At 71.6% G+C, this 390,327-nt stretch carries 357 protein-coding genes, 4 tRNA genes, 1 other RNA gene and 1 pseudogene (1 of these 363 running past the window's edge); 209 read left to right on the plus strand and 154 right to left on the minus strand.

Annotated features, from left to right (window positions below; genetic code table 11):
* The 3 genes in view from ACRYCC_RS23650 to ACRYCC_RS23660 are tightly spaced (at most 12 nt apart) and all read right to left on the minus strand, a layout consistent with a single transcriptional unit that may run on beyond the window.
* A protein-coding gene (locus ACRYCC_RS23650; RefSeq protein ID WP_433815403.1) for an MlaD family protein crosses the window boundary here: on the minus strand, window positions 1-646 show its 5' portion. It extends 413 nt beyond the left edge of the window; the window shows 646 of its 1,059 coding nt (coding positions 1-646); its start codon is at window positions 644-646; its stop codon lies off the left edge, out of view.
* Complete coding sequence (locus tag ACRYCC_RS23655; RefSeq protein WP_433815405.1) at window positions 643-1,494, minus strand: ABC transporter permease; 852 nt, start codon at window positions 1,492-1,494, stop codon at window positions 643-645. The genes ACRYCC_RS23650 and ACRYCC_RS23655 overlap by 4 nt, the downstream gene beginning before the upstream one ends.
* 12 nt (window positions 1,495-1,506) lie before the next feature.
* Entirely contained in the window at window positions 1,507-2,322 is an 816-nt protein-coding gene (locus ACRYCC_RS23660; RefSeq protein ID WP_433815407.1) for an MlaE family ABC transporter permease, read from the minus strand.
* A 602-nt stretch (window positions 2,323-2,924) separates the two neighbouring features.
* Between ACRYCC_RS23660 and ACRYCC_RS23665 the strand changes: the two genes are divergently transcribed.
* From ACRYCC_RS23665 to ACRYCC_RS23695, 7 genes are all read left to right on the plus strand, one after another.
* On the plus strand, window positions 2,925-3,947 hold the full coding sequence (locus ACRYCC_RS23665; protein WP_433815408.1) for an alpha/beta hydrolase: 1,023 nt from the start codon (window positions 2,925-2,927) through the stop codon (window positions 3,945-3,947).
* A 75-nt stretch (window positions 3,948-4,022) separates the two neighbouring features.
* Window positions 4,023-5,069 (plus strand): LacI family DNA-binding transcriptional regulator, encoded by a 1,047-nt coding sequence (locus ACRYCC_RS23670; protein ID WP_433815410.1) that lies wholly within the window; start codon window positions 4,023-4,025, stop codon window positions 5,067-5,069.
* 381 nt (window positions 5,070-5,450) lie between these two features.
* Window positions 5,451-6,836, plus strand: a complete 1,386-nt coding sequence (locus tag ACRYCC_RS23675) for an ABC transporter substrate-binding protein (protein WP_433815412.1) — start codon at window positions 5,451-5,453, stop codon at window positions 6,834-6,836.
* Between the two features lie 81 nt (window positions 6,837-6,917).
* On the plus strand, window positions 6,918-7,859 hold the full coding sequence (locus ACRYCC_RS23680; protein WP_433815413.1) for a carbohydrate ABC transporter permease: 942 nt from the start codon (window positions 6,918-6,920) through the stop codon (window positions 7,857-7,859).
* 9 nt (window positions 7,860-7,868) lie between these two features.
* A complete protein-coding gene (locus tag ACRYCC_RS23685; RefSeq protein WP_433815415.1) occupies window positions 7,869-8,846 on the plus strand; it encodes a carbohydrate ABC transporter permease in 978 nt (325 codons plus the stop codon).
* 91 nt (window positions 8,847-8,937) lie between these two features.
* A complete protein-coding gene (locus tag ACRYCC_RS23690) occupies window positions 8,938-10,491 on the plus strand; it encodes a glycoside hydrolase family 13 protein (protein ID WP_433815417.1) in 1,554 nt (517 codons plus the stop codon).
* A gap of 211 nt (window positions 10,492-10,702) precedes the next feature.
* Window positions 10,703-11,674 carry a sulfotransferase gene (locus ACRYCC_RS23695; RefSeq protein WP_433815419.1) on the plus strand — a complete coding sequence of 324 codons (972 nt, stop codon included), beginning with the start codon at window positions 10,703-10,705 and terminating at the stop codon, window positions 11,672-11,674.
* Between the two features lie 6 nt (window positions 11,675-11,680).
* On the opposite strand, the gene ACRYCC_RS23700 is transcribed toward ACRYCC_RS23695, so the two are convergent.
* On the minus strand, window positions 11,681-12,658 hold the full coding sequence (locus ACRYCC_RS23700; protein WP_433815421.1) for a hypothetical protein: 978 nt from the start codon (window positions 12,656-12,658) through the stop codon (window positions 11,681-11,683).
* 120 nt (window positions 12,659-12,778) lie between these two features.
* Window positions 12,779-13,600 (minus strand): SAM-dependent methyltransferase, encoded by an 822-nt coding sequence (locus tag ACRYCC_RS23705; protein ID WP_433815423.1) that lies wholly within the window; start codon window positions 13,598-13,600, stop codon window positions 12,779-12,781.
* A 167-nt stretch (window positions 13,601-13,767) separates the two neighbouring features.
* Between ACRYCC_RS23705 and ACRYCC_RS23710 the strand changes: the two genes are divergently transcribed.
* The 3 genes from ACRYCC_RS23710 (at window position 13,768) to ACRYCC_RS23720 (ending at window position 17,217) form a co-directional block, all read left to right on the plus strand.
* Window positions 13,768-14,184 (plus strand): acyl-CoA thioesterase, encoded by a 417-nt coding sequence (locus tag ACRYCC_RS23710; protein WP_433815425.1) that lies wholly within the window; start codon window positions 13,768-13,770, stop codon window positions 14,182-14,184.
* Window positions 14,185-14,408: 224 nt separating this feature from the next.
* The gene (locus ACRYCC_RS23715) at window positions 14,409-15,431 is read left to right on the plus strand and encodes a hypothetical protein (RefSeq protein ID WP_433815426.1); all 1,023 of its coding nucleotides are present in this window, start codon (window positions 14,409-14,411) and stop codon (window positions 15,429-15,431) included.
* 487 nt (window positions 15,432-15,918) lie between these two features.
* Window positions 15,919-17,217, plus strand: a complete 1,299-nt coding sequence (locus tag ACRYCC_RS23720; protein ID WP_433815428.1) for a PucR family transcriptional regulator — start codon at window positions 15,919-15,921, stop codon at window positions 17,215-17,217.
* Here the strand turns inward: ACRYCC_RS23720 and ACRYCC_RS23725 are convergent.
* The 3 genes from ACRYCC_RS23725 to ACRYCC_RS23735 all read right to left on the minus strand — a co-directional run bounded on the left by ACRYCC_RS23725 (window position 17,136) and on the right by ACRYCC_RS23735 (window position 20,401).
* The gene (locus ACRYCC_RS23725; RefSeq protein ID WP_433815430.1) at window positions 17,136-17,942 is read right to left on the minus strand and encodes a TetR/AcrR family transcriptional regulator; all 807 of its coding nucleotides are present in this window, start codon (window positions 17,940-17,942) and stop codon (window positions 17,136-17,138) included. The genes ACRYCC_RS23720 and ACRYCC_RS23725 overlap by 82 nt on opposite strands.
* A gap of 85 nt (window positions 17,943-18,027) precedes the next feature.
* Complete coding sequence (locus ACRYCC_RS23730; protein WP_433815432.1) at window positions 18,028-18,927, minus strand: TetR/AcrR family transcriptional regulator; 900 nt, start codon at window positions 18,925-18,927, stop codon at window positions 18,028-18,030.
* Window positions 18,928-19,003: 76 nt separating this feature from the next.
* Window positions 19,004-20,401, minus strand: a complete 1,398-nt coding sequence (locus tag ACRYCC_RS23735) for a PucR family transcriptional regulator (protein WP_433815434.1) — start codon at window positions 20,399-20,401, stop codon at window positions 19,004-19,006.
* Window positions 20,402-20,879: 478 nt separating this feature from the next.
* Here ACRYCC_RS23735 and ACRYCC_RS23740 point away from each other — a divergent pair, with 478 nt between their 5' ends.
* The 8 genes from ACRYCC_RS23740 to ACRYCC_RS23775 all read left to right on the plus strand — a co-directional run bounded on the left by ACRYCC_RS23740 (window position 20,880) and on the right by ACRYCC_RS23775 (window position 33,420).
* Entirely contained in the window at window positions 20,880-22,523 is a 1,644-nt protein-coding gene (locus tag ACRYCC_RS23740) for an AMP-binding protein (protein ID WP_433815436.1), read from the plus strand.
* A gap of 21 nt (window positions 22,524-22,544) precedes the next feature.
* Window positions 22,545-23,849 carry a PucR family transcriptional regulator gene (locus ACRYCC_RS23745; protein WP_433815438.1) on the plus strand — a complete coding sequence of 435 codons (1,305 nt, stop codon included), beginning with the start codon at window positions 22,545-22,547 and terminating at the stop codon, window positions 23,847-23,849.
* 234 nt (window positions 23,850-24,083) lie between these two features.
* Window positions 24,084-24,992, plus strand: a complete 909-nt coding sequence (locus ACRYCC_RS23750) for a hypothetical protein (RefSeq protein ID WP_433815439.1) — start codon at window positions 24,084-24,086, stop codon at window positions 24,990-24,992.
* Between the two features lie 940 nt (window positions 24,993-25,932).
* A complete protein-coding gene (locus tag ACRYCC_RS23755; protein ID WP_433815441.1) occupies window positions 25,933-27,672 on the plus strand; it encodes a DUF6801 domain-containing protein in 1,740 nt (579 codons plus the stop codon).
* A gap of 368 nt (window positions 27,673-28,040) precedes the next feature.
* Window positions 28,041-29,273 carry a helix-turn-helix domain-containing protein gene (locus ACRYCC_RS23760; protein ID WP_433815443.1) on the plus strand — a complete coding sequence of 411 codons (1,233 nt, stop codon included), beginning with the start codon at window positions 28,041-28,043 and terminating at the stop codon, window positions 29,271-29,273.
* Window positions 29,274-29,370: 97 nt separating this feature from the next.
* Window positions 29,371-30,591, plus strand: a complete 1,221-nt coding sequence (locus ACRYCC_RS23765; protein WP_433815444.1) for a PucR-like N-terminal domain-containing protein — start codon at window positions 29,371-29,373, stop codon at window positions 30,589-30,591.
* A 284-nt stretch (window positions 30,592-30,875) separates the two neighbouring features.
* Window positions 30,876-32,237, plus strand: coding sequence for a DUF6801 domain-containing protein (locus ACRYCC_RS23770; protein ID WP_433815446.1), 1,362 nt, complete (start codon window positions 30,876-30,878; stop codon window positions 32,235-32,237).
* Window positions 32,238-32,286: 49 nt separating this feature from the next.
* The gene (locus tag ACRYCC_RS23775; protein WP_433815448.1) at window positions 32,287-33,420 is read left to right on the plus strand and encodes a DUF6801 domain-containing protein; all 1,134 of its coding nucleotides are present in this window, start codon (window positions 32,287-32,289) and stop codon (window positions 33,418-33,420) included.
* Window positions 33,421-33,483: 63 nt separating this feature from the next.
* Here the strand turns inward: ACRYCC_RS23775 and ACRYCC_RS23780 are convergent, their stop codons facing one another.
* Window positions 33,484-34,125, minus strand: coding sequence for a hypothetical protein (locus ACRYCC_RS23780; protein ID WP_433815450.1), 642 nt, complete (start codon window positions 34,123-34,125; stop codon window positions 33,484-33,486).
* Window positions 34,126-34,674: 549 nt separating this feature from the next.
* Between ACRYCC_RS23780 and ACRYCC_RS23785 the strand changes: the two genes are divergently transcribed.
* Together ACRYCC_RS23785 and ACRYCC_RS23790 are read left to right on the plus strand one after the other, a co-directional pair.
* Entirely contained in the window at window positions 34,675-35,550 is an 876-nt protein-coding gene (locus ACRYCC_RS23785) for a helix-turn-helix domain-containing protein (RefSeq protein WP_433815452.1), read from the plus strand.
* A 77-nt stretch (window positions 35,551-35,627) separates the two neighbouring features.
* Window positions 35,628-35,840, plus strand: coding sequence for a DUF397 domain-containing protein (locus ACRYCC_RS23790; RefSeq protein ID WP_433816044.1), 213 nt, complete (start codon window positions 35,628-35,630; stop codon window positions 35,838-35,840).
* Window positions 35,841-35,994: 154 nt separating this feature from the next.
* On the opposite strand, the gene ACRYCC_RS23795 is transcribed toward ACRYCC_RS23790, so the two are convergent.
* The gene (locus ACRYCC_RS23795; RefSeq protein ID WP_433815454.1) at window positions 35,995-36,537 is read right to left on the minus strand and encodes a hypothetical protein; all 543 of its coding nucleotides are present in this window, start codon (window positions 36,535-36,537) and stop codon (window positions 35,995-35,997) included.
* A gap of 80 nt (window positions 36,538-36,617) precedes the next feature.
* Complete coding sequence (locus tag ACRYCC_RS23800) at window positions 36,618-37,886, minus strand: lipase family protein (protein WP_433815455.1); 1,269 nt, start codon at window positions 37,884-37,886, stop codon at window positions 36,618-36,620.
* Window positions 37,887-38,307: 421 nt separating this feature from the next.
* On the opposite strand from ACRYCC_RS23800, the gene ACRYCC_RS23805 reads away from it, so the two are divergent.
* The 18 genes from ACRYCC_RS23805 (at window position 38,308) to ACRYCC_RS23890 (ending at window position 55,739) form a co-directional block, all read left to right on the plus strand.
* Window positions 38,308-39,096: an MlaE family ABC transporter permease gene (locus ACRYCC_RS23805; RefSeq protein ID WP_433815457.1), complete on the plus strand. Its 789-nt coding sequence runs from the start codon at window positions 38,308-38,310 to the stop codon at window positions 39,094-39,096.
* Window positions 39,097-39,099: 3 nt separating this feature from the next.
* Window positions 39,100-39,942 (plus strand): MlaE family ABC transporter permease, encoded by an 843-nt coding sequence (locus tag ACRYCC_RS23810; RefSeq protein ID WP_433815459.1) that lies wholly within the window; start codon window positions 39,100-39,102, stop codon window positions 39,940-39,942.
* Window positions 39,939-41,207 (plus strand): MCE family protein, encoded by a 1,269-nt coding sequence (locus ACRYCC_RS23815; protein WP_433815461.1) that lies wholly within the window; start codon window positions 39,939-39,941, stop codon window positions 41,205-41,207. The genes ACRYCC_RS23810 and ACRYCC_RS23815 overlap by 4 nt, the downstream gene beginning before the upstream one ends.
* Window positions 41,204-42,244 (plus strand): MCE family protein, encoded by a 1,041-nt coding sequence (locus ACRYCC_RS23820; RefSeq protein ID WP_433815462.1) that lies wholly within the window; start codon window positions 41,204-41,206, stop codon window positions 42,242-42,244. Before ACRYCC_RS23815 ends, ACRYCC_RS23820 begins: the two co-directional genes overlap by 4 nt.
* Window positions 42,241-43,296 (plus strand): MCE family protein, encoded by a 1,056-nt coding sequence (locus ACRYCC_RS23825; protein ID WP_433815463.1) that lies wholly within the window; start codon window positions 42,241-42,243, stop codon window positions 43,294-43,296. The genes ACRYCC_RS23820 and ACRYCC_RS23825 overlap by 4 nt, the downstream gene beginning before the upstream one ends.
* Window positions 43,296-44,360 (plus strand): MCE family protein, encoded by a 1,065-nt coding sequence (locus ACRYCC_RS23830; RefSeq protein WP_433815465.1) that lies wholly within the window; start codon window positions 43,296-43,298, stop codon window positions 44,358-44,360. Before ACRYCC_RS23825 ends, ACRYCC_RS23830 begins: the two co-directional genes overlap by 1 nt.
* On the plus strand, window positions 44,357-45,640 hold the full coding sequence (locus ACRYCC_RS23835) for an MCE family protein (protein WP_433815466.1): 1,284 nt from the start codon (window positions 44,357-44,359) through the stop codon (window positions 45,638-45,640). Before ACRYCC_RS23830 ends, ACRYCC_RS23835 begins: the two co-directional genes overlap by 4 nt.
* Window positions 45,640-46,911, plus strand: a complete 1,272-nt coding sequence (locus ACRYCC_RS23840) for an MCE family protein (RefSeq protein WP_433815468.1) — start codon at window positions 45,640-45,642, stop codon at window positions 46,909-46,911. Before ACRYCC_RS23835 ends, ACRYCC_RS23840 begins: the two co-directional genes overlap by 1 nt.
* A gap of 12 nt (window positions 46,912-46,923) precedes the next feature.
* On the plus strand, window positions 46,924-47,535 hold the full coding sequence (locus tag ACRYCC_RS23845) for an Rv1363c family protein (RefSeq protein ID WP_433815470.1): 612 nt from the start codon (window positions 46,924-46,926) through the stop codon (window positions 47,533-47,535).
* A gap of 27 nt (window positions 47,536-47,562) precedes the next feature.
* Window positions 47,563-48,264 (plus strand): hypothetical protein, encoded by a 702-nt coding sequence (locus ACRYCC_RS23850; RefSeq protein WP_433815471.1) that lies wholly within the window; start codon window positions 47,563-47,565, stop codon window positions 48,262-48,264.
* A 38-nt stretch (window positions 48,265-48,302) separates the two neighbouring features.
* Window positions 48,303-48,932 (plus strand): Rv1363c family protein, encoded by a 630-nt coding sequence (locus tag ACRYCC_RS23855; RefSeq protein WP_433815472.1) that lies wholly within the window; start codon window positions 48,303-48,305, stop codon window positions 48,930-48,932.
* An 88-nt stretch (window positions 48,933-49,020) separates the two neighbouring features.
* Window positions 49,021-49,623 carry a hypothetical protein gene (locus ACRYCC_RS23860; protein WP_433815473.1) on the plus strand — a complete coding sequence of 201 codons (603 nt, stop codon included), beginning with the start codon at window positions 49,021-49,023 and terminating at the stop codon, window positions 49,621-49,623.
* 113 nt (window positions 49,624-49,736) lie between these two features.
* Window positions 49,737-52,127 (plus strand): MFS transporter, encoded by a 2,391-nt coding sequence (locus ACRYCC_RS23865; RefSeq protein WP_433815475.1) that lies wholly within the window; start codon window positions 49,737-49,739, stop codon window positions 52,125-52,127.
* Entirely contained in the window at window positions 52,124-52,585 is a 462-nt protein-coding gene (locus tag ACRYCC_RS23870) for a MarR family winged helix-turn-helix transcriptional regulator (protein ID WP_433815477.1), read from the plus strand. Before ACRYCC_RS23865 ends, ACRYCC_RS23870 begins: the two co-directional genes overlap by 4 nt.
* An 86-nt stretch (window positions 52,586-52,671) precedes the next feature.
* Complete coding sequence (locus ACRYCC_RS23875; RefSeq protein WP_433815479.1) at window positions 52,672-53,472, plus strand: MSCRAMM family protein; 801 nt, start codon at window positions 52,672-52,674, stop codon at window positions 53,470-53,472.
* Complete coding sequence (locus ACRYCC_RS23880; protein WP_433815481.1) at window positions 53,469-54,269, plus strand: YceI family protein; 801 nt, start codon at window positions 53,469-53,471, stop codon at window positions 54,267-54,269. The genes ACRYCC_RS23875 and ACRYCC_RS23880 overlap by 4 nt, the downstream gene beginning before the upstream one ends.
* A gap of 109 nt (window positions 54,270-54,378) precedes the next feature.
* Window positions 54,379-55,464: a WD40/YVTN/BNR-like repeat-containing protein gene (locus tag ACRYCC_RS23885; RefSeq protein ID WP_433815483.1), complete on the plus strand. Its 1,086-nt coding sequence runs from the start codon at window positions 54,379-54,381 to the stop codon at window positions 55,462-55,464.
* On the plus strand, window positions 55,461-55,739 hold the full coding sequence (locus tag ACRYCC_RS23890) for a ubiquitin-like small modifier protein 1 (RefSeq protein WP_433815485.1): 279 nt from the start codon (window positions 55,461-55,463) through the stop codon (window positions 55,737-55,739). The genes ACRYCC_RS23885 and ACRYCC_RS23890 overlap by 4 nt, the downstream gene beginning before the upstream one ends.
* Window positions 55,740-55,774: 35 nt before the next feature.
* On the opposite strand, the gene ACRYCC_RS23895 is transcribed toward ACRYCC_RS23890, so the two are convergent.
* The 3 genes from ACRYCC_RS23895 to ACRYCC_RS23905 all read right to left on the minus strand — a co-directional run bounded on the left by ACRYCC_RS23895 (window position 55,775) and on the right by ACRYCC_RS23905 (window position 58,313).
* Window positions 55,775-56,584 carry a polysaccharide deacetylase family protein gene (locus ACRYCC_RS23895; RefSeq protein ID WP_433815486.1) on the minus strand — a complete coding sequence of 270 codons (810 nt, stop codon included), beginning with the start codon at window positions 56,582-56,584 and terminating at the stop codon, window positions 55,775-55,777.
* Between the two features lie 123 nt (window positions 56,585-56,707).
* The gene (locus ACRYCC_RS23900) at window positions 56,708-56,926 is read right to left on the minus strand and encodes a hypothetical protein (RefSeq protein ID WP_433815488.1); all 219 of its coding nucleotides are present in this window, start codon (window positions 56,924-56,926) and stop codon (window positions 56,708-56,710) included.
* Window positions 56,927-57,008: 82 nt separating this feature from the next.
* Complete coding sequence (locus ACRYCC_RS23905) at window positions 57,009-58,313, minus strand: helix-turn-helix domain-containing protein (protein ID WP_433815490.1); 1,305 nt, start codon at window positions 58,311-58,313, stop codon at window positions 57,009-57,011.
* A gap of 135 nt (window positions 58,314-58,448) precedes the next feature.
* Here ACRYCC_RS23905 and ACRYCC_RS23910 point away from each other — a divergent pair, with 135 nt between their 5' ends.
* The 6 genes from ACRYCC_RS23910 (at window position 58,449) to ACRYCC_RS23935 (ending at window position 66,180) form a co-directional block, all read left to right on the plus strand.
* Window positions 58,449-59,084 carry a TetR/AcrR family transcriptional regulator gene (locus ACRYCC_RS23910; RefSeq protein ID WP_433815492.1) on the plus strand — a complete coding sequence of 212 codons (636 nt, stop codon included), beginning with the start codon at window positions 58,449-58,451 and terminating at the stop codon, window positions 59,082-59,084.
* 146 nt (window positions 59,085-59,230) lie between these two features.
* Window positions 59,231-60,631: a cytochrome ubiquinol oxidase subunit I gene (locus tag ACRYCC_RS23915; protein ID WP_433815494.1), complete on the plus strand. Its 1,401-nt coding sequence runs from the start codon at window positions 59,231-59,233 to the stop codon at window positions 60,629-60,631.
* A gap of 36 nt (window positions 60,632-60,667) precedes the next feature.
* A complete protein-coding gene (gene cydB, locus ACRYCC_RS23920) occupies window positions 60,668-61,663 on the plus strand; it encodes a cytochrome d ubiquinol oxidase subunit II (RefSeq protein WP_433815496.1) in 996 nt (331 codons plus the stop codon).
* Entirely contained in the window at window positions 61,660-63,306 is a 1,647-nt protein-coding gene (cydD, locus tag ACRYCC_RS23925; protein ID WP_433815498.1) for a thiol reductant ABC exporter subunit CydD, read from the plus strand. The genes cydB and cydD overlap by 4 nt, the downstream gene beginning before the upstream one ends.
* Complete coding sequence (gene cydC, locus ACRYCC_RS23930; RefSeq protein WP_433815500.1) at window positions 63,303-65,054, plus strand: thiol reductant ABC exporter subunit CydC; 1,752 nt, start codon at window positions 63,303-63,305, stop codon at window positions 65,052-65,054. The genes cydD and cydC overlap by 4 nt, the downstream gene beginning before the upstream one ends.
* A gap of 151 nt (window positions 65,055-65,205) precedes the next feature.
* Window positions 65,206-66,180 (plus strand): YihY/virulence factor BrkB family protein, encoded by a 975-nt coding sequence (locus ACRYCC_RS23935; RefSeq protein WP_433815502.1) that lies wholly within the window; start codon window positions 65,206-65,208, stop codon window positions 66,178-66,180.
* Window positions 66,181-66,276: 96 nt separating this feature from the next.
* Here ACRYCC_RS23935 and ACRYCC_RS23940 read toward each other — a convergent pair whose 3' ends face one another.
* Window positions 66,277-68,631, minus strand: coding sequence for a phosphoketolase family protein (locus ACRYCC_RS23940; protein ID WP_433815504.1), 2,355 nt, complete (start codon window positions 68,629-68,631; stop codon window positions 66,277-66,279).
* A gap of 127 nt (window positions 68,632-68,758) precedes the next feature.
* Window positions 68,759-69,094 (minus strand): hypothetical protein, encoded by a 336-nt coding sequence (locus ACRYCC_RS23945; protein ID WP_433815506.1) that lies wholly within the window; start codon window positions 69,092-69,094, stop codon window positions 68,759-68,761.
* Window positions 69,095-69,345: 251 nt separating this feature from the next.
* On the opposite strand from ACRYCC_RS23945, the gene ACRYCC_RS23950 reads away from it, so the two are divergent.
* Window positions 69,346-71,694: a tetratricopeptide repeat protein gene (locus ACRYCC_RS23950; protein ID WP_433815508.1), complete on the plus strand. Its 2,349-nt coding sequence runs from the start codon at window positions 69,346-69,348 to the stop codon at window positions 71,692-71,694.
* A gap of 53 nt (window positions 71,695-71,747) precedes the next feature.
* Window positions 71,748-71,888 carry a hypothetical protein gene (locus tag ACRYCC_RS23955; protein WP_433815510.1) on the plus strand — a complete coding sequence of 47 codons (141 nt, stop codon included), beginning with the start codon at window positions 71,748-71,750 and terminating at the stop codon, window positions 71,886-71,888.
* A 117-nt stretch (window positions 71,889-72,005) separates the two neighbouring features.
* On the opposite strand, the gene ACRYCC_RS23960 is transcribed toward ACRYCC_RS23955, so the two are convergent.
* Both ACRYCC_RS23960 and ACRYCC_RS23965 read right to left on the minus strand, forming a co-directional pair.
* Complete coding sequence (locus tag ACRYCC_RS23960; RefSeq protein ID WP_433815512.1) at window positions 72,006-73,070, minus strand: serine hydrolase domain-containing protein; 1,065 nt, start codon at window positions 73,068-73,070, stop codon at window positions 72,006-72,008.
* Window positions 73,071-73,490: 420 nt separating this feature from the next.
* Window positions 73,491-73,703, minus strand: coding sequence for a hypothetical protein (locus ACRYCC_RS23965; protein ID WP_433815513.1), 213 nt, complete (start codon window positions 73,701-73,703; stop codon window positions 73,491-73,493).
* A gap of 155 nt (window positions 73,704-73,858) precedes the next feature.
* Between ACRYCC_RS23965 and ACRYCC_RS23970 the strand changes: the two genes are divergently transcribed.
* Both ACRYCC_RS23970 and ACRYCC_RS23975 read left to right on the plus strand, forming a co-directional pair.
* On the plus strand, window positions 73,859-74,683 hold the full coding sequence (locus ACRYCC_RS23970; RefSeq protein ID WP_433815515.1) for a helix-turn-helix domain-containing protein: 825 nt from the start codon (window positions 73,859-73,861) through the stop codon (window positions 74,681-74,683).
* A complete protein-coding gene (locus tag ACRYCC_RS23975; RefSeq protein WP_433815517.1) occupies window positions 74,680-74,874 on the plus strand; it encodes a DUF397 domain-containing protein in 195 nt (64 codons plus the stop codon). Before ACRYCC_RS23970 ends, ACRYCC_RS23975 begins: the two co-directional genes overlap by 4 nt.
* On the opposite strand, the gene ACRYCC_RS23980 is transcribed toward ACRYCC_RS23975, so the two are convergent.
* From ACRYCC_RS23980 to ACRYCC_RS23990, 3 genes are all read right to left on the minus strand, one after another.
* The gene (locus tag ACRYCC_RS23980; protein WP_433815519.1) at window positions 74,875-76,158 is read right to left on the minus strand and encodes a PucR family transcriptional regulator; all 1,284 of its coding nucleotides are present in this window, start codon (window positions 76,156-76,158) and stop codon (window positions 74,875-74,877) included. It lies immediately after the preceding gene.
* A gap of 185 nt (window positions 76,159-76,343) precedes the next feature.
* Complete coding sequence (locus ACRYCC_RS23985; RefSeq protein ID WP_433815521.1) at window positions 76,344-76,964, minus strand: DNA-3-methyladenine glycosylase I; 621 nt, start codon at window positions 76,962-76,964, stop codon at window positions 76,344-76,346.
* Window positions 76,961-77,446 (minus strand): winged helix-turn-helix transcriptional regulator, encoded by a 486-nt coding sequence (locus tag ACRYCC_RS23990; RefSeq protein ID WP_433815523.1) that lies wholly within the window; start codon window positions 77,444-77,446, stop codon window positions 76,961-76,963. Before ACRYCC_RS23990 ends, ACRYCC_RS23985 begins: the two co-directional genes overlap by 4 nt.
* Window positions 77,447-77,590: 144 nt before the next feature.
* Between ACRYCC_RS23990 and ACRYCC_RS23995 the strand changes: the two genes are divergently transcribed.
* The gene (locus tag ACRYCC_RS23995; protein ID WP_433815525.1) at window positions 77,591-78,379 is read left to right on the plus strand and encodes an SDR family oxidoreductase; all 789 of its coding nucleotides are present in this window, start codon (window positions 77,591-77,593) and stop codon (window positions 78,377-78,379) included.
* 85 nt (window positions 78,380-78,464) lie between these two features.
* Window positions 78,465-78,839, plus strand: coding sequence for a nuclear transport factor 2 family protein (locus tag ACRYCC_RS24000; RefSeq protein ID WP_433815527.1), 375 nt, complete (start codon window positions 78,465-78,467; stop codon window positions 78,837-78,839).
* 90 nt (window positions 78,840-78,929) lie between these two features.
* On the opposite strand, the gene ACRYCC_RS24005 is transcribed toward ACRYCC_RS24000, so the two are convergent.
* From ACRYCC_RS24005 to ACRYCC_RS24015, 3 genes are all read right to left on the minus strand, one after another.
* Window positions 78,930-79,844 (minus strand): ADP-ribosylglycohydrolase family protein, encoded by a 915-nt coding sequence (locus tag ACRYCC_RS24005; protein ID WP_433815529.1) that lies wholly within the window; start codon window positions 79,842-79,844, stop codon window positions 78,930-78,932.
* 131 nt (window positions 79,845-79,975) lie between these two features.
* The gene (locus tag ACRYCC_RS24010; protein WP_433815531.1) at window positions 79,976-80,869 is read right to left on the minus strand and encodes an RICIN domain-containing protein; all 894 of its coding nucleotides are present in this window, start codon (window positions 80,867-80,869) and stop codon (window positions 79,976-79,978) included.
* Window positions 80,870-81,114: 245 nt separating this feature from the next.
* The gene (locus ACRYCC_RS24015) at window positions 81,115-82,647 is read right to left on the minus strand and encodes a PucR family transcriptional regulator (protein ID WP_433815533.1); all 1,533 of its coding nucleotides are present in this window, start codon (window positions 82,645-82,647) and stop codon (window positions 81,115-81,117) included.
* A gap of 134 nt (window positions 82,648-82,781) precedes the next feature.
* Here ACRYCC_RS24015 and speB point away from each other — a divergent pair, with 134 nt between their 5' ends.
* The 6 genes from speB to ACRYCC_RS24045 all read left to right on the plus strand — a co-directional run bounded on the left by speB (window position 82,782) and on the right by ACRYCC_RS24045 (window position 87,885).
* On the plus strand, window positions 82,782-83,729 hold the full coding sequence (speB, locus tag ACRYCC_RS24020; RefSeq protein ID WP_433815535.1) for an agmatinase: 948 nt from the start codon (window positions 82,782-82,784) through the stop codon (window positions 83,727-83,729).
* Window positions 83,726-85,264, plus strand: a complete 1,539-nt coding sequence (locus tag ACRYCC_RS24025) for a purine-cytosine permease family protein (protein WP_433815537.1) — start codon at window positions 83,726-83,728, stop codon at window positions 85,262-85,264. Before speB ends, ACRYCC_RS24025 begins: the two co-directional genes overlap by 4 nt.
* Window positions 85,261-85,905, plus strand: coding sequence for a cyclase family protein (locus tag ACRYCC_RS24030; protein ID WP_433815539.1), 645 nt, complete (start codon window positions 85,261-85,263; stop codon window positions 85,903-85,905). The genes ACRYCC_RS24025 and ACRYCC_RS24030 overlap by 4 nt, the downstream gene beginning before the upstream one ends.
* Window positions 85,906-85,943: 38 nt before the next feature.
* Window positions 85,944-86,375: a YybH family protein gene (locus ACRYCC_RS24035; protein ID WP_433815541.1), complete on the plus strand. Its 432-nt coding sequence runs from the start codon at window positions 85,944-85,946 to the stop codon at window positions 86,373-86,375.
* A 93-nt stretch (window positions 86,376-86,468) separates the two neighbouring features.
* Window positions 86,469-86,849, plus strand: a complete 381-nt coding sequence (locus ACRYCC_RS24040) for a S24/S26 family peptidase (protein ID WP_433815543.1) — start codon at window positions 86,469-86,471, stop codon at window positions 86,847-86,849.
* A 256-nt stretch (window positions 86,850-87,105) separates the two neighbouring features.
* A complete protein-coding gene (locus ACRYCC_RS24045; protein ID WP_433815545.1) occupies window positions 87,106-87,885 on the plus strand; it encodes an acyl-CoA thioesterase in 780 nt (259 codons plus the stop codon).
* Window positions 87,886-87,994: 109 nt separating this feature from the next.
* Here the strand turns inward: ACRYCC_RS24045 and ACRYCC_RS24050 are convergent, their stop codons facing one another.
* Window positions 87,995-89,401, minus strand: coding sequence for an amidohydrolase family protein (locus ACRYCC_RS24050; protein WP_433815547.1), 1,407 nt, complete (start codon window positions 89,399-89,401; stop codon window positions 87,995-87,997).
* Window positions 89,398-90,651: a CoA transferase gene (locus ACRYCC_RS24055; protein ID WP_433815549.1), complete on the minus strand. Its 1,254-nt coding sequence runs from the start codon at window positions 90,649-90,651 to the stop codon at window positions 89,398-89,400. The genes ACRYCC_RS24050 and ACRYCC_RS24055 overlap by 4 nt, the downstream gene beginning before the upstream one ends.
* 201 nt (window positions 90,652-90,852) lie before the next feature.
* On the opposite strand from ACRYCC_RS24055, the gene ACRYCC_RS24060 reads away from it, so the two are divergent.
* Entirely contained in the window at window positions 90,853-91,968 is a 1,116-nt protein-coding gene (locus ACRYCC_RS24060) for an enoyl-CoA hydratase/isomerase family protein (protein WP_433815551.1), read from the plus strand.
* Between the two features lie 59 nt (window positions 91,969-92,027).
* Window positions 92,028-92,912: an HTD2 family dehydratase gene (locus ACRYCC_RS24065; RefSeq protein WP_433815553.1), complete on the plus strand. Its 885-nt coding sequence runs from the start codon at window positions 92,028-92,030 to the stop codon at window positions 92,910-92,912.
* A 121-nt stretch (window positions 92,913-93,033) separates the two neighbouring features.
* On the opposite strand, the gene ACRYCC_RS24070 is transcribed toward ACRYCC_RS24065, so the two are convergent.
* Complete coding sequence (locus tag ACRYCC_RS24070) at window positions 93,034-94,578, minus strand: gamma-glutamyltransferase family protein (RefSeq protein WP_433815555.1); 1,545 nt, start codon at window positions 94,576-94,578, stop codon at window positions 93,034-93,036.
* 133 nt (window positions 94,579-94,711) lie between these two features.
* Window positions 94,712-96,475: an HNH endonuclease signature motif containing protein gene (locus tag ACRYCC_RS24075; RefSeq protein WP_433815557.1), complete on the minus strand. Its 1,764-nt coding sequence runs from the start codon at window positions 96,473-96,475 to the stop codon at window positions 94,712-94,714.
* A 451-nt stretch (window positions 96,476-96,926) separates the two neighbouring features.
* On the opposite strand from ACRYCC_RS24075, the gene fdhA reads away from it, so the two are divergent.
* The 3 genes from fdhA (at window position 96,927) to ACRYCC_RS24090 (ending at window position 101,692) form a co-directional block, all read left to right on the plus strand.
* Window positions 96,927-98,150, plus strand: coding sequence for a formaldehyde dehydrogenase, glutathione-independent (gene fdhA / locus ACRYCC_RS24080; RefSeq protein ID WP_433815559.1), 1,224 nt, complete (start codon window positions 96,927-96,929; stop codon window positions 98,148-98,150).
* 387 nt (window positions 98,151-98,537) lie between these two features.
* Window positions 98,538-100,049, plus strand: coding sequence for a dihydrolipoyl dehydrogenase family protein (locus ACRYCC_RS24085; protein ID WP_433815561.1), 1,512 nt, complete (start codon window positions 98,538-98,540; stop codon window positions 100,047-100,049).
* Between the two features lie 155 nt (window positions 100,050-100,204).
* Window positions 100,205-101,692, plus strand: coding sequence for an FAD-dependent monooxygenase (locus ACRYCC_RS24090; RefSeq protein WP_433815562.1), 1,488 nt, complete (start codon window positions 100,205-100,207; stop codon window positions 101,690-101,692).
* Between the two features lie 58 nt (window positions 101,693-101,750).
* Here the strand turns inward: ACRYCC_RS24090 and ACRYCC_RS24095 are convergent, their stop codons facing one another.
* From ACRYCC_RS24095 to ACRYCC_RS24115, 5 genes are all read right to left on the minus strand, one after another.
* Window positions 101,751-102,395 (minus strand): hypothetical protein, encoded by a 645-nt coding sequence (locus ACRYCC_RS24095; protein WP_433815564.1) that lies wholly within the window; start codon window positions 102,393-102,395, stop codon window positions 101,751-101,753.
* A gap of 105 nt (window positions 102,396-102,500) precedes the next feature.
* Complete coding sequence (locus ACRYCC_RS24100; protein ID WP_433815566.1) at window positions 102,501-103,532, minus strand: ion channel; 1,032 nt, start codon at window positions 103,530-103,532, stop codon at window positions 102,501-102,503.
* A 121-nt stretch (window positions 103,533-103,653) separates the two neighbouring features.
* Entirely contained in the window at window positions 103,654-104,319 is a 666-nt protein-coding gene (locus ACRYCC_RS24105) for an SIMPL domain-containing protein (RefSeq protein ID WP_433815568.1), read from the minus strand.
* Window positions 104,320-104,495: 176 nt separating this feature from the next.
* On the minus strand, window positions 104,496-104,705 hold the full coding sequence (locus ACRYCC_RS24110; protein ID WP_433815570.1) for a S1 RNA-binding domain-containing protein: 210 nt from the start codon (window positions 104,703-104,705) through the stop codon (window positions 104,496-104,498).
* Window positions 104,706-104,884: 179 nt separating this feature from the next.
* Window positions 104,885-105,697: an SAM-dependent methyltransferase gene (locus ACRYCC_RS24115; RefSeq protein WP_433815572.1), complete on the minus strand. Its 813-nt coding sequence runs from the start codon at window positions 105,695-105,697 to the stop codon at window positions 104,885-104,887.
* 493 nt (window positions 105,698-106,190) lie between these two features.
* On the opposite strand from ACRYCC_RS24115, the gene ACRYCC_RS24120 reads away from it, so the two are divergent.
* Window positions 106,191-106,430 (plus strand): hypothetical protein, encoded by a 240-nt coding sequence (locus tag ACRYCC_RS24120; protein ID WP_433815574.1) that lies wholly within the window; start codon window positions 106,191-106,193, stop codon window positions 106,428-106,430.
* 82 nt (window positions 106,431-106,512) lie between these two features.
* On the opposite strand, the gene ACRYCC_RS24125 is transcribed toward ACRYCC_RS24120, so the two are convergent.
* Together ACRYCC_RS24125 and ACRYCC_RS24130 are read right to left on the minus strand one after the other, a co-directional pair.
* On the minus strand, window positions 106,513-106,974 hold the full coding sequence (locus tag ACRYCC_RS24125) for a VOC family protein (RefSeq protein WP_433815576.1): 462 nt from the start codon (window positions 106,972-106,974) through the stop codon (window positions 106,513-106,515).
* Window positions 106,971-107,558, minus strand: a complete 588-nt coding sequence (locus tag ACRYCC_RS24130; RefSeq protein WP_433815578.1) for a DinB family protein — start codon at window positions 107,556-107,558, stop codon at window positions 106,971-106,973. Before ACRYCC_RS24130 ends, ACRYCC_RS24125 begins: the two co-directional genes overlap by 4 nt.
* A 62-nt stretch (window positions 107,559-107,620) precedes the next feature.
* On the opposite strand from ACRYCC_RS24130, the gene ACRYCC_RS24135 reads away from it, so the two are divergent.
* Window positions 107,621-108,631 (plus strand): helix-turn-helix transcriptional regulator, encoded by a 1,011-nt coding sequence (locus ACRYCC_RS24135; protein ID WP_433815579.1) that lies wholly within the window; start codon window positions 107,621-107,623, stop codon window positions 108,629-108,631.
* Between the two features lie 418 nt (window positions 108,632-109,049).
* Entirely contained in the window at window positions 109,050-112,328 is a 3,279-nt protein-coding gene (locus ACRYCC_RS24140) for a HEAT repeat domain-containing protein (protein ID WP_433815580.1), read from the plus strand.
* 395 nt (window positions 112,329-112,723) lie between these two features.
* Here ACRYCC_RS24140 and ACRYCC_RS24145 read toward each other — a convergent pair whose 3' ends face one another.
* The 5 genes from ACRYCC_RS24145 to ACRYCC_RS24165 all read right to left on the minus strand — a co-directional run bounded on the left by ACRYCC_RS24145 (window position 112,724) and on the right by ACRYCC_RS24165 (window position 117,442).
* Entirely contained in the window at window positions 112,724-113,941 is a 1,218-nt protein-coding gene (locus ACRYCC_RS24145) for a cytochrome P450 (RefSeq protein WP_433815582.1), read from the minus strand.
* Between the two features lie 36 nt (window positions 113,942-113,977).
* The gene (locus ACRYCC_RS24150; protein ID WP_433815584.1) at window positions 113,978-114,772 is read right to left on the minus strand and encodes a spirocyclase AveC family protein; all 795 of its coding nucleotides are present in this window, start codon (window positions 114,770-114,772) and stop codon (window positions 113,978-113,980) included.
* 180 nt (window positions 114,773-114,952) lie between these two features.
* Window positions 114,953-115,930 (minus strand): LLM class flavin-dependent oxidoreductase, encoded by a 978-nt coding sequence (locus tag ACRYCC_RS24155; protein WP_433815585.1) that lies wholly within the window; start codon window positions 115,928-115,930, stop codon window positions 114,953-114,955.
* 173 nt (window positions 115,931-116,103) lie between these two features.
* The gene (locus ACRYCC_RS24160) at window positions 116,104-116,772 is read right to left on the minus strand and encodes a TetR/AcrR family transcriptional regulator (RefSeq protein ID WP_433815587.1); all 669 of its coding nucleotides are present in this window, start codon (window positions 116,770-116,772) and stop codon (window positions 116,104-116,106) included.
* Between the two features lie 265 nt (window positions 116,773-117,037).
* Window positions 117,038-117,442: a cytochrome P450 gene (locus tag ACRYCC_RS24165; RefSeq protein WP_433815589.1), complete on the minus strand. Its 405-nt coding sequence runs from the start codon at window positions 117,440-117,442 to the stop codon at window positions 117,038-117,040.
* Window positions 117,443-117,696: 254 nt separating this feature from the next.
* On the opposite strand from ACRYCC_RS24165, the gene ACRYCC_RS24170 reads away from it, so the two are divergent.
* Complete coding sequence (locus ACRYCC_RS24170; RefSeq protein WP_433815591.1) at window positions 117,697-117,930, plus strand: hypothetical protein; 234 nt, start codon at window positions 117,697-117,699, stop codon at window positions 117,928-117,930.
* A 42-nt stretch (window positions 117,931-117,972) separates the two neighbouring features.
* On the opposite strand, the gene ACRYCC_RS24175 is transcribed toward ACRYCC_RS24170, so the two are convergent.
* On the minus strand, window positions 117,973-118,170 hold the full coding sequence (locus ACRYCC_RS24175) for a ferredoxin (RefSeq protein ID WP_433815593.1): 198 nt from the start codon (window positions 118,168-118,170) through the stop codon (window positions 117,973-117,975).
* An 18-nt stretch (window positions 118,171-118,188) separates the two neighbouring features.
* Between ACRYCC_RS24175 and ACRYCC_RS24180 the strand changes: the two genes are divergently transcribed.
* Entirely contained in the window at window positions 118,189-118,902 is a 714-nt protein-coding gene (locus ACRYCC_RS24180; RefSeq protein ID WP_433815595.1) for a TetR/AcrR family transcriptional regulator, read from the plus strand.
* Window positions 118,903-119,008: 106 nt separating this feature from the next.
* Window positions 119,009-120,223 (plus strand): cytochrome P450, encoded by a 1,215-nt coding sequence (locus ACRYCC_RS24185; protein WP_433815597.1) that lies wholly within the window; start codon window positions 119,009-119,011, stop codon window positions 120,221-120,223.
* A 128-nt stretch (window positions 120,224-120,351) separates the two neighbouring features.
* Here ACRYCC_RS24185 and ACRYCC_RS24190 read toward each other — a convergent pair whose 3' ends face one another.
* Window positions 120,352-121,281: a LysR family transcriptional regulator gene (locus ACRYCC_RS24190; RefSeq protein ID WP_433815599.1), complete on the minus strand. Its 930-nt coding sequence runs from the start codon at window positions 121,279-121,281 to the stop codon at window positions 120,352-120,354.
* Window positions 121,282-121,617: 336 nt separating this feature from the next.
* On the opposite strand from ACRYCC_RS24190, the gene ACRYCC_RS24195 reads away from it, so the two are divergent.
* The 3 genes from ACRYCC_RS24195 to ACRYCC_RS24205 all read left to right on the plus strand — a co-directional run bounded on the left by ACRYCC_RS24195 (window position 121,618) and on the right by ACRYCC_RS24205 (window position 124,145).
* A complete protein-coding gene (locus ACRYCC_RS24195) occupies window positions 121,618-121,932 on the plus strand; it encodes a UBP-type zinc finger domain-containing protein (RefSeq protein WP_433815601.1) in 315 nt (104 codons plus the stop codon).
* Between the two features lie 144 nt (window positions 121,933-122,076).
* Window positions 122,077-122,697 (plus strand): hypothetical protein, encoded by a 621-nt coding sequence (locus tag ACRYCC_RS24200; protein WP_433815603.1) that lies wholly within the window; start codon window positions 122,077-122,079, stop codon window positions 122,695-122,697.
* Window positions 122,698-123,146: 449 nt separating this feature from the next.
* Window positions 123,147-124,145 (plus strand): acyl-CoA desaturase, encoded by a 999-nt coding sequence (locus ACRYCC_RS24205; protein WP_433815605.1) that lies wholly within the window; start codon window positions 123,147-123,149, stop codon window positions 124,143-124,145.
* Window positions 124,146-124,256: 111 nt separating this feature from the next.
* On the opposite strand, the gene ACRYCC_RS24210 is transcribed toward ACRYCC_RS24205, so the two are convergent.
* The 3 genes from ACRYCC_RS24210 to ACRYCC_RS24220 are packed head-to-tail and all read right to left on the minus strand — an operon-like array spanning window position 124,257 to window position 129,313.
* Entirely contained in the window at window positions 124,257-127,001 is a 2,745-nt protein-coding gene (locus tag ACRYCC_RS24210; protein WP_433815606.1) for a bifunctional YncE family protein/alkaline phosphatase family protein, read from the minus strand.
* 3 nt (window positions 127,002-127,004) lie between these two features.
* Complete coding sequence (locus tag ACRYCC_RS24215) at window positions 127,005-128,360, minus strand: hypothetical protein (protein ID WP_433815608.1); 1,356 nt, start codon at window positions 128,358-128,360, stop codon at window positions 127,005-127,007.
* Entirely contained in the window at window positions 128,360-129,313 is a 954-nt protein-coding gene (locus tag ACRYCC_RS24220; RefSeq protein WP_433815610.1) for an ABC transporter ATP-binding protein, read from the minus strand. Before ACRYCC_RS24220 ends, ACRYCC_RS24215 begins: the two co-directional genes overlap by 1 nt.
* Before the next feature lie 86 nt (window positions 129,314-129,399).
* On the opposite strand from ACRYCC_RS24220, the gene ACRYCC_RS24225 reads away from it, so the two are divergent.
* From ACRYCC_RS24225 to ACRYCC_RS24235, 3 genes are all read left to right on the plus strand, one after another.
* Entirely contained in the window at window positions 129,400-129,627 is a 228-nt protein-coding gene (locus tag ACRYCC_RS24225) for a DUF397 domain-containing protein (RefSeq protein WP_433815612.1), read from the plus strand.
* Between the two features lie 86 nt (window positions 129,628-129,713).
* Window positions 129,714-130,028, plus strand: coding sequence for a VOC family protein (locus tag ACRYCC_RS24230; protein ID WP_433815614.1), 315 nt, complete (start codon window positions 129,714-129,716; stop codon window positions 130,026-130,028).
* A gap of 164 nt (window positions 130,029-130,192) precedes the next feature.
* Window positions 130,193-130,729 (plus strand): hypothetical protein, encoded by a 537-nt coding sequence (locus ACRYCC_RS24235; RefSeq protein ID WP_433815616.1) that lies wholly within the window; start codon window positions 130,193-130,195, stop codon window positions 130,727-130,729.
* Window positions 130,730-130,843: 114 nt separating this feature from the next.
* Here the strand turns inward: ACRYCC_RS24235 and ACRYCC_RS24240 are convergent, their stop codons facing one another.
* The 4 genes from ACRYCC_RS24240 to ACRYCC_RS24255 all read right to left on the minus strand — a co-directional run bounded on the left by ACRYCC_RS24240 (window position 130,844) and on the right by ACRYCC_RS24255 (window position 132,187).
* On the minus strand, window positions 130,844-130,984 hold the full coding sequence (locus ACRYCC_RS24240; RefSeq protein ID WP_433815618.1) for a hypothetical protein: 141 nt from the start codon (window positions 130,982-130,984) through the stop codon (window positions 130,844-130,846).
* A 257-nt stretch (window positions 130,985-131,241) separates the two neighbouring features.
* Window positions 131,242-131,631, minus strand: a complete 390-nt coding sequence (locus tag ACRYCC_RS24245) for a type II toxin-antitoxin system VapC family toxin (protein WP_433815620.1) — start codon at window positions 131,629-131,631, stop codon at window positions 131,242-131,244.
* A 44-nt stretch (window positions 131,632-131,675) separates the two neighbouring features.
* Window positions 131,676-131,909 (minus strand): CopG family transcriptional regulator, encoded by a 234-nt coding sequence (locus ACRYCC_RS24250; RefSeq protein ID WP_433815622.1) that lies wholly within the window; start codon window positions 131,907-131,909, stop codon window positions 131,676-131,678.
* A 206-nt stretch (window positions 131,910-132,115) separates the two neighbouring features.
* Window positions 132,116-132,187: transfer RNA gene (locus ACRYCC_RS24255), tRNA-Val, on the minus strand.
* Between the two features lie 135 nt (window positions 132,188-132,322).
* On the opposite strand from ACRYCC_RS24255, the gene ACRYCC_RS24260 reads away from it, so the two are divergent.
* Window positions 132,323-133,738, plus strand: a complete 1,416-nt coding sequence (locus ACRYCC_RS24260) for a sugar porter family MFS transporter (protein WP_433815624.1) — start codon at window positions 132,323-132,325, stop codon at window positions 133,736-133,738.
* 10 nt (window positions 133,739-133,748) lie between these two features.
* Here ACRYCC_RS24260 and ACRYCC_RS24265 read toward each other — a convergent pair whose 3' ends face one another.
* Together ACRYCC_RS24265 and ACRYCC_RS24270 are read right to left on the minus strand one after the other, a co-directional pair.
* Window positions 133,749-134,651, minus strand: coding sequence for a proteasome assembly chaperone family protein (locus tag ACRYCC_RS24265; protein WP_433815625.1), 903 nt, complete (start codon window positions 134,649-134,651; stop codon window positions 133,749-133,751).
* An 84-nt stretch (window positions 134,652-134,735) separates the two neighbouring features.
* Window positions 134,736-135,206, minus strand: coding sequence for a MarR family winged helix-turn-helix transcriptional regulator (locus ACRYCC_RS24270; protein WP_433815627.1), 471 nt, complete (start codon window positions 135,204-135,206; stop codon window positions 134,736-134,738).
* 105 nt (window positions 135,207-135,311) lie between these two features.
* On the opposite strand from ACRYCC_RS24270, the gene ACRYCC_RS24275 reads away from it, so the two are divergent.
* Window positions 135,312-137,423 carry an MMPL family transporter gene (locus ACRYCC_RS24275; RefSeq protein ID WP_433815629.1) on the plus strand — a complete coding sequence of 704 codons (2,112 nt, stop codon included), beginning with the start codon at window positions 135,312-135,314 and terminating at the stop codon, window positions 137,421-137,423.
* Window positions 137,424-137,480: 57 nt separating this feature from the next.
* Here the strand turns inward: ACRYCC_RS24275 and ACRYCC_RS24280 are convergent, their stop codons facing one another.
* Window positions 137,481-139,217: a RelA/SpoT family protein gene (locus ACRYCC_RS24280; protein WP_433815631.1), complete on the minus strand. Its 1,737-nt coding sequence runs from the start codon at window positions 139,215-139,217 to the stop codon at window positions 137,481-137,483.
* 339 nt (window positions 139,218-139,556) lie between these two features.
* Here ACRYCC_RS24280 and ACRYCC_RS24285 point away from each other — a divergent pair, with 339 nt between their 5' ends.
* Window positions 139,557-140,660, plus strand: a complete 1,104-nt coding sequence (locus ACRYCC_RS24285; protein WP_433815633.1) for an alpha/beta fold hydrolase — start codon at window positions 139,557-139,559, stop codon at window positions 140,658-140,660.
* Between the two features lie 77 nt (window positions 140,661-140,737).
* On the opposite strand, the gene ACRYCC_RS24290 is transcribed toward ACRYCC_RS24285, so the two are convergent.
* Entirely contained in the window at window positions 140,738-142,912 is a 2,175-nt protein-coding gene (locus ACRYCC_RS24290; protein ID WP_433815634.1) for a hypothetical protein, read from the minus strand.
* 364 nt (window positions 142,913-143,276) lie between these two features.
* Between ACRYCC_RS24290 and ACRYCC_RS24295 the strand changes: the two genes are divergently transcribed.
* The 5 genes from ACRYCC_RS24295 to ACRYCC_RS24315 all read left to right on the plus strand — a co-directional run bounded on the left by ACRYCC_RS24295 (window position 143,277) and on the right by ACRYCC_RS24315 (window position 155,321).
* Window positions 143,277-150,062, plus strand: a complete 6,786-nt coding sequence (locus tag ACRYCC_RS24295) for an SDR family NAD(P)-dependent oxidoreductase (RefSeq protein ID WP_433815636.1) — start codon at window positions 143,277-143,279, stop codon at window positions 150,060-150,062.
* The gene (locus tag ACRYCC_RS24300; RefSeq protein WP_433815638.1) at window positions 150,059-153,016 is read left to right on the plus strand and encodes a beta-ketoacyl synthase N-terminal-like domain-containing protein; all 2,958 of its coding nucleotides are present in this window, start codon (window positions 150,059-150,061) and stop codon (window positions 153,014-153,016) included. Before ACRYCC_RS24295 ends, ACRYCC_RS24300 begins: the two co-directional genes overlap by 4 nt.
* Window positions 153,013-153,300, plus strand: coding sequence for an acyl carrier protein (locus ACRYCC_RS24305; RefSeq protein ID WP_433815640.1), 288 nt, complete (start codon window positions 153,013-153,015; stop codon window positions 153,298-153,300). The genes ACRYCC_RS24300 and ACRYCC_RS24305 overlap by 4 nt, the downstream gene beginning before the upstream one ends.
* Window positions 153,297-154,022 (plus strand): alpha/beta fold hydrolase, encoded by a 726-nt coding sequence (locus ACRYCC_RS24310; protein WP_433815642.1) that lies wholly within the window; start codon window positions 153,297-153,299, stop codon window positions 154,020-154,022. The genes ACRYCC_RS24305 and ACRYCC_RS24310 overlap by 4 nt, the downstream gene beginning before the upstream one ends.
* A 72-nt stretch (window positions 154,023-154,094) precedes the next feature.
* Entirely contained in the window at window positions 154,095-155,321 is a 1,227-nt protein-coding gene (locus ACRYCC_RS24315; protein ID WP_433815644.1) for a glycosyltransferase, read from the plus strand.
* A gap of 149 nt (window positions 155,322-155,470) precedes the next feature.
* Here ACRYCC_RS24315 and hypF read toward each other — a convergent pair whose 3' ends face one another.
* The 5 genes from hypF to ACRYCC_RS24340 all read right to left on the minus strand — a co-directional run bounded on the left by hypF (window position 155,471) and on the right by ACRYCC_RS24340 (window position 161,006).
* Entirely contained in the window at window positions 155,471-157,747 is a 2,277-nt protein-coding gene (gene hypF / locus ACRYCC_RS24320; protein ID WP_433815645.1) for a carbamoyltransferase HypF, read from the minus strand.
* A gap of 102 nt (window positions 157,748-157,849) precedes the next feature.
* The gene (locus tag ACRYCC_RS24325; protein ID WP_433815646.1) at window positions 157,850-158,248 is read right to left on the minus strand and encodes a hypothetical protein; all 399 of its coding nucleotides are present in this window, start codon (window positions 158,246-158,248) and stop codon (window positions 157,850-157,852) included.
* Between the two features lie 68 nt (window positions 158,249-158,316).
* A complete protein-coding gene (locus ACRYCC_RS24330) occupies window positions 158,317-160,014 on the minus strand; it encodes a hypothetical protein (protein WP_433815647.1) in 1,698 nt (565 codons plus the stop codon).
* 113 nt (window positions 160,015-160,127) lie between these two features.
* A complete protein-coding gene (locus ACRYCC_RS24335) occupies window positions 160,128-160,457 on the minus strand; it encodes a DUF6191 domain-containing protein (RefSeq protein ID WP_433815649.1) in 330 nt (109 codons plus the stop codon).
* 51 nt (window positions 160,458-160,508) lie between these two features.
* Window positions 160,509-161,006 carry a pyridoxamine 5'-phosphate oxidase family protein gene (locus ACRYCC_RS24340; protein ID WP_433815651.1) on the minus strand — a complete coding sequence of 166 codons (498 nt, stop codon included), beginning with the start codon at window positions 161,004-161,006 and terminating at the stop codon, window positions 160,509-160,511.
* 131 nt (window positions 161,007-161,137) lie between these two features.
* Between ACRYCC_RS24340 and ACRYCC_RS24345 the strand changes: the two genes are divergently transcribed.
* The 3 genes from ACRYCC_RS24345 (at window position 161,138) to ACRYCC_RS24355 (ending at window position 163,972) form a co-directional block, all read left to right on the plus strand.
* A complete protein-coding gene (locus tag ACRYCC_RS24345; protein WP_433815653.1) occupies window positions 161,138-161,998 on the plus strand; it encodes a Nif3-like dinuclear metal center hexameric protein in 861 nt (286 codons plus the stop codon).
* The gene (locus ACRYCC_RS24350) at window positions 161,995-162,735 is read left to right on the plus strand and encodes a zinc ribbon domain-containing protein (protein WP_433815655.1); all 741 of its coding nucleotides are present in this window, start codon (window positions 161,995-161,997) and stop codon (window positions 162,733-162,735) included. The genes ACRYCC_RS24345 and ACRYCC_RS24350 overlap by 4 nt, the downstream gene beginning before the upstream one ends.
* 85 nt (window positions 162,736-162,820) lie before the next feature.
* Window positions 162,821-163,972: a bifunctional RNase H/acid phosphatase gene (locus tag ACRYCC_RS24355; RefSeq protein WP_433815657.1), complete on the plus strand. Its 1,152-nt coding sequence runs from the start codon at window positions 162,821-162,823 to the stop codon at window positions 163,970-163,972.
* A gap of 110 nt (window positions 163,973-164,082) precedes the next feature.
* Here the strand turns inward: ACRYCC_RS24355 and ACRYCC_RS24360 are convergent, their stop codons facing one another.
* Complete coding sequence (locus tag ACRYCC_RS24360) at window positions 164,083-165,366, minus strand: NAD(P)/FAD-dependent oxidoreductase (protein ID WP_433816046.1); 1,284 nt, start codon at window positions 165,364-165,366, stop codon at window positions 164,083-164,085.
* 524 nt (window positions 165,367-165,890) lie between these two features.
* Between ACRYCC_RS24360 and ACRYCC_RS24365 the strand changes: the two genes are divergently transcribed.
* From ACRYCC_RS24365 to ACRYCC_RS24375, 3 genes are all read left to right on the plus strand, one after another.
* Window positions 165,891-166,442, plus strand: a complete 552-nt coding sequence (locus tag ACRYCC_RS24365; RefSeq protein ID WP_433815659.1) for a YbhB/YbcL family Raf kinase inhibitor-like protein — start codon at window positions 165,891-165,893, stop codon at window positions 166,440-166,442.
* Window positions 166,443-166,665: 223 nt separating this feature from the next.
* Complete coding sequence (locus tag ACRYCC_RS24370; RefSeq protein WP_433815661.1) at window positions 166,666-168,585, plus strand: hypothetical protein; 1,920 nt, start codon at window positions 166,666-166,668, stop codon at window positions 168,583-168,585.
* A 63-nt stretch (window positions 168,586-168,648) separates the two neighbouring features.
* Entirely contained in the window at window positions 168,649-170,919 is a 2,271-nt protein-coding gene (locus tag ACRYCC_RS24375) for a SulP family inorganic anion transporter (RefSeq protein ID WP_433815663.1), read from the plus strand.
* Window positions 170,920-171,003: 84 nt separating this feature from the next.
* Here the strand turns inward: ACRYCC_RS24375 and rnpB are convergent.
* Window positions 171,004-171,395: RNase P RNA component class A (rnpB, locus tag ACRYCC_RS24380), an RNA gene on the minus strand.
* A gap of 54 nt (window positions 171,396-171,449) precedes the next feature.
* Between rnpB and ACRYCC_RS24385 the strand changes: the two genes are divergently transcribed.
* The 3 genes from ACRYCC_RS24385 to ACRYCC_RS24395 all read left to right on the plus strand — a co-directional run bounded on the left by ACRYCC_RS24385 (window position 171,450) and on the right by ACRYCC_RS24395 (window position 176,131).
* A complete protein-coding gene (locus tag ACRYCC_RS24385; RefSeq protein WP_433815665.1) occupies window positions 171,450-171,881 on the plus strand; it encodes a MarR family winged helix-turn-helix transcriptional regulator in 432 nt (143 codons plus the stop codon).
* A 108-nt stretch (window positions 171,882-171,989) separates the two neighbouring features.
* Window positions 171,990-172,748 (plus strand): SDR family NAD(P)-dependent oxidoreductase, encoded by a 759-nt coding sequence (locus tag ACRYCC_RS24390; RefSeq protein WP_433815667.1) that lies wholly within the window; start codon window positions 171,990-171,992, stop codon window positions 172,746-172,748.
* Between the two features lie 131 nt (window positions 172,749-172,879).
* Window positions 172,880-176,131 carry an AfsR/SARP family transcriptional regulator gene (locus tag ACRYCC_RS24395; protein WP_433815669.1) on the plus strand — a complete coding sequence of 1,084 codons (3,252 nt, stop codon included), beginning with the start codon at window positions 172,880-172,882 and terminating at the stop codon, window positions 176,129-176,131.
* 33 nt (window positions 176,132-176,164) lie between these two features.
* On the opposite strand, the gene ACRYCC_RS24400 is transcribed toward ACRYCC_RS24395, so the two are convergent.
* Window positions 176,165-177,004, minus strand: a complete 840-nt coding sequence (locus ACRYCC_RS24400; protein ID WP_433815671.1) for an ABC transporter permease — start codon at window positions 177,002-177,004, stop codon at window positions 176,165-176,167.
* Window positions 177,001-177,990, minus strand: coding sequence for an ATP-binding cassette domain-containing protein (locus ACRYCC_RS24405; protein WP_433815673.1), 990 nt, complete (start codon window positions 177,988-177,990; stop codon window positions 177,001-177,003). The genes ACRYCC_RS24400 and ACRYCC_RS24405 overlap by 4 nt, the downstream gene beginning before the upstream one ends.
* Window positions 177,991-178,202: 212 nt before the next feature.
* Between ACRYCC_RS24405 and ACRYCC_RS24410 the strand changes: the two genes are divergently transcribed.
* A complete protein-coding gene (locus tag ACRYCC_RS24410; RefSeq protein ID WP_433815675.1) occupies window positions 178,203-178,754 on the plus strand; it encodes a PH domain-containing protein in 552 nt (183 codons plus the stop codon).
* Complete coding sequence (locus ACRYCC_RS24415) at window positions 178,751-180,235, plus strand: PH domain-containing protein (protein ID WP_433815677.1); 1,485 nt, start codon at window positions 178,751-178,753, stop codon at window positions 180,233-180,235. Before ACRYCC_RS24410 ends, ACRYCC_RS24415 begins: the two co-directional genes overlap by 4 nt.
* A 99-nt stretch (window positions 180,236-180,334) precedes the next feature.
* Here the strand turns inward: ACRYCC_RS24415 and sepH are convergent, their stop codons facing one another.
* Window positions 180,335-182,191 carry a septation protein SepH gene (gene sepH / locus ACRYCC_RS24420; protein WP_433815679.1) on the minus strand — a complete coding sequence of 619 codons (1,857 nt, stop codon included), beginning with the start codon at window positions 182,189-182,191 and terminating at the stop codon, window positions 180,335-180,337.
* A gap of 404 nt (window positions 182,192-182,595) precedes the next feature.
* Here sepH and ACRYCC_RS24425 point away from each other — a divergent pair, with 404 nt between their 5' ends.
* Genes ACRYCC_RS24425 through ACRYCC_RS24435 form a run of 3 tightly spaced genes read left to right on the plus strand, consistent with a single transcriptional unit; the run spans window position 182,596 to window position 186,111 of the window.
* On the plus strand, window positions 182,596-184,194 hold the full coding sequence (locus ACRYCC_RS24425; protein ID WP_433815681.1) for an AMP-binding protein: 1,599 nt from the start codon (window positions 182,596-182,598) through the stop codon (window positions 184,192-184,194).
* Complete coding sequence (locus ACRYCC_RS24430) at window positions 184,191-185,285, plus strand: NAD(P)-dependent alcohol dehydrogenase (protein ID WP_433815683.1); 1,095 nt, start codon at window positions 184,191-184,193, stop codon at window positions 185,283-185,285. Before ACRYCC_RS24425 ends, ACRYCC_RS24430 begins: the two co-directional genes overlap by 4 nt.
* Before the next feature lie 43 nt (window positions 185,286-185,328).
* Window positions 185,329-186,111 (plus strand): TIGR03084 family metal-binding protein, encoded by a 783-nt coding sequence (locus ACRYCC_RS24435; protein WP_433815684.1) that lies wholly within the window; start codon window positions 185,329-185,331, stop codon window positions 186,109-186,111.
* A 20-nt stretch (window positions 186,112-186,131) separates the two neighbouring features.
* Here ACRYCC_RS24435 and ACRYCC_RS24440 read toward each other — a convergent pair whose 3' ends face one another.
* From ACRYCC_RS24440 to ACRYCC_RS24450, 3 genes are read right to left on the minus strand one after another with little or no spacing between them, the layout of a single operon-like run.
* A complete protein-coding gene (locus tag ACRYCC_RS24440; protein WP_433815686.1) occupies window positions 186,132-186,617 on the minus strand; it encodes a TIGR00725 family protein in 486 nt (161 codons plus the stop codon).
* Window positions 186,618-186,657: 40 nt separating this feature from the next.
* Complete coding sequence (locus ACRYCC_RS24445) at window positions 186,658-187,980, minus strand: D-arabinono-1,4-lactone oxidase (RefSeq protein WP_433815688.1); 1,323 nt, start codon at window positions 187,978-187,980, stop codon at window positions 186,658-186,660.
* A 23-nt stretch (window positions 187,981-188,003) separates the two neighbouring features.
* The gene (locus ACRYCC_RS24450) at window positions 188,004-189,200 is read right to left on the minus strand and encodes an MFS transporter (protein ID WP_433815690.1); all 1,197 of its coding nucleotides are present in this window, start codon (window positions 189,198-189,200) and stop codon (window positions 188,004-188,006) included.
* Between the two features lie 138 nt (window positions 189,201-189,338).
* Here ACRYCC_RS24450 and ACRYCC_RS24455 point away from each other — a divergent pair, with 138 nt between their 5' ends.
* From ACRYCC_RS24455 to ACRYCC_RS24465, 3 genes are all read left to right on the plus strand, one after another.
* Window positions 189,339-190,532: a lytic transglycosylase domain-containing protein gene (locus ACRYCC_RS24455; RefSeq protein WP_433815692.1), complete on the plus strand. Its 1,194-nt coding sequence runs from the start codon at window positions 189,339-189,341 to the stop codon at window positions 190,530-190,532.
* A 70-nt stretch (window positions 190,533-190,602) separates the two neighbouring features.
* Window positions 190,603-191,592: a ferrochelatase gene (locus ACRYCC_RS24460; RefSeq protein WP_433815693.1), complete on the plus strand. Its 990-nt coding sequence runs from the start codon at window positions 190,603-190,605 to the stop codon at window positions 191,590-191,592.
* Window positions 191,593-191,638: 46 nt separating this feature from the next.
* Entirely contained in the window at window positions 191,639-192,451 is an 813-nt protein-coding gene (locus ACRYCC_RS24465) for an inositol monophosphatase family protein (protein WP_433815695.1), read from the plus strand.
* Between the two features lie 132 nt (window positions 192,452-192,583).
* Here the strand turns inward: ACRYCC_RS24465 and ACRYCC_RS24470 are convergent, their stop codons facing one another.
* Window positions 192,584-192,757 (minus strand): hypothetical protein, encoded by a 174-nt coding sequence (locus tag ACRYCC_RS24470; RefSeq protein WP_433815697.1) that lies wholly within the window; start codon window positions 192,755-192,757, stop codon window positions 192,584-192,586.
* 210 nt (window positions 192,758-192,967) lie between these two features.
* Entirely contained in the window at window positions 192,968-193,768 is an 801-nt protein-coding gene (locus ACRYCC_RS24475) for an SGNH/GDSL hydrolase family protein (RefSeq protein WP_433815699.1), read from the minus strand.
* Between the two features lie 397 nt (window positions 193,769-194,165).
* On the opposite strand from ACRYCC_RS24475, the gene ACRYCC_RS24480 reads away from it, so the two are divergent.
* From ACRYCC_RS24480 to ACRYCC_RS24490, 3 genes are all read left to right on the plus strand, one after another.
* On the plus strand, window positions 194,166-194,339 hold the full coding sequence (locus ACRYCC_RS24480; RefSeq protein ID WP_433815701.1) for a hypothetical protein: 174 nt from the start codon (window positions 194,166-194,168) through the stop codon (window positions 194,337-194,339).
* A 132-nt stretch (window positions 194,340-194,471) separates the two neighbouring features.
* A complete protein-coding gene (locus ACRYCC_RS24485; protein ID WP_433815702.1) occupies window positions 194,472-195,125 on the plus strand; it encodes a response regulator transcription factor in 654 nt (217 codons plus the stop codon).
* Between the two features lie 56 nt (window positions 195,126-195,181).
* The gene (locus ACRYCC_RS24490) at window positions 195,182-196,384 is read left to right on the plus strand and encodes a sensor histidine kinase (RefSeq protein ID WP_433816047.1); all 1,203 of its coding nucleotides are present in this window, start codon (window positions 195,182-195,184) and stop codon (window positions 196,382-196,384) included.
* Between the two features lie 105 nt (window positions 196,385-196,489).
* On the opposite strand, the gene ACRYCC_RS24495 is transcribed toward ACRYCC_RS24490, so the two are convergent.
* Window positions 196,490-198,136 carry a serine/threonine-protein kinase gene (locus tag ACRYCC_RS24495; protein ID WP_433815703.1) on the minus strand — a complete coding sequence of 549 codons (1,647 nt, stop codon included), beginning with the start codon at window positions 198,134-198,136 and terminating at the stop codon, window positions 196,490-196,492.
* Between the two features lie 451 nt (window positions 198,137-198,587).
* Between ACRYCC_RS24495 and ACRYCC_RS24500 the strand changes: the two genes are divergently transcribed.
* Window positions 198,588-198,884, plus strand: coding sequence for a DUF4193 domain-containing protein (locus ACRYCC_RS24500; protein ID WP_433815705.1), 297 nt, complete (start codon window positions 198,588-198,590; stop codon window positions 198,882-198,884).
* Between the two features lie 9 nt (window positions 198,885-198,893).
* Window positions 198,894-199,679, plus strand: a complete 786-nt coding sequence (locus ACRYCC_RS24505) for a hypothetical protein (protein WP_433815707.1) — start codon at window positions 198,894-198,896, stop codon at window positions 199,677-199,679.
* A gap of 44 nt (window positions 199,680-199,723) precedes the next feature.
* Here the strand turns inward: ACRYCC_RS24505 and ACRYCC_RS24510 are convergent, their stop codons facing one another.
* Window positions 199,724-200,311: a maleylpyruvate isomerase family mycothiol-dependent enzyme gene (locus ACRYCC_RS24510; protein ID WP_433815708.1), complete on the minus strand. Its 588-nt coding sequence runs from the start codon at window positions 200,309-200,311 to the stop codon at window positions 199,724-199,726.
* Between the two features lie 127 nt (window positions 200,312-200,438).
* Window positions 200,439-200,726 (minus strand): DUF4235 domain-containing protein, encoded by a 288-nt coding sequence (locus ACRYCC_RS24515; protein WP_433815710.1) that lies wholly within the window; start codon window positions 200,724-200,726, stop codon window positions 200,439-200,441.
* 87 nt (window positions 200,727-200,813) lie between these two features.
* Here ACRYCC_RS24515 and valS point away from each other — a divergent pair, with 87 nt between their 5' ends.
* The 3 genes from valS (at window position 200,814) to ACRYCC_RS24530 (ending at window position 205,352) form a co-directional block, all read left to right on the plus strand.
* Window positions 200,814-203,393, plus strand: coding sequence for a valine--tRNA ligase (valS, locus tag ACRYCC_RS24520; RefSeq protein ID WP_433815712.1), 2,580 nt, complete (start codon window positions 200,814-200,816; stop codon window positions 203,391-203,393).
* A 62-nt stretch (window positions 203,394-203,455) separates the two neighbouring features.
* Window positions 203,456-204,253 (plus strand): hypothetical protein, encoded by a 798-nt coding sequence (locus tag ACRYCC_RS24525; RefSeq protein WP_433815714.1) that lies wholly within the window; start codon window positions 203,456-203,458, stop codon window positions 204,251-204,253.
* A 133-nt stretch (window positions 204,254-204,386) separates the two neighbouring features.
* Window positions 204,387-205,352 (plus strand): alpha/beta hydrolase, encoded by a 966-nt coding sequence (locus tag ACRYCC_RS24530; RefSeq protein WP_433815716.1) that lies wholly within the window; start codon window positions 204,387-204,389, stop codon window positions 205,350-205,352.
* Window positions 205,353-205,411: 59 nt separating this feature from the next.
* Here ACRYCC_RS24530 and ACRYCC_RS24535 read toward each other — a convergent pair whose 3' ends face one another.
* The 4 genes from ACRYCC_RS24535 to ACRYCC_RS24550 form a co-directional block, all read right to left on the minus strand.
* Window positions 205,412-206,518, minus strand: coding sequence for an acyl-CoA dehydrogenase family protein (locus ACRYCC_RS24535; protein WP_433815718.1), 1,107 nt, complete (start codon window positions 206,516-206,518; stop codon window positions 205,412-205,414).
* Complete coding sequence (locus tag ACRYCC_RS24540; protein WP_433815720.1) at window positions 206,515-207,723, minus strand: acyl-CoA dehydrogenase family protein; 1,209 nt, start codon at window positions 207,721-207,723, stop codon at window positions 206,515-206,517. Before ACRYCC_RS24540 ends, ACRYCC_RS24535 begins: the two co-directional genes overlap by 4 nt.
* A complete protein-coding gene (locus ACRYCC_RS24545) occupies window positions 207,720-209,015 on the minus strand; it encodes a cytochrome P450 (protein ID WP_433815722.1) in 1,296 nt (431 codons plus the stop codon). Before ACRYCC_RS24545 ends, ACRYCC_RS24540 begins: the two co-directional genes overlap by 4 nt.
* Before the next feature lie 158 nt (window positions 209,016-209,173).
* Window positions 209,174-209,413, minus strand: a complete 240-nt coding sequence (locus tag ACRYCC_RS24550; protein ID WP_433816049.1) for a DUF5999 family protein — start codon at window positions 209,411-209,413, stop codon at window positions 209,174-209,176.
* A gap of 307 nt (window positions 209,414-209,720) precedes the next feature.
* On the opposite strand from ACRYCC_RS24550, the gene ACRYCC_RS24555 reads away from it, so the two are divergent.
* From ACRYCC_RS24555 to ACRYCC_RS24565, 3 genes are read left to right on the plus strand one after another with little or no spacing between them, the layout of a single operon-like run.
* Window positions 209,721-210,590 carry an aldo/keto reductase gene (locus ACRYCC_RS24555; RefSeq protein WP_433815724.1) on the plus strand — a complete coding sequence of 290 codons (870 nt, stop codon included), beginning with the start codon at window positions 209,721-209,723 and terminating at the stop codon, window positions 210,588-210,590.
* 45 nt (window positions 210,591-210,635) lie between these two features.
* Entirely contained in the window at window positions 210,636-211,136 is a 501-nt protein-coding gene (locus tag ACRYCC_RS24560) for a helix-turn-helix transcriptional regulator (protein ID WP_433815726.1), read from the plus strand.
* A 42-nt stretch (window positions 211,137-211,178) separates the two neighbouring features.
* A complete protein-coding gene (locus ACRYCC_RS24565; RefSeq protein WP_433815728.1) occupies window positions 211,179-211,646 on the plus strand; it encodes a VOC family protein in 468 nt (155 codons plus the stop codon).
* Between the two features lie 34 nt (window positions 211,647-211,680).
* On the opposite strand, the gene ACRYCC_RS24570 is transcribed toward ACRYCC_RS24565, so the two are convergent.
* From ACRYCC_RS24570 to ACRYCC_RS24605, 8 genes are all read right to left on the minus strand, one after another.
* Window positions 211,681-212,406, minus strand: coding sequence for a YidC/Oxa1 family membrane protein insertase (locus tag ACRYCC_RS24570; protein ID WP_433815730.1), 726 nt, complete (start codon window positions 212,404-212,406; stop codon window positions 211,681-211,683).
* A gap of 115 nt (window positions 212,407-212,521) precedes the next feature.
* Window positions 212,522-212,824, minus strand: a complete 303-nt coding sequence (locus ACRYCC_RS24575) for a DUF6412 domain-containing protein (RefSeq protein ID WP_433815732.1) — start codon at window positions 212,822-212,824, stop codon at window positions 212,522-212,524.
* A 127-nt stretch (window positions 212,825-212,951) separates the two neighbouring features.
* Window positions 212,952-213,524, minus strand: a complete 573-nt coding sequence (locus tag ACRYCC_RS24580; RefSeq protein ID WP_433815734.1) for a hypothetical protein — start codon at window positions 213,522-213,524, stop codon at window positions 212,952-212,954.
* Between the two features lie 18 nt (window positions 213,525-213,542).
* Window positions 213,543-213,725, minus strand: coding sequence for a hypothetical protein (locus ACRYCC_RS24585; protein ID WP_433815736.1), 183 nt, complete (start codon window positions 213,723-213,725; stop codon window positions 213,543-213,545).
* Window positions 213,701-214,258 (minus strand): hypothetical protein, encoded by a 558-nt coding sequence (locus ACRYCC_RS24590; protein WP_433815737.1) that lies wholly within the window; start codon window positions 214,256-214,258, stop codon window positions 213,701-213,703. The genes ACRYCC_RS24585 and ACRYCC_RS24590 overlap by 25 nt, the downstream gene beginning before the upstream one ends.
* A 34-nt stretch (window positions 214,259-214,292) precedes the next feature.
* Window positions 214,293-214,757 (minus strand): hypothetical protein, encoded by a 465-nt coding sequence (locus ACRYCC_RS24595; protein WP_433815739.1) that lies wholly within the window; start codon window positions 214,755-214,757, stop codon window positions 214,293-214,295.
* A complete protein-coding gene (locus tag ACRYCC_RS24600; RefSeq protein WP_433815740.1) occupies window positions 214,754-215,272 on the minus strand; it encodes a MauE/DoxX family redox-associated membrane protein in 519 nt (172 codons plus the stop codon). The genes ACRYCC_RS24595 and ACRYCC_RS24600 overlap by 4 nt, the downstream gene beginning before the upstream one ends.
* Window position 215,273: 1 nt before the next feature.
* Entirely contained in the window at window positions 215,274-215,966 is a 693-nt protein-coding gene (locus ACRYCC_RS24605) for a hypothetical protein (RefSeq protein ID WP_433815742.1), read from the minus strand.
* A gap of 320 nt (window positions 215,967-216,286) precedes the next feature.
* Between ACRYCC_RS24605 and dut the strand changes: the two genes are divergently transcribed.
* From dut to ACRYCC_RS24620, 3 genes are all read left to right on the plus strand, one after another.
* The gene (dut, locus tag ACRYCC_RS24610; protein WP_433815744.1) at window positions 216,287-216,733 is read left to right on the plus strand and encodes a dUTP diphosphatase; all 447 of its coding nucleotides are present in this window, start codon (window positions 216,287-216,289) and stop codon (window positions 216,731-216,733) included.
* 87 nt (window positions 216,734-216,820) lie between these two features.
* Complete coding sequence (locus ACRYCC_RS24615; RefSeq protein WP_433815746.1) at window positions 216,821-217,612, plus strand: DUF3710 domain-containing protein; 792 nt, start codon at window positions 216,821-216,823, stop codon at window positions 217,610-217,612.
* A 131-nt stretch (window positions 217,613-217,743) separates the two neighbouring features.
* Window positions 217,744-217,818 carry a 50S ribosomal protein bL37 gene (locus tag ACRYCC_RS24620; protein WP_433816051.1) on the plus strand — a complete coding sequence of 25 codons (75 nt, stop codon included), beginning with the start codon at window positions 217,744-217,746 and terminating at the stop codon, window positions 217,816-217,818.
* 10 nt (window positions 217,819-217,828) lie between these two features.
* Here ACRYCC_RS24620 and ACRYCC_RS24625 read toward each other — a convergent pair whose 3' ends face one another.
* Window positions 217,829-218,257: a TIGR03668 family PPOX class F420-dependent oxidoreductase gene (locus ACRYCC_RS24625; RefSeq protein ID WP_433815748.1), complete on the minus strand. Its 429-nt coding sequence runs from the start codon at window positions 218,255-218,257 to the stop codon at window positions 217,829-217,831.
* Window positions 218,258-218,639: 382 nt separating this feature from the next.
* On the opposite strand from ACRYCC_RS24625, the gene ACRYCC_RS24630 reads away from it, so the two are divergent.
* The 6 genes from ACRYCC_RS24630 to ACRYCC_RS24655 all read left to right on the plus strand — a co-directional run bounded on the left by ACRYCC_RS24630 (window position 218,640) and on the right by ACRYCC_RS24655 (window position 225,702).
* Entirely contained in the window at window positions 218,640-220,079 is a 1,440-nt protein-coding gene (locus ACRYCC_RS24630) for a sugar ABC transporter permease (protein ID WP_433815750.1), read from the plus strand.
* Window positions 220,080-220,324: 245 nt separating this feature from the next.
* Window positions 220,325-221,176, plus strand: a complete 852-nt coding sequence (locus ACRYCC_RS24635; protein ID WP_433815752.1) for a hypothetical protein — start codon at window positions 220,325-220,327, stop codon at window positions 221,174-221,176.
* A gap of 119 nt (window positions 221,177-221,295) precedes the next feature.
* Window positions 221,296-223,809, plus strand: coding sequence for a DUF4118 domain-containing protein (locus ACRYCC_RS24640; protein ID WP_433815754.1), 2,514 nt, complete (start codon window positions 221,296-221,298; stop codon window positions 223,807-223,809).
* Window positions 223,806-224,498 carry a response regulator gene (locus ACRYCC_RS24645; RefSeq protein ID WP_433815756.1) on the plus strand — a complete coding sequence of 231 codons (693 nt, stop codon included), beginning with the start codon at window positions 223,806-223,808 and terminating at the stop codon, window positions 224,496-224,498. The genes ACRYCC_RS24640 and ACRYCC_RS24645 overlap by 4 nt, the downstream gene beginning before the upstream one ends.
* Window positions 224,499-224,587: 89 nt before the next feature.
* A complete protein-coding gene (locus ACRYCC_RS24650) occupies window positions 224,588-225,013 on the plus strand; it encodes an OB-fold nucleic acid binding domain-containing protein (protein WP_433815758.1) in 426 nt (141 codons plus the stop codon).
* On the plus strand, window positions 225,010-225,702 hold the full coding sequence (locus ACRYCC_RS24655) for a DUF3159 domain-containing protein (RefSeq protein ID WP_433815759.1): 693 nt from the start codon (window positions 225,010-225,012) through the stop codon (window positions 225,700-225,702). The genes ACRYCC_RS24650 and ACRYCC_RS24655 overlap by 4 nt, the downstream gene beginning before the upstream one ends.
* Before the next feature lie 131 nt (window positions 225,703-225,833).
* Here the strand turns inward: ACRYCC_RS24655 and ACRYCC_RS24660 are convergent, their stop codons facing one another.
* Entirely contained in the window at window positions 225,834-226,493 is a 660-nt protein-coding gene (locus ACRYCC_RS24660) for a potassium channel family protein (RefSeq protein WP_433816053.1), read from the minus strand.
* Window positions 226,493-227,158: a potassium channel family protein gene (locus ACRYCC_RS24665; RefSeq protein ID WP_433815761.1), complete on the minus strand. Its 666-nt coding sequence runs from the start codon at window positions 227,156-227,158 to the stop codon at window positions 226,493-226,495. Before ACRYCC_RS24665 ends, ACRYCC_RS24660 begins: the two co-directional genes overlap by 1 nt.
* A gap of 170 nt (window positions 227,159-227,328) precedes the next feature.
* Between ACRYCC_RS24665 and ACRYCC_RS24670 the strand changes: the two genes are divergently transcribed.
* The 15 genes from ACRYCC_RS24670 to ACRYCC_RS24740 all read left to right on the plus strand — a co-directional run bounded on the left by ACRYCC_RS24670 (window position 227,329) and on the right by ACRYCC_RS24740 (window position 250,639).
* The gene (locus ACRYCC_RS24670; protein WP_433815763.1) at window positions 227,329-229,380 is read left to right on the plus strand and encodes an APC family permease; all 2,052 of its coding nucleotides are present in this window, start codon (window positions 227,329-227,331) and stop codon (window positions 229,378-229,380) included.
* On the plus strand, window positions 229,373-230,779 hold the full coding sequence (locus tag ACRYCC_RS24675) for a class I SAM-dependent RNA methyltransferase (RefSeq protein ID WP_433815764.1): 1,407 nt from the start codon (window positions 229,373-229,375) through the stop codon (window positions 230,777-230,779). Before ACRYCC_RS24670 ends, ACRYCC_RS24675 begins: the two co-directional genes overlap by 8 nt.
* 147 nt (window positions 230,780-230,926) lie before the next feature.
* Window positions 230,927-232,243 (plus strand): COG1361 family protein, encoded by a 1,317-nt coding sequence (locus ACRYCC_RS24680; RefSeq protein ID WP_433815766.1) that lies wholly within the window; start codon window positions 230,927-230,929, stop codon window positions 232,241-232,243.
* A gap of 91 nt (window positions 232,244-232,334) precedes the next feature.
* Window positions 232,335-233,264 carry an LLM class F420-dependent oxidoreductase gene (locus tag ACRYCC_RS24685; RefSeq protein WP_433815768.1) on the plus strand — a complete coding sequence of 310 codons (930 nt, stop codon included), beginning with the start codon at window positions 232,335-232,337 and terminating at the stop codon, window positions 233,262-233,264.
* Window positions 233,265-233,563: 299 nt separating this feature from the next.
* The gene (locus ACRYCC_RS24690; RefSeq protein ID WP_433815770.1) at window positions 233,564-234,868 is read left to right on the plus strand and encodes an ABC transporter substrate-binding protein; all 1,305 of its coding nucleotides are present in this window, start codon (window positions 233,564-233,566) and stop codon (window positions 234,866-234,868) included.
* A gap of 82 nt (window positions 234,869-234,950) precedes the next feature.
* The gene (locus ACRYCC_RS24695; protein WP_433815772.1) at window positions 234,951-235,973 is read left to right on the plus strand and encodes a carbohydrate ABC transporter permease; all 1,023 of its coding nucleotides are present in this window, start codon (window positions 234,951-234,953) and stop codon (window positions 235,971-235,973) included.
* Between the two features lie 2 nt (window positions 235,974-235,975).
* Window positions 235,976-236,863, plus strand: a complete 888-nt coding sequence (locus ACRYCC_RS24700) for a carbohydrate ABC transporter permease (RefSeq protein ID WP_433815774.1) — start codon at window positions 235,976-235,978, stop codon at window positions 236,861-236,863.
* A 13-nt stretch (window positions 236,864-236,876) separates the two neighbouring features.
* Window positions 236,877-239,198 (plus strand): alpha-xylosidase, encoded by a 2,322-nt coding sequence (gene yicI / locus ACRYCC_RS24705; protein ID WP_433815776.1) that lies wholly within the window; start codon window positions 236,877-236,879, stop codon window positions 239,196-239,198.
* Window positions 239,195-240,598, plus strand: a complete 1,404-nt coding sequence (locus ACRYCC_RS24710) for a GH1 family beta-glucosidase (protein ID WP_433815778.1) — start codon at window positions 239,195-239,197, stop codon at window positions 240,596-240,598. The genes yicI and ACRYCC_RS24710 overlap by 4 nt, the downstream gene beginning before the upstream one ends.
* Window positions 240,582-241,595 (plus strand): LacI family DNA-binding transcriptional regulator, encoded by a 1,014-nt coding sequence (locus ACRYCC_RS24715; protein ID WP_433815780.1) that lies wholly within the window; start codon window positions 240,582-240,584, stop codon window positions 241,593-241,595. The genes ACRYCC_RS24710 and ACRYCC_RS24715 overlap by 17 nt, the downstream gene beginning before the upstream one ends.
* Before the next feature lie 113 nt (window positions 241,596-241,708).
* A complete protein-coding gene (locus tag ACRYCC_RS24720) occupies window positions 241,709-244,711 on the plus strand; it encodes a glycoside hydrolase family 3 C-terminal domain-containing protein (protein WP_433815781.1) in 3,003 nt (1,000 codons plus the stop codon).
* A 217-nt stretch (window positions 244,712-244,928) separates the two neighbouring features.
* Window positions 244,929-246,710 (plus strand): arginine--tRNA ligase, encoded by a 1,782-nt coding sequence (argS, locus tag ACRYCC_RS24725; RefSeq protein WP_433815783.1) that lies wholly within the window; start codon window positions 244,929-244,931, stop codon window positions 246,708-246,710.
* Window positions 246,711-247,000: 290 nt separating this feature from the next.
* A complete protein-coding gene (locus ACRYCC_RS24730; RefSeq protein ID WP_433816054.1) occupies window positions 247,001-247,534 on the plus strand; it encodes a 2Fe-2S iron-sulfur cluster-binding protein in 534 nt (177 codons plus the stop codon).
* Window positions 247,531-248,517: an FAD binding domain-containing protein gene (locus ACRYCC_RS24735; protein ID WP_433815785.1), complete on the plus strand. Its 987-nt coding sequence runs from the start codon at window positions 247,531-247,533 to the stop codon at window positions 248,515-248,517. The genes ACRYCC_RS24730 and ACRYCC_RS24735 overlap by 4 nt, the downstream gene beginning before the upstream one ends.
* A 31-nt stretch (window positions 248,518-248,548) precedes the next feature.
* Window positions 248,549-250,639, plus strand: coding sequence for a xanthine dehydrogenase family protein molybdopterin-binding subunit (locus tag ACRYCC_RS24740; RefSeq protein WP_433815787.1), 2,091 nt, complete (start codon window positions 248,549-248,551; stop codon window positions 250,637-250,639).
* Between the two features lie 117 nt (window positions 250,640-250,756).
* Here the strand turns inward: ACRYCC_RS24740 and ACRYCC_RS24745 are convergent, their stop codons facing one another.
* Together ACRYCC_RS24745 and ACRYCC_RS24750 are read right to left on the minus strand one after the other, a co-directional pair.
* A complete protein-coding gene (locus tag ACRYCC_RS24745; protein WP_433815789.1) occupies window positions 250,757-251,395 on the minus strand; it encodes a hypothetical protein in 639 nt (212 codons plus the stop codon).
* Complete coding sequence (locus ACRYCC_RS24750) at window positions 251,392-251,922, minus strand: SigE family RNA polymerase sigma factor (RefSeq protein WP_433815790.1); 531 nt, start codon at window positions 251,920-251,922, stop codon at window positions 251,392-251,394. Before ACRYCC_RS24750 ends, ACRYCC_RS24745 begins: the two co-directional genes overlap by 4 nt.
* 401 nt (window positions 251,923-252,323) lie before the next feature.
* Between ACRYCC_RS24750 and ACRYCC_RS24755 the strand changes: the two genes are divergently transcribed.
* Window positions 252,324-254,414 (plus strand): xanthine dehydrogenase family protein molybdopterin-binding subunit, encoded by a 2,091-nt coding sequence (locus ACRYCC_RS24755; RefSeq protein ID WP_433815792.1) that lies wholly within the window; start codon window positions 252,324-252,326, stop codon window positions 254,412-254,414.
* A gap of 61 nt (window positions 254,415-254,475) precedes the next feature.
* On the opposite strand, the gene ACRYCC_RS24760 is transcribed toward ACRYCC_RS24755, so the two are convergent.
* On the minus strand, window positions 254,476-255,132 hold the full coding sequence (locus ACRYCC_RS24760; protein WP_433815794.1) for a TetR/AcrR family transcriptional regulator: 657 nt from the start codon (window positions 255,130-255,132) through the stop codon (window positions 254,476-254,478).
* A 166-nt stretch (window positions 255,133-255,298) separates the two neighbouring features.
* On the opposite strand from ACRYCC_RS24760, the gene ACRYCC_RS24765 reads away from it, so the two are divergent.
* Window positions 255,299-255,850, plus strand: a complete 552-nt coding sequence (locus ACRYCC_RS24765; protein ID WP_433815796.1) for a cysteine hydrolase family protein — start codon at window positions 255,299-255,301, stop codon at window positions 255,848-255,850.
* A 97-nt stretch (window positions 255,851-255,947) separates the two neighbouring features.
* On the opposite strand, the gene ACRYCC_RS24770 is transcribed toward ACRYCC_RS24765, so the two are convergent.
* Window positions 255,948-256,355 (minus strand): ATP-binding protein, encoded by a 408-nt coding sequence (locus ACRYCC_RS24770; RefSeq protein ID WP_433815798.1) that lies wholly within the window; start codon window positions 256,353-256,355, stop codon window positions 255,948-255,950.
* Between the two features lie 194 nt (window positions 256,356-256,549).
* Between ACRYCC_RS24770 and ACRYCC_RS24775 the strand changes: the two genes are divergently transcribed.
* The 3 genes from ACRYCC_RS24775 to ACRYCC_RS24785 are packed head-to-tail and all read left to right on the plus strand — an operon-like array spanning window position 256,550 to window position 257,712.
* Entirely contained in the window at window positions 256,550-257,311 is a 762-nt protein-coding gene (locus ACRYCC_RS24775; RefSeq protein ID WP_433815800.1) for a helix-turn-helix domain-containing protein, read from the plus strand.
* A complete protein-coding gene (locus ACRYCC_RS24780; protein ID WP_433815802.1) occupies window positions 257,308-257,502 on the plus strand; it encodes a DUF397 domain-containing protein in 195 nt (64 codons plus the stop codon). Before ACRYCC_RS24775 ends, ACRYCC_RS24780 begins: the two co-directional genes overlap by 4 nt.
* 15 nt (window positions 257,503-257,517) lie before the next feature.
* Window positions 257,518-257,712, plus strand: a complete 195-nt coding sequence (locus tag ACRYCC_RS24785; protein ID WP_433815803.1) for a DUF397 domain-containing protein — start codon at window positions 257,518-257,520, stop codon at window positions 257,710-257,712.
* Window positions 257,713-257,733: 21 nt separating this feature from the next.
* Here ACRYCC_RS24785 and ACRYCC_RS24790 read toward each other — a convergent pair whose 3' ends face one another.
* Window positions 257,734-258,960, minus strand: a complete 1,227-nt coding sequence (locus ACRYCC_RS24790) for an ROK family protein (protein ID WP_433815805.1) — start codon at window positions 258,958-258,960, stop codon at window positions 257,734-257,736.
* Window positions 258,961-259,077: 117 nt separating this feature from the next.
* Here ACRYCC_RS24790 and ACRYCC_RS24795 point away from each other — a divergent pair, with 117 nt between their 5' ends.
* From ACRYCC_RS24795 to ACRYCC_RS24805, 3 genes are all read left to right on the plus strand, one after another.
* Entirely contained in the window at window positions 259,078-259,848 is a 771-nt protein-coding gene (locus ACRYCC_RS24795; RefSeq protein ID WP_433815807.1) for an ATP-binding cassette domain-containing protein, read from the plus strand.
* A complete protein-coding gene (locus tag ACRYCC_RS24800; protein WP_433815809.1) occupies window positions 259,845-260,885 on the plus strand; it encodes an ABC transporter permease in 1,041 nt (346 codons plus the stop codon). Before ACRYCC_RS24795 ends, ACRYCC_RS24800 begins: the two co-directional genes overlap by 4 nt.
* 77 nt (window positions 260,886-260,962) lie before the next feature.
* Complete coding sequence (locus ACRYCC_RS24805; RefSeq protein ID WP_433815810.1) at window positions 260,963-261,952, plus strand: ABC transporter substrate-binding protein; 990 nt, start codon at window positions 260,963-260,965, stop codon at window positions 261,950-261,952.
* A gap of 212 nt (window positions 261,953-262,164) precedes the next feature.
* Here ACRYCC_RS24805 and ACRYCC_RS24810 read toward each other — a convergent pair whose 3' ends face one another.
* On the minus strand, window positions 262,165-262,617 hold the full coding sequence (locus ACRYCC_RS24810) for a MarR family winged helix-turn-helix transcriptional regulator (RefSeq protein ID WP_433815812.1): 453 nt from the start codon (window positions 262,615-262,617) through the stop codon (window positions 262,165-262,167).
* Window positions 262,618-262,701: 84 nt separating this feature from the next.
* Here ACRYCC_RS24810 and ACRYCC_RS24815 point away from each other — a divergent pair, with 84 nt between their 5' ends.
* The 3 genes from ACRYCC_RS24815 to ACRYCC_RS24825 all read left to right on the plus strand — a co-directional run bounded on the left by ACRYCC_RS24815 (window position 262,702) and on the right by ACRYCC_RS24825 (window position 265,792).
* Window positions 262,702-263,139, plus strand: a complete 438-nt coding sequence (locus ACRYCC_RS24815) for a hypothetical protein (RefSeq protein WP_433815814.1) — start codon at window positions 262,702-262,704, stop codon at window positions 263,137-263,139.
* A complete protein-coding gene (locus tag ACRYCC_RS24820; RefSeq protein ID WP_433815816.1) occupies window positions 263,037-264,716 on the plus strand; it encodes a multicopper oxidase family protein in 1,680 nt (559 codons plus the stop codon). The genes ACRYCC_RS24815 and ACRYCC_RS24820 overlap by 103 nt, the downstream gene beginning before the upstream one ends.
* Before the next feature lie 254 nt (window positions 264,717-264,970).
* Window positions 264,971-265,792 carry a MerR family transcriptional regulator gene (locus ACRYCC_RS24825; RefSeq protein ID WP_433815818.1) on the plus strand — a complete coding sequence of 274 codons (822 nt, stop codon included), beginning with the start codon at window positions 264,971-264,973 and terminating at the stop codon, window positions 265,790-265,792.
* A 303-nt stretch (window positions 265,793-266,095) separates the two neighbouring features.
* Here the strand turns inward: ACRYCC_RS24825 and ACRYCC_RS24830 are convergent, their stop codons facing one another.
* Complete coding sequence (locus ACRYCC_RS24830) at window positions 266,096-266,788, minus strand: response regulator (protein WP_433815820.1); 693 nt, start codon at window positions 266,786-266,788, stop codon at window positions 266,096-266,098.
* Window positions 266,785-268,383, minus strand: a complete 1,599-nt coding sequence (locus ACRYCC_RS24835) for a sensor histidine kinase (RefSeq protein ID WP_433815822.1) — start codon at window positions 268,381-268,383, stop codon at window positions 266,785-266,787. The genes ACRYCC_RS24830 and ACRYCC_RS24835 overlap by 4 nt, the downstream gene beginning before the upstream one ends.
* Before the next feature lie 168 nt (window positions 268,384-268,551).
* Here ACRYCC_RS24835 and dctA point away from each other — a divergent pair, with 168 nt between their 5' ends.
* Window positions 268,552-269,964 (plus strand): C4-dicarboxylate transporter DctA, encoded by a 1,413-nt coding sequence (gene dctA / locus ACRYCC_RS24840; RefSeq protein ID WP_433815824.1) that lies wholly within the window; start codon window positions 268,552-268,554, stop codon window positions 269,962-269,964.
* 101 nt (window positions 269,965-270,065) lie between these two features.
* Here the strand turns inward: dctA and ACRYCC_RS24845 are convergent, their stop codons facing one another.
* The 7 genes from ACRYCC_RS24845 to xylA form a co-directional block, all read right to left on the minus strand.
* Window positions 270,066-270,284 carry a hypothetical protein gene (locus tag ACRYCC_RS24845; protein ID WP_433815826.1) on the minus strand — a complete coding sequence of 73 codons (219 nt, stop codon included), beginning with the start codon at window positions 270,282-270,284 and terminating at the stop codon, window positions 270,066-270,068.
* Between the two features lie 90 nt (window positions 270,285-270,374).
* Window positions 270,375-271,358: a GlxA family transcriptional regulator gene (locus ACRYCC_RS24850; RefSeq protein WP_433815828.1), complete on the minus strand. Its 984-nt coding sequence runs from the start codon at window positions 271,356-271,358 to the stop codon at window positions 270,375-270,377.
* A 112-nt stretch (window positions 271,359-271,470) separates the two neighbouring features.
* Complete coding sequence (locus ACRYCC_RS24855) at window positions 271,471-272,172, minus strand: sensor histidine kinase (protein ID WP_433815830.1); 702 nt, start codon at window positions 272,170-272,172, stop codon at window positions 271,471-271,473.
* 4 nt (window positions 272,173-272,176) lie between these two features.
* Window positions 272,177-272,299, minus strand: a complete 123-nt coding sequence (locus ACRYCC_RS24860; RefSeq protein ID WP_433815832.1) for a hypothetical protein — start codon at window positions 272,297-272,299, stop codon at window positions 272,177-272,179.
* A 257-nt stretch (window positions 272,300-272,556) separates the two neighbouring features.
* Window positions 272,557-273,375, minus strand: a complete 819-nt coding sequence (locus ACRYCC_RS24865) for an SDR family oxidoreductase (protein WP_433815834.1) — start codon at window positions 273,373-273,375, stop codon at window positions 272,557-272,559.
* A gap of 105 nt (window positions 273,376-273,480) precedes the next feature.
* Window positions 273,481-274,896 carry a xylulokinase gene (xylB, locus tag ACRYCC_RS24870; RefSeq protein ID WP_433815836.1) on the minus strand — a complete coding sequence of 472 codons (1,416 nt, stop codon included), beginning with the start codon at window positions 274,894-274,896 and terminating at the stop codon, window positions 273,481-273,483.
* A gap of 13 nt (window positions 274,897-274,909) precedes the next feature.
* A complete protein-coding gene (xylA, locus tag ACRYCC_RS24875; RefSeq protein ID WP_433815838.1) occupies window positions 274,910-276,058 on the minus strand; it encodes a xylose isomerase in 1,149 nt (382 codons plus the stop codon).
* Window positions 276,059-276,179: 121 nt separating this feature from the next.
* On the opposite strand from xylA, the gene ACRYCC_RS24880 reads away from it, so the two are divergent.
* Window positions 276,180-277,433 (plus strand): ROK family transcriptional regulator, encoded by a 1,254-nt coding sequence (locus ACRYCC_RS24880; RefSeq protein WP_433815840.1) that lies wholly within the window; start codon window positions 276,180-276,182, stop codon window positions 277,431-277,433.
* A gap of 43 nt (window positions 277,434-277,476) precedes the next feature.
* Here ACRYCC_RS24880 and ACRYCC_RS24885 read toward each other — a convergent pair whose 3' ends face one another.
* Window positions 277,477-278,493, minus strand: a complete 1,017-nt coding sequence (locus ACRYCC_RS24885) for an alcohol dehydrogenase catalytic domain-containing protein (RefSeq protein WP_433815842.1) — start codon at window positions 278,491-278,493, stop codon at window positions 277,477-277,479.
* A 193-nt stretch (window positions 278,494-278,686) separates the two neighbouring features.
* On the opposite strand from ACRYCC_RS24885, the gene ACRYCC_RS24890 reads away from it, so the two are divergent.
* Window positions 278,687-279,259, plus strand: a complete 573-nt coding sequence (locus tag ACRYCC_RS24890) for a TetR/AcrR family transcriptional regulator (protein WP_433815843.1) — start codon at window positions 278,687-278,689, stop codon at window positions 279,257-279,259.
* A gap of 90 nt (window positions 279,260-279,349) precedes the next feature.
* On the opposite strand, the gene ACRYCC_RS24895 is transcribed toward ACRYCC_RS24890, so the two are convergent.
* On the minus strand, window positions 279,350-281,107 hold the full coding sequence (locus tag ACRYCC_RS24895; protein ID WP_433815845.1) for an MFS transporter: 1,758 nt from the start codon (window positions 281,105-281,107) through the stop codon (window positions 279,350-279,352).
* A gap of 221 nt (window positions 281,108-281,328) precedes the next feature.
* Between ACRYCC_RS24895 and ACRYCC_RS24900 the strand changes: the two genes are divergently transcribed.
* From ACRYCC_RS24900 to ACRYCC_RS24920, 5 genes are all read left to right on the plus strand, one after another.
* Window positions 281,329-282,051, plus strand: a complete 723-nt coding sequence (locus tag ACRYCC_RS24900; RefSeq protein WP_433815847.1) for a TetR/AcrR family transcriptional regulator C-terminal domain-containing protein — start codon at window positions 281,329-281,331, stop codon at window positions 282,049-282,051.
* A 66-nt stretch (window positions 282,052-282,117) separates the two neighbouring features.
* Window positions 282,118-282,606 carry a MarR family winged helix-turn-helix transcriptional regulator gene (locus ACRYCC_RS24905; protein ID WP_433815849.1) on the plus strand — a complete coding sequence of 163 codons (489 nt, stop codon included), beginning with the start codon at window positions 282,118-282,120 and terminating at the stop codon, window positions 282,604-282,606.
* Window positions 282,603-283,571 carry an ABC transporter ATP-binding protein gene (locus ACRYCC_RS24910; protein ID WP_433815851.1) on the plus strand — a complete coding sequence of 323 codons (969 nt, stop codon included), beginning with the start codon at window positions 282,603-282,605 and terminating at the stop codon, window positions 283,569-283,571. Before ACRYCC_RS24905 ends, ACRYCC_RS24910 begins: the two co-directional genes overlap by 4 nt.
* Window positions 283,568-284,416: an ABC transporter permease gene (locus ACRYCC_RS24915; RefSeq protein WP_433815853.1), complete on the plus strand. Its 849-nt coding sequence runs from the start codon at window positions 283,568-283,570 to the stop codon at window positions 284,414-284,416. The genes ACRYCC_RS24910 and ACRYCC_RS24915 overlap by 4 nt, the downstream gene beginning before the upstream one ends.
* Entirely contained in the window at window positions 284,329-284,904 is a 576-nt protein-coding gene (locus ACRYCC_RS24920; protein WP_433815855.1) for an NUDIX hydrolase, read from the plus strand. The genes ACRYCC_RS24915 and ACRYCC_RS24920 overlap by 88 nt, the downstream gene beginning before the upstream one ends.
* A gap of 31 nt (window positions 284,905-284,935) precedes the next feature.
* Here ACRYCC_RS24920 and ACRYCC_RS24925 read toward each other — a convergent pair whose 3' ends face one another.
* Together ACRYCC_RS24925 and ACRYCC_RS24930 are read right to left on the minus strand one after the other, a co-directional pair.
* Entirely contained in the window at window positions 284,936-285,832 is an 897-nt protein-coding gene (locus ACRYCC_RS24925; RefSeq protein ID WP_433815857.1) for a hypothetical protein, read from the minus strand.
* Window positions 285,833-285,871: 39 nt separating this feature from the next.
* A complete protein-coding gene (locus tag ACRYCC_RS24930) occupies window positions 285,872-286,705 on the minus strand; it encodes a TIGR02452 family protein (protein ID WP_433815859.1) in 834 nt (277 codons plus the stop codon).
* Window positions 286,706-286,815: 110 nt separating this feature from the next.
* Between ACRYCC_RS24930 and ACRYCC_RS24935 the strand changes: the two genes are divergently transcribed.
* The 4 genes from ACRYCC_RS24935 to ACRYCC_RS24950 all read left to right on the plus strand — a co-directional run bounded on the left by ACRYCC_RS24935 (window position 286,816) and on the right by ACRYCC_RS24950 (window position 292,443).
* Window positions 286,816-288,330 carry a 3' terminal RNA ribose 2'-O-methyltransferase Hen1 gene (locus tag ACRYCC_RS24935; RefSeq protein WP_433815861.1) on the plus strand — a complete coding sequence of 505 codons (1,515 nt, stop codon included), beginning with the start codon at window positions 286,816-286,818 and terminating at the stop codon, window positions 288,328-288,330.
* Entirely contained in the window at window positions 288,327-291,035 is a 2,709-nt protein-coding gene (locus ACRYCC_RS24940) for a polynucleotide kinase-phosphatase (RefSeq protein ID WP_433815863.1), read from the plus strand. Before ACRYCC_RS24935 ends, ACRYCC_RS24940 begins: the two co-directional genes overlap by 4 nt.
* Before the next feature lie 100 nt (window positions 291,036-291,135).
* On the plus strand, window positions 291,136-292,110 hold the full coding sequence (locus ACRYCC_RS24945) for a phosphotransferase family protein (RefSeq protein WP_433815865.1): 975 nt from the start codon (window positions 291,136-291,138) through the stop codon (window positions 292,108-292,110).
* Window positions 292,111-292,173: 63 nt separating this feature from the next.
* Window positions 292,174-292,443, plus strand: a complete 270-nt coding sequence (locus ACRYCC_RS24950; protein WP_433815867.1) for a TFIIB-type zinc ribbon-containing protein — start codon at window positions 292,174-292,176, stop codon at window positions 292,441-292,443.
* 78 nt (window positions 292,444-292,521) lie between these two features.
* Here the strand turns inward: ACRYCC_RS24950 and ACRYCC_RS24955 are convergent, their stop codons facing one another.
* From ACRYCC_RS24955 to ACRYCC_RS24965, 3 genes are all read right to left on the minus strand, one after another.
* Complete coding sequence (locus ACRYCC_RS24955) at window positions 292,522-295,290, minus strand: discoidin domain-containing protein (protein WP_433815869.1); 2,769 nt, start codon at window positions 295,288-295,290, stop codon at window positions 292,522-292,524.
* Window positions 295,291-295,488: 198 nt separating this feature from the next.
* Complete coding sequence (locus tag ACRYCC_RS24960) at window positions 295,489-296,262, minus strand: CDP-alcohol phosphatidyltransferase family protein (protein ID WP_433815870.1); 774 nt, start codon at window positions 296,260-296,262, stop codon at window positions 295,489-295,491.
* Between the two features lie 16 nt (window positions 296,263-296,278).
* Window positions 296,279-296,923, minus strand: a complete 645-nt coding sequence (locus ACRYCC_RS24965; RefSeq protein ID WP_433815872.1) for a phosphatidylserine decarboxylase — start codon at window positions 296,921-296,923, stop codon at window positions 296,279-296,281.
* Between the two features lie 265 nt (window positions 296,924-297,188).
* Here ACRYCC_RS24965 and ACRYCC_RS24970 point away from each other — a divergent pair, with 265 nt between their 5' ends.
* The 4 genes from ACRYCC_RS24970 to ACRYCC_RS24985 all read left to right on the plus strand — a co-directional run bounded on the left by ACRYCC_RS24970 (window position 297,189) and on the right by ACRYCC_RS24985 (window position 299,588).
* Window positions 297,189-299,078 (plus strand): glycoside hydrolase family 9 protein, encoded by a 1,890-nt coding sequence (locus tag ACRYCC_RS24970; RefSeq protein ID WP_433815874.1) that lies wholly within the window; start codon window positions 297,189-297,191, stop codon window positions 299,076-299,078.
* Window positions 299,079-299,327: 249 nt separating this feature from the next.
* A tRNA-Ile gene (locus tag ACRYCC_RS24975) sits at window positions 299,328-299,400 on the plus strand.
* Between the two features lie 11 nt (window positions 299,401-299,411).
* A tRNA-Arg gene (locus ACRYCC_RS24980) sits at window positions 299,412-299,484 on the plus strand.
* Between the two features lie 31 nt (window positions 299,485-299,515).
* A tRNA-His gene (locus ACRYCC_RS24985) sits at window positions 299,516-299,588 on the plus strand.
* A 12-nt stretch (window positions 299,589-299,600) separates the two neighbouring features.
* Here ACRYCC_RS24985 and ACRYCC_RS24990 read toward each other — a convergent pair.
* Together ACRYCC_RS24990 and ACRYCC_RS24995 are read right to left on the minus strand one after the other, a co-directional pair.
* The gene (locus ACRYCC_RS24990; protein WP_433815875.1) at window positions 299,601-300,923 is read right to left on the minus strand and encodes an MFS transporter; all 1,323 of its coding nucleotides are present in this window, start codon (window positions 300,921-300,923) and stop codon (window positions 299,601-299,603) included.
* Window positions 300,920-301,492: an ArsR/SmtB family transcription factor gene (locus tag ACRYCC_RS24995; RefSeq protein WP_433815877.1), complete on the minus strand. Its 573-nt coding sequence runs from the start codon at window positions 301,490-301,492 to the stop codon at window positions 300,920-300,922. The genes ACRYCC_RS24990 and ACRYCC_RS24995 overlap by 4 nt, the downstream gene beginning before the upstream one ends.
* Window positions 301,493-301,676: 184 nt before the next feature.
* Here ACRYCC_RS24995 and ACRYCC_RS25000 point away from each other — a divergent pair, with 184 nt between their 5' ends.
* The 3 genes from ACRYCC_RS25000 to ACRYCC_RS25010 all read left to right on the plus strand — a co-directional run bounded on the left by ACRYCC_RS25000 (window position 301,677) and on the right by ACRYCC_RS25010 (window position 303,438).
* Complete coding sequence (locus ACRYCC_RS25000) at window positions 301,677-301,994, plus strand: peptidyl-tRNA hydrolase (protein ID WP_433816055.1); 318 nt, start codon at window positions 301,677-301,679, stop codon at window positions 301,992-301,994.
* Window positions 301,991-302,296 carry a hypothetical protein gene (locus tag ACRYCC_RS25005; protein ID WP_433815879.1) on the plus strand — a complete coding sequence of 102 codons (306 nt, stop codon included), beginning with the start codon at window positions 301,991-301,993 and terminating at the stop codon, window positions 302,294-302,296. The genes ACRYCC_RS25000 and ACRYCC_RS25005 overlap by 4 nt, the downstream gene beginning before the upstream one ends.
* A gap of 236 nt (window positions 302,297-302,532) precedes the next feature.
* Window positions 302,533-303,438, plus strand: coding sequence for a suppressor of fused domain protein (locus ACRYCC_RS25010; RefSeq protein WP_433815881.1), 906 nt, complete (start codon window positions 302,533-302,535; stop codon window positions 303,436-303,438).
* Window positions 303,439-303,450: 12 nt separating this feature from the next.
* On the opposite strand, the gene ACRYCC_RS25015 is transcribed toward ACRYCC_RS25010, so the two are convergent.
* Window positions 303,451-304,320 (minus strand): metallophosphoesterase, encoded by an 870-nt coding sequence (locus ACRYCC_RS25015; RefSeq protein WP_433815883.1) that lies wholly within the window; start codon window positions 304,318-304,320, stop codon window positions 303,451-303,453.
* Between the two features lie 48 nt (window positions 304,321-304,368).
* Window positions 304,369-304,833, minus strand: a complete 465-nt coding sequence (locus ACRYCC_RS25020) for a winged helix-turn-helix transcriptional regulator (protein ID WP_433815885.1) — start codon at window positions 304,831-304,833, stop codon at window positions 304,369-304,371.
* Window positions 304,834-304,929: 96 nt separating this feature from the next.
* On the opposite strand from ACRYCC_RS25020, the gene ACRYCC_RS25025 reads away from it, so the two are divergent.
* Both ACRYCC_RS25025 and ACRYCC_RS25030 read left to right on the plus strand, forming a co-directional pair.
* Window positions 304,930-305,589, plus strand: coding sequence for a DUF899 domain-containing protein (locus tag ACRYCC_RS25025; protein ID WP_433815887.1), 660 nt, complete (start codon window positions 304,930-304,932; stop codon window positions 305,587-305,589).
* Between the two features lie 26 nt (window positions 305,590-305,615).
* A complete protein-coding gene (locus ACRYCC_RS25030; RefSeq protein ID WP_433815889.1) occupies window positions 305,616-306,038 on the plus strand; it encodes a lamin tail domain-containing protein in 423 nt (140 codons plus the stop codon).
* 133 nt (window positions 306,039-306,171) lie between these two features.
* Here ACRYCC_RS25030 and ACRYCC_RS25035 read toward each other — a convergent pair whose 3' ends face one another.
* Window positions 306,172-306,828 carry a hemerythrin domain-containing protein gene (locus ACRYCC_RS25035; protein WP_433815890.1) on the minus strand — a complete coding sequence of 219 codons (657 nt, stop codon included), beginning with the start codon at window positions 306,826-306,828 and terminating at the stop codon, window positions 306,172-306,174.
* Between the two features lie 68 nt (window positions 306,829-306,896).
* The gene (locus tag ACRYCC_RS25040; RefSeq protein WP_433815891.1) at window positions 306,897-308,366 is read right to left on the minus strand and encodes an MFS transporter; all 1,470 of its coding nucleotides are present in this window, start codon (window positions 308,364-308,366) and stop codon (window positions 306,897-306,899) included.
* A 194-nt stretch (window positions 308,367-308,560) separates the two neighbouring features.
* Between ACRYCC_RS25040 and sigJ the strand changes: the two genes are divergently transcribed.
* Together sigJ and ACRYCC_RS25050 are read left to right on the plus strand one after the other, a co-directional pair.
* A complete protein-coding gene (gene sigJ / locus ACRYCC_RS25045; protein ID WP_433815893.1) occupies window positions 308,561-309,571 on the plus strand; it encodes an RNA polymerase sigma factor SigJ in 1,011 nt (336 codons plus the stop codon).
* 35 nt (window positions 309,572-309,606) lie between these two features.
* Entirely contained in the window at window positions 309,607-310,260 is a 654-nt protein-coding gene (locus tag ACRYCC_RS25050; RefSeq protein ID WP_433815894.1) for a hypothetical protein, read from the plus strand.
* Between the two features lie 38 nt (window positions 310,261-310,298).
* Here the strand turns inward: ACRYCC_RS25050 and ACRYCC_RS25055 are convergent, their stop codons facing one another.
* The 6 genes from ACRYCC_RS25055 to ACRYCC_RS25080 form a co-directional block, all read right to left on the minus strand.
* On the minus strand, window positions 310,299-311,204 hold the full coding sequence (locus tag ACRYCC_RS25055; RefSeq protein WP_433815896.1) for an ATP-grasp domain-containing protein: 906 nt from the start codon (window positions 311,202-311,204) through the stop codon (window positions 310,299-310,301).
* A 293-nt stretch (window positions 311,205-311,497) separates the two neighbouring features.
* The gene (locus tag ACRYCC_RS25060; protein WP_433815898.1) at window positions 311,498-311,791 is read right to left on the minus strand and encodes a hypothetical protein; all 294 of its coding nucleotides are present in this window, start codon (window positions 311,789-311,791) and stop codon (window positions 311,498-311,500) included.
* Window positions 311,792-311,912: 121 nt separating this feature from the next.
* A complete protein-coding gene (locus ACRYCC_RS25065) occupies window positions 311,913-312,395 on the minus strand; it encodes a nucleoside deaminase (protein WP_433815900.1) in 483 nt (160 codons plus the stop codon).
* Window positions 312,392-313,261: an LLM class flavin-dependent oxidoreductase gene (locus ACRYCC_RS25070; protein WP_433815901.1), complete on the minus strand. Its 870-nt coding sequence runs from the start codon at window positions 313,259-313,261 to the stop codon at window positions 312,392-312,394. Before ACRYCC_RS25070 ends, ACRYCC_RS25065 begins: the two co-directional genes overlap by 4 nt.
* A gap of 81 nt (window positions 313,262-313,342) precedes the next feature.
* Complete coding sequence (locus tag ACRYCC_RS25075) at window positions 313,343-313,570, minus strand: DUF397 domain-containing protein (protein WP_433815903.1); 228 nt, start codon at window positions 313,568-313,570, stop codon at window positions 313,343-313,345.
* A 31-nt stretch (window positions 313,571-313,601) separates the two neighbouring features.
* Window positions 313,602-314,465 carry a helix-turn-helix domain-containing protein gene (locus tag ACRYCC_RS25080; RefSeq protein WP_433815905.1) on the minus strand — a complete coding sequence of 288 codons (864 nt, stop codon included), beginning with the start codon at window positions 314,463-314,465 and terminating at the stop codon, window positions 313,602-313,604.
* Window positions 314,466-314,982: 517 nt separating this feature from the next.
* On the opposite strand from ACRYCC_RS25080, the gene ACRYCC_RS25085 reads away from it, so the two are divergent.
* The 3 genes from ACRYCC_RS25085 (at window position 314,983) to ACRYCC_RS25095 (ending at window position 316,906) form a co-directional block, all read left to right on the plus strand.
* A complete protein-coding gene (locus tag ACRYCC_RS25085; RefSeq protein WP_433815907.1) occupies window positions 314,983-315,423 on the plus strand; it encodes an ATP-binding protein in 441 nt (146 codons plus the stop codon).
* A 216-nt stretch (window positions 315,424-315,639) separates the two neighbouring features.
* Complete coding sequence (locus ACRYCC_RS25090; protein WP_433815909.1) at window positions 315,640-315,798, plus strand: hypothetical protein; 159 nt, start codon at window positions 315,640-315,642, stop codon at window positions 315,796-315,798.
* A 7-nt stretch (window positions 315,799-315,805) separates the two neighbouring features.
* Window positions 315,806-316,906, plus strand: a complete 1,101-nt coding sequence (locus tag ACRYCC_RS25095; RefSeq protein WP_433815911.1) for an HNH endonuclease — start codon at window positions 315,806-315,808, stop codon at window positions 316,904-316,906.
* Between the two features lie 114 nt (window positions 316,907-317,020).
* Here ACRYCC_RS25095 and ACRYCC_RS25100 read toward each other — a convergent pair whose 3' ends face one another.
* The gene (locus ACRYCC_RS25100; RefSeq protein WP_433815913.1) at window positions 317,021-318,979 is read right to left on the minus strand and encodes a WD40 repeat domain-containing serine/threonine protein kinase; all 1,959 of its coding nucleotides are present in this window, start codon (window positions 318,977-318,979) and stop codon (window positions 317,021-317,023) included.
* 246 nt (window positions 318,980-319,225) lie between these two features.
* On the opposite strand from ACRYCC_RS25100, the gene ACRYCC_RS25105 reads away from it, so the two are divergent.
* From ACRYCC_RS25105 to ACRYCC_RS25115, 3 genes are all read left to right on the plus strand, one after another.
* Window positions 319,226-319,477: a hypothetical protein gene (locus ACRYCC_RS25105; protein WP_433815915.1), complete on the plus strand. Its 252-nt coding sequence runs from the start codon at window positions 319,226-319,228 to the stop codon at window positions 319,475-319,477.
* A gap of 81 nt (window positions 319,478-319,558) precedes the next feature.
* The gene (locus ACRYCC_RS25110) at window positions 319,559-319,723 is read left to right on the plus strand and encodes a hypothetical protein (RefSeq protein ID WP_433815917.1); all 165 of its coding nucleotides are present in this window, start codon (window positions 319,559-319,561) and stop codon (window positions 319,721-319,723) included.
* 239 nt (window positions 319,724-319,962) lie between these two features.
* Complete coding sequence (locus ACRYCC_RS25115; protein WP_433815919.1) at window positions 319,963-320,712, plus strand: hypothetical protein; 750 nt, start codon at window positions 319,963-319,965, stop codon at window positions 320,710-320,712.
* A gap of 57 nt (window positions 320,713-320,769) precedes the next feature.
* On the opposite strand, the gene ACRYCC_RS25120 is transcribed toward ACRYCC_RS25115, so the two are convergent.
* Window positions 320,770-321,795 (minus strand): glutathione S-transferase family protein, encoded by a 1,026-nt coding sequence (locus ACRYCC_RS25120; protein WP_433815920.1) that lies wholly within the window; start codon window positions 321,793-321,795, stop codon window positions 320,770-320,772.
* A gap of 133 nt (window positions 321,796-321,928) precedes the next feature.
* On the minus strand, window positions 321,929-322,288 hold the full coding sequence (locus tag ACRYCC_RS25125; RefSeq protein WP_433815922.1) for a hypothetical protein: 360 nt from the start codon (window positions 322,286-322,288) through the stop codon (window positions 321,929-321,931).
* A gap of 325 nt (window positions 322,289-322,613) precedes the next feature.
* Between ACRYCC_RS25125 and ACRYCC_RS25130 the strand changes: the two genes are divergently transcribed.
* Entirely contained in the window at window positions 322,614-323,810 is a 1,197-nt protein-coding gene (locus ACRYCC_RS25130) for an MFS transporter (RefSeq protein WP_433815924.1), read from the plus strand.
* A 12-nt stretch (window positions 323,811-323,822) separates the two neighbouring features.
* Here the strand turns inward: ACRYCC_RS25130 and ACRYCC_RS25135 are convergent, their stop codons facing one another.
* Together ACRYCC_RS25135 and ACRYCC_RS25140 are read right to left on the minus strand one after the other, a co-directional pair.
* The gene (locus ACRYCC_RS25135) at window positions 323,823-324,941 is read right to left on the minus strand and encodes a hypothetical protein (protein ID WP_433815926.1); all 1,119 of its coding nucleotides are present in this window, start codon (window positions 324,939-324,941) and stop codon (window positions 323,823-323,825) included.
* Entirely contained in the window at window positions 324,908-325,915 is a 1,008-nt protein-coding gene (locus ACRYCC_RS25140; protein WP_433815927.1) for a transporter substrate-binding domain-containing protein, read from the minus strand. Before ACRYCC_RS25140 ends, ACRYCC_RS25135 begins: the two co-directional genes overlap by 34 nt.
* Before the next feature lie 177 nt (window positions 325,916-326,092).
* Here ACRYCC_RS25140 and ACRYCC_RS25145 point away from each other — a divergent pair, with 177 nt between their 5' ends.
* The gene (locus ACRYCC_RS25145) at window positions 326,093-327,025 is read left to right on the plus strand and encodes a TauD/TfdA dioxygenase family protein (protein ID WP_433816057.1); all 933 of its coding nucleotides are present in this window, start codon (window positions 326,093-326,095) and stop codon (window positions 327,023-327,025) included.
* Between the two features lie 45 nt (window positions 327,026-327,070).
* Here ACRYCC_RS25145 and ACRYCC_RS25150 read toward each other — a convergent pair whose 3' ends face one another.
* Together ACRYCC_RS25150 and ACRYCC_RS25155 are read right to left on the minus strand one after the other, a co-directional pair.
* Complete coding sequence (locus tag ACRYCC_RS25150; protein ID WP_433815929.1) at window positions 327,071-327,586, minus strand: hypothetical protein; 516 nt, start codon at window positions 327,584-327,586, stop codon at window positions 327,071-327,073.
* Between the two features lie 153 nt (window positions 327,587-327,739).
* Window positions 327,740-328,594 (minus strand): siderophore-interacting protein, encoded by an 855-nt coding sequence (locus ACRYCC_RS25155; protein WP_433815931.1) that lies wholly within the window; start codon window positions 328,592-328,594, stop codon window positions 327,740-327,742.
* Between the two features lie 193 nt (window positions 328,595-328,787).
* Here ACRYCC_RS25155 and ACRYCC_RS25160 point away from each other — a divergent pair, with 193 nt between their 5' ends.
* The gene (locus ACRYCC_RS25160) at window positions 328,788-329,720 is read left to right on the plus strand and encodes a DUF6777 domain-containing protein (RefSeq protein ID WP_433815933.1); all 933 of its coding nucleotides are present in this window, start codon (window positions 328,788-328,790) and stop codon (window positions 329,718-329,720) included.
* A gap of 8 nt (window positions 329,721-329,728) precedes the next feature.
* On the opposite strand, the gene ACRYCC_RS25165 is transcribed toward ACRYCC_RS25160, so the two are convergent.
* The 3 genes from ACRYCC_RS25165 to ACRYCC_RS25175 all read right to left on the minus strand — a co-directional run bounded on the left by ACRYCC_RS25165 (window position 329,729) and on the right by ACRYCC_RS25175 (window position 333,453).
* Window positions 329,729-331,093 carry a hypothetical protein gene (locus ACRYCC_RS25165; RefSeq protein ID WP_433815935.1) on the minus strand — a complete coding sequence of 455 codons (1,365 nt, stop codon included), beginning with the start codon at window positions 331,091-331,093 and terminating at the stop codon, window positions 329,729-329,731.
* 105 nt (window positions 331,094-331,198) lie between these two features.
* The gene (locus ACRYCC_RS25170; protein WP_433815936.1) at window positions 331,199-332,905 is read right to left on the minus strand and encodes a serine/threonine-protein kinase; all 1,707 of its coding nucleotides are present in this window, start codon (window positions 332,903-332,905) and stop codon (window positions 331,199-331,201) included.
* 77 nt (window positions 332,906-332,982) lie between these two features.
* Window positions 332,983-333,453: a winged helix-turn-helix transcriptional regulator gene (locus tag ACRYCC_RS25175; RefSeq protein ID WP_433815938.1), complete on the minus strand. Its 471-nt coding sequence runs from the start codon at window positions 333,451-333,453 to the stop codon at window positions 332,983-332,985.
* 101 nt (window positions 333,454-333,554) lie between these two features.
* Here ACRYCC_RS25175 and ACRYCC_RS25180 point away from each other — a divergent pair, with 101 nt between their 5' ends.
* Window positions 333,555-334,256, plus strand: a complete 702-nt coding sequence (locus tag ACRYCC_RS25180) for an SDR family oxidoreductase (RefSeq protein WP_433815940.1) — start codon at window positions 333,555-333,557, stop codon at window positions 334,254-334,256.
* A gap of 30 nt (window positions 334,257-334,286) precedes the next feature.
* Here ACRYCC_RS25180 and ACRYCC_RS25185 read toward each other — a convergent pair whose 3' ends face one another.
* The 6 genes from ACRYCC_RS25185 to ACRYCC_RS25210 form a co-directional block, all read right to left on the minus strand.
* Window positions 334,287-335,324: a LacI family DNA-binding transcriptional regulator gene (locus tag ACRYCC_RS25185; protein ID WP_433815942.1), complete on the minus strand. Its 1,038-nt coding sequence runs from the start codon at window positions 335,322-335,324 to the stop codon at window positions 334,287-334,289.
* Window positions 335,325-335,334: 10 nt separating this feature from the next.
* The gene (locus ACRYCC_RS25190) at window positions 335,335-336,936 is read right to left on the minus strand and encodes a glycoside hydrolase family 13 protein (RefSeq protein WP_433816059.1); all 1,602 of its coding nucleotides are present in this window, start codon (window positions 336,934-336,936) and stop codon (window positions 335,335-335,337) included.
* 129 nt (window positions 336,937-337,065) lie between these two features.
* Entirely contained in the window at window positions 337,066-337,929 is an 864-nt protein-coding gene (locus ACRYCC_RS25195) for a carbohydrate ABC transporter permease (RefSeq protein ID WP_433815943.1), read from the minus strand.
* On the minus strand, window positions 337,926-338,933 hold the full coding sequence (locus ACRYCC_RS25200) for a carbohydrate ABC transporter permease (protein ID WP_433815945.1): 1,008 nt from the start codon (window positions 338,931-338,933) through the stop codon (window positions 337,926-337,928). The genes ACRYCC_RS25195 and ACRYCC_RS25200 overlap by 4 nt, the downstream gene beginning before the upstream one ends.
* Before the next feature lie 72 nt (window positions 338,934-339,005).
* Window positions 339,006-340,301 carry an ABC transporter substrate-binding protein gene (locus ACRYCC_RS25205; RefSeq protein WP_433815947.1) on the minus strand — a complete coding sequence of 432 codons (1,296 nt, stop codon included), beginning with the start codon at window positions 340,299-340,301 and terminating at the stop codon, window positions 339,006-339,008.
* A gap of 292 nt (window positions 340,302-340,593) precedes the next feature.
* Window positions 340,594-341,769: an ROK family transcriptional regulator gene (locus ACRYCC_RS25210; protein WP_433815949.1), complete on the minus strand. Its 1,176-nt coding sequence runs from the start codon at window positions 341,767-341,769 to the stop codon at window positions 340,594-340,596.
* A gap of 147 nt (window positions 341,770-341,916) precedes the next feature.
* Between ACRYCC_RS25210 and edd the strand changes: the two genes are divergently transcribed.
* The 6 genes from edd (at window position 341,917) to ACRYCC_RS25240 (ending at window position 348,688) form a co-directional block, all read left to right on the plus strand.
* Entirely contained in the window at window positions 341,917-343,761 is a 1,845-nt protein-coding gene (edd, locus tag ACRYCC_RS25215; protein ID WP_433815951.1) for a phosphogluconate dehydratase, read from the plus strand.
* Window position 343,762: 1 nt separating this feature from the next.
* Window positions 343,763-344,746, plus strand: coding sequence for a glucokinase (glk, locus tag ACRYCC_RS25220; protein WP_433815953.1), 984 nt, complete (start codon window positions 343,763-343,765; stop codon window positions 344,744-344,746).
* Between the two features lie 40 nt (window positions 344,747-344,786).
* On the plus strand, window positions 344,787-345,410 hold the full coding sequence (eda, locus tag ACRYCC_RS25225) for a bifunctional 4-hydroxy-2-oxoglutarate aldolase/2-dehydro-3-deoxy-phosphogluconate aldolase (RefSeq protein ID WP_433815955.1): 624 nt from the start codon (window positions 344,787-344,789) through the stop codon (window positions 345,408-345,410).
* Window positions 345,411-345,446: 36 nt separating this feature from the next.
* Window positions 345,447-346,313, plus strand: coding sequence for a helix-turn-helix domain-containing protein (locus tag ACRYCC_RS25230; protein ID WP_433815957.1), 867 nt, complete (start codon window positions 345,447-345,449; stop codon window positions 346,311-346,313).
* Between the two features lie 130 nt (window positions 346,314-346,443).
* On the plus strand, window positions 346,444-347,583 hold the full coding sequence (locus ACRYCC_RS25235; protein ID WP_433815958.1) for a S8 family peptidase: 1,140 nt from the start codon (window positions 346,444-346,446) through the stop codon (window positions 347,581-347,583).
* 181 nt (window positions 347,584-347,764) lie between these two features.
* Window positions 347,765-348,688: a helix-turn-helix domain-containing protein gene (locus ACRYCC_RS25240; protein ID WP_433815960.1), complete on the plus strand. Its 924-nt coding sequence runs from the start codon at window positions 347,765-347,767 to the stop codon at window positions 348,686-348,688.
* Window positions 348,689-348,718: 30 nt separating this feature from the next.
* Here ACRYCC_RS25240 and ACRYCC_RS25245 read toward each other — a convergent pair whose 3' ends face one another.
* The 3 genes from ACRYCC_RS25245 to ACRYCC_RS25255 all read right to left on the minus strand — a co-directional run bounded on the left by ACRYCC_RS25245 (window position 348,719) and on the right by ACRYCC_RS25255 (window position 350,725).
* Window positions 348,719-349,210 carry a DUF1707 SHOCT-like domain-containing protein gene (locus ACRYCC_RS25245; RefSeq protein ID WP_433815962.1) on the minus strand — a complete coding sequence of 164 codons (492 nt, stop codon included), beginning with the start codon at window positions 349,208-349,210 and terminating at the stop codon, window positions 348,719-348,721.
* A 4-nt stretch (window positions 349,211-349,214) separates the two neighbouring features.
* Entirely contained in the window at window positions 349,215-349,976 is a 762-nt protein-coding gene (locus ACRYCC_RS25250) for a PadR family transcriptional regulator (RefSeq protein WP_433815963.1), read from the minus strand.
* Between the two features lie 404 nt (window positions 349,977-350,380).
* Window positions 350,381-350,725 carry a UBP-type zinc finger domain-containing protein gene (locus ACRYCC_RS25255; RefSeq protein ID WP_433815965.1) on the minus strand — a complete coding sequence of 115 codons (345 nt, stop codon included), beginning with the start codon at window positions 350,723-350,725 and terminating at the stop codon, window positions 350,381-350,383.
* A 196-nt stretch (window positions 350,726-350,921) separates the two neighbouring features.
* Here ACRYCC_RS25255 and ACRYCC_RS25260 point away from each other — a divergent pair, with 196 nt between their 5' ends.
* The gene (locus ACRYCC_RS25260) at window positions 350,922-352,103 is read left to right on the plus strand and encodes a S1 family peptidase (RefSeq protein WP_433815967.1); all 1,182 of its coding nucleotides are present in this window, start codon (window positions 350,922-350,924) and stop codon (window positions 352,101-352,103) included.
* A 155-nt stretch (window positions 352,104-352,258) separates the two neighbouring features.
* Here ACRYCC_RS25260 and ACRYCC_RS25265 read toward each other — a convergent pair whose 3' ends face one another.
* Window positions 352,259-352,519: a hypothetical protein gene (locus tag ACRYCC_RS25265; RefSeq protein ID WP_433815969.1), complete on the minus strand. Its 261-nt coding sequence runs from the start codon at window positions 352,517-352,519 to the stop codon at window positions 352,259-352,261.
* A 510-nt stretch (window positions 352,520-353,029) separates the two neighbouring features.
* Between ACRYCC_RS25265 and ACRYCC_RS25270 the strand changes: the two genes are divergently transcribed.
* Window positions 353,030-355,795 carry an aconitate hydratase gene (locus tag ACRYCC_RS25270; RefSeq protein WP_433815971.1) on the plus strand — a complete coding sequence of 922 codons (2,766 nt, stop codon included), beginning with the start codon at window positions 353,030-353,032 and terminating at the stop codon, window positions 355,793-355,795.
* Between the two features lie 76 nt (window positions 355,796-355,871).
* Here ACRYCC_RS25270 and ACRYCC_RS25275 read toward each other — a convergent pair whose 3' ends face one another.
* Window positions 355,872-356,621: a nucleotidyltransferase domain-containing protein gene (locus ACRYCC_RS25275; protein ID WP_433815973.1), complete on the minus strand. Its 750-nt coding sequence runs from the start codon at window positions 356,619-356,621 to the stop codon at window positions 355,872-355,874.
* Window positions 356,622-356,753: 132 nt separating this feature from the next.
* Between ACRYCC_RS25275 and ACRYCC_RS25280 the strand changes: the two genes are divergently transcribed.
* Window positions 356,754-358,451 (plus strand): AMP-binding protein, encoded by a 1,698-nt coding sequence (locus ACRYCC_RS25280; RefSeq protein WP_433815975.1) that lies wholly within the window; start codon window positions 356,754-356,756, stop codon window positions 358,449-358,451.
* Window positions 358,452-358,458: 7 nt separating this feature from the next.
* Here the strand turns inward: ACRYCC_RS25280 and ACRYCC_RS25285 are convergent, their stop codons facing one another.
* Window positions 358,459-359,160, minus strand: a complete 702-nt coding sequence (locus ACRYCC_RS25285; protein ID WP_433815977.1) for a nucleotidyltransferase domain-containing protein — start codon at window positions 359,158-359,160, stop codon at window positions 358,459-358,461.
* A 78-nt stretch (window positions 359,161-359,238) separates the two neighbouring features.
* On the opposite strand from ACRYCC_RS25285, the gene ACRYCC_RS25290 reads away from it, so the two are divergent.
* Together ACRYCC_RS25290 and mug are read left to right on the plus strand one after the other, a co-directional pair.
* The gene (locus ACRYCC_RS25290) at window positions 359,239-359,970 is read left to right on the plus strand and encodes a sulfite exporter TauE/SafE family protein (RefSeq protein ID WP_433815979.1); all 732 of its coding nucleotides are present in this window, start codon (window positions 359,239-359,241) and stop codon (window positions 359,968-359,970) included.
* A gap of 99 nt (window positions 359,971-360,069) precedes the next feature.
* Window positions 360,070-360,639, plus strand: coding sequence for a G/U mismatch-specific DNA glycosylase (gene mug, locus ACRYCC_RS25295; protein ID WP_433815981.1), 570 nt, complete (start codon window positions 360,070-360,072; stop codon window positions 360,637-360,639).
* A gap of 142 nt (window positions 360,640-360,781) precedes the next feature.
* Here mug and ACRYCC_RS25300 read toward each other — a convergent pair whose 3' ends face one another.
* A complete protein-coding gene (locus tag ACRYCC_RS25300) occupies window positions 360,782-361,231 on the minus strand; it encodes an ASCH domain-containing protein (protein ID WP_433815983.1) in 450 nt (149 codons plus the stop codon).
* Window positions 361,232-361,447: 216 nt separating this feature from the next.
* The gene (gene idi, locus ACRYCC_RS25305; protein WP_433815984.1) at window positions 361,448-362,044 is read right to left on the minus strand and encodes an isopentenyl-diphosphate Delta-isomerase; all 597 of its coding nucleotides are present in this window, start codon (window positions 362,042-362,044) and stop codon (window positions 361,448-361,450) included.
* A 223-nt stretch (window positions 362,045-362,267) separates the two neighbouring features.
* Here idi and dxs point away from each other — a divergent pair, with 223 nt between their 5' ends.
* From dxs to ACRYCC_RS25325, 4 genes are all read left to right on the plus strand, one after another.
* Complete coding sequence (dxs, locus tag ACRYCC_RS25310; RefSeq protein WP_433815986.1) at window positions 362,268-364,178, plus strand: 1-deoxy-D-xylulose-5-phosphate synthase; 1,911 nt, start codon at window positions 362,268-362,270, stop codon at window positions 364,176-364,178.
* Between the two features lie 180 nt (window positions 364,179-364,358).
* Window positions 364,359-365,846: an amino acid permease gene (locus ACRYCC_RS25315; RefSeq protein ID WP_433815988.1), complete on the plus strand. Its 1,488-nt coding sequence runs from the start codon at window positions 364,359-364,361 to the stop codon at window positions 365,844-365,846.
* 71 nt (window positions 365,847-365,917) lie between these two features.
* Window positions 365,918-367,282: an FAD-dependent oxidoreductase gene (locus tag ACRYCC_RS25320; RefSeq protein WP_433815990.1), complete on the plus strand. Its 1,365-nt coding sequence runs from the start codon at window positions 365,918-365,920 to the stop codon at window positions 367,280-367,282.
* Window positions 367,283-367,476: 194 nt separating this feature from the next.
* The gene (locus ACRYCC_RS25325; protein ID WP_433815992.1) at window positions 367,477-367,842 is read left to right on the plus strand and encodes a hypothetical protein; all 366 of its coding nucleotides are present in this window, start codon (window positions 367,477-367,479) and stop codon (window positions 367,840-367,842) included.
* A 60-nt stretch (window positions 367,843-367,902) separates the two neighbouring features.
* Here ACRYCC_RS25325 and ACRYCC_RS25330 read toward each other — a convergent pair whose 3' ends face one another.
* Window positions 367,903-369,174, minus strand: a complete 1,272-nt coding sequence (locus ACRYCC_RS25330; protein ID WP_433815994.1) for a sensor histidine kinase — start codon at window positions 369,172-369,174, stop codon at window positions 367,903-367,905.
* Complete coding sequence (locus tag ACRYCC_RS25335; RefSeq protein ID WP_433815996.1) at window positions 369,171-369,824, minus strand: response regulator transcription factor; 654 nt, start codon at window positions 369,822-369,824, stop codon at window positions 369,171-369,173. Before ACRYCC_RS25335 ends, ACRYCC_RS25330 begins: the two co-directional genes overlap by 4 nt.
* Window positions 369,825-369,972: 148 nt before the next feature.
* Here ACRYCC_RS25335 and ACRYCC_RS25340 point away from each other — a divergent pair, with 148 nt between their 5' ends.
* The 5 genes from ACRYCC_RS25340 to ACRYCC_RS25360 all read left to right on the plus strand — a co-directional run bounded on the left by ACRYCC_RS25340 (window position 369,973) and on the right by ACRYCC_RS25360 (window position 375,269).
* On the plus strand, window positions 369,973-370,506 hold the full coding sequence (locus ACRYCC_RS25340) for a hypothetical protein (protein ID WP_433815998.1): 534 nt from the start codon (window positions 369,973-369,975) through the stop codon (window positions 370,504-370,506).
* Window positions 370,503-371,555: a peptidoglycan-binding protein gene (locus tag ACRYCC_RS25345; protein WP_433816000.1), complete on the plus strand. Its 1,053-nt coding sequence runs from the start codon at window positions 370,503-370,505 to the stop codon at window positions 371,553-371,555. Before ACRYCC_RS25340 ends, ACRYCC_RS25345 begins: the two co-directional genes overlap by 4 nt.
* Window positions 371,552-372,265: an ABC transporter ATP-binding protein gene (locus tag ACRYCC_RS25350; protein WP_433816002.1), complete on the plus strand. Its 714-nt coding sequence runs from the start codon at window positions 371,552-371,554 to the stop codon at window positions 372,263-372,265. Before ACRYCC_RS25345 ends, ACRYCC_RS25350 begins: the two co-directional genes overlap by 4 nt.
* A gap of 89 nt (window positions 372,266-372,354) precedes the next feature.
* Window positions 372,355-373,521: an ABC transporter permease gene (locus ACRYCC_RS25355; RefSeq protein WP_433816061.1), complete on the plus strand. Its 1,167-nt coding sequence runs from the start codon at window positions 372,355-372,357 to the stop codon at window positions 373,519-373,521.
* A gap of 185 nt (window positions 373,522-373,706) precedes the next feature.
* Window positions 373,707-375,269, plus strand: a complete 1,563-nt coding sequence (locus tag ACRYCC_RS25360) for an AMP-binding protein (RefSeq protein ID WP_433816063.1) — start codon at window positions 373,707-373,709, stop codon at window positions 375,267-375,269.
* A gap of 109 nt (window positions 375,270-375,378) precedes the next feature.
* On the opposite strand, the gene ACRYCC_RS25365 is transcribed toward ACRYCC_RS25360, so the two are convergent.
* The 5 genes from ACRYCC_RS25365 to ACRYCC_RS25385 form a co-directional block, all read right to left on the minus strand.
* Window positions 375,379-375,546: a hypothetical protein gene (locus ACRYCC_RS25365; protein WP_433816004.1), complete on the minus strand. Its 168-nt coding sequence runs from the start codon at window positions 375,544-375,546 to the stop codon at window positions 375,379-375,381.
* 595 nt (window positions 375,547-376,141) lie between these two features.
* Complete coding sequence (efeU, locus tag ACRYCC_RS25370; protein WP_433816005.1) at window positions 376,142-377,005, minus strand: iron uptake transporter permease EfeU; 864 nt, start codon at window positions 377,003-377,005, stop codon at window positions 376,142-376,144.
* A 127-nt stretch (window positions 377,006-377,132) separates the two neighbouring features.
* Complete coding sequence (locus ACRYCC_RS25375; RefSeq protein ID WP_433816065.1) at window positions 377,133-378,386, minus strand: HRDC domain-containing protein; 1,254 nt, start codon at window positions 378,384-378,386, stop codon at window positions 377,133-377,135.
* A gap of 111 nt (window positions 378,387-378,497) precedes the next feature.
* Window positions 378,498-379,103 (minus strand): DUF3000 domain-containing protein, encoded by a 606-nt coding sequence (locus ACRYCC_RS25380; protein ID WP_433816007.1) that lies wholly within the window; start codon window positions 379,101-379,103, stop codon window positions 378,498-378,500.
* 84 nt (window positions 379,104-379,187) lie between these two features.
* A complete protein-coding gene (locus tag ACRYCC_RS25385; protein WP_433816009.1) occupies window positions 379,188-379,388 on the minus strand; it encodes a hypothetical protein in 201 nt (66 codons plus the stop codon).
* 227 nt (window positions 379,389-379,615) lie between these two features.
* On the opposite strand from ACRYCC_RS25385, the gene hemE reads away from it, so the two are divergent.
* The gene (hemE, locus tag ACRYCC_RS25390) at window positions 379,616-380,623 is read left to right on the plus strand and encodes a uroporphyrinogen decarboxylase (RefSeq protein ID WP_433816067.1); all 1,008 of its coding nucleotides are present in this window, start codon (window positions 379,616-379,618) and stop codon (window positions 380,621-380,623) included.
* Window positions 380,624-380,832: 209 nt separating this feature from the next.
* Here the strand turns inward: hemE and ACRYCC_RS25395 are convergent, their stop codons facing one another.
* Complete coding sequence (locus ACRYCC_RS25395; protein WP_433816011.1) at window positions 380,833-381,789, minus strand: DUF4349 domain-containing protein; 957 nt, start codon at window positions 381,787-381,789, stop codon at window positions 380,833-380,835.
* Between the two features lie 210 nt (window positions 381,790-381,999).
* Between ACRYCC_RS25395 and hemG the strand changes: the two genes are divergently transcribed.
* From hemG to ACRYCC_RS25410, 3 genes are all read left to right on the plus strand, one after another.
* Entirely contained in the window at window positions 382,000-383,589 is a 1,590-nt protein-coding gene (hemG, locus tag ACRYCC_RS25400) for a protoporphyrinogen oxidase (protein ID WP_433816012.1), read from the plus strand.
* The gene (hemQ, locus tag ACRYCC_RS25405) at window positions 383,471-384,169 is read left to right on the plus strand and encodes a hydrogen peroxide-dependent heme synthase (protein WP_433816014.1); all 699 of its coding nucleotides are present in this window, start codon (window positions 383,471-383,473) and stop codon (window positions 384,167-384,169) included. Before hemG ends, hemQ begins: the two co-directional genes overlap by 119 nt.
* Window positions 384,170-384,244: 75 nt before the next feature.
* Entirely contained in the window at window positions 384,245-384,832 is a 588-nt protein-coding gene (locus tag ACRYCC_RS25410) for a hypothetical protein (protein ID WP_433816016.1), read from the plus strand.
* Between the two features lie 6 nt (window positions 384,833-384,838).
* On the opposite strand, the gene msrB is transcribed toward ACRYCC_RS25410, so the two are convergent.
* The gene (gene msrB / locus ACRYCC_RS25415) at window positions 384,839-385,246 is read right to left on the minus strand and encodes a peptide-methionine (R)-S-oxide reductase MsrB (RefSeq protein WP_433816017.1); all 408 of its coding nucleotides are present in this window, start codon (window positions 385,244-385,246) and stop codon (window positions 384,839-384,841) included.
* Window positions 385,247-385,378: 132 nt separating this feature from the next.
* Here msrB and ACRYCC_RS25420 point away from each other — a divergent pair, with 132 nt between their 5' ends.
* The 7 genes from ACRYCC_RS25420 to ACRYCC_RS25450 all read left to right on the plus strand — a co-directional run bounded on the left by ACRYCC_RS25420 (window position 385,379) and on the right by ACRYCC_RS25450 (window position 388,859).
* Entirely contained in the window at window positions 385,379-385,612 is a 234-nt protein-coding gene (locus tag ACRYCC_RS25420; RefSeq protein WP_433816019.1) for a hypothetical protein, read from the plus strand.
* A 62-nt stretch (window positions 385,613-385,674) separates the two neighbouring features.
* Complete coding sequence (locus ACRYCC_RS25425; protein ID WP_433816021.1) at window positions 385,675-386,730, plus strand: DNA polymerase domain-containing protein; 1,056 nt, start codon at window positions 385,675-385,677, stop codon at window positions 386,728-386,730.
* A gap of 114 nt (window positions 386,731-386,844) precedes the next feature.
* The gene (locus ACRYCC_RS25430) at window positions 386,845-387,045 is read left to right on the plus strand and encodes a DUF4236 domain-containing protein (protein ID WP_433816023.1); all 201 of its coding nucleotides are present in this window, start codon (window positions 386,845-386,847) and stop codon (window positions 387,043-387,045) included.
* Between the two features lie 88 nt (window positions 387,046-387,133).
* The gene (locus ACRYCC_RS25435) at window positions 387,134-387,685 is read left to right on the plus strand and encodes a GNAT family N-acetyltransferase (protein WP_433816024.1); all 552 of its coding nucleotides are present in this window, start codon (window positions 387,134-387,136) and stop codon (window positions 387,683-387,685) included.
* A gap of 22 nt (window positions 387,686-387,707) precedes the next feature.
* On the plus strand, window positions 387,708-387,914 hold the full coding sequence (locus ACRYCC_RS25440) for a helix-hairpin-helix domain-containing protein (RefSeq protein ID WP_433816026.1): 207 nt from the start codon (window positions 387,708-387,710) through the stop codon (window positions 387,912-387,914).
* A gap of 105 nt (window positions 387,915-388,019) precedes the next feature.
* On the plus strand, window positions 388,020-388,409 hold the full coding sequence (locus tag ACRYCC_RS25445; protein ID WP_433816028.1) for a DUF732 domain-containing protein: 390 nt from the start codon (window positions 388,020-388,022) through the stop codon (window positions 388,407-388,409).
* 123 nt (window positions 388,410-388,532) lie between these two features.
* Window positions 388,533-388,859, plus strand: a complete 327-nt coding sequence (locus tag ACRYCC_RS25450) for a putative quinol monooxygenase (RefSeq protein WP_433816030.1) — start codon at window positions 388,533-388,535, stop codon at window positions 388,857-388,859.
* 245 nt (window positions 388,860-389,104) lie between these two features.
* Here the strand turns inward: ACRYCC_RS25450 and ACRYCC_RS25455 are convergent, their stop codons facing one another.
* Window positions 389,105-389,404: a hypothetical protein gene (locus ACRYCC_RS25455; RefSeq protein ID WP_433816032.1), complete on the minus strand. Its 300-nt coding sequence runs from the start codon at window positions 389,402-389,404 to the stop codon at window positions 389,105-389,107.
* Window positions 389,405-390,194: 790 nt separating this feature from the next.
* Here ACRYCC_RS25455 and ACRYCC_RS25460 point away from each other — a divergent pair.
* Window positions 390,195-390,327: pseudogene (locus tag ACRYCC_RS25460) on the plus strand (IS481 family transposase); the annotation flags it as partial.

Raw genomic sequence — 390,327 nt, forward strand, 5'->3', positions numbered from 1 at the left:
GGTCGCCGAGGGTCGCGCTGAGGATCCTGCCGTTGCCGATCAGGGTCTTGAGGTTGCCACTGTTGCGTTCGGACAGGTCCAGCAGCTTGGCGGCGTTGTCGATCGTGGCGGCCAGTTGCGGGCCCCGCCCGTTGAGACCGCTGGAGAAGGTCTGCAGGAGGGTGGTGAGATCGGCCGGGTCGACCGCGCCCAGCAGGTTGTAGGTCGGCTCGGCGATGTCGCTGAGCTCCTGGGGGTCCCGGGTCTGGCCGATCACCCCGCCGTCGGCGAGGTACGGGCCGACGTTCTCACCGCTGCCGGGCTCGAGGTTCACGAACTTGGGCCCGAACACCGACAGCGGCTCGATGACGGCCACGGTGCTCTGCGGTGCCTTGATCCCGCGGTTGAGCCGGATCCTGACCCGGACCTTGCCCTCCTTGGTCAGCTTCACCGAGGACACGTTGCCGACGTTGATCCCGCGGATCTTCACGTCCGACTGGTCGTCCAGGCCCTGGCCGGCCCGCCCGAAGGTCGCGACCAGGTAGGTGGAGCCCGGATGCCCGGCCTGCACGCCCAGGTAGGAGGCCACCACGCCCGCGGCCACCGCGCCGGCCCCGATGAGCCGGAACAGCCGGCGCGAGCGCGGCGACAGATCTGAGTTCATCATCCGGTCAGACTCACCGTCCCGCCGTGTCCCCAGAAGATGTACGACAGCAGCAGGTTGACCATGATGATCGTCACCATCGACTCACGGATGGCCCTGCCGGTGGCGACCCCGACGCCCACCGGGCCACCCACCGCGTAGAAGCCCCGGTAACAGTGGATGATCACGATGATGAAGGAGAAAACGATCACCTTGACGACACTGTAGAAGACGTCTATGGGCGGCAGATAGAGATTGAAGTAATAGTCGTAGATGCCGGGGGAGACCCCGAAGAACTGCACCGAGATCAGCCGGGTGGCGAAGAAGCTGGCGAAGAGCGCGATGAGGTACAGCGGGATCAGCGCCATCAGCGTGGCCACCACCCGGGTGCAGACCAGGTAGGCCAGCGAGTTGATGCCCATGACCTCCAGGGCGTCGATCTCCTCCGAGATCCGCATCGCGCCGATCTCGGCGGTGAAGGCGGCCCCGAGCTGGAAGATCAGTGCCACTCCGGCGATGATCGGGGTGATCTCGCGGACGTTGGCGTAGCTGGCGATGAGACCGGCCAGCGACTGGACGCCCAGGCGCTGCAGCCCGGGCACCGCCTGGAGGCCGACCGTGGTGCCGGTGAAGAAGGACATGAAGAAGATCACGAACACCATGCCGAGGCCGACCACCACCGCGCCCACGCCGGCGACGATGTCGCTGACCTGGCGCAGCACCGTCTTGAGGTACTTGCCGCGCAGGATGTCGGTGAACAGGTGATAGATCACCCGTCCCGTGAAGATCAAGAATTCGGAGGTGCCCGTCGCGTAGGAGGCACGGCTGCGGACCGCGCGGCCGATCCTGCGGACGGGGGAGATGGCGACCATCGGATCCTCCTCTCAAATCCGGGGAGGAAAGAGGGCGTAGTCCAGCGTCGAGATCACGTAGTTCGCCGCGAACACCAGCATCGCGGCTATCACCGCGGCCTGGTTCACCGCTCGCCCGACACCGCTCGGCCCGTAGTCACAGTTCATGCCCTTCCAGCAGGCGACCGCCGCCGCGATGAAACCGAACACCCACGCCTTGAACAGGGTGGCCAGCAGGTCGTGCATGCGCAGCAGCGAGGTCGCCCCGTCGAAGTACGAGCCGGGGGTGACGCCCTGCTGCACGACGTTGAAGAAGTAGCCGCCGATCACGCCGGACAGGATGATCAGTGAGCAGAGCAGCACCCCGATGGTGCTGGCCGCCCAGAGCCGCGGGGTGACCAGCCGGTGCACCGAGTTGATGCCCAGCACCTCCATGGCGTCGAGCTCGTCGCGGATGCGCCGCGAGCCCATATCCGAGGCCATCGCGGACCCGCCGGCCCCGGAGATCAGCAGCGCCGCGGCGACCGGTGCCACCTGGGTCACCATCGCCTGCACGACCGTGGCGCCGGTGCCGGACTGCGCGCCGATCTGCCGGACGATCTGGCCCACCTGCAGTGAGATGGTCCCGCCCAGCGGCAGCGCGATGAGCATCACCGGCAGGGCGGTGACGCCGGCCAGGAAGGCGCACTGCTCGACGAACTCGCCCCACCACTGGCGGACGTTCCAGGACTTACGGAAGCCCTCGATGCCGGTGATGAACAGGGTGCCGGTCTGGTAGGTCATCGACCCGGCGCGCTGCCGTACGAAGTCCGCGCCGGCGGCGGCCCCCCGGGTCGCGCTCAAGGCCATCGGGCGCAGCTCGCTCTGGGGGCAGACGGTCTGGCCATCCGGACCTCCTACTCACGGAATCCGCGCGCCCGTCGGGGTGGTCCGGGCGCTGCGGTCATGCCAAAGCCGCCGGTATCCGTACGACTACGCATGAAGGGGCACTGTATTGGAACGAAGCCTGTCAGGGGAATGTTCTGGCCAAAAAAACAATCAAGCGCTAGGTAGTTTTCCGCAGCCTCCAGCCCCGCGCCGGGCGGCCGGATCGCCCGCGGGGCGGGCCGGACCCGGGTCCGGGCGCACCCGCCCGGCTCGGTGCGGAGGGCCGCCCCGGCACTCCGGGAGGGCCGGCTCTCCAGAGGGGATACTTTATATCATATCCTCAGATGCTCACAGAGAGTGATGATCAGTCTTATATGTACAACGGTATTCGTTACTCAAAGCCTCTCTTTCAATTACATTTGTCACCTATATATAGTTCGCCGGGGCGCGAATGTTGCCTGCCCTCAACAGATAAAAGGATTACGCTCCGATAGCGTCATCCAGCGGTTCTGGTCAATGCGAGAGCAGTTGCCGCGGCCGGTCCGGGGGAGCCGTCGTGAGCAGGGAAGATATCGGGAGAGGCAATGCGGCGGAGTTCACTGGTACGGGCCGTGAGCGGTCTCGCGGGCGCGGCGATGATGTCGGCGCTGCTGTTCCCGGCGTCGCAGGCCGCCGGCGCCGAGCTGGTCGCGGCGGACGACGGCGCGAAGATCGTCGCGCGGACGCAGCTGGACGACCGGACCTTCGACCTGACCGTGTCCTCGCCCGCCCTGGCCGAGAGTGTGCAGGTCCGCGTGCTGGTGCCGAAGGGCTGGTCGCAGACGGCCGCCCGGACCTGGCCGGTGGTCTACGCCTACCAGGGCGGCCGCGACACCTACGTGTCCTGGACCCGCAGCACCGACATCGAGGAGGTCTCCGCCAAGTACGACGTCATGGTCGTGATGCCCGAGGGCGACAACGGCTCGTACACCGACTGGTGGAACTACGGTAAGGGCGGCACCCCGAAATGGGAGACCTTCCATACCCGGGAGGTTCTCCAGCTCATGGAACGCAACTTCCGGGCCGGCGCGACCGGTAAAAAGCGCGCCGTCATGGGCATCTCCTCCGGTGCCTCGGGTGCCATCACCTACGCGGCCCGGCACCCCGGCATGTTCGGCTATGCCGTCTCCTCCAGCGGCGTGCTCCATCTGACCCAGCCCGGAATTCCGGCCATGACCATGTTCGTGAACGCCTTCTTCGGTGACGGAGGGGATCCGTACCGCATCTGGGGGATTCCCGGCATCGACACCGCGAACTGGAAGGCGCACGACCCGTACGAGCTCGCGAACAACCTGCGCGGCACCGGCCTGTACATCTCCAGCGGCACCACCGGCCTGCCGGGGCCGTACGACAGCCCCGAGCCCGGCCACGAGAAGTCGGTGCAGTTCCAGGAGGTGCTCTGCGGCTCCACGACGATCTCCTTCATCGCGCGGCTCAAGGAGCTGGGCATCCCCGCCACCACGCACGTCTACGAGAACGGCTGGCACAACTGGGAGGCCTGGCAGCCGGAGATGCACCGGTACTGGCCGGCGATGATGACGACGATCGGCGCCAGGCCCCTCGCCTGAGCCCACCCGCCCGCACGCCCGGCAACAGGCAACAGGCAGCACGTCGCTTGCGTGAATCTGCCGTAGCATTGCGCCGTGACCCGTCAACCCGCGGAAGTGGCCAAGACCCGTCGGCTCGCTGAAGTGGCCAAGAAGGTCGGTGTCAGCGAGGCCACGGTCAGCCGGGTCCTCAACGGCAAGCCGGGGGTCTCCGACGCCACCCGTGCCGCGGTGCTGACCGCCCTGGACGTGCTCGGTTACGAGCGGCCCACGCAGCTGCGCGGTGAGCGGGCCCGGCTGGTGGGGCTGGTGCTGCCCGAGCTCGGCAACCCGATCTTCCCCGCGCTGGCCGAGGTCATCGGCGGAGCGCTCGCCCAGCGCGGTTTCACCCCCGTCCTGTGCGTGGGCACCGCGGGGGGTCTCTCCGAGGCCGACTACGTCGAGATGCTGGTGGACCAGCAGGTCTCCGGGGTGGTGTTCGCCGGCGGCCACTACGCCGAGGCCTACTCACCGCACGAGCACTACTTCCGGCTGCTGGAGCTGAGGCTGCCCGTGGTCCTGGTCAACGCGGCCTGCGACGACCTGGACTTCCCGCGGGTCTCCACCGACGACGAGGTCGCGGTGGAGCAGGCCTTCGGGCATCTGGTGTCCCTGGGGCACGAGCGGATCGGCCTGGTGCTGGGCCCCGAGGACCACATGCCCTCCCGCCGCAAGCTGGTCGCCTTCACCGCGGCGGCGGAGCGGGCGGGGCTCGAGATCCCGCCGAAGGCGGTGGAGCACGCGCTCTTCTCCCCGGAGGGGGGCCAGTCGGTCACCACCCGGCTGATCGCCAACGGCATCACCGGGATCATCTGCGCCAGCGACCCGCTCGCGCTCGGCGCCATCCGCGCGGTCCGCCGGGCCGGGATGTCGGTCCCCGAGGACGTGTCCGTGGTCGGCTTCGACGACTCCGCGTTCATCAACTGCACCCACCCTCCGCTGACCACGGTCCGCCAGCCGATCGAGGCGATGGGCCGGGCGGCGGTGACCCTGCTGGTCAACCAGCTCGACCGCGCCCCCGTCATGGCCGAGGAACTGCTGTACGAGCCGGAGCTGGTGGTGCGCGGCTCCACCGCGCCGGTCCGGGCCCGCACACCCTCGTAGCCGACCGCCGGGCCCGCAAGACGTAGTGCGCTTATCGCACATTCTTGACGTACTTGTCACGATTTCATCACGGCAGCCGCTTCCGCATGCCCGCCGGCGATCGCCCCTCCGGCCGGACCGGCCACGTACCGGCGTGAATCCGCGCAGGTGGAGAGGGGTGGAATTCGGCGTGTGGATCAAGATTTGAAGCCCGCTTAAGACGTTCTGTCGATATTTTGCGTTGCTATGACGTTCTATTGCTATGCGATGAACGTCTCTGTATGTTTCACGCAACCACGAAGCACGCTCGTTACCGGGACGCAACAGTCATGACGTCAGGGCCCGAACGGAACGTCCCGGCCAGTGGTCTTCGCGATGCCACTCCAGGAAGGAACTCGTTTGATGAGACGCCGTAGCCTCGCGATCCTTTGTGCCACAGCCGTCGCCCTGACGACCACCGCCGCCTGCGGCAGTGACAGCGGCGACACCGGCGGCGGCGCCGGCAAGGGTGACGCCGCCGGCGCCCCCCTCGACCCGAACACCAAGGTGTCGATCACGGTCGGCTGCCAGCCGCCCAAGAGCTCGGTGGCGCTGCGCAGGGAGTGGAACAACGACGTCGCCGCGTTCCAGAAGCTGCACCCGAACATCACGATCGTCAGCAAGGACGCGTTCCCCTGTGAGGACCCCAAGACGTTCACCGCCAAGCTGGCCGGCGGCCAGATGGAGAACGCCTTCTACGTGTTCGTCACCGACGCGAAGAACATCATCGCCAACGGGCAGGCGGCCGACATCACCAAGTACGTCGGCGGGGTGAAGAACTACTCCAGCCTCCAGCCGCAGCTGCTCAGCGTCTTCAAGGACGGCGACAAGGTCTACGGGCTGCCCAAGACCAACTACTCGATGGGCCTGCTCTACAACCGCAAGCTGTTCACCCAGGCGGGACTGGACCCGGAGAAGCCGCCCGCGACCTGGCCGGAGATCCAGGCCGCCGCCAAGAAGATCAGCGCCCTCGGCAACGGCATCGTCGGTTACGCCGACTACAGCACCAGCAACCAGGGCGGCTGGCACTTCACCGCCTCCATCTACTCCCAGGGCGGCGACGTCGTCACGCCGGACGGCAAGAAGGCGGCCTTCAACAGCCCGCAGGGCAAGGCGGTGCTGGAGAACCTGCGGCAGATGCGCTGGACCGACAACAGCATGGGCACCAAGCAACTGCTGCAGATCTCCGACGTCCAGCCGATGATGGCCTCCGGCAAGCTCGGCATGTACCTGTCCGCCCCGGACAACATCCCCACCCTGGTCGACCAGTTCCAGGGCAAGTACGAGGACTACGGGCTGGCTCCGATGCCGGGTGCGCAGGGCACCCTGATCGGCGGCGACGGCTACATGTTCAACCCCAAGTCCACCCCCGACCAGATCAAGGCCGGCATCCTCTGGCTGGAGTTCGAGAACCTGACCCCGGGCAAGGGCCAGTTCGACTGGGCGCAGAAGAAGATCGACAAGCAGCCGGTCGGGCTGCCGCAGCCCAACATCTTCACCGGCGCGCCCGCCGCGGAGGAGCTGAAGATCCGGACCGCCAACTCCAACATGCCGGTGCAGAACTACAAGCCCTTCGCCGACGGTGACCCGTCGCTGAAGTACCGGCTCGAGCCGCCCCAGGCCCAGCCGATCTACGCGGTGCTCGACGGCGTGGTGTCCTCGGTGCTCACCAACCAGAACGCCGACATCGACAAGCTGCTGAGCCAGGCCGAGACCAAGGTCAACGGCATTCTCGCCAACGCCGACTGACGCTGATCCGGGGTGCCGACCATAGGGGGCCGGCACCCCGGATCACCGTGCGGGCGCGCCGTTGAGATGGGGATGGGAAGCATGGGCACTCTGATTTCGAGCGGGAGGCGGGGGCGGTCCGCCTCGCGCCGCCGCCGCGACGTACAGCGCAACCTGTCCGCATACGGATTCCTGTGTGCGGCACTGGTGTGCTTCGCGTTCTTCTCCTGGTATCCGATCGTGCGCCAGGCCATCCTCAGTTTCCAGAAGACCAACTTCGTCGGCGACACGAAGTGGGTGGGGTGGCGCAACTTCGATCGGGTGATGGCGGACCCGTCCTTCGGCGCCGCCTGGCGCAACACCGCGGTCTTCACCCTGCTGGCGCTGCTGTGCGGATACGTGATCCCGTTCGTCACGGCGATCGTGCTGAACGAGCTCCGGCACGCCCGCGGCTACCTCCGGTTCGTGGTGTACCTGCCGGTGATGCTGCCGCCGGCGGTCTCGGTACTGCTCTTCAAGTGGTTCTACGACCCGGGCCCCGGGCTGTTCAACGAGATCCTGCGCTTCACGCACCTGCCCACGCTCAGCTGGCTGGACTCCAGCAGTACGGCGCTGATCTCGCTGGTCATCGTCTCCACCTGGATGAACATGGGCAGCGGCACCCTGATCTACCTGGCCGCCCTGCAGACCGTGCCCGGCGAGCTGTACGAGGCCGCGGAGCTGGACGGAGCGGGGCTGTTCAAGCGGATCTGGCATGTCACGATCCCGCAGACCCGGCTGATCCTGCTGGTCATGCTGCTGCTGCAGATCATCGCGACCATGCAGGTGTTCATCGAGCCGTACCTGCTGACCGGCGGCGGCCCGGAGAACTCGACGGTCAGCGTCGTCTACCTGATGTACCAGTACGCGTTCAACTTCAACAACTACGGCGGAGGCGGCGCCCTCGGGCTGATGCTGATGCTGGTCCTGATCGTGTTCTCCGCGATCTACCTGCGTCTCTCCCGTGACGACCAGGTCGGCCGGCCCGTCCGGCTCCGAGGCTAGGAGCACTCGATGTCGAACGTCCTCGATCAGCCGGTCCGCCCGGCGGGCGTCCCCTCGGGTCCCGGCCCGCGGCCGGGCCGGAGACCCCGCCGGGAACGCCGGGCACGGCCGGCGGGGCAGCGCACCCTGGTCTCGCCGCACCAGATGCGGACCCGCGGGGGCCGGATCGCCTACTGGTCCGTGCTGACCTTCGTGCTCGTCCTGTTCACCCTGGTGTTCGTCTTCCCGCTGTACTGGATGGTCACCGGTGCGCTGAAGTCCTCCGGTGAGCTGGCACAGTTGCCGCCGACGCTGTTCCCCAAGGATCCGCATCCGGAGGTGTACAAGACGGCATGGAACCAGATGGACCTGGGGCGCTACATCTTCAACAGCTTCGTCTACGCGCTGGGCGCCTGGCTCCTCCAACTCGCCGTCGACGTCAGCGCCGCCTACGCGCTCTCCAAGCTGAGGCCGATGTTCGGCAAGCTGATCCTCGGCGGGATGCTGCTCACCCTGATGATCCCGCCCACGGTGCTGCTGCTGCCCGCGTACCTGACCGTACGGGATCTTCCGATCTTCCATCTGAACCTGCTGAACACGCCGTGGGCGATCTGGCTGCCGGCCGCCGCCAACGGGTTCAACATCTTCCTGCTGAAACGCTTCTTCGACTCGATCCCCACGGAGCTGCTCGAGGCGGCGGCCATCGACGGCGCGTCCTCGGTGCGCATCCTCTGGTCGATCGTCCTGCCGGTCTCCCGGCCGATCATCGGTGTCGTGTCCATCTTCGCGGTGGTCAACGTCTGGAAGGACTTCGTGTGGCCACTGCTGGTGATGCCCGACACCGGCAAGATGCCGGTGAGCGTGGCCATCACCCAGCTCTCCCAGCAGCTGCCGCAGAACGTCCTCATCGCCGCCCTGGTGATCGCGAGCCTTCCCGCGGTCGTCGTCTTCTTCGTCTTCCAGCGCAACATCATGGCCGGCCTCACCGCGGGCGGCCTCAAGGGCTGACCCCCCGGACGGCACGAGCGCGCACACCACCCCGGGCTTCACCGTGAAGCCATGGACCGCGAACATTTCGCACTGAAGGAGATATCCGAGCATGCACGAAACGTGGTGGCGGGGAGCCGCGATCTACCAGGTCTACCTGCGGAGTTTCGCCGACGGCAACGGAGACGGATGCGGCGACCTGGCGGGGCTCCGGAGCCGGCTGCCGTACCTGGCCGAGCTCGGCGTCAACGCCCTCTGGCTCAACCCCTGGTATCCGTCGCCGATGTCGGACGGCGGCTACGACGTCGCCGACTACCGCGACATCGAGCCGGCCTTCGGCACGCTCGGGGAGGCTGAGAAGCTCATCCAGGAGGCGCACGACCTCGGCATCAAGATCATCGTTGATGTGGTGCCGAACCACTGCTCGGACCGGCACGTGTGGTTCCAGGAGGCGCTGGCGGCGGGGCCGGGGTCGCCGGCCCGGGACCGGTTCTGGTTCCGGCCCGGCGACGGCGACGGCCCGCCCAACGACTGGCAGTCCATCTTCGGCGGCCCCGCCTGGACCAAGGTGCCCGACGGCGAGTGGTATCTCCACCTGTTCGCTCCCGAGCAGCCGGACTTCAACTGGGGCGACCGGGCCGTCCACGAGGAGTTCCTCGACGTCCTGCGGTTCTGGTTCGACCGGGGCGTCGACGGGATACGGATCGACTCCGCCGCCGTGCTGATCAAGGATCCGGACGCCGAGCCCGACGGTCTCGACCCCTACACCGACCGGGACGGGGTGCACGAGGTCTACCGCGAGTGGCGGCGGGTCTGCGACGAGTACCCGGACCGCATCCTGATCGGCGAGATCTGGCTGCCCGACCACGAGCGCTTCGTCCGTTACCTGCGGCCGGACGAGCTGCACACGGCGTTCAACTTCGACTTCCTGGCCTGCCCTTGGAACGCTCCCGCGCTCCGGAACGTGATCGACACGACGCTGGCCACGCATGCTCCGCACGGGGCCCCGCCCACCTGGGTGCTCTCCAACCACGACGTGACCCGCCCGGTGACGCGGTACGGCCGGGCGGACACCTCGTTCGACCACGGCGACCGCAAGCACGGGATGCCCTCGGACCTGGCACTGGGCACCCGCCGGGCGCGGGCCGCGGCGCTGCTCTCGCTGGCGTTGCCCGGCGGCGCCTACATCTACCAGGGGGAGGAACTCGGCCTGCCCGAGGTGGAGGACCTGCCCGACGAGCTGCTGGAGGATCCGATCTGGTCGCGCTCCGGGCACACCGACCGGGGCCGCGACGGCTGCCGGGTGCCGCTGCCCTGGTCGGGGGACCGGCCGCCCTACGGCTACAGCAGCGGTACGCCCTGGTTGCCGCAGCCGGCGGACTGGGGGCACCTGACGGTCGAGTCGCAGCGGGCGGTGGAGGGCTCGATGCTCGGTCTCTACCGGGAGGCGCTGCGCATCCGCGGCGACCGGCTCGGTGACGGCACGCTCACCTGGCTGCCGCAGGGTGACGACGTGCTCGCCTTTCTCCGCGACACCGGGCTGACCTGCGTGGTCAACCTCGGATCCGGAGCGGTGCCGCTGCCGCCGCACGAGAGCGTACTGCTGTCCAGCGGTCCGCTGGAGGGGGACGCCCTGCCGCCGGACACCGCCGTCTGGCTGGTCTGACCCGGCGATCGGCGGCGATCCGGGGTGACCAGCGGCCGCGTCGGGGCCGGCGGCCGCCCGGCCACCGCCCGGCTTCCCTGCTCCGGGAGCCGGGCGGTGGCACCGGCCGGGTCACGAGTGACCTTTGTGCCAGAATGATCGAACACGGACACGTGTTTATCAAACGTCGTCTAGTTCCGAGTTGATCACCGTTGTAATCTCGGGCGACCGCATGGGTGGAACCGTACTCGGCCTCCACACCGGCAGCTCCGAGAGGGACATCGTGATCCTCTTCATCACCGGATTCAATCGCAGCGGGACCACGGTCCTGGTGGACGCCGTGGCGGCGGCGACGGCGGGAGCGCCGCTGACGGCGGGCGACCTCGCCCGCCATGGTGCGCCGGACCTCGCCGCCCGGCTTCGCCGGATCTTCGACTCCACCGAGCCGATCGACCGCGGAGTGGACGGCCGGCTGGTCACCGAGTCGATGCCGGAGGAGTACGGCTGGTTCCTCTACCATCTCGGCACCGGCCGGCGCCGGTCGCTCCGGTTCCGGCCGGCGGCCACCGCCGACCTGCGGCGCGTCGCGGACGCGCTGTCGGCTCGATCGGGCGTCGCGGTGCTCAAGAACCCCTCCGACACCGGCCACGAGGACGAGTTGCTGGCGGCCTTTCCGGACGCGCAGATCATCATCTCGCGCCGCCGGGTGGCCGGCATCACCGCCAGCAGCTACCGGGCGATGGATCGCTACATCACCACGAGCGCGTACGGGGAGGCACTGCGCGGCGACGACCTCTGGGTCCGCTTCCTGGCCCGGGCGCTGCGCAACAGGGCGCTCGCGCGGCTGGTCCGCTTCGGCACCCGGTGGGGCCTGCGCGTACGGCTGATGGGCTACCTCCGCACGTTCTCCCGGCTCCCGGCGGACCGGGTGGCGTTCCTGAGCTACGACGAGCTCGTCGAGGATCCCGACCGCGGCGCCCGGTGGGCGGCGCACCTGCTGGACGCGGGGCGGCTGAGCAAGGAGTTCCGCGCGGCGTTCTCGGCCGACACCGGCGCGCGGCCGCCGGAGTCCTCGTGGATCGACCGCGAGCTGGACCGCCGCTGGGCCAGGGTCTGGAAGATCAAACGCGGGGAGCAACTGCGCCTCGGAGTGCTCTCCCACCCCGCGGGCGACCGGCGCGCCGGCAGCGCCTCCGTCCCGTAGCGGTGGTCAGGGGTCCGTGCTCTTCGGCGCGGACTCCAAGGCAGGCCCCGAGGCGGCCGGCCTCCGGCGGAGGGTCGGCTCGAAGAACAGGTCGGCGGGCCGCGAGGGGCCCGCCGCGGACACCTTGATCGGCACGTCGCCGTGCGCGGTGCGGAGCACCCCCTGGCGGCGCATGGGCTTGACCGTGGGAAGTCCGGTCCCCGAGCCGCTGCGCGCGAGGAAGGCCAGGCCCTGCCGCAGGAAGGCACGCGGGCCCGGATCGAGGTGGGACGTCCAGGCGGGTGCGGTCTCCCCGCGCATCCGGCAGTAGCAGGCCAGGGCGTAGCCGAACTCGCGCTCGGTGAGATAACCGAGCTCGAAGTAGCCGTCATTGTCGGCGCCGTTGAGCGTCCGCTCGTCCAGGTAGCCGAGCGGCCGGACCGACCAGGAGCGGGCGGTCTTCGCATAGCTCATCGCGGCGTTGGTGGTGAAGACGCCGAGCCCGAGGTAGACCGTGACGAGATCGGTGAGCCGCTCGTGGTCGTCGTGCCGGTCGATGCGGTTCTCGCCCAGCAGCCGGACGTGACCGAGTTCATGCGCGATGATCGCCGTGAGGTAGGCGGGATCGGACGCCTGGTCCCGGTCGAGACCGATCACCGCGCGGCCGTCGCGCCGGGAGTAGTGACCCACCGCCCGCCTGCCCGAGGTGGTGGACGGAGAGTCCTTCGCCGCGCCGTCGAACAGCTCCACGACCAGGCCCGCCGGGTCGACCGACATCAGGCCGCACACCCGGGCGGTGAGTTCCTCGATCTGCGCCGGCGTCCCGGTGTAGGAGGCGGGGAAGAAGTCCGGCGTGGGCAGCGCGATCTCGCCGAGCTCCGCCGGGCCTCCGAACTGGCCGGCGCACCAGTGCATCCAGGTCTCGATCCAGGTCTGCTGCTCGCGCCCGACCGGGCAGGCGGTGCTCGGCGACCAGGGCCGCGCGTCCGTCCCGTGCTCCTCCATGGAGCCCCCTGTGATCGCCGCTGCCTGAGATCAGCGGTTATCAGATGGACGGCGCCCGGTCCGATCCGGTTCCCGCCGCCGGCCGATCCAGGCCGCCGCGACGAGGTCCGTTCGCGGGTCTCAGCGTTTGACGCCGATGCCGCCTATCGCCCAGACCGATGCGGGATCGACGGTGGGCTCGCCCTTGTCCGGGCGCCAGGCGGGCAGTTCGACCATCCCGGGGGGCAGGACCTCCAGGCCGTCGAGGAAGCGCTCGACCTCGGCCCTGGTGCGCACGTTGTTGCGCGGCTTGCCCTTGACCACGTCGTTGTCCTGGTAGAGGCGGGCGAGTTTCTCGGTGACGTCGGGGCGGGAATCGGAGATCGCGTGGGAGACGAGGAGATGGCTGCCCGGTGCCATCGTCTGCCGGAACCGGTCGACGATGTGGGTCGCGAGGTCGTCTTCGGGGATGAGGACCAGGAACGAGTGCAGCAGGAACGCCACCGGGCGGTCGAAATCGATCAGCCCGGTGAGCTCCGGGTCGGCCAGCAGCCGGTCCGGGTCGCGGGCGTCCGCCTGCAGGACCACGGCGGGGTCGCCGGTGTCCAGGAGCGCGCGGGCGTGCACGACGACCACCGGATCGCTGTCGACGTAGGCCACGCGCGCGTCCGGCGCCAGCGGCCGGAGCACTTCGTGGACGCCGCCCTGCGTGGGCAGCCCGCAGCCGACGTCGACGAACTGCCGGATCCCGGTACCGGCCAGGAACCGGACGGCCCGGCCCAGGAACTTGCGCGCCTCGAGGACGATCATCGGTAGGTCGGGCGCCAGTTGCAGGGCGAGCTCCGCGGCCTCCCGGTCGGCGGCGAAGTTGTCCTTGCCGCCCATGTAGTAGTCCGCCATCCGGGCTTCGTTGGGCACCGTGGGATCGAATCCCGGTAGATCGCGGGGCCTGGATCTGGTCACCCGGTGATGTTAACGGGATGCCCGGCGGTGCTCAGCCGAACGCCCTGCCCGGTATGGGAGGTAGCGGACTCTGATAGGCAGTGATGGGTCATTGACGGGAGATCTGCGGTGCGAGATCTGCGGTGCGGGATCTGGGTTCCGGCGGATCGTGAGATGGGAATGCGGACATGAGCGGCGATTACGTGCACTGGGAGAACGTCCCGACACGCTGGAAGGACAACGACGTCTACGGGCATGTCAACAACGCCGTCCACTACTCGCTGATGGACACGGTGATCAACTCCTGGCTGATCGGGACCGCCGGCCTGGACATCCACGAGGGCACCGCGATCGGCCTGTGCGTGGAGTCGCACTGCGTCTTCAAGGACTCGGTCTCGTTCCCCGAGGTGATCAGGGTCGGCCTGCGCATCGGCCGGCTGGGCACCTCCAGTGTCCGCTATGAGCTGGGTCTCTTCCGTTCCGGCGGGGAGACCCTCATCGCCGAAGGCCATTTCGTGCACGTCTTCGTGGACCGGCGGACCCGTCGCCCGGTCGAGATCGGCGGGCCGCTCCGCTCGGCGATGCAGAAATTGCTGGTCGCATGAGGGAGATCCGGCTTATCGGACATTGACTACCTGATTGCTGGATCTAAGCCTTTACTCAAGAAAGTTCACATACTGCCCTGATTCTTCATACGGAAGGCGATTTTTCCGGCGAGTTCGTTATGAGACCGTGAAATTGCAAGCCCCACACCCTGGCTGAGCAGGCAATATCCGCTGCTCTACCGGCTTGCTTCCGGCTCTCCGCGAGCCCCAGCCTGAGGAGCGCCATGCTCGTGCTCGTCCTCGCCGGTACCTCGATGGCCGTCTACTTCACGAGCTTCGCCCTGTTCAAGGGCGCCGCGGTCCGGATGCGGCGGTTGTCCGGCAGCCGGCCGTTGCAGGTGGTGGGACAGGTCCTCACCAGCCGATGGTGGCTGCTCGGCCTCGCGATGATCCTGTTCGGCTTCGTGATCGAGGGCGCCGTGCTGACCGTGCTGCCGCTCGGCACGGTCGTACCCGTCTTCGGATCGGTGCTGGTCTTCCTGCTGGTGATCGGGACCGGCTGGTTCGGGGAACGGCTGAGCGCACGCGAGTGGTGGGCGATGATCGTCACGGTGGCGGCGCTGGTGCTCCTCGCACTGTCGGCGGGGCTGCTGCCGCTTCCCGGGTCGTCCGGCGGGCCGGGGGACTCCCTGCGGCTCACCGGGCCGGCCTGGGCGGCCTCGGTGCCCCTGTGGAAGCTCGCCCTGGTCGCCGTGCCCTCGGTGCTGCTGCCGGCCTGGATGTTCTCGATCAGGGACCGCGGGATCGACGGCCGGCACGCCCGGCCGCTGACCGGCGTCGCCTACGGCATCGGGGCGGGCGTGCTGCTGGGCACGGCGGAGCTCTCCGGCCTGGGCACCGCCTGGATGGTGCACGGTCACCGTTCCGACCTGTTCGCCACCCCGCACCCGTACGTCGTCCTCCTCGCGGGCGCCCTCGGCCTGGGGTTGCTGCAGGTGGCCCTGCAGCGCTGCCGGCTGGTCATCGTCGTCACGGTCGTCACCATCACGGCGAAGACGCATCTGCTGCTGGCGGGAACGCTGCTGTCCGGGCAGCCATGGCCGCGCGACGGGATCCTGCTGGCGCTGCGGATCGGCGGCCTGGTACTGGCCGCGCTGGCGGTGCTGGCCTTCCCCCGGCACGAACAGCGCGTACGGGCGCCGCGATCCGTCCCCGGCGGGGACCGCGACACCGGCGCGGAGTGCCAGGAGGCGGTGGCGTACACCGGGAGCCACCGCAGGGCCGGGAGACGCGTGTCCGCCACGTGACGCCCTGGAGTGGGGCGGGTGGCCTGCCCGGACTCGGCAGGCCACCGCGCCGCGTCACCATGGCACCGGGGGGACCCCGCCCCAGCACGCCCAGTGCCATGGGGTACTGGGTGATCACCGTAGTGACGCCAGGCGCCGGCGTGTTGAGGCGGATGCACGGGATGCGCGCGGTGCTTGTCAGCCGGCTGCCAAGCGGGGCGAGGCCGGTCATCGTGGGACGCGGAGTCCCACAATGCCGGGACACGGAGTCCCACGCCACAGCGTGATCGTCGGCCCGGCGCGCCCCGTCAGGGGCACCCCGAACACTCCCGTTCGCCGGACGCCTCCAGATTTCACGGGCTTGACCTGGAACAACACCAGAACTTGTCATCCGGATGCGCACCGTTGCCGGGGACTGCTCATCCGGCCACAGTGACAACTTCCGTCGCGTGCTCGATCCTTGTAATACACGGCGTACCACAGTGGCTCGATCGCAGCAGGGAGCGAGATGACACTGCCTCAGTTGGACGGACGGCCGTTCCGGGCGATCCCCTCCGAGTTGGCGCGGCGCCTGCGACCCTACGTGGGCGGGGCGGCGGACGGGCTCGTCCGTGAGCTGCTCCGCCACGCCCCGGACGGCGCCCCGCGCATGGACGAGTCCCAGGCCGCCAGGGTCCGTGCCGACTTCGTCGGCTGGCTCGAGCACTTCTACGACCTCATCGAGGACCCGGAGCCGGCCTGGGAACGCATGGTCGGCGTGCATGTGGCGACCGGCAGAAGGATGGCCCGCGACGGCCAGAGCCCGGACGAGATGCACCGGGCCATGCGCCGGTCGGCCCGGGCCGCCTGGCGCAGCCTCACCGCCCTCGCGGACGCGCTGGACATCGACCGGGCGACCATGGGCCTCATCGCCGACGCGCAGTTCGGCTACATGGACGCGGTCTCGGCGCTGGTCAGGCACGGGTACGAGACCGAGACCGAGAGCAGCGCCGAGGCGGCCCGCCGCCGGAGATCGCACCTGCTGTCCCTGCTGCTGACCGACCCCCCGCCGACGGCAGGGGAGATCGCGGCCGCGGCGCGGGAGGCGGAGTGGGCGCTGCCCCGCACGGTGGCGGCCGCCGTCCTCCATCCGCGCGACACCGGCAACTTCCAGGCACCGGCGGCGCTGCCGGGCGTGCTCGTCGACACCGGCCGGTCCGACCCCCGCCTGGTCGTGCCGGATCCGGACGGCCCCGGGCGCGCCGGCCTGCTGAACACCATGCTGCGGGACTGGATCGTGGTCATCGGCCCGACGGTGTCCACCACGCGGGTGGCGGAGTCCATGCGCTGGGCTCAGGACGCGCTGGTGCTGGTCCGGCGGGGCGTGATCCGCGACGACGAGCTCGTCCGGTGCGCGGACCACGTGCCGACCCTGGTCATCTTCCGGGCCGAGGAGCTCATCGAGGGCGCGGCCGCGACCCGGCTGGCCCCGCTCAGCGCGCTCTCCCCGATGCAGGTCCAGCGGCTCAGCGAGACCCTGCTGGCGTTGCTGGAGAACAACTTCAACGCGACCGAGGTCGGCAGCCGGCTGCACGTCCATCCGCAGACGGTGCGGTACCGGCTCCGTCATCTGGAGGAACTGTTCGGCGAGGACCTCCAGGACCCGCACCGCTGCCTGGAGATGGAGATGATCCTGCACGCCAGGCTGGCGGGAGCGGGCAGCCGCCGCGGCGGCCGGATGCGGGGTCAGTCGCCGCGGACGTCCGCCCGGTCCACCGGGAGCGGTCCGGGCTCGGCGGCCCCCGTGCCGGCACCGGCGTCGTCGTAGGCCAGCAGCCGGGTCACGCCGGACAGCAGCTTCAGGGAGAACACGTCGGCGATCCGGCGCAGATGCCCGGCGAACGGGCCGTCGACCGGCTCGACCGTCAGCAGCCATTCGATCCGCTCCGCGATGATGCCGTCATGGGAGGCGGCCGCGATCAGCATGACGCCGAGCTGGTTCGCCAGCATCCGCTCGACCTCGGCCCGGTCGGGCCGGCGGGAGCCCAGCCATTCGAGCCCGGTGAGCTGCACCCCGGCGACCCAGGAGTGCACGGTGGTCTCCAGGGCCGGGGTGGGATCGGTGACCTCCAGCACCTGGTAGGCCAGGTGGTAGATGTGCTCGAGCACCTCCTGGATGAGTGCCCGCGTCTCCTCGGAGGCCATGGGCGCACCGAGCTGGAGCAGCCCGGCGTAGGCGACCTCGTACTCCTCGATGAAGTCGAAGTAGCGGCGGACGCAGGTCGTCAGCTGAACCGAGGGGGCCGCGGGCACCTCCTGGACCATGCGCCGCATCAGCTCCGAGCAGAGCCGGCGCATCGCGGTGTGGTACAGGTCCTGCTTGCTGTCGAAGTAGCGGTAGACCGAGGTCCGGGAGGTCGACGCGGCGGTCGCGATGTCGTCGATCGACACCTCGTGCTCGGCGTTGTGGCCGAACAGGTTGATCGCCGCGTCGATGATCTCTTCCCGGCGCATGTCGGAGGACAGCCGCCGGAACGAGGGACGCTTGCGCATCGGCGGGGAGGAAGCCGCGGGCGCCGGTCTGGAAACGGTGCCGAGGAGGGGCTCGTCGTTGCCCGGCATGGCCTTTGCCACCTGCCTAGAGGTCCTGGGTGCGTGATGCGGGAGGCCCTGCCCGCGGGGAGACCTCGGCCGGGACCGGCGGGCTCTGCGGCGGGACCGCCCGGGTCTCCGCCGGACCGCTGCCGGTGCCGTCCGCCGCGCCGGTGAGCAGCATGCCGGTCAGCCGGGAGAACAACTTCATCGACATCAGGTCGCCGGCCCGCGCGAGGTGCACGGCGAAGGGACTGCCGGGTGACTCGGCCTCGACGTACCGCAGCAACCGGTCCGCCGCGTTGCGGTCGTGCGAGGCCGCGCCGACCAGCATCAGGCCGAGGAACATCGTCAGCAGCGATTCCAGCTCGTCGCGCGGGATGAGCCGGTTCTGCAGCCACTCCAGGCCCATCCACTCCATCGTGGCGACCCACGCGTGCACGCTGGCCTCCAGGACGGGGGTGGGCTCGGTGACGCCGATGCCCTCGTAGATCCCCTGGTAGGCACGTCGGCGGAGTTCCCCGATGGCGGCGCGCGTCTCCTCGGGCTGCCCGGGCGCGCCCATGCTCACCAGGGCCGCGTAGCCCGGCTGGTACTTCTGGATGATGTCGAAGTACCTGGTCAGCCGGGTCGCCAGCTGCTGGGACGGCGTGCCGGCCGCCGGTTCGGCCTGTCCCTCGGAGAGCTTGGCCCCGAGGGCGGCCATGGCCGCGAGGTAGAGCCGCCGTTTGGTCCCGAAGCAGCGGTAGATCGAGTTCCGCGACGTCCCCGCGGCCGTGGCGATGGCGTCGACCGAGACCGCGTGCTCGCCCTGGCGGCCGAAGAGCTCGACCGCGACGTCGAGGATCTCTTCGCGGCGCCGGTCCGGCGGCAGCCGGCGGTAGGGGGAACGCCTTCTCCCATGGCGCCCCGGATCCGAGTCGGACTCCGGGTGCTGATCGGCCATGAACGTCACCTTATCCCCGTGCCGCCGTGGCGCCCGGCCCCGCGGGCCCGCCGGGCGGCCATCCGGAGGCGGCCCATCATCCAGCCGTCGCGGTGGCGGTGCCGTGGCCGATCGCCCGGTCCGGAGCGGCCGTCCGGGTCACCTCGAGCGCCGGCCGGAACGCCAGCACGCGCGGCCCCGCTCTGCCGGGTGCGCCCGGCCGGGCGAGCGGTTCCGCCGCCGGACGACCGGAGGGCGGGGTGCCGGTCGCGGGTTCCGGGGCCCGCGCCCCGGCATCGCCGGCCGCCCGGGCCCCGGCGAGCTTGGCGTGCAGCAGCATCTGCAGCTCCAGGTCGTGGCTGTGGTTCTGCAGGTCGCTACCGAAGATCTCTTCGAGCTTGTGCAGGCGGTAACGGACGGTCTGCGGGTGGACGTTCAGCTGGGCAGCCGCCTTGGTCGCGTTGAAGTTGCAGTGCAGCAGGACCAGCAGCGTCTCGCTGAGCCGGTCCCTGGAGTTCGGGGCGAGGCCGAGCAGCGCGGAGAGCCGCCGGGTCACGGTGGTCTCCAGGAACTCCTCGGCCTGGAAGATGACGAGCGTGGGGACGTGGTCCGCGCACCGGACGATCCGGTCGGCCGGGATGACGCCGCGCCGGATCAGGCCGAGGGCCTCGAGCGCCCAGCGCTGCGATCGCGCGGCGTCCTGTGGCCGTACGGCCGGGCCGACCACCGCGGTCCAGTCGCCGAGATGCTCCCGCAGCTCCCGCAGGTCCGCCGGCTCGCCGGCACCGGGCAGCACGACGCAGGGCGTCCGCCGGTCCAGGTCGGCGAGAAGGCCGGGCGGGAGCCGGGGCCGGCGCGCCGGCGTGGTCGCGGGGGGCTGGAGCACCGCGACGGCCACCGAGCCGGGGACCGGCCAGTTCGCGACGCGGGCCAGCCGGGTGAGCTGGTCGGGTGCGACAGGGCGCTCACCGAGGAGCTTGCCGACCAGGCGCCGCCGGCGTCGGGCCAGGCCGTCGTCGGCGCGCCCGGCCATCTGCCGGTGGCCCTCTCTGGCGGCGTCGTTGACCAGGCTGGTGAAGGCCAGGAGGGAGTCCAGGAGCTGCCACTGGACGTCATCACCGAGGCCGTGGAGCTGGGACTCGGCGACGATGCGCTGCCAGGCCAGGTGCGCACCGGTGCGCACCGCCGACTCCAGCAGGGCGAGGGTACGGCCCGCGGCGGCCTCGGCGGCACCGATCTCCCGGTAGACAGCCAGGTGCTCCTCCCCGCGGGCGCGGGGGTCGGCGAGGAGGCCCGTGAAATGCCGCACGGCGTGGTCGACGAGGTGCCCGAGGCCGACGCCGGGCATCCGGACGCGGTCCGGCAGCTGCGCCACGACCTGTTCGGTGATCGCGGCGGAGACGTCCTGCAGAGCGGGCCGTATCAGGGTGACCACGTCCGCCGGGATCGCCGCCCAGGGCCGGGCGGCGAGCACTGTCCGCTCTGTGGAACCCATTTCCGGTACCTCCCGAGTCCCCTGACGAATCACGTCACCGTGCCGGTCGTATAGGTGACGGAGTGCGAAAAGAATGATCCGCTAAATGTCTTTCATCGTGCGCCGGGCACTTGTGGTACGCAAGGTACCACAGAGCCAATTGGCTGGACAGGGAGCCCGTGAATGGGGGAACTATTGTGAGTGCGTGATGAAAAGCTCGCCGCGCCTGCTCAGTCACGGCCAAGAAACCGGCCGTACATGATCGCTGGAGGCCCGGCGGGCCGCCGGCGCCGCCCGGGTTGTGAGCGGGATGACAACCTGAGGGGCGAAAGGTCAAAGACGCTGAGTGGACCGCCGGCGCGCCCGCTCAATAGCATCGCCGTATGTCTTACCCGGCGCAATTCCCGCATGTGAGTGACGTGGTCTGTTTGAAGGCGCATTTTGCCGCCTTTACGGAAAGGGCGACCGAGTCGCCGAGAATTCAGCCGGTGGTACTCACGTGAGCGAGCCGTCGGGTATCGGGCGGCGTGCGCTCTCCGTGGTGCGGATCGGCGCCATGATGGGCCGCAGCGGGCTGCTGCAGCCCGGCTCGCCGGTCCGGATGGCCGGCCAGCTGACCGCGCTGAGACGCTGGGGCACCGTGCTCGGAGGCTCGTTCGTCTCGGCCGCCGCCCGTGACCCGCACCGGCTCGCGATCATCGATGATCTGGGTGAGCTCACCTATGCCCAGGTCGACGCCCGTACCAACAGTCTCGCCGCCGCCCTGCACGACCCCGGCGACGTGCTCCGGGTCGCGGTGCTGTGCCGCAACCACCGGTGGATGGTCGAGTCGCTGGTCGCGTGCAGCAAGGCGGGCGCCGACGTGGTGCTGCTCAACACCGGGATGAGCGTCGGCCAGTTGCTGACCGTCCTGGATCAGCAGCACGTCGGCGTGCTGATCGCCGACGCCGAGTTCGCGGAGCTGCTGACCGCGGTGCCGCCGTCGGTGCGCACCGTGACGGCCGGCGGGGCGGACTCCCGCATCGAGGAGCTCATGGCGTCCCGGCCGGGCACGGCGCTGGTCCCGCCGCGGCAGCCCGGCCGGACCATCGTCCTGAGCTCGGGGACGACCGGTCAGCCGAAGGGAGCCGACCGGCACTCACGGCCCGGCCTGAGCCCGATGGCGTCGATGCTCTCGCGTATCCCGCTGCGGGTGCACGACATGACGCTGATCGAGGCGCCGCTGTTCCACACCTGGGGGTACGCGGCGCTGCAGCTGGCGATCGGGCTCCGGCACACCGTGGTGCTGAACCGGCGCTTCGATCCCGAGCTCTCCCTGCAGATCCTCGCCAAGACCAAGGGCACCGTGCTGATCGCCGTGCCCGTCATGCTGGCCCGCATGGTCGAGCTGCCCGCCCAGGTCAGGGCCACCTTCGACGTCTCCTCCATGCGGATCGCCGCGGTCAGTGGCTCGGCTCTGCCCGGTGGGCTCGCCACCCGCTTCATGGACGAGTTCGGCGAGGTGCTCTACAACCTCTACGGATCCACCGAGAGCTCCTGGGTCACCATCGCCACCCCGCATGACCTGCGGCAGAGCCCCGACACGGCCGGCACCCCGCCCCCCGGCACCCGCCTGGCCGTCCTCGACCGGGCCGGGCGGCCGGTCCCCGCGGGTACCCGGGGGCGGATCTTCGCCGCCAACGAGCTGCTGTTCGCCGGCTACACCACCGGCGCCGCCAAGACCATGCACGACGGCCTCATGTCCCTGGGCGACATCGGTCATCTGGACGAGCGGGGCCGGCTGTTCGTGCACGGCCGTGACGACGACATGGTCATCTCCGGAGGGGAGAACATCTTCCCCGGCGAGGTCGAGGAGGTCCTCGGCCGGCTGCCCCAGGTCCGTGACGTGGCGGTCGTCGGCGTGCCCGACGAGGAGTTCGGCCAGCGGCTGGCCGCCCATGTCGTCCTGGTCCCGGGAGCCGACCTCACCGCCGACGCGGTCCGGGCGTACGCACGCGAGCACGTGGCGCGCTTCGCCGTCCCGCGGGACGTGCTGTTCGTCGACGAACTGCCGCGCAACGCGACCGGCAAGATCGTCCGCAGGAACCTGGCGGGACAGCGCGCCGACGACGGTCCCGCGCCGCCCGCGGGGGGCGCCAGATGATCCCGAGGGAGGTGGTCCGCCATGGGCTCGGATCGGTTCTTCGACTTCCTCTCCTCGCGGAAGGGACTGGGCGCCGAGGTCGCCGCCGCGCTCCGGCCCTCGGTCCCCGAGGTCGCCCGGCAGGCGGTGCTGGAGATCCAGCGGGAGATCCCCGAGTACGTGCGTCCGCACGACCCCAGGTACGACCGGGTTCTGCGGCTGGCGGTCGAGTACGCGGTCGGCCACTTCATCGACCTGATGGCCGCTCCCGACACTCCGTGGGACGAGATCCTGGACTTCTTCCACCAGGTGGGCGCGGGGGAGGCCGGAGAGGGCCGGAGCCTGGACGTCTGGCAGACCTCGGCCCGGCTGGCGGCGAGGGTCGCGATCCAGCACCTGAGTGAGGGACTGGCGCCGGCGCTCGGCGCCGCCCCCCCGCCGAGCGTCTTCGGCCGGCTGACCGCGTCGCTTTTCGCCTACCTCGACCGGATCGCCGAAGCCGTCATGGCGGGGTTCGCGGAGGCCACCGAGCGGGCCGCCGACGTGTCCCAGAGCCGGCGTGCGCTGCTGGACCTGCTGATCTCGGAACCGGCCGTCCCGGTGGAGAAGATGACCGACCTCGCCGGCGCGGCGGGATGGGCGATACCTTCCGCCGTCGCCGCGGTGGCGGTGCACGAGGGTGACGGCCGGCCCACGCACCAGCCGGGCCTGCCCCCCGACGTGCTCGCCGGCCTGCATCTGCCGGAGCCGTGTCTCATCGTGCCCGACCCCGAGGGGCCCGGCCGCAGGCGGATGCTGGAGCTCGGGCTGCGGGGGCGGGCCGCCGCCGTCGGCCCGGCCGTCGGCGTCACCGAGGTCCGCAAATCGCTGCGGTGGGCGCGCCGGGCACTGGCCCTCGTCCAGCGGGGCGCCATTTCCGGGGACAACCCGATCATGGTGACCGAGCACCTGCCGGCCCTGGTCATCCTGCGGCAGCCGGAGCTGGTCGAGGGGGTCGCCGCCCGGCGGCTGGCGCCGCTGATGACGGTACGGCTCCGGCAGCGCCGTTCGCTCGCCGAGACCCTGCAGGCCTGCCTCGAATGCGGCTTCAACGCGACCGAGGTCGCCGGCCGGCTGCGCATGCACCCGCAGACCATCCGCTACCGGCTCCGTCAGCTTCAGGCGCTCTTCGGCGAGGACATGTACGACCCCCGGCTGCGCCTGGAGCTCCAGATCGTCCTGCGTGCCTGGCTCGCCGCGGCCGAGGGCGACCGCGGCGGCGAGGGCGGCGGCGGCGAGGGCGGCGGCGAGGGTCCCGGCGCGGTCGCCGAGCCCGGCGGGCGGGCCGGCGCGGCGGAGCTTCTGTAGCCGGCGGCACGTCGCCCCGGCATACGAATATGTGTGAATGCTGATAAGGCATCTGAATGCCTCAAAAGGGAAATGTGTGATCTGCAATAGCGTTGAATCGCGGGGGTTGATCGAGCTCGCCGGTTCGTGTTCGGATCATTCCCGATGCCATTTCGGCGGTGAATCGGGCTCCGGAGGGCAGTGACATCCGGAGGTGCTGGGTCAGTGGGGTTCCGATCGCCGGGAAACCCGGTCATGGTGGGATTCGGCGTAGCGGCGGTCATCGCGCTCGGCGCGGCCGCCCCGGCGGCCGCGCTCGCCGACGATCCCGGTCCGTCGCCCGGCCCCGAGCCCACCGCCACCGGCCCGGCGCCCTCGCCCGATCCGGTGACGCCCTCCCCGGATCCGGTGACGCCCTCGCCCGGCCCCGCCACGCCGGCCCCCCGTCCGACGACCGCGAAGCCCGCCGCGCCACCGGTGCTGTACCTCGGCCTCAGGGTCTCCGGCGCCCGGGTGGCCCCCGGCGGATCGCTGACGGCCACGGTCTCGGTGCGCTCGGGCGGGACGGTGGCCCGCGGTGCCCGGCTGGATCTGTCCGGCTCGAGGGCGACGGTGAGCCCGGCCCGCAGCTCGCTGGGCGACGTCACCGGTGGCGGCAGGTCCGTCTCCGCCCGCGTGACGATCCCCCGGGACGCCGAGCCGGGCACCGTCACGTTGACCGCCAGGGTCACGGCAGCCAAGGCCGGCGCGCGGACCGCGTCGAGCGCCATCACGGTGACGGGCGACCGGACCGCCCTGGTGCCGCCCGGGAAGGTCCCGGCCGTGACCCCCTCGTCGCCACCGGGCGTCTCCCTCCCGCTCAGCCCGCCGGGCGGTGGTGCCATCTCCCAGGCCGTGCTGCCACCGGTCGCCGCGCCTCAGGTCGCCCCGGACCAGCTGCCGATCTCTCCCGAGACGGCGTTGCGCAGCGGCCGGTCCGCGGCGGACCCGCTCGGATCCGGTGGCCTGGCGGCCCTGCAGGCGGGGTGGCTCGCGGCGCTGCTGGCCGGCAACGCGCTGCTGCTGACCCGGCTGCGGTGGGGCCGCCGCCGGTCGGCGGACCCGGGCGGCACGAGAGATTGTCATCCGATGACAGGAATTCCGGTATCCGCCATTCGCGGCTAGCGGTCTCCGGTGTTCTCATTCCGTGCGGGAACAGGCGGTGACCGGCCGGCGAAGTCCCGGCCGGGTGTTCGCTCCGACGCGGCGATCACCGAAGTCGCGATTCCGGTCATGAGCGGCGCTTCTGGGCCGGGGCGGCAAGAGGGAATCGGCGGGCGCTGAGCCCTTTACCGCGCCGGGCGGCCGCGGCCGGGCGTGCCGGGTCACGACCTGCGGCCACGAATTCCGGTGAATTCGACCGGGCCCGTCCGCACGGGTGACACGGCGTCTCAGATGCCATTCCTCCCCGGCCCGTCTTCCGGCGGCCCGCGCCCGGCCGTGCGCGCGTCGAGACCGACTCACGGGCCGCCTGCCTGCGGGGAGGGCTCACGCGTCCGGTCCCGGCCGGCCTGTCTCCGGCGCCGTTCCGGCCATTGTCAGACGATGACAAGGCCGCCTGCGCGGAAGCGGACGAGGTGACAACTCCGCGAGGAAGGAACGTAGGCCGGGATGCGGGCCGGCTCTCTTCGGCGACTCGCGAATTACGCCCTTTATTGGCATCCGGTGATAAAGCCGTCCCGTTGGATGCTCGCTCATTACGAAAATAGGGCCTTATGGATCACAGAATGGCACGCCGGTCATCTACAGAGTGCCGGGAATTGTGGAATCAGGGCCTTGACGCCGGATGTACTGGTGAGTAGTTTACAAATCCGAAACCCAAGAGATCGCAGCGAGACGGACCGAGGAACCGGTCAGCGCGCTGCTGGCCTGTGGTGACGTTCATCGGGTCCCGGCCGCACAAAAGGGGAACTCGGAGTTTCGGATCGGAATATGTGATCCGAGTATTCCGCAGACGTTATCCGAACTACCTGTTCTGGAGGTGGGCCTGGTTTTCGGGGGCGCGCGTGAAGCTGGTGCTCATCGAGATGCACCAGTCCTGGTTTCGTACAGCGAGAGGTAACAAGTGGAAGCCCAGAAGAAGTCAGGAAAGACCAGGGCCGGGCTGGCCGTGGCGGCCGTCGGCGGACTCGCGTTCGGTCTCGCCGGCGTCGCGGCGAGTCCCGCCTCGGCCGATCCGGTGTCGTTGACGCTGAACTACAGCTGCACCTTCCCGATCGTCGGGGTGCAGACCATGGCCGTGAAGATCGAATCGGACATTCCGAAGACGATCAAGGTCGGCGAGGCCACGCCGAAGATCGCGGTGAAGGCGACCGCGAACATCAACGCGGACACCGTCCAGGGCCTCAACCTGGTCGGTGCCGCCACGCTCGAGGGCACCGCCACGGCGAGCGCGACCATCGACTCGCCCGACGCCGCCCTGCCCCTCAAGGTGCCCACCACCATCCCGCCGACCCCCGTACCCGCGGACGGCGAGATGGCGGTCCCCGCCACCGGCAGCGCTCCGTCGCTGACCTTCAGCAACACCGGCGAGGGCAGCGTCACCATCGGGGACCTTCTCATGGACCCCCTGACGGCACGGGACTCCACCGGCAAGCCGATCCAGCTCAAGAAGGGCTCGGACACCTTCTCGGCGGCGTGCACGCAGGTCGCCGGTCAGAACAACACGCTGGCCACCTTCACGGTCGTGCCCGCGGAGCCGGGCCCGGACACGACGGCTCCGACCGCGCCGGGCAAGCCGAGCGGGACGTCGGCGGCCGATGGTAAGAGCGTGGCTCTGACCTGGGCGGCCTCGACCGACAACGTCGGTGTCACCGGTTACGAGGTCTTCGACGGCTCCGGTGCCAAGGTGGCGGACGCGACCGGCACCAGCGCCACCGTCTCGGGTCTGACGCCCGACACCGACTACACCTACTCGGTCAAGGCCAAGGACGCGGCCGGCAACACCTCGGCCGCCAGCGAGTCGGTCACCGTCCACACCACCGCCACCGGCCCCGGTCCGGACACGACGGCTCCGACCGCGCCGGGCAAGCCGAGCGGGACGTCGGCGGCCGATGGTAAGAGCGTGGCTCTGACCTGGGCGGCCTCGACCGACAACGTCGGTGTCACCGGTTACGAGGTCTACGACGGCTCCGGTGCCAAGGTGGCGGACGCGACCGGCACCAGCGCCACCGTCTCGGGTCTGACGCCCGACACCGACTACACCTACTCGGTCAAGGCCAAGGACGCGGCCGGCAACACCTCGGCCGCCAGCGAGTCCGTCACCGTGCACACCAACACCGGCGGCGGTGGCGGAACGGTGAACTACGGGTTCACGCTGAAGGGCTCGACGTTCGTCAAGACGCCGAACGGCACGGCTCCGCTGAACGGGACGATCGACGCGGTGCTGAACCTGTCCACGAAGGCCTACGAGGCCGACCTGGCACTGGCCCCGACCAAGGGCAACTTCAAGATCCTCGGGTTCCTGCCGGTGACCGCGGACATCGCGTTCAGCCAGGTGGGCAAGACCACCGGCACCCTGTCCGGCGGCGTGCTCGTCTCGAACTCGAAGATGTTCGTCAAGCTGCCGTCGTTCAACCTGTTCGGCATCCCGATCGGCGGCGGGGCGACCTGCCAGACCAGCACCCCCTCCGACATCACGCTGAAGTCCACCGACCCGGTGTTCAACCCGCTCAACGGCGGGCCGATCGCGGGCACCTACACCCTGTCGGCCATCCAGAACTGCGGACCGCTCACCAGCATCCTCAACGCGTTCACCGCGGGCAGCGGCAACACCATCAACGCCACCCTGACCCCCAAGGACTAGTCACCGACGACGTCCGCCGAACACAGGCCGGCCCCCGCCGCGGCATGCGGCGGGGGCCGGCCCGTCCGTGACGTCCGCCCGGCGGGCCGCCACGACCAAGGCCTCGGCGGAGGCGATCGGCGCGGTGCCGGGCCGGCCGCCTGCTTGTCGGCTCGTTGCTAAAAGACGCTCCCGGTACGTGCGGACGACTCATTTCGCGTGGCCGGTGCCCCGGAGGACAGTCGGAGGTGTTCGCCCTGCCGGCCCACGGAGCGCCGCGCCCCGGCACCCGGCCGCGGTGAACGCGGCACCGAGACGTCGCAGGCCGTACGGCCTGATCGATCCCGGGGGCACCACCCCTCCGCCCCCCGCCCGAGGAGGAACGGACAATGAGCCTCGCACTCGCCCCCGCCGGCCGGGAACGGCACGGCAAACTGCCCGCTCAGCTCGTCGGGCTCCTGCGACCGGAACTGCCCGGGCTGGCCGAAGAGATCGTCACCGAGATCCGCCGTACCCTCCCGGAGCTCGCGCAGCCGGGCACGGGCCCGTACCGGGTGGTCATGCGCGCCAGCGTGGAACAGGTGCTCGCGTCGTTCGTCGACCAGATCGCCGCGCCGTCCTCCTCGCCCGCGGAACGCGAGGAGATGTGCCGCGTGCTCGGACGGAGCGCGGCCCACGAGGGCCGCAGCCTGGACGGCCTGCAGGCCGCCTACCGGGTGGGGGCGCAGCTGGCCTGGCGCCGGGCGATGCGCGTCGGGGAACGCCACAACCTCTCGTCGTTCGTCATGTCGTCGCTGGCCGAGGCGTTGTTCGGGTACATCAACGAGCTCGCGACCCTGTCCCGGGAGGGCTACGCGCAGGCGAAGGCACGACCGGCCCAGGAACGGGAGGAGAGGCGCCGGCGGCTCCTGCACCTCATCGTGGAACATCCCGCGGCGTCCGGGTCCGCGATCGGTGAACTGGCGGAGTCCGCGGGCTGGGCGGTGCCCGGGGAGGTGACCCCCGTCGCCGTACAGCCGGACGCGCGGTGCGCGCCGGGCGACCTGGACCCCGACGTTCTGGCCGACCTGGACGGGGCGCAGCCGATCGTGCTGATCCCCGGCCGCCTGGACGACGGCCGCCGCGCGATGCTCGAGGCCGCGCTGGCCGGGAACCGCGCCGCCGCCGGGGTCTGCGTGCCGCCGTCGGACGCGGCGGACTCGCTGCGCTGGGCCCGGCGGGCACTGGCCCTGGCCGGCGCCGGCGTCATCGGCGGCGGTCCGCTGACGCTGTGCGACGAGCATCTGCTGACCCTGTGGCTGGCGTCGGATCCCGCGCTGCTCGATCAGCTCTCCCGGCGCCGGCTGGCCGCGCTGGAGGGGCTGACCCGCGGGCAGCGGCGCCGGGTCATCCAGACGCTCGGCGCCTGGCTGGAGGCCTCCGGCAACGCGGTGGAGGTGGCCGGCCGCCTCCACCTGCACCCGCAGACGGTGCGCTACCGGATGCGGCAGATCAGGGAGACCCTCGGCGACCAGCTCGACGATGTCCACGCGCGGTTCGGGCTGGAGCTCGCGGTCCGCGCCACGCGGCTTCGCGACACCGGGCCCGCCGGGGCCGATCGCACGCCGTCGTCGCAGACCTGACACCCGGCCACCGGACCGGACGAGGAGCCGTTCGGTCCCCGTCAGGCCGCCCAGCCCACGAAACGCCGTCGAACACCGTATCGAGGAGGTGTGTCCCGTGGCGCCCACCCCCAGGCCGGGACGCCCGGAAGAGCCGGCGGTCCCCCTGCCCCGGCAGCTCGCTCCGCTCATGCGGCCGGAGCTGCCCAGCCTGGCCGAGGAGATCATCACTGAGATCCGCCGTGCCATCCCCGAGTACGCCCGCCCCATCGACGGCCCCTACGGCCAGACGCTGCGGCTCGGCGTGGAGCAGGGGCTCACCGCGTTCGTCGACCGGGTCGCCGATCCAGCCGCGGTCCACGAGGGCAACGGTGAGATCTGCCGCCGGCTCGGCCAGTACGAGGCGCAGGAGGGCAGGAGCATGGACTGCCTGCAGGCCGCCTACCGGATCGGCGGCCAGGCGGCCTGGCGCCGGATCATGAAGGTGGCACCGCGGCACGGGCTCTCCTCCCTGGTGATGTCACGGCTGGCCGAGGCGCTGTTCGTCTACCTCGACGAGCTCGCCGCGCTGTCCCTCAACGGCTATCTGGAGGCGAAGGCGGATCCGGCGGTGGCCCTGGACGAGCGGCGCCGCCGGCTGCTCCGCCTCATCCTGGCCGGCCCGTCCGTGCCCGGTCGTACGCTCACCGAGCTGGCGGGCACCGCCGGCTGGGACCTGCCGGGCGAGGTCACCATGGTCGCCGCCCAGAGCGGCGCGCGGTACGTGCGGGCGGCGCTGGACCACGATCTGCTGACCGATCTCGACGGCGCGGAGCCGCACCTGCTGCTGCCCGGTCCGCTCACCGCGGCCCGCCGCGCCATGCTGGAGGCGGCGATCCCCGGTGACCGGGTCGCCGTCGGGCTCACCGTGCCGCTCGGGCAGGCGGCGGACTCGTGCCGCTGGGCCCGGCGGGCCCTCGCCCTGGCCGGCGCCGGCGTCCTCGGCGAGAGCCACCTGACGCTGTGCGAGGACCACCTGGTGACGCTCTGGCTGCTGTCGGACACCGCGCTGACCGGCAGGCTCTCCCGGCGATCGCTCGCCGCCCTGGAGGAGCTGACCCCGGGCAGGCGCGACCGGCTCGGCGAGACGCTGCGCACCTGGCTGGTCACCCGGGGGACCGCCGCGGAGATGGCCGAACTCCTCGACGTCCATCCGCAGACGGTGCGCTACCGGATACGCAAGCTGGAGCAGGCACTCGGGGAGCAGCTCGAGGACCCGGACGCCCGGTTCGGGATCGAGGCCGTGCTCCGTGCCCAGTGGCTGCGCGAACAGCTGGGGACCGGCGGGCCGGACGCGTGAACTCCGGCGAAGCGGCGACCGGCCGGAATCACGGAATGCGCGATGGGCGCAAAAGCCGCCGTCTTTTCGTGCGGGCGCCGACAATGGCCGGTAAGGCAATTGTCATCGGGTGACAGGCCTTTCTGTGCGAGGCGATTATATGGACGCCTTCACTTGTGTGCGGTTTCCGGCAGGGATAGGCTTATTTCCGCGCTCATTCAGCATATCCGTGGCGCGACATTCTGGTGCCGTCGGTGCCGCCGGCTCATGAGATGGACGGCAGTTCTCGGAATAGGTGACCGTATATGAGAATCGGCGTGCGCCGGAGGCCGCTCCGGATGGCGGCGATCGGGCTGAGCGTGGTGGTGCTCGGTTCGCTGCCGGGTGGCGGTGCGGTGGCGAGCGCGCAGGCCGCCGATGTGAGCATGACCTACGGGTGCCGCTTTCCGGAGGGCCCCCAGCGGGCCGGGGTCCGGGTGGAAGGGACGTTTCCGGCCACCGGCACCCCCGGCCGGCCCCTCCGGCCCGGCCGGGTGACGGCGACGGTGACCCTGCCCAGGGCCGCCCTCGCCGACCTGACCGGCCTCGGCGCCACGACGGTCACGGGCACCGCCCGCCTCACCGTCGCCGTGGCCCAGCACGGCACCGCCGCCGAGGCCGGCTGGCCAGGTCTGACCACCCCCGCGACGCCGGTCCCCGCCGACGGTGACCTGGTGCTCGCCGCCTCCGGGTCCGTACCGGCGGTGACGGCCGGCGGGGCCGGTGACGTCACCGTCAGCGCGGGGGAGCTCACGCTGGCCCTCACCGCGTACAAGGCCGACGGCACGGCCGCCGGGCCGCCGCGACCGGCGATCACGTGCACCCCGGAGCCGGGGCCGGCCACGCTGGCCACCATCCCGGTGGCCGCCCCGGGCGCTCCGGCACCGGCGGCGGCTTCGGCGGCGGCGGCTTCGGCGGCGCCGAAGCCCGGGGCGGGGAGCGGCGACCCCCGGACGGCCGCCGCCGCGGAGACTCCGGCCGAGTGCGGCAAGCTCCCGGTTTCTCTCGACAACCCCGGCAAAGCGGGCTGTGCCTACATGTCGGGGTACGCCAACGTCAGCAAGCTCAACGGCGCGACCGCGCTCAACGATCCGGCGTTCGGCCGACCGGCGCTCACGAACGTCATCGTCCATCCCCCCAACGAGGACGGCCACATTCTCGTCGACTTCGCCTTCGTGCAGCCGATGCGGGCGAGATCGACCTTCCTGACGTTCGGTTTCATGCCGACGACGGCGACGCTGGAGATGACCCAGGTCGGCATGGGCGGCTTCGACCTGGACATCGCGGACGGCGTCCTCAAGGTCGGCACGGACATGTCCATCCGCCTGCACGACGTGACGGTCAACGGGACACCGCTGGACGTCGGAAAGCGCTGCCGGACTTCCCGGCCCGCGCATATCGCGCTGAGGGGCGGCAGCGACTACAAGAACCCGGTGCTCGGGGGGTCGCTGCTGGGGACGATCCACATTCCGCCATTCCAGGGCTGCGGAGTGGGTGAGAATCTCGACCCGCTCTTCACGGCGGCGGTCTCCGGATCGGGCAACGACATCAAGATGATCCAAGGACGAATATGCTCCCCGCCCGCGACGAACAATTGTCCCCCGCAAGTGCCGGCGCTGACGCGCTGAGCGGCGCGCCCGCGGAAGCCCGCCGTTTTCGTGACCCGAGAGGTGGCAAGTGAACGCCAAGACAGAGCACGGCAGGGCCCGCACGGCCCTGGCCCTCGCGGCCGTCACCGGTGCCGTGTACGGCCTGGCCGGCGTCGCCGGGACGGGCACCGCCTCCGCGGACCCGGTGTCGCTGACGCTGACGTACACCTGCCCGTTCCCGCTGATCGGGTTGCAGCCCCTGACCGTACGGGTCCGTTCGGACGTCCCGAAGACCGTCGCGGTCGGGCAGCAGATCCCGAAGATCGCCATCGACACGGTGGACACGGTGAGCGCGTACTCCACCAAGGGACTCACCGCGATGTACGGCGCGACGCTCGAGGGCACCGCCACCGCCGCCGCGACCATCGTCACGCCCGAGGCCGATCTGCCCCTCAAGGTGCCGAACGTCATCGACAAGGTCGCCATCCCAAGCGCGGGGGAGTTCGACGTGACCTCCCACGGCAGCAGCCCGGCGCTGACCTTCACCCAGCCGGGGGAGGGCAGGATCACCGTCGGCGACCTGCTGCTGAAGCTGACCCCGCGCGACCGGAACGGCGAGCCGACGGGACTGGGCACCTTCGAGTCGGAGTGCGCCCAAAACCCCGGTCAGGACAGCACGCTGGCGTCCTTCACGATCACCGGTGGTGGCGGGACGGTGAACCACGGGTTCGCGCTGAAGGGCTCCACGTTCGTCAAGGCGGCCAACGGCACTGCTCCGCTGAGCGGCACGATCGACGCGGTGCTGAACCCGTCCACGCAGGCCTTCGAGGCGGATCTGGCGCTGGCGCCGACGAAGGGCACGTTCAAGCTCCTGGGGTTCGTGCCGGCGACCGCGGACATCGCCTTCGGCCCGGTGGGCAGGACGACGGGCACGTTGACCGGCGGCGTGCTGACCTCGCACTCGAAGATGTCGGTGCGGCTGCCGTCGGTCACGGTGTTCGGGCTGCCGGTCGGCGGCGGGGCGGGCTGCCAGACCGCCACGCCGTCCGACGTCACCCTCACCTCGACCGGCAAGGTGTTCGACCCCCTCGACGGCGGCCCGATCGCGGGCACCTACACGCTGCCGGCCCTCCAGAACTGCGGGGTCCTCACCTCGGTCCTCAGCGGGTTCACCGCCGGTGCGGGCAACACCGTCAACGCCACCCTCACCCCCAAGGCCTAGCGGCACGTCCTCGTATTGGTGGCATATGCCAGGAACGCGGCGATCTGACTGGGCACTGGAGTACTAGGCCACTTCTCCGGTATCCACCGCGAGCAGCATCAGAACGTCGTCTGGAACGTGGATCCAGCCCTGTCTGCGACGACCGGCGACTCGGACGCGTACTTCGAGTTGGAACGCGTCCGCTCTGATGCCGTCGTATTCGTGTCTGACTATCCCCCAGAAAATATCTTCTGATACGACGAGGACCAGGGGACCTGCTGCTTCTAGCAGGCGTCGCTTCACGCGTGGAGCGTCCAACAGGCGGCAGGCCACATCGAGTTCCTCCCCGAAGTAGCCGTTGTCATCGCGGTGAACCTCGCCCGCGTGCACCACCACGCGCAGCCGCAGCCTGCGGCACGGCCACTCCGCCGGCGTAAGGGACACGTTGTAATTGATCAGGAGTCGGCTGAGTTCTGGAAAGAAACGGCTGAGAAGATACGTTTTGGGGATGTCATCGGCAGGATGAACCAATATCAGTACGCCATCGCCGCGGTCTTCAAACGGGTCACAGTGTCTTGACTCGATACCCGCGTAGGCAAGCGCGTCGATCAGGTATTGGTATACCCGATTTCGTAGCTGTTCCTTGATTGGGTTGGTGCGGAGCGCGCTGGTTGATCCCTCAAGATCGACTGCCAGGATGCTCCTGTGTACGGGGAGGCTGTTCACCAAACCCCTCCATTCCCCCGGTCTATGGCCGGTACGCCCAGTCCTGGGCACTAGTCGGCAAGCCTGCCGCGAAATCGTGACTGGAGGCCCGGCCGAGTTCTGTCGCCGTGGGGCTGTGCTGGGTGACATGTCTCACCGCTGGTACGGGGCGCGGCATGCTGAACAAGCGAAGACCACCATTTCGGCGTGGCGCGAAGAACGTGAGGCCCTGCGTCGACCGGCGCTACTCCGAACGCTTTCATGGCTGCATTGTCGACCGGATCCGGATGCTGTGCAAGATGCACAGCATCCGGCAACACCCCTCAAAGTGAGCAATTATGCATACAACACCCAATCAGGGAACAACCACTCAGAGAGCTAGATGGGTCTAGAAGCCTCGGGCCAGTGCTTCCCCTGGCAGGCTGAACGGAATAAGATCACGAATGTGCTCATGCAAGTTGCACGGCTAGATGCGGAGACACTGGCGTACCTTGTTATATCCGTGACTCCAGGGCCCTGTTAGTGTGCAATATTATCCAGTGGCCTCGTAGTGGAAGGGAACTGGCAGTCATGGCGCCACGGCGAACCCCGACCGTTCGTCAGCGGCGTTTGGGGGCCGAACTCCGTCGGTTGCGCGACGGCAAGCGAATGACTGCGGACGAGGTCGCGGATCGACTCCGTTGGTCACCTTCCAAGATCAGTCGACTCGAGAACGCCAAGATCGGCGCACGTATCTCTGACGTGCGCCTGCTCCTGGAGGTCTACCGGGTCGACGAGTCTCACCTGGGGGAGGTGCTCGCCCTCGCCCAAGTGGCCAACGAGAGAGGCTGGTGGGCGGACTACCAGTCCGATCTACGCGAGGATTACACGCGTCTCATCGCCTACGAGGACGAGGCGGACTCCGCCTTCCACTTCCAGGCACTGGTTGTACCGGGCCTTCTGCAGACCGAAGAGTACGCACGCCATGTGATCACAGGGGGCAAGATACTCGGCGCTCTTCCTCCGCAGCGGATCGACCGTCTGGTCGACGTGCGCATGCGGCGACAGCTGCTTCTGGTCAGGCCACAGCCGCTCAAGCTGTCGATCGTGCTGGACGAGGCCGTCCTGCTCCGACGTGTGGGCGATCAGGCCACCATGCGCAGACAGTTGGCCCGCCTCTGTGAAGTGAGTCGGCTCCCCAATCTCGACATCCGGGTGCTCCCGTTGGGCGTCCCTCACGGACTTTTCATGGGAGGCTCCTTCGACCTGCTGGTTTATTCCCCGGCTTATGACGTGACGTTCCCGGATATCGTCAACATCGAAAATTATATGAGCATCATCTCTCAGGATGAGTCCGTGGCCTACGCCTATCGGCTCACCTTTGAACACCAAAAAGCACAGGCTCTTGGGCCTGAAGAGTCGCGTGCGCGAATTCTTCAAATCGTCCAGGATAGGTGGCAGGATTAGTCGGCGGTCCGCGACGGGCCCAGCTCACGCCCCGGCCACCATTGGAAGAATCCGTGTCAGAACAAGAGAGCGAGACAGTGTTGCCTAATATAGATTCTGCGGCCTTCTGGAGGAAGAGTTCCGCTTGCGATAATAATGGGAGCTGTGTGGAAGTTGCACGCCTCACCGCGTCAGAAATGGGGGCCCGTGACAGCAAGTGTGGCGACGGCGGCCATGTCCTCGAGTTCTCATCCAGAGAATGGCGCGGTTTTGTAGCGCAGGTCAAGGCCGGCGAGTTCGACCTCCTCTGACGGTGTCAGGGGCTTATTTGACCCTGTCCTGACCACGGCGACCCCTCGCTCCAGTGCGGCAAGGGGTCGCCGTGCAGACAGATGACCACTTGTAGTAGCCGGTGGGCCGGTCATCGACCGGTCAACCAAAGAGGTGCTGTCGGCGTGGTCCCGGTCACTGGTGGATCCGCTGGCAGGCCGGGGCCTTGGTGAACGCCTTGTTCAGCTCGGGGTTGGTCCGCAGGTCCTTGGAGGGGCCCTCGTAGGCACTGAACTTGACCAGGCTCTTCCCGACGCCGTCCAGGGCGTGCTTCAGCGAGGCGGGATCGCTCACCTTGGACGCCCGCAGGGACGTCGCCGCGGAGTCGACGCCCGCCTGGGTCTCGCTGAGATTGCTCAGGGCCCTGTCGTACGAGGCCTTGCCGCCGGTCACCTGCGGGGCACCCTGCCCCTCCAGGCTCGTTTTCAGCGTCTTGAGCTGGGTGGACACCGTGCCGAGGAACACGATGAGGCTCTCCTTCTGCTTCTGCGGGTTCTTGGGGTCGAGATGGGGGAGTGTCAGCTTGGCCCCGCCCGCGCCCACGGCGCTGCACACGCGCCCCGCCCAGGCGACCTCCGGGCCGTCCGCCGCGGTCTTCGGGTCCTTCCCTCCGCATCCGGCCAGCGAGATCCCGGCCACCGAGACCAGCACGACCCCGGTGATCAGACGTCCAACCATGTTCTGTCTCCTTCGTGACTTCGCCGGCCGGGCCGGCGGAAAATCGTGGTCCTCGCCCTGTGCTTCCGGCTCCAGGGCGGTCAGCAGGTGGACGTGGCGGGTGTGCCGTTCATCCGGGCGTCGAGGAACGCCAGCGCGTCGGCGTTGCCCCAGAAGACGCCGGACAGGTGACCCGCGGCGTAGGTCTTCCAGGTGAGCGCCACGCCCAGCGCGCAGTACTCGTCGCGCAGGGTCTGCGCCTGGGAGAAGGCGACGAGCTCGTCGTCGGTGTCGTGGTACTGGAGGACGGGGACCTTGATGGGCTCGCCGCCGAGCCTGTTGGCGGCGTAGGCGGCCTGCCAGGCCGGGTCGGCGAGGGGACTGCTGGTGGTGTAGTCCGAGAGCTTCCTGCCCTGGTAGCTCGTGAGCAGTTCCACGGCGCAGTCGTGGTCCCGCAGGGCGGCGAAGGCGGCGCGCCCGGCGTCGTTGAGAGCGGCGTCGAGCTTGAGATCGGGGTAGGCGTTGTCCAGGCCGAGCAGGGCGTAGGCCAGGAAGCCGAACCCGGGCTTGCCGTTGAGGCGCAGCGCGACGACGCTGAGGTCGGCGGGCACCCCGCCGCCGACGACGCCGACCAGGTCGAGCTCCGGCGCGTACGACGGCTGGAGCTGGCCGGCCCACATCGCCGCTCCGCCGCCCTGGGAGTAGCCGCGGAAGGCGACCTTGGCGTTCGCGGACAGGCCCGTGCCGGCCAGCCGCTGGGCGGCCCGCACCCCGTCGATCAGGGCGGGCCCCATGGACCGGCCGACGACGTAGGTCGTCCTGGGGGAGGGGTGGTAGCCCTCGTAGTCGGTGACGGCGACCGCGTACCCCTTGGCCAGCATGTCGTTGACCGCGGGCTGCTCGTAGAACGCACCGATATTGATCATGGTGGAGGGGGTGCACGCGAAGGCGGGGCCGTGGGTGCCGGGCCCGAACCCGACGATCGGTGCCTTCGACCGGTCCACGCCCTTGGGCACCAGGATCGTGCCTGTCACCGCGTCGGGCCTGCCCAGCGCGTCCGTGGACAGGTACATCACCTGCCACGCGTCGGCCAGTGACCGGGCGGCCGGCGGCCCGGCCTTGGCGGGGCGCGAGCGGATGACGTCCCCCGGGGACCCCGACGGCAACGGGCTGGGCGGCACGTAGAAGGCGTCGTCGGCCGCGCTCGGCACGGCCGGCTTCCGCGCGGGCAGCGTGCCTGCCGACGCCGTGCCCGCGACGATCATCAGCGAGACGACGACGGCCAGCGGCGTGAGGATCCGCCGGCCGGCCGGCGCCCTGCCCCTCCCCGGCCGGATGAGCCGCCCGCTGGACTGCGAAAGAGAAGGCACAGCTCGAACTCCGATCAATACCCGGCCATTAGTGTCGGCGATCGTCGCATGGACTCCGGGGTGAATCAATAGCGGCTCCGCGCGCATTCCATATTTGTCAGATAAGGCGTGCTTTCCCTGGCCCGGCGCGCACCGGAGCACAAATCATCCGGGATGGTGAGCCCGGCGGATGCGCACTTGACGACAATCCGGAACGCCAGGCCTCATCACCCGGTGACAAGAATTCAGCAGGCGGCGTTCTGGCTGGTCAGAAGGGCTTGCGCCGGAATGCTACTTGCAAGTAGCGTACGCCGCCAGAAGTGCACCGGAGGTCTTCGGAGAACCGGAGCGCAAATGACCGGAGGCGTTAATCGGCCTCTACCGGCAGGGAAAGCCGGAGCCATCTGATCATCGGGCGTCGCGTCAGGAAATCGAGGTTGCCATGACCACTCCGGTAGCCTCCATTCCCGGTGCCGGCGCGCTGCGGCAGACCGGACGGCTGTTCGCACTCGGCGCCACCGTCCTCGGCATGATGTTCCGGCGTCCCTTCCAGGCCCGCGAGTTCGTCGAGCAGTTCTGGTTCATCGCCAGCGTGGCGATCCTGCCGACCGCCCTGGTGTCCATCCCGTTCGGCGCGGTCATCTCGCTGCAGGTCGGCTCGCTCACCCAGCAGCTCGGCGCGCAGTCGTTCACCGGGGGCGCGAGCGTGCTCGCGGTCATTCAGCAGGCCAGCCCGCTGATCGTCGCGCTGCTGATCTCCGGCGTGGCGGGCTCGGCCATCTGCGCGGACATCGGCTCCCGGACCATCCGGGAGGAGATCGACGCGATGGAGGTGCTGGGCGTCTCGCCGGTCCAGCGACTGGTCGTGCCGCGGGTCCTGGCGTGCACGGCGGTGGCGGTCCTGCTGAACGGCCTGGTGTCGGTCATCGGGGTGGCCGGGGGCTACTTCTTCAACGTGCTCATGCAGGGCGGCACCCCGGGCGCGTACCTGGCCAGCTTCTCGGCCCTGGCGCAACTGCCCGACCTGTACATCAGCGAGTTCAAGGCGCTGCTCTTCGGCTTCATCGCGGGCGTGGTGGCCTCGTACCGGGGGCTGAACCCGGGCGGCGGCCCGAAGGGCGTCGGCGACGCCGTCAACCAGTCGGTCGTCATCACCTTCCTGCTGCTGTTCTTCGTCAACCTCGTGCTCACCGGGATCTACCTCCAGGTCGTCCCGCCGAAGGGAGGATGAGCGATGGGTCTCGTCGCGGGAGTGCGGGCGGCCGGCAGCCCCGGCCGGTGGTTCTCCTGGCTGGACCGGCCGGGCGACCAGCTCCTGTTCTACGTCCGCGCGCTGATGTGGACGCCCCGGGCGGTCCGCCGTTACCTGAAGGAGGTCCAGCGGCTGCTGGCGGAGGTGGCCTTCGGCAGCGGCGCGCTCGGCGTGATCGGCGGCACCATCGGCGTGATGATCGCGATGACGCTGTTCACCGGCACGGTCGTCGGGCTCCAGGGGTACTCGGCGCTGCGGCAGATCGGCACGGCGGCCTTCACCGGATTCGCCTCCGCGTACTTCAACACCCGGGAGATCGCCCCGCTCGTCGCGGGACTGGCGCTGTCGGCCACCGTCGGCTCCGGGTTCACCGCGCAGCTCGGCGCCATGCGGATCAACGACGAGGTGGACGCGCTCGAGGTCATGGGCATCCCGAGCCTGCCCTACCTGGTCACCACCCGGATCGTGGCGGGCACGGTGGCGATCGTTCCGCTGTACGGCGTCGGCCTGCTGAGCTCGTACGTGTCCTCCCGGGAGGTCACCGTGCTGGTCAACGGGCAGTCGCCGGGCACCTACGACCACTACTTCGGGTTGTTCCTGTCGCCGGCGGACGTCATCCTCTCCTTCCTCAAAGTGCTGATCTTCAGCGTGATGGTGATCCTCGCGCACTGCTACTACGGGTACCGCGCCGTCGGCGGCCCCGCCGGGGTGGGGGAGGCGGTCGGCCGCGCCGTGCGCACCTCCATCGTGCTGATCAGCGCCACCGACTTCTTCCTGAGCCTGGCCATCTGGGGGACCACCACGACGGTGAAGGTGGCCGGATGAGCGCGGGCGCGGCGGTCCGCCGGCGGCTGGCCGGCGTGGTGTTCCTGCTGGTGCCGGCGCTGCTGGTGTGGCTGTCGATCGCCGTCTACGACAAGCGGTTCACCCCGGTGTCGATGGTGACCCTGCACACCACGAACGTCGGCAACGAGATGCACCCGCATGCCGACGTGAAGCTGCGCGGCGTGGTGGTCGGCGAGGTCCGGACCATCTCCGCGGACGGCGCCGGGGCGACGCTGAAGCTGGCGATCCAGCCCGGCAAGGTGCGGATGCTGCCGGCCAACGTGTCCGCGCAGATGCTGCCCACCACGCTGTTCGGGCAGCGGTACGTGGCGCTGGTGCCGCCCGCGCGGCCCAGCGCGCGCCGCCTCACCGCTGGCAGCGTCATCGGCCAGGACCGCTCGTCCAACGCCATCGAGCTGCAGCGGGTACTGGACAACCTGCTGCCGCTGCTGACCGCGGTGCGGCCGGCCAGGCTGTCGGTCACCCTCACGGCGGTGGCGCAGGCACTGCAGGGCCGGGGCGCCCGGCTCGGCCGGACGCTGGTGGAGCTGGACGCCTACCTGAAGAAGCTCAACCCGAACCTGCCCGCGCTCAACCGCGGGATCAGGGAGCTGGTCACGCTCACCCGCCACTACGACGCCGCCACGCCCGACATCCTGCAGGCCCTGAACGACTTCACCTACACCAGCAGGACGCTGGTCGACCGGCAGAGCGACCTGAGCATGCTGTACGCGACCGTCACCGGAGCCTCGCAGGACCTCACCGGCTTCCTGCGGGCCAACTCCGGCACCATCATCCGGCTGTCCGCCGACAGCGGGCCCAGCCTGCGGCTCCTGGCGAGGTACTCGCCCGAGTTCCCCTGCACGCTGCGCATGCTGACCGATTTCGTGCCGCTGATGGACAAGGTCCTCGGCAAGGGCACCGGCCGGCCCGGGCTGCACGTCGACGTCCGGTCGGTGCGCTCGCAGGGCCGGTACGTCCCCGGCAGGGACCGGCCCGTCTACCGCGCCAAGGGCGGCCCGCACTGCTACCCCGTCCCGTACCCGGGCGGCGCCGGCACGGCCGCGCGGTCCACGCCTGCCGGCGCGGCGACCCCGGTCGCCGTCGCCCCCGGCGGTCTCGGGCTGCCCAACTCTCCCCAGGAGAACGAGCTGGTCAACGAACTGCTGGCGCCCGCGCTGGGGGAGGTGCCGGACGCGCTGCCGGACTGGAGCAGCGTGCTGGCCGGCCCGCTCTACCGGGGCACGGAGGTGAAGGTCAAGTGAAGCGGAAGGGCATCGCCGCCCCGCTGGCGAAGTCGCTCGTCTTCGTAGTGGTCACGGTGCTGGCCACCGCGCTGCTGGCGATCAGCATCGCGCAGAACAGCGTCGGCGACACGGTCGGCTACAGCGCCCGGTTCACCGACGCGTCCGGGCTGCGCGCGGGCGACAGCGTACGGATCGCCGGGGTCCAGGTCGGCCGGATCGACGGGATCAGCGTGGTGGACCGGCGGGTCGCCCAGGTGCGGTTCTCGGTCGAGCGTGACCGGCGGCTGCCCGCCTCGGCGACCGCGACGATCAAGTACCTCAATCTGGTCGGGCAGCGCTACATCGAGCTGGACCAGGGCACCGGCGAGGCCGGGGCCCTGCGCCGGGGCGCGACCATCCCCCTCGACCGCACGACCCCCGCGCTGAACCTGACCCAGCTGTTCAACGGCTTCCAGCCGCTGTTCCAGGCGCTCTCGCCCGAGGACGTCAACCGGCTGGCCGGCGAGCTCATCCAGGTGCTCCAGGGAGAGGGCACCACCATGGAGAGCCTGCTCACCACCGTCGGCTCGCTGACCAGCACCGTCGCCGCCAAGGACCAGGTGATCGGCCAGGTCGTCACCAATCTGAACGCGGTGCTGGACACCGTCAACTCGCGCGGCGACGAGCTGGGCGGTCTGATCACCACCCTGCGGGAGCTGGTCTCCGGGCTGGCCGCCGACCGCAGGCCGATCGGGGACGCGATCAGCGCGCTCGACGGGCTCGCCGGCAGCACCGCGGATCTGCTGCAGGCCGGCCGGAAGCCGCTCAAGCAGGACATCGCCCAGCTGGGCCGGCTGTCGGGCAACCTGGCCGGCGACTCCGCAGCGGTCGACGGCTTCCTGCGCCTGCTGCCGGTGAAGATGGCGGCCATCGGCCGGCTCGGCTCGTACGGGTCGTGGCTGAACTTCTACGTCTGCGAGGCCACCGTGACCGGGGCCACCTACCAGCAGTTCCCGGGCGAGAGCCATCCGCCGCCCACCGGTGTCCCCGGCACGGCGGCGAGGTGCAGATCATGAAGCGGACGCGTACCCGGCGGGCGGGCAGGCGGCGGCCGGTGATGCGGCCGGTCCGCGAGCGCGACCCGATCGCGGTCTGCCTGGCCGGCTTCGCGATCATCATCGTGCTGGCGCTGCTCGCGTACTCCGCCGACGACCTGCCGGTGATCGGCGGCGGCACCACCTACACCGCGGACTTCACCGAGTCGGCCGGGCTCACCTCCGGCAACGAGGTACGGGTCGCGGGGGTCAAGGTCGGCAAGGTCACCGGGGTGACGCTGGACCGCGGGAAGGTGAAGGTCGCCTTCCGGGTCAAGGACACCTGGATCGGCGACGCCAGCACCGCCGCCATCGAGATCAAGACCCTGCTCGGCGACAAGTACCTGACCGTCGACCCGCTGGGCACCACCCGGCAGAACCCCCGCCGGCGGATCCCGTCCAGCCGCACGACCTCGCCGTACGACGTGACCAAGGCGTTCGGCGACCTGGCCGGCACCGTCGAGCGGCTCGACTCGCGGAAACTCGCGCAGAGCCTGGAGGCGATCTCGACCACGTTCGCCAGGACCCCGCCGGGCGTGCGCAAGGCGCTGACCGGCCTGTCGGCGCTGTCCAAGACGATCTCGTCCCGGGACGCCCAGCTGGCCCGGCTGCTGGCCAACACCAAGCAGATCACCGGCACCCTCGCCGGGCAGAACGCCCAGTTCGCGGCCCTGCTCCAGGACGGCAACCTGCTGCTGGCCGAGGTGCGGGCACGCCGGGACGCGATCCACGGGCTGCTCGTCGGCACGCAGACGCTCGCCCAGCAGCTGTCCGGGCTGGTCGAGGAGAACCAGCGGCAGCTCGCGCCGACGCTGCGGGCGCTCGGCGACGTCACCGACCTGCTGACCAAGAACCAGCGCAACCTCGACCGGGCGCTGTCCCTGGCCGGTCCCTACACCCGGCTGCTCGGCAACGCCCTGGGCAACGGGCGCTGGATGGACGGCTACCTCTGCGGCGTCATCCCGAAGAGCTACCTGCCCCCCGGCACCCCGCCGGCGCGCGGATGCATGCCCCCCAGGCAAGGCGGTCGCTGATGCTCACGAGACTGCACGGCAGGCGCCCCGTCCTGATCGCGGGAGCCGCCGCCCTCACCCTGGTGATCGCGGCCCTCGTCGCGATCCGGGGACCGGCCGGACATCACATCACCGCCTACTTCACCGCGGCGGTCGGCGTCCATCCGGGCTCGGACGTACGGGTGCTCGGCGTGAAGGTCGGCCGGATCGACGCGGTGCACCCCGAGGGCACCCAGGTGCGGACGACCCTCACCGTCGACCACGGCGTGGACGTACCGGCCGGCGTGCAGGCCGTGGTCGTCTCGCCCAGCGTCGTCTCGGACCGCTACGTCCAGCTCACCCCGGCCTACACCGGCGGGCCGCGGCTCGCCGGCGGCGCGGTCATCCCGGCCGAGCGCACCGCCACCCCGGTGGAGCTGGACCAGCTCTACGCCGGCGTGAAGAAGCTGTCCACCGAGCTCGGCCCGGGCGGGGTCAACCGGAACGGCGCGCTGTCGAACGTGCTGCGCACCGGCGCGGCCAATCTCCAGGGCAACGGCCAGGCCCTCGGCGCCACGATCGAGCGGTTCGGGCAGGCCGCCAAGACGCTGTCCGGTTCGCGTGCGGACCTGTTCGCCACCATCGACAACCTGCAGAAGTTCACCACCATGATCAAGGACAACGACGGGCAGGTCCGGCAGGCCGAACAGCAGCTCGCCGACGTCACCGGATTCCTGGCCGACGACCGGGAGAACCTGGCCGCCGCGCTCGACCGGCTCGCCGCCGCGCTCGGCCAGGTCCAGGGCTTCGTCCACGACAACCGGGCCCTGCTGAAGTCCAACGTGGACAAGCTCTCCGCCATCACCCAGGTGCTGGTCGACCAGCGCCGGTCGCTGGCCGAGGCACTGGACGTCCAGCCGCTCAACGTGGGCAACGTGCTCAACAGCTACGACCCGGCCACCCGGACCCTGATGGGCCGCGGGAACCTCAACGAGCTGAGCATGGGCGGCGCGCTCACGGCCGGGCGGAACGCCCCGCCGCTGCCGCTGCCCGCCGTGGGCACGGTGTACGGCTCGCCGCCGGCGGGGCAGGGGACGGGCCGATGATCCGTACGGGGTTGGCACGGGTGTTCCGGCGGCGGCAGTCCGCGCCGCGAGCCCGCACCGCCGCGCTGCTGTCCGGCCTGGTCGCGGTCACGGCCGCCGGCTGCGGTCCGGGCGGGTTCGGCGGCGTGCAGGACCTGCCGCTGCCCGGCGGCGCCGACGTCGGCGATCACCCCTACACGGTGACCGCGGAGTTCGCCAACGTGCTCAACCTGGTGCCGCAGTCCGCGGTGAAGGTCAACGACGTGGCCGTCGGCCGGGTCACCCGGGTCGCGCTGCCGCGCGACGGCTGGAGCGCCCGGGTCACCCTGCTCGTCAACGGCAAGGTGCGGCTGCCGGCCAACGCCCTCGCCACGCTGGAGCAGTCCAGCCTGCTGGGCGAGAAGTACATCCAGCTCGCCGCCCCGGCCGACGGGAGCGCCACCGGCGCGCTGACCGACGGCGCCACCATCCCGATGTCGCGCACCAACCGCAACCCCGAGGTCGAGGAGGTCCTCGGCGCGCTGTCGATGCTGCTGAACGGCGGCGGCCTGGCGCAGCTGCGCACCATCACCGTCGAGCTCGACCACGCGCTGAACGGCAACGAGCCGCAGATCCGGTCGCTGCTGCACCGGCTCGACACCCTGGCCACCCGGCTGGACGCGGGCAAGAAGGACCTCACCGACGCGCTGGACGGGATGAACCGCCTCTCCGCCACGCTGAGCGGCCGCAAGGAGCAGCTCGGCACGGTGCTCGACGACCTCGGCCCCGGTCTGCGGGTGCTCGAGCGCCAGCGCGGGGCGCTGGTCAGGATGCTCAGCTCGCTGGACACCCTGTCCGGAGTCGCCATCGACACCATCGACAGGAGCAAGGACGACCTGGTCGCCGATCTCCGGGCGCTCGAACCGACCTTGCGCAAGCTGTCCGACGCCGGCCGGGACCTTCCGCGGGCATTGCAGGTGCTGCTCACCTACCCGTTCACCGACGCGGTGCTGCCCGCCATCAAGGGCGACTACCTCAACGTCTACCTCTCGGTGACCGCCGCCCCGGGCACCGAGATCATCCCGCCCATCACCCCGGAGGCGGGGGCGGGGGCCGGCCGGGGGCAGGCGCCCCCGCTGCCGCTGCCCTCGGTGGGCGGTACGAGCACGGTTCCGGCGACCCCCGGCTCCTCCCCGGCGGTGCCCGGTTCCTCCCCGGCGGTGCCCGGTTCCGCCACGGCCGCGCCGGGGTCTTCTCCGGCCGTGCCCGGTGGATCTCCGCCGGCTCCGTCCGGGACCGCGGCCCCGGGGAAGGGGAACTGATGCTCACCCTCGCCACCAGGCTGAAGACCATCGCGTTCGCGGTCATCGCCGTCGCCGTGATCTCCTACATCGGGATCCACTATGCCGCCCTGGGCCGGTACGTCGGGCTGCGCGGCTACTACGTCGTCAAGGTCGACCTTCCCGAGACCGGCGGCCTGCTGACCAACGCCGACGTCACCTACCGGGGGGTCTCGGTCGGGCGGGTCGGCCCGCTCCACCTGACCGGCGACGGTGTCCGGGCGGACCTGCACATCAAGAACTCCGCCCCGAAGATCCCCGCCCGTACCCGGGCCGTGGTGGCCGACCTGTCCGCGGTCGGTGAGGTGTACCTCGATTTGCGTCCGGAGACCGGTGGCGGCCCCTACCTGGCGGGCGGCGCGGTGATCCCGCGTTCCGCCACGCAGACCCCGGCGCCGGTGACGGACCTGCTCACCAGCGTCAACGACCTCGCCGCGTCGATTCCGCTGGAGTCGCTGCGCATCGTGGTCGACGAGCTCGGCAGGGCGTTCAACGGGCAGGGACAGAACCTGCAGGCCCTGCTCGACGGCGGCGGCGCCCTGGTCCGTACGGCCGACGAGCACAGCGCGCCGACCAACCGGCTCATCGTCGACGGCGAGTCCGTGCTGCGCACCCAGAACGAGGAGGCCGGCGCCCTCGTCTCCTTCGCCCGCAGCGCGAAGCTGCTGGACCGCCGGCTGCGCGAGTCCGACCCGGACCTGCGCGAGCTGATCGCCGTCGCGCCCCGCGCCTCCGCGCAGGTCGCCGGGCTGCTGCGGGACCTCGACCCCGGCCTGAGCGTGCTGCTGGCGAACCTGCTGACCACCTCCGACCTGCTGCTCACCCGGGTGAACGGGGTGGAGGAGCTGCTGGTCAAGGTGCCCGGGGCGGTCTCGGCCGGCTCGTCGATGGCCGGCTCCGGGCGGCTCGCCCTGGGCATGGTGACGACCTTCTTCAACCCGCTGCCGTGCACCCGCGGGTACGGCGCCACGACCTACCGCAACGGCCTGGACACCTCGCCCGGGCCCGCACTGAACACCGCCGCCCGGTGCGCCATGCCGGCCGCCAGCGGCGTCAACGTCCGCGGCTCGGCCAACGCGCCCCGTGGCGGCCCGGTGCCGGCGCCGGTCCGGGCCGGCTCGGTCGGCCTGAGCGACGTGGCCACATCGTGGCTGCCGGGCGCGCTCGGCCTGCCCGCACTGCCCTCCTCACCGGTGCCGCCCGCCGGTTCGCCGGACCTCGGCGGCCTGCTCGGGCTGCCGGGACCGGGCTGAGGAGGGAGCGAGATGAGCCTGCACGAGACGGCGTCCGACCAGACCACGGACAGGGTGACCCGGTCGCCGGGTGCGCGGTCGCCCGGTGCCCGGCCGCCCGTTACCCGGCCGCTCGTGACCCGGCGGCCACGGGGCCGGTGGGCCGGGCGAGCCCTGATCGCGGCCGCCGTGGTCTTCCTCGGCTGGAGCGGCTGGACCGCCTGGGAGGCGGGTCACGACGGGCAGGACGGCGGCCGGGATCGCGATCTCGTACTGCGGGCCGGGCAGCAGCAGATCGCGGCGCTCAACAGCATGGACGACACCCGCGTCGACGCCGGGTTGCAGCGGTGGCTGGACGCCTCGACCGGCCCGCTGCACGACCAGTTGCGGCGCGACCTGGCACCGAGCCGGCTGAAGATCCGGCAGGCGCGGACCAGCGCGGTGGGGACCGTCGTCGACGCCGCCGTCACCGCGCTGGACGTACGGGCCGGCAGCGCCCAGGTCATCGCCTCGGTGCGGATCCAGCTCACCCCGCACGGTGGCACACCCAGCCTCCAGCGCAAACGCTACGAGGCCGGGCTGTCGCGCACCCCCGGCGGCTGGAAGCTCAAGTCGCTCACCGCGATCCCGGTCAGCGCGAGCTGACCTCGGCCAGGGGAGAGGACCACGACCGTGCGCATCACACGAGCAGATCGGGACCGCCCGGCCGCCGCACCGGCCGGGCGGTTCCGGTCGATGGCCGGACGCCGGACGCGTGCGCCGGAGCCGTCGGATCCGGTGGACCTGGTGGATCCGACGACTCAGGCGGACCCGGTGGACCCGATCGATCCGGTGGATCCGCCGGTGCGGGGTGCCCCGCGGGGGCCGTCCGCGCGGCCGTCCGGAATGCGCCGGGCGATCGCGCTGGCGCTGATCCTCGCGGTCACCGGGGCGGGACTGCTGGTCCTGGCCGGGCGGCTGCGCGACGGCTCGCCCGCCGCCAACCGGGCACTGCTCGACACCGACGCCACCACGCGGGTCATCGGCGATGTCACCGACGCGCTGACCAGGATCTTCTCGTACGCGCCGGACGACACCGCCGCCACGGAGAAGGCGGCCGGCGACGTCCTCGCCGGTGCGGCCGCCGAGCAGTACCGCAGGTTGTTCGCCCAGGTGAAGAGGCAGGCTCCGGCCCAACGGCTGACGCTGACGACCCGGGTGGTGCGCGCCGGGGTGACCACCCTGTCCGGCGACAGCGCCCATCTGCTGGTGTTCCTGGACCAGGCGACCGCCCGCGACGGCAGGCCGAGCGGCACGGTCGCCGCCGCACAGCTGTCGGTGACCGCCCGGCTCACAGCCGGCCACTGGCGCATCACCGACCTCCGTTCCAGCTGATGCCCGATCCTTCGCACGCGCACGATGAGGTGACCCAGGTGGCAGGCACGAAGACCGGCGGCGAGGCCGTGCACAACGCGGACCCGGCCGACCCGGCGGACGCGGTGAACCCGGCCGGCGAGCCCGGACGGCGGACGTGGCTCCGGGTCCCGCGGACCGGCGATCCGCTGCTCACCACGGCGACCGCGCTGGTCCTCGCGGCGGCGGTCTGCGCCGCCTGGTCCGGCTGGAGCTGGTACGGCGCGGCGCACGACGGCTCGCTGCGCTACTCCCAGGTGCGCGAGGAGGTGCTGCAGAGCGGTGAGCAGGCGATCCAGAACCTCAACACGCTGGACTACCGGGACCTGAGCCAGGGCCTGAAGACATGGCAGGACTCGTCCACCAGCGACCTGTACCAGCAGATCGTGCAGGGCCGCGCGGAGTTCGAGCAGCAGGTGCGGACGGCCAGGACGACCACCAGCGCCAGGATCCTCGAAGGCGCGGTCACCGAGCTCGACGACCGCGCCGGCAAGGCGGCCGTCATCGTGGCCGTACAGATCGTCGTCACCCCGCCGGAGGGGCGCCCGACGACCAAGCGGAGCCGCCTCGCCGGTCGGCTGACCAGGACCGCCACCGGGTGGAAGCTCAGTGCCCTGGGCCAGGTGCCGGCCGGGATCTCCGGCTCCTGACCCGCCTGCGACGCCCCGCGTGCGGAAGACCGGAACCCCGTGCACAGAGCGCCGCCCCGTACGCGGAACACCGAGAGGACACCAGATCATGGCCGCTGACAGTGCGACGGCAGCGAAAGCGACGGCAGCGAAAGCGACGGCGGGGAAGGCCACGGCGGGGAATTCCGGCGGCCGGGCACACCGGCGGCTGCCCGCCGTCCTGGGGGTGGCCACGGTGCTGCTGGGCGGCCTGGCCGTCTGGTCCCACCAGCAGGCGCAGCGGCTGGAGGGCACCCCGGCGGCGCGGAACGCGGCGCTGACCGACAACGCCCGGACCAGCGAGGTCAAGGGCGAGATCACCAGCGCGGTCAACGCGGTCTTCTCCTACAACTACCTCGACATCGCCAAGACCCGGCGGGCCGCGCGGACCTCTCTCACCGGGAAGGCGATCCAGCAGTACGACACGATGTTCGGCCTGGTCCGCGAGCAGGCTCCCGGGCAGAAGACGGTGCTGACCACGACCGTCACCGACAGCGCGGTGAAGACGCTGCACGGCGACCACGCCCGATTGCTGATCTTCGCCGACCAGCGGAACACCCGGACCGCCGGCGGCCAGACCTCCTACGCCGCCGCCATGCTGGCGGTGGACGCGGTGCGCCAGGGAGGACGCTGGAAGATCTCCGCCTTCGACACCTTCACCGGCACCCGCTGAACGGACCGCGGATCGCGCACCACAGGCACCACCAGGCCCTCCCCGATGTTCGCGCAGGCAGAGAGTCGCCCTATAGTTAGTTAGCAACAAGCAACTTTTAGGAGCGCTCGTCCATGACAACCGCCGTGCAGGGGCCAGGAAGATCGACGGAGGCGGCCTCCCGCTCACGCGGGGGCGCGTCCGAGCCCGGTCCGGGCTACCGGTGGATCGCGTTGTCGAACACCACGCTCGGCGTGCTGATGGTCATGATCAATCAGTCGATCGTGCTCATCGCGCTGCCCAACATCTTCGACGGCATCAGGCTGAACCCGCTGGAGTCCGCCAACACCAGCTACCTGCTGTGGATGATGATGGGCTTCATGGTCGTCACCGCCGTGCTGGTGGTGTCCTTCGGCCGGCTCGGGGACATGTTCGGCCGGGTACGGATGTACAACCTCGGGTTCGCGGTCTTCACCGTCTGCTCCATCCTGCTCTCGGTGTGCTGGATGCAGGGTGACGCGGCGGCCCTCTGGCTGATCGGGTGGCGCATCGTCCAGGGCATCGGCGGCGCGCTGCTCTTCGCGAACTCCACCGCGATCCTCACCGACGCCTTCCCGGCGCACAAGCGCGGCACCGCGCTCGGCATCAACGCCATCGCCGCCATCGCGGGATCCTTCATCGGGCTGATCCTCGGCGGCCTGCTCGGCCCGCAGAACTGGCACTACATCTTCCTGGTCTCCGTGCCGTTCGGCGTCTTCGGGACCGTCTGGGCCTACCTCAAGCTGCACGACACCGGGGTGCGCCAGAAGGCCAGGATGGACTGGTGGGGCAACCTGACCTTCGCCGTCGGCCTGATCTCCGTGCTGGTCGGGATCACCTACGGCATTCAGCCCTACCGCGCCCACACCATGGGATGGACCAACCCCTGGGTGCTGACCGCGCTGCTGGGCGGGCTGGCGGTGCTGGTCATCTTCGTCATCATCGAGCTCAGGGTCGAGGAGCCGCTCTTCCACCTGTCGCTGTTCCGCATCCGCGCCTTCAGCGCCGGGAACATCGCCAGCCTGCTCACCGCGCTCGGGAGGGGCGGCCTGCAGTTCATGCTGATCATCTGGCTGCAGGGCATCTGGCTGCCGCAGCACGGATACAGCTTCGAGGACACCCCGCTCTGGGCGGGCATCTACATGATCCCGCTGACCGTCGGGTTCCTGATCACCGCGCCGCTGTCGGGGGCGCTCTCCGACCGGATCGGCCCGCGCTTCTTCACCATCTCCGGCGCGCTGGTCACCGCGGTGAGCTTCGCGCTGCTGCTGCTTCTGCCGGTGAACTTCTCCTACGGCTGGTTCGCCGTGCTGCTGGCCGTCAACGGCATCGGCTCCGGCATGTTCGCCTCGCCGAACCGTGCCGAGATCATGAACTCCGTGCCGGCGAACCAGCGCGGCGTCGGCGCGGGCATGGTCGCCACCTTCCAGAACTCCTCCATGGTGCTGTCCATCGGCATCTTCTTCAGCCTGATGGTCCTGGGCCTGTCGCACGGGCTGCCCGCGGCGATGCACGAGGGCCTGGTGGCGCAGGGCGTACCCGACCAGACCGCGCAGGGCATCGCCCACTTGCCGCCGATCGCGGTGCTGTTCGCCGCCTTCCTCGGCTACAACCCCATGCAGCAGCTGCTCGGCCCGGTCCTGCAGCAGCTCCCGGCCGACCACGCCCAGTACCTCACCGGCCGGAGCTTCTTCCCCCACCTCATCGCCGGCCCGTTCCACGACGGCCTGACGATCGCGTTCTGGTTCGCCATCGTCGCCTGTGTCGTGGCCGCGATCGCGTCGGCGATGACCGGCGGGCTCCGCAGGACCGCCGCCCGGGAGTCGCTCGGCTCGGAGCTGGCCGGGGTCACCGGCGAGGGCGGCATCGCGCTCAGTGAGCTCGCCGTCCCGGACATGGAACAGGCCCGGCACGACGCGGTGAACGGCGGCCGGCACAACGGCCGGCACGCCGCGATCCACGGGCACCGGAAGGTCGCCGGGGTCGTCCGCGACCGGGCCGGCGGGCCGGTGCCCGGCGCCGCGATCACGGTCACCGGCACGGACGGACGTCAGCTCGCGCGCACCTCGGCGGGCGCCGACGGCCGGTACGCGATCGACGCGGTCGCCCCGGGCGGCCACATCCTGATCGTCTCCGCCCGGGACCACCGGCCCCTCGCCACCGGGCTGCCGGTCGGGAGCCGGGACCTCACCCGCGACATCGTCCTCGAGGGCGGTGCCGCCGCTCCGTCCGGCGAGGTGCACGGCGTGATCCTGTCACCACAGGGCACCCCGCTGGCCGGGATGGCGGCCACCGCCACCGACGGGAGCGGTGAGGTGGTGGGGAGCACCGTCAGCGACGATGCGGGCGGCTACCGGTTCACCGGCCTGCCCGACGGCCGGTACACCGTGGTCGCCGCCGGTCACCGGCCCGCCATGGTCACCGTCCAGGTCGGCACCGGCGCGCCTGCCGCGGTCGAGGTGGCACTCGGAGACGAGGCACCGTGACCGGGCCGTCCCGCCCCGCGGCACCGCGCGGCACGCGGGGAACACCCGCCCGGCTGGCGGCACGGTTGCGGCTGGCCCTGAACGAGGTGAACCGCCGGACACGCCCGCAGGAGGCGGCGTCCGGCCTCAGCCCCGGCCGGCTCTCCGCCCTCGCCATCGTCGCGGCCGACGGCCCGCTGCGCATCGGGGAGCTGGCGGCACGGATGGCCGTCAGCACGCCGACCGTCTCGCACATCGTCGACGCCCTCGACGAGCAGGGCCTCATCGCCCGGCGGCACGATCCGCACGACCGCCGGGTCTGCCTGGTCGGGATCGGCCCCGCCGGCCGGAAGCTGCTGGCGGACCTGTGCACGCAGGCCACCGATTTCCTCACCGACCGGATCGGGCGGCTGCCACCGGAGCAGCAGGAGACCCTGGCGGACGCGCTACCCGTCCTGGAGGCACTGGGACGCCCGTGAGACCCCCGGAAGGCACGTGACCCCCCGGCAGGCACGTACTGACGGACCGGCGACCGCCTGACGGACCAGCGACTGTGAAGGATCAGATGAACGAGCAAGCCCTGAAGGACGCGGCCCCGCTGGAGCGGCACCTGACGGTGTCCGGCATCGTCGCCGACGACACCGCCCCGGTGGCGCAGGCGGTCGTCACCCTGGCGGACATGGCCGGCCGCAAGATCGGTTCCGCGTACTCCGACGACGCCGGGCGCTACCGGCTCGGCACCTCGACCGGCGGCACCTATCTCCTCATCGCGTCCGCACCCGGGCACGAGCCGATCGCCGCGCTGGTGGCGGTCGGCGACGAGCCGGTGCGGCACGACGTGCTGCTGACCGGGGCCGGCGGCCTGCTGGGCACGGTACGGCTCGCCGCCCCCTCGGGCGAACCGGTGCCCGGAGCGACGGTGACCGTGACCGACGTCCGGGGTGAGGTGCTCGGGGCGGTCGCCACCGCGGCCGACGGGGGCTTCTCCTTCCCGCGGCTGGCGCGGGGCACCTACACGCTGGTGGTCGCCGCCGCCGGGTACCGGCCGGTGGCCACCCCGGTCACGGTCCTCCAGGGAGAGCCGGCCCGGCACGAGGTGGAGCTCGCGGCGACCGGCTCACTGCGGGCCGGTGTGCGGCTACAGGGGGCGCCGTTCGAGGGCGCCGGCCTGACGTTGCTGGACGAGACCGGTCAGGTGGTCGCGGAGGGGTCGACCGACGCGAGCGGAGCCTTCAGCTTCACCGATCTCCGGCCGGGCGAGTACACCCTGGTCGCCACCGGGTACGCGCCGGCCGCGGTCTCGGTGCGGGTCGCCGACGGCAGGGCCGCCCGAGCCGACCTGACCGTGGGAGGCGAGGCCCGGTGACCACGACGCTCCGCGCGCGGGTGCTCGGCGCCGGCGGGTGGCCGATCGAGCACGCCGTGCTCACCCTGACGCACCCGGCCGGGCCGCAGGCGGGACGGGCCGCCGCCGACGCCACCGGCACGGCCGCCATCTCGGGGATCGCTCCGGGCTCGTACCTGGTGATCGTGTCCGCGCCCGGGCACCGGCCGCTGGCCCGCAACGTGCTGGTGACCGACGCCGGCCTGACGCTCGACGACATCGTGCTCACCGGCGAGGGCGGCCGGCGGCTGCCCGAGCCGGGCACCTGGGACATCGACCCGGTGCACTCCTCGGTCCGGCTGCGAGCCCTGCATCTGGGGCTGGCGAGCGTGCACGGCCGCATCGCGGACTTCAGCGGCCGGGTCGAGGTGGCGGAGCAGGTGGAACGCTCCACGGTCGCGGTGACCATGAAGGCCGCGAGTATCGACACCGGCAGCGACCAGCGCGACGCGCACCTGCGCAGCTCGGACTTCCTGCACACCGACGTCCACCCCGACCTGACCTTCCACAGCACCGCGGTGTCGCGCGCCGAGGGGGACCGGTGGGCGGTCGACGGGCTGCTGACCGTCCGGGGAGTGGGCAGGCAGGTCCGCCTCGAGACCACCTATCTGGGCACCGGTCCCGATCAGTGGGGCGGCACCCGATGCGGGTTCCACGCCGTCACCGAACTGCGCCGGGACGACTTCGCCGTGGACTGGAACCAGGCCGTACGGATCGGCCTCGCGACCATCGGGGCGATCGTCCAGATCGAGATCGACGTGGAGATCGTCCGCCGCTGACCCCGCCCACCCCTGCTCCCGCCCACCCCTGCTCCCGTCCGAGCCCGGGGGCGAGGCGGGCACACGGTGTGGGGGTGCGGGGCGGCTGCGGGCGGACATACTGAGGTCTATGACAGCGCTCCTGATGATCGGTACCGCCAAGGGGCTGTTCCTGGCCCGCAGCGAGGACGACCGCAGGTCCTGGCAGCTGACCGGACCGCACTTCCCGATGACCGGCGTGTACGCCGTGGCCATCGACAAGCGGCGCGGCCGTCCCCGGCTGCTGGCGGGCATGAGCAGCTCGCACTACGGCCCCGGCCTGTCCACCAGCGACGATCTGGGGGCGAGCTGGCAGGAGCCCGACCGGGCCCCGCTGGCGTTCCCCGAGCGGACCGGCACCAGCCTCGGGCGGGTCTGGCAGATCGCGCCCGGTCCGGCCGATGCGCCCGACCTGGTGTACGCGGGCGTCGAGCCCTCGGCGCTGTTCGTCTCCGCGGACGGCGGGCGGACGTACGAGTTCGCCGACGGGCTGTGGGACCACCCGCACCGGCCGCACTGGGAGGCCGGCTTCGGCGGCCAGGCGGTGCACACCGTGCTGCCGCATCCGGCCCACCCGGGTTCGCTGGTGATCGCGATGTCCACCGGCGGGGTCTACCGCAGCGCCGACGGAGCCAGGAGCTGGACGCCCGCCAACAACGGCATCAAGGTCGGATTCCTGCCCGACCCGTTCCCCGAGTACGGCCAGTGCGTGCACAAGGTGGCCCGGGACGCCGCCGACCCGGACCGGCTGTACGCGCAGAACCACCACGGCGTCTACCGCTCCGACAACGGCGGGTCCGACTGGCGGTCGATCGCCGACGGGCTGCCCAGCGACTTCGGCTTCGCGATGGTCGCGCACCCGCACCGGGCCGACGTGATCTACAACTTCCCGATCGCCGCCGACGAACGGCGCTTCCCGCCGGACGAGCGGTGCCGGGTCTACCGTTCCGCGGACGCGGGGGCGACCTGGCAGCCGCTGACCGCCGGCCTGCCGGAGGGCCCGTTCTACCCGTCGGTGCTGCGCGACGCGATGTGCGCCGACGACACCGACCCCACCGGCGTGTACTTCGGCACCCGGTCCGGTGAGGTGTACGCCAGCCGGGACGAGGGCGACTCGTGGTCACCGGTCGCCGCCCACCTGCCGGACGTGCTGTGCGTACGGGCGGCCGGGCTGTGACGGTCACGCTGCTCGTTCCCGGGGCGCTGCGCGCGGAGGCGGGCGGGGAGGCCCGGCTGACCCTGGAGGCGGCCGGCACGCTGGCCGCGGTGCTGGACGAGCTGGCCGAGCGCCGGCCCCGGCTGGAGCGGCGGATCCGCGACGAGCGCGGCGAGCTGCGCCGTCACGTCAACGTCTTCATCGACGGGGAGAACTGCCGGTCACTGGGCGGTCAGTCCGCGCCGGTCGCCGACGGCGCGGAGATCCAGGTGCTGCCGTCGGTGGCCGGCGGCTGACCGCACCGGGCTGCGGGCGTCGCCGTCCCGGCCGCTCAGAGCGCCACGAAGGTGAGCCCGCGCTTCTTGAGCGTGGGGATCACGGTGCGCAGGGCCTCGATGGTGCGTTCGCGCGGTCCGCCGCCGTCGTGGCAGAGCAGGATGTCGCCCGGCTGCGCGCGCAGCAGGGTGGTGCCGATGTGGCCGGCACTGGACCGGGGCTGGTCCCAGTCGCGCGGGTCGAGCTGCCAGTCGATGCAGATCATGCCGTGCGCGGCGGCCGTGTCGAGCACCGCGGGAGACCAGTTGCCGCCGGGGGAGCGGAAGAACCTCGGGGCCACGCCGGTGGTCTGCGCGATCCGGTCGTGACCGCCGCCGATCTCCTGGACCATCCTGGCGGTGGACAGCCGCGGCAGGTTGAGCGGGTGCGTCACGGTGTGGTCGGCGACCTGGTGGCCGTCCGCCACGATCCGCTGGACCAGGCGGGGGTATTCGCTCACCTGCACGCCGATCATGTTGAACGTGGCGGGCACCTGGAACTCGGCCAGCAGGTCCAGCATCATCGGGGTGTACCGGGGATGCGGGCCGTCGTCGATGGTCAGCGCGACGGCGCTGGGCGGTGCCGCGGGGCTCAGCTCGCTCAGCCGGTGCACCGGGCGCTGGAGTGCCCGCAGCGGACGGCCGTGCGCGTAGCCGGGGTCGGGCGGCGGCGGGCTGGTCTTCGGGTGCCCGCGGGCGCCGTCCTTCGCCTCGGCCGGGCCCCACGTGCGCAGGACCCCGGGGGCGGCGGCCGCGCACACCCCGGCCCCGGCCGCGGCGAGGCTCACCAGCACCTGACGCCTGTCCAGATCGCCCACTTTGTCCATCCCACGGGTCCGAGCAGTCGCCGACACCCAAGTCTCCCGGCTTCCCGCCCCCTGGTCCACGGGATCCCACCGGATCGAGAGCCGGTGTTTCCAGGGCGCGGCCACGAAGTACGGCCTGCCGCCTCAGCGGGCCAGGGACTCGCGGAGCTTCTCCAGTTCGACGGCGTACCACCAGACCCGTCCGCAGCCGAGGCAGACCGAGCCCTCCAGCTTGCTCAGCGGCCGGCCACGCCGGTACAGGTGCATCTCGAGGGAGCCGTCGACCACCACCCGGTCGCCGTCACAGTCGGGGCAGGGGGTGACGGGCGGGCTGATCTGCGCGCGCTTCTTCCGGGAGAACATGACGAAAGATGTACCAGGTCCGCTTTGCCCGGACCGGTGGATTCGCAGGTCCGGCCCCGCGCGCCGGACCCAGGCGCACGGGTCAGGTCGCCCCGTCCTCCGGCCCGTCGTCCGGTGCCGATCCCGTGGAGAGCAGGGCGGCGGCGCGCAGGGCCGTCTCCATCTCGTACCGCCAGTGCGGGTCGCGCAGGCGTTCCCCGAAGAGCTCCTCGATGCCGCGCATCCGGTAGCGGATCGTCTGCGGATGCACCCGCAGCGCGGAGGCCATGCCGACCGTGTTGCCCTGGTTGGTCAGCCAGGTCAGCAGGGTCGTGGTCAGCCGCTCACGGACGAACGGCCGGAGGCCGTCGAGCGGGGCCAGCCGCCGCTCGATCAGCAGCCGGAGGATGCTCGGCTCGGAGAAGATCAGCAGCGTGGCCAGATGGTCCTCGCACTGGACGGGGTTCGCGCTGGTGATGACGCCGCGTTCGGCCAGCGACAGCGCCAGCCGGGCCAGCCGCAGCGACAGGGCGGCGTTGGCGACCGGCACGGTCGGCCCGATCGCGTACGCCGTGTGGCGCAGGGCACGGTGCAGCATCTCGTGCCGCCCGGGGCCGTCCGGGTCGGGGACCAGCAGGCAGGGCTCGGCACCCTCCAGGTCCATGAGCACGTCGTGGTCGACGGCCGGGGACAGCCCGTGGGAGGACCGGTCCCCGTTCATGACCACGGCGGCGATCTTGGTGGGCATCCGCCACTTGGCCTGGAGGGCGAGGTCGCCCACCGTCTCCAGGGAGGCGACCGGCGGGTCCGCCAGCAGCATCTCCAGCAGCCGGCGGCGGCGGCGCTCCATGGTGCTCGACACCCTGGCCTGCACGTCGGCGTAGGCCTCGACGGACTGGGCCGCGGCCTCCTCGATGTAGGTGAACACCGCCTCGGCCAGGACGTAGGTCGTCTCGGCGGGCAGCCCCACCCGGCGGCCGACGTCCGCGTACCGCCGCCAGGCGACCCGGCCCGCGACCCGGTAGGCGGCCTGGAGCCCGTCGAGGCTCCGGCCGCCCAGGTACTCGCCGCGCCCCAGGGCACGGTAGATCTTGACCGGCTGTTCGTCCGCGGCGTCCGGATCGGTGATCTTTCCCATGAACTCGACCAGCCCGCGTTCGACGCCGTGGCGGACCTCGCCGCGGAGGCCGTTCTGCAGGGCGTGGCCCAGCTCGGGGACGCACCGCTCGATCTCGTCGACGATCTCCTCGGCCAGCGACGGCAGCTCGGGGCGGAGCAGGTCGGCCACCTTGGCCAGCGCGGCCGGTCCGCCGGCGGGGGTGGGCAGCCCGGGGCTCGCCGTGCTGGCGGTTCCCCGGGCCGGTCCGCCGGGCTGGTGAGTCTCGGGGTCTGCGTCCATCTCAGCCATCAGCGTCGCTCCACGATCAAGGATCGCACCGTAACACGGCCGCAACGTCGCGGGTGTGGGCGGCCGACACTGGCCGGTCGGTGGTGGGCGGCGCCGCCCGAGATGCGGGTGGAGGAGCCGGGCTAACCTGGCGTTATGGGAGAAGCCGGCGGCCACCATCCGATCTCCAGGCCGGAGTCGACCCGCGAACGCGTCATCCAGATCGCCACCCGGCTGTTCGCCTCCCTGGGCTACGACGCGACCTCCACCCGGCTGATCGCCGACGCCGCCGGGATCGACGTCGCCACCCTGGCCGGCCTGATCGGCGGCAAGCCCGACGTCTACCTCGCCGTGATGAAGCGGCTCCACCTGCTGGAGCAGGAGTGCCTGGAGGCCATCAAGGCGGAGTTCACGCCCGGCCGGGAGGGGATCCACCGGCTGGCCGACCGCTACCTGGACTTCTGCGTCGCCCACCCCGAGGTGCCGGCCCTGTGGGTGCACCGCTGGCAGTCGGACGCCTCCGACATCACCGAGCTGGAGAACCTCTACACCAGGCCGTTGGTCGAGCGGTTCACCGCCATGCTGCGGAGCGCGGCCCGGACCGACGACCAGGCCGGCCTCGACCACGAGTACACGGTGTGGCACCTCCTGTGGTGCATCGACTCGTTCGTCCTCGCCGGAGTGATCGACGAGCACGGTGAACGCCAGGGCCCCCGCAACACCGTGGAACTGCAGCGGTTCCGCACGCACATGCGCCGGTTCCTCGACCGGATGCTCGAGCTGGACGGGTAGCGGTTCCCGCGCCCGCCGGCGCGGACCCCCGGAGCCGGCGTGGCGGACACCCGGTACGTGACTGTGATCACCTTTCACGGCCTGTAGTACTACGACTCGTAGTACTACGATGCGTGGTGGAGCCTTCGAAGGGGGACGCGTCCGGTATGAACGCACTCGACCTGAGCCGCTGGCAGTTCGGGATCACGACCGTGTACCACTTCGTCTTCGTCCCGCTGACCATCGGCCTGTCGCTGATCGTCGCCGGGCTGCAGACCGTCTGGTACCGCACCGGACGGCCGGAGTTCCTGCGGCAGACCCACTTCTTCGGCAGGCTCTTCCTGATCAACTTCGCGATGGGCGTGGTCACCGGCATCGTGCAGGAGTTCCAGTTCGGCATGAACTGGAGTCAGTACTCCCGCTTCGTCGGTGATGTGTTCGGGGTGCCGCTGGCCATGGAGGGGCTGCTGGCGTTCTTCCTCGAATCGACCTTCCTCGGCTTGTGGATCTTCGGCTGGGACCGGCTGCCGAAGAAGGTCCATCTGGCCACGATCTGGCTGGCCGCGCTGGGCAGCAACCTGTCGATGTACTTCATCCTGTCCGCCAACGCGTGGATGAAGCACCCGGTGGGCTACACCGTCGACCAGGTGACCGGGCAGGCCAGGATGACCGACATCTGGGCGATGCTCACCCAGTGGCCCGCCGTCGTGGAGTACCTGCACACGTTCGCCGGCTCCCTCATCGTCGCCGGGGTCTTCGTCGCCGCGGTCAGCGCCTACCGGATGCTCCGTGCCGGTGAGGTCGGCCTGTTCCGCCCGGTGCTGCGGGCCGGTCTGGCGGTGACCGTGATCGGCGGAGCGCTGGCGGTGTTCTCCGGGGACCGGTCCGCCGAGCTCGCCCACCGCTACCAGCCGATGAAACTGGCCAGCGCCGAGGCGCTGTGGAACACCGAGCACGGCGCCGGGTTCTCGCTGTTCGCCGTCGGCGACGTCGAGCACGGCCGCAACCACCTCGACCTGCAGATCCCCGAGGTGCTCGGCCTCCTGGCCACGGGCCGGTTCGGCGGCACCGTGCAGGGCGTCAACCAGCTCCAGGACCAGTACGCCAAGACCTACGGCCCGGGCGACTACACCCCGCCCGTCGGGGTCACCTACTGGTCCTTCCGGCTGATGATGGGCCTGGGCCTGTCCGCCGTCACGCTGGCCGCCGCCGGGCTCTGGCTCACCCGCAGGCGCGGCCGGCTCCGGCGGCTGGACACCGTGTGGGGACGGCGGTTCCTGTACGCGTCGGTGATCGCCGTGCCGTTGCCGTTCGCCGCCAACATCATGGGCTGGCTGCTGTCGGAGATCGGCCGCCAGCCGTGGACCGTCCAGGGCGAGCTGCTGACCGCCGCGAGCGTCTCACCGGGTGTGAGCCTCACCGAGGTGGCGATCTCGCTCACGGTCTTCACCCTGCTCTACGGGGTGCTCGCCCTCGCCGAGGGGTGGCTGATCGTCCGCCATGTCCGGCAGGGGCCGCAGGCGGAGACACCCGCCCCGGCCGAGTCCGAGCCCGCCTTCTCCTACTGACCCGGTGCCAGGCGTTCTTCTCGGAGGGAGAGACGGATGGAACTCACCACGCTCTGGTTCGGGCTCATCGCGTTCCTGTGGGCGGGCTACTTCCTGCTGGAGGGGTTCGACTTCGGCGTCGGGATGCTGCTGCGGTGGATCGGCCGCGACCCGGTGGACCGCAAGGTCGTGCTCGCCGCGATCGGGCCGGTCTGGGACGGCAACGAGGTCTGGATGATCGTGGCCGCGGGCGCCACGTTCGCCGCCTTCCCCGCCTGGTACGCCGCCATGTTCAGCGGCTTCTACCTGCCGTTCCTGCTGCTCCTGGTGGCGCTCATCCTGCGCGCCGTCGCGCTGGAGTGGCGGAGCAAGGTCGACGGTGACCGGTGGCGTGCCTGGTGCGACCGGGCGATCTTCTGGGGCAGCGCCTGCCCCGCCGTCATCTGGGGCGTCGCGTTCGCGAACCTCGTGCGCGGGCTGCCGCTGGACGCCCGCGGCACCGTGCACGCCGCACCGCTCGACCTGCTCGGCCCGTACGCCCTGCTCGGCGGGGTCACCACGCTGGCGGTGTTCGTCCTGCACGGCGCGGTGTTCCTCACCCTGAAGACCGACGGCCCGGTACGGGAGCGGGCGCGCCGGGCGGCGTTCGCCTCGGCCGCCCTGGCGGTGCCGGCGCTGACCGCCTTCCTGGCCTGGACCCAGCACCAGCACGGCAAGCCGGGGACCGCGGTGACCGCGGCGGTCGCGGTGCTGGCGCTCGCCGCCGGTGCCGGGGCGGCCGTACGGGGCCGGGAGGGTGTGGCGTTCGGCGCCACCGGGGTGGCGATCGTGCTGACCGTCGCCACGCTGTTCGGGGCGCTGTGGCCCGACGTGCTCCCCTCCACCACCGATCCGGCGGCGAGCCTCACGGTGACCGGCGCGGCCTCGGGCCCGTACACCCTCACGGTCGTGACCTGGATGGCCGCGATCGCCACCCCGATCGTCATGCTTTACCAGGGCTGGACCTACTGGGTCTTCCGCCGGCGGCTCACCCGTGCCGACGTGACGCCGTGAAGCCCGTCGACCCGCGGCTGCTGTCGGCCGCGCGGGCGGCCCGCGACCATCTGATCGTGACCGCCGGGCTGGGAGTGCTCACCACCGCCTGCATCCTCGCCCAGGCCGCCCTGCTCGCCGACGCGATCAGCGGTGCGGCCCGCGGTGCGGCCGTGGGCACCCCGCTGCTGCTCCTGCTCGCGGTGGTGCTGATCCGCGCCGCGACGACGTACGGGGGAGAGGTCGCGGCCCTGCGCGCGGCGGCGAAGACCAAGTCGCAGCTGCGGCTGCGGCTGGTCGCGCACGCCGCGCGGCTCGGGCCCGGCCGGCTCTCCGGCGAGCGGCCCGGGGAGATCGCCACCCTGGCCACCCGCGGCCTGGACGCCCTCGACGACTACTTCGCCCGCTACCTGCCGCAGCTCTGCCTGGCCGTGCTGGTGCCCGTCTCCGTCCTGGCCGTGCTGGCCTCCGCCGACTGGATGTCCGCGCTGGTCGTCGCCCTGACCGTCCCGCTCATCCCGGTGTTCATGATCCTCATCGGCCTGCACACCCGGGCGCGCACGGAGCGGCAGTGGCGGCTGCTCGCCGGGCTCGGCGGCCACTTCCTCGACGTGGTCGAGGGCCTGCCCACCCTCGCGGTGTTCCGCCGGGCCAAGGCCCAGGCGGCGATGATCCAGAAGGTCTGCGACGAGCACCGCAGGGCGACCATGGCCACCCTGCGCGTCGCGTTCCTGTCCGCGCTCGTCCTGGAGCTCCTGGCCACCCTCGCCACGGCCCTGGTCGCCGTCGAGGTGGGCCTGCGGCTGCTCGGCGGCTCGCTGTCGTACCGGACGGCGCTGCTGGTGCTCATCCTCGCGCCCGAGGCCTACCTGCCGCTGCGCGAGGTCGGAGCCCGTTTCCACGCGAGCATGGAGGGGGTCGCCGCCGCGGGGCAGGTCTTCGACCTGCTGGAGACTCCCGCCCCCGCGGCCGGGACGGCCGTGCCGCCGCCGGTGCCGCGGCGGATCGAGTTCGAGCACGTGAGCCTGGTCTACCCGGGCCGGGACGAACCGGCGCTCCAGGAGGTGTCGCTGACGCTGGAGGCCGGCCGCCACTACGCCCTGACCGGGCCGAGCGGTGCGGGCAAGACCTCGCTGCTGGCCCTGCTGCTGCGGTTCGCCGAGCCCACCACCGGCCGCATCCTGGTGGACGGTGCCGAGCTGTCCGGGTTCGACCCGGACGAATGGCGCAGGCTGCTGGCCTGGGTGCCCCAGCAGCCCTACCTGGTCGCGGGAAGCATCGCCGACAACATCCGGCTCGGTGCCCCCGGCGGCGCGAGCGACGAGCGGGTACGCCGCGCGGCGCGGGACGCGGAGGCGCACGAGTTCGTCATGGCGCTGCCCGACGGCTACGCCACCACGATCGGGGCCCGCGGGCTCCGCCTCTCGGCCGGCCAGCGGCAGCGCCTCGCGCTGGCCCGGGCCTTCTGCCGGGACGCCCCGATCGTGCTCCTCGACGAGCCGACCGCGCACCTCGACCCCGGCAACGCCGAAGCCGTCCGCGTCGCCACCCGGCGCCTCACGGCCGGCCGTACGGTGGTGACCGCCGCCCACGGCCACGGCTGGGCGGCGGACGCGGACGAGATCATCCATCTCGGCCCGGCCCGGGCGGAGGTGCCCGCGTGACCCGGCCGCTGGTGCGCCTGGTCGCACTCGCCCGGCCTGGCCCGCGGCTGCTGCTCGGCGCCGCCGCCGGCGCGGCCGCGACCGGTGCCGGGATCGCCCTGCTCGCCACCTCCGCCTGGCTGCTGGCCCGGGCCGCCCAGCACCCCTCCGTCGTCGCCCTGTCCGTGGCCGTCGTCACGGTCCGGACGCTCGGGGTCGGCCGCGGCCTGCTGCGGTACGCGGAGCGGCTCGTCTCGCACGACGCGGTGCTGCGCGCCCTGACCGGCATCCGCGCCCGGGTCTACGACCGGCTCGCCCAGGCCGAGCCGCTGCGCCTGTTCCGCGGCGGGGACCTGGTGACCCGGCTGGTCAGCGATGTCGAGGCCGTACAGGACCTGCTCCTGCGCGGGCTCGTCCCGGCCGCCGTCGCGGCGGTAGCGGGCGGCGGCACGGTGGTGCTGGTCACCGCCCTCTACTGGCCCGCCGGCGGTCTGCTCGCCGTCGGGCTGCTGCTCGCCGGGCTCTGCGTCCCGATGCTGTCCGGCGCGCTCGGCCGCCGTCCCGGTGCCCGCCTCGCCACCGCGCGCGGCGGCCTCGCCACCGAGGTCACCGACCTGCTGTCCGGCGCTCCCGACCTCATCGCCTACGGCGCCATGGACACCGTCCTGGACCGGGTGGCCGCGGCCGACGCGGAACTCACCGCGGTGGCGCGCCGGGACGCCCTGCTGATGGGCCTGGGCGCCGGAGCCTCCGCCCTCATCACCGGGCTGACCGTCTGGGCCGTGCTGCTGGCCGGTGTCGCCGCGGTCGCGCACGGCTCCCTCACCTCCGTGCCCCTCGCGGTCACCGTGCTCACCGCGCTGGCGGCCTTCGAGGTGGTCGCGCCGCTGCCGCCGGTCGCCGCCCGGCTCGGGGCGCTGCGAGCGGCGGCCGTACGGCTGTTCGGCGTGCTCGACGCGCCGCCCGCGATCGCCCGGGTGGCCGCGCCGGCGGAGCCGCCGTCGGGACCCACGGCGCTGCGCGTCCGGGGCCTGCGCGTGCGGTACGGCCCGGCGGAGCCCTGGGCGCTCGACGGGGTGGACCTCGATTTGCCGCCCGGCCGCAGGATCGCCCTCGTCGGGCCGAGCGGCGCGGGCAAGAGCACGCTCGCGGCCGTGCTGCTGCGCTTCCGCGATCCCGACGGGGGAGAGGTGCTGCTCGGCGGTCTCCCGCTCACCGCCTACGACCCCGACGACGCCCGCCGGGTCATCGGCGGGGTGCCGCAGGACCCGCATGTCTTCGCCGGCGACCTGCGGGCCAATCTCCTGCTCGCCCGGCCCGGCGCCCGCGACGCCGAGCTCGTCACGGCCCTGGAGGCGGCGCGGCTCGGGCCCTGGCTGCGCGAGCTCCCGGACGGGCTCGGCACCGAGGCGGGCGCGTACGGGACCCGGATGTCGGGCGGGCAGCGGCAGCGCCTGGCACTGGCCCGGGCGCTGCTGGCGGACCCGCCGATCATGGTGCTCGACGAGCCGACCGGCCGGCTCGACCCCGAGGCGCGCAGGGCACTGACCGCCGACCTGCTGGACGCCACGCGAGGCCGCACCACCCTGCTGATCACTCATGACCTCGACGGGCTGGAGGAGGTCGACGAGATCGTCGTGCTCCGCGAGGGCCGGGTGATCTCACGCGGCTCGCACGCGGACCTGCTGGCCGCCGGCGGCTGGTACCCGCGCTCCCTGGAACGCACCCGCCCCGGCCTCCGCCCGCCCTCGGTCCTGCCTCCCGTTTAGACCCCCCGGAGCGGGGCACTTGCGGGCTCAGCGCCGGACGGCGGCGACACCGGGCGACGCGGCCGGGCGACACCGGGCGACGCGGCCGGGCGACGCGGCCGGGTGCGGCCGGACGCTGTGGCCGGGCACGACGGAGGATCGAGGACGCGAGATGAGCGACGACGGCGACCGGCGTGAGTCGATGGAGGAACGGGCCGAACGGGAACCGGACAGCCCGACCGACCTGCCGGCGGTGTCGTGGTGGGGCGCGGCCAAGCGCGTGCTGTCGGAGTTCAAGGACGACGATCTCACCGACCGGGCGGCCGCCCTCACCTACTACTCCGTACTCTCCATCTTCCCGGCGCTGCTGGTCGTCGTGTCCCTCGTCGGGCTTGCGGGCAGGTCGGTCTCGCAATCCCTGATCACCAATGTCGGTGATCTCGCCCCCGGCTCGGTCAAGCAGGTCATCACCAACGCGATCACCGAGCTGCAGCGGGGCCAGGGCGGGGCCGGCCTCGTGGCGCTCATCAGCCTGGCCGCCGGGGTCTGGTCGGCGTCCAAGTACGTGGCGGCCTTCATGCGCGCCTCCAACGCCGTCTACGACGTCGCGGAGGGCCGCCCGATCTGGAAGACCCTGCCGATCCGCATCGCCGTCACCCTGGTCACCCTGACCCTGCTGTCGGCGAGCGCCATCGCGGTCGTGATCTCCGGTGCCCTGGCCGACCGCACCGGCCGGCTCCTGGGCATCGGCACTGCCGCGGTCACCACCTGGAACATCGCCAAATGGCCGATCCTGCTGGTCATCGTCAGCTTCCTGTTCGCACTGCTCTACTGGGCCTCTCCCAACGCCAAGCAGGGCTTCCGGTGGGTCACGCCCGGCGGGGTCATGGCGCTGGTCATCTGGCTGGTCGCCTCGGCCGGATTCGCGGTGTTCGTCGCCGAGTTCGGCTCGTACAACAAGACCTACGGCAGCCTCGCCGGAGTGGTCGTCTTCCTGGTGTGGCTGTGGATCAGCAATCTCGCCCTGCTGCTCGGCGCCGAGCTCAACGCCGAGCTCGAGCGGGGGCGCGCCATCGCCGCCGGGCTGCCGCCCGACCAGGAGCCCTACGTCCGGATGCGCGACACCCGCGCCCTGCCCGACGACTAGGCCCCGGCGGCGACCAGGCGACCAGGCGACCGGGCCCGGCGACGGCCAGGTCCGGCGACGGCCGGGCCGTACTGACCGGCGTGCCCGGCGGCCCGGTCAGTAGGGCCAGATCCACTCGCGCACGTCGGCGGCGTCCTCGCCGTGCTCGCGGGCGTACGCGCGGTGCCGCAGCCGCTGATCGGCCATCTGCTGGCGGATGTGCGCGACCCGGCCGCCCAGCGAGGGCACCCGGTCGATGACGTCCATCACCAGGTGGAACCGGTCCAGCTCGTTGAGCATCACCATGTCGAACGGCGTGGTGGTGGTGCCCTCCTCGCGGTAGCCGCGGACATGGAAGTTGTCGTGCCCGTTGCGCCGGTAGGTGAGCCGGTGGATGAGGTACGGGTAGCCGTGGAAGGCGAAGACGACCGGCCTGTCCACGGTGAACAGCGCGTCGAACTCCGGATCCGGCAGGCCGTGCGGATGCTCGGACGGAGGTTGCAGCCGCATCAGATCGACCACGTTGATGACCCGTACCCGCAGGTCCGGGCAGTGTTGCCGGAGCAGGTCCACCGCGGCCAGCGTCTCCAGGGTGGGGATGTCGCCCGCACAGGCGAGGACGACGTCGGGGTCGCTACCGCCGTCGGTGCTGGCCCACTCCCAGATGCCGATGCCGCGGGTGCAGTGCAGGACCGCCTCGTCCATCCCCAGCCAGTTGAGCGCGGGCTGCTTGCCGGCGACGACGACGTTGACGTAGTCGCGGGAGCGCAGGCAGTGGTCGGCGACCGACAGCAGGGTGTTGGCGTCCGGGGGCAGGTAGACCCGGATGATCTCGGCCTTCTTGTTCATCACCACGTCGAGGAAGCCCGGGTCCTGGTGGGTGAAGCCGTTGTGGTCCTGGCGCCACACGTGCGAGGACAGCAGGTAGTTGAGCGAGGCGATGGGCCGTCGCCAGGGCAGCTGCCGGGTGACCTTGAGCCACTTGGCGTGCTGGTTGAACATCGAGTCGACGATGTGGATGAACGCCTCGTAGCTGTTGAACAGGCCGTGTCGGCCGGTGAGCAGGTAGCCCTCCAGCCAGCCCTGGCACAGGTGCTCGCTCAGCACCTCCATCACCCGGCCGTGCGGGCCGAGGTGCTCGTCGGTCTCCAGCCGCTCGGCCCCCCACACCCGGTCGGTCACCTCGAAGACGTCGCCCAGCCGGTTGGACTGGGTCTCGTCCGGACCCATGATCCGGAAGTTCTCGGGGTTGGCGGTGATGACGTCGCGCAGGAAGGCGCCCAGCCGCCGGGTGGGCTCGGTCGGGGTGGTGCCGGGCTTGTCCACCGGCACCGCGTAGTCCCGGAAGTCCGGCAGCACGAGCGGCCGGAGCAGGACCCCGCCGTTGGCGTGCGGGCTGGCGCTCATCCGCCGCTCCGCGACCGGCGCGAGCCCGGCGAGCTCCGCGACCGGCCGTCCCTCCTCGTCGAAGAGCTCCGCAGGCCGGTACGACCGCAGCCACTCCTCCAGCTGGGCGAGATGCTCCGGGTTCTCCCGCACCCCGGGCAGGGGCACCTGATGGGATCGCCAGGTCCCCTCGACCGGCAGCCCGTCGACCTCCTCGGGCCCGGTCCAGCCCTTGGGAGAGCGGAGCACGATCATCGGCCAGCGCGGCCGGCCGGTGTCCTCGCCGCTCCGGGCCGCCGACTGGATTCGGGCGATCTCCGTGAGCGCCTCGTCGAGGATCGTGGCCATCCGCTCGTGCATGGCGGCGGGCTCCGAGCCGCTGACGAGGTACGGGCGGTAGCCGTACCCCTCCAGCAGCGCCGTCAGCTCGCTCTCGGGGATCCGCGCCAGCACGGTGGGATTGGCGATCTTGTAGCCGTTGAGGTGCAGGATCGGCAGCACCGCGCCGTCCCGCGCCGGGTCGACGAACTTGTTGGAGTGCCAGCTCGCGGCGAGCGGCCCCGTCTCGGCCTCGCCGTCTCCCACGATGCAGGCCACGACCAGGTCGGGGTTGTCGAAGGCGGCGCCGTGGGCGTGCGCGAGGGAGTAGCCGAGCTCGCCGCCCTCGTGGATCGACCCCGGCGTCTCCGGAGCCACGTGGCTGGGGATCCCGCCGGGGAAGGAGAACTGGCGGAACAACCGGGCCATGCCGCCGGCGTCCTGGGAGATGTGCGGGTACACCTCGCTGTAGGTGCCCTCCAGCCAGGCGTTGGCCACCGCGGCGGGCCCGCCGTGCCCGGGCCCCATGATGTACATCATGTCCAGGTCCCTGGCTTTGATCACCCGGTTGAGGTGGGCGTAACAGAAGTTCAGCCCGGGGGAGGTGCCCCAGTGCCCCAGCAGCCGGGGCTTGATGTGCTCCCGGCTCAGCGGCTCCCGCAGCAGCGGGTTGGCCAGCAGGTAGATCTGCCCGACCGAGAGGTAGTTCGCGGCGCGCCAGTAGGCGTCGATCGACCGCAGTTGGGTCTCGTCCAGAGTCTGGGGCATGGGTCACCTTCGCCTCGAGGTCGGCCGGTGCTCGCCGGGCGGCACCGTACGTGCATGCTGGGGGCCGCCCGTCGGGCGGCCCCGATCACGGCCTTGATGGGGCCGCGGGTCGTGCCTCGCCGCCGGCTCAGCCCTTCAGGGCGTCCAGCAACTGCTGCCGGGTCATCGAGGAACGGCCCTTGATGCCCTTCTTCCGCGCCTCGGCGTAGAGCTGTTCCTTGGTGCGCCCCCGGGGCCCCGGGCGGCCCGAACGCTGCCCCCCTCGGCGCTGCGGGGACATGTCATCGGTCGAGGTCTTGGAAGCGGTCTTGGACTCGCCCGCCTGCGCCCGGTTCTTGTTGACCGTGCGGGCGGCGATCTCCTCGGCCCGGTCCTCGCCCACGCCGCGACTCTCCTGCGACTCCTTGATGTGCTCGTACTGACGTTCGCGCTTCTTGCTCCAGGCCTTCTGCGGCATCGTCATCTCCCTGAAGGTCGTCTCCCTGAAGAAGGATTTCCCGTAGTCCGATCTCCTTAGTAGGCGCTTCCCAGCGAGCGGGGTTGAAACCCTCTCCGGCGTGACCACTGCTGTCCCTCGTCCGGGGATCGATGCACATGGCCCGCCGTTTTATGAGGTTTGTCTATTTCGATGCCTGATACCTCAATACCCGGTGGCCCTGGACCCTGAAGATCGGATCCGCTGTGCCGTACCGGGTGGCGTTCTATTGTCAGACCATGGATCTGCTGGGTGCCGTGGCCTCGGTCGCAGGGGTCGCCGCGCTAGGGGTCGGCACGTGGCAGCTCCGGGTCGCGGTGCTGGACCGTCGCGATGCCAGGCGGCACGGGCCCGGCCCACGGTCCGCGCCGCCCGTCGGCCCCGCGGACAGCGGTGCGCTCCCGGTCGCCGCGCCGTACGGCCGGCTTCCGGAGGAGGTACTGGGTCGTGACGCGCTGAAGGCGCAGCTGAGGAGAGTGATGAGCCGCCGGGGCAGGCGGGCTCGCGAGACGCTGGTGATCGCCGGGATGGGGGGCGTGGGCAAGTCGACGGTCGCGTTGTGGCTGGCGGCGGAGTTCCGCCGGCGCGGACGGCCGGTGTGGTGGGTGAACGCCGCCGATCCGGTGTCGCTGCGCGGGGGGATCTTGGAGATCCTGCGCAGGCTGGACGCGCCCGAGCCGCTCCTGCGCGAGGTGCGCGATGCCCTGCCGACCGCCGCCGACCGGTTCTGGGCGTTCCTGGCCGGTCGCCCGGCCGGGAGTCGCCGGGCGTTGCTGGTGTTCGACAACGCCGACCAGCCGGCCGTTCTCGCGGCCGACGGCACGTCGTCTCCCGCGGACGGCGCCGGATGGGTACGCGCGGGCGGCGACGTCCTCACCGTCGTGACCACCCGGGTGGGCGACTCGCGGGTCTGGGGGAGCGCGGCGCGGGTGGTGCCGCTGAAGGTTCTCGACGAGGTCGCGGCGGCCGCCGTGCTCCGGGGACTCGCCCCGCAGGTCCCCGATCCGGACGGGCAGGAGGCGCCGGCGCTGGCGCGGCGCCTGGGCACACTGCCGCTCGCGCTGCACCTGGCGGGGGCCTACCTGACCTCCCCGCTGGCGCGATGGCGCAGCTTCCAGGAGTACCGGCTGGCACTGGACGGTGGCACCGCGGCCGAGGCGGTCGCCGAGCTGGACGGCGCGCGGTCCGACTCGCGCACCACGGTCTCGCGGACCTGGGAGCTGTCGCTGGACGCGCTCGCCGGGCAGGGCACCGACCGGGCGCGCGAGGTGCTGTACCGGCTGGCCTGCCTCGCTCCCGCCACGCCGATCCCGGGGACGCTGCTCGGCCCGGAGGACGACGGCGCCGTCCTGCCCGCCCTGCGCGGCCTGGCCGAGCTGGCCCTGGTCGACACCATCCCGGCTCCGGGCCGGGTCCCGGGCGCGTTGCCCGACCTTGTGCTCCATCCCGTCGTGGCCGATACCTGCCGGGCGCGGATGACTGACGGCGGCGGCGGTGCGATCCCCGCGGCGGCCGCAGAGCGGATCAGTGCCGCCGTCGGGGCACTCGACCCCGAACGCCCCTCCGACTGGCCGGAATGGGAACGGCTGATCCCGCATCTGCAGGCGCTCCTGACCTGGGCGGCTCCTCACCTGGACCCGGCCGTGCTGTCGGCCCTGCTGCGCGCCGGGGAGAGTGCGGGGTACTCGCTGTGGCTGATCGGCCGCCGCGAGAACGGCGGTGGCAGGCCGGGCGAAGAACTCGGCCACGTCCTCCTGACCGCCGCGTCCAGACTCGGGGACCGGCATCCCGATCTGCTCTCGGCCCGGCACGGTCACGGTGTCACGCTGGTCGGCAAGGGCCGCCCCCGCGAGGCCGAGGAGCTGTTCCGCGCCGTCCTGGCCGACCGGCGGAGCGTGCTCGGCGACGATCACCTCGACACCCTGCTCACCAGGGACCAGCTCGTCGGGGCGATTCTGGCCCAGGGACGCTACGACGAAGCCGAGCAGATGTACCGCGACCTGATCGCCGATCAGGAGGTCGCCCTCGGGGCCGAACACCCCCAGACACTGACGACGTACGTCGATCTCGCCTGGTCGATCGGGATGCAGGGACGTGCGGAGGAGGCCGCGGAGCTCTGCCGTCGGGCATTGGAGATCGACCGTCGGGTCGTCGGCGAGGAGAACCCCAAGACGCTGGACGCCTGGGCGGACCTGGCCCGCTGGACCGGCGAGGGCGGATCGCACCAGGATGCCCACGACCTGTGCACGCGGCTGCTGGAGGTCGAGGACCGCGTGCTGGGCGCCGAACACCCCCTGACCCTCGTGACCCGGGCGACCCTGGCCCGGACGGTCGCGGCACTGGGACGCCCCGGGGAGGCCGAGCGGATACTCCGTGAGGTCGTGGCGAAGATGGAGCCGGTGCTCAGTGACGGCGATCCCCGGATGCTCACCACTCGCCGCGATCTCGCCGGCGTCCTCGCCGCCCAGGGCCGCACCCGTCCGGCCCAGCGGATCTACCACCAGGTCCTGCGGCTCCAGCGGCAACACCTCGGCGAGGCCCATCCCGACACGGTCGACACGACCCGGCTGATGGCCCGCCATACCTGATCAGCGTCCGCGGGACCCGGCCGGCCGGCGGTCCGGGGGAGGCCCAAGCGGTCTTGCGGATTCTGGCGGCTCGGCGGATCGAGGTGCCCGAAGATGCCCGTGCCCACATCCGCGGGTGCTCCGATCAGCGGCAGCTCGACGTCTGGCTCGACCGGGTGCTGGTCGCGACGTCCGTCGCCGACCTGTTCGACTGACGATCAGGCCTGATGGGCCCGGTCAGCGGGAGGCGTGCCCACGGGGCCGCTTCCTCGGTGTCCTGGGCCGGGGCGGTGGCCGATGCGCACGTACGGCAGGCGGGGTCGGCGCATCCCTCAGGTGGTGATCGCGTCGTAGGCCGCCATCACGATGTCGAGGGCCCGTTCGTAGCCTTCGTCCCAGAGCACCTGGTTCATCACGTACGACACCGTCATACGGTGGTCGAAGTCGGTCAGCACCAGTGAACCGCCCCACCCGCCCCATGAGCAGGTGTGGTTCTCGATCCGGTAGCCCAGGCCGTAGCGCGACTGCATGCCGATGATGCGGTCCACGCCGCGGAACTGCTCCTCGAAGACGCGTTCGCAGCCCGCCTCCGACAACAGCCGTACACCGCGAACGGCTCCTCCGCACGAGAGCACCGACTGCACGGCGGCGACGGAGCGGGCGTTGCCGAAGCCGTTGATGGCGGGAATCTCGGCGCGCCGCCAGGCCAGGGTGTTGGCGTCGGAAGCCCCCACCAGGAAACCGTCCGGTTTGTCGCCTTGCGGCGCCGCGATGATCGGGGCGACCCGGTGATCGTGTTCAGCGGACAGCCCGATGTGGAAGTCCGCGCCCAGCGGCCCGGCGATGTCCTCGGCGAAGAAGGTGCCGATGCTACGGCCGGTGACCCGGCGGACGACCTCGCCGACCAGGAACCCCTGGGTGACCGAGTGGTAGCCGGCCTCGGTGCCCGGCTCCCACAGCGGGGCCTGGGCGGCCAGCCGCGACGTGGCGGCCGTCCAGTCGTAGAGGTCTTCGACCGTCATCGGCCCGTCCCAGGACGGCAGGCCCGCAGTGTGACCGAGCAGGTGGCGTACCAGGACCGCCTCCTTGCCCGCGGCGGCGAACTCGGGCCAGTACGTGGCGACCGGCGCCGCGAGGTCGAGCTCGCCGCGGTCGGCGAGGACCAGCGCGCACAGCGCCGTCATCGTCTTGGTGGTGGACCAGACGTTGGTGATGGTGTCGCGCTCCCAGGGGACGGTGCGCGCCGCGTCGGCGTACCCGCCCCAGATGTCCACGACCGGCTCGCCGTCCACGAAGACCGCCGCCGAGGCGCCGACGTCATCCTTGTCCAGCGAGGCCGCCAGCACCTCGCCCACCTGGCCGAAGCGGTCGTCACACTCACCCTGGATCTGTGCCATGGGCGGAACCTAACCCCGCCCATACCGGCCGAGCCACTCATTTTCCAGGCGGCCGGAGGCCCCTGCTCGAAAGCCTCCGTCGCCGCCGAGCTGGATCCGATGACCTGCGCGAAACGCCTCAGTGGGGATGAGGCGGCATGGGCTGCGTGTACAACCTCATGATCGCGGATGACAGCTCGTCCGGTGATTCTGCCTCGATAAGCCGGTGGGTTCCGCTCGCCGGCACCATCGCCCACCAGCGGCGGGTGTGACGCCCGTACCAGGTGACCACACCGGGAAACCGGCGCGCCTGCGGGACCGCCCGCATGTGCGGGGGGAGGGCGGGGACGTGGACGGCCTCGCCCGACCGGCCGTATGGCCGGGGAGTCCATGAGCCGGTACGGTCGGCCAGCCCGGACGGGGGACCTGCGGGCCCGTGGGTCACGGCGTCTCCTCGACCCGCGCCTGGCCGGCCAGTGCCTCGCGCAGTTCTTCGGCGGTGTCCTCCATCAGCGTGGTGGCGAGCCCGGCGTCGATCTGGGCCTCGGTCAGTTGCCGCCCGCGCCGGGTCGCCAGCCATGACCCGCCATCGGACCGCCACACCCGCCAGCCCGAGTGCTGCCGCTGCAGTCGTTCGCGTTCCTGGTCGCTCATGCCTTCGAATTCCTTATCCCCGGTTGCCTGTTCACGGTGACTAGACTCACACCGATGATTACTCTCAGCTACAAACCATCAGGAGTCGCGCTGCAACCCGCCGGACAGAGGCGCAAACCGTGATCAAGGCAAACTGAAACCGGGAGAGACGACCGATGCCCCCTCAACGAGAGCGAGATCCAGAACCGCTACTCGACACTTTCGGTTCTGAACTGCGCTTCCGACGTGTTGCGGCCGGGCTGTCCCGCAACAAGCTTGCGGAGGCGCTTGGCTGCACCGGCCAGTGGATTGGAGCCGTTGAGTTCGGCGACAAACCCCCGTCAGAAGAATTCGCGATCGACCTGGACACGTTCTTCGATACCGGAGGGCTCTTTCATCGGCTCTGGGAAAAGGTCAAAAAAGACCGGCGGAAGCGCGCGCTGCCTCAGGGTTTCCCGGGATTCCTGCAGATGGAAGCTGCTGCCGCTTCGATGCAGATCTTCGAGGTTCAACTCATCACGGGCCTGCTTCAGACTGAGGACTATGCGAGGGAGGTCCTTCTTCCGGTCGCCGACCCCGACAAGATCGAAGAACTCCTGGCGATCCGCATGGAGCGCCAGAAGATCCTCGATCAGGCCAGCGCGCCCAGGCTCTGGGTCGTTATGGACGAGGCGGTTCTGCATCGGCCCATCGGCGGGACCAAGCTCATGTACGCCCAGCTCCAGCATCTCGCGGAGGCCGCGCTGCATCCGAAGATCGCAATCCAGGTGGTCGCGAGCCATCGAGGATCCTACGCAGGGCTGGAGGGATCATTTACGATCTTGTCGTTCCATGACGGACCGGATGTGGCGTACGTCGAGAACTCGGGTACCGGCTGGACCATCAGAGAGCCGAGTGCGGTCGGCGCCTACGATGTACGGTTCGATCTGATCCGGTCGGCGGCGAAATCGGATGACGAGTCTCTCGATTTGATCACGGCAGTGATGGAGAAATACGCATGAGCGCTCCCCCCTCATGGCGCAAGAGCGACCGCAGCGGCGGCAGCGGCGGCCAGTGTGTCGAAGTGGCCGGTCTTTCCCAGGTGATCGCCGTACGGGATTCCAAGGATCCCGAGGGGACGGTGCTGGCGTTCGGCCGTACGGCGTTCCGGACCCTCGCTCAGGAGATCCGCACGGGACGTTACGACCGGTAATCAGGAACTCGCCGATGTCTCGGTGTTCTGCTGGATCCAGATGTGCAGCAGGAGCATGAACTCCAGGCGGATTTCGGGGTCTTCGAGGTCGATGTCGAACATCTCGTGGAGCTGGCGGAGCCGGTAGCGGACGGTCTGCGGATGTACGGCCAGGGTGGCGGCGGCGCCGGTGGCGTTGAAGCCGTTCTTCATGCATTCCAGCAGGGTGACAGCGAGCCGGAGACCGTGGCTGGGCTCGGCCTGGACTAAGGGCGCCAGCCGCCGGGCGGCGACGGTCTCGGCCAGCGTGCCGCCCTGCCGGAGCAGCAGCGCCGGCACGTGTTCCTCCGCCCGGACGAGGCAGCCGGTCCGGTGGGTGCCGCGCGGGACGACGGCACCGCAGTTGATCAGATCGAGGGCGCGGCGGGCCCAGACCAGGGAGACCGCGCCCTGGTCGGCGGGGACCGACGGCCCCACCGCACCGGTCCAGCCGGCTAGGGTCATGGCCAGGCGCTCGGCCTGGCCGGGGCCGTCGGGGTCGGGCGTGACCAGGCACGGCTTGCTCCCGTCGATGCCGGACAACAGCTCGGGAGGCAGTCCCGCGGGACCGTCGCCACCGCTGGCGGGCAGCGCGTTCAGCACGACGACCGCCAGCCGCTGCGGCATCGGCCAGCCGGCCAGCGCGGCCTGTTCGCGGACGATCTCCGGAGGGGCCGGCGGGTCCGACAGCAGCAGGCTCAGCAGCCGCCCCCGCCGGTGCTCGCGCTCACCGGCGGCCTTCTCCTTGGCGCGGGAGTAGCCCTGGGCGGCGGCGGAGGCGAGCTCGTCCAGGTACGCGAAGATCGCTTCGGCCAGCAGGCTGATCAGCGCCCGTGGCTGCCCGAGCCGCTCGGCCTCGGCTCCCAGCCGCCGCCAGGCGATCCGCGAGCCGAACCGCATGGCGTTCTGCAGGTGGTCCAGGCTGCGCCCCTCGATGGCCTCGCCGTACCCGACGTCGAAGAACACCTGCTGCACGTCCGACCAGGAGGCGTCCGGGTCGGCGATGATCCGCACGAAGTGCTCGATCGAGTACTCCACCGCCACCTCGACGACCCGGGCGTAGGTGGCGTCGCCGGGCCGGGCGTACTCGGGCACCTGCCGGCGGATCCCCTCGACCATGACTCCCAGGAGATCCGGCAGATGCGGGCGCATCCACTGCGCCTCCCGGGACGGGACCTGCCGCCAGGGCTGGGCGGTCAGCTCCAGCGGTGCCGGGCGTTTGGCGATCACACCGTTGCGGGATTCACTCGTCGCTTCGGGAAGCACCCGTCACCTCCGCCGCCGGTCTCCGCCCTGGTGCCGCAGTACCGTGGGCCTCACCCTGCACACGCTCCGGGTAACGAACATAGATCCGCCGTCATCCGGGCGACACTCAGCGGCCAGACGCTCTTCGACCCCCGGTTGTCACCGCGCTGACAAGTGCGGAGCGTGACGGAGCCCCTGCGAATTCCCTACGGAACGTCCCCGGTCGCCGGCCCGGAGGCCTCCCGCGGTCCGTGCCGGCCGGGGCCGGAGTTCTTGGCGGGGCAGGTGACGGCGTGGTCGTCGACCACACCCACGGCCTGCAGGTAGGCGTAGACGATGGTGGTGCCGACGAAGGTGAACCCGCGTCGCTTGAGATCCTTGCTGATCCGGTCCGACAGCTCCGTGCTGGCGGGGAGCGGATCGGAGGCCGCGGGACGGTTGACGACCGGAGTGCCCCCCACCCAGCGCCACAGGTAGGCGTCGAACGAGCCGTACTCCTCGCGTACCGCCAGGAAGGCGCGGGCGTTCTTGACCGTCGAGCCGACCTTGAGGCGGTTGCGTACGATGCCGGGGTTCTGCAGTAGTTCGTCGAGCTTCTCCTGGTCATAGCCCGCGATCCGCTCGGCGTCGAAACCGTCGAGGGCGCGCCGGTAGTTCTCCCGCTTGGCCAGGACGGTGGACCAGGACAGACCGGCCTGCGCGCCTTCGAGCAGGAGCATCTCGAACAGGTGGGCGTCCTCGTGTGAGGGGACGCCCCACTCCTGGTCGTGGTAGGCGGCCATGAGCTCCGATCCGTCGGCCCAGGCGCACCGCCGCGCGCCGGTCACGAGCGGGCCTGCCTGGTGGCGGCGTAGCGGGCACGCATGGCCTCGCCGGCGGCGGGGCCCGAGGTGAAGACGAAGCCCGCGCCGTCGACGCGGCGCCCGGTGGCGCGGTCCACCAGGACCGGCTCCACCTCCTGGCCGGACTCGGCGTCGACCAGGATCATGCTGCGCTCGGCAGGGTCGAGCCGGTGGTTGCCCCACGCCGCCAGCGACACGATCACCGGGCGCAGCGACCGCCCGAGGTCGGTGAGCACGTACTCGTAGCGGGTGGGGTTGGACTGGTACGGGCGGCGCTCCAGCAGGCCGTCGGCGACCAGGGTCTTGAGCCGGCTCGTCAGCATGCTCGAGGAGATCTTCAGGTTGCCCTGGAACTCGTCGAACCGGGTGAACCCATCGAAGGCGTCATGCAAGATCAACAGCGTCCACCACTCCCCGACGTGCTGCAACGTCGTGGAGAGCGGGCACGTCCGGTCCTCCGGTCTCATCCGGCTCGCCAAGGCGACCATCCCCTACTTACTGCTAATATCGAAGTAACTTACTTCAATTTTAGCACTAACTGTTCGGCGCCGGCATTTCCGGTGCCGACTGCGCGGCGGGGTGCTCCCGCCCGCATCCAGGGGGGACCGGCCATGAACGCACCACTCAGCGACTCACTCGACGGCAGGCGCGCCCTGGTCACCGGCGGTACGAGGGGTATGGGGGAGGCGATCGCCCGGCGGCTCGCCCAGGCGGGGGCCACGGTCCTGGTGACGGCCCGTTCCATGCCGCCGGACCACCCGGCGCCCGACCTGTTCGTCGCGGCCGACGTCAGCACTCCCGAGGGGACGGCCGCCGTCCTCGACCGGGTGCTCGACCGGCTGGGGGCCGTGGACATCCTGGTCAACAACGTCGGCGGCTCCTCCGCTCCGGCAGGCGGATTCGCGGCCCTGACCGACGCGGACTGGCAGCGGACGCTACAGGCGAACCTGCTGGCCGCCGTCCGGCTGGATCGCGGCCTGCTGCCCTCGATGATCGAAGCGGGCTCGGGTGCGATCGTGCACGTCACCTCCATCCAGCGGCGCATGCCGCTGCACGAGGCCACCCTCGCCTACGCGGCCGCCAAGGCCGCCCTGTCGACCTACAGCAAGGGCCTGGCGGGCGAGGTCGCGCCGTACGGCGTCCGGGTCAACACCGTCTCACCGGGATTCATCCAGACCCAGGCGGCCGACGCGCTCATCGACCGGCTCGGGGCGGCCTCCGGCGCCGGCCGCGACGGCGCGGTCAAGGAGCTGATGGACTCCCTGGGCGGAATCCCGCTCGGGCGGCCCGGTCTGCCGCAGGAGGTCGCCGAACTCGTCGCGTTCCTGGTCTCCGACCGCGCCGCCTACATCACCGGCGCCGAACACGTCGTCGACGGCGGAACCGTACCGACCGTGTGAACCCATCCGCCTCCGTGCCCCTTCCGCATCCGCAGCCCCGGCTTCGCCGCCCCCGGCTCCGCCTCCACCGACCGAGGAGTTCACCATGCCGATCGATCTGCCCCCTGCTCTGACGATGTTCTTCCAGGCCACCGAGGCCGACGACGCCGCGACCGTTCTCACCGCGTTCGCCGACGACGCCGTCGTCATCGATGACGGCCGCACCTATCGTGGCCGCGACGAGATCCGCGGCTGGGCCGCCAAGGACATCTCGGGCCTCGACCTCACCCACCACGTGACCGACGTGTCCCGCGACGGCGACGGCGACGGTAGTGACAGCGACGGCGGCGGTGAGATCGTGGTCACCGTCCGGACCAGCGGGAACTTCGACGGCAGTCCCCTGACGTTCGAGTACCGCGTCCAGGGCACCGACCACGCCGACGGGCGCATCGCGCGGATGAGCATCGGCCTTCGCGACTGAGCCGCGGCCGGGCGTCACGGCCGGGCGTCACGGGCGGGCATCACGGCCGGGCGTCACCTACGACCAGTCACGCGCAGGTACGCTCCCGCGTCACCCGAGCCAGCCGGGCAGGGCTTCGCGGGAGTCGACCCAAGCTGCCGGGATGCCCTCCTGACCGGTCCGGGCCGCCACGATCCCGCCCACGATGGCGGCGGTGGTGTCCATGTCGCCCCCGGCGGTGACGCAGGCGCGGAGCGCCGCGGGATAGTCGCCGAGATGCCGGGTCGCCACCCAGAGCGCGAACGGCACGGTGTCCTGGGCGGTGATCCGGGAGCCGTTGCCGAGGGTCCGCGCGGCCTCGTGCGCGGTATGGCCGCCCAGCTCGCGGGCTTGCTGAAGTCCGCGCCGGACGTAGGTCCCGGACGCGTGGTCGAGCGCGGCCTCGATCAGGTCCTCCGCGCCGGCGCCGGAGGCGGCGAGGGAGGCGGCCACGGCGACGGCGACCGCGCCTGCGATCCCCTCGACGTGGCAGTGGGTCACCTCGGCCTGCAACGCGGCCTCGGCCGCCGCGCGGGAGGGGTCGCCGGCGAAGTAGGCGCCGAGGGGGGCGACCCGCATCGCGGCGCCGTTGCCGAAGGACCCGTTGCCGCCGAACGATTCCCTCGTGGCCGTACGCCAGTGGTCGCCGGCGCGGATGCGTTCGAGCAGTTCCAGGGCTCCCACCCCGTATCTGCGCCCCATGTCGAACCGGGTGGCGAAGGCGCCGGCGAGGGCGTCCTGGTCGATGCGGCCGTCCGCCCGCAGGCAGGAGACCACCGTGCAGGCCATCTCGGTGTCGTCGCTCCATTCCCAGGGTGCCGGAGGCACGTCCCCGGCGCGCAGGTGCCGGTTGGAGTGCAGGTAGAACTGGTCACCGAAGGCGTCCCCGACCGACAGCCCGGTCAGGGACACGTCCATCCTGGCCGTACGCTCCGGCACGGTCACCGCCCGGGCGGTGCGGACGAGAGGGCGCTGATCGTCCTTCATGGCGGGTTCCGTTCGGGCTGAAAGTAGCGGTACCGGTCGTGGACCAGTCTGGCCGCGAAGCCCGCCCCTCGCACCGCCCCTCGCACCGCCCCTCGCACCGCCCCTCGCACCGTCGTGGCGGAGAACGATGATCAGCCGGCGACCTGCCAGGCCTGGTTCTGGCCGCCGAGGCAGTCCCACTGCTGTACGCGGGCGCCTGCCGGAGGAGCGGTCGTGGCCGGGTTGGCCGCGTCGAGGCACTTGTCGCTGTGCAGGGCGCGCAGTTCCCAGCTCTCGTCCGGCCGCCTCTGCAGGTACCAGGTGGCGTTGTTCCGCCATCTGCAGGGCCGCAGCGTGACGGCGGCGCCGTTGGCCGTGCTCGCGTCGACCACGCCCAGGCAGCGCCGCGTGGCGAGGTCCATGAGCTGGAAGGCGTTCTGATGGGAGATGCCGTTGCCGCGCCGCACGAACAGGAAACTCTGGCTGTCCTTGTTGACGTCGGGCTGCACCGTCGCGTGGGCGCGGTCGGGGAAGATCGCGTCCCCCGGGGGCGCCTGCACGACCAGGTTCTGGTGCCCGCTGAACGTGCTCCGGATGTGCGTCCGCCTGTCGGGGAACAGGAACGGGGCGAGGTCGATCCGGCCGCTGGGGCTGGCCGTGGCGGCCCATCGGCGCGATACCTGCTCGGTCTCCTTCCGGTGGAAGTCGCGCACGGGCGGGGCGACGCAGGCATGGTCGTCGGGTACCGCCTCCCGCCACACGAAGCCCGACTTGCAGGTGTCCGGGCCGAACGGGCCGCCGTTCTCACTCCGGAACTTCCCGGAGTCGGCGGTCTGCAGCCTGGTGAACATGCGGATCTTCGGCTCGACGCACACGTGGTCGGCGGCCGTCGCCTCGCGCCAGACGAACCGCTGCACGCATGTGTCGGGGCCGAACGCCGGCATGGCCGACTCCGACCCCGAGGCCGCACCGGCCTCGTGGACGCCGGTGGTGAGCATCAGCAGCCCGGTGATCGGCAGGATGGACGTCTCACGCCATGAACACATGGGAAACCACCTCGGTCTACGCGTGCGGTGACCCCGGCCGGACTCGCTCTGCCGACGTCATCTCTGCGGTCGGCGCTCAGCGGCACTGCTGAGACGGCTCACGTACGCGTTCCGTCCCCGGCGCGGTCGGCCGACAATCCTAGGCGGCATAAAGATGGTTTTATCCAGTAATACAATCTTCCTTTGTTTTTGTCGTATTTGTCGCGCGATAAAGCGAATCGGATAGGTGCCGATCCGGCGGGCGCTCAGTCGACGATCCCGAGCTGCCCCGCGGCCTGAATGGCCAGCCATACCTCGGCGAACGCGGCGGTCGAGGACAGGTCGCGCCCGGTCAGGCCGGCGAACCTGCGCAACCGGTAGGCGAGGGTGTTGGCGTGCACGTGGAGGGCGGCGGCGGCCTCCTCGGTGCGCCGGTCGCGCTCCATCCAGGTACGGACCGAGACCAGCAGATGGGAGCCGTGCCCGGAGTCGTACCTCAGCACCTCTCCCAGCACGTGCTCGACCAGGGCGGACAGCGCACCCGGGTCGTCGGGCAGCCACCTGCCGGTGGCGTCGTCGCCGTAGTGGACCAGCGGCCGGCCGGACTCCGCCGCCCGGGAGGCGGCCCAGACCGCCTCCCGCTGGGCCACCCGCATGGGCTCGCCGGGCAGGAAGGGCCGGCTCATGCCCGCGGCGACGCCGGGCAGCGCGGTGACGGCGGTCGCGGCCCCGGGCGAGGACAGCACGTAGCGGTCCTCCCCGCGCCGGAGCATCAGGTGCGGATGGTCGTCCAGCGCCCGGCTCAGCGGCTCGTCCGCGACACCCCGGACGACCAGGAGGGCGGTCTCGGCGTCGGGCGGCAGCCCCATCCTGGTCAGCCGCCGGCGCACGGTGGACCGGTCCAGCACGTCCTGCAGCAGCTCGGCGAGGGTCTCCGCGCCCTCGCGGCGCAGCGTCTCGCGCTCGTGGCGCAGCCGGGCGACCTGCAGCGCGGCGACGGTGGCGAGGTGCTGGACCACGGCGAGGCCGGCCGGGCGGGCCCCCTGCCGTTCGAAGGCGACCAGGAACCCCGCCGGCCCGCCGGGGGCGGGCACGGGCAGCACGAACCCGCCCGGGATGGTCGGGGGAGCGTCGGGCTGCGCGGGCAGGACCGAGACGTCGGGCGCGGGTACGCCGGGCAGCAGCGGGCGGCCCTGCGGGGTGCACAGGTAGACCTGGTATCCGCTCAGCCGCTCCAGCCGCCGGAAGAGGGTCGCGGTGTCCAGATCCTCCTCGGCCAGCCATCGCAGCGCGCCGAACACCTGGAGCTGGGCGCCGAGCCGCTGCCGGCTGTCCTCCTGGATGGCCGCCGCCACCTCCTGCGCGATCGTGATGAACGGCACCGCCAGCGGCACCTCCATCACCGGTATGCCGCGCTCCCCGGCGGCGTCGAAGAAGGCGCCGTGCAGCGGCGGCGTCCGCAGCTGCGCCGAGACCGCCAGCGCGGAGACGCCCGCGTCGTCGAGCCGCTCCAGATAGGCCCGCTGCCCACCGGCGTCCCGGGGGATCGCCAGCCCGATCGTCATGATCACCTCGGCGCCGAGCAGCCAGGGAGTGGGGTCCTCCAGCTCGCTGACGTGGGCCCACGAGATGGAGCGCCGCAGGCCCGTCTCGCCGGCCAGCAGCCGGAGCTGGAGGGCCGGGAACGACAGGAGGTCCTCCACGGTCAGCCTGCTGGACGCCGCTTCGCCGGACACCGGTCTGCTGGACGCGGGCTGGTTCGGCGGGGGTTCGCCGGATGCCGGTTTGTTGGATGCCACAGATTCATCGTAATTCTTTGTGGACCCACCAATTGCCGGATCGGTGTCGGCCGCCGCACACTCGGCTGACCAGCCCGAATCCGTGTGATGGAGCCGGGCTCCGCCCGGAGAGCCTCGCGAAAGGACACCACCGCATGACCGAGCCCCGGGGGCCAGTCGACTCCTCCCAGGTGCCGCGCTTCGCCGGCCCCGCCACGTTCGCCCGGCTGCCCCGCCTGGACCAGGTGGCACGGGCGGACGTGGCCGTGGTGGGGGTGCCGTTCGACGCCGGCGTCTCCTACCGGCCCGGCGCCCGGTTCGGCCCGACGGCCGTACGCGAGGCCAGCAGACTGCTGCGGCCCTACCACCCGGGCCTGGACGTGTCCCCGTTCGCCGCGCTGCAGGTGGCCGATGCCGGGGACATCTCGTGCAACCCCTTCGACATCGCCGAGGCGATCGAGTCGATCGAGGGCGCGGCGGCGGACCTGCAGGTCGACGGCACCCGGCTGGTCACGATCGGCGGCGACCACACGATCGCGCTTCCGCTGCTGCGGGCCCTGTCGAAGCGGCACGGCCCGGTCGCGGTGCTGCACTTCGACGCCCACCTCGACACCTGGGACACCTACTTCGGTGCCGCGTACACCCACGGCACGCCGTTCCGCCGGGCGGTGGAGGAGGGCATCGTCGACACCGAGGCGCTCTGCCACGTGGGCACCCGCGGGCCCCTCTACGGCAAGCGGGACCTGGCGGAGGACCGCCGTCTCGGGTTCGGCATCCTCACCTCCGGCGACGTGATGCGCCGCGGCGTGGACGAGGTCGTGGACGCGCTCCGGCAGCGGGTGGGCGACCGCCCCCTGTACGTCTCGGTCGACATCGACGTGCTCGATCCGGCGCACGCCCCCGGGACCGGAACCCCGGAGGCGGGCGGCCTGACCAGCCGCGAGCTGCTGGAGATCCTGCGCGGCCTCGCCGGGGCCGACCTGGTCGGCGCCGACGTGGTCGAGGTCGCCCCCGCCTACGACCACGCCGAGATCACTTCCATCGCCGCCTCCCACGTCGCCTACGACCTGGTGAGCCTGCTCGCCCTCAAGGAGAAGACATGACCGAGGCACCGCCGCTCAACGAGATCGAGCAGTTCGGCGTCGAACGCATCCCCGACGCCGACCGCACCGCGGGGCCGCTGGACCTGTTCCGCGTCGCCTTCGGCGGTGCCAACACCTTCGCGACCTGTGTGCTCGGCGCCTTCCCCATCCTGTTCGGGCTCTCCTTCTGGCAGGGGCTGGCCGCGACCGTGCTCGGCCTGGTCCTCGGGGCGCTGATCCTGGCGCCGCTCGCGGTGTTCGGCCCGCTCAACGGCACCAACAACGCGGTCTCGTCCTCGGCCCACCTGGGCGTGCACGGCCGGATCGTCGGCTCGTTCCTGTCGCTGCTGACCGCGGTCGCGTTCTTCTCGATCTCGGTGTGGTCCTCGGGCGACGCGCTGGTCGGCGGCGCGCACCGGCTGGCGGGCCTGCCGCAGAACGACGTCTCCTACGGCGTGGCCTACGCGATCTTCGCCGTGCTGGTCCTCACGGTCTGCGTGTACGGGTTCCGCCTCATGCTGTTCGTCAACAAGATCGCCGTGGCGGCGGCCTCGGTGCTGTTCGTCCTCGGCTTCATCGCCTTCGCGGGGGACTTCGATCCCGGCTACCCGGGCTCCTTCCCGTCCACCTCCGCCGCGGGATTCTGGCCCGCGTTCATCGGCGCGATGCTGATCGTGCTGTCGAACCCGGTGTCGTTCGGGGCGTTCCTCGGCGACTGGTCCCGCTACATCCCGGCCGCCACCCCGCGCAGGAAGGTCATCGCCGCCGCGTTCCTGTCGCAGATCGCCACCATCCTGCCGTTCTTCTTCGGCCTGGCGACGGCAGCGATCATCGCGGCGAAGGCCGGCACCTACATGGACCCCGGGGCGCCCAACTACGTCGGCGGCCTGCTGGCCGTCTCGCCCGGCTGGTACTTCCTGCCGGTCTGCCTCATCGCCCTGATCGGCGGGATGTCCACCGGGACCACGTCCCTGTACGGCACCGGCCTGGACTTCTCCAGCGTCTTCCCCAGGTTCAGCCGGGTACGGGCCACCGTGCTCATCGGCGTGCTGTCGATCGGCTTCATCTTCGTCGGGCGTTTCGCGGCCAACCTCACCCAGAGCATCTCCACCTTCGCCACCCTGATCATCACCTGTACGGCTCCCTGGATGGTGATCATGGTGCTCGGATACCTCACGCGGCGCGGCTGGTACGACCCCGACGCGCTGCAGGTCTTCAACCGGCGTCAGCGTGGCGGACGGTACTGGTTCGCGCACGGCTGGAACTGGCGGGGGATGAGCGCGTGGCTGGTCTCGGCGGTCCTCGCGCTCCAGTTCGTCAACCTGCCCGGGCAGTTCGTCGGCCCGTTCGGCGACCTCGCGGGAGGCGTCGACATCTCCCTGCCGGTGGGCCTGGCCGTGGCGGCGATCGGGTACCTCGCGCTGCTGTTCGCCTTCCCCGAGCCCCGGGAGGTGTACGGCCCGGCCGGGCCCCGGCTGGTGCGCGCCTCCGACGCCCCCGTACCGCCCATCACCTCCGCCGATGAGGCGGCCGTCCGGGCGGGCGCGCCGGCATGAGGCTCGTCGACCTGTCGGTGCCGATCGAGACCGGGATGCCCGTCTACCCCGGGGACCCCGAGGTCACGATAGGTCCCGCCCTCACCACCGCCGCCGACGGCGTCAACGTGCTCGGACTCCATCTGGGCTCCCAGTCGGGCACCCACGTGGACGCGCCGTTCCACATCGACGACACGCTGCCCACGCTCGGAGACCTGCCGCTGGAGCGGTTCGTCGGCCCCGCCGCGGTGGTGGACGCCCGCGGCCTGCCGCCGCGCTCACCGATCGGCCCCTCCGCGCTGGAGCCGGCGGCCCGGGAGGGGACGATCGTGCTGGTCGCCACCGGCTGGTCGGCCCACTGGGGCACCGACGCCTACGTCGCCCACCCCTATCTCACCGAGGAGGCCGCCGCCCTGCTGGTGGCGGCCGGCGTCCGGACCGTCGGGATCGACGCGCTGAGCGTGGATCCCACCCCGGCACGGGAGTTCCCCGCCCACCGGGTGCTCTGCGGTGCGCACGCCGTCATCGCGGAAAACCTCACCGGCCTCGGCACGCTCCTCGACGCCCAGGCCGCCGGCCGGCCCATCGAGGTGTCGCTGCTGCCGATCCGGCTGCCCGGCGCCGACGGGGCGCCGGTCCGCGCGGTCGCCCGTATCGGCTGACCCGACCTTCCCTTCCCCACGTCCGCGAGGAGCAGCACATGAGCGAGACCGATCGCGGCACCGAAGCCGCGGCGGTGCAGGCGGCCGCCGACGCCCTCGTGGCGGCGTTCGCACAGAACCGGGTCGGCGACTACTTCGCGGCCTTCGCCCCGGAGGCGACCTTCCTGTTCCACGCGACGCCGGGGCGCCTCGGCTCCACGGCGGAGTACCGCGAGCTGTGGCGGCGGTGGGTGGAGGAGGACGGCTTCCAGGTCCTCGGCTGCACCTCGTCCGGCCCGCTCGTCCAGGTGCTGGGCGGCACCGCCGTCTTCAGCCACCAGGTCGAGACCCGGATCGCCACCCGCACCGGCACGCAGACCCTGCACGAGTCCGAGACCATCGTGTTCAGCCGTCAGGACGACGGCCGCTGGCTGGCCGTACACGAGCATCTGTCCCCCGCGGCGGAGACCGGCACGGGCGGCGCACCCTGAGCCGAAGCCCGGCGACGGCCGGGCGCCCGGCGCGATCGGGAGCACGCCGAAATCCGGTGGACGGCGGGCCTGTCATCCAGGATCCTGACCGCGATGGGAAGAATGGACGCTATCGCCGACCGGGTCGCCGCTGGAGCCAGCGTAGAGTTCCGCCCGACCGGCTCCTCGATGGTCCCGTTGATCCGGAGCCGGGATCTGGTCACCGTCGCGCCCGTGGATCCCGCCCGGCTCGAGGTCGGTGACGTCGTCCTCGCCCGCGTCGCCGGCACCGTCTACCTGCATCTGGTCTCCGCCCTCGACCCGGCGAGACGCCGGGTGCAGATCAGCAACAACCGCGGCCGGATCAACGGGTGGACGAGCCATGACCGGGTCTTCGGGATCTGCGTCGCCGTCGAGGGAGTGGAACGGCCGGGGACTTCGGCGAAGCTGCGGCGGCCGGAGACCGGTCCCGCGACGCGGACGGGCACTCCCTAGCCGGACGGGCCCTCCCACAGCCACGGCTCGCCGCCCACCCCGGAGCGAAACCGCGGTCCTCGCGCGGCTAAGGTGCTGGGGGCGGGTCGGGACGGAGCCGGCGGGTCGGTCTCCCGGTCCGGGGCCTGCCACGGGCGTGAGCGTCGACGATCGGAGCGGGCACATCAGAGATGCAGCGCAACCCGATGGCGGGACGGATCTCCGGGCCGCCGGGGGACGCCCGGATGCCGGCCCCATGAGCCCGGCACCACTGGGTATGGACGCTCTGCCGACCGTGCTGGACCTGCTGGCGCTGGAGGAGCTCGACCGCGACCTCTACCGCGCGACCACGGTGCTGGACGAGCCGTTCCCGCTCTACGGCGGCCAGGTGGCGGCGCAGGCACTGATGGCCGCGGGGCGCACCGTACCGCCGGAGCGGGTGCCGCACTCGCTGCACGGCTACTACCTGCGGGGTGGCGACGCAGGCCGCCCGACGATCCTGCGGGTCGACCGCGACCGCGATGGCCGGTCCTTCTCGGCCCGGCGGGTCGTGGCGGTGCAGGGGGGCGAGGTCATCTTCAACATGTCGGCCTCCTTCCATGCGCCCGCACCGGGGCCGGACCGGCAGGCCGAGCCGGCCCCCCGCACGACGCCGCCGGAGGACCTCGGCGAGACCCCGATGCCGCGGCTGCTGTCGATGGAGAGCCGGGCGACGCCACAGCCGTTCGCCGGGGTGGAATGGCCGACGCGTTTCTGGTCGCGGTGCGTGGCGGACCTGCCCGATGACGATCTCGTGCACGCGTGTGTGCTGACCTATCTGTCCGACATCTCCAGCGGGCTCGTGGCCATGCAGGAGGGCACCGCGCGCTCCGGCTCGAGCCTCGACCACGCGGTGTGGTTCCACCGCAGGGCGCGGCTGGACGCCTGGGTCCTGATGGACCTGGTCCCGCACACGGTGGCGGCCGGTCGCGGCTGGTACACCGGAACGGTCCACGACGCCGGCGGCGCGCTCGTCGCCAGCCTCACCCAGGAGGCGCTGTTCCGGTCGCCCAGGTGACCCGCTCCGGGTAGAGGTTCCGTGCCTCCCCGGGTGCACCCGCTCCAGCGTTCACGCCTTTCCGAGGCAGGGGTGCCGGTGCCGGGCGCCGGGACGATGCTCCCCGGCCTCAGCCGCCCGCGACGACGCGGCCCCCGGCCAGCACCAGCCGCACCAGGTCCGTGTCCGGCGCCGAGAGCGCGGTGGCCAGCGGGACGCTCAGCAGGACCAGGTCGGCGTCCGCTCCGGTGCGCACCCGCCGGGCCGGGCCGCCCGGGTCGTGCGGCGGCGCCAGGTAGGCGGCGAGGGCGAGGCCGGGAGTGAGACGCTCGCCGGGGCCGGCCACCCGGCCCGCCGGGGTACGGCGGTGCACGGCCGCGGCCATCACCTCCCAGGGATCGAGGGGCCCGTACGGGGCGTCGCTGGACAGGGCGAGGCGGACCCCGGCCGCGGTGAGGCTGGCGCAGCGGTAGAGATCGATGTGTTCGCCGCCGGGGACGTCCCGCAGGTAGTCGTCACCACGATGGGCCAGGAAGCCCGGCTGGGTGACCACCCGCAGCCGCCGGTGGGCGAGTTCCGGGACGAGCTCCGCGGGCACCAGGGCCGCGTGCTCGATGCGGTCGCCGGGCAGGGTGCCGGCCTCGGCGAGGGCGGCGAGCAGGATGACCAGCGCCTCGCGGGTGACGCAGTGCGCCGCGATCGCCCGCCCGGTGGCGTGCACGGCGCTGATTTGCCGGGTGAGCTCGGGCAGCGAGGGCAGCGCCGAATCAGCGATCATGATCTTGTACGGGCCGATGCCGAGCCGGGGCAGGTCGCCGGGCGGGACGGCGCCCAGCGGCGCGCCGAGCAGTTGCACCCGCTGGGGCAGCGCACCGTCGCGCAGGGCATCGGCGATCGCCTCGGCGGCGCCGTCCTCCAGCTCGGGGGTGGCGTCGGAGACGGCGGTGATGCCGAGCCGGGCGAGCCGGGCCCCGACCGGAGCGAGATCGGGCGGCGCGGGGGGCAGGTGCGCGCGCAGCCACGCGTCGGCGCGCCAGAGGCGTCCGGTGGGGACGCCGCCGGGGGTCCGCTCGATGCCGGGATGATCGGCCGAGGCGAGCCCCACGGCGGACGCGGCGGCGGTGTTGAGCATCCACAGCGCACCGCTGCGGTGCTGGACCCGCACCGGGCGGTCCGGGCACAGCCGGTCGAGCCCGGCGGCGTCGAGATCGCCGGCGACGGTCTCGAAGTAGCTGACCCCGCGGATCCAGCCGTGCGCGTCCGGTCTGGCGGCGGCGAGCGCGGCGCCGAGACCGGCCCGGTCGGTCACCGCGGGCGGCCCGCAGCGGACCGAGCGCTCCGCGGCGGCGAGGGCGTGGAGATGCAGGTGGTGGTCGCAGAGCCCCGGGAGCAGGGCGCCGCCGTGGCAGTCGTGCTCGGCCTCACCGGCCCGGCGGGTGAGCGAGCCGGCGATCTCGGTGATCCGGCCGTCCGAGATCCGTACGTCGGCGCGGGTACGGCCGTCGAGCTCGGCGTCGCGCAGTAGGAGGGCCGTCATGGCACCGGGATCCGCAGTTCGCGCAGCACCTGCGCGGTGTGCTCCCCGCTTTCGGCCGCCCGGCCGGCGGGCCGCCGCCGACGCGGTACGGCGACGGGAACGGGACCGTACGGCGTGTCGGCGACCCAGCCGCCGTCCAGCGGCCGGGCGGCCGGTGAGCGGGCGGGAGTCTCCGCGGCGGGCGGCAGGGTCGCGGCGACCACCTCGGACATCGCGAGATCCCAGACGACGCCGGTGCCATCGGCGGGCGCGGCCATGGCCAGGATCGCGGCGGTGAGCCCGGTGAGCGGGTCGGCGATCGCGTCGCCGCAGAACAGCGGTGTGCCTTCGGCGTCGCGGGCGACCAGTCCGCTCGCGGCGGCGACGTCGTCGCCGAACCCGATGCGGTCCGTGCCGCGCCCGTACGCGGTGATCGACACCCAGACGGTCCCGGCCGCCGCGGCGGCCTCGGCGTCGAGTCCCCAGCGGGCCAGCGCGCGCGGCCGGGAGGCCTCGATGACGATGTCGGCCGCCTCCACCAGGGCCGCCAGGGCACGCCGCCCCGCCGTGGTGCCGGGATCGAGCACGACCGAGCGGTGACCGGCGTGCAGCAGCCGGTAGAACCCGGGGTCTCCCCGGCGGGCGCCGTCCGGGCGGTGCGGGGTCTCCACCTTGACCACCCGCGCGCCGGCCAGGCCGAGCAGGTGCGCGCACAGCGGACCGGCCCACAACGCGCTGAAGTCGACCACCAGCAGCCCTGCCACCCCCCGGGTCGCCGCCGGCACCGGCACCGGCACCGGCGCGGGCCGGGCGGCCGGGTGGCACACCGGTCCTGCCGCCACTCCCAGCAACCCGGCGCGTTCGGCCAGCTCGGCGCCGGTGTGCTCGCGCAGCCAGCCGGCGACCGCCGGCCAGGGATCGTCCCCGGTGTCGGCGCCGACGAGGGCACCGAGCAGCGCCGGGTCGTCGGGGCGGGCGCAGGAGACGGCCGCCCAGCCGTCGGCGGTGGGCAGTAGTCGGCAGGAACCCCCGGCCGACACCGTGCCGCGCCGCCGGTGGCCGGTGAACGCGGCGCGTTCCGACAGCAGCCGGGCTCCGTCCAGGACGACCGGGTGCGGGCCGTCCGAGGTCAGCGCGGCCAGCCGGGTCGCGAGCTCTCCGGCGACGGCGGCCGCGCGGCCGGGCGGGAGGAGCGGCGGCCCGTCCTCCCGGCCGGTCAGGGGGACCACCCCGCTCCCGGCCCAGGCGCCCGCCGCGTCCGGCACCGTCATGGCCGCCCGGAAGGAGGGCGGCGGACACGGCGCACCGTGCCGGGGGAAGGCGCGTCGATCGACACGTTGCCGACGATACACCGGCAGGTCAGGACGATCACCCGCATGCCGTCCGGCCGGCCGGCATGCGGATGCGTACGATAGGGGCGAGCGCGCGGCGACCCTGTGAAGTGATGCCCATCCGCGTATCCGGGAGCACCGATGGTCGAGCCTGCCCGCCTCTCGGTCGCCGAGCTGGCGGACGGTGCGCTGCCCGCGCCGGCGCTGGACGCGACCGGGCAGGTACGCGAGCCGCTGCTGGCCGTGGATCTCGACGGTGACCTCGATGGTGCTCTCGGCCCGGGGCTCGACGTGGTGACGGTGAAGCGGGCGCTGGCGCACCTCCGCGGTGGTGACCGGTTGCTGGTCGGTGTCGCGGGTGGCACGGCGGGCGGTGTCGCCGGGCCGCTGCCGCCGCATGTCGCGGAGCTGGCAGGTGCGCTGGACGTGACCCTGGCGGGCCCGTCGGTGGTGGCCGGCCGTGAATGCGTCCCGGTCGCCGACCCGCGTGGGCAGCTTGCGGCCCTGCACGCGGCGGCGGCGCGGAACCCGCAGGCGGCCGTGGTGCTGGGCGGCGTGCTCCGGACGGTGGAGTCGCTGCCGGTCCCCGCCGCGCTCGACGTCGAGTCCCTGGCCTACTCCACCCTGCTCGGCGGCACCGAGTTCGGCGACTGGCTGGCGGGTCGCGGCTCGCGGCCCGGACCTCCGCTCGTCGCCGATCCGGTGCTCATCGAGCGCGACGGCGACCGCCTGCTGATCACGCTCAACCGGCCGCGGCGGCGCAACGCCTACGGCCGCCAGCTCCGCGACGCCCTGGTCGAGGCACTGCGGCTGGCGCTGCTCGACCCCACTCTCGCCCGGGTCGTGCTGGAGGGCGCGGGGCCGTGCTTCTGCTCCGGCGGCGACCTTGACGAGTTCGGCACCACCCCGGACCTGACGACCGCGCATCTGGTGCGCACCCGCGCCGGAGCCGGCCGCCTCCTGCACGAACTCGCCGCCCGTACCGAGGTCCGCGTGCACGGCCCCTGTGTCGGCGCCGGTATCGAGCTCCCCGCCTTCGCGGGCACCCTGGTCGCCGACCCGGCGGCCACCTTCCGGCTGCCCGAGGTGAGCATGGGGCTGATCCCCGGCGCAGGCGGCACGGTGAGCATCCCCCGCCGGATCGGCCGCTGGCGCACTCTGTATCTTGCCCTGACCGGTATCGCCATCGACGCGCCGACGGCCCTGCGCTGGGGGCTGATCGACGAGATGGCGCCACGTGCACGGCGGCCCGGCTAGGTGTACTCACCCGTGGGGTTGGGCACGCACAACGAACGCACCCGAAAGGTGGCGGGGGAATGAACACCATGAACGGCTCCGGGCTGGCCCGATATATCCAAGATTGGCGCCCATCGGCCCGCATCTCCTACGACCTGATCTCCCCGGTCCAGGCGGCCGCGCTGGCCGGGCTGCTGGGCGGTCCGCACCGGGCCGCGCAGGCCGGTGACCGGCTGCCGGCGTTCTGGCACTGGCTCTACTTCCTGGAATGGCCCGCACAGGACGAGCTGGGGCCGGACGGCCACCCGGCCCAGGGGCACTTCCTTCCTCCGATCCCGGCCCGGAAACGCATGTTCGCCGGGGGCCGGCTGACCGTGCGGGCACCGATGCGGCTCGGTGCCACCGCAGAGCGCATGTCGGCTCTCGCCGGTGTCGAGGCGAAGGAGGGTCGCACCGGGGAGCTGTTGTTCGTGACCGTACGTCACGAGATCCGGCAGGACGGCGAGATCCGGCTGGTCGAGGAGCAGGATCTGGTCTACCGGTCGGACGAGACGAAGACCGCGGTGACCAAGCCGGTGGAGGCTCGGCCGCAGGAGCCACCCGTCTCGTCCTCGCCCTGGCAACGGCCGCTGACGGCCGACCCCGTACTGCTGTTCCGGTTCAGCGCGCTCACCGCCAACGCCCACCGCATCCACTACGACCAGGCCTACACCCAGGACGTGGAGGGCTATCCCGGGCTCGTGGTGCACGGCCCGCTGCTCGCCGTCCACATGACCGAACTGGCCCGCCGCAACGCGCCCGACCGGGAGATCGGCTCGGTCCGCTACCGCCTGCGCCGTCCTGTCTTCGCCGGCGATCCGGTGCTGGTGACCGGTGAGCCCGCCGCCGACGGCGGCACGGCGCGGATGTCCGTCATCGGCGCGCCGGATCAGGTCATGGCCGACGCGGAGGTGACCTTCGCATAGTCGCGGCCGGGATCTCAGCGGTCGGGATCTCCACGGCCGGGACCTCAATGGCCGGGGTCTCAGCGGCCGGGGTATCAAACGGTCGGGGTCTCGACGGCCGGGACTGCAGGGGTCGGGGGCATCAGCGGGCGGCCACGACGGCGCCTCCGTCGGCCCGGGGGTCGCTGCCCGCCTCGAGCGTGCCGTCCGGGTGCACGGCGATCGCCTGGGCATGGCCGGTCGACTCCGACCGGGCGGGGAGTTTGATGAGGGGCGCGCCGGTCGCGACGAGTGAGGCCCGTACCTGGGCGGTGACGTCGGCCTCGAGGGCGATGGTGTCCTCGCGTTGACCCACCTCCAGGCCGCCGACGATCCAGCGCGGCGCGGCGACCGCCGCCGCGGGGGTGGCACCGCCGAGCAGGCGCAGGAGCAGCTGGGTGTGGATCTGCGGCTGCCCCTTGCCGCCCATCGTGCCGTTGACCCAGGCGAGCCGCTCCGCCCGGGTCGCCATGACGGGCATGAGGGTGTGGGCGGGGCGTTTGCCGGGGGCCAGGGCGTTCGGTGAGCCGGGGGAGAGGGAGAAGAACGAGCCACGGTTGTGCATGAGGATCCCGGTCTCCGGTTCCAGGATTCCGGCGCCGAAGCCGTGGAAGAGACTCTGGATCAGTGAGACGGCGAGTCCGTCGGTGTCGGCGGTGACGACTGCGACCGTGTCCCCGCTCGCGTGCCCGGTGGCGGCCACGGGGGAGGAGACCTGCGCGAGGTCCCGCAGCCGGTCCGGGTCGAGCAGCGCGGCCACGTCGACCTCGGCGAAACGGGGATCGGCCAGCCGTCGGGTGCGGTCGAGGATGCCGTGGTGGAAGATCGCGGCCAGCCGTCCCGCGTCGGCGCCGAGCGGGTCGCCGACCTGCTGCTCGGCGAGCGCGCCCAGAGCCTGCAGGAGCAGCACACCCTGGGTGTTGGGCGGGCTGGTGTGGATCTGGTGGCCGTGGAAGGTACGCGACAGTGGTGTGGTGAGCTCGGCCTGGTAGGAGCGGAGATCCTGCATGTCGAGCGGGGAGCCGAGCCGGCGCAGGCCGTCGGTCAGCCGTTCGCCGAGGGAGCCGGAGTACAGCGTCCGTACGCCCTCGACGGCGAGGGCAGCGAGGGTCCCGGCCAGTGCCTCCTGCCGCAGGGTGCCGCCCTCGGCGAGCGGCGTCCCGCCCGGGCTGAACACCTCCCGCATGCCCGGGTCGGCCGCGACGAGGTCGGCGGCGTCGGCGATCGCCTCGGCCAGCCCCCGCACGACCGGTGTCGCGGCGGCGTGCTCGATGGCCCGGGTGAAAAGCTCGCGCCAGGCGAGCGCCGCACCGGCCTGGTGCAGGGCCGCCCAGCCGGCCGCGACGCCCGGCACGGTGATGGTGTCGGGGCCGGTGACGGGCATCTCGCCGTACCGTGCGGCCACGTCCGCCAGGGAGGCGCCGCGCGGGGCGGGACCTGTCGCGTTGACGCAGGCGATCCGCCCGTCCGGGGTGCGGATCAACGCGACCAGATCGCCGCCCAGCGCGGTGTTGTGCGGATAGACGACCGTGAGCACGGCGGCGGCGGCCAGCGCGGCGTCGACCGCGTTACCGCCCTGCCGCACCGCCTCCTGCCCCGCGGCGGTCGCGAGTACGTGCGGTGTGGCGATGGCGCAGCTGTAGGTCATGGTGTCCCTCGGGGATGACGTGCGACGGTCTTCCAGCCAGGAACTCTAATCTCGCAGCTCAGACCGCACCGTACCGGGCCCCGGGCCGGTGAGCGCCGGTCGTCGGGGGGAGAGCGTTCGCGTGAGCAGGGCGCTACGGCCCCTGGGCCTGTGCGCGGTGGTTCCAGCGGGGGCGGGGGCGTCGGATGGTGTACCGCCATCGTCCTGAGTTGTCGTGGGAGATGGTGAACCATTCGGGGTGGGTGTATTTGAGGCGGTTGTGGAAGGCGCACGCGGGGGCGAGGCGGTCGATGTCTGTGGTGCCGTGGTCGGTCCAGTTATGGACGTGGTCGAGTTGGCACAGTCGTGAGGGGATGTCGCATTCGTCGGCGGCGCAGGTGGGGTACAGGGCTTCGAGTGCACGTCGTTGGGCGGGGGTGACGAAGCGGGTTCTGCGGCCGAGGTAGAGGGGGTGTCCGTCGGATCCGAGGATGAGCGGGGAGATCCCGGCATTGAGGGCGATGATGCGGGCCCGGGCCGGGGCGAGGGGGGTGCCGTCGGCCAGGCGGGCGCGGATCCGCCACCCACCGGTGGGGTTCTCCAGCGGCCACACCGGGACCCGCACTTTCCCCTCCAGCACCCCGTCACCGGCGCTGACGTCACCGATGCTGACGTCACCGGTACCGACGTCACCGGTACCGAGGTCATCGGGGTCACCGGCACCGACATTGGTACGGGTACCGGAGTCCCCCGTACCCGAGTCGCCGGTACCCGAGTCCCCGGTACCCGAGTCCCCGGTACCGGTACCGGCGCCAGGCTCGCCTTCGGCCGCGGGGCCGAGACGGGCACCGCGATCGGCGGCCGGCTCGACGGGGTGGCTGGTACCGGAAGGCGGCCATGCCGGAGAGTGGTCCTTGCCCACCGAGTCGGTTTTCACCTCGCCGGCAGTATCCGCGCACCCATCCGCATCGGCATGCGTGTCCGCGTCGACGTCGGCATCGATGTGCGCGTCGGCTTCGCCTCTGGTCTGGGCGTCGGTGTCGGCTTCGCCTCCGGTAGCGGCTTCGCCTCCGGCGTGGGCGTGGGCGTGGGCCTCGGTTCCGGCGTCGGCTCCGGTGTCGGCCGCATCGTGACCGGTGCCGTCGTCGGTCAGTTGGATGACCAGGGTCGCGTTCCAGCCGCTTGTCCCGCCGGTCAGCAGCATGCGCAGCGCGTCGGCGTTGCGCTCGGCCTGGTCGCGGGTGTCCTCGGGGCCGGCGGGCTTGGCCAGTGGTGCGAGCCGATCGGCCAGCAACGCCGCCAACTCCACGTCCAGATCCCCACGGACGCAGCCACGGCCACCCAGGTAACGCGACAGGCGCAGCCACGAGCGGGCTCCGCGCCGGGCGTCCTTGCCGGGGTCGTCGGTGCCGTCGCGTTCGGCGACGACCTCGGCGATCCGCTCCCCCAGCTTCGCGACCTTGGTCGCCGACACCCCCTCGAGAGCCGCGTCCAGCAAGATGTGCTCGGCCGCCAGGGCGTCCTCATCCGACAGGCGCGCGACGGCCTGGCAAATCGTCGCGGCGTACCCATACGGCAGCTTCCCGGCGGACAGCAACCCCGCCGTCCGCGGCAGCCGCGGCAACTGGCGGCCCACCGTCATCCGCTCGAAGGCGCGGCCGGTGCGCATCCCCAGCGCCGCCGTCAGCCACCCGGGCGTCCCCGCATACCGCTGCCGCAACGGCTCGGCAGCGGCATCCGCCCGACCCACCAGAGCCGCCAGCGCCGCCTCACCCAGATCCAGGGCGGCACCCAGGCGCTCGGCCAGCTCGAGGCAGGTCGCGGGACATGGCGGCGCGGGCCGTGCGGCCAGCACTCCCAGGGCCGCGTGGGTCAGCTCCACCAGCTCCCCGCTGGTGGCCGCATCCAACTCCGGCACCGACCGCACACCACCAAGCTACACACAGTCACCGACCTAACTCGAACACATATTCGAGAACGTCACCATCGGGTAAGCCCAGCCGGAGCGGGCCCTCCGGCGGTGGGCGAGCCTGTCGCGCCAAGGTGGGCCGTACGCGGCAGGATCGCGCCCCAGGATCACTGGCATGCCTGGCAGGGCCGCCGCTCAAGAGCCGGGACAGGCGGTGCACACCGTTCCGTACGCCTGGGTGGACCACGCCACGGTCGGGCACCTGGAAGCGGTCGACGCATGGGATGCGGACCGTCAAGGTGCGACGGCGATTTGCAGGTATATCGTCAGATATGAGGAGAAACGTCTTGTTTATGGGGATTGTGATGGTCGGCCACGAGAGATCAAAGGAGGTCCGCAGGGTTACCCCCGATTGAACGGTTGCTCATCCGCCGCCTCCGGCGGAGAAAGAAGACAGATCATGTCCGGCAACAAAGGTGTCGCCTACATGGGTCCAGGCACGGTCGAGGTGCACGCGACCGACTACCCGGAGTTCGAGCTCAAGGACGGACCCGGCGTCAACCCGGCCAACGTCGGCCGCAAGGTCCCGCACGGAGCGATCATCAAGGCCGTCGCCACCAACATCTGCGGTAGCGACCAGCACATGGTCCGTGGCCGCACCACCGCGCCGGTCGGCCTCGTCCTCGGTCATGAGATCACCGGTGAGGTCGTCGAAACCGGCCCCGACGTCGAGTTCATCAAGGTCGGCGACCTGGTGTCCGTGCCCTTCAACATCGCGTGCGGCCGCTGCCGCAACTGCAAGGAGGGCAAGACCGGCGTCTGCGAGAATGTCAACCCCGACCGCCCCGGCTCGGCCTACGGCTACGTCGACATGGGCGGCTGGGTCGGCGGTCAGGCCGAGTACGTCCTGGTCCCCTACGCCGACTGGAACCTGCTGAAGTTCCCCGACAAGGAACAGGCGATGGAGAAGATCCTCGACCTGGCCATGCTCGCGGACATCTTCCCGACCGGCTACCACGGCTGCGTCACCGCCGGGGTGCGGCCGGGGGCGACCGTCTACATCGCCGGTGCCGGTCCGGTGGGGCTCGCCGCCGCCGCCTCGGCGTTCCTGCTCGGGGCCGCGGTGGTCATCGTCGGCGACCTGAACAAGGACCGGCTGGAGCAGGCGCACAGCTTCGGCTGCGAGACCGTGAACGTGGCCGACGGCGAGCCGAAGGACCAGATCGAGCAGATCCTCGGCGCCCCTGAGGTCGACTGCGGTGTCGACGCCGTCGGCTTCGAGGCGCACGGTCACGGGAGCGAGTCCGACACCGAACGTCCCGCCACCGTGCTGAACACGCTCATGGAGATCACCCGCGCCGGCGGCGCGCTCGGCATCCCGGGCCTGTACGTGACCGGTGACCCCGGCGCCAAGGACGAGGCCGCCAAGCAGGGATCGCTGTCCATCCGCTTCGGCCTCGGCTGGGCCAAGTCGCATGCCTTCTTCACCGGCCAGTGCCCCGTCATGCGGTACCACCACCAGCTGATGACGGCGATCCTGCACGACCGGGTGCAGATCGCCAAGGCCGTCAACGCCACCCCGATCCCGCTCGACCAGGCTCCCCAGGGTTACGAGGACTTCGACAAGGGCGCCGCCCGCAAGTACGTCCTGGACCCGCACGGCATGCTCGCCAAGGCCGGGTAGCCGACCCGTCACCCTCCGGCCCGGCGACGCGAAGGCGTCACCGGGCCGGAACCCGTCCGTGGGCGGCGGTGGCCCGGCCGGTGATCTGGGCGGCTGCGGAACGCGGCCTCGACGGCCGTGTTCCGGCGCTGCAACGTCGGCTGGCGATGAACCTCTCCGAGCTCGGTGCGGCCCGCTGAGCCGCCTCCCCACGGCACGTGTCAAGATTTTTCGATCTCCTGGCGGCGTTTTCAGGTGGTGTGTTCCCGCCATGGGGAGGAAGGTCAGTGTCATGCAGATACCAGCCCAGCAGCGGGCACTTCGAGGTCATGTGAGCGGACGTCGTTGCCGGCACCGGACGGCCCTGACCGACGGGGCCCGATCGGTGCCCGGCGAGCAGGAGGCGTCATGGCGTCGCTGAACCCGGACCGATCCGAGTGGGACGTCATCGTCGTGGGCGGAGCGGCGGCGGGTGAGAACGCGGCCCAGTACGCCACGCAGTTCTCCGGGCTCGAGGCCGTCATCGTGGAGAAGGAGCTCGTGGGAGGCGAGTGCTCCTACTGGGCGTGCATGCCCAGCAAATCCCTGCTGCGCCCGGTCGAGATGCTCTCGGCGGCGCGGGATCTCCCCGGGGTCAAGGAACTGCTGAACGGGCGGCGGATGGACGCGGCGGCCGTGCTCGCCCGCCGCGACACCGTGGTCAACCACCTGGACGACGCCTCCCAGGTGAAATGGGCGCTCGACACCGGGATCGACGTCATCCGGGGCGCCGGGCGGCTGACCGGGGAGCGCACCGTGGCGGTGCGCGGCGCCGACGGCGCGGAACGGACCATCACGGCCCGGCACGCCGTCGTGCTGGACACCGGCAGCTCGCCGCTGATCGCCGACGTCCCCGGACTGCGCGAGGCCCGGCCGTGGACCTCGCGCGACGTCACCAACATCCACGAGATCCCGGACCGGGTCGTCGTGGTGGGCGGGGGCGTGGTGGCGTGCGAGGCCGTGACCTGGCTGCACGGGCTGGGCGTCGCCGAGCTCACCATCGTCGGGAGAGCGCCGGGGCTGCTGGGCCGCAACGAGCCGTTCGCCGGTGACCTCGTCCAGGCCGGATTCGCCGAGGCCGGGGTCACCGTGCTCCTGGGGGAGCAGGTGACCCGGGTCGAGCGCGCCCACGTCAACGCGGCCGGCATCGGCCTGGTGCACGGCGGGCCGGTCACGGTGACGCTCGGCGGGGGCGGCGTGCTGACCGCGGACGAGATCGTCGTGGCCACCGGCCGGGTGCCCAACAGCACCGGCATCGGCCTGGAAAGCGTCGGTCTGGAGGGCGGTGGCCCGGTCCACGTAGATGATCACTTGACGGTCGAGGGCGTGCCGGGGGAGTGGCTGTACGCCATCGGAGACCTGTGCGGGCGGGCTCTTCTGACGCACGTCGCCAAGTACCAGGCGCGGATCGCCGGTGAGGTCATCGCGGCGCGGGCCGCGGGACGCCCCCTGGACGACGCGCCGTTCAACCCGTACACCGACATCGTCCATCCCGGTCACGTGCCGCAGGTGACCTTCACCGACCCCGAGATCGGATCGGTGGGCATCACCGAGGCCCAGGCCCGTGACTCGGGTCTGGAGGTCGAGACGGTCGAGTACGACCTGGCGCAGCTGGCCGGCACGTACGTCCTTCGGGACCACTATGTCGGGCGGGCGAAACTGGTGATCGACTCCCGGGCCGATGTCCTTCTGGGCGTGACGTTCGTGGGCACGGGGGTGGCGGAGCTGACCCATTCGGCGACGATGGCGGTCCTCGCCCGCATCCCGATCCCGGTGCTGCGGCACGTCGTTCCCAGCTATCCGACGATCAGCGAGGTCTGGCTGCGCCTGCTCGAGAGCCTGAACTCCACCCGACGGCGCTCACCCTCCGTCAGCACCTGACCGGACAAATAGTCTAATAGCGGTATTTATTACGGCGAAAATGCACTGTCCGTATCCGCGTGCCGGTGTGCGGGCGGTGCTGCCGGGAAGGGATAGCGGTCCAGGAACCCGGCGCCGGCGAGGACTCGCCGGCAAGGGAGGAGGCGCTCTCCGCCATGGACGTGTTGATCGTGGGCGCGGGCCCGGCGGGGCTGATGCTCGCCGGGGATCTCGCCGCCGCCGGGGTCGGCTGTGTGGTGCTCGAGCGGCGCGAGGGGGAGTCCAACCTCACCCGTGCGTTCACCGTGCACGCCCGCACTCTGGAGCAGCTGGACGCGCGGGGCGTCGCCGACGAGCTGGTCGGGTCGGGTTCTCGCCTGGCGACCCTGCGGTTCGCCGGTGGCGTCGAGCTGAAGCTGTCCCGGCTGCCCAGCCGGTTCCCCTACGTGCTGGTGACCCCGCAGTACGAGACCGAACGGGTGCTGGGGGAGCGCGCCCGGGCCCTCGGCGCCGAGATCCGCACCGGCACCGAAGTGATCGGGCTGCGGCAGGATCCGGCCGGTGTCGACGTGCAGGTGCGTGCCGCGGACGGCTCCACCCGGACGCTGCGGGCGGCCTATGTCGTGGGCGCCGACGGGGCGCGCAGCACGGTGCGGCGGGCGCTGGGCCTGTCGTTCCCGGGCCGGTCGGCGGTGCGGTCGGTGATGCTGGCCGACGTGCGGCTGTCCGACCCGCCGCCGGAACTGCTGACCACCAACGGCACCGGGGACGCCTTCGCGTTCCTGGCGGCCTTCGGCGACGGCTGGTACCGGATCATCGCCTGGAACCGCCGGCATCAGGTGCCCGATGACGCGCCGCTCGATCTGGAGGAGATCCGCGAGGTGGTCCGGCGGGCGCTGGGCACCGACCACGGCATGCACGACCCGCGGTGGATGTCGCGGTTCCACAGCGACGAGCGGCAGGTGCCGCGCTACCAGGTCGGCCGGGTGTTCCTGGTGGGCGATGCCGCGCACGTGCACTCACCGGCCGGAGGTATGGGGCTGAACACCAGTATCCAGGACTCGGCCAACCTGGGCTGGAAGCTCGCGGCGGTCCTCGAAGGGCATGCTCCGGCGGGGTTGCTGGAGTCGTACCATGCCGAGCGGCACCCGGTCGGGCGGCGGGTGGTGCGCATGAGCGCCGGCCTGCTGCGCTTCGTCCTGACCGTGCCGCCGGTGCTGTGTACCGCCCGCAACGTCGTGGCCCGTTCGGCGACGAGGGCGCGGCCGGTGACCCGCCGCCTGGCCGGGATGGTCTCGGGTGTGGACATCGCCTATCCGGCGCGGCATGGCGCGCATCGGCTGGCCGGCCGGCGGGCGCCGGATGTTCCGCTTCGCGATGGGCGGCGGTTGTACGAGGCGTTGCGGACCCGGCGGTTCGTGCTGGTGATGCCCGAGGGTGAGGCCGTGCCGGTCTCGGTACTGACGGGGTGGGCGGACCGGGTGGAGTGCGCGATGCTGTTCGGCCCCTCCCGCAGCACGGTGCTGGTCCGGCCGGACGCCTACATCGCCTGGGCCACCGACGAACCGCACCCGCAGGCCCGCGCCGACGCCATCGAGGGGGCGCTGAACGCCTGGTGCGGCGCGCCCGCGCAGACCACCACGCCGGCCGCGGCCCGCCGATGACGCATTCGGTTTCGTTTCTCGCTGGCGCCCGGCCGGGCGGCGGGTGTGAGCGGAGCGGCTATACGGGCTTCTCGACGTGGTCGCGGAATCGGCGGGTGACCGCGGCGAGCTCCTCGGGGGGCGAGGAGCCCAGCATCGTGAGGGAACCGTAGGTGTGCTCGGTCTGCCACGCGCACTCGGTGAGGACGGCGACCGGCAGGGCGGGAACCGCGTTGCCGCCGGCGGTCACCTGGCCGCAGGCCGCCTTCCCGCCGTGCGGTCCCGGATCGGTCTCGCCGAACTGCTTCCAGCTTGTAGTGATGGTCACGAGTGATTCGCCGGCCTGCGGCGGGTTGGCGCGGAGCCGGGCGGGCAGGTCGCCGGGATCGCCGAGGTCTCCGGTGCCCGAGTGAAAGGTCATGAACCGGCCGGCCCCGTCCCGGTAGAGGGCGCTGACGACGTTCTGGGCCCGGCCGCCGACCACCTTCTGCAGATTCTTGTAGGCCGGTGTGGACGCCGCCAGCGGGGACGCCGCCCCGTCCAGCCGCAGGTCGCCCGCCTGGGCAGGAGTGACGATCCGGTACGTCCGGTCACCGGAACGCCCGGTGAGGACCACGGCCACCACCACGACGACGACCGCGACCACGGCCACCACCACGGCGGCCAGGAGCAGTACCGGCCGCCGGCGTCCGGTGCGGGGAGCCGGATGCGGGGGGAGCGTCATGCCACCTACCAAGGATCATCGCCGGGGCTCGATTGTCCCGCCTGGGCCGCCCGGCGGCCACCACTGACCGGAGATGGCCACGCATGCGACGCGGGGCCGGCCCGGTCAGTCCGCCTTGCTCAACGCCTTCGCGATCTCGTCGGGGGTGAGGCGCCGGGATCCGACGTAGTAGACGACGGCCGCCGCCGGCAGTTCGGTCTGCCAGCTCGGGTTGACCATCAGCACCTCACCCGCTCGCGCGGCGAGCATCGTGGCGCCGTACCGCCGGCCGAGCGAGGTCTGGCAGCGGTCGACGCTCACCGGGCCCAGGGACTCCGGCAGCCGCACCGAATAGGTGTCGGCGCCGCCGTGGGTCATCAGCTGCGTGTACACCTCGGTGATGCCGGGATCCTTCAGCTCCTCGGTGATCATGTGAATGCTGTGCCACTGGACGCAGCGCACGGTCTGGTCGATGTAACGCAGATGCCGGACCTTGCCGAGGTCACGCAGGGCGACGACGAGATGGGCGCCCTCGGCGACGTGGTCGGCGGTGAGCGCGACCGCGAGCGCCTCGTTGTCGTCGCGTGCGTCGACCAGCACGCTGGCCGCCCGCTGCACGCCCGCCCGGCGCAGTACGGCGTCGTCGGTGAGATCACCGCGCACGAACATGACGTCCCGGTCGGACATGGGATGCGTCAGCCCGTCGTCCCAGGCGCAGAGCACGATCTGACTGGAGCCGTCGGCGATCAGCTCGTCGACCATCTGCTCGGTCCGTCCCGCCGTGTAGCCGAGCAGCACCAGGTGGTTCGAGGCCTCCACCGTGATGGCACCGTGCATCCGTCGTCCCTTCGCTTTCTCCAGCGCCGTGGACAGCCTGGCGAACACCGTCGTCAGCGTCGCGATGCCGCCGATGATGACGTAAACGCCGACGGCGTGGCCCGCGGCCGACTTCGGGAACAGGTCGCCGTAACCGACGGTCGCGGCGGTGACCACGAAGTACCACCAGTAGTTGGCCGGCTCGACGATCGCGCTGTCCGGCTCCGCGAGTGCCATCAGGGGCCAGCTCGTCACGAACACCAGGCTGAAGACGAGAACCGGGGTCCACCACGTCCCCAGCATCGCGATCCGGCCCAACAGGCGAGCTAGTACGATGTGCAAGCTTCCTCCTGTAAGGCTCGCCCCGGTTCGGCCACCATAACCGGGCGAAACCGCCAAAGCAGCCCCCCGGAGCGATCAGATTCACCCCGTGTCACCTGGGCGGATGGCGAACCGGCCGGAGTCAGGCGGGCATGGTGGGTTCGGAGACCAGGGAGAAGCCGAGCATGACCGCCGCGGAGACGACGACGTGGCCGGGGGCGAGGTCCTCCTCGGTGGTCGCGCCGCCGCTTCCGTGGCTTCGGTAGCGCTCGTTGCCTGCGGATTCGGGGTCGACGTCCTCGATGTGCACGACGTGCCCGAGGCCTACACCGGCCGCTTCGGCATAGAGTTCCGCCTTGGCCCGTGCGGCTCGGACGGCCTTCTTGCGGGCTTCGGCGCGCAGTTCCTGCTTGGCGCGGACGTCGAAGTCGACGCCGTCGACCTTGTTGACTCCGGCGTCGACGACGTCGATCAGTAGCTGCTGGAGGGTGTCGAGGTCGGTGGTCTCGATGGTGAAGGAGGCCTCGCACTTGTAGCCCAGGTGCTTGCGCTCGTTGGAGTGAAAGGCGTACGCGCTGCTGAGCTGCAGATGCGAGGCTGAGACCGCGCCGTCGGCGATGCTGTGCCGGCGCAGGGTCTGGCGGAGTCCTGCCACGCTGGACTGGCCGGCCTGGAACGCCTTCTTGAGGGAGGGCTCGAGACGCTCGACCGCGAGGCGGATCCGGGCAAGGTCGGGCGCCGCCCGCACGCTCGCCGCCCCGTACGCGCTGACACCCCATGGATTGCGGATCTGCCGGTCGCGGAACACGCGGTACCTCCGGAATTCGTGAAACGACGCGGTGGGAGCTGAAACGGCGGGCCGTGGTGCATCTTCGAACGGCACCTGGCCGTTACGCCCGGGCCCGGCCGTTCTGGCGCCAGGGGACGGGAGAATGCGGTGGGCGCTGATCCGGGGGAGTCCTCTTCCCCCGGATCAGCGCTTGCTCACGTCGGGGCCAGGCTGAACCGCTGGGCGTCGGGGTCGATCGCGAGGATCCGGACCGAGACACGGGTGCCGATGGGCCAGGACTCCTGGGGCGCGAGACCGGTGCAGCCTTCGGACTCGACGAACGATCCGAACGGCACCTGCTCGGTCACCACGCCCTCGATGACGTCACCGACCCGGTGACGGGCGAGGAATTCCTGCCAGCTCATGAATGTCACCTCCTTCCGTTACGAGTCGCGGTACGCACTTCTCGTAACGGGGGCGGGCCTCTCGCCCGCGCGGTGATCAAGCAGAGGCCGGGTGCCCGTCCTGTGTGCGGCGCATGGCCGACCCGGCAGTCATGGACGAGATGTTAGCGAACGCAGCGGGGATATCCAGTCGGGCGGCGTCAGTTCTTGCGGGCGACGCCGCCGATGAGCCAGATGGGCCCCGGGTCCTGGACGATGCCGCCGAGCTCGGGGCGCCACGCGGGGAGGCGTACGACGCCGGGCTCGACGATGTCCCAGTCGTCGAGGAGAGCCGTGATCTGGGAGGCGGTCCGCTGCTCGGGGACACCCATCAGGGGTACCCGGTACGCCGCGGCGAGCTCCTCCCGGACCTCGCGGCGCGCGTGCGGCAGGGTATGGGAGATGGCCACGTAGCTCCCGGGTGCGACGGCCTTGTGCAGCTGGGTGATGGTGTGCCGCACCTCGTCGTCGTCCGGGACGAAGGGCAGCACCGCCAGCAGCATGATCCCGACCGGCTGCTCCAGGTCGATCAGTCGCCTCAGCTGGGGGGCGGCGAGGATGTCGTCCGGGCTGCGCAGGTCGGCTGGGACGACGGCGGTACGGCCGTTGCCTTCGAGCATCGCCTGGGCGTGCACGATCACGACGGGGTCATGGTCGACGTAGACCACCCGGGCGTCGGGCGCGAGGGACTGGAGGATCTCGTGGACGTGGCCCTGGGTCGGCAGCCCGGTGCCGATGTCGATGAACTGCCGGATCCCGGCGTCGACCAGGAAGCGAGTGACGCGACCGAGGAACCTGCGGTTCTCGCGAGCGACCATCGGCATTTCCGGCAGGAGCCGCCTGACCTGTTCGGCCGCCTCCCGGTCGGCGGCGAAGTTGTCCTTGCCGCCCAGGAAGTAGTCGTACACGCGCGCGCCATTGGGCCTCGTAGGGTCGAAGCCCAGCGAGGCGGCTGGTCGCTCAGGTCCCGGCACTGTACCCCTTTCGGTCGAGTTCCGATGATATCCCTGGTCTGTCGGCCGGATGTGGAGTGTCCCGTCGGCGGTGAGCCGGAGCCGGGGTGCGCCGGTGCGGGCCCGCGGGTCCTGTCTCGATCGCAGGCCGGCGGCGGCCACGATGGGGAGCTCGACAATTTTCTTGCCTGTCGTTTTCCGGTCCGGTGGCGACGTATTGGAACGTCCGGGGAAGTGCCGTCCAGGATGCCATCGGCGGCATGAATCCGCAGCTCGAAGGCCGGCGGCGGCAGGCTGGACGCAATGCCGCATTTCTCTGGTGAATTCGTATGATCCATTTATGTAGTGATGTGACAAAAGTAGTGTTTTGCCGCTGGATGGGGGAATTCGTCTGATGTGGCGATTAGCCTGAATGGTGTTCAGCGCCACGTCGGCGTGATCCCGAGACCCGGAGCCGACGCTCGTCATCCCCGTCGATCCGGGTTCGGTCCTCACCCTCAGGGAGTGATCTCTGATGCTCAAGCGTCTGCTCTTCGCCGCCACGCTGGTGGCGTCCCCGCTCCTTGTCACCGGCACCGCGGTCACCGGCACCGCACAGGCCTCCGAGCCGGGCGGCCACGCGTCGGCCCAGCGCGTCACCGTTACCTCCACCATGACCAGTTCGTGCATGTGGAAGGACGGTTGCTACAAGTGTTACAACTACAGAACGGCAAGCTGGGAGATCCAGAGTTGCGACGGTGACTCCGGCGATTAGCCGCATCGGCGACCAGCCTCCATGGGCACCGGCAGCCAGACCCGGCCGTGGCCGCGGTTCGCGCGACCACGGCCGAGCCGCGTCAGTCCAGGCAGAACTCGTTGCCCTCGGGGTCGGTCATCACGATGTAGCCGGCGCTCAGCGGGGGAGCGGGCTCGAAGCGACGTAGCCGCGTCGCGCCCAGCGCGACGAGCCGGTCGCACTCGGCCTCCAGCACCGCCATCCGCTCCTCTCCCTGCAGCCCGGGAGCCGTACGGACGTCGAGGTGGACGCGGTTCTTGGTGACCTTGTCCTCCGGCACCTGCTGGAAGAACAGCCGTGGGCCGTGCCCGTCCGGGTCCTCGATGGCCGATTTCGAGTTGCGCTGCTCCTCCGGTACGCCGACCCGCGCGAGGAAGTCGTCCCATGCGGCCAGCGGGTCGGCGCCCTCGGGCAGGTCGACTCCGGGCGGGCCGGGGTGGACGTAGCCCAGTACGTCGCGCCAGAAGGACGACAGCGCCCGCGGGTCGTGGGCGTCGAAGGTGACCTGGATGTGGCGGCTCATCGGGTTGCTCCGTTCGGCACGTGTTCCATGTGCGCGTAGAGGTCGCGCAGCAGGCAGACCTCGGACAGGTGGTGGGTCAGCTCGCGGTGGATGTGCAGCACCAGATCGGCCATGGGCGCCTCGGGGAAGGGCTCCTTCGCGCCGACCGGGACCCGGAGCCCGGCGTCGCCGAGGCCGCGCACCCCGGCCAGCCAGACGTCGAGCTGGGCCTCGAGCTGGCCGAGCGCGGTGGCCGCGCTGCCGGCGTACTCCCAGGTCTCGTACGACGCGGCCGGCGCGCCGAAGTGCGCCGCGTTGCGCGCGGCGAGCACACCGACGATGACGTGACCGAGTCTCCAGGCGATCGTGGTGAAGGCCGCGGGAACCGGCTGGGGGAAGGCGAAGTCGATCGTGAAGTCCCCGGTACCGGCCTGCACGGGCGCCGTCGAGCTGCCGCGCGGCCGCACGCTCCAGGCGTCCGGCACCGGCGACCAGAAGTACTCGTCGTCGGTGAGGCCGTCGAGCCGGGCTCGGACCTGATGGTCCCAGTGGTACTCCCACTGCTCGCGCAGTGTGCGGTTCCAGTCGAGTTCGTTTGCGTCCATGGAGCCACCCTGGCACCCCTAGCGGACAGGATGTGTCCGCTATCTCTGGCAGGGTGGGCGGCATGCGCGTGGCGGGCGGTGACGAGCGGGGGACGACGGAGCGGGTGCTCACCCTGCTCGGTCTGCTGCAGCAGCGCCAGGTCTGGACCGGCCCCGAGCTCGCCGACCGGCTCGGGGTCACGCCGCGCACGGTGCGGCGTGATGTCGAGCGGCTGCGCACGCTCGGCTATCCGGTGCATGCCTGCCAGGGGGTCGGCGGCGGCTACCGGCTCGGTCCGGGACAGGACCTGCCGCCGCTGCTCTTCGACGACGAGGAGGCGATCGCCACCGCGGTCTCGCTGCTCGCCGGGGCGGGGGGCGCGGTCGCCAGCGCCGGCGACGCCGCACTCCGGGCGCTGACCAAGCTCGACCGGGTATTGCCCGCCCGGCTGCGGCACGAGGTGCGCGCGCTCTCCGGCTCGGTGGAGTCCTTCGGCGGAGGGCGCACGCCGGTCGACCCCAAGGTGCTCATGACGCTGGCCAGAGCCTGCCGCGACGAGGTCGAGGCGGGCTTCGGCTACCCGTCCGGCAGCGACGTGCGACGGCGGCGGGTCGAGCCCTACCGCCTGGTCGCCTCCGACCGGCGCTGGTACCTCCTCGCCTACGACCTCGATCGCGACGACTGGCGCAGCTTCCGCCTCGACCGGATGACCGAGGTGGCTGCACGGACCAGGCGCTTCCGCCCGCGTGCGGCGCCCGACGCGGCGACGTACGTGCAGGAGGGGGTGGCGAGCCGGGTCTACCCGCACCAGGCGCGCTTCCTCGTGCACGCGCCGGCCGACACGGTGCGCGCGCAGATTCCGGCGTCGGCGGCGGTCGTACGCCCGCGGGGGAGCGAGCTCTGTGAGGTGCTCAGTGGCGCCGGCAACCTCGACTTCGTGCTCCTGCACGTGCTCCTGCTGGGGCACGACTTCCAGGTGCTCGACCCGCCGGAGCTCGCGAGGCGCTGCCGTGCGCTGGCGGAGAGACTGCTGTCGGCCGGTGCGGCGATCTCACCGGTGCCGGACTTGGAGGAGCGTCGGCCACGCGCTTGATCTGCTCGCCGGCTGTCGAGCCCCACGGACCAGCCAACTGCCCGAGGTGCGCGGTGGCCTCGTCCTCGGCAATGGGATCGACGCTTTCGCGGCACTGCCGCGCCCACGCTCGGGCTACCTGCCTCTGCCTCAGCGGGCCTGGTGGCCTGGGTTGCGTCGATGTGGGGTCGTCGTCCATCATCAACGACATGATCGATCGAAAGGGCGTTCTCCGCCCGGGCCTTTGAGCCCCGCCGAGCCGGTGAAAGAGCCGGCCGATGAATTTCTGCGTGGTTTCGAGCCGCTGCCGTACCCGCGGCGGATGCGAGAGCTGGCCCTGTACGCCCGCCGTTCCGGCGGGACCCCCGAGTTCGCGAGAGTGCTCAGGCAGCTGAGTGCGCGGGGCCGGTATGAGCGGCGGATTGCTCTGCATCTGGCCATGGCCGCACGTGATCTCACCTTCGTCGAGGATGCCCTCGCCGGTCCCGACCTGTCGCTCCGCCGTGCGGCGCTGCGGGCCGTACGGACACTTCCGGTCTCGGACGAGGCCGCTGCCGCGGTTCTGGCCGATGCGTCCGCCGAGCTGCGGTCGGCGCTGTACCGGACATTGCTCCATGGCGGCCGGGAGACATTGGCAGATCGGCTGCTGCCGGTGGTACGGGCACGCTGGGGCGACCGTGAGGCGGCGATGCTGCTGGCGGCCTGCGGCGGCCCGGTGGTCTCACGGTGGTTGCCGGAGCTGGCCCACGCGGTGACCTCCTGGAAGACCCTGGGGAAGCGTCATCCCGCCGTGGTCCTGGACGTCGCCGAGCGCGAGCTGGGGGCCGGCGGAGCGTGGCGCTGGCGGCGCCGACGGGCGGACGTGCTCGCCTCGAGCGTGCATGCGCAGCCGGAGCGGGTCCTGACCCTGCTGGAACTCCACGACCTCGGTGGCCACGCTGCGGAGCTGCCCTCGGCCGTGCTCGGAGCGTTGTTCAAGGCAGATGCAGTCCGGACGGCACGGCTGATCGGCGGTTCTCGGCGGTGGCATCGGCCGCCCGCGGTGCTCAAGGCCCATCTGCGTGTGTGCAGTGACCAGGAGCTCTCGGGTCTCGTCCGAACCGATTCTGATCGGATCGCCGAGGTCATGAAGGCCTTGCCGCCGGGTCGGCGGGAGGCCGTCTTCGATGCGGTCAGTGCGCTGCCCAGCGCTTCGTACTCCCTGTGGGCGTTGCCCCTTCTGGGGCTGCTCCCCGCTGAGCGGGCGGCGGCCGAGGCGCGGCGGATGCTGGAATGGCATGCGTCGGCCTGGCATTCCTCCCGCAGCATGGCGAGCGATCCAGATCTTCCGCTGCGACTCACCTCCTACCTGCCCTACGAGGAAGCCGCTGGTCCTGTCACCGACGCGGCGACCGGCGGGGACCCGCGACGGCGGAGTCTCGCGCGCACCCTGCTAGTCGAGTGCACCGCACGGACCGGAGACCCCGCGTTGTTCGCGGCACTGGTGTCCGGGCTGGCGCAACGCATGACGGGGGAGCGGGACCCGTTGCGCGGTGCGCTGCTGACCACCCTGGCCGGCCTGCGCCCGGCACTGTTCACCGACGCCTGCGCTCCAGCGCTGGAGAAGATCGCAGCCGACGCGGTGGAGGCGCGGGATTCTTCACCCGCCACCAGGGATGCCTTGCGCTCGCTGGCCGGGCGCGTCCTGCGCCATCACCGGGACGCGGCGTTGACCGCATGGGCTCTGGGCGTCTACGAGAAGCTGGTCGCGAGGTTCGGCGCGGACGGGCTCGGGCTCCCGCCCGCCGCCGCTTCCCGGCCGGTTCGCGCCCGGCGGAGGAGGGTCCACCACGGGGGAGAACCGGCGCCGCATCGGCTGGATCTGGTCCTGCGCCGCGGCCAGGAGCAGCAGCTCTTGGAAGAGTTGCGCCCGCATCTGCTCGCCGCCCGGCAACAACGGGACTATCGGCTGGTGGTGGCGCTCGCACGCCTGTTCGGTCGGCGATCCCGGCACCTCGGAGAGGTGCAGGACGGTCTCCGCGAGGCGATCCTCCAGGCTCCGGAGTCATGTGCACGCGAGGCCGCCGACCTCTGGCTCGCCGAAGCGGGAGAACGGGACGAGCGTGTGGCCGCCCTGGTCCGCGAGGATCCCTCCACTCTCATCCTCCCGCGTGTCTGGCGCACCGTGGCGGAGCGCCGCACTGATCTGCTGGTGCCGCTCCTGCGAGGAGACCGTCGCGGTCACCTGGCAGGAGCGAACGCCCTGTGGGTCCCGGAGATCTCCAGCGGGACGGTCGGCAGATGGACCCCGGCTCAGCGCGCATCAGTGCGTGCACTGCTCACCGGCATCGCCGGCCACGCCGGCGCGGTCCTCGCGGTCAGGACGTCAGCCGTCAGGGCCATGGCATTCGTTCCCGGTGACCCGGCGACGTTGGCCACCTGGGCGAGCGCAGAGGAGACCGTCCTGGCAGAGGCCGCGCTGGAAGCGCTGGGGGGCACTGATACGCCCGCCGAGGCACTGACGGCGCTGTTTCCGCATGCGCGTGGCCGGTCCTCGCCTGTCGCCGTGGCCGCCATCGCACGGTGCTGTCGCGCCATGCCGCCCTCCCTGCTCGGCCCCGTCCTGGAACAGGCGCTGTTCGGCCCGGACAGCAAGGTGACCCTGCGCAAGGAGGCCGTACGGCAGCTCTCGCGCAACCGGCCACCGGGGGCGGTCGACCTGCTGTTGCGCGCGTGGGACGAGCCCGACCTGCATCGCGATGTACGGGTCGCGGTGGCCGTCGCGCTGCGCAGCATGCCCGAGGACCGGCGAAGCCTGGAGGCGCTGACCGAGGCGGCCGGCCGGCATGCCGGTGAGCTCATGCTGCGCACCCTGTTCCAAGCACAACCGTGGGAGTACGCGCCCGCCCACCGGTCCGGCTACGCCGATCTGGTCCGCAGGCTGCTGGCCGCCGCGGACGGCCCAGGCGTACGGTTCCGGGGCGCCCGGGCCTTCGCCACCTGGGCGCCCTGGTACCGGGGCGGCTTCGACCAGATCATCGAGGCCGTCGCCGATCCGGTGGCACCCGGAGACGCCGCCGACATGCAGGTGTTCCTCGCCCTGCTGAAAACGGGCACGATCCGGGAGCAGACGCTCGACGTCCTCCGCAGTCTGATCACAGGGAGGCCCGACAGTACGGAACCGGACAGGGTCGGTTGCGACTCACCGGCCCGGGAGCGCATGAAGCTGATCGTGGGCCGGTTGAGCGATGGCAACTCGCACGCTGACGAACGAGAGCCCTGGCGAGCCGCACTCGCCCGGGACGCGGTGTCATTGCTCGCCGCCGACCCTTTCCACCTTCCTCAGGCGGCCGAGATCTGCGTAGCCCTGCTGCCCATCCCGCACACCCGGCAGAAGGCCGCCGAGCCGGGTGAACTCGGTGACGGGTTGTGCGAGCTGGCCGACCTGCTCCGCGGCAGACCGGTCCTGACGGTCCAGACCAGCACGTCGATCGAGCGCCGGCTGCGCTCCTACCGGGGAACAACCCGGGTCGAGCCCGCCGAGCTTCTCGCCGCCGCCCGCAGCCTGATCGCCCAGGACCATCTCGCCGCCGACCTGCTGGCCGTCACCGTCACGCGCACCGGTGGAGAGCGGGCCGGCTGGACGTCCGAATGGCGGGAGACGTTGCACGGCCTCCGGCTGTCAGCCCGGCCTGAGGTCAGCCAGCGAGCCTGGGACATCGCGGTGCACCGACCGTAGGCAGGCATCGCCCGGAAGCCTCCCGGACCGAACACGTCCCGGATGCACCTGGACGCATTCGTCCTCCTCAGATCGTGCTCCCAGTGGCCCGAGACACCGGGCCACACAACGTATTCGGTTCGGGGGCACCGCTGGATTGCGTACGAGGTGCTGGCCGTGGCGAGATCGGGATATAGGCGCCCCTTACCTGCGGCGAGCGCCGCGGGTAAGGGGCGCACCGATCACCGCATCTCCTACGGCGCACCGCCCGAGGCCAAGGATGAGGCGCCGGCCCTCGTCGTCGTCACCATGCTCGGCCCGGCAGTGACCGGTGCGGCTTGTACGGGCATGTCAGGGGCAGGCCTCCAGCATGGCGAGCGATCCGATCCTGCCGGTCGACCACACGACGACGCGTTTCATGCGTCCCTCTTTCCGTGGGGTCGGACCGGGAGGGAGCCCCAGCCCCGCACGCTGGCGGTGTGAGCCATCTTTCCCTGGTCGATGTCGACGTCCCATTCCTGCCAGCGCCGCAGGATCTCCTCGAGGGCCACCCTGCCTTCCAGCCGGGCCAGGGCCGCGCCGAGGCAGAAGTGGAGTCCGTAGCCGAATGAGATATGGGATCCCTCGTCACGGTGGACGTCGAACTCGTCGGGACGTGAGAAGTGGCGCTCATCTCGGTTGGCGGCACCGTTGAGGAGCAGCATGGTCGAGCCCTCCGGCACGACGGTGCCCCCCACCTCGACGTCGCGCTGCACGTACCGGGCCTGGACCGGCGATGGCGCCTCCAGCCGCAGGATCTCCTCGACGGCGTTGGGGATCAGTGACGGGTCGTCGACGAGCAGGCGGCGTTGATCGGGATGCTGGGCGAGCAGCTGCATCGTGAATCCGATGAGACGGGTCGCGGTCTCGTTGCCCGCGCCCGCGACCATGCTGGCGTAGGTGACCACCTCGTCGCGGGTGAGGGGACGCCGCGAGCCGTCCGGTTCGTCGACCTCGGCGTTCAGCAGCTCCGTCATGAGGTCGTCGCCGGGGTTGCGGGATCGCCATTCGACGTAGTCGGCGAGAACGTTCAGGACTTCGCCGAAGGAGGACTGGTCGAAGGAGATCGGCGTGCCGTCGGTGGCGAGCGCGTCGTCGGTCCGCTGGCGGTAGGCGATCTGATCGGCCTCGGGGATGCCGAAGAGGAAACCGATGGTACGCAGCGGGATTTCGACACCGAACTCGCCGATGATGTCGAACTCGTCCCGCCCGACCAGGGCGTCGAGGGCGCTGGTGCAGTAGCCGCGGACGAGTGGTTCGAGGCCGAGCATGCGCCTGGGGGTGAAGACGCGCGCGAGCAGTGCCCGGTGCGCGTCGTGGATCGGGGGGTCTTCGAAGAGGAGGATGCCGGGCGGGATCTCGACGCCGGCGCGGATGATCTCCAGGACCGTCCCGCGGCCGGAGCGGTAGGTCTTCCAGTCGGCCAGCGCCGGTTTGACGTCGTCCCACCGGCTCAGCGCGAAGAAGTCGAGCTCCTGGTTCCGGTACAGCGGAGCCTCGTCGCGCAGCCGTCTCCATGTCGGGTAGGGGTCATTGTCGATGTCCACGTCGTAGGGGTCGTAGTGGATCTGTGCGGCGGGGGTCGTGGCGGCCATGCCTGTCTCTCCGATCTGCGGGGGAGGCTTCACTGGTCAGCGGCCGTGCAGCGGCTGGTTCGGTACGCCCTCGAACAGTTCCTCGGTCGGGCCTGAGGTCACCTGGCCGGACAGCTTGGTGGCCAGGTGCGGAGCGAAGACGGCGCCGTAGAGGGCGTGCCCGAGGACGACGATCGCCACTGCCGAGATGAGCCAGGACCCGGGACGGGTCTTGGCCTTGGTGTCGGCCCACATGTCGATGACGGTGCGTCCCTCGGGGTCGGTCCGCCCGAGGAGGTAGGTGAAGACCATCACCTGTACGCCCATGGCGAGCGCGTCGTAGAGCGGGTACTGGTGCTTGGTGCCCTCCGACAGTGCGAGGCCGGGGATCACGCGGCCGTAGTGGAAGACGCCGAGCCGGGCGCCGATGATCGCGTTGAAGAGGATCGCCCAGAGGAACCCGGCGAGGAGGCCGACGGTCAACAGCGTGAGCGGCCTGCGCCAGCCGAACCTGGAGCTCAACCGCCGCCCCAGTGCGGCGCCGATCACCGCGGGCAGCGCGAAGTAGGAGATGTAGCCGGGGGGCACCGAGGCCGGCAGGCCGCCCCACGTCATGTCAAGCGGCCACCAGGACGGCATGCGCGGGATGGCGGGCGGGAACTGCGCGTACATCGCCCAGTCATAGGGGGCTTCGATCCAGGAGAACGAGATCGCCGAGATGCACACGAGCAGTAGCGGATGCGGCCGGCGGCGGCGAACGCTGAGGATGACGCCGATCGCGACGAAACCGAATCCGCCCAGGTAGGCGAAGCCGATGGCCGCCTCCATCAGTGGCGTCAACTCGGTGCTCATTCGCCCCCCTCGTCGGCCGAGGGGCGACGTGCTTCCGCGTCGCAGCGCAGCACCACGCCGAAGATGACAACGATCAGCCCGAAGAGCGTTCCGAGCATGATGAGCGCACCCACGTTTCCGGCTCCCTTCGCCACTTTGGATAGTGAGCACTATCTTAATCGGTGCATCCGCGACGCGCCATCAGCTGGAGACATGTGCCCGGGCGGTGGCCTCGGCCGCTCGCTCGAGGTAGGGCCAGGCCACGTCCGGTGGCAGCCCTCCGCAGAGGGGCAGTAAAGGGAGGTGGGTGCCCCCGCGCACCCACGCGGCGGCCTCGTCGACGGTGAGGACGCGGTAGGCGGTGCCCGCTCGCAACTCGTCGACCGAGCGCGCGGTGCTGATGCTCGCGACGGTGGCCTCGCCAGGACGGTACGATGCAGCCGTCACCGCATCGTGGAGCATGTGGCGGCCCAGCTCTTCCCAGGCCCGGTCGACGTCGTCGGCGACGAACACGGCCGTGGGGGCCTGCGCGTCGGGAAGCTGGACGACTCCGGGTTCGTGCCCGGCGGCTCGGCACGCCGCCTCGTAGGCGTCCCGCAGTCCGGGCGCGGCCGCCTGGGCGACGAGCCCGAGCCCGAATCGCCCGGCACGCCGTGCGGCGGCGACGCTTCCCCCGCCGATGAACAGCCGGGGCCGACCGGCGGCGATCGGCGAGGGCGTGACCCTGGTCGACCGGCCGCCCTCGACGACGTCGTCCCCGGCCAGGAGCCGCAGGAGCAACGCCAGGTTGCCGTCGGCCAGGCGTCCCCGGTGACGCATCTCCATGCCGAAGTGCGCGTACTCCTCGGGCCGGTGCCCGACACCGAGCACGTACGCGACACGGCCGCCGCTGACGAGGTCGAGGACGCTGATGTCCTCGGCCAGGCGGACCGGGTCGTAGAAGGGCAGGACGAGCGCCGCGAGGAGGATCGGCAGGCGCTCGGTGCGGGCCGCGATCGCCGAGGCGAGCACGAGGGGGGAGGGCAGATGACGATCCTCGGTCCCGTGATGCTCGGACAGAACCGCGACCAGCGCGCCGCGGTCCTCGGCCCAGGCGCACATCTCCATCGCGGCCGAGTAGAGCTCCTGGATGGGCGCACCGAAGGCCGGCGCCCGCATGTCGAATCGCAACGTGAACATCGGCGAAGCCCCGCTCCCACTATGGATAGCGGACACTATCTTAAGGGAAGGGGTGCCGAGTGCGGCCGTACGGGAGCTCGAACGTGTGGTACCTGCACCACCTGGCCGATCAGGTCGCCTCGCCCGGTTCGACGATCGGTGAGGCGGCCATGGCGGAGCCTCGGCACGCCTCGTCAGCGTTTGCGGTGCAGGAAACCGTGGAGGGCGGCCTGGGTGAGCTCGTCGACGATGGCGTCCCGCGACGGCGGCTTGGCACCGAAGAAGCTCGAACGGAACGCGGCCATCCCAGCGATCATCGCCACCGTCGAGTGCGCCGCGAGGTCGGGATGGCTCGAGCGCAGTCCCCGAAGGTCCACACCCTCGGCGCTGATCCGGCCCAGGACGGCCAGCGCCCGCTCGACATCGGCGATGCCCGCCTCGGCCAGCTCGTCCTCGCCCAGGGCGTCCAAAGCCCACAGCGTCATGACCAGCCCGCGGTGCTCGACGAACAGGTCGTAGAGCCGGCCGACGAAATGCCGGGCCAGCTCGTCCTCATCGGTCTCCTCCGGGACCAGAGACCGCCATGTCTCGGTGAACTCCTCCACGAAGGTCGTGAACGGCACGACCAACGCCTCACGGAACAATGCCGCCTTCGAACCGAAGTTCCGGAACAGCAGGTGCTCGGCGACGCCGGCCGCCTCCGCGATCTCTCGGGTGGTCGTGCTCCGGTAGTCCTGGCGGGCGAACAGCTCACGGGAGGCGTCCAGGAGCAGCCGACGGGGCTCCCCCCTCGGCCGACGCGTGGCCTTGGGCGCGGTCGCGTCCTTCGCGGTCGCCGTCTTCCTCGATGCCGCGCCAGGCACTGCACTCCCGTTCCAGCTCATCCGGCTGTCGTCGCGTAGGGCTCGATCAGGATAACGCCCACTCCTACGCGCCCCTGCTCCCGATCGTACGCACATACATCACCAGGCCCCGGTCAGCCGAGGTTCGTGCTGACGTTGCCGGATGCCTACACCGGTGCCCGCGGGTCCGGCTGGTCTCGCAGAAGCGGGCATTCAAGAGCGGGCCGACGAGCGGATCCCTCGTCCGCAGGCCGTTACGCCGTAGCGACAAGAAGTCGCTTGATGATCACAGCGGCTCACCATGTGACCGGTAGCCGGTGCACTCCGAACGTGCCCATGTCGTGCCGGAAATCGACGTCCCCGAACGGGATCGCGAGACATAGTGATGGCAGTCTCGCCGCAGCATCGTGCCGTAGGCGACCTCCAGCTCCGCTCGGGCGAGGGCCTGGCCCACACACTGGTGGATGCCGTAGCCGAAGGCGACGTTGCCGCGTCTGCGGCGGTCGATGTCGAGAACGTCGGGTTGCTCGAAATGCGCGGGGTCCCGGTTGGCGACCGGCAGGTTCATGAAAAGGTACTCGCCGGCACGGATCAGCTGGTCGCCGACGGTGACGTCCTCGCGCACCACCCGGACGATCAGATCCTGGACGATGCTGAGGTACCGGAGCAGTTCCTCGACGGTGTTGGCCATGACCTGGGGATCGGAGGAGTCCCGGACCCGGGCCAGGGTCCCGGGGCCGGTGCCGCGCGTCCTTCGCGAGTTCCAGCAGGTACGTGAACAGCTGGATGTTCGCGTCCAGCTTCTCCTGCGCCGTGGCTCCGACGGTGAACGCGGTGGAGCTGAGCCGCTCGAAGAGTTCGTGATCGGAGTACGGGACTCCGAGCAGCAGGGAGATCGTCATCGGGGGGATCGGCAGTGCGTAGTCGCGCACGAGGTCGCCCGGAGTGCCGTTGGCGATCATCTGGTCCAAGGCCACGTCGGCGATCTCCTGGATCTTCGGCTGCAGTTTCCGGACGCGCTTGACGGTGAAGTCGTCGTTCAGCATCTTTCGAGTAGGCCCGCAAGGATTCGGTGTCACCGCCGGGAGCCTTGACCTCGACCGTGGCGCCACCTGCGGCGAGGGCATGCACATCGCCGTCGACGGACCAGTACCCCGGGTGGTGGATGCCGGAGCCTGACGGCACCCAGACCGTCCGAGACGGCCGATTCGACGACTCGGTTCATGGCTCGGTCACGTGGATGGCAGCGGCCGGGCACATCACGGCCGACTCGCGGACGGCATCGCGCAGTTGCGGCGCAGGCGCGTCGTCCAGCAGCACCACCGTACCGTCCTCCTCGTTCTGGTCGAAGACCCCCGGCGCGAAAAGCGCACACTGACCTGCTGCAACGCACTTGTCGGTGTCAACGCTCACCTTCATCGGATCCCCCTCACAAGCATGATCGGCAGTCGACTGGTGACCCCTTGTCCTTCCGGCGAACGTAGCAAATTTTTCCAAGAAGGAAAACTTGCCAAACTGGAAGTTTTCTCCGAGCATGGGGACATGACGCAACAGCCCCAGCTGGGTTTGCGGGAACGCAAGAAACAGGCCACCCGGACCGCGCTCAGCAACGCCGCCTGGACGTTGATGCTGGAGAAAGGTCTGGATGCGGTGACTCCTGAGAGCGTGGCCGAATCAGTCGGCGTGTCCGGACGCACGTTCCGCAACTACTTCTTCTCGCGGGAGGAGGCGATCACCGAGGCGACCGTGCGCCGCGCAGAGTCGATCGCGGACGCGCTGCGCATCCGCCCCGCCAGTGAGCCGGTGTGGGACAGCCTCACCCACGTGCTGCCGGACGCGGTATCCGCGATGGTCAGCAGCCGCGAGGATGTCGTCGTGCTGCTGAGGGTGGCCCGGGAGAACCCGACCATGCTGGCAGCGCACCTGGCGTCCTTCGAACGTGTGCGGCGGCTGCTGGCGCAGGCGATCATCGAGCGCACCGGCACGGACGACCTGGCCTCCCACCTGCTGGCCGCCGCAGCCGGGACAGCGGTGCGGATCTCGATCGAGGCGTGGGGAGCCGGAGACGGCTCGACAAGCCTGCCCGACATCGTCCGGGAGACCATCACGCAGTTGCGTGCCGGTATTCCCTCAGGTGACGCACAGAAGTAGGAGGCCACACCAGCCCGGCCACCCGATCACTGCTGTCAGGGGCGTCGTGCCCGACCTCCGCCGGAACTCGCACGGACACCTCTTCAACGACCAGGGAGGAAAGCCGATGACCTACATCCCAGACACGCCTCGGCTGCCGCTCGACCGGCCGAACGCGCTCGAGGTCGCACCGCTGTACGGGATGCTGCGGCGGAAGGCGCCACTGACGAAGGTGACCACGCCCGCCGGGGACCCCGCATGGCTGGTGATCGCCTATGCGGAGGCGAAGCAGATCATCGGCGACGCCCGGTTCGGCCGGTCGCATCCCGTCCCGGAACAGGCGGCCCGGATCTCGCAGTCTGCGCTGGCCGGAGGCGCCGAGGATAACTACGACACCGAGGAGCACGAGCACACCCGGTTGCGCAGGCTGCTGACACCCGCGTTCTCCGCACCCCGGATGCGGCGGCTGACCGAGCGGATCCAGGAACTGACCCGCCGCTGCCTGGACGACATGCAGGCCGCGTACGACCGGGCCCCCGGGCAGCCGGTGGACCTGCACCAGACGCTGGCGTTCCCTCTGCCGGCCATGGTGATCAGCGAACTGCTCGGCGTGCCCCACGCAGACCGCGCCCGCTTCGGCCTGCTGTCCGAGCGGATCGGCGTCCTGGACGACGCCGAGGTCGCCCAGGCCGCCATGGCCGAGTTCACCGACTACACCCATCACCTGGCCGCGGCCAAGCGCAAGACCCCCGGCCCCGACGTCATCTCCGATCTGGTCGCCGCACAGGCAGCGGATCCGACGTTCACCGATGACGACGTGGCGCGTCTGGTCGCCGGGCTGCTGTTCGCCGGCCACGAGACCACCGCCGCCCGCATCGACTTCGGAGTGCTGTGGCTGCTCACCGATCTGTCCCGGCGGGACCGGTTCGTCGCCGATCCCACCGGCCAAGTCCAGGCGACGGTGGAGGAGATCCTGCGGATGTCCGCACCCGCCGGGCTCGGCCTGTTGCGCTACGCACATCAGGACGTGGAGATCGGCGGCGTTACCATCGCCCGCGGCGACGCCGTCCTCATCTCGAACGACGCCGCCAACCGCGACACCTCAGTGTTCCCCGACCCCGACGAGTTCACTCCCGGCCGCAAGCCCAACGCCCACCTCGCCTTCGGCCACGGCATGCACGTGTGCATCGGCGCCAACCTCGCCCGCACCGAACTGCGCATCGTGTTCCCCGCACTGTTCGGCCGGTTCCCCGACCTGCGCGTGGCCGCCGACCTCCACGACATCAAGCTCCTCACCAACAAACTCACCGGCGGCGTGGACAGCGTCCCGGTGCAGTGGTGAACGGAGTCACCGCAGCGAGTGTTCCACCACCACGAAGCCGCCGTCACTGAGGTGGTGCATGCGTTCCTTGGGCGGATGATATTTGGCACCAGCAGAGCCCAATGAAGAGGAACCGCAGAATCCTGAGCTCAGTCGTTTATGAGCGGAGGTGCTCCTTGGTCGGTGGTGACCAGCCAGCCCAGCCGCTGTGACATGGCTCGTGCGCAGGCGACGATGTCGCGTACGTGGTCGGATTCGTCGCTGGCACGCCACAGAACCGACCATGGGTAGTAGGAGGCCGGTTCGGTGAGGGGCCGCCAGAGGGTTCCGGGGACGGCCGAGATGCAGGAGGACGGCACGCAGTACAGGCAACGTCCCTGGGAGACGAGATCGGAGGCGGCTCTGATGCTCTCGACGGTGCCCTCGTACACCGTGGGTGTGAAGCCGGCGGTCCGGCACATCTCCACGGTGAACTGGTTGAACTCCGGGGCCCGTATCTCCTCGGCGAGCAGCAGCGGTTCCTCGGCCAGGGTGGCCACCGGTACGCTCTCCAACTCCGCGAACCGGTGGCCACGAGGGACCAGGACGCCGAGCCGGTCCTGGCGGAACAGTTGTGAGGCCACCTGCGGCGGGGCGAGTGCGGCCCGGCCGATGCCGACGTCCAGGCGGCCGTCGACGAGTTGCTGGTACTGCTCGGGCACTCCTGCCTCGATCTGGTGGATGACCAGGTCGGGGTTCTTGGCCTGAACCTCGTGCAGGATCTGCGGCATCGAGTCGTAGCTCGCGTCGATGATGCCGACCCGCAGGGTGGCGGATACCCCGACGGCGTTCCGGGCGGCGTCGGCGGCCCGTTCCACGTGGGCCAGGATCTGTCGCGCCTCGACCAGGAAGACGGCCCCCACGGCCGTCAACGAGACGTGGTGGGTGCTGCGTTGCAGCAGGCGGACACCCAGTTCGCGTTCGAGCCGCTGAATCTGCTGGCTCAACGCCGACTGTACGATGTGCTCGCGGGCGGCGGCCCTGCCGAAATGCAATTCCTCGGCCAGGGTCACGAAGTAGCGAAGCTGACGTAGCTCCATGCCAGCCGCCTCCTGCCAGGACACCGTTGCCGCCATGGTGTCCGAGCCCCGGTCGGTTCCCTTCGCGCAATGGTCCACCGCATTGCCGAGAAGGCCGTCCGGAGAGCGAATCCCTCCCGGGCAGGTCGAACCCGGAGTTCGCGATTTCGCCGTAAGCCTACTTCCCTCAACGGGTACAAGAAATATCCGGGGTGAACCACCCGCTGAAACGGGGTGATCGGCTGACGTGATGGGCCCCGCTCAGGTTCCCGGTTTCCGCCTCAGCTGTAACCCGGTTGACTATGAGTGATCAGCCGGGCAATGCCCGGCATTTTCCAGTGCGGGGAAGGGCTTACCGTGATCCCCGACCAGAACATGGCCTTGAACACGCCCGTCATCAGCGCGAACGGGTCCGCTCCGCGTTGCGACCACCTGGACGGGCTCACGCCGGTCACCGCCCAGTCGACCTACTGCCGTGACTGCCGGGCTGACGGCGACGAGCGTCCGATGCCTCTCCTGCTCTGCCTCACCTGCGGCTGGGTGGCCTGCTCCGACACGTCACGCAAGCGGCACGCCAGGGCTCACTACGAGGAGACCGACCATCCGGTCGCCGCCGGTGTGGAGCCGGGGGCGCGTGGTAGATGGTGTTACGTCCATCAGCGCCCGGTCTGACCTTCTCCGTGAAACCTCGAGTGATCGGCTTCGGTGATGAGTCCTGCTCAGATTGCTCGTTTCCGTCGCCGCTGCATCATGGTTGATTGCAGTGACCAGACCGGCCATCGGCCGGTGCCCACATCTCGATGAAAGGACGTTGGCATGGTCTCCGGCCAGGACAGGGCGGTGGGCGTCACCGAGATCGGCCCGAACGGATCGGTGCCGCGCCGGAAGCGTCGTCGCAGTGGCCTGCCCGGGTTGTCGGGGGCATCCGAGCAGGCCGGCACCGCAACAGGCCACATCGCGGAGGCGTTCCTTCCCGCTCCGGCGCCGACGATGGTGCGCGCCGCCCGCGCCTACCTGACGCCGCGTTACGCCGTCGGCGTGGATCAATTCCTCTGGGAGACCAAGGAGCATCCACTGCCCGACCTCGATGCCATCGATGCGATCATCGACGCCTCGGATCGAGCCCAGGAGGGCACAGGAGATCAACCCCCGCCGATGGCGGTGGCCGCCGCACTGGTGGTGCTCGGGGCGGCCCGGCTGAACATCGACCAGACCGAGGCCCGGCTGCTGGACGCCGCACAGGCCGCGGGCATGGGCTGGGAGCAGATCGCCGCGATTCTCGATCTCAGCGCCGAAGCAGCCGAGGAGCGGCATCGGCGGCTCAAACCCCGTATCGACGAGCCGGCCGCCGACGTACTTCCGCCGCATCCCCGCGACCGGGCGACGCACAGGCCCAGGATTGCCGTCAACACCTCGGCCGCCGGCCGTCGGGGCTGACCGGTGATCTCCCGTACCGGTCGCGCCTCCGTGGGGTGTCGAGCAACCGGGCCGGGATGATGAGTCCTGGTGATGGGCTCAGTTCGTATCGCCGGTGTCCGCCGACCGCTGGTGCGGCTCAACTGAATGCGGTCAGCCCACGGGGAGCCTGCACCCCGATTCCGGGTAGGCGTGCACCGTGGATTCGGGACGCTCGGGAACAGCGTCATGAACAGAAGGCGATCGGCTGCGGTGATGGGCCTTGCTCGGCTCGCCTGTTTCCGCGACGACGGTACTGAACTTGACTGAAGGACATCAGCCGGGCCCGCTCGGCGTTTTCCTCACAGCACGCCAAGAAGAACGACCATCCGGTCGCGGCCGTGGTGGAGCCGACTGACCTGCACGTCGTCACCCGGCGCCGGGGAGCCGCTGCATGCGCGACCCGCCTTCGAACGACAGGAATGATCATCATGGAGCAGGCGAGAGCGGCGCCTTACGACGGCGCCGAACCGTTTCCCGGCGGCGTCGCGGAATCCTGGACGGGCAGGCGGCGGCTTCAGGTGGTGCTGACCGCCTTGATCGTCGGGGTGCCTTTCGTGGGTCTGGCGATCGCGGTGTGGATGCTGTGGGGGCATGGCATCGGGGTTGCCGATGTGCTGTTGGCCGTCGGTCTGTACATGCTTACCGGGCTCGGGGTGACCGTCGGGTTCCATCGCCTCATCACTCATCGCAGTTTCACCAGCCGCCCGTGGCTGCGGGCCGTGCTGGCGATCGCGGGTTCGATGAGTTTTCAGGGCAATGTGATCGACTGGGTGGCCATCCACCGGCGTCATCACGCCTTCACCGACCGCCCGGGTGATCCGCACTCGCCCTACCGGTACGGGACCGGCGCCCTTGGCCAGCTGCGGGGACTCGCCGATGCCCATATCGGCTGGATGTTCCGCAACGATCCGACCCCCACGGCCCGCTACGCCCCGGACTTGCTCGCCGATCCCGCGATGGTCCGGATCGCCAGAGCCTTTCCCCTGCTGTGCGTCCTCTCGCTGATCCTGCCGTTCGCCGCGGGCTGGGCCATCGGGGGCGATATCGGGGCGGCGTGGACCGCGTTCCTGTGGGCAGGACTCGTACGCGTCCTGATGCTCCAGCACCTGACGTGGAGCATCAACTCCCTGTGTCACATGATCGGATCACGTCCGCACCCGAGCCGCCGCTTCGATCGGTCCACCGACCTGTGGCCGCTGGCTCTGATCTCCTTCGGTGAGAGCTGGCACAACGGGCATCACAGTGCACCGGCCTGCGCCCGGCATGGCATCGGCCCGCATCAGATCGACCTCTCCGCCGGCCTGATCCGCCTCTTCGAGCGCCTCGGCTGGGCCACCGGCGTCCACTGGCCGGCCTCGCGAGGCCCGCAGGCTCGGCCAGACGTGCGCCGGCCTCCCGCACCGGCCCTGCAGTCCGCAGACCGATGACCGGCCGGCCCACGGCCGCCGAGCACCCGCAAGCCGACCCGGCGAGGAGTCGCCGTCAAGGCGGACGGCCCGCCGGGATTCCCGGCGGGCCGTCCTGTGAGTTGTACGGGGTCAGTCGTTGTCCGACGACGGGATGTAGGCGCCCGGTACCTGGTCCGGTGAGTAGATCTTGGTCTCACCCGGGTAGGGCTTCGTCCATCCGTGCGCCTCGTACCACGAGAAGTGGTTCATCTGCACGGGGCTGGCGGAGTCGGGTCTGGCGGTGGGTCCGTTGAACCGCTGCTGCAACTTCCAGGCCTGCCACTTCGCCGCGACCTGCTGCTGGCCCGCCGGCACCTTCGCCGACGGCGCGGCCGCGGCGTTCGGGTTCTGCGGCGCCGGGGTGTCCAGGCCACAGGCCGGCGGCGTCGGCAGACCCAGGGTCAGCGAGGTCCGGTTGGGCAGAGCGGTGAACGGCGTGTAGTCGGGCTTGTTGGTGAACGCCCCGCTCATCGGAGTGGCGGCGCTGTCCTTCTGGTTCATCGGGTGGATCCCGAGGATCTGCTCGATGGTCCGGATCATCGTGATCTGCGTGTAGTAGCGGCTGTCCACAGCGCCGTGCCTGGCCCAGGGGCTGATGATCTGGATCGGTGCGCGGTGGCCGTCGACGTGGTCGACGCCGGCCTGGGAGTCGTCCTCGACAACGAAGATCGCGGAGTCCTTCCAGTACGGGCTGTGCGAGATCTTGTCGACGATCTTGCCGGTCGCGAGGTCGTTGTCCGCGACCTGAGCGGCCCCGTTCGGCGGTCCACCGGTGTGGTCGCTGGAGAGCCAGAACATGTTGAGGTTCGCCGGCCCGCTCTTCTCGAAGTCACGCTTCCAGATCTCGTACCGGTAGATGTCCGGGACGTTGAGGTCGTACTTCGGGAAGCCGGGCACCGACACGTTGTTGAGCGACGGGATCGGCGAGGACGAGTTCAAGGGGTAGGCGGTGGTCTGCCCGGTCTCCGCCATGGTCTTGGTGTCGCAGTACAGGTTCTGCCAGGTCGCGCCGGCCGGCTTGGTCAGGAACTGGTGGAACTCACCGAAGTTCCGCACGGTCTTGCCCGCCGCCTGCGCACCGGTCCAGATGAAGCCGGTCCGCTGGTGACCGAGAGCGTCGTCCTCGGTGTCGTAGCTGCGCAGGTACTCCCCGGCCGAGGACTCGGTGTACTCCGGGTTGTCGGCCTGCATGAGCCAGTTGTGCCCCTCGGCGGAGTTCGTGCCGATGTCGTAGGTGTTGTCGTACAGCCCGAACTGCTTGGCCAGCGCGTGCTGGTTCGGCGTCACGTTCTCGCCGTACTGGGCCAGCGTCGGATCGCCGTTGCCACGCGGGTCGTCACCGAAGAGCTGGTCGTAGGTCCGGTTCTCCTTGACGATCAGGAAGACGTGCTTGATCGTCGAGGGGTCGCCGAGCCGCCGCGGGACCGCCACGGCGTGCGCGGAGTGGCCCTTGGCCGTCTTGAGGTCGTTCTTGCCCCAGCCGTTCTGCGCGAAGACCTTCTTCGTCTGGGACCTGATGACCTTGTCGTCCGGCAGCTTGAACCGCTGCAGGCTCGACGTGGTGTCGTGGGTGCCGTGCCCGGCGGCGGTGGTGGGGCGGCGGGCGTCGATACCACGGGTGTTGGAGACGAGCACGTCGTCGCCGATGGTGGTGATCTCCGCAGGGAAGTAGTCCGTCGGGAGCAGGCCGATGTAGCTGACCGGCTCCAGCGGCTTCTTGTAGCGGTACACGGCGACCGCGTTGGCGCGGCCGAGGGTCACCAGCAGGTGACCGTCGTCGGTGAGCGTCACCGCGTCGGGCTCGTAGCCCACTGAGGCCTCGGGCCACGGCTGGGTGGCGATGGTCTGGACGACCTTGTTGCGGGCGGTGTCGATGACCGAGACGTCGTTGGTGGCGGTGTTGGTGACGAACAGCGCCCCGTTCTTGGCGTACAGGGCCGTCGGGTGCAGACCGACGTCGATGCTCGTGGCGGCGGCGGTCGGGTTCGCCAGGTCGATGACGCTGACCGTGCCGGTGGTGGTGGCGCCGGTCACCGGGTCGGCCGGCACCTGGGTGTTGTAGGAGTTGATCGTCGTCTCGCCGGGCTTGGCCGGGCGGCCGCCCTCGTTGCTGACGTAGAGCCTGGTCCCGATCTTGACGATGCCACGCGGGGCGTTGCCCACGGGCCAGCTCTGCTGGATGGTCCCGGTCACCGCGTCGATGGCCACCACGCGGTTCTGGCCGTTGACCGCGGAGTACACGGTCTTGCCGTCGGGTGAGAACACCGCCTGGCCCACCAGCGCGCGCCGGGGCCCGTCCGCCGCGATCCGGACGAACGTCGGGCCGGCGAGGGTGCCGTCCGGGTTCACGGTGAACCTGGTGTAGCCGTCGGCCTGGCCCAGCCACAGTTGCGAACCGTCGGGGGAGTACGTGGGGCCTTCCTGGCCCACGTCGTTGCCGCTGATGCGCAGGTTCGCCGCCGCGTTGTTGCCGACGAGCTGCTGCACCTTCCAGCTCTTCACGTCCACGATGGCGAGCGCCATGCCACCGTCGGTGACCGAGGCCGCGAGGTGGGTGCCGTCCGGGCTGACCGAGGACGACATGATCTTGCCGTTGTTGATGACGAGGCGCTCGCCGAACGGTTTGACGTACTGGTCGCTGGACACGACCAGGCCGTTGCGGGTGGTCTGGCCGACCTGGCTGGTGCCGAACCCCTCGGTGGAGGCGTAGGAGATCCCTCCACCGGCGATGGCGAGAGTTGCGGTGCCGGCCGCCACCAGGCGGATCCGGCGACCGGTGAGCCTACCGAAGAGCCCGGAGCGGACCTTCGAGACGCGCTGCCGCGTGACGTGCATCAATCAATCCTTCGGAGTGCTTGCCAGCAGGTCGACGTTCCCGTCGAACTGCCACAGGGGGTTGGGTGCGTCCCCGTTCGGGGTGCGCACCTGGAAGTAGCCGTTCACCTCTTTCGGTCCGTCTCCGTCGGCGACGTATCGCCCGTTCACGTTGACGTCGAGCTGGTAGATGGCGGTGCCGACGGCGGTCGTGCCGGGCAGGTGCCAGGACACGACACACCGCCAGTCGTTGCCCGGTCCCCGGTCGGGGACCCGGGAGCCGCCCTTGTCGCAGGACGCGGTGGCCTGTAGCTGCGCCTCGGTGACGGCGGGGCGATGGAGTTCCCGGGTCTGCAGCCGGTAGAGGTGGGCGTACACCGTGGCGAGCGAGTTCTGCACCTTGGCCCGCTCGATCCCGGAGCCCCGAGCCGGGGTCGCGCCGGTGACCAGTACGGCGGTGAGGGCGACCAGGCCGGCCAGCGGTAGCACCCCGACCACGAGGGCCCGCCGACCCGACCCGCCGTAGGCCAGGTCGGTGAAGTCGCGGCGCAGGAACAGGTGGTAGGCGAGCGCGGTGGCGACGACCGCCCACGCCAGGCTCACCGCGAGGCCGATGAAGAGGGGGCCCGCCTGCGCCGGGCTGGTGAAAAGCCCGCGCCAGGCGAGGAAGGCGTGGCTCGGCAGGGCCAGCTGCACGGCCACCGGCAGCGGGAGCAGCTGCGCGAGCTGCAACGCGAAGGCGAGCAGTGCGGGCATCAGCAGACCCATCGGGGAGCGGCCCAGGGCCACCGAACCAAGCAGGCCGACCGCGGCGAAGGCCAGCGTCGGCGCCAGCACGCAGGCCCACGCGAGCAGGACCGTGCCGGCCGCATCCCCGGGCGCGAGGAGATGGCCGTCCAGGCCGACGAGCGGCCGGTTGCCGACCGCGGCCAGGCCGCCGGCGATGCCCGATGCGGCCAGCCCGGCCACCAGCAGCAGCAGCACGGTGAGGCTGGCCAGGCCCTTCGCCACGAAGATCCGTCTCGGCGAGCGGACCGCCACGAGGAGGTGGCGCCAGGTGCCCAGCCGGTCCTCGGCCGCGAAGACGTCGCCGGCGACCAGCGACGTCAGCAGCGGAAGCGCCCAGCTGCACGAGAAGTCCAGGATGACCAGCGACCCCGCCCAGCCGGTCTCGTGCATCCAGCGGCCGAAAACCGTGTCGGTGGGCAGCATGCTCTGCAGGCTCACCACGGCCACGTAGCCCGCGGGGGCGATCCAGCAGACGAGCAGCAGCAGCCGGATCCGCCATTGGGAGAGCATCTTGACCAGCTCGAACCGGTAGCCACGCAGCACCGGTGCCGGCCGGGCCTCGACACGGGGCGGCGCGACGGTCGCGGTCATCACAGGTCCTCCTCATCGGTCTGCCCGGCCCCGGTCAGTGCCAGGAACGCGGCCTCGAGCGGCGCCACCACAGGCGCCAGCTCTCGCACCCCCACGCCGTCCCGCACCAGCCGCACCACCAGCTCTTCCACGATCGGCACAGGCCCCCGGACCACGAGCACGTCGGCGTCCGGCCGCTCGACGCGACCGGACACGAGGCGGAGCCCTGGCGTTTCCAGCGCGACCCGGTGGGCGGCTGCCGGGTCGGAGGTGAGCAGCCGGTAGTCGAGCTCGCCGCTCTCGGCGGCGAGCTTGCTCACCGGCCCTGCGAAGACGACCCGCCCGGCAGCGAGGACGGTGACCTCGGAGCACACTGCGGCGAGGTCGTCCATCCGGTGGCTGGAGAGGACCACCGCGGTCCCGTCCGCGGCGAGCCCGGTGATGACGCGGTGCACGTGGTGTTTGCCGGCAGGGTCCAGACCGTTGGCCGGCTCATCGAGCACGAGCAGTCGCGGTGTGGTGAGCAGCGCGGCGGCCAGCCCGAGCCGCTGGCGCATGCCCAGCGAGAATCCCCGGATGCGGTCGTCGGCGACGTCACTGAGCCCGACCTGCTCCAGCGCGTCGTCGACACCGGCGGTGCGACCGGCGTCGTACCCGCGCAGTGCCGCCAGGGCCGAGAGGTTCTGCCGCGCGGTGAGCGACGGATAGAGCCCGGGTCCGTCCACGAAGCCCGCGACGCCGTCGGGGACGGCCAGCGTCCGCCCGACCGGCGTACCCAAGATCTCCAGGCGGCCGCTGTCCGCGACCGCCAGGCCCAACAGCAGACCCAGAAGTGTCGTCTTGCCCGCGCCGTTCGCGCCGACCAGGCCGTGGACCTGGCCCCCCGCCACGTCGAGGTCGACGCCGTCGAGCGCGACCACGTCACCGAAGGACTTCTTGATCCCACGAGCCCGGACCGCGGGGCTCCCGTGCATGTCGATCTCCCTTGGCTAGGTCCCAGCAAGAGGACGCTAAAGATCGCGGTTGGCCTAGGGAGGTCGTGCAGCCGAACATTGGGCGAATGACCCCAAATCCGCCCCCGGTGACCGAATGGTCGGTGTCCACGGCCAGCGAGGGAGGCAACGGCTGCGTCGAGGCCGCGACCCTCGACCGCCACCACCTCGTCCGGGACTCCAAGCACCAGAGCGGCCCTGTACTGACCTTCACCCGGCCGAAGTGGACGGCATTCATCAACGGCGTGAAGAACAGCACCTTCGACCTCCCGCCCGGGCGAGCAGACACGCTGTAGCAACGGGGAGGCGAGGTGCACGACCCGCCCGGGAGGGGCCGTCGTCACGTTACGGCCGAGTCCGGTCTGCACCGGCCAGGAGCTCTATGAACGAACCGAGCACCACCCGCGTGACCCTGCTGGTGCTCTACACCCGGCAGGTGGAGGAGTGCCGAAGCTTCTACAGTGAACTCGGCGTGAGCTTCACAGTCGAGCGGCACGGCCAGGGTCCAGAGCACTACGCCGCGGTACTCGCCGATGGTGCCGTCTTCGAGATCTACCCGGCTCGTCCCGACCGCGAGACCGGTGCCCTGCGCTTGGGCCTCACCGTCAGTGGCGCTGCCGCGACACCCCCACTCGCTCCTGGCCGCCACCTGCTGACCGATCCCGACGGCCGGACGATCGAGGTCCACGCCACCTGACCGGCCCCTGGAGAGTCCGGGATAGCCGCCGGCGCGGCTTGTTATTGACGGTGCGTGCCAGGCAGAGGAGGGCGATACCCCTGGCCCCGCACGGCCTTCGCCTGCCGGCGTGCCGCTGCGATCTGTAGCATTTGCCGATCTTGGGCTGGTCGGAGGATCGAGCGATGCCTTCTCATCCGTACGTCGAACAACTCGGCGCCATCATCGGTACGCCCGGCACGTCGGCCGAGCCGATCGACTGGGCAGCGGTGGAGTCCGCGATCGGGCTGAGACTGCCGAGCGACTACCGGGAACTCCATGACCGCTACCAGCCCTACGCGTTCGCTGAGGAGTTCTGCTGGATGCCGCCCCCGGTGACCCCGCCGGACTGGAGCCAGGAATATTCACTGGCGGCAGAGGCTGAGCAGTATCTCGATGACGCCCGTGGTCTCCGCGCGCAGAGCCCCGAGACGTGTCCGTATCCGTTGTTCCCTGAGCCGGGCGGGATCTACCCGTGGGCGTATTCGGCGGGCAACGATGTGTTCTGGTGGCGGACGGCCGGCGCTCTCGATGAGTGGCCGACCATCGTGCAGGCACGGGACCAGGGCGAAGATGACTGGTGGGAGTACGCGTGTTCCGCATCCGAACTTCTTTTCAAGCTCCTGACCGGTCAGATCCGATGCCCCGTCTTTCCCCACCTGTATGAGGATCCTGCGCCGTGACAAGCTCCTCCGAACCGGATTTGCCGACGACCGCGACACCTGACCGGAGAGTGAAACGGCAACGGATATCGCATCGCCGGAGTCGGAGACCTCTACGCAGTCCCTACAGCTGAGCTACATCGGCTCCTCGGCCATCCGGGCCTGCTCGGCTGCTGCCACGAGCGTGGCGGGTTCCTGCTCGCTCAGCAGCACCTCCAACCACCAGGTTCGATTGACCCTCATGCTGGTGGCGAAACGCTCCCATCCTGCGCCCATCGGTGCTGACGGTTCAAACGTTCGCTAAATGGGGGACCGCGCCCGGTCCAGCCGCACCACCGGTGTTTTCCACTTCTTGCCCGGTGCCGGCCGAGGCTGGTGACGTCCTTACCTGGAAGAGCACATGGCAATGGTCAACCGGTGAGACCTGGTGAAGGAGGAACCGGAGGATCGGCACTGACGAAGGCGTCCCCTACCGGTTCGGTGCGTCGTTCCCGGTGGAGTGCGCGCTGAGGAGCGTCGGGGAGCGGTGCTTGTCAGCCGATCTTGTCGACGTGGACGACGTTGATCTGGTCCTGCCCGTTGACCAGCGCTGACAGGTGAGGGACGTCGGAGGTCACGATCAGCGTGGGCCCGGTCTCGGCGAGGGCGGTTGCGGCCACCATGGCATCGACGGCCTGGGAGGTGTGCAGGTCGGCTGCACCGATGAGCTTGCCCGCCTGGTCACCGATCTCGCGGGTGACCGGTTCGACGACGATCTGGCCGAGGACCCGGTAGATACCGGCGTCTCTGGCGTGGCCTCGGATGGTCTCGGCGAGGATGGCGGCGGAGGTGACGACCCGGCGGCCGTCGAGGTGGGCGGCCTTGAGCCGCACGTACATGGCCCGGTCGGTTGCGGCCCGGGACACGCCTTCGTTGTCGAGCACCAGGGTTCCCTGCCCGCTGGGGCGCGCCCGCTTCCGAGCGGGGCTCACGCGTGCGGCCATTCGGCCCGCGCGGCGGCGAGTTCCTCGTCGGTGACCGGCCCATGGGTCTCTTCGAGATCGTTGACGAGGTCACCCAGCCGGTCGTGTTCGAGCTGTCGCATCAGCGCCTGGGTCACGTAGGCGGACACGTTGCCGTGGCCTGCCCTGGTGCGGACTTCTTCGGCCAGGTCGGAGGGAACGGTGATGCTCATCTTGTCCGTGCGCAGCGGCTCACCCATGACTGCGATCCTACCAGGGGTGGGATCAGATGTGTCGTCGTCAAGGGCAGGTCTGAGGGTGGGCCGCTGGAGCATGCCGTCGCGTACCTGAGTCTGTCACTCGATTACTCGTGATCACGTTCAGTCTCAGTGCCCAACGGGTGACAGACGATCAAGAAGCCGGTTCGCCGAGGACGGGAACCGGCCTCTGACGTGGGCCTGGAGGGTGGGCGATACTGGGTTCGAACCAGTGACCCCTCGCTTGTAAGGCGAGTGCTCTACCGCTGAGCTAATCGCCCCCGGGCGGGGACCAGGGTCCCCAGCGACCGGGCAAGCGTACCCGGTTCGGAGCGCCGATCGCGAAATCAATCTCCGCCTACCGCTCTGACCTGCGGTTAAGCATATTTTGTGACGAGTTGGGCAGAGGACGCCCCATGAATGTGGCAAGAGACGAGGTGGCCTCCCGGCGATCGCGGCATGCGAGCCTGGTCTCGCTGCGGGTGGCCAGCGCGGCGGCGATGGGCGGGTTCCTGTTCGGCTTCGATTCGTCGGTCATCAACGGCGCGGTGGACGCGATCAAGGCACAGTTCCACCTGGGTTCCGGGATGGTCGGGTTCGTGGTGTCGTCGGCCCTGCTGGGGTGCGCGGTCGGTGCCTGGTTCGCGGGGCCGCTGGCGGACCGGTTCGGCCGGATCCGGGTGATGGTGATCGCCTCCGTCCTGTTCGTGATCACTTCGGTCGGCTCGGCGCTGGCCATGGACGCCTGGCAGCTGACGTTCTGGCGGGTGGTGGGAGGCCTGGCGATCGGCGCGGCGTCCGTGATCGCACCCGCCTACATCGCGGAGATCGCGCCCGCCGGGCTGAGAGGACGGCTCGGCTCGTTGCAGCAGCTGGCGATCGTGCTGGGCATCTTCGCCGCGCTGCTGACGGACTACCTGCTGGTGCGGATCGCCGGGGGAGCGAGCGAGTCAGTGCCCTGGGGCGGCCAGGCCTGGCGGTGGATGTTCGCGACCGCCGCGATCCCCGCGGTGGTGTACGGCGGGCTCGCTCTGATGATCCCCGAGTCGCCGCGGTATCTGGTGAAGAAGGGCCGGATCGCCGAGGCCAGGCAGGTGCTGGCGCAGGTCATGGGACGGGGTGACCTGGATCAGAAGATCGAGGAGATCCAGCGGACCCTCACCATGGACCGCCCGGTGCGGCTCAAGGATCTGCGCGGTCCGCGTCTCGGGCTGCGGCCCATCGTCTGGGTGGGCATCCTGCTGTCGGTGTTCCAGCAGTTCGTCGGCATCAACGTGATCTTCTACTACTCGTCGACCCTCTGGCACTCGGTGGGCTTCAGCGAGAAGGACGCCACCCTGACCTCGATGCTGACCTCGGTCGTCAACGTGGTGACCACCCTGGTGGCCATCGCCCTGATCGACAAGATCGGCCGCAAGCCGCTGCTGACCTTCGGCGCGGCCGGCATGGTCGCCACCCTGGGCACGCTGGCGGTCGTCTTCACCACGGCCCGGGTGGTCGACGGGCAGCCGGAGCTGGGTCCGCTGGCCGGCCCGGTCGCGCTGATCGCCGCGAACCTCTACGTCGTCGCGTTCGGCTTCAGCTGGGGGCCGGTCGTGTGGGTGATGCTCGGGGAGATGTTCAACAACTGGATCCGCGCCTCCGCGCTGGCCGTGGCCGCCGCCGCGCAGTGGCTGGCCAACTGGCTCATCACCACGACGTTCCCCGGGCTCGCCAAGATCGGCCTGGGCCTGGCGTACGGGGTGTACACCATGTTCGCGCTGCTCGCCCTGATCTTCGTGATCAGAGCCGTACAGGAGACGAAGGGCAAGGAGCTGGAGGAGATGGCGTGACCCGAGGGGGTCAGCCGTCGCCGTCCTGCTCGGCGAGGAAGCGCTCGAACTCGGCGCCCAGCTCCTCGGCGGTGGGCATGTTCTGCTCCGACGCGAGCAGGCTCTCCCGGTCCGCCGACCCGGCGAACGCGTCGTACTGCTGTTCCAGGGCCTGCACGACCTTCTCGACCTCGTCGGAGCCGGCGATCTGGTCGGCGATCTCGGTGTTGGTGCGTACGGCGGCGGCCCGCAGCTCGTCGGAGGGCAGCACCAGCCCGGTGGCGGCGGCCACGGCGTCCAGGGCGGTGACGGCGGCGGCGGGATAGTCGGACTGCGCCAGGTAGTGCGGGACGTGCACGGCGAAGCCCATCGCGTTGTGGCCGGCCTCGCCGAGCCGCAGCTCGAGCAGGGCGGAGGCGCTGCCGGGCACCTGGACGCGGCCGAACCACGGGCGCGGGCCGGTGAGCAGCTCCGGGCGGGTGCCGTGCGGGGTCACCCCCACCGGGCGGGTGTGCGGCACGCCCATGGGGATGCCGTGGAAGCCGACCGTCAGCGAGACGCCGAGCCGCTCGACCAGCGAGCGCACGCCGGTGCTGAAGCCCTCCCAGAGCCGGTCGGGCTCCGGGCCGGTCAGGAACAGGAACGGGGTCCCGGTGGCGTCCTTGACGTAGTGGACCGCGAGCTCGGGGGCGTCGTAGTCGTCCCAGTGGTCCTGGTCGTAGGTCATCACGGGCCGCCGGGCCCGGTAGTCGATCAGGGAGTCGACATCGAAACGACCGATCACACGGTTGTCGAAGGTGTCCAAAATGTGCTCGCGCACGAGCCGGCCCGTGGATCCGGCGTCGACGAAGCCGTCGAGGCTGTGCAGGAGTACCGGCCGAGAAAGCTCCGGTAGTTCCGCGTCCAGCTCGTACAGATCCTCTGGATCCAGCACCGTCACTCCATCTCGTTTCCCGTACTGCCTTGCTATGCCTCAACATAGACGGTCGCGGAATCCATCCCGGCCGTTCTACCGGGCTCAGAAGGTACCGGGACAGTCCTTCCGCTCTCCGCCCAACCGGGTGATGATTTTGATGAGCAGGTCGCGGCAGGCGGCGTTCTCGGCGGATCCGTCGTCCAGGAAACCGAACCGGGCGCCCACCTCCGACGCCCGCTTCATGACGTCACCGCCGGTCGAGGTGCGTTCGACGAGCACCCGGCGCCGGTCGCCCGGGTCGCGCCGCCGTACGGCGTAGCCGCTGCGCTCCAGCCCGTCGATGAGGCGGCTCATCGTCTGGTCCTGCACCTGGCAGCGAGCGGCCAGCTCGCGCTGGGTGAGGGGGCCGCCGGTCAGCGCGGCGAGCACGTTGACGCCCGCGTGGGTGACGCCCAGCTCGGCGACGCCGGTGTCGAAGGCGTGCTCCACCATCCGGGCGGCGGCGGTCAGCAGCCTGCCGGTGTGCCAGGTCTCCAGACCTGGGCAGGGGTGGGAGCTCTCACGGTCAGACATTGTTAACAAGGAAAATACGTGGACCCCGATGAAGATCGCTACTTATCATCCGTAGGCTTCTAATCGTCAGCATGCTGAACGCTCGCTTACGGAGGAACCCCCCTCGTGATACGCAACGTCGCGGCCTGGCCGGGAGGTCGGCGGGCCAAGTGGTTCGTACTCGCCTTCTGGATCGTGCTACTGATCCCGGCCTTCATGCTGGCCGGGAAGCTCGGGGACGTTCAGAAGAACGACGCCTCGGCCTGGCTGCCGAAGGCCGCAGAGTCCACCAAGGTGCTGGAGCAGTCCAAGAAGTTCCAGCCGAGTGACAACATCCCCGCCCTGGTCATCTACGACCGGCCCGCCGGCATCACCCAGGCGGACCTGGCCAAGGCCACCGCCGACAAGACGGCCTTCGCGGCCGTGCCGGACGTCACCGGTGAGCTGGTCGGCCCCATCCCGTCCAAGGACGGCAAGGCCATCGAGTTCATCGTCAGCATCAAGCTCGGCAAGGAGGGCTGGGGCGGCATCAGCAAGACGGTCGACGCCATCACCGCCATCGCCGACAGGAACGCGGGCGGCCTCGGCGTCCACGTCACCGGGCCGGGCGGCTACGCCGCCGACTCCGGCAAGATCTTCAGCAACGGAGGTACGTCGCTGGGCGCGATCACCGCGCTGGTGGTCATCGTCATCCTGCTGTTCACCTACCGCAGCCCGCTGCTCTGGCTGCTCCCGCTGATCAGCGCGGGTGTGTCGTTGTTCGCGTCGGAGGGGCTGATCTATCTCCTCGCGAAACACGCCGGGCTCACCGTCAACGCGCAGAGCTCGTTCATCCTCACCGTGCTGGTCTTCGGGGCGGCGACCGACTACGCGCTGCTGCTCATCGCGCGGTACCGCGAGGAACTGCGCCGGCACGAGGACCGGCATGAGGCGATGGCCGAGGCCCTGCACCGGTCCGGCCCGGCGATCATCGCCAGTGCCGCGACGGTGGCGATCAGCCTGCTGTGCCTGCTGCTCGCCGCGCTCAACTCCACCAAGGGCCTCGGCCCCGTGTGCGCGGTCGGCGTCGGTGTCGGCCTGCTGGCCATGGTCACGCTGCTGCCGGCACTGCTGGTCATCTGCGGCCGGTGGATCTTCTGGCCGGTACGCCCGTCGTACGGCTCGCCCGAGCCGACCGAGGGCGGCCTGTGGGCCCGGGTGGGCAAGCGGATCTCCGTACGCCCGCGGCTGGTCTGGATCGGCACCGCGGTCGTGCTCGGCGCGCTGGCCCTGGGCATGACCGGTCTCAAGGCCGACGGCCTCGCGCAGAAGGACGGCTTCGTCGGCGCGTCGCAGGCCGCCGACGGTGAGAACATCATGGCCGCGCACTTCCCCGCGGGCTCCGGCCAGCCACTGGACATCGTCGCCAAGGCCGGCTCCGCGGAGCAGGTCAAGGCCGCGCTGGCCCGGGTCCCCGGCGTCACCGAGGTCACCGCGCCGGCCGTCAAGGACGGCGAGGCCTTCCTCCAGGCCACGTTGGCGTACGGCTCCGACAGCGCGGCGGCGCAGAGGACGGTGAAGGCCGCGCGGACGGCGGTTCACGACATCGACGGTGCCGAGGCGAAGGTCGGCGGCAGCAGTGCCCTCAACCTGGACATCTCGGACGCGTCACGGCATGACGTTCAGTTGATCATCCCGGTGGTGCTGATCGTCGTGTTCCTCATCCTGGCGTTGCTGCTGCGCTCGATCGTGGCGCCGCTGCTGCTGATCGGCACTGTCGTGCTGTCCTTCGGCGCGACGCTGGGAGTGAGCGCGGTGGTGTTCAACCACGTGTTCGGCTTCGCCGGGGCGGACACGTCCTTCCCGCTGTGGGCCTTCGTGTTCCTGGTGGCCCTGGGGATCGACTACAACATCTTCCTGGTCACCCGGGTGCGGGAGGAGGCCATGGAGCACGGCACCCGGCGCGGTGCCCTGATCGGCCTGTCCGCCACCGGTGGGGTGATCACCTCGGCGGGGCTGGTGCTGGCCGGGACGTTCGCGGCGCTCGGCTCGATGCCGCTGGTGTTCACGGCCGAGCTCGGCTTCGCGGTCGCGTTCGGGGTGCTGCTGGACACCATCATCGTCCGCTCGGTGCTCGTCACCGCGCTCACGCTCGACCTGGGCCGGTGGATGTGGTGGCCGGGCAGGCAGGCCAGGCGGGACGACGACGCCCGGTCCGCGGGCGAGGACGACCTCGAGCCCGTGCTCGCCGGGCGCTGAGCGCCGCCGCTCCCCGTGATCCCGCGGCCGGAACGCGCGGGATCACGGGGAGCGGGCTCAGCAGGCGAACCGGCTGAGCAGCCGGTCGAGCTCCAGGGCGCCGGCGGCGATCGCCGCGTACATCTCGTCCAGCTCGCCGTAGCCGAGCTCCCGGGCGATCGACAGCGACTCCCCGCAGCCCTCGGCGGCCAGCAGATCCAGGTTCTGCTCGGCCAGCGCCAGCGCCAGCGTGCGCCGTCCGGCGTCGGCGGCCTCGTCGGCCCTGCGTCGGTTGAGCCGGTGCATGATGTGCACCCGGGTCTGCGCGCAGGTGGCGAACGTCAGCCAGTCCTCGGTCGGAGCCGCGTCGGGCGCGGTGAGGATCTCCACGACGTTGCCGCTGCGGACCTCCGCGGACAGCGCGGCGAGCCGCCCGTTGATGACCGCGCCGATGCAGTGGTCGCCGGTCTCCGCGCCGAGCGCGTAGGCGAAGTCGATCGCCGTGGCCCGTACGGGCAGTGCCACGATGTCGCCGCCGGGGGTGAACACCGCGACGTTGCCGCTGCTCAGGTCGGTGCGCAGGCTGTCGAGGAACTCCGCCGAGGGCGAGTCGGACTGCCAGGTCAGCAGCCGCAGCAGCCAGCCGAGGTCGCGGCGCCCGGCCACGGTGTCGGTGGTGGCCGCCGCGTCCGGCGCGTCGCGGATGTGCGCGACGATGCCGTACTCCGCGACCGGGTGCATGTCCCGGGTGCGGATGATGACGTCGACGAGGTCGCCGACGGGTGCGATCACGACGGTGTGCAGCGACTGGTAGAAGTTGAACTTGGGCATCGCGATGAAGTCCTTCACCCGGCCGGGGATCGGGTGCAGGGCCGAGTGGACGGCACCGAGCGCGACGTAGCAGTCCTGTTCCGTGCCGTCGACCAGGACCAGGATGCGGGTGACGTCGCTGGGCCGCAGCCCGGTCATGTCACCGTCGAGGTCGCTGTGCACCTTGTACAGGTGCCGGGGGCGGAGCGTGGCCTCGGCGTTCACCTGGTGCTCGGCCAGGGCCGTGCGCAGCCGCTCGAGCGCCGGATCCAGCTGATGGCTGCGGGCCAGCGCGTCCCGCACCGCCGCGTCGGCCCGCGCGTGGGCGGCGGGATCGAGGGCGGCGAAGGCCAGGTCGTCCATCTCACGCTTGAGCACGTAGATGCCCAGCCGCTCGGCGAACGGCACGAGCAGCTCCAGCGAGGCCTTGGCGATGCGCTCCCGCTTGTGCGCCTCCTTGAAGCCCAGGGTGCGCAGGTTGTGCAGCCGGTCGGCCAGTTTGATGACGAGGACGCGCAGGTCCGCCGCGGCGGCGAGCACGATCTTGCGGAACGTCTCGGCCTCCGCCCGCACCCCCCACAGCTCACCGTCGAGCTTGGTGACCCCGTCGACCAGGACGGCGACCTCCTCGCCGAAGTCCACCCGGACCTGCCCGAGGGTGTAGGGGGTGTCCTCGACGGTGTCGTGCAGCAGCGCCGCCACCAGGGTGGTGGTGTCCATGCCCATCGCGGCGAGGATCGTCGCCACGGCGATCGGATGGGTGATGTACGGGGCACCGGACTTGCGCAGCTGGCCGCGGTGCATGCGCTCGGCGGTCTCGTAGGCCCGCCGCAGCTCCTGCACGTCGTTGCGGCCGGTGGCCGCGCGGTACGCCGCCACCAGCGGTTCGACCGCCGGCTGCACCGACTGGGCGCCCCCGGCCGGGGCCCGGCGCCGCCGGCGCAGCAGGTGCTCCCAGGCCGGAGCCGCCGCCCCGCCCCGGTCCACCGGATCGATGGTCGTCATCGCTGGTGACCGCCCTTTCCGGCTGTTACCACACGTAGTTGACCCTGCGCATTATGTCACGTCCCTCGTGTCGCGGTGGAGAGGGGCCGGAGGAGTGAGGCCGGCGAGAGGCGGGTAAAGCCCTCGGATCGACCGCATTTCACAATGACCGGGCGGTCGTGCTCACCGTCCTATTCCAGCCGCCTTTCGTGGCCATGTCAAGGGCGGGTCAGTTTCATTCAATGCGCAGGTCATGGGGGTTGTTCCGGTTGCTTTTCGGTCGGCCTGATCGAGTCCACGGAGATCGGCGATGGCGGGGCATTGCGCGCCGGCTCGGTCTCATGAAATGAATTGGAGGACATGAATGTGATTCCTTCGCCGCGTCACCTGCACGCCGTCGTTCGCAACCTCGGCCACAAGCTGGTGTACGGGCGCGTCGCCGACCTGCGTCCCATGCCGACCCAGATGATCGGTGCGGAGCCCCGCTGCCCGGTCCGCCGGTACCGTCCGCCGAAGGACGTGATCCCGACCGGGCCGCCGGTGCTGCTGATCCCGCCGCTGGCTTCACCCGCGAGTTGCTACGACCTGCGGCGGGGATGCAGCCTCGCCGAGCATCTCGTCGGCACCGGCCGACGCGCCTACCTGCTGGATCACGGCGTGATGGGCTGCGGCGACCGGGCCGTCGGCCTGGAGGAGTGGATCGGCGAGGTGATGCCGCAGGCGATCCGCGCGGTCAGCGAGGACGCGGACGGCCAGCCGGTCCAGCTCGTCGGCTGGTGCCTGGGCGGGATCTTCGCACTGCTCGCCGCGGCCGACCGGCCGGAGCTGCCGATCTCCTCCATCACCTCGATCGCCGCGCCGGTCGGCACCACGGCGACTCCCGTGACATCGCCGCTGCGCCGGCTGACCGGGGGCGCCGAGGCGAGCCTGATGGATATGGTGTTCGGCGGGCTGCCGCAGCCGGTGGCGAAACGCGCTTATCAACTGGCCGGAATCGACAAATACCTCATGCGTCCTTTCGTTATTCTGGTCAACCTGCATAACACCGAGTTCCTGGCGCAGATCGAGGCCGTCGATCATTTCACCAACACGGTGATCGCTTATCCGGGGCGTACCTTCGGGCAGCTTTATCGCCACTTCTTCCGTGCCAACGGCCTGATGGGCGAGGGGGTGGAGCTCGGCGGCCGGCGGATCGCGCTGGACGCCGTGCGCGTCCCGGTGCTGGTGATCGCGGGGCACGGTGACGGCATCGCGCCGGTGCGGGCGGTCCACGCGCTCACCCGGCGGCTCGCCGGGTCTCCGGAGGTCCGTTTCGCGACCGCTCCCGGCGGCCATCTCGGCGTGCTGACCGGGCGCCGCGCCCGTACGACCACGTGGGCCCATCTGGACGCCTGGCTGGACGAAGGGACCCGGCGGCACGGGCTGCGCTCACCGCGCGGCGTATCCGTCGCCACCGTCCGCTGACTCCCGGCGCCCGCTCCTGCGAGCGGCACCGGGCGGCGCCGGCGCCGGGTCAGGTCCGCGGGCGGCTCCGCGGGGAGTCAGCCGGTGGCCGGATCGGGCGTCAAGGCGGCGGACTGGCCACCGCCAGGCTCGTGCGGGGGTTCGGGGGCCGTTTCCAGGGCGCGGATGCCGCAGACCAGGGCGAACGGGACGGCGACGACGAGGGCCAGGGCCAGCACCGCCACCCCGGAGTCGTTGGCGAGGGTCCCCACGACGGCGGTCACCAGCGCGCCCATGAGGCCCGCCCGCAGCATCGGCGCCCGCGCGTAGGCCAGGTTCAGTGCCCCGGCCCGCAGCTTGTCCGGGCGGCGCAGGACCAGGAAGAGGAAGACCAGCGCGGCGGCCGCGATCGGGGTCAGCGTCATGTTGCCGAAGGTGTGCACCATCGCGCCGAACTTGCGCTCCACCACCGGGCCGGCGTGGCCGTGCAGCAGGTCCCCGAAGAACCGGCCGAGATGGGTCTGGTTCCCGGCCGGCCGCCGGTGGTCCAGGTAGGCGATGACCAGCACGACCAGGCCGCCCGCCCCGCAGAACAGGCCGAGCCTGACCGGTGAGATCTTCTTGCCCGCCACCATCATGGCGGTGACGGCCAGCCCCGGCACGATCGCGATGACCCCGCCGAAGTCGGAGCCCCAGAGCGGGAGCCCGTCCAGTGCCATGGCCAGCAGCCCGACGACCAGGACTCCCGCGGCGGCCTGCCGCCGTGCCCCGTTCGTCTCCGGGCGGCGCACCAGCAGCCACTGGGCCAGGCCCGCGCTGGACAGCAGCACCGAGGTGGCGAACACCGAGAAGGCGATGTTGCCCAGGCCGTAGTAGCGCCCGCCGACCAGCGGCGAGTATCCCATGAGGCTGTTGAGCTGCAGCGTCGTGCCGGTCACCAGGTCCACGGCGATGGCCAGGGCCGTGGCGGCGGCCACCACCGCCCCCGGGCCGAGCAGGGTGCGCCGCCAGGGACCCGCCAGGGCCGCGGTGACGATCAGCCCGTCGGCGACGGCCAGCCCGGCGAGCAGGACGAGAGTGGGGTGCCCGGTGTCCCACCAGGGGATCAGATTGACCAGGTAGGTCGAGACCGGGACCGCCGCGCTGACCAGCGCGATGAGCCGGGTCGCGCCCAGCACGCGGTGCTCGCGGCGCCCGGAGTTCTGCCGCCGCCTCAGCACCAGGGCGGCGCCGCCGTAGAACAGCACCTGGGCGATCACCAGGCCGAGGAAGAAGCGGGGGAGCAGCCGGCGGATCGTCTGCGCCGCGACGTCGTGGTGGGCGAGCTCGGAGACGATGTCGGCCGGGCGGTCCGAGCCCGCCCGCCACGGGGTGCCCAGCACCTCGCCCGGGACCGGCAGGCCGGCCAGGTGGAGCATCGTCGCGGTCACGTCGGGCGTGATGACGATGCCCTGCCGCCTGGTCGAGTCGGAGGTGAGGTACGAGCCGGGCCGGATGCCGGGCCCGGTGGCCATCGCGACCCGCAGGTGCGGGCTGCCGAAGGCGCCCAGGCCCGGGGCCGCGTCGTCGGTCACCCCGGCGACCAGCAGGCTCGTGCCCGCGGGCAGCACCGCCGCCAGCCGCCCGACGGCCGCGTCCACCCGGCGTACCGCAGCGGCGCGCGTCGCGGTGTTGAGCGGGGCCAGCACCAGATCGTCGAGCTCGACCGCGGTGATCGGGCAGGAGGCGAGCGTCTGCGCGGTCAGCGCACCGGCGGCCGGTGTGTAGACGTCCACCTTGCCCTGCGCGTCGGCCATCGCCAGCGCCGCACCGGGGCCCGCCGCGGCGGTGCAGCGGCGGGCGCGGTGCACCGTCTCGCCGAGCAGCCCGACCGGGGACTGGAACTTCGACTCGATGTTGCCGCGCCGCAGCTCGGGATAGCCGGGCACGATCGCGCCAGCACCCGAGGGGGAGGGCGTCGGCGGCACGCTGCCGCAGGCCCCGCCGGACCGTGCGGCCCGGGCGCCCGCCGAGACGGTGAGCCAGCCGTCCATCGGGCAGGCGATCGTGCCGATCGCCCGGACCGAGAGCGAGCCGGCCGAGCCCTGGGTGGCCATCCGCCAGAGGTTCGGCGTCGCGCTCCGGTCGAGGTCGGCCCAGCTGAGTGCGGGGACGCCCACCAGCACCACCCTGCCGTCGGCGGCCGCGCGGTGCTCGGAGACGCTGCCCGCCCAGGCCGTCATGGTGACCGGCAGAAGCAACAACGTGAGCACCGTCAGGGCGAACGCACGCACACAGCACCTCCGGGGATTCGGTGGTGATACGGGCCTCGCCCGCGGACCACCGGTGGTCAGCATATTGGCGGGCGTGCGAAGAACCGGGGAACTCCGCGATGACCGGAGGAGAAGCCGGAGCGGCGGACGGTGATCGGCCACCCTTGGGCGTCGCTTGACCTCCGGCCGACCCAACAATCGCCGAATCTGTGTGCGGTGGCTCCGCGGTCGCCCGGTCACGCACAGTACGGTGACGCTCTGTCACCTGTCCGCTGCCCGGCTGCACGGGGCGCGGACGGGCCTGAGGCGGGGGGCGTTGAGGATGGCTGACGGGGGCGCACGACGGGACGGCCGGGCTGCGGCGGGGCCCGACCGGGACCGGGTCATGGGGGTCACCCCCTTCGGCTGGCCGTCGGCCCGCCTGACCGTGGCGGTGGCCAGGGCGGGCGGCCTCGGCGTCCTCGATCTGGGCCGGGACCGGGAACGGGCACTGGCCGCGCTGACCGAGATCCGCGGATGGTGGCGGGGCACCTTCGGAGTCCGCATCCCGGCGGGCTGCCGGCTGCTCCCGCAGGACCTGCCGGACGCCGTCGACACCATCGTGGCCGACGCCCCGGTGCTCGCCGAGGCCCGCTCGCACCTCCGGCCCGGGCGCAGGCTGCTCGCCGAGGTCGTCGACCCGGCGGAGGCGCGGATCGCCGTGCGCCTGCGCGCCGACGGGCTCATCGCCCGTGGCCGCGAGGCCGGCGGCAGGGTCGGCGACCTCACCACGTTCGTGCTCCTCCAGCGGCTGGCGGCCGATCCGGAACTGGCCGTGCCGATCTGGGCCGCCGGGGGCATCGGGCTGCACACCGCGGCCGCCGCGGTGGCCGGCGGCGCCCGGGGCGTCGTGCTCGACGCCCAGCTCGCGCTGGTCCGCGAGATGGACCTGCCGGCCGAGGTCACGGCCGCCGTCCGCGCGATGGACGGCGGCGAGACGGCCGTCGTGGCGGGGCACCGGGCCTACTCCCGGCCCGATCTGCCCGCCGCAGAGCCGGCGCGCGTGCCTCCCGCTCCGGGCGCCGGGCAGTTGCGCGTCCAGGGCCTGCCGATCGGCCAGGACGGGGCCTTCGCCGGCCCGCTGGCCGCCACGTACAAGACCGCGGGAGGGGTCGTCCAGGCGGTGCGCGAGCAGATCGGCGAGCACCTGGCCGCGGCCGTCCGCAGCGCCCCCCTCACCCCCGCGCAGAGCGAGTACGGCAGGGCCTACCCGGTGGTGCAGGGCCCGATGGCCGGGGTGAGCGACCGGGCGCTGTTCGCCGCGGCGGTCGCGCAGGACGGCGGGCTGCCGTTCCTCGCACCGGCGCTGATGAGCGACGCGGAGACCCGGCGGCTGCTGACCGACACCGCCGAGCGGCTCGGTGACCGGCCGTGGGGCGTCGGGCTTCTCGGCTTCGCCCCGCCGGAGATCCGGCAGGACCAGCTCGCCGCCGTGCGCGAGATCCGGCCGCCGTACGTCCTGCTCGCCGGCGACCGGCCCGGCCAGGCCGCGGCCCTGGAGGAGGCGGGCGTCAGCACGTACCTGCAGGTGTCCTGCCCGGCGCTGCTGGAGCGGCTGCTGCACGACGGGGCGCGCAAGTTCGTCTTCGCCGGCTCCGAGTGCGGCGGTCCCGTCGGGCCGCGCGCCGGCTTCCCGCTCTGGGAGACCCAGCTCGAGGTCCTGGAGAGGTTCCTCCGCGAGCACGGCGGGTCGCCCGCCGCGGCGGAGCTCTCGCTGGTGTTCGCCGGCGGGATCCACGACGAGCGGTCGGCCGCCATGGTGGCGGCGCTGGCCGGGCCCCTCGCCGAGCGGGGCGCAGGCATCAGGCTCCTGATGGGCACGTCCTACCTGTTCACCCATGAGGCCGTCGCGGCCGGCGCGATCCTGCCCGGGTACCAGCGGGTCGCCATGGAGTGCTCGGGCACCGCCGTGCTGGAGACCTCCCCGGGTCACGCCACCCGGTGCGCGATCACCCCGTACGTCTCGGCCTTCGCGGGGGAGCGGGACCGGCTGGAGCAGGCCGGAACCGAGGGCGCGGCGATGACGGCGCGGCTGGAGGAGCTCAACCTCGGGGCGTTGCGGATCGCCGGCAAGGGGCTGCGCGCCGAGGACGGCCACCTGGCCGTCGTGGAGGAGGACGAACAGCGGCGTGCGGGCATGTACCCGGTCGGCCAGGTCGCGGCGCTGCGGTCCGACCCGACCAGCGTGGTGGCACTGCACGAGCAGGTCACCACGGGTGCCACCGCGTTCCTGGCCGCCCGGGCGGCGGAGCTCGGGATCGGCGCGCCCGAGGACGAGGCCGGCCCGCTCGACATCGCCGTCGTGGGGCTCGGGTGCGTGTTCCCCGGGGCCCGGGACACCGCGGAGTACTGGGCGAACATCCTCGGCGGCGGCGACGCCATCACCGAGGTCCCGCCGTGGCGCCGGGACACCGACGTCGGGTCCGGGGACCGGCCGTCGACGGAACGGGGCGGGTTCCTGCCGGAGATCCCCTTCGACGCGAGCGCGTACGGCATCGAGCCGGACGCGCTGGCGGGGATCGAGCCGGCGCACCTGCTGGCACTGGAAGTCGCCGCGCACGCGCTCGCCGACGCGGGGTACGCCGACCGGCCGTTCGACCGCTCGCGTACCTCGGTGTTCTTCGCCGCGGCGGGCGGCGGTCTCGGTGCCGCCTACGGATTCCGGGCGCGGCTGCCGCGGTACCTCGGGGAGGTTCCCGCGGAGCTCGACGAGCAGTTGCCGAGGCCGACGACGCACTCCTTTCCCGGTGCCGTCAGCGACCTGATCGCCGGACGGCTGCGGCTGGGCGGCTCCGCGCAGATCGCCGGGGCCGCGGGCGCCGGCTCACTGGCCGCGCTGGACGCCGCCTGCAAGGAGCTGGCCGCCGGCACCAGCGACATGGTGCTGTGCGGGAGCGCCGACACGGGCGACGGCGCCGGTGCCCCGCCGCCCGCGCTCTCGCCCGGCGGGCGGTGCGCGCCGTTCGACTCCGCGGCCGACGGCCGCACGCCCGGCGAGGGCGTGGGATGCGTCGTCCTCAAGCGCCTGCGGGACGCGGAACGCGACGGCGACCGGATCTACGCCGTCGTCAAGTCCGTCGCCGGAGCGAGCGACGGCAGCCCGCCCGGCCCCGCCGGGCCACCGGTCCGGGGCCGGCGGCTGGCGCTGCGCCGGGCCCACCGGCGCGCCGGGATCTCGCCGTCCCAGGTCGGGCTGGTCGAGGCGCACGGCACCGGCACGCCCGCCGAGGACCGCGCGGAGTTCACCGCGCTCTCCGAGACCTTTCAGGCCGCCGGGGCCGGTCCCGGCACGGTCGCCCTCGGCTCGGTGACCGCACAGATCGGCGACGCCGGATGCGCCGCCGGGGTGGCGGGCCTGATCAAGACCGCGCTCGCCCTGCACACCGGGGTACGGCCCGCCATCGCGAACCTGCGGCGGCCCCTCCCGGCCTGGGATCCGGACGGCAGCCCGTTCGCCTTCGACCGGTCGGCCCGGCCGTGGGTGACCCCGCAGGGCCGGCGCTACGCCGGGCTCAGCGGGTCGGGGGCCGGTGGCGCCAACTTCCACGCCGTGCTCGCCGGTTACGACGGCGCACCCGAGCCGGTCTCCGGGCTCGCCCAGTGGCCGGCCGAGCTGTTCCTCATCCGCGGCGCCGACCGCGCCGCCGCGCTCGCGGAGCTGGACCGGCTCGGCGAGCTCCTGGCCCGCAACGACGACGCCGGGCGGCCATGGCGGCTGCGCGACCTCGCGCGCACGTACGCGACCTCCGGCAACCGGGATCCGGTGCGGGTGTCGATGGTCGCCACCGACCTCGGCGACCTGGCCGCCAAGCTGACCGGTGCCCGCGAGTTCAGGCCCGGCACCGGCGTCTACGTGGCGGGCGAGGCCCCCGCCGGCAAGGTCGCCTTCCTCTACCCCGGCCAGGGCAGCCAGCGTCCGGGTATGCTCGCGGACCTGTTCGTGGCGTTCCCCCGGCTGCAGCGGCTGCTGCACCTGGCCGGCGGTCACCACGCCGGCCCGATGTTCCCGCCCGCCGCGTTCTCCTCGGAGGAGGCCGGGAGGCAGCGGGCGGCCATCGCCGACACGAGGGTGGCCCAGCCGGCGCTGGGCATCGCCGGGCTCGCCCTGCACCGGCTGCTCGTCGGCGCCGGAGTCCGGCCCGACATGGCCGGCGGCCACAGCTACGGCGAGCTCGTCGCGCTCTGCGCCGCCGGGGTCCTGGCCGAGAGCGACCTGGTCGAGCTGAGCGCGGCCCGCGCCGACGCCATCCTCGCCGCGATCGGCGACGAGCCCGGCGCGATGGCGGCCGTCATCGCCACCGCGGAGCGGACCCGGGACGCACTGACCGGTCATCGGGTCGCCGTCGCCAACCACAACGCGCCCCGGCAGACCGTCATCTCCGGCACCGCCGCCGACGTGGACGCCGCCATCGAGGTCCTCACCGGCCAGGGGATCTCCGCCGAGCGGCTGCCGGCCGCCTGCGCGTTCCACAGCCCGCTGGTCGCCGGCGCCGTCTCCGCCCTCCGGGGCGAACTCGACGCGCGTGACCTGCGCTCACCCGCGTATCCGGTGTGGTGCAACTCGACGGCCGAGCCCTACCCCAGCGAGCCTGACGCGGTACGGGCCGCGCTGGCCGGCCAGGTCGCCGCCCCGGTCCGGTTCGTCGAGCAGATCGAGGCGATGTACGCCGCCGGAGCCCGGGTGTTCGTCGAGGCGGGACCCGGGCGTGCGCTCACCGGGCTCGTCGGGAAGATCCTGGGCGACCGGCCGCACACCGCGGTCGCCTGTGACCGTCCCGGCGGGCGGCCGCCGGCGCGCGGCCACGGGTCGCGGCGGCCCCCCGGGCGCGGTCACGGCGGCGAGCCGGGGCACGGGCTGCACGGGCTGCTGCTGGCGTTCGCGGAGCTCGCCGCCGCCGGGGTCCCGGTCGACCCGGCACCGCTGTTCTCCGGGCGCGGCACGGTCAGCGTGCCGGCCCACGACATGCCCGCCCGGCCGGGCTGGATCGTGGACGGCCGGCTGGTGCGCACGGCCGACGGGCACTACCCGCCCAACGCCCTCCGGCCCGCGCGCCGGGTGACGCTCCCCGCCGCGGCACCCCCGGCGACGGCGATCACGGACGGCGAGGCGGCCGTCCTGGAGTACCTGCGCACCACCCGGGAACTGGTCGCCGCCCAGCGGGAGGTGGTGCTCGGCTACCTGGCGGGCTCACCGGACACGCCGGTGGCGGCCCGCCCGTCCGCGGTGCCCGCGCCGAGGGCCGCAGGCCCCGCGCCGGCGTCCGCCCAGGACCTTCCAGAGGGCATCTCTGGAGGCGGTCCCGAGGGGGACGCGCAGCCGGTCCCCGGGATCGTCGACGCCGGCGGTGTCGCCGGTATCGGCGGTATCGCCGGTGAGCATCTGAGCCAGGACGCGCTGGCCGGACGCCCCGGCGGCGGAGCCCTGCCCGCCGGGGCGGCCGGCGACGCCGTCGGGGAGCGGCCCGCCCTGGCGCCGCCCGCCCTGGTGCCGCCCGCTCCGGTGCCGCCCGCTCTGGCACCTCCCGCTCCGGTGCCCCCGGCCCTGGCGCCGCCCGCGCCGGTGCCGCCCGCGCTGGCACCTCCCGCGCTGGCAGCTCCCGCTCTGGCGCCGTCGGCGTCGGCGCCGCCCACCCCGCTCCAGCCCACCCCGGCACGGCCGGCCGCGGCCCCGGGGGCGGGTGACGGAGCACGTGCGGCGGTCCGGCCGGCGGGCAGGCCGCCCCGCCGGTACACCGTGGGGATCCAGGAACTGCCGCCGGTGACCCCGCCCGTCCCGGCACCCGACGCCTTCGCCGGGCAGCGGTTCGTCATCGTCGACGACGGCTGCGGGATCGCGCTGGAGCTCACCGACCTGCTCGAACGGTACGGCGCGCAGGTGCGGACACCGGTCGAGCCGCACGGCCCCGCCGACGGGCTGATCCACCTGGGCGCGCTGCGGCCCGGCGGGGGCCCGGTGCTGCCGGGCACGTATGCGGGCATCCGCGACGCGCTCACCGGCGGTCTGCGCCTGCTCGTCCTGGCGACCGGCTCGGCCGGCGGCTTCGGGCATCGCTTCGACGGCACCGGAGTCGCCGACCCGACCGCGGGCGCGGGACTGCGCGGGCTGGCCCGCACCATCGCCCAGGAGTTCCCCGAGGTGCTCGTGCGGGCGGTGGACGTGGACACCAAGGACAGTCCCCGGCTGGTCGCGGAGCGGTTGTTCGCCGAGCTGCTCACGCAGGAGGGCCCGGTCACGGTCGGCTACGAGGGCGACTCGCGCCGCACTCTCGCGGTCACGCCGGTGCCGCACCTGGAGGCGGCCCCGCTGCCGCTCGGCGCGGACGGAGTGGTGCTGCTCACCGGCGGAGCGCGCGGCATCACCGCCCGCGTCTCGCTCGCCCTGGCGGCCGCGACCGGCTGCCACATCGAGCTGCTCGGCCGCACCGAGGCGCCCGCGCGCCCGGAGGACCCGGCGCTGGCCGCCGCGATCACCGACACGGAGCTGCGGCGGGCCCTGACCGTCCAGGGCGGCCGTACCCCCGCCGAGGTCGAGGCGGCCGTCCGCCGGATCCTGGCCGAACGGGAGATCCGGCAGACCCTCGCCGCGCTGCGCGGCACCGCGGCGTCGGTCCGCTACCAGGCCGTCGACGTACGGGACGCCTCCGCCGTACGGGTGTTCGTGCAGGATCTCTACGCCCGGCACGGCCGGCTGGACGGGGTGATCCACGGGGCCGGGGTGCTGGAGGACCGGCTGATCCGGGACAAGGAACCGGAGTCCTTCGCGCGGGTCTACCGGACGAAGGTGGACGGCGCCTGCGCGCTGGCCGCGGCGGTCCGCCCGGACCTCGGCTTCTTCGTGGTGTTCGGCAGTGTCTCCGGGATCTACGGCGACCGGGGGCGGGCCGACCACTCGGCCGCCGGAGAGGCCTGCGACACCCTGGCCCGGGTCTGGCGCACCCGGCTGCGCGGCCGGGTGCTCGTCGCCGACTGGGGCCCCTGGGCCGGCGGCGGCATGGTCTCGCCCGACCTGGCCCGTGAGTACGACCGCCGCGGTATCGCGCTGCTCGACCCGGAGGACGGTGTGGCCGCACTGCTCCGCGAGCTCGCGTCCGGCGAGGACGTCCAGGTGCTGCTGCTCGGGGACGCCCGGTGAGCGCGCGGCTCCGGTCCGGCGGGCGAAACGATCCGCTGAGCGGGGCGATCGCGATCGTCGGGATGGGCGCCGTCTATCCCGGTGCCGGCAGCGCACCCGAGTTCTGGCACAACATCCGGGCCGGGGTGGACTCCATCACCGACGTGCCCGCGCACCGCTGGGACCCCGAGCTCTACTACGACCCGGAGTCGTACGCCCACGCCCCGGAGAGCGACAAGTTCTACTGCCGCCGGGGCGGCTTCATCGACGAGCGGGCGACGTTCGACCCGGCGGCCTTCGGGATCGTGCCGGCCGCCGCGGAGGGGATGGAGCCCGACCAGCTGCTGGCGCTGCGTACCGCCGCCGAGGCGATCAACGACGCCGGCGGTCCGGGCCGGCTGCCCGACCCGTCGCGGATCGGGGTCGTCATCGGGCGGGGCGGCTACATCACCCCCGGCATCGCCCGGCTCGACCAGCGGCTGCGCACCTCCCACCAGCTGGTGAGCGCGCTGCGGGACCTCATCCCCGATCTGGGCGAGCCGCGGCTGGCGGCGATCAGGGAGGCGTTCTGCGAGCGGCTCGGCCCGGACGGCGCGGACGCCTCGCTCGGCCTGGTGCCCAACTTCGCGGCCTCCCGGATCGCGCACCGCTTCGACTTCCGCGGCCCCGCCTACACCGTCGACGCCGCCTGCGCGTCCGCACTGCTGGCGGTGGAGCACGCCGTCCGGGCGCTGCGCGGCGGCCAGTGCGACGCCGTGCTCGCGGGGGCGGTGCACCACGCCCATCAGGCCACGGTGTGGAGCGTCTTCAGCCGGCTGCGGGCGCTGAGCCCCAGCCAGCGGATCCGTCCCTTCGACCGGGACGCCGACGGCACCCTGCTGTCCGAGGGCACCGGCATGGTGGTGCTCAAACGGCTCGTCGACGCCCAGCGCGCCGGCGACCGGATCTACGCAGTGATCCGCGGGTCGGGCACCTCCAGCGACGGCCGGGCGGCCAGCCTGATGAGTCCGCTCGCCGACGGCCAGGTGCTCGCGCTGGAGCGAGCCTGGCGCGACGCCGGGCTGGACCCGCGGCAGGCCGGTGCGCTGGGGCTGGTCGAGGCGCACGGCGCCGCGACCAGGGCCGGGGACGAGACCGAGCTCGAGACGCTGAGCCGGGTGTTCGGGCCGTCGGGACCGCCGATCGCGCTGGGCACCGTCAAGTCGATGATCGGGCATTCCATGCCCGCCAGCGGGATCGCCGGCCTGATCAAGGTGGCGCTCGCCCTGCACGGGGCCGTGCTGCCGCCGACCCTGCACGTGCAGGAACCGCATCCGGCGCTGACCGGCACCCGCTTCCGGCCCGTCACCGAGACCGGCGACTGGGAGGCGGTGCCCGGCGTGCCCCGCCGGGCCGTGGTCAACGCGTTCGGCTTCGGCGGCGTCAACGCCCATCTGGTCCTGGAGGAGACGCCCGGCTCGGGCCGCCGCTCCGCGGCCCGTGCGGAGTCGCGTGCCTCGCGGTCGTTCCTGTGCGGGATCCGCCAGGAGCCGGAGAAGGTGCTCAGGCTGGCGGCGGCGGACCCGGAGAGCCTGGCCCGGCTGCTCGCGGCACCCGATGACGACCTGATCGGCGCGGCGGAGACCGGACCGGTCGGCGGCGCGCCCGGGGGGCCCTGCCGGATCGCGATCGTCGCCCCCACGGCCCGGCGGCTGGAGCTGGCCCGCTCGGCCGTGGCCCGGGCGGCGCCCTGGCGAGGCGACGACGACATCTGGTTCGCCCCGGCGCCGATGCTGCCGGCCGGGGGGCGGCTCGCCTTCCTGTTCCCCGGGCTGGAGCCGGTCTTCGAACCGCAGGTGGAGGACATCGCGCGCCATGCCGGGCTGGCCGCCCCCGAACTGACCGGCCGCAGCGACCTCGCCGGCCGCGCCGCCGACGTGCTCGCGTCCGGCCGGGTGCTCGCGGCCGCGCTGCGGGAGCTCGGCGTCCGGCCCGACGTCGCGGCCGGGCACGGGCTCGGGGAGTGGACCGCCATGGTGGCCACCGGGATGTGCCCGCCCGACGCGGCCGAGGCGTGCCTGACCGGGCTGGGCCGTGCCGCCGGCGGCGCCCCCGGCCTCCCGGACGTGTCCTACGCGGCGCTCGGCTGCGGCGCCGAGCGCGCCGCCGGAGCGATCACCGGCCTCGACGGCGTGGTGGTCAGCCACGACAACTGCCCGCACCAGTCGGTGATCTGCGGGCCGCCGGAGGCGGTACGCGAGGCCGTCGACCGGCTCTGGGCCGAGGGGGTGCTCGGCCAGGAACTGCCGTTCCGCACCGGCCTGCACACTCCGCGGGCGCAGGCCCGGCTGAGGCCGGTGGCCGAGGCGTTCGAGCGGCTGCCGGTCCGCCGCCCCGACGTCCCGCTCTGGTCGGCGACGACCGCCGCCCCGTTCCCGGACGACCCCGGCGAGGTACGCGCCCTGGCCGTACGGCATCTGCTGGAGCCGGTCCGGTTCACCGCCCTGGTGCGTGCGTTGTACGAGGACGGGGTGCGGGTCTTCGTCCAGGTCGGCCCGGGCAGCCTCAGCGGGTTCGTCACCGACTCGCTCGGCGACCGCGAGCACCTGGCGATCGCCGTGAACGCGCCCGGCCGCGACGGCCTGGCCCAGCTGGCCCGGGTCACCGCGGCGCTGTGGGCCGAGGGCCACGAGCCGGTGGCCGCCGCCGGGGCCGGGCCCGCCACGGTCCGGCTCGGCCTGGACACGCCGCTGGTCCGGCTGGACGGGGTGCTTCCCGGGCTGCGGCTCGAAGCCGACGTCCCGGTCACCGCCGGGGACGGCTCGCCGGTGCTCGCCGAGTTCGGCGCGCTGCTGCGGGAGGCGACCGCGGGCGCCCGCAGCGTGCTGGCCGCCGCGTCCCGGGCCACCCAGGCGGCGACCCACGCGGGCACCCAGGCGGGCACCCACGCGGCCACTCAGGAAGGCACCGACGCAGGAGGAGAGCAGAGCCCATGACACAGGTGCAGCAGGGCGAGGACGTCCTGTCCGAGCTGGTGCGGATACTGGTCGACGTGGTCGGCGAGGACTCCCTGGCCGGGGTCGAGGTGACCCGCGACACGGCGCTCGACGACGACCTGGCACTGGAGGGCATCGAGTTCGTCGAGCTGTCCCAGCGGTTACGGCAGGTCTACGGCGAGCGGGTGGAGCTCACCGCCTTCCTCGCCGAGCTGGACTTCGAGCAGCTCACGAGGCTGACGGTCGGTGACCTGGCCCGCCATGTCGAGTCGCGGCTGTCATGACCTTCGTCGTCGCCCGGGGGGCCCGCTTCCACCTCGTGGAGATGGGGCCGGTGGAGGGCAGGCCGGTGGTCATGCTGCACGGGCTGTTCACCGGCAGCGCCGCCTCGTGGTACTTCACCGCGGCCCCGGCGATCGCGCGCCGCCATCCCGTACGGCTGATCGACTGGCGCGGGCACGGGCTCAGCGAGCGCACCCCGACCGGGTACGACTCGGTGAGCATGGTGCGGGACCTGGCGGAGCTCACCGCCGACCTGCCGCCGTTCGCGGTGGCGGGACACTGCTGGGGGGCCGTCGTCGCCGTCCGGTTCGTCCTCGCCCACCCCGGCCGGGTGACCCGGCTGGCCCTGGTCGACCCGTCCTTCGCCGGGTCCGGGCGCACGCCGGGCGGGGCCGCCCTGACGACGCTGGCCGAGGCGCCCGCCCCGGGCACGCGGGGATTGCTGGAGCGCACCAGCGTGCTCTCCGACCTGGCCGGTGAGGCGCCGGTCACCGCCGCCGAGCTCGGTGGCCTGGCCGGGATCCCGGTGCTCGCCGTGGTCGGGTCGCGGTCGCCCTTCCGGCCCGCCGCCGACCTGGTCGCCGGGGCACTGCCGCAGGCCCGCTGCCACATCTTCGGCGGCGGCCACGACCTGCACATCAGCGCGAAGGCGCGGCTGACCCCGCTGCTCGCCGACTTCCTGTCCGCCCCGGACCGGAGCGACGACGGGAGCGACGATGGCTGACCGCACCGCCGCCACTGCCACTGCCGCCAACGTCCTGGAAAACGCCGTCAACGTCCTGGGAGGGGCGAGCACATGAGTCGCATACGCAGAGCCGCGATGCCGAGCCTCGCGGAGATGGGCGTCGTGCCCTTTCACGATCCCGGTGCCCGGCGCTTCCTGTTCGTCGTGCCGCCGCTGCCCGGGCATGTCGAGCCGACGGTGGCGCTCGGCGCCGAGCTGGCCCGGCGCGGCCACCAGGTGGCGTGGGCGGGTCATCCGGGCAGCGTGACTCCGCTACTGGAGCCCACCGCCCGGCTGTTCCCCACCCGGGACAAGGGGTTCGCGAGCCGGCTCGCCCGGGCCCGGGACGCTCGGCTGAGGCTGCGCGGACCGGCCGCCCTGCGGTTCCTGTGGGAGGACTTCCTCATCCCGCTGGGGCACGGCATGGTGCCCGGGATCGAGGCGGCCGTCCAGGAGTTCCGGCCGGACGTCATCGTCTCGGACCAGCGGACGCCGGCCGGTGCGGTGGTGGCCCTCCGCAACGGCGTGACCTGGGCGACGTCCGCCTGCACCTCCGCCGCCTTCGGCCCGGCGCTGCCGGGACTGCCCAAGGCGGACGAGTGGGTGACCGCGCAGCTGGCCGCGTTCCAGCGGGCACACGGGCTGGAGGAGCCGGTGGACCTGCGGTTCTCCGGCCATCTCGTGCTCGGGTTCTCGGCCGCCGGGCTCGTCGGCGAGCCCGGGCGGTTCCCCGGCCGGGTCGTGTTCGCCGGGCCCGTCCCCGGCCCGCCGGCCGCCGACGACTTCCCATGGGAGTGGCTGGAGGCCTCCGTGCCCACGGTGCTCGTCTCGCTCGGCGTGCCGTACGGTCCGGCGGAGGCGCGGTTCGCCGGGATCGCCGTCGACGCCCTGAGCGGGCTGGGCCTGCGGGCCGTCTTCGTCGCCCCGCCCGGCGTGCTCGACCCGCCGCCCCACGTGCTGGTCCGCCAGCGGGTGCCGCTGCCGCGGCTGCTGCCGCACCTGTCCGCGGTGGTCACCCACGGCGATCACGACACCGTCTGCGAGACCCTGGCGCACGGCCTGCCGCTGGTGATCGCCCCGGTCCGGGACGAGGAGCCCGTCCTGGCCCACCAGGTCGCCGAGGCCGGCGCCGGGGTCACCGTCCGCTTCGCCAGGGTGCGGACGGACGAACTGCGCAAGGCGCTCACGGCGGTGCTGTCGGACCAGACGTACCGTTCCGCGGCCCGCCGGGTCCAGTCGTCGTTCGCCGCCGCGGGCGGCCTCACCGAGGCGGCCGATCGCCTGGAGAAGCCGGCGTGAACACCGGCCGGGTGCCGCACTGTGGCCGGCACTCTGACGCGGACGGCTCGCCCCGTACCGTGCCGCCCTCGGCCGGCCGCGCATGCCGGCCCGGCGGAAAGGGGCGTGTATGGAAGCCGCCCGGAGATCTACGGGGAACGCCGCGGCGTTCAGCCCTCCCGGCAGGCGATGGCGGCCTGGCCGAGGCTGATGCCGCCGTCGTTGGGCGGCACCCGGCGATGGGTGAGGACGCGGAAGCCCCGCCGTTCGAGCGCGGGGACGGTCCGTTCCAGCAGGAGCCGGTTCTGGAAGACGCCGCCGGAGAGCGCGACCGTGCGCAGGCCGGAGGCGGTACGGACCCGGGTGCAGGCGCCGAGGATCAGCGCGGCGACGCCGTGGTGGAACCGGGCCGCGATCACCGGGACGGGCACCGCGGCCCGCAGGTCGTCGGCGGCGGCGAGCACGAGGTCGGTGCCCTCCATCAGGAACGGGTCGCCGTCGGTGATCCGGCCCGGGTAGCCGTCGCCGGTGCCGCGGTCGGCGAGCTGTTCGAGCTCGATGGCGGCCTGGCCCTCGTAGGTGACCGTGTCGCGGACGCCGAGAAGGGCGGCGACCGCGTCGAACAGCCGCCCGGCGCTGGAGGTGACCGGGGCGCCCAGCCGTGATCCGGCCAGCGCGGCGACGGGGTCCCAGCGGGCGGCGTTCCGCTCCCGTACGGCCAGGTCCGCCGACGGCGCTCCGGCGGCCGTCAGGTGGGCCGCGGCCATCCGCCAGGGCTCCCGGATCGCCGCGGTGCCGCCCGGCAGCGCGACCGGGGCCAGATGACCCGCCCGGGTGAAACCGCCCAGATCGGCGACGAGGATCTCGCCGCCCCACAGGGTGCCGTCGGTGCCGTAGCCGAGCCCGTCGAGGGCGACGCCGATCACCGGCCCCGTCTCCCCGCTGTCGGCCAGGCACGAGGCGATGTGCGCGTGGTGGTGCTGGACGCCCAGCAGCTCCACCCCGGGCGGCTCGGCGTCCGGCAGGCCGAGGGCGTACTTGGTGGACAGGTACTCCGGATGCAGGTCGTGCGCGACGAGCTCGGGCGTGATGTCGAACAGCCGCCGGTAGTGCTCGATGCCGGTGGTGAAGGAGCGGAAGGTCTCGTAGTTCTCCAGGTCCCCGATGTGGTGGGACACGAAGGCGTGTGCTCCGCGGGCCAGGCAGAACGTGCTCTTCAGCTCGGCCCCCACCGCCAGCAGCGGCCGGCCGGCCGGGCGGGGCAGCGGCAGCGGCCGGGGAGCCTCGCCGCGGGCCCGCCGGATCGGCAGGGCGCGCCCGGCCACCACCCGCACCACCGAGTCGTCGGTGCGCATGTGGATCGGGCGGTCGTGGGTGAGGAAGGCGTCGGCGATGCCCCGGAGCCGGTCGAAGGCCTCCGCGTCGTCGTGGCAGATGGGCTCGTCGGAGACGTTCCCGCTGGTCAGGACCATGGGCCCGGCCAGCGCGCGGGCCAGCAGATGGTGCACCGGGGTGTAGGGGAGCAGCAGGCCCAGCTCGCGGTTGCCGGGGGCCACCGCCGCCGCGACGGGCACACCGGGGCGACGGGGGAGCAGCACGATCGGCCGGGCGGCTCCGGTCAGCGCCGCCGCCGCCGGCTCGTCGACCTCGCAGAGCAGCCGGGCGGCGGCCAGGCCGGAGACCATGACCGCGAACGGCCTGTCCTCCCGGTGCTTGCGGGACCGCAGGGTCCGCGCGGCCGCCTCCGCGCCGGCGTCCACGGCCAGGTGATAGCCGCCCAGGCCCTTGATCGCCACGATCCGGCCGGCCCGCAGCAGTTCCGCGGCGGCCTCGACGGGATCGCCGGGGACCTCCGCGCCGCCGGGGCCGGACAGGCGCAGGACCGGGCCGCAGGCGGGGCAGCAGACCGGCTGCGCGTGGAACCGGCGGTCGGCCGGATCCCGGTACTCCGCCGCGCACGCCGCGCACATCGGGAACCCCGCCATGGTGGTGTACGGCCGGTCGTACGGCACGTCCCGGATGATCGTGAAGCGGGGGCCGCAGTTGGTGCAGTTGACGAAGGGGTACCGGTAACGCCGGTCGGCCGGGTCGAACAGCTCGCGCAGGCAGTCGTCGCACGTCGCGGTGTCCGGCGAGATCAGCGTGCGGCGGGAGCCGTCGCCCCGGCTGGTGACGATGGCGAAGCCGCGCCCGCCCCGTGGCGGCAGCGCCTCGAGGGCGATCCGCTCGATGACGGCCAGCGGCGGGGCCTCGCGCCGGAGCGTCTCCTGGAAGCGGCTGACCGTGTCGGGGTCGCCCTCGACCTCGATGAAGACCCCTGACGCGTCGTTGCCGACCAGCCCGGACAGCGCCAGCCGCCCGGCCAGGGCATGCACGAACGGCCGGAACCCGACCCCCTGCACCACCCCGGCGACCCGCAGCCGGTAACGGACCTGTTCCGCGCTCACGCTTAGCCAGGCTCGCATGGTGACCGGCCGGAGTGAAGGACCTCCGGCGACGCGGCATTTCGATCCGTTCGGCCCCCCTTCGCCCCTGGATGCGAACCGCCGCTACAGCTTGGGGGTGAACCGGCGCTGGTAGTCGGGATCGCCGGGAGCGGAGGGGCCGCGGAGCGCGGTCTCGACCAGCTCGGCGGCCTTGGCGAGGGCGGCCAGCCGGGTGCCCTCGCGCCGGTAGGTGTCGAGGACGGCCTCGATGCCGTGCGGCGGGACCAGCCCGGCGAGCTCGGTGCGGGCCGTACGGAAACCCTGCCGGGCCGCCTCGACGTCGGCGTCGAGATGGTGGCAGGCCATCCGGGCGAGCGCCAGCGGATAGCGGCGCAGCACGCCGTAACGGCGGTATTCGGGCGGCACCAGCTCCAGCAGCCAGGCCATCGCCGTGTCCTCGAAACGCTCGGAGCCGGGTGGGTGGACCTCGGCGGGCCACCCCGGCGGGACGTACGTGCTCACACCGTCACCATAGCCGATGTTCGAACCTATGTTCGATATACTTTCATTACTTTTGTCCGTATTGACGATCAGCCTCCGCCATTGCGGCGGCGGAGTTCGTCGGCGAGGCCGGCCAGGCACCGGGCCAGCTGCTTGTCGTTCATCTTGGCGGGAGCCGCGCCGCAGTCGGTGGGCTTTCCCGGAGCCGAGGGGGCGGACGGGCCGCTCGGTGCCGTTCCGGGGGCGAGGACCTCACTGCCACCGGGGGCGACGGCCTTCGGCTGGATCTGGTCGGTCGACGAGAGGTCGATGTAGAACACGGTCTGCCCGTCGCGCACCCCATAGACCCGCCAGCGGTCGGCGCCCAGCGGGATGAACTGCTCGAGCTGCGCGCCCGTCTGCTGGATGAACGGCACGGCCTTGGCGTTCAGGGAGTTCAGGTTGGCGATCAGTGGGTCGCCGGTGGCCAGGGTGTAGACGTCGTAGCGGTTCAGCCGGCCGCTGTCGACCTGGTCGGCGGACACGATCCCGTACGCGACGAACGACTGGGACTTGGTGCCCCGCGGGATGAGCGGGGTGACGTAGTACAGCCGGTGGTCGGTGCCGCGCAGCAGGTACTCGCCCGGGTTGGCCTTCTGGGTCGAGAAGTCCGAGGTGCGGAAACCGAAGGAGCGCTTCTTGCTCTTACGCCCGGCGGCCCACGCGGTGGCGTCCCGCTGCACCCGCGTCAGCGTGATCGGGTAGACCGGGCCCGGCAGCTCGCCCGGCGCCACCTTGGGCCGGTACGTGATGTCGGGAGCGCCGTCGCGGCTGCCCTTCAGCAGCAGGACCCCCGCCGCGACCCGCACCGTGCGGTTCTTGTAGGCGATCTGGCGCTGGACCACCACGACGATGACCGGCCGGTCGCCCTGGCAGTAACCCCAGACGTCCTTGTCCTCGAAGCCCAGCTCGGGGTGGCGCTCGGCCAGCAGGTGCTTCAGGTCGTTCATCTTGGTGCCGTTGAAGGCCCGGTCGAACCGGTGGTCACCGGTGAAGCGGCAGACCTGGGTGGAGTTGGTGGCGCCGTCGAACTGCGCCACGCCGTAGGCCGGGCGCGAGCTGCCCGAGCCGTCCAGAATCGCCGACCACTGGCCGGTATTGGGCGCCGCACCCCAGATGTAGGTCAGCGAGTCGCTCATCACGTCGACCCCCTGCACGGGGGAGGCCGCCTGCGTCATCGCGGTGCGGGCCGAGGCCAGCGACGAGGTCCGGGACTCCCACCGCATCGCGGGATAGGCGTTGTCCACCTTGATGCAGGACGGGACGTCGTGCCGGCCGATCCGGTCGCACCCAGGGCCGCCGGGACGGGATCCTGTCACCAGGTCGGCGACCGAACCCGGCGGATCGGTCAGGGTCGGCACGTGGAACACGGTCGTCCGGTTGTAGTAGCGGCCCGCGTCCTTGTCGTTGTCCCACAGTGCCGAGGGGAGCGGCCACACCACCACGACCAGCGCCGCGACGATCGTGACGACGGCCGTCCCGAAGGCCAGGCGCCCGGTGAGCCCGGATCCGAAGTCGAAGTCCTCGTCGAAGCCGATCAGCAGGCCGGTCAGCAGCAGCACGCTGGCGACCCACAGCCAGAACCACCCGGCCGCCCCGGACAGCCCGCCGTGCGGCAGGAAGGTGCGCTGAACCCAGTGCGCGACGACCCGGTCGATGCCGTACCCGGGCATCACGACCCGGCCGATCGACCACGTGAGGCCCACGAGGGCGGGCAGCCAGAGCCACACCAGAAGAAGCCGCGTCACGCGCCGCCGGATGATGACACGCCGACGCCGGGGGGACTGCCAGCTCATCGCCGCTCCCAATTGTGGGGATTTGCCCTTGGACGCGGCATAGCCGGGTCACGTTCCCGGCGAGATCATTCCTTCTCGGGGCGCTGGATGCGAATCACTCCGGACTCCAGGTCCGGGCGGCCGGAACCGGCCTGCTGGTGATCGTCCTGGCGGCGCATCTTCTCCGCCTCCTGCTGCTCCAGCTGGATCTTCTTGCCGCCACTGAACATGGCGTGCAGGTCTTCGAAAACGCCGACGCCGAACCCGGCGCCGGCGGCGGCGTCACCACGGATCGCGGCCATCATCGACGGACGGCCGGTGCCCTCGTCAGGCCAATCGACGACCTCGGGCTCGACCTTCTTGGGCTTGGCCGGGCCTCTGGGCCGCCTCCGGCGGCGGCGAAACGGTGACTTCACTCCAGCTCCAACGTTCAACGGTGGTGAAATGATCCCACGCCGTGGGCCCAGTCAACCATCGAAGGTCCACCGGGTCGGTGACCCGGCGAAGTCGTCATGGAGCAGACCGAATGCCCGGCGGGGTCGCACCGCGATCGTGGCATTGACCGCCGGATCGAGGAAATCGGGCTGGAGGTCGACGTCGTACTTGGCGTTGGTCAGGCCCAGGAACCGCGCGATGGCCGCCGAGTCGGTGATCACCTCGGCGGTGCCCTCGATCACCACGGGATCGCCGGCGTCCTCGGTGGTGACCACGACCCGGGGGTCGCGCGCGAGGTTGCGGGCCTTGCGGGACCGGAGGCCGGCGCTGAACCACAGCGCGTCGTGGTCCCACACCCCCCAGACGGGCATCGCGTGCGGACCTCCCTCCGGGGTCACCGTGGCCACCCAGAAGTTGCGGGCGGCCGTGATCCGCTCCAGGGCCCACGACCAGGGCAGCAGCCCGGTGCCCTCGTCGGGGGCGCGAACGCCGTAGCCCGGCATGTGGGGCCGGTCGGCCGTGGGCTCCATGCCGTACTCCTCCCGGGGACGACTCCGCCTCCGCATCGTGGCACGCGGTGCCGGCAGAAGTCCGGCGTGGGCGGGGGTAAGAATCGGTTCCATGCTCGGAGGAGGGGACTGCGAACGGTAACCTGCGGAACGTGCCCACCACTCTCGCCGACGTCATCGGGGTCCTCGAGGGTCTCTACGATCCCCGCTGGGCCGAGTCCTGGGACGCGGTCGGCCTGGTGTGCGGGGACCCCGCACAGACCGTCACCAAGGTGATGTTCGCCGTCGACCCGGTCACGGCAGTGATCGACGAGGCGCTCGGCTGGGGCGCGGACCTGCTGGTCACGCACCATCCGCTGCTGCTGCGGCCGGTCAGCAGCGTGGCGGCGACCACGCCCAAGGGCCGGTCGATCCACCGGCTGATCACGGGTGGGCTGGCGCTCTACACCGCGCACACCAACGCCGACGTCGCCGACCCGGGAGTCTCCGACGCGCTCGCCCGGGCAGTCGGCCTGAGCGGCCCGCTGCGTCCCCTGGCGCCCTCGGCCGAGGACCCGCGCAGGGGCCTGGGCCGGATCGGCGAAATGCCCGCACCGCTCACCCTGGCGGAGTTCGCCGCCCAGGTGGCCAAGGGCCTGCCGGCCACCGCGGCCGGTGTGCGCCTCGCCGGTGACCCGGACCGTACGATCCGTACCGTCGCGGTCTGCGGCGGAGCCGGCGACTCCCTGCTCGGCGCGGCGGCCGCGGCCGGCGTCGACGTCTACCTCACCGCCGATCTCCGCCACCACCCCGCCTCGGAGGCCCGGGAGCATTCCGGCGGGCCCGCTCTGATCGACGCCGCGCACTGGGCTACCGAATGGCCCTGGCTGGCCGACGCGGAGCGGCGGTTGACCGGTGCCCTGGCCGCGCCGCCGGCGGGCGACCGCACGGCCCCGGGAGTGGAGACCCGGATCTCCACGCTCGTCACCGACGCGTGGACCTTTTCTTGTAAGCCCGAAGGAGCATCACAGTGAAAGCCGCACCGGAAGCCCAGCAGCGCCTGCTGGACCTGCAGGAGCTCGACGCCGCGCTCGACCGGCTCGCCCACCGCCGCCGGACGCTTCCGGAGCTGGCCGAGATCGAGCGGCTGGAGGCCCGGCTCGCCGAGCTGGGCGACGTCGTGGTCAGCGCCGAGGCCGACATCGCGGACCTGGACCGCGAGCAGTCCAAGGCCGAGCAGGACGTCGAGCAGGTACGGCTGCGCGCCGACCGGGACCAGAAGCGCCTCGACTCCGGCCAGGTGACCTCCGCCAAGGACCTGGAGAACCTCCAGTCCGAGATCGCCTCGCTGCAGCGCCGCCAGTCCGCCCTCGAGGAGGTCGTGCTCGAGATCATGGAACGGCACGAGGCGGCCGACGGGCGTTTCGCCGGCCTGACCGAGGAGCGCACCGCCGCCCAGGCCGAGCTGACCGTCCTGGGCGAGCGCCGGGACGCCGCCGCCAAGGAGATCGACGACGAGGCGGGGGCCACCAGCGCCGCCCGCACCGCCGTCGCCAAGGACATCCCCGACGACCTGCTGGCCCTGTACGAGAAGCTGCGCGGCCAGTTCGGGGTCGGCGCCGCCGCGCTCCTGCGAGGCCGCTGCCAGGGCTGCCACCTCGCCCTCAACACCACCGACCTCAACCGCATCCGGGCCGCCGCGGCCGACGAGGTCGTCCGGTGCGAGGAATGCCGCCGCATCCTCGTCCGCACCCCGGAATCCGGCCTGTGAGTCGGGTGAGCGAGGTACGAGCGAGCGGGCGACGAGGGAGGGCGGTGCCGTCCCGGCGCCCCGAGCCGCCGTGCGGAGCAGCGGCATGAGCGGCAAACTGATCGTCGAGGCCGACGGCGGGTCGCGCGGCAACCCCGGGCCCGCCGGTTACGGCGCGCTGGTCAAGGACGCCCTCACCGGCCAGGTGCTGGACGAGATCGCCGAGTCCATCGGGCACGCGACCAACAACGTCGCGGAGTACCGAGGGCTGATCGCGGGGCTGAGGGCCGCGGCGGCCCTGGCCGAGCGGCCGGCGGTCGAGGTCCGCATGGACTCCAAGCTGGTCGTCGAGCAGATGTCGGGCCGCTGGAAGATCAAGCACCCGGACATGATCCCGCTGGCGCTGGAGGCCCGGGAGGCCGCCAAGGACCTCGGCGCCGTGCGCTACACCTGGATCCCGCGTGCGCAGAACGCGCACGCCGACCGGCTGGCCAACGAGGCCATGGACGCCGCGGTGCAGGGGCGGCCCTGGAGCCGCCGGGCCCGTGACCCCCAGCCCGGATCGCGGTCGCGGCCGGCGGCGGGGCCGGACGAGGAGCCCGAGCCCGCGCCGCGCCCGGCGGCGACGTGGGCGGGCGCCACCACCACTCCCACCACCACGCTGCTGCTGCGGCACGGCCAGACCCCGCTGTCGGACGAGAAGCGGTTCGCCGGCACCGGGGACATCCCGCTGACCGAGACCGGTCTCCTCCAGGCCAAGGCGGCGGCGCGGGCCCTCGGGGATCGTGGCATCGACGTGATCGTGTCGTCGCCGCTGCGGCGGTGCCGGGACACGGCGGCCGAGGTCGCCGCGGCCACCGGCACCGAGATCCGGATCGAGGACGGCTTCCGCGAGACCGACTTCGGCGACTGGGAGGGCCATACGTTCGCCGAGGTACGGGAGCGCTGGCCGGCCGAGATGGACGCCTGGCTGGCCGACCCCGCGGTGGCCCCGCCCGGCGGGGAGAGCTTCGCCGACACCGCACGCCGGGTCCGCACGGGACTCGACAAGCTGATGGTGCGCTACCGGCACCAGACGGTGCTCGTCGTCTCGCACGTGACGCCGATCAAGATGCTGGTACGCCATGCCCTGCAGGCACCGCCGCAGGCGCTCTACCGGATGCACCTCGACGTGTCGTCGCTGTCGGTCATCGACTGGTACGACGACGGCCCCGCAGTCCTGCGCGGCCTCAACGACACCCACCACCTGCAACCGTGACCACCTCGCAGCAGCCGTGATCAGGCGCCGACCGCGCCGAAGAAGCAGACCACCCTCCGTGATCATGCGATCAATCGACGATTGATCGCATCATCACGGCTGGGCGGGGGTCAGGCCGCGCGGACGGTGTCGGTGCGGCTGGCGAGCTCGAACTCCGCCCTCGGCTGCTCCATGCTGCCCAGGGAGATGGTCTCGCGCTTGAAGAACAGCGCGAGGGTCCAGTCGGCGAGCACCCGGACCTTGCGGTTGAGGGTCGGCACGCGCGACAGGTGGTAGGTGCGGTGCATGAACCACGCCGCGACGCCCTTGACCTTCACCCCGTAGATCTGGGCCACGCCCTTGTACAGGCCCAGGCCGGCCACCGAGCCGGCGTAGGCGTGCACGTACGGCTTGAGGGTCTTGCCGCGCAGCGACGCCACCAGGTTGTCGGCGAGCACCTTGGCCTGACGCACCGCGTGCTGGGCGTTGGGCGCGCAGAACTCGCCGTCGGCGGTGAGGTCCGGCACGGCGGCGTTGTCGCCGGCCGTGTAGGCCCGCACCAGGCCCTTGACGGTGAGGTACTCGGTGGCCTCCACCCGGCCGCGCTCGTCGAGCGGCAGGTCGGTGTTGCGCAGCACCGGGGCGGCCTTGACGCCCGCCGTCCACACCAGGGTGCCGGCGTCGAAGGAGCTGCCGTCCGACAGCTTGATCCGCTGGCCCTCGGCGGAGTCGAGGAACGTCTTCATCTTGACGTCGATGCCGCGGCCGCGCAGCTGCTCGGCGGTCCAGCGGCCCATCTCGGGCCCCACCTCGGGCAGGATCCGGTCGGCCGCGTCGACGAGCAGGAAGCGCATGTCCTGGACGCTGACGTTTCGGAGGTACTTGGTCGCGGTGCGGGCCATGTCCTCCAGCTCGGCGAGCGCCTCGACCCCGGCGAAGCCGCCGCCGACGAAGACGAAGGTGAGCGCCTTGCGCCGGATCTCCTCGTCGTCGGTGGACTCGGCGATGTCCAGCTGGGCGAGCACGTGGTTGCGCAGGTGGATGGCCTCGCCGATGGTCTTGAAGCCGATGCCGAACTCGGCCAGGCCGGGGATGGGCAGGGTCCGTGACACCGACCCCGCGGCCATCACCAGGTAGTCATAGGAGATCCGCTTGGGCGGGCCGGCGATGGGCTGCACGATCGCCCAGCGGCCTTCGTGGTTCAGCTCGGTCACCCTGGCGTTGAGCACCCTGGCCCGGGGAAGCACCCGGCGCAGCGGCGCCACCACGTGGCGGGGCGAGAGGTTCCCGGCCGCGGCCTCGGGGAGGAACGGCTGGTAGGTCATGTACGACTGCGGGTCGACGACGGTGATCTCCACCTCGCCGCGGCGCAACTCGGTCCGCAGCTTCTTCTGCAGCCGGAGTGCGGTGTACATGCCCACGTAGCCGCCGCCCACGATCAGGATGTGGGGAGCGCCACTGGACTGGCGGGGCGAAGCCATGGGAATGCGGGCATTGTCCTCGGGTCGCCGGGCCATGGTGGCCTCCTTGTCACAGGTCAGTGTCACAGGTCAGTTTGTGAAGACATTCACAAGCTAACCCCAAGAACGGGCATGATGCAAGCCGATCGTCGGGAAGAACCGTAGAACTTTCCAAAAAGCGGAGGATGGAACGTTCGTTACTGAGGGAAGTTCGTTGAACTTTCTCCGTGAGTCTCAGGGAGTGGCCGGAAGTCTTCCCGCAGGTCGTCGCGCGGGGGCGCCACGGCGGTCGCCGGGCTCATGAGAGAAAAGACCGTTTGTGACCGGGTGAGCATCTAAGGTGGGTCGCTGGGGTGAGGGTCTCACCGGCAGGAGCGCGGCCCGCTCGAATCCGCCGGAACGGGCCGGACGCAGCGTACGATCGTCGCCCGGGAGCGTTGACAAGGATGATGACTAGATACAGGCGTGCCAGGGTGCTCATGGCGGCAGCCGGTGGCGCCGCCGGGCTCGTCGGCCTGACCGGCTGCGGCCTGGTCGGGCAGGCGGGTGCCAAGAGCGCGGACCTGTCGGACTGGTTCACCGTGACCAGCCCGGCCTTTCGCGACGGCAAGCCGATCCCGTCCCAGTTCGCCTGCCCGTCCTACCAGGGCGGGCAGGGCAAGACACCGCCGCTGAACTGGTCGTTCCCCGACGGGGCCGCCGCGTTCGCCATCATCGTCGACGACCCGGACACGCCCAAGGGCATCTACGTGCACTGGGTGGTGGCCAACATCGACGGGCACACCAACGCCGTGGTGGCGGGTGCGCGTCTGGCCAAGACGGTTGAAGGAAAGAACACCGGGGGTACGGTGGGCTATCAGCCGCCGTGCCCGCCGAAGGGGCAGCAACCACACCGGTATCGCTTCACGGTCTACGCGCTGAGCGAGCCGGTACCGATGAAGGCGGGCGCCCCACTGAAGGACTCGTTGCCGATGATCGCGCAGCGGACGATAGGACGGGGCAGGATCACCGGGAACTTCGGCGGCCGGTAGATGCGTTGGGCGAGGTCAATGGGGCGAACCGTGTGCAGGGTGACCGAATCGGCCATGTGGTACGTAGCGTGTGGCAGCTAATGTTCACGAAGGGTGTGACAAGGGTCATAGCGGTCAGCCAGAATCAGGTGAGGTCCTCAGGGGACTGGACGCCAGTGATACGCGGGGTTGACCCTCGGGCCGCGCTGGCACCGGTAGCCGGACCATGGCAATGGGTGGTGCAATGACTTACATCGTCGTCCTCGGCCTCGTCGTGGTCGTCATCCTCGTAGTGGTGCTCGTCGCGCTCGGCATGCGGGCGAGCCGAGCGGCCCACGATGACGACGACGACTGGATGACCGACGAGCAGGAGACTCCTCAGCCGCGCGGCCGCAGAGGCGGCCCGGTGGTGGAGGAGGACATCAGCGAGGGCTACGGCACCGGCTATGACCGCCGCGTCGCGGGCGCCCCGCTGGGGGCTCCGACGGCCTCCCCGATGGCGGCACCGGTGAGCGCGCCGCCGCCGCCCTCGCAGGCCGTCGCGCCGCGCCGCGGCCGGGCCAGTGACGAGATGGGCGACGACGACTACTGGGCCACCATCACCTTCGACAAGCCCAAGTTCCCCTGGCAGAACGCCGACGCCCACCAGCCGGTGACCGGCGAGGACCCGCTCGGTATCCCCGCCGCCGACGAGCCCGCGCCGGAGCAGGTCGCACCCGCCGCCCCCGCGCAGCCGTACCTCCAGGACACCTACGGCCAGCAGGACTCCTACGGCAAGCAGGACACCTACGCCCAGCAGGACGGCTACGGGCAGCAGGACGGCTACGGCCAGGACGGCTACGGCAAGCAGGACACCTACGCCCAGCAGGACACGTACGCCCAGCAGGACTCCTACGGCAAGCAGGACACGTACGGCAAGCAGGACACCTACGGGCAGGAGCCGTACAGCCCCGAGTCCTACCCGAAGGAGCCGTACACGCAGGCTCCCCAGCCCCTCTCGGGGTTCGGGTCGGATCCGCTGGACTCCCCGCTGCCGCCCCTCTCGCAGCCTTCCCCCGCGCGCCCGGACCCGTACGACCAGCCGTCCCCGACCTCGACCGGTCCGCTGCGGGCACCGGATCCCCTGAGCACCCCGCTGGCCCGGGCGGACAGCCTGGACTCGACCCAGGCCTACTCCTACGGCGACGCGCTGACGGGCGGCACGCTGCCTCCGACGCCGGCGCCCCCGCCGCGCCCCGCGCCGGCCCCAGTTCCGCCCGCCGCCGCCCCCGGGCCCGGCCCGGGCGCAGGCTCGGGTGACACCGACGGTCACCGGCTGCCGACCGTGGACGAACTGCTCCAGCGCATCCAGACCGACCGGCGCCGGGCCACCTCGGCGCCCGCCGAGCCGCCCACGTCCTACGGCTCCGCACCGGTGGACCCGCTCAACGATCCGCTGAGCACCGGCCCGAGGAGCCTCGGGTCGCTGAACGGCGGCTCCGACTCCGGGTACGGCACCGACTCCGGGTACGGCTCCGGGTCCGGTTCCTGGCCGGGCTCCTCGTCCTCCGGGTCCTACGACCCCGACCCGCTCAGCACCCCCAGCGGCGGCCTGCCGAGCGGCGGCCAGCTGTCCGGCAGCGGCCTGTCCGGAGCCGGCTCGGCGTCCGGGGGCTACGACACCGGCGGGTACGAGACCGGTGGCTACCGTTCGTCGGGCTCCGGCTCCTCGTCCTCGGGCTACTCCACCGACGGCTACCCGACCAGCCCGGCCACCCCCGCCTACGAGCCCCCGCGCTACGACGATCCGCTGGCGGGCTACGGCGGTTCCCCGGGCGGCCGTGACTCCTACGGCGCCCTCGGCCAGAACGAGGCGACCTCGACCTCGCCCAGGGGAGTGCAGCCGCCGGCCGAGCCGGGCCGCTACGGCGACTTCTCGGGCAGCAGCTACAACGGTCCCGCCTCGTCCGACCCGCTGTCGGCGCCCCGCGGCTACGGCGAGTCCCCGGCGTCCGGATCGCCGTACGGCTCGGGCTATGGAGGTGCCGACCCGGCGTACGGCTCGCCCGCGCCGCAGCCGCCGGACTATTCCGACCCGAACCCTCCGAACCCGTACAACGCGCCTCGCGAGACGCAACGCCCCCCGGAGGAGTGGGAGAACACCTACCGCGACTACCGGCGCTGATCGGCCGCTTTTTTCCTTGTTCGCTCTCGCCGTGGTCGGGTCGTTCATGATTCGATACGTAGGGTGACGATAAAAACACGGAACGCCAGCACGTTCCCTCAGGACCTGCTCGCCTCGTTCGTGGTCTTCCTGGTGGCGATCCCGCTCTCGCTGGGCATCGCGGTCGCCTCGGGGGCCCCGGTCGCCGCCGGGCTCGTGGCGGCCGTCGTGGGCGGCATCGTGGCGGGCGCGCTGGGCGGCTCCCCGCTTCAGGTCAGCGGGCCCGCCGCCGGGCTGACCATGATCGTCGCGTCGCTCATCCAGTCCTACGGCTGGCGGGCCACCTGTGCCATCACCCTGTGCGCGGGGCTGCTGCAGCTGCTGCTGGGCGTCTGCCGGCTGGCCCGCTCGGCGCTGGCGGTCTCGCCCGCCGTGGTGCACGGCATGTTGGCGGGCGTCGGGGTGATCCTCGTCCTCTCCCAGGTGCACGTGATGCTGGGCGGCCGTCCGCAGGGGTCCGCCCTGGCCAACCTCCGCGAGCTGCCCGGCCAGGTCGCCGACCACCATTCCCGGGCCACCCTGATCGGGCTGCTGACCATCGCCGTGCTGGTGGCGTGGGGGCGGCTGAGCAGGCCGCGGATCCCCGGGCCGCTCGTCGCGGTCGCGGTCGGCACCGGAGCCGCCTGGGTGCTCGGCTGGAACGTGCCCCGGGTCGATCTGCCCGGCACCCTGCTCGGTGCCTGGGAGCCGCCCGCGGTGCCGGCCGGCTCGGTCCTGGGCGTCGTCGGGGCGGTCGTGTCGGTCGCGGTGGTCGCCGGAGTGGAGTCGTTGCTGTGCAGCGTGGCGCTGGACCGGGTCCGCCCGCAGGGAGTGCCCCGCGGCGATCTCGACCGTGAGCTCGTCGGCCAGGGGGCCGCGAACACCATCTCCGGGCTGCTCGGCGGGATGCCCGTCGCGGGCGTGGTGGTGCGGAGCCTCGCCAACGTCCAGGCCGGGGCGCGCTCACGGACCTCGGCCATCCTGCACGGGGTGTGGGTCCTGGTCCTCGCGCTGTCCTGCGGCCCGGTGGTCGAGCAGATCCCGCTGGCCGCGCTGGCGGCGCTGCTGGTCGCCATGGGCGTGCGGATGCTCGACCGGACCTACGTCAGGGATCTGCGCCGCCACCGTGAGGCCCCGGTCTACCTGGCCACGCTGCTGGGCGTGGTGACCCTGGGGCTCGGCGAGGGGGTGCTCGTCGGGATCGCGGTCGCCGGCTGCCTCGCCCTGCGCCGGTTGACCCGGCTGACGTTGAGCACCGAGTGCAGCGACGGCCGCTGGCACGTCGTCGTGGAGGGCTCGCTCACCTTCCTCGGGGTGCCCCGGCTGACCGCGCTGCTGCAGGAGGTCCCGCCGGGAGTGCCGGTGGATCTGGACCTCGAGGTGACCTTCATGGACCACGCCGCGTTCGAGGCGATACACCACTGGCGGGTGGGTCATGAGAGGACCGGTGGTCGGGTCGATATAGACGAGATCCATGAATCCTGGTACGAAAGCGCTGTGACAGGCGAAAAGACACCCATACGTCGTACCTCGGGCATTCGCTGGTGGGCTCCCTGGGGGGCTCGCCGGCGACGGGACACCGCGCCCCTTGACGGGGCGTCCCCGCGCGAGGTGTTGCTCGCCGGTGTCCGGGAGTACCACGACCGCACGGCCCGGCTGGTCCGTCCAATCATGGCTGAGCTGGCGTTTCAGCAGGCCCCGGAGCATCTGTTCATCACCTGCGTGGACTCCCGGGTGGTGCCCAACATCATCACCGCGAGCGGTCCCGGAGACCTGTTCATCGTCCGTAACGTGGCCAACCTGGTCCCGCGGTACGGGTCTCCGGCGCCGGACGACTCGGTCGCCGCGGCGGTGGAATATGCGACAAACGTGCTAAATGTGCGCACTATCACAGTGTGTGGTCACTCACACTGCGGTGGCATGGCGGCCCTGCTGGGCGGCGGCACCGAGATCGAACACCTGCCCGTCCTGTCCCGGTGGCTGACGCACGGCAACCACAGCCTGGCCCGGTTCCTCACGGCCGCGCCGGCCGACCCGCCGGCCGACCCCGAGGCCGAGCAGGTGTCGCCGCTGACCACTCTGTGCCAGGTCAACGTGGCGCAGCAGTTCGACAACCTGATGACCTATCCCTGGCTGCGCAGCCGGGTGGAGTCGGGGCAGCTCGAACTGGTCGGCATGTTCTACGACCTGGAGACCGCCCAGGTGTACGTGCTCGATCCCGAATCGGAGCGGTTCCTGCTGTTGCCACAGGAGGCTCCCGAGGTGGACGACGCGGGCGTGGAGGGCGCCTCCCCGCAGGGCTCCATCCGCACCTGACGGGGACGCGGGGGCGCGGGCGGGCGAGCCGTGCGCTCCCGGGAGATCGGGAGACGTGCTCCGCTGCCGATCGGAGCTTCGTGGCGGACGAGCCGGCCTGTAGGCCGGGTTCTGTCCCCGCTCGCGCGGGGGGCGGCCATCCATCTCGGGTCGCCGTTGCCGGCGACCTCCAGCGGTCTACCCGCAGGCTCGGGCGGGCAGCCCTCGAACGCCTGCGCGAAGAGCCTTGCGGCTCTCCTTCTTGACCTTGCTCCGGGTGGGGTTTACCGAGCCGCCCGAGTCACCTCGGGCGCTGGTGAGCTCTTACCTCACCGTTTCACCCTTACCGCCGGTCCGGGGACCGGTGGCGGTCTGTTCTCTGTGGCACTTTCCCGCGGGTCACCCCGGGTCGGTGTTACCGACCACCCTGCCGTGTGGAGCCCGGACCTTCCTCGGCGGGGGTGCGAGACCCCCGACGCGGCCGCCCGGCCGGCTCGTCCGCCGTGCCTCCAGCCTACGGCCTCCGCGGCCGCCTCGCCTACGCTGTGCGGATGGCCAGATCGTTGCTCGACACCCCGACCTATCGGCTGCTTCGCGTGCTGGGACGGCACAAGGTGATGGTCGGGGCGGAGCTGGAGCGGCTCGGGTTGCACATCGGTCACGATCTGTACCTCGCGCAGCTGTGGCGGGAGGACGGCCTGACGTCGGCGGAGCTCGCGGCCCGGACCGGGGTGTCGGCGCCCGCGGTGACGAAGGCGGTCACCGGGCTGGAGCGCGCCGGGGCGAACGGCTCGGGGCTGGTGCGGCGCGAACGGGACCCGGCGGACGCGCGGGTGGTGCGCATCTGGCTGACCGAGGAGGGCCGTGCGCTGCGGGATCCGGTCACCGACCTGTGGTGCCGGGCCGAGCAGGAGGTCTGGGGCACGCTCAGCTCGCAGGAACGCCGCGAGGCGCGGCAGGCCGCTGAGGAGCTCCTGGGCTGAGGCCCCATGACTGAGGGCTCGCTGAGGGATCGCTGAGGGCGAAACTCTATAGACGGCTAATAATTAGCTGGTTAACCTCTTCCTTAACCAGTTAAGGAGTTGATCGTCATGGAGTTCGGACTCCGCGGCAGGACGGCGTTCGTCACAGGCGCGACGGGACGGATCGGCCGGGCCACCGCCGTCGCCTTCGCGGTGGAGGGGGCGAACGTCGTGGTCGCCTACCACTCCGCCGAGTCCGCGGCCCGCGACGTCGTGGCCGAGGTCGAGTGGCACGGCGTCAAGGCGCTGCCGCTGCGGCTGGACCTCGGCGACGAGGCCTCCGTCGACGCCGCGGCGGCCGATGCCCTGGCGATGTTCGGTGCCGTCGACGTCCTGGTGAACAACGCCGTGGAGTGGCCGCCCTTCCCGTCGCCGGGCGAGGTCTTCGAGACGGTGCCGGCCGTACGGCTGCGCAGCTCCCTGCGGGCCAACCTCGAGGGCCCCTACCTGCTGGCCAGGGCGCTGGTGGGCCCGATGCGGGCCCGGGGCTGGGGCCGGATCATCAACGTCTCCACCGGCCTGGTGACCGACGGCCTCCCCGGGTCGGCGCCGTACACCACGCCGAAGGCGGGCCTGCACGGGCTGACCCGCACCATGTCCCGTGAGCTGGCGGCCGCCGGCATCCTCACCAACGTGGTGATGGCCGGCTTCACCCCGGGGGACCGGCCGATGCCGGAGGAGATGGTCGCCCGCGCCCGGGCCGCCGCCGCCACCGGCCGGGTCACCGAGGCCAGGGAGGTGGCAAGCCTCATCGTGTATCTCGGCTCGGCCGCAAACGGTCATGTCACCGGTGAGCTGATCCGGGTGGACGGGCATTTCGCGGCCTGAGCTGCCAGAACACGCTCTCACCCCATTTCGGGCACCCTGGTCTTTCCGGCCGGACCACCTGTCGTCGCGGCAAACGCGATATATCGTGGTCGCGTGCAGCAAAGTTCCGTTGGAACGGGGAGAATCAGGGCGTGCGGATCGGGATTCTGGGGCCCTTGGAGGTCGCCGACGGGGAGCGGCTCGTCGAGGTCGGCGGTGCCCGGCTGCGTGCGCTGCTGACCCTGCTCGCTCTGGAGGCGGGCCGGGTGGTGCCCGCCGATCGCCTCATCGGCGACCTCTGGGAGGCCGATCCACCGGCCGGCGCTCCCAACGCCCTGCAGTCCCTGGTCTCCCGGCTGCGCGCCGCCCTCGGCAACGGCCGGGAGCTCATCGAGTCACGGCCGGCCGGCTACCGGCTGACGCTGGCACGTTCCGATATCGACGCCTTCGACTTCGAGACCCGGGTGGCCAGGGCCCGGCGCGCCGGGGACCCGCGCGCCGTCGCCGCGGAACTGCGGGACGCGCTCGCGCTGTGGCGGGGCCCGGCCCTCGCCGACGTCGCGGGCGCGCCGTTCGCGGAGGGGCCGATCGCCCGCCTCGAAGGTCTCTGGCTGGCCGCGACGGAGGAACGGATCGAGGCCGACCTGGCCCTGGGCCGGTACGCCGAGCTGATCCCCGAGCTGGAGGCCCTCACCGCCGCCCATGTCCTGCGGGAGCCGCTGCGCGGCCAGCTGATGCGGGCGCTGTACGGAGCCGGGCGGCAGGCCGACGCGCTCGCGGTGTACGAGGAGACCCAGCGGGCGCTCGCCGACGCCCTCGGCGTGGACCCCTCGGCCGAGCTGGAGAACGTCTACCTGTCGATCCTGCGCCAGGACGCCGCGCTGGCCCCGGTGCGGCCGGCCTCCGCGGCGTCGCGCGGCCTCCTTCCGCCCGAGGACTCGCGGACCAACCTGCGCGCCCAGCTCACCAGCTTCATCGGCCGCGACACCGATCTGACCAGGGTCGGCAAGCTGCTGGGGGACGCCAGGCTCGTGACGCTGACGGGGCCGGGCGGTGCGGGCAAGACCCGGCTGTCGATGGAGGCCGGGGCACGGCAGCACGATCGCGTACCGGACGGCGTCTGGCTGGTCGAGCTCGCCCCGGTGACCGATCCTGCGGAGGTCGTGCACGCGGTGCTGAGCGTCCTGGGGCTGCGCGAGACCGTGGCGCTCGCGGGCTCGCGCAGCCGGATCCCGATCGAGGTCTCCGACCCGCTGGACCGGCTCGTCGCGGCGCTCGCCGGCAAGCGGCTGGTGCTGATCCTCGACAACTGCGAGCACGTGATCGACGCCGCGGCCACGCTGGCGGACCGGCTGCTGGCCGCCTGCCCGGAGGTACGGATCCTCGCGACCAGCAGGGAGCCCCTCGGCATCACCGGCGAGTGCCTCTGGCCGGTCGAGCCGCTGGCCCTGCCGCCGGTGGACGCCGATCCGGAGGAGGCCCTGACCTATCCCGCGGTGGCGCTGCTGGCCGACCGGGCCGGTGCCGCCCGCCCCGGATTCACCGTGACCCACGACAACGTCGCCGACATCGTGCGCATCTGCCGGGCACTCGACGGGATGCCGCTGGCGATCGAGCTGGCCGCCGCCCGATCGCGCGCGCTCACGCCCCGGCAGCTGGCGGCGCGCCTGGACGACCGGTTCCGGCTGCTCACCATGGGCAGCCGGACCGCGCTGCCCCGGCACCAGACGCTGCGCGCGGTGGTGGAGTGGAGCTGGGAGCTGCTGGACGAGCCCGAGCGCGTCCTGTGGCGGAGGCTGTCGATCTTCGCCGGCGGCGCGACCGTGGAGAGCGCCGAGGCCGTCTGCGCCGGCGATCTGGACGTGCTGGCCTCACTGGTGGACAAATCACTGGTGGTCGCCACCGAGGACGGCCGCTACCGGATGCTGGAGACCATCCGGGCGTACGGGATGGAATGCCTGGCGGAGGCGGGTGAGGAGGACCTCGTCCGGCGGGCGCACGCCGAGTACTTCCTGCGGATGGCGGAGGAGGCCGAGTCGAGGCTGCGCGGCGGGCAACAGGTCCGGACTCTGGCCGCGCTGGCGGCCGAGCACGACAATCTGCACGCCGCACTGCGCTGGGCGATCACTTCCGGGGAGACTCCGCTGGCCATCCGGCTCGTCGCGGCGCTCGGCTGGTACTGGTGGCTGTGCGGGCACCGGGCGGAGGGCAACGAGCTCGCCGCGGAGGCGCTCGCCCTGCCGGACATCGCCGAGGACCAGACGACCGCCATCGCCTGCACGCTCACCTCCTTCACCTCGTTCGGCGGCGCGCGCGACATGGAAGAGGTCACCGGCTGGATGCGCCGTGCCCGGGACATCACCCAGCGGATCGAGGGCGAGGTGGTCCACCCGCTGCTGCGCCTGCTCGAGCCGCTGCTCGACCTGTTCCAGGCCGGCAGGGACGCCGAGGCGCTGCGCAAGCTCGAGCCGCTGCTCGAAGAGCCCGACCCCTGGCTGCGGGCGATGGCCCACTTCATGTACGGCCAGGTCCAGATCAACATGGGACATACCGAGGGCGCGGAGTCCCATCTGGCCAAGGCGCTCGCCGGCTTCCGCTCACTGGACGATCACTGGGGGAGCTCCTTCGCGCTGGCGTCCCAGGCGGAGATGGTGTCCTGGCGAGGCGACTACCGGCGGGCCATCGAGATGTACGAGGAGGCGCTGGCGTACCTCACCGGGCTCGGCACCACCGAGGAAACCCCGATGATCTACATGCGGCTGGCGAACGCCCTGTGGCTGCTGGGGGACAAGGCCAGGGCGGGTGAGTTCGTCGCCGCGGGGGCGCGGGTGGCCGAGCGGTCCCTGGCCCCCGAGGGAATGGCGGCCGTGCACCACTATCTGGGCGAGTTCGCCCGCAGGGACGGCCGGCTGACCGAGGCCAGGGCCCATCTGGACCGCGGGCTGGCCCTGTCCGCGGACATGTCCGGGCCGCCGCAGTTCAAGGCGATGATGGCGTCGGTGCGGGCCTACATCGAGGCGGCGGACGGCGATCTCGACAGGGCCAGAGCCGGCCACACCGACGCGCTACGGCAGGCGGTCGCGTCCGCCGACGCGCCGATCACCGCGCAGACGATCATCGGGTTCGCCGACCTGGCCGTCCGGCGGGGGGACCACGCCGAGGCCGCCTGGCTGGCCGGCGCCGCCGAGGGGATCCGGGGACTGCCGGATCTCTCGCTCACGGACGAGGCCGAGATCCGCCGGAAGTGCCGGGCGGAGCTGGGGGAGGTGGAGTACACCGCCGGGCTCGAACGCGGCCGGACGGCGTCCGTCGACGATGTACTGGCCCACCTCGGCATCGACCGGCCCCCGGCCTGGGGGTTCTTCGACGCGGACGACAACGCGGCCACTCCCAGACGGAAGTGACCGCGCATTCGCCCCCGATCGGGGCGCACCGGGTCAGACCCGGCCCTTGAACGCGCGCAGCGACAGCGGGATGAACACCGCCGCGAGCGCGAGCCCCCACAACAGGGAGGCGGTCGCCGGGCCGGCGACCCCCTGGCTGTGCCCCTGCAGGTCGTGCCCGATCAGCAGGCCGCGGAGCGCGTCCACCATCTGCGAGACCGGGTTGTACTTCATGACGTTGTAGATCCAGTCCGGGTACTTGTGGCTCAGCGGGATGAACGCGTTGCTGAGGAAGGTCAACGGGAAGATCACCACAAATCCGAACACCTGCACCTTCTCCGGCTCGCTCACCGTCAGCCCGATGAACACCGAGGCCCACGACAGCAGCAGCGCGAAGGCCAGCAGCAGCCCGAACGCCGGGATCACGGCCAGCGGGGTGGTCTCGATCCGGAAGCCCATGAGCACGCCCACGGTGAGCAGGATCGCCATCGACCAGGCCTGCTTGGCGATGTCGGCGAGGATCCGCCCGGCCAGCGGGGACGTCCGGGAGATCGGCAGGCTGCGCAGCCGGTCGAAGACCCCCTTGGTGACGTCCACGTTGAGCCCGACCCCGGTGGACATGGTGGCGAACAGCGCGTTCTGCACGATGATGCCCGGGATCAGGATGGGCAGGTAGGCCGACACGCTCCCCGCCATCGCCGGCCCGAAGACGTAGGCGAACAGCAGGACGAACATGATGGGCTGGATGCTGAGGTCGATCAGCTCCATGGGGTTGTGCTTGATCTGGACCAGGCTGCGCCAGGCCAGGGTCAGCGTGTTGTTGACGGCGCTGATCGGCGAGATCCGCTTGCCCAGCGTCACTGGTGCGGGCGCCGGCTCTGCGAGCGTGGTCATACCGCCGCTCCTTCCTTGATGAGTTCCTGGTCGTTGTCCTCGTCGGCGGCGGGCTCCTCGGCCCGGTGGCCGGTGAGCGCGAAGAACACCTCGTCGAGGCTGGACTTGCGCAGCGCCAGCTCGCTCACCTGCACCCCGGCGTCATCGAGCCGCCGCACCACGGCGGGCATGACGGAGGGGTCGGAGATCGGCGTGCTGACCAGGCCGTCCCGGACGTCGGGGGCGGCGTCGAGCAGCTCCGAGACGACCCGGGCGACGGTCACCTCGTCGGCCCGGGTGACCGGGCGCACCTCCAGGACCTGCCCGCCGGCCTGGGTCTTGAGCTGGTCGGGGGTGCCGTGCGCGATGACCTTGCCATGGTCGATGACCATGATGTCGTCGGCCAGCTGGTCGGCCTCCTCGAGGTACTGCGTGGTGAGCAGCACCGTCACGCCGTCGTCGGTGAGCCCCCGGACGATGTCCCACAGGCCGTTTCGGGCGCGCGGGTCCAGACCGGTCGTCGGCTCGTCGAGGTAGAGCACCTGAGGCCGCCCGACCAGGCTCGCGGCCAGGTCGAGACGGCGGCGCATGCCACCGGAGTAGGTCTTGGCCGCCCGCTCCCGGGCGTCCCAGAGCTCGAAGCGCTCCAGCAGCTCGGCGCTGCGGCTCTTGGCCGCCCGGCGGGACATGCCCAGCAGCCTGCCGATGAGCACGAGATTCTCGGTGCCGGTGAGCATCTCGTCGACGCCCGCGTACTGACCGGTCAGCCCGATCAGCTGGCGGACCCGGTGCGCGTCGTGCACCACGTCGTAGCCGCCGACGAGGGCGGTGCCCTCGTCGGGCTTGAGCAGAGTCGCCAGCACCCGGACCGCCGTGGTCTTACCGGCACCGTTCGGCCCGAGCACGCCCAGCACCGTCCCGGTCCGGGCGGTGAGACTCACGCCGGCCAGCGCCTGGGTTTTGCCGAAGCGCTTCACCAGGCCCTCGGCCTGGATGGCGTATGTCATGTCATTTCTCCTCGGGTTCTGGACGCCGTACGTCTCGCGGCGTAGACCGCGAAATGTCAACTTACGCAGCGTCCTGTGTGGTCTGCGACTAGTTTTTCCGGTCGCCCTGTCAAACGCCTGCCAAGTCGCTGACAGCCTCGCACGGGGGTCTGACATAACCCGGTGGCCTGGGCCGACGGGCACACCGATCTAGACTGCGAGGAGTGATGTCGGTGGGCCACTCCCAGCAGCCTCCGGACCGGGCTCCGGCCGGGGCCCGGCTGCGTCCGCCTGCTCACCAGGCCGCCCGCCGGGTGATCGTCCAATGGACGGTGGAATACCTCATCGACGTCCTGATCGCCTTCGCGGCGGCCTGGGTCGTGGTCGCCGTCGTCGAGTGGTCCGGCTGGCCGGCGCTGCCCGGCGGGCTTCCGCGGCACATCCGGTGGCTGCCCCTGGTGGTGGCGGTGGCGGGGCTGGCCCTGGTGGTGACGGTGCCTGCCTGGCGTTACCGGCTGCACCGCTGGGAGGTCGGCTCCGACGTCGTCTACACCCGCACCGGCTGGGTCGGCCGGCACTGGCAGCTGGTCCCGGTGAGCCGCATCCAGACCGTCGACACCCGGCAGAGCTGGCTCGAACGGCCGCTGCGCCTGGCCACCATGCACATCAGGACCGCCTCCCATGCGGGCTCCTCCAAGGTGGCGGGGCTGCCGGTCGACACCGCGACCCTGCTGGCCGCCGACCTCGCGCACCGGGCGCACGAACTCCGCGACGACGCGACGTGAGCGTCCCTCCCGCCCGGCGGCTGAGCGGCTGGACGATGATCGTACGGGCGGGCCGGGAGGTGGGCACGCTGCTCTTCGCCGGGGCGACCGGGCTGCTGCTCGGCGGTCTGTCGACCGGGCTCTACGTCACGATGGCCGGGGTCGTCATGAGCCTGCTGCACAACGCGGTCAAGTGGGCGGCGTTCAGCTACACGGTGTACGACGACCGGATCGAGCTGCGCCGCGCACTGATCGGCCGGTCGGTGACCAACATCCCGATCGACCGGATCCGCGGCGTGGACATCAGCACGACCCTGCCGCACCGGGTGCTCGGCGTGGCCGTCGTGCACATCGACGCCGCCGCCGCGGGAGAGAACACCGGCGAGGGCACTCTCAACGCCGTCTCCCGCGCGGAGGCGGTGCGCCTGCGGCAGGTGCTGCTCAGCCGGTCGCACGCCCGGCCCGACGGGGCGCCCGCCGCCGTGCACCCGCCGCGCAGGGGCGTCCTCTACGCCCGGGCGCTGCCCAGGTGGTATCTGTACGCGCCGCTGAGCGGTGCCTACATACTGACCCCGTTCGCCCTGGCGGGAAGCCTGCTCGGGGCCCTCTACAACCTCGGTGACGACCTGGGGCTGCTCACCGAGCGCCGGCTGGAGCGGCTCGGCCAGAACGCGGCGGGACTTCCGCCGCTGCTGGCCGTCGGCGTCGTGGTGTTGCTCGTCCTCGCGATGCCGGTCGCCTCCGTCGTGGCGTACGCGCTGTTCAACTGGGACTTCACACTGCGGGCCGTCGGCGGGGAGGGCGGTGACCGGGACGGCACGATCGTGGCCGAACGTGGCCTGATCACCCGCCGCAGCGTGTCGCTGGAGCACGCCCGGATCCGCGGCGTCGAGCTGCGCGACAACCCCCTCGAACGGCTCGCCGGTGTGGTGCGGCTGGGCGCCCTCGTGACCGGCCTGGGCGACTCCGAGCACCGCCGGCGGTTGCTGCCGACCTCGCCGCGCGAAGTCGTCACCGGCGTCGCGGGCCGGGTGATGTCCGCCCCCGCCGGCTCGCTCTCCGTACTCGCCCGGCTGACCGGGCATCCCGCCTCGGCGCGCCGGCGCCGGATCAGCCGGGCCGTCCTGCCGCCGCTGGCCGTCGCCCCTGTCGCGCTGGTCATGGGTTGGCCGTTCGTCGCGTACGGGGCCGGGGCGCTGGCCCTGCTCTGCCTCCCCCTCGCACTCGACCGGTACCGCCAGCTCGGCCATGCCGACGACGGGACCCGGCTGACGATGCGCTCCGGCTCGCTCCGGCGCCACCAGGTGATCATCGAGCACCGCGCGGTGCTGGGCTGGGAGCTGCGGCAGAGCCTCTTCCAGCGCCGGTCCGGCCTGGTCACGCTGGTCGCCGGGGTCGGCGCGGGCAGGGGCGGTTATCCGGTGATCGACCTGGCGGAGGAGGACGCGGTGGCCCTCGCCCGGGACATCACCCCCCAGTGGGTCACGCCCTTCCTGGAGTAGCGCCGCCGCGCCGATCGTGCCGTACGGGTCGCCGCCCGCACCGGCGGCCCTCGTGGCGAGCCGGGGCGCCCGGCCCGCCCTCCAGGCCCGCCGCGGGGATCAGTCGGGGCGGCGGGCGCCGAACATGATCTCGTCCCAGGACGGCACGGAGGCCCGTTTGCCGCGGGACGAGTTCTTCCGCCGTCCGGGGCGGGCGGGCGGCTCGACCGGTGAGGTCGGCGCGGGCACCGGCACCTTGCGCTTCGGGGCCGGCGTGACCTTCTCGGTCTTGGGCTCCTTCGCCTTCTCCGCTTCGGCCTTTTCCGCCTCGGCCCGCTCGGCTTCGGCCCGCTCGGCTTCGGCCCGCTCAGCCTCCGCCTTCTCGGCTGCGGCCTTCTCGGCTTCGGCTCGCTCCGCCTCGGCCTTTTCCGCTGCGGCCTTCTCGGCGGCGGCCTTGGCTGCCGCGGCGTTGTCCGCCTTGGCCCGCTCCGCCTTGGCCCGCTCCGCCTCGGCCTGCGCTGCCTCGGCCGGACCGGTCTTCTCCACCGCGGCCGGCGCCGCCGTGGTCTCCTCGACCGTGGTCGGTGCGGCTTCGGTGCGGTCGGCCGCCGTGCTCACCGGGTCGGCGGACACCGGCTCGGGCTTCGCCGCGGCCCGCGGTGCGGACTTGGCGGCGGCCCGCGGCCGGGCCTGCTCTGCGGGCTCGGCGGACGGTGCAGCGGTCGCGGCGGGCTCGGCGGCGGCGTCCTCGGCGGGCTCGCCGGCGGGCGGCTTCGCGGCCACCGGTTCCCGGCCGGCCGGATCGGGGACCTCGGACGCGGTGGTGACCGGCTCCGCGGCGGCGTCCTGCTCGCGGGGCTCCGCTGCAGGTGCGGTGCGAGGCCGTTCGGCGGGCTCGGGCGAGGCGTCCGCCGCGGACCGCCGGGACCCGGTCTCGGACCGCGTCGCGGGCTCCGGCTCGGGCACCACCGCCGTGACGACCTCGGTGACGACTTCGGCGACGACCTGGCGGGGGTCCTCCGGCACCTCGTCGGCCGGGGTCTCCCGCGCGGCCTCGGTCACGCTCGCCCGCGCGGTCTCCGCGCGGTGCTCCGGCCGGCCCTGCTGCTCGGGCTCCCGGGTGTAGACGCCGGTGGCCTGCGCGACGGCGTCCACCTCCTGCGCCGCGGGCTCGGGGACGTTGCGCTCCCGGGCGGCCGGGACGATCTCGGGCTCCCGCGGGGCGACGTACTCACGGCGGTGCGGGGCGACCGACTGACGGCGTGGCTCGGCGGTCCGTCCGCGCTCGGCGCCGTACTCCCGGCGCTGCTCGGCGGCGACGTCCGAACGTGAGTCGGACACGATCTTCATGGCGGGCCGGCGGGGCACCAGGGGCGTCACCGTCGGGGCGGCCGGCTCCTCCAGCACGAGCGACGAGAGCCGGGCCGCCTCGTCGTCGAGCGGCGACACTTGCCGGCGACGCGGGTCGAAGACCCATTCTGCGGCGTGCGGACGGCCGTCGTCGAAGAACGACAGGCGCACCCGCCAGGTGCTGTCCTCGCACTTCCACGAGTCCCACTCGACCTCTTCGAGGTCCACGCCACGGCGGCTGAGGCGTTCCTCCACCATCTCGCCCAGCGGCGGGCCGGGGCTGGCGTCGCCCGGACGCCGGGCGATGACGCGCTGCGCCTGCTGGGCCATGTACTCGCGTTCCTGCAGAACAGGACCCTCGAACCAGCGGACACGCTCCACCGGGATGCCGGCGGACTCGGCGATCTCCTCCGCCGTCTCCCCGGCTCGGATGCGAGCCTGGATCTCCTTGGGGCGCAAAGGACTCTCCACTTCGATCTCGAACTGGCCGAGGCGGGAGAAATGCCCACGGACCGCGGCGCGGAGCCGATCGTCGACGGGCAGCGTGAACCGGGTGCCTCGGCCCGCGGTGGCCAGCACGAGGTATGAACCGTCCTCGCTGACCGCGACGAGGCGCAGCTCCTGCATGCGTGTCCTTCCTGCCCTCTATGACGGCTCGGGGCGCATGCGTGCCCTTCCCCCGGATCCCCGAGTCTCTCTTTACGACACGCCCGCTGCCAGCACCGTACCCGGCATGTCCGAACATCGCCGCTCTCGATCATCACAGACCTTCGAGAACGCCCTCCCATCTGCACAGCTTGCCTGCTCCGGAACACCGGTGGGCTTCGCGTGCCGGATTCTTGCGGATCCTTTTGCCCAGCGTGCCATCGAGAGCCTCCGCTGACCAGTGCCGGACGCGCGGGACCCCCGCGACGGCGAGACCGGGCGGGCTTCCGGACCCGCGCGTTCCGCCATGCCGATGCGAGTGATAAGTAGTCAGTTACACCTTTCGCCGGTTCCTCCGGCGATCCCCGGCACGAGGAGTTCCGCCGATGGCCCAGCTGGATCTGGCGACCCTGCACGAGGCGATCGCGGCCACGGTGCCCGACCGGGAGTGCCTGGTGTGGCGCGGCCGCCGGTGGACCTGGCGCGAGATGGCCGAACGGACCCGGCGGCTGGCCGGCGTGCTGCACGCCCACGGGCTCGGCCGGCCCGGCCGGAGCGGTGACCCCTGGGAGTCCCCGCACGACCATCTGGCGCTCTATCTGCACAACGGACCGGAGTACCTGGAGGGCATGGTCGGGGCGCACAAGGCGCGGGTCGCCCCCTTCAACGTGAACTACCGCTACGTCGACGACGAGCTCGCCTACCTCTTCGCGGACGGGCGCCCGGCCGCGGTGATCTACCACTCCCGGTTCGCGGCGTCCCTGGGCAGGGTGCTGGACCGGCTGGAGCGCACCCCGCTGCTGCTCCAGGTGGCGGACGAGTCCGGCGCCGCGCTGCTGCCCGGGGCGCTGGACTACGAGGCCGCACTGGCCGCCGCGTCCGCCGGGCCGCTGCCGGGCGTACGGCCGGAGGCAGGCGACCTGCACATCCTCTACACCGGCGGCACCACCGGCATGCCCAAGGGGGTGCTGTGGCGCATCGGCGACCTGATGAACGGCCCGCTGGGCCTGCCCCGGACCGGGCTGGCCGAGGCGGTGGCGGCCGCGGCGGGCCGTACCTCCCAGCGCGTCCTGGTGGCGCCGCCGCTGATGCACGGCGCCGGTACCTGGTCGGCGCTGGGCGCCTGGATCGGTGGTGCCACCGTGGTGCTCCCGGACGTCGTCGGCCGGTTCGACGCGGCCGGCGCGCTCACCACAGCGGTACGCGAGCGGGTGACGCGGATGCCCGTGGTCGGCGACGCGTTCGCCCGGCCGATCGCCGACGAGCTGGAGGCGCGGCCGTACGACCTCGGCGCGCTGCGCCAGATCGTCAACTCCGGTGCCGCGATCAACCCGGCGGTCAGGCGCCGTCTCACCTCGCTGCTGCCGCACACGCGGGTGATCGACGTGCTCGGCTCGTCGGAGACCGGCTTCCAGGTGACCCGGCGGGGGGCCGAGGACCGGCCGTTCGCGCCCGCCGCGGGAGCGCACGTGCTGAGCGCCGACCGCACCCGGCACCTGCGGCCGGGGGAGGACGAGCCGGGATGGCTGGCCAAGTCCGGGCCCATCCCGCTCGGCTACCTGAACGATCCGGACAAGACGGCCGCCACGTTCATCGTCCTCGGCGGAGTGCGCATGGTCGTGGCCGGGGACCGGGCGCGCCTGCTGCCGGACGGCACGATCCAGGTCCTGGGCCGGGAGTCGACCACCATCAACACCGGCGGCGAGAAGGTCTTCGCCGAGGAGGTGGAGGCGGTGGTGCGCGCCGTCCCCGGGGTCACCGACGCCCTGGTGATCGGGCGGCCCAGTGAGCGGTGGGGGCACGAGATCGTGGCCGTGCTGGTGCTGTCGGCGGAGCTGACCGACGAGCAGCTCCGCGAGGCGTGCGCCGTGCACCTCGCCCGCTACAAACTGCCCAAGGCCTACTTCCGGACCGGCCGTGCCCTGCGGCTGCCCAACGGCAAGGCCGACTACGCGGCGGCCCGGGCGATCGCGGAGGCGTCGTGAACATCACCGCGGCGGTGCTCCGCGAACCGGGCGGCCCGTTCACCCTGGAACGGCTGGAACTGGCGGGGCCGCGCCCGGACGAGGTGATCGTGCGGATGATCGCCGGCGGCGTGTGCCACACCGACCTGGTCACCGCCGACGCGGGCCCTCCCGGCGGCACGCCGCTGGTGCTCGGTCATGAGGGCGCCGGGATCGTGGAGACGACCGGCTCCTCGGTCACCTCGATCGAGCCCGGCGACCACGTGGTGCTCAGCTACGCCTGGTGCGGGCTGTGCCGCAACTGCGGCCGGGGCCTGATGGCCTACTGTTCCCGGTTCCTGGCCCTCAACTACGTGGGCACCCGGGTGGACGGCAGCTCGGCCATGAGCCGGGACGGGCACCAGGTCAACGGCCACTTCTTCGGCCAGTCCTCGTGGGCCGGCCATACGGTGACCACCGAGCGCAACGTCGTGCGGGTGCCCGGCGACCTTCCGCTGGAGTTCCTCGCGCCGCTCGGCTGCGGGGTACAGACCGGCGCCGGCACCGTCCTCAACGTCCTGCAACCCGAGCCGGGCTCGTCGATCGCGGTCTTCGGATGCGGTGCGGTGGGGCTCAGCGCGATCATGGCCGCGAAGATCGCCGGCTGCGGGCGCATCGTCGCGGTGGACCCCAACCCCCGGCGGCGCGACCTGGCCGTCGAGCTGGGCGCCACCGACGCCGTGGACCCGGCGGCGGGCGACCCCGCCGCGGCGATCCGCACGCTGACCGGCGGCGTCGACCACTCGGTCGAGTGCGTCGGGCTGCCCGCCGTCGTCCAGGCGGCCGTCGGGTGCCTGGCCGCCCCCGGCACCTGCGTGACGGTGGGTTTCCGGGGACTCGCCAACCCGGTCGAGCTGGACCAGGTCCGGCTGATGACGGGCCGGGGCATCCGCGGTTCCATCGAGGGGGACGCGATCCCGCAGCGGTTCATCCCGCAACTGGCGGGGTACTACCGGACCGGCCGGCTGCCACTGGAGAGACTGGTGCGGACCTACGCGTTCGATCAGATCAACGAGGCCGTGCGGGCGTCCCGAGACGGCGAGGTGGTCAAGCCCGTGCTGGTCTTCCCCTGACACCGGCCCCGCCTCCACCCCCCGAGAGGAAACAATGATCGATATGACCGGGATGCTCGCGGACCTGCGCGCCGAGGGCGACGATCTGGACATGCTGGTCGCCGGGCTGCCGGCCGCCGGCTGGGCCACGGAGACACCCGCCGAGGGCTGGACGATCGCCCACCAGATCGCCCATCTGGCCTGGACCGACGATCAGGCGATCCTGGCGGCCACCGACCCCGGGGCCTTCCAGGCGATGCTGGCGGAGGCGCTGGCCGGCCCGGCGGACTTCGTGGAGGAGGGGGCCGCCGAGGGCGCGGCGGTGGATCCGGCGACGTTGCTGACCGGCTGGCGGGCGGGGCGCGGCCGCATGACGGAGGCCCTGGCGGGGCTTCCGGCCGGGACCAGGCTGCCGTGGTTCGGGCCGCCGATGAGCGCCGCGTCGATGGCCACCGCGCGGCTGATGGAGACCTGGGCGCACGGCCAGGACGTCGCCGACGCCCTGGGCGTCGTCCGGACACCGACCTCCCGGTTGCGGCACGTGGCCCACATCGGCGCCCGCACCCGGGACTTCGCCTTCCATGGCCGCGGCCTGACCCCGCCCGGCGAGGAGTTCCGGGTGGTCCTCACGGCCCCGGACGGGCAGGAGTGGGCCTGGGGCCCGGACGGCGCGCGGCAGTCGGTGACCGGCCCGGTGCTGGACTTCTGCCTGCTGGTGACCCAGCGGCGCAACCGGGCCGACCTCGAGCTGACCGCGGCCGGGGCGGACGCGGACCGCTGGCTGGACATCGCCCAGGCCTTCGCCGGCCCGCCCGGCCCCGGCCGCCCGCCGTCCGTGCGCGCGTAGCGTGCCGTCCGCCTCGCAGGTCAGCGGGCGGGGCCGGGCGGCCACAGGCCGGTGAGGTCCACCGCTTCGCGCGGGGTGGCGGCGTGCCGGATCCCGGGCACCGGCCGCCCGTCCTGGCCGGACAGCCGCCAGCCGCCCAGCTGGACGACGGGCGCGCCCCGCCGCATGGCCAGGGCGAGCTCGGACAGGGTGCCCCAGGAGCCGCCGACGACGATCACGGCGTCACCGGAGTTGACGATGAAGGCGTTGCGGGCCGACCCGGCGCCGGTCGGGATCACGACGGAGAGATCCGGGCCGGCGTCCCGGCGGTCGGCGCCGGACAGGATGCCGACGACGGTGCCGCCCGCCGATCTGGCGCCCGCGGCGACGGCCGCCATCACCCCGCCGTAGCCGCCGCAGATCACGACCGCGCCCCGCTCAGCGAGCAGCCGGCCCACCTCGCGGGCGTGGCGCCCGTCGGTCTCGTCGCAGTCTCGCGGCCCGCAGACCGCCACCTGAACCACCATCTCCGACCCCCGCCAGGGACTCTACTCAGTGGCCCGGGCGCTACTTGCCGAAGACCCGGCCGGTGTAGGCATTGGCGAACCGGCGGTCCGGGTCGAGCTCGTCGCGCAGCGCGGTGAAGTCCCGGAACCTCGGGTAGACGGTCTCCAGGTAGGCCGCGTCCCGGGTGTGCAGCTTGCCCCAGTGCGGACGCCCGCCCACCGCCGTCATGAGCTCCTCGACCCCGCGGAAGTACTCCTCGTGCGGGTTGCGGTGGTAGACGTGGACGGCGATGAAGGCGCTGTCGCGGTCATGGGCCATCGACAGCCAGGCGTCCTCGGGCGGCAGCAGCCTGACCTCGATCGGGAAGCTGATCAACCAGTCCCGGCGGGCGAACAGCGCGCGCAGCTCCCGCAGCGTGGGGACGAGCTCCGCCCGCGGGACGGCGTACTCCTGCTCCTTGAAGCGCACCGTCCGGGGGCTGGTGAAGACCTTGTACGAGGTGTCGGTGTAGGTGCGGGCGCCCAGCGCCCTGGCGGAGATGCCGTTCACGGTGGGCACCAGGGCGGGCATCCGGCGGCTGAGCCGGTTGACCCCGTCGAACACCGTGTTGGACAGGAACCGGTCGTCCAGCCAGTGCTTGAAGGCCGGCAGCGGCGCGACCGGGCCCTCGGCCCGGTTGTTGCGCTTGGTCAGGCAGCCCTCGGTGTGCGGGAACCAGTAGAACTCGAAGTGCTCGTTGCCGGCCGCCAGCTCGTCCAGCCGGGACAGCACCTCGTCCCACCGCATCGGCTCCTCCTGGGCCCGCAGCAGGAAGGCCGGCACGGCCTGCCAGGTGACCGCGGTGATCACCCCGAGCGCGCCCAGTCCCGCGCGGGCCGCGTCGAACAGCTCCGGCCGCTCCTCCCGGGAGCAGGTCACCACGGCACCGTCGGCGAGCACCAGCTCCAGCGCGGCGACCTGGGAGACCAGCCCGGCGGCGTCCCGGCCGGTGCCGTGGGTGGCGGTCTGCAGCGCACCGGCGGCGGTCTGCTCCTGGATGTCGCCCATGTTGGCCAGGGCGAGACCGTGCTCGTCCAGCAGCGCGTTGAGCCGGTGCAGGGGAAGCCCGGCCTCGACCGTGACGAGCCGGGTGGCGGTGTCGATGGACCGCACGCCCGTCAGCCCGCCGGGCGCGAGCCGTACCCCGTCGGTCAGGGCAGCACCGGTGAAGGAGTGACCCGTGCCGGTCATCCGCACCGTCAGGCCGTCCTCGGCCGCCTGACGGACGGCCGCGACGACCTCGTCGGTGGACCGGGGCACCACGACCCGCTGGGCGTCGGCCTGCTGGTTGCCCGCCCAGTTACGCCATGATCGGCGGGTCGCGGAGGCCTTCACGATCGGCATGGTCAGACTCTACGCTCCGGTATTCATGAAGAAAGTTCATGTTTATCGAATTGTGATGCCCCCAGCAGGCCGACGGCCACCGCGACGATGCCGGCGCCGAGCGGGAAGAGGAACGCTCCCGCGGAACCGTACGCGTCCACCAGGCGGCCCGCGGCCGTGGCCCCCACCGCGACGCCGACCCCGATGAAGGTCGACACCCAGGTCAGCCCCTCGGTGAGCTGGCCCGCGGGCACGAGCCGTTCCACCAGGCCGAACCCGGCGATCAGCGTCGGGGAGATGGCCAGCCCGCAGAAGAAGATCACCGGCATCATGGTCCACAGGTGATGGATCAGGGTGATCGGGATCAGCCCGAGCACCAGGAGCGCCAGGCTGAGCCGGAACCGCCGGTCGAGGGGCGCCCGCCAGTGCCGCGCGCCGTACCAGAGGCCGCCGGTGGCGCTGCCCAGGGCGTAGCAGGCCAGCAGGACCCCGGCCAGCCCCTGGTGCCCCTGCTCGTGGGCGAAGGCGATGGCGCTCACGTCGACCGCTCCGAAGACCGAGCCCATCAGCAGGTAGACCCCGCACAGCACCATCAGGGCCGGGCTGGTGATCGCGCTGCGGGACCGGCCGGTCTGCCGCGGCCGGGGCGGCGGCTGGGTATCGCGCTGGGTGGCCAGCGTGAGCGACCCGACCAGCGTGAACAGGCCGGCGGCCGCGACCCCGCCGGCCGGATGGACCGCGGTCGCCAGCAGCGTGACGATCATCGGCCCGGTGACGAAGATGATCTCGTCCGCGACGGACTCGAAGGCGAAGGCGGTGTGCAGGCTCCCGCCGGTACCGGTCAGCAGGTGGCTCCAGCGGGCGCGCACCATCGCCCCCAGGGAGGGCGAGGTCGCCCCGGCCGCGATGGCCGCCGGGAAGAAGGCCCAGGCCGGGGAACGCCACTGCGCGCAGAGCACCAGCGCCGTCATGCCCGCCGCGTTGGCGAGGACCAGCGGAGGCAGCACCCGGTCCTGCCCGAAGCGGTCGGCCAGCCGCCCCACGACGGGCGATCCGGCCGCGAAGGCGAGTGCGCAGGCCGCCGAGACCGCACCGGCGATACCGTACGATCCGGTGACCGCGGAGACCATCAGCACGATGCCGATACCGATCATGGACATCGACATCCGGCCGACGAACCCCGCGGCCACGAAGATCCTCGCCCCTGGAACGGAGAACAGCCGCTGATATGGATTGGACACGTGTTCTCTCCGACCCCCTGTCAAGGGGGGGCAGCATCATGCTCCCCGCGACGTACCCCCTGATGCGCTGATCACGTTACACAGGGGAAACAGTGTGATATCCGCTGACCAGCCCGGTCCTGACCTGTGGAAGCAGCCGTGACCCGCTCACCGCGTGACTCCGCCACGACCCACGCCCCGGCCGGTCCCGCGGCCCCCGGCGGGCGGCGGCCGCCCGGCCGCCGGGCCCTGGCGCTCGCCGCGACGGGCATCGCGGTCGCCGTGGCCGGGACCGCCACCGGCGGGGCGATCGCCGCGGCCACCATCGACCGGCCGGCGACGCGCGCGGTGGCCCGGCCGCCGGCGGCACCGGCGCGGGTGACGAACGTGGCGCGGGGCGGCCAGATCGCCCCGCTGCGCCGGGTCGTGCCCCCGGACGTGCTCGCGGTGGCCGCCCGGCCGGTCTCCGCCGCGCAGGTCGGCCGGATCCGCAGGCTCAAGCAGGTACAGGACGTGATCGCCGTCGACGCCGGCGCCGTCCAGCTGCAGGGGCGTCAGGTCAACACCTTCGCGGTCGACCCCTCCCTCTTCCGGTCCTGGACGCCGCCGGGCACCGCGAAGGACGAGGGGCTGTGGACGGCGCTGGCCGGCGGCCGGTTCATCGTGTCGGAGACCGCCATGGAGACCATGGGCCTGCGCAGCGGCTTCGGATACTCGATCGTCGGCAAGAGCGTGCCCCAGGTGACGATGGGCGGCGCCGGCACGCTCGGCCTGCCCGGCATCGACATGCTGGTGAATCTCAAGACCGGGGCCGACCTCCAGCTCGTCCCGCGCCTGGCGGTGCTGGTCAACGCGCCGGGTGCCGATGGCAAGAGGCTCTCCGCCGGCCTGAAGAAGATCCTCGGCTCCGGGGGCAGCGTGCTCAACCTGCACGAGAAGAAGAACCAGGTGAGCGGCGGCTCCGGCCGCTCCGGCTCCGGCAGCTATCTGGACCTCTACAAGCGGGCCGCCACCACCTGTCCCGGCCTGTCCTGGACCGTGCTGGCCGCCATCGGGCAGATCGAGAGCGACCACGGCCGCAACGCCGGGCCGTCCAGCGCGGGCGCCCTGGGCCCCATGCAGTTCATGCCCGCGACCTGGAAGGCCTACGGCGTGGACGGGGACGGCGACGGCAAGGCCGACATCATGAACCCCTTCGACGCGGTGCCCGGTGCCGCGAAGTACCTGTGCGCCAACGGGGCGGGCGGTGGAGGCAGGCGTCTCTACAACGCGATCTTCCGCTACAACCACGCCGACTGGTACGTCCAGAAGGTGCTCAACCTCGCCAAGGCCTATGCGCGGGCGTACTCCTGAGGGACCGGCGGGCCCGCGCCGCGTCCCGGGGCGGGGATGCGGAGGCGCGCGGGGCTGATTGGATGGGGGCATGACGTCCTACGACGCTCTGCTGCTCGTGTCCTTCGGGGGCCCGGAAGCGCCCGACGAGGTGATGCCGTTCCTGGAGAACGTCACCCGGGGCCGGAACATCCCGCGGGCGCGCCTCGAACGGGTGGCCGAGCACTACCACCTCTTCGGCGGGGTCAGCCCGATCAACCGGCAGTGCCGGGAGCTCAAGGCCGCGATCGAGGCCGACTTCGCCCAGGCGGGTCTGGACCTCCCGGTCTACTGGGGGAACCGCAACTGGCGGCCCTATCTCGCGGGCACCCTGCGGCAGATGGCGGCCGACGGGATCCGCCGGGCCGCGGCCTTCGTCACCTCCGCCTACAGCGGGTACTCCTGCTGCCGTCAGTACCTCGACGACCTCGATCGCGCGCGCGCCGAGGTGCCGGACGCCCCCGAGATCGACAAGCTGCGGATCTACTACAACCACCCCGGCTTCGTGACGCCGTTCGTGGAGAGCACCCGGGCCGCGCTGGCGAAGGTTCCCGCCGGGACCCCCCTGGTGTTCACCGCGCACAGCGTGCCGATGTCCCAGCCGGGCCGCGAGCGCTACGTCGCCGAGCTCACCGACCTCGCCGAGGTCGTGCGCGCCCAGGTGGCCCCGGACGGCCCGTGGGCGCTGGTCTACCAGAGCCGCAGCGGCTCGCCCGCCCAGCCGTGGCTGGAGCCCGACGTCGGCGACCATCTGGAGAAACTGCACGGTGAGGGCGTCCAGGCCGCGGTGCTGGTGCCCATCGGCTTCGTGTCGGACCACATGGAGGTCGTGTACGACCTCGACGTGGAGGCCGCGGGGCTCGCCGCCCGGCTCGGCATGACCCTCGAACGGGCCGCCACCCCCGGCACGCATCCCCGTTTCGTCGCCATGGTCCGCGAGCTCCTGCTGGAACGGCCGGGGCAGGACCGCCCGGCGCTCGGCCGGCTCGGTGCCCGCCCCGACCGGTGCCCCTCCGCCTGCTGCCGACCACCGCTTGTGTGATCATGCAGTCGATCCGCACGACCGCACAGGGACCCGAAGGGGAAACGTGAGCCTGGCCGAAGAACTCCTGGAACTGGCGATCGCGACGGCGAGCGAGGCCGGCCGGATGCTGGTCGACAAGCGCCCGGTGGACGGGCCGGCCGTCGTGCAGACCAAGTCCAGCCCCACCGACGTGGTGACCCAGATGGACCAGGCCGCCGAACGGCTGATCATCGAGCGCATCACGGCCGTACGCCCGCACGACGCGTTCCTCGGCGAGGAGGGCGGGTCCAGCGCCGGCAGCAGCGGGGTCCGGTGGGTGGTCGATCCCATCGACGGCACGGTCAACTACCTCTACGACCTGCCCGACTGGGCGGTCAGCATCGCCGCCGAGGTCGACGGCGAGACCGTCGCCGGGGCGATCGTGATGCCGCGCCGCGCCGAGACCTACACCGCGTGGCGGGGCGGCGGCGCCCGGCTGACCACCGACGGGAACGTACGGGAGCTGCGCTGCAACACCGGGGTCGCCCTCGACCGCGCCCTGGTCGCCACCGGCTTCGGCTACGCCGCGGAGCGCAGGGCCCGCCAGGCGCAGGTGCTCACGCGGGTGCTGCCGGCGGTGCGCGACATCCGGCGCGGCGGCTCCTGCTGCGTGGACCTGTGCTCGCTGGCGGCCGGCCGGGTGGACGCCTACTACGAGCGCGGCGTGCAGGCCTGGGACATCGCCGCCGGAGCGCTGATCGTCGAGGAGGCCGGGGGGCGGGTCGGCGGCCTGCACGGGGCGCCCGCCGGCCCGGAGTTCGCGATCGCCGGGGAACCGCTGCTCTTCGGGGCCCTGCACGACCTGCTGGCCCCGCTGGAGCCCGCCCGCGACCGGTGAGGCCGCCCGCCCGCGGGGGGCGTCACTCCCGCGCACCCGGCCGCCGGGTGCCCGGCGGCCCGATCGAGGGCATACGAAAGCCCTCCGCGATCGCCTGTGCGCCTGGGCGATCGCGGAGGGGATACGGCGGGGTCAGACGCCCCTGCGAGGGGTGTCGATGTTGTGGTTGGCGGCGATGCGGTGCAGGTCCTCGATCTCGGCCTGACGGGCATCGACGAGGTAGGCGTCCCCCTCTTCGCGGGCCGTGCGCATCGAGTCGTACGCCTCGGAGAGTCGCTGCTGAATGGTGCTGGAGAGCTCGCCCATGGGAGTCCCTTCCTGGGGTCTCACGCTCCTACCCAAGACCTCGCCGACGGTAAACCTGGAAATCACCGCTTTTTGACACGTGTGGCGGAGGGCACACGCGGCGCCCGCCCGGGCCTCCAGGGGCCGTGCGGCCGGCCGCCGGAGCCGCCACGCGGAGGGGACGTGGAACGGCCGGGCCGCCCGTGTGGGACGGCCCGGCCGGGAGGCGGCTCAGCCGGCCGCGGCGGCGACCGCGGAGGTGAGGACCGGCAGGTATCCCTGGGAGTGGCCGAGGGCGGTCGGATGGTACGAATCGCCGAACGGGATCGTCACCGAATGCAGCCATCCGTCGCCGGAGCACAGCTCATGCCCCGAGAACCGGCTGCGGACGTCGGCGAAGGCGAACCCCGCGTTCGCGGCCGCCTTCGCGATGGTGGTGTCCAGGTGGTCGGCCGCGCGGTTGAGGGCCGTCCGCTTGGTGTTGCCCAGGCCTACGCAGTAGCTGGTGATGATGTAGAGGCGGGGGTAGTCGAGCACGACGACCTGCGCGGACGACGCCTTCGAGCGGATCGCCGTGAAGAGCGTGCCGAGCCTGCCGGGCAGCTGCTCGTCCATGAAGGTCTCGGCGGTGGCGATCGCGCTCAGGCAGGACGCGCTCGAGTACAGCACGCAGGTCTGCATCACGCTGCTGAAGCCCGCGTCGTTGCCGCCGACGGTGATGCTGGCCAGCGTGGTGCTCGCGGACAGCGCGCCGAGCTGTTTGCTGAGCACGTCGCCGGTCGTGGCGCCGGCACAGGCGACGAAACTGAACGACGCGGGGGCGTGGGCGGCGGCCCACTTGGCCGGGTAGGCGTTGGTGCTGCGCTGGCAGCCGCTCGAATCGTAGGCTCCGGCTCCCGTACCGGAGGAGTAGGAGTCGCCGAGCGCGACGTAGTTGACGGTGGCGGCGGAGGCGGGTGACGCCGAGGTGATCGTGGCGCCGGTGAGGACGACTGCGCAGACTGCTGAGACGGCGAGACGGGGGAGGTTCATCGGCTCTCCGGGGGGGGTGAGGAGGCTAGATTTACTGAAGCATCGAATTCCCCTTTTGAGGAGCAACGGAATGGGTCTGCTTTTCTGGCCACATTCGCCGTTGACGGGGCTGCGATCCCGGTGTCAAATAGATGGCTTGAAATGCTCTCGCAGGCCCGCCGCCGTGCGGGCGGAGGCGGGGTCCGGCCGCGGCGGAGACCCGCCCGCGGACGCTTGGACGACCCCGGATCCCCCTGTCGGTGGGCGATCGGACGGGTACGGTCCGTACCGGGGTGGATCGGCGAATGGCGCCGGCGGGAGGTCGACCCAGAGCGGGAAAGGCCTTTGTCGGCTACGCCGTGAAATGGACGTTAAATGGCTCTGAGCACCATGAGGCCTGGTTTATGGGTGCAGTCAGGTGCGGCTGCCGGAGATGCCGGAATTGCGCCGCGCGGAGGCGGCCGGGCGGGAGGCCCTGGACGACGGCCGGCCCGCGACGGGCGGACGGGCACTCCTGGGGGACGGAGCCGGTGACCAGGGCGGGGGCTCGCCGGGCCGCCGCCTGCCCGCTCGCGGTCAAGACCTGGCGTAGCGTGTTTACGGAGGTCTTACAGGGCTCATGGAATAACAGATGGGCCGGTCCAGCGCGCCGGTGACTGGATTCGCACGCCATGGGCGGGTTCATGGCGGCTCCGCGGAGGGTCCGCCGGAAAAGGGGGATGGGGTGCGACTCCTTGTCGTCGAGGACGAGCGGGTGCTCGCGGACGCGATAGCCACCGGGCTGCGCCGTGAGGCGCACGCGGTGGATGTCGCCTACGACGGCGCCGGCGCGCTGGAGCGGACCAGTGTCAACGCGTATGACGTGGTCGTGCTCGACCGTGACCTGCCGAAGGTGCACGGTGACGATGTCTGCCGGGCGCTCGTGGTGGCGCGATATCCCGCCCGGATCCTCATGCTGACCGCGGCGGGCGAGCTCGGCGACAAGGTCGAGGGGCTGTCCATCGGCGCCGACGACTACCTCGCCAAGCCGTTCGCCTTCGCCGAGCTGATCGCCCGGGTGCGGGCGCTGGGACGGCGCGCCGCCGTGCCGCTGCCTCCGGTGCTGGAGCGGGCGGGGCTCAGCCTCGATCCGGGCCGGCGGGAGGTGCAGCGGGACGGCCGTGCCGTCGATCTCACCCGTAAGGAGTTCGCGGTGCTGGAGGTCCTGCTGCGGGCCGAGGGCGCGGTGGTCAGCTCGGAGCAGCTGCTGGAGAAGGCGTGGGACGAGCACATCGACCCGTTCACCAACGTCGTACGGGTCACGATGATGACCCTGCGCAAGAAGCTCGGCGAGCCACAGGTGATCGAGACCGTGCCGGGTGTGGGGTACCGCCTGTGAGCACGCCGTCCCAGGAGGTGCCGCACGCCGAGACGCCGGCGGGCGCGCGGAGCCCGATGCCGTCCCAGACCACGATGCCCTCCGGGATCGCGATGCCGCCCGGCCACGGCCCCGGGCCGGGGCGCCGGCAGGGCTCGCTGGCGGCGGTCCTGCGGGGGCTGCCCGGGCGGGTGAGCGTCCGGATGCGGCTCACGCTGCTCTACGGGGTCCTGTTCTTCTTCGCCGGCGGGCTGCTGCTGCTGGTCACCACGTTCCTGGTCGCCGGGATCCTCAACCACATCGACGTGGTGGGGGGCTACGGCGTGACCGAGCAGGAGGTGGCCGAGTTCCGCCGGCAGTTCATCGCCCAGACGATGCGGGAGCTGGTCGGCCAGTCGCTGCTGGCGCTGGCCGGGGTCGGGGTGATCGCCCTGGTGCTCGGCTACTTCGTCGCCGACCGGGCGCTCAGCCCGCTGCAGAAGGTGACCTCGGCGGCGCGCCGGCTGTCGGAGAGCACCCTGCACGAGCGGATCGCCCTGGAGGGGCCCAAGGACGAGATCAAGGAGCTCGCCGACACCTTCGACGCCATGCTGGAGCGGCTCAGCCAGGCGTTCGACTCCCAGCGCAGGTTCGTCGGCAACGCCTCCCACGAGCTCCGTACGCCGCTGGCGATCAACCGGACGCTGCTGGAGGTGGCGCTGACCGACCCGGAGGCCTCCAACGATCTCAAGGCCGTCGGCCGTACCCTGCTGGTCAACAACGCCCGGCACGAGCGGCTCATCGAAGGGCTGCTGCTGCTGGCCCGCAGTGAGCGGGAGCTGACCACCCGTACGTCCGTGGACCTGGCCGACGTCACCGGCACCGTGCTGGAGACCACGCGCAAGCGGGAGAACCCCACCGAGGCCACCATCCACACCGAGCTGACACCCGGCCCGACGGTCGGCGATCCGGTGCTGCTGGAGCACCTGGTCTCCAATCTCGTGGAGAACGCGATCAAGCACAACATCGAGGGCGGCCAGGTGTGGGTGCGGACCGGCGTGCTCGACGGCTTCGCGGCGGTCCAGGTGGAGAACACCGGCCTGGCCGTCCCGGCCTACGAGGTGGACCGGCTGTTCGAGCCGTTCCGCCGGCTGAACACCGACCGGATCGAGTCGGCGAAGGGCGCCGGGCTGGGGCTGTCGATCGTGCGGTCGGTTGTGCACGCCCACCGGGGCTCGGTCTACGCCACCCCCCGGCAGGGCGGCGGCCTGATCATCACGGTCCGGCTGCCGATCGGCTGACCGGCCCGGGCTCCGCGGACTTCGCCGCCGGGCCCGGAGCGGTCCCGGGGCCCCGCGGTGAGAGCGCACCGTCCCCGGCCGGCGGGCGGCCGGGGACGGGCCGTCCTACTGCTTGGTCAGGGTGCCGGTCCAGCTCGGGGAGGTGTCCGTCAGGTATCCGCGCCACTCGTAGCGGGTGGAGGTGCTGGCGGGATAGAGCTGGACGTAGCCGTCCGAGCAGTCCGACCGCCCCACCGAGATGGTCTCCTTCAGCGTGGTCCGGTAGGACGTGCTCGTCTGGAGGGTGAGCAGGCCGGTGCACGTCTTCGAGATGCCGGTGTAGGTGACCGACCCGGTGCTGAGCCCGGAGAACAGCACGATCTTGACGTTCCAGGTCTTGCTGCTGTCGCTGGAGCTCGTGATCGTCCCGGTCCAGGTGCCGCCGAGTTCGGAGGAGACCCCGTTGGGGTTGAGGTTGTTGTAGGTGGGCGGGCTGTAGGTGAACGGCGTGTAGGTGTAGCGGGGCCGCGGGTTGCTCTTCCCGACGATCACCGCCACGACGAAGATGATGATCACCAGCACCGCGAGGCCGCCACAGCCGATCGCCGCGATGAGCGGGCCCTTCGACGACTTCGGGGGCGGCTGGTAGCCCTGCCGGAACGGCGGCGGGGTCATCGGGGGGCCGGGCGGCCCCATGTGCATCGGCGGCGGGGTGGCCTGGCCGTGCATCGGCGGAGGCGTCCGCGGCCCGGACATCGCCATGGGAGGGGGCGTCCCCGGGCCGGGCATCGCCATCGGCGGGGGGGTCATGCGCGGCGCGGGCGGCGGGGTGCGCCGCGCGGCGGGGGGCGGCGGGGCCCGGTGCGCCACCGGTGGCGGAGCGGGCAGCTGGCTGGCGATCCGGGTGCCCTGGTCGAGCAGTTCCTCCCGGGCCGGGGCGGGGCCGGGTGCCACCCCGGCGTTGCCCAGCAGCTGCAGCAGGAGCTGGTGGGCGGGGGGCCGCAGCGCGGGGTCCTTGGACAGGCAGCGGCCGACGACGTCCCGCAGCGGCCCCTGCAGCGCGGACAGGTCCGGGTCGTCGTTGAGGATGCGGTTGATGATGACGGGGAGGGTGTCGGCCTCGAAGGGCGACTGGCCGGTGGCGGCGAACACCATGGTCGCGCCCCAGGCGAAGATGTCCACCGCCGGCTGCAGCGGAGCCCCGGTGAGCTGCTCGGGGGCGAGATAGCCCGGGGTGCCGACCACCATGCCGGTGGCCGTGACGGCGCTCTCCTGGGAGTTGATCGTGCGGGCGATACCGAAGTCGACCACCCGGGGCCCGTCGGCGGCGAGCAGCACGTTGTTGGGCTTGAAATCGCGGTGCACGATGCCGGCCTCGTGGATGGCCGCGAGCGCGGTCACCGTGCCGATCGCGAGCCGTTCGAGCTCGACCGGGCTGCGCGGGCCGTTCACGGCGACGACGTCGTGCAGGGACGGCCCGTCGATGAACTCGCTGACGATGTAGGGCTGGTCACCCTGGACGTCGGCCTCGTAGACCCGGGACGTGCAGAAGGGGGCGACCTTCTGCGCCGCCGCCACCTCCCGGATGAAACGCGCCCGGGCGGCGGGATCCCGCGCCATCTGGGCGTGCAGGAGCTTGATGGCGACGTACTCGTTGCCCGGCGTCCGGCCGAGATAGACCGCGCCCTGGCCACCTGCACCAAGCCGTCCGACCACCTCATACTGGCCCAGCGACGCCGGATCGCCCGGCTCCAGGGGAGCGGCATCCGGCATGTGACCCTCCAACGACCCTCTTGTTGCCCACCCGTCTGGCAGGCACGATAACGCCGCTTCGGCGGGCACGATATCGCGATAGGTCTGACGTTTCACTGCTCCGTCTGGTTCGAACCCTGTGCAATCTCTCGTGTTGGACCGGTGGTTCACCCGCCGGGCCCAGCGGGCAGGTAAGATCCCACGCCGCCACCCCTGTACGCCGAGCGTGCCGCGCGGGGCGGGCATCCGAAACGACAACCTGCGTTACATCTCTGGGTACGTGACTTGCGACACATATTGGGGCGGCTGGACCGGCCGATCGACGTCACCGGTGAGACGTGTCGCGCCTTGCGTGTTAGGGGTCACTTCCCGTGACAGAATTTCCCGCCCGGATCGGGCACAAGACGGGCCTCCCGAGCGTTAGATCCGCGCGACGGGGTGCATAAACGACCGAGGGGGATGGAGATAGAAGATGGCAACGGACTACGACAGCCCAAGAAAGACCGACGACGACCTCAGTGAGGACAGCCTGCAGGAGCTGCAGGCCCGCCGGGCGGACAAGGCCGCGAGCATCATCGACGAAGATCTGGACGCGGGCGAGGTCGCCGAGCTGCCGGGTGCCGATCTGTCGAACGAGGAGCTCACCTTCAAGGTCGTGCCACGGCAGGCCGACGAGTTCACCTGCACGCGGTGCTTCCTGGTGCATCACCGCAGCCAGCTGGCCGAGGAGCGGAACGGCCAGCCCGTATGCCGCGAGTGTGCCGCTTGAGGGGCGCTCGTGGCTGAGGAGAGCACGGAGGGCCAGAGCCCCGCGGTCAATGAGGAGATCGGGGACCTCATCGGGCGGTTGTCGGCCGATGAGGACCTGGATCGCGACACCCGTGGCCGCCTGCTGGCGCGGCTCGCGCGCCTGCTGAGCGCGAGCGGGCGCAAGGCAGGCGCCACGGGGCTCGCCGGCGGCCGGTGGATGAGCGACGTCTTCGCGGAGGTGGCGCCGCGTATCCCGATCAGGGATCTGGACACGCTGCGCCGCCACCACGGAGGCGTGCAGGGCGAGCGGCTCGCCGACGACCTGGTCCGGAACGCCGTGCACGCGACGACCGCGGTGGGAGCCGCCGGTGGCGCGCTCGCGGCGGTGGAGTTCGTGGCACCCCCCTTGCTGCTCTCCGCGCCCGCCCAGCTCGTCGCCGAATCCCTCGTCCTGGCGGCGATCGAGGTCAAGCTGATCGCCGAGCTGCACGAGGTCTACGGGGTGCAGGTGCAGGGCAGCGGGGCCGCCCGGGCGGCCTCGTTCGTCTCCGCCTGGGCCAGGCAGCGCGGGATCAACCCGCTGGACGCCAACTCCATGACCAGTGCGCTCGGCATCGCCGCCAAACAGGCGCTGCGCAAGCGCATGCTGCGGACCCTCGGCCGCTCACTGACCACCATGGGCCCGTTCCTGACCGGCGCGCTCGCCGGGGGAGCGCTCAACCGCGCGGCGACCAAGCGGCTCGCCGACACCATCCGCAAGGACCTGCGCCGCCACGTCGGCCCGGTCGCGGAGCGCCCGGCTCTCCCCGAGTGACCGCCGGGCACCGGCCATGAACGGGTAAAGACCGGCGAACGGCGTCAGGCGACGAAGGTGAGCTCCCGGGCCACGGAGTCGCGGCCGGCCAGCCACAGGCCGAGGGCTTCGCGGGTGCCGAGCACCTCGGGGCCCCGGCCGTAGGACCGCCCCCCGTCGGTCGGCACGATCCGGTGCCGCAGCACGCGCCGGTTGAGCCACAGGCTCAGCTGCAAGCCCTCCCGCAGGATCGCGCCGGCCACCGTCCGCGGGACCTCGCGGGTGAGACCGAGCCCGCGCACGATGTCCTGGTGGTGGATGCCGAGGTCCCCCAGCAGCAGGGGAGCGGCGAGCAGCCGGCCGGCCGGGCTGGGGCTGTACGCCCAGTGCCGGGCCCACTCCATCAGGCGCGGACGGGACATCCCCCGGACCCGCTCGGCCTGGGCGTCGTTCGCGTCGTTGATCCGGCCGCCGTACGGGAGGTACGAGCCGAGGACGTAGTCGCTGCAGATCAGGTGGCCGAGTACGTCCCGGGGCGTCCAGCGGGCACAGAGCGTGGTGCCCGCGTCGAAGTCGGCGTCGGACAGCCCTTCCAGGGTCTCCACCAGCCGGTACCGCTCGGCGCGCAGTTCGTCCTCGAGCGGGAGGCGCATCTGGTCGATCCCTTCACAAGCGGCCGGGTCCGGGGACCCACCCTAGGGGCCGCACCGGAACCCCGCCACGGGCCCCTTCGTGATCACCCATCCGCCGTGCGGATCGGGTGATCGCGAAGGGGGCCGGTCAGATCTCGCCCCGCATGACCGACGGAAGCGCGCCGGTGCCCTTCTCCCAGCGCTTGGCCGCCGCGCGGGTGGCCAGCAGCTTGGCCACCTCGCTGCCCACGCCGACGACGACCGCCCAGCCCAGCGCCTCGGCCAGCGCGACCTCGGGCGACTCCGGGTTGATCGGCGGCTCCTTGCCGGTCGTCTTCTTCCAAGCGAGCGTGATCGCCTTCTTGGCGACCCAGCCGCCCGCGAAGGCCGCGACACCGGCCATGACCCGCCAGCCGAGGTCGCCTTTGTCCGCCATCGTGATGTCCTCCCGTGTCAAGGAAAGCGGCCCGATCGCATGGTGTTGAGGCATGCGGGCCCCGCCCCTATCAATACCATTGCCACCATGACCGAGCAGCCGCGCATCCCAGCCGTCCCCGAAAAGGTCACCCTCGCGGGCCTGGAGGACAAGTGGGTACGCGTCTGGGACGAGCAGGGCGTCTACCGGTTCGACCGGACGAGGCCGCGGGCCGAGGTCTACTCCATCGACACCCCGCCGCCCACGGTGTCCGGGGCCCTGCACGTCGGTCACGTCTTCTCGTACACGCACACCGACACGGTGGCGCGCTACCAGCGCATGCGCGGCCGGGCGGTGTTCTACCCGATGGGCTGGGACGACAACGGGCTGCCCACCGAGCGCCGGGTGCAGAACCACTTCGGCGTCCGCTGCGATCCCTCGCTCCCGTACGACCCGTCGTACGAGCCGCCGGCCGAGCCGGACGCCAGGCGGCAGCTGCCGGTCGGCCGGCGCAACTTCATCGAGCTCTGCGAGCGGCTCACCGAGGTCGACGAGCGGGCGTTCGAGGAGATGTGGCGCCGGATCGGGCTCTCGGTCGACTGGAACCACCTCTACACCACGATCGGCACCGAGGCCCGGGCGGCGTCCCAGCGGGCCTTCCTGCGCAACCTGGCACGCGGTGAGGCCTATGTCTCCGAGGCGCCGACCCTGTGGGACGTGACGTTCCGCACCGCGGTCGCCCAGGCGGAGCTGGAGGACCGTGACCAGCCGGGCGCGTTCCACCGCATCCGCTTCCACGGCGCGGACCGGCCGGTCTACGTCGAGACCACCCGGCCGGAGCTGCTGCCCGCCTGCGTGGCGCTGGTCGCCCATCCCGACGACGAGCGCTACCGGGAGCTGTTCGGGCGTACGGTGCGCACGCCGCTGTTCGGGGTCGAGGTCCCGGTGCACCCGCACCCGCTGGCCGACCCGGACAAGGGGTCGGGCATCGTGATGGTCTGCACGTTCGGCGACGTCAACGACGTCACCTGGTGGCGGGAGCTCGACCTGCCCATCCGCGCCGTCCTCGGCAAGGACGGGCGGCTCACCACGGAGGCGCCGCAGGGCGTCGACCCGGGGCGCTACGCCGAGCTCGGGGGCCGGACCGTGCACGCCGCCAAGGAGCGCGTCGTGGAGATGCTGCGCGAGTCCGGCGACCTCGACGGCGAGCCGCGCACGGTGGTCCGGCCGGTCAAGTTCTACGAGAAGGGCAGCAAGCCCCTCGAGATCGTCACCACCCGGCAGTGGTACCTCCGCAACGGCGGCCGGGACACGGCGCTGCGGGAGACCTTCCTGGCCCGGGGCCGGGAGCTGCGCTGGCACCCGCCCTACATGCGCGCCCGCTACGAGAACTGGGTCGGCGGGCTGGCGGGCGACTGGCTCGTCTCCCGGCAGCGCTTCTTCGGGGTGCCCATCCCGGTCTGGTACCCGCTCGACGACGCGGGCGAGCCCGACCACTCCCGGCCGATCGCGCCGCCCGAGTCGATGCTGCCCATCGACCCGTCCTCCGACGTGCCGCCGGGCTACACCGAGGACCAGCGCGGCAAGCCGGACGGCTTCACCGGCGACCCCGACGTCATGGACACCTGGGCGACCTCCTCGCTCACCCCGCAGATCGCCGGCGGCTGGGAGCGCGACCCCGACCTGTTCGAGCGGGTCTTCCCGTACGACGTGCGGCCGCAGGCACACGAGATCATCCGTACCTGGCTGTTCTCCACGGTCGTGCGGGCCCACCTCGAGCACGGTTCGCTGCCGTGGACCGACGCGGCGCTGTCCGGCTGGATCCTCGACCCGGACCGCAAGAAGATGTCCAAGTCCAAGGGCAACGTCGTGACCCCGATCGCGATGCTGCGCGAGTACGGCTCGGACGCGGTCCGCTACTGGGCGGCCGGCGGGCGGCCGGGCACCGACACCGCCTTCGACATCGGCCAGATCAAGGTCGGCCGGCGGCTGGCCATCAAGATCCTCAACGCCGCCAAGTTCGTGCTGGGGTTCGGTGAGGTCGCCGCGGACGCGGAGGTCACCCGGCCCGTCGACCTCGCGATGCTCGCCGACCTGGCCGAGGTCGTGCGGGAGGCGACCGAGGCCTTCGACGGCTACGACTACGCCAGGGCCCTCGAGCGCACCGAGCGGTTCTTCTGGCAGTTCTGCGACGACTACCTGGAGCTGGTCAAGGCCCGTGCCTACGGCGAGGGCTCCGGGGCGGGCGAGGGCTCCGAGGCGGGCGAGGGCTCCGGCGCGGAGGGCACCGCGAGCTCCCGGGCCGCGCTGCGCGGCGCCCTGTCGGTGCTGCTGCGGCTGTTCGCGCCGTTCCTGCCCTACGTCACCGAGGAGGCCTGGTCCTGGCACCAGGAGGGCTCCGTGCACGTCGCCTCGTGGCCGTCGGCGGCCGAGCTGCCCGGGGGCGGCGAGCCCGCGGTGCTGACCGCCACCGCGGAGGCGCTGCGGCAGATCCGCAAGGCCAAGTCCGAGGCCAAGGTGTCGATGCGGGCCCCGGTCGCCCAGACGGTGATCAGCGGCGGGAGCGTCGCCCACCTGGGCCGGGCCGAGTCCGATCTGCGGGCCGCGGGGAGCATCGCCGACCTCGTGCTGCGGGAGACCGACGGTGAGCTGACCGTGGAGGTCGCGCTGGCCCCGTCGCCGTCCTGACCGGCGGGCCGGCGGGCACGTCCGCCCCGCTACCGTGCGCGTTTCGGGGTAACACTGTGGGTGTGGGCAGAACACGGGAAGTTCTCAGTGGCATCGTCCTGGCCGGTGCGCTCCTGTCGGTGACGATGGCCTGCGCGGGCCCCCGGCAGGCACCGTCGCCGGCGACGGTCTCGCCGGAGAGCTCCCGGAGCGGAGGCTCTCCGGCCGCCACGGCGGGCGCCGCGGGCGTGGTGAAGGTGCGCGGCGCGCTCGGGGACCACCTTCCCCTGTGGCCGTTCGCCGACGAGGCCGAGGCGCTGTCCTGGCAGGAGGGCTATGCCTCCGGCGGGCACGCGCCCTGGCACCTGGATCCCGGCCAGACCGCGCTGGCCTTCGTGCGTTTCCTCGGCTTCGGCGGGATCGACCGCGTGACCGGCCGCCGGGTGCAGGGGGAGGACGCTCACATCTCGGTCGGCTACCGGAGCCCCGAGTCCGGTGAGGGCGGCACCGCCGCGGTGGTGCACCTGATCAGGATCGGCCCTCCGGAGAACGCGCCGTGGGAGGTCGTCGGCACCGACGACACCGACCTGTCGGTGACCAGGCCGGCCTACGGCGCCACGGCCTCCTCCCCGGTGACGGTGGGCGGCCGGATCACCGGGGTGGACGAGAGCATCCGGGTGGCGATCCGGCAGCGTTCCGCCAAGGACCCGCTGGGCCGGTTCTGCTGCGTCGCGGCGGGCGGCACCCGCAGCCCCTGGTCCGCGCGGGTGCCCTTCCAGGGGGCCACCGATCCGGTGCTCATCGTCGTCGCCTCGACCGGAGGTCATCTTGCCGACGTCGAACGCTTCGCCGTGACCGGATTCCGGCCGTCTTCCCGGTAATCGCGTTTCGTCACTCTGAGTAGTGATCTGTATGCATATTGCTACAGATCGCGTTTGATGGTCATCGGACTGCGGAAGGCCGTCAGGGAACGCCCGGCGGTATGCGGGACCTCGGGACGATCAGGTGGCGGCGATGCGCAGACTCCTGGACTTCGTACTGACGTTGGTGATCACAATGGGTTTCCTCGCGGTCACCCAGAGTGCGGTGGCGGCCGTGCCGCGGGCGAGGGCGGCGGACGACGGGGCCCGGGTCGTGGGGGAGAGGTGGCTCACCGCCCGGGAGGCGGATCTGTCGATCGCCTCGCCCGCGCTGGGCCGTACCGGTTTCGTGCGGGTGCTGTTCCCGGCCGGGTGGTCCAGGTCGGCGCGACGGTCCTGGCCGGTGCTGTGGCTGTTGCACGGCGGCTTCGACGATCACACGTCCTGGACGAACCGGGGCGACGCCGCACGGATCACCGCGCGCTCCGGGGCCATCGTGGTGATGCCGGACGGAGGCAGGTGCGGGTGGTACTCCAACTGGTGGAACCACGGCAGGGGCGGCCCGCCCCGATGGGAGACCTTCCACCTCACCGAGGTGCGGCAGCTGCTCGAGCGCGGCTATCGCGCCGGGACCAGGCGGGCGATCGCCGGTCAGTCGATGGGCGGGTTCGGCGCGCTGTCCTACGCCGCCCGGCATCCGGGCATGTTCCGCGCCGCCGCCTCCTTCAGCGGCACCGCTGACATCAGGTACGGCCCGATCCCTCCGGTGGTGGTGGGCGTCAACGTCATCGCGGGCTGCGGTGAGCTCGACTGGGGACGGATCTGGGGCAGCCCGGACACCCAGCGGAAGATCTGGCGGGCGCACAATCCGGCCGATCTGACCCGGCGGCTGCGCCGCGTGCGCCTGTACGTCTCGTCCGGATCCGGGACGCGCGGGCCCCTGGACTCGTCGTACCTTCCCGACCCGGTCGAGGCGGCCACCTACCTGCTGGGCAGGTCCTTCACCGCCCGGCTGGCGGATCGCGGCATCCCCGCCACCGTGCACTTCTACCCGGGCAGGCACACCTGGCCCTACTGGCAGCGCGAGCTCCGGACCGCACTGCCCCTGCTCCTGCGCTAGCCCGGCCTCCCACGTCAGCCCCGGGGTGGGGGAGGCCGGCCGGTGAGGGTGGGTGGGGGTCAGCCGGTGAGGCCGAGCCGGTCGGCGAGCAAGCCCCGGTGCAGGCGTGGCGGGCCGAGGAGCAGCTCGGCGCTCTTGGCCCGCTTGTAGTAGAGGTGCGCGTCGTGCTCCCAGGTGAAACCGATGCCGCCGTGCAGCAGCAGATGGTCCTTGGCGACCTGGAAGTACGCCGGTCCCAGGTAGGACTGGGCCAGCGCGGCGGCCACCGGCAGCTCCCGCGGTGCCTCGTCGGCCGTCCACGCCGCGTACCGGACGATCGACTCGGCCTGCTCCAGCGTGCAGTGCATGTCGGCCAGCCGGTGCTTGACGCCCTGGAACGAGCCGATGTACCGGCCGAACTGCACCCGGAGCTTGGCGTACTCCACGATCGTGTCCAGGCACCGCCGCAGCCCGCCCAGCTGCTCGGCGGCGAGCGCCACCGAGGCCAGGTCGAGGGTCCGGGCCAGTGCCTCGCCGGCGTCGGCCGGCCCGATCAGCCGCGCCGGGGTGCCGGCCAGCTCCAGCCGGGCCTGCGGCGTGGTGAGGTCCAGGGTGGCCAGCGCGGTGCGGGTCAGCCCCGGCGCGTCCGGGGCGACCTGGAAGACGCCCAGTGCGCCGGGGGCGGCCCCGCCGACGGCCGCCGGGACCAGGATCAGGTCGGCGTCCATGGCGTGCAGCACCCTGGCCACCGTCCCGTCCAGGGTGTGCCCGTCGCCGGCCGCCGTCGCCCGCACCGCCGCCTCGCCGGGCAGCGCGAGCGTCGCGATCGACTGGCCGGAGGCGATGCCGGGCAGCAGGTCCTTGGCGGCGTGCTCGTCGCCGAGCCGCAGCAGGGCGCCGGCCGCCAGCACGGCGGAGGCGAAGAACGGCGAGGGCGTCAGCGCGGCCCCCAGCTCCTCCATCACCACCGCCAGCTCCGCCTGCCCGAATCCGGAGCCGCCGTGGGCCTCCGGGATCGCGAGCCCGGTCAGCCCCAGCTCGCCCGCCATCCGTTCCCAGACGACCCGGTCGTACGGGGTGTCGCTCTCGGCGATCTCCCGGACCCGGGCCATCGGCGAGGTGCCGGCCAGGAACCCGCGCACCGAGCCGGCCAGTTCCTTCTGCTCGTCGGTCAGGATGAGTCTCATCGGTCCGCCTCCTGGGCCTGTGTGCCGACCTTCAGATCGCGGAACGGCAGCTCCCGGTCCACCTGGGGCTCGCGGGGCAGTCCGAGCACCCGGTCGCCGATGATGTTGCGCATGATCTCGTTGGTGCCGCCGCCGAGGGCCATGCCCGGGGCCCAGGCCAGCGCACGTGCGATCTTGCCGCCCTCGTCCCCGGAGCCGTACGCCACCGTCTCGGCGCCGAGGATCTCACTCGCCACGTCGGCTCCGTACAGGGTCAGGTCGGCCAGCAGCAGCTTGACGACCGAGCCGCGCGCCCCGGGGAAGATCCCCGCCTTGACCTCCTGGGACAGCCGGGCGTTGAGCAGCTCGAACGCCCGTTCGCGGAGATAGAGGTCGATCAGCCGGTCGGTCACCCGCGGATCCGCGGTCAGGCCATCGCGGGCGGCCGCGGCGGCGACGTTCTCGTACGACGCCGGACGGTCGGTGCGGGTCGACCCCATGCCGATCGACACCCGCTCGTGCAGCAGCGTGGTGACCGCGGACTGCCAGCCGCCGTCGACCTCGCCGACCACCTGGTCCGCGGCCACCCGGACGTCGTCGAAGAAGATCTCGTTGAAGTGCGACTGGCCGGTCATGTCCCGGAGCGGGCGTACGGTGACGCCCGGGTCGTGCATGTCGACGATGAACATCGTGATACCCCGGTGCTTGGGCACGTCCGGGTTGGTCCGGGCGATCAGCAGGCCGTAGTCGGCCTGCCGGGCGACCGAGGTCCACACCTTCTGGCCGTTGATCAGCCAGGCGTCACCGTCGAAGACCGCCCGCGTCTGCAGGGACGCGACATCGGAGCCGGCGCCCGGCTCGGAGAACATCTGGCACCAGATCTCCTCGCCGCGCAGCAGCGGCCGGACGTACCGCCGCTTCTGCTCCTCCGACCCGATGGACACCAGGGTGGGACCGCACATGCCGAGCCCGATGCCGAAGACGTTGATCGGCAGGATGTGGTCCCTGGCCGCCTGCTGGAAGGCGCGCTCCTCGGCCGCCGAGAGCCCCTGGCCGCCGTACTCCGCCGGCCAGGTGATGCCGGAGTAGCCCGCGTCGTACAGCGCCGCCATGAACGCGCGCGAGCGGTCCAGCTCCGGCTCGGGTGGCAGGTCGGCGGCGTTGGCCGCCAGCCAGGCCGCTGCCCGGCGCCCGTACTCGTCGATGTCGGTCACAGGGTCGGTCACAAGGTCTCCTTGCCCGCCGGCGGCGGAGTGAAGTCACAGGGCAGATGCTTGATGCCGTTGATGAAGTTGGAGTAGAGCCGCTCCGGTGGCCCGGAGGCATGGATGTCGGGCAGCCGGGTGAACAGCTCGCGGAACATCACGGTGATCTCGCGGCGGGCCAGGTTGGCGCCCAGGCAGAAGTGCGGGCCCGGCCCGCCGAACCCGACATGGGGGTTGGGGCTGCGGGTGATGTCGAAGACGTCCGGGTTCTCGAACACCGACGCGTCGCGGTTGGCGGAGTTGTAGAACAGCAGGACCTTGTCGCCGGCCCGGTACTGCTGGCCGTTCATCTCGTGGTCCCGCGTCAGGGTCCGGCGGAACTGGATGACCGGCGTGGACATCCGGACGATCTCCTCGATCGCCGGGCCGATCCGGCCGTCGAAGTCCTCCAGCAGCAGTTCCCGCTGCCGCGGGTGCTTGGTGAACAGCCGCAGCCCGTGCGACATCGCGTTTCGGGTGGTCTCGTTGCCCGCGACGACGAGGAGGATGAAGAACGAGCCCAGCTCCTGGTCGGTGAGGTGCTCGCCGTCGACGTTGGCGTTGACCAGCACCGAGACCAGGTCCTCGCCCGGGTTGGCGCGCCGCTGCCGGGCCAGCCGCATCGCCAGGTGGTTCAGCTCGTAACCGGCCGCCATCACCCGCAGCAGCGCGTTGAGCGTGCCCAGCCGGGTGATGCCGGTGGTGCTGACCTGGCGGCCACCGGTGTACTCGGGGTCGCCGAGGCCCAGGATGGTGTTGGTGTGCCGCAGCACCCTTTCGCGCAGCCGCTGGGGAATGCCCATCATGTCGCAGATGACCTGGACCGGCAGGCGGGCGGCGACCTGGGTGACGAAGTCACCGGGACCGTCGGCGATCAGTTCGTCCACGATCCGGGTGGCCGAGGACTGCAGGTCCTCCTCGGTCTTGGCGAGCACCCGCGGGGTGAAGGCGCGGGAGACGATCCGGCGGATCTTGGCATGCCGCGGGTCGTCCATGTTGATCATCGAGCCGAAGTAGCGGGCCATGTAGCCCGGCAGGTCGGCGACGCTGTTGGAGCACGGTTCGCTGCTGAAGACCTCCGCGTTGCGGCTCGCCTCGACGACGTCCGCATGCCGGACCAGCGCGTAGAAACCGGCTCCGGTCTTGATGAAGGGGACCTTCAGCTCGCGGAAGAAGGCGGGACGCGGCTGGTCCCGCAGGACGGCGAACGCCGCCTCACGTTCTCGCGGTGGCCGGGCCCAGAAGTCCAGATCGGACAGTTTGATCTCGGTCACCGCTGGTGTTTCGACAGCCGCCACCGGCCCACCGCCTTTGAGAGGCTCCCATTAGAACGTGGTTCGGTTTCATCGAACCCGGGTGTGCGGGGTGCCGTCAAGGGGTGACCGGGGACCGGAACGGTCGCCGGCGGCCGGGCGGGGGTCCGGCCGGTGGCTCAGCGAGTGCCGGCGGAGGTCATCGGGTCGGTGGGGCGGTGCGGGGCGACGATGGCTCCGTCGGGCAGCAACTCGCCGGTGTCGTCGAAGGTGACGACCCCGTTGCAGAGCAGGCTCCAGCCCTGTTCCGGGTGGCAGGCCACGGTGCGGGCCGCCTCCCGGTCCTGTGCGTCGGAGGGGGGACAGCAGGGCTGGTGCGGGCACGTGCCGAGCGGCGAGCCCGCCCTTGGCTGAGGCATGGTCGTCGAGGGGCTCATCCCGGCTCCCTCGTGGTGGATAGGCACGGTTGACCTCCATCGAAGACGTAGGTGAATAAAGGGTCAACAACAAGCTTGTACCCGGTCATCCGAAAACCGCAAGGAAACGTGAAATTCTTTGCAATTGGATCCGGCCTTCGCCACCAGAAAAGCCTAATCGCTGGCTGAATCGGGCGCGCGTGTCACACGAGCACCTCTGGGAACATCCACTGTGATCTTTCGGTTCGTCTTAGCCAGGAGAAGCCCGGGAGGCATGCCCAGGCGTCGTTTCACGGAGGGAACACTGTCGATGAGCGAACTGACCACCCGTCCGGCCGCGGGAAGCGGAGCATTTTCCATCGGCGGGGACCTGCCGGTGAACCGGCTGGGGTTCGGGGCGATGCGGATCACCGGGCCCGGCGTCTGGGGCGAGCCCGCGGACCGGGACGAGGCCGTCCGGGTGCTGCGCCGCGCGGTGGAGCTCGGCGTCACCCTGATCGACACGGCCGACTCCTACGGTCCCCACGTCAGTGAGGAGCTGATCGCCGAGGCGCTCCACCCGTATCCCGACGATCTCGTCATCGCTACCAAGGGCGGGTTCACCCGGCAGGGCCCCAACCTCTGGGCGCCGGTCGGCCGGCCGGAATATCTGCATCAGCAGGTCGAGATGAGCCTGCGCCGCCTGCGGGTGGAGCGCATCGACCTCTACCAGCTGCACCGCATCGACCCGAAGGTCCCGCTGGAGGACCAGCTCGGCAAGCTGGAGGAGCTGCGGGCCGCGGGCAAGATCCGCCACATCGGGCTCTCCGAGGTCAGCGTGGCCCAGCTCGAGGAGGTCCGCCGGCTCGCCGAGGTGGTGAGCGTGCAGAACCTCTACAACCTCACCAACCGCCAGTCGCAGGACGTGCTGGACTACTGCACCGCGGAGGGCCTGGCCTTCATCCCGTGGTTCCCGCTGGCCACCGGTGAGCTGGCCCGCCCCGGCGGCGTGCTGGACGTGGCGGCCAAGGACCACGACGCCACCCCGGCGCAGCTCGCGCTCGCCTGGCTGCTGCACCTGTCGCCGGTGGTGCTGCCGATCCCCGGCACCTCCAGGGTGGCGCACCTCGAGGACAACGTCGCCGCCGCCCGGATCGCCCTCTCCCCGGAGGAGGTCGCCCGTCTCACCGCCCTGGCCTGACGGAGGGGCGGGCGGCCCACGGGCGCACATGGCAGTGTGGGGGACGTGGCCGACCTCGTACCGCACAGCGACGGTGAGCTGGCCCGGCTGCGCCGGCTGCGGATGGCCAAGGACGTGATGGACCGGAAGTGGGCGGAGCCGCTCGACCTCGAAGCGGTCGCGGCCGGCGCCGGCTACTCCCGCTACCACTTCGTGCGGCTCTTCAAGCGGGCCTACGGGGAGACCCCAGGCCGGTATCTCTCCAGGCGCCGGGTCGAGCGGGCCCAGGACCTGCTGCGCAGCGCCGATCTCACGGTCAGCGAGATCTGCCTCGCCGTGGGCTTCGACAGCCTCGGCAGCTTCTGTACCCGCTTCAAGCAGATCACCGGCAGCACGCCGACGGAGTACCGCCGGGCGGTGCCGGCCGGCGGCGCCCCGCCCGTCCCCGCCTGCTTCGCCCTGTTCTGGGCGGGAGGCTTCCCGGTGGGCCAAGGTGTCCGGCCCGGGGGGTCGTCCCCGGAGAACACCGCAATTTCGGAGAAGCCCGCCGGTCCCCTGGCTTCCTAGAGTTGCCGCGCGGGGGGCGGCGGCCCCCACCACCAGGAGGACATGATGATCACAGGTATGGCGATCGCCACCGTATGGGTGCTCGACCAGGACTCGGCCAAGGCCTTCTACACCGACAAGCTGGGCTTCGAGGTGCGCACGGACGCCCAGATGGGCCCCGGGGCACGCTGGATCACCGTCGGCGCCAAGGGCCAGCCGGACGTCGAGCTGACCCTGATGATCCCCGGCCCGCCCGCACTGGACCCGGAGTCGGCCGAGCAGCTCAAGGGCCTGGTCGCCAAGGGCGTGCTCGGCGCGGGGGTGATGCGCACGGACGACTGCCGGGCGACCTACGAGGAGCTCAGCGCCAGGGGCGTGGAGTTCGTGCAGGAGCCCGCCGAGCGGCCGTACGGCGTCGAGGCGCTCTTCCGCGACGACTCCGGCAACTGGTTCAGCCTCACCCAGCGCCGCGACCAGCTCGACGAGAGCCTGCCGTGGAAGGACGAGGACGGAGACGCGGCCGCGGGCTGAGCGGCACCGGCGGCCTGGCGGCCCGGCGCGGACCCTAGGCGGCCAGGGCGACGTCGCGGCGGAGCAGCGCCCGCTCCGCCGCCGTCCACGCCGTGGAGGTCAGCAGATACAGGCCGGCGGCCAGCGGCACCAGCGCCGCCATGGCGACCGTCCCGTAGGGCAGCAACCGCAGCACCCTCCCGGCGGCCCCGGTTCCGGCGTCCCCGGCGGTCGCGGTCGCGGCGCGCATCCGGCGGGACGACCACCAGGCCACCGCGGCGATCAGCGTGAGAAGCCCGAAGAACACCAGCGCCTCCGGCGAGAGCAGCCCGAAGGTGCCCACGACGCCCGTCAGGTTCTGGCCCAGCGGCGCGCCCAGCAGCGTGTGGGCGAGCAGGACGTTCGGACCGCCGGCCACGCTCGCCGAGACGAACAACCGGTACATGATCGCGAAGAACGGCCACTGCGCCAGCGCGGGCAGGCACCCGGCGAACATCGACGCCCCTTCGGCCGCGTAGAGCGCGCTGATCTCCCGCTGGGCTCGCTCGGGGTTCCCGGCGTGCTTCTCGCGGAGCAGGCCCACCTGGGGGGCGAGCCGCGCCCGGGCCCGCTCGCCCCGGGCCTGTGCGACGGCGAGCGGCAGCAGCAGGAGCCGTATCCCGAGCGTGAAGAGCACGATCGCGGCGGCGGTGGCCGGCCCTCCGAACACGGGGTGGAACATCGTGGCCAGCGCGGTGACGAGATGGTAGGCGGCGCCCACGGGCGCGTCGAACAGGAACATCGGAAAACCCTCCGGTGGTGGCTGCGGATCGGTCGGTGCCGGCCGCCGGAGGCGTACGAGCTCGTACGGGGTCGTACGAGGCTCGCACCGGTCGTACGAGGCTCGTACGGGGTGCTCAGGCGGCCCGGGGGACCGCGGAGGGTGCTCTGGGCCGGGGGCGACCCCCGGCGCCGGGGTCGCGCAGCCGCACGTAGGCGGCCCGGGAGGCGCGCCGCTGGAGCGTGAGCGCCCCCAGCCGCACGGAGGAGGGATCGTCGCCGTGCCGGGCCGTCAGGGCCCGCCGCACGACCAGCAGGCCGAGCCCGGCCACCGCCGCGGCCGTCAGCACCAGCACCGCGCCGGGCGCGGACAGCGCCTCGGTGAGCACGCCGGCCACGCCGAGCACCCGCGACATCGCGGCGATCAACGGCCAGAACACTGGGCGGCTCTTTCCCTCCGGAGCGGACCTGCTGCCCTATTGACGGCCGGCGCGGCGTACCGGTTCCCGCGACCTGGCCTCCGGGCGCGGCGAACCGGCCGGAGCGGGGGCGTCCCGGGCCGGGGCGTCAGACCAGCAGGCCCCGGACCAGGAGCAGGAAGGCGAGCGCCATCAGCGCGGCGGCGGCGGTGAGGTTGGTGATCCAGGGCATCCGCGCCGCGATGGTCAGGTCGCGGTCGGGGTCGCGCGACCACAGCGTGAGCGCGGCCGTGAGCGCACGGCCCAGCCCGAAGGCGGTGCCCACGACCGCCGTGGCCGCGAAGCCCTGGTGGCTGAGCAGGAGCCCGAGCGCCAGCACGTAGGGGGCGCTCGCGGAGACGAAGGTGCGCACCCCGGTGCCGAGCTCGAAGCCGAACTGCAGGGTGCCCAGCCGCAGCCGCCGCTGCAGCACGTCCTGCGGGATCTGCCGGGCGTTCTGCGGCAACGGGATGCGGATCAGCCCGGCCTCGCGCAGCACGCCGAGCAGCGCGACCGCGAGGATCGCCCAGCCGCGGCCCTGCGGGGGGAGCGGGGCGGAGAAGCCGGACAGCAGCCAGACGACGGTGCCGCTGAGGGTGCCCCCGAGCAGGAGCCCGAGGGTGAAAACGGCCAGGACGGTGCCCTGCCGTACCGGAGCCCGCCAACCTGGCGAGAACAGCACACTTTCGCTGTTACGCGTTCAAACCGAGCCCGACAGCGAGTAGCCCGCCAGCGCGCCCACCGAGGACCAGCAGAGCACGGTCTGGTCCAGCGCCGCAGCGGCGGCCGCCAGCAGCGCCAGCGCCGCGACCGGCAGCAGCGGCTCGGTCAGCCCGCGGCGCAGGCGCCCGGCGGGGATCAGCTCTTGCACGAGGTGGCCCACCGGCAGATGGTCTTGTAGTAGCTGCCGTGCGAGTTCTTCTTCCAGCCGTCGTGACAGCGCCAGGTCACCGATTTCTTGCACTTGCCGCAGGGATGGGCGTACGCCCAGGACCAGCCGTCGTAGCCCCCGGAGTAGCACTGGTTGGGCCGCAGCATGTAGCCCGGGTAGAGGTACTTGGACTTGTGGTAGCCCTTGCGGTACCCCGAGGTCTGGCAGCAGGTGGAACAGACCAGGCTGGGCCCGCAGCCGGGGGAGCAGTTGTGCGAGCTGGCGTAGGACGGGCACTTGGGATAGATCCAGTAGTACCCGGCCACCCGGTAGCCGCCCTCGATGGCCTGTCGGGCCGGCGGGAAGGCGCCGAGCGCGGCCAGGCCCATCGTGCCGCCGGCGGCGACCAGGCCGCCCAGCAGTGACCGCCGGGCCAGATGCAGTGGCGGTCCCTCGGACGGCACCCGTCGGCGCACCTTGGCGGCGCCCTCCGGCCGGGGTCCTCTCAGCGGCGGGATGTCATCGAGATCGATCAGGTCGGTCACCGCACACCTCCGGTCACGCGTCCACGTTCGCCGCTCATGGCGACACCTCCAGGTTCAGCAGTTCGCGCAGTGCTCCGGGGGAGCCGACCGGCTCGGAGACCGTGACGCGGCCGGACTCGCCGACGACGACCGCGAAGGGCGTCGCGGGGATCTTGTACGCCTCGAACAGCGCGGGCTCGTCGGCGTGCACCGTGACCCGTTCGGCCGGCAGCGCGGCGCCGGCGAACAGCGCGTGCACGGGCGGGTCCGCGGGCCCGGTCAGCGACTCGGCGGCGGCCAGCACGTCCGGGCAGGCGGCGCAGTCGGCGCTGAGGAACAGCAGCAGGCCGGGCCCGAAGCGCTCGAAGCCGGGGGCCTGCGAGCCCGTGTCCAGCCCCAGCGCGGTGGGCCGCGGGCCCTGGCCGATCGCGTGCACCTGCCGTACGAGCCCCGCGACGACGAGGCTCAGCAGCAGGATCGCCACCCAGGACAGCAGCAGGGCCGTCATCTCGAAACTCATGCGGCGGGGGTCCTCTCCGGGTCGTGCAGGGCGAGGGGAAGCGTCCAGAGCAGCACCGCGAACACCGCACCGGCGAGCAGCGTGATCGCCAGCCGGCCGCCGTGCGGCGAGGAGGGGGTGGTCCAGACGGCGCCCGCCAGCGCCAGGGCGGCCAGCGCGACGGCCCGGACCACCACCCAGCCGGTGAGCCGGGTGTCGCCGGCGCCCGCGCAGCCGCACGGCACCGCGGGCCGGTGGCGCAGGACGTACCAGCCGTACAGCGCGTAGCCGGTCAGCAGCGCGCAGGCGGCGGCCAGCGCCGGGCGGGCGAATCCGGCCAGGGCCAGCGCGCCCGTGGCGGCCTCGGCCAGCGCGGTCGAGGCGGCGGCCGGGACGACCAGCGGGGCGGGCAGGGTGCGGTGCGCGCGCAGCGCCCGGGTCAGGCCGGCCGGCCGCAGCAGGTGGCCGGCGAAGGAGACCAGCAGCACCAGCGGCACGGTGACCAGCGCGAGGTCGGCGAGGACGTCGGCGAGCATGTCAGCGCAGGATCTCGGCGGTGAGCCCGGCGAGCCTGCGGGGGACCTCGTGGACGCGGGACTCGTCGGTCGGGAGCACGGTCACCAGCGTGGAGGCGGTGGCGAGCAGGAAGAAGGTGCCCTTGTCCTCGAGGGTGTCCTTGAACAGCTCGCCGCCGGCGATTCTCGCCCCCGGCCAGGAGGGCAGCCGGCGGGCGGTCTGCCTGGTGAGGCTGGTGACCTCCAGCAGGCCCAGGCCGGGCACCTCCTTGACCAGCTCGGTCGGCTCGGTCACGGCGGCGCGCCTGCGCGGGGTGAAGGCGGCGCCGTCGTCGTGCTCGGAGAGCGTCAGGGCGTTGAAGAACCCCACGGCGTCGGCCGCGCGCGCGTGGTAGAGATGGGTGAAGACGGCGTACCGGCGGCCTTCCCAGATCGCGGCCAGCACCCGCTCCTGCAGCCCGGCGTGCGCGTCCCGGAGGGTCGAGTGGCCGATCCGCAGCCGTCCGCCCTGCACGGCGAACTCGTCGTCGAAGCGGGTCACCCCGAGATCGTCGGCCCAGGCGTGCGCGGCGCCCCGTTCACCGGCGGTGATCTCGTGCAGCCGCCCGTCGAGCGCGATCCGCGCCACCGAGGTGGCGGGGCGGCTCAGGTCGAGCTCACCGGACAGTTGGATGCGTTTGCCGTCAAGTGTCCGATGGACGACCCGTGGAGCCATGTGCGGCGACCTCTCGAGGGGTAAGGGGTCATGCGACAGGAGTGACGTTAGTGCTTTGGGCAGGAGTAATCCAAGATCTGCCGAAAGTGGCCATCGTCGTTCGGCCGGCGGGCGGGCCCGGCGCCGGCGGGCGGGGTCCCGTCCGCCGCCGTCCGGGGCGGACGAGCGCCCGGACTCGCCCATGGGGCGTGCTTGCCGCGGCCGGGGACACCGCCCTGGATAGGGTCGTCTCGCCGTTCCGCGCGGCGCATGACCGGCCGGCCGGAGTGCGGCCGTACAGGGACGCGACGTGCCCGCGCGAGCGACTTCGAGGTGAATCCTTGGGTGACAAGGTGGATGTGCTGATCCAGCGGCTCGATCCCGGCCTGCCGCTGCCGGCGTACGCCCATCCGGGCGACGCGGGGATGGACCTGGTGGCGGCCGGTGACGTGGAACTGACGCCCGGGGAGCGGGCCGTGGTGGGGACCGGCGTGGCGATCGCGCTGCCCGACGGCTACGCGGGCCTGATTCACCCTCGGTCGGGTTTGGCGGCTAAATTGGGGCTAACGATCGTCAATGCTCCGGGGACCGTGGACGCCGGTTACCGCGGTGAGATCAAAGTGACCTTGCTGAACACCGACGCCCGCGACACCGTACGACTCCGGCGCGGTGACCGTATCGCGCAACTGGTCATCCAGAAGGTCGAACAGGCCGTCTTGCATGAGGTGACGGCGCTTCCCGGGTCCGCTCGGGGGACGGCCGGGTTCGGCTCGACAGGTGGCTTCTGACCGCGTTGAAGCCGGTAATGTGCCGGAACCGCGTGGAAGAGGGCTGAGTACGCGGAACCATGCAGAGCAACGAAGGAGCGTGAAGTCGTGTTTCGACGTCGTCGTCAGGGCGAGGAGCCCGAGGAGAACCTCGAGCTGACCGACGAGCAGCCGGAGGCCGCCGAGTCCGCCGAGGCGGAGGAGGCCGCGCCGGCGGCCGAGGGCAAGGGCCCGTGGGACTCCGAGGAGTCCTACCCCGAGCTCGAGCGCATCGACTTCGGGGGCCTCCAGGTGCCGATCGGCCCCGGGCTCGAGGTCCAGGTGAACCTCGAGGCGACCGAGCACGACGCCGAGGGCAACCCGGTGGGCGGCCGGATGGTCGCCGTCACCATCGTGACCGGCGACAGCGGCCTGCAGGTCCAGGCGTTCGCCGCTCCCAAGCGCAGCGGCATCTGGGCGGAGGTACGGCAGGAGACGGCCGCCGAGATCCAGGAGGCCGGAGGTCAGACCCAGGACGGTGCGGGCCCGTTCGGCGACGAGCTGCACGCCATGGTCCCGGTGCAGATCCCCGAAGAGGTCATGGACCAGGTCCCCGATGAGATCCGCGAGCAGGGCTTCGCCTGGCAGCCGGTGCGGTTCATCGGCGTGGACGGCCCCCGGTGGTTCCTGCGCGGCGTGGTGAGCGGCGCGGCCATCGAGGACGAGGAGCAGTGGCAGGTCCTGGAGGACGTGTTCCGCAACATCGTCGTGGTCCGCGGCGACCAGCCGATGGCCCCGCGGGAGCTGCTGGAGCTGACCCTGCCGGCCGAGGCCCAGGAGGCGCTCGCCCAGCAGGCCGACGAGGGCGATGACGGCTTCGACCCCTTCGAGCGCGGCCCGGAGATCACCGAGGTGCGCTGACGCCCTGGACCGTCACCGAACCGTCGTGAGCATGCGCGCGCCCGCATGACCGCGGCGGTTTGGCCGTTTCCGGGGAAAGTCATGGTCCGCAGGCCCTTGTCCTTCCGGCGCCGCGGGGAGTGAATGGGACCATGTCGAAACGCACGAGGAAACGGCGCGCCAGGCGTAAGCGCCTGGCCAACCACGGCAGAAGGCCCAACAGCTGAGGTCGCCGGGTCAGCCGGCCGGGGAGTAGGCCCAGCCGGACCACCGGTCGACGGCGATCGCGATGACCGGTCCCTCCGGTGGGTTCGCGCGGTACTGCCCGTACCGCCCCGTCAGCAGCCGGATCGGGCCGGCCATCTCGGCGGGCTCCGAGACGATCGTGGCCCGGCCCTCGGCCCGCACCCACCACAGCCGTTCCCAGTCGTCCTCGTAGTGGTCGGCCAGCACGGCCACCCGCGGGTTCACCGCGATGTTCCGCAGCCGCCTGAGGTCGCGGCTGCGTTTGGGCTTGTGGTCGACCGCGCTGTAGAGCAGGTCGCCGTCGACGGCGAAGGTGACGGCCACCAGGTGCGGCCGGCCCCCCAGATCGGCCGTCGCCAGGCGTACGACCGGAGCCGCCGCCAGCCTGGCGCGGGCCTGGTCCTGCGTGAGCGTGGGCACGGCGCCGTACCCCCTCCCGTGCTCGCTCCGTTCTCGCCCGCCGGGCGACGCCCCGTCCTCATCCAAACACGGCCCCGGTGTCGCGGCATCGGCGGACCGCCCGGCGCGGCGCCGGGAGGCGCCCACGATGACGCCCGGAGGGATGATCTCCAGGTGAGAGCGGCTTTCGGGTTTTCCGCCGCCTGATGCCGAATCGTTATTGCAAGGTGCAAATCACCCATCGCCTGTGACTGGTGTCACAGCGGGTGCGCGAAATACGTTGTGCCAGACAACATTCTCGGGCTTCGTGGCGGCCGCCTCTGCCCTTTTGCACGGCAGTCCCGTGCGCCGGTCCTCACCGGTTCGGCGCGCGGGGTACGGGGCTGCAGATCGGAGTACTTCCATGAACGGTGCGCTGGCGACCTCTGCCGGTCGCCCGGACGCCCCCACGGTGCGGGACCACACCCGGCGCTACCTGGCGCGGGTGGCGACGGGTGAGATGGGCGCGCTGCCCGCTCTCACGGGTCTGGTGCTCTTCAGCGCCGTCTTCGCGCTGTTGCGGCCGTCCTTCCTCTCGGCCAGCAACCTCGCCAACCTGTTCACCCAGGGCGCCGCGGTCGTCGTCATCGCGATGGGCCTGGTCTTCGTCATGCTCCTCGGCGAGATCGACCTGTCCGCCGGCTACACCAGCGGGGTGTGCGGGGCCGTGCTCGCGGTGCTCGCGGCGCACGGCCGGCTGCCCTGGTACGCGGCGGCGGCCCTCGCGCTGCTCGTCGCCGTCGCCATCGGCCTGGGCCTGGGCCTGCTGGTGACCAGGACCAAGGTTCCCTCGTTCGTCGTGACGCTGGCGGGGCTGCTCGGGCTGCAGGGCGTCGCGCTGCTCCTCATCGGTGACAGCACCACCGTCACGCTCGACGACGGGACCCTTCTCTCGATCGCCAACGGCACCGTGGCCCCCGAGCTGGCCTGGCTGATGTGGGCGGGGGGCCTGGCCGCGTACGTCATGATCGAGTTCCGGCGCAAGCGCAAGGGGCTGCACCACCGGCGCACCGCCGATCCCCTCGTCCTGGTCGTCTGGCGGGTCCTGGTGGCCGCGGTGCTCTCCGCCGCGATCGTGTACCTCCTCAACCAGGAGCGCAGCCCCCATCCCGACATCGCGTCGCTGAAGGGTGTGCCGATCGTCGTCCCGATCATCGCCGTCATGATCATGCTATGGACGTTCGTGCTGCGCCGGACGGCGTACGGCCGCCGGATCTACATGGTCGGCCAGAGCCGGGAGGTCGCCCGGCAGGCCGGCGTCAACGTCGACCGGATCCGGGTGTCGGTGTTCGTGATCTGTTCCTGCATGGCCGCCGTCGGCGGTGTGATCGCGGTCTCGCGGGCGCACTCGGTGGACGCCGACACCGGAGGGGTCAACGTGCTGCTGTACGCGGTCGCCGCGGTGGTGTTCGGCGGCACCAGCCTCTTCGGCGGCAAGGGGCGGGTGCTCGACGCCGTCCTGGGGGGCGCCCTGATGGCCGTGATCGACAACGGCATGGGCCTGATGGGCTACAGCGCCGGGCTGAAGTACATCGTCACCTGCGCGCTGCTCCTGCTGGCCGCGTGCCTGGACGTTGTCTCCCGGACGCGCGAGGCGGCCGCCGCGGCGGTCCCCCCGCTGCCCCCCGGGGTCGCGTTCGTCCCCGCGGCCCGGCCCCCTGCTGGGCCACCTGCTGGGCCACCTTCTGGGCCACCGGCCCGGCCGACGGGTCACCCGCCGACGGGTCACCCGCCGACGTGGCCGGCCGGCCGCACCGACCCCGGGCCGCGGCACGGGCCGGGCGCCGGGACGGGCTGGCGCTAGGCCCCCGGGACGGCTTTGGACCTGCGGTCCGGAGGGTGCCCGCCGGATGTCCCGGCGGGCACCCGGCGGGACCTCGGGCGTGCGCCGACCTGCGCCGACCTGCGCCGACCTGCGCCGACCTGCGCCGACCTGCGGCTACCTGCGGCGATCAAGGCCGTGGGCTCGGGAGTTGCGATTGAGTGAGTGCACACTCATACTGGGTGAGCGCACACTCAACCGGTCGGCGGCTCATCTGGAGGATGGTCATGGGTATCAGCGCACTTCCCGCCCGTTCCGTGGCCACGTCCATGGCGGCGTCGCTGTGGCGCTTCTGGACCGGCGGGCGCCCCGTCGAGCGGGCGTGCTACCTCATCGGAGCGGTGCTGTTCGCCGCCGGGCTGTTCCACCTCGGGGTCTTCGCCGTGGACGGAGGCCCGTGGGAGGGGCCGGTCTCCTGGCGCAAGCCCACGACGTTCGGCTTGTCGTTCGGCCTCACCCTGGTCACCATCGCCGGCGTGACGACCTTCGTCCGGCTCGGGGAGCGCACCCGTGGGTGGCTGCTGGGCGTGTTCGCCGCCGCCTGCGTCCTCGAGGTCGCCTTCATCAGCGTGCAGGCCTGGCGGCACGTCCCCTCGCACTTCAACAACGAGGGCCCGGTCAACACGGCCATCGCCATGGTCCTGGCCGCGGGCGGGGTCGTGCTCGTCGTGATCCTGGTGACGCTCACCGTCGCCTCCTTCCGCAAGGTCCCCGAGCCCGCGCCCGACGACCCGGCCGGCCCGGCCGACGCGGCGGCCGGCCCGGCCATGCGGCTCGCGGTGCAGGCGGGCTTCGTCGCGCTGCTGTTCGCCCTGGCGTCCGGGGCGGCGATGATCGCCAAGGGGATGGTGCTGGTCAAGACCGGCCATCAGCACGCCGCCTACACCGCCGCCGAGGCGCTCAAGCCGGCCCACGCGGTGACCATGCACGCCATCCTCGTGCTGCCCGGCCTCGCCTGGCTGCTGACCTTCACCACCTGGACCGAGCGGCGCCGCCGGCGCGCCGTCGCCCGGGTCGCCCTGGCCTACGGGCTCGCGGCCGCCGCCGTGATCGTGGTGTCGGCCGTGAGGTTCGCCTGACCTGCCCCCGGGCCCGGTCCGGCCCCGTACGGGCCCGCGGGCCGGGGGCGGAGCCGGGGCAGGGGGCGGGTGCCGGGGAGGCGTCCCTTACGGTCGTATCCGGGGGAGGTGAGGCCGGCGTGGGCGCGCGCGGAACGCTGCGGATCTATCTCGGGGTGGCGCCGGGGGTCGGGAAGACCTTCGCCATGCTCGAGGAGGGGCACCGCCGGGCCGAGCGCGGCACCGACCTCGTGATCGGCCTGATCGAGTGCCACGGCCGGCGGAAGACCGAGGCGCTGCTCGACGGCCTGGAGATCGTGCCCCGCCGGGACCTGGTCTACCGGGGCACGACCTTCACCGAGATGGACCTCGACGCGGTGCTGGCCCGCAGGCCGCGGGTGGCACTGGTCGACGAGTACGCGCACACCAACGTGCCCGGCTCGCGGCACGAGAAGCGCTGGCAGGACATCGAGGAACTGCTCGACGCCGGCATCGACGTCGTCTCCACGGTGAACATCCAGCATCTGGAGTCGCTCAACGACGTGGTGCAGCGGATCACCGGGGTGCCGCAGCGGGAGCGGGTCCCCGACGAGGTCGTCCGCCGGGCCGACCAGATCCAGCTGGTCGACATGACGCCGGAGGCGCTGCGCAGGCGGATGGCGCACGGCAACGTCTACGGCCCGGAGCAGGTCGGCGCGGCCCTGGGCAACTACTTCCGGGTCGGCAACCTCGCGGCGCTGCGGGAGCTGGCCCTGCTGTGGCTGGCCGACCGTGTCGACGAGGGGCTGGCCCGGTACCGCCGCGACCACGACATCACCGACACCTGGGAGGCCCGCGAACGGGTCGTGGTGGCGCTCACCGGCGGACCGGAGGGTGACACGCTGATCCGCCGGGCCGCCCGGATCGCCTCCCACGCCGGCAAGGGCGACCTGCTCGCGGTGCACGTCGCCAAGAGCGACGGGCTCACCGGAGCCTCCCCGCAGGCGCTCAGCCGGCAGCGCACCCTCGTCGAGAGCCTCGGCGGCAGCTACCACCAGGTGGTGGGCGAGGACGTGCCGACCGCGCTGCTGGAGTTCGCCCGGGGCGTCAACGCCACGCAGGTGGTGCTGGGGACCAGCCGGCGGCACGGCTGGCAGTGGGTGCTCGGCCCCGGCGTGGGCCAGACCGTCACCCGCGATTCGGGCGACATCGACGTGCACATCGTCACCCACGAGCGGGCCGGCAAGGGCCGCGGGCCGGGCAAGGTGGCCGGCACCGCCCTCAGCGCGCGCAGGCAGGCCATCGGCTGGCTGATGGCCGTGCTCGGCCCGCCGCTGCTGTCGTACCTGCTGACCGGCCTGCGGCCCCACCTCGGCCTGCCCTCCGACCTGCTGTTCTTCCTGGCGCTGACGATCGGGGTGGCGCTGGCCGGCGGGCTCTGGCCCGCGATCGCCGCGGCCGTCCTGGGCTCGGTGCTGCTCAACTGGTTCTTCACCCCGCCCCTGCACACCTTCACCGTCGCCCGGCTGGAGAACGCCCTCGCCCTCGCGGTCTTCGTCGCCCTGGCCGTCGCGGTGTCCTCGGTCGTCGACCTGGCCGCGCGCCGTACCAACCAGGCCGGCCGCAGCAACGCGGAGGCGGAGACGCTCAGCCTGCTGGCCACCAGCGTGCTGCGCGGCGCCAACGCGCTGCCCGCCCTGCTGGAGCGGGTGCGGGAGACCTTCGGGGTCACCTCCGTGGCCCTGCTGGAGCAGTCCGGCGGCACCTGGGCCACGGTGGGCACCACCGGCCCGGACGCCGCGACGCGGCCGGACGACGCCGACGCGCAGGCGGTGGTCAGCGACACCTACGTCCTGGCGCTGCGCGGGCGGGTGCTGCCCGCCGCGGACCGCCGGGTGCTGTCGGCCTTCGCCTCCCAGGCGGCGTCCGCGCTGGAGTGGCGGCGGCTGGCCCAGGAGGCCGAGCAGGCCCGCCGGCTGGCCGAGGGCAACAAGATCCGCACGGCGCTGCTCGCCGCGGTCTCGCACGACCTGCGCACCCCGCTGGCCTCGATCAAGGCGAGCGTGAGCAGCCTGCGCCAGCAGGACATCAGCTGGGACCCGGCCGACGAGGCCGAGCTGCTGGCGACGATCGAGGAGTCCGCCGACCGGCTCGACGGCCTGGTCGCCAACCTGCTGGACATGAGCCGGCTGCAGACGGGGGTGGTGACGCCGCTGATCGGGCCGGTCACCCTCGAGGAGGTGGTGCCGGCCGCGCTGGCCGGAGTCCCGGCGAGCCGGATCGAGATCGACGTCCCGGAGACGCTGACGCCGGTCGCCGCCGACCGCGGCCTGCTGGAGCGCGCGCTCGCCAACGTTGTGGAGAACGCGGTCCGCCACGGCACCGGGCCGGTGCTGGTCACCGGAGGCGAGCTGCGGTTCGGCCGCGGGCCGGGCCGCATCGAGCTGCGGGTCGCCGATCGCGGCGCCGGCGTGCCCGACCGGGACAAGGAGCAGATCTTCGAGCCGTTCCAGCGGCTCGGGGACGTCCCCCAGGGCACCGGCGTGGGGCTCGGATTGGCCGTCGCCCGCGGCTTCACCGAGGCCATGGGCGGGACGCTGCAGGCCGAGGACACCCCCGGCGGAGGCCTGACCATGGTCTTCTCCCTACCGATGATCGGTGATGAGGTCCAGTGAGCACGAACCCCGTCCGGGTCCTGGTCGTCGACGACGAACCCCAGCTCGTGCGCGCGCTGCGGATCAATCTGCGGGCCCGCGGTTACGAGGTCGACGCCGCGCCGGACGGGCGTACGGCGCTGGAGCTCGCCGCGCGCCGCCACCCCGACGTGGTCGTGCTCGACCTCGGGCTGCCCGACATGGACGGCGTCGAGGTCATCCGGGGCCTGCGCGGCTGGCTCAGCGTGCCGATCATCGTGCTGTCGGCCCGGCATGCCTCCGACGAGAAGGTCGAGTCCCTCGACGCGGGCGCCGACGACTACGTCACCAAGCCGTTCGGCATGGACGAGCTGCTGGCCCGGCTGCGGGCCGCGGTGCGCCGGGCCGCCCCCGCCGCCGAGGCGGCCGTCGTCGAGACCGCCGCGTTCACCGTGGACCTGGCCGCCAAGAAGGTACGGCGGGAGGGCGCCGACGTCCGGTTGACCCCCACCGAGTGGCACGTCCTGGAGGTCCTGGTGCGCAACGCCGGGCGGCTGGTCAGCCAGCAGCAGCTGCTGCGCGAGGTGTGGGGACCGGCGTACGAGCAGGAGACCAACTACCTGCGGGTCTACCTGGCCCAGCTGCGCCGCAAGCTGGAACCCGACCCCTCCCACCCGCTGCACCTGATCACCGAGCCGGGCATGGGCTACCGCTTCGAGCGATCCCCTTGACAGCCCGTCGAGCGGCCCGCTCCGGAGGCCGCCGGAATACCCGAACCGGACAGCGCCGTTCGCGGCGAGATGTCGTACTCTTGCGAAACATGGACGATGTGTCCGCCGCGGCGGCGCCCGGAAGGGACGGCAACCCCGAGTCGGAACGCGAACGGGGTGGCCTGCGCGGATTCCTGCGCCGGCTGGCATCGAGCAAAGCCGAGCTGGAAGCGGAGGACCTGCAGAAGAGCACCGACCACGAGGGCGCCACACCGATCGTGGGGTGTGCCGAGCGCAGGCGCGCCTGCGTGGCGGGTACGCTACGTACCGTGACCCTGCGACCACGGGGCGGAGCTCCCGCCCTCGAAGCCGAGCTGTACGACGGCACGGACGTGATCAACCTCGTGTGGCTCGGCCGTCGCAAGATCGCCGGCATCGAGCCCGGCCGCCGGCTGCGCGCCGAGGGCCTGGTCAGCGTCCAGGACGGCCGGAAGGTCATGTTCAATCCGCGTTACGAGCTGCGAGGAAGTACATGAGCGAGCCGGCGTCGAGCACGGAGGTCGAGGCCGCACCGCCCGCGGCCTCGTCCCATGACACCGTCGAGGCGGCCGTACGAGCCCAGCTCACCAAGGCCTTCGGCGGCCTGCGCGGCGTGCTCGAGGCCGCGGTGCCCACCGTCGGGTTCACCGTGTCCTATCTGGTCACCAAGGAGCTCAGGCTCTCCCTGGGCGTCGGCATCGGCGCCGCGCTGGTGCTGCTGGCTCTCCGCCTGATCCAGAAGTCCACCCCGCAGTTCGTGGTCAACAGCCTGTTCGGCATCGCGATCGCGGCGTTCTTCGCGCTGCGCTCCGGCAAGGCCGAGGACGTCTTCCTGCCCGGCATCCTCTACAACGCCGGCTACGCCGCCGCGATGGTGCTGTCGATCCTGGTCCGCTGGCCGGTGGTCGGCTTCCTGATCGGCTCGGTCACCGGCGATCCGACCTCCTGGCACCGGGACCCGGCGATCGTGCGCCTGTGCTCCCGGCTGACCTGGCTGCTGCTGATCCCGTGCCTGGTAAGGGTCGCGGTGCAGTGGCCGCTCTACCTCGCCGGTGAGGTCGGCTGGCTGGGCGCCTCCAAGCTGGCGCTGGGCTGGCCGCTCCAGGTCGCCGGGCTGGCCGCGATGGTCTGGGTCCTGGCGCGCGGCCGCACCCCGCTGCCCGCCGGCTCCTCCTCCCCGTCCTGAGCACATCCCCGCCGTGAGCCCGTCCCGCCGTGATCTCCTCCTGCCGTGATTATGCAATCGTTCGACGAGCGATTGCATGATCACGACAGGGAGGAATGCGGGGAAGGCGGGGTGTGATCACCGGGGCGGGGTCAGCGTGAGCCCAGCAGCTCCCCGAGCTCGTCCTCCACGTCCTGGGTGGCGACGAAGAGCAGCTCGTCACCGGCCTCGAGGGTGTCGTCGGAGCTCGGCACCAGCACCCGGCCCTCGCGCAGGATGGCGACCAGGGCGGTGTTGTTCGGCCAGGCCACCGAGCCGACCCGCTGACCGCCCAGCGGGGCGTCTTCGGGCAGGGTGAGCTCGACCAGGTTGGCCTCGCCCTGGCGGAAGGTCATCAGGCGGACCAGGTCACCGACGCTGACCGCCTCCTCCACCAGCGCGGACAGCAGCCGCGGGGTCGACACCGCGACGTCGACGCCCCACGACTCGTTGAACAGCCACTCGTTCTTGGGATGGTTGATGCGGGCGACCACCCGCGGCACCCCGAACTCCGTCTTGGCCAGCAGCGACACCACCAGGTTGACCTTGTCGTCGCCGGTGGAGGCCACCACGACCTGGCAGCGCTCCAAAGCGGCGTCGTCCAGGGAGGAGATCTCGCAGGCGTCGGCGAGCAGCCACTCCGCCCGCGGCACGACCTCCACCTTGATCGCTTTGGGGTCCTTGTCGATGAGCAGGACCTCGTGGCCGTTCTCCAGCAGTTCCTGCGCGATGGAGCGGCCGACGGCTCCGGCGCCCGCGATGGCGACTCTCATCATTCGGCTCCTTCAGCCCGGGTGGCCAGGGCGGCGTTGATGCGCTCCAGGTCGTTGGATCGGGCCATGACGTGCACGACGTCGCCGTCCTGGATCACCGTCTCGCCGGCGGGCACGATGGCCTCGCCCATCCGGGAGATGAAGGCGATCCGGGTGCGGGCGGCGTCCTCCAGGACGTTCACCTTGGCGCCGACCCAGGCCTTGTCGGTCTGTACCTCCGCCAGCTTGACCTCTCCGGTGGGGTCGCGCCAGAGCGGCACGGCCCCCTCCGGCAGCAGCCGCCGCAGCATCTGGTCGGCGGTCCACCGCACGGTCGCCACCGTGGGAATGCCCAGGCGCTGGTAGACCTCGGCGCGGCGGGGGTCGTAGATCCGCGCGACCACGTTGTCGATGCCGAAGGTCTCGCGGGCCACCCGGGCCGAGATGATGTTGGAGTTGTCGCCGCTGCTCACCGCGACGAACGCGCTCGCCTGCTCGATGCCCGCCTCGACCAGGACGTCGCGGTCGAAGCCGAACCCGGTCACCCGGCGGCCCTTGAACCCGCCCCGCAGCCGGCGGAAGGCCTCCGGGCTCTGGTCGATGATGGCCACCGAGTGGCCCCTGTCCTCCAGGCTGTGCGCGAGCGTCGAACCGACGCGCCCGCACCCCATGATCACGATATGCACGCCGTTCCTCCTGCGGACCATGGATCGCCCGGTCCTTGATGATCTGGACGGGTCCGAACCTACACATTCGCCCAGGCAAGTATTACCCCGGCCGTGCCATGGTCCGGCTGGCGAGATGGCGGACGGGCGCGTAAAGGACGCGTCAACGCGTCGGGCTAGAGTCTCCTTCCGTGGCTAAGGTTCCGGACCTGGTGAAAAGACTCCTGCTCGGCAGGGCTCTGCGCAGTGCGCAGAGCCACGAGCAGCTCCTCCCCAAACGCATCGCTCTTCCCGTCTTCGCGAGCGACGCCCTGTCGTCCGTCGCCTACGCGCCCCAGGAGATCCTGCTCGCCCTCGGCGTGGCGGGGCTCGCCACCTACCACTACACCCCCTGGGTGGCGGGCGCGGTCGTGGTCATCCTGCTCGTCGTGGTGGCCTCGTACCGCCAGAACGTCCGCGCCTACCAGAGCGGAGGCGGCGACTTCGAGGTCGCCACCGAGAACCTCGGCGGCAACTGGGGACTGGTCGTCGCGGCGGCCCTGATGGTCGACTACACGCTGACGGTCGCGGTCTCGGTGTCGTCGGGCGTGGAGAACCTCGGCGCGCTGGTCAAGTTCATCCAGCCGCACACCGTGCTGGTGGCGATCCTGCTCATCGCGCTGCTGGCGGTGCTGAACCTGCGCGGGCTCAAGGAGTCGGGGTTCGCCTTCGCGGTGCCCACCTACCTGTTCATGTTCGCGATCATCGCCATGATGCTGTACGGCTTCCTCCGGCTGAGCCTCGGCACCGAGCTCAGGGCCGAGACCGCGAACTACGACGTCAAGGGAACGGAGGTGGGGGTCGGCGGGTTCGCGCTCGTCTTCCTCCTGCTGCGGGCCTTCTCCTCCGGATGTACGGCGCTGACCGGCGTCGAGGCGATCAGCAACGGCGTACCGGCGTTCAAGAAGCCCAAGGGCAAGAACGCCGCGACGACCCTGTTGCTGCTGGGCGCCGTCGCGTCGATCATGTTCGCCGGGGTCACGACCCTCGCCTACGTCACCAAGGCCAAGTTCGCCGACGTCGCCCAGGGCACCCATCTGTTCGACCCCGCCACCGGCAAGGACGTCACCGACCAGGACCCGGTGATCGCCCAGGTGGCGCACACGGTCTTCTCCAACTTCACGCCCGGCTTCGCCCTGGTCACCGTGATGACGGCGCTGATCCTGATCCTGGCGGCCAACACCGCCTTCAACGGTTTCCCGGTGCTCGCCTCCGTGCTGGCGCAGAACCGCTACCTGCCCCGTCAGCTGCACACCCGGGGCGACCGGCTGGCCTTCAGCAACGGCATCATCATCCTGGCCACCATGGCGGGCCTGCTGATCTACGCCTACGACGCCTCGGTGACCCGGCTGATCCCGCTCTACACCGTCGGGGTGTTCGTCTCCTTCACCATCAGCCAGACCGGCATGGTGCGGCACTGGAACCGGCTGCTGAAGACGGTGACCGATCCCTCGCAGCGCCGCAACATGGTGACGGCGCGGGCCATCAACGCCTTCGGCGCGCTGGTCACCGGCATCGTGCTGGTCGTCGTCCTGGTCACCAAGTTCCTGCTCGGCGCCTACATCGTCTGCATCGCCATGCCGGTCCTGTTCCTGCTGATGCGGTCGATCCGCCGGCACTACGACCGGATCGCCGCGGAGCTGGTGCCCACCGGTGAGGACGTCACGCTGCCCGCCCGCAACCATGCCATCGTGCTCGTCTCCAAGATCCACAAGCCGACGCTGCGGGCACTGTCCTACGCACGGGCGACCCGGCCGTCCACCCTGGAGGCCATCACCGTGGCGGTGGACCTGGAGGAGTCGAGCAAGCTCCAGGAGGACTGGGACGCCCACGATCTCCCGGTCCCGCTGAAGATCCTCGATTCGCCCTACCGGGAGATCACCCGGCCGGTGCTGGAGTACGTCAAGAGCGTCCGGCGCAAGAGCCCGCGCGACGTCGTCACCGTCTTCATCCCCGAGTACGTCGTCGGGCACTGGTGGGAGCACCTCCTGCACAACCAGAGCGCCCTGCGGCTCAAGGGCCGGCTGCTGTTCCAGCCCGGGGTGATGGTCACCAGCGTGCCGTGGCAGCTGGTCTCCTCCGACCGGCTCAAGGGACGTCCCGAGCCGCTGGGCCCGGGTTCCGTACGCCGTCCGCGCCAGGGGGCGGCGGCCGAAGCGGAGAGTACACGCGCGAGTGGCGGTATCGTTTCGGAACGTGACTGAAGCCGTTTCTGACGCGATATCCAAGCCGGTCCTGCTCGAGCTGGTGGTCGGGCCCGTCGCCCACGGTGGGTGGTGCGTCGCCCGCAACCCCGACGACGAGGGCTCCGGCCGGGTCGTGTTCGTGCGGCACGCGCTGCCCGGTGAGCGGGTCCGCGCCCAGGTGACCGAGGAGACCAAGAAGTTCCTGCGCGCCGACGCCGTCGAGATCCTGGAGGCCTCCCCGGACCGGGTCGAGGCGCCCTGCCCCTTCGCCGGGCCGGGCCGGTGCGGTGGCTGTGACTGGCAGCACGCCGCGCTGCCCGCCCAGCGCAAGCTCAAGGCCAGCGTGGTCGAGGAGCAGCTGCGCAGGCTGGCCGGCATCGAGCGTTCGGTGATCGTCGAGGAGATCACCCTCGACCAGGACTTCGAGCTGGACGGCGAGCCGGTGACCATCCCGCCCGGGCTGGGCTGGCGGACCCGGGTGCAGTTCGCCGTGCGCGGCGACGGCTCGGTGGGTCTGCGGCATCACCGCGGCCACTCCATCGAGCCGATCGACCAGTGCCTGATCGCCCACCCCGGCGTCGAGATGATGGGCATCGAGCGCAAGCGCTGGCCCGGCGCCTCCATGGTGGAGGGCATCGTCTCGGCCGCCACCGGCGACCGGCTGGTGGCGCTGCGCGAGCGCCGCGGCCGGGACCGCAGGCCGGTGCGCGTGCCCCGGCTGGACGTGCCGGTACGCCTGGTACGCGGCAAGCCCGAGCCCGGCGGCTCCCTGCCGTACGTCCGCGAAGAGGCGGCGGGCCGGATGTGGCAGGTCAGCGGCAGCGGGTTCTGGCAGGTCCACCCCGGTGCGGCGCAGGTGCTGGCCGACGCGGTGCTCGACGCCCTCGACCCGAAGCCCGGCGAGATCGCCGTCGACCTCTACTGCGGGGTCGGCCTGTTCGCCGGGGTGATCGCCGAGCGGGTGGGCCGTGACGGCCTGGTCGTCGGCGTGGAGTCCGACGGCCTGGCCGCCCGGGACGCCCGCTTCAACCTGCGGGACCTCCCGCAGGTGTCGATCGAGCGGGGCGAGGTCGAGGAGATCCTCGGCCAGCTGGAGTTCGGCAAGTCCGACAACGCCTCCAGCCGCTCGCACGCCAAGCGGGGCGACGCGGCCGGGCACCGCGGCGGAGCCCGGGTGCGCCGTGCGGACATGGTCGTCCTGGACCCCCCTCGTTCCGGCGCCGGCCGCGAGGTCGTGGACAAGATCGCCGCAGTCGCCGGGCGGAAGATCGCCTATGTCTCGTGCGACCCGTCGACGCTCGCCCGCGACCTCGGCTACTTCAGCGAGCGCGGCTGGGTCCTGGAGAGCCTGCGGGCCTTCGACGCCTTCCCGATGACCCACCATGTGGAGTGCCTCGCGGTGCTGGTCAGGGGCTGAGCGCACGCCCGGGGCGGGCGGCACCCGCCACCGGGTGGACGATAACCCATTGTGACGACACGCTGCCGGTGCGCTAGGAGAAATGCCGGGACCCCGTTAGAACGGAGACCTGATCAGAGGCTTGACCAGGTCACGGGGGAAAACAGCATGATCCATACATCGAGACGCCCGCGCGGCGCTCGGAGTCTCGTTGTCATCACGTCGGCGGCGCTCGCCGGGGTCGTCCCGCTGTTCGGGTCGGCGCACGAGGCCAGCGCCGACGGCCCGGTACGACCCCGGGTCAGGCACCACGCCGTGCCCACCCACCGGTTCGCCCGGCCCAGGCAGTTCCCCCGGCCGGGGGAGCTCGGCCGGCCCGGGAGGTTCGGCCGGCCCGGGGGACACGCGCACCGGGCCAGGAACACGCAGGCCCAGTTCGCGAAGGTCTCGATCGACACCAGGGCTCCGGCGGCGCCGATCCTGCCCGGCAAGGTCTACCACTGGCCGTTCGTCGTCAAGAACCGCGGCCCGGTCCGGGCCGACTCGGTCACCTTCGCCGCTCCGCTGCACGGCAGCCTGCAGTTCGTCTCCGCACAGCAGAACTGCTCGTTCAAGGACAGCGCGGCGGTCTGCCAGCTCGGCTCGCTCAACCCGGGTGAGAGCAAGGCCGGCGTCGTCACCGCCCTGGTGGGCGACAAGACGCCCGGCGGCCAGCCGATCGACGGCAACGCCCTGGTGAAGTGGCAGAACACGGCCGCCAAGAAGGAGGGCCGGACGACGGCGGCGTGGCCGGAGGTCCAGGTGGCCGACACCGCGGACGTGTCGGTGGTCAAGGGCGGCCCCGCGGTGGTCCGGCCCGGCCAGCGGGTGCCGTACCAGATCACCGTCGCCAATCTCGGTCCCACCGCCGCCAAGAACGTCCGGCTCACCTCCACCTCGGTGCCGGTGCTGGCGCAGGCGTCCGACGACTGCGCGGTCCCCCGCGGCCTTCAGGGCCCGGGGCAGCTCGGCGGCCCGAGGGAGCAGCCGGACCAGGGGCAGGGCGCGGGCGCGCCGGGCCTGGTGTGCGACATCGGCACCCTGAAGCCCGGTGAGACCCGGGCGATCAGGATCAACGCGCAGGCGCGCCAGGAGCTCGAGCCGGGCACGGTCATCCAGGCGCCCAGCCACGTCACCACCTCGACGATCGACAACGACCTGTCCAACAACCACGCCGACGCCCGGACCAAGGTGGCGTCGGCACCCGTGCGGGAGCGGGTGGTGCCGCACTCCGTGCCCGGTGCGGCCCCGGGGAGCCCGGGGTCGGGGACCCCGGGGTCGCCGGGCGCAGGATCGGGGCCCGGCACGACGCCGGGGGCGGGCCGCGGGTCGGAGCTGCCGGACACCGGCGCCCCGATCAGCCAGATGCTGCATCTGGTGGTCGTGCTGCTGGGGGTGGGCCTGATCCTGCACCGGATGGGCCGTTCGCGGCGCACGCAGAGCTGAAGACGCGACCCGTACGGGCACAGGGGCCGGAGCCGGGGATGTTCCGGCCCCTGTGGCCGGTCTCGTACGGGTTCATACGAGGATGGGGGGCATGCGTCTTCGAATCTTCACCGAGCCCCAGCAAGGGGCCACCTACGACATGCTGCTCCGTGTCGCCAAGACGGCCGAGGAGAGCGGTTTCGACGCCTTCTACCGGTCCGACCACTACCTCAGGATCGGCGAGGGCTCCGGGGCGCCGGGGCCGACCGACGCCTGGGTCACGCTCGCCGGGCTGGCCCGTGAGACCACCCGCATCCGGCTCGGCACGCTGGTGACCTCGGCGACGTTCCGGCTGCCCGGACCGCTGGCGATCTCGGTCGCCACGGTCGACGCGATGAGCGGAGGCCGGGTCGAGCTCGGCCTGGGCGCCGGCTGGTTCGACTCCGAGCACACCGCCTACGGCATTCCGTTCCCGGGCGTGGGCGAGCGGTTCGAGCGGCTGGAGGAGCAGCTCGAGATCATCACCGGGCTGTGGGAGACGCCGGTCGGGGAGACGTACTCCTTCACCGGTCGGCACTACCGGCTGAGCGACTCGCCGGGCCTCCCCAAGCCCGTGCAGCGTCCCCGGCCGCCGATCGTGGTCGGCGGCACCGGCCCCAAGCGGACGCCCAGGCTCGCCGCCCGCCACGCCGACGAGTACAACGTGCCGTTCACCGGCCTGGACGGCACCGGCCAGGCGATCGAGCGGGTCCGCGCGGCCTGTGCGGAGGCGGGCCGCACGCCGGAGTCCATGATCTACTCGGCGGCCCAGGTGCTGTGCTGCGGGCGGGACGAGGCCGAGATCCAGCGGCGGGCCGACGCGATCGGCCGGAAGGTCGAGGATCTGCGCGAGAACGCGCTGGCGGGCACGCCCGCCGAGGTGGTCGACAAGATCGGCCGTTACGCGGAGCTGGGCTGCGGGCGGCTCTACCTCCAGACGCTCGACCTGTCGGATCTGGATCATCTCGAGCTCATCGCCGCCGAGGTCCTGCCCCAGGTCTGAGAGCCCGATCGTCGTACCGGAGGAGCCCTCCCACCTGCCGTGGGAGGGCTCCCACGAATTTGCCGCAACCCATTGTGCCGTAGGTCACCAGGGTTTAACATCGCTGCAATCGAAGCGCTTCGACAGCGCGCTCGGACGGCAGTGTTCCGGCGGCACGGTTTCCCTCGCCCTTACATCCGACGTTCCGGCGACCGGTTGTCGAAGCGCTTCGACACCAAAGCTCGGGGGAGTCGTATCGCCTCCGGTCGCAGCTCGGCGGCCGAGCACATACCCTTCGCCCCACCCCTGGAGGAACGCGAATGTTCAAGGTGAGAAGAGGCACCGCGCTGGTCGCGGCGGTCGCCGCCGGCTCGATGATGCTGGCCGCGTGCGGTGGCTCGTCGGACTCCGGCTCCGGCTCGGGCTCGGGCGGCAAGGTGCTCAAGCTCTGGCACTACGAGAGCGCCGACAGCGCGATGGGCGTCGCCTGGAACCAGGCGATCAAGGAGTTCCAGAACACCCATCCGGGCGTCACCGTGAAGTTCGAGGAGAAGGGCTTCGAGCAGATCCAGAAGACGGCGGCGATGGTCCTCAACTCCAAGGACGCCCCGGACGTCATGGAGTACAACAAGGGCAACGCGACCGCCGGGCTGTTGGCCAAGCAGGGCCTGCTCGCCGACCTGACGCCCGCCGTCACCAAGTACGGCTGGGACAAGATGCTCGGCGCCGACCTGCAGACCACCGGGCGCTACGACGCCAAGGGCGTTATGGGCTCCGGCAAGTGGTACGGCATCCCGAACTACGGCGAGTTCCTGATGGTCTATTACAACAAGGACCTGTTCGCCAAGAACGGCGTGAAGGTGCCCACCACCTTCGAGGAGTTCACCGCGGCGCTGGACGCCTTCGCCAAGAAGGGCATCACCCCGCTGGCCAACGCCGGCGCGGAGTACCCGGCGCAGCAGTACCTCTACCAGCTCGCGCTGAGCAAGGCCGATCGTCCCTGGGTCGACGCCTACGAGCGCTACACCGGCAAGGTCGACTTCCACGACGCGGCGTGGACCTACGCCGCGACCACCTTCGCCGACTGGGTCAAGAAGGGCTACATCGGCAAGACCTCGGCCAGCCTCAAGGCCGAGGACGCGGGAGTCGCCTTCGAGCAGCGCAAGTACCCGATGATCTTCTCCGGAAGCTGGTGGTACGGCCGCTTCCAGAAGGAGGTCAAGTTCCCCTGGGACACCTTCCAGTGGCCGGGGAGCTCCATGACCCTCGGCTCCAGCGGCAACATCTGGGTGGTCCCCTCCGGTTCCAAGAACAAGGCGCTGGCAGAGGACTTCATCAACATCACGATGAGCAAGGCGATCCAGAACACGCTCGGCAACAACGGCGGGGTGCCGGTGGCGGCGGACCCGGCCGCGATCACCGACGCGAAGTCCAAGCTGCTGATCCAGAACTTCAACACCGTCTCCGGTGCCAACGCGCTCGCGTACTACCCGGACTGGCCGGTGCCCGGCTTCTACGACGTCCTGGTGTCGCAGACGCAGAAGCTGATCAACGGCAGCGCGGAGCCGGCGAAGGTCCTCGACGACCTCCAGAAGGCCTATGACGCCGGCGCCCCCGGCAATTGACCCCTCCCCACCCCGCCGTGATCATGCAATCGATCGACGATCGATTGCATGATCACGGCGGGGGCCGGCGAAAGGCCCTCTCATGTCCCGTCCCGCGAGCGTGACGCCGTCCTCGCCGCCGGTCGCCCGGCGGTCCCCGGCCCGGCGCTCCTCGGCCCTGCGGCCGAGATCGGCGCCCGGCCGGCCCGGCTCGGCCCCCGGCCGGCCCAGGCCCCGGTCCGGCCGGACGTCGTACGCGCTGTTCCTGATCCCCAGCACGCTGCTGTTCGCCGGCGTCATCGGGCTCCCGCTGCTGATGAACATCGGCATCAGCCTCACCGACTGGCAGGGGGTCGGCTCGCCGACCTGGAAGGGCCTGGGCAACTACCAGAAGCTGCTGTCGGACGAGATGTTCTGGTCGTCGTTCGAGCACAACGTGGTGTTGCTCATCGCGATGGCGGTCATCCCGACCGTGATCGGGCTGATCCTCGCCTACGCGCTGTTCGACCTGATCGCCAAGCGGTTCGGGTCGCGTACCGCCGCCGTCATCCGGGCCTGCATCTACCTGCCGCAGATCCTGCCCATCGCGGTCGTCGGCATCGTGTGGAGCTGGATCCTCAGCCCCGAGAACGGCGCGCTCAACCGCTTCTTCACCGACGTCGGGCTGAAGTCGCTCGGCCAGGACTGGCTGGGCGACCCCGACATCGCGCTCTACAGCGTGGGCGGCGTGATGATCTGGTTCCAGCTCGGCTACCCGGTCGTGATCTTCATGTCGGGGCTGCAGCGGGCCGATCCGTCGCTGTCGGAGGCGGCCGAGATGGACGGCGCCGGCTGGCTGGCGAAGTTCTGGCACGTCACGATCCCGCAGATCAAGCCGGAGATCTACGTGGTGCTGCTGACCTCCAGCATCGCCGCGCTCAAGGTCTTCGCCCCGATCTACGTGCTCACCCGGGGCGGTCCCGGCGGCGCCACCAACGTTCCCTCCTACTTCTCGTTCCAGAACTTCTTCGAGAAGACCCAGGTGGGCTATGGCGCGGCCATCGCCACCGTACTGACCCTGATCATCTTGGTGCTCACCGCGGTCTTCCTGTGGGTACAGAGCCGCGGCGAGAGCGAGGGGCGCTGACCATGACCACGATTTCCGCCGAGAGGCCCGCCAAGCGGCCGGCCGGGACGCCGCCCGGGCGCCGGCGGCGCCGCAACCCCTCGACCTACGTGGTCCTGATCTCCCTGGCCGTGCTGGCCGTGGTGATGCTGGTGCCGTTCGGCATCGTCACCCTGAACGCGGTGAAGTCACCGGCCGAGTACTCGGCGCAGGGCCCGCTGAGCCTGCCGAAGGGTCTGTACCTACAGGGCATCAAGGACTTCTGGGAGCGCGTCGACTTCGGCGGCAAGCTCTGGAACAGCATCCTGATCAGCGGCTCCGTCGCCGTACTGGCGGTCCTGCTGTCGGTCCTCAACGCCTACGCGCTGGGCATCGGGCGGATCAAGGGCCGGCTGTGGATCATGGTGTTGTTCCTGGTGGGCAACACGCTGCCGCAGGAGGGGCTGGTCTACCCGCTGTACTTCCTGGCGAAGAAGCTGAACCTCTACGACACCCGGCTCAGCGTGATCATCATCTTCACCGTCATCCAGAGCGCCTTCGGCACCTACCTGCTGTCCTCGGTCCTGTCGACCTTCCCCCGGGAGATCATCGAGGCCGCGGAGATCGACGGGGCCGGGAGATGGCGGGTGCTGTGGCGGGTCGTGGTGCCCGTCACCCGGCCGACGCTGGCCGTGCTGTTCGTCTTCTTCTTCATCTGGACCTGGAACGAGTTCTTCCTGCCGATGATCATGCTGATCTCGAACGACAACCAGACGGTTCCGGTCTCGCTGGGCGTCCTGCAGGGCGAGAAGATGATGGACGCCACGATGACCAGCGCCTCGGCGCTGCTGGGCATCATCCCGGCCATCGTCTTCTTCTTGATCTTCCAGCGCACGCTGTCGCGCGGCATCACCGCCGGCGCCATCAAATAAGGAATCACACGCGATGAAGTTCACCGATGGCTACTGGATGATGCGCGAAGGCGTTCACCCTTCGTATCCGGCCGAGGTACTCGAGGTCACGGAGGGCCCCGGCGCGCTGACCGTGCACGCCCCCGCACAGCACATCCGGCACCGCGGCGACCTGCTCAAAGGCCCGCTGATCACCCTGGACTACTCCGCCCCCATGCCGGACGTCATCGGGGTCAGGATCACGCACTTCGCCGGGCAGGTCTCGCGCGGGCCCCACTTCGCGGTGCGGGAGGACGGCGGCGCGGGCGTCCGGGTGTCGGTCGGCGAGGACGAGGCCACGCTCACGTCCGGCGACCTGACGGTGCGGGTGAACCGCGGGGAGGGCTGGCGGTTCGACTTCCTCGCCGGCGGGCGCACCCTGACCGGCAGCGGCTTCAAGGCCGCCGCAGTCATCGACACCGACGAGGGCGGGCACTACGTCCGCGAGCAGCTCGACCTGGGTGTCGACCACTACGTGTACGGGCTCGGCGAGCGCTTCGGCCCGCTGGTCAAGAACGGGCAGACCGTCGACATCTGGAACGCCGACGGCGGCACCGCCAGCGAGCAGGCCTACAAGAACGTGCCGTTCCTGCTCACCAACGCGGGCTATGGGGTCTTCGTCAACGATCCCGGTCACGTGTCGTTCGAGGTCGCCTCGGAGGCGGCGTCCCGGCTGCAGTTCAGCGTCGCCGGCCAGACGATGCAGTACTTCGTCATCTACGGCCCCACCCCCAAGGACATCCTGCGCAAGTACACCGCGCTGACCGGCCGCCCGGCCCGGCTGCCCGCCTGGTCCTACGGGCTGTGGCTGTCGACGTCCTTCACCACCTCCTACGACGAGGAGACCGTCACCGGCTTCATCGACGGGATGGCCGAGCGCGACCTGCCGCTCAGCGTCTTCCACTTCGACTCCTTCTGGATGCGCGAGTTCAACTGGTGCGACTTCGAGTGGGACCGCCGGACCTTCCCCGACCCGCGCGGCATGCTGGAACGGCTGAAGGCCAAGGGCCTGCGGATCTGCGTCTGGATCAACCCCTACATCGCGCAGCGCTCGCCGCTGTTCGCCGAGGGCCGCGACCGGGGGTACCTGCTCAAGCGGCCCAACGGCGACGTCTGGCAGTGGGACCTGTGGCAGCCAGGGCTGGCCGTGGTCGACTTCACCAACCCGGAGGCGCGCGAGTGGTACGCCGGAAAGCTGGACGCGCTGCTGGAGATGGGCGTCGACTGCTTCAAGAGCGACTTCGGCGAGCGCATCCCGACCGACGTGGAGTACTTCGACGGCTCCGACCCGGAGCGGATGCACAACTACTACTCCTACCTCTACAACGAGACGGTCTTCGAGCTGCTGCGCAAGCGGCGCGGGGAGGGCGAGGCGATCCTGTTCGCCCGCTCGGCCACGGCCGGGGGGCAGCAGTTCCCGGTGCACTGGGGCGGGGACTGCGAGTCGACGTTCGTGGCGATGGGGGAGAACCTGCGCGGCGGGCTGTCGCTGGGACTGTCCGGGTTCGGCTACTGGAGCCATGACATCGGCGGGTTCGAGGGCACTCCGGACCCCGAGCTGTTCAAGCGCTGGATCGCCTTCGGCCTGCTGTCCTCGCACAGCCGGCTGCACGGCAGCGGCTCGTACCGGGTGCCGTGGCTGTTCGACGAGGAGGCCGTCGAGGTGCTGCGCCACTTCACCCGGCTCAAGCTGCGCCTCATGCCCTACCTCGCCGGGGCCGCCGGGCAGGCGCACGCCGAGGGCCTGCCGATGATGCGCGCGATGGTGCTGGAGTTCCCCGGCGATCCCGCCTGCACCCACCTCGAGCGGCAGTACATGCTCGGTGACGACCTGCTGGTCGCGCCGGTGTTCTCGGCCGACGGCAAGGTCTCCTACTACGTGCCCGAGGGCACCTGGACCCACGTCCGCACCGGCGAGCGGATCGAGGGACCGCGCTGGGTGAGCGAGCGGCACGACGTGATGAGCGTGCCGCTGCTCGCCCGGCCGGGCTCGGTGATCCCGGTCGGCGCGGTCGAGGACCGCCCGGACTACGACTACGCCGACGGGGTCACGCTCCGGGCGTACGAACTCGCCGACGGCGCCCGCGTGACCACCGAGGTCCCGGCGGTCACCGGCGACGTGGCCGCCACCTTCGTCACCTCCCGCGACGGCGCGGCCGTCACGGTCGAGGCGTCCGGGGTGGCCCGGGACTGGCGGGTGCTGCTGGCGGGGGTCCGCTCCTGGGAGTCGGTCGAGGGCGCTACGGCGACCGAGCACGAGCACGGCCTGCTGGTGCACGCCGCGGGGGACACGCTGACGGTGAGGGGGATCGCGTGAGCTTTCCGGAGGGATTCGTGTGGGGCGCGGCCACCGCCGCGTACCAGATCGAGGGCGCGGCCGGAGAGGACGGCCGCACGCCGTCCATCTGGGACACCTTCAGCCGTACGCCGGGCCGGGTGCTCGACGGGGACACCGGCGACGTGGCCGCCGACCACTACCACCGATGGGCCGACGACGTCGCGGCGATGGGCGAGCTGGGCCTGACGGCCTACCGGTTCTCCATCTCCTGGTCCCGGGTGCTGGCCGGCGGCCGGCTCAACCGGGCCGGGGCCGACTTCTACTCCCGGCTGGTGGACGGGCTGCTGGAGCGCGGGATCGACCCGGTCGCCACCCTCTACCACTGGGACCTGCCCCAGGAGCTGGAGGACGCCGGCGGCTGGCCGGCCCGGGACACCGCGCTGCGCTTCGCGGAGTACGCCGAGGCGATCGGCCGGGTGCTGGGCGACCGGGTGCACACCTGGACGACGTTCAACGAGCCGTGGTGCTCGGCCTATCTCGGCTACGCCTCCGGTGTGCACGCGCCGGGCCGTACCGAACCCGCCGCGGCGCTGGCCGCAGCGCACCACCTCAACCTGGCGCACGGCCTGGCGGGGCGGGCGCTGCGCCCGGTGGTCTCGCCGGACGCCCGGCTGTCGGTCACCCTCAACCTGCACCAGGTACGGGGGGCGACCCCGGCCGACGCGGACGCGGTGCGCAGGATCGACGCGATCGGCAACCGGGTGTTCCTGGGCCCGATGCTGGACGGCGCCTACCCGGCCGACCTGCTGGCCGACACCGCCGGCATCACCGACTGGTCGTTCGTGCGCGACGGCGACGAGGCCGCCATCGCCGTCCCTCTCGACGTGCTGGGCGTCAACTACTACACCCCCACCCTGGTGCGCGCCTGGGACGGGACCTCCCCCCGGGCGATGGCGGACGGGCACCGCGCCGGGGCTGCCTCGCCCTGGGTGGGCTGCGAGGACATCGAGTTCGTCCGGCAGCCGGGTCCGTACACCGAGATGGGGTGGAGCATCGACGCCACCGGCCTGACCGACCTGCTGCTCCGGCTGCACCGGGACCACCCCGGCCTGCCACTCATGATCACCGAGAACGGCGCCGCCTTCGACGACCGGGTGGACCCCGACGGCCGGGTCCGCGACGATCGCCGGATCGGCTACCTGCGCGACCATCTGCGGGCGGTCGAGCGCGCCCTCGACGCCGGGGTGGACGTCCGGGGCTACTTCGCCTGGTCGCTGCTGGACAACTTCGAATGGTCCTACGGTTACGCCAAGCGCTTCGGCGTGATCCATGTGGACTACGAGACCCAGCGGCGCACCTGGAAGGACAGCGCGCACTGGTATCGCGAGGTCATCTCCGCCAACGGGCTCCAGGAGAGGTCAATTGGTCAAGATCGCTGATGTCGCCCGGCACGCCGGCGTCTCACCCAGCACGGTCTCGTACGTGCTGAGCGGCAAGCGCTCGATCTCCGCCCAGACCAGGCGCCGGGTGGAGAACAGCATCGAGGAGCTCGGCTACCGTCCGCACGCCGGGGCGCGGGCGCTGGCCAGCAGCCGCTCCAACGTGCTCGCGCTGGTCATGCCGTTGCGCGCGGGCGTCGGCGTGCCCGTCGTCATGCAGATCGCCATCTCCGTCGTCACCACCGCCCGGCGCCATGACCACGACGTCCTGCTGCTCACCCAGGAGGAGGGCGACGAGGGGGTCCGCCGGGTCGCCGACAGCGCCCTGGTGGACGCGGTCATCGTGATGGACGTGCAGCTGCACGACGAGCGGCTGCCCATGCTGCGCGCCCTGGACCGGCCCTCGGTGCTCATCGGCTTCCCCGCCGACACCGACGGCCTCACCTGCATCGACCTGGACTTCCGGGCCGCCGGTGAGCTCTGCGTCGATCATCTGGCGGGCCTCGGGCACCGCTGCGTCGGGCTGGTCGGCTCGCCGCCCGAGGTCTACGAGCGGGAGACCGGCTTCGCGCAGCGGGTGGCCGACGGCTTCTTCGCCGCCGCCCGCCGGCACGGCCTGACGGCCACGCTGGATCCGTGTGAGGGGACCGCCGAGGCCGCCCGCACCCTGGTGGCCCGGCTGCTGCGCGAGCATCCCGACCTCACCGCCGTCGTCGTGCACAACGAGCCGATCGTGGAACCGCTGGTGGCGGCCTTCCAGGCCGCCGGCCGGCGCGTCCCGGAGGACCTGTCCGTGGTCGCCATCTGCCCGGACGAGGTCGCCGAGCGCCCGGCGACCCCGGTCAGCTCGATCGCCATACCGGCCGCGGAGGTGGGAGAGCGGGCGGTCGAACTGCTCATGACCAAGCTCGACGGCGCCGACGTGCCCGACGCCACCCTGCTGCCGCCCCGGCTGACCTCCCGGGCCAGCACCGCACCGCGCCATGAGGGCGCCTGACCTCCTTTCCGGTACGTCCCATTTTCTCGGTACGTCCCACCCACTGACTCGGGGGAGTACGGTGGCGCATCCGCGTCATCGAAGCGCTTCGACGACTCGAGGAGATCATTATCGTGAAGATCCGCCACGCGATGAGCAAGCCCGCCGAACCTCCCGGCAGATCGCGCCGCCGCAGGCTGGTGCCCCTGGTGGCGCTGGCCCTGATCGCCCCGCTCGCCCCGGCGGGGGCGGCGCACGCCCAGGCCTCCTATCCCTTCCAGAACCCCGATCTGCCGCTCGGCAAGCGGGTCGACGACCTGCTCGGGCGGCTGACCCTGGACGAGAAGGTCTCGCTGCTCCACCAGTACGAGCCGGCCATCCCGCGCCTGGGCGTCCCGGCGTTCAAGACCGGCACTGAGGCCCTGCACGGCGTCGCCTGGTCCACCGACATCGCCAACAAGGGTGCCGTCGTCACCGCCCAGGGCACGGTGTTCCCGCAGGCCGTCGGCCTGGCGAGCACCTGGGATCCGGCGTTGATCAAGAAGGTCGGCTCCGCCGTGGGTGACGAGGCCCGCGGATACAACTCGGTCAATCCCGCCGTCTGGGGTGTCCAGCTGTGGGCACCCGTGGTGAACCTGCTGCGTGACCCGCGCTGGGGACGCAACGAGGAGGGCTACTCCGAGGACCCGACACTGACCGGTACGATCTCCACCGCGTACGGCAAGGGCATCGAGGGTGACAACCCGAAATACCTCAAGGCCGCACCGGTCCTCAAGCACTACCTCGCCAACAACAACGAGGTCACCCGCGACACCAGCTCGTCCATGCTGCCCCCGCGTGTGCTGAACGAGTACGACCGCGCGGCGTTCAAGCCGGCGATCTCGGCGGACGCGGCCACCGGCGTCATGGCCTCCTACAACCTGGTCAACGGCCGGCCCAGCACGGTCAACCCGGACCTCGGCGGTGTCGTGCGGTCCTGGACCGGCAAGGACCTGCTCAACGTCACCGACGCCGGAGCACCCAACAACCTCACCGGTTCGGAGCACTACTACGCCACCCAGGCCGAGGCGGACGCCGCGGTGATCAAGGCCGGGCTGGACAGCTTCACGGTCGACGACACCGACGGCACGAAGACGGCCACGGCCGTCAAGGCGGCGCTGTCGCAGGGGCTGCTCAAGGTGTCCGACGTGGACACCGCGGTCCGGCACATCCTGTCCATCCGTTTCCGGCTGGGCGACCTCGACCCCGACGGCGGCCCGTACGCCAAGATCAAGCCGTCGGTCATCAACAGCACGGCCAACCAGAAGCTGGCCCGCAGGACGGCCGCCGAGGCGGCGGTGCTGCTGAAGAACTCGGGACAGACCCTCCCGCTCAACGCGGCGAAGGACAGGAAGGTCGCGGTGGTGGGACCGCTCTCCAACACCCTCTACACCGACTGGTACTCCGGTTCGCTCCCGTACAAGGTCACGCCTGAGCAGGGAATCAAGGAGCGGCTCGGCGCGGGCGGCACCGTCACCTCCAGCGAGGGCGCCGACCGGATCGCGCTCAAGGACGTGAAGACCGGCAAGTACGTCACCGCCGGGGCCGGCGATGGCGCGGTGCTCAAGGAGAGCGCGACCACCGCGGGCGCCACCGAGCAGTTCGACGCCTTCGACTGGGGTAGCGGTGTGCTCACCCTGCGCAGCGCCGCCAACGGTAAGTACGTCGGCTACAACTGGAGCAACTTCAAGAACGACCAGGACCAGCCGAACGGCTGGTTCGTCCAGCAGCAGTTCAAGCTGGAGAAGCAGCCCGACGGCGACTATCTCTTCCGGTATGCCGGATACGAGACCGAGGCCTCCTGGTTCGGAACCAAGAACTACCTCAAGGCGAGCGACGACGGCACGCTGGTGCTGACCACGAAGGACGACGCCTCGACGTTCTCCAAGGACCTCGTCAGCAGTGGCGTGGACGGTGCGGTCAAGGCCGTGACCGGTGCCGACGCGGCGGTCGTGGTGGTCGGCAGCATGCCGTTCATCAACGGCCGTGAGGACCATGACCGCAAGGACATGAACCTCGCCGAGGGCCAGGAGGCATTGGTCAAGGCGGTGCTCAAGGCCAACCCGAAGACCGTGGTGGTGGTGGAGAACAGCTACCCGACCACGCTCAACTGGGAGCAGGCGAACGTGCCGGCTCTGCTGTGGACCACCCACGCGGGCGCGGAGACCGGGCACGCCATCGCCGACGTGCTGTTCGGCGACGTCAACCCGTCCGGACGGCTGACCCAGACGTGGTACAGGTCCGACAGCGAACTGCCCAGCATCCTCGACTACGACATCATCAAGTCGAACCGGACCTATCTCTACTACCAGGGCGCCCCGCTCTACTCCTTCGGCCACGGACTGTCGTACACCACGTTCCAGTACGGCAGGCCCAAGCTCAGCTCGGGCTCGGTGGCGTCCGACGGCACCGTGACGGTCAGCGTCGACGTCACCAACACCGGCAAGCTCGCCGGTGACGAGGTGGTCCAGCTCTACACCCACCAGAAGACCTCCCGTGACAAGCAGCCGGTCAAGCAGCTGCGGACCTTCCAGCGGGTGCACCTGAACCCGGACCAGACCCGCAACGTCCAGCTGACGCTGCGGGCCGCCGATCTGGCGCACTGGGATGTCACCCGGAACACCTCCGTGGTGGAGTCCAGCGACTACGGCGTCATGGTCGGAGCCTCTTCCGGAGACATCCGGGGGAAGGCCTCGCTGCGGGTCCGCGGGGAGCGCATCCCGGCCCGCGACCTGTCGAAGCAGACCTCGGCGGTGAACTTCGACGACTACCAGGGCATTGACCTGGTCGACCAGACCAAGGTGAGCGGTGACGCGGTCGGCGCGACCACCGGCGGCTGGATCAAGTTCGCCGGCGCCCGGCTCCAGGCTCAGTCCGTCACGGCGAGCGTGGCGAAGGCGAGTGCCGGCGACGGGTCGATCCAAATCCGGCTCGACTCGCCGACCGGTCCCGTGGCCGGCACGGTCGCGGTGCCCAGCACCGGCGACAAGTACACCTGGAAGGACGTGACCGCACAGCTCAGCGGCGCCTCCGGCACGCACGACGTCTACCTCGTGTTCACCGGTGACCTGCGGCTCGCCTCCTTCTCCCTGAAGTAACCGAACAGGCGCCCCGTCCCCAGGACTCTCCTGGGGGCGGGGCGCCACCCACGTCTCTCCGGCTCCCACCGCGATCCACGGCGTCTGACCGCGAACGGAGGGTCCGTGGGCGGCGTGGGGCGTGGGTGGTTGCAGGGGGCTGACGGGCACGGACGGTGACTGGTGCGGGAACGACCCGCGAACCACACACAAACAAGACAGTGAAGGAGAAACAGCGATGAGCCTAAGGTTCAACGCCGACAGTCCATCTCCGCAGTCCGCGCTCGCAGCTCGGGTCCAGGCAGCGGTCAGCGCTGCTTTCGGGGCGTCGTACGCGGATATCGACCCGCGTGTCCGGCCGTCGAAGCACGGTGCTGACCTTCAGGTCAACGTCGCCCAGGCGCTGGCCGGCCAGCTGGGCCGCGACCCGCAGGATGTGGCGAACGAGATCGTGGCCAACCTGGACGTCACCGAGTTGTGCTCGGACGTGCGGGTCAGCGGCCCCGGCTTCATCAACCTGACGCTGAGGGACGAGTGGATCGCCGCACAGGTCATGCGGATCCTGGCGGACGAGCGCCTCGCGGTGCCGCTCGCCGAGGATGTGCTGCGCATCCTGGTGGAGTTCTGCTCGGTCAACTGGCTCAAGGACTTCATGGTCGCGCATCTGGGAACCACGGTGGGGGGCGACTCCATCGCCCGGATCCTGGAATACCTCGGGCACGACGTCGTCCGGGACAACCATGTCGGCGACTGGGGAACCCCATTCGGCGCGATCATCGAGCATTTCCTCGATCTCCGGTACCACCTCGAGGAGAACGCCGCCGACCGGGACCACCACCTGGGCGGCGACCTGACCGGCTTCTACCGGGCGGCCCGGGAGAAGTTCGACTCCACCGAGGGATTCAAGGAGCGGTCGCTGGCTCGGGTGGTCGCAATGCAAGCCGGCGACCCCGAGACGCTGCGGCTCTGGCAGATCCTCGTGGAGTACTCGAAGCGCTACTTCGACACGATGATCCAGCGGCTGGGCGTCAAGCTCACCGACGATGACATCAAGGGGGAGAGCTTCTACAACGACCTCCTGGCCCCGACCGTTCAGACGCTCTTGGACACGGGCCTGGCGGTGATCAGCGAGGACGCGGTGTGCGTTTTCCCGCCCGGGTTCATCGGCCGGGAGGGCGAGCCGCAGCCGCTCATCGTCCGTAAGGGCGACGGCGGTTTCCTCTACGCCACCACCGACCTGGCCACCGTCCGACACCGTGTGGACGTCGGGCGTTTCGACTGGATGATCTATGTGGTGGGTGCGGCGCAGTCGCAGCACCTCGAGATGGTCTGGGAGGTCGCTCGGATGGCCGGTTGGCTGCCCGGCGAGGTCGAGGTCAAGCACGCCAAGATCGGCAACGTGCTGGGCGACGACGGCAAGATCCTGCGCACCCGGGCCGGCGGCAACACCAAGTTGAGCGAGTTGCTGGACTTGGCCGTCGCACGGGCGGCGGAGGAGGTCGACAGGGCCTCGCACGATGAGGAGTTCGACGAGGCACAGAAGGCTGCCATCGCCGAGGTGGTCGGGATCGGCGCCGTCAAGTTCGCCGTCCTGTCACTGGCTCTTGACAGCGAGCGCACCTTCGATCTGGAACGGATGGTCTCGTTTCGGGGCTACACCGGTCCCTACCTGCAGTACGCCGTCGTCCGGATGCTGTCCATCCTCCGCAACGCGGGACTGGCCCCGGAGTCGGCAACTGGGCCGATCGTGATCGATCAACAGGAGGAGCGGAAGCTGGCGCTGCACCTGCAGGACTTCGGCCCAGTGCTGGAGTTGGCGGGTGCGACCGCCGAGCCGCACCGCCTGGCGAACTATCTCTTCGAGCTCGCCAAGTTGTACTCGGCGTTCTACGAGAACTGCCCGGTGCTCAAGGGATCCGAGGAGACCAGGGCGTCCCGGCTGGCTCTGTGCGCGGTGACGCTGCGCACGATGGTCACCGGCCTGGGCCTCCTCGGCGTCCCCACACTCGAAAGGATGTGAGAGACGCACCTCGGGCACCCGACCTGCAGCCGCCCGGCGTCCCCACGCCGGACGGATGTGAGCCTGGGGAGGCCACCCGGTCTCCCTGAGTAAGAGACGGGCCACACCCCGCATCCGGTCGCCGTTGAGCGGCCGGAGGCGGAGGTGTGGCCCGTTGTTACCTGCACCCGCCTGCCGCGGTGACCAGGCTCAGGGCCCGGGCCGCTCCCACGTGTCCCGGACATCCGTTGGGAAACCCGGGGGACTATCGGGACGGCCGAGCGGGTAGGGCAGCGCCCGTGAACGGCGATATGAAGATCACAGGGCCGGTTTCCGCTCCCGTCACGATGGACCTCCGGCTGTCGGTCAACCGTGCCCGATATCCGATCACCGTGGACACCCGGGAGACGCTCCTGGACACCCTGCGTGAACGGCTCGACCTGACCGGGACGAAGAAGGGCTGCGACCACGGTCAGTGCGGGGCCTGCACCGTGCTGGTGGACGGGCGGCGGATCAAGTCCTGCCTCGCGCTGACGGTGACCCTGGACGACAAGGAGATCACCACGGTGGAGGGGCTGGCCGACGGCGACGGCCCGCATCCGCTGCAGGCCGGCTTCATCGAGCACGACGCCTTCCAGTGCGGATACTGCACTCCGGGGCAGCTCTGCTCGGCGGTCGGCATGCTGGCCGAGTTCGAGGCGGGCTGGCCGAGCATCGTCACCCCGGACGTGAGCGCCGCTCCGGAGCTGGACGACGCGGAGATCCGGGAGCGGATGAGCGGCAACCTCTGCCGCTGCGGCGCGTACGTCAACATCGTGGCGGCCATCGGGCAGGTGGGACGATGAGACCCTTCGCCTACGAACGGGCCACCGGGGTGCGGTCGGCCGTGGCGGCGCTGCGCGAGCGGCCGGACGCCATGTACCTCGGCGGCGGCACCAACCTGGTGGACCTGATGCGGCTCGGAGTGGCCGAACCCGCGACGCTGGTGGACGTCACCCGGGTCGTCGACGACACGATCGAGGAGACCGCCGGTGGCGGGCTGCGGATCGGGGCCGGCGTCCGCAACGGCGACCTGGCCGCGCACCCGCTGGTCCGCGGGCGCTACCCGATGCTCGCCCAGTCGGTGCTCTCCGGAGCCTCCGGCCAGATCCGCAACATGGCCACCGTCGGCGGCAACCTGCTGCAGCGCACCCGCTGCTCCTACTTCCAGGACACCTCCAAGCCGTGCAACAAGCGGCGGCCCGGCTCGGGCTGCCCCGCCATCGAGGGCGACCACCGCAACCTGGCGATCCTCGGGTACTCCAGCAGCTGCGTGGCCACCCACCCCTCCGACATGGCCGTCGCGCTCGCCGCGCTGGGCGCGCTCGTGCACGTGGAGGGGCCGGACGGCCCGCGCACCGTGCCGATGCCGGGGCTGCACCGGCTGCCGGGAGCCGAGCCGGAGCGCGACACCGTGCTCGACCCGGGCGACCTGATCACCGCCGTGGAGGTCCCCGGGCTGCCGTTCGCGGCCCGCTCGCACTACCGCAAGGTGCGCGACCGGGCCTCGTTCGCGTTTGCCGTGGTGTCGGTGGCCGCGGCGCTGGACGTGGCCGACGGCGTGGTGCGGGACTGCCGGATCGCGCTGGGCGCCGTCGCGCACGTGCCGTGGCGGGCGGAGCTCGCGGAGGCGGCGTTGCGCGGTGCGGCGGCCACGGCGGCAGAGTTCGGGCGCGCCGCCGACATCGAGCTGGCCCAGGCCCGGCCGCTGCGGGACAACGGGTTCAAGGTGCCGCTCACCCGCAACGTGCTCGTGAACGTCCTCACGGACCTGGCGGAGGGACGATGAGCGACCGTGCGACCGGCGGGGAGGACCCCCGATGACCACGGTGGGCACGAGATCGGCGGGCTCCGCGCTGGACCGGGTGGAGGGCCTGGAGAAGGTCACCGGCCGGGCCCGGTACGCCTTCGAGCACCTCCCGGTGGACCTGGCCTACGCCGTGCCCGTGCAGGCCGCCATCGCCCGCGGCGAGGTCCGCTCGGTCGACGTGGACGCGGCGCTGGAGCGCCCCGGGGTGATCGCCGTGCTCTGGCACGGCAACGCTCCCCGGCTGGCCTCCACCGACAACGCCGACCTCGCGGTGCTCCAGTCCCCGCGGGTGGCCTTCCGCGGCCAGTACGTCGCGGTGGTGGTGGCCGAGACGCTGGAGGACGCCAAGGAGGCCGCGCGGCTGCTGCAGGTCGGGTACGCCACCGAGGAGCACGACGTACGGCTGCGTACCGACCATCCGAAGATGTACCGGCCGGAACGGGTCAACCCGACCTACCCGGCCGACACCGAGCGGGGTGATCCGGACACCGCCCTCACCGTGGCCCCGGTCGTGGTGGACGCCGTCTACAGCACGCCCGCCGAGCACAACAACCCGATGGAGCCACATGCCACGATCGCGACGTGGGACGGCGACGCACTGACGCTGAACGACTCCAACCAGGGGGCGTCGGCGGCCCGCGACACGGTCGCCTCGCTGTTCGGGGTGCCGCCCGGCTCGGTCCGGGTGATCTCGCCGCATGTGGGCGGGGGTTTCGGGTCGAAGGGGACTCCCCGGCCGAACGTGGTCGTCGCGGCGTTGGCGGCCCGGCACATCGGCCGTCCGGTCAAGCTGGCGGTGACCCGGCAGCAGATGTTCGCGGTGACCGGTTACCGTACGCCGACGATCCAGCGGGTCCGGCTCGGCGCGGACGCCGAGGGGCGGCTGACCGCGATCGTGCACGACGCGTTCGAGCAGAGCTCCACGATCACCGAGTTCGCCGAGCAGACCACCACGCCGACCCGCATCATGTACGCCGCGCCGCATCGGCGTACCACGCACCGGCTGGTGCGGCTGGACGTCCCGACGCCGTCCTGGATGCGCGCCCCGGGGGAGTGCCCGGGAATGTTCGCGCTGGAGTCGGCGATGGACGAGCTGGCGATCGCCTGCAAGCTCGACCCCGTCGAGCTCCGGATCCGCAACGAGCCCGGTGTCGACCCGGAGAGCGGGTTGCCGTTCAGCTCCCGCAACCTGGTGGCGTGCCTGCGGGAGGGGGCGCGGCGGTTCGGCTGGGCCGACCGTGACCCCACGCCGGGGGTGCGGCGCGAGGGCCGGCTGCTGATCGGGACGGGGGTGGCCTCGTCCACCTACCCGGCCTACCGAAGCCCCTCCCGGGCGTCCGCGCTGGCCCATCCGGACGGCCGCTTCACGGTGCGGATCGCCGCCGCCGACATCGGCACCGGCGCCCGCACCGTCCTCACCCAGCTCGCCGCCGACGCCCTGGGCTCCTCTCCCGACGAGGTCACGATGGAGATCGGTGACAGCGTGCTGCCCGCCGCCTCACTGGCCGGGGGGTCGATGGGCACCGCCTCGTGGGGCACCGCCGTGGTGCGGGCGTGCGAGGCGCTGATGGAGGAGCTCGACCGGCGCGGCGGCGATGTGCCCGCGGACGGGCTGGAGGCCACCGCGGACACCGCCGAGGAGATCCGCGGCGCGCGCCGGCTGGCCCGGCATGCCTTCGGCGCGCAGTTCGCCGAGGTCGGCGTGGACGTCGACAGCGGCGAGACGCGGGTGCTGCGGCTGCTCGGGGTGTTCGCCGCGGGCCGGATCGTCAACCCGAAGACCGCGCGCTCGCAGTTCATCGGCGGCATGACGATGGGCATGTCGATGGCGCTGTTCGAGGAGAGCCTCATGGACGACCGGTTCGGCGACTACCTCAACCGCGACCTCGCCCAGTACCACGTCGCGGCCTGCGCGGACGTACGCGACGTCGACGCCTTCTGGGTCGAGGAGGACGACCCCGACCTGAACCCGATGGGCACCAAGGGGATCGGTGAGATCGGCATCGTCGGCACCGCCGCGGCGGTCGCCAACGCGGTCCACCACGCCACCGGGGTCCGCATCCGCGACCTGCCGATCCGCCTCGACAAGCTGGTCCGCTAGTGCCATGCGCATGACACTAGGTGGCCGCGGCCTGGACCGTGAGCCCGCTGGCACGGGGTTCACGGTCCAGGCCGTCGTGCGGTTGGCCGTTCTGGCTTGCGGCCAGTGGGATGGGAGCTAGTTGGTGGCTGCTTTGGGCTTTCCGGGGCAGTTCAGCGGGGAGCCCTTCTTTTCCAGGCCGAACGCCGCGGCAGGCCCCTGCTGGGACCCGATCCGGAGGGTGCCGATCCCGATCACCAGTTCCGTTCCGGCCGGCATCGCCTTCGGGTTGATGGTGATCACAAGGCCGCCGCGCCCGGGCAGCTTGCGCACCACCTGGGAGACCTGCAGCCGGTCGTCGGAGGATGCGCACACGTGGCCGGACGTCAGCACCACGGGGACGCCGGCGTCGGCCAGGGTCTTGGTCAGCCTCGCTGGGTTCTTCAGCTCGTGGATCGTCACTTTCACCAAGCCGTTCGGCGTCGTATTGACCGACCATGCGGCCAGGTTGACGTGGACCGCCCGGGCGGCAGGCGAACTGCTGGAAGCGCCAGGGTGACCGCCGGAAGCCACAGGCATACCGCCGGACAAGGACAGCGCCAAGCCGATTCCCAGCGCCAGGCCGCCCGTGCCCACCCCCGCCACGCCGCGCAGCCGGCGTCCGCGGGCCCGGGCCATGATCGCTTCGGGCCCCTGGTCCATGTGCACGTGGGTGAGGGCATCTTTGGTGCCGGTGAGGGAGCTTCGCATCGCCGCCAGCATGTCGTCGTCGTTCATGAGGTGACCTCCTGGTCGCTGAAGGACTGTGTTTGCGTGCGGAGCGTGGCCAGCGCCCGGTGCAGGTGCGCGCCAACGGTCCCCGGGGAGATGCCGAGCAGCTTCGCCGTTGCATTGGTATCCAGGTCGAAGAAGACCCTTAGCGTGATCACTTCGCGCTGCCTGAGCGGAAGCAACCGGAGCGCCGCAACCAGCGCCTGGTCGAGGCCTAGGTCCGCAGAACGCGCCAACCGGCCCTCCAGGCCTGTCAACGCTGTTGGATCATCCACTGTCAGCTCGCGCCGGCGGCGCCTCCACCAGGACACGTGGGCGTTCAGCGCTGTCCGCACCACCCAGGCGCGTGGGACAGGGTGCTCACGCACCTTGCGCCAGGACATCCAGGCCCGGGTGAACGCCTCCGCCACCAGGTCCTCGGCGAGCTGCCTGTCGCCGACGTTGACCAGCACGATCCGCAGGCAGTCATCCTTGGACGCGGTGTAGAACTTGGTGAATTCTCGTCCTCTTTGCTCCACGCCCCAATTACGCATGAAGGCCCGGATCCCTTTACCCGGGCGGCCACGGCGTCTCGGAAGCACCGCACCCAAGCTGCGCGCCGCGACGGACGCTCTCATTGGCGACCAAGGATCTGCCGTGCCTCATGGCCTTCATGGTGACACCCACCGAAGTACCGGATCGACCGGGCGGACCTGCCACCGCGGCCTGCAAGGCGCGGACCCGACCCGGTGAACGTTGGTGGTCAGCGCACTAGGCGCGCCGTTCGAGGGGCTTCCTTGGGGGGACGTTGACGCTGTCCAGGGGGACGAGCGGGTAGGGCAGCGCCGTGAGCCGTGACACAGCGGCGGAGCGGGACGGCCCGTCGCCGAGGCCGTGACCTCGGGGCCGCGCGGGCGTGCCGCCCGATCCACGGCGCGTGACCTGGAGGCGTTCCATGACCACGATGCGCACGCGTTACACCGGCTCGGCGCTGGACCGGGTGGAGGGCCTGGACAAGGTCACCGGCCGGGCACGGTACGCCTTCGAGCACTTCCCGGTGGATCTGTCCTATGCCGTGCCGGTGCAGGCTCCCATCGCGCGGGGTGAGGTCCGCTTCGTCGACGTGGACGCGGCGCTGGACCGCCCGGGGGTGATCGCGGTGCTGTGGCACGGCAACGCGCCCCGGCTGGCTTCCACAGACGACGCCGATCTGGCGGTGTTCCAGTCCCCGCGGGTGGCGTTCCGTGGCCAGTACGTCGCGGTGGTGGTGGCCGAGACGTTCGAGAACGCCAAGGAGGCCGCGCGGCTGCTGCGCGTGGAGTACCGAGAGGAAGATCACGACGTACGGCTGCGCGTCGACCATCCGAACCTCTACCGGCCGGATCATGTGGCCCCGAACTTCCCGACCGACACCGAGCACGGTGATCCGGACATCGCCCTCACCGTCGCGCCCGTCGTGGTGGACGCGATGTACAGCACGCCCGCGGAGCACAACAACCCGATGGAGCCACATGCCACGGTCGCCGAGTGGGACGGCGACGCACTGACCATGCACGAGTCGACGCAGGGGGCGTCGTCGGTCCGCGGCATGCTCGCGCCGCTGTTCGGCCTGCCGCTCGGATCCGTCCGGGTGATCTCGCCGCACGTGGGCGGGGGCTTCGGGTCCAAGCTCGACTGCTGGCCGCACATGGTCATCGCGGCGCTGGCGGCGCGGCATGTCGGCCGTCCGGTGAAGCTCGCGGTGACGCGGCAGCAGATGTTCGCGGTGACGGGTTACCGCACGCCGACGATCCAGCGGGTACGGCTCGGCGCCACGGCAGACGGCCGGCTCACCGCCATCGTGCACGACGCGTTCGAGCAGAGCTCCACGGTCACCGAGTTCGCCGAGCAGACCACGACGCCGACCCGGGTGATGTACGCCGCGCCGCATCGGCGTACCACTCACCGGCTGGTGCGGCTGGACGTTCCGACGCCGTCGTGGATGCGCGCTCCGGGGGAGTGCCCGGGGATGTTCGCGCTGGAGTCGGCGATGGACGAGCTGGCGATCGCCTGCAAGGTCGACCCGGTGGAGCTGCGGATCCGCAACGAGCCCGGTGTCGATCCGGAGAGCGGGTTGCCGTTCAGCTCCCGCAACCTGGTGGCGTGCCTGCGGGAGGGGGCGCGGAGGTTCGGCTGGGCCGGCCGCGACCCCGCACCCGGGGTACGCCGCCGGGGCCGGCTGCTGATCGGCACGGGGATGGCGTGCTCCACCTACCCGACGTACCGCAACTCCTCCCGGGCGGCGGCCCTGGCCCATCCGGACGGCCGTTTCACCGTACGGATCGCCGCCGCCGACATCGGCACCGGCGCCCGGACGGCCCTCACGCAGCTCGCCGCGGATGTGCTGCGCGCGCCGCCGGACCTGGTGCGGGTGGAGATCGGCGACAGCGCCCTGCCCTTCGCCGTCGTGGCCGGTGGATCATGGGGCACCGCCTCGTGGGGCACCGCCGTGGTGCGGGCCTGCGAGGCGCTGATGGACGAGCTCGGCCGGCTCAACGGCGACGTGCCTCCGGAGGGGCTGGAGATGAGCGCCGACACCGCCGAGGAGATCAGTGCCGAGGAGCCGTTCAGCCGGCACGCCTTCGGCGCCCAGTTCGCCGAGGTCGGCGTGGACGTCGACAGCGGCGAGACGCGGGTGCTGCGGCTGCTCGGCGTGTTCGCCGCGGGCCGGATCGTCAACCCGAAGACCGCGCGCTCCCAGCTCCTGGGCGGCATGACGATGGGCATGTCGATGGCGCTGTTCGAGGAGAGCCTCATGGACGACCGGTTCGGCGACTACCTCAACCGCGACCTCGCCCAGTACCACGTCGCCGCCTCCGCGGACGTGCCCGCCGTCGAGGCGTACTGGGTCGAGGAGGACGATCCGCACCTGAACCCGATGGGCACCAAGGGGATCGGTGAGATCGGCATCGTCGGCACCGCCGCGGCGGTCGCCAACGCCGTGCACCACGCCACCGGGATCCGCGTCCGCGACCTGCCCATCCGCCTCGACAAGCTGGTCCACTAGCCGATCACCGGGTCGTCCGCCCCGGCGAGAGGCCATGGCCTGCGCGGCGTAGCGGGCCCGGTCAGCGCGGGGGCGCGAGCAGTACGTCGACGATCTCGCGAAGCGGGCCGATCAGATCGTCGGATGTCGCGTCGCGCAGGGGCTGCAGGCCGACGGCGGACCGTACGACGGCGACGCCGACGCCCAGCGCGACCAGGAGTTCCGCCCTCAGCAGGCGTTCGTCGTCGTCCTGCCCTTGCCGCGGGCCCGAGGCCTCGAGCACCTGCCGGCTGAAGTCCTGCAGGGCCTGCCGGCGCAGGCCGTCCACCCGCTCGTCGCCGGAGACGCGCAACAGCATCAGCACCGGGTGCTCGCCGAACTCCGGCCAGGCGCCGGCCGACAGCTGGTGGCTGAGGGCCTCGGCGAGCGCGGCCGGGTCCCGGGGGAACTCGCCCGCACCCCCCGGGAAGCGGGGTGTGGACGCCAGCGCCGCCTTGAACAGGCCCTCCTTCGAGTCGAAGTACCGCTTGATGAGCGCGAGGTTGACCCCGACGTCCGCGGCGACGTCCCGGAGCGTCGTGCGGTCGTAGCCAAGGCGGATGAACCGGGTGCGCGCGGCCTCCAGGAGCGCCTGACGGGTCGCCACCGCGTCCCGCCGCCGGCGCCCCCCGGCAGGCTCTCCGGGGGTACGCGGATCTGCGGCGTCGTCCGGAGACCCGCCGGTCTTCCTCGTCGCCACCGGCGACCTCCCCCGTACGTCGTCCCGCATGAGACTCCGGCATGCCGCCGCGGCACGGGCTCTGCGGCGGGCCATCAAGTAATCATTCGTTGACATACCCCGGAGACACGGTTACGTTACCAAGTAATCAACTGATGACTTACTCCCGTGTTACGGAAGGGTGACGGTGGCCGAGCAGGCTCTCCTCGTCATGGACGTCCAGCGTGTCGTCGTCGACCGCTATCCCGATCCCGCCTACCTGCCGCGCCTGCGCGAGGCGATCGGCGCCGCCCGGGCGGGCGGCGTTCCCGTGATCTATGTGGTCGTCGGGTTCCGGCCCGGATACCCGGAGATCAGCACCCGCAACAAGATGTTCGGTGGTCTCGCGCGCACCACGGGAGCGCTCGGCGGCGAGCAGGCCACCCATGTCCATCCGGACGTGGCACCCGAGCCCGGCGACGTCGTCGTCACCAAGCGACGCGTCAGCGCCTTCGCGGGCAGCGACCTCGACATGGTCCTGCGGGCCGGCGACATCGATCACCTCGTCCTCACCGGCATCGCCACCAGCGGCGTCGTGCTGTCCACCCTGCGCCAGGCGGCCGACCTGGACTTCGGCCTCACCGTCCTGGCCGACGGATGCCTCGACGCCGACCCGGAGGTGCATCGGGTGCTCACGGAAAAGGTGTTCCCCCAGCAGGCGGACGTCACCACCGTGGCCGACTGGGCGGCGGCGCGCTGACGGCCTGGACGCGCCCGCCGTGGCCGCGGCGGACCGGCCATGAGGTCCAGCGCGACTCCAGGCTCCGGTGAGTCCTTCGAGTCCGCGAGTGCCTTGATCATGTCCGCAGCCGGGACCATACGACCTTGCCGCCGGAGGGCAGTGGGTGCACACCGCAGGCGGCGGACAGGGACTTGACGATGGTCAGGCCCCAGCCCCCGTTGCGGTCCCAGTGCTCCTCGCTGAGATCCAGGTCGCCGGGCTCGAGTTCGACGACCGGCGGAGGATCGTGGGGGATCTCCGGGCTGGGGTCGGCGACTCCGATCACCACTCCGGAGGCGTCCCGGCTGCACCGGACGCCGATGCACTCGCCGGGAGGGGTGACGGCCACGGCGTTGGCCACCAGTTCGGACAGGATCAGGTGAGCGTCATACCTGGCGGCCTCACCCACACCCCAGGTGATCAGCCGTTGTTCGACCAGGCTCCAGGCCAGTCCGGCCGCGGCCGGCGATGCCGACATCGGCATCCGTAGCTCATCCGCCCCCGTCGTGACGCACATCGCGTATCACCCCTGTCACGTTCCGTATTCGTGGGACAAGGGTGAATGCCGTGAGTTAGCTTGTCGCTGTTCCCTGGAACATCTGGAAGAACGTGGAATGGTGGAGGCCGGTGAAGAACGCTAGACCGTCACCGGACCCGAAGTCGTCCATGTGGGCGTGGATGGCTTATGAGCTGCGCTTTTGCCGAGTCCAGCGCGCTCTCTCGGGGCAGGACTTAGCCAAGATCTTGAACTGTGCCAGGTCTTCTGTTTCCAGGCTGGAAACCGGAGAGGCAAAGCTCGACGAGAAACAAGCGGTCGTGCTCGACAAGGCATGGGATACCGGCGGCCGCTTCTCTCTGATGCTTTGGTATGCCCGCCTGGGGCATCACCCGGACTGGCTCAAGCAATACCTGGACATCGAGGCCACCGCCTCCGTGATCAAGATCTACGAGGCCATCGTGGTACCCGGTCTTCTCCAGCTACCGGAGTACGCACACGCTCTATTGGCATCGGGTGGTGTCCCCGACGTGGACGCGGCGGTGGAGCGACGTATGGCGAGACAGGCGATTCTCGACCAGGATCCTGCTCCCTTGTTGTGGATCCTGCTGAGCGAAGGTGTGCTCGACTGGCCGATCGGCGGACAAGAGGTCATGCGAAGGCAACTCGCCCGGCTTCTGGAGGCCGCGGAAATGCCCAACATCGGGATCCGGGTCGTGCCCAGGTCCGCAGGCGCTCACGCCGGCGCGGACGGCAGTTTTATGATCATGACCGGTGAATACGGTGACATCGCTTACACGGAATCTCCCGGCGGGGGGAGGTTGGTGCCATCCGCCGTGGAGGTACGGTCCTACCAGACAAGGTACGACCGCATCGGGCAGCACGCGTTGCCTGAAAGGGCGTCACGGGACCTGATCAAGCAATTCATGGAGGCCATGAGATGAGCAGCCCGGTATGGCGTAAGTCCACCCGTAGCGGTGCACAGGAGGGGGCTTGTGTCGAGGTCGCCGGGCTTTCCGGGGTCGTCGGCGTACGGGACAGTAAGAATCCGGGCGGGCCGGAGCTGGCCTTTCCTCCCGCTGCCTGGCACGCCTTCCTGGACGGGGTCAGGGCCGGTCGTCACGACTTGACCTGACATGGAGGCGATGTAATGAGCCGTCCGGTATGGAGGAGAAGCAGTCGTAGTACCACGCAGGGTGGCGAATGTGTCGAGGTCGCCGGGCTTTCCGGGGTCGTCGGCGTACGGGACAGCAAGAACCCTGGTGGGCCGGAGCTGACCTTTCCTGCCGCCGCCTGGCACGCCTTCACCGACCGGATCAGGAGCGGCCATCACGACCTGGCCTGACGCCGCTGCCGGAGCCCACGGTCACGGCGGCCCGCCCCGGCTCAGCAGGGTGGTCAGGGTGGGGGAGAACTCGGCGTGGAAGACCAGTGACGCGGCGCCGATGGAGGCGGCGTCGGTGCCGATCGGGGACAGCTCGACCGCGGTGGTGTGCAGGCGCCGGGCGATCGGCCGGCGCTCCAGAGCCCGCCTGATCGCGTCGCGGTACAGCTCTCCGACGCCGTCCGTGCCGTGCCCGCCGAGGACGATCAGGTCGATGTCGAGCAGGTTGACCACGGTGACCATGAGGCCGGCGAGGTGCCCCGCGACGGCCTCGATCACCGCCGCGGCGACCGGGTCACCGGCCAGCGCCGCCGTGCAGACGTCCTGGTGATCCAGCGTCGCGGGGTCGAGTGCGCTCGGTGCGCCGGCCGCCAACGCGGCCTTGGCGGCGGCCACGATCGCCGCGGGATTGCACAGTGTCTCGGCGCAGCCGCGGTTGCCGCAGTAGCAGTGCGGGCCGTCCGGCGCCACGCTCACATGGCCGAGCTCGGCGGCGTTGGCCGAACTCCCGCGGAAGACCTGGTGGCCCAGGAACAGCCCCCCGCCGATCCCGGTGCCCAGGTAGAGGTAGGCGAAGTTCGCGACCGCCCGGGCGATGCCCGCCCAGCGTTCGCCGATGGCGGCGGCCGTCGCGTCGTTGTCGACCGTCACCACGAGGCCGGTGGCCTCCTCCAGCAGCGGCTTGATCGGCACCTCGCGCCAGCGCGACAGCTGCGGGGGTGAGACCACGGTGCCGCGTTCCTGGTCGATGGGTCCCGGCACGCCGAGCCCGATGCCCAGCACCTTGCCGTGGGGCACGCCCGCCTCGGTGAGCAGCGCGCGCACGGTCCGGGCCATCTCGCGGATCACCTCGGCCGGCTCGGCGTCCGCGGGCACGGGCCGCCGCAGCGTGATGACCGGGCGCCCGGCCAGGTCGGCGACCACGTACGACAGCCGGGTCGGGTCGAAGTGGATGCCGACCGCGTACCCGGCCTCGGCGTTGATCCGCAGGATGGTGCGCGGTTTGCCGCCCGTCGACGCCGTGGCCCCGTCCTCCCTGACCAGGCCCTCGTCGAGCAGCCGCCGTACGATCCCGGAGACCGTCTGCGGGGTCAGCCCGGCGCGTTCGGCGATCTCCACCCGGCTGGTCCCGTCGGAGAGCTGGATCGCGTCGAGGACGACCGCGCGGTTGTAACTGCCCACCTTCGGCAGGTTCGTACCCCTCTGCACGCCGCTTCCCGCGCCCTTCGATTCGATCGCGGTCTCAGTGGACCGTTGACTTAGTAAAACAATTGGATTTACCTTCATTCAACGACATCCGCCTTACCAGGCCGGCAGGGGGTCCGCTTGAGCACCACTCCGCCACTGCTCGCGGCGTACGACATCGTCAAGCGATACGGCCACGTCGAGGCGCTGCGCGGAGCGGGCTTCACCGTCGACGCCGGTGAGGTGGTCGCGTTGATCGGCGACAACGGAGCCGGCAAGAGCACGCTGACCAAGGTGCTCTCCGGGGCGATCCGCCCCGACGGCGGGCACGTCGAGCTGGCCGGGGAGCGCATCGAGCTGCACAGCCCCCTGGACGCCCAGCGGTACGGGATCGAGACCGTCTACCAGGACCTCGCGCTCGCGTACGACCTGGACGCGGCGGCCAACCTGCACCTGGGCCGGGAGGTCTTCCGGGCGGGGCCGCTCCGCTGGCTCGGCGTCCTCGACAAGCCGGCGATGCGGCAGCGCGCCGAAGCGGCCTTCCGCGATCTGAAGATCAGCTTGCCGGACGTGTCCGTACCGGTCGGCACGCTCTCCGGCGGCCAGCGCCAGTGCGTCGCGGTGGCCCGCGCGGTCGCCTTCGCCACCAAGGTCGTGTTCATGGACGAGCCGACCGCCGCGCTCGGCGTGGTGCAGCGCGGCCAGGTGCTGGACCTCATCCGGCGGATCCGCGACCAGGGCGTCGCGGTCGTGCTGATCAGCCACAACATGCCCGAGGTGCTGGCCGTCGCGGACCGGGTCGAGGTGCTGCGCCTCGGCCGGCGGGTGGCCAGGCTGACCACGGACACGACCTCGATCGAGGAGCTCGTCTCCGCGATGACCGGTGGCCTGAACACCGAGGAGGGGGCATGAACGCCGGAACCGAGGACCGCGTCACCGACGGCGGCGCGGCCGGGCCGGTGCCCGCCGCGGCGGGCCGGGGCGGGCTCGTCCGGCGGCTCGCGCGCACCAACACCCTGTGGACCTTCGGGGTGCTGTTCGGCCTGTCGGTGTTCTTCGCGGTCATGCGCCCGGGCGCGTTCGCCACCGCGTTCAACATCCGCAGCGTGTTCGGCAACTCCGCGGTGCCGATGGTGCTGGCGGTCGGCATGACGTACGTGATCATCACGGCCGGGATCGACCTGTCGGTCGGCTCGGTCCTGGTCTTCTCCGGGGTCGTCGGCGCCAAGGTGATGATCTGGGGAGGCGACGGCTGGGGCGTCATCGCGCTGGCCACGGTGGCGGCCATGGCGGCCGGGACCGGCTGGGGCGTGGTCAACGGCGTGCTGGTGACCAAGGGCCGGATCCCGCCCCTGATCGCCACCCTCGGCACCTTCGGCATGGCCCTCGGCCTGGCCCAGGTGATCACCAACGGCAACGACGTCAACGCGCCCACCCGGCTGTCCGACGACGTCGGGAACAGGCTGCTGCTGGGCCAGATACCCGTGCTGGTGCTGATCGCCGGGGCGGTGGCCCTGCTGTTCGGCCTGCTGCTGTCGGCCACCCGGTTCGGACGGCACACGTACGCGATCGGTTCCAACGCCGAGGCCGCGCGCCGGGTGGGCATCAAGGTCGACCGGCACGTCATCAAGGTCTACGCGCTGTCCGGCCTGCTCGCCGGCCTCGCGGGCATGCTCAACCTGGCGAAGTTCGGCACGACCACCATCGGCAGCCACACCGACGACAACCTGTCGGCGATCGCGGGAGCGGTGTTGGGCGGCACCAGCCTCTTCGGCGGCTCCGGCTCGATCGTCGGCACCGTCATCGGGGTCCTCATCCCCGCCGTGGTCAACGACGGTCTGATCATCCTCGGCGTGCAGCAGTTCTGGCTGTTCGTCGCCGTCGGCGCGGTCCTCATCGTGGCGGTCTTCTTCGACCAGCTGCGCCGCAGGGTCCGGGACCAGCCGTGATCCGGCGGGCGGCCCGCGCTGAGGTGCCGCCAGGCACCCCCAGCCCCGTGCACGACCTTTCCCCCGAAGGAGGACACGTGAAGCGGTACGTCTTCAGCGCCGTCGCGCTCGTGCTCGCAGCCGGCGCGGTGGCCGGCTGCGGTGACAGCGGTGACGGCGGCAGCGGCGGCAGCGCCGGTGGCGGCGGTCAGAAGAAGATCACCCTGATCCAGGGGGTGGCCAACGAGCCCTTCTACATCTCGATGTACTGCGGTGCCAAGCAGGAGGCCGCCGCCCAGGGGGTCCAGCTGGAGGTCACCGCGCCGCAGAAGTGGGACACCGCGATGCAGACCGCGGTCGTCACCGCGGTGACCGCGAAGCGGCCGAACGCGGTCCTGATCGCGCCCGTGGACAAGGAGGCGATGCGGGCCCCGGTCAAGGGCCTGGCCGACGCCGGCAGCAAGGTGATCTTCGTGGACACCGAGCTGTCCGACCCCTCACTGGGCCTGTCCCGGATCTCGTCGGACAACAAGCTCGGCGGGCAGCTCGGCGCGAAGGCGCTGGCCAAGCAGGTCGGCGACACCGGGAAGGTGATGGTGCTCTCTCCCAAGAAGGGCATCGCGACCACCGACGACCGGGTGCAGGGCTTCACCGACGAGATCACCGCGAACCATCCGAAGATCAAGGTGGTGTCGGTGCAGTACCCCGGTGACGACGCCGCCGCGGCGCAGAGCGTGGTGACCGCCACCCTGGCGGCCAACCCGGACCTGGCCGGGATCTTCGCCGCCAACCTGGTCACCGGCCAGGGCGCGGCCGCCGCGGTCAAGGCGGGCGGCAAGACCGGCACGGTCAAGCTGGTCGAGTTCGACGCGAGCCAGACCCAGGTCGACGCGCTGCGGGCCGGCCAGGTGCAGGCGCTGATCAGCCAGGAGCCCCTCGACATCGGCAGGCAGGGCGTACAGCAGGCGGTCGCCGCGCTGACCGGCAAGACCGTGCAGACGTCGATCAAGACGCAGCTGCTGGAGGTCAACAAGCAGAACGTCGACGACCCCCAGGTGGCCAAGTACCTCTACAAGTCCAGCTGCTGACTGGTGTTCATCCGGAGCCGCGGTGCGGGGGCACCGTGGCTCCGGCGTAGGTCAGGCGTGCTGGATCACGGTGTCCCCGGCGGTCGATCGGCACTCCTGCCGCGGTGAACACCCCGGGAATGCGGTACGAGGTCGCCGCCGTACCGCCGGCGCCCTGGCCGAGGCCGGCGTCGAGGTGGCCACGGGACGGCCGGCCGAGCGTGGCCGGCCGTTCAGCCGGTGTGGGACCCGCCGTCGACGAAGCGGGCCAGCAGGCTGTTGAGCGTCGCCTGTTCCCGCGGGGTCAGGCAGTCCAGTAGCCGGTCGTTGACCTCACGGGCGACCCTCTGGGTGGCTGCCAGGGTCTCCCGGCCGGCCTCGGTGAGCACGACGGCGTGCGCGCGCCGGTCGCCCTCCGCGGGGCCGCGCACCACCAGGCCGCGCGTTTCCAGATCGTCGATCATCCGCACCATCGACGACTTGTCGCTGCCGATCCTGTCGATGAGCTGGCGCTGAGTATGGGTTCCGCCCATGCCGAGGCTCAGCATCACCCCGTAGTGCCGGCTCTCGATGCCGTACGGGCGGAGCGCCTCGCTGAAGGACTTGGCCGCGCGCATGTGGGCGAGCCGCAGGAGGAGGCCGAGGGGGCGCTCATCGGCGTCCGGGCGCCCGGTGTCTGGAGTCACGGCTCTAGTGTAGATTGGCCAGAGATAGTTCCAACTGAGACTGTTTCTTACGAGAAATTGCCTCTAGAAACCAAAGGCGGGATCATGGATGGTCCACACCCCCGGCGCTGGACGCTGTGGCTCTTCCGGGGGACGGTCACCCTGGAGGCCGTCCTGGCCATCACCCAGGCGGCCCTGGCGGGAGGCTTCCTCTCCGGCCACTACGCCATGCTCGACATGCACGCCCTCGGGGCCAGCGCGACCGGCGTCACGGCGGTCGTGCAGACCCTCGCGGCCGTGCTGCTGTGGCGGCCCGGCGGCGGGCCCGGCTGGCCGGCGCTGGCCTCCGGCGCGCTCTTCGCCGCGGAGGCGGCACAGATCGTCCTGGGCTACGCCAGGGTGCTCGTCGTCCATGTCCCCCTCGGCGTCACGATCATCGGATGCGCCGTCCTGCTGCCGGTCTGGGCCTGGCGCACCGCTCCCGCGAGCAGACCCCCGGCGCCGGCGCGTACGCGGCGGCCGCGGGTGGAGCAGCCGTCGTGACCCGGCGGATCAGCAGGCGCGGATTCCTGGGCGCCGGTGCGGCGGTCGCCGGGGCCGCCGGGGTGGCCGCGGCCGTGGGCGGCGGACGGCTGCTGACGCCGGGGGAGCCGGGCCTGCTGCTGCCCAGCGGACGTCCGCTGCCCGGGGCGTACGAGGTGGCGCTCCCGATCCCGCCGGTGCTCCGCCCCACCCGGACCGATGCCACCACCGACTACTACGACATCACCCAGCGGGAGGCCCGGCTGTCGCTGCTGCCCGATGCGCGGACCACGCTGTGGACCTACGACGGCGGCTTCCCCGGGCCGACGCTGGTCTCCCGCTCCGGCCGCCGCACCGTGGTCCGGCACCGCAACGAACTGCCCAGGCCGGTGGTGGTCCATCTGCACGGCGGGCACACCCCGCACGACAGCGACGGCTATCCCGGCGACGAGATCCTGCCGGTGGGGGCCCACGGCTCCGGGGGCATGACGGGGATGGCCGGCATGCCGGGGATGGCCGCGATGCCGGGTGAGCCGGCGCACGGTACCCGGACCTACACCTATCCGCTCGACCAGCGCGCCGCCACCCTCTGGTACCACGACCACCGGATGGGCTTCACCGGGCTGAGCGTCTGGCGCGGGCTGGCCGGTTTCCACCTGGTCCACGATGCCGAGGAGGAGGCGCTGCCGCTGCCCAAGGGCGCCCGGGACCTGCCACTGATGATCACCGACCGGTCCTTCGCCGCGGACGGCTCGTTGCGCTACCCTCTGCTCGACACCGGGATGGACAGACCCGGCGTCACCGCGCCGTACATGAACGGGGTGCTGGGCGACGTCATCCTCGTCAACGGCGCCCCGTGGCCGTTCCAGAACGTGGAACGGCTGCGCTACCGGCTCCGGCTGCTCAACGCCTCCAACGCCCGCCGCTACCGGCTGGCGCTGGACCCGCCGCCGCCCGGCGGCAGGGGCCTGGTCCAGATCGGCGGCGACGGCGGTCTGCTGGCCGCGCCCCTGGCGCACGACTCCCTCGACATCGCGCCGGCCGAGCGGTTCGACGTCGTCGTCGACTTCTCCCGCTATCGGCCCGGCACCCGGGTCCGGCTGGTCAACCGGCTCGGGTCCGGCCGTGCCGCCGAGGTGATGCGCTTCGACGTCTCCGGTACGGCCCGTGCGCCGGCCGAGGACGCCACCGTCCCGGCCAGGCTGTCCACCGTGGTCCCGCTGGACCCGCGGCGGGCGGCGGTCACCCGTACCTTCCTGTTCCAGAAGCGGGGCGGTGGGTGGACGATCAACGGCCAGGAGTACGACCCGGCCCGCCCGCTGGCCCGCTCCCGGCTGGGGGACATCGAGATCTGGCGGTTCGTCACCGACTTCCACCATCCGATCCACCTTCACCTGGCGCATTTCCAGGTGCTGGCACGCAACGGCGCGGCCCCCGGCGCGTACGACCACGGCTGGAAGGACACCCTCGACCTGCGGGCGGCCGAGTCCGCGGAGATCGTCACTCGCTTCACCGACTACCCGGGCCGGTTCGTCTTCCACTGCCACAACCTCGAACACGAGGACATGGCGATGATGGCGGACTTCATCACGGTTTGAGTGGCGCTGCCCGGCCCGCGCAGGGGTGGCCAAGTACCTCTACAGGTCCACCTGCTGACGCCTGCGCGCCGGGTGGCCCAGAGCCGGGCGGCGGCACGGCTCCGGACCGCCCGATCGCCGGTGGCGTGCACGCAGGGTGTGCTGGACGGTGCCGGGGCGCGGGCGCGGCCGTCCGAGCGGCCCGCGTCTCCCGGACGTCTCCGCGGGGGAGCCTTGACCCTGACACGGTGGCAGGCCATAGACCAGGGGACATCATGTTCAGTATCGGAGATTTCGCCAGGCACGGCCGGGTGTCGGTGCGCATGCTGCGGCACTACGACGCGGTCGGGCTGCTGCGGCCGGCGCACGTGGACCCGGTGACCGGCTACCGCTCGTACGAGGCCCCGCAACTGTCGCGGCTGAACCGCGTCCTCGCACTGAAGGATCTGGGATTCACGCTCCAGCAGGTGCGGTCCATCCTCGACGACCAGGTGAGCGCCGAGGAGCTGCGCGGCATGCTGCGGCTGCGCCGGGCCGAGTTGCAGGCACAGATCACCGCCGACGGCGCCCGGCTGGCGCAGGTCGAGGCGAGACTCCGGATCATCGAGAGAGAGGGCGCCATGCCGACCGACGACGTACAGATCAAGAGCATCCCGCCGGTCCGGGTCGCGGAGCTCACCGCCACCGCCGCGAGCTTCGAACCCCAGTCGATCAGCCCGGTCATCGAGCCGCTGTACTGCGAGCTGTCCACCCGGCTCGAGCGCGCCGGGCTGACCCCGTCGGGCCCGGCGATCGCCTACTACGAGGACTCCCCGGACGGCGAGGGGATCCTCGTCCACGCGGCGCTCCCGGTCGACGCCGATCCTGGTGGCGACCACGACGTGACGATCGTGGACCTGCCCGGCATCGAGCAGGCGGCCACGATCGTGCACCGCGGCTCCATGGACGAGGTCATGACGACCATCCAGACCCTGGCCCGCTGGATCGACGCCCACGGCTACCGCTCCGCCGGTTACAACCGCGAGCTTTCGGTCGTGTGGAACGAGGACCCCGCCGCCTGGGTGACGGAACTCCAGGAGCCCGTCACCGCCGGGTGACCCCCGCCCCCGCGGAGTCCCGCCCCGTCCACGCGGGACACCGCGGGGGCACCCCGTCCCTCCCGGCCGGCCGCCTGGATGACCTGATCACGTCCTCAACCGGGCCCAGACGACCTTGCCGCCGGAGGGCAGCGGGCGTACTCCGCAACCGGCGGACAGGGACTTGACGCCCTGACCTTTCCTCCGGCCGCCTGGCGCGCCTTCACCGACCGGGTCAGGAGGGGCGGCCACGACCTGAGCTGACGCCGCCGGTGCGCTCCGCTCCGGCCGTGGGCGGTGCCTGGGACGTGGGTGTCTCGGGTGTCAGGGGACCGGCGTGGCGCCCGGGCGCCACCGGTAGCCGAACTCCGGCCGGCCCGGGCCGCCGTACCGGGGGTGCCGGGACGCGAGGTCCTGGTCGGCGAGGTGCTCCAGGTAGCGGCGGGCCGTGATCCGCGAGATGCCCAGCGCCGCGCCGATCTCGGACGCGGATCGTAGCTCCGGCGCCTCCCGCAGGGCCTCCACGACCGCCACCAGCGTGTCCGCGCTCAGGCCCTTGGGCAGCGCGGCGCTGCCCGGCCCGCGGAGGGCGGCGAACGCCTGGTCGACGTCGTGCTGGGCCACGGTGGTCGACGGTGACATCACGTGCGTGCGGTACCGCGCGTACCTTTCGAGCTTGTCGCGGAAGGTGGCGAAGGTGAACGGCTTGAGCAGGTACTGCACGACCCCCAAGGAGACGGCGGCGCGCACGGTGTCCAGCCGCCGGGCAGAGGTGACGGCCATGACGTCGGTGCTGTGGCCCCTGGCCCGGATGGCCCGGCAGACGTCCAGGCCGTCCATGTCCGGCAGGTAGAAGTCGAGCAGGACCAGGTCGACCGGGTGGCGATCGAGAAACCTCAGGGCCTCGCCGCCGGCGTGCACCACCGCGACGACGGTGAAACCGCTGACGCGCTCGGTGTAGGCCCGATGGACCTCGGCGAGGATGGGGTCGTCCTCGACGACGAGCGTACGGATCACCGGTCCTCCACCGCGCCGGTGCCCGGCAGGTGCACGGTGAAGACGGCCCCCTCGTCTCGGGTGACCTCGACGGTGCCGCCGTTCCGGGTGACCGCCTGGTGGACCAGGGCGAGCCCGAGCCCCCGGGTCTTGGTGCCGGTGCTGTCCTTGGTGGACCAGCCGCGGGTGAAGGCGTCCGCGACCAGGCCGGGATCCAGGCCGGTGCCGGAGTCGCGAACACGCACCATCGTGCCCTGCTCGTCGGCCCGGACGGTCACCGACACCCGCCGCGGCGGCGGCGCGTCGAGGGCCGCCTCGATGGCGTTGTCGACCAGGTTGCCCACCAGGGTGACGAGGTCGCGGGAGTCGACGCCGGCCCGGACGACCTCGGTGTCCTCGGTGACGAGGAACTCGACCCCGCGCTCGTTCGCCTCCGCGGCCTTGCCGAGGAGCAGGGCCGCGAGCACCGGCTCGGCGATCGCCGACAGCAGCCGGTCGGTCAGCTCCTGCGCCGCCGCCAGCTCCGCGGTCGCGAAGGTGACGGCCTCCTCGGGCCGGTCCAGCTCGATCAGGCTGACGACCGTGTGCAGCCGGTTGGCCGCCTCGTGCGCCTGGGCGCGGAGGGCCTCGGCGAACCCCCGGACGGAGTCGAGCTCCCCGGACAGGGCCTTCAGCTCGGTGTGGTCGCGCAGGGTGGTGACCGTGCCGAGGGGCCTGCCCTCGCGCAGCGCGGGTGCCTGGTTGATCACGATGGTCCGGTCGTCGGTGAGGTGGATCTCGTCGACCGCGTTGCGGCCCGATGCCACCAGCTCGCGCAGCGACTCCGGCAGCGGCAGGTCGGTGGCGGGGCGGCCCTCGTCGTCGGGGTCCAGTCCCAGCAGCCGGATCGCCTCGTCGTTGGCCAGCAGCAGCCGCCGGTCCCGGCCGAACACCAGCAGCCCCTCCCGGACGGCGTGCAGCACCGCGTCATGGTGCTCGTACATCCGGGTGATCTCCGATGGGCCCAGGCCCAGGGTCTGGCGGCGCAGTCGGCGGCTCACCAGCAGCGCGCCCAGCGCCGCGAGGCCGAACCCGAGCGCGATGACGCCGGCGAGCGCGGGAACGCGGTCCAGGATCTGCCCGCTGATCTTCGCCCGGGTGATCCCCACGGCCACCAGCCCCTCCACCCGCGTGTCGGCGCCGTAGACCGGCACCACCGCGCGGACGGAGGGCCCGAGGGTGCCGGTGTAGGTCTCGGTGAAGGCCCGGCCGCGCAGCGCGGGCTCGACGTGGCCGAGGAACACGCCGCCGATCCGCCCGGGTACGGGATGGGAGTAGCGCACCCCGTTCCGGTTCATGATCACGACGAAGTCGACGCCGGTCGCGTGCCGTACGGACTCCGCCAGCGGCTGCAGCCGGCGCGCCGGGTCGGGCTCGCGGAAGGCGGCCTCGATGTCCGGGGACCGCGCGAGGGTCTGCGAGATGTCGAGGACCCGCCGCCGTGCGCCGCTCTCGTTGTCGCCCCGGGCGTGCAGATAGGTCAGCACGCCACCGCCGATCAGAACGAAGGCGACGACGCTGACCTGGAGCAGGAAGAGCTGGGTGGCCAGGCTCAGCCGGGCCGGAGGTGAGGACACCCGCCCAGTGTCGCCGAGGTGGGCGTTCCGACCAAGCGAATGGCATTTGTCCGGTCCCGTGAACGTTATGCACGAAACCGAGACCTGATGAGTGACCTACATCACGCTGTGCCAGACGCGTCACGGCCACGGCCTGCGGGCGTACGCGCGACGACGAGGAGGAATCCCATGACGGTCTCGGCAGACTCTGTGGCGGCGGTTCCCGCGCGCAGACCGTGGTATCGGCAGTTGTACGTCTGGGTCCTGACCGGGATCGCCGCCGGCATCGTGGTCGGATCCGTGTGGCCCTCCGTGGGCGTGGACCTGGAACCGCTCGGCACGACCTTCGTCAACATGATCAAGATGGTCATCACCCCGGTCATCTTCCTCACGGTGGTCGCCGGCATCGCCGGGGTCGACGACCTGCGCCGGGTCGGCCGGGTCGGCCTCAAGTCGCTGATCTACTTCGAGGTCGTCTCGACGATCGCCCTGATCATCGGGCTCGTGGTGATCAACGTCTTCAGGCCGGGCGATGGGGTCCATGCCAAGCCGGGCAACATCGCCATCACCGGCAACGCGAAGAACTTCATCCAGCAGGGGGAGACCTCCAGCTGGTGGCACTACCTGACCGACATGGTCCCGTCGAGCGTGGTCGGGGCGTTCGCCGACGGCGACGTGCTGCAGGTGCTGTTCTTCGGCGTGCTGTTCGGGATCGCCGTCAAGCTGCTGGGCCCGGCCGGGAAGCCGATCACGGCGGGGGTGAACGTGCTCAGCGCCGCCATCTTCAAGGTGCTGCAGCTGGTGATGTACGCCGCGCCGATCGGTGCCTTCGGGGCCATGGCCTTCACGGTGGGCAAGTACGGCATCTCGACGCTGACCAGCCTCGGCTCGCTGATCGGGATCTTCTACGGGACGTCGGTGTTCTTCGTGGTGGTCGTCCTGGGCGCCATCGCGGCACTGGTCCGGATCAACATCTTCCGGCTGCTGCGGTACCTCCGCGACGAACTGCTGATCGTGCTCGGCACGTCGTCGTCGGAGACCGTGCTGCCGCGGCTCATCGACAAGCTGGAGTACCTCGGGGCGCCCCGGCAGGTCGTCGGGCTGACCGTGCCGACCGGCTACTCCTTCAACCTCGACGGCACCTCGATCTACCTCACGCTGGCCGCGCTGTACGTCGCGCAGGCCACCGACACGCCCCTGTCGATCGTGCAGCAGCTCGGCCTGCTGGCCGTCCTGCTGCTCACCTCGAAGGGGGCGGCCGGGGTCACCGGCTCGGGCTTCATCGTGCTCGCCGCCACCCTGTCCACCGTCGGGACGATCCCGGTCGCCGGGATCATGCTCATCTTCGGGATCGACAAGTTCATGTCCGAGTGCCGGGCGCTCACCAACGTGTGCGGCAACAGCGTCGCCACCCTCGTCGTGGCCCACTGGGAGGGCGTGCTCGACCACGAGCGCGCCGGCAAGGTCCTCCGGGGCGAGCCGGTCGAGCCTCCAGCGGACTCCCCTCAGGACCAGGACCGGGAACGGGTCCCCGTCGCGGCGGGCCAGAAGTCGCTGCCCCCCACGGACGAGGCGGCGCCGGGCCCGGTCCAGCACGCCTGACCCGGCCTGAACCTCGTTTGGGCACGAGAAAAGCACCGCCCGGGACTCCCGGGCGGTGCTTTCGCCGCCACAGAACGAGGTTCGGCCAGCGAAAAGCAGGGCTACTGCATGAACGACTGGAAGAACCGGTCGACCTCGCGGCGGTCGTAACCACGGAACGCCACGTCCAGACCGTCCGACAACGCCTCGCGCACGGTCTTGGCCGCGGCGGCGGGCGTCTCCTGCTCTTTCGCCCTCTCCGCCAGCCGCACCAGCCGGTCGACCTGGTGCCGGTCGTATCCGCGCCAGGCCACGCGGAAGGTCGGGTCGCTCGTTGCCATGACGGCCACCTCTTCTATGGATCTCGGCCTCATGGTAATAGCGGCATGCCGCCAGAATCGGGGCGTCAACGCATCCGGCCGCTCACCTGGTCAGTCCGGTTCGGCCCGGGTGGTGCGGAACCGGGCGCGGTAGATGCTGGGGGTGACGCCCAGCTCGTGCTGGAAGACCCGCCGCATGGTCTCCTTCGAACCGAAGCCGGACCGGCGGGCGACGAGGTCAAGGGTGTCGTTGCCGCTCTCGAGGAGCCCCTTGGCGGTCTCGACCCTGATCCGTTCCACGTAGCGGGCGACGGTGGTCCCGAGTTCGGTGTGGAACAGGCGGGCGAGATGCCGGACGCTCACCCCGGCGCGCCCGGCGAGAGCCTCGCGGCTGTGATCTGCCTCAGGTGCGGCGGTCACGGCGTCCAGCACCCTCCTGACGACGTCGTTACGCGGCCGGCCGGCGGCCAGGCGGACGCTGAACTGCGACTGGCCGCCCGGCCGGGCCATGAAGACGACCAGGTACTTGGCGGTGGCCCGTGCCGTCTCCGGGCCGTAGTCCTCCTCCACGAGCGAGAGGGCGAGATCGATCCCCGCGGTGACGCCCGCCGAGGTGATGACGTTGCCGTCTCTGACGAAGATCGAATCAGTATCGACCTTGACCGTCGGGAAGTGCGCCGCCAGGTCGGCCGCCCACCGCCAGTGGGTCGCGGCACGCAGTCCGTCCAGGAGCCCCGCGGCCGCCAGCGGGAAGGCGCCGGTGCACACCGAGGCGACCCGGTCCGAAGATCGAGACAGACGGGTGACGAGCGAGACGTAATCGGTGTCGGACGCCGCGACACGCCATTTCGCGGGGCCGTGCACGATCATGGTGTCGATCGGCCCGGTAACGTCCTCGACGGCCGCGTCCACGGCCAGGCGGGCGCCCGAGGTCGTACGGATCTCCTTGCCTCCCGGCGAGACGGTGATCCACTCGTAGTGGGCGCCGTTCTCGTTGGCCACCGTGAACACCTCCAGCGGCCCCGCGACGTCCAGCAGCTGTACGTGATCGAAGAGGACGATCACGACCCGGTGGGGCCTTCGAAGATCCTTCACGGCTCATCGCCCATACCTCCAGGTTGGACCCACCGCGCCACGGGTCGGCACCCGCATCCCCCTTTGGCGTCCTGCCCGCCGCGGGCGCGTCCGCAACAGGTCGACCTGCCCGTCAGGCCGGCGGGAGCAGGGGGAGCCTGAGCACGAAGCATGCCCCGCCGACGGGAACGTCCTCCACGTGCAGGGTGCCGGCGTGGGCGTGGGCGATGTCGCGGGCGATGGCCAGGCCGAGGCCGGTACCCCCGTGGTGCCGGCAGCGGGCGGTGTCCAGCCGGGCGAAGCGTTCGAAGACGCGTTCGCGGTCGTGAACGGGGATGCCGGGACCGTCGTCGGCGACGGTGAGCTCCGCCATGGTGTCGTGGTGACGGACCCGGACCTGGACCCGGACCTGGATCGAGCGCCGGGCGTGCCTGCGGGCGTTGTCGAGCAGGTTGCCGACCAGCCTGCTGAGATGGCCGGGGGCCGCGTCGACCGTGACCGCCGAGACGGCCTCCAGGCGGATGTCGGGGCCGCCCGGCCTCGGGACGGCGTGGGCCCGGACCAGGGCGCTGAGGTCGACGGGCCGGCGTTGCACGGAGGTGTCGGTCGCGATCTGCGCGAGCAGCAGCAGGTCGGCGGTGATCGCTTCGAGCCGGGCGACGTCGCGCAGCGCCGCGTCGAGGAGCCGCGGGAGGTCGGTTTCGCCGGGGTGCAGCCGGGCCTCCTCCAGCTGAAGCCTGAGCCCCGCCAGCGGAGTGCGCAGTTCATGGGAGGCGTCGGCGGCGAACCGGTGCAGGTGAGCGCCTCTCGGCTCGACGGGCGGCTCTCCTCGCATGAATCTACCTCTCGCCGCCGGGGGGTCCCAGGGTGACGACCGGCCCCGCCATGACCTGCGACCCGGTCGGCATGACGATGAGCCCGTTCGGCGCCATGGTGCTCGGCCAGGTGGAAGTGGAATCCATACAGTTCACAACCACCCCTGCCGCTGCGGCCATGGCCTGCGGAGGGGACCCGAAGGCCACGGATCGGGCCATGAGGCTATGAACGGGCTATGAACGGGCCATGAGCGGGCCATGAGCGGGCCGGGCGTCGCTCTGACGCTCATGCCCGGGTCATGACCGCAGGCGCTGCGGGAACGACGGCCCTCGATATATCGGCGGGCCGGATCCGGTGCCCCCTCCGGTCTACGGCTTCGCCACCGCGGCCGCCTGCGGCGGGCTCACCCGCTGCGCCACTCCTCCGAGGTGAGCGCGCCCGCCGCCTGGGGTCCCATCAGGCCGAGGGCGCCGTCGACGACGAGCGAGGCGCCGGTGACGTAGGACGCCGAGGGGGAGGCGAGGAACGCGACGGCGGCGGCGACCTCCCGGGCGTGCCCCGGACGGCCGAGGGGATAGCCGGGCCTGCTGCCCGGCTCGGGCGGCCGGTCCTCCTGACCGGTCATCGGGGTGGCGATCTCGCCGGGCGCGACGTTGTTGACCGTGATGCCGTGGACGGCGAGTTCCAGCGCGAGCACCCGGCTCAGCATCCGCAGCCCGCCCTTCGCCGCGCAGTACGGGCCCGCGCCCACCCGCGGGTGCTCCTCGTGGACGCTGGTGACGTTGACGATCCGGCCGCCGGTGCCCTGCAGGGCCATCCGGCGGGCCGCTCGCTGGGCGCACAGGAACGGCCCGTCGAGGTCCACGGCCAGCACCGAGCGCCACTGCCGGTAGTCCATCTCCAGGAGGGGGCGGCGGCTGCCGATGCCGGCGTTGTTGACCAGCACGCCGAGGCCGCCCAGCTCGTCGGCGAGGTCGTCCACGACGGCCGAGGCCGGGACCGGATCGGTCAGGTCATGGCCGCGCACGGCACAGTCACGGCCCTGCGCCCGGACCTCCCCGGCCGTCCGCTCCGCCCCGGCCCGGTCGGTGTGGAAGGTGATCCCCACGTCGAACCCCTGCTCGGCCAGGACCACCGCGGTGGCCCGGCCGATCCCGGAGTCCGCGCCGGTGACGACGGCGACGTGCGGGTAGCCGGTGTGCGGGACGGGTGCTTCGCTCACGTCCCCGCCCTACCCGGGACGTCGCGCGACACGCCGGGCGGGCGCCTGCCCGGGGGAAACCGGCACCCGCTCTTGGCGGGAACCGGCCTTCCCCCGGGATCGGTGTCACGCCAGGCGGTCCAGGACGTGCTCGCGGGCCTCGGCGTAGCGTTCGCGCAGGCCGGGTGCGGGCGCGGCCTCGTGCAGTTCCAGCCCCGGGCGTTCCCAGACCGGCGGCTCCGCCGCGCCGGACAGGGCCCACGCGGCCTGCCGGGCGGCGCCCTCGGCGACGTACTCCGCGGGTGGCGGGACCAGGACCGGGCGGCCGAGCACGGTGGACGCGATCGCGCGTACGGCCTCGGAGCGGGCCCCGCCGCCGATCAGCAGGATCCGCTCGACGGCCACCCCCGCGGCGGCCAGCGCGTCGAGGCCGTCGGCCAGCCCGCACAGCATGCCCTCGATGGACGCGCGGGCCAGATGCGCGGGCGTCGCGGTGCCGAGCCGGAGCCCGTGCAGCGCCCCGGTCGCGTCCGGCAGGTTGGGAGTGCGCTCGCCCTCCAGGTAGGGCACCAGGACCAGGCCCTCCGCGCCGGCGGGCGCGGACAGCGCCAGCCGGGACAGCCCGGCGTGGTCGACGCCGAGCAGCTCCGCCGCCGCGTCCAGCACCCGCGCCGCGTTGAGCGTGCACACCAGCGGCAGGAACCGGCCGGTGGCGTCGGCGAACCCGGCGATGATGCCGGTCTCGTCGGCGCACGCACGCGTGGTCACCGCGAAGACGGTGCCCGAGGTGCCGAGCGACACCACGACGTCACCCGGCCGGGCGCCCAGGCCGAGCGCCGCGCCCATGTTGTCGCCGGTGCCCGCCGAGACCAGCGCCCCGCCGGCCGTACGGCCCGCCGCGCCGGCCGGGTCCAGCACCGACGGCAGCGCCGGCACCCGCCCCAGCGCGAGCCGCAGCAGATCGGGCCGGTAGCCGCCCTCCGACGGCGACCAGTAGCCGGTGCCGGAGGCGTCGCCGCGGTCGGTGACGAGGGTGTCAGGCCCGGAACCGCCGGTCAGCCGCCACGTCAGGTAGTCGTGCGGCAGGCAGACCGCGGCGGTGCGCGCCGCCGCGTCCGGCTCGTGCTCGGCCAGCCAGCGCAGCTTGGTGACCGTGAAGGAGGCGACCGGCACGCTGCCGACGGCCTCCGCCCAGGCCTTGGGCCCGCCGAGCTCGGCCACCAGGGCCTGCGCGGCCCCGGCCGAGCGGGTGTCGTTCCACAGCAGTGCCGGCCGGACGACCTCGCCGTCCCGGTCGAGGCAGACCATGCCGTGCTGCTGACCGGCGACCCCGATCGCGGCCACGTCGCCGAGCCCGCCCGCGGCCTCGGCGGCCCGGTTCAGGGCGTCCCACCAGGCGCCGGGGTCGGCCTCGGTCCCGTCCGGGTGCGGCGCGCCGCCCGTGCGCAGGACCGCTCCGGTCTCCGCGTCACAGACGACGACCTTGCAGGACTGGGTCGAGGAGTCGACCCCGGCCACCTTCGTGCCGTTCTTCCCTCCCATGCGAGTCCCCGATTCAGCGGGCGCCGAGGAGGTGCTCGACCGCCAGCTGGTCCAGGTGGGCGAAGTGGTAGCCGCGGGCCGCCGCCGCCTCCAGGTCGAACTCCTCGGTGCGCAGCGAGTCGTACGACTCGCCGGGAGCCAGGGTGGGCACCGCCAGCTGGTCCACCCGGGAGGCGACCAGGGCCTCCTGGACCTCGGGGTCCGCGCGGAACGCCCGGGCCCGCTCGCGCAGGATCAGGTAGGTGCGCATGTTCGCCGCGGCCGTGGTCCACACGTCGCCGGCGTCCTCGGTGCGCAGCGGCTTGTAGTCGAAGTGGCGGGGGCCCTCGTAGCCGCCGTTCTCCAGCAGGTCCACCAGGAAGAACGCGCTCTTGACGTCGCCGGTGCCGAAGACCAGGTCCTGGTCGTACTTGATCCCGTGCTGGCCGTTGAGGTCGATGTGGAAGAGCTTGCCCTGCCACAGTGCCTGGGCGATGCCGTGCACGAAGTTGAGCCCGGCCATCTGCTCGTGGCCGACCTCGGGGTTGACCCCGACCATCTCCGGGCGCTCCAGCGTGGAGATGAAGGCCAGCGCGTGCCCGACGGTGGGCAGCAGGATGTCGCCGCGCGGCTCGTTGGGCTTGGGCTCCAGCGCGAACCGGATGTCGTAGCCGCGGTCGACGACGTACGCCCCGAGGAAGTCCAGGGCCTCCTTGAACCGGTCGAGGGCCGCCCGCACGTCCTTGGCGGCGTCGGTCTCGGAGCCCTCGCGCCCGCCCCAGAAGACGTAGGTCTTCGCGCCCAGCTCGGCGGCCAGGTCGAGGTTGCGCATCACCTTGCGGATCGCGTACCTGCGGATGTCGCGGTCGTTGGAGGTGAACCCGCCGTCCTTGAACACCGGGTGGGTGAACAGGTTGGTGGTGGCCATCGGCACGACCAGGCCGGTCTCGTCGAGGGCCTTGCGGAAGGCCGCGATCGCCTTGTCGCGGTCCGGCTCCACGGCCAGCAGGTCGTCGTCGTGGAAGGTCACGCCGTACGCGCCCAGCTCCGCCAGCCGGTGCACCGCCTCCACCGGGTCCAGCGGCGCCCGGGTCGCGTCGCCGAAGGGGTCACGGGCCTGCCAGCCGACGGTCCAGAGGCCGAAGCTGAAGCGGTCCTCGCGGGTGGGTTCGAAGTCGCCCATGGAGTCCTCCACTCGGGGTCGTACTCGGGTTGCGTACGCTATTCGTAAACTATATGGACTAATCAAGACACCATGCATGGCCGGTCGTCAAGGCACGGTCATCACCTATTAGTCTTCGATCATGCTTTACTCTGGGGCCATGCTCGGTGGAGGTGGTGGCCCGGTCCGGCACGGCACCATGCGCGAGCGCAACCTCGCCGTCCTGCTGGGCGAGGTCGCCGGTCACCAGCCGGTCACCAGGGCCCGGCTGGCCGAGATCACCGGCCTCACCAAGACCACCGTCTCCACCCTCGTCGCGGTGCTCGCCGAGGCCGGGCTCGTCCGCGAGGGCGGGCTGGTGCACGAGGGCGAGCGGGGCCGCCCCGGGGTGGCGGTCTCGATCGAGGGCGACGGAGCGGCCGGTCTGGGCCTCGAGGTCAACGTCGACTACCTGTCGGCGTGCGTGCTCGATCTCGGCAGGCGGGTCCGTTACCGGCACGTGGTGACGGCCGACAACCGCGGCCGGTCACCCGAGCAGGTCATCACCGCGCTGGCGGGACTGGCCCAGCAGGCGATCGCCGCGGCCTCCGCGCAGGGGCTGACCGTCGCGGGATCGGTGGTGGCGCTGCCCGGCGTCCTGGACCGCTCGCACGGGCGGTTGCTCCAGGCGCCCAACCTGGGCTGGGCCGACGCCCCCGTCGCCGGGCTGCTGCATGAGCGGCTGCCGGCCCTGCGGCTGCCCGCCGAGCACGACAACGAGGCCAACCTGGCCGCGCTCGGTGAGCTGTGGTTCGGTGCGGGGTCCGCGCTGGGCGACTTCGTCCACGTCTCCGGTGAGATCGGGATCGGCGCGGGCATCGTGGTGGCCGGCCAGATCTTCCGCGGTGCGCACGGCTTCGCGGGCGAGCTGGGCCACATCGTCGTGGAGCCGTCCGGGCCGCCGTGCGCCTGCGGCAGCCGGGGCTGTCTCGAACAGTTCGCCGGGCAGGAGGCGATCCTGCGCGCGGCCGGGCTCACCGGGATGACGGCCGGGTCGGCGGCCGGCCCGGACGGGTCCATCGCGGTGCTCGTCGGCCTGCTCGAAGCCGGCGACCCCGCCGCCGTCGCGGCCGTGCGGCGGGCGGGGCGCGCGCTCGGGGGCGCGCTGACGACCGCGGTCAAGCTCCTGGACCCCGACACGGTGGTGCTGGGCGGCATCTTCTCGCCGCTGGCCCGGTGGGCCTGTCCCGCCGTCGAGGAGGCGCTCGCCCTGGGGTCGGGTGTGCTGCGCGGCACCGTGCCGCAGGTGGTGGTGTCCCCGCTGGCCGGGGGAGCGGCGGTGCTCGGCGCGGCGGGCCTGGTGATCGAGCGCGTCATCGCCGATCCGGGTCGGCTGCTGCGCGCCGTCGCCTCCTAGGGCCGCCGGACGGCGGTGGCCGGCGGCCGGGGTGCCTCCCGGGTCAGGCCGTCATGTCCAGGACGACCCGGAACCGCGCCTGACCGGACATCATGCGTTCGTAGGCCTTCGGTGCCTCCGCCAGCGGCATGGTCTCGACCAGCGGGCGGATGCCGCGGCGCTCGCTGAACGCGAGGTTGTCCTCGTTCTCGATCGACGTGCCGGTCAGGCTCCCGCCGAGCGTGCGGGTCCCGAAGATGAGGTCCGCGGTGTTGACCGAGAGGGGATCGGCGGCGGCTCCGACGACCACCATGCGGCCGCGGTGCGCGAGCCCGGCGACCAGCGGTGACATCGAGGCGCCACTGGCGGCCGTCGCGATGATCGCCGCCGCGCCGCCGAGTTTCCGCAGCGCGGCCCCGGGGTCCTCGGCGGCACTGTCGATGTAGTGGTCGGCGCCCAGCCGGGCCGCGAGCTCCGCCTTGCCGGTGCCCCGGGCGATGGCGGCGACGCGATAGCCGAGCCTGGCGGCGTACTGCAGGCCGAGATGGCCGAGGCCGCCGATGCCCTGGACGGCCACCAGCGTCCCCGCGGGGGCGCCCGTCTGCTGCAGCGCCTTGAACATGGTCAGGCCGGCGCACAGCAGCGGCGACGCCTCGAGGGAGTCCATGCCCTCGGGGATGCGCACGAGCCCGCTGGTCCTGGCGAAGGCGACCTCGGCGTATCCGCCGTCCACCGTGGTCCCGATCTGGGGCTGGTCGGTGCAGTTGACGAAATCGCCCCGGCGGCAGTCACCGCACTCACCGCACTGGCCGCCGAGGAAACCGACGCCCACCCGCTCGCCCACCCGCCAGGCCGTCACGCCGTCACCGACCGCGTCGATCACCCCGACGATCTCGTGGCCGGGTACGACGGGCCGGTCCGGGTCGGCGCGGAGGCCCTCGACGGCGAGGACGTCGGTGTGACATACCCCGCAGGTCTCGACCCGCAGCCGTACGTGGCCCGCGGGCGGCCGTCCGAGCTCACGGACCACCAGCTCGAACCTCCTCGATCCGGTCACCTCGAATGCGCGATAGGTGGACATCGTCTTCTCCTCAGCGGGCACGGGCTGTCACCGCCGGTCCGGATGGCCGGGGCGCGTTCCGTTTCAATATGACCGGTCGTCTTGAATTGGTCAAACGGCCCCCACCTGGCGTTTCCAGGTGCGTCCAGGGCGGGGGCCGAGTTTGACGGGAGGTAAGACGACCGGCCATATTTGATGCGGGGAGGTGGCGATCGTGGCCAGGCGGAGCATGCGTGAGGAGATCGTCGAGGCGGCGCTGGAGCAGTTCCACGCGCACGGCTTCAACGCGGCCGGGGTGAAGGACATCACCGACACGGCAGGGGTGCCGAAGGGGTCTTTCTACAACCACTTCGACAGCAAGGAGGCGCTGGCGGTCGTGGCCCTGGAGCGCTACGGCGCGGGCAGCCGCATGCAGGACCTCGCCGACCACGCCGTCGAGCCGCTGACCCGGCTCCGGGCGCACTTCGAGTTCCTCCGGGACCAGAGCCTGCGCCGTGACTTCACCGGCGGATGCCTCATCGGCAACTTCGGCACCGAGATCGTCGACCACAGCGACGTGATCCGGGCGGCCGTCCGGCAGGGCCTGGGGGAGTGGACCGCGCTCATCGCGGAGGCGCTCGGTCAGGCGCAGCGCGCCGGGACGTTGCGTGCCGATCTCGACCCGGAGACGACCGCCCGCTTCGTCCTCAACGCCTGGGAGGGCGCGCTCATCGGGGCCCGCGCCGACCGCTCCGCGGAGGCCTTCGACGCGTTCTTCGACGTCGTGTTCGGCGTGTTGCTCGCCTGACGGGGCATCACCGCCGGGACTCGCCGGTGTCGTGCCCCGCCGCCGGGGCCCGCCGGTGTCGTGCTCGCCGGCGGGCCTGGCGGGGGCCGGTCAGACGCCGGCCTGCGAGGTCTCCTTCGTGTCCTCGGGCACGGCCTCCTCTTCGGGGCGGGCGTGCATCGGGAGCAGGAAGGTGACCAGGAAGGTCAGGCCCATCGCCCCGACCACGACCCACAGCGTGATGGTCATCGCGTCGCTGAACCCCTGCTTCGCGGAGTCCTGAGCCACCTTGGCGGTGACCTTGGCGATGCGGTCGGCCGACTGCGGGGCGGCCGCGATCGCGGCCTTGACGGCGTTCTGGGCGTCGAGGCAGGACACGGGGGTCTTGGCCACGTCCTTGGCCACGGCCTGGTCATGGCCGCAGGCGCGCAGTCCGGCCACGATGGGCTCCTGCCGGGCCGCGGGCACGCCCGCGGCGGTGAGCTCGGCGCGCAGCCCGGGTGCGGCCGCGTCGCCGGCGGAGGCGACGTGCCTGCCGAGCAGGCCGAAGAAGATGGTGCCGAGCACGGCGACGCCCAGGGCGGCACCGAGCTGCTGGATCGCGGTGAGCGTGCCACCGGCGGAACCGGTCTCGTGCGGCTCGACTCCGGCCAGCACCGTGTCGAAGAACGGGGCCATCAGCAGGCCCATCCCGAGTCCGGTGAGGACGAGCGCCGGGGCGAGCTGCCACGGGGTGACGCCGATCCCGGCCAGCTGCAGGGTCACGACCACGCCCACGACGCCGGCCGCCATGATGGCGACGCCCGTGTGGATGACCTTGCGGCCGAACCTCTGTACGGCCTGCGCCATGCCGAAGCCGGCGACCATGCCGATCGACATCGGCACCCCGGCCAGGCCCGCCTTCAGCGGGGAGTAGTGCAGCCCGATCTGGGTGTAGAGGCTGAAGGCCAGCGAGAAGCCCGTCATGGCGGAGAAGAAGACCAGCCCGACCACCAGGCCGCCGGTGAAGCCGCGCTTGACGAACAGGCTCGGCTCGATCAGCGGGTCGGCGCCCGAGCGCTTCTTGCGCAGCTCGAACCAGGCGAAGAACACGAAGAGCGCGGCGGAGGCGGCCATCGAGACGAAGGTCCAGGCGGGCCAGCCCAGCTCACGGCCCTGCACCAGCGGATAGACCAGCAGCACCGCGGCGGCGGTGGCGATCAGCATGCCGGGCACGTCCAGCCGGGTGGCCCGGGCCAGGCCGGCGTCGGCGCGGGGCAGCCACTTGAGACCCGCGAGGAAGGCGCCCAGCCCGAGCGGCAGGTTGATCAGGAAGATCATGCGCCAGCCGGTCCCGAAGTAGTCGGCGTCGATCAGCCAGCCGGCCATGATCGGGCCGCCGATCGAGGACAACGTCATCACCGGGCCGAACGCTCCGAAGGCGGCGCCCATCTGCTTCGGCGGGAACATCTCCTTGATCATGCCGAGCCCCTGGGGCAGCATGACCGCGCCGAACAGCCCCTGGAGGACCCGGGAGCCCACCAGCATCTCGGGTGACTGGGAGATCGCGCACAACAGCGAGCCGGCGGTGAAGCCCAGCGCGCCGAGCAGGAACATCCGCTTGCGGCCGTACAGGTCACCGAGCCGTCCGCCGGTCATCAGGCCGACGGCCATCGCCAGGGTGTAGCCGGCGCCCAGCCACTGGATCATGGTGGCGGAGCCGCCCAGGTCGGCGCGCATGGTCGGCGCGGCGATGTTGGTGACGAGGGCGTCGAGCAGGTCCATGACCTCACCGGCGAGGATCACGAAAAGGGCGATCCAGCGCCAGCGGTAGCCCGGCCACTCGGGGTCGGCCGCGGTGGGGCGGCCGGTTTCAGCTGCTTCGGTCATCGCAGAACTCCGGGGGGAGGAGACAGAGGGCGAACTATGTTCGTAGCTAACGAACACTGTTCTACGGGTGGTACGCCGATCGTGTCAAGTACGATGTTCGTCGAGTGGAGGCGAGAGTCGGCCTCGGATGAGGCAGAGAGACGACATATCTCGTTTCTAGAGACACGATACATCGCGTATCGCGGCCGTCAAGATGTATCGCGAACTTGGAGCGTGGGCCAATGATCAAGAAGTCCGCCGACGGGGACATGCCGACGCTGCCCTGGCGCAAGGCGCCCAAGCCCGCGCCGCCGAAGCAGCCGCTCGGCCAGGACCTCATCGTCGAGACGGCGATCCGCGTGCTCGACGCCGAGGGGCTCGACGGCGTCAGCATGCGGCGGATCGCCCAGGAGCTCGGCACCGGCCCCGCCTCGCTCTACGCCCACATCTCGAACAAGGACGAGCTGCTGGAGCTCATGCTGGAGCGGATCGCCGGCGAGATCCGGCTGCCGGAGGAACTCGACCCGTCCCGCTGGCAGGAGCAGATGAAGGAGATCGCCCGCGAGTCGCAGCGGGTGTGGACCTCGCACGCCGACATCGCCAAGATCTCGCTCGTCAGCATCCCGACCGGGCCCAACCAGCTGCGCATCGCCGAGGCGATGCTCACCCTCATGCTCGGCGGCGGCGTGCCCGGCCAGGTCGCGGCCTGGGCGCTCGACCGGCTCGGCATGTACATCGACGCCGACGCCATCGAGGCCTCGATGTACACCGCCAAGCTGAAGCAGGGGTTCGACCTCGCGTCGTACTTCGCCGGGATCGACGACTACTTCCGCAAGCTGCCCCCCCAGCGTTTCCCCCTCATCTCCTCGATGGTGGACGTGCTGACGGCGGGCGACGGGAACGAGCGCTTCGAGTTCGGCCTCGACGTCTTCGTCCGGGGGCTGGCCTCCTACGTGGAGGAATGAGCCGGGCCGGAGGTTCATGGAATATTAGTTTGACAACTAAATTTCAGAGGTCTAAGAATAACGGGCATGGAAGCAGAGGAGCTCGGCTTCGGCGACCTGTCCTCCCTCGGGCCGATGCCGGAGTGGCCCCTCGGGCGGCTCTTCGCGGCGGCCGCGCGGATGACCGGGCCGGTGTGGTCGCGGCTGGTCGAGAAGAGCGGGCTGAGCCCGGCCGGATTCTTCCTGCTGCGGATCCTGTCCGGCGAGGACGGCCTGCGCGCGGGGGAGGTGGCCCGGCGGCTGTCGACGACCCCCGCGACGGTCACCTCCGTGGTGGACACGCTGGAGCGCAACGGCCACGTCGAGCGGCGCCGCGACGGCCGTGACCGGCGCGTGGTCCGGCTCCACATCACCGGCGCCGGACGCCGGCTGGCCAAGGAGACCGGCCAGGCCATCGGCGGTGACCTCTGGCGGCTCCTCGACGTCGTCGACCAGGCGGACGAACCGGCCGTCCGCAGATACCTCCTCACCCTGATCGAGCGTTTCGACGCCTTCTCGAAGGGAGATCGGCCGTGACCTCACCACCCCCCGAGGCCGCCGTTCGTACCGTAGATCTGCACAAGACGTACTCCAGTCCCCGCGGCGACGTGTCCGCGGTCCAGGGCATCGACCTGGAGGTGACGCGCGGGGAGTTCTTCGGCCTGCTCGGGCCGAACGGCGCGGGGAAGTCGACGACCATCGGCATGCTCACGACCCTGGTGGTGCCGACCTCCGGCGAGGCCCACGTCTGCGGGCTCGACGTCGCCGCCCATCCGGTGGAGGTCAAACGCCGGATCGGCATGGTGTCGCAGAACAACACCCTGGACAACGACCTGACCGCCTTCGAGAACCTCGAGTTCCGGGGCCGCTACTTCGGGATGGGCGCGCGGGACGCCCGCCGCCGCGCCGACGAGCTGCTGGAGATGTTCAACCTGACCGACCGGCGCAAGGGCAACCCCTTCGAGCTGTCCGGCGGCCAGGCCAAGCGCCTCATGATCTGCCGGGCCCTCGTGCACCGTCCGGAGGTGCTCTTCCTCGACGAGCCGACCGCCGGGCTGGACCCGCAGACCCGGGTGAACCTCTGGAGCGTCCTGCGCGAGCTCCAGGCGCAGGGGCAGACGACCCTGCTCACCACGCACTACATGGAAGAGGCCGAGGCGCTCTGCGAGCGGGTCGCCGTCATCGACCACGGCAAGGTGCTCGCCAGCGGCACCGTCGAGGAGCTGAAGAGCTCCGCCGGCGCCGACACCGTCATCACCGTCACCTACGACGGGGTGCCTCCCGCGCAGAGCATCGACACGCTGCGCGCGCGCCACGACGTCAGCAAGGTGGAGGTCTCCGACGGCCAGGTGCGGGTGTTCGCGCACGAGCCGGACGGCCTGCTCGGCGAGCTGGTCACGGTCGGCGCCTCGGCCGGGGTGGGCATCACCGACGCGACCCAGCTCCGGCCCAGCCTGGAGACCGTTTTTCTGACCCTGACCGGACGGGAGTACCGGGAATGAGCACTGTGACCGCGCCGGTGGCGCCGCGAGCGACCGTGACCAGGACGTTCGTCGCGATGATGGCCCGCGAGGTCCGGGTGATGCGCCGCAGCTTCCTGTCGACCTTCCTGCGCGTCATCCTCCAGCCGCTGCTGTTCGTCTTCGTGTTCGCCTACGTCATGCCGAAGATCGGCACGGCGGGAGGCGGCGCGATGTTCGCCGGGGGTGGCGGCGGCGGGCCGACGTTCTCCACGATCCTGGTGCCCGGCCTGATCGCCTCGTCGATCGTCATGCAGGCGATGATGGCCGTCATCTTCCCGCTGATGATGGAGCTGTCCTGGCAGCGGTCGATCACCGACCGCGCGCTGGCCCCGCTGCCCATCCCGCTGCTGGCGGTCCAGAAGATCGTGTCCGCCGGGCTGCAGGGCCTGATCGGCGGGCTCCTGGTCTTCCCGGCGGTGCTGTTCATCCACGCGAAGGGCCAGGCGCCGAGCGTGCACATCGACAACTGGCCGATGTTCGTGCTGGTCATGGTGGCGGGCTCGCTGCTGGCCTCGTCCGGGGGCCTGCTGCTGGGCACCCTGATCGACCCGCAGAAGATCCAGGTGCTGTTCGCGCTGGTGCTGCTGCCCATGACCATGCTCGGCTGCGTCTACTACCCGTGGGCGGCCCTGCAGGACATCCGCTGGCTGCAGGTCGTGGTGCTGATCAACCCCATCGTGTACATGAGCGAGGGCCTGCGCGCGGTGCTGACCCCGCAGCTGGAGCACATGCCGGTGTGGGTGGTCCTGATCGTGCTGGTCGGCGGCACCGCGCTGCTCTGCTGGCTGGCGATGCGGACCTTCACCCGCCGGGTGCTGACCTGACCGCGCCGGTACGACGCGACACCGCCCGCGTCATCCTGGCCGGCCCGGACGGCCGGGTGCTGCTGTTCCGTCATCACCTGCCGGAGCCCTGGGCGCGGGAGGGCTGGCTGACCCCGGGCGGCGGCATCGACCCGGGGGAGACCCCGGCGCAGGCGGCCGTCCGGGAACTCCACGAGGAGACCCGGCACTCGGTCCCGCCGGCCGAGGCCGGGAGCCCGGTCGCGGTCGACTCCGGCCCGTGGTGGTCGGACGGCACCGAGTTCCGCACCACCAACTGGTACTTCTTCGCCCGTGCGGCCACCTCCCGCGTCGACCTGTCCGGCCTGGCCGGCGCCGAGCGCGACGAACTGCTGGCGCACCGCTGGTGGACCGCCGGCGAGCTGCGCACGACGGACGAGCTCGTCTTCCCGGTCGGGCTCGCCGCCCTCCTCACCCGGCTGCTGGCCGGGGACCGGCCGCGCGAGCCCGTCCGGCTGCCCTGGACCTGACCGGCACCGACCCGGGGCGAGCACGCCGCGGCTACGGAAGGGCGCCGACGTACTCGGTGCGCAGGTCGTGGCTGCCGTCCGGCAGCGGGGCCTCGTAGTAGAGGCGGTGACCGCCGCCGGGCAGCGGCACGATGTCGAGATAGCGCACGGCACCGGCGGGCGCCTCGCCGACCGGGGTGAGCAGGCCGCCGGTGAGCCGGGCGAGCCCGGTGCGCTCGGAGAAGTTCTCCTCCTTGGTGGCGCGGCCGTCGTAGGTGGCCCGGCCGTCCGGCAGTACGGCGGTGACCCGCGCGCCCCGGGCGTCCCAGTGGCCGGGGCGGCCGGTGAGCACCGTGCCGTGCCAGTCCCACGCCAGCCCGTCGGCGCTGGTGGCGTAGGCGGTGGTCATCCGGTCCTCTTCGCCGGGCTCGTCCAGCGGGTGGCAGCAGATCCAGGCGTGCCAGCGGCCGTCCGCGTAGCGGATCACCGGGTCCTTCACCCCGGTGTGCTCATCGCCGGGGAAGACCGTGCGGGCCTCGGCGTCGGCGAGCCCCGCCGGGTCGGCGGCCTCCAGCACGTCGATCCACCAGTGCTTGCTGTCCGGGGTGGCACAGCAGACGTAGAGCCGCCACCGGCCCGTCTCGGTGCGGACGAGCGCGGGCCGCTCGAGCGACATGGCGCCGAACCGCGCCTTGTCGAGCGTCGCCACGGTGGTGAGGTGCTCGCCGTCCGCCGACCGGGCGACGACCGTGGCGGCGCCGCGCCGGTCCACGGCCCGCAGCCGGTAGGCGACGACGAACGTTCCGTCCGTGTCCAGCACGGCGCTCGGCGCCCCAGCCCAGTGGCCGGGACCCGCGCCCGGTGCCGGCACCGCGACGGCGGCGCGCCCGGGATCCGGCGACGGGAACCCGCCCGGCCCGGTCCCGGCCCGCTCCTGCTCTGCTCGCATCGGTCTTCCTCCTCGGGTGGGACCTCCGGGGTGCGGAGGTCAGGCGGGTGCGGCCGCGAAGGCGCGCTCGAAGGCGGCGTGCCGGGGCGCCCCGGACGCGGTGTCCCAGACCGCGAACACGACGTGCGCGAAGACCCCGGCGAAGGGGCCGTCCGCCAGCAGCAGGCCGGCGAAGATCCCGGCCACCTCGGCGGGGTCGTTGCCGAAGACGCCGCAGCCCCACGCGCCGAGGACCAGCCGGTCGTGCCCGTGGGCGCGGGCCAGCGCGAGGACCTTGGCGGCACGGCGCCGCAGGATCGCGGGGATCCGCGCCGCCACCGCGGGGTCGCGGACGGCCCCGCGGTTGGGCGCGGCGGAGGTCAGGAAGGCGACGTCGTACGGCTCCTCCAGCAGCACCCCGTCGTCGTCCCGGAAGACCGGCACGCCGGGGGAGTAGATCATGTGGTCGCTGTAGAGGAGGTCCCCCTGGGAGCGGTGGAAGTCGTAGAAACCGCGCACCTCCCGGAGCGAGGCGTACAGGCCGGAGGACCGGGCCAGCCCCTCCTCCTGGGCGTGCGCGCCGTTCAGGAACCCGCCGCCGGGGTTCTTGGCGGAGGCGAAGTTCAGGCAGGCGGGCTCGGTGCCGCCGGTGCCGGCCAGCCGCCGGGCGGCGGCCAGGGTCGTCTCCCCGGTCACCTCGATGCGGGTGGCGAGACCGGGCGAGGACACGGGCCGGTCGCCGAGGTCGTCCGGGGCGTAGAGCCGGGTGCCGGCCAGCGCGCGGGCCTGCCGGCCGGCGAGGGAGACCGTACGGCCCGAAGGCGCCGTGTAGGAACCGCGGTCGAGGATGGCGACCGTCTCGGCGGCGATCGCCCGTCGGGGATGTCTGCTCATATCCCGATGAGTCTTTCGATCAAGCCGGGTTTCCGCCAGTGATATTGCACTGTGCTCTTTTTGCGACGAACGCCGGAAAACCTGTTGATCGCATCCGGAAGACTGGCGGGGTGCTACTGACCATCTCCACCACGGTGTCGCCCGCGACCGACCTGGGCTTTCTGCTGTTCAAGCATCCGGGCCGGGTCCAGGCCTTCGAGCAGGCCTTCGGGACGGCGCATGTGTTCTATCCGGAGGCGTCCGGCGAGCGCTGCACCGTGGCGCTGCTGCTGGAGGTCGATCCGGTCCGGCTCGTACGGTCGCGCGGCAGGACCCCGGCCGGCTTCACGCTCGGCCAGTACGTCAACGACCGGCCCTACGCGGCGTCGTCGCTGCTGTCCTCGGCGATGGCCGGGGTCTTCCGCAGCGCGATGCGCGGCCGCTGCGACGCCCGGCCCGAGCTGGCCGGGACGGCGATCCCGCTGGAGATCGCACTGCCCGCGCTGCCCTGCCGCGGCGGCCCCGGGCTGGCGGCGGCCCTGTTCGAGCCGCTCGGCTGGCAGGTGCGCGCCGAGCCCGTACCGCTGGACGAGGCGTTCCCCGCCTGGGGCGAGTCCCGCTATGTCGGGCTGACGCTCACCGGCACGGTCCGGCTGGCCGACGCGCTCAACCAGCTCTACGTGCTCCTGCCGGTGCTCGACGACTCCAAGCACTACTGGGTGGCGCCGGACGAGGTCGACAAGCTCATCCGGGCCGGCGACGGCTGGCTGGCGGCCCATCCCGAGCGCGGCCGCATCACCCGCAGGTACCTCGCCGACCGGCGCACCCTGGTGCGCACCGCGCTCGACCGGCTGGCCGAGGTGGACGACGCCGTCGAAGGCGAGCTGGAGCGGGGACCCCTCGAGGAGGAACCGGCCCCCCGGGACGGCGACACGACAGGTGACGCGGCTGGCGACCCGACAGGCGACACGGCCGATGACGCCGTGGGCGGCCTCGCCGGTGACGCGGTGCCGGACGAGCCCGCGGCGCCGCCCGTGCCACTGGCGGAGCGGCGCCTCGAGGCGGTGATCGGGGCACTGCACGCCGAGCAGGCCCGCCGCGTGATCGACCTGGGCTGCGGCTCCGGCAACCTGCTGCGGCGGCTCCTTCAGGACCCGGTGTTCGACCGGGTCACCGGCGCCGACGTGTCGCACCGGGCGGTCACTGTCGCGGTGCGCAGGCTGCGGCCGGACCGGCTGCCACGCCCGCAGGCCGAGCGGCTGACCGTCTTCCAGGGCGCCCTGACCTACACCGACGAACGGTTCCGGGGATACGACGCGGCGGTGCTCATGGAGGTCATCGAGCACGTCGACCAGCCCCGGCTGCCCGCGGTGGAACGCGTGGTGTTCGGCGACGCCCGGCCCCGATCGGTCATCGTGACCACCCCCAACGTGGAGTACAACGTGCGTTACGAAGGTCTGGCGGAGGGCGCCCGCAGGCACCCAGACCACCGGTTCGAGTGGACCCGGGCGGAGTTCCGGGAGTGGGCCGGGCGGGTGACGGAGACCTACGGCTACGGCGTCCGGTTCCTCCCCGTGGGCGACGACGACCCCGAGGTCGGCCCGCCCACGCAGCTCGCCGTCTTCACGCTGGGAGGAGGATCATGACCGAGCTGCGCCTCCCCGAGATGGGCCTGGTCGTGCTGGTCGGCGTGTCCGGGTCGGGCAAGTCGCACTTCGCCCGCAGGCACTTCGCGCCCACCCAGGTGGTCTCCTCGGACTACTGCCGGGGCGTGGTCGCCGACGACGAGAACGACCAGTCGGCCACCGGCGACGCCTTCGACCTGCTGCACTACATCGTCCGCAAGCGGCTGAAGCGCGGGCTGCTGACCGTGGTCGACGCCACCAACGTGCAGCCCAAGGCGCGGCAGAGCCTGCTGCGGCTGGCCAAGGACAACGACGTCCTCGCCGTCGCGATCGTCTTCGACGTGCCCGAGCAGGTGGCCCGTGCCCGTAACGCGGTCCGCACGGACCGCGACCTGCCGGACCACGTCGTCCCCCGGCAGCGCGGCGAGCTGCACCGGGGCCTGCGCGGGCTGGGCCGCGAGTTCAAGCGCTCGTACGTGATGCGGAGCGTCGAGGAGATCGACGCCGCCACCGTCACGTACGAGAAGGCGTGGACCGACAAGCGTGAGGTGACCGGGCCCTTCGACCTCATCGGCGACGTGCACGGCTGCCGTGCCGAGCTCGAGGAGCTCCTGACCACCCTGGGCTACGCGCTGGAGCGGGACCCGCTCGGCCGGCCCGTCGGCGCCCGGCACCCCGCGGGCCGCACCGCCGTGTTCGTCGGCGACCTGGTCGACCGGGGACCCGACAGCCCCGGGGTGGTACGGCTCGTCATGGGCATGGTGGCCGCCGGCACGGCCCTGTGCGTCTCCGGCAACCACGAGAACAAGCTGGTGCGGGCGCTCAAGGGCCGCAAGGTGACCGTCGGCCACGGGCTGGAGCTCTCGCTGGAGCAGTTCGCCGCCGAGCCGGCCGGCTTCCAGGCCGAGGCGCTCGCCTTCATGGACGGCCTGATCAGCCACTACGTGCTGGACGGCGGTGCCCTGGTGGTCGCGCACGCCGGGCTCAAGGAGGACTACCACGGGCGCGCCTCCGGCCGGGTCCGGTCGTTCGCGCTGTACGGCGACACGACCGGCGAGACCGACGAGTACGGGCTGCCGGTGCGCTACCCGTGGGCCCTGGACTACCGGGGCCGGGCCACGGTCGTCTACGGCCACACGCCCGTGCCCGAGCCGGAATGGATCAACAACACGATCTGCCTGGACACCGGCTGCGTGTTCGGCGGCAAGCTGACCGCGCTGCGCTACCCGGAGCGTGAGCTGGTCGGGCGGCCGGCGCACCAGGTCTGGTACGAACCGACCCGGCCGCTGCACGCCGAGCGGGCCGCCGCCCCCGGCGCCCGCCGCGAGCCCGACGTGTTGAAGATCGATGACGTGCTGGGCGAGGACGGAGCGCTCGGCCACTCCACCGAGCCGACGGTCTTCCACAACCACGGCGTCGAGACCCGGCTGCTCGGCCGGGTGACGGTCCGGGACGAGAACTCGCGGGCCGCGCTCGAGGTCATGAGCCGGTTCGCCGTGGACGCGCGCTGGCTGGTCTACCTGCCGCCGACCATGGCGCCCACCGCGACCTCCGCGCTGCCCGGCCATCTCGAACACCCCGCCGAGGCGTTCGCGGCCTACCGGGATCAGGGCGTCGGGCGGCTGGTGTGCGAGGAGAAGCACATGGGCTCGCGTGCCGTCGTGGTCGTCTGCCGGGACGAGACCGTGGCCGCCGAGCGCTTCGGCGTGACGGACGGCTCCACCGGAGCGATCTTCACCCGTACCGGCCGGCCGTTCTTCACCGACCCGGCGCTCGGGGCGAGGGTGCTGGGCCGGGTCGCCGCCGCGGCCGGCGCCGCCGGGCTGTGGGACGAGCTGTCGACCGGCTGGCTGGTGCTCGACTGCGAGCTCATGCCCTGGTCGGCCAAGGCGGCCGAGCTGATCCGCACCCAGTACGCGACGACCGGCGCCGCCGCCCGCGCGTCGCTGCCCGCGGCCGTCGCGGCGCTGGACCGGGCGGCCGGGCGCGGGCTGGACGTCGGCGCCTTGCGCGACCGGGTGGCCCGCCGCGAGGTGAACGCCGGGCTGTTCCGGGACGCCTACGCCCGCTACTGCTGGCCGGTGGACGGCCTGGCGGGGCTGCGGCTCGCGCCGTTCCAGGTCCTCGCGGGGGAGGGCGTCACCTACGCCACCGCCCGCGACCACCTGTGGCATCTGTCCGTCGCGGACCGGCTGGCGGCCACCGACGACCTCTTCGTCCGTACGGAGTCGTACGTGCTGGAGCCGGAGCCGGAGCCGGAGCCGGAGGCGGGGGCTGAGGCGGGGGCTCGGGGCGGGGCCGCGGCCGGGCCGCCGGAGGGCGGCGGGAGCCTGGCGGGCGCGATCGCGTGGTGGGAGCGGCTCACCGCGTCCGGTGGCGAGGGCATGGTCGTCAAGCCGCTGCCCGGCGGCCCATCGGACCGGCCGGTGCCGGACGGCTCGGCGCCGGGCACCGGCCCGTCGCGCGGGTTCGTCCAGCCGGGGCTCAAGGTCCGGGGCCGGGAGTACCTGCGCATCATCTACGGACCGGACTACACCGAACCCGGCAACCTGGACCGGCTACGGGACCGCTCGCTCGGCCGCAAGCGGTCACTGGCCACCCGGGAGTACGCGCTCGGGCTGGAGGCGCTGGACCGGCTGACCGCCGGGGAACCGCTGTGGCGGGTGCACCAGGCGGTCTTCGCGGTGCTCGCCCTCGAGTCCGAGCCCGTCGACCCGCGCCTGTGACCCGGCTCTCGCACCGGCCCCGGGATCGGGGCGCGGGCGAGGCCGGACGCTTCGCGGCTTCGCGTGATCATGACACCGGCGGGCGTGCTTGACTGGCGGCGTGCATGAAGCAGGGCTCTTCGCCGACCTCGTCGCGCTCGGCCGTAAGGCCGCGGCCCGCCCGGGCGAGGTCGCGGCTCACGACGGTGCGGCTCACGGTGCGGCGCACGACGGTGCGGCCGGTCAGGACGGCGCCGAGCCCGTGCTGTTGTCCGACCGCCGGGGCGTGCTCGTCGTGCGGGTCGGTGACGTGGTGGTGAAGGCCCATCCGACCCGTACCGACGCGGGCGGCCTGGTCGTGCGGACCAGGGTCGCCGCGGACCCGCTGCTGGCCGGCCTGCTCGTGCCGCCGCTGGCGGACGCCCCGATCCGCCTGGGCGACCGGCTGGTGACCCTGTGGCCGGCCGGGTCGCCCGTCGATCCCGACGGGGAGGCGCCGTGGGAGCGGGGCGCGGCGCTGCTCGCCGGGCTGCACGCCGTCGCGCCGGCCCGGCTCGCCGCCGGTGCCGAGCTGCCGGGATGGGCCGGGCCCGCCCGGGTGGCGCGGGCCGTCGGCCGGCTCACCGTGGACGACGACGTGACCGCCGTGATCCGGGAGGCCTTCGCGGGGCTGCCCCCGTGGTCCCGCGGCGACGCCGTACCGCCCCGGCCCGGCGTGCTGGTGCACGGTGACTGGCATCTCGGCCAGCTCATCCGCACCCCGGGGGCGGACTGGCGGCTCATCGACGTCGACGACCTCGGGATCGGCGACCCCTGCTGGGACCTGGCCCGGCCCGCCGCGCTGTACGCCGCCGGGGTCCTGCCCACCGGGATCTGGGAGCGGTTCCTCACCGCGTACCGCCGGGCGGGCGGGTGCGCCGTCCCCGCCACCGGAGACCCGTGGCCCGCGCTGGACGTGCCGGCGCGGGCGCTGACGGTCCAGATGGCCGCGGTGAGCGTCCTGTACGCCTACGAGGGCGACCGCATGCTGGACGAGACCGCCACGGCACTCGTCGACACGTGCCGCCGAATCAGCGCTGGCGGCGAGCCCGAATGACATAGAGTTCGGTTAAATTTGACCTTTGCTCAGGGGTCTCCGAGGGGAAGGTGGCCGACCACGATGCAATGCCCCAAGTGCCGCGGCAATATGCGCACCTACGACCGCAACGGCATCCACATCGAGCAGTGCGAGAACTGCCGGGGGATCTTCCTGGACTACGGCGAGCTGGAGTCCCTGACCCGGCTCGAGACCCAGTGGCGCCAGGCCCCGCCCCCGCCCCCCGCGCAGGCCCCGGCCTGGGGTGCTCCCCAGCCCGGCTACCACCAGCCCCACTACGGCCACCACAACAAGCGGCACGGCAGCTTCTTCCACTCGCTCTTCTCCTCCTGAGAACGCGTCCCCGCTCCGGCGTGGTCATGGAGTCCATGACCACGCCGGACGCGTTCCCGGGGGTGCCGCCGGCCGGGATCAGCCGTCGTAGACCTCGAACTCCCAGGGCGAGTAGCCGTACTTGGTGTACCGGGTGGTGCCGTAGAACCGCACGTACCTGGCGTTGCGCGGGGTGAACACGATGTTGTCCACTCCGCCGTTGCCACTGGCGGTGGTGTAGACGGTGGTCCAGGTCTTGGCGTCGCCGGAGGTCTGGATCTTGTAGGCCTTGCCGTAGGCCGCCTCCCAGCGCAGGATCGCGCGTCCGACCTTCTTGCTGGCCCCCAGGTCCACCTGGAGCCACTGCGGCGACGCGAACTTGCTGGACCAGCGGGTCGTCATCTTCCCGTCGACCGCGTACGAGCCCGGGTACGCCGTGGACTGCGTACTCGACACCTTCACCGGCCGCTTCAACGCGAGGTTGGCCTTGCGGACGAATTGGGCCGTGCAGGTGACGCCGGTGCCCGGGACCGTGATGTTGTGGGTGGCCTGGGTGCTGGGCGTCGCGTCACAGCCGCTCCAGGTGCCGAACTGATACACCTGATCGCTCAGTACCTGTGGCTGCGGCGCGCTGATGGAGATCTGCGATCCGATGATCTCGGGTCGTTCGAGCGGTGCGGTACCGGCCTGGTCGACGAACGCGACGCGCGCCCCGGCGGGCGAGGTGGCGAGCTTGACCGGGACGGTCTGCGGATACAGCGACACGCTCCGGGTGGTGGAGAGCCCCTCGGCGTCGGTCGCCTTGAGCCTCAACTCGAGGTACGACGGGTACTCGTGGTCGGGGGCGTTGAGCTGGCCCTCGGTCCCGTAGAAGTGCGTGACCACGTGCTCGTGACAGTCGCTCGGGCAGTGGTGGATGATCTCCGTCCAGTCCAGCTGGTCGCCGGACAACGGCTGCCCCTGCTGGTCGGTGACCGTGGCCTTGTACGTGATCGGATCCCCGACCTTCCACTTGGCGTCCGGCGCGGGGGAGTCGATCGTCACGGTGGGGGCGGAGTAACCGGGGGTCACCAGCGCCTCCGCGATGTCCACCGCGCCGTGGTTGTCGGTCACCTGCACCCTTGCCGTGATCTTCCCCTTGGCGTCGTAGGTCCTGGACACCTGCGGGCCGGTCAGGTCCTGGGCCGGGTCGGCCGGGTCCTTGTCCCACTGCCCGTCGCCGTCGAGGTCCCACCTGTAGGTGAGGATGTCGTTGGGGTTGACATCGGTGGACCCGCCTGCGTCGAAGTTCACCTTCAGCGGCACGTCCCCGCCGGTCGGGTCGGCCGCGATGGCGGCCAGCGGCGGGTTGTTGACGCCGTTGTAGATGTAGCGGACGATCTTGCCGTTCGCGATGTCGACCCCGTAGATGTCGCCACCGGGTCCGGTCTGCAGGTCGACCAGGCCGCCGGTGAGACCGGAGGCGAAGACCTTCACGCTCGTGGGGACGGGCAGCCCGGCGGCGTCGGCCGTCATCGTCCAGATGCACTTGCGGCTGTAGTCGGTGAAGAACAGCGCGCCCTTGTACGCCGGCGGGTAGGAGGTGCCGGGGCCACCGGGATAGAACGCGAGCCCCGTGATGGCGGAGGACTTGCCGGGAGTGCACGTGGCCGGATCGTTCGCGTACACCTTCGAGGCGTGCTTGTAGGTGAAGTACGGGCCGGCGGTGCCGCCCGTCTTGTACAGGCCCTCGCAGAGCGTGAGGTTGGCGGCGTCGTAGCCGGGCATCCTGGCGGCGCCCTCGTAGCAGGGCCACCCGAAGTTGGTCACCTTGGCGGTGGGGTTGGGGATCCGGTTGATCTCCTCCCAGGTGTTCATGCCGACCTCGCCGATCCAGAGCTCGCTGGTGCCGGGCCGGAAGGCGAACCGATACGGATTGCGCAGGCCCTGGGCGATCAGCCGCTTGGCGTTGGCGTCGTGACCGGCGCTGTTGGGGTTGCCCGCGGCCGGGCTGCCCGGCACCGGCGTGCCGGAGTTGCTGTCGGGGTTGACGCGGATGATCCCGCCGTCCAGCGTCGTGGGGTCGTTGGGAGTGAGCAGGTCCTGGGAGCGCAGCGCGCCGCCTTCGCCGTTGGGCGCGGTGGTGGGGGTGCCGGCCTTGGTGGGCGGATCGCCGCAGGGGTTCTTCGCCTGGCCGTAGTCGGTGTAGCCGTAGCTGGCTCCGTCACCACCGCTGACGTACAGCATCCCGTCCTTGCCGAAGGTGATCGTGCCTCCGGAATGGCTGGGGAACTGCTGGCACCAGTCCTCGAGCAGGACCTTCTCCGTCAGGCCGCCGACGCGCGCGCCACTGGCCGGGTCGGCGGGCACCAGCACGGAGACGCGCCCGGACACCAGGCAGCCGTCCGTGGTGGGGCCGGGCGGGGTCGGGCAGTTCTCGCTGGTGCCGCCGTCGTTGGAGGGCCACTTCGGTGCTTGTGCGCCGATCGCCGCGTTGTAGACGTAGTGGACGTAGACCCGGGGGTCGCTGGGGAAGTTCGGCGCGAGCGCGAGCCCGAGCAGCCCGCGGTCCAGGAAGTTCATCACCTGTTTCCGCAGGTCGGCGAAGACCGCGCCCGACGAGGTGTCGGCGAGCGAGGAGAACACCTTGACGATGCCGCTCTTCTCCGCCACGAACACCCGCCCGTCCGGGGAGAACCCCAGGCTGGTCGGCGCGACCAGGCCGGTGAACGGCAGGGTCGTCTGCTGGAACTTGTCCGGCAGCACCACGGCGGCCCGAGCGGAGTCGCTCCGGGCCAGGTTGACGACGGCGACCAGGGGGATCACCAGCAGTACCGCGATCAGTACTCGCGTGCGGAGGCCCATGATCTTCAGTGATCGTGCGAGCACAGACAGTCCTTCACAGCCGGGGGGGAATGCCGTTTTTACCGGTCAAGCCGTTGTACCGGAGATACCGCATCCGTTGTGCCGGATCGTGATTGGGACCGACTGTGGCCAAAAAGTAAACGCAGGGCCGGGCATGTGCGTCCCCCGCCGGTGCCCCCGCTCGTGGCCGAGCGGAGCGGGGGCCTGGGGGCGAACGGGGAGTCAGGCGCGGATGGCGCGCCGCATGCCGAGCGGGACCACCAGCGTCAGGATGATCTGCATGTACGCGCAGGTCTGGATGAGCCCGTCCGCGCCGGGCACCCCCACGGCGTAGCAGCTCAGGCAGCAGACGGAGAAGGCGATCCACAGCAGCACCAGGACGGCGCTGGGGCCGTGCGGCTTCGGGAAGGTGATCCTGCTGACCATCATCGCAGCCACCCCCGCGATCGCGAGCGCGGCGGGGATGACCGGCGGATCGAGCAGCACGATCGACACCACGGTGAGCGCGCCCATCGGGCAGGGCAGGCCGCAGAAGACGCCGCACTCCCCGGGCACCGCCGCGAAGCGGGCCAGCCGCAGCACGACGGCGAGCATGCACAGCGTGGCGGCGCCGATGGCGAACAGGCGCTCGGCCGGGTTGGCAGCCGAGTGCGAGCCCCAGGCGACCACCAGGAACGCCGGGGCGAGCCCGAAGCTGATGGCGTCGGCCAGGTTGTCCAGGTGCGCGCCCATGACCGAGCCGCCGAGCCGCCGGGCCAGCGGCCCGTCGAGCAGGTCGCAGGCCGCTCCGATCAGCAGCAGCATGATGGCGGTGGCGGGCAGCCGGGAGTCCATCAGCGCGCCGCCGCTGGCCGACGGGTCGTGCAGCAGCGCGGCGACGCTGCAGATGGCCAGGAAACCGCAGGCCGCGTTGCCGAGGGTGAACGCGTCCGCGATGGTCAGCCGATTGCGCAGGCCGGGATCGGCCTGCCTATGGTCTGCCTCGGTGTCGGTCATGGAACCTGCTACGGCCTCAGTCACGAGTTCGTTCCCGGTCGAGCCGGGTGACCCCGGCCACGGTCTTGTCGCCCACGCTGACGGCGGGTTCGACCCCCGGCGGCAGGTAGACGTCCACGCGCGAGCCGAACCGGATCAGCCCGATCCGGCGGCCCCGCTCGATCTTGTCGCCGATGCCGAGGTAGGGGACGATCCGGCGGACCATGGCCCCGGCGATCTGCACGACCTCCAGCTCGCCGAGCTCGGTGTCGAAGATCCACACCATCCGCTCGTTGCGGTCGCTGTCCTTGTCGAACGCGGGCAGGAACCCGCCGGGCCGGTGCGTGATCGACACCACGGAGCCGTCGGCGGGCGCGCGGTTCACATGGACGTTGAGCGGGTTCATGAACGTCGCCACCCGGGTCCGCCCGTCCGGCCACGCGTCGATGCTCTGCACGACCCCGTCGGCCGATGCCAGCAGTCCCTCGCCGGTGGCCTGCCGGTCAGGATCCCGGAAGAACCACAGCAGGCCCCCGGTCACGGCCACCGCAGGCAGGGCGAGCGCCCGTCCTCCAGTGGACCGCCGGGTCAGCCAGGCCGCGGCCAGACTGGCCGCGGCGGCGGGTAGCAGCCAGGAGGGGGTCCCGGCAGCCAGGGTCGGCCGTCGCGTCGGAGACGCCAATGGTTACCTCGCCAGATTACGGTGCGATATAGATCAGCGGGACACTACATGAAAGTGGTGCAAAGTGCCGGTAGATCCCGGTGGTCGTGCACGGATACAAGTCCGCGAGTAAGTAGTCCAGCGTACTATCCCGCGGACGCTCAGTGGGGCCACTCGGCACCGCTTGACCGCACAAGGGGTGCTCGCTAAATTCCCGGCAGGGTTAGGAAATGTTCCTAACTAATAATCCGCCGGGGGAAGAACGCGCCAGCGAGAGGCCTTCCACATGAGAGCAGCCCTGCCCGTGCCGAGATCGGCCGCGACGGCCACCGCCGCCGCCTGCCTCTTCCTTGCGCTCGCGGGACCGTCCGCGCCCGCGCTGTCCGCGACCGCCGCCGGCCGGGCGCCCGGCGACCAGGTGCGCGTCGATCAGGTGGGGTACGCCGCCGCGGAGCGCAAACTGGCCTACCTCATGACCAGCGGCGCGGGCCGGGCGCGGTTCACCGTCGTCGACCGCGCCGGGCACCCGGTGCTCACCGGCCGGGCCGGGGCGGACCGCGGCGCCTGGAACACGCGCTATCCCCACGTGCGCGCACTGGACCTGTCGGCCCTGCGCCGGCCGGGGGAGTACCGCGTGGTGGTCGGCGGGGTGAGCTCGCCGCCGTTCCAGGTGTCCTCGGCCCGGCTGTTCGGTGCCCCCGCCGGGGACGCCGCGGGCTTCTTCGGCACCCAGCGCGACGGCGCCCACGTCCTGCCGGGTGAGTTGCGCCGCCGGCCCGCCCATCTGAACGACCGGTCCGCGCAGATCTACGACTGGCCGGTCTTCACCGGGCCGGACACCGACGAGACCACCGGTGAGCTCACAGAGGCCGGCGGCCGGGTGGACGTGGAGGGCGGCTGGTTCGACGCCGGGGACTTCCTGAAGTTCACCCACAGCACGGCGTTCGCCACCACGCTGCTGGAGGCCGCCGGCCGCGACGGCAACCGCGCGGCCGGCACCGAGGCGCGGCACGGGCTGGCCTGGCTGGACAAGATGTGGGACGGCCGGACCAAGACCCTCTACCTCCAGGTCGGCATCGGGTCGGGCAACGCGGAGGGCACGTACGTCGGTGACCACGACCTCTGGCGGCTGCCCGAACGTGACGACACCGACCCGGCCCCGGGCCACCGGTTCATCCGGCACCGGCCGGTGTTCCGCGCGGCGGCGCCCGGCGCGAAGATCAGCCCCAACCTGGCGGGGCGGGTCACCGCGGCGTTCGCGCTGGCCGCGCAGACCGAGCCGGATCCGGCCCGGGCCCGCGCCCGGCTCCGTACGGCCGCCGAGGTCTACGCGCAGGCCCGCACGACCGGCGTGGGGCAGCTGGTCACCGCGCTGCCGCACGACTTCTACCCCGAGTCGGTCTGGCACGACGACATGGAGCTGGGCGGGGCCGAGCTGGCGCTGGCCGCGATCAGGCTGCACGACCCGCGGGCGGCCGGCTGGTTGCGGCAGTCGGCGGACTGGGCCCGGCGGTACATCGGGCACGACGGCGGCGACACCTTCAACCTCTACGACACCAGTGCCCTCGCGCACGCCGACCTGATCCGGGCCATGCGGGCGATGCACGCCGCGCCCGTGCCGGAGAGCCTGCCGGCCGGGGACCTCAGGGCCCAGCTCGCGCTCGGTGCCGGACGGGCCGCCGCCGACCCGTTCGGCGCGGGCACCGTCTACGACGACTTCGACGCGGTCCCGCACGCCTTCGGCCTGGCCGCCACCGCCCGGCTGTACCGGCAGGTCTCCGGGGACCGGACCTACGACGCCTTCGGCACCGGCCAGCGCGACTGGGTGTTCGGTGCCAACGCCTGGGGCGTCTCCTTCATGATCGGGCAGGGGCGTACCTTCGAGCGCTGCCCGCAGCACGTCGTCGCCAACCTCAACGGGCGGCTCGACGGGCGCCGCCCGGTCCTCACCGGCGCGGTGGTCAACGGCCCCAACGACTCCGGGCTGTTCGACGAGGGGCTGGGCGACCACTCCGAGGGCATGCGGCCCTGCCCGCCGGACGGGGCGGACCGGTACGCGGTGTTCACCGGCCACGGCAGCCGCTACGTGGACGACGTGCGTTCCTGGCAGACCTCCGAGCCCGCCCTCGACTTCACCGCGCTGGGCGCCTACGCGCTGACGTTGGCGAGCCGGTAAATGCGTTGCCCCTGACCCGGCGGCTGCGGCACAGTGGTGCCCAGACGGAACAGTGGAACGGCGGAACGGAAGGGGACGGACATGCAGATCATGCGACACCGTCATATGCCCCGTCCCGGGCCGTTCCTCGCGACCTGACGCACGACGCGTCGGCACGCCGAAGACCGCCCGCGGATCCCGGATCCGTACGGGCGGTCTCTTCGTCTCCCGGGCCCGCGACTCCCGGCGATCCGGGCGGCCGGGCCTCCCGGCGGGGAGGAGTGCTGGTGCGCTCGACGGCCTCATGAACCGTTCAAGGCGGGTTCGATTCCCGCCCCCGCTACGCAGTGCCCCGTCTCCGTGGTGCAGAGGACGGCACACCTGGTTGCGAACCAGGAGACCGCAGGTTCGAATCCTGCCGGAGACACTGCGCCGGGCTCTCTCGGAGCCCGGCCATGGCGACCGTGGTGTAGTGGTCTGCACACCAGGTTGTGGCCCTGGAAGGACTCGGTTCGATCCCGGTCGGTCGCCCTCGGAACAGCATCAGCCCCGGACGTCGTTCACCGGCCGGTCGTGGACGGCCACGGGCGGGACCGCCGGCCGGTCCGGCAGGTCTCGGTGCCGGCGCAGCGGCCCGATCAGCAGGATCAGCCCGGTCAGGGCCAGCCCGCTCGTGATGGACCACATGGCCGGGCGGACGCCCAGCGCGGTGCCGAGCGCCCCACCGAGCAGCGCCCCGAGCGGGATGGTGCCGTAGCTGACCAGCTGCATGCTCACCGTGACCCGGCCGAGCAGGTCGTGCGGGCTGTACGTCTGCCGGAAGCTTCCCTTGAGCACGTTGCCCGCCGCGACCCCGGCACCGACGACGAACCCGCCGGCGGCCGTCAGGGCCAGGCCCGCCCCCGGCGTCGTGAGCGGGATCAGCAGCCCGAACGGCGCCGCGCCCATCTCGGCGGCGAGCAGGCTGCGGGCCGATCCGAAGCGACGGGCCAGGGCGGTGGCCGAGGCGGCACCGAGCACCCCGCCGAGGCTCGTCGCGACGGCGAGGCCGCCGACCACCCCCGGGCCCACCCCGACCTCGCGGACCAGGAAGACGACCAGGATCGACTGGTAACCGACCAACCCGATGTTGCTCAGTGCCGCGAACAGGGCCAGCACCCGCAGGTAGGGGTCCCGGGCCACGAACCGGAGGCCCTCGCCGATCTCCTGACGCACCGTGCTGTTTCGCCGGGCACGCCTGCGGCGGGGCTCGCGGGCCCGGATCGCCAGCAGGCAGAGCGCCGAGACGAGGAAGCTCGCCGCGTCGAGGAGCAGCGCGTCCACCACACCTGCGAGCTGGGTGACCAGGCCGACCGCACCCGGACCGCCGACCTGGGCGGCGGCCTCGGTCGCCTGCACCTTGGCGTTGCCCTCGGCCACCTCCTCGCGGTCCAGCAGGGACGGCAGATAGACCTGGTAGGCCGTCTGGAAGAAGACACTCGCGGTGCCGGCGCCCAGCGCGACGGCCAGCAGGTGACCGATGGTCAGCCGATTCAGCCAGCCGGCGACCGGGACGCTGAGCAGGAGCAGCAGGGCGGCCAGATCGCAGGCGACCATCACCGGCCGCCGCGGCAGGCGGTCCACCCAGGCGCCGGCCGGCAGGCCGATGAGCAGCCAGGGCAGCCAGGCCGCCGCGGAGAGCAGCGCCACCTGAAAGGTGCTCGCGTCGAGCGTGGCGACCGCGACCAGCGGCAGGGCCAGGCCGGTCACGCTGCTGCCCAGCTTGCTGACGGTCTGGCCGAGCCAGAGCCGCCGGAAATCCCGGTGCCGGAACAGGCCGCCCGGCCGGCGCGGGGCGCGCGGCGGCGCGAGGCCGGTGGCGGTCACGGCTGCGCCGGCACGCCATGCGCGAACAGGAAGACCGGCTCGCGGGCCTGCCCGTCGTCGGGCGGATTCCGCCGCCCCCACCGGTCGAGCACCGCGAGGATCTCCCGCTCGAGTTCGTTGAGCTCGGCGGGGGTCAGGTGCAGCCACTTGTCGGCGGAGAAGGCCGCCCCGTTCCACGCCGGGCGTTCCTCCCTGACGGCGTACCAGGCGCGGACCAGGCCGACCTGCCGGTCGAGGGCGAGCGAGACCGCCGCGTTGGCCACCGCCTGCCGGGCCGGGTCGTCGTCGAAGTCGCCGGTCACCCAGCGGAGTTCCGGTGCGACCAGCCGCCACCAGCGTTCGCGGCGGTCCTTGGCGAGTTCCGGTGCCTCCACGATCAGGCCCGCGGCGCCGAGCACCTTCAGGTGGTGGCTGACGTTGGCCACCGCCTGGCCGGTCCGGCCGGCGAGGGCGCTGGCGGTGGCCGGGCCGTACACCTTGAGCACGTCCATGAGGCGCCGGCGGAGCGGGTGCGACATCGCGGCGAGCACCCGGGAGTCGGTCACCTTGGGAACGTCTGGGTCGATCATGGGGCGATGGTGACACCCGCAACGGACATTGCGCAACTTTCATTGCGCAATGTCCGTTGAAGAATCCCGGACGAGGGGTCCGGCCCTCGGCCCGGCGGCGAAACACCCTGGCGGTGCCCGCCGCACGGCGGGTACAGTGACCGGCATGTCGCACTTTTAGGGCCCCGCACCCCGCCTCTACCTGATCACCCGCGTCGATCTCCCCTCCGGGACGCAGGTCTGTCAGGTGGCGCACGCGGCTTTCGAGTTCGCGCTCGCTCATCCCGCCCTCGTCGACGACTGGCACACCACCTCGAACACCGTGGTCGTGCTCGCCACGTCCGACGAGCTCTCCCTCGGCCGGCTGTGCGATGACGCGTCGGCAGCAGGTCTTCGTGCCGTCAGGTTCCACGAACCGGATCTCGACGGCGCGCTGACCGCTGCCGCACTGGAGCCCGCCGCCCGCCGGCTGGTCTCCCGCCTCCCGCTCGCCCTCTCGCGAGGAGAGGAGGTGAGAACATGACCACTCACATCGACGCCCCCGACCTGCGCGCTCAGCTCGTGGAACTCGTCGCCGAACGAGATGCCCTGCGCGCCCAGCTCGCAGGGGACCTGCCCGCGGCCACCGCCTGGCTGCAGCGCAAGGTCTGGCGGCAGGCCGCCGCACTCGACGCGCTGAACCGCCGTGTCGTCACGCAACGGTTCGTGCTGCGGACCGTGGACCGGCTCGGCCGGTCCCTGACCGCGCAGGAGTACCGGGCCGCCCGGGCCCAGGTCGCGAACACGCGGTTGCGTGACCGGATCGACGACCCGGACGCCGGCTGAGCCGTGCCCGTCCGGGTGGTGCCCGCCGGCCGGACACCACCCGCGCGATCCGGCACGATGGGGTGACCGGCGTACGCCGGTCACCTCTCCGCCCCAGGGGCCCGACGGCCGGGCAGCCGCCTCTAAAGCGGCGCGCAGTGGGTTCGATTCCCACCTGGGGCACGATCCGCGCCGGCGGAGACGCGCCTCCGCTTCCGCCCGCCCGCCGGCCGCCGGGCGGTCATTAGGCTGGGGCGGTGGTCTCACCCCCCGAGAGCGCCCTGCCCCGTGCCCTGCGAGACGTCCACGTCCGCGCCGGCACCCCGACCAACTGCGGCGGCATCGCCCTGGTCGTCCTGGACGTCGAGCCGCCGGCGGCGGGCGCGGCGCAGGCGCCGGGCTGGGAGTTCGTCAGCGACCTTGCACCCGGGGAACTGCCCGAGGAGTACGTGGCGGAGCTGAGGGAAGGTGTCCGGGAGGCCGTGGAGGAGTCCTCCGTCGCCGTCCGGGTCCGGCTGCGCCGGGCACTGGACCATCCGGACTCGCGCGAGTCGCGTTTCCGGCAGGCGGGACGGCTGGTCGTCCTGGAGGCGCTCAAGCACGCGGGCGGAGTGCCGGCGTGGGCCGCGCGGGAGGTTCCGCCACGGCGGGAGAGACCGTCCTTCGGCGGTGGGTACAACGGGTGCTGCGTCTCGGCGGCGGGGGATCACTGGGGCTTCACCACCTACTGGCTGGCGGAGCTGTGGAGGCGGCGCGACCCTCCGGTCGCGCGGCGGCCGTCCCGGGGCTACGAGCTGACGCTGCGAGTGCCCCGCCACCCGGACGACGCGCGCCCGCCCGGGTGGGGCTTCACGCTGCTGAACACCCTGGAGTTCACCGGCTGGAACCAGCACCACACGGTCGGGGACGGGCGGTGGCTGGATCTCGGCCGGCCGCTGGCCCGCGGGCGTGCCACGGAACTGACCGGGCTGGCCTTCGTCGACGACCCGCTGTCGCCGGGGACGGACGGCCCGCACGGCAGGGCCGACTTCCTGCTCGCCGTCGGGGTCACCGCCGCCGAGATGGCGTGGATGGAGCGCGACGGCGTGGGCGCGGTGCTCGGTGAGCTGTCCGCCGGCGACCCGCTGCTGATCACCGATCTCGGCCGGCCGTCCGTGATCTAGGCATCGGGCGGTTCAGGTGAGTGCCCGGGCGCGGTGGACGGGGGGAGCGTCCGGGTACAGAAGGCGCAGCCCGGTGCGCGCGAGCGTGTGCGCGTCCTCGGCCGGCGTGGCGAGATCCCATTCGAGGTAGACCTTGTCACCGTCGTGACATCCGAAGCTGGTCGAGACGCACAGCAGCGGCTCGTGCTCGATCAGGTGACCTTCGCGGATGATGTCGTGGCCGAAGACCGCGACCCGGCAGCGCGGGTGCAGCGCGCGCAGGAAGCCGTAGGCGCGCTCGGCGGTGGTGGTGCGGGCCCACAGCAGCGCGCCCAGCGGCCCGCTGCCGATCATCTCGTGCAGCGGCGTCGTCTCGTGGCCGTCCAGGCGGACCGCTTCGAGATCCGCGGCGCTGGTGATCCGGGCGGCCGGTGCGGCATGGGTGAGCGCGAGCCGCGCCCGGGCCGCGTACGCCGCCAGCGGCCATCCGCTCAGCCACCGGCGGACGCCGGCGAATTCCCCCGGGCCCCACGAGCCTTCCAGGTGCCCGGCCTCGTCGTCGTGGAACTTCGACAGCCGGGGGCCGCCCAGGTGGGCGTGTTCGTGGTTGCCGAGCAGGTAGTGCACCTGGCCCGGGAACCGCTGCTGCAGCCGCCGCGCCTCGTCCAGCAGCTCGCGGGATCGATCCGTGTAGTAGTCGCCCAGGTGACGGGGCCAGTCCGGCGCCGCGATCGCCGGTCCGTGCACGAGGTCGCCGCAGATCACCAGTCGCGGGGGCACGGGCTCGGTGTCGGTGAGGGCGACGAACCGGGCCGCCAGGGCGCGGAAGTCCGCGAGGTTGCCGTGCAGATCCGTGGCGGCCAGCAGGACGCCCTCGTCGGGAAGGGTGACCACACGGGACATGTCGGTCATGGTAACCCGAGGACGGCCCGCCGGCGGGGTGGCCGGAGGTCAGCCCGGGACGGCCTCCGCGCCCGGACCGGGCAGCACGTCGAGGTCGGTGGCGCGCATCGGCCGGTCGCACACCGAGCAGTGCAGCTCGACATGGCTGATCTCGCCGCAGGCGTGGTGGCGGTAGAGCACCGGCGGGCCGGCCTCGCCCGCCGTCCACCGGTCGCCCCAGCGCACCATCACCAGCAGCAGGTCACAGAGCTCCAGGCCCTTGGCGGTCAGGGCGTACTCGTGGCGCGGCGGCCGGCTCGAGTACGGCCGCCGCTCGAGGATGCCGTGGCCGGCCAGCCACGTGAGCCGCTCGGTGAGCACCTTGCGCGAGATGCCCAGACTCTGCTGGAGCTGCTCGAAGCGGTTGATGCCGACGTAGAGGTTCCGCAGGATCAGCGGCGACCACGGCTCACCGATCACATCCAGGGTGCGGGCGATCGAGCAGGCCATGTCGCCGAATCGGGTGCGCTGCATGGACGCAGTCTAGGCGACAGAGTTCCCTCAAGGAACTATCTCTGTTAGCGTCGGACTCGTTAGTTCCTTAAGGGAATGCTCTGAAGGGAGCGCGTCATGGACCGGCCCCAGGTCGTCTCGGCACAGGAGTGGCAGGCCGCGCGGGAGGCGCTGCTGGTCAAGGAGAAGGCGCACACCCGCGCCCTGGACGCGCTGGCGGCCGAGCGGCGCAGGATGCCCATGGTGCGGCTGGACGGGAAATACCGGTTCACCGCGCCGGACCGTACGGCGGCCGGGCTCGCGGACCTGTTCCAGGGCCGCCGCCAGCTGGTCGTCTACCACTTCATGCTCGCGCCCGGCCAGGACTGGCTCTGCGGCGGCTGCAGCTCGTTCACCGACAACATCGCCGACCAGTCGCACCTCAACGCCCGGGACACCACGCTGATCCTCATGTCCCGCGCGCCGCAGGAGGAGATCGACGTCGTCCGGCGGCGGATGGGCTGGACGGTGCCGTGGTACTCCGACGACGGCGGCGACTTCAGCGACGACCTCGGGCTGGGCGGCGGCTTCGGGCTGAGCGTGCTGCTGCGCGACGGCGACGAGGTCTTCCGGACCTACTTCACCACCGCGCGCGGGGTGGACCGCCTCCGGCTGGACTTCAACCTGCTCGACCTGACCCCGTACGGCCGGCAGGAGCAGTGGGAGGACTCACCGGAGGGCTGGCCGCAGGACCCGACGATGAGCTGGATCAAGATCCGCGACGAGTACGACTCCTAGCCGCTTCGACGTCGCCGGAGCCTGGAGTGGTCGCGGTCACCGGCGCCGCCGGGCTGCTGACCATCGCGTCGCCGGCCGAGGCGGCCTCGGCGGTCCAGATCTACCGGGTGTACTACAACTCGCCGGGCACCGACACCCGCAGCAACTCCAGCCTCAACGCCGAGTACGTCGTGCTGAAGAACACCGGCTCCAGCGGCAAGTCCCTGAAGGGCTGGACGCTGCGCGACAAGTCCCGCCACGTCTACACGTTCCCGGCCTTCACCCTGGGCGCCAAGAAGTACGTCACCATCCACACCGGGCGCGGTACCAGGACCGGCACCCACCTGTACTGGGGGTCACGCGCCTACATCTGGAACAACACCGGCGACACCGCCTACCTGCGCTACGCGGGCGGAACCGCCGCCGACAGCTGCTCATGGGGGAGCAGCGGATCCTCGAAGTACTGCTGACGGCCTGCGGGCGGCGTCGCGCGATGACGCCGCCGAGCCGGGGCGGCGGGTCTCGGGGGCCGGAGCCGGCGGCGGCTCCGGCCCCCGAGACTCGAAGACGCCACCTTTTCAGCCCCTCGTGCCCGGTCGGTGATCAGGAATGGGCGAGGGCCTCCCAGCGCGGGCCGCGGAGATAGCGGGGCCGCCACACCGCGCGGTAGAGCAGCCGCACGGGCGGGGGCAGATAGCCGAGGACCTTGCGGCGCGTCTCGTCCGCGGCCCCGTCCAGCAGCCAGGGGAAGAAGGAGGCGGCGCCCCTGATGCCGAGCTGCCGGCGCTGCTCGGCGCCGAAGGCCTCCCACTCCCCGGCGGTGAGCAGGCCGGCCACCAGGGGCAGCGCCCTCTCCTCCTCGTGGTCGCAGTGCGCGGTCAGGGCGTCGGCCAGCCGCCGTGCGTGCCCCGCCGTCTGAGGCCCCGGGGCCGGGGTGGCCAGTGCCGCGTCGAGGGTGTCGAGCAGCGAGGTGAGGCCGGTGTGCTCGTTCTCCATCAGGTCCAGCACCGCGAGCTCGGCGGGCATGCCGGCCACCTTGGCCCGCAGGACGGGCCACAGGTGGGTGTCCTCGGCGGTGTGGTGGATGTGGAGGTAGGTCTTGAACCGTTCCCAGCCGGCGCGGACGGCGGGGTCGCCGGTGACTCCGCGCTCGGCCAGGGAACTGAGGCTGTCCAGGTCCCGCTGGAAGGCGTCGTGGACCGCGTACATCATCGTCGTGTCGTTCCGGTGACGTTCGCCGGATTCGGTGGTGTTGCTCACGAGGGACTCCTCATGGTCGGGCGCCGGTGAGAGCGCGGCGGGTGTGAGCGGGGGCGGATCGTCGCGGGTCATGCGACGAGGGAGCCGGCCGGAACCTGCTCGGCCGGCTGCTCGGTCTCCCCGCGCGAGTTGGTGGCGCGCAGGCCGATGACGGCGGCGGCGACCAGGAAGACGCTGGCCACCAGCAGCGCGCGCTGGAAGCCGGAGGTGAACGCGTCGAGCTGGGGACGGTGGGCGGCCAGCTCGTGCTTGGTGCGGGACGTGGCGATCGCGGTGAAGATCGCGAGGCCGAGCGCGCCACCGAGCTGCTGGGAGGTGTTGAGCAGGGCCGCGGCCAGCCCGGCCTTGTCCGCCGGTACGCCGGCGTTCGCGGCGGTGGTGACGCCGACGAAGATGCCACCGAGGCCGAAGGACATGATCACCAGGCCGGGCAGCAGGTCGGTGAGGTAGGAGCCGTCGACGGGGATCCGCGACAGCCAGTAGATGCCGGCGGCGGCGATCAGGGCTCCGGCGACGATCACGGGGCGCGTGCCGACGCGGCCGAAGAGCTTGGAGGCGATTCCCGCGGCGATGCCGACCCCGAGGCACACCGGGAGGAAGGCGGAGCCGGCCGTGATCTCGGAGTAGCCGAGGACGTCCTGCATGTAGAGGGTGATGAAGAAGAACATCGACAGGAAGCCGGCGACTCCGATCAACTGCGTGACGTTGGCGGCTCCCAGCCCCCTGATGCGGAAGATCGACAGGGGCATGAGCGGGTTACCGATCACCTGCTCGTTGACCACGAACGCGATCAGCAGGGCCGCGGCCCCCGTGAGCTCGAGGACCGTGCGGCCCGAGGCCCACCCCTGGTCGGGTGCCTTCACCAGCGCGTAGACCAGCAGGAGCATGCCGCCGGTCGCCAGCACGGCCCCGAGAACGTCGAAGCTCCCGCGCGCCGTACGCCGTCGCCCGCCCGGGATCAGCCGGGGAATCGCGACGAGGACCAGCGCGCAGACCGGCAGGTTGACGAAGAAGACCCAGCGCCAGCCGGGACCCTCGGTGAGGACGCCGCCGAAGAAGACGCCTGCGGCGGACGCCAGCCCGCCGGTGGCTCCCCAGGCGCCCATCGCCTTGTGCCGGTCCGGGCCCTCCACGAACGTGGTGGTGAGGATCGAGAGCGCCGCCGGCAGCATCATCGCCGCCCCGATGCCCTGGGCGAGACGCGCTCCGGTCAGGATCCCCGAGGTGCCCGCCAGCCCGCCCGCGAGCGAGGCGATCGCGATCAGCGACGTACCGGCGACGAGCACGCGGCGCCGGCCGAGCAGGTCGGCGGCACGGCCGCCCAGCAGCATGAAGCCGCCGTAGGTCAGCAGATATCCGCTGGGGATCCACAGCAGGTTCTGCACCGACAGTTCCAGATCGCGCTGGATCGAGGGGAGCGCGACGTTGACGATCGAGGCGTCGATGAAGTCGATGAACGCCACGGCGCACAGCAGGAGCAGGGTGAGCCTGCCACGGCGGGTACCGAGGAAGGGCGGATCATTGGTCTCTGTGGTCACGGGGGACTTCCTTCGCCCTCTGGTCGTGCGATTACGGTGGGTGTGAACCCCTTCGCGACCTAAGAGAGAGCCCGGCGCGGTGAGCGTGACATCAGCGGCCACCGGTGAGGTCCAGCTCACATTCCTGGTGTGGATGTCACACTTCGGCGCCGCCACACCTCTCAGGGAGGACCGCGAAAACCGGAGGCCCGCCCATGTCCGACAACCCGCCCGGCAACCCTGACGGCACCGGCACCCGGGAGACCGCGGTGCCCGCCGGCACCGCGGACCCCTGCGCGGACACCGCCACGCAGGTGTTCGCCGACCACCGCGAGCTGCTGTTCTCCGTCGTCTACAACCTGCTCGGCAGCGTCGCCGACACCGAGGACGTACTGCAGGACACCTGGCTGTCGTGGGCGCCCAGAAGCCGAGCGCCGGGCGCCGAGGAGATCGTCAACCCGCGCGCCTACCTGGTGCGCATCGCGGTGAACGCCGCGCTGTCCCGGCGGGCGGCCATCAGCCGGCGCCGCGAGGTCTACGTCGGGCCGTGGCTGCCCGAACCCCTGGTCAACACCGACGCCGGCGGGCCCGACGCCGCCGACCCCACCCTGCGCGCCGAGTCGGTGTCGATCGCGCTGCTGGTGGTCCTGGAAACCCTCACCCCGCTGGAACGCGCGGTCTTCGTCCTGCACGAGGTGTTCGGCTACGCCCACACCGAGATCGCCGACATCCTCGACCGCACCCCGGCGGCCGTACGCCAGCTCGCCCACCGCGCCCGCGAGCACGTGCAGGCCCGCCGCCCGCGCTACCGGACCGACCCGCGCGTCCGGCAGCAGGTGACCGAGCGGTTCGTCGCCGCCGCGCTCGGCGGTGACCTCGGCGCACTGATGGAGATCCTCGCGCCGGAGGTGACCCTGTGGACCGACGGCGGCGGCAAGGTCAGGACCGCGGCCCTGCGCCCGGTGCACGGCCGCGACAAGGTCGCCCGCCTGCTCGCAGGCGGCACCGACCGCGCCCCCGAGGACCTCGACATCCGCTACCGGTCCGTCAACGGCGACCCCTCCGCGCTGCTGTTCTCGGCCGACGCCCCCTTCGCCGTCATGGTCATCGACCTCAACCCGGAGGGCGACCGGGTGTCGGGGATCTACGCGGTCTTCAACCCCGAGAAACTGACCCACGTCCCGCGGGAGGACGCCCCTGCTCCTCCCGTCACCGCCGGCGAGTAGTCCCGCGGCCCGCCGGATCCGGCAGGATGACGGGCATGGCGACCGACCAGAACGACGTCCTCCGGCTGGAAGACCATCCGCCGACGGTCTCCACGGGGGCGGCCTCGCATGGTGGTGTGCGAGGCGTCACCTCCCTCGCCGTGCTGGTCCTCCTGGCCGCGGGGTGCGGCACCGAGAAGGCCCAGGACCCGAGCGTACGGGTGTCCCATTCGGCCGTCCCGGGCGTCGCCCCGGAGCTCGTCCACGTCCTCGGGGCGAAGGGCTACACCCTCGCCGCAGGCGGTGAGGGCCCCTACGGCGCCGACGGCTTCCAAGCCGTCTACACCTCCGGCCGGACGATCCTGAAACTGACGGTGGAGCCCCGTACGCTCACCGCGAAGACCTGCCCCGCCCTGCCGATCCCGGACGCCGCCGGCCCTGTCACCTGCACCCACGCCGCCGACGGCTGGTACCGCACCACCGCGGACCACCGGGAGTACGCCCTGACCCGAGGCGGCGACCTCCTGATCCGCCTCAGCACCGGCCAGGCCTTGTCACGCAAGACCCTGCACACGCTCGCCCTGGCCGTCCGGCCCGCCGCTCCCGCCGCTCCCGGCGGCAGCGGTGCACCGTCCGCCCCGCCGCCCCGCGGCGACATCCCCACCACCGGTGACGGCGCCCCCGTCAACTCCGTCGGCCCCGGCGGCTGACCGGCGAGGGCGCTGGGGGGCGCTGGGGCCCGCCTCGCTCACAACATGGCCAGGTGCGCTTCCACGTAGGGGACGGCGACCGTTTCCAGGCCGCCCACCGAGCCGAACGCGGGGTGCACGTTGACCTCGAACACCACGCCGCCGTTCTCGACGGCCAGGTCGACGCCGCCGAACGGAAGCCCGAGGGACTTGGTGGCGGAGATCGCCAGGTCGTAGAGGTCAGGGGACAGGTCGTCGACCGCCACCAGGGTCGAACTCGCCCCATTGATCTCGTTGCAGGCCTCGTCCGGTCGGGCCTGTACGTGTTCGCACGCCCGTACGACGCGCCCGTCCAGCACGACCACACGGAACTGGTGGCGCAGCCCGTCCCGATCGAAGTTGTTCGCGTCCTCGGCCACCAGCCAGTCCAGGCCTGCCGTGGCGTAGTAGCGGGCCGCGTCGCGAAGCTGCTCGTGCGTGGTGACGTGGAAGACGTCCTTGCCGCCCATGCCGACAGTCGGCCGCGCCCAGACGTCCCCGCCGAGTCGCTCGAAGGCGGTGGCGGCCCGTTCCGGGGTCGGCCCGGACAGGCTGATGGTCCTCATCTGCGGGATGCCGTCGAGCGCGAAGCGTTCCACCGTGAGGTCCTTCTCGGTGGCCGCCCGCCACGCGTCGGCGTCGAGGCCGAGCGAGACCGCACCGTACCGGCGTAACAGCCGCTGGCACGCCTCGAAGCGCCGGCGCGCGGCGGGCGGGATCTCGTAGATGAGCACGGCCGACGGGGTCACCGCGACGGCCTCGGCCGGCACCTCGAGCCTGAGCGCTCCGTCCACGACCTGCGCGCGGCCGCTCCCGCCGGTCATGAAGTGCCGTGCGTCGATCAGTACGGGCGGTCGCCCGGTGACCATCTCGACGGCGGTGGCCAGGGTGGCCCGGCTGCCCTCGGTCGAGCTGTGATCGGTCATCAGGACGACTTGAGCTGCACCCATGTGGGCTCTCGTTTCTCTGCAGGCTCGCGCCGCGGCGCGGGAGGGGCTCCCTGCTCACGAAGGCGGTACCCCCAGGCTTACACCACGTCAGGGGGTCCGCCGGCTCCCATGTCCGTTAGCGGACCCCGAAGGAGCCGATGGGCAGTACGTTCTCGGATGAACTGGCAACCGATCTGAAGGACCCGGAATTTCAAAAGGGCCCTGCACGGCAGGCGGGCTGCCGTGCAGGGCGGGTGGATTGGTGCACTGTGTGTGCGGGTGCGGCCGAATTACGGGCGCAGCACCCACAGATTCCAGTCGATCGCGCTGGACCGGCATTGATACTGGGTCCATTCGCCGCGCTGGATGCCGTTCTGACCTTCTTCGATGCAGCCGGCGTGGGTCCAGTAGTCGTCGAAGAACTCCCAGCCGCTGGCCGTGATCGGAGCCTGCCGGTGCACAGGAGCGCCGGGCTCCTGGGCGTACGCGGTGGCCGGAGCGGCCGCGAGCAGCCCGAGGACACCGCACGCGCTCACGGCGAGCGCTCTACGCCAGATCTTCCGCCTGGCACGACGATCGAGCATCTTCTCCTCCTTGTCACTCAGAGCATCTGATGCATTGCATTCTGTTATCGTCGGCAGACTCTGGGCATCCGTGAAATCACTGACATTCGGCTCCGGCTGGGTCGACTCGGGGATGAGGCTCTCAACCCCGGCTGCGGAAACGGCGATGCAGATCCCGTACCTGCTCTGACAGCTCGGCGATCGGGCCCTCCACCGGGATACCGGGGACGATCGCACCGATCGGCAGGCTCCGCACGGGAGACGGGGGAACCCCCAGCTCCGTGAGCCAGGCCGTCAGCTGTTCGGAGGAGCTGACGTACACGATGCGCCCCAGCCCGACCCAGCCGTGCGCGGCGGCGCACATCGGGCAGTGCTCGCCCGAGGTGAAGACGGTCGCCGCGGCCCGCTCCTGCGAGGTCAGGTTGGCCGCGGCCCAGCGGGCCAGCTCGAACTCGGGATGGCGGGTCTGGTCGCCCATCGTCGTCTCCCGGTTGCGATCCTCGGCGAGGACGGTCCCGTCGGCGGCGGCGAGTACGGAGCCGAACGGCTCGTCGCCCGCCTCCAGGGCCTCGGCCGCCAGCTCCACGCACCGGCGCAGGTGCCGCAGTTCGTCGTCGTAGGTCATCGTGTTTCCGTTCGCTGGTGAGGCGTGCCCGGGTTCCAGAGTGCGGACACGGTCGCGAGCGCCTGCCACGCCGGCTGCGGGTGGAGCGTCTCGCGGGGGTCGCCGTTGAAGGGGTCGAGCAGGGCGGTGTCGGCACCGAGGAGGCGCAGTTGTTCGAGGTCGTCGAGGATCTGGTCGATCGTGCCCTCGCCGGCGAGCCGCCCGGGGCCGGTGATCGGTGACCGGGTGAGCCGCAGGGCAATACGGGGGGCCAGGGCGGGTACGGGTCGTCGCCGCTCATCGGCCTCGGCCTTCATCCGGTCCAGCGCCTCGCGCAGCCAGCCGAGGGTGAACCGCAGGGGATGCCATGCCTCGCCGAATCGCACGGCCCGGCGCAGGCCGGCATCGCTGTTGCCGCCGACCCAGATCGGGATCCGCCCGCCGCGGTAGTCCGCGTCGTCGTCCCAGGCGGCCAGGATCGCCCGTAGATGATCGTCGGTCAGCGCCCCGCGCCGCTCGAACGGAACTCCGAGGGCCTCGAACTCCTGCCGCGCCCAGCCGACCCCCACGCCGAGGACCAGCCGTCCACCGCTGAGATCGTTGAGGTTGGCGGCCATGCGGGCGACGAGCAGTGGATGCCGGTACGGGACGATGAGCACCGTGGTCCCCAGCCGGATCCGGCGGGTGGCGCCGGCCAGCCAGGCGAGGGTCGTGAAGGGCTCGTAGAACGGCGCCGGGTACTGCTGCGCCACGTCGGGTGTCACCGCGAGGTGGTCGGAGACCATCAGCAGGTCGAAGCCGAGACCCTCCACCGTCTGGGCCCAGTCGCGCAGCCTGGCGGGATCGGTGCCGGGCCCGAAATTCGGGACGTTCACGCCGAGTCGCACCTGTTCAGGCTATCGAGCGGCTGGCAGCGAGTCCTCCCGGCGGAGCACCACCACCAACCTCGTCCACAGCCAGACCCTGCCCTACTGCGGACCCCGCCGCTCGTGACCGACCCTGGTGTGCCGGCCTTCGCGGATCTCAGCGGCAAATGAAAGAAAGGCGTTACGGGGGACGACGAGCATGGGTCCGTCAGGGTTCTTGGAGTCGCGGATCGCCATGGAGTGGGGAGCACGCGCGATCTCGACGCACTCGCCGTTCTGGTGGCTACGACGGCTCTTACGCCACACCAGTGGGCTGGGATCTTGGGGCATGGGGGCCACGGCCTCTGTAGGAGGAACGAGATCAGGTCGACGCCATCTCGGCTATCAACTCCAGTGTATTGGCGGGATCGGCGGCGAAGGCGGTGAGCCTTCGGAAGGCGAGTTGGTACTCCTTGACCTCTTCGCGATTCTCGACGAACAGCTCCCCGCCGACCGTCTCGACGTAGGCGGCCTCCGGATCGTCAGGGTGAGGAAACTCCAGGAGCGAGAAAGCCCCTGCCGTGCCCGGGTGGGCGCCAGCGGAGAATGGAATCACCTGCAGCGTGACCTTGGGCAGCCGGGCAAGCTCCAATAGATGCTGCATCTGCGCGCGCATCGTCTCCGGCCCCGCGACCGGGCGACGCAGCGCCGCTTCGTCCATCACGGCCCACAGGCGCAGCGGATCATCGATTCGAGTGAGCAGTTCCTGCCGGGCGGTACGGACCTCGACCTTGCGCTCGACATCTTCCTCGGAGATCTCTTCCGGTCCACGACTGATCAGCCCGCGCGCGTAATCGACGGTCTGGAGGAGCCCGGGAACGACGATCAGTTGGAACGTGTGCAAGGAGGTCGCCTCGGCTTCCAACCCGATGTAGGTCGATAGCGTCGCGGAGAGCATGTCCTTGTACGGATGCCACCATCCGCGCTGACGGCCTTCCCTGGCCCAAACGATCAGCTGTTCGCGCTGACGTTCGTCGGTCACGCCGTACTGGTCCAGTAGCAACCGGATGTCGTGCGGATCGGGTCGCAGCCACTCGCCGCGTTCCATACGTGCCAGCTTGCCCTGAGACCACTCCAGCCGTTTGGTGACTTCGGTCTGGGTAAGCCCGGCCTGTTCGCGCAACCTGCACAGCTCGGCGGACAGCCTGCGCCTACGCAGGGTCGGGCTCTGCCGGGGTTCGGTCATGAACGCCTCCGATCAGTAACGAGCTGCTACTGAGCGTAGAGCAATCTAGAGATCCGGACATCTGTTAACCATTAGGGCAGGAATAGTTTCTACTATTGCGATTTTATGACCGTCACTCCATGATGGTTACATGACTACACATCGTGATCACATACCGACTGGACAAGCATGATCGAGAGTGATCATTTCGGTCGCGCCGACCGGGTCCAGGGTCAACTCTCCAGGGGAGGGTGACGGTGTCCGACTGGACCACTCCCGAGCGCGTGATCATGCAGACCTTCCCCGGCTGGCGGTGCTTCTACGGCGCCAAGACCCGTAAATGGTGGGGCCTTCCGCCGCCCCGCCATCCCGTCCAGGTCTTACTCGAGGCCGACACGCCCGAACACCTCGCTGCCTGCATTCACCGCGCTAGCACCGGTAGGGCACCCTCCCAGCCCCCGCCCGGTGGGCCGCAGTAGGAGGTGACGGCCGCGTCCCGGCTCGCACACGCCGTACCAGCAAGAGAGAGGCCCCCACCATGATCGTGCTCAACCAGGCCGACCACGTCAACGACAGCACCGCCGAGATCCTGACCTGGCGTCGCGTCTATCCGGGCAACCCCGACCAGGCCCCGAAGATCCGGCACTTCGTCGCCTGCCTTCTGGCGGACTTCGCGCGGCTGGACGACATCGTCAACGCCACCGCCGAACTCGTCGCCAACGCCGTGCGCCACACCCGTTCCGGGCAGCCCGGCGGTCAGCTCACCATCGAGATACGCCGCTGGCCCGGCCACTGCGTCACCCTGGCCGTCACAGATCAGGGCGGACCCCACGTTCCTCACCTCCCTGAACCCACCGAGGAAGACTCACTCGCGGAGAGCGGCCGAGGGTTAATGATCCTGGGCGCCATCACCAACAGTTGGGGGTGGACCGGCGACACCCGAGGCCGCACCGTCACCGCACTCTTCCTCGGGAACTGAATGAGGAGGCGGCCGACTTACGCCCCACTCACCCTCCGTGATCATGCGAGTAATCGAGCATGACACGGACCGGCCCCGTTCTAGCAGGTCACCGGTGGGTGATCTGTGAACGGTGCCGTGTTCACATATCTCGGATTGCCGCTGCGGGCGTGGCTCGGACGGTTTGACTGCGGCCGGCTGACCATCAGCAGGCGACAACTGAAAGGAGTGCTCGGTATGACTGAACCCACCGAGCAGGGGCTGCTTAATGAGCTCCGCCGTGTGATCGGGAAGGTTGATCCGGTTCCGGAGGACCTCGACTTCACGCTCAGGCTGATTTCCCGCGGGGAGGCCCCCGGAGGAAGTACCCCCGAGGAAGAACCCCCCAAGGAGTGACCCTGGGATGATCAACCTGCTGGCCTCCGTCTTCGACGGAGGCCGGCTCTTTGTCTGCCGGCCCGCAACTACCGGGCAATCAATCGACGAACGATTGCATGATCACGAAGGTTGTTCGGGTGAGTTGTCGATCGGCGGAGAAGCGGAGAATGTCCGGCCGGCCATGGGTTCGGGGGTATACAACCGTCAGGTGACCAGCCCGTTGGAAGACGACCTCGATCAGCGGGTGCGTGCCGCCGCCATGGCATGGCTCGACGCCCGCTGCACCGCTGAGAATTTGGTGGTGGGCCGCGCGGAGCTCATGAAATTCCGGTTCGAGGATCGGCCGCTGGCCCTCGTCGACCAGAACCGGGGTATCCGCAAGCCGGCCATTCTGCCCGCCGCGCTGTCGATCCTGACGACCTACACCTCGGCCGGCGGGCGGGCGCCGTACGACGACGCCCCCGGTTCGGACGGCCTGCTCCGGTACAAGTACCGGGGCTCCGACCCGATGCATCCGGACAACGTCGGACTACGTCACGCCTTCCAGCGGCGGGCTCCACTGATCTGGTTCTTCGGGGTCGCGACGGGCCTCTACCTGCCGCGCTACCCCGTCTGGCTCGTCGCGGACGAACCCGAGCGATTGCAGTTCTCGGTGGCCCTCGACGAGGCGCAGCTTCACATCGCCGGCGCGGGTGTCGTCGACCTTGTACAACGTCGCTACGCCGAGCGGCTCACTCGGCAGCGTCTGCATCAGCCGGTGTTCCGCGAACGGGTGATTCAGGCGTACACCACCAGCTGCGCCATGTGCCACCTGCGTCACGCTTCCCTGCTGGACGCCGCGCACATACTCCCTGATCGCCACCCGCAAGGGGTGCCCGCCGTGTCCAACGGTCTCGCGCTCTGCAAGATTCACCATGCGGCCTACGATCAGAACATCCTCGGCGTACGACCGGACCTGGTCATCGAGGTCCGTACCGACATCCTGGAGGAGATCGACGGGCCGATGCTGCGTCATGGACTCCAGGACATGCACGGAGCTCTCCTGAGTCTCCCTCGCAGACGCGGGGACCACCCCGACCGGCAGGCACTGGAAGAGCGGTACGAAACCTTCCGCGAAACCGCCTGAATAAGGAGTTCTCCTTCGCACTGGCGGACATCGGGCAGGATTGCTTCGCCGCTCCTAACGACGAGGTGTCCAACCCGACAACCACCCCAGTATCTCGGTGGCCCGCGCCGGGTTTCACGGGACCTTCCAGAGCCGGACGGTCTTGTCGCGGCCTCCGCCGGCGAGGGTCCTGCCGTCCGGAGCGAACGCCACCGAGTAGACCGTGTCGCCGGCGACGTGGGTGGCGACGCGGGTACGGCCGGCCACGTCCCACAGCCGGATCCGGTGGTCGTAGGCGCCGCCGGCCAGGATCCGGCCGTCCGGGCTGAACGCCAGTGAGTAGGTGGTGTCGCCGGCGCTGAGAGTGGCGGCGTGGGTGCGGCGGGCCACGTCCCACAGCCGCACCGTCTTGTCGGCGCTGCCGCTGGCCAGCGTCCTCCCGTCCGGGCTGAACGCCACCGAGTAGGCCGAGTACTTGTGGCCGGTGAGGGTGGCGACGCCGGTACGGCGGGCCACGTCCCAGAGCCGGACGGTGCCGTCGGAGTCGCCGCCGGCCAGGATCTTCCCGTCCGGGCTGAACGCCACCGAGTAGACGGAGTGGGACTCGCCGTCGCCGGACCGGGCGCTGAGGGTGGCGATGCGGGTGCGGCGGGCCACGTCCCACAGCCGTACCGTATTGTCGGCGCCTCCGCCGGCCAGGATTCCTCCGTCCGGGCTGAACGCCAGCGAGAGCACGTACCCGCTGGGCGTGAGGGTGGCGATGCGGGTACGGCCGGCCACGTCCCACAGCCGGATGGTCTTGTCCGAGCCACCGCTGGCCAGGAGCTTGCCGTTCGGGCTGAACGCCACCGATCTGACGCTCTCGGTGTGGCCGCTGAGGGTGGCGATGCGGGTGCGGCGGGCCACGTTCCACAGCCGGACGGTGTCGTCGAAGCCTCCGCTGGCCAGTGTCTTGCCGTCCGGGCTGAACGCCACCGAGGCGACCCAGCCGGTGTGCCCGGTGAGGTCGTCCGAGCCGGCCGAGTCGGCGGGGGGATCGTCGTCTCCGATGACCTGCACGATGAACAGGCCCGCGGCCACGGTGGCGGCGGCTCCGAGCCCGGCGATGACGACGGTACGCCGCGGCATCAGCCGTCCCGCCGCAAACCTGTCCTCCAAGCCGCCGGTCGGCCATTCCGTCGGGGCTCCGATCTCTCCACCGGGCGTTGACGGCAGGGTGCGGGAGGAACCCGGAGTGGACGGGCCAGGTCCCGGCAGGGGGACCGGAACCGCGTCCTCAGTGTGCGGGAGGTCGGTCAGGTACCGGGCGGTCTGATCGGCGGTGGCACGCCTGCCGGGGTCCTTCTCCAGCAGCCCCATGAGGATCGGGGTGAGCGGCCCGGCGTGCTCGGGCGGGCGAGGAGCCTGAGTGAGGATCGCGACGCACAACGCGGTCAGGGTCGGTCCGGTGAACGGGGGCCGGCCCTCGACGGCCGTGTACAGGGTCGCGCCCAGGGACCACAGGTCGAAGGCCGGAGTGGCGGGCGAGCCCTCGATCTGCTCCGGTGCCATGTACGACGGGGTGCCCATCACGGCGCCCGGGTCGGTCAGAACGGTGGCATCGGCCAGGGTGGCGATGCCGAAGTCGGTGATGATGACCCGCCGTCCGGCCAGCAGTACGTTGTCGGGCTTCAGGTCGCGGTGCACGATCCCCGCGGAGTGCGCCTCACCGAGGGCCTCCAGCATCGCGGCGCCGATCACCGCCACCCGCCGTACCGGCAGCGGGCCTTCGTCATCGATCACCGCGGCCAGTGACGGGCCTGCGACGAACTCCATCACGATCACCGGGGCACCCTGGTGCACGACGACGTCGTGGACGGTGATGATGCCCGGATGGTTCAGGCGCGCCGTCGCCCTGGCCTCACGCATCACCCGCCTGACCAGCGAATCCCGCTGCCGGCCGGCCAGACCCGCGGGCACCAGGATCTCCTTGACCGCCACCTCACGGTCGAGAACCTCGTCATGGCCCCGCCACACCCGGCCCATCCCGCCTTGGCCGATGGGCTCGATCAGCCGGTAACGCCCACCCACCAGCTCGCTGGCCGCCGCTTCCACGAACGCCACAATAGCCACGCAAAGGTCACATAATCCGTGGACTCACCCGACCCGAGCACGCAGGATCGCTTCGCCGCTCCTAGCGGTCCGACTCGATCTGGCGGAGATCGATCTCGGGGCGTACCTGTCGAGCAGCAGTGCTTCCCGGGTCCTTGGTGAGTACGCTGACAGGGAACGACCGGGGTGTCCGACCATGTCTGAGACACCGACCGGACAGGTGACGTTATCGTTGGGGAGGGCCGCCAGGTGAGCGTCCAGCCGATCTGTGAGCCTGATCCCTACGACCCGGCCAACGCTCTGCACGTGGTGCCTGAGGTCCCTGGCCGGCCCGTTCCTTCCGGGCTTGTCGCTATTCCGAAGGCCGAGTACGACCGGATTCGCCGGCTGGGCATCGCCCGCCAGATGATCGAGACTAAGGAGAAGGCTGCTCGCGGTGACTTCTCTGGCTTCGCTGAGGTGACGGACGAGGAACGGGCGTTGGGCGAGTTGGATGCCTGACCATCTGTGGGTGCCGTCCGCCGTGCGCGATTTCGCCCGTGGGTTATCCGATGATCTCCGTAAGGCCGTCAACTTGGCGTCATGGCTTTGCAGGATGATCCTGTTCCGCCCGATGCCCGCGTTTTCCGGGCCGGTGGTGAAGAGATCGAGGGCTGCTATGAACTGGACGTCGAGCTGGTCACGATCTTCTATATCGTCGACGGTGAGCATGTGATGATCCAGGTGGTGGACTGGCGCGTCGTCTGATCGGGCAACACCCGTCCGGCGGCGTACCGGAGCCGTGGCAGGGCATCGGTCAGCAGCGGCTCGACGGCGACGGTGAAGAACCTCCGGGCCGGCTACGCCCCCGACGGCTCGCGATCGTCCACGCCCACAGCTCACCAGACCGGACCGACATCGGCCGATGGTTTCCGCCGGCGGGTGACGCCCGGCGTGAGACCGTGGATGCTGTGATCAATTCGCGTCGACCGATGGCGGAGGCGGCCTTGGCGGGATCCAACTCTCTCACCCCGGCGGGATCGGGTCCGTTGCGCAGGCCGGAGAGCGGGCAGGTGGCCCGGCCGTCGTATGCCGGCCGGGCTCCGACCTACCAGGCCGGCTCCATGGGGATGACGGGCGGCAAGCCGTTGCGCCAGGAGTGCTGGGACTCGATGGGATCGCTCGTCCGGGAGCGGTTGCGGCAGCGTGCCGGGACCGTCATCGAGTGGTGGGCGACCGTGGACTCCTCCCTGGACGAGGCCAGGCCGGAGGCGACCGTCTTCGGGGACCAGGGGCTGTGCATCGCCGAGCCCCGCCTGAACACCGAGCACCGCCCGGTCTACGCGCTCTCCCGCTATGTCCTCGACCCCGCGTCCCTCCGCAGCGTCTCCATCGACCATCGCCCGCCACCCGCCCCACGGCCGCGCCGGGCCGGGCCGGGCGGTGGTCCCGCGGGTCCGGCGGGGCCGGACATCGGGCTCACCGCGTCCGCCAAGGGACTCCTGGGCAACCTGCCGCCGGAGGCCCAGGAGCTCCTGCAAGCCCCGTTTCTGACGGGCCAGAAGGTGCTGCGCTGCGACTGGTACTACGAGGGCCAGGCGCACCACCTGAGCATGTTCATGTTCTACCTGGCCGGGCCCAGGGACATCTGCGTGGCCTCCGGCACCAAGGTGGTTCCGGCCGGCCACACGGACGAGACGGCGCACTGGTCGCTGCGTGTCCATCGTGCCTCGGTCGTCCGGCGCATCGGGACGTGAGCGCCGGTTCCCCGTCGCGCGCACCGCGAGTGGGCTGCGGAGCCGGGGGACGCCGGACTAACCGAGCGGCGTGCCGGGGGCGGGGACGGTCTCGCCGGGCCTCGGTGGTGGTGGCGGGGTGCCGTCGCCGAACGGGCGTCCGCCGAGCGCGTCCCGGCCGTGCGGATCCAGCCACCCGCTCAGGTCGGGGCCGACGGGCACGATGCCGCTCGGGTTGATGTCGCGGTGCACCACGTAGTAGTGGCGTTTGATGTCGTGGAAGTCGATGGTGTCACCGAAGCCGGGCGTCTGGAACAGGTCGCGGGCGTAGGCCCACAGCACCGGCATCTCGGTGAGCTTCTGCCGGTTGCACTTGAAGTGGCCGTGGTAGACGGCGTCGAACCGGACCAGGGTGGTGAACAGCCTGACGTCGGCCTCGGTGATGGTGTCGCCGACGAGGTAGCGCCGGTGCTCGAGGCGGTCCGACAGCCAGTCGAGCCGGTCGAACAGGCGGTGATAGGCGGCCTCGTACGCCTCCTGGGTGCCGGCGAAGCCGCACCGGTACACCCCGTTGTTGACGTCGGCGAACACCACGCGGTCGACCTCGTCGATCTCGTCGCGGAGGTGTTCGGGGTACAGGTCGGGGGCGCCCGGCCGATGGTGGGCCCGCCACTCGAGGGACAGGTCGAGGGTGATCCGCGCGAAGTCGTTGGTGACGACCTGGCCCGACGGTACGTCCACGATGGCCGGGACGGTGATGCCCTTCTCGTAACCGGGGAACCGGGCGAAGTAGGCGTCCTGTATCCGCTCGATGCCCAGCACCGGGTCGCGTCCGCCGGGGTCGAGGTCGAACGTCCAGCTCCGCGCGTCGTGGGTCGGCCCGGTCACCCCCATCGACAGCACGTCCTCCAGCCCGAGGAGACGGCGGACGATGATCGACCGGTTCGCCCACGGGCATGCCCGGGCGACCACCAGGCGGTAACGCCCCGGCTCCACCGGATAGCCGTCCCGTCCGTCGGCGGTGATGCGGGTGGTGATGTAGTTCTGATCCCGGCTGTACTCGCCGGTCGGGTCCTCGTCGCTGTCGCCTGCTGTCTCGGCCATGTCGTTGATTGTCGCAAAGCCGGCCGGTGAACCGCGCCGCCGCACACCGCAGAGAGCCGGCCTCGATCCCATGGGGGATCGAGGCCGGCCGGATGTTGTTCCACCGTGGTGTGTCACGGTGGACGGGTCGGTGTTACTCGGACCTGAACTCGAACTGGGACACGATGTTCATACGGACGCCGTGTCCGGCCGGTACCTCGAAGTCGACCCAGGTGCGGCGGGCCGAGCGCATGAACGTCGGCCGGGAGCGGTAGAGGCCGTCGGGCGTCCACGGCTGCCCAGCGTCGTCGGCCGCGTCGGGGTCCGCACCGAGTTCGATGCGAAGGAAGCGGCGGTCGCCCTCGGCGAGGAAGCTCGTCCTCACCACGGGCGCCAGATCTCTGATCATCGCGTCGACGACCAGGGACGGGATGGCCCTCCTGACGTCATTGCGAACACCCTCGTCCGTGAGGCCGGCGATGTTCATGACCATGCTCAACGCTGTCCTCAGCATCCATGAACGTTCCTCCCGGTCATAGAAACTCGGAGTCCGCTCTGCGTCGAAATCGTCGTCCATCGGAGTGCCTTTCTTCTGGTTTGTATGGCCTACGCCTCGGACCGTGACACGGTGCGCGGCCTCGGCAAGCCCAGCGAGGGGAAGCCCGGCCGGCCACCTCCACGAGCGCGCCGCGCGGCCCCAGCGGGTCGACGCCTCTCTCGTACGCCTTGACGTGCAACGCCGGTCCGCTCAGCGTTCCGGCCGGCAGCCGCCCGAGGGCCGGGGGAGTCGGGAATGTCGCTGGTGGATGCCACAATGTCCGGCGGAGGTAAGTAACCAAATGACTGTCGAGCCTTACCGGCGGGTGCTGGCGATCCCGGGCGTACGGGCGCTCATGATCGTCGGGCTGGTCGCCCGGATCCCGGTGACCGCCTCGGGACTAACCCTGACCCTGCACGTGGTGAACGGCCTGAAGCTCGGCTTCTTCCAGGCGGGCCTGGTCGGCGCGGCCGCCACGGTCGGCATCGCCGTCGGCTCGCCGATCGCCGGGCGGTTCGTGGACCGGCACGGTCTCCGGCCCGTGATCGCGGTCACCACAGTCACCCAGGTGGCCTTCTGGGTGTCCGCCCCGTTCCTGCCCTACTGGCTGCTGCTCGGCGGCGCCGTCCTGGGCGGGGCGCTGTCGCTCCCGGTGTTCGGCCTGATCCGGCAGTGCATCGCGGCGGCCGTGCCGGCCGGGCAGCGCCGTACCGGATTCGCGCTCGACTCGATGGTCGTCGAGGTCGCGTACATGATCGGGCCGGCAATCGCGGTCGCCTGCGCCACCGTGGTCGGCAGCGGCTGGACCATGGCCGGCATCGGGGTCGGCCTGGTCGGCTCCGGGGTGGCGCTGCTGGTGCTGAACCCTCCCACCCGGGCCGAGGACGACACCGTCGCCGCCACGGCCGTGCCGCGCCGGCAGTGGCTGACGCCCGCCCTGCTGTCCCTGCTCGGGATCGCCTTCGCGGCGACCTTCGTGCTGATCGCGACCGAGCTGAGCCTGGTCGCGGTCCTCAAGGCCGACAGCGCCGCACGGTGGACCGGCCTGGTGATCGGGCTGTGGTGCTTCTGGTCGCTGCTCGGCGGCTTCGTGTACGGGACGCTGTCGCGGGCGATCTCCCCGCTGGTCATGGTCGGCGCCATGGCCGCGCTGACCGTGCCCGTCGCCCTGGTCGGCGACTGGCGGCTGCTCTGCCTGGCCGTGATCCCCGCGGGGATCCTCTGTGCGCCCGCCCTGTCCGCCACGGTCGACACCCTCAGCCAGTGGGTGCCGTCCGCGGCCCGGGGCGAGGCCATGGGCCTGCACGGCACGGCCCTCACCCTGGGCCTGGCCGTCTCCGGCCCCATCAGCGGCTACATCATCGACGCCTACGGCACCCGCTGGTCCTTCGCACTCGCCGGCCTCGCCGGTCTGCTCCTCGTCGCCCTCGCCATTCCGTTCTGGCGCCGCGCGCCCCAGCCGGCCGGGCCGGGCATCCCCGAGCCGGTCACGGTCTGATCCCGCGGCTTCCTACTTAAGGAGCAGGCTGCGGCCCTGGCAGCGCGGGTCGGGCGGGTCCTGCCGATGGCGGGGCGCTATCCAGTTGAGCATCGTCCGCTCGACCTGCCACCCGTGCACGCGGATCTCGCTGTAGGGCGGCCGGCCGTTGGCCGGGCAGAGCACCTTGGACCGCAGTTGCCCGTTCGGTACGAACTGCAGCCCTCCGCGCGAGTCCAGCATCGTGGTCATCGTGTCGTCGACGGCGGCCACCTCGCCGATCAGCACCGTGGCCGGCTTCTGGTCCTGTGGATCCTCGTCGATCTCCAGTGCGACGGTCGGCAGCACCGGGGCGCGCAGGAAGATCGCGCTGATCACCAGCGGCGCGAGCAGCGCTCCGCCCAGGGCCGTCCAGTGCGTCACCGGCCTGGCCAGCCACTCGGGGATGGGGCCGGTGAACAGCACCGCCAGACCGGGCGGAAGCAGCAGGGTCAGCGCGGTGAGGGTCTCGCCGATGCGGAACGCGTCGACGATCGCCTGGGCGAGCCAGGTGTACGCGGCCGCCGCGGCGACGAGGGGGAGTACGACGCAGACCGACCGGACCAGCCGGCTGCGCGTGCCGTACCGGGCCCGGACCTCGAGCCCGAGGATCGCCAGCAGGAGCATCAGCAACGCGGGAAGGAAGCGCAGCTGCCAGATGAAGGCGGCGAGCAGCCCGACGATCACGACGACCCAGTCCGGGATGCGCATGTTCAGCCGTACCAGCCACGAGTCCGTCGCGTCGGGCGCGCTCGCCTTCAGCAGGGCGCCGAGGGCCCGGGCGACGAGGATGACGACCGGAGCCGACCACATCAGCGTGATCAGCAGGGTGCTGACCAGCCCCAGCGGGCTGACGTACTGGACGAGCATCAGCATGGTCTGCAGGTCCTGGCCGCTGAGGTACCAGAGCCGCAGGATGAGCAGGATCAGGGGGAACGCGGGCAGCACGGTCAGCAGCCACTGCTGACCGCCCTCCCTTTCGCCGTTCTCCGCCATGCCGTTCCACATCTCTTCGCGGTCGGTGCGCCCCGCCGGCCGCACTGCCGGCTGCGCCGCCTCCGGTACCGGGCCGCCGGGGGTCAGGGAGCCATGCCCTCCGCCTCCCAGGGCCATTCACGGATCTTGACCTTGGGAACGGGGGGCTGTTCGGAAATGGCGACCTGCTGAGGTTGTGCGGCCTCCTGCTCCGGGGCCAGATTGCGGGCGTAGGCATCCTCCCACCGGCGGTCCCGGGGGTCGTTCCGCGATTTGTACAGCGACAGGTTGACCAGCTTCGTCAGCGCGGCGTTCTCGCCGGTGTTGATGCCGTAACTCTCCAGGGTGTCCAGCCCGATGTCGTGCAGGAGCAGCTCCTTGGGGTGCTGCGCGACGTATCCCGCGAGAATGGCCGCGTCGGACGCCACGGCGTCGAACTCACCCCGGAGCAGCCCGTCGGCGCACTTCCCGGCACTGTTCCTGTTGAACAGTTTCATCCCCGCATCGGCGGCCGGCCCCACGTTGGTCGACGTCGCCGTCGTGCACACGCGCTGACCGCGGAAGTCCGACAGCGCCTCCGAGGGCTCGACCCCCGCGCGGGTCATGATGGTCTGCTCGGTCCGCAGGTACGGCGCCGAGAAACTGACCGTCGGTATCTTCTCGCGTTCCTCGGTGATGCTGTAGGTGGCGATGACCAGGTCGACCGTCATGAACCTGCCGTCCGCGTCGCGGGCCTGCATGCGGGCGCGGTCCTCGGTCTCGATGGCGAGGAAGCGCACCCGGTCCGGGCGGAAACCCAGGTCCCCGGCGACCATGTAGGCGATGTCGATGTCGAAACCGGCGTACCGCTTGGTCCTGCTGTCGTAGAGGGCCATTCCGGGGTGGTCGTTCTTGACGCCGATGAACAGCTCCTGCTTGCCGATGAGCCCGGCCTGCTCCAGGAGATCGTGCCGGGACGGCGGCCCCTGCCGCTGTACGGTCACGATGATGACGGCCGCGGCGACGACCAGCAGCACCAGCAGGGCTCCGAGGCGTAACGCGGGGACCGGCCGGACGTTCCGCCACCGCCGGCCGCGGTGGGCGGGTTGCTGATCAGGAGATTGCTGGCTCACCAGATCACCACCCTTCGGACATACCAATTGTTATGGGTCATTCCGGTCGGCTGCGGGTACGGGGCACGCCCTTCCTGGAATGGAGGACGCTCGTACTCGCTCGCTCGGGAAGTCACCACCCGTGTTCGGGTGCGGACCGCCAATATATATGCGGTAAAGTTGATCTGCTACTGTTTTATGTGTCCCGCGTATTCGCGAATCCGGAATTCACTCGACTGGCGACCGAAACAAGGCAGAAACAAGGGGACCGCTGTGTCATCAGGCGTATCAACACAACGGGAAAGCTTCGTCGCGGAGGTCGCCGATTACACCGGTCCCGCCGTGCACGAAAGTATCGCCGCCGTGATTCGGCGCGCACTCCTCACGCACTCGATCGTCCTTATCCGGGGAATGCGGTTGACCCCCAAGGAACACGTGGGCCTGACCAGGTTGCTGGGGGAGATCGAGCCGGCGTCCGACCAGCGCAACCATCACCCCGACAGTGTCGACATCCTGGTCGTCCACAACACCGGTGACACCCCGGTGGTCGGCAACCAGCACTGGCATACGGACCGCTCGTTCCATCTGCGGCCCAGCCGCTACACCATCCTGTACGGCAGCCTGATCGGCTCCGGGGGAGGCGAGACGCTCTTCGCCGACATGGTCGGCGCCTATCGGCAGGCTCCGGCCGCGTGGAAGACCGGGCTCGCCGGCGCGGTCGGCGTGCACTCCTACGACAGGCTGGCCCGGCTGCGCGCCGAGGTCCATGACCAGCCGATCCAGGCCGACTACGCGACCCTCTTCCCGCCGGTACGTCATCCCGTCGTACGCGCCCACCCGGAGAGCGGAACCCCCGCCTTCTACCTCAGCGAGCTCTGCCTGGCGCGCATCGAATCCGAGGACGGCACCCCCTCGGACATCTCCGTCGAGGAGCTCCACGCCCACGCCACCCAGGACAGATTCGTCCATCGCCACCAGTGGCGGACCGATGACGTCGTGATCTGGGACAACGCCAGGGTGATGCACCGGGCGGCGCGACTGCCGGCCGGTGCGCAGCGGGTCCTGCACCGGACCACCACGGCCGGCGACCCGCCCCGGCCCGCCGAACCGATGGCCACTGACGGCCACTGACGGACGGCGCGCGCGTACTCCATCGCGCCGGCCGGCCGGGAGGGATCAGGCGGGCCGGCAGCGGCCGTCGGTGACCGACGTGGTGGGGAACGACGGGCCGGCGTCGCCCAGGGCGATGTCGACCCTCACCGCCAGGCAGACCGGGTGGTCGCCGTCCGAATTGGTGATCTGGTAGAGGTCGCCCCGGGAGTCCGCACCGGCCGATTCCACCCGCAGCTCCGAGGCGAGGCTGCCACGCCTGCCGCGGGTGCCCTGCGCGAGCGCCCGCTGGATGTCGAAGCTGTAGAGGCCCAGGCCCTTGACGGGGGTCCGTTCCAGCTCGTACGCGGCCGCGTCGGCGGCTCCGTGCACATCCGACTGGTCGAGGGTGAACATCCGGTCGAGCAGGGAGGGCAGCATGATGAGCAGCACGATGACCGCGCCGGTCGCCACCAGCAGCCCGCCGCTGGTGCCCCTGCGCGCGGGGCCCGCCGGGGGGCCCGGCACGCTCGCCCGGCGCCCGGAGGTGCGCCGGGGGAACGCCGGCTCGCCGCTGTCCGCGCTGGACGGGGCACTGCTCATCTCTCACCTCACGGATCGCGTACACGCGATGTGCACGGTGGCCGGCACCCGGGTCACTACCGACTGATCGTCCGTTCCAGGCGGAGACTCGCATGTGCCCCGTCGCGGGCCGCGCGGGAGATGAGCGGACATGCCGCCCGCACGTCCCGGGGGTCAGCCGGTCCGGGTCGTCTCCCTGGCCTCCTGCTCCTCGACTTGCCGGTTCCAGTCGGCCTTGGCGGACCGCCAGCCGTCCTCGTCGGCGCCGTGCCGCCAGTAACCGGAGATCGACAGCACGTCCAGCGGCAACCCGCGCTCGACCCGCAGATGCCGGCGCAGCTCCTTGACGAAGCCGGCCTCGCCGTGCACGAACGCGTGCACGACGCCCGGCGGGAACTCCAGTTCGCGTACGGCCTTCACCAGGGCCTCGCCGACCGGTGCCCCGTCGCGGTGCAACCACACGATCTCGGCGTCGGCGGGGGTGTCGAGCGGCTGCTCGTCGGCCGCCCCCTCGACCTCGATCAACACCCGGGCCGGTGACCCCGCCGGGATCCGCGACAGCGAGGCGGCGATGGCCGGCAACGCGCTCTCGTCGCCCGCCAGCAGATGCCAGTCCGCCTCCGCCCGGGGGGCGTATGCGCCGCCGGGGCCGAGGAACAGCACCTCCTCGCCCGGCCGGGCGGCCGCGGCCCAGGGGCCGGCCACGCCCTTGTCGCCGTGGTGCACGAAGTCGATGGTCAGCTCCAGCGCGCCCGGGTCCCAGCCGCGCACCGTGTAGGTGCGCGTCAGCGGCCACTGGTCGCGGGGCAGGCTCTGGCGGATCACCTCCAGGTCGAACGGCTCCGGGTAGTCCACCCCCGGCCGCCGGAACTGGAGCTTGACGTAGTGGTCGGTGTAGTCGCCCGCGCCGAACCCGGCGAGCTCGGGCCCGCCGAGCACCACACGGATCATGTGGGGGGTGATCCGCTCGGTGCGCAGTACCCGCGCCCGGTTCAGCTTGGGCCTGCGGCGTTCCGGCCTGGTGCTCATCGGTGCCTCCGGATCGGTCCAGCGTTGATTAGGCAACCCTGAGTCGCTCTCGTCACGGTAGACCAACGCGGAGCCCGGTCGCGATCATTCCTTCGGCCACCGGCGCCCGTCCGTCCCGTGCGGACCGGCCTTCGAGCCGCGCGACCGGATGAGTAGGGGACTACTCATGCGCCGCACGTGCCGATCCCGCAGCGTGGATGCGACCAGAAAGGGCCTGTCCATGCGCCGCTGTGTTCTTCCTATCCTGATCGCCGTCGCGCTCGCCGTCTCCGGATGCGGCGTGGTCGCCAAGCAGGCGGCTCAGATCGTCCTGTTGGCGGTCGCCGACCGCGGCATCGACGCCTTCTTCGATGACGAAGGCGCCGACGTCCACATCTCGTCCTCCGCTTCTCGTGGCGGGGCGATCGACGGTGACGCGCCCGGGCTCTACGGGGGCACCCGCAGGGCCGCCACATGCAACCCGGCCAAGTTGATCAAGTTCCTCGGCCGCAACCCGACGAAGGCGAAGGCCTGGGCCGGCGCGCACAAGATCAAGGTCAGTCAGATCTCCGCGTTCATCCGCAGGCTGACCCCCGTGATCCTCAGGCGGGACACCCTCGTGACGAACCACGGGTTCAAGGGGGGCAAGGCGAACGCCGTCTCGGCGGTGCTGCAGGCCGGCATCGCCGTCCTCGTCGACGACGGCGGAGTTCCGTTGGTCAAGTGCAACTGCGGGAACCCGCTGACCGAGGCCACGGTCAAGCTCGACCACGAGGTCGAGATCACCGTGCCGAAGGGCTCCAGGAACTGGGGCTTCAAGCGGGAGCGGGCCGTCCGGGTCCGGAAGCCGGCGAGGAAGGTCACCTCGCTCCAGCTTGTCCAGCCGGGCACGGGGACCGCCTTCTCCCGGCCGGTCGGCACCGGCGGCACCGTAGACGGCACGCCCGTGGAGGCTCCGCCGGAACCCGTCGCCGAACCGGACCCGATGATCCCCGCCGCGTCGCCGACCCCCTCCGGCACGGCCCCGACGGAAGGCGGCACGGCGACTCCGACGCCCACGATCACCCCTCCGGGACCGGTCGACCCGTCAGGGCCGCCCGGGAGCCCCGGTCCCGGCGCGGCGGGCTCACCGCCCGTCACCGGCTGAGAGGTGCCTCAGCCGGCCGGGCAGGCGGAGTACAGCCGGCGGGTCCCCGCCTCGGCGGCGTACGCCGCGGCGTCGCTGAAGCGGCAGCCGAAGTCGGGCCCGGCCACGGCCGACGGATCGGAGACGGCGTCACCGGCCGGGCGGTGCCCGGTGCCGACCCAGCGGACGAGGTCGTTCCAGCCGGTCGCGGCCTCGGTGGGGGAGAACTCACAGTGCTGGGTGGTGCGGATGGCGCGCTGCACGAGCAGGCCGGACTGGTGGTGCCGGGCCACCCGGGAGGCGTAGATCTGCTCCATGGAGAACGGCACGAACAGGTCGCCGAGGCCGTGCAGGCTCAGGACCGGGACCCGCGGAGCGCCCTGGATCAGCGGTACCTGGGACAGGCGCGGCGAGAGGCGGGCCGCCGGGTCGGCGGGCATGACGCGCTGTACGGTCGCGTTGACGTCGACGGGGGAGTTCGGCGCGTACCGGGTGAACAGGTTGGTCGCCACCCGGCCGGGGTCCTCGGCGAGGGTGGTGCCGGTCGCCGGGGCCCCGAGCGTGAACACGTAGTCCTTCCAGACCGCGAAGGAGGGCGTGAAGCCGGGGCGGGTTCCGCCGGTACGGTTCGCGACGATCGCGCGGAACTGCTTCCCGAGGTCGTTGGTGGTGTCCGGGCCGGTCGGGGTGAGGCCGGTGAGCCCGAGGGCCTGCTGGATGCGCGGGACCGTGGCGGTGAGGTAGTCCGGGGGCGCGGGGTAGGCGCGGATGCCGGCCAGGTCCTGCGCGACGAGGTGGTAGTCGAGCAGGTAGTCGAAGAGGTCGTCGGCGCCGAGCACCCCGCACATCGGCATGGCCCCGGCGTAGAAGCCCGGATACTGCTCCAGCGAGCGGCCGATGACGTGGCCGCCCATCGAGGCCCCGACGATGAGCCGCTGCCGTGGCGGAGCCACCTTCGAGCCGAAGAGGACGGCCAGCTCACGGGTGCTGACCACGCCGGCGCGGACGTCGTAACCGTTGTCGTAGTACGACGACGCCGCCCAGGCGTACCCCTGGTCGAGCAGCAGCCCGCGCAGCCCGAACGGCGGCGGCGAGACCGTGAGGACCTTGCCCTGCCCGGCGTACCCGTGCGCCCAGAGCACCAGCCGCCCGTTCCAGCCCGGCGGGACCTCGATGTCGTAGGCGGCATGGTGGTGGACGCCCTGGAGCACCCGTGACGCGACCCCGTGCACGATCGCCGGGGCCAGCGGCGGGTTGACGATCGTGTAGCCGGGCAGCGGGCTTCCGCCGGGAGTGCCCCCGTCGGCTCGGGCCGAGGTCGCGGCCCCCGCTGCGCTGGCGGTGAGCACGGCCGCCGCGGCGAGGGAGACGAGGTGGCGGATGGGTGAGCGCATGGCGGCCTCCCGGTCTCGTGCAGGCCCCGAATCGTCCCCACATCACATACCGACCAGTCGGTTTGGGATAGGGCGGTGGCCACTTACGGCCGTCGGCAGGGCCGCTCAGCCGGCGGGCAGCCGGGCGGCGAAGTCGGGCTTCAGCAGGTCGCGGACCTTGGCGAGCGGCGCGGTGAGGATCATGTCCGGCTCGTCGGTGCAGGGGGCGAACGAAGAGGTCTGCCAGTCGATGAGGAGCTCCATCCTCCCCGGTGCGAAGAACGCGGTGTCGCGGACGGAGCCGCGGCCGGGCAGGAAGTCGTCGAGCCTGACGGGCAGGCCGGTGCACCGGGCCGGGGTCCGGACCGCCAGCCGGCTCTTGAGCGTCGTCATCCCCCGTGCGGTCAGCGTCGACGGCGACCAGATGTCGCGCGCGGCGAGCTCCCGGCCGGTGCGCAGGTCGACGGTGACCGCTCGCTGGAAGGTGAACCCGCTGCCTCCCGCGTTGGCGCCCTCGCCCCCGACCACGTTGGAGACCGACAGCAGCGTGTCGGTGCGCACTCCGATCCGGGCCGTCGCCCTGATCACCGCGGGGGTCCCGGTGGTGGGGCCGGGCCCGCCGTTGATCTCCTGGATCTGCTTGATGACACCGTCCAGCGGCGCCCGCAGCGCTTGATTGATCTTCTTCTGTACGGCAGCGTCGGGCACCCCGCTCACCTGGGCGTACTGCGCGCGCTGCACCCGGATCGCCGGGTCGGTCAGGGTCTGGTTCAGCGAGTTCAGCCTGACGGCGATCGGAGCGGCGGAGACCGGCGCCGCGATGCTCGTCACCGGGGGCTTCGGACGGGCCGAGCCGGTCGTCTTCACCACGGCCGCCGCGCCGGCGACCACCACCGCCACCCCCGCGACGGCGCCGGCGGTCTTGCCTGCCACCCCCCACCGGCCCGCGTGTGCGGCCGCGCCGCCGGCGGTGGTGGCGCCGCCGGCGGCGCCGGACGCGCCCGGCGCGGCGAGCGCGGCGGCCAGCGGGAACAGCGCGGACAGCGCGGCCGCCGTGCCGGCGAGGATCGCGAGCCCGCGATCCTCCCAGTCGTCGCCGTACCCGGCCGTGGCCGCGCGCTCGAGTTCGGCGACGAACTCGGCCGCACCGGCCGGACGGGCCGCCGGGTCCTCGGCCATACCGCGCAGGACGAGTGCCCGCAGGCCCTCGGGGATCCGGTCGATCGGGAACGGGCCGGTCGAGGGCGGCTGCCCGGTGAGGCATTCGGCGAACACCCCGGTCGCCGCGTACACGTCCGTGGCCGGGGTCCCCGGCGCGCCCCGCCGTTGCTCCGGCGCCATGTACGCGGGCGTTCCGTACGGGGAGCTCTCACCGGCCGGGGTCGCGATCCCGAAGTCGATGAGCTTGCTCCGGCCGTCGCCGCGCACGACCACGTTCGCGGGCTTGTAGTCGCGGTGCACGACGCCCACCCGGTGCGCGGCGGCGAGCCCCAGCAGCGACCCCTTGAGCACCAGCAGCGCGGCGACCGGCTCCAGCGCCCCGTGCTCGTTCAGCACGACGCGCAGCGAGACGCCGTCGACCGCTTCCATGATCATCGCTGCCCCGGAGCCGGGCTGCTCGACGTAGTCGTACAACCTGGCCACGTGCGGGTTCTCGACCGTCCGCAGCAGCCGCGCCTCCCTGCGGAAACCTTCGATCGACCGCACCGAGAAGACGTACTTGATCGCGACCGGCATCCCGGAGTCGTCGTGGCGCGCCAGCACCACCCGGCCCTGCGCGCCCCGGCCCAGCTCGTGGAACTCGGTGAAACCGGCCACCCGCCACGCGTCCATCGACGCCTCCCTGCGCACCGCTCTGCCCGGCAGCGTAGAGATCAGTATCCGCCCAAGCCCGCGTCACGAGGTGTGGATCAGGACGGGTAGGCGGCCGTTCTGGTGAACGCCACGCGCTCGAGGGGGACGGCCGTGCCGGTGTCGTCGACGAAGGAGACCCGGACGGGCCGGTCGTCATCGGTGGTGCGGCGGACCACGGTCGGCCCGTTGGGGTGCGGCCGGTGCTCGTCACCCCACTGCTGGAGGGCGCCGAGCACGAGTCGCAGCTCGGCCCCGGCCGGCGTCACGTGATAGCTGAACCGGACCCGCGAGCCGGGCTCGCGGTAGGGCCGCTTTTCCAGCACCCCGGCCGCCACCAGGGTGGCCAGCCGGTCGCTCAGCACGTCCGGGGCCACGCCCAGCGCCTCGCGGAAGTCGGCGAACCGGGTGAGGCCGGACAGGGCCTCGCGCAGGATCAAGAAGGTCCACCGCTCGCCCACGACCTCCAGCGTGCGGGCGATCGAGCATGTCGGCTCCGCCCGTGGACCTCGGCTCGTGGCAGCACCCATGCCCTACAGTCTACCAGTGCTGAGTTGCCAATCCATAGTCAGCAGGCTAGGTTGGAAAAACCAACGCAGTTCTCGAGCAGGTACGGACCAGGAGACAAGACATGGACATCAAGAATTCCGTCGCGGTGGTCACCGGAGCCAACCGCGGTTTCGGCCGGCACCTGGCCGAGGGCCTGCTGGCGCGCGGCGCGGCGAAGGTCTACGCGGGAGCCCGCAACCCGGCCTCGGTCGACCTGCCCGGCGTGCAGCCGCTCCGCCTCGACATCACCGACCCCGAGTCGGTGGCCGCCGCCGCGGCCGTCGCGGGCGACGCCACGCTGCTCGTCAACAACGCGGGCATCTCCACCGGCACGGGTCTGCTCGACGGGGATCTCGCCGAGATCCGCAGGGAGATGGAGACGCACTACTTCGGCACCCTGGACATGACGCGCGCCTTCGCGCCCGTGCTGGCCGCCAACGGCGGCGGGGGCGTTCTCAACGTCCTGTCCGTGCTGTCCTGGATACACCTGCCGCACCTCGGCGCCTACAGCGCGGCCAAGGCAGCGGCGTGGGCGATGAGCAACGCGCTCCGGCTGGAGCTGGCGCCGCTCGGCATCTCGGTGACGGCCCTGCACGTCGGTTACATGGACACCGATATGACCGTCAACGTCGACGCTCCCAAGCTCGACCCCGCGACGGTCGCCGCCGACGCCCTCGACGGCATCGAGGCCGGTCTCGGGGAGGTCCTCGCCGACGATCTCAGCCGGCAGGTGAAGGCCGGGCTCGCGGCCGACCTCAAGGTTCTCTACCCGCAGCTGCCCTGACCTGCCGGCGACGGCGGGCTCAGGGGGCGGTCAGCCGTCGGCGACCACGGACAGCTCGGCCGGGGGAGCGGGCGCGGTGGACCGCCGCACGACGAGCTCGGGGCGGTAGAGCAGCTCGGTGCGCGGTGCCTTGGCCCCGCCGATCTCGTCCAGCAGGCTGCTCACCGCGGCCAGCCCCATGTCGCGTACCGGCTGGCGGATGGTGCTGAGGGGCGGGTCGAGGTAGGCGGTCAGCAGGGAGTCGTCGAACCCGACCACCGAGACGTCCTCGGGCACCCGCAGCCCGCGCTGCCGGACCCCGCGGATCGCCCCGATCGCCATGATGTCGCTGCCCGCGCAGATGGCGGTGCAGCCCTGGTCGAGCAGCTGCTGAGCGGCCGCCTGGCCGCCCTCGATGGTGAACAGCGTGTTGACGATGAGGTCGTCGACCTCGGTCATGCCGACGTGCTGGGCCATACCGTGCCGGAAGCCCTCGGTCCGCCGGATCGAGGTGACGAACCGCTCCTGGCCGACCGCGAGCCCGATCCGCCGGTGGCCCAGGCTGGCGAGGTGCCCCACCGACATCTCCAGGGAGGCGAAGTCGTCGTTGGAGATGAACGGCGCCTCGATGTCGGTGCGGTAGCCGTTGAGCAGCACGATCGGCAGGCCGCGGTCGGTGAGGCGGGTGTAGCGGGAGCGGTCCGACCGTGAGTCGGCGTGCAGCCCGTTGACGAAGATGATCCCCGCGACGCCGCGCTCCAGCAGCAGCTCGGTGTAGTCGTCCTCGGTGATGCCGCCGGGGGTCTGAGTGCACAGCACGGCGGTGTATCCGGCCATCGCCAGCGCGTTCTCGATGACCTGGGCGAACGCGGGAAAGATCGGGTTGGTCAGCTCGGGGATGATCAGCCCGATCAGCCCGGCCCGCTGCTGGCGCAGCCGGGGCGGGCGTTCGTAGCCCAGGACGTCCAGCGCGGTGAGCACCGCCTGCCGGGTGGTGACGGCGACCCCGGGCTTGCCGTTGAGGACGCGGCTGACGGTGGCCTCGCTCACCCCGGCGTGCGCCGCGAGGTCGGCGAGGCGTGTCGTCATGTGTCTGAACTTACCCTCCATCGACCTGGTCCTTCGGCGACATGGTCCACACGGCGGCGTCCGGCGCGACGATCAGGTGGTCGCCGTCCCGCTCGACCGGCCCGCTCGCCAGCACCGGCTCCCCGGTGATCGCGATCCGCGCGGGCCGTTCGCCCAGGTTGACCGCGCAGGCGAACGACCGGCCGCGGGCGAAGACCAGCGTGCCGGGCGGGCCGTCCAGCCAGCGCAGCGCGCCGTCCCCGAGGGCCTCGTGGTCACGGCGGATGCCCAGCGCCGCCCGGTAGAGCCGCAGCGTCGAGCCGGGCTCGGCCGACTGGGCCGCCACCGAGAGCTCCCGCCAGTGCGCCGGCGCGGGAAGCCAGCTCGAACCGGGCCCGAAGCCGTACGGCGGCTCCTCGCCGGACCAGGGGATGGGCACCCGGCAGCCGTCCCGGCCGGACTCGGGGTCGCGGGCCCGCTGCGGGTCCTGGAGGAACTCCTCGGGCAGGTCCAGCACCTCGGGCAGGCCGAGCTCCTCGCCCTGGTAGACGTAGGTGGAGCCGGGCAGCGCCAGGGTCAGCAGCGCGGCGGCCCGGGCCCGCCGCAGGCCGGTCTCGCCGTCGCCGTAGCGGGTGACGTGCCGCTGCACGTCGTGGTTGGACAGCACCCAGGTGGTGGGGGCGCCCACCGACCCGGCGGTGGCCAGCGACTCCTCGATGACCGCACGGAGCCTGCCCGCCTCCCACTCCGCGCTGAGGTAGTGGAAGTTGAAGGCCTGGTGCAGCTCGTCGGGACGGACGTAGTTCGCCAGCCGCTCGGCCGTCGGCGCCCAGGCCTCGGCCACCCCGATCCGCTCCCCGCCGTAGGAGTCGAGGAGGCGGCGCCAGCCACGGTGGATCTCGTGCACGCCGTCCTGGTCGAAGTACGGCAGCACGTTGGTGCCCAGCATCTTGATCTGGTCGTGGTGCCCGACGTCCGGCAGCCCGGCCTGCTTGACCATGCCGTGCGCGACGTCGATCCGGAATCCGTCGACGCCCAGGTCCAGCCAGAACCGCAGCACGTCGTCGAACTCCGACCGCACCTCGGGGTGCTCCCAGTCCAGGTCCGGCTGCTCGGGCGCGAACAGGTGGAGGTACCACTGGCCGTCGGGGACCCGGGTCCAGGCCGGTCCGCCGAACACCGACTCCCAGTCGTTGGGCGGCAGCGACCCGTCCGGACCGGTGCCGTCGCGGAACAGGTAGCGGGCGCGCTCGGGGCTGCCCGGCCCCGCGTCGAGGGCGTCCCGGAACCACGGGTGCCGGTCGGAGGTGTGGTTGGGCACGACGTCGACGATGATCCGCAGACCGTGCGCGTGGACGTCCTCGATCAGCGCCCGGGCGTCGGCCAGCGACCCGAACATCGGATCCACGTCGCGGTAGTCGGCCACGTCGTAGCCGAAGTCCGCCATCGGCGACGGGTAGAAGGGGGTCAGCCACAGCGCGTCCACCCCCAGCCCGGCCAGGTACGGCAGCCGGCTGCGGACCCCCGCCAGGTCGCCGATCCCGTCGCCGTCGCTGTCGGCGAAGCTGCGGACGTAGATCTGGTAGATCACCGCGTCCCGCCACCACCGGGTCGGCGCCGCGTCCGCGGCCACCCCCCTGACGGAGGGGTACGGAGCGGCGCGGTCCTGCGCGGGCGCAGGGGCGAAGCCGATGTGCTGAGTCAAGAGAATCCCCCGTGGTTCATACCTGATATCCCTGATATCGGCATACGAGCGGCAGAGTTACTTGATGCCGCCGGCCGTGAGGCCCGCGATGATGCGTCGCTGGAAGATGAGGACCACGATCACCAGCGGCACCGTGACGATGACCCCTGCGGCCATCTGGGTGCCGAACGGCTGGTCGAAGCCGGACGAGCCGGTGAACTTGGAGATGGCCACGGTGGCGGTGGTCATCTCCTTCTTGTTCACCATGGTCAGCGCGATGAGGAACTCGTTCCACGCGGCGATGAAGGTGATGATCGCGGTGGTGAAGACGCCCGGCGCGGCCAGCGGGATGATGATCTTCCGGAAGGCCTCACCGCGGGTACAACCGTCGACCATCGCGGCCTGTTCCAGTTCGAAGGGAAGCTGCCGGAAGAACACGGTCAGGTTCCAGATGGCCAGCGGCAGCGCGAACCCCAGGCTGGGCACGATCATCGCCTGGTAGGTGTTGATCCACTTGATGTCGGTGAACACCTTGAGCAGTGGCACGACCTGCGAGATGCCGGGGAACATCGTCGTGGCGATGATGAGCGCGAGCGTGGCGTTCTTGAACCGGAAGTCCAGCCGGGCCAGCGCGTACGCGGCGAAGATCCCGATGACCAGCACCAGCACGGTGGTGGTGCCGGCCACGATCACGCTGTTGACCAGGGACCGGCCGAAACCGTTGCCGGGCCGGAACACCGCCGTGTAGTTCTTCAGCGACCAGTGCGCGGGCACCACGGAGTTGTCGAACTGGTCCGCGGGCCGACGGAAGGCCGACACGATCATCCAGTAGAACGGGGCGAGGCAGTACCCCACCACCAGGACCACGCCGGCGTACGGCAGCGTGCGCCGGATCCTGCCGGTCCAGAGGGCCGTCGGCGTGGGGGCGGGCAGCGTGCTCATGGGCTCACCTTCGTCCGGCGCAGCAGCGGTCTCCTGGGCCCGGTGGTCCGGGCCTGCCCGATGATGTCGGCGCCCAGCAGTTTGACGAACACGTAGGCGATGACCGCGATGTAGACGAACAGCACGGTCGCGTACGCCGCGCCCAGCCCGTACCGCAGGTTGGAGGCCTCGTACAGGGCGAGCATGGAGAGGGTCTCCACCGACTCCTTGTGCGCGCCGATGAGGATGAACGGCAGGTCGAACATCCGGAGCGTGTCCAGCAGCCGGAACAGCACGGCGACCATCAGGGCGGGCTTGACCAGCGGCAGCGTGATCCGCCGGAACTGCTGGAAGGCGGAGGCCCCGTCCACCCGGGCCGCCTCGTAGACCTCACGCGGGATCATCTGCAGTCCCGCCAGCACGAGCAGCCCGACGAACGGCGCGGTCTTCCAGGTGTCGGCGATGATGACGGCGACCTTGGCGTGGAAGCCCTCGGTGGTCCAGAGCACCTTCTGCCCGATGAGGGAGTTGGCGATGCCGTCGGCTTGGAAGACCCAGCGCCACAGCAGCCCGGACACCGCGGTCGGGATCGCCCACGGCACCAGGACGCTCGCCCGGATCAGCCCCTTGCCGCGGAAGGCGCGCTGCATGATCAGGGCCATCGCGACGCCGAGCACCGTCTCGACGCCCACCTGGGTGACGGTGAAGAACGTGGTGTTCCAGAACGCGTTCCAGAAGGCGTGCGCGTTGTCGCCGGTGAAGATGGCGGTGTAGTTGCCGAGCCCGGAGAACTTGTCGCCGCTGACCACGAAGCCGCTGGAGTCCAGCCCCTCGCGGTGCTGGTAGAGCGACTCCCGGAAGGCGGCCAGCACGGGGTAGCCCACGACGAGGGCGAGGACGAGGAAGACGGGGGAGAGCAGCAGGGCGCTGAGCCGGCCCGTGCCCTGGGCGTCGCGGCGTCCGGCCCGGCGCCCGCCGCTGTCCGGCGCGGTGCCGGAGGGCTTTTTCGCGATGATGGTCGCCATACGGTCACTCCTCGACGACCGTGGCGGGGCGTTGGTACGGCGGCGCCCCGCCACGGTGCGGTCCGGCTTCGGCTAGGGCTGGATCAGCGTTCCGAGCTTGGTCTGCAGCTCGTTCAGTGCCTGGTCCGAGGTCTGCTTGCCGGTGATGACCGCGTACGCGGCCTCCTGGATGGCGGTGCTCACGTCGTTGTACTTGACGACCACGGGCCGGGCCTTGGCGTTCAGGATGGCGGCCTTCAGCGTCGGCAGGTAGGGGAACTTCTTCACCAGCTCCGGGTCGTCGTACAGCGACGCCACGGCCGGGGCCTGCGAGGTGGCCAGCAGGTTGGCCCGCTCGGTGTCCTCACCGGTGAGGTACTTGATGAAGTCCAGGGCCGTGGCCTTGTTCTTCGCGAACGCGGAGATCGCCAGGTTGTGCCCGCCGAGGGTGGAGGCGCCGGGGCCGGTCAGGCCGGGCAGCGGGGCGACCGCGAACTTGCCCGCGACCTTGGAGGAGCCGTCGGTCTTCTGGGCCAGGGCGTACTGGTACGGCCACTGCCGGTGGAAGACCAGCTTGCCGCCCTGGAAGGCGCGGCGTCCTTCCTCTTCCTTGTAGGTCAGGGACTCCCTGGGGAGGTAGCCCTTCTTGAAACCGTCCGCGAGGAAGTCCAGGCCCTGCTTGGCCTGCGGGGTGTTGACGGTCGGCTTGCCCGCGGCGTCCAGCACGGAGCCGCCCGCGCCGCCGATGACCTCGGAGGCGTTCACGGTCAGGCCCTCGTACTTGTCGAACTGCCCGGCGTAGCAGCTCGCGCCCTTGGCCTCGGGCAGCCCCTTGACCTTGTCGCAGGCGGCGAACATCTCGGCCCACGTCTTGGGGGCCTCCTTGACGCCGGCCTTGTCGAGCAGGTCCTTGCGGTAGTACAGCAGGCCGCCGTCGGAGACCGAGGGCACGGCGTACAGCTTGTCGCGGTACTGCCCGGTCGAGACGGTCGGAGCCAGGAACTTCGACAGGTCGACCTGGGTCTTGGGGATCTCGGTCACCCAGCGGTTGGCGGCGAACTCACCCGTCCAGACCACGTCCAGGTTGAGGATGGTGTACGCGTCCGACTTGGTCTGCGCGTTCTGCACCATCTGCTGGCGCTGGGAGTCGGCGTCCTCGGGCAGTTCGATGACCCGGGCCTGCTCGGTCGGGTGCTGGCCGTTCCAGGTGTCGATCTGCTTCTGCAGGTTGCCCGACAGGTCCTTTCCGGTCACGAAGGTGATCGGGCCCCGGCCGCTCAGTTCCGCACTGGTCGGCTGTGCCGTGGTCTTGCTGTCACTGCCGCCGCCGCAGGCGGCGAGCGCGAGCGCAAGGCCGGCTGCCAGACCGGCCATGGGGGTGCGCCGCATAGCGTCCTCCTCGATCAGGGGTCGTGCGCGACCCCAGAGCTGTCCCCAGATGTCATGCACAAGTGCTGACGTGGGGCGACTTGGCGGGGACATTAGCAACGGATTTCAGGTGTGTAAACGACTTGCTGAAAGATGCTGCAAGTCTTGTTACACATCCGTCATCCAGGCCTGACAAAGGGGCACGGGAGGCACGCCGGGGACGGCGTGACCGCCTGTACGGCTCGCACGCTCTGCACGGCCTTGCATGGTCTTGCATGGCTTTCAGGGTTTTTCCGGCGAGCCGGGCGAGGTGTTACAGGCTCGCGGTGAGGGCGGTGTCGACGGCCTCGGGCGCGAGGATCCGGTCGAGCACCAGCGTGGCGCAGCCGAGCAGCCCGGCCTCGTCACCGAGCCGGCTCGGCTCGATCCGCAGCTGCCGGGTGGCCAGCGCGGTGGAGCGCCGGTAGACCACCTCGCGCACGCCCGCGATCAGCGGCTCGTACGCTCCGGCGAGGTCACCGCCGAGGACGACCACGGCGGGGTTGAGCAGGTTGACGGCGGCGGCGATGACCTCGCCTATCTGGCGGCCCGCCTGCCGTACCAGCGTGACCACCTCCGGGTCCCCGGCCCGGGCGAGCGCGGCGAGCCCGGTCAGGTCGGCGGCCCGGCCGAGCCGGGCCAGCAGCGCGGCCCCGCCGGCGATCGTCTCCACGCACCCGACGTTGCCGCACCGGCACTGGATCCGGTCCGCGTCGCGCACCGGGATGTGCCCGATCTCGCCGGCCGCGCCGAGCGCGCCGCGCTGGATCCGGCCGCCCGCGATCACCCCGGCGCCTATCCCGGTGGACAGCTTCACGAACAGCAGGTCCTCGGTGCCGTCGCGGAGCCGGGCCCGGTGCTCGCCCAGGGCCATGACGTTCACGTCGTTGTCGACGTAGACCGGCGTCCGGAACCGTTCGGCCACCAGCGAGCGGACGTCGACCGCCCCGCCGGGGCGCCCCCACGGCGGGACGACCGGCGGGTCCTGGGCCCGGCCGGCGGCGAACTCCACCGTGCCGGGCATGCCGATCCCGGCTCCGCGCACAGCGCCCGGCTCCAGGCCGGCCTTGGCCAGCAGGCCCTGCCAGCTGTCCAGGATCGCGGACAGGACGGCCTGCGGTCCCGGACCGGGCGAGAGGTCCGCGGCCTGGTGCGCCAGGATCTCGCCGGCGAGATCGCAGACGGCGAGATGCCCGTGGGTGTGCCCCAGCGAGGCGACCAGCACGGCCCCGCCGGCGGCGTTGAAGTCCAGCCGGGCGGGCGGGCGCCCGCCGGTGGACGGCCCGTCCGCGCGCTCGGTGACCAGGCCGTGCGCGATCAGCTCGGTGACCCGCAGCGCAACGGCCGGCCGGGACAGCCCGGTGAGCCGGCCCAGCTCGGCGCGGGTGGCCACGCCCTCCTCACGGATGAGGCGGAGGACCTCACCGCTGGTGGAGGGACGTCGGGGCATCCGAACAGTGAACCACGGTCGACTTAGGAAGGTCGAGGCATTGAAATCGGAAACTTATGTAAGGTTTCCTTCATAAGAGGTCTTGTCCGACTTCATATGTACCGCTAGTTTCCTGATGTCAGCCCCCCACCCACGGAGCGCCTCTCGATGTCGCACCCCCTGCATCCCGTCGTCGAACGGGTCACGCAGCGCGTCGCCGGCCGCAGCGCCACGACTCGCGCGGCGTACCTGGCGCGCATCAGGGCGGCGGCCGCGCAGGGCCCGGCCCGTGGCGCGCTGGGCTGTGCCAACCTCGCGCACGGCCTCGCCGCCTGCGGGCCGGCCGACACGCTGGGGCTGCGCGGTCAGGTCAAGCCCAACATCGCGATCGTGTCGTCGTACAACGACATGCTCTCCGCCCACCAGCCGTTCAAGGACTACCCGGACATCCTGCGGGAGGCCGTCCGCGAGGCCGGCGGTGTCGCCCAGTTCGCCGGCGGCGTGCCCGCCATGTGCGACGGCATCACCCAGGGCCGGGCCGGCATGGAGCTGTCCCTCTACAGCCGGGACCTCATCGCGATGGCCACGGCGGTCGCTCTGGCGCACGACATGTTCGACGGCGCGCTGATGCTCGGCGTCTGCGACAAGATCGTGCCGGGCCTGGTGATCGGGGCGCTGTCGTTCGGGCATCTGCCGGTGGTCCTGGTGCCCGCCGGCCCGATGAGCTCCGGGCTGCCCAACAACGAGAAGAGCCGGGTCCGCAAGCTGTACGCCGAGGGCAAGGTCGACCGTGACCGGCTGCTGGAGGCCGAGTCCGCCTCCTACCACTCGCCGGGGACCTGCACCTTCTACGGCACCGCCAACTCCAACCAGATGCTCATGGAGGTCATGGGGCTGCACCTGCCGGGTGCGAGCTTCGTACCGCCCGGCACTCCGCTGCGCGAGGCGCTCACCGCCGCCGCCGGCCGCCGGGTGACCGAGCTGACCGCCCTCGGGGTGCCGGGCCGTGGCCACGCGGACGGCACCTACACCCCCGTCGGCGAGGTCGTCGACGAGAAGGCCCTGGTCAACGGCGTGGTGGCGCTGCTGGCCACCGGGGGCTCCACCAACCACACACTGCACCTGGTCGCCATCGCCGCAGCCGCCGGCATCGAGCTGACCTGGGACGACTTCGCCGACCTGTCGACGGTGACCCCGTTGCTGACCCGGATCTATCCGAACGGGTCGGCGGATGTGAACCATTTCCACGCCGCCGGCGGTACCGCCTTCCTGATCTCGGAGCTGCTCGGCGCCGGGCTGCTCCACGAGGACGTGCGGACCGTCGGCGGCGGGGGACTGGGGGAGTACCGCGCCATCCCGCGGCTGCTCTCGGGCACGCTGAGCTGGCGGCCGGGACCGGAGCACAGCGGCGATCCCGCCGTGCTCCGCCCGGCCGCCGAACCGTTCGCGCCCGAAGGCGGGCTGCGCATGGTCGACGGCAACCTCGGCCGCGCGGTGGCCAAGGTCTCGGCCGTCTCCCGCGACCACCGGCTGGTCGAGGCGCCCGCCCGGGTCTTCGAGGACCAGGAGGGGCTGCACGAGGCGTTCGCCGCCGGGGAGCTCGACCGGGACGTCGTCGTGGTCGTCCGCTACCAGGGGCCGCGCGCCAACGGCATGCCGGAGCTGCACAAGCTGACCCCGCCGCTGTCGGTGCTGCTCGACCGGGGGCACCGGGTCGCGCTGGTCACCGACGGGCGCATGTCGGGCGCGTCCGGCGCCGTGCCCGCCGCCATCCACGTCTCGCCCGAGGCCGCCGCGGGCGGGCCGCTCGCCCGGGTACGGGACGGGGACGTGATCCGGTTCGACGTGGACGCGGAGAAGCTCCAGGTCCTGGTGCCGGACGAGGAGTTCGCCGCCCGAGAGCCCATCGGGGGTGCTCTCGGGCGCGACGAGTGGGCCGGCACCGGCCGTGAGCTGTTCGCCGCCTTCCGCCAGGCGGTGGGACCGGCCGAGCGCGGGGCACGGGTCTTCTGAGATGATCGCCCCCTCCGCCGAACGGCCGTGGCTGGTCGCCGACATCGGCGGCACCAACGCCCGCTTCGGGCTGGTCGAGGCGCCGGGCGCGCCTCCCTCCCGCATCGAGGTGCTGTCCTGTGCCGACCACCCGGGGCTGACCGAGGCCGCCCGGGCCTACCTCTCCCGGTACGCCGGCGTGCGGCCCACCGCGGGGTGCGTGGCGGTGGCCGCCGCGACCCGGGGCGGCGCCTTCCGGATGACCAACGCGCACTGGTCCGGCACCACTGCGGAGATCCGCGCCGACCTCGGGTTCGAGCACCTCGAGCTGATCAACGACTTCATGGCGCTGGCCCGCGCCCTGCCCTCCCTCGGCCCCGCCGACCTGCGGGCGATCGGCGGCGGCACCCGCCGGCCGGAACTGCCGGTGGCCGTGCTCGGGCCCGGCACCGGGATGGGGCTGGCCGGGCTGGTCCCGGTGGGCGGCGGCTGGGTGCCGATCGCCGCCGAGGGCGGTCACGCGGACCTGCCTTACGAGACGCCGGGCGAGATCGAGGTGGTCCGCCTGCTGCGCGCCGAGCACGGATCGGCGCACGCCGAGCTGGTGCTGTCGGGGCCCGGCCTGTCCCGGCTGCACCGGCTGCTCGCCACCGTCCACGGGGTGGCCGCCGAGCCCCTCACCGCCGGTGAGATCTGCGCCGCCCGTACCGACCCGCTGTGCGCCGAGGCGCTGGACATGTTCTGCGCGCTGTTCGGCTCCTTCGCCGGTAACGCCGCGCTCACCCTGGGCGCCCGGGGCGGGGTCTTCCTCGGCGGCGGCATCCTCCCGCGCATCGCCGAGACCCTGGAGCACAGCGACTTCCGCCGCCGGTTCGAGGCCAAGTCGCCCGCGGTCGCGGACTACCTGCGGGCCATCCCCACCCTGCTCATCGTCGCCCCGACCCCGGCGCTGGCCGGGGCCGCCGCCTGGCTCGGCGACCGCCTGTCCACGCTGGAGACGGTGTGACCCGCTCCCGCAACCCCGTCCCCCGTTGGGAAGCCGTGCTGTGAACGCCCGTGAACTGATGGAGCTGTGCCCGGTCGTACCGGTCGTCGTGCTGGAGGATGCGCGGCACGCGGTCCCGCTGGCCCGCGCGCTGGTGGCGGGCGGGCTGCCCGCGATCGAGCTGACGCTCCGTACCCCCGCCGCGCTGGAGGCGATCGAGCGGATCGCCGCCGAGGTGCCGGACGCCGTGGTCGGGGCCGGCACCGTCACCACCCCCGGCCAGGTCCGGGACGCGGCCGGCGCCGGTGCCCGGTTCCTGGTCAGCCCCGGCTGCACCGGCCCGCTGCGTGAGGCCATGACCGGCAGCGGGCTGCCCTTCCTGCCCGGGGTCGCGACGGCGTCCGAGGCGCTGGCCCTGCTGGAACACGGCATCACCGCCATGAAGTTCTTCCCCGCCGAGGCCGCCGGCGGCGCCGCCTACCTGCGGGCGCTCGGCGGACCGCTGCCGCAGGTCACGTTCTGCCCGACCGGCGGCATCACCCCGGAGAGCGCGGCCGGCTATCTCGCGCTGCCCAACGTGGGCTGCGTCGGCGGCTCCTGGCTCACCCCGCCCGGCCTGGTGCGGGCCGGTGACTGGGACCGGATCGAGGACCTCGCCCGGAAGGCCGCCGCCCTGCGCTCCTGACCCGGCCGGCCCGGGTCACTACCGTAAGGTCCGCACATGAGCGATATCGGCAAGGACTTCGCCGGTGCGCTGCGGCAGGCCATCCGGAGGAGCGACCTGACGCTGGATCGGCTGCGGCATCGGCTCGACGGGCACGGTGTGCAGGTCAGCGTGGCCACGCTCAGCCACTGGCAGCGCGGCCGGAGCAGGCCCGGGTCCCCGGCGGCGGTGGAGGCCCTGGAGCGGGTCCTCGGGCTCGCGCCCGGCCGCCTGGCGGGCCTGCTGGACGAGCGGGACGAGCAGCCGCCGATCCGCCGTACCGTCGCCGACCTGTGGCCCGACCCGGAGCTGTTCGCGCGCACGCTCGCCCAGCTCGACCGGTCCGGCGACCACCGGCTCGAACGGCTGAGCCTGCACGACGTCTGCAGCTTCGACGCGAACATGCGGCCGCGCACGCTGGCGGTGCGGGAGGTGCTGCGCGCCTCGGGCGACGACATCGACCGGGTCATCGGCGTCCACCAGGTGGACGCTCCCGGTTCGCCGCCGGCGCTCGGCGCGCTGCGCTACTGCCGGCCGGGCCGGGTGCGCACGGAGGCGGGCCTGGTGGCGTTCGAGCTCTTCCTCGACCGGGTCCTCATGGACGGCGAGACCGCGGTCGTGGAGTACGAGCTGCTGTTCCCGGAGAACGGGCCGCTCGGCCGCCATTACGGACGACGCTTTTCGCATCCGGTACGTGACTATCTCGTGGTGGCACAATTCCATCCGGACGCATTTCCGTCACGTTGCCACCGTTATGAACAGGACACCGACGCGGCCCGCCGGAAGCGGCTCAATGAGCTGTGGATAGGCACGTCGGGTAGTGCTCACTTCGCTGTCAGTGATGTGCGCCGGGGAATCACCGGCATCGAGTGGGAACAGAATTAACAGTTAAATCTACCGCTCCTTGAAAACGTTGACCGCCTTTACCGCCGTCGTTGACGATTCTTCTCGCTCGCCTTCGCGAGCCGGACGCATTTTGTTGCGGCCGCCCTCCGCCAAGCGAAGGAGAAACCCGGTGAGAAGGCTCCTACTTTCCGTTGCGGCAGCGGTGCTGCTGGTCGCCGGTCTGACGGCCCCCGCCAGCGCCGCCCCCCTGGTCGCGGTCACCGCGGCACCGGCGGGCCAGGGCATTTCCGGCCAGTACATCATCACCCTGAAAAAGGGCGCCTCGATCAGCGCCGCGGTCTCACGCTCCCATTCCAGTCCGCTGTACCGCTACGGCAAGGTGCTCAACGGCTTCGCGGCGAAGCTGTCGTCCGCACAGCTGACCAGGCTCCGCTCCGACTCCAGCGTCGCCGCCATCGAAGAGGACGGCGTCATGAAGATCGACACCACCCAGAGCAACCCGCCGTCCTGGGGGCTGGACCGTATCGACCAGAGACCGCTGCCGCTGTCGGCGAGCTACACCTACACCAGCACCGGGTCGAGCGTGTACGCCTACGTCATCGACACCGGCATCTACACGTCCAACTCCGACTTCGGCGGCCGCGCGACGGTGGCCTACGACGCCCTGGGCGGCAACGGCCAGGACTGCAACGGGCACGGCACCCATGTGGCCGGCACCATCGGCGGCACCTCCTACGGCGTGGCAAAGAGCGTCCGGCTGCGCGCCGTACGCGTGCTGAACTGCAGCGGGTCGGGGACGAACTCCCAGGTCATCGCCGGTATGAACTGGGTGGCCACCAACCACGTGAACCCGGCCGTGGCGAACATGTCACTCGGCGGGGGCTACTCCAGCTCCGTCAACAGCGCGGCCAACAACCTGGCCAACTCCGGGGTCTTCCTGGCGGTGGCGGCCGGTAACAGCGGCGCCAACGCCTGCAACTCCTCGCCCTCCAGCGCCGCCAACGTGACGGCCGTCGCGGCGAGCAGCCGGACCGACAGCAAGCCGTCCTGGAGCAACTACGGATCATGCGTCACCCTGTACGCGCCCGGGGTGGACATCGTCTCGGACTACCTGAGCGGCACCGCGACGCTCAGCGGGACCTCGATGGCCAGCCCGCACGTGGCCGGGGTCGCGGCCCTCTACAAGGCCACCTACGGCAACGCGTCCTACTCCACCATCCGCAGCTGGCTGATCAGCAACGCCACCACGGGAGCGATCACCAACAACCCGTCCGGCACTCCGAACCGGCTGCTCTACAGCGGGCTCTGACCTGACCCACGTCCGGCTCCGGTCCGGCAGGAAAGGCTCCGTGCGTCGTGTACGCGGCGCGCGGAGCCTTTGTCGTTTGTGAAAATCTACCGTTGACTAATTGCAGCCGTTGTCATCTAGTAAATCAGGACGTCAAGGCTGAGTCGGGGGGCGGCCGCCGCCCGACCGGGAGGCCTTACCAGTGCAGAGCGTAACGGAGGACGATCTCCTCCACCTGCTGCGGCTCGGTCCCTTCCATGTGGCGCTGCAAGCGGCGATCCAGGCCCGTGGGCTGAGTCTGGAAACGTTGCAGCAGCGGCTCGGCGAACAGGGTATCCGGGTCAGTCTCTCCAGCTTGAGTTACTGGCAGCGCGGCCGTACCCGGCCGGTGCGGGCCGATTCACTGCGCGCGGTGCGCGGTCTGGAGGCCATTCTCCGCCTGCCGCGCCATTCACTGCTCACGCTGCTCCCGCCGCTTCTCGGCACGTCCGCCGACCGATCCCCGGCGGGCACCTCGATGCCCATGGAGGAGATCTGCCCCGAGCCCGGCGTCCGGGATCTGCTGGAGGAGATCGGCGACCATACCGACGGCCGGCTGACCGGCCTCAGCCTGCACGACCGGCACGTCATCGGACCGCGACGCGACCTGCGCGAGCTGCGGACGCGGGCGGTGCTCCAGGCGCAGCAGCACGGCGTGGACCGATGGCTCGCCGTCTACCACAGCCCGCACCACGGGGCGCTGCCCACCCGGCGGGAGGCGAGCCGCTGCCGGTTCGGCCGGGTCCGCGCGGACCCGGCCAGCGGCCTGATCGCGGCGGAGCTGCTGTTCGACCGGTCGCTGCGGCAGGGGGAGACGTACCTGCTGGAGTACGGCTTCGGGTTCGAGGACGCCGGCCCGGCCGTCACCCAGGAGGGGCGCGGCTTCCGGCTGCCCCAGCACGAGTACCTGCTGGAGATCCAGTTCCATCCGGAGGTGCTCCCGGCACGGTGTTACCGCACCTGGCGCCCCGACGCGCAGACCGCCGTCGCGGACACGGCGGACCTGCGGATGTCGAGCTCGCACGCGGTGCACTTCATCGAGTTCGGGGTGGCCGGCTACCACGGCATCCGCTGGGAGTGGGACTGACCGGCACGGTGCCGCGCGGCCGGTCCGGCGTCACCGCGGGGGCGGCCGGTGCATCCGGTGCCACCGGCGGCCGTGCGCCATTCCCACCACCGCCATGACCAGCCAGATGACGAAGAACACCCGCAGCACCGCGAAGGCCGCCCAGCCGGAGAAGGCCGTGGCGATGACGACGATGAGGGCGGCGGCCAGCAGCAGCCGCAGCGGGCGGGGCCCGTGGTGGTGATGCGCCGGCGCCATGCCCTGGCGGCGCGCGAGCCGCCGGTGGGCCGCCCACGGCGGTCCGCCCCAGCCTTCGGCGGCCGCGCCCGGTGCGTACGCGCCCGGATGGTACGCGGCCGGCGGCTTGGGGAGATCCCGGTCGATCTCGCGCAGCTCACCGGCGGTCTTGGCGGTCAGTGTGGCGGCCAGCCGCTCGTCGAGTTCCTCGCGGTCCAGCCGGCCCTGCACGAAGTGCTCGTGCAGGGATTCGGCCATCTTGTCGCGTTCGGCGTCACCGACACGCAGGTAGTCGGGGCCTGTCATCTCGTCATCCCTCGCCGTCGTCGCTGGTGGGGTTCTGGGTGTCCTCGGCGAGCAGGCCGTACAGCCGGCGCCGGGTCGCGGCGACCAGCCGCCGGGCCTCGGCGATCTGCTCCTCCGAGCCCGCGTTGACGACCTGCATCAGCGCGCCGCCCATCTGGGCGGCCTCCTTGAACAGGTCGCCGATACCGCCCCCGGGGCCGCTCGTCGCGGGCATCGGCCAGGGGGTCCTCAGCTCGTCTGCGTGCTCCTCGACGTAGGCGCGGCCCGCGTCGGTGAGATGGAACGTCTTGCGCCCGGACTCTTCGACGCCCTCGATCAGGCCCTCGTCGGCGAGCTGCTGCAGCGCCGGGTAGACGGCTCCGGGACTCGGCCGCCAGATGCCGCCGCTGCGCTCGTCGACCTCCTGGATGATCTGGTAGCCGTTGAACGGGCCCTCGGTCAGCAGTGCCAGGATGGCCGCCCGCACGTCGCCCTTCTTGGCCTTGGGCGGGGCCTCCCACGGGCCCTGATGACCCCACGGGCCGCGGCCCCGGTGCCCGTGACCGTGCGGCCCGCGTCCCCAGGGGGCCTGACCGCCGAGGAACCAGGCGGCGCCGGGGAAGTCACCGCGCATGCCGTGCCGGACACCGCGCTTGACGCCTTCCTGCGCCACCTCCTGCGCGACCTTGGCGGCGGCGCCGGCGACCTTGGCCGCCGCCTGCGCGGCGGCCTGGGCCGCGGCCTCCCACGGCTGCTCCGGCCCCGAGTCTCCCGATGTGGATCCCATGTTCTTCACCTTCTTCTGAGAGCTCTCTCAGAGCACTCACGATACGCCAACGATATATCGGAAACGAAGAGAGTCAAGGTTTGGTTCCCGGTCGCCCGAGAGGGGGGCCGTCTTCCCGTTGCTTTGCCCTGACCACCGATACGCGGCCTCGGGGCGGGGCCGTCTTCCCGTTGCTTTGCCCTGACCATCGATACGCGGCCTCGCCGGGGGCCGGCAGGCTGCGTGGGCGTGGGCGGGGCGTGGGCGTGGGGCCGGGGCCGCGCCGGGGTGGTCAGGGCAAAGCAACCCGGGCGTCATGGCGGCGGGCCGGGGCGACGGTGGCCGGTGCCGGGCCGGATGCGGCCGGCTCGGTCCGGTGCCGCCACCGCCGGCGGCGCCCTGGCACCCGGCTGAGTGGGCCGGGTTCAGTGCAGGCGGCTCTGCCAGTCCGCGGGGACGTTTCCGGCGGGTCCCGGTACCGGCTGGTCTAGCGGACGATGCGTCGGCGGCGCCAGCCCGGGCCCCTCGTAGAACTGCTCGGTGGTGAAGTCCCAGAACCAGTCCTCTCCGGGCTCGAAGCTGGTGATCAGCGGGTGCCCCTCCTGCGCGGCGTGCGCCCTGGCGTGCTGGGACGGAGACGAGTCACAACAGCCGATGTGCCCGCAGGCGGCACAACGGCGCAGGTGGAACCACCACCCGTCCACAGCGAGGCATTCGGCGCATCCGGTGCCGCTGGGTGCCGCGGCCGGATCGATCTGCGGTTCGTTCATCGGTTCCTCGGCTCGGGTCGACTGCGCTTCCGTTACGGAAACTACCCGCCGGGGCGTGCCGCTGAGCTGCCGGGAGGCACCGGGGCCGTCCTGTTCGTCCGTGAATGAACCCCGCTCAGCCTGCCCTGCGTACTTCTTACCGAGTTGTCGGTGATCTTCCATATCGGCCCTGACCCCCCGCAGAGAGGACCGGAGAATGAAGATCGAGCACCGTGACGTCCGGCGTACCGGAGTGGCCGTCGCAGCGGTCGGCCTGGTCGCCGGGGGCCTGTACGCCCTTCCGGTCCTCCACGGACAGGGACACGACCAGAACCAGATACAGGACCTGCGGCAGGGCCGGCCGGCCGAGCGGGTCGCGCAGAGCAAGCCGCGCGCCGGTGCCCCCGGCCGGGGCGTGGTGGCGGCGGTCGGGCGGCCCGGGGCCGCCCCGGTGCCCGATCCGGGCGCGACGGTGGCGGCGCTCACCCGGCGGCTGGGCTCGCGTACGGCCGGCGCCTACCTCGACCGTGCCACCGGCAAGGTGACCGTGACCGTCACCAACGGCGCCGACGCGCGGACCGTACGGGCCGCCGGGGCCGTGCCGAAGACCGTCCCCTACAGCGGCACCGTCCTGAAGACCGCCCTGGCCGGCCTCGGCCGGACCGCCGGCGCGCCGGGCACCGGCTGGGCCATCGATCCCGCGACCGACCAGGTCGTCGTATGGGCCGACGCCACGGTCACCGGCGGCAGGCTGGCCACCGTGCGAGCCGCCACGGCGCGGCTGGCGGGCAAGGCCAGGCTGGAGCGCATTCCGGGCCGGCTCACCACCCGGGTCCGGGGCGGCGACCCCATCTTCGGCGGCACCGCGCGCTGCTCGCTCGGCTTCAACGTGCGGACCGGCAACACCTTCGCCTTCCTGACCGCCGGGCACTGCGGCAACATCATCTCGACGTGGTTCGCCGACGCCCGCGGGACCACGCAGCTCGGGGTCACCGCGGCCAGCAGCTTCCCCGGCAACGACTTCGCGATCGTCCGCTACACCGGCAACGTCGCCCACCCGGGAAGCGTCACCCTCGGGGGCGGCGGCGTCCAGGACATCACCCGGGCGGGCGACGCCGTCGTCGGCCAGACCGTCCAGCGCAGCGGAAGCACCACCGGGGTGCACAGCGGCCGGGTGACGGCGCTGAACGCCACCGTGAACTATCCCGAGGGCACCGTGCGCGGTCTCATCCGGACCACCGTCTGCGCGGAGCCGGGCGACAGCGGCGGCTCGCTGTTCAGCGGGACCACCGCGCTCGGGCTGACCTCGGGCGGCAGCGGCGACTGCACCAGGGGCGGCACGACCTTCTTCCAGCCGGTCACCGAGCCGCTGAGCCTCTTCGGCGTCAGCGTCTTCTGACCTCGCGTACGGACGGCGGCGTCATCCCTACCTCGGGGTCGTCGCCACGGCCGCGGCGATCGCCCTGCCGACGAGCATCGTCGCGACCGGGTTCGCGACCCGGGCCCCGGCGGTAGAGGCGGTCGCCGGCTGAGGGCCGGGGCCGGCGGCGTGGCTCAATCCTTGCGGCCGAACATGCGGACGGCGAGGCGCTGCCGCCGGCCGGTCCCGCCGCACTTGCGGCAGTTGCCCCACCGGTCGCGGTTGCTGCCGGGGTTGCGCCCCCTGCCGTCGCAGGACCGGCACCGGGCGAACGGCCAGATCTTCGCCCCGATGACCTGGTAGGCCACCCATCCGGCGATCACGAGGAACAGCAGCACGCTGCCGCTCCCGGACGAGCCCGACCGGGCGACGGCGGCGATGAGGTACGAGTTCATGCGGTCCTCCCCTGGGATACCTGCGCACCACCTGGCTGCGTTCGTCGCCGGTTCCGCTTCATCAGCGCCGCGCCGGATGCCGATTCCCCTACGGCGGGCCTGCAGTCTGGAGGCGTACAAGCCATTGAATTGGGCCCGGGGATCGAGTACAGCGTCACATGACTGGTAATGCATGAGTCGATGCAAGTTTCATCTCGCGAGCGCCCGCGCAGAGCCCCTGATGTACCCATAGGTAACTTGATGTCGAGATAAATCCGCAGTAGCTTGACGTCGAGTGAAAAACCCGCACAAGTTAGGCGATCCTCAGTGCCGGGGCCGGTCGGCTCTAGGGCAGGATTCACTAGGAGACCGACCGCGCGGGACTCGCCCGTCGCTCACCCGCCGCCCGAAGGGGCAGGATGGGAGCGGCGGCGCAGGAGCCGGCAGCGGCCCAGTACAGAGCGCCCATAGATCGATACGTCGCGCCGCAGCGCAATCCGGCCGGAGGCGCGACGTGATGGAGGAGGAGTCGTGTCCGCGAACAGCTTCAACAGCCGCAGTGAACTTTCTGTGGGTGCGAAGTCTTACCAGATTTTCCGGCTGGACGCCGTCGAGGGCTCGGCCCGCCTCCCGTACAGCTTGAAGGTTCTGCTCGAGAACCTGCTGCGTACCGAGGACGGCGCCAACATCACCGCCGACCACATCCGCACGCTGGCGAGCTGGGACGCCAAGGCCCAGCCCAGCCACGAGATCCAGTTCACCCCCGCCCGCGTGATCATGCAGGACTTCACCGGCGTGCCGTGCGTCGTGGACCTGGCCACCATGCGCGAGGCCGTCCGCGACCTCGGCGGCGACCCGGCCAGGGTCAACCCGCTGTCGCCGGCCGAGATGGTCATCGACCACTCCGTCATCGTGGACTACTTCGGCTCACCCGACGCCTTCGAGCGCAACGTCGCGGTCGAGTACGAGCGCAACAACGAGCGCTACCAGTTCCTGCGCTGGGGCCAGACCGCGTTCGACGACTTCAAGGTCGTGCCGCCCGGCACCGGCATCGTGCACCAGGTCAACATCGAGCACCTGGCCCGCGTCGTGTTCGACCGCGACGGCGTGGCCTACCCCGACACCTGCGTCGGCACCGACTCGCACACCACCATGGAGAACGGCATCGGCGTCCTCGGCTGGGGCGTCGGCGGCATCGAGGCCGAGGCGGCCATGCTGGGCCAGCCGATCTCGATGCTCATCCCGCGCGTCGTCGGCTTCAAGCTGACCGGTGAGCTGCCCGCCGGGGTGACCGCCACGGACCTGGTGCTCACCATCACCGAGATACTGCGGGGCCACGGCGTCGTCGGCAAGTTCGTCGAGTTCTACGGTGACGGCGTCGCGTCGGTGCCGCTGGCCAACCGCGCCACGATCGGCAACATGAGCCCCGAGTTCGGCTCCACCTGCGCGATCTTCCCGATCGACGGCCAGACCATCAGCTACCTGCGGCTGACCGGGCGTTCCGACGAGCAGATCGCGCTGGTCGAGGCCTACGCCAAGGAGCAGGGCCTCTGGCTGGACGCCGACTCCGCCGAGCCGGAGTTCTCCGAGTACCTCGAGCTGGACCTGGCCACGGTGGTCCCGTCGATCGCCGGCCCCAAGCGCCCGCAGGACCGCATCCAGGTCTCGGCCGCCAAGCAGACCTGGCGCCGCGACGTCCGCAACTACGTCTCGAGCATTCAGGGCCCCGGCGACGAGGCCTCCGACGAGTCCTTCCCCGCCTCCGACGCACCGGCGAACTCCCAGCAGTCCGACGCCGACCGGCCCCGGATCCCCGGCACCAACGGCGACCGGCCGTACAACCCCACCCCGGTGAAGCTGGCCGACGGCACCTCCTTCGAGCTCGACCACGGCGCCGTCGTCATCGCCGCCATCACCTCCTGCACCAACACCTCCAACCCGTACGTCATGATCGGTGCGGCGCTGCTCGCCAAGAACGCGGTCGAGCGGGGCCTCACCCGCAAGCCGTGGGTCAAGACCTCGCTGGCCCCGGGCTCCCAGGTCGTCACCGGCTACTACGAGCGGGCGGGGCTGACCCCCTACCTCGACAAGCTGGGCTTCAACCTGGTCGGCTACGGCTGCACCACCTGCATCGGCAACTCCGGCCCGCTGCAGCCGGAGATCTCCGCGGCGATCGGCCAGGCGGACCTCGCGGTCACCGCGGTCCTGTCCGGCAACCGCAACTTCGAGGGCCGGATCAGCCCCGACGTGAAGATGAACTACCTGGCCTCGCCGCCGCTGGTGGTCGCCTACGCGCTCGCGGGCACGATGGACATCGACATCCTCAACGACCCGATCGCCGAGGGCGCCGACGGCGAGCCCGTCTACCTGCGCGACATCTGGCCGTCCGCCGAGGAGATCGCCTCGGTGGTCGAGTCGTCCATCGGCCAGGAGATGTTCGTCAAGGACTACGCCGACGTGTTCGCCGGCGACGCCCGCTGGCAGGGCCTGTCCATCCCCACCGGCAACACCTTCGAGTGGGACCCCGACTCGACCTACGTGCGCAAGGCGCCGTACTTCGACGGCATGGGCATGGAGCCGTCGCCGGTCACCGACGTGCACGGCGCCCGGGTGCTGGCCAAGCTCGGCGACTCGGTCACCACCGACCACATCTCGCCGGCCGGCGCCATCAAGGTCGGCACGCCCGCCGCCCAGTACCTCCAGGAGCACGGTGTCACGGCCCGGGACTTCAACTCCTACGGCTCGCGCCGGGGCAACCACGAGGTCATGATCCGCGGCACCTTCGCCAACATCCGGCTGCGCAACCAGCTGCTGGACAACGTCGAGGGCGGCTACACCCGCGACTTCACCCGCTCCGGGGAGCAGGCGTTCATCTACGACGCGTCGGCCAACTACCAGGCGGCCGGGATCCCGCTCGTGGTGCTGGCGGGCAAGGAGTACGGCTCCGGTTCCTCGCGGGACTGGGCCGCCAAGGGCACCGCGCTGCTGGGCGTGCGCGTCGTCATCGCCGAGTCCTACGAGCGCATCCACCGCTCCAACCTCATCGGCATGGGCGTGCTGCCGCTGCAGTTCAAGGACGGGGAGTCCGCCGCCTCGCTCGGCCTCACCGGCACCGAGACGTTCGACGTCGTCGGCATCGAGCAGCTGAACGAGGGCGGCATCCCCTCCGAGGTGACGGTCACCGCCGACGGCAAGGAGTTCGCCGCCGTCGTCCGCATCGACACCCCGGGTGAGGCCGACTACTACCGCAACGGCGGCATCATGCAGTACGTCCTGCGCAACCTGATCGGCAGGTAGCACCACCGGGCGGTACGGGCCGCCTCCCCGGCCGGGGAGGCGGCCCGTACCGACTCACGGGGTGCTCACGCTCCCCTCACGTGCCCAGCCGGGTGCGGACGACCAGGTCGTGCAGGGCGTCGTGGGCGTCGGGCTCCGCGGGCAGCGCGGACCGGTCGCGTTCCTCCTCCAGCCGCAGGGTGAGGGCGACGACGTCGGCGCCCAGCCGTTCCGCGTCCGGGGCCGCGGCGGGGAGCGAGCCGTGCTCGGCGCCCCGCTTGGCCTCGATCAGCTCCGCCAGATAGGCCGGCCCGCCCTCCAGCAGGCGCAGATCGGCCACCAGCTCGCCGGTGCGCATCAGATGCGCGCCGGTCAGCAGCACCCGGAAGGTGTAGAGCAGCGGCTTGAGCTCCCCGGACTTCTCGAACAGCCGCCACTGGTTGCGGGCGAACCCGAGGTAGTGGTGGGCGTGCAACCGGGTCACGCAGCGCGGCGCCAGGGCCACCAGTTCCTCGTGCAGCGGCGAGGACGCCACCACCAGCGGTGACAGCACCTGCTCCAGCACGTAGCCGTTGCGGCTGAGCATCATCCGGCAGAACTTGGCCAGCTCGTGGGTGACCAGGTCCAGCTCGGCGCCCTCCACCCAGGTACGAGTGATCGTCTCCTCTCCGGTGCGCAGCCCGACTATCTCCTCCAGGGGCAACAGGTGCACGCCGCGCAGGTCGATGTCGGAGTCCGCGGAGGGAAAGCCGTACAGGTGCGCCCCGCTCACCGTGATGAAGGCCCGGGGATAGGGGTGGGAGCGGTCGAGCAGCCCCTCCGGAAGCAGGACTTCGAGCTCGTTCATGGGGTCGAGGGTGGCCTGCCGCGCCCGCAGGAGCAAACGTATTTGGGACCGGAAGTCACTCAGCTGACAAATTTTCTGGACTTATGCGTTGTCCAAGACGAAACCCGGCTGTATTTGCTTGAATCGGCTGGCATGTGGCATGAGTCACAGCTGCCTCGTCCGTGGCTGAAGCGGTATCCGCCGCAGATCGCCGTCGAGCCGGACATCCCCGATGTCCCGGTCACCCGGCTGCTCGACGACGCCGCGGAGCGCAACCCCTGGAACGTGGCGCTGATCTTCTTCGGCCGCCGGATCCGGTACCGGGAACTGCGGCGCGACGTCGACCGGTTCGCGGCGGGGCTGCGGCTGCTGGGCGTGAGCCCGGGGGACCGGGTGGCGCTGATCCTGCCCAACTGCCCGCAGCAGGTGATCGCCTTCTACGCCGTGCTGCGGCTCGGTGCGGTCGCCGTGCCGACCAACCCGCTCCTGACCGAGGAGGAGCTGCGGCACCAGCTCGCGGACTGCGGGGCCCGGGTCGCCGTCGTGCTCGACCGCGCCTACGAGACGCTCCGGGCGGTGCGAGGGGCGTTGCCCATCGGCTACGTGGTGGTCACCTCGCTGGTCGACTACCTGCCCGACCTCCGGCGGTTCGTGCTGGGACTTCCGGTGCGCGAGCTGCAGCGGCGGTGGGAGGAGATCACGGCCCCGGTGCCCGAGGATCCCGGCGTCATCGGCTTCGCGGAGTTGCTGGAGAGCTCCGCCCAGAACATGGTTCAGGCGCCGCTCGACCCGGGCCGCGACCTCGCCGTGATCCAGTACACCGGGGGCACCGAGGGGCGGCCCAAGGGGGCGATGCTCACCCACCGCAACCTGGTGGCCAACGCCGTCCAGGTGACGCGCTGGGACTACCGCATCCGGTACGGGCGCGAGCGGACCCTGGCGGTCATCCCGATGTTCCACGTGTTCGGGCTGCTGATGTGCCTGATCCGGCCGGTGCTCATCGCGGGGTCGGTCGTCCTGCTGCCCCGGTTCGACCCACGCCAGGTGACGCACGCCATCCGCCGCCACCGGCCGACGATCTTCCCCGGGGTGCCGCCGCTGTTCGAGCGGGTGCTGGCGGAGACCCGGCCGGGCCGCCGCCACCTGGCCCGGCTCCGCGGCGTCTCGGGCGGGATGGCGCTGGGCCGGGCCACGGCCGAACGGTACGAGCGCGCGGGCGGCCTCCTCGTCCAGGGGTACGGTCTCACCGAGGCCGCGCCCAGCGTGCTGTGCAACCCGCCCTACGGCGGCGCGCGGCATGTCACCGTCGGGATGCCGCTGCCGCTGACCGACGCGGTGGTGGTGGACGAGGACGACCCCCGCACCATCCTGCCGCCGGGAAACGCCGGGGAGCTGATCGTCCGTGGGCCGCAGGTCTTCCAGGGGTACTGGAACCAGCCGCGGCAGACCGCCGAGGTGCTCGCGCGGGGATGGCTGCGGACCGGGGACATCGCCGTGATGAGCCCGGACGGCTACTTCACGATCATCGAGCGCAGAATCGACCTGATCAAAGTCAGCGGGTTCAGCGTGTTCCCCTCGGAGGTCGAGGAGGTCCTGGCCCGTCATCCCGCCGTCGTCGAGTGCGCGGTGATCGGGCTGCCCGAGGAGCGCCGGGGCGAGAAGGTCGTGGCCTGTGTGGTCGAGCACCCCGGCTATCCCTTCTCCGCCGAGGAGCTCCGCCGGCACTGCGCGAAGTACCTGGCCCACTACAAGGTCCCCGAGGAGTTCGTGCCGGTCGACGGCCTGCCCCGGACGATCCTCGGCAAGGTGCTGCGCCGGATGGTCCGGGACCGGTTCTCCACCGCGCTGTGACCGGCGGTCAGGCATCCACGGCGCGGCGCCGCACCGACACCAGCAGGTCCTCCACCCGGGCCAGGTCCGGCTGGGCGGGCAGCGGGCTGGTCGCCAGCGCCGCGTCCATGCCGGTGGCCAGCGCCGCCCGCCAGGCTTCGATCTCGTCCCAGCCGACCTCGCCGCGGCGTACCGCCAGCAGCCGCTCGCGGTGCGCGCTCACGTCCACCAGCGGCTCGCCGTGCTCGACCAGGTGCCGGCCGCTGAGCAGCAGCCGGAGCAGGTGCATGACGTGCTTCCAGCCGGGTTCGCCGTGGTTGCGCAGATCGGCCTCCAGCTTGCGGAACTGGCTCTCGGCATAGCGGTGGAACGTCCGGTGCGCCTGCCGGGACAGGAAGGCCCCGCGCACCGCCAGCAGCTCCGCGCCGACGGGGGTGACCTGCTCGACCAGCGGCGACCACAGGCACTCCAGCACCGTCGGGTTGGCGTCCAGGGCCAGCGCGCAGAAGCGCTCGAACTCCCAGGAGAAGCGCTCGGCGTCGGGCCCGTCCACGTGCGTCGGCGGCCTGCCGAACCGCCAGAACAGCGGGGTGGGCGCCACGAACACCCCGCGCCGGTCCACGTCGCTGTCCGCCGTCGCCAGCCCGTACGCCTGCGAGCCGATCACGACGGACAGCACCGTGTGATCGCGCACCAGCCGCACGCCCAGATCGGCTCCCGGATCGCTCACGGCGCACAGCCTGTCGCACACCGGCCCGCCATGGCCACCCGGTTACCGGGTGAAACGCGCGGTCAGCGGGGAGATACGGTGCTGGATGTTATGCCGGATCTTGAATTTCTCCTGGTGGCCGGGCTGGCCGCCGCCCTGGGCGCGATCGTGCAGAGCGGTATCGGCCTCGGCCTGGGCCTGGTGGCCGCGCCGATCGTCACGCTGCTGTTCCCCTCGCTGATGCCGGGAGCGCTGCTCATCGCGGCGACCGTGCTGCCGTTGTTCGTGGTCGCCAAGGAGGTACGGCACGCGGACTGGAGGGGACTGCGGTGGGCCTTCGGCGGGCGGCTCGCCGGGACGCCGTTCGGGGTGTGGTTCGTCGCCCTGGTGCCGCAGCGGGCACTGGGCACGGCCGTGGGCGGGATGGTGCTGCTGGCGATCGGGCTGAGCCTGTGGTCGGGCAGGGTGCCGCGCAACGCCGGGACGCTGACCGGAGCGGGGCTGCTGGCCGGGGTGATGGGCACCGCCACATCCATCGGGGGCCCGCCGATCGCGCTGATCTACCAGCGGGAGTCCGGGCCGCGGATCCGGGCGACACTGTCGATCTTCTTCACGGTGGGCGCGCTGCTCTCGGTGCTGACCCTGGCCGCCGTCCACCAGCTCCCGCAGCGGCAGATCTGGGCGGGCCTCGCGCTCACACCGTTCGTCGTGGCCGGCTTCATGGTCTCCGGCCCGTTCCGCCGCTATCTGGACCGGGGGCGGACCCGCAACGCCGTGCTCGTCCTCACCGGGGCGTCCGCCGTCATACTGATCGTCCGTAGCCTGCTCTGACGCCGCCCCCGCCGGAGGCCTCACGGGTGCCCGAGTGGTACGCCGGCGGCGGCACGGGACCGCGACGTACCGGGCGGGACGGGTCGTTAGGGTGGGCGGATGAGCGAGGCGACGGTACGGCGGCCGACCGCGGCCGAGGTGGCGGCGGCACACGACCGCACGATCGCCGACGTCCTCCCTCCGGAGGGCTCGCCCCTCGCGGTGCTGTTCTGCGGGATCAACCCCGGCCTCTACTCGGCGGCCACCGGGCACCACTTCGCCCGGCCGGGCAACCGCTTCTGGCCGGCCCTGCACCGGTCCGGCTTCACCGGCCGGTTGCTGGCGCCGCACGAGCAGGACCTGCTGCCGGGGTACGGGCTGGGCATCACCAACCTCGTGGCCCGGGCCACCGCCCGCGCCGACGAGCTCACCGCGGCGGAGCTGCGCGAGGGCGGCCGGCGGCTGGCCGCACTGGTCGAACGGCATGCGCCCCGCGTCCTCGCGGTCGCCGGGGTCACCGCCTACCGGACCGCGTTCGGCAGGCCCGGCACGGCCATCGGCCCGCAACAGGAGACGTTCGGCCCGGCCGGGCTCTGGGTGCTGCCCAATCCCAGCGGCCTCAACGCCAGCTGGACCCTGCCGCGCCTGGCCGAGGCGTTCGGTGAGCTGCGTGCGGTGGTCACCGGCTGAGGCCGGGGGTGCTGCGCCGGACTCGCCGAGCGGCCTCAACGCCGGCTGGACCCTGCCGCGCCTGGCCGAGGCGTTCGGTGAGCTGCGTGCGGTGGTCACCGGCTGAGGCCGGGGTGCTGCGCCGGACGGGCGGTACGCGGGGTCAGCCGGCCGGCAGGGGTGTCGCGTGGGCGTCGTCGACGGCCATTTTGGCCAGGACCTCGGCGACCAGGGTGGGCTGTGGCTCCCAGAGTCCCAGCCAGCCCAGGCTGACCACCGGGCGGGAGAGCGCCCGGATCGCGGTGAGGCGCCAGTGGTGGGTGCCGGGCTCGGCCCACGGGCCGCAGTCGCAGGGCGTCCCGTCCACGGCGGCGGAACAGACGCCGGCCAGCTCGGCGACGGCGATCACGGCACCGAGCGTGGCGAGCGGGTCCCGGGGGTCCCAGCCCGCGGCCCGGATCAGCGGCGAGTGGCATGAGTCGAGATCGACCCGCATGGAGGCGTGCACCAGCAGGGGACCGCGATAGGCGGTGGGCATCGGCTGGTTGGAGACCTTCCGGTGCCCTCGCGCGACGGCCCAGCCCCAGGGCTGCTTGATGCTGATCGCCCGCACTCGGTGCCTCCTGTCGTCGCTGATCATCCATCGTGACGCGGCTAACCCGAGAATGTTGTCCGGAATGTCCGGGATTTACGAACTTGGTGGGCGAGATCCGAGCCTCTGGGCAAGCCAAGCGTAGCGATGTGGTGACCGAGGTGGCCATGTGTGACAAGACACGTCGCCGGACGGCAAAAGGTTCACTCCGGATGTCGGTCCGGTACCGGACGCCCGCTACCAGGCGATGGCGGGCGGCAGCAGCGCCGCCGGGGCGACCGGCCAGTCGAGCGGAGCGCCCAGCGGCGCGAGCTCGGCCAGCTGCAGCCGGTACCACGGTGAGGCCTCGGGGTGCCCGGCGAGCTCCAGGCACGCGTCCCAGTCGCGCCACTCGGCGGCGGCGACCTCCGCCGGATGCGGGCGGACCTCCCCGGCGCCCACGGCGCGGACCACCGGGCAGCGCTCGTGCTCGACCACGCCGTTGGCCGCGACGGCCCGGTAGGCGAACTCCGGAAGCGTGAGGGTCATGCCGGTCACGGTGACGCCGAGCTCGGTCCGGACCCGCCGCCGTACGGCCTCGCGCAGCGTCTCACCGGGCGCCGGATGACCGCAGCAGCTGTTGGTCCACACCGACGGGAAGGTGAGCTTGTCATGCGCCCGCTGGGTGATCAGGACCCGTCCGCGATCGTCGATGAGATAACAGGAGAAGGCGAGGTGGAAGGGGGTGTCGCCGTGGTGGCTGGCCACCTTGGGAGCCGTGCCCACGGCCCGGCCGGCCGGGTCCAGCAGCACGATCTCCTCGGCCAGCACATCGATGTCGCCGCTCCTGCCCATGTGCCCTCACACTACGGGCCGTGTGTGGATTGCGTGAACAGAACCCGGCGGAAGCCCGTGATGTGCTTATCCTGGCCCCGATGCTCCACCCGGCTCGGCTCGGCGGCGCACAGCCGGGCGCTCGGCCAAGGGCGCAACGGCAAGACGGTGCAAACCGGCATTAAGCTTCGGACGTCTAGCAATCAGAGGCAGGGGCGCCTTTGAGCTAAGGGGAGATGACGCGGTGAGCCTTCTGGAGTCGATCAAGGGTCCGGCGGACCTGAAACGACTGGATCCCGCGCAGTTGCCGGTCCTCGCAGCGGAGATACGCGACTTCCTGGTGGCCGCGGTCTCCAAGACCGGGGGCCACCTGGGCCCCAACCTCGGTGCGGTGGAGCTCACGATCGCGATCCACCGGGTGTTCGACTCCCCGGTGGACCCGGTGCTGTTCGACACCGGCCACCAGGCGTACGTGCACAAGATCCTTACCGGCCGGCACGACTTCGACAAGCTGCGCCAGCGCGGCGGCCTGTCCGGCTATCCCAGCCAGGCGGAGTCCGAGCACGACCTCATCGAGAACTCCCACGCCTCGACGGCGCTGTCGTACGCCGACGGGCTGGCCAAGGCCTTCGAGCTGCGCGGCGAGGACCGTACGGTCGTGGCGCTGGTCGGGGACGGCGCGCTCACCGGCGGGATGTGCTGGGAGGCGCTCAACAACATCGCCGCGGGCAGGGAACGCCCCCTGATCATCGTGGTCAACGACAACGGCCGTTCGTACTCCCCGACCATCGGCGGGCTCGCCAGCCACCTCGCCAACCTGCGGATGACCCGGGGCTACGAGCACGCGCTCGACCTCATCAAGAAGACCGTGCCGAGGGCCCCGGTGGTCGGCCCGGCGGCCTACGAGGCGCTGCACGGGATCAAGAAGGGCCTGAAGGACATCCTGCAGCCCCAGGCCATGTTCGAGGACCTCGGCATCAAGTACGTCGGCCCGATCGACGGCCACGACGAGGACGCCGTGGAGCGTGCCCTCCGCAAGGCCCGGGGGTTCGGCGGGCCGGTGATCGTGCACTGCATGACCACCAAGGGCTTCGGCTACGCCCCCGCGGAGAACCACGAGGAGGACTGCTTCCACGGGCCCGGGGCCTTCGACCCGCTCACCGGCGATCTGCTGCCCAAGGCCGGGGGCCCCTCCTGGACCAGCGTGTTCAGCCGCGCCCTGGTGGAGCTCGGCGCCGAGCGCCCGGACCTGGTGGCGATCACCGCCGCGATGCTGCACCCGGTCGGGTTCGGCGCCTTCGCCGAGGCCTTCCCGGACCGGGTCTACGACGTGGGCATCGCCGAGCAGCACGCGGTGACCTCCGCGGCGGGGCTGGCCATGGGCGGCATGCACCCCGTGGTGTCGCTCTACGCGACCTTCCTCAACCGGGCCTTCGACCAGGTCCTCATGGACGTCGCCCTGCACCGGCTGCCCGTGACCTTCTCACTGGACCGGTCCGGCGTGACCGGCGACGACGGTGCCAGCCACAACGGCATGTGGGACCTGTCGATCCTGCAGCTGGTGCCCGGCATGCGCATCGCCGTCCCGCGCGACGGGACCCGGCTGGGCGAGCTGCTCGGCGAGTGCGTGGCGGTGACCGACGGGCCGACCGCGATCCGGTTCCCCAAGGGCCCGGTGGCGGAGGACATCGAGGCCGTCGGCTCGCTCGGCGGCATGGACGTGCTGGCCCGGCACACCGGTTCCAACGGCGCCCGGGTGCTCATCGTCGCCGCCGGGCCGATGGCCACGCCGGCGATGGAGGTGGCCGAGCGGCTGGGCGCCCAGGGCATCGGCGTCACCGTCGTCGACCCCCGCTGGGTCAAGCCCCTCGACCCGGCACTGGTGGGGGCCGCCCGCGACCACAGCCTGGTCGCGGTCGTCGAGGACAACGGCCGGGTGGGCGCGGTGGGCGACGCGGTGGCGCGCCTGCTGCGCGACTCCGGCGTGGACGTCCCGGTCCGCACCTTCGGCATCCCGCAGGAGTTCCTCGACCACGCCAAGCGGGCCCAGATCCTCGCCGACATCGGGCTGACGCCGCAGGATCTGGCCCGCGACATCACCGAGGCCGTGGCCCGGGTGACCAGCACCGAGCTGGAGCACACGCCGCACGACTGAGCCGCCACGATCCGGGCAGGGGGCCGTCCGCCCGGGCGGCCCCTGTCCGGATGGCACGACACCTGACCAGATGGGTCATTCTGCGTGTAATGCCAGGTGGCCGGGGGGATGGGTTTCGTCACGTCATGCACGGTGATTGCTGTGGGACGAGATGGACTTGACTCCCTGGGGAGGCGCGGGATGGGTGTGCTGCGGACCAAGCCGGTCGAGCAGTCGATCCGCGACACCGACGAGGAAGGGCACCGGCTGCGCAAGGACCTGTCGGCGCTGGACCTGACCGTCTTCGGCGTCGGGGTCATCGTGGGCACGGGCATCTTCGTGCTCACCGGCCGGGTCGCCCGGGAGAACGCCGGCCCGGCGGTCGCGATCTCCTTCGTCATCGCCGGCGTCGTGTGCGCGCTCGCCGCCCTGTGCTACGCGGAGTTCGCCTCCACGGTGCCGGTCGCGGGCTCGGCGTACACCTTCTCCTACGCCACGCTCGGCGAGTTCCCGGCCTGGATCATCGGCTGGGACCTCATCCTGGAGCTGGCACTCGGCGCGGCCGTGGTGGCCGTCGGATGGTCCGGCTATGCCCAGTCGCTGCTGGACGGCATGGGCTGGCATCTGCCCTCCTCGCTCGCCGGGGAGCACGCCGCCTTCAACATCCCGGCCGTGCTGGTCGTGCTGGCCGTCACCACGCTGCTCGTGCTCGGGGTCAAGATCTCCTCACGGGTGAACGCCATCGTGGTCTTCATCAAGATCTCGGTCGTGCTGCTGGTGATCGTCGCCGGGCTGTTCTTCGTCAAGAGCTCCAACTACCGGCCCTTCATCCCGGCCTCCGAGCCGAGCCCGTCGGTCGGCGGGCTGAAGGCCCCGCTCATGCAGGTCGTCTTCGGCATCTCGCCGGTGAGCTTCGGCTGGCTCGGGATCTTCAGCGCCGTCTCGGTCGTCTTCTTCGCCTACATCGGCTTCGACATCGTCGCCACCGCGGCCGAGGAGTCCCGCCGGCCGCAGCGCGATCTGCCCATCGGGATCCTCGGCTCGCTGGCGATCTGCACCGTGCTGTACGTGGCGGTGTCCCTGGTCGTGGTCGGCATGCAGAACTACCGGCGGCTCAGCGAGGAGGCGCCACTGGCCGACGCCTTCAAGGCGGTCGGGCATCCGGCCTTCGCCACGATCGTCAGCATCGGCGCGCTGGCCGGGCTCACCACGGTCGTGCTCATCCTGCTGCTCGGCCAGAGCCGGGTCTTCTTCGCGATGAGCCGTGACGGCCTGCTGCCGTCCTGGCTGGCCGCGGTGCATCCCAGGTTCGGCACGCCGTACCGTTCGACCATCCTCATGGGGCTGATCGTCGCCGTCATGGCGGGCCTGATCCCGCTGTCGGCGCTGGCCGAGCTGGTGAACATCGGCACGCTGTTCGCCTTCCTGGTCGTCTCGGCCGGCGTGATGATCCTGCGCCGCACCCGGCCCGACCTGCCGCGGGCGTTCCAGGTGCCGCTGGTCCCGGTGGTGCCGATCCTGTCGATACTCGGCTGTCTCTTCGTGATGTTCAACCTACCGGTGGAGACCTGGCTGCGGTTCGTCGGGTGGATGGTGATCGGCGCCGCGATCTACTTTCTGTACGGGCGGACGCACAGCCGGCTGCGGGCCGGGATCCCCGCCGAGCAGGGCCGGAACGCCTCCGCCTAGCAGCCGGTCCCGAAACCGCGATCCTTCACACGGCCCCCACCCGGTGCACACGGACGCCCGATGCGGGCACAATGGCGTTCGTGGCAGATCTGAAAGATGTGCGCGTGGCAGTGGTCGGATCGGGGCCCGCGGGCCTCTACGCGGCCGAGGCCCTGGTCAAGCAGGCCGACGGACAGGTGCGCGTCGACGTGTTCGACCGGCTGCCGACCCCGTACGGCCTCGTACGCTACGGCGTCGCCCCCGACCACAAGTCGATCAAGGCCATCGCCCGGTACCTGCAGAAGGTGCTGGAGCATCCCTCCGTGCGCTTCTTCGGGTGCGTGGAGCTCGGCCGCGACGTCACCCGGGAGGAGCTGCTCTCCTGCTACGACGCGGTGATCTACTCCACCGGGGCGATGGTCGACCGGCACCTGGGCATCCCCGGTGAGGACCTGCCGGGCAGCGTGGCCGCCACCGACTTCGTCAACTGGTACTGCGGGCATCCCGACGCCGCCGGCCACGACTTCGACCTGTCGGTCGAGGAGGTCGCCGTCATCGGCGTGGGCAACGTCGCGGTCGACGTGGTGCGCATCCTGGCCAAGACCGCCGAGGAGCTCCGCCAGACCGACATTCCCGAATCGGTGATCGACGTCCTCGCGGCCAGCAAGGTGCGGAAGATCCACCTGATCGGGCGGCGCGGCCCGGCCCAGGCCAAGTTCACCACCAAGGAGGCCCGCGAGCTCGGCGAGCTGGACAACGCCACCATCCGGGTCCGCCCCGAGGACCTCGACCTGGACCCGGCCAGCGCCGCCCTGGCCGAGACCGACCGGCTGGTGCGCGGCAACGTCAAGGCCATGCGGGCCTGGACGGAGCCGCCCGCCGACGACCTGCCGCGCCACATCGACCTGCGCTTCTGGCTCGCCCCCGCCGAGATCCTCGGCACCGGCCGGGTCGAGGGGCTGAAGCTGGAGCGGACCCGGCTGTCGGAGGAGGGCCGGGTGGTGGGCACCGGGGAGCACGAGACCCTGCCCGTGGGCATGGTGCTGCGGTCGGTCGGGTACCAGAGCGTCGCGCTGGACGGCGTTCCGTTCGACGCGCGCTCGTACGTCATCCCCAACCAGCACGGCCGCATCCTCGGCGAGGACGGCACGCCCGTGCCGGGAGAGTACGTCGCCGGCTGGATCAAGCGCGGTCCCTCCGGGGTCGTGGGCACCAACAAGTCCGACGCGGCCGAGACCGTCCAGGCCCTGCTGGCCGATGTCGCCGCGGCCGAGGACCGGGCCCGGCCCGCCCGGCGGATCGAGACGCTGCTCGAGGAGCGGGGCTGCCCGCCGGTCACCTACGAGGACTGGCTCAACCTCGACGCCGCCGAGATCGCCCTCGCCGCCGGCCTCGAGCGGGGCGAGCGGGTCAAACTCGGCGACTGGGAAGCGATGCGCGCCGCCTGCCGCCCCTGATCCCGATCACCGGAACCCTGCCCCGTACGCCAGCTGCCACACGATCATGTCGTTCCGTCGAAAGCCGCACAATCGGCATGGATTTCCTATGGAACGGAAGGCCTCCAGGCCGGTGCCGACGAAAGCCCCCGGCGGGGCCGGTCCGCACCGGCAATCCGGTGACAAGGGGTTGACGTGAGCGCTAACGTGCGGCTGTGGCCGTCGGTTCCGAGGTGTACGGATTTCCTCCGCCCGGGCGCCTGCCTCAGCTGAGGTGGCTCGGCCCGGACTACGTGTCCGTGCTCGTCCATGATCTGACGCAGGGTCTCCTGCGCCAGGATTCCGGTACGCAGGTGCTGGGTGTGCGGTGCGAGTCCGACCCCTCGCTGCAGGCCTCGGCCGACCCGACCGGGGTGATCCGGTCCCATGAGGCGAGTTTCCAGCTCCAGGTGTTCGTCCAGGACGGCTCCGGCCGGCCCTGGCGGCTCAACGGGCGGTGGACCTACGCGGGCCGCGATCTCGGCACCAGCGCGGCCTCCGTCGTCCACTACTGGCACCTGTTCTCCGCCGACGGAGTCTGACCCCCACCCCCATCCTCATCTCTCCGTGATCATGCAATCAATCGTCGATCGATTGCATGATCACGGAGAGATTGCGTGATCACGGCGAAGAGCCGGGGGCAGAGCGCGCGGTTCCGTGGCCGGGGGGCGGGGGCCCGGGGGCTCCGGTGGGCCGCCGGGGACCAGGCGGACCGTGACGACGAGCCCGCCGCCCGGCCGGGGCACCGCCGTGACCGTCCCGCCGTGGGCCTGCGCCACGGCCCGGACGATCGAGAGCCCGAGCCCCGCTCCGCGCGCCGATCCGACCCGGTCGGCGCGCAGCCGCCGGAACGGCTCGAAGATCCGGTCGAGCTCGTAGGGCGCGACGACCGGCCCGGTGTTCTCCACCCGCACCACCGGGGCGCCCCCCATCCGGCCGGTACGGATCCGTACCTCACCGTTCGCGACGTTGTACTTGACCGCGTTCTCGATCAGGTTCACCACGCAGCGTTCGAGCAGCACCGGGTCGCCGGTGGTGGCGGCCGGCGCCAGCTCCGCCGTGACCGACACCCCGGCCTCCTCGACCAGGTCCTCCAGCTGCTCCACCGCACTCCGCACGGCGTCCTGGAGGGTCACCGGCACCCGGGCCGCCAGTTCGCGCTCGGACCGGGCGAGCAGCAGCAGCCCCTCGATGAGCCGCTCGTGGCGTTCGTTGGTGCCCAGCAGGGTGTGCGCCAGCGTCCTGGTCTCCTCCGAGGTGCCGCGGCGCGCCAGCGTCACCTCCAGCACCGTCCGGTTGATGGTGAGCGGGGTGCGCAGCTCGTGCGAGGCGTTGGCCACGAACCGCCGCTGGGCGTCGAACGCCCGGTGCAGCCGGTCCAGCATGGCGTCGAAGGTGTCGGCCAGCTCCTTGATCTCGTCCGCTGGCCCGTCCAGGCCGATCCGCTCGTGCAGGGTGCTGTCCGAGAGCCGGCGCGCGGTGGCGGTGACCTTGTGGAGCGGGCGGAGCGTACGGCCGGCGACGATGTAGCCGAGCACCACGGCGAGCAGTCCCAGGGCCAGCATGGCCAGCAGCGAGTTCTGGATCAGCTCGCGCAGGACGGCTTGGTTCTGTTCGTCGATCTGCCGCATGACCTCGTTCTTGAGCGCCAGCAGGTCCGAGGGCAGCGGCATCTCCGGGTCGAGGGGCGAGCTCGTCCCGGTGACGGCCGCCCTGGAGCCGCCGATCCGGATCGAGAACCTGTTCCGCATCGCCTGGGCGGTCTGCGCGTACATCAGCGCGACCAGGACAGTCCCGGTCACGAGGAACAGCGAACCGTAGATCAGGGTCAGCCGGGACCGCAGGCTCAGCCGCCCGGCGGCGATCGCGTTCACAGCCGGTACCCGACGCCGGTGACGGTCTCGATGACCACGGGATCGCCGAGCTTCTTGCGCAGGGTGGCCATCGCGACGCGGACGATGTTGCTGAACGGGTCGATGTTCTCGTCCCACGCGCGGTCCAGCAGCTGCTCGGCGCTGACCACGCCGCCGTCGGCGCGCAGCAGCTCCTCCAGCACGGCGAACTCCTTGCGGGTGAGCTCGACGGGCCGCCGGTCGCGTTCGACCGTACGGCGGCGCGGGTCGAGCCGGATCCCGGCCCGTTCCAGCACGGGCGGCAGTGGCGGGGCGGACCGGCGGGCCAGTGCCCGCACCCGGGCGACCAGCTCGGCGAAGACGAACGGCTTGGCCAGGTAGTCGTCGGCTCCCAGCGACAGCCCGTCCACCCGCTCCTCGACGTCGCCCGCCGCGGTGAGCATGAGGATCCGGGTACGGCCGCGGGCCGCCACCAGCGCCTGGCACACCTCGTCGCCGTGCACCCCCGGCAGGTCGCGGTCCAGGACGACCACGTCGTAACTCACGTAGGACGTGCGGTCCAGTGCGTCGGCCCCGTCGTAGACGACGTCCACGGCGATGGCCTCCTCCCGCAGCCCGGACGCGATCGCGTCCGCCAGGACCTCCTCGTCCTCAACGATCAGCACCCGCATGGCGCACCCCTTCCGGCCGGCGCCCACCAGGGTCGCGTACGGGACGTTAAGCCTGGATAAGCCGCCGATGGCTAACACGGGCTTAATCCGGGGGCCGGTCCAATGACCTCTGCCGGCGGCGCGCGGCCCCGGCGGGAAGGTCAAGATCATGAGAAGCCACAGGTATCTCCTCGTCGTACCGCTGGTCGCGGTGCTGACGGGACTGGCCGGATGCGGGGGAGACAAGTCCGAGGACGGGGTGGCCAGCGCCGGGCGGGCCGGCGCCAAGGGCCCCTCGGCCACCCCCTCCCAGTCGCTCGATCCCAAGGACGCCCAGGTCAAGTTCGCCCAGTGCATGCGGCAGAACGGCGTCCCCATGGCCGACCCCGGCAGCTCCGGCGCGGTGCGGATCGAGGCGCGCGGCGACCGGACCAAGGTCGAGGCCGCCATGAAGAAGTGCCGGCCCTACCTCCAGGCGGGCGGGAAGCTCCCGAACATGAAGGACCCCAAGGTCCGGGACCAGATGGTGAAGTTCGCCCAGTGCATGCGCCAGCACGGCATCGACATGCCCGATCCCAAGCCCGACGGCGGTATCCAGCTCAAGATCGGGAAGGGCGGCAAGGCCAAGGCCGACAAGGCCATGCAGGAGTGCAGGCAGTTCGCGCCCGGCATGCGGGCGGGCACGCCGGGGAAGGCGCAGTGAGGCGGGCGGTCGCGGCGGGCGCCGTCGTCACCGTCGTCGTCGCGGGCGGCGGAGCGGCGTTCGCCCTGGCCGGCGGCGACGGGCAGGCGGCGCCTCCACCGAGCCTCTCCACCCCCACCGCCGAGATCACCCGTGGCGACCTCGTCGACACCGCCAGCGTCGACGGCACCCTGACCTACGCCGACGAGCGGGCGGTGCAGACCGGCGCGGCCGGGACCGTCACCTGGGCTCCGGAGGCCGGGGCGACGATCACCCGCGGACGGTCCCTGTTCAAGGTGGACGGCAGGCCGGTGACCCTGATGTACGGAGACCTGCCGCTCTACCGGGCACTGCGCGACGGGGTGAGCGACGGCAAGGACGTACGCCAGCTCGAACGCAACCTGCGGGCCCTCGGCTACGGCGACGGGCTCACCGTGGACGAGACGTTCTCGGCGGCGACCGCCGACGCCGTCGAGGAGTGGCAGCACGATCGCGGGCTGCCGGAGACGGGAGGCGTCGACGCCGCCCAGGTCGTGTTCCAGCCCGGAGCCGTCCGGATCAAGGAGGCCAAGGTCGTCAAGGGCGGCCGCACGTCGCCCGGCCAGCCCGCTCTCACCGTGACCGGCACCCGCCGGATCGTCCACGTCGACCTCGACTCCGACAAGCAGGACCTGGCCCGCAAGGGCGCCGTCGTCGGCATCGAACTGCCCGGCGGCACCTCGGTGGAGGGCCGGATCGCCGAGATCGGCACCGTCGCCGAGCAGAGCGGCGGCCAGGGGGAGGAGGAGAAGACCACCATCGATGTGGAGATCACCCTGGTCGGGAAGAGCGGGCGGCTGGACCAGGCGCCCGTCACGGTCGAGCTGGAGAGCGAGCGCCGCGAGAACGTGCTGTCGGTGCCGGTCGAGGCGCTGCTGGCGCTGCGGGAGGGCGGCTTCGGCGTGGAGGTCGTGGAGGGCACGGCCCGCCGCATCCTGCCGGTCACCCTCGGGACGTTCGGTGCCGGCCGGGTCGAGATCACCGGTGCCGGGCTCCGCGACGGCATGAAGGTCGGGGTGCCCGCCTCATGACCGCCATCGTCGAGCTCTCCGGGGTGACCAAGATCTATCCGGGCGAGGTCGCCGCGCTGCGGGGAGTGGACCTGGTGATCGAGCCGGGGGAGCAGACCGCCATCGTCGGGCCGTCCGGCTCGGGCAAGTCCACGCTGCTGCACCTGATCGGCACCCTCGACCGGCCGTCGGCGGGCTCGGTGCGGATCGCCGGCTACGAGGTCTCCGAGCTGTCGGACCGGGAGCTGTCGGCGCTGCGCGCCCAGCATCTGGGCTTCGTCTTCCAGCAGTTCCACCTGGCCGCCGGGGTCAGCGCGGTCGACAACGTGGCCGACGGCCTGCTGTACGGGGGCGTACCGCTGCGCGAGCGCCGGGAGCGGGCGGTGGCGGCGCTGGAGCGGGTCGGGCTCGGTCACCGCACCGGGCACCGGCCGCACGAGCTGTCGGGCGGCGAGCAGCAACGGGTCGCGGTGGCCCGTGCCGTGGTGGGGGAGCCGAGCCTGCTGATGGCCGACGAGCCGACCGGCAACCTCGACTCCGCAGCGGGCGCCGAGGTCCTGGAACTGCTCGGTGAGCTGCACCGCACCGGGACCACCATCGCGATCATCACCCATGACACGGAGGTCGCCGGCTGGGCGCCCCGCAGGGTCAGGGTCCGCGACGGCCGCATCGTCGCGGACGAGTACACGGCGGCCGCCCTGGGGCCCGCCACGGAAGGCAGGTCCCGGTGAGAGCCCCCCGTCTGAGAGCGGCCCGTCTGAGAGCCCCCCGCCCGCGGGCACGCCGCCGTACCCGCGACGGCCGGCTGAACCCGGCGCGACTGCGGGCCGGCGACGTCGCCCGGGTCGGCGTCGCCGGGCTGCGGGCCCGGCCCACCCGGGTGGTGCTGTCCGCGCTGGGCATCGCGATCGGGATCGCCACCATGGTCGCCGTCATCGGCATCTCCGCGTCCAGCAAGCAGCAGCTGCTCGAGCGGCTCGACCGGCTCGGCACCAACCTGCTGACGGTCAAGCCCGGCAACACCCTGTTCGGGGAGGGCGCCGAGCTGCCCGAGGAGTCCGTGGCCATGGTGCGGCGGATCGGGCCCGTACGGACGGTCGCCGCCACCGGGGCGGCGGACGCGACGGTGCGGCGGACCAACCGGATCCCCAAGGAGGTCACCGGCGGCATCGCCGTGCAGGCCGCGGGAACCGAGCTGCTGCGGACCATCGACGCGACCCTGCGGTCGGGCGCCTGGCTGAACGCCGCGACCGGCCGCTACCCCGGAGTCGTCCTGGGCTCGGAGGCCGCCAAGCGGCTGGGCATCGTCCGGCCCGGCCTCCAGGTCTGGATCGGGGACCGCTGGTTCACCGTGGTCGGGATCCTCAGCCCGGCCGAGCTCGCCCCCGAGATCGACCGTTCGGCGCTGGTCGGCTGGGAGGCGGCCCGCACCTACCTGGGCTTCGACGGCCATCCGACGACGCTCTACGAGCGCTCGACGGACGCCTCGGTGGAGGCGGTTCGCGACGTACTGGCGCGTACGGTCAATCCGGAGCACCCCGAGGAGGTCGAGGTGAGCCGTCCTTCGGACGCGCTGACAGCCAAGGCCGCGGCCGCCGGGGCGTTCACCAACCTGCTGCTGGGGCTGGGAGCCGTCGCCCTCCTGGTCGGCGGCGTCGGGGTGGCCAACACCATGGTGATCTCGGTGCTGGAACGGCGCCGCGAGATCGGGTTGCGCCGCTCGCTGGGCGCCACCCGGGGCCAGATGCGGTTGCAGTTCCTGGCCGAATCCCTGTTGCTGTCGGCGCTGGGCGGTGTCGTCGGCGCGCTGCTGGGCTCCCTGGCCACGATCGCCTTCGCGACCTACCGGGGCTGGCCGCCGGTCGTCCCCGCCTGGGCACTGGCCGGTGCCGTCGGAGCCACCCTGGTCATCGGCACCGTCGCGGGGCTCTATCCGGCGATGCGGGCCGCACGCCTGTCGCCCACTGTGGCACTCACCACAGCCTGAAATCCCCTCATGAGGGGAGAAACCGATGTAGGACCAAAAGTGATGTTTAAAACCACTAACCTAATGGATCTGGTCGGTACGGGCCACCCGCCGTCGGGCCGGTGGCCGGACGGTAAGGGTGGTGGTACGTGCGGCTGGGTCGGCTTCGGCGGCGGGTCGCGGCGGCGGTCACCCTGCCGTTCGTGATGAGACGCAGCGGCCTGCTGTGGCCCGGTTCGCCGGCCCGGATGGTCCACCAGCTCGTCGCGCTGCAACGCTGGGGCACCACGCTGGCCGGCTCGTTCATCGTCGCGGCCATCCGTGACCCCGACCGGCCCGCGATCGTCGACGAGTTCGGCGCGCTCAGCTACGCCGAGGTCGACGACCGGACCACCCGGCTGGCCATCGCCCTCGGCGCCGGGTTCGACACCGAGGACGGGCCGCCGCGAGTGGCGCTGCTGTGCCGCAACCACCGGGGCATGGTCGAGTCGCTGATCGCCTGCGGCAAGCTCGGCGCCGACACCGTGCTGCTCAACACCGGGCTCGCCACCGAACAGCTGCTCACCATCCTGGCCGAGCAGCGGATCGACGTCCTCATCGCCGACGCCGAGTTCGAGCCGCTCCTGGTCGCCGCCCCCGGCTCCATCCGCAAGCTCACCGCGGACGGCCTGGACGACCTGCTGGCCGCGACCCCGCAGCAGCCGTTCCAGCCGTTCCAGCCGCCGGAGCGGCCGGGCCGTACCATCGTGCTCAGCTCGGGGACCACCGGCAGCCCCAAGGGCGCCGAGCGGCCGCCCCGGCCGGGCCTGCGGCCGTTCGCCGCGGTGGCCTCCCGGATCCCCCTGCGGGCCGGGGACACGATGCTGATCGAGGCGCCGCTCTTCCACACCTGGGGCTACGCCGGCCTGCAACTGGCCCTGGCCCTGCGCGCCACCGTCGTGCTCAACCGCCGCTACGAGGCGCAGTCCACTCTCGCCGCCATCGAGCGGCACCGCTGCACGGTCCTCATCGCGGTGCCGGTCATGCTGCAGCGGCTGCTCGAACTGCCCGTCGACCAGTACGACCTGAGGACCCTGCGGGTGGTGGCCGCCAGCGGCTCCGCGCTGCCGGGCGGCCTGGCCACCGGCTTCATGGAGGCCTTCGGGGACGTGCTCTACAACCTCTACGGCTCCACCGAGGCCTCCTGGGTGAGCATCGCCACGCCGGAGGACCTGCGGGAGCGCCCCGGCACGGCCGGCCGGCCGCCGCGGGGCACCCGGCTGGCCATCCTCGACGCGGACGGCGCACCCGTCCCGCCCGGCGCGCAGGGCCACATCCACGCCGACAACGAGATGCTCTTCGACGGCTACACCAGCGGCGAGCCGCGGGAGGGCCGGGACGGCATGCTGAGCCTCGGCGACATCGGGCACCTCGACCCGCAGGGCCGGCTGTTCGTGGAGGGGCGCGGCGACGACATGGTGATCTCCGGCGGGGAGAACATCTTCCCCGGCGAGGTCGAGGACGTCATCGCCCGGCTGCCCGAGGTCCGCGAGGTGGCCGTGCTGGGCGTGCCCGACGCCCGCTTCGGCCAGCGGCTCGCCGCCTACGTGGTCGTGCGGGCCGGCGAGCACCTGGACTGTGACGCGGTCCGCGACTGCGTGCGGCAGCGCTTCGCCCGGTTCGCCGTCCCCCGGGACGTGCACTTCCTCGACTCGCTGCCGCGTACCCCCGCCGGCAAGATCGTCCGCTCCACCCTGCTCGACCTGAAGGCCGCGGCCTGCACGAGCTGACGGGCCGCTCCCGATCGGTCGCGGCGCGATGCGGCGTCAGAGAAGGTGAGGGGCCGGCTTCGTCGGAAGCCGGCCCCTCGGTTAGACCCCGGAAGTCACTTCCCGGGGATTACTTGCCGTCGGAACGGTACTCGTCCCGGCTGTTGGTGTCGTCGTCGTCCGGCTGGGCGCCGGTCAACTTGTCGCCCTGCGTCCGGTAGGGGTGCTTGTCGCTCCAGTCCACCTTCGGCTTGTCCTCGGACCGGTCCCGGTCGTCGGAGTCCTTCGAGCGCGCCATTTCGACCTCCTCTTGTTTGTCTGGTTCGCCGCGTCGGGGAACCACTGCGAGGGGGACAGTACGAAGGTCGGTGGCAGTCGCAACCCGCCCATGAGGGTCTGTTCCGCACGGTCGAAATGCGCGGAGGAAGGGCGAGATCCGCAGTCTGACCTGCGGAAAGGTCGAAGACTACGACGCGGCCGGCTCAACTCGGGCAATGGTCCGGGCTGACCGCCGACGCGATCAAATGCCTTCCGGTGACCCGGGATGACCTGCGTGAAAGGGGTGATTGCGCGCTTGTGCGAGAGCGGGACCTCAGAGCCCGGAATGGCGGCGGGAAATTTTCAGTCTCGCTCGGGAGAGGACAGGACGGTCGCCGCAGAATGGTGAGAATGGCTGCATACCTCAGACCATGCCAGAAAGCGGCATATGTCAGACAAGGGGCATAGAAGAGCAAAAGTTCACATATCGGGCGACAGGCGGATCCGCGCATCGGGCGGCAGGCGGAATGGAGACGGAACGGAGGGGAACGGAGACGGAACGGAGACGGAACGGAGACGGAACGGAGACGGAACGGAGACGGAACGGAGACGGAACGGAGACGGAACGCGGCAGGTCAGGACGTGGCGGTCTCGGGCGCCTTCGCAGCGGAAACGGCCGGAGTGCGCGGCGGCCGGAGGAAGAAGTACATCACCGTGACGACGTAGACCGCCCACGTGATCAGCTGCAGCCAGGTGATCTTCGGGGTGACGTTGAGGACTCCCTGGAAGATCGTCTGCATCCAGTCGCCGGCGGTGCCGAAGTGGGCGAAGAACTGGGCCGGCTCCAGCGCGAGCGACGTGATGCCGGGCAGCACGTCGGCCTCCTGCAGGTCGTGGAAACCGTAGCCGAGGACGCCGGCGGCGACGATGATCAAGCCTGCGCCGGTCCAGGTGAAGAAGGCCTTGAGGTTGAGCTTCAGGCCGCCCCGGTAGATCAGGTAGCCGAGGACCACGGCCACCGCCAGGCCGGTCACGGCCCCGCTCACCGGCTGTACCGCCGAGCCGGTGGAGTGGCTGATGTTGGTCCACAGGAACAGGGCGGTCTCCAGACCCTCACGGCCCACCGACAGGAACGCCACGACGAACAGCGCACCGGCCCCCATGTCGATCGCGCTGTCCAGCCTGCCCTCGAGCTCGGCCTTGATCCCGCGGGCCGCTCGGCGCATCCAGAAGACCATCCAGGTGACCAGGCCGACCGCCACGATCGACAGCAGGCCGCCGGTCAGCTCCTGGATCTTGAAGTGGTTCTCCTGTGCCACGACGACCTGCAGGAGCAGGGCGAAGGCCACGCTCACCGCCACCGCGGCCCCGATCCCCATCCACACGGGCGTCAGGGCACGGCGGTTGCCCTTCTTGACCAGGTAGGCGATGAGGATGCTGACGACCAGCGCGGCCTCCAGCCCCTCACGCAGGCCGATGAGAAAGTTGCCGAGAAACACGCGGGTGCTCCAGAGGGGTCGGGGGGACCGGTCACGAGATGTCCAGATTAGGCAAAGCTAACCTAAGGCAGAGTGTGACCTCGCCTCCGGGTCCGGTGCAAGCCCCCCGCCACCGGTCACAGGAGTTTCACAGGTCGCCTTTGATCTCCAGCCGCTGCAGCGCCTTGGCCACCGGCACCGAGACCAGCTCCACCTGCCAGTTGCGGGCGCCCAGGGCGCGCAGCGCCGCCGCGACCGCCTCCGGGGTCAGGTCGGCGGGCGGACTCCAGGTGAGCCTGCGCACCGCGTCGGGCTGCAGGAGGTTCTCACTCGGCAGATGGTGCTCGTCGGCGAGCGCGGAGACCACGGCGCGGGTGGTGCTGAGCCGCTTGGCCGCCTCCGGGTCGCGTTCGGCCCACCGGTGCGCGGGCGGCGGGCCCTCGCCGGGCTGGCTCTGCTCCGGCTGCTCGCTCTCGGGCAGCACCCGGGCCGTCGAGATCGACCGCAGCCAGACCGACAGGTGCCGGCGTGCGCCGCGGTTGCGCATCGTGGCCAGCGCGGTCAGGTCCGCGGGGGTACGCGGCGCGGTGAGCGCCAGCTCGATGATCGCCGCGTCCGACAGCACCCGGCCGGGGGAGATGTCACGCTCCTGGGCGATCTGGTCCCGGGCCTCCCACAGCTCACGCACGATCGCCAGCGCCCGCCGGTTGCGCACCCGGTGAATGCCGGACGTACGGCGCCATGGTTCGGAACGCGGCGGCCTGGGAGGCGCCGCGAGGATCGCCGCGAACTCCTCCATGGCCCAGTCGAGCTTGCCCGCCTCCACGAGCTCGGCGTGCAGGGCGTCGCGGAGCTCTACCAGCAGCTCCACGTCCAGCGCCGCGTAGCGCAGCCAGTCCTCGGGCAGCGGGCGGGTCGACCAGTCGGCGGCCGAGTGCCCCTTCTCCAGCGAGAAGCCCAGCACCGTCTCGACCATCGAGCCGAGGCCCACCCTCGGGTGGCCCAGCAGCCGCCCGGCCAGCTCGGTGTCGAACAGCCGCCGCGGCGCCAGGCCGATCTCGGCCAGGCAGGGCAGGTCCTGGTTGGCGGCGTGCAGCACCAACTCGGTGCCGGCGAGGGCCGTGTCGAGCGCGGACAGGTCTGGGCAGGCGATCGGGTCGATGAGGGCGGTGCCCGCCCCCTGCCGGCGCAGTTGCACCAGATAGGCGCGCTGGCCGTAGCGATAGCCCGAGGCCCGCTCGGCGTCGACCGCGACCGGACCGGTCCCGGCGGCGAACGCCTCGATGACCCGTTCCAGGGCCGCGGTGGTGATCACTACGGGCGGAACGCCCTCCCGCGGCTCCAGCAGCGGCTCGGCCGCGGGCACCGGTACGGGCTCGACCGCCGGTGTCTGCGGCGTCACCGTCGCCGCCGGGTCTCCCGGCTCGGGCGCCAGCGGCTCTTGTCTTGCTTCCGACACTCCCACGCGCCTACCGTACGTCCTTGTAGTCGAGGTCCTCGAATATGGCCTCGGCTAGTGCCCGGGGCCGGGGCGCCGCTGGGGCAGCACGCTCACCCCGGACGGGGGCAGCCCCGCCGCCATGCACATCACCTCGCACCACGCGGCCACATGGCCGGCCATGTCGTCTCCGGTCGGCGACCACGACGCCCGCAGCTCCAGTTCCGTGGTCGAGGGCTCGTCCTGCTTGTCGCCGAAGCTCTCCGAGACCGCCCGGGTGATGGTGCCCGAGACACCGGCGTAACCGGCGTTCTCCAGCGCCTCGATCAGCCAGCTCCACGCCACCGAGCCGATCAGCTCCTCGGCGGCGATCTCCGGATCCAGATCGGCCCGGATGTAGGCGACCAGCCGGAACTCGCCCGCCCAGCCGCTGCGGCCCTCCGGGTCGTACAGCAGGATCAGGCGGCCGCCGGCGATCTCGTCGTCCTCGCGGTACACGGTCGCGGCGATGGCCGCGGAGAACGGCGCCAGCCGCTGCGGCGCCGGCATGTCCTCCAGCTCGAGCTCCGGCCGGGCCGGGTCGCCCTCGAGGGCACGGCGCAGCGTCTCGACGGCGCGCTGGAAGACGGCCGGCGGTTCGGTGGCCTCGGGCTTGGGAGGGGTCATGTGCGGGGCGGCCATGGTGTGAGCGTAGATCGCCGGACGGCCGGAGCCCCGGGTCGCCGCGCCGGGCGGCCGAGTGCGCTGAACGAGCATGGCACCGGCTCAGGCGGCCCGTGCGGTGCGGCCGGCGACCCGGACGTCGCACGGCTCCGGAAGCCCGATCAGCAGGGCGGCGCCGCATTCCGTGCAGGCCCGCTCGGGGCACTCCGCGCCGTGCCCGTCCGCGCATGGCGGTCGCTCGAACACGCGCTCGTCGCCGCAGCCGGAGCAGTGGCGGATCTCGACGGAATCGGAGCGGTACACGACGGGGGCCTCCTTCGAGGGGTCGGAAGGATACTCAGGGGACGTTTACATGTCCGGCAGGGGGAGTGCGGGACCTTGCCCGGCGTGTCTCCAACTTCCTGCCACCACGCCCCGCGCTGCTTTCGGCGGGTTCCGCGGCTCGTTACTGGGGGTGCGGTGATTCATGGGACCATCGCTACGTGTCTGCTACCTCGACTGCCACCCCGACTGACGACGAGCCCGAATTCCTGCGCGCCTGCCGCCGTCTGCCGGTTCCGCACACCCCGGTGTGGTTCATGCGGCAGGCCGGCCGTTCGCTGCCCGAGTATCTGCGCCTGCGCGAGGGCACCCAGATGCTCGAGGCGTGCGCCACCCCGGACCTCGTCACAGAGATCACGTTGCAGCCGGTCCGCCGGTACGCCGTGGACGCGGCGATCTTCTTCAGCGACATCGTGGTGCCGCTCAAGGCGATCGGGATCGACCTGGACATCAAGCCGGGGGTCGGCCCGGTCATCGCGGACCCGATCCGGGACGCCGCGGCGGTGTCCCGGCTGCGCCCGCTCACCCCGGACGACGTGCCCTACGTGACCGAGTCGATCGGCGCCCTGGTCGGTGAGCTGGGCAGGATCCCGCTGATCGGCTTCGCCGGCGGCCCCTTCACCCTCGGCTCCTACCTCATCGAGGGCGGCCCGTCGAAGAACCACGATCGCACCAAGGCCATGATGTACGGCGAGCCGGAGCTGTGGGCCGAGCTCATGGACCGGCTGGCCGACATCACGATCGCCTTCCTGAAGGTGCAGGCCCACGCGGGCGCCAGGGCCCTCCAGGTCTTCGACTCCTGGGTCGGCGCGGTGAGCGCCGAGGACTACCGGCTCTCGGTCCTGCCGCACACCAGCAAGATCTTCACCGCGCTCGAGGAGCTCGGGGTGCCCCGGATCCACTTCGGGGTCGGCACCGGTGAGCTGCTCGGCCTGATGGGCGAGGCGGGCGCCGACGTCGTCGGCGTCGACTGGCGGGTACCGCTGGACGAGGCCGTCAGCCGGGTGTCGTTCGGCAAGGCGCTGCAGGGCAACCTCGATCCCGCGATCCTGCTGGCGCCGTGGGAGGTCGTCGAGGAGCGCGCCCGCGACGTGCTCCGCCGCGGGCGCACCGCCGAGGGGCACATCTTCAACCTCGGCCACGGCGTGCTGCCCTCGACCGACCCCGACATGCTCGCCCGGCTGGCCGACTTCGTGCACGAGGAGTCCGCCCGCTGACCCCGGCCCCCTTCGTCCCGGAGGCACCGATCCGGCCCCAGGGCACCCGCTCCGCCGGCGATGCCCCTCCCGCCAGAGAGACGCCCTCCCGCCGTGATCATGCAATCGTTCGACGAGTGATTGCATGATCACGGCGGGAGGGCGTGATCGCAGCGGGGGAGAGGGCGGATCAGCCGGGAAGGGCGCGGCCGCGGGGCGGACCGGCCCGGTCAGGAGGCGGCCGGGTCCGGGGGCGGTGGCGAGGCGGGCGAGCTGACGGGGGGCTTGCGGCGCCTCCTGGTCAGCCACCAGGCGGGCAGCCCGACCACGGCGGCCACGACCAGGAAGGGCAGCAGCCAGCCGAGCACGGTGGCGGCTCCCGAGACGACCGCGACAAAGGCGTCCCAGCCGGACTTCAGGCCGCCGACGAAGCCGCCCTCGTCGTCGTGCCGCTTGGCCGGCTGGACACCGGGAGCCTCCAGCTGCAGGGTCACGGTGCCGTAGCGGGTCTGCAGGGCCAGGGACTTCTGCCGGGCCTGGAGCGATTCCAGGTCGGCCTCCCGCCGGGAGATCTCCTGCTCGACGTTGAGCACCTCGCCGACGGTGTTGGCCCGGTTCAGCAGCTTGCGGAACGTCTGGAGCGTGGCCTGTGCCGACTTGACCCGGCTGTCGACATCGGCGACCTGCTCGGTGACGTCCTCGGCCTGCTGCTGGAGGGAGAGCTTGGTCCCCAGCTGCCCGGTCAGCTGACCCAGCACCGTGCTGTACTTGTCGGAGGGCACCTTGAAGGTGAGGTTGGAGGTCACCGGCCTGCTGGAGCCGGTCTCGCTCTCGACGTAGCCGCCCGCCGCCGTCACCAGCTGCTTGGCGGTCGTGGCCGCGTTGTCCACGTTCTTCGCCCGCACCCGGAGGTTGGCGGTGTAGATCACCGAACGGGCGGCGGAGGCCGGGACGTTGATCTGGCTCGCCGTGGTCGCCCCGCCGGCGGACGTGCCGCCGGCGGACGTTCCGGCGGCGGCCTCGGGCCCTGCGGGCGCCCGCTTGGCACCGGGACCGGCGTCCACGGCCGGAGGAGCGGCCGGGGCGGCGTTCGACGCCGAATCCCCGGACCCGGACTGGGAACCACCGCAGCCGGCCAGGACCAGGGCGACGGCGCAGACGCAGAGGACGTACTTGACGATGCGCATGGCGATCCGACGATGTGGCGTCCGTCACGGTTCTGCACATGTGATCGCGATCCGGTCACGATGGCATGGCGCCCCGGTCACGGGCGGCCCCGCCACCGCAGGTACCCGGCGTCGGCGGCGCCCGGATCCGGCGTCATGGCCGGATCATGGCCCAACGTCTGCGAAGGTGGAGATGGAGACATGTACAGCGAGTGAGGAGGCGAGAGCGGCATGAGCTCGTCCTACGGGCCCCGCTCGGTGCGTTCCGCGGACGGGCCGCCCGCTCCGCCGCACGTCGCCGTCATCGGCGGGGGCATCGCGGGCCTGGCGGCCGCGCGGTTCCTGGTGCGTGGTGGTGCGCGGGTCACCGTGCTGGAGGGATCGCCCCAGATCGGCGGGAAGCTGCGGGTCAGTGAGATCGCCGGCGTGGCCGTCGACGAGGGCGCCGAGGCGATGCTGGCCCGCCGGCCGGAGGGCCTCGACCTGGTCCGCGGCATCGGGCTCGGCGACGAGCTCGTCTATCCCGCCACCACCTCCGCCGCGATCCTCAGCTACGGAGAGTTGCGGCCGATGCCGGCCGGCCACGTGATGGGCGTCCCCGCCGACCTGGGCGCCCTGGCCCGGTCCGGGGTGCTGTCGCGGGCGGGAGTGGCCCGGGTGGCGCTCGACCTGGTACGGGGCCCGACCCCGCGCGGGTCCGACGTCTCCGTCGCCGACTACGTCGGGGCCCGGATGGGCCGCGAACTCGTGGACCGGCTGGTCGAGCCGCTGCTCGGCGGGGTCTACGCCGGCCGGGCCGAGGACCTGTCGTTCGACGCGACGCTGCCCTCGGTCGCCGCCGCCGCCCACACGCACCGATCCCTGATCAGCGCCGCTCGCACCGTACGCGAGGCGGCGCCCGCGGCCGGCGGGCCGGTCTTCACGACCCTGCCCGGGGGCCTGGGCACGCTGCCCGCGGTCCTCGCCGAGCTGGTGGAGTCGGCGGGGGGCCGGGTGCGCACCGAGGCGACGGTCCGGGAGCTGCGGCGCCTGCCCGCGGAGTCCGGGGGCGGCTGGCGGCTGACGATCGGCTCCGCGCACGAGCCGGAGCAGCTCGACGTGGACGCCGTGGTCGTCGCGGTGCCGGGCCGTCCGGCCGCCCGGCTGCTGGCCGGCGAGGCGCCCGTCGCCGCCCGCGAGCTCGACCGGATCGACTACGCCAGCATGGCGATCGTGACCCTGGCCTACGCCTCGACGGCATTCCCGCGGATGCCGAACGGCAGTGGCTACCTCGTGCCCGCGGTGGAGGGGCGCGAGGTCAAGGCGGTCACGTTCAGCACGGTGAAGTGGCCGCACCTCGCCGAGCGCCGGCCGGGCACCGTGATCGTGCGCTGCTCCATCGGCCGGTTCGGCGACGAGTACCTGCTGCAGCGGTCCGACGACGATCTCAAGGCGATGGCGATGGCCGAGCTCGCCGCCACCTGCGGAGCCGGTGAGCTGCCCATTGAGCACCGGGTCACCCGGTGGGGCGGCGGGCTGCCGCAGTACACCGTGGGCCACGCCGACCGGGTGGCCAGGATCCGGTCGGCCGTGGCCGGGCTGCCGGGGCTGGCGGTGGCCGGCGCGGCCTATGACGGGCTGGGGATCCCCGCCTGCATCGCCTCGGGACGGTCCGCGGCCTCCCGGGTGCTGGACCATCTCAACAGTCGGGGAGAATCGAGTCATGGCGACGACGGACAGGCCCAAGGCACGCGATCTCAACCAGGTGATCCGCTACACGATGTGGTCGGTCTTCAGGGTGCAGAGCCCGATGGAGGCCGACAGATCCGCGGTGGCCCGTGAGGTCGAGGAACTGATCGGACAGGCGGCCGCCAAGGACGTCACCACGCGTGGTCTCTACGACGTCGGCGGGCTGCGGGCCGACGCCGACTTCATGTTCTGGTGGCACGCGCCGACCGCCGACGACCTCCAGGAGGTCTACAACCGGTTCCGCCGCACCGCGCTGGGCCGCGCCTGCCTGCCGGTGTGGTCGGCGATGGCGCTGCACCGGCCGGCGGAGTTCAACAAGAGCCACATCCCGGCCTTCCTCGCCGACGAGGAGCCCCGGGCGTACGTGTGCGTCTACCCGTTCGTGCGGTCCTACGAGTGGTACCTGCTGCCCGACGAGGAGCGCAGGGCGATGCTCGCCGAGCACGGCAAGATGGCTCGCGGGTTCCCCGACGTACGGGCGAACACCGTGGCCTCCTTCGCGCTGGGCGACTACGAGTGGATGCTGGCCTTCGAGGCCGACGAGCTGCACCGCATCGTCGACCTGATGCGGGAGCTGCGCGCCTCGACCGCGCGGCGCCACGTCCGCGAGGAGGTCCCCTTCTACACCGGCTCCCGCAAGCCCGTCGCGGAGCTGGTGGCGGCCCTGCCGTAGCCGGACCGGTCGAGTACGCACAATTCTGTCTGGTGTGAGGGGAGTCGTGGTGTACGCGGAAGTAAGGTGCCCTTTGTGAGTACCTCTCCCGGGCAAGCGAGTGGCCGGCATGCCAAGCCGCCCTCCAAGTTCGCCACCACCTGTGACGAGGCCATCCGTACCCTTTCCGGCAAGAAGGGCGTCGGCCGGCTCGTCGTGGCCGGGACCGGGGCGGGAGCGGTGGTGCTGGCCGGGACGGTCGTGACGCTCGCCCTCTCGGCCGGCGGCGGGCACACCGCTCCGCCCGAGCGCCGGGTCGCGCGGCCCGCCACCCCCGCGGCGGTCTCCTCCCAGGTGCCCGCCGGCACCCTGGCGGCCGACGGCACCGGCGACGACCCGGCGGCGATCGACTACTTCCGCAGCAAGGACGCCAAGGTCGCCGGGCACGTCGAGCGGGTCAGCCGGGACGGCCAGTTCCTCCGGGTCTACACCGACTACCCGGAGGAGGACGCCAACTCCGCCTCGGCCATCTCGCTGTGCGACTGGACGAGCGAGTTGCTCAAGAGCGAGGGCGACCCGGCCACCTTCGTCTTCATCCACGGCACGAGCACCGACAACGGCAGCGTCGTGCTCGCCAACAAGGTCAGCCCGACCGACAGCTGCAAGGTCGACGAGACCAAGTAGCGGCGCTCACTCCTGAGGTTCGAGGGTGAGGCTGATGCTGTTGATGCAGAACCTGTCGTCGGTGGGCGTCGCGTAGCCCTCGCCGTGGAAGACGTGGCCCAGGTGCGAGTCGCAGTGCGCGCAGCGCACCTCGGTGCGGACCGCGCCGAGGGAGCGGTCCTCGAGCAGGGTCACCGCGTCGGAGTCGGACGGCGCATAGAAACTCGGCCAGCCGCAGTGCGATTCGAACTTGGTGTCGGACCGGAACAGCTCGGTGCCGCACGCCCGGCAGCGGTACACTCCGACGGTCTTGGTGTCGGTGTACTCACCGGTGAAGGGCCGCTCGGTGCCCGCCTCACGGAGCACGTGGAACTCCTCGGGGGACAGCTGGGCTCGCCACTCTTCCTCGGTCTTCTGGATCTTCTCTGTGCTCATGAGTCCGACGGTACCCGGTGTCCGCGGGCACGGTTCGGGTGAGGCTCCGAGGTGAGGCGTTGACGGCCGCGGGCAACCTTTGCGCCCCCGGGAGTGTCATAAGGGGGACGGCGTGTTTCTCGGGGGGAACTGATGGGCGTGCAGGATCGCGGGGGCAGGCCCCGGCTGGCGGCCTTGGGGGTCGTCACCGGGTACGGGCTGGTCGCGTCGGTGTTCACCACCATCGCGGCGGTCCGGCTGAGGGGTCTGCACGACGGCGGGGTGGGACTGCGGCTCGGCTGCGTGGTGAGCACCGTCGGCCTGCTCGTCCTCGTCGCGGCCGTGGGAGCCGTGGTGCGCCGCACCTGGCGGCGCCGGCGCGGCTGACGATCGCGTGATCGCAGAGACCGAGGGGGACAGGAGATCCCGGCCGGGGTAGCGTTCCTTCCATGGCATCGCCCTTCATCGAGATCCCGGTGGGAGATCGGCTGGTCAAGGTCAGCAACCCCGACAAGATCTATTTCCCTGAGCGAGGGCTGACCAAGCGGGACCTGGTCGAGTACTTCCTGTCGGTCGGTGACGGGATCCTGCGCGCCCTGCACCACCGGCCCACCACGCTCGAACGCTGGCCCTCCGGAGTCTTCGAGGGCGCCAAGCTGGCCACCCGCATGGACGTCCGGAACGCCGACGCCTTCTACCAGAAGCGGGTTCCCAAGGGGGCTCCCGACTGGGTGCAGACCGCCCGGATCGACTTCCCGAGCGGCCGCTCCGCCGACGAGGTCTGCCCCACGGAGCTCGCGGTGGTGGCCTGGGCGGTCAATCTCGGTACCCTCACCTTCCACCCGTGGCCGGTGCGGGCCGACGACGTGGACCACCCCGACGAGCTGCGCATCGACCTGGACCCCCAGCCCGGCACGGACTTCGCCGACGCCGTCGAGGTGGCGCTGGGGCCGGTCCGCGACCTGCTCGGCGAGATCGGGCATGTCGGCTTCCCCAAGACCTCCGGGAAGGCGGGCGTCCACATCTACGTGCGGATCGAGCCGCGCTGGACCTTCACCGAGGTACGCCGCGCGGCGCTGGCCTTCGCCCGGGAGGTGGAGCGGCGGGTGCCCGACAAGGTCACCACCAAGTGGTGGAAGGAGGAGCGCGGGGAGCAGATCTTCATCGACTTCAACCAGAATGCCAGGGACCGTACGATCGCCTCCGCCTACAGCGTCCGGCCGCTGCCGCACGCACCGGTCTCGGCCCCTCTCACCTGGGAGGAGCTGGCGTCGGCCGCGCCGGGGGACTTCACGGTCGAGACCATGCCCGCCCGGTTCGCCGCCGTCGGGGACGTGCACGCCGCCATCGACGACCGGGCGTTCTCGCTGGAGCCGCTGCTGGAGCTGGCGGACCAGGACGAGAAGGCGCACGGGCTGGGCGACATGCCCTACCCCCCGAACTACCCCAAGATGGCCGGCGAGCCCAAGCGGGTCCAGCCCAGCCGGGCCAGGAACGACGGCTGAACAGCTGGTTTCACCATCATCTGCCGAAATACCGGTTAAGGTCGTCCCTTTTGTGGACTTCCGTGTCGAGTGGTTCGCCCAGGGCACTCCTTGAGCTGATCAAGGAGGCATTTCATGGGTTGGGGATATCGCAAGTCGATCAAGGTCGGTCCGTTCCGTTTCAACCTGTCGAAGTCCGGGGTGGGGCACAGCGTCGGTGGCAAGGGTGCCCGCTACACCAAGACCGCGGACGGCCGGAAACAGATGACCTTCCGGATCCCGGGCACGGGACTGTCCTGGCGGCGCCCGCTGGGCCGGCGCCGGTCGCGCGACTGACACCGAGCCGGGGAGCGGGCACGGCGCCGGACGTGCCCGCTCCTCGCCGTTTTCCGGCCCGGCGGGCCCCCGCCGTAAAGTGGAGGCCGTGGAGATCTCGCCGATGCTGCCACGGCACGCAGCCGAGGTGCTGGCCATCTACCAGGCCGGCATGGACGCAGGCAACGCGACCTTCGAGACCGTGGCCCCCGACTGGGCCGGGTTCGACGCGGCCCGGCTGACCGGGCACCGGTTCGTCGCCGAGGAGGCCGGGCGGGTGCTGGGCTGGACGGCGCTGTCGGCGGTCTCGGCCCGCCGGGTGTACGCGGGCGTCGCGGACCTCGCGATCTACGTCCATCCGGAGAGCCAGGGCCGGGGAATCGGCCGGGCCCTGCTGAGAGCGCTCATCGACTCCAGTGAGCGGGCCGGGGTGTGGACCCTCCAGGCCGGGATCTTCCCCGAGAACCTCGCGAGCATCCGGCTCCATCAGGCGGCCGGATTCCGCCTGGTCGGGGTACGCGAACGGATCGGCCGGCACGACCATGACGGCCGGGCCCGGTGGCGTGACGTGGCCCTGCTGGAGCGCCGCAGCGCCGCCGTCGGCCCACCGCCGGACGTCTCGGCGGGCGCCGCGCCCGCGAGCACCGGCGGATCTGCGTAGTCACATCATCCGGAGGCACACCTTGGGGACCGCACGCGACACCGATCTGCCGGCGAAACTGGCCGCACCGGCGCGACGGGCACTGGTCGGCGCCGGCTACCTCCGCCTGGAGCAGCTCGCCGGGCTCTCGGAGGCCGACGTGATGAAGCTGCACGGCATGGGACCGAACGCGATCAAGGTGCTCCGGGCGGCCCTCGAAGAGCACGGCCTGTCCTTCCGCGAAGAATGATCGCCGGCTCCGGGTGCCGGACGGCAGGACCTCCGCGGGGCGGGTCGGTGGCCGGTTCAGGGTATTCACCGACACGCTGACGTGCGAGGTCCTACCATTCCCGCCATGCGACGGATAGTGGTGACCGCCCTGATGGTCGGGTTTGCGGCGAGTATCGCGGGGTGCGGCGGCGGCTCCGCCGGCGGGCGGGCCGCCTCGGCTGCCCCGTCCGCTCCCTCGGCCTCGGCCCGGTCGTCGGTCCCGCCGAGCGGGCTGGTCCTGACCGCGAACCGCGCCGACTACCTGAACTACCTGCGCCGGGTGGACCGCCGCCTGGTGGTCAACGAGGACCGGGCGGTCCGCGGCGGCGAGTCGACGTGCGCGGACATCAAGGCCGGGATGGCCGGGGGCAAGTTGCTGCAGCAGGTCAGCGCGCGTTTCGGCGGCGGGCGCGTCAAGCTCGGCAAGGTCAAGGCCGCGCGGATCGTCGCGGCCGCCAAGCGCTGGATCTGCTGAGGCCGCGAGGTCAGGTCATCGGGCAGACCGGTGCCCGGCCTCCGCCTGCCGTGCCCGGCCGCCTGACATCATCGATGGCAACCGCGGGAGAACGGTTCCCGCGCGACTGGATGAGAGAGCCTCATGATCTTCATCACCGCCAAGTTCCGGGTCCGTCCCGAACACGCCGACCGCTGGCCCGAGATCACTGACGAGTTCACCAGGGCATGCCGGCAGGAGCCCGGCTGTCTGTGGTTCGACTGGTCCCGCAGCGTGGACGACCCGACCGAGTACGTCCTGGTCGAGGCCTTCCGCGACGGCGACGCCGGTGCCGCGCACGTCTCCTCGGAGCACTTCAGGAAGGCGCAGAAATGGCTGCCACCGCATCTGGCCGAGACGCCCCGCATCGTCAACGCCGAAGTCCCGCAGGACGACTGGTCGCGGCTGGGTGAGATGGCGGTGCCGGAGTAGCAGGCCGCGCCTGCCCGGAGCCGTGGGCCCCGGTGATGATCGCGGCACCGGAAGCGGGTCTGCGCCCTCCGGGAGCCTAGATCTCGATCAGGCAGGACTTCTCTTGGCTCAGAGTGGCTGACCTGGGAAACGTGCCCTGACCTGGGCTACAGCGGTGTGGACGTCTTTCAACGCCTGCCACCAATTCGTGACCTGTTCCATGCTCCGGCGGAACAGAGGCGGAACGGCCGCCTAGTTGGCGAGCGTCACGTCTGGAGGAGATCTAGCCTGTCGCGTGCACGCTGACGATCTTCATCGGTGAAGAGGCTCTCGAACTCCGGCTTCAAGACATGTGCCTCTACAGAGAGATCAAGCCGACCATGGCTCCGAAGCGTTTCGAACCCGTCCGATACTTGATCACTCCACAGGAGCTGCCGCGCAGTCGCGAAACCGCCGAGCTCTGACACCATCTGAATGAAGCGGCTCGCGTTGTACCCGAGATCTCTCTTGGCGGTTTGGTAGATTTCGATCATTGCGCGGTGAAACTGACGTTCTGTCTCATTCACTGTCCACCTCCAGCTCTATGGCGAGTCTCCTGTATCTCGTTGCGGTAGTCCACGCACTCGGATCTGCTGGGCTGCTGGCCGGGCGAGCTGCTCTTCGCCAACTGTCGGATTAGAAGTGGATCACTTCACTGAAGGCTTAATACACCCTTGACCTGCACAGAGACTATAGGCCCTCTCTTTAGGGTGGGTGATCGTTCCGCGCATATTCCGGATCTTGAAGTCTGGCGGGTTGTGCGGCCGGTATGGGAAGAGGATCATTCGGGTCCTGAGGGGATGTGGTTCGCATGTCGTCGTTTTTGCTGCGTCGTCCTGTAACGACAGTGGTAGTCCTCTGGGCGCTGATGCTGTTCGCCGCGCTCGGCGCTCTCGGTATGCGGGGCGACGTACAGACACGGTGGTGGGGTAACGCGCTGGTTCTGGCTGTGATCGCGTATTCCGTCGGAGTCACCGGGTACCTCGTGTACAAGGGGCCGCCAGATAATGCGAGGCCTGAGCAGGCTGCCATGATCGTCTTCTCAATGATCATTTCTCCCGTGCTGATAGCGGTAGCGGCTGTTCTGCTTTGGGCGGCGTCATGGTCCCTGTGGGTCGCCCTCGTTGCCAGCGGGGTCCAGTTCGGTTGGTACGTGTGGCACTTGCCTACGTCCGGCCAGGCTCAGGGGGCAAAAACTGATTGACGGGGCCCTCAGTTTCTCGTCGATGCTCAAGCGTCAAACTTCTGCTACGCCTGTCCGTCCCGTGTGCCGTCGACCCACCCCTTGGGGCGAGCGGGCCGCCGGCGGGGCCGTCGCTTCCGCACACGGGCTTGATCGAGCCGGGCCGGCGTAAGCGCAGGCGGGAGGATTACCGGCGGTGGGAGCGGGATGCTCCGATGGCGTTGTGGCAGATGGACATCGTTGGTGGGGTGTGGTTGGCGGACGGCA

This window comes from Actinomadura scrupuli, from assembly GCF_050971785.1.
Lineage (GTDB): Bacteria > Actinomycetota > Actinomycetes > Streptosporangiales > Streptosporangiaceae > Actinomadura_E > Actinomadura_E scrupuli.

Excerpts from the sequence above, each read along its gene's own strand:
- ACRYCC_RS23655 (WP_433815405.1), bottom strand. The coding sequence starts at position 1,494 with ATGGTCGCCATCTCCCCCGTCCGCAGGATCGGCCGCGCGGTCCGCAGC.
- ACRYCC_RS23660 (WP_433815407.1), bottom strand. The coding sequence starts at position 2,322 with ATGGCCTTGAGCGCGACCCGGGGGGCCGCCGCCGGCGCGGACTTCGTA.
- ACRYCC_RS23665 (WP_433815408.1), top strand. The coding sequence starts at position 2,925 with ATGCGGCGGAGTTCACTGGTACGGGCCGTGAGCGGTCTCGCGGGCGCG.
- ACRYCC_RS23675 (WP_433815412.1), top strand. The coding sequence starts at position 5,451 with ATGAGACGCCGTAGCCTCGCGATCCTTTGTGCCACAGCCGTCGCCCTG.
- ACRYCC_RS23680 (WP_433815413.1), top strand. The coding sequence starts at position 6,918 with ATGGGCACTCTGATTTCGAGCGGGAGGCGGGGGCGGTCCGCCTCGCGC.
- ACRYCC_RS23685 (WP_433815415.1), top strand. The coding sequence starts at position 7,869 with ATGTCGAACGTCCTCGATCAGCCGGTCCGCCCGGCGGGCGTCCCCTCG.
- ACRYCC_RS23690 (WP_433815417.1), top strand. The coding sequence starts at position 8,938 with ATGCACGAAACGTGGTGGCGGGGAGCCGCGATCTACCAGGTCTACCTG.
- ACRYCC_RS23695 (WP_433815419.1), top strand. The coding sequence starts at position 10,703 with ATGGGTGGAACCGTACTCGGCCTCCACACCGGCAGCTCCGAGAGGGAC.
- ACRYCC_RS23700 (WP_433815421.1), bottom strand. The coding sequence starts at position 12,658 with ATGGAGGAGCACGGGACGGACGCGCGGCCCTGGTCGCCGAGCACCGCC.
- ACRYCC_RS23710 (WP_433815425.1), top strand. The coding sequence starts at position 13,768 with ATGAGCGGCGATTACGTGCACTGGGAGAACGTCCCGACACGCTGGAAG.
- ACRYCC_RS23715 (WP_433815426.1), top strand. The coding sequence starts at position 14,409 with ATGCTCGTGCTCGTCCTCGCCGGTACCTCGATGGCCGTCTACTTCACG.
- ACRYCC_RS23720 (WP_433815428.1), top strand. The coding sequence starts at position 15,919 with ATGACACTGCCTCAGTTGGACGGACGGCCGTTCCGGGCGATCCCCTCC.
- ACRYCC_RS23725 (WP_433815430.1), bottom strand. The coding sequence starts at position 17,942 with ATGCGCAAGCGTCCCTCGTTCCGGCGGCTGTCCTCCGACATGCGCCGG.
- ACRYCC_RS23730 (WP_433815432.1), bottom strand. The coding sequence starts at position 18,927 with ATGGCCGATCAGCACCCGGAGTCCGACTCGGATCCGGGGCGCCATGGG.
- ACRYCC_RS23735 (WP_433815434.1), bottom strand. The coding sequence starts at position 20,401 with ATGGGTTCCACAGAGCGGACAGTGCTCGCCGCCCGGCCCTGGGCGGCG.
- ACRYCC_RS23745 (WP_433815438.1), top strand. The coding sequence starts at position 22,545 with ATGGGCTCGGATCGGTTCTTCGACTTCCTCTCCTCGCGGAAGGGACTG.
- ACRYCC_RS23750 (WP_433815439.1), top strand. The coding sequence starts at position 24,084 with ATGGTGGGATTCGGCGTAGCGGCGGTCATCGCGCTCGGCGCGGCCGCC.
- ACRYCC_RS23760 (WP_433815443.1), top strand. The coding sequence starts at position 28,041 with ATGAGCCTCGCACTCGCCCCCGCCGGCCGGGAACGGCACGGCAAACTG.
- ACRYCC_RS23770 (WP_433815446.1), top strand. The coding sequence starts at position 30,876 with ATGAGAATCGGCGTGCGCCGGAGGCCGCTCCGGATGGCGGCGATCGGG.
- ACRYCC_RS23785 (WP_433815452.1), top strand. The coding sequence starts at position 34,675 with ATGGCGCCACGGCGAACCCCGACCGTTCGTCAGCGGCGTTTGGGGGCC.
- ACRYCC_RS23795 (WP_433815454.1), bottom strand. The coding sequence starts at position 36,537 with ATGGTTGGACGTCTGATCACCGGGGTCGTGCTGGTCTCGGTGGCCGGG.
- ACRYCC_RS23805 (WP_433815457.1), top strand. The coding sequence starts at position 38,308 with ATGACCACTCCGGTAGCCTCCATTCCCGGTGCCGGCGCGCTGCGGCAG.
- ACRYCC_RS23810 (WP_433815459.1), top strand. The coding sequence starts at position 39,100 with ATGGGTCTCGTCGCGGGAGTGCGGGCGGCCGGCAGCCCCGGCCGGTGG.
- ACRYCC_RS23815 (WP_433815461.1), top strand. The coding sequence starts at position 39,939 with ATGAGCGCGGGCGCGGCGGTCCGCCGGCGGCTGGCCGGCGTGGTGTTC.
- ACRYCC_RS23825 (WP_433815463.1), top strand. The coding sequence starts at position 42,241 with ATGAAGCGGACGCGTACCCGGCGGGCGGGCAGGCGGCGGCCGGTGATG.
- ACRYCC_RS23830 (WP_433815465.1), top strand. The coding sequence starts at position 43,296 with ATGCTCACGAGACTGCACGGCAGGCGCCCCGTCCTGATCGCGGGAGCC.
- ACRYCC_RS23835 (WP_433815466.1), top strand. The coding sequence starts at position 44,357 with ATGATCCGTACGGGGTTGGCACGGGTGTTCCGGCGGCGGCAGTCCGCG.
- ACRYCC_RS23840 (WP_433815468.1), top strand. The coding sequence starts at position 45,640 with ATGCTCACCCTCGCCACCAGGCTGAAGACCATCGCGTTCGCGGTCATC.
- ACRYCC_RS23845 (WP_433815470.1), top strand. The coding sequence starts at position 46,924 with ATGAGCCTGCACGAGACGGCGTCCGACCAGACCACGGACAGGGTGACC.
- ACRYCC_RS23860 (WP_433815473.1), top strand. The coding sequence starts at position 49,021 with ATGGCCGCTGACAGTGCGACGGCAGCGAAAGCGACGGCAGCGAAAGCG.
- ACRYCC_RS23865 (WP_433815475.1), top strand. The coding sequence starts at position 49,737 with ATGACAACCGCCGTGCAGGGGCCAGGAAGATCGACGGAGGCGGCCTCC.
- ACRYCC_RS23875 (WP_433815479.1), top strand. The coding sequence starts at position 52,672 with ATGAACGAGCAAGCCCTGAAGGACGCGGCCCCGCTGGAGCGGCACCTG.
- ACRYCC_RS23885 (WP_433815483.1), top strand. The coding sequence starts at position 54,379 with ATGACAGCGCTCCTGATGATCGGTACCGCCAAGGGGCTGTTCCTGGCC.
- ACRYCC_RS23895 (WP_433815486.1), bottom strand. The coding sequence starts at position 56,584 with ATGGACAAAGTGGGCGATCTGGACAGGCGTCAGGTGCTGGTGAGCCTC.
- ACRYCC_RS23900 (WP_433815488.1), bottom strand. The coding sequence starts at position 56,926 with ATGTTCTCCCGGAAGAAGCGCGCGCAGATCAGCCCGCCCGTCACCCCC.
- ACRYCC_RS23905 (WP_433815490.1), bottom strand. The coding sequence starts at position 58,313 with ATGGCTGAGATGGACGCAGACCCCGAGACTCACCAGCCCGGCGGACCG.
- ACRYCC_RS23910 (WP_433815492.1), top strand. The coding sequence starts at position 58,449 with ATGGGAGAAGCCGGCGGCCACCATCCGATCTCCAGGCCGGAGTCGACC.
- ACRYCC_RS23915 (WP_433815494.1), top strand. The coding sequence starts at position 59,231 with ATGAACGCACTCGACCTGAGCCGCTGGCAGTTCGGGATCACGACCGTG.
- cydB (WP_433815496.1), top strand. The coding sequence starts at position 60,668 with ATGGAACTCACCACGCTCTGGTTCGGGCTCATCGCGTTCCTGTGGGCG.
- ACRYCC_RS23935 (WP_433815502.1), top strand. The coding sequence starts at position 65,206 with ATGAGCGACGACGGCGACCGGCGTGAGTCGATGGAGGAACGGGCCGAA.
- ACRYCC_RS23940 (WP_433815504.1), bottom strand. The coding sequence starts at position 68,631 with ATGCCCCAGACTCTGGACGAGACCCAACTGCGGTCGATCGACGCCTAC.
- ACRYCC_RS23945 (WP_433815506.1), bottom strand. The coding sequence starts at position 69,094 with ATGACGATGCCGCAGAAGGCCTGGAGCAAGAAGCGCGAACGTCAGTAC.
- ACRYCC_RS23950 (WP_433815508.1), top strand. The coding sequence starts at position 69,346 with ATGGATCTGCTGGGTGCCGTGGCCTCGGTCGCAGGGGTCGCCGCGCTA.
- ACRYCC_RS23960 (WP_433815512.1), bottom strand. The coding sequence starts at position 73,070 with ATGGCACAGATCCAGGGTGAGTGTGACGACCGCTTCGGCCAGGTGGGC.
- ACRYCC_RS23965 (WP_433815513.1), bottom strand. The coding sequence starts at position 73,703 with ATGAGCGACCAGGAACGCGAACGACTGCAGCGGCAGCACTCGGGCTGG.
- ACRYCC_RS23970 (WP_433815515.1), top strand. The coding sequence starts at position 73,859 with ATGCCCCCTCAACGAGAGCGAGATCCAGAACCGCTACTCGACACTTTC.
- ACRYCC_RS23975 (WP_433815517.1), top strand. The coding sequence starts at position 74,680 with ATGAGCGCTCCCCCCTCATGGCGCAAGAGCGACCGCAGCGGCGGCAGC.
- ACRYCC_RS23990 (WP_433815523.1), bottom strand. The coding sequence starts at position 77,446 with ATGAGACCGGAGGACCGGACGTGCCCGCTCTCCACGACGTTGCAGCAC.
- ACRYCC_RS23995 (WP_433815525.1), top strand. The coding sequence starts at position 77,591 with ATGAACGCACCACTCAGCGACTCACTCGACGGCAGGCGCGCCCTGGTC.
- ACRYCC_RS24000 (WP_433815527.1), top strand. The coding sequence starts at position 78,465 with ATGCCGATCGATCTGCCCCCTGCTCTGACGATGTTCTTCCAGGCCACC.
- ACRYCC_RS24005 (WP_433815529.1), bottom strand. The coding sequence starts at position 79,844 with ATGAAGGACGATCAGCGCCCTCTCGTCCGCACCGCCCGGGCGGTGACC.
- ACRYCC_RS24010 (WP_433815531.1), bottom strand. The coding sequence starts at position 80,869 with ATGTGTTCATGGCGTGAGACGTCCATCCTGCCGATCACCGGGCTGCTG.
- speB (WP_433815535.1), top strand. The coding sequence starts at position 82,782 with ATGACCGAGCCCCGGGGGCCAGTCGACTCCTCCCAGGTGCCGCGCTTC.
- ACRYCC_RS24025 (WP_433815537.1), top strand. The coding sequence starts at position 83,726 with ATGACCGAGGCACCGCCGCTCAACGAGATCGAGCAGTTCGGCGTCGAA.
- ACRYCC_RS24030 (WP_433815539.1), top strand. The coding sequence starts at position 85,261 with ATGAGGCTCGTCGACCTGTCGGTGCCGATCGAGACCGGGATGCCCGTC.
- ACRYCC_RS24035 (WP_433815541.1), top strand. The coding sequence starts at position 85,944 with ATGAGCGAGACCGATCGCGGCACCGAAGCCGCGGCGGTGCAGGCGGCC.
- ACRYCC_RS24040 (WP_433815543.1), top strand. The coding sequence starts at position 86,469 with ATGGGAAGAATGGACGCTATCGCCGACCGGGTCGCCGCTGGAGCCAGC.
- ACRYCC_RS24045 (WP_433815545.1), top strand. The coding sequence starts at position 87,106 with ATGGACGCTCTGCCGACCGTGCTGGACCTGCTGGCGCTGGAGGAGCTC.
- ACRYCC_RS24050 (WP_433815547.1), bottom strand. The coding sequence starts at position 89,401 with ATGACGGCCCTCCTACTGCGCGACGCCGAGCTCGACGGCCGTACCCGC.
- ACRYCC_RS24055 (WP_433815549.1), bottom strand. The coding sequence starts at position 90,651 with ATGACGGTGCCGGACGCGGCGGGCGCCTGGGCCGGGAGCGGGGTGGTC.
- ACRYCC_RS24060 (WP_433815551.1), top strand. The coding sequence starts at position 90,853 with ATGGTCGAGCCTGCCCGCCTCTCGGTCGCCGAGCTGGCGGACGGTGCG.
- ACRYCC_RS24065 (WP_433815553.1), top strand. The coding sequence starts at position 92,028 with ATGAACACCATGAACGGCTCCGGGCTGGCCCGATATATCCAAGATTGG.
- ACRYCC_RS24070 (WP_433815555.1), bottom strand. The coding sequence starts at position 94,578 with ATGACCTACAGCTGCGCCATCGCCACACCGCACGTACTCGCGACCGCC.
- fdhA (WP_433815559.1), top strand. The coding sequence starts at position 96,927 with ATGTCCGGCAACAAAGGTGTCGCCTACATGGGTCCAGGCACGGTCGAG.
- ACRYCC_RS24085 (WP_433815561.1), top strand. The coding sequence starts at position 98,538 with ATGGCGTCGCTGAACCCGGACCGATCCGAGTGGGACGTCATCGTCGTG.
- ACRYCC_RS24090 (WP_433815562.1), top strand. The coding sequence starts at position 100,205 with ATGGACGTGTTGATCGTGGGCGCGGGCCCGGCGGGGCTGATGCTCGCC.
- ACRYCC_RS24095 (WP_433815564.1), bottom strand. The coding sequence starts at position 102,395 with ATGACGCTCCCCCCGCATCCGGCTCCCCGCACCGGACGCCGGCGGCCG.
- ACRYCC_RS24110 (WP_433815570.1), bottom strand. The coding sequence starts at position 104,705 with ATGAGCTGGCAGGAATTCCTCGCCCGTCACCGGGTCGGTGACGTCATC.
- ACRYCC_RS24120 (WP_433815574.1), top strand. The coding sequence starts at position 106,191 with ATGCTCAAGCGTCTGCTCTTCGCCGCCACGCTGGTGGCGTCCCCGCTC.
- ACRYCC_RS24125 (WP_433815576.1), bottom strand. The coding sequence starts at position 106,974 with ATGAGCCGCCACATCCAGGTCACCTTCGACGCCCACGACCCGCGGGCG.
- ACRYCC_RS24130 (WP_433815578.1), bottom strand. The coding sequence starts at position 107,558 with ATGGACGCAAACGAACTCGACTGGAACCGCACACTGCGCGAGCAGTGG.
- ACRYCC_RS24135 (WP_433815579.1), top strand. The coding sequence starts at position 107,621 with ATGCGCGTGGCGGGCGGTGACGAGCGGGGGACGACGGAGCGGGTGCTC.
- ACRYCC_RS24140 (WP_433815580.1), top strand. The coding sequence starts at position 109,050 with ATGGCCGCACGTGATCTCACCTTCGTCGAGGATGCCCTCGCCGGTCCC.
- ACRYCC_RS24145 (WP_433815582.1), bottom strand. The coding sequence starts at position 113,941 with ATGGCCGCCACGACCCCCGCCGCACAGATCCACTACGACCCCTACGAC.
- ACRYCC_RS24150 (WP_433815584.1), bottom strand. The coding sequence starts at position 114,772 with ATGAGCACCGAGTTGACGCCACTGATGGAGGCGGCCATCGGCTTCGCC.
- ACRYCC_RS24155 (WP_433815585.1), bottom strand. The coding sequence starts at position 115,930 with ATGTTCACGTTGCGATTCGACATGCGGGCGCCGGCCTTCGGTGCGCCC.
- ACRYCC_RS24165 (WP_433815589.1), bottom strand. The coding sequence starts at position 117,442 with ATGGCCAACACCGTCGAGGAACTGCTCCGGTACCTCAGCATCGTCCAG.
- ACRYCC_RS24175 (WP_433815593.1), bottom strand. The coding sequence starts at position 118,170 with ATGAAGGTGAGCGTTGACACCGACAAGTGCGTTGCAGCAGGTCAGTGT.
- ACRYCC_RS24180 (WP_433815595.1), top strand. The coding sequence starts at position 118,189 with ATGATCGGCAGTCGACTGGTGACCCCTTGTCCTTCCGGCGAACGTAGC.
- ACRYCC_RS24185 (WP_433815597.1), top strand. The coding sequence starts at position 119,009 with ATGACCTACATCCCAGACACGCCTCGGCTGCCGCTCGACCGGCCGAAC.
- ACRYCC_RS24190 (WP_433815599.1), bottom strand. The coding sequence starts at position 121,281 with ATGGAGCTACGTCAGCTTCGCTACTTCGTGACCCTGGCCGAGGAATTG.
- ACRYCC_RS24200 (WP_433815603.1), top strand. The coding sequence starts at position 122,077 with ATGGTCTCCGGCCAGGACAGGGCGGTGGGCGTCACCGAGATCGGCCCG.
- ACRYCC_RS24205 (WP_433815605.1), top strand. The coding sequence starts at position 123,147 with ATGGAGCAGGCGAGAGCGGCGCCTTACGACGGCGCCGAACCGTTTCCC.
- ACRYCC_RS24210 (WP_433815606.1), bottom strand. The coding sequence starts at position 127,001 with ATGCACGTCACGCGGCAGCGCGTCTCGAAGGTCCGCTCCGGGCTCTTC.
- ACRYCC_RS24215 (WP_433815608.1), bottom strand. The coding sequence starts at position 128,360 with ATGACCGCGACCGTCGCGCCGCCCCGTGTCGAGGCCCGGCCGGCACCG.
- ACRYCC_RS24220 (WP_433815610.1), bottom strand. The coding sequence starts at position 129,313 with ATGCACGGGAGCCCCGCGGTCCGGGCTCGTGGGATCAAGAAGTCCTTC.
- ACRYCC_RS24225 (WP_433815612.1), top strand. The coding sequence starts at position 129,400 with ATGACCCCAAATCCGCCCCCGGTGACCGAATGGTCGGTGTCCACGGCC.
- ACRYCC_RS24230 (WP_433815614.1), top strand. The coding sequence starts at position 129,714 with ATGAACGAACCGAGCACCACCCGCGTGACCCTGCTGGTGCTCTACACC.
- ACRYCC_RS24235 (WP_433815616.1), top strand. The coding sequence starts at position 130,193 with ATGCCTTCTCATCCGTACGTCGAACAACTCGGCGCCATCATCGGTACG.
- ACRYCC_RS24240 (WP_433815618.1), bottom strand. The coding sequence starts at position 130,984 with ATGGGCGCAGGATGGGAGCGTTTCGCCACCAGCATGAGGGTCAATCGA.
- ACRYCC_RS24250 (WP_433815622.1), bottom strand. The coding sequence starts at position 131,909 with ATGGGTGAGCCGCTGCGCACGGACAAGATGAGCATCACCGTTCCCTCC.
- ACRYCC_RS24260 (WP_433815624.1), top strand. The coding sequence starts at position 132,323 with ATGAATGTGGCAAGAGACGAGGTGGCCTCCCGGCGATCGCGGCATGCG.
- ACRYCC_RS24270 (WP_433815627.1), bottom strand. The coding sequence starts at position 135,206 with ATGTCTGACCGTGAGAGCTCCCACCCCTGCCCAGGTCTGGAGACCTGG.
- ACRYCC_RS24280 (WP_433815631.1), bottom strand. The coding sequence starts at position 139,217 with ATGACGACCATCGATCCGGTGGACCGGGGCGGGGCGGCGGCTCCGGCC.
- ACRYCC_RS24285 (WP_433815633.1), top strand. The coding sequence starts at position 139,557 with ATGAATGTGATTCCTTCGCCGCGTCACCTGCACGCCGTCGTTCGCAAC.
- ACRYCC_RS24295 (WP_433815636.1), top strand. The coding sequence starts at position 143,277 with ATGGGGGTCACCCCCTTCGGCTGGCCGTCGGCCCGCCTGACCGTGGCG.
- ACRYCC_RS24305 (WP_433815640.1), top strand. The coding sequence starts at position 153,013 with ATGACACAGGTGCAGCAGGGCGAGGACGTCCTGTCCGAGCTGGTGCGG.
- ACRYCC_RS24310 (WP_433815642.1), top strand. The coding sequence starts at position 153,297 with ATGACCTTCGTCGTCGCCCGGGGGGCCCGCTTCCACCTCGTGGAGATG.
- ACRYCC_RS24315 (WP_433815644.1), top strand. The coding sequence starts at position 154,095 with ATGAGTCGCATACGCAGAGCCGCGATGCCGAGCCTCGCGGAGATGGGC.
- ACRYCC_RS24340 (WP_433815651.1), bottom strand. The coding sequence starts at position 161,006 with ATGGAGCCCACGGCCGACCGGCCCCACATGCCGGGCTACGGCGTTCGC.
- ACRYCC_RS24355 (WP_433815657.1), top strand. The coding sequence starts at position 162,821 with ATGAGCGGCAAACTGATCGTCGAGGCCGACGGCGGGTCGCGCGGCAAC.
- ACRYCC_RS24360 (WP_433816046.1), bottom strand. The coding sequence starts at position 165,366 with ATGTACACCGCACTCCGGCTGCAGAAGAAGCTGCGGACCGAGTTGCGC.
- ACRYCC_RS24365 (WP_433815659.1), top strand. The coding sequence starts at position 165,891 with ATGGCGGCAGCCGGTGGCGCCGCCGGGCTCGTCGGCCTGACCGGCTGC.
- ACRYCC_RS24370 (WP_433815661.1), top strand. The coding sequence starts at position 166,666 with ATGACTTACATCGTCGTCCTCGGCCTCGTCGTGGTCGTCATCCTCGTA.
- ACRYCC_RS24385 (WP_433815665.1), top strand. The coding sequence starts at position 171,450 with ATGGCCAGATCGTTGCTCGACACCCCGACCTATCGGCTGCTTCGCGTG.
- ACRYCC_RS24390 (WP_433815667.1), top strand. The coding sequence starts at position 171,990 with ATGGAGTTCGGACTCCGCGGCAGGACGGCGTTCGTCACAGGCGCGACG.
- ACRYCC_RS24400 (WP_433815671.1), bottom strand. The coding sequence starts at position 177,004 with ATGACCACGCTCGCAGAGCCGGCGCCCGCACCAGTGACGCTGGGCAAG.
- ACRYCC_RS24405 (WP_433815673.1), bottom strand. The coding sequence starts at position 177,990 with ATGACATACGCCATCCAGGCCGAGGGCCTGGTGAAGCGCTTCGGCAAA.
- sepH (WP_433815679.1), bottom strand. The coding sequence starts at position 182,191 with ATGCAGGAGCTGCGCCTCGTCGCGGTCAGCGAGGACGGTTCATACCTC.
- ACRYCC_RS24425 (WP_433815681.1), top strand. The coding sequence starts at position 182,596 with ATGGCCCAGCTGGATCTGGCGACCCTGCACGAGGCGATCGCGGCCACG.
- ACRYCC_RS24435 (WP_433815684.1), top strand. The coding sequence starts at position 185,329 with ATGACCGGGATGCTCGCGGACCTGCGCGCCGAGGGCGACGATCTGGAC.
- ACRYCC_RS24440 (WP_433815686.1), bottom strand. The coding sequence starts at position 186,617 with ATGGTGGTTCAGGTGGCGGTCTGCGGGCCGCGAGACTGCGACGAGACC.
- ACRYCC_RS24445 (WP_433815688.1), bottom strand. The coding sequence starts at position 187,980 with ATGCCGATCGTGAAGGCCTCCGCGACCCGCCGATCATGGCGTAACTGG.
- ACRYCC_RS24460 (WP_433815693.1), top strand. The coding sequence starts at position 190,603 with ATGACGTCCTACGACGCTCTGCTGCTCGTGTCCTTCGGGGGCCCGGAA.
- ACRYCC_RS24470 (WP_433815697.1), bottom strand. The coding sequence starts at position 192,757 with ATGGGCGAGCTCTCCAGCACCATTCAGCAGCGACTCTCCGAGGCGTAC.
- ACRYCC_RS24475 (WP_433815699.1), bottom strand. The coding sequence starts at position 193,768 with ATGAACCTCCCCCGTCTCGCCGTCTCAGCAGTCTGCGCAGTCGTCCTC.
- ACRYCC_RS24490 (WP_433816047.1), top strand. The coding sequence starts at position 195,182 with ATGCCGTCCCAGACCACGATGCCCTCCGGGATCGCGATGCCGCCCGGC.
- ACRYCC_RS24495 (WP_433815703.1), bottom strand. The coding sequence starts at position 198,136 with ATGCCGGATGCCGCTCCCCTGGAGCCGGGCGATCCGGCGTCGCTGGGC.
- ACRYCC_RS24500 (WP_433815705.1), top strand. The coding sequence starts at position 198,588 with ATGGCAACGGACTACGACAGCCCAAGAAAGACCGACGACGACCTCAGT.
- ACRYCC_RS24510 (WP_433815708.1), bottom strand. The coding sequence starts at position 200,311 with ATGCGCCTCCCGCTCGAGGACGAACTGCGCGCCGAGCGGTACCGGCTG.
- ACRYCC_RS24515 (WP_433815710.1), bottom strand. The coding sequence starts at position 200,726 with ATGGCGGACAAAGGCGACCTCGGCTGGCGGGTCATGGCCGGTGTCGCG.
- valS (WP_433815712.1), top strand. The coding sequence starts at position 200,814 with ATGACCGAGCAGCCGCGCATCCCAGCCGTCCCCGAAAAGGTCACCCTC.
- ACRYCC_RS24530 (WP_433815716.1), top strand. The coding sequence starts at position 204,387 with ATGCGCAGACTCCTGGACTTCGTACTGACGTTGGTGATCACAATGGGT.
- ACRYCC_RS24535 (WP_433815718.1), bottom strand. The coding sequence starts at position 206,518 with ATGAGACTCATCCTGACCGACGAGCAGAAGGAACTGGCCGGCTCGGTG.
- ACRYCC_RS24550 (WP_433816049.1), bottom strand. The coding sequence starts at position 209,413 with ATGCCTCAGCCAAGGGCGGGCTCGCCGCTCGGCACGTGCCCGCACCAG.
- ACRYCC_RS24555 (WP_433815724.1), top strand. The coding sequence starts at position 209,721 with ATGAGCGAACTGACCACCCGTCCGGCCGCGGGAAGCGGAGCATTTTCC.
- ACRYCC_RS24565 (WP_433815728.1), top strand. The coding sequence starts at position 211,179 with ATGATGATCACAGGTATGGCGATCGCCACCGTATGGGTGCTCGACCAG.
- ACRYCC_RS24570 (WP_433815730.1), bottom strand. The coding sequence starts at position 212,406 with ATGTTCCTGTTCGACGCGCCCGTGGGCGCCGCCTACCATCTCGTCACC.
- ACRYCC_RS24595 (WP_433815739.1), bottom strand. The coding sequence starts at position 214,757 with ATGAGTTTCGAGATGACGGCCCTGCTGCTGTCCTGGGTGGCGATCCTG.
- ACRYCC_RS24600 (WP_433815740.1), bottom strand. The coding sequence starts at position 215,272 with ATGCTCGCCGACGTCCTCGCCGACCTCGCGCTGGTCACCGTGCCGCTG.
- ACRYCC_RS24605 (WP_433815742.1), bottom strand. The coding sequence starts at position 215,966 with ATGGCTCCACGGGTCGTCCATCGGACACTTGACGGCAAACGCATCCAA.
- ACRYCC_RS24630 (WP_433815750.1), top strand. The coding sequence starts at position 218,640 with ATGAACGGTGCGCTGGCGACCTCTGCCGGTCGCCCGGACGCCCCCACG.
- ACRYCC_RS24635 (WP_433815752.1), top strand. The coding sequence starts at position 220,325 with ATGGGTATCAGCGCACTTCCCGCCCGTTCCGTGGCCACGTCCATGGCG.
- ACRYCC_RS24650 (WP_433815758.1), top strand. The coding sequence starts at position 224,588 with ATGGACGATGTGTCCGCCGCGGCGGCGCCCGGAAGGGACGGCAACCCC.
- ACRYCC_RS24655 (WP_433815759.1), top strand. The coding sequence starts at position 225,010 with ATGAGCGAGCCGGCGTCGAGCACGGAGGTCGAGGCCGCACCGCCCGCG.
- ACRYCC_RS24660 (WP_433816053.1), bottom strand. The coding sequence starts at position 226,493 with ATGAGAGTCGCCATCGCGGGCGCCGGAGCCGTCGGCCGCTCCATCGCG.
- ACRYCC_RS24680 (WP_433815766.1), top strand. The coding sequence starts at position 230,927 with ATGATCCATACATCGAGACGCCCGCGCGGCGCTCGGAGTCTCGTTGTC.
- ACRYCC_RS24685 (WP_433815768.1), top strand. The coding sequence starts at position 232,335 with ATGCGTCTTCGAATCTTCACCGAGCCCCAGCAAGGGGCCACCTACGAC.
- ACRYCC_RS24690 (WP_433815770.1), top strand. The coding sequence starts at position 233,564 with ATGTTCAAGGTGAGAAGAGGCACCGCGCTGGTCGCGGCGGTCGCCGCC.
- ACRYCC_RS24695 (WP_433815772.1), top strand. The coding sequence starts at position 234,951 with ATGTCCCGTCCCGCGAGCGTGACGCCGTCCTCGCCGCCGGTCGCCCGG.
- ACRYCC_RS24700 (WP_433815774.1), top strand. The coding sequence starts at position 235,976 with ATGACCACGATTTCCGCCGAGAGGCCCGCCAAGCGGCCGGCCGGGACG.
- yicI (WP_433815776.1), top strand. The coding sequence starts at position 236,877 with ATGAAGTTCACCGATGGCTACTGGATGATGCGCGAAGGCGTTCACCCT.
- argS (WP_433815783.1), top strand. The coding sequence starts at position 244,929 with ATGAGCCTAAGGTTCAACGCCGACAGTCCATCTCCGCAGTCCGCGCTC.
- ACRYCC_RS24730 (WP_433816054.1), top strand. The coding sequence starts at position 247,001 with ATGAAGATCACAGGGCCGGTTTCCGCTCCCGTCACGATGGACCTCCGG.
- ACRYCC_RS24735 (WP_433815785.1), top strand. The coding sequence starts at position 247,531 with ATGAGACCCTTCGCCTACGAACGGGCCACCGGGGTGCGGTCGGCCGTG.
- ACRYCC_RS24740 (WP_433815787.1), top strand. The coding sequence starts at position 248,549 with ATGACCACGGTGGGCACGAGATCGGCGGGCTCCGCGCTGGACCGGGTG.
- ACRYCC_RS24745 (WP_433815789.1), bottom strand. The coding sequence starts at position 251,395 with ATGAACGACGACGACATGCTGGCGGCGATGCGAAGCTCCCTCACCGGC.
- ACRYCC_RS24750 (WP_433815790.1), bottom strand. The coding sequence starts at position 251,922 with ATGCGTAATTGGGGCGTGGAGCAAAGAGGACGAGAATTCACCAAGTTC.
- ACRYCC_RS24755 (WP_433815792.1), top strand. The coding sequence starts at position 252,324 with ATGACCACGATGCGCACGCGTTACACCGGCTCGGCGCTGGACCGGGTG.
- ACRYCC_RS24770 (WP_433815798.1), bottom strand. The coding sequence starts at position 256,355 with ATGCCGATGTCGGCATCGCCGGCCGCGGCCGGACTGGCCTGGAGCCTG.
- ACRYCC_RS24775 (WP_433815800.1), top strand. The coding sequence starts at position 256,550 with ATGGCTTATGAGCTGCGCTTTTGCCGAGTCCAGCGCGCTCTCTCGGGG.
- ACRYCC_RS24780 (WP_433815802.1), top strand. The coding sequence starts at position 257,308 with ATGAGCAGCCCGGTATGGCGTAAGTCCACCCGTAGCGGTGCACAGGAG.
- ACRYCC_RS24785 (WP_433815803.1), top strand. The coding sequence starts at position 257,518 with ATGAGCCGTCCGGTATGGAGGAGAAGCAGTCGTAGTACCACGCAGGGT.
- ACRYCC_RS24800 (WP_433815809.1), top strand. The coding sequence starts at position 259,845 with ATGAACGCCGGAACCGAGGACCGCGTCACCGACGGCGGCGCGGCCGGG.
- ACRYCC_RS24815 (WP_433815814.1), top strand. The coding sequence starts at position 262,702 with ATGGATGGTCCACACCCCCGGCGCTGGACGCTGTGGCTCTTCCGGGGG.
- ACRYCC_RS24820 (WP_433815816.1), top strand. The coding sequence starts at position 263,037 with ATGCGCCGTCCTGCTGCCGGTCTGGGCCTGGCGCACCGCTCCCGCGAG.
- ACRYCC_RS24825 (WP_433815818.1), top strand. The coding sequence starts at position 264,971 with ATGTTCAGTATCGGAGATTTCGCCAGGCACGGCCGGGTGTCGGTGCGC.
- dctA (WP_433815824.1), top strand. The coding sequence starts at position 268,552 with ATGACGGTCTCGGCAGACTCTGTGGCGGCGGTTCCCGCGCGCAGACCG.
- ACRYCC_RS24845 (WP_433815826.1), bottom strand. The coding sequence starts at position 270,284 with ATGGCAACGAGCGACCCGACCTTCCGCGTGGCCTGGCGCGGATACGAC.
- ACRYCC_RS24855 (WP_433815830.1), bottom strand. The coding sequence starts at position 272,172 with ATGCGAGGAGAGCCGCCCGTCGAGCCGAGAGGCGCTCACCTGCACCGG.
- ACRYCC_RS24860 (WP_433815832.1), bottom strand. The coding sequence starts at position 272,299 with ATGGATTCCACTTCCACCTGGCCGAGCACCATGGCGCCGAACGGGCTC.
- xylB (WP_433815836.1), bottom strand. The coding sequence starts at position 274,896 with ATGGGAGGGAAGAACGGCACGAAGGTGGCCGGGGTCGACTCCTCGACC.
- xylA (WP_433815838.1), bottom strand. The coding sequence starts at position 276,058 with ATGGGCGACTTCGAACCCACCCGCGAGGACCGCTTCAGCTTCGGCCTC.
- ACRYCC_RS24880 (WP_433815840.1), top strand. The coding sequence starts at position 276,180 with ATGCTTTACTCTGGGGCCATGCTCGGTGGAGGTGGTGGCCCGGTCCGG.
- ACRYCC_RS24885 (WP_433815842.1), bottom strand. The coding sequence starts at position 278,493 with ATGTCCACCTATCGCGCATTCGAGGTGACCGGATCGAGGAGGTTCGAG.
- ACRYCC_RS24895 (WP_433815845.1), bottom strand. The coding sequence starts at position 281,107 with ATGACCGAAGCAGCTGAAACCGGCCGCCCCACCGCGGCCGACCCCGAG.
- ACRYCC_RS24900 (WP_433815847.1), top strand. The coding sequence starts at position 281,329 with ATGATCAAGAAGTCCGCCGACGGGGACATGCCGACGCTGCCCTGGCGC.
- ACRYCC_RS24905 (WP_433815849.1), top strand. The coding sequence starts at position 282,118 with ATGGAAGCAGAGGAGCTCGGCTTCGGCGACCTGTCCTCCCTCGGGCCG.
- ACRYCC_RS24915 (WP_433815853.1), top strand. The coding sequence starts at position 283,568 with ATGAGCACTGTGACCGCGCCGGTGGCGCCGCGAGCGACCGTGACCAGG.
- ACRYCC_RS24925 (WP_433815857.1), bottom strand. The coding sequence starts at position 285,832 with ATGCGAGCAGAGCAGGAGCGGGCCGGGACCGGGCCGGGCGGGTTCCCG.
- ACRYCC_RS24930 (WP_433815859.1), bottom strand. The coding sequence starts at position 286,705 with ATGAGCAGACATCCCCGACGGGCGATCGCCGCCGAGACGGTCGCCATC.
- ACRYCC_RS24940 (WP_433815863.1), top strand. The coding sequence starts at position 288,327 with ATGACCGAGCTGCGCCTCCCCGAGATGGGCCTGGTCGTGCTGGTCGGC.
- ACRYCC_RS24950 (WP_433815867.1), top strand. The coding sequence starts at position 292,174 with ATGCAATGCCCCAAGTGCCGCGGCAATATGCGCACCTACGACCGCAAC.
- ACRYCC_RS24960 (WP_433815870.1), bottom strand. The coding sequence starts at position 296,262 with ATGACCGACACCGAGGCAGACCATAGGCAGGCCGATCCCGGCCTGCGC.
- ACRYCC_RS24970 (WP_433815874.1), top strand. The coding sequence starts at position 297,189 with ATGAGAGCAGCCCTGCCCGTGCCGAGATCGGCCGCGACGGCCACCGCC.
- ACRYCC_RS24995 (WP_433815877.1), bottom strand. The coding sequence starts at position 301,492 with ATGATCGACCCAGACGTTCCCAAGGTGACCGACTCCCGGGTGCTCGCC.
- ACRYCC_RS25005 (WP_433815879.1), top strand. The coding sequence starts at position 301,991 with ATGACCACTCACATCGACGCCCCCGACCTGCGCGCTCAGCTCGTGGAA.
- ACRYCC_RS25015 (WP_433815883.1), bottom strand. The coding sequence starts at position 304,320 with ATGTCCCGTGTGGTCACCCTTCCCGACGAGGGCGTCCTGCTGGCCGCC.
- ACRYCC_RS25020 (WP_433815885.1), bottom strand. The coding sequence starts at position 304,833 with ATGCAGCGCACCCGATTCGGCGACATGGCCTGCTCGATCGCCCGCACC.
- ACRYCC_RS25025 (WP_433815887.1), top strand. The coding sequence starts at position 304,930 with ATGGACCGGCCCCAGGTCGTCTCGGCACAGGAGTGGCAGGCCGCGCGG.
- sigJ (WP_433815893.1), top strand. The coding sequence starts at position 308,561 with ATGTCCGACAACCCGCCCGGCAACCCTGACGGCACCGGCACCCGGGAG.
- ACRYCC_RS25050 (WP_433815894.1), top strand. The coding sequence starts at position 309,607 with ATGGCGACCGACCAGAACGACGTCCTCCGGCTGGAAGACCATCCGCCG.
- ACRYCC_RS25055 (WP_433815896.1), bottom strand. The coding sequence starts at position 311,204 with ATGACCGATCACAGCTCGACCGAGGGCAGCCGGGCCACCCTGGCCACC.
- ACRYCC_RS25060 (WP_433815898.1), bottom strand. The coding sequence starts at position 311,791 with ATGCTCGATCGTCGTGCCAGGCGGAAGATCTGGCGTAGAGCGCTCGCC.
- ACRYCC_RS25065 (WP_433815900.1), bottom strand. The coding sequence starts at position 312,395 with ATGACCTACGACGACGAACTGCGGCACCTGCGCCGGTGCGTGGAGCTG.
- ACRYCC_RS25075 (WP_433815903.1), bottom strand. The coding sequence starts at position 313,570 with ATGCCCCAAGATCCCAGCCCACTGGTGTGGCGTAAGAGCCGTCGTAGC.
- ACRYCC_RS25080 (WP_433815905.1), bottom strand. The coding sequence starts at position 314,465 with ATGACCGAACCCCGGCAGAGCCCGACCCTGCGTAGGCGCAGGCTGTCC.
- ACRYCC_RS25085 (WP_433815907.1), top strand. The coding sequence starts at position 314,983 with ATGATCGTGCTCAACCAGGCCGACCACGTCAACGACAGCACCGCCGAG.
- ACRYCC_RS25090 (WP_433815909.1), top strand. The coding sequence starts at position 315,640 with ATGACTGAACCCACCGAGCAGGGGCTGCTTAATGAGCTCCGCCGTGTG.
- ACRYCC_RS25095 (WP_433815911.1), top strand. The coding sequence starts at position 315,806 with ATGATCAACCTGCTGGCCTCCGTCTTCGACGGAGGCCGGCTCTTTGTC.
- ACRYCC_RS25110 (WP_433815917.1), top strand. The coding sequence starts at position 319,559 with ATGGCTTTGCAGGATGATCCTGTTCCGCCCGATGCCCGCGTTTTCCGG.
- ACRYCC_RS25120 (WP_433815920.1), bottom strand. The coding sequence starts at position 321,795 with ATGGCCGAGACAGCAGGCGACAGCGACGAGGACCCGACCGGCGAGTAC.
- ACRYCC_RS25125 (WP_433815922.1), bottom strand. The coding sequence starts at position 322,288 with ATGCTGAGGACAGCGTTGAGCATGGTCATGAACATCGCCGGCCTCACG.
- ACRYCC_RS25130 (WP_433815924.1), top strand. The coding sequence starts at position 322,614 with ATGACTGTCGAGCCTTACCGGCGGGTGCTGGCGATCCCGGGCGTACGG.
- ACRYCC_RS25135 (WP_433815926.1), bottom strand. The coding sequence starts at position 324,941 with ATGGCCCTGGGAGGCGGAGGGCATGGCTCCCTGACCCCCGGCGGCCCG.
- ACRYCC_RS25145 (WP_433816057.1), top strand. The coding sequence starts at position 326,093 with ATGTGTCCCGCGTATTCGCGAATCCGGAATTCACTCGACTGGCGACCG.
- ACRYCC_RS25150 (WP_433815929.1), bottom strand. The coding sequence starts at position 327,586 with ATGAGCAGTGCCCCGTCCAGCGCGGACAGCGGCGAGCCGGCGTTCCCC.
- ACRYCC_RS25155 (WP_433815931.1), bottom strand. The coding sequence starts at position 328,594 with ATGAGCACCAGGCCGGAACGCCGCAGGCCCAAGCTGAACCGGGCGCGG.
- ACRYCC_RS25165 (WP_433815935.1), bottom strand. The coding sequence starts at position 331,093 with ATGCGCTCACCCATCCGCCACCTCGTCTCCCTCGCCGCGGCGGCCGTG.
- ACRYCC_RS25170 (WP_433815936.1), bottom strand. The coding sequence starts at position 332,905 with ATGGACGCGTGGCGGGTGGCCGGTTTCACCGAGTTCCACGAGCTGGGC.
- ACRYCC_RS25175 (WP_433815938.1), bottom strand. The coding sequence starts at position 333,453 with ATGGGTGCTGCCACGAGCCGAGGTCCACGGGCGGAGCCGACATGCTCG.
- ACRYCC_RS25180 (WP_433815940.1), top strand. The coding sequence starts at position 333,555 with ATGGACATCAAGAATTCCGTCGCGGTGGTCACCGGAGCCAACCGCGGT.
- ACRYCC_RS25185 (WP_433815942.1), bottom strand. The coding sequence starts at position 335,324 with ATGACGACACGCCTCGCCGACCTCGCGGCGCACGCCGGGGTGAGCGAG.
- ACRYCC_RS25195 (WP_433815943.1), bottom strand. The coding sequence starts at position 337,929 with ATGAGCACGCTGCCCGCCCCCACGCCGACGGCCCTCTGGACCGGCAGG.
- ACRYCC_RS25200 (WP_433815945.1), bottom strand. The coding sequence starts at position 338,933 with ATGGCGACCATCATCGCGAAAAAGCCCTCCGGCACCGCGCCGGACAGC.
- ACRYCC_RS25205 (WP_433815947.1), bottom strand. The coding sequence starts at position 340,301 with ATGCGGCGCACCCCCATGGCCGGTCTGGCAGCCGGCCTTGCGCTCGCG.
- ACRYCC_RS25210 (WP_433815949.1), bottom strand. The coding sequence starts at position 341,769 with ATGCCCCGACGTCCCTCCACCAGCGGTGAGGTCCTCCGCCTCATCCGT.
- edd (WP_433815951.1), top strand. The coding sequence starts at position 341,917 with ATGTCGCACCCCCTGCATCCCGTCGTCGAACGGGTCACGCAGCGCGTC.
- glk (WP_433815953.1), top strand. The coding sequence starts at position 343,763 with ATGATCGCCCCCTCCGCCGAACGGCCGTGGCTGGTCGCCGACATCGGC.
- ACRYCC_RS25230 (WP_433815957.1), top strand. The coding sequence starts at position 345,447 with ATGAGCGATATCGGCAAGGACTTCGCCGGTGCGCTGCGGCAGGCCATC.
- ACRYCC_RS25245 (WP_433815962.1), bottom strand. The coding sequence starts at position 349,210 with ATGACAGGCCCCGACTACCTGCGTGTCGGTGACGCCGAACGCGACAAG.
- ACRYCC_RS25250 (WP_433815963.1), bottom strand. The coding sequence starts at position 349,976 with ATGGGATCCACATCGGGAGACTCGGGGCCGGAGCAGCCGTGGGAGGCC.
- ACRYCC_RS25255 (WP_433815965.1), bottom strand. The coding sequence starts at position 350,725 with ATGAACGAACCGCAGATCGATCCGGCCGCGGCACCCAGCGGCACCGGA.
- ACRYCC_RS25260 (WP_433815967.1), top strand. The coding sequence starts at position 350,922 with ATGAAGATCGAGCACCGTGACGTCCGGCGTACCGGAGTGGCCGTCGCA.
- ACRYCC_RS25265 (WP_433815969.1), bottom strand. The coding sequence starts at position 352,519 with ATGAACTCGTACCTCATCGCCGCCGTCGCCCGGTCGGGCTCGTCCGGG.
- ACRYCC_RS25275 (WP_433815973.1), bottom strand. The coding sequence starts at position 356,621 with ATGAACGAGCTCGAAGTCCTGCTTCCGGAGGGGCTGCTCGACCGCTCC.
- ACRYCC_RS25280 (WP_433815975.1), top strand. The coding sequence starts at position 356,754 with ATGTGGCATGAGTCACAGCTGCCTCGTCCGTGGCTGAAGCGGTATCCG.
- mug (WP_433815981.1), top strand. The coding sequence starts at position 360,070 with ATGAGCGAGGCGACGGTACGGCGGCCGACCGCGGCCGAGGTGGCGGCG.
- idi (WP_433815984.1), bottom strand. The coding sequence starts at position 362,044 with ATGGGCAGGAGCGGCGACATCGATGTGCTGGCCGAGGAGATCGTGCTG.
- ACRYCC_RS25315 (WP_433815988.1), top strand. The coding sequence starts at position 364,359 with ATGGGTGTGCTGCGGACCAAGCCGGTCGAGCAGTCGATCCGCGACACC.
- ACRYCC_RS25320 (WP_433815990.1), top strand. The coding sequence starts at position 365,918 with ATGGCGTTCGTGGCAGATCTGAAAGATGTGCGCGTGGCAGTGGTCGGA.
- ACRYCC_RS25335 (WP_433815996.1), bottom strand. The coding sequence starts at position 369,824 with ATGCGGGTGCTGATCGTTGAGGACGAGGAGGTCCTGGCGGACGCGATC.
- ACRYCC_RS25340 (WP_433815998.1), top strand. The coding sequence starts at position 369,973 with ATGAGAAGCCACAGGTATCTCCTCGTCGTACCGCTGGTCGCGGTGCTG.
- ACRYCC_RS25350 (WP_433816002.1), top strand. The coding sequence starts at position 371,552 with ATGACCGCCATCGTCGAGCTCTCCGGGGTGACCAAGATCTATCCGGGC.
- ACRYCC_RS25360 (WP_433816063.1), top strand. The coding sequence starts at position 373,707 with ATGAGACGCAGCGGCCTGCTGTGGCCCGGTTCGCCGGCCCGGATGGTC.
- ACRYCC_RS25365 (WP_433816004.1), bottom strand. The coding sequence starts at position 375,546 with ATGGCGCGCTCGAAGGACTCCGACGACCGGGACCGGTCCGAGGACAAG.
- ACRYCC_RS25380 (WP_433816007.1), bottom strand. The coding sequence starts at position 379,103 with ATGGCCGCCCCGCACATGACCCCTCCCAAGCCCGAGGCCACCGAACCG.
- ACRYCC_RS25395 (WP_433816011.1), bottom strand. The coding sequence starts at position 381,789 with ATGCGCATCGTCAAGTACGTCCTCTGCGTCTGCGCCGTCGCCCTGGTC.
- hemG (WP_433816012.1), top strand. The coding sequence starts at position 382,000 with ATGAGCTCGTCCTACGGGCCCCGCTCGGTGCGTTCCGCGGACGGGCCG.
- hemQ (WP_433816014.1), top strand. The coding sequence starts at position 383,471 with ATGGCGACGACGGACAGGCCCAAGGCACGCGATCTCAACCAGGTGATC.
- msrB (WP_433816017.1), bottom strand. The coding sequence starts at position 385,246 with ATGAGCACAGAGAAGATCCAGAAGACCGAGGAAGAGTGGCGAGCCCAG.
- ACRYCC_RS25420 (WP_433816019.1), top strand. The coding sequence starts at position 385,379 with ATGGGCGTGCAGGATCGCGGGGGCAGGCCCCGGCTGGCGGCCTTGGGG.
- ACRYCC_RS25425 (WP_433816021.1), top strand. The coding sequence starts at position 385,675 with ATGGCATCGCCCTTCATCGAGATCCCGGTGGGAGATCGGCTGGTCAAG.
- ACRYCC_RS25430 (WP_433816023.1), top strand. The coding sequence starts at position 386,845 with ATGGGTTGGGGATATCGCAAGTCGATCAAGGTCGGTCCGTTCCGTTTC.
- ACRYCC_RS25445 (WP_433816028.1), top strand. The coding sequence starts at position 388,020 with ATGCGACGGATAGTGGTGACCGCCCTGATGGTCGGGTTTGCGGCGAGT.
- ACRYCC_RS25450 (WP_433816030.1), top strand. The coding sequence starts at position 388,533 with ATGATCTTCATCACCGCCAAGTTCCGGGTCCGTCCCGAACACGCCGAC.